Genomic DNA, 459,118 nt, shown 5'->3' with positions numbered 1-459,118 from the left:
ACGTAGATGTGCAGCCCCTTGCCACCGGAGGTCTTGGGAAATCCCACGGCCCCGAGCTCGTCGAGCACTTCCCGGGCGATGAGCGCGACCTCCCGCACGGACTGGAAGGAGGCGTCGGGCATGGGATCGAGGTCGATCCGCCACTCGTCCGGCTTCTCGGTGTCGGCACGCCGCGAGTTCCAGGGGTGGAACTCCACGGTGGACATCTGGACGGACCAGATGACGGAGCCGAGTTCGGTGACACACAGCTCGTCCGCATGGCGCCCGTACCGGGGAAAACTCACCCGCACGGTCTCCACCCAGGGCGGCGCCCCGCGGGGCAACCGCTTCTGGTGCACCTTCTCCCCGTCGACCCCTTCGGGGAAGCGATGCATCATGCATGGCCGTTCCCGCAGGGCATTGACGATCCCGGGCCCCACGGCCAGGTAGTACCGGGCGAGGTCGAGCTTGGTCTCCCCCCGAGCCGAGAAGTAGACCCGGCCCGGGTTGGTGACCCGCACGACCCGATCCCCGACCTCAAGCTCCTCGAAGGGCGCACCCGTACCAGCCACACCCCGAAAGGTACTGCGAAACCAGAAAAACGGCCCGCCACACCCCATGAAGCAACACCCACAAAGCAACTCCCCACAGCAACCAACGCACAAGGAACACCCGAACAACCAAAAGCAAACCACCCCCAACCCACCCACACACAAGCGATGGGAATGCGCGGCATGTTTGGGGCAGGAGGGATGCGAAGGGGTTTTTGGTGTGAGTTCCCCACCAGACAAGCCTCACATCACCACATCACCACCACACCCCGACCACCCACCCAAACCCCCACATTCACACCGCCTCCACACACAAACCCACACCCAGTCGAAACCCCGCCAGATCCCCAGACAGCCCATACCAATCCACCCAACCGCCAAACCAACAACCAACCCAACCCCCAACACCCAAGGACACGGCACCAGAGCGGCCGGTAGGGCAAACGGAAGAGCGGATTGCCAGCCATCTACAACAGAGACGGACACAGACACCCCACACGGCCCGGGCACCCAAGAGGCCAACGCCGAACACCCCGAACCGGATTCAGATCCCAAGGAGGCCGCGGCCGAAGGCACGCGGAGGGCCGAAGGCCCGAAAGGGTCTCACAAAGCAACCACGCTGGATCAAGCCCAAACGCACCGTGGGGGGTTCGGGGGGCTCGGCCCCCCGGCAGACACAAGGACGCCGGGAAGGTGCGCCAGCACCGAACAGGGATGAGGATGTCGCGTCGCGGTGAAGCCTGGGGGTCGCTCCACCGCGACGCGACGCCGCCGGACCGAGGGGGGAGGTGTCCGGCGGTAGATCTCTGGCGTCGCGCTGTTGAACAGCGTTGCTGTGCAAAGAGTAGACCGTTGTGCACTCTCAGCGCCAGCGTGGCGTCAGGACTCCGAGTGCGGCGATCGCTACCGCGGCGGCGGTGGATGCCCGTAGAACAGTGGGACCGAGCCGCGCTACCTGCGCTCCTGCCGTACGGAGGGTCTCGCTCTCGCTCTCGGAAATTCCCCCTTCGGGCCCCACGACGAGGACGAGGTCGCCTTCGGTCGGCATCGTGATGTCGCGTATACCGGCTTCCGCGGCCGCGTCAAGCAGTACGGTAACGGCGCTTTTCCTTATCAAATCAACTAGTTGGCGGGTTGTCACAGCCTCGGTGACCTCGGGGATCCATGCGCGGCGCGACTGTTTCGCGGCCTCGCGGGCGGTGCTTCGCCACCGCGCGAGCGCTTTGGCTCCGCGTGGTCCGTCCTCCCACTTGACGATGCTGCGCCCGGACCGCCACGGCACGATCACGTCGACGCCGGTTTCGGTGGCCAGCTCGACGGCCAGCTCGCCTCTGTCGCCTTTGATCAGTGCCTGTGCGAGAACGATTCGGGGCTGCGGTTGGGGTTCTGTCCAACTGCGTTGCACGTGCAGCCCAAGGGACTCCTTGCCTTGAACCGTTTCAACGACGCAGGCGGCCGCGGCTCCCCTGCCGTCGGCGATGACGAGCTCCTCGCCGGGCTGGAGTCTGCGCACGGCGGCGGCGTGCCGCCCCTCCGGTCCGTCGAGCACGGTGTGGCCGCTCGACGGGACGGCGTCGACGAGGAAGACGGGTGCGGTGTCGCTCAACGGTGACGGGCGCGGAGCCGGGAGAACAGCCCGCCGCCGCGGCCGTTGGTCGCCGAGACGATCTGGTCCTCCTCGCCGCGAATGCTCGCGAGCTCACGGAGAAGCTCGGTCTGCCGCGCGTCAAGCTTGCCGGGAACCTCGACCTCGACGTGCACGTGCAGATCGCCGCGACCGTCGACCCGACCGGACGAGCGCAGCCGTGGCAGCCCGTGCCCGGTGAGCAGCAGCTCGGTGTTCGGCTGGATCCCGGCGTCGAGTTCCAGCTCGACCGTGTCGTCGAGGGTCTCGAGCGGCAGGACGGCGCCGAGAGCCGCGGTGGTCATCGGGATGCGGACGGTGCAGTGCAGGTCCGCCCCGTTGCGTTCGAAGGTCGGGTGCGGCTGCTCGACGACCTCGACGTACAGGTCACCGGCGGGCCCGCCTCCTGGACCGACCTCACCCTGCCCGGAGAGCCGGACACGCATGCCGTCCGCGACCCCCGGCGGCACCTTGGCCGTGATGGTGCGCCGAGCGCGGACCCGGCCGTCGCCACCGCACTGGCGGCACGGGTCGGGGATGACCTCGCCGACGCCCCGGCAGACGGGGCACGGCCGCGCGGTGACGACCTGACCGAGGAACGACCGCTGCACGGACTGGATCTCGCCACGCCCGGCGCAGGTGTCACAGACCTGCGCGCCGGAGCCGTCGGCGGCACCCGCGCCACGGCAGACGTCGCAGAGGACGGCCGTGTCGACGGTCAGCTCACGCGTGACCCCGGTGTTGCACTCCTCGAGGCTGAGCTCGATGCGGATGAGGGCGTCGGACCCGGGCTGCACGCGGCTGCGCGGGCCGCGCCCGCCACCCATGCCACCCCCGAAGAAGGCGTCCATGATGTCGCCGAGCCCGAACCCGGCGAACGGGTCGCGGCCACCACCGCCACCGCCGTTGCCGAGGGGGTCGCCGCCCATGTCGACGATCTTGCGCTTCTGCGGGTCGGAGAGGACCTCGTAGGCCACGGTGACCTCACGGAAGCGTTCCTGGGCCCCTTCGTCGGGGTTGACGTCAGGGTGGAGCTCGCGCGCGAGCTTGCGGTAGGCGCGCTTGATCTCCTCGGACGTCGCGTCCTGGCGCACCCCGAGAGTGCCGTAGTAGTCCCTCGCCACCGTGTTCCCGTCCTCCTGGCCCGGCGCCCCGCCCGGCTCTCCCATGTGCTGCTTGCTGTCCGGATCTGCTATCGCCCGGACAGGATGTCTCCGACGTAGTTGGCGACCGCCCGTACCGCCGCGATCGTGCCCGGGTAGTCCATCCTGGTCGGCCCGACCACGCCCATGCCGCCGAGCAGCGTCTGGTGGGCGCCGTAGCCGATCGAGACGACTGAGGTGCTGCGCATCTCGGCTGCCTCGTTCTCCTCCCCGATCCGCACCGTAATGGTGCCAGGCGCGCGGGCGGCGGCGAACAGCTTGAGCACCACCACCTGCTCCTCGAGGGCCTCGAGGACCTGGCGCAGCGACCCGGGGAAGTCGGCCGCGTTGCGGGTGAGGTTGGCGGTGCCGCCGAGGACCAGCCGCTCCTCGGGGTGCTCCACCAACGACTCGACCAGCACGGTGGCCAGACGTGTCATGGCGTCCCGCAGGTCGGATGGAGCGTCCTCGATCAGCTCGCTGGCCTTGGCAGCCGCCTCCGTCAACGGGTTGTCAACGAGTGTGGCGTTCAGCATGTTCCGCATTCGCGAGACATTGTCCGCGGTGATGACGTCCCCGAGGTCGACGGTCCGCTGCTCGACCCGTCCGGCGTCGGTGATCAGCACGAGCATCACCCGAGCAGGCGTGAGCTGCACCAGTTCGATGTGCCGGACTGTCGAGTGGCTCAGCGTCGGGTACTGGATCACCGCGACCTGCCGCGTGAGCTGGGCCAACAGGCGGACGCTGCGCCGCATGACGTCATCGAGGTCGATGGCGCCTTCGAGGAACAGCTGGATGGCCCGCCGCTCGGCCCCCGACAGCGGCTTGACCTCGGTCAACCGGTCGACGAACAACCGGTAGCCCTTGTCGGTGGGTACCCGCCCGGCACTGGTGTGCGGTTGGGCGATGTACCCCTCCTCCTCGAGCGAGGCCATGTCGTTGCGCACGGTGGCGCTAGAGACCCCGAGATTGTGCCGCTCGACGATCGCCTTGGAGGCAACCGGCTCCTGGCTGGAGACGTAGTCGGCCACGATCGCCCGAAGCACGGCGAACCGCCGCTCGTCACTACTCGCCATCAGGTCACCTCCCGTCTTCACCACAAGTTTACGGAGGTGCGGCCGAGTACCGATCGTTCCGGTACCGAATGTGACGGTTTACAGGCGCGTGACCACCCCCAACGGGCTCACGAAAGCTCACCGTGACCGACGCAACACCAGCCCCGAACCTGGCGGGGAGACACCCCGGCCGATGCACAAGATCACCAGGTCATCCCTCCCATCCACAGTGATGTGCTGCCGACCGGCACCGGCAGCACCGGACAGCTCCAAGGGCCAACGAGCCCACCAGACCAGCCGGCCCGGCGAAGCCCACCACCAGCCGACCGAGCCAACCCACCCCTGCCAACCCAGCCAACCGACTGACTCAGCCCTTCGTGCCACCCCAGCCAACCAACTGACAACCCACCGTGCCAACCGAGCCAAATCCACCAAGCCGACCCGCTGAGCCAACTCCGCTGAGTTATGGCACAAAGAGCCGAGGCACGCAGAGCCAAGGCCGCCGAACCAACCCCGCCAAGCCGATGCACGCAGAGCCACTCACACCGAACCAACCCCGCCGAACCAACCCCGCCAAGCCGATGCACGCAGAGCCGAGTACTCGGAGCCGAAGACCGCTGAGCCGAGGTCCGCTGGACCAACCCCGCAGAGCCGAAGTCCACTGAGCCGAAGACCGCTTGGCCAACCCCCGCTTAGCCGGGCGCCGAGCCGAGGGCCGCCGAGCCGAGGGCCTGTTGCCTGATCAAGGGCCTAACGCCCCGGATAGGCGCGACATCCCAAAGCCCTTCCCATCCGCCGAAGGCCGCTACGTAAGCCGATCTTCAACTTCCCGCCGAGCCAGAACTGCAGTCGAACCGCCACTCGATCCCGATGCGAGGCCGGGGCGACGTTCATGGCCTCGTAGGTGAGGAGCGTCCCCCGAGGATGCGGGCCAAACCGATAAACCGCTCGAAACTTGAACCCGCCCTGGAACGAGAAGTACCCCCGCGCGGCATCGACGCACACCGTTCCGCCCCGGTGCGAGCCGTAGAAGAGCGCGAACTCTTCTGGTCCACCCCGAAGGGACGCCTTTCCCATCAGCCGTCCGGCTCCGGGGAGTACCTGTAAGAGCGGAGCGTTGCGCGCTCCGACAGGTCCTTCCGAGGCGACCAGCAGCACTTCGGCCACCCTCTCCGGCGTCGCCTCGATCACCCCCGTACCAACCCAACCCTGTTGCCCCACGGCCACAACCTCCCATCAATGAACTCGAATTCCCGGAAGACCATCGAACAAGAACCCACAGCGCGTATCACGCCCACAGGCACGCCACCGAGCCGGGATTCCTTGCCACAAGTGGAGATCCACAAGAACGGAAGTCAGAACTCGCCCAGGTAAAGCCAGAGTGGTCGGCAGTGTGGGCGCGGTTCCGGACCAGCAGCGGCGACGACTCCCAACCGCTCACCGTTCCGAAGACCAGGCCACTCCGCCAGCCCTGACAAGCCCGTTCCCGCCCGACTCCTTACTTGCGCTTCCACCTAACCCACTTCCGCCCCGCCAACCCACTTCCGCTCCCGCCCAACCCGCTGCCGCGCCAACCCGCTCCTGCCCGACCTCTTGCTGCCGCTCCCCAAACCCGCTCCCGCCCAACCCCCTCAATACCGCCTCCCGCCCAACGACCTCCGTCACCCCCGCGGTGTCGACCCGTTCTCGCCCAATCCCTTGCTGCCGCCCCCGAAACCCCCGCTCCCGCCCAACCCCTCAATGCCGCCCGCCCAACCTGCTCCCGCTCAACCCTGTGCAGCCGCCCCCAACCCGCTCCCGCTCGGCCCCTTGAGGGGCCAGTCAGGAGGGGTCCGAGAGGTGGTCGCGAAGGGCGTCCGGCATCGGGAGCTGACCCTGACGAGCTTGCGTCGTATGCCGCTCCCGCCCCACCCGCTCCCGCCCACGTCCCTGGCTCCCCCTCCGGGCCGGCTCCTAGCCACGGAACAGAATTCGATTCACTGCCTCTCCCAAGTCTCCTTCGCCGGCTTCGGCTCGCCAGGCCACGAACCCGTCCGGTCGCACCAGCACCGCGCCGTCGTCCGTGATCCCGTAGGCCTTGCCGAATCGGCCCTCCGGGTCGTCCAGGTCGTGTCCCACGCAGTAGGTCTCCACGTGAACCTCGACGTCCGCGGCAGCCGCCAGCCACTTGTCGGCGGTGGCGCCTGCCAGGAGCACGAACCCTCGGCCGAACAAGTCGCGGGTGGACACGTCCCGTCCGTCCCACCGCAACGGGACGTGTGGCGCACGGGAGCCGGGCCGGGCCGTGGGTTCTTCCGGGTTCTCCAACGTGGTCATGTCGTCGTTCGGCTCCAGGTCCACCGCGGACGACAGGTGCCGGTAGCCGAAGAACAACGTCGACACCGGCTCGACCGGTGCGGTCAGCGAGCCGTCGTCGAGGTCCGGCCGCATCCGCTGTACGAACGCCGCATACTGCTGCTCTACGACGACGTCCGCGTAGGGACGCCGCTCCGGATCGTGGCTGTCCAGCAGTTCCGGTCCGGCCTCTCCCTTCACCACCATCGCCAACTTCCACGCCAGGTAGTACCCGTCCAGGACTGCCGTGTTCCCCCCGAGTCCGCCGGTGGGCGGCATGACGCGCACCGCGTCACCGATCAGGTGCACCCGGCCACTCGAGAACCGGTCCGCGACCTGGACCGCCGTGTGCCCGTTGGTCACGCCGTCCGTCACCAGCACGGGCTCCAGGTCCGGTACGCCGGTCGCCGTGCGGATCAGTGCCTCCCAGTCCGTCTCCGTGACGTCCTCGCGATAGCCCACCGCCAGTGCGTACCGGTTGGGCTCGTCAGTGCTCACGACCACGCCGGCACCGCCCGGCAGTTCGGGGTTCTGCAGGTAGTACAGCCCGAACCCCGGTCGGTCGAGATCCGCGTCGAAGACCACGCCGATCGAACGGCCCAGCTCGCCCCGGCCGTGTGTGCCGATCCCCAGTGCGTGCCGGATCGGGCTCCGGTGCCCGTCCGCGGCGACCAGGTAGTCGGCGCGCACGCGGTACTCACCCGTCTCATCGCGTAACACCGCGTGGACCTCGAAGTCGTCCTGCTCGAAGGACACCAGTTCGGTACCGAACCGGACGTCCGCGCCCAGCTCGCGAGCCCGGTGCAGCAGGATCGGCTCCTCCATCTCCTGGCTGACGTTGGCCCAGCCCTCGGGACTCAGGGCGCTGAAGTCGGGGTTGCCGTCGACCAGCATGTCGTTGAAGACACGCCCCGTCACGCTCTCGCACACGACTATGTGGAAGGGACCGGGTGGGCTCTCCTCGATCATGACGTCGGCCACGCCCGCCGCCCGCAGCGCCTCCATGGTGTGCGGGAACTGGCCGCGTGCCTTCGGGTAGATCGACGTCGTCGGATGTCGCTCGACGACCAGGCAGCGCACTCCGTGTACGCCGAGGAACATCGCGGCGGACAGGCCCGCGAGACCAGCGCCGACCACCAGCACCGGAGTTCGCTCGTCAACCATCACTACTCCTAACGAACGGTGTTCGTTGTTGTCGAACACCGTTCTACGCGCGAACGGTGTTCGTGTCAAGTACAGTGTTCGACATACTCACGGGGAGGTGCATCGTGGAGGCCGAATGGCCCAGGTCGCGACGACCAACGCCGCGTCGGACGCTCAGCCAGGACCTGGTCGTCGACACGGCGCTCGAGCTGCTGGGCAGGGGAAGCCTGGACACCGTGAGCATGCGGCGGGTCGCCCAGGAGCTCGGCACGGGACCCGCGTCGCTGTACGCGCACGTCAGCAGCAAAGAGGACCTCCACGAGCTGATGCTCGACCGACTGCTCGGCAGGCTGCCGCGTCCGGAGCCGGACCCCGACACGTGGACCGAGCAGCTCCTCGACATGGCCAGGGCGCAGCTGAAGATGCTGACGTCCTATCCCGGCATCGCGCGGGTAGGGCTCGAGACCGTCGTGCCCACCGGGCCGAACGCGCTTGCCTACGGCGAGGCGGTGCTGGCGGTCCTGCGCGCGGGCGGCCTGCCCGACCGGATCGCGGTGTTCGCCTTCGACACGCTGTCCCTGTGGTGTTCGGCGTTCGCCTACGAGATCAGCGCCATCCGGACCGGCGAGTTCGACGCGGACGCGATCACGGCCCGCGGCAGGGAGATCAGCGCCTACATGGCCGCCCGACCCGCCCAGTTCCCCAACCTGATCGGAGTCGGACAGCTACTCTCCGAGGCGACGGCCGAGGAGCGGTTCGAGTTCGCGCTCGACGTGTTCCTCGCCGGCCTGATGAGTGCCTTCGAGCCGAGGAGACGAGACGGATGACCAGACGGGTCGGGCTTGTGCTGTGGGCGGCGGTCGGCGTGGTCGTCGCCGCGTTCGCGGCCGTCACCGTTCTCGCCGTCGTGACCTACGACGGGCCAGGCACGGCGTCCCGGCCGCTGGTACCGGAGGTCCCCCGCTCGAGCGTGTGCCTGAACAAGGTGATCCTGTACTTCGAGACCGACGACGAGATGCGGGACGCAGCCGCGAGGTTACGGACCCACCCCCAGGTCGAGTCGCTGATCATGGAGACGAAGGCCGAGGCGTACGAACGGTTCAAGAAGATCTTCGCCGACCAGCCGGAGCTGGTGGAGCTGGCACGTCCCGAGGCCCTTCCCGCTTCGGTCACGATCCGCCCCACCCCGGGGACCGACGCGGATCGCCTGTCCAAACGCCTCGCCGCCGACTTCGGCCGCCTCGACGACGACGCGATGGCGTTGCCGTGCAGGCCGAAGTAGTCACCGACGGCGGAACCTCTCGTGTGGCGTGATGTCGAGGAGTCGGTGGGTCGCTCCGTCCTCTGTCGTGTGGTGTCCGGAGTGGATGCTGGAACGGGAGGACAGTGATGAGTGACCACGTGGTGCACTTCGAGATCGCCGGCGCGAAACCCGGCGAGCTGCGCGAGTACTACGCCGGGTTGTTCGGCTGGGAGTACCAGGTGGGGGACGCGTCCACCGACGCCGTGTCGCGGCCGGGGGAGTACGGGTTCGTCACCAATGCCGGGCTGAACGGGGGCGTCGGCGGCGGGGAGGGCTTCTCGCCCGGCGTGCTGTTCTACGTCGGTGTGCCGGATGTCGAGGCGGCACTTCGGAGGGCCGAGGAGCTGGGCGGCAGGCGCGTGCTGGGGCCGGTGCGGTCCGGCGGCTTCGCCGTCGGGCAGTTCACCGATCCGGAGGGCAACCTGGTCGGTGTCGCCGGCACGGAGGAGGCCCCGTGAAGTACCTCGTCATGATCTACGGGAACCCACGGAACTGGGAGCACCCCATGTTCCGCCAGGATCCCGGGTTCCTCGCACTGTCACCGGAGGAACGGGACGTCGTCGCACGGGAGGCCGACGAGTTGTGGGCCGAGATCGAACAGTCCGGTGAGTTCGTCGCCGGGGTGGCGTTGGCGGATCCGGCGCTCACCAGGCACGTGCGTGGACGTGACGGCGTGCCGGTGACCACCGACGGGCCCTACCTCGAGGCCAAGGAGCAGCTCGCGGGGTACTTCGTGCTCGACTGTGAGACTCCCGAACGGGCCGCGGAGCTCGCGGCGCGCTTTCCCGACGCGCGGTTCGCGGCCGTCGAGGTGCGGCCGATCATGGACATGGCAGGGCAGGAGATGTGACCGGGCTCGAGGACCTGCTGCGCGGCCTCGCGCCGCAGGTCCTCGCCGCGGTCGTGCGCCGGTACCGGGACTTCGAGGCGGCCGAGGACGCCACCCAGGAGGCACTGCTCGCGGCCGCCACGCACTGGCCGGTCGACGGGCTGCCCGAACGACCCGAGGCCTGGCTGATCACCGTGGCCGCGCGGAAGCTGACCGACCAGTGGCGCAGCGAACAGGCCTCCCGGCGGCGTGAGAGCCAGGCTCCCCCACCGCCCGCGCCTGGGGCCGACGAGCCGCCCGCGGGCGACGACACGGTGATGCTGCTGGCATTGTGCTGCCACCCGAGCTGACGCCCGCCTCGCAGATCGCGTTGACGCTGCGGGCGGTCGGCGGCCTCACGACGGCTGAGATCGCGCGGGCGTTCCTCGTACCGGAGGCGACGATGGCGCAGCGGATCTCGCGGGCCAGGCAGAAGATCAGGGCCAGTGGCGCCAGGTTCACCGTGCCTTCGGACATGAACCCTGTGCTGCACGTCCTCTACCTGATCTTCAACGAGGGGTACACCGCCTCGTCCGGGCCGTCGCTGCACCGTGCGGAGCTGGCACGGGAGGCGATACGGCTCACCCGGATCGTGCACGCCCTGCTGCCCTCGGACGGGGAGGTGGCCGGACTCCTCGCGTTGATGCTGCTCACCGACGCGCGGCGGCCTGCTCGCACCCGCGCCGACGGCAGCCTCGTGCCACTCGCGGAGCAGGACCGTTCACTCTGGGACCGAGCGCTGGTCGACGAGGGGCTGGCATTGGTGCGGTGGGCGCTCCAGCACACTCGGGTCGGCGTCTACCAGGTGCAGGCGGCGATCGCGGCGGTTCACGCGGAGGCCGGGACCGCCGGGCAGACCGACTAGCCGGAGGTGGTGGGCCTGTACCGGCTGCTGTCGTCGCTCGACCCCAGCCCCGTGGTGACGCTGAACCAGGCGGTGGCGGTCGCGATGGTGGACGGACCGGAGGCCGGCCTGGCGGAGCTGACGACGCTCGCCGACGACGAGCGGATGGCGGGGCATCACCGGCCGCACGCGGTGCGGGCACATCTGCTGGAGATGGCCGGTTCGCTCGCGGCGGCAAAACAGGAGTACCAGCTGGCGGCGAGGCTGACGACGAGCGTGCCGGAACAGCGCTACCTGCGAGAACGCGCCGGCAGACTGCCCTGACAAAGCGGCACGGCAGGTTCCCGCACGCGGTGGCCCCCGACGGTCGGCGGTGTGGCCGTGAACGTCATCGAGCGCGCCCGCTGGGGAGCCGGATGGCCGAACGTCGGGCCGGCTGTCAGGTCAGGCGGCGGACTACCGCGTCGGCCAGGAGGCGGCCTCTTCTCGTCAGGACACACCGCCCGAAGCGGCCGTTCACTCCCGCAAGGGCCGCTTCGTCCAGTAGACCCTCGTCCGCGGCGCGTCGTGCTTCTGCCTGAGCCTCGACGGGAAGGACGTCCACCGGGAGGCCGTCAACCAGACGGAGCTCCAGCATCACCCGTTCCAGGTGGCGGTCCTCGGCCGTCAGGGTCTCCCTCGCCGCCGCCGGGGACCTGCCCCCTGCCAGCAGCGCGGCGTGGCGGGCCGGGTGCTTCACGTTCCACCAGCGGACGCCGCCCACGTGGCTGTGGGCGCCAGGACCCACCCCCCACCAGTCGGCGCCGTGCCAGTAGCCCATGTTGTGTTGGCACCAGGCCTTGGGCTCACTCGCCCAGTTCGAGACCTCGTACCAGTGCAGGCCGGCCGACGACAGTGCCTCGTCCACCTGCTCGTAGCGGTCCGCCAGGACGTCGTCGTCCGGGTGCGGGAGGTCGCCTCTTGCTATTCGGCGGGCCAGTGCCGTGCCCTGCTCCACTATCAGGGCATACGCCGACACGTGGTCCACGCCAGCCTCCAGGACCGCGTCCAGCGACCGGGTCAGGTCGTCCGGCGTCTCGCCCGGGGTGCCGTAGATCAGGTCCAGGTTCACGTGGTCGAAGCCGGCCCTTCTCGCCTCGCGGGCCGCCTCCGTGGGTCGGCCTGGCGTGTGGACCCTGTCCAGCACCGACAGGACGTGTGGCGCGGCCGACTGCATGCCCAGGGAGATCCTCGTGTACCCCGCCTCGCGCAGTGCCTCGAAGAACTCCGGGGACGTCGACTCCGGGTTGGACTCCGTGGTCACCTCGGCGTCCGGGGCCAGCCCCACGGTCTCACGGATCGCCGACAGGATCTCCGTGAGCGGGGCCGCGCCCAGCAGGGACGGGGTGCCGCCGCCTACGAAGACCGTGTCCGCCGCGGGTGGGGTGCCCAGGACCTCCGCCGCCAGGGCCAGTTCACGGTGGACGGCCGCCAGCCACGAACTCGGGGAGCCGGGCGACAGCTCCGACGCCGTGTACGTGTTGAAGTCGCAGTAGCCGCAGCGTGTGGCACAGAACGGCACGTGCACGTACACGCCGAACGGCCGCCGCCCGAGTCCGTGCAACGCCGACTCGGGCAGAGCACCGTCTTCCGGCGCTTCGTCGCCGTCTGGGAGTGCTGAGGGCACGTCCTCAGTATCTCAGCGCCACACGACCAGCGTGACCACGGACAGGCCCGCCGCGATCACCAGGAACACGAAGCCGAACAGCGGGGCCCTGCGCCACCACGGCGTGTGCCGGTCCAGCGCGAACCGACCCGGGCCGGTGAACAGCAGACCGAAGGCGGTCGCCGCGTAGATCATCTCCAGCTCGACGGTGCCCAGGAACAGGTTCCAGTCGCCCTTCACCACGATGACGTTCGCCATCACGGCCAGGATGGCCGCGGCGCCCGCCGGAAAGAACAGGCCCAGCACGACCAGGACACCGCCGGCCGTCTCGCTGACGGCCACCACCCAGGACAGGACGCCCGGCTCGGTGAAGCCGAAACCGCTGAGCAGCTCCCTGGTGTTGTTCATGCCGCCGGCATCGGTGAACCAGCCGAACAGCTTGTCCAGGCCGTGCGCGACGAACAGCCCGCCGAGCGCCAGCCGCAGCACCAGCAGGCCGAAGTCGAGACCCCGGTGCCACTCGGGCCTCGTGGACCTCGGGGTCGTCTCGGGCTCGGTGGGATCCGTCTCGGCGAAGCCGGAGAAGTTCGTGGTCGGAGCGTTCGAGTACGAGGTGTCGTCGTCGAAGAAGGAGGACGAGCCCCCGCTCGACGGCCCGAAGCTCTGCGTCGTGGACGAGTCGCCGGTGGTGTAGAAGCCACGGTCGTCTTCAGTGCTCACCCAGCGGAGGGTAGGGCATCCGCCGAACGGGTGGCGGTACAACCTCGCGATTAGTAGTCGCCGTGTACCACGTTGTGGAGCGGCTCCCCGGCGGCGAACCTCGCGATCTCCGCCGCGACCACGCGGTACGCCCGCTCCTGGTAGCCCTCGACGCTCGCCGCCACGTGCGGGGTGAGCAGCAGGTTGGGGGCCGTCCACAGCGGATGTCCCCGCGGCGGCGGCTCCGGCTCGGTCACGTCCAGCGCCGCGCGCAGCCTCCCGGCGACCAGCTCCGCCACCAGGGCGTCCGTGTTCACGACCTTGCCCCGCGCCGCGTTCACCAGTACGGCGTTGTCCCGCATCCTGGACAGGAACGCGGCGTCGACCATGCCCGTGGTGGCCGCCGTCAGCGGCACCATCAGCACGACCGCGTCGTGTGAGCCGAGCAGGTCGGGCACCTCGTCGATGCCGTGCACGCCGTCTCGCGCCCGATATCCGACCAGTGTTGTCCGGGCATCGCACGCGTCCAGCCTGCGCTTCAGCTGGGTGCCGAGATCTCCCGCGCCGATGACCAGCACCCGCTTGTCCAGCAGTGTCTCCGTCGGCGTGCGTTCCCACGTTCGGGCGACGCGGCCTCGCTCGAACGGGATCAGGTCCCGGTACACGGCGAGCAACACGGTCAGCGCCCACTCCGCCGTGCTGCCACCGTGGGCACCTCGGGCAGTGGACAGCGTGACGTTCGGCGGCACCTTGCCGATCCAGTTCTCCGCACCGGCCGTGAGCAGCTGGATCAGCCGCAGGTGCGGCAGGCGCGCCGCGAGTGCCGCCGGGTCCGACTCGACCAGGAAGCCGGGCACCAGCACCTCGGCGTGTTCCAGCAGGTCATCGGCCGACTCGTACCGCACGACGTCGATGCCGTCCACGCCGGACAGCGCGGCCTCGCCCGCCTCGTCGGGCACCAACACGGTGATCACACCAGGCACACTACTTACCCGAGGTTCACGGCCGCGCCCCTAGCGTGGACGCATGTCCTCGAGGTCACGCATGCTCGTCGCGAGCGTGCTCGGCGGTGTGCTGCTCACCGCCGGGTGCGCCACGTTCGCGGAGCAGCCGCCGGCCGACAGCTGGCAGCCGCAGGAGCAGCTGACCCCGCAGGGCGGCCCGGAGCCGCAGGTCCCCGGCCAGAACAAGCCGGAGGAGGAAGGTGCGGGCGGGGGCAACGCCCCGACGGAGATCCCGCCCCCGGACGGCTGCACCGACTACAACCCGACCGTCATCGGCACCTGCCTCGACACCGTGACCGCGGTCGCGGCGCTCCCCGGGGACGGCAACGACCCGACCGCCCTGGTCGGCGAGCGGCGCAGCGGGCGGATCCTGCGGGTCAAGCACGGCGCCGAGCCGGAGGTCATCGCGACCGTCCCGGTGGACGGGAGCACGGACGGCGGTCTCACGGGGCTCGCCCTCTCCCCCACCTACACCGAGGACCAGCTGATCTTCGCCTACGTCACGACCGCGAGCGACAACCGCGTGGTGCGGATCGCGCCGGGTGACGTGCCGAAACCGGTCATCACCGGCATCCCGCGCGGCGCGACGAACAACCGGGGCGCGCTCGCGCTCGACCGCACCGGCGCCCTGCTCCTCGCCACCGGCGACACCGGGAACCCGCAGGCCGCGGGCGACCTGAACTCACTCGCGGGCAAGATCCTGCGGTTCGACGCGTCCGGACAACCCGCACAGGGCAACCCGACCAAGGGCTCACTGGTCATCGCCAGCGGGCTGCGGGCACCCGGCGGGGTCTGCACCTCCGTGAACGGCCCGGGCGCCTGGGTCACGGACCGCGCCGCGACCCAGGACGTCCTGTACCGGATCGAGCCGGGCAAGCAGATGTCCTCCCCCGCCTGGACCTGGCCGGACCGGCCGGGCGTGGCGGGCTGTGCGTCGACGATCACCGGCGTGCTGGTGGTCATGTCGACGGCAGGCAACGCGCAGCGCCTGCCCCTCGCGTCCGATGGGTCGTTCTCCGGCAAGCCCGAGATCACCCTCGACAAGACCGCGGGCTTCGGCCTGCTCGGCGGCGTGGACGCCATCAACGACCAGGTGGCGGTCGCGGGCACCGTCAACAAGGACGGCGGCGCCCCCGTGTCGAGCGACGACCGCGCCTTCGTGATCGCGGTGGCCGGTGGCGGCGGCTCGGGCGGCCCCGACTAGAGCCGGTTGAACCAGGTCAGCACCTGCGGCAACGCGACACGTGCCGAGGTGAAGTGGTCGACCGCGCCCACGTTCACGACGCGGCTGTCCCTGGTGTTGTGTGCGCCGAGGTCCTCCAGGCAGCTCGTCGCGTTGTCGGACACGACGTCCCGGTCGGCGGTGCCCGCGTACAGGCGCACCGGCACGCTCGGCCGCCACTCGCACGGGTCGTCGTTGGCCGCGAGGACCTCGGCGAGGCCGCCGTCGGGGTGCGCGAGCCTGGCCAGGAACTCGTTGGTGAACAGCTCCTCCGGTGTGTGCGGGAGCGTGGCCACGACCTCGCCCTCCTGGTGGTCGCTGTCGAACATCGACTCCACCACCTGGTCGTACGGCGCGCGGAACGCCTCGGACGGCGAGTCGTAGATGGGGTGGACGCGGTTCCACGCCGTGATCGCGTAGCCGAGGTACATCGTCGCGCTGATGCCGTCGAGCCGTCCGTCGAGCGCGGCGGGCATTTCCTGGCCCCGGATGTCGTACGGGCCCGCGATGCCCGCGATGGCACCGAGGTCGAACTCCCGCGAGCGCTGCAGCGCCCTGCCGACGATCATCGACGCCTGGCCGCCCTGTGAGAAGCCGCTGACCAGCACGCGTCCGTCGAGCTTCCTGCCCGTCCGCGCGGCGAGGGAGCGGGACGCCCGCAACGCGTCCGTCGTCGCCGTGACGGTCGGCTCGGACAGCATGTACGGGTGGTGCCCCGGACCGGTGCCGAGTCCCAGGTAGTCCGGCGCCACGGTCGCGAACCCGGAACCGGCGAACAGCACCGCCGCCGCCCGGTCGAGGTTGTCCGAGACCGAGCCGGTGTCGCCGCGGAACACGCGGGTGCCGTGCAGCCACGCGACCGCGCGGAACGTGTGGTCGCGGCCGTTCGGCAGGACGGTCAGCGCGCTCGCGGTCGTGGGTCGTCCGTCCACACCGACCGTCCGGTAGGTCAGCAGGTAGAGGTCCACGCCGTTGCGGACCGCCGAGGTGTCCAGCTCGTAGCCGGCCAGGTAGTCGACGACCTCCTGGCGGGGCAGGCGGTCGATCACTTCCGCGGACACCAGGTGCCCCTCGGACCGGTGTTCGACGGCGGTGGGAGCGGGCGCCGCCATGGCAACACCGGGCAGGAGCATGCCCGCGCACAGCACCGCCGCGATCACCCTTGTTTTTCGCATTCCGTTTCCTCCCAATGGTTTTCCGATGGGAGAACCCTGCCGCGCCGAGGCCGGGAAGGGGATGGGGCAGGCAGGCGGAAACACACTGGGGCCAGCCCTACCGCTTCTGTGTGCGCTCCGTGTGGCGCGGTTCCCTAACCTCCTCGCCCGGATGACCACCGCGACTCGAGGGGTGTCGTGTCTGTGGTCATCTTCCCTTTTTCCCTTCACTACCAAGGAGAATCGTGTCCGCAATCTCGGCTGGGCCGTCCACTTCGACGGCCGTTCGCCGGCCCGGCCTGCTCACCGCGGCCCTGGGCATCGTCGTGGTCACCGCGCTCGCGGCCATCGCAAACGGCGTCATGATCGCCACCGGGGGCAAGGAGCTGATCAAGGAGCTGCTGGAGAACGCGGGCCTCGGCCAGCTCTCCGACGCCGACCTGGACCTGGCCTCGCAGCTCGCAGGCTACGACTCGCTCGACGGCTTCGTCAGCGCCTTCACCACGCGGGGCTACCTCGTGGCGGGTGCGGGTGTCGCCCTGCTGCTGTTCGGCCTCTGCATGACCAAGGCCGCGACGTGGGCCCGGATCATGGTGACCCTCTCGTCGGTCGGCGTCATGGTCTTCAGCATGGTCGTGCTCGCCGACGAGACCAACGGCACCATGGCCGGTCTGTCGCTGCTCGCCATCGTCGGCGGCATCCTGGCGATCATCTTCACGTGGCTGCCCGCCAACGGCCGCTACGCGAAGGCCGTGCGCTGACCGGGACCGACCTCAGGGCAGCCTGCTGAGTTGCTCGGGTGCCGGGAGCGAGGGGCCCGGCATCCGAGTCAGGTTCAGCAGCAGCGACGCCAGCGCCTGCGCGTTGGCGTCGCGGGGGTCGGCGATCCGGTCGGCCTCCTCCTGGGTGGCCGCCGCGACGGCGTGGTCGCCGACCGCGGCGAGGGCCACCGCCAGCAGCCGCAGCGTGATCGTCACCGACGACGTGCTACCCATGTCCCGGTACGCGGCGAGACAGAGCCGCAGCTCGGTCACCGCTTCGGCGGCGCGGCCGTCACCGACCCAGCCCGCCGCGATGGCCCGCCTGCACGACAGCACGCGTGGCACCTCGTTGATCTGCTCGGCGATGGCCCGGCACTCCGCGAACGCGGCCAACGCACTGGCCCGCTCACCGCGACCTGCGTGGATGGCACCGAGCGTGCGCAACGACCGGGCGAGCGCGGACCGGGCGGTGGTCGCCCGCAGCAACGCGACCGCCTCCTCGGCCGCACTGGTCGCCGCGTCGAGGTCGCCGGTCAGTGCGAGGCTCCACGACAGGCTCTGCAGCGCCCGCGCCACCGCGTGCGGCCGCGCGGACTCACGCGCCACGGCCAGCGCGCCGGTGTCCACGCGGACCGACTCGGCCGGACGCCCCAACCGGTTCAGCGCGGCGGACCTGGCCGCCGCCACCGAGTCCGACGTGGACAGTCCGGCCGCGCGGTCGGTCAGCGCCAGTGCCTCCTCCGGCACGCCGAGGCCGGTCAGGCAGTCGGCCAGGTTCGTCAGTACCCACGCGAGCGCCGGGTCCGTGCCAAGCCGCGCCTCACACCAGCGGTAGGTCGTGACCGCGTCGGCATAGTGGCCACGCACGTGCAGCACCCGCGCGTGCACCGCCTCCGCCCACACCTCCACCCGCTCGTCGCCTGCCACGCGGGCGGCGTCGCGTACCGCCGTGGCACACAGCCGCAGATCCGCGTAGGCGCCCTGTGGCCACAGGTACCTCGACAGCCGCTCGAGGATCCGCGCCGCCATCCGGTGGCGCCCGTAGCGCGCGGTCCGGCCGATCGCGTCGACCAGCGCGGCACGCTCACTGGCGAACCACGCCTCGGGGTCGGCGCCGTACCGCGCACGCGTCTCCCCGGACAGCGGCGCGGCGGGCACCGACTCCCCCTCGTCGACCGGGGGGAACACCGGGGGCAGGTCGCGACCGAGCAGGTCGGCCACCGCCAGGATCCCGTCGAGGAGCCTGCTGGTCGCGTCCTCGCACGTCTCGAGGCCGTCCTCGGCGTGCAGCCGCTCGTGGGCGAACGCCAGCACGAGGTCGTGCGTCGCGTATCTCGGCTCGCCGCACCGGTCCACGCCGGCGGGCTCCACGAGGCTCGCCTCGAGCAGCTCGTCGACCGCGCCCTCCCCCGCGACCCTGTCCTGCAGGACGGTGACGGCCCAGGCGGGCAGGTTGGTCACGTTCGCGGCGCCGACCAGCTTCAAGGTGGCCCGCGCGGGCTCGGACAGCGCGTCGTAGCTGAGCGCGAGGCTGGACCGGACCTGCTGGTCGCTCGCCGACAGCTCGTCCAGCCGCTGCCGCTGGTCCGCCAGGCGGTCGGCGAGCGTGGTCAGCCGCAGCTGTGGCCGCAGCGCGAGCCTGCTGCCCGCGATCCGCAGCGCCAGCGGCAGGTTGCCGCAGGCCGCGGCGATGCGGCGGGCGCCATCGGGATCGGCGGCGACGCGGGGGCCCGCCACGGCGGCGAGGAGGGCGACCGCCTCGTCGTCGGTGAGCGAGCCGACGGTGACGCGGTGCGCGTCGACCAGGCCGGTCAGCCTGCGCCGGCTCGTGACCAGTACCGGGGTGCCCGGGGTGCCGGGCAGCAGCGGGCCGACCTGGTCGGGGTCGGCGGCGTCGTCGAGGATGAGCAGCACACGGCGGCCCGCGAGGCGGCTGCGCAGCACGGCCGCCTTGGCCTGCGTGCTGTCCGGGATGCCGGGGCCGGTGACGCCCAGGCTGCGCAGGAGGTCGGCGAGCACGTCGTCGGGGCGGCGGGCCGCGGTGGCACCTGCCAGGTGGGCGTAGAGCTGACCGTCCGGGAACCGCTCGGCGAGGCGGTGTGCGACGCGGACGGCGAGCGTGCTCTTGCCCGCGCCCGGCGCCCCCGTCAGCACGACCGGCGGACAGTCGGGGCCGGTGAGCAGCGTCGTCAGCTCGTCGACGACGTCGTCGCGGCCGGTGAACGCGCGGATGTCGGCGGGCAGCTGCCGGATCGGCCACTCGTCGCCACGCAGGATCTCGGCATGCACCCCACGCAGCTCGGCACCCGGTTCGAGGCCGGTCTCGTCGACCAGCGTCGACCGCGCGTCCCGGTAGACCCCCAGCGCGTCGGCCTGCCTGCCCGCGCCCTGGAGCGCACGCATGAGCTGGCCTACCAACCGTTCCCGCAGTGGGTGCTCGGCGACCGCGGCCTGCAGCTCCCCCACCAGGGCGGTGTGCCTGCCCGCGGCCAGCTCGGCGTCGACGCAGTCCTCGAACACCGTGAGCCGCTCGGTCTCCAGGCGTGCGATCTCGGCGTCGAGCGCGGGCAGGGCGAGGTCGGCGAGCGGGCGGTCGCGCCACTGGGCGAGCGCCCGCCGCAGGTGCCTGGCGGCGGCGTCCGGGTCGCCGTCGCGCAGTGCCTGGCGGCCCGTCTCGCTGGCGTCGCGGAACGTCAGCAGGTCGAGGTCGCCGTCGGCGACGAGCAGCCGGTAGCCGGGACCCGCGTGGTCGATCTCCGTGTCACCGAGGCGTTCCCGCAGCCGCGACACGTACGTGTGCAGGTTCGACGCGTACGACTTCGGCGGGATGCCCGGCCACAACGCGTCCACGAGCCGTTCGGTCGGCACGCGCTGGTTCGCGTGGAAGAGCAGCATCGCGAGCAGTGAGCGCTGCCGCTCTCCACGCAGGCGCAGCCACCGGCCGTCATGGCCGGTGATCTGCAGGGGCCCCAGCACGCCGAACCGCGTTGTCATAGCGCCGGGCATGCTAGCGGCGCCCACCGACAGAAGTCATCCGAACGGCGGACTCCCGGACTACGAGCAACGCTCCAGGATCAGCTCCCGGACACGCTTGGCGTCGGCCTGTCCCCTCGTCGCCTTCATGACCGCGCCGACGATCGCGCCCGCCGCCGCCACCTTCCCGGCGCGGATCTTCTCCACGACGTCCGGCTGGGCGGCCAGCGCCTCGTCGACCGCCGCGTACAGCGCGCTGTCGTCGGACACGACCGCGAGGCCACGCCCCGCGACGACCTCGTCCGGCTCGCCCTCGCCCGCCAGCACACCGTCGATGACGCTGCGGGCCAGCTTGTTGTTCAGCTTGCCCTCGGCCACGAGCGCCGAGACCCGCGCGACCTGCGCGGGCGTGATCGGCAGTTCCGCCAGCTCGATGCCCTTGGCGTTGGCCTCCTGCGCCAGGTAGGCGACCCACCACGCGCGAGCCTCGGCAGGGGACGCGCCCGCGTCGACCGTCGCCGCGATGAGGTCCACGGCACCCGCGTTGACCAGGTCCCGCAGCTCGAGGTCGGTCAGCTGCCAGTCCTCCTGGATGCGCCTGCGGCGCTCCCACGGCATCTCCGGCAGCGTCGCACGCAGCTTCTCGACCCACTCTGCCGACGGCGCGATCGGCACCAGGTCCGGCTCCGGGAAGTACCGGTAGTCCTCGGAGGTCTCCTTGCGGCGGCCCGCACGCGTGGTGCCGCTCGCCTCCTCGAAGTGGCGGGTCTCCTGCATGATCGAGCCGCCGTCGGACAGCACCGCCGCCTGACGCGTCATCTCGAACCGCACCGCCCGCTCGACGGACCGCAGCGAGTTGACGTTCTTGGTCTCCGTGCGGGTGCCGAACTCCGTGGCGTCCTTGGCCATCAGCGACACGTTCGCGTCGCACCGCAGCGAGCCCTGGTCCATGCGGACGTCCGAGACCCCCAGAGCCCGCAACAGGTCCCGCAGTGCGGTGACGTACGCACGTGCCACCTCGGGTGCCCGTGCGCCCGTGCCGGTGATCGGCTTGGTCACGATCTCGATCAGCGGCACCCCCGCGCGGTTGTAGTCGAGCAGCGAGTGGCTCGCGCCGTGGATCCGGCCGGTCGCGCCGCCGACGTGCAGCGACTTGCCGGTGTCCTCCTCCATGTGGGCACGTTCGATGGCGACGTCGACCATCGTGCCGTCGTCCAGCGTGATCGCGAGCGAGCCGTTGAACGCGATCGGCTCGTCGTACTGGGACGTCTGGAAGTTCTTCGGCATGTCCGGGTAGAAGTAGTTCTTCCGCGCGAACCGGCACCACGGCGCGATGTCGCAGTTCAGCGCCAGGCCGATGCGGATCGCCGACTCGACGGCCATCGCGTTGACCGCGGGCAGCGAGCCGGGCAGGCCGAGACAGGTCGGGCAGACCTGCGTGTTGGGCTCGCCGCCGAAGGCCGTCGGGCAGCCGCAGAACATCTTCGTGTGCGTGTTCAGCTCGACGTGCACCTCGAGGCCCAGCACCGGGTCGAAGCGCTCGATGACCTCGTCGTAGTCCAGGACAGTCGTCATCTTCCTCATGCCTCCAGCGCCGGGACGCGGTTGATCAGGGCGCCACCGGCAGCGGCGTCACGCGCGGCCTCGTAGGCGGCCGCGACCTTGTACATGCGTTCCTCCTGGAGCGCGGGTGCCATGACCTGCAGGCCGACCGGCAGCCCGTCGTCGGCGGCGAGACCGGCGGGGACGCTCATGGCAGGTGTGCCCGCGAGGTTGGCCGGGATCGTGCAGAGGTCCGCGAGGTACATGGCCATCGGGTCGTCCACGCGCTCGCCGATGCGGAACGCGGTGGTCGGCGTCGTCGGCGAGACCAGCACGTCGACCTGCTCGAACGCGTTCTCGAAGTCACGCGAGATGAGCGTGCGGACCTTCTGCGCCTGGCCGTAGTAGGCGTCGTAGTAGCCGGAGGACAGCGCGTAGGTGCCGATCATGATGCGGCGCTTGACCTCCGGGCCGAAGCCCGCCTCACGGGTGAGCGCCATGACCTGCTCCGCGCTGGCCTCGCCGTCGTCGCCGACCCGCAGGCCGTAGCGCATGGCGTCGAAGCGGGCCAGGTTCGAGGACGCCTCACTGGGCGCGATCAGGTAGTAGGCCGGCAGGCCGTAGGTGAAGTGCGGGCAGGAGACCTCGACGACCTCGGCACCCATGCCCTTGAGCACCTCGACGGCCTGCTCGAACGCGGTCGTGACACCCGCCTGGTAGCCGTCGCCCTGGAACTCGCGGACCACGCCGACGCGGACGCCGGACAGGTCGCCGTTCGCGCCCTCGCGGGCGGCCTTCACGACCGGCGGGACGGGCGCGTTGATGGAGGTGGAGTCGAGCTGGTCGTAGCCGGCGATCACCTCGTGCAGCAGTGCCGCGTCGAGCACGGTCCGCGCGCACGGGCCGCCCTGGTCGAGCGAGGACGAGAAGGCGACCAGGCCGTAGCGGGAGACACCGCCGTAGGTGGGTTTGACGCCGACCGTGCCGGTGACCGAGGCGGGCTGGCGGATCGAGCCGCCGGTGTCGGTGCCGATGGCGAGCGGCGCCTCGAACGCGGCGAGCGAGGCCGACGAGCCGCCGCCGGAGCCGCCGGGGATGCGGTCGAGGTCCCACGGGTTGTGGCTGGGGCCGAACGCCGAGTTCTCTGTGGACGAGCCCATGGCGAACTCGTCCATGTTGGTCTTGCCGAGGATGACGATGCCCGCCTCGAGGAGCTTGCGGGTGACGGTCGCGTCGTAAGGCGGGATCCAGTTCTCCAGGATCTTCGAGCCGCAGGTGGTCGGCAGGCCGGACATCGTGAAGACGTCCTTGAGCGCCAGCGGCACGCCGGCGAGCGGTGAGGCGGGCTCACGGCCCGCGGCGACGTCCTCGTCGACCGCGCGGGCGGCCGACAGCGCGCCCCGGGTGTCGACGTGCAGGAACGCGTTGACGGACTTGTCCACCGCGGTGATCCGGTCGAGATGGGCCTGCGCGACCTCGACGGCCGAGACCTCCTTGGCCTGGATCTTCGCCGCCAGCTCGGCGGCGGTCAGCTTCGTCAGCTCGTTCACGCTTCTTCTCCCAGAATCCTCGGCACCCGGAACCTGCCCTCTTCGGCGGCCGGCGCGCCGGCCAGTGCCTGCTGCTGTGTGAGACCCGGACGCACGAGGTCCTCACGGAACACGTTGGTGAGCGGCACGGCGTGTGAGGTGGGCGGGATGTCGTCGGCCGCGACCTCACCGACCCGCGCCACCGACTGCAGGATCACGTCCAGCTGACCTGCGAACATGTCCAGTTCCTCTTCGGTGACGGCTAGCCTGGCGAGGCGAGCGAGGTGGGCTACCTCGTCGCGGGAGATATTGGGCACGGGACGAGCTCCTGTGTAGGTCGTCTTCGATATGTGGGCCGAGTTTATTTGTGCCCCTGGCTGACACACGAACGGGTTATCGAGGTGGTTAGCTAGGCGTTGAACCTGGTCGTCCCGGGGAATGGACGGCCGGGCCGGTGGAGTGCCGGCGTCTGGGACAATTCTCGGCCGGCACGAGATCGACACCTACGCAGCGGGAGGCGTTCGCCTTGACCTTCCTGATCCGGGTCCAGCTCCCGGACGTTCCGGGAGCGCTCGGGGCGGTCGCGACCGCCCTCGGGGCCATCGGGGCCGACATCCTGTCCGTGGACGTCGTGGAACGGAACTCGGGCACGGCCATCGACGACCTGGTCGTCGAGCTGCCCAAGGGTCGGCTGCCGGACGTGCTGATCACGGCCGCCGAGTCGGTCGACGATGTCGAGGTGGACGCGGTGCGACCGTACGCCGGGGTCCTCGACACGCACCGTGAGCTGGAGCTGGTGGAGGAGGTCGCCGCTCAGCCGGACGAGGGACTGACCATCTTCACCGAGGGTGTCCCGCGGATCATCCGGGCGGGCTGGGCGCTGGTCGTCGGCCCCGAGCACGGGGCGGCGAGGACGCTGAGTGCCTCGACGGCCGCGCCCCAGCTCAAGACGCTCGACCTGCCGTTCCTGCCGCTGGCCCGTGCCACGGGGTTGGACGGTGAGGAGGCGTGGGTGCCGGAGACGTGGAAGGAGCTCGGCACGGAGCTGGCCGCCACGCCGCTCGGCAAGCCGGACCGGGTGCTGCTCGTGGGGCGGCCGGGCGGGCCGCAGTTCCGCGCCGCCGAGGTGGCGAGGCTCGCGCACCTGGCGGGCATCATCGCGGTGGTGCTCTCGGGCTAAGTACTGAAGGCTCCCTTCAGTACGCCCAGCGTTACGAAGGCTCCCTTCAGTACGCCCAGCGTTACGAAGGCGTCCTTCAGTACGCCCAGGCCGGGGTCAGGGCTGCCGGGTCGCGTGGAAGCGGATCGAGCGGTCGTCGAGGCCGACGTTCGCCTCCTCGAAACCCGCGCCACGCAGGCGGGTCGGGAGGGTGTCGGGTGGCACCGGGACCATCGTGTCGCCGAGGTGGATGATCCGGAACCGCAGGCTGAGCCTGCTGTCCGAACCGGCGAACACGCCGCCCGGGCGCAGCACCCGTCGTGCCTCGGCGAACAGCTGGTCCTGCTGCTCCGGCGACGGCACGTGGTGCAGCATCGTGAAGCAGACGACGGCGTCGAAGGACTCGTCCGCGAACGGGAGCGCCGCGCCGTCGCCCTCGCGGACGTCCACCTCGCCGTGGAACCTCGTCCGCAGGTCGGTGGCCAGTTTCGGGTCCACCTCGACCGCGGTCAGGCGTCCGCCGTGGTCGGCGAGCCAACGGGTCGTGATGCCGTAGCCGGGGCCAAGTTCGAGGACGTCGCCGTCGAGTGGGACGTCGCCGACCGCCCACGGCAGGACCGAGCTGCGCATCCTGGTGGCCCACTCGTCCGACTGGCAGATCTTGCGGTGGATCCTGTTCATCGGCATGACGGCGACGTTACGGCCGTCGTGGCCGCGGCCGGAACCACGTAGTCTGTCAAGTTGTGTCGCTTTCCGGACATGCCGTCGAGTGGGTCTCGCCGACGTCGGGTGTCGCGTTGGTCGGGCGGTTCTCGCTCACCCGGGGCATGCGCTACGTCACGCACACGCACCCACTGCACCAGTTGGTGTGGGCACGCAGCGGGGTCGTGACGGTCGGGGTGGCGGACACGACGTGGGTGCTGCCGCCCAGCCGGGCGCTGTTCATCCCGGCAGGGGTGCCGCACACGACGGCCGGCGCGTCGGTCGCGGACATGCACAGCCTCTACCTGAGGCGCGAGCGGTGCCCGGCACTGTGGACAGTGCCGACGGTGCTCGCGGCGGTGCCGATGCTCGCCGCGTTGATCGGTCACCTGTCCGGTCCGCTGCCGGAGGAGGCACGCGGCCGGGCGGAGGCGGTGCTGTTCGACGTGCTCGAGCCGGCGCCGGTCGCGTCCGCGGAGCTGACCTGGCCACGCGACGACCGGGCCGTGCGCGTGGCCGACGCGCTCGCCGCCGACCCGACCGACCCTCACGACGCGGCTGGGTGGGCACGTCTGGTCGGGACGAGCGAGCGGACGCTGTCGCGGCTGTTCGTCGCGGAGACCGGGGTGGGCTTCGGCCGGTGGCGGACCCGGTTGCGTGTTCGCGCGGCGCTGGAGCTGCTGGCCGCGGGCACACCGGTCGCGGTCGTGGGGCGGCGCGTCGGCTACGGCACGACGAGCGCGTTCATCGCGGCGTTCCGCCGCGAGGTCGGGATCACGCCCGCCCGGTGCTTCGGCTCCTGACCATCGGGCATAGCCGATGCCGAACGGTGGCGGACTGCACCATGCCATCCGCCCGAGGCTCGACCAGGAGATGAGATGCGCGACGTCTTCCTGTCCTACTCGCGAACGAACAAGCGGTTCGTCGAACGGCTCGCCGCCGATCTGCGGGAGCACCACGTTGACGGGTGGCTCGACGTTCTCGAGCCGGAGGTGGGCGATCTCGTTCATCACAAGGTCGAGCAGGCAGGGAAGAGTGCCGGTGCTTCTCGGTCGAGCGTCCCGCCCAGAGCACGTGGGTCAGGAAACGCGGGCCTCGGTCCACGCCCTCGCGAGGATCTCCTCGACGGTCTGTTCCGGGGTCTGGTCGGAGGTGTCGAGCCAGAGTCCGATGCGGGGTGTGCCCGTGCGCAGGCCCTGGTCGAGCTGGGTGACCGTCCACTCGTCGTAGGAGTTCTTCGCGCGGGCCGTCTCCCTGGCGAGGACCGCCTCGGCGCGTGGGGCGAGCACCACGACCAGCAGCGGGCGCGGGCGGATCAGGTGGACCATGTCGCCCAGGACCTCGCCGAGTACGACGTCCTGCGCGACGACCGTGAAGCCCGCCCGGAAGTACTCGTCGGCGGCGATGGCGGTCAGGCGGTAACGCAGGCGGAGCTGCCGCATCGCCTCCTCGGAGGGATCCGGGGTCATGTCCGCCCTGCCGCTGACCACCATGCGGCGGAACACGTCGCCGCGCAGGTGCACCGCGCGGTCGAGGCGCTCCGCCAGCAGCTGCGCCACGGTCGACTTGCCCGCCGCCTGTATGCCGGTGAGCAGCACGACGGCCTGTTCGCGGCTCACAGGTCCAGCCGGTAGGTGATCAACGGGATGGTCGGCAGCGGGCTCCAGTCGAGGTCCGGGGTGCGGTGGAAGCCCAGCCGCTCGTACAGGCGGTGGGCCGCGTGCATGGTCTTCGAGCTGCTCAGTACCACCGACGGGAGACCGAGCTCGGCCGCACGGGCCAGCACGCGGCGGGTCAGTGCCGCGCCGACGCCTCTGCCCCGCGCGGCGGACGACACGGCGAGCATGCGGAACTCCAGCTCGTCGTCCTTGCCGATCTCGCGCCACTTCGAGCCGGGGCGGGCGATCGTGACCGTGCCGAGGACCGCGCCCGCCTCGTCCACCGCCACGAGCAGCTCCGCCTCCTCGTAGCGGGCACGCGCGTCGCGCAGGACGTTGCCGTAGTCGCTCTGCTCGCGGCCGGGGACGTGGCCGTCCGTGTGGTAGGCCTCGTAGGTCACCTCGCCGACCGCCGGTAAGTCCTCCTCCCCCGCCGGCCGGATCGTCACCTCACTCATCGGCTGCCTCCGCTTCCTCGCCGGTTCGCGCCACTTCCGTCGCCGCGTCCGGGCCCTCGGTCAGCAGGACGCGGAAGCCGTCCTCGTCGAGGACCGGGACCTTCAGCTGCACCGCCTTGTCGTACTTCGAGCCGGGGGCGTCGCCCACCACGACGAAGGCCGTCTTCTTGGACACCGCGCCGGACGCCTTGCCGCCGCGCGCCAGGATCGCCTCCTTGGCCTCGTCACGGGAGAAGGTCTGCAGGCTCCCGGTGACCACGATCGACATGCCCTCGAGGTTGCGCTCGACCGACTCGTCCCGCTCCTCCTCCATCCGCACGCCCGCGCGCTGCCACTTCTCGACGATCTCCCTGCGCCACGGGGTCTCGAACCACTCCTTCACCGCGTCGACGATCGTCGGGCCCACGCCGCCCGCCTCCGCCAGCTCCCCCTCCGACGCGGCCATGATCCTGGGCAGGGAGCCGAACTCCAGTGCCAGCGCACGCGCCGCGGTCGGGCCGACGTGGCGGATCGACAACGAGACCAGCACGCGCCACAGTGGACGGTCCTTCACCGACTCCAGGTTCGCCAACAGCTTCTGCCCGTTCGCCGACAGAGCACCCGCCTTGGTGCGGAACAGCTCCACCGAGAGCAGCCGCTCCTCGTCCAGGTCGAACAGGTCGCCCTCGTCGTGCACGACGCCCGAGTCGATGAGTGCCACCGCCGCCTCGTTGCCCAGCACCTCGATGTCGAGCGCGGAGCGGCCCGCGACGTAGCTCAGCCGTTCCTTGCGCTGGCCGTCGCAGTTCTGCGCGTTGGGGCAGCGGATGTCGGCATCGCCCTCCTTCTCGTACGCCAGCTTCGTGCCGCAGGACGGGCAGTGCGTCGGCATCGTCCACTCGCGAGCGTCGGCCGGGCGGGCCTCCATGACCGGGCCGAGGACCTCGGGGATCACGTCGCCCGCCTTGCGGATCACGACCCGGTCGCCGATCAGGACGCCCTTGCGCCTGACCTCGCTCGCGTTGTGGAGCGTGGCCATCGAGACCGTGGAACCCGCCACCTTCACCGGCTCCATCACCGCGAAGGGCGTCACCCGGCCGGTGCGACCGACGTTGACCTGGATGTCGAGCAGGGTGGTGGTCGCCTCCTCCGGCGGGTACTTGTACGCGATCGCCCAGCGTGGCGCCCGCGAGGTGGTGCCCAGCCTGCGTTGCTTCGCGACCTCGTCGACCTTGACGACGATGCCGTCGATCTCGTGTTCGACGTCGTGGCGGTGCTCGTGCCAGTACTCGATGTGCTCGAACAGCTCGTCGCGGGTGGTGACGATCCTGGTGTGGGTCGACACCGGCAGGCCCCACGTCCGCAGCGCCTCGTACGCCTCGGACTGACGGGTGGGCTCGAAGCCCTCGCGCTTGCCGAAGCCGTGGCAGATCAGCCGCAGCCTGCGGCTCGCGGTGACCTTGGGGTCCTTCTGCCGCAACGAACCCGCTGCCGTGTTGCGCGGGTTGGCGAAGGCGACCTTGCCCGCCTCGACGAGCTTGGCGTTCAGCTCGGTGAAGTCCTCGATCCGGAAGTACACCTCGCCGCGGACCTCGACCAGCTTCGGCACCGGGAACTCGTCGGAGCCGGTGAGCCGCAGCGGGACGCTCTCGATCGTGCGGACGTTGAGGGTGACGTCCTCTCCGGTGCGCCCGTCGCCCCTGGTCAGGCCCCTGACCAGACGGCCGTCCTCGTACAGGAGGTTGATCGCGAGGCCGTCGATCTTCAGCTCGCAGATGTACTGGGTCGGGCCCAGCTCCTTCTCGACCCGGTCCACCCACGCGCCGAGCTCGTCGGTGTCGAAGGTGTTGTCGAGGCTGAGCATGCGTTCGAGGTGGTCGACCGCCGTGAACTCCGTGGAGAACGTGCCGCCGACCTGCTGGCTCGGCGAGTCCGGCGTGACGAGGCCCGGGTGCGCCTCCTCGATGTCGAGCAGCTCGTGCCACAACACGTCGAACTCGCCGTCGGAGATGGTCGGCGAGTCGAGCACGTAGTACCGGAACCGGTGGCCGTTGATCTCCTCGGACAACGCCCCGTGCCGCTCCCGCACGGAGGCAGGCACGTCCTCGACACCCTCGACTGCGATTTCATCGTCCGCACTGGTCACGGGCCCAGACTAGTCACCACCACCGACATTTTCCGGCTTCCCCAGGGCCTGGACGAGGGTTCGCAGCTCGATCAGGCCGATCGCGCCCGCCGGCTCGGTCTCCGCGGTCTCCACACGGCGCAGGCGCTCGGCGGCCAGGCGTTCACCCAGTGCCGCGTCGAGGGGCAGGTAGGTCATCGAGGTCCGGCCCGCCTCGTCCAGGGAGGCCATCTCCGGGTGGTAGACCGCGACGTCGACCACGTCACCGTCCACTCGCGCCACCACGCGGACGTCCGCGAGCGGGATCCGGTGCGTGCCGAGGTTGACCGTCACGAGCGTCGGGTCGGGGACGGGTGGGACCGAGTCGTGGTACTCCCAGATGGCGTCCTCGGCGGGGGCCGCGGCGCGCCACGCGTCGGTGTACCTGCGCAGGCGCGGGTCCTCCTGACCGCTGACGACCAGCGCGTACACCGCCCGCTGACCACGGTCCAGGGCGAACTGCAGCTCCGGGTGCAGGCCGGCGACCAGGTCGCACAGCTGGTTCTCGACCCGCAGCGGTTCGCGGTCGCCGAGCGCGGAGGACACCTCGGGCAGCAGGTCGTACCAGCCCTGCCAGAACCGTTCCGCGCGGGCGGCGGGGTCGGGCCGCTCCACGCTCGGCTCGCGGCGGAAGAACCTCACGGCCGCAACCCGTTCAGCGCGATCGACACCAGCCGTTCCCGGCCCGGCTCGTCCGCGTACTTCGCGCTGGCGCCGATGCCGTGACCCAGCCGCATCACGTCGACCGCCTCGATGTCGTCGCGGACCACGCCCGCCGCCTTGGCCTCCTCGACGAGCACCGTGATCGCCTCGCGCAACATGGTCTTGCAGTACTGGAAGGTCTCCGACTCCTCGTCGATCGCCGCCTTCAGCGCGGCGGCGAGCCCGGACCGCTCGATGGAGAAGGCGACCTGGCTGCGCATCCACTCGTGGAGGGCCTCCTCGGGCGGCAGCTCCTTGGTGATCTCACGCACCCGGGCCGCGAGGTCCTCGATCTCCTGGCGGTAGACGGCCTCGACGAGCACGTCGCGGGTCGGGAAGTGCCGGTAGAGCGTGCCGGCGCCGACACCGGCCCGTTTGACGATGTCGTCGAGCGGCACCTCGACGCCGTGCTCGAAGAACACCTCGCGCGCGGTCGCCACGATCCGCTCGTAGTTGCGGCGGGCGTCGGCGCGCATCGGTGCACCCCTTCCATCCGGAGAGTTTCTCCGGTTAGTCTTGCGCATCCGGAGATGCTCTCCATATGCTAACGCAGTCAAACTGGAGAGTCTCTCCACTTAGGGGTTTGTTGTGTCTGTCTCCACAGCTGTTGAAACGCCGGTCCGGCCCGTAGCGGCCAGACCGGCTGTCGCGCTGGCGCTGATCCTCACGTGCCAGCTCATGCTCATGCTCGACGCGACGGTGATGAACGTGGCGCTCCCCCGCATCCGCGCCGACCTCGGCTTCTCGGCCGCGGGCCTGTCCTGGGTGATGAACGCCTACACGCTGGTGTTCGGCGGGCTGCTACTGCTCGGCGGTCGCCTCGGCGACCTGTTCGGCAGGCGCAGGCTGTTCTTCCTCGGGATCTCGGTGTTCACGGCCGCGTCACTGGCCGGGGGCCTCGCGGACTCGGCGACGCTGCTCATCGTGGCGCGGATCGTGCAGGGCGTCGGTGCCGCGATGGCCGGGCCGAGCACGATCGCGCTGATCACCAGCACGGTCGCCGAGCCACACGCGAGGGTGCGTGCGCTGTCACTGTTCTCGGCGATGGCCAGCTCGGGGTTCGCGATCGGGCTGATCCTCGGCGGGTTCCTGACCGAGTGGCTGACGTGGCGGTCGGTCATGTTCATCAACGTGCCGCTCGGCCTGGTCGTGCTCGCGTTCGGCGCCCGCTACATCGCCGAGCCGCCGCGTCATCCCGCCCGGCTCGACCCGGTCGGCGCGGGCCTCGCGACGATCGGGGTCGCGTCGCTGGTGTTCGGCTTCATCCAGGCCGCGGACAAGGGCTGGTCGACCGGCGCCGCGGTGTGGCCGCTCGTGGTCGGCGGGGTGCTGGTGGTGGCGTTCGTCGTGTCGCAGACGCGGGTCGCGAACCCGATGCTGCCGCTGCGGCTGTTCGCGGACCGCAACCGTGCCGCGGCCTACGCCAACTTCTTCCTCGGCCCGCTGTCGATGATGTCTGCGTTCTTCTTCATGACGCAGTTCCTGCAGGAGGTCAGCGGCTACCGGGCGCTGACGACCGGTTTCGCCTTCCTGCCGATGGCGGTCGGGATCTTCGGGATGTCCCGGCTGGTCCCGAGGCTGCTGCCGAGGACGGGCCCGAAGCCGTTGGCACTGACGGGTTCACTGCTGATGGCGGTCGGGTTGTGGTGGATGGGTCAGCTGTCCGCGGACTCGACCTACTTCGCGGCGATCCTCGGTCCGATGATCCTGATGGGCATCGGTGGCGGGTTGGCGTTCTCGCCGCTGAACGTCCTGATCATGGGGTCGGTGCCGCCCGAGGACGCGGGGGCGGCGGGTGGCGCGCTGCAGACCATGCAGCAGATCGGCTCCACCCTCGGCCTGGCGATCCTCGTGACGATCGCGGGCTCGGCCGCGCGGGGCACGACCGGCACGGCGGCGGTCGTCACGTCCGCGACGGCCGCGTTCACCGCGTCCTCGGCGATCGTGCTGCTGACGTTCCTGGTGGCGCTGACCTTCCGGCGCCAGTAGTCCTACCAGGACTCGGGGGGTTCCACGAAGCCCTTGCCCACCTCGCGGACCAGCTCGAGGGCTCGCCTGGCCCATCCCGACGTCGCGGAGGAGAGGCCGCAGGTCGGGGTGGGCACGGCACGGTCGGCCAGGATCGACCGGGGGAAGCCGAGACGGTCGACCAGCTCGAGAGCCGGACGGGCGGCTTCGTGGAAGGTGACGGGACGACGGGGGTCGGTGCTGGGTGCGAGGCCCAGCAGGAGTACGCACCCGTCGTCCCACGCCTCGCCGAGGGAGTCGGTGAACACGGCGGGGGTGCCTTCGAGCAGGGTCGCGTCGAGGGAGACCGCGTCGGCGCCTGCGCTGCGGAACAGCGCGACCGGTGGGCGGGGGGCGCAGCAGTGGACGATCACGGGTTGGCCGGTGGCGGCGCGGGCGGCGTCGATCACCGTCGCGAGGACGTCACGGGCGTCCGGATCGGCCACGGCGGGGACGGTGCTCAGTCCCGACGGCGTGGACAGGGCACCGGCCAGCACCGCGGGGAGGGACGGCTCGTCGAGTTGGACGACCACGTCGGCGCCGGTGCGTTTGCGTACTTCGGCGACGTGGCGGGTGATGCCTTCCGCGAGGGACTCCGTGAAGTCCCGCAGTGCGCCCTGGTCGGTCATCGCGCGGTGGCCGCGGGGCAGCTCGACCTCGGAGGTCAGCGTCCAGGGACCGGCGAGCTGGACCTTCACCAGCGACGGTTTGGCGACCTCGACCGCCTCCTCGAAGGCGTCCAGATCGCGGCGGAGGTGGTCGACGGCGGTGCGGTGGTCGCCACCGGGGCGGGCCGCGACCCGGTAGGCCGACGGCACGACCTCCACGGCGAGGTCGACCAGCAGCGCGGCGGTCCTGCCGATCATGTCCGCGCCCAGCCCCCGCTTCGGCAGCTCGGGCAGATGCGGCAGGTCGGGCAACTCACCCACGACGACGGCCGCCGCCTCGACCGGGTCGGTCCCTGGCATGGACCCGATGGCAGTCGCGGCGGCGGTCGGAAACTGTGCTGGCACGGAGGTCAATCTATTGGCTCGTCCCGCTCGCGGTGAGTGGGCCTGTTCCCCGCGGCCCACTCACGCCTCGCGTGGCTGCACCGTCTCTTCGCCTTCGGAGCGGGGTGCGGTGATCGTGATCGACTCAGGTGGAGTCCGCTCGATATACCTTGTGCTCATGTTGTCAGACGTTGATGCCGCGGCGGAGCGTATTGGGCCGTACGTGCGGCACACCCCGGCCATGACTGTCGAGGTCGAGGGGCGGTCGGTCGTGTTGAAGCTGGAGCAGCTTCAACTGACCGGTTCCTTCAAGGTCAGGGGCGCGTTGAACGCCCTGCTGGGTGCTTCGGAGCGGCCTGGGCGGGTGGTGACCGCCTCCGGTGGGAACCACGGGCTCGCGGTCGCGGCGGCGGCGTCGCTGCTGAACGTGCCGGCCACTGTGTACACGCCGGAGTCCGTGCCCGCGGCCAAGGCCCGCCGTATCGAGGCGACCGGTGCGAAGCTGATCCGTCACGGTGCGACCTACGCCGAGGCTGCCGCCGCCGCGATGGAGGTGCCCGACGCGCTCTACGTGCCTGCCTACGACCACCCGCTGGTGGTAGCCGGTCAGGGCACCTGTGCGGCCGAGGCCGTCGCCGACGTGCCTTCGGTCGACACGCTCGTCGTCGCCGTCGGTGGGGGTGGGCTGGGGGCTGGCACGGTGCTCGGCAGTGGCGGCCGGCACGTCGTCGCCGTCGAGCCTCACGGTTGTCAGGCGTTCCACGACGCGCTCGCGGCGGGGCAGCCCGTCGACTCGCCGGTGGGTGGGGTGGCGATGTCCGCGCTGGGTGCCACCCGTGTGGGCGAGGTGCCGTTCGCGATCCTGCGTGCGGCGACGTCCGTGCTCGTGTCGGACGAGCAGATCCTCGCGGCTCGCGACCGGTTGTGGGAGGAGTTCCGGCTCGCCGTGGAGCCCGCAGGCGCCGTTCCGTTCGCCGCGTGGCTCGCCGGGCTCGTGCCTGGTGACCTGCCGTGTCTGATCCTGTGTGGCGCCAACACCGACTGGACGCCGGAAGGCTAGCGGAGTCCCATCGGCTCGGCGGCCTCCCGCAGTGCCCCCACGACCGCTCGGATCGCCGGGCGTCTGCCGGTCTCCTCGCGCCACACCGCGAACACGCGGCGGTGTAGTGCCGGGGTGACCGGGACCAGGACCACGCCGCGTGGCACCGAGTCCGCGGCCAGGCGCGGGACCACCGCCACGCCCAGGCCCGCCGCCACCAGTGCCAGCTGGGTCGGGAACTCCGCGGCCTGGTGCGCGACCAACGGCTCGTGGCCTGCCCTGCGGAAGGTCGTCGTCAGCCAGTCGTGGCAGATGGTGCCCGCGGTGGAGGCGATCCACGGCTCGGTCGCCAGGTCCGGGAGCGCGATGCTCGCCCGGTCGGCGAGCGGGTGCCCGACGGGCAGCGCGATGTCGGCGTGGTCGAGGCCGATGTCGGTACTGTCCAGGCGTTCCGGCACGGCCACCGGCAGGTTCATCCAGTCCTGCGTCACCGCCAGGTCGAGGTCACCAGAGGCTACCCGGCCCATGGACTGGTACGGCTCCACCTCCAGCAGGCGGATGCGCAGCGCCGGATAGCGCGCCGCACACGACCGCAGGACGGCAGGCACGAGACCACGCGCGGCTGTCGGGAACGCGCCGATCGTCACCTCGCCGATCACCAGGCCCTTTCGCTCGTCCAGGTCCGCGGACGCGGCCGCCACCGCGGCCAGGATGCGGTCGGCGTGACTCGCCAGCACGTGCCCCTCCTCGGTGAGGCGCAGGCGGCGGCCCTGGCGTTCGGCCAGCACACAACCCGCCTCACGCTCCAGTTTCGCCATCGCCTGGGACACAGCGGACGGGGTCAGGTGCAGTGCCTGCGCCGCGGCGGCGAGGCTGCCGTGACCGGCGACCGCGTGCAGCACCCGCAACCGGGACAGGTCAAACATGCAGTGATGCTAACTCATTGGCCGCAGCACAATTAACTTGTGCTTCACTCACGGGGCGACCACCGTGGGGGCATGTCACCACGGCACCTGCTGCTCACCCTCGTCCTGACAGTCGCGTGGGGCGTGAACTTCGTCGTCATCGAGGCCGGGCTGCACCACTTCCCGCCGCTGTTCTTCTGCGCGCTGCGGTTCCTCGTCGCGGCCGTGCCCGCGATCTTCGTCCTCCGCTCCCCCGGCGTGCCGTGGCGGTGGGTGGCCGCGGTGACGCTCACCCTCGCGTTCCTGCAGTTCGGGCTGTTGTTCATCGGCATGGCGCACGGGATGCCCGCCGGGCTGTCCTCGCTGGTGCTCCAGGCACAGGCGCCGTTCACGCTGGTCTTCGCGGTGGTGTTGCTGAAGGAACACCTCACCCGCGCCCAGGTCCTCGGCATGGTGGTCGCGCTCGGCGGCCTCGTGCTGATCGGCCTCGACCTCGGCGACGCCAGCCCGCTCGGCCCGTTCCTGCTGCTCATCGCCGCGGCGGCGGCCTGGGGGCTCGGCAACGTCGCGATGCGCAGGGCCGCCCCGCCGGACACGCTGCGGTTCATGGTGTGGGTCAGCGCGTTCGCCGTGCTCCCCCTGTTCGCCATGTCCGCGATCTTCGAAGGTCCGCAGCGCGGCTGGGACGCGCTGCGGACCGTCACGTGGCAGGCGGCCGGGTCCGTCTTCTTCGTCGGACTGGTGGCCACCGTCGCCGGCTTCGGCGTCTGGGGCTACCTGATCAGGACCTACTCGGCGTCCGTGATCGCCCCGTTCTCACTCCTGGTGCCGGTGTTCGGGATGGCCGCCGCCGCGTTGCTCACGGGCGAGCGGCTCACCCCGCTCCGAGTCCTCGCCGGCGTGCTGATCATCACCGGCGTCCTCTTCGGACTGGTCAGAGGCCGAAGGCCAGCAGCACGTGCCCCTCGGTCGTCGAGTACTCCGGGTAGTAGCCGGACTGCACGTACACCATCCCCCGCGAGATGACCGCGCCGCTGCCGGTGCCGGCGAACGCGCTGCCCGTGCCCACGACCCCGTTGACGCCGGTGAAGCTCCTGATCGCGTCGTAGGACCAGAGCACCCGGCCGTTCCTCGAGTCGTAGGCGCGGAACTTGCCGTCGATGCCGCCCTCCCAGACCAGTCCTGGACTCGTGCTCGACGCCGAGGGCAGCGCGAGGTCGCAACCCGCGTTCGGGTACTGCGCGGCACCGCCGGTGGTGCAGCCGTCCGCCGGGTTCGGCGTCTGCCACAACACCTCGCCGTCGGCGGGGTTCACGGCGAACAGCGTGCCGGGGCCCGCGTAGTAGGTCGAGATGTACAGGCGCCTGCCGTCGAAGCTCGAACCCCACTGGATGCCCGAGATGCCACCCGACGGCAGCGGCACGCCGAGCTGGCGGCGCCACACGACCTCACCGGTGCGTGCGTCGAAAGCGTGGTAAACCCCGAGTTTCTGGCCGACGCCGACGAGCGTGCGGTTGCCCGCGCGGAAGATGTTCGGCGTGGCACCGATGTCGTAGTCGAGCGCGGAGCCGTCGCCGAGGCCGGGACAGTAGCCCTCCGGCTCCGGGTCGTTGCACAGCGACCGCCAGGTGTCGGCCTCCGTGACCTGGTTCTTCCACCGCACGCCACCGGTCCGCGCGTCCAGCGCCAGGAGCGTGTCGAAGTCACCGGCACTGCCCGTGTAGTTCTGGCCCGTGCCGACGAAGAGCGTGCCGGAACGCGGGTCGATCACCGGCGAGCTCCACACGCCGACCCCGGACGGCTCGTACCTCGCCGCGCCGCTCGGCCACGTCCCGACCTGCTGTGGCTGCGGCACCGTGTAGTAACGCCAGTCCACCGCGCCGGTGTTCACGTCGAGCGCGTCGAGGTGGCCGCGGAAGGTGCAGCACGGGTAGTCGCGGCCCGCGGTGTTCTCCCCGCTGGACACGCCGACGTACACTCGTCCTTTGTAGACGATCGGCGAGCTGGTGACGGTGGCCGCCGGGTGCGAGTCGATACGGGTGGACCACCGCAGCGCGCCGGTCCGCGCGTCGAGGGCGTAGAAGTAGCCCCTGGCGTCACCGAAGAAGACCTTGCCGCCCGACACCGCGGGACCGTCCCAGACGACGCCGAAACCGTTCGTATCCACCGAACTGAGGTCGAACTCCCACTTGGCGCCACCGGTGCGTGCGTCCCGGGCGTAGAACTTGCCGTCCGAGCCGCCGAAGTAGATGGTGTCGCCGACGACGGCGGGCTCACTGCGCACGAGCGTCGACTCGGTCTTCGGGTAGGCGAAGACCCATTTCAGCTTGAGTCTGCCGACATTGCGCGCGTCGACGCGGTGCTCGGCCGACGCGTAGCGGGACCCGACCAGATCCTTCTGCCACGTGGCCCAGTCACCGTCGGCCGCGGTTCCCTCGGTGGCCGAAGCACTGCCCGTCAACCCGACGGCCAGGACCGCGACAGCGCCGAGTGCCACCAGTTTCCTGGTGCGTGACAACAACACAAGATCACCCCCAGTCTGCGATGCCCTCTTCTGACGGCCCAACCCTGCCACGTTCGCCCGGGCACCAGAACCCACCAGGGGTTGATCTCCGCATCAGCCGACCGGTTGATGCGGGGGTACTACCGCTCCACCAGGCCGGTGCGGACCGCGTGGAGCGCGGCCTGTGTGCGGTCCTGCACGCCCAGCTTGCCGAGGATGGCGCTGACGTGGGTTTTCACCGTCTTCTCCGACAGCGAGAGCGCACGGGCGATCTCCCGGTTGGAGCGGCCCGCGGCGACCTCGGCGAGCACGTCCCGCTCCCGCGCGGTCAGCTCGGCGGGACGGGCGTCCTCGGCGGCGAGCAGGCGCAGGACGTCCGGGTGCAGCAGCACGTGACCCGCGTGCACGGACCGGATCGCGGCGGCGAGCGCCGACGGGTCGACGTCCTTGTACACGTACCCGGCCGCGCCCGCGCGGACCGCGGGGAGGACGGCGCCCGGCTCGGTGTGGCTCGTGACCACCAGCACGCGGGCGGGGTTGTCACGCAGGCCGTGCAGTGCCGCCACACCACCCGCACCCGGCATGCGCAGGTCGAGCAGGATCACGTCGGGGCGCAGGCGTTCCGCGTCGTCCACACAGGACTCGCCGTCGGCGGACTCGCCCACGACCGTGATGTCCTCCTGCAGGTCGAGGAACGTCCGTAGCCCCTGGCGCACGACAGGGTGGTCGTCCACCACCAGCACCCTGATCACGCGGGTACCTCCAGCCGGACCGTCGTCCCACCACCGGGTGCCGAGGTCACCGTGAGCGTGCCGCCCGCCTCCTCGGCACGTTCCCGCATCGACGCGAGACCGAGACGCCTGCCCGCGCCCGTGCCCGCCGGGACGAACCCCACCCCGTCGTCGGTCACCCGCAGGACCGTGGTGGCGTCGTCGGAGGTCAGGACGACGTCGATGCGTTTCGCGTCGGCGTGGCGCAACGCGTTGTGCATCGCCTCCTGCGCGATCCGGTACACGGCTTCCTGGCCGCGCTCGGTCAGGGTCGGCACGCAGTCGCAGCCCGCGAACCGGATCGCCGGTTCGTGCACGCGGTCCAGCAGCTCGACCTGCTTGCGCAGTGCGCGGTCCAGCCCGTCGCCGTCGAGGTCGGCAGGCCGGTGCCCGACGACGATCTCCCGCAGCTCGCTGCTCGCCTCGGCGGCGAGCCTGCGCACGGTGGCCAGCTCGGCCCGCGCGCGTTCCGGGTCCCGGTCGAGCAGCGCCGACGCGGCGTCCGCGGTGAGCCGCAGGCTGAACAGCTTCTGCGACACGGCGTCGTGCAGCTCGCGGGCGATCCGGTTCCGTTCCTCCACAATGGACAGCGTGCGGCTGTGCTCGTACAGCCGGGCGTTGACGAGCGCGATGGCCGCGTGCGCGGCGAGCAGGCGGACCAGCTCCTCGTCCTCCGCGGTGAACCCGTCCGGCTTGTCGCTGTTGGCGAGGAACAGCTCCCCGACGATCTCGTCGCCGTCGATGATCGGCATGCCCAGGAAGTGGGTCAGCGTCGGATGTGCCTTCGGCCACCAGCCGAACCGCGGGTGGTCCCGGATGTCGGCCAGCCGCACCGGGTTCGGGTCGGACAGCATCAGCCCCAGCACGCCGTGCTGTTGGGGCAGCGGGCCGATCGCGTCCCACTCGGCGTCGGTCAGCCCTTCCGCGAGGAACTCGGCGAAGCCGCCGTCCTCGTCGGGCACGCCGAGTGCCGCGTACCGGGCGCCGACGAGCTTGCGGGCGGCGGACAGGATCGTGGTGAGCACGTCGCGGACCGAGAGGTGCGAGGTCACCGCCAGCACCGCGGCGCTGACGTCCCTCAGCTCGTGCCGGACGTTCACCGTGCCAACGGTACCCATCCCGGCGCCTGGACGTGCCGGTCCTAGGTCCAAAGACCGAGGTCGCGGCCGTCCCGCGACCGATGGCGGGCACGCGAGCGCTACCTAGCGTCGGAGTCGTGAAACCTGTCGCGATCATCACCGGCGCGTCCCGTGGACTGGGGCTCGCACTGGCCGCCGGCCTGTCCGAGGCGGGCTGGCGGCTCGTCGTGGACGCCCGAGGTGCGGCGGACCTCGCGTCCGCTGCCGAGCGGATCGGCGGCGACGTGGTCACCGTGCCGGGTGACATCAGGGACCCGGCACACCGGGAAGCGCTGCTCGATGCTGCCGGTGAGGTCGACCTGCTGGTCAACAACGCGGGCGTCCTCGGCCCGAGCCCGCAGCCCGGCCTGGCGGCCTACCCGCTCGACGCCCTGCGAGAGGTGTACGAGGTGAACGTGCTGGCGCCGCTGGCGCTGACCCAGCGTGCGCTGCCCGCCCTGCGTGCCAGGGGCGGGGCGCTCGTCAACGTCACCTCGGACGCGGCGGTCGAGCCGTACGAGGGCTGGGGCGGCTACGGGTCGGCGAAGGCGGCCGTCGAGCAGGCCAGCGCCGTCCTGGCGGCCGAGGAGCGGGCCGTCCGCGTGTGGTGGGTGGATCCCGGCGACCTGCGCACGCGGATGCACCAGGAGGCCTTCCCCGGCGAGGACATCAGCGACCGGCCGCTGCCGGAGACGGTCGTGCCCGCGTTCGTCCACCTGGTGACGGCCCGGCCGCCGTCGGGACGGGTCCGGCTCGCCGAGCTACGGATCCCGGCATGACCCGGCTGTGGCTGCCGTACACGGTCGACGACCTGCCGGGGGCGCTGACCTTCTACCGGGACCTCGTCGGGCTGCCGGTCGTCGACGGGTGGCGGCGTGACGGCGAGGAGGGGGTGGTGCTGGCCGTCGAGTCGGGGTTCGTCGAGCTGGCGTCGCCCGCGGTGCCCGGACCCGTGCCCGTCGCGTTCGAGGTCTCCGACGTGGACGCCGTGTTCGCGCGGATGGCCGGCGTCGACGTGGTCGCGCCACCGCACCGGTATCCGCGTGGGCACCACGGGTTCGAGGTGCGTGGCCCGGCGGGCGCCGTGGTGATGGTCTGGAGTGAGCGATGACGGTCGAGTTCACGCTGCCCGCCGCACTCGAGGCACACGTCCCGCCCGAGGCCAGGGGGCTCGGGCGGGACGGGGTGCGGTTGCTGGTCAGCTCGTCCGAGGGCGTCGAGCACCACCGGTTCACGGACCTGCCGTCGCAGCTGCGAGCGGGGGACGTGTTGGTGGTCAACACGTCCGCGACCGTGCCTGCCGCGGTTCCCGTGCCGGACAGCGGGCTCGTGGCCCACATCTCGACCGAACAGCCGGACGGGAGGTGGCTCGTCGAGCTGCGTCAGGCGACGGGGCCGTTCCGCGATGGCACCGCGGGCACGCGGTACCCGCTGTTCGGCGGGGGTTCGGTCACGCTGCGCAGGCCGTTCTCCGCAGGACGGCTGTGGGAGTCCGATGTGGACACCGACGGCCTCGGGGTACTCGCGTACCTCGCCGCGTTCGGGTCGCCGATCCGGTACTCCTACGTCGGCGACGCGTGGCCGATCTCCTGCTACCAGACGGTTTTCGGCGTGACTCCCGGCAGCGCGGAGATGCCGAGCGCGTCCCGCCCGTTCACCGAGCGGCTCGTGACCCGGCTCGTCGCGCGGGGAGTGCAGTTCGCGCCGGTCCTGCTGCACACCGGCGTCGCGTCCCCGGAAGCTCACGAACGCCCCTATCCGGAACGGTTCGCCGTGCCGAGGACCAGCCGGGACGTGGTCGCGCGGGCCCGCGCCGAGGGCAGGCGCGTGATCGCCGTCGGCACCACGGCCGTCCGCGCCATCGAGAGCGACGCCGACGGGGGCTGGACCGACGTGATCATCACCCCGGAACGCGGCGTCCGGCACGTCGACGGCCTGCTGACCGGCTTCCACGAGCCGATGGCGTCGCACCTGGACATGCTGGCCGCGATCGCCGGTCCCGGACTGCTGAACGAGACCTACCGACAGGCGATCGAGGGCGGCTACCTGTGGCACGAGTTCGGGGACGTGAACCTCCTGCTCCCCTGACCGATTTGGGAGCGTTCCCATATCGCATAGCGCCGTCGACTACGGCTCGTGAGCCACTGGGCCGGACAGGTTACGCGTATTGGGCTGGCCGAGTGAATCACCTGCTGTGGATTGACAGTCTCGGGCTCCACGAGCGACGGTTGGCCCACCGGAATCTGGGAGCGCTCCCAGAGACAATTAGCGGTGCACAAGGGAGTGCCGATGTTGGGAAGAGCGGTCAAGATCGCCGGACTTGGGCTTGCCGCGGCAGCGGCCTGCGCGTTCGTGCCGGGCGCGGCGGGTGGCACCACGGCCGCGGTGGCGTTCGCCTGCCGGGTCGACTACTCGGTCAGCGAGTGGGGCGCGGGCTTCTCGGCCACCGTCAAGGTCGACAACCTGGGCACGTCGGCCGTCAGCGGCTGGACGGTCACCTACTCCTACGCGGGCAACCAGACCCTCCAGCAGGGCTGGAACGGGACGTGGTCACAGTCCGGCAGGCAGGTCACGGTCACCAACGCGTCGTGGAACGCCACCATCCCGGCAGGCGGCAGCGTCAGCCCCGGCGCGAACTTCGGCTACAGCGGCACCAACGCCGCGCCGACGGACTTCGCGGTCAACGGCGCCGCGTGCACCGGCACTCCCCCGACCGACCCGCCGCCGACCGAACAACCCTCCGGGCCGGCACCGGCGCTGCGTGTGTCGGGCAACAAGCTCCTGACCGCCGCCGGCGCGACCTACCGGCTGCTCGGCGTGAACCGCTCGAGCGGCGAGTTCGCCTGCGTGCAGGGCAAGGGCATGTGGGACAGCGGCCCGGTGGACCAGGCGTCGGTCAACGCGATGCTGGCGTGGCACGTCCGCGCGGTGCGGATCCCGCTCAACGAGGACTGCTGGCTCGGCCTGTCCGGCTCACCGAGCGGCGCCACCTACCAGCAGGCGGTCAAGTCCTACGTGACCCTGTTGGTGGCCAACGGGATCAACCCGATCCTCGACCTGCACTGGACACACGGCCAGTACACCGGCAACGTGTCGGCCTGCGCGGACGTCAACGCGACGTGCCAGAAGCCGATGCCGAGCATGCAGTACACGCCGACGTTCTGGACACAGGTCGCGAACGCCTTCAAGGGCAACAACGCCGTGGTGTTCGACCTGTTCAACGAGCCCTACCCGGACGCGGCCAACAACTGGTCGGACATGACGGCCGCGTGGCGGTGCCTGCGTGACGGCGGCACCTGCACCGGCTTCACCTACGAGGTCGCGGGCATGCAGGACCTCGTCGACGCGGTCCGCGCGACCGGCGCGACCAACGTGGTCATGACCGCGGGTCTGACGTGGACCAACGACCTCTCACAGTGGCTCACCTACAAGCCGACCGACCGGACCGGCAACCTGATGGCGTCGTGGCACTCGTACAACTTCAACGCGTGCGTCACGACCTCCTGCTGGGACAGCCAGATCGGCGCGGTCGCGGCGCAGGTGCCCGTGCACGCAGGTGAGATCGGGCAGGACACCTGCGCACACGACTACGTCGACCAGGTCATGGCGTGGCTCGACCGGCACGGCCTCGGCTACACGGCGTGGACCTGGAACCCGTGGGGCTGCGGCTCGGGCAACGTCCTCATCCAGGACTACAACGGCACCCCGACCAGCACGTACGGCGAGGGCTACCGCGCTCACCTGCTCAGCGTGGCCTAGGAGGGCTCATGCTCCGGAAGCTGTTCCTGTTCAGTCTCATCGTCACGGTCATCGCGGCACTGTCGGTGACCACCGCGGCCGCGGCGACACCCATGAGGATCATGCCGCTGGGTGACTCGATCACCGCGGGTCCGGGCTGCTGGCGAGCCCTGCTGTGGGACCGCCTGCAGCGCAGCGGCTACACGAACATCGACTTCGTGGGCACCCAGACCGGCGGCGGCTGCGCGGTCGCGCACGACGGCGACCACGAGGGCCACAGTGGCCTCGCGGCGACGGGCATCGCGGACCAGAACCAGCTGCCGCCGTGGCTGGCGGCGACGCACCCGGACATCGTGCTGATGCACCTCGGCACGAACGACCTGTGGGGCGAGACGATCTCGACCGCCCAGGTGATCACCGCGTACTCCAAGCTGGTCGACCAGATGCGCGCGAGCAATCCCGACATGAAGATCATCGTCGCGCAGATCATCCCCATGCAGCCCAGCAACTGCACGGGCTGCGCGCAGCGGGTGGTGTCGCTCAACAACGCGATCCCCGGCTGGGCGGCCTCGAAGACGACCTCGCGGTCGCCGATCACCGTGGTGGACCAGTGGACGGGCTTCAACTCGGCGACGGACACCTTCGACGGCGTCCACCCGGTCGACTCGGGCTTCCAGAAGATGTCCGACCGGTGGTACCCGGCTCTGGCGTCCGCGCTGGGCGACCCTCCCCCGCCCGACGACAACCCGCCGCCAACGGGCTCCTGCGTGGCGACGTACAAGGCGGCAGGGCAGTGGAGTGACGGGTTCCAGGGTGAGGTGTCGGTGCGCAACAACGGCTCGTCCGGGTCGCAGCTGTGGACCGTGACGCTCACCTTCGCCAACGGCCAGCGGGTCAGCCAGGCGTGGAACGCCACGGTCACGCAGAGCGGAGCGACGGTGACCGCGAAGAACGTCGCCTGGAACGGGACCCTCGCGCCGGGCGCCAGCACCACGTTCGGCTTCCAGGGAAGCTGGTCCGGCACCAACTCCGCACCTACCGTGAGCTGCACGTTGTCGTGATCCGACCGTGCCGGGCCGGGGGTGTCCCCTGCCCGGCACGGGCTTTCGGGAGGCACTCTGCGGGGTCGACCGACTACACTTCGTGTCCATCACGATGAGACACGAGGGAGCTTGCGAGTGCAGGACGATCTGTTCAGTGCCGTCGACCTGGAGCTGCCGTCCCGGCCAGAGCGGGTGCTGATGTCGCTCGAGCCCGAGTCCTACGGGTTGGTCTGGCAGGGCCGCAAACGGCACGAGTTCCGGCGCGACTACCCCACCGGCAGGCCCACGGCCTGGTACGTCTACCTGAACGCGCCGGTGGCGAAGCTGGCCGCGGTGATCGACCTGGACGCGCCGGTCGTGGACACTCCCCGCCGCATCGCCGACCTCGCCGAGGAGGCGTGCGAGGGGAACGGCGCCTCGGTGTACGACTACCTGTGCGACCTCGACTTCGGCTTCGCGATCCCGATCAGGCGGGTTCGCGAGTACCCCGGGTTCACGGCGGAGGAGCTGGCCGGACGGCTCGGGGCGTTTCACCCGCCCGAGGGGTACACCTTCGTGGGCGCGCATCCCCGGCTCGGCTGCGTGTGCGACTCGCTCACCGCCGACACCGTGGCGCGCGAACTGGTGGTGCAGCATCCCGCTTCCGTGTCCTGACGCTCACGGAGGGCAAGATGAGGCCGATCTGGTAACGCTGCAAACCGAACAGCGACGTTACCAGTGCAGGGGCGTGGCGCCCATCCCGCCGGGTGACCCCCAGGCTCGGCTGTGTGAACACGGCCCACGCCTCTGCACTCTCCTTCCTGACTCCCAGCGTCGGGAAGGAGCCAGTGCTAGTACTGCTGCCATTCCTCGGTCGTGAGGCGCACGATTCTCGGGTCGTCCAGTGTGGATGGTGGCTCGGTGCCGGTCGGCCTGCGGTCGAGCGGGAAGATCGCGGCGGCGGCGAGACTCGCCTCGTCGAGGAAGCGCAGCGGACGGGGCGGGTGCAGCGTCAGCGCCGGTTTCCTGTCGGGCTGCGCGAGGACGAAGCCCCAGTCGCCGAAGCTCGGCACGTTCACGTGGTAGGGCGTGGTCCGGAAACCGGCCGCGCGGATCGTGCTGTCGATGCAGTCGAAGCTGCGCGGCGCGAAGTACGGCGACCCCGACTGCACGACCATCCGCCCGCCGGGGGCCAGCGCCTGACGCGCCAACGAGTAGAACTCGACGGAGTACAGCTTGGCCGTGGCGGTCGCGTCCGGGTCGGGCATGTCGATGATCACGGCGTCGAACTTCTCGGTCGTGTCGCGCAACCACGTGAAGGCGTCGCCGTTCACCACCCGCACACGCGGGTCCTCCAGCGAGCGCCGGTTGAGCGCGACGATGTCCGGGTTGTGCTCCGCGAGGCGCAGCACGGCCGGGTCGAGCTCGACCTCGACGGCCTCCCGGACGTCCCGGTACTTGAGGACCTCCCGCATCGCCAGACCGTCACCACCGCCCAGGACCAGGACCCTGTCGTGCTTGCCGGCGAGCGCGGGGTGCACGAGCGACTCGTGGTACCGGTACTCGTCGATCGACGAGAACTGCAGGTCGCCGTTGAGGAACAGCCGAAGGTCGGCCGGCCCCGGCACGACCGGTGACGACTCGGTGACCACGATGTCCTGGTACTGCGTGGTTTCCGAGTAGACGACCGGGTCCTCGTACAGCTCGTCCCGCGCGTAGCGCAGGAACGCGTCGCTCTGCGCGAAGGCGAACACGAGAAGTGCGAGCACGGCGACCGTGCCGCCTGCCAGGACGGTCCGGCGCTGTGCGGTGGTACGGAAGACGAAGAACGCCACGGCCGCGCCCGCGACCACGTTGACCATCCCGACGAGCAGTGCGCCGCGCGTCTGTCCGAGCAGCGGCAGGAGCAGGAACGGGAAGGCGAGGCCACCAACGAGGGCCCCGACGTAGTCGGCCGCGAACAGGTCCGCGGTGGCCGATCCCGCGTCCTGCTTGCGAATCCGCTGCAGGAGCGTCATCAGCAGTGGGATCTCGGCCCCGATGAGCGCACCGACGACGAGCGCGATGCCGATGAGCGCGGGCCAGTAGAGGTCGAGCCAGGTGAAGGCGGCGTGCAGGCCGAGCACGGACAGGCCGCCGAACACGGCGAGCAGGCCCTCGATGACCACGAAGCTCAGCAGTGGCCTGCGCTGCAGGGGTTTCGCCGTGAGAGAGCCGATGCCCATGGCGAACACCATGGTCGCCAGCACGACGGAGGCCTGCGTGATCGAGTCGCCGAGCAGGTAGGAGCCCTGCGCGACGAGTGCGAGCTCGTAGACCAGCCCGCACGCCGCACACACGAACGTGGCGAAGAGCAAGCCGGCCCGAGCGGCCCGGGAGGACACTAGAAGATGGCGACGGCCACGATCGCGGAGACCGCGATGTGCGAAGCTGCGGTGACGTTGACGGCCGGGTGCGCCTGCTCCTCGACGAGGATCTCGCCGAGCTTCCCCGGCGTGAACAGGTCGAGCACGATGAAGGAGATACCCATGAGCACCAGCCCGAGGATCCCGTAGGCGGCGGTGGACAGCAGCCCCTCGCCCCAGTTCCCCTGACTGGCCGCGATGGCCGTCGCGACGATGATGCCGACGCCGATCAGGTTGCTGGCGAGCAGGACGGCCGCGTTGCGGTTGCGCTGGACCCAGATCTGCTCACGCAGGTTGCCCGGCGTGAGGATGTCGACGAGCGCGAACCCGAGGGCCATCAGCACGAGGCCGACCAGCCCGTAGGTGGCGGCGATACCGACTTCACCGAAGACGTCGGAAACCATGCTGGAGTTACTCCTTATCCTTACGGTCTGGTGGCGCGGAAGGCGTTTGCTCATCGGCCGATCCGGTGTCGTCCACTGTGGACGTGTCCGGTCGAGCCGGTGGCTTCGCGCTTGGGGGTTGCTTGGTCGCGTCCGACTTCTCGCCGGCCGCGCCCTCGGTCGGTGGCTTGGTCGCCCGGCTCCCGGTCGCCGGCTCCGAGTCGGACACCGGCCCCACCGAGGAATCGGGCGACGTCCCGATCGACTCACCACTGGTCACTGGTTCAGACGAGGTGGTCGAGGTGGCAGGCTCGGCCGGGGACTCATTCCCCCCATCGTCAGCCGTTGGCTTCGTGACGCCGCTCGGCCTCGCCGGGGTTGCGGCGGGTGGCTCAGTTGCCTGGCTACCGGCCGGGGGCATCAGGAATGCGGCCCGGCTCGGGGAATCGCCGGTCGGTGAGGCGGTCGCCCCGCTGTCGGTCGTCGGCTTCGCGGGATCGGTTGTCGGCTTCGCGGGGTCGGTCGTCGGCGTGGGGAGCTGCCTGGGCTTCTCCTGCGCGGGCGGTGGCGGCGTGGGCAGCATCTCCATCGCGGGCATGTCATCCACATAGGACGGCTTGCGCGGGCGGTTCGTCTTCAGCACCCACCACACGAAGACACCCGCGGCCAGCAGGATACCCAGGCCCCACAACAGCATCCCGCCCTGGCCGCGCCACCAGTCGGAGCCCGGGTCGTCCGTCAGCTGGGCGTCCGCCGGTTCGGCGCCGGTCTCCGGGGCGGCCGCGATCGGCTTGCCCACGCCCTTGTCCGCCGCCAGCAGCGGTAGCGCCGTCACCGCCTTGCCGATGGCCACGTCCGGGTCCTCGCCCGTCAGTCCGTCGAAGTCGATGCCGAGGGCGTCCAGGTCGTCTCGGGTCACGCCCGCGGGGTTGCTCGACACGTCGTAGCTCGCCGAGTCCTCGGACTCCGACGACTCGCTCGTGTAGGTGATGGTCGCCGTGAACTCGACCCTTGCCTTGCAGCTCCCGCTCGTCACCGGCTTGTTCGCGCCGAAGTTCGAGCCGATGCTCGTGTCGCTCGTGGACACGTCCTGCACGTCGACCTGCCAGCCGTAGCACACGCCCTGGTCCGCGTACGCCTCCGCGAGCGAGGCCGCCAGCTCGTCAGCGTCCGCCGGGTCGAAGATCACGTCCGCCGACGCCCGCGCCGGCGCGGCCAGCAGCAGCGGGACGGCCAGCGCCAGAACCCAGTTCCTACGCCTCACTTCCCGCCTCCCGGACCGCCGCCTCGGAAGTTATCGCCCGACCCACCGGTGCCCCACACGCCACCGACGAACGGGAGCCAGTGTGCGTAGCCCCTCCGCTCGTCGTCGACGTAGATCCTCGAACCGCTGCCGTTCGCGGTGATCGCGACGATGTCGTCGGAGTACCGCAGGAAGTAGCCCGACGGGTCGAACTGGGTGTCGGCGGGCGGGCGCGCGGAGCGGATCTTCTCGTACACCGCCTTCGGTTTCGACGTCGAGGTGTACACGATCGAGTTGCCGTTCGCGGACTGGCGGCGGAAGTTGTCGTCCAGGTAGGGCCGGATGCCGCCACCGCCGAAGATCGCGAACAGCAGCACGATCAGACCGACGCCGCCGAGTGCGCCGGCTATCAACAGCTTGGCACGTAAGCTCACAGCGGACTCACCACACTCGAGGTCCAGACCAGCTCGCCGGCCTGCGGGTACGCGTGCCAGGTCTCCCAGCACACGCCTGCGGCGGTGGACCGGGCGGACAACGCGGTCACTGCCAGTGGCGAGCCGGGGAACTCGGCTACCAGCGAGTGACCGTCGGCCTCGCAGTCGGCCACTATCCGCGACACCGTCGCCGCGAAGTCCGCCGGGCGGTCACAGCGGGCCTCGAACCGCGCGGTGTAGTCACCGACCACCTCCGTCGAGGTGGCGGGTAGCGCGCCGGGCCGGTCCGGCAGGCACGCCACGGTCTCCGACCAGTCGCCGATGACGACCTGGTGCGACGCGCCGAGCACTCGCAACTCCAGCGTGACGCCGTCGAGTGTCACCTGATGGGTGCCGAGGGCGGGAAGGGGACTCAGTCCGTAGGCGAGGCTGAGGTCCGCCGCGCGTGAGTCGGCGAACCGGGTGGAGATCCGTGCCCTCACGTGCGATCACTGCCGGCCGGGTACACACGCATGGCGGGCAGCGCGACGGACTCGCCGAGCCCGGCCTCCCACTTGCCGCCGTCGAAGCGTTCGAAGCTCAGCGATTTGCCGTCCGGGCCCTCGTAGTCGACGTACTCGACGCGGCCTCGCTCGGCGACGGTGGTCGTGCCCTCGGAGGTGTACTGGGCGGTGCCGTCCTCCTCCTTGCGGTAGGTGACGCCGCCGACCTCCATGGTCTTGCCGCCCGGCTCGGTGACCTCCTCGGTCTCCCGCCACAGCACGACCTCGAGGTCGGGGTCCTCCTCGACGGACACCCAGACGCGACTGCCGCGCGCGTCGTCGAGGAAGTGCTCGGACCAGGAGTAGCCGCCCTCGGTGAGCCGCAGCGACCCTCGGACGAAGTACAGCTGGTCGCCGTAGTCGATCATGTCGCCTGCCCGCACCGTCCGGATGTCGGTGACACCCTGGTGGTCGGCCAGCGGGTCGACCGGCTTCCCCGGCCGCGCCTCGACAGGAGCGCGGTTCTGCCGCGACCGCATGTACAGCATCACTCCGACGACGATGACGACGAGCAGGAGCAGGAGCAGCAGGACCTCGGTCATGGCCGCGAGCATAGTGGCCGTCACACGTCCGGTTCACGCCGAACGCACTGAAGGCGTCCTTCAGTGCGCTGGGCGTCAGGAAGGCGTCCTTCAGTGCGTCCGGGCGTGGCTCAGCCCGCGCCGAGGCAGATGAACGGCCGGTGCAGCGGGTCCTCCGCGACGGCTGCCGCCAGTGCCACGGCCGGCCGCTCGCCAGCCGCCACCCTGCGGTGGTACTCGACCATCGTCGCGGCCGCGGCCCCGTCGCCGACCCGGCTGTTCGCGGCGACGACCGTGCGGACGCCGCTCGCCAGCAGGCCGCCCGCGAAGCCGAGGGCCTCGTCACCGGGCCGGATGTGGGCCATGGCCAGCTCGCACGCCGCCAGCACCACGTGCCGGGGCGGGTGGGACAGCCTGGCCAGCTCGTGGGCGAACAGCGGACCGTCCGCCAGCTCCAGCCGGGAGAACATCGCGTTCGTCGGTTCGTGTTCGCCGTGTGCGGCGAGGTGGGCCATGGACGCGCCGTCCAGCGCGGAGAGGACGTCGCCGACCGACGCGGGCGACAGGCGCGTCGCTGACGGGTACAGCTTCGTCAGCGCCGCGTCCTCGGCGATCGTGTCGCGCAGGCGGGGCCCACGGGCGAGCACCACGTGGCCCGGCTCGTCGGGGGCGGACACCGCCGTGAGCCACGCCGTCGCCGACGGGGCCACCACCACGGCCCGGCCCCGCAGCGAGGGCAGGCTCCCCCACGGCACGGCGTACAGCGGGCCGGTCGGGACGATCACCAGCTCGCGGTCGCCGACCAGTGACCGCAGCGGTTCGACCAGCCGCGCGTCGACGGTGTCGGCGCTGCGGCGGGCCGAGGCACCCACCACGGCGCTGACCGGGGGCGGCAGGTCGTCCGGGGCGATCGTGTCGAGGTCCGCGTGCAGGCGCTTCACCCACTCGAACGTCTCCGTCGCCGACGACAGGTGCGCCAGGCGCACCCGGCCCTCCGACACGACCAGCGCCACCAGCTCGTCGCCCGAGACCGCGAACGTCACCAGCGCGCGTGACCCCAGCGCCGCGCTCACGCCGTGCAGGGACGCCACCGGGCGCGGCCTGCCCCACGGCGACGCATACCAGCCCTGCCGCAGGATCTCCCGCTCCAGCGCGGCGATCTGCTTCTCCTCCTGGCGTGGCGACCGGCCGGCCAACCGCGCCTGCTGCGCCGCCCGCCGCAACGAGCGCAGCGACGAGACCTGTTCCGACAGCACGGGATCGTCGATGGCGGGCAGCGGCTCGTACCGGTACACCTGCGCCCGGGTTCGCTCCAGCCAGCCGAACAGCCGCCGCGCGTCCCGGCGGGGACCGTCCAGCACGAGCCGGACCGCCAGGTCACCCAGCTGTTGACCGTGGATCGCCGTGCCGCACACCAGCTCCAGACCGCCCATGCGGTCGCGGGCACGGCCCAGCTCGACGAACCCGCCGCGGGCCTCGGTCAGCGCCCGGCGCCGGTCGCCGCGTGCGACGGCCAGCTCCGCGCGGCACAGGCGCAGCAGCATCCGGTGGTCGAGCGGCGTCGTCGCACGCTGGCGGGGCAGCTGGTCGAGCAGTAACTCCGCGGCCGCGGGATCACCTCGGCGCAACTCCATGCGGACGGCCAGCATCAGGGCCAGACCGGTCTCGTCCTCCAGCAGCAGTGCCCGCAACGTCTCGGCCAGCTTCACCGCGCGCTCTGGCAGGCGGGACGGGATCCGCCGGGCCGACAACGCCAGCGCGGTCTCCGTGCGCAACGCCGCCAGCGCCGCGACCGCGGCCCACCGGGTGTTGCCGCGGCGGGTGAACCGGCGCATCGCGGACCGCGCGAGGCGACGGGCCTCCGCCACCCGTCCGTCGAGCAGCGCGGCTGCCGCACTGGTCACCTCTGCCTCGGCCAGGTCCTGACCGGCCCGCTGGGCACGCAGCCGGGGGATCACGTCGTCGAGGTGCCTCGCCGCGTCCACGGCAAGGCCCGCCGCCAGGAGCGCCCGCGCCTGGTCAAGCCGAAGAGCCGGCAGCAGGCCCGGGGTACTGACCTGGTAACTCCGCTCGACCTCGGCGTAGTGGCGCAGCGCGCCCGGCAGGTCGCCCATCATGTACTGGACGTAGCCCAGGTTGTGTCGGGCCTTGTCGGCCAACAGGTCGATGCCGTGCTCGAAACACAGGTCGATGCACTGCTCGAAGTCCTCCCCCGCACGCACGACCTGCGCGAGCTCGATGTAGGCGTATCCCCGGTTCAGGTAGAGGGCGGCCAGCAGATCGGGATCACCGACCTCGTCGGTCTCCGTGAGCCGTTCGATCGCCGTGTCGAACAACTCGATGCCGTCGAGGGTCCGGCCGGCTCGATGCAGGAGCAGACCCCGGTAGCACAGCACCAGGCCCTCCAGCTCGGCTCGGCGCGGGCTCACCGGCACCTCGGCGAGATGGGCCGCTGCCTCGTCGAGGCGGCCGAAGCCGTCGGTGTGCGAGCCGGACTCCGCCTGCGCGTAACCGAAACTGACCAGGACGCGGATGCGTAGCACGACCGCCTGCGGGGAGTCGGGCCCGATGCTGTCCAGAAGTCGTCGCGCGTCACGAAGCAGGGTGATGGCGCGGTCGAACCGGTAGGCCCACCCCGCCTCGCGGGCGAGTTGGTGCAGCGCCACGACCTGGCCCAGCACCTCGGCGTGGCGAGCCTGCCCCGACTCGCTAGGCAAGCTCGCCATGCCGCCACACTACGTCGCTGGGACCTCTTCGTGATTCCGCTTCACCAAAACGGGCGTCCGCTTCTTCCAGCCACGCTCGACGAGCTGACGGTTCACCGCCTTCAGCGCCCCCCGCGCCCGGTCGACGCCCGCGGACTCGCCGGTCACGAGCATCTCTCCCTCGGTCAGGGCGTTCGCGAGCATGCCTGCGATCACCGGTGTGGCGAACGACGTGCCCGCCCACACGGCGAAGCCCGTGCGGAGGTCGTCCGGGTCGGGGGCGGTGCGCACGTCCGGCCCGAGACCGGCCCCGTCGAGGAGTGCGAGCCCGCCCTCCGCGGCGCCCTCCCACACCGGCACCGTGCTGACCAACGCGTCTCCCGGCGCCCACAGGGTGATCCACTCACCCCAGTTGCTGAACGCCGCCGTCGTGTCGCCCGCCGCGTTGCGAGCGCCGACCGCACCGAGCAGCTCGACGCCGCCCGCCGCACTGCCCGTACCGCGAGCGAACGCGGCAGGCATGAACGGCCGCGTGGTGGCGTCGTTGCCCGCGGCGGACACCACGAGTACGCCGAGGCCGGTGAGCTGCTCGATGAGCCCGCGCACCTGCTGGACCTCCGGCACGGTGGCCGTCTCCGCGTAGAAACCCAGCGACATCGACACGACGTCGATCTGCCGCCCGTGGTTGGCCACCTGGTCCAGCAGCCAGTTCAGCGCGAGCACCACGGCGCTCTCCGTCGAGAACCCGTCGCTGTGCAACACGCGCAGCGAGAGGATCTTCGCGGCGGGACACAGCTGGTGCACGAGGCCGGACACGAACGTGCCGTGGCCGGAGTGCGCGTCGATCAGACCGAGCAGCGGATCGATCTCGTCCTGCGTCTCGAACGGGCTCGACAGAGGGCTCGGCTGGGTCGGGCTCAACTGGCCGATGCCGAGCTCGACGCTGGCGAGCTGGTCCTGGAAGTCCTGGGACACCTCGTAGATCGGGTCGGTGGGGTCCTGGTCGTCCCACCACGGGTGCGGCCCGATACCGGTGTCCAGCACGGCCACCACCGGCCGCCGGCCGCCGGGCAGAAACTCCGCCTTCGGACGGACGGGCTTCGGCATGAGGACCGCGACCGGGTTGCGATCACCGGTGTGCATGACGATCCCGCCGTCCACGCTCGGGCCGTGTGCGACCGGAGTCCCGGTACTGGGACCGTGCGCCACCGGGGCTCCCCCGACCGTGATCGACGCGGGCATCAGGAGGTGGTCGAGGCCGTAGTTCGCCACCCGTTCGCCGAGCGCGTCCTGCAGCACGACGTAGCCTGCCCACGGGTCAGGCGCGCGGTCGGCGGGCTGGTCGTCGCGCCACTTCAGCGGCACCGGGACGCCCACGTTCTCCGGCAGGGCGTCGACGACGCTGTTCCAGCCCTCGTCCCGCGGCGGGCGCAGTTCGAGACCGATCCGGCCGAGCACCCCGTTGATGTCCTCCTCCGGGGCCGGCCTTGCCTTCGAGTCCCGCAGCTTCCTGACGTCCCCTGCCGGGACGAGCATCACGTCCGACCGGTACACGGTCGACAGCGGCCACTTCCCGTCCTTGGTCTTGACCGCGGTGGTCGGGTCGAGCACGCGAGCCCGGTGGCGGGTGAGGATCTCGGCCGGGATGGTGATCGCGTCGGGCATCAGTTGACGCGGCGGTTTCGGCTGGTGACTGCTGCCGTTGCCGCTGGAGGACGCGGTGGTCATGAATCAACTCCTGACGAGTGGCTGTGTCGCGCACCCCGTAAGTCGATGATCCCTCGCCTGGCGTAACGCCCATGCACCAAATGGTGCCGTATTTGGTTACTCAGTCGACACGATCGTGGCGCTCGCGAGCACCACGTCACCCTTTTGGTCCTGGCGATAGAGCACAACGGCCTGCCCTGGCGCCACGCCCCGTAGTTCCTCGTCGAGGCGGACCACCAGTTGTCCGTCCACAGTGGACGCGACACCCGGTGCCGTGCCGCCGTGCGCGCGAACCTGCGCCACGCAACGGACACCGTCCGCCACAGCCACACCGGAGGGCCAGGTCGGCCCGCTGCCAACGATTCTGGTAACCGCGAGTTTCTCCGCGGCACCCACGCGCACGTTGCCACTCACCGGCTCGAGTGACAGCACGTACCTCGGCCGGCCGTCCTCCGCCGGGACCCGCAGGCCCAGCCCGTGCCGCTGCCCGACCGTGAAGCCGTGCACGCCCGAGTGGGCGCCGAGGACCGCGCCGGTCTCGTCGTCGACCAGTGCGCCCGGCCGCTCGCCGAGGTGTCGCTCGAGGAACGAGCGGGTGTCGCCGTCGGGGATGAAGCAGATGTCATGGCTGTCGGGCTTGCCCGCGACGGCGAGGCCGCGTTCCGTCGCCTCCGCGCGCACGTCCGCCTTGACCGAGCCGCCGAGCGGGAACATGGCGTACCGCAGCTGGTCCTCGCGCAGCGAGGCGAGGACGTAGGACTGGTCCTTGCCGTCGTCGGCACTGCGCCGCAGCTCCGGTCGTCCGTCCACAAGGGACAGTCGGGCGTAGTGCCCGGTCGCCACGGCGTCGAAGCCGAGTGCGATCGCCTTGTCGAGCAGTGCGGCGAACTTGATGCGCTCGTTGCACTTCAGGCAGGGGTTGGGGGTGCGGCCCGCCGCGTACTCCGCGACGAAGTCCTCGACGACGTCCTCGGTGAACCGCTCCGCGAAGTCCCACACGTAGAAGGGGATCCCGAGGATGTCGGCGACGCGGCGGGCGTCGTGCGCGTCCTCGACCGTGCAGCAGCCACGCGCACCCGTACGCAGTGTGCCGGGCTTCGCGGACAGCGCGAGATGCACGCCGGTGACGTCGTGACCGGCGTCGACAGCGCGTGCCGCGGCCACGGCGGAGTCGACGCCACCGGACATGGCAGCAAGAACCCTCAAGATATCTCTACTTTCGACGCGGCCCTGCGGAGGTTCACCAGCCCGGCGTTGCGGGCGCGCTCGACGACCGGACCGATGGCCTCGGCCACCGCGCGGACGTCGGCGGCCGTCGAGGTGTGGCCGAGCGAGAACCGCAGCGAGCTGCGGGCCTGGGCGGGCTCGACGTCCATGGCGAGCAGCACGTGGCTCGGCTGCGCGACCCCGGCGGTGCACGCCGATCCGGTCGAGCACTCGATCCCGCGTGCGTCCAACAGCATCAGCAGGCTGTCGCCGGCACAGCCGGGGAACGTGAAGTGGACGTTGCCGGGCAGCCTCGACGGCCCTCCGTCCACGTCGTACTGACCGGGGTCGCCGTTGAGCACGGCGTCCGGCACGATCTCGCGGATCGCGGTGACCAGCTCGTCGCGCAACGCGGCGACGCGGGTCGCCTCGTCCGGCCTGGCGTCGACGGCCGCGCGGACGGCGGCGGCCAGCGCCACGACCGAGGGCACGTCCAGCGTGCCGGACCGGACCTCGCGCTCCTGTCCCCCGCCGTGCGACACCGGCGTGCACGCCACCTCGCGGCCGAGCAGCAGCACGCCGACCCCGAACGGACCGCCGAGCTTGTGCCCGGTGAGGGTGAGCGCGGACGCCATGGACGCCGCGAAGTCGACCGGCAGCGTGCCGACGGCCTGCACGGCGTCGGTGTGGAACGGGATGCCCTGCTCGGCACACGTCGTGGCCAGCTCGCGGACCGGGTTGACCGTGCCGACCTCGTTGTTGGCCCACATGACGCTGACCATGGCAACACCGGCCGGGTCCTCGGCGATCGCGGCACGCAGCGTGTCGTCGTGCACGCGGCCGAACGCGTCGACCTCCAGCAGCGTCAGCTCGGCGCCCTCGTGCTCGACCAGCCACTCCGCCGCGTCCAGTACCGCGTGGTGCTCGACGCTCGAGACGAGCAAACGCTTGCGGGCGGGGTCGGCGGCGCGGCGGGCCCAGTAGATGCCCTTGATCGCGAGGTTGTCACTCTCGGTGCCGCCCGCGGTGAAGATCACCTCGGACGGTCTCGCGCCCAGCGCGGCGGCGATGTCCTCGCGCGCCTCCTCGATCATGCGGCGGGCGCGCCGGCCCGAGGTGTGCAGCGACGACGCGTTGCCACGGGCATGCCGCGCGTCACTGAGCAGGGCCGTCATCGCCGCCACCGCTTCTGGCAGCATGGGCGTCGTGGCCGCGTGGTCGAGGTAGGAAGTCATCTCGGGTCAAGGGTAGACCGCGCCGGGCGAATTTCGGTCATGAGGCTTGTCGTAGCGGCCTGAACACGCACGCGCCGAACAGCGCCAGACAGGCGAGCAGCAGGTCGAGCGGCACGATCGCGGCCGACGGCGCCTCGGTCGACGCGAACGTGGCCAGCATCACGCCGCCGAGCCCGACGGAGATCGCCGAGAAGGTCATGTCGTTGACCTGCAGTGCCGAGGACACGAACCCTCGGTCACCCGGCACGGCGTAGTCGAGGGACAGCACGTTGATGGACGGGTACGACAGGCCCATGGCGGTGCCCGCGACCAGCCAGAACGGCAGGACGAGCCACGCGAGGCCCCAGTCGGCGCCCACCAGGGTCATGCAGGCGAGCGCGGCGGCCAGGGCGACCAGCCCCAGCCGGATGAGCCTCACCCTGTCGAGGTCGGGCTTGCGGCCCTGCCAGTGCGAGGCACCCGCCCAGCCGATCGCACCGACGGTCAGCGGCACCCCGGACATCGCGGGTGAGAACCCGTGCACGGAACTGAGCGTGAGCGGTACGTACGCCTCGACACCGAAGAACGCGCCGGCCAGCAGGCCACGCATGAGGACGGTCGCGGGGAGCCCCGGCCTCGCGGTGAAGGTGCCGCGCGGCATGAGGATCCGCAGGGCGGGCACCAGCGCGGCGAGACCGGCAACGCCCAGCCAGATCATGCCGAACGAGGGGTGCTGCGCGGCCCACGTCAACGCGGCGATCCCGAACGCGGTGGCGACCGCGGCCACGCCGAGTCCCCGGCGCACGGCTTGATCCTCGTCCCGGACGTGGTCGGGGAGCGTGCGGATCACGGGCAGTAGCAACAGGACACCCAGCAGCGCGAACGGCGCGATGCCGAGGAACACCCACCGCCAGCCGACGTGCTCGGTGATGAGGCCGGCGGCGGTCGGCCCGACGAGCGACGGCACGACCCATGCCGCGGCGAGCAGGCCGAACACGGCCGCGCGGGAGCGGTTCGGGTAGACGAGCGCGACGAGCACGTAGATCGCCACGGTCTGGGTGCCGAGGCCGAGGCCCTGCAGGACCCGGCCGACGAGCAGCACCGGCATGCCGGTCGCGAACCCGGAGGCGACGAGCCCGGCGAGGAACAGCCCCGGACCGGTGACGAGCGCGCGGCCGGGGCCGAACCGGTCGCAGAACCTTCCGGACAGGACGGTGGCCATCACGCTGGCGGCGAGGAACGCGGTGAACGGCCAGGAGTAGAGGGCCTCGCCGTGCAGCTCGGCCACCATCCTCGGCATCGCGGTGCTGACGCCGAGGTGCTCGAACGCGGCGATGGTGACCAGCGTCAGCATGCCGACGGTGGTGGCGCGGTACCTGCCGGACCAGACCGACAGCGGGGCAACCTGTTCTTCGGCTCGCTCTGCCGTGCTGTCGATGGTCACCCGCCTATCGTGCTACCTCCACCGCGCTGGAGGTCCAGTGCTTTTCGGCGGGCAGCTCGGCGGGCACCAGCACGTCGTCGACGGCGCGCTCGGCCAGCCCGGCCAGCTCGCGGCGGTCCTGCGCCCTGCCCGGCGCGATCTCGTCCAGGACGTGCACCTCTAGCAGGAGGCCACGCAGCGCAGCGGTGCGCCGGACGGAGTCGATGATGGTCTCGTCGCCGATGAACGCGGGCGCGGTGGTCGTGTCCCCGGTCCGCATGCGGAACCGCAGCGCGACGGGCAGGACGGGCACGCCGCCGTCGATGGCGGCCTGGAACAGCGCCGGGCGGAAGTGCCCGTGGGTGAGGCCGCACCAGGTGGTGCCCTCAGGGGTCACGTTGACCATCGAGCCCGCCCGCAGTGCGTCGGCGAGCCTGCCGACCGTGCCGGGCAGCGTCCTGATGTGCTCGCGGTCGACGTAGACCGACCCGGCCGCGGACACGAGCCAGCCGAGCACCGGCCAGGACGCGATGTCCTTCTTGGCCACGGCACGCATCGGCCGGACGGCGTTGATGGCGACGATGTCCAGCCAGGACGTGTGGTTGTTGACGACGAGCGTCCCGCGGCCCGGTCCGGGGATCCTGCCGTGGACGACGAGCCGCACGCCCATCGCGGCGAGGACACCCCGGAAGATCGCCCTGGTGACCCCGTACCGGCCCCTGCTGCCGATGAAGGGCAGCACGAGCACGCTGAGGAGGCTCAGCAGGACGACGGTGACGACCGCGGTGAGCCGCAGTACGCGGAGGAACCGCCCGACGGTCGGCTCCTGGCCGCCGAGGCATCCGGACCCGCACGGCGAGTGCGGCCACCAGGCGTGGTTCATGCGTGTTCACCGAGGAAGTAGGCGAGGTAGCGCTTGTCCACCCGGTGGAGACCGAGGAGGACGAACAGGTCCGCGACGCCGAAGTCCGCGTCGACGGCGGGCGCGCCGCACACCCAGGCGCCGAGGCGCAGGTATCCCTTGAGCAGCGCGGGGATGGCCGTCCGACGTGGCACCTCGACACCGGTCGGGTCCCACGGGCGCAGCGGCCGGACACGGTACTCCTCCGGCGCGAAGTGCTTGCGCCGCACGGTCTCCCACACACCGGCGACGAGGCTGCCGCCGTCCTGGAGGGGCACCGAGGCGCAGCCTGCGAGCCAGGAGTGTCCGGAGAGGAGCATGTAGCGGGCGATGCCCGCCCAGACCAGGCTCACGACCGCGCCGGTGCGGTGGTCGGGGTGGACACAGGACCGGCCCGTCTCGACGAGGCTGTTCTTCAGTGGCGCGAGGTTGCGGAGGTCGAACTCGGTCTCGGCGTAGAGCATCCCGGCTTCGGGCGCCCGCTCGGGCGGCAGCATGCGGTAGCAGCCGACGATCTCCCCTGTCGCGTCCTCGCGCACCACGAGGTGGTCGCAGTGCTCGTCGAACGCGTCTATGTCCAGCCCTGGGCTGGCGGTGTGGAGGGTGGCCCCCATCTCCTCGCCGAACACCTGGTAGCGAAGCCGTTGTGCGGCAAGGACTTCTTCGCCTTCTCTGGCGACGAGGAGTGAGTAGCGGGGCGTGGTCGCCCCTTGACCCGCGGTGCTGACGAGAAGCTGTGCCTGCGTCATGCCCCCAGGTGTACGCGGTGCCCGGGAAACCCCACGTGCCTGTTCCGATGACAAGGGCATGGCTGCCCGGTGAACATTCCTGAGAACAAGCTGAGAGGCCGCCACGGAACCCCGTGGCGGCCTCTCGAAAGCCGGGCTACTTGCGCTTCTGTACTTCCTCGGTGAGCTGGGGCGCCACCTTGAACAGGTCGCCCACGACGCCGTAGTCCGCGATCTCGAAGATCGGGGCCTCCGCGTCCTTGTTCACCGCCACGATGGTCTTCGACGTCTGCATGCCCGCCCGGTGCTGGATCGCACCGGAGATGCCGAGCGCGATGTACAACTGCGGGGACACCGTCTTGCCCGTCTGCCCGACCTGGAACTGCGCCGGGTAGTAGCCGGAGTCGACCGCCGCGCGGGACGCGCCGACCGCGGCGCCGAGCGCGTCGGCCAGCTTCTCCACGACGTCGAAGCTCTCGGCCGAGCCGACACCTCGGCCGCCGGACACGACGACCGACGCCTCGGTCAGCTCGGGGCGGTCGCCGCCCGCGGCAGGCTCGCGGCCGGTGATCCTGGCGGACTTCGCGGGGTCGGACGCGGGCACCTCGACGGACGACTCAGTCGCCGCGCCCTGCGCCTGCGACGCCTCGATGCCACCCGGTCGCACCGAGATGACCGGCACACCCTGCGTGGACTTCGACTTCACGACGAACGCGCCACCGAAGATCGACTTGGTGACCGTGCCGTCCCCGTCGACCCCGACGACGTCGGAGAGCAGGCCGCCACCGATGCGGTACGCCAGCCGACCCGAGATCTCCTTGCCGTCCGCGGAGGCCGACACCAGCACGGCGGCGGGCGACACGGACGAGACGAGCGACTCGAGCACGTTGACGTGCGGCGTCACGAGGAAGCCCGCCGCGTCGTCGGACTCGGCGACGTACACCTTCTCCGCGCCGTAGGAACCGAGCTGCTCGGTGAGCTTCGCGGCGGTGCCGGGTGCGCCGACGACCACCGCGGACGGCTCGCCGAGCGCACGGGCGGCCGTGAGCAGCTCGAACGTGACCTTCTTTACCTCGCCGTCAGTGTGATCGACGAGGACGAGAACCTCAGCCATTGGTAACCCTCCTCAGATCAACTTCTGCGACACGAGGTACTCGGCGGCCTTCACGCCGCCGTCACCGTCGTCCTCGACGCGCTGGCCCGCCTCGCGCGGCGGCTTGGGCGAGGCCTCGACGACCGAGGACCACGCGGCTGCGAGGCCGACGTCGTCGACGGAGAGGTCGCCGACGGACAGCATCTCGACCGGCTTCTTCTTCGCGGCCATGATGCCCTTGAAGGACGGGTACCTCGGCTCGTTGATCTTCTCGCTGACACTGACCACGGCGGGGAGCGACGCCTCGAGGTGCGTGAGGCCCTCGTCGGTCTCGCGGGTCACCTTCAGGGTGGTCCCGTCCAGCTCGACCTTGCGGGCGTGCGTGAGCTGCGGGAAGCCGAGGATCTCGGCGATGACGGCGGGCACGGCACCACCCTGGCCGTCGGAGGCCTCGTTACCGGCGATGACGAGGTCGACGTCGCCGACGTTCGTGATGGCGGCCGCGATCACCTTGGCCGTCTGCAGCAGGTCGGAGCCGTGGAGCGAGTCGTCGACCACGTGGACGGCCTTGTCGGCACCCATCGACAGCGCCTTGCGGATCGCGTCGGTCGCGCGGTCCGGGCCGACGGTGAGCACGGTGACCTCGCCGTCGTGGGCTTCCTTGATCACGAGCGCCTCCTCGACGGCGCGCTCGTTGATCTCGTCGAGCACCGCGTCGGCCGAGTCCCGGTCCAGCGTGTGGTCGGAGTCGGAGAGCTTGCGCTCCGAGTAGGTGTCCGGCACTTGTTTCACCAAGACGACGATGTTAGGCATGGGTCTACTCCGACCTCCCGGGTTACGAGCCGCTAGCGCGGAGAATACGGCTGTACGTCGAGTTCTGTCCGTTGAGGCCGATGTTACTCATCAGTAGCCGGTGGGCAATCCAGGTGGAACGCGCGGCGCCGTGACAGTGCACACACCGTGGCGGTTAGCCGGCCTTAAGCGCCCACTTGGAGTCATTGGTTAGCCTCTTTGTATGCAGGGCCGTGTTGGTTTGGTTACAGACTCCACCTCGTGCATCCCCGTGTCCCTCGCCACCCAGTGGGGCATCACCGTGGTGCCGACCCAGATCAGGATCGGGCAGTACACCCGGTCGGAGCACAACGTGCCGAAGGACGTGCTGGTCAGAGCGCTGGAGGGCGACATGGACGTGTCCACGTCCCCGCCCGATCCAGCGGGTCTGGCGTGGGCGTACGAGCAGCAGGCGGCACGTGGCGCGGAGGAGGTCGTGTCCGTCCACATCTCGAGCAAGCAGTCCGAGACCTACGACCTGGCGAAGAAGATCGCCGCGCGCAGCCCCGTGCCCGTACACGTCGTCGACTCGCGCACCACCGGCATGAGCCTCGGCTTCGCGGTGCTGGCCGCCGCCCGGGTGGCAGGCGCGGGTGGCGGGCCCAGACGGGTGATGGACATGCTCGCCCGCAGGCTGGAGGGCGCCGCCGAGCTGATCTACGTCGACACCCTCGAGTACCTGCGCAAGGGTGGCCGCATCGGCGCCGCCGCCGCGCTCATCGGCAGCGCGCTGTCGCTGAAGCCGCTGCTCACCATGAAGAACGGGCAGGTCACGCCGCTGGACCGGGTGCTGGGCACCGAACGTGCGATGCGCAGGCTGGTCGACCGGGCGGCCAAGAAGGCCAACGGACAGGCGGTCGACGTCGCGATCGAGCACTTCGGCGCGCTCGACCGCGCGGAGCGGCTCGCCGACCGGCTCAAGCCGAAGCTGCCCGGGGTCCGCGAGATCACGTTCACCGAGGTCAGCTCGACGATCGGGGTCCACCTCGGGCCCGGCGCGGTCGGGATCACCGTTTCGCCGACCTGAGAATTCCTACTATGCAGTAGCCTGCGGCGAATGGAAACCGAGCCTGCGGTGTCGCGGCTTCCCCTGACCGGGGAGCGAACCGTGCCCGGAATCGTCGCGGAGAACTACTGGTTCCGGCGACACGAGGCCGCGTATCTGGCGTTGGGGCCGTACTGCGTGGACGCGTTCGTGCTGGAGACCGGCTGCGGCGAGGGCTACGGCGCTGACCTGCTCGCTCGTGGCGCGGCCGGGGTGCTCGGGCTCGACTACGACGCGCCGACGCTGCGGCACGTCGCACGCACCTACCCGGCCGTGTACCCCGCGCGGGCCAACCTCGCGGCGCTGCCGGTGCGGTCGTCCACTGTGGACGTCGTGGTCAACTTCCAGGTGATCGAGCACCTCTGGGACCAGGAAGGGTTCCTGCTGGAGTGCCTTCGCGTCCTGCGCCCCGGCAGCAGGCTGCTGGTCACGACACCGAACCGGCTCACCTTCTCCCCCGGCCGCGACACACCGCTGAACCCCTTCCACACCAGGGAGCTGGCGCCCGCGGAGCTGGCGGACCTGTTGCGGGACACGGGTTTTGACCTCGAGTACCTCGCGGGGCTTCGGCACGGCACCCGGTTGCGCGCACTGGACGCCTCGCTCGGCGGATCGCTGATCGACGCGCAGGTGGCCGTCGCGGTCTCCGGTGAGCCGTGGCCGGCCGAGCTGCTGGACGCGGTCGCCTCGGTCACGGCGGCCGACTTCGCCATCACGACCGACGACCTGGAGTCCAGCCTGGACGTCGTCGCCGTGGCGGTACGTCCATGACCGAAGACGAAGGCACGTTCTGCCTCGTGCTGCACAGCCACCTGCCCTGGCTCCCCCACCACGGCACGTGGCCGGTCGGCGAGGAATGGCTCTACCAGGCGTGGGCGCACTCCTACCTGCCGCTGGTCGACCTGCTCGAACGCCTCGCCGTCGACGGGCACCGCGACGTGCTGACCCTCGGCGTGACCCCCGTGCTGGCCGCGCAGCTCGACGACCCGCACGCGTTGCGGGCGTGCCACGACTGGCTCGGCAACTGGCAGTTGCGAGCACAGTTCGCGGCCACCCGATGGAGTGACCCCCAGCTGAAGGACCTGGCGGCAGCGGAGTTCCGCGCGGCGGGCACCGCGCTGGAGACGTTCGAGTCCCGCTGGCGCCACGGGTTCTCCCCGCTGCTGCGCTCGCTGGTCGACGACGACGTGATCGAGCTGCTCGGTGGTCCGCTGACGCACCCGTTCCAGCCCCTGCTCGATCCACGCGTGCGGTCGTTCGCGCTGCGGTCCGGGCTCGCCGACACCGCGCTGCGGGTCGGTCGCGCGCCTGCCGGCATCTGGGCGCCGGAGTGCGGTTACGCGCCGGGCATGGAGGAGGGCTACGCGGCGGCGGGCGTCGAGCGGTTCCTCGTGGACGGCCCTGCCCTGCACGGCGACACGCACGCGGCGCGCCCGGTCGGCTCCTCGGACGTCATGTGCTTCGGCCGCGACCTCGAGGTGACCTACCGGGTGTGGTCGCCGAAGGCCGGCTACCCGGGCGACCCCGCGTACCGCGACTTCCACACCTTCGACCACCCCAGCGGCCTGAAACCGTCACGGGTGACCGGAAAACACGTGCCGCCGCACGAGAAACGGCCGTACGACCCGGTTCTGGCCGCCGCGTCGGTCACGCGGCACGCCGCCGACTTCGTGGACACCGTGGTCTCCCGGCTGCGTGCGCTGCGGTCCGCGCACGACCGGCCCGGCATGGTGGTCGCCGCGTACGACACCGAGCTGTTCGGCCACTGGTGGCACGAGGGCCCGGCCTGGCTGTCGGCCGTTCTGCGTGCGCTGCCGACTGTCGGCGTGCGGGTGACGACACTGCGGGGCGCGCTTGCGGCGGGACACGTGGGTCCTGCGGTGTCGTTGCCCGCGTCGTCGTGGGGCTCCGGCAAGGACTGGCGCGTGTGGGACGGCGAGCAGGTGTCCGACCTGGTGACGGCGGGCGCGTCGCTGCAGGAGGAGCTGCTGGGCGTACCACCGGTCGCGTGGCGGGACCCGGTGCGGGACCAGCTCGTGCGCGAGGCGTTGCTGACCCTGTCGAGTGACTGGGCGTTCATGGTCACCAAGGACTCGGCCGCCGACTACGCGAGGCGCCGTGCGAAGGTGCACGGCGACCGCTTCGCCGAGCTGGCCGCGCTGCTGCGCGCGGACCACCCGTCACGGTTCGCCCGCACGGAGGCACTGCGAGCCGAGGACGGCCTGTTCGGGCGACTCGACGCACGGGGGTTGCTGGTCTGATGCGTGTGCTGATGCTGTCGTGGGAGTACCCGCCGGTGGTGGTCGGCGGTCTTGGCAGGCACGTCCACGCGCTGGCGACGAACCTGGTGGCGCCGGGGCACGAGGTGGTCGTGCTGTGCAGGCACGAGGCGGGCACGGACGCGCTGACCCACCCGACCTCGGACACCGAGCACGACGGTGTGCGGGTGGTCAGGGTCGCCGAGGACCCGACGCACCTGACGTTCGAGAAGGACCTGGTCGCGTGGACGCTCGCGATGGGCCACGCGTTGATCCGCGCAGGCCTCGGCCTGGCCTGGCGGCCGGACGTCGTGCACGCACACGACTGGCTGGTGACCCATCCGGCGGTGGCCCTGGCCGACTTCTTCGACGTGCCGCTCGTGGCGACGATCCACGCGACCGAGGCGGGCAGGCACAGCGGGTGGCTGTCGCAGCCGCTGAACCAGCAGATCCACTCGGTCGAGTGGTGGTTGGCGAACCGGGCCGACGCGTTGGTCACGTGTTCGGCGTCGATGCGGGCCGAGGTGACCCACCTGTTCGAGGTGTCGGACCCGACCGTGATCCACAACGGGATCTCCCCGCGTGGCTGGCGGCCGTCCCCGGCGTCGGTGCGGGCCGCCCGGGCGCGGTACTCACCCGATGGTGAACCGGTGGTCGTGTACTTCGGGCGGCTGGAGTGGGAGAAGGGCGTGCACGACCTGCTCGCGTCCCTGCCGAGGGTCCGGCGGGCGTTCCCGGGGACGCGGCTGGTGGTCGCTGGGCAGGGCCGGCAGGCGACCGCGCTGGTGGAGCAGGCCAGGAAGCTGCGGGTGCGACGGTCGGTGGACTTCGTGGGGCACCTGCCCGACCGTGCGCTGGTGGCGCTGCTCGCGGCGGCGGATGCGGTGGTGCTGCCGTCGCGGTACGAGCCGTTCGGCATCGTGGCGCTGGAGGCCGCCGCGGCGGGTGCGCCACTGGTGGCGTCGACGGCAGGCGGGCTGGCGGAGCTGGTGGTCGACGGCGTGACCGGGCTGTCGGTGACGCCCGGTGACGTGGAGGGCATCGCGTCGGCGGTGCGGCAGGTGCTGACGGACCCGGCGAGCGCGGCGAGGCGTGCCCGCGCGGCGAAGGCCCGGCTCGGCACGGAGTTCGCGTGGCAGGGCATCGCCGAACAGACCGCGGAGGTCTACCGAACGGCCGAGGTCCGCGACCGCCCCCCACTGGGCCGCCCCAAGATCGCGACGGGCAACGCCTTCACCCCCTAGCGTCGCGCTCCCGGCCCCGGTCCCCGCCTGCACTGAAGGACGCCTTCGTAACGCTGGGCGTAAGGAAGGGGCCCATCAGTGCAGGTCGGCGGCGGGCTCGTTGTGGGTCTCCAGGGTCTTCTTCAGTGCTGCCGCTGCCTTGCGGGACATGTCCGCCACGGCTGCCCGGCGGCCGGCGTCCGCCTCGTAGGCGGAACGGCGGTCGCGGACGATCTTGGCGGGGATGCCTGCCGCCACGGCGTAGTCCGGGATGTCGCCCTTCACCACCGCGTGGGCACCGACGACCACGCCCCGGCCGATGCGGCTGCCCTTGGTCACCGTCACCTTCGTGCACAGCCACGTGTCCGGGCCGATGCGGACGGGGGCCTTCACGATGCCCTGGTCCTTGATCGGCTGGTGGATGTCCGCGGTCACGTGGTCGAAGTCACAGATGTACACCCAGTCGGCGACCAGCGCGGCCTCGCCCAGCTCGATGTCCAGGTAGCAGTTGATCACGTTCTGCCTGCCGAACACGGCCTTGTCGCCGATGCGTAACGAGCCCTCGTGGCAGCGGATGGCGTTGCCGTCGCCGATGTGGACCCAGCGGCCGATCTCCATGCGGCCGTAACCGGGACGGCAGTGGACGTCCAGGTCCTTGCCCAGGAACACCATGCCGCGCAGGACCACGTGCGGGTTGGCGAGCCGGAACTTCACCAGCCGCCAGTACCGCACCAGGTACCACGGCGTCCACGCGCGGTTGCGGACCACCCACCGCAGCGAGTCCTTCGTCAGGAAGCGGGCCTGGTTCGGGTCGCGGCGGGAGCGGCGCCAGTCCCGGACCCGGTCGGCCACCGGCGAACCCCACATGGATGTCATGGTTCGTGACCGTATCCGACGGCGCTAGCCTGCCTGACATGACCGAGCCAGCGACCACGGAAGAGCGCCACGCCAGCTGGCTGGAGCTGTTCTTCGACCTCGTCGTCGTGGTCGCCGTCAACCAGCTCGCCCACCTGCTCCACGGCGACGCGCACCACGGTCCCGACGGCCTCGACATCACGACCTTCTTCGCGCTCTACCTCGCGATCTGGCTGCTGTGGACGACCTTCACGCTCTACTCGAACGTCGCGGCCGACAAGGTGCACCTGCGGGCGATGTTCTTCGGCATGGCGGGCATCGCCACGATGGCCGCCGCGGTGCCGCACAGCATGGACGGGCGGGCCGACCTGTTCGCGGCCGCCTACCTCATCACCAACGCGGTCGGCACCGGCGCGTTCCGCAGCTCCGGGAGCGTCCTGCTGTCCTGGACGGCCGCCTCCCAGAACGCCGGGCTCGTGCCGTGGATCGTCTCCTTCTGGGTGAACGACCCGTGGTGGAAGCTCGGACTCTGGCTCTTCGGCGTCGCGATGACCATGGCCGCCAGCATGCTCGGCAGCCGCGCCGACCAGAGCGAGATGCTCGCGCGCATGAACGAGCGTGCCGAGCAGGCGCGCAGGCGGGCGTCCAAGGGGCGGCGGGAGGCACCCGACTTCACGGTCGTCGCCGCCCACCTGAACGCGGGGCACCTCGGTGAGCGGCTCGGGCTGTTCGTGATCATCGTGCTCGGCGAGGCCATGCTGCAGGGCGTCGGCGCGGTCGCGGAGATCGAGGACTGGCGGCCGGGCGGCGTCGACGAGTGGCTGCTGCGGCTCGCGATGGTGGCGGGGTTCCTCCTGCTGATCACGTTGTGGGGCCTGAACGTCCGGTACGGCTTCGCCGAGGAGTCGCGGCTCCCGCCCGCGCTCGTGCTGCCCGCGCACTTCGTGGTGATCGCGTCGGTCACGACGATCGCCGCCGGGCTCGGCGTGGCCGTCGGCCACCCCTCCGAGCACCTCAACGGCCCCAACACCTGGCTCATGTGCGGTGGGCTCGCCGCGTTCCTGCTGGTCGTCAACCTCCTTGCGGCACATACGAGACTGTGGCCGCTACGGGCTCTGGCCGTTGCCCTGCCGCTGGCGGGCGCCGTGGTGTCGCCGTGGCTCCCCGCCGCGGTGGTCGTCGCGGTCATGACGGTCGCGGCCGGCGGTCAGCTGTGGTGCCTTTTCGCTGTACGGTCTGACAAGTGACTCGCCTGATCATCGACACGGACCCCGGTATCGACGACGCGTACGCGATCGCGCTGGCCTGCGCGAGCCCCGAGGTGGAGCTGATCGGGGTGACCACGGTGTTCGGCAACGTCGGCCTCGCCGACACCACCCGCAACGCACTGCGCGTGCTCGCACTGTGCGGGCGCGAGGACGTGCCGGTGGCCGCGGGTGCCGACCGGCCGCTCGTGCAACCACACCCGCACCTGGCGGTGCACGTGCACGGCGAGGACGGCCTCTCCGGTCTGGCCGACACGCTGCCGGAGCGGGCGACGGGCCTCGCGGGCGTCGACGCCGTGTCGATGCTGGTGCGGTTGCTCGAAGAGTCGTCCGAGCCGGTGGTGATCGCGCCGATCGGCCCGCTCACGAACATCGCGCTGCTGCTCGCCGCACACCCGGGCGTGCGGAGCAAGATCGAGCGGCTCGTCGTCATGGGTGGCGGCATCGACGGCGGCAACGTGACCGCGGCGGCCGAGTTCAACGTCTGGAGCGACCCGGAGGCCGCGCGGCGCGTGCTGGTGGAGGAGTCGGTGCCGGTCACGCTGGTGCCGTTGGACCTGACGACCCGCTGCGCGGTCGACGGCGCGTGGCTCGACCGGCTGGGGACGAGCGGCGCGGTCGGCGAGACGCTGGTGCGGATGTCCGGCACCTACCGGGAGCACTACCAGCAGGCCCTCGGCCGCGACGGCATCGTCATCCACGACGCGGTCGCCGTGGCGGAGGCCGTCCGGCCGGGCATCCTGCGCACGACCCGGATGCCGGTCGACGTGGACTGCGGTCTGGGCCCGTCCCGCGGCATGACCATCGGTGACCGGCGGGACCACCGGGTCCGCATCTACGAGGCCCCACGGGAGATCGACGTGGCGCTGGACGCGGACCTCGACGAGGTGCGTGCGTTCCTGGGCTCGCGGCTGGCCGGAGTGCACTGAAGGACGCCTTCAGTACGCCCAGCGTTACGAAGGCGTCCTTCAGTACCGCCAGGGTCGGGGGTCAGGGAGTGAGCAGGACGGCGATCAGTGCGAGGGCGCCCGGCACGGCCTGCACGTACAGGATCCGCTTCGAGGCCGTCGCCGCGCCGTAGAGGCCTGCGACGATCACGCAGACCAGGCCGTACAGCTTCAGCTGGAGGCCCGTGGGGTCCGTGGCGATCAGGCCCCAGATCAGCGCCAGCGCGAGGAACCCGTTGTACAGCCCCTGGTTCGCGGCCAGGGTCCTGGTCTCCTCGGCGAACTCGGCGGTCAGGCCGAAGGCCGCTCTCGTGCGTGGCTTGGTCCACAGGAACATCTCCAGGACCACGATGTAGAGATGGATCAGGGCCACCAACCCGACCAGCACGTCCGAAATGATCGTCACCGGCGTGAAGTTAGCCGCTCGCGCACAGATACGCCATGGGTGCTCGCCCCACACGCGTGAGCACGACGGTCGCCGACTCGCGGCCGGACAGCTTCAGCCTGGGGCGCAACGTGTTCGGGTCCACGTCCAGACCTCGCACGAGGATCTCCAGCCTGCCCACACCCCGACCGCGCAGGGTCTGGCGCAGTGACTTCTCCGTGTAGTGGCCGTGTTCGAGCACCCGGAAGGCGCGGATGCCCGCCGGTTCGGTGTCGCCGGTCAGGTAGGCGATGCGTTCGTCCAACTGGCCGAACCCGAGCGTGGCCGCGTACTGGCGGACGAGGCCGGCACGCACGACCGCGCCGTCCGGGTCGACGAGCCACTCCCCCACCTCGCGGACCGGGCAGTCGTCCGGGTCGTCGGAGGTGACGGTCCACTCGCGGCCGTCACCGCGCAGGACCGTGGCGCGGCGGGTCGGGCCCGCGAAGGCTCCCGCCCACAGGCACGCCTCACGCACCTGACCGTCGAGGGACACCAGCTCGACCTCGCCGTCCCACGGCAGCTCGGCGAAGTCCATACCCGGCGCGCACTTCACGGCCAGGTCCCGGCCGCGATACACCTCGGCGAGCGCGTCGAGCGGGGGCACGAAGTCCGCCGCGTGCCAGCGCCTGCGACCCGCGGCGTCCCGGCGGGCCGGGTCCACGAAGACGGCCGTGCCGCCGGTGACCGGCCGCAGTGCGTCGGCGCGGCACACGGGCACCGGGGTGTTGCCCGCCGCCATCAGCAGCCGGACGTCGTCGGTGTCCGAACCGACGCAGCGGTCGGCGACCTCGCCCAGCGCGGCGAGGTCCACGCCGACCGAGCACGTCACGTCGTGCACGTCCCGCCCGGCGAACCGGCGCGCCCGGTGCCGGGCCACCAACGCGGGCGTCGCCTGCTGGAGTGCGGTGTCGGTGAACAGCCACGCGTCCGGCGAGTCCACTTTGGACACCGCGCGGCGGCGCAGCAGCACGGTCTCCAGCACCGCGCCGGACCGCGCACCCACCAGACGCCGCGCCGTCGCGACGTCGGCCAGGTAGCTCTGCGAGGTCAGCGGCAGCGCGTCGACCGCCGCGACAGCGGAAACCCCGGCCGTCGAGCGCAGGAAACGCACGTCGGCCGGGGTGAACTCGTACGTTATGGCTTCGTCCCGGTGATCAGCACGTTGTAGAAGAGGTCACGCGGGGCGAGTTTCCGCAGGACGTTCTCGTCCAGCCAGGACAGGCGCAGCCACGCCTTGTAGGCGAACATCCGCCAGCCCATCGTCAGCCGCTCCTGGGGCACCGCGGCCTCGAACGTCCGCACCGGCCAGCCGAACAACGCGGCGGCCAGCTCCTCGGTGTGCGCGTGCACCTGCGCCGCACCGGCGTCCCGGGCCATCCGCTCCAGGTCGGTCGGGTCGAACGTGTGCAGGTCCACGACGGCCTCGAGTGCCGCCGCCCGCGACGACTCGTCCAGCTCGGACTGCGGTCGCCGCCACCCCGACAGCGCGGGCAGCTTCGTCACGTTCGTCGTCAGCCACCACGTGAACTGGCCGAGCTTGCGTGCGTAGGTGTCGCCGATCTTCGTCGGCTCACCGGCGAACACGAACCGCCCGCCCGGCTTGAGCACGCGCAGCACCTCGCGGAACGCGGCGGGCACGTCCGGGATGTGGTGCAGCACCGCGTGCCCGACGACCAGGTCGAAACTGTTGTCGTCGTAGGGGATCCGCTCGGCGTCGGCGACCCGGCCGTCCACGTCGAGGCCGAGGCTCTGCGCGTTGCGCAGGGCCACCCTCACCATGCCGGGTGACAGGTCGGTGACCGAGCCCTTCTTGATCACCCCGCCGGACATGAGGTTCAGCAGGAAGAAGCCGGTGCCGCTGCCCAGCTCCATCGCGTGCTCGTAGGGCCAGTCCTCGTCGCCCGCCACCGCACGACCGTGTTTGTCGTTCGCTCCGCAAGCTGCGCGAAACCGGCCGGTGGCGTAGTCGATGCAGCGCTCGTCGTAGGAGATCGACCACTTCTCGTCGTAGGTGTCGGCCTCCCAGTCGTGGTACAGCACGTTCGCGAGCTTGGGATCGGAACGCGCCGCCTCGACCTCCGCCTCGGTCGCGTGCGGGTTCGGAGCCGGATCACTTGCCACTGAAGTTCGCCTTCCCCGGCCCGTTCTCGATGAACGACCGCATGCCCGTCTTCTGGTCCTCGGTGGCGAACAGCCCGGCGAACAGCTGGCTCTCCAGGCGCAGCCCGCTCGCGAGGTCGCCGTCGAGGCCGCCGTCGATGGCCAGCTTCGCGGCGGCGAGGGACTGGGCGGCCGCACCGGTGAACTTCGACGCCCACGCCCTGGCCGCCTCGTAGACGCCGTCCGGCGCGACGACCTCGTCGACCAGCCCGATGTGCAGTGCCTCGGTGGCGTCGACGAACCGGCCCGTGTAGACGATGTCCTTCGCCCTGCTCGGTCCGACGAGACGGGCGAGCCGCTGCGTGCCGCCCGCACCCGGGATGACGCCGAGGAGGATCTCCGGCTGGCCGACCTTCGCGTTGTCGCCTGCCACCCGCCGGTCGCAGCACAGGGCCAGCTCGAGGCCGCCGCCGAGCGCGTAGCCGGTGACGGCCGCGACGGTCGGCTTGGGGATCTCGGCGACGGCAGTGAACGACGAGGACAGCTCACGGGCGCGGGAGGCCATGTCCACGTAGGACATCTCGGCCATCTCCTTGATGTCCGCGCCTGCCGCGAACACCTTCTCGCCGCCGTAGACGACCACCGCGCGCACGTCGTCACGCCGCGTCGCCTCCTGCGCCGCGGCGCGGATCTCCTCCTGCACCTGCCGGTTGAGCGCGTTCATCGGCGGCCGTTCCAACCGGATGGTGCCGACGCCGCCGTCGACCTCGAGCCTGACGAACTCACCCACAGGCAGCCTCCCTACTCCTAAGTAACGTTGCCCAAACCTAGACCGCGGCCCGCCGCCGCGCGAAGTACCGGTCGCCGATCTTGTCCAGCTCGAGGTCCTGACCGAACGTCCTGGACAGGTTCTCGCTGGTCAGGACCTCGTCGATGAGCCCCTGCGCGACCACGGCGCCGTCCGCGACCAGGAGCAGGTGCGTGAAGCCCGGCGGGATCTCCTCGACGTGGTGGGTGACCAGGATCGTCGCGGGCGCGTCCGCGTCGAGCGCCAGCTCGGACAGCCTGGCGACCAGGTCCTCGCGACCGCCGAGGTCCAGGCCCGCCGCAGGCTCGTCGAGCAGCAGCATCTCCGGGTCGGTCATGAGCGCGCGGGCGATGATCGTCCGCTTGCGCTCGCCCTCGGAGAGGGTGCCGAACTCACGCTCGGTGAGGTGCCCGATGCCGAGGCCCTCGCACAGGTCGAGCGCGCGGCCGGTGTCCAGCTGGTCGTAGTCCTCGCGCCAGCGGCCGAGCACCGCGTAGCCGGCGCTCACCACCAGGTCGATGACCTTCTCCTGCGGCGGCACGCGCGCGATCACGGCGGCCGAGCAGAAGCCGATGCGTGGCCGCAGCTCGAACACGTCGACCCTGCCGAGCTTCTCGCCGAGGACGTGCACCTCGCCGGTCGTCGGGTGCAGCTCGGCCGCGGCGAGCCTGAGGAGGGTGGTCTTGCCCGCACCGTTGGCGCCGAGGATCACCCAGCGCTCGTCCAGCTCTACTCTCCAGCTCACGTCCGCGAGCAGGTGGTTCTTCCCGCGGCGGACGCCAACGCCGGACATGTGCACGACAAGGTCGTCAAGGTCGGATCCCGTCACGGTGCCCTATTCAACAGGAGCGTTCGCCGGGCCGTGCTCTCGGTTTGTCTCCGCGCACGGGGAGTCCCACGAGAATCACACCGACCGGCTCTGATCATCGGACGTTTCGCCGGGCAAGATGGAGGAATGCCCGACGACCACGTGCTGCCCGGACATCCGTTCCCCCTGGGGGCGCACCCCGAGGCCGGTGGCGTTCGGTTCTCGGTCGCGTCGTCGGTGGCCGACGCCGTCGAGCTGTGCCTGATCGGCGAGGACGGCAGCGAACGCCGGCGTGTCGAGCTCACCGAGCGCACGTTCGGCATCTGGCACGGCCTGGTGCCCGGCATCACACCCGGTCAGCGCTACGGCTACCGCGTGCACGGGCCCTACGAGCCGTCCCGCGGCCTGCGGTGCAACCCGGCGAAGCTGCTGGTCGACCCGTACGCCCGGCGCATCTCGGGCACGGTCGGCGACCCGAGGGCGGTGCTCGGCTACGAGGGCGACCCCATGGGCGGCAGGCCCTCGACGATCGACTCGCTCGGGCACGTGCCACTCTCGGTCGTCACGTCACCCGGTGGGGTGGACACGGGCGTGAAGCCGGAGACACCGTTCGGGGAGACGGTGATCTACGAGCTGCACGTGCGCGGCTTCACCCGGCTGCACCCCGAAGTGCCCGAGCACCAGCGCGGCACGTACCTCGGACTCGCACACCCCGCGGTGATCGACTACCTCGTGCGGCTCGGCATCACCGCCGTCGAGCTGCTGCCGGTCCACACGATCGCGGACGAGCCGTCGCTGCGCAAACGCGGGATGGCCAACTACTGGGGCTACTCGACGCTGGGCTTCCACGCGCCCCACGAGGCGTACGCGAGCGAGCCGGGCCGGGAGATCGCCGAGTTCCGCACGATGGTGGCCGCACTGCACGCCGCGGGCATCGAGGTGATCCTCGACGTGGTGTTCAACCACACGTGCGAGGGCTCGGTGGCCGGGCCGACGCTGTCGTGGCGCGGGTTCGACGCGCCCGCGTACTACCTGCACGACCGCAACGGCGCCACTGTGGACCTCACCGGCTGCGGGAACACCCTGAACCCCGGGTCGCTCACGGTGGTCCGGCTCGTCACGGACTCACTGCGCTACTTCGCGAACGAGCTGGGGGTCGACGGGTTCCGGTTCGACCTGGCGAGCGCGCTCGGCCGCCCGCGCGGCGGCTGGTTCGACCAGGACTCCGCGCTGCTGACGGCCATGACGGTCGACCCGACGCTCGCACAGTGCAAGCTGATCGCGGAGCCGTGGGACGCGACGGCGGACGGCTACCGGGTCGGCGGGTTCGCACCACAGTGGACGGAGTGGAACGACCGCTTCCGGGACGGCGTGCGGGACTTCTGGCGCGGCGCGGTGGACGTGCGTGACCTCGCCTACCGGCTGTCGGGGTCGGAGGACCTGTACGCGGCGAACACGCGGCGGCCGTGGGCGTCGATCAACTTCGTCACCGCGCACGACGGCTTCACGCTGCGGGACCTGGTGTCCTACAACGAGAAGCACAACGAGGCCAACGGCGAACGCGGCCGGGACGGCGCGGACTTCAACCGTTCGTGGAACTGCGGGGTCGAGGGCCCGACCACGGACCCCGAGGTGCTGGCGCTGCGGGACCGGCAGGCCCGCAACCTGCTGGCCACGCTCCTGCTGGCGACCGGCACCCCCATGCTCACCGCGGGTGACGAGCGGTGGCGCACGCAGGGCGGCAACAACAACCCGTACTGCCTCGACGACGAGACGTCGTGGGTCTCGTGGGAGCCCTCGCCCCAGGCCGAGGACCTGATCGCCTTCACACGCAAGGTGATCGCACTGCGTGTGGGCTCGCCCGCGCTGCGCCAGCCGGAGTTCTTCGACGGCCGTCCGTCGCACTCCGGCACGCCGGACCTGGTGTGGTTCTCGCCACGCGGCGAGCCGATGACCGACCACGACTGGTTCGACGAGAAGCGACGCACGCTGGGCATGTGGCTCGACGGGTCGACCAGCCTGTCCCGCGACCGCTCCGGCGAGCTGATCCCCGACGACAGCTGGCTGGTGATCCTGCACGCGGGCGACAGGCCGACCGAGATGACCCTGCCCGACGCGGGCTTCGGCGAGCTGTACGTGCCCGTTCTGGACAGCGGGACGCCGCGTGGCGAGCCGGTCGACATCAGACCGGTGGACGCGGGCAAGTCCGTAGCAGTCCCCGCTCGAACACTGCTGGTGTTCCGGGTGCCGCGTACCACAAGATGAGACGACTTCCCACAATCAGGCTGGGCATGCCAACATCACGGATGTGTCCCGGTCGCTGATGAGCTGGCGTGACCGCACGGTGGACCTGCTCCTGGTCGCCTCGTGCGGCTGTACCGACGGTGCGTAAGTCAACCCCGTCCGGTGATCTTTTCCTTGGAGCACAACCATGTCCACGGCCACACTGCCTTCCTTCGACGCGCTCGTCCAACCGCTGAGTCCGGTGTGGACGCCCGCGCAGCTGCGTGACCTCGTCTCGACCGTCGCCGCCACCAGGGGGACCGAGCTGCTGGAGCAGGTCCGGTTCGCCAGCCCGCAGCGGTGGTGGGCGAGGCTCGCGCTGACCGAGGAGGTGGAGGTGTGGCTGCTGTCCTGGCTCCCGGGCCAGCACACCGCGCCCCACGACCACGGCGGCGCCTCCGGCGCGTTCTCGGTGGTGCTCGGCGAGATGTCGGAGACCTACCGGTACCCGGAGGGTGAGATCCGGCGCCAGACCCACGGTCTCGGCGCGACGATCGGTTTCGGCGCGGGCCATGCCCACCAGATGTGGAACACTTCGACGAAACCGGCGGCTTCGGTGCACGCGTACTCCCCGCCGCTGGTCCCGACCCGCGAGTACGCGTCGCTGCTGGACATCCCGGCGTCGATCCCGCCGCTGCCGCCGCGCCGCTCGCTCGAAGAGCTGGCGAAGGAGCCCGTCGAACCGTGAGTGCCGTCGACGACGTGCTGGACAGGGCCCGCGCCCGGCTGTCGCGGGTCTCCCCCGCCGACCTGGCCGGGCTGCCGGACGACCACCTGCTGGTGGACATCCGGCCACTGCACAACCGGGTGGCCGAGGGCGAGATCCCCGGCGCGGTGCCGGTCGAGCGGATCGTCCTGGAGTGGCGGCTCGACCCGGGCGGCACGCACCGCATGCCCGGTTTCACGGCCGAGACGGTGGTCGTGGTCTTCTGCAACGAGGGCTACTCGTCGAGCCTCGCCGCGCGTGACCTCCAGGAGGTCGGACTGCCGAAGGCGACGGACCTGGTCGGCGGTTTCCGCGAGTACCTGGCGGCCGGTCTGCCGGTCCAGCCGGGCGGCACGCAGGCCGTCACCTGAGCTTCTGCCCTTTTGACTGTCCGCCGAGACGATGGGAAATCCAGCCGCGCCGCGTAGCGTCTGCTGCTTGTGCGGGTCGTTCGTGTTCTGCCAAGACCGGGGATGCTCGTCACCCTGGTGACCGTGGCCGCCGTCGTGGTGGCCGAGCGGTCGCTGCCCGGTGCGGTGACCGGGCTGTTCGGCGCGCTGGTCGGCGGCCTGGCGGCCGTGGCCGCGAGCCAGTTCGGCCTGCTGACCAGCACGGTCGTGGCCGGGGTGAGCATCGCGCGGCTGATCGTGGGCGTCGGCCCGCGAGTGGCGGACTGGTCGACTCCGCACCGGATCGTGGCGTTGCGGGCCGTCCCGGTGATGCTGTCGGTCTCCGTCCGTGCCACAAGATCACCCGTGCGGGTGAGGGTGTGGGTGTCGGCGCTGTGTGCGCTCACGTTCGAGACGGGGCTCGCCGTACTGGCCGTGCTCGCGGCGGACGGGTCGTTCACGCGTGGCCTGGCGGCGGGTGCCGTGGCGTCGCTGGTGCTGTCGCTGATCCCGAAGCAGACGGCGACCACGACGTCGCCGGGCTGGCTGCTGTTCCGGCTCCCCATGGCCGGCGCCGACCTGGCGCGCCAGATGGAGGCCGCGCCGATGATCGGCAGGGCGGTGTCCGCGGCACAGGCCGGTGACCTGGTGACCGCCGAGCGGATGGCGGCCCGTCTGCGGGAGTCCTACCCCGACCTGCGCCCCGCGCTGGCGGCGAGGATCGCGGTGCTCGAGGCCCAGGGCCGGTACGCGGAGGCCATGATCCTCGCGGTGAAGCTGACGACCGACCTGACGACCGACCCGCAGCAGGCGGCCGGCTCGTTCGCCGCGCTGGCCGGGCTGGCATGCGCGACGGTGGAGGCGGGCCAGCTCGATGCCGAGGTGGGGCTGACGACCGCGAGCCAGGCGATCGAGAACGCGGCCACGCTCGGCTACCCGGGGCACCGGCTGAACGGTCCCCGCGCGATGGTGGAGCTGCTGCGGGGGAACCTGAAGGAGGCCATCGTGCTGGCCCGCCAGGCGGCAGGGGCGGGTGACGACGTGCTGGCACGTGCCGACGACCTGGCCACACTGGCGCGGGCCCACATGGCGGCGGGCGACAACCGCAGCGCCCGCGAGGTGATCGGGGAGGCGGAGAAGCTCGCGAAGTGGTGGCCGCGCGTCGCGAAGACGCGCACACGCCTCGAGGTGGCGGGCTAGGACGATTCGCGGGAGGGTGCCCATGGGCACCCTCCCGCGAAGTTCTGACTGGTCAGGGGGTGGCGGCTTGGCCTCCGGCCCCCTCGATCCACGCTACGGCATAGGACCGACAGTCAGCTCAGGCCAGGACCACCCTGCCCAGCTCCACCGGGGTCGCCAGCAGCTCGTGGTTCGGGAGGACCCTGGCCGTCACCCCCAGTGAGCCCGCGTGCGGCAGGGCCACCTCCGCCGTGTAGCGGCCGTCGCCCTCGGGGTTCATGGCCACCGTGACCACGTCGAACAGCTCGTCGCTGTCCGCGACCCTGCCGATGACCGCCTGGACCTGCACGTCCGTCGCGGTCAGGCCCGCCAGCTCGACCGACGCGCTGACCGCCACCCGCTCACCGAGGACCGGCGAGTCCGAGCCGTTCAGGGACAGGTCGCACGACGTGACCCGGATGTGGGGCCACGCACCCGACAGGCGCTGGCGGTAGGACGCCAGCTCGCGCGCCACCCGGTAGCCCTCCGCGTCCGCCAGTTCCACGGCCGTCGCGGCGGGCGTGTACTGGGTCTCCACGTACTCCTGGACCATCCTGGAGGCCTGGACCCTCGGCCCGAGCGTCGCCAGCGTGTGGCGGACCATCGCCAGCCACTGGGTCGGGACGCCGTCGGTCCTGTCGTAGAACAGGGGCGCCACCTGCGCGCCGAGCAGCTCGTAGAGCGCCGCGGCCTCCAGGTCGTCCCGGCGCAGCGGATCGGACACGCCGTCCGCGGTCGGGATGGCCCAGCCGTTGGACCCGTCGTAGAACTCGTCCCACCAGCCGTCGCGGATGGACAGGTTCAGGCCGCCGTTGAGCGCCGCCTTCATGCCGGACGTGCCGCACGCCTCCAGCGGGCGCGTGGGGTTGTTCAGCCACACGTCACAGCCCCAGTACAGGTACCTGGCCATCGACATGTCGTAGTCCGGCAGGAACACGATCCGGTGCCGCACGTCGTGCTCGTCGGCGAACCGGACGATCTGCTGGATCAGCGCCTTGCCGCCGTCGTCGGCCGGGTGGGACTTGCCCGCCACCACGAGCTGTACCGGACGGTCCGGGTCCAGCAGCAGGGCACGCAGGCGGGCGTGGTCACGCAGCATCAGCGTCAGGCGCTTGTACGTCGGCACGCGCCGTGCGAAGCCGACGGTCAGCACGTCCGGGTCGAAGACGGTGTCGGTCCAGCCAAGCTCCAGCGGCGAGGCACCGCGCTGCAGCCACGCCTCGCGCACCCGCCTGCGCACCTCGGCCACCAGCAGGCGGCGCAGGTCGCAGCGCAGGTCCCACAGGCCGTGGTCGTCCAGCTCGGTGCCGACCGACGCCATCTCGCGGGCGGTCCACGTCGGCCCGTGCACGCCGTTGGTCACCGACGTGATCGGCACCTCCGAGGTGTCGAAGCCCGGCCACAGGCCGCCGAACATGTCCCGGCTGACCTCGCCGTGCAGCTGCGACACCCCGTTGGCCCGCTGCGCGAGGCGCAGGCCCATGTGCGCCATGTTGAACATGCCGGGGTTGTCCTCCGCGCCGAGCGCGAGCACCCTGCCCAGCTCGACGTCCGGCAGCAGCGCGCCGTCACCGAAGTAGTGCTGCACCAGGTCGACCGGGAAGCGGTCGATGCCGGCGGGCACCGGCGTGTGCGTGGTGAACACCGTGCCCGCACGCACTGCCGACAGCGCCTCGTCGAAGGTCAGCTGGTGGGCCGACATCAGCTCACGCAGCCGCTCGAGGCCGAGGAAGCCCGCGTGACCCTCGTTGGTGTGGAACACCTCGGGCTGCGGATGGCCGGTCAGCTCGCAGTAGGTCCGCACGGCGCGGACGCCGCCGATGCCCGCGAGGATCTCCTGGCGGATGCGGTGGTTCTGGTCGCCGCCGTAGAGGCGGTCGGTCACGCCACGCAGGTCGTCGTCGTTGCCGTCCACGTCGGAGTCGAGCAGCAGCAGTGGCACGCGGCCGACCTGCGCCTTCCACACCCTGGCACGCAGGACGCGGCCACCCGGCATGGCGACGTGCACGAGGATCGGCGCACCCGATGGCTCCACGAGCGGCGACAGCGGCAGCGCGTTCGGGTCGAGCACCGGGTAGCGCTCGATCTGCCAGCCGTCGAGCGACAGCGACTGGCGGAAGTAGCCCGACCGGTACAGCAGGCCGACCGCGATGATCGGCACGCCGAGGTCGGACGCCGCCTTGAGGTGGTCGCCGGCCAGGACGCCGAGGCCGCCCGAGTAGTTCGGCAGCGCCTCGGTGACGCCGAACTCCATCGAGAAGTAGGCGATCGACTCGGCCATCCGCCCGGAGGGCAGCTCGCCCCTGCGCTGCTGGTACCACCGGTGCTCGGTCAGGTAGCGGCGCAGGTCCTCGGACAGCTCGGCGAGCCTGGCCCGGAAGCCGTCGTCGCGCGCGAGCTGCTCCAGTCTGCTCGCGGGCACCTCCGCGAGCAGCCGCAGCGGATCGGCGAGGCGCTCCCACACACCCGCGTCGATCGTGGCGAACAGGTCCTGCGTGTGCGGGTGCCACGTCCACCGGAGGTTGGTCGCGAGCGTCTCCAGCTCGGCGAGCGCCTCGGGCAGGCCGGCACGCACAGTAAAGCGACGTACAGCTTTCACGTCGATCGACCCTAGCGGGCACCACCGACCGCACTTCACGTGCGGGGCGCACGTGTGACCCTGGACAGGACGGGGCACACTTCAGGTATCACCTTCAGAGCGCGCGGGAGGGCTTGCCTGGCATGAGTGGCCGCCTTGGTATCGACGACGTTTCCCCACTGATCAGCTGTGGCCGCTACCCCGGCAAGGCGGTCGTCGGCGAACACATTCCCGTACGCGCGACGGTCTGGAGAGAGGGTCACGACGCGGTCGCGGCGACCGTCGTGTGGCGTGGCCCGGGCGACAAGGGTGAGCGCCTGACCAGAATGGACGTCGACGACCCGCACGCCGACACGTGGGTCGCGGACATCCGGCCCGACGCGACGGGCATGTGGACCTTCCGCATCGACGCGTGGAGCGACCCCTGGTCGACCTGGCGGCACGCGGTCGAGGTCAAGGTCGCCGCCGCGCAGACCGCCGAGGAGCTGGCCAACGACCTCGAGTCCGGCGCGCTGCTGCTCGACCGCGCCGCACGCCGGTTCCCCCACAACGGCGAGCGCGCGATGCTCGTGTCCGCGGCCAGGGCACTGCGGGACACCTCACGCCCGCTGCCGCAGCGGATCGCCGAGGCCCTCGCCGGGCCGGTCCAGAAGTACATGTGGGCCAACCCGTTGCGCGACCTCGTGACCCGTGGCCGCAAGTACCAGATGTGGGTCGACCGGCCCAAGGCGCTGTACGGGTCCTGGTACGAGTTCTTCCCCCGCTCCACCGGCGGGGTCGACGAGTCCGGCAAGCCGGTGCACGGCACGTTCGACACCGCGGTCAAGGAGCTGGACCGGGTCGCGCGGATGGGCTTCGACGTCGTCTACCTGCCCCCGATTCACCCGATCGGGCACGTCAACCGCAAGGGTCCCAACAACAGCGTCATCTCGGTGCCGGAGGACGTCGGCTCGACGTGGGCCATCGGCTCGCCGGACGGCGGCCACGACGCGATCCACCCCGAGCTGGGCACGATCGAGGACTTCGACCGGTTCGTGGCACGCAGCAACGAGCTGGGCATGGAGGTCGCGCTCGACCTGGCGCTGCAGTGCGCGCCGGACCACCCGTGGGTGACCTCCCACCCGGAGTGGTTCACCACCCGGCCGGACGGGTCGGTCGCCTACGCCGAGAACCCGCCCAAGAAGTACCAGGACATCTACCCGCTGAACTTCGACAACGACCCCGAGGGCATCTACGCCGAGGTGCTGCGGGTCGTCATGCACTGGGTCAACCACGGGGTGCGGATCTTCCGCGTCGACAACCCGCACACCAAGCCGCCGAACTTCTGGCACTGGCTGATCCACCAGGTGAAGTCCCTGGAGCCGGACGTGCTGTTCCTCGCCGAGGCGTTCACCAGGCGGGCGCGGCTCTACGGGCTGGCCAAGCTCGGGTTCACGCAGTCCTACACGTACTTCACCTGGCGGACCACCAAGGCCGACCTGATCGAGTTCGGCAACGAGATCGTCGAACACGTCGACGAGGGCAGGCCGAACCTGTTCGTGAACACCCCGGACATCCTGCACGCGTCGCTGCAGGTCGGCGGCCCGGGGATGTTCGCGTTGCGTGCCGTGCTGGCGGCCACGTTCTCGCCGAGCTGGGGCGTGTACTCCGGCTACGAGCTGTACGAGTACGAGCCGGTCCGGGAGGGCTCCGAGGAGTACCTGAACTCGGAGAAGTACGAGCTGCGGCCGCGTGACTTCGACCGGGCGCTGAGCGAGAACCGGTCGCTCGAACCATGGCTGACCAGGCTCAACACCATCCGCGCCGCGCACCCCGCGCTCCAGCAGCTGCGCACCCTGCGTTTCCACCACACCGAGAACGACGCGTTGCTGGCGTACTCCAAGCAGGACCCCGAGACGGGTGACACGGTCATCGTCGTGGTCACGCTCGACCCGGTGCACGCGCAGGACGGCATGGTGTACCTGGACCTGCCCGCGATCGGGCACGACTGGCAGGACAAGCTCGTCGTGCACGACGAGGTCACCGGGGCGACGTGGGAGTGGGGGCAGGCCAACTACGTGCGTCTCGACCCCCTGCAGGCCGTGGCGCACATACTCTCCGTAACGCGTTGATAACCGGTAACTGTCAGCCGGACGGGGACAGGTAACAAGTACTGTCCCCGTCGCGACCCAGCACGTACGGTCCGATGCATGGCGTGACACGGAAGGGTCATGCCCCCTGCTGAGAGGTACGTGCATGTCTCTACGAAGAAGCGCCGTCGCGGTGGCGGCCTTCGCCATGTCCGCGTCCGCCTTCGCCGTGCTGCCCGCGGCCTCGGTCGTGGCGGCCCCGACTCACTCCGACGTGTCCGGTGTGGAGTGTGCGACCGGTGAGGGCTCGGCCGCACGCGTCAAGCCCGGCTCGCAGGAGCACGAGCGCAACGAGATGACCGAGGCGCAGGTGGCCGCGGCGGAGAAGGACGCGAAGTCCAAGCTCGCCGCGAAGAAGGCGGCGGGCAGGGACGTCGGCGTCCAGGCCGTCGTCACGGTCCCGGTCGTGTTCCACGTCGTCTACGCCTCCGACGGCACGGGCAACGTGACGCAGACCCAGATCACCCAGCAGATCGCCGAGATGAACCAGGACTACGCGGGCGGCGAGTCGTCGCAGGCGTCGAACACCGAGTTCCAGTTCACCCTCCAGGCGGTCCGCCGGTGGCAGAACAACAGCTGGTTCAACGACCCGGACAGCGCCTCCGGTGAGCGGGCGATGAAGACCGCCACCCACGAGGGTGACGCCGGGGTCCTGAACATCTGGTCGACCAACACCAGCTACCTCGGCTACGCGACGTTCCCGTCCTGGTACGCGGACGACCCGCAGCTCGACGGCGTCGTGATCCAGTACGGCTCGCTGCCGGGCGGCCCGATCACCAACTTCAACCTCGGCAAGACCGCGACCCACGAGTCCGGTCACTGGCTCGGGCTCTACCACACGTTCCAGGGCGGCTGCAGCGCCTCGAACGACCAGGTGGCCGACACCCCGGCCCAGCGGACCGAGACGAGCGGCTGCCCGGCGGGCAAGGACACCTGCCCCGCGGCGGGCGTCGACCCGATCCACAACTACATGGACTACAGCTACGACAGTTGCTACAACCAGTTCACCCCCGGCCAGAAGGCTCGCATGCAGAGCCAGTGGGCCACTTACCGCGCCTGAGTTGAGCCGAACGGGCGCCGCCGGGGATCCGGCGGCGCCCGCGTCATGCGTGATGCGGTCAGAGCAGTGACCATGGAGGAGGGGGCGGTGACGGACCTGGCACCATGATCGTCACTCCCCCGACAAAGGCTGTTGGGTGGAATGCTGAACATGTGAAGGTGCGGGAATGATCGATACGCCGGAAGCTGCGCCGGACTCCCCACGTCCGGACGCCGCCCTTGGCCTCGACGGGGTGCCACACACGGGAGAGTCGGTCACCGCCGACGGACATCTCGTCGAACCGAACGCGGATGACTTCCGGCATGCGAGATCCGCGCCGAAACAGCCGACCTGGTACAAGACCGCGGTCTTCTACGAGGTGCTCGTCAGGGCCTTCAACGACTTCACCAACGACGGCACCGGCGACCTGCGCGGCCTCGCGGACAAGCTGGACTACCTGCAGTGGCTGGGCGTGGACTGCCTGTGGCTGCCGCCGTTCTACGCCTCGCCGCTGCGCGACGGCGGCTACGACATCTCCGACTTCCGCGCCGTGCTGCCGGAGTTCGGCACCGTCGAGGACTTCGTCTACCTGGTCGACCAGGCGCACCGCCGAGGACTGCGCGTGATCACGGACCTGGTGCTCAACCACACGAGTGACGCACACCCGTGGTTCCAGGAGTCACGCCAGAACCCCGACGGCCCCTACGGCGACTTCTACGTGTGGTCGGACACCGACGACAAGTACTCGGACGCGCGAATCATCTTCGTCGACACGGAGTCGTCCAACTGGACCTACGACCCGGTGCGCGGCCAGTTCTACTGGCACCGGTTCTTCTCCCACCAGCCCGACCTCAACTTCGAGAACCCCGAGGTCGGGGACGCCATGATCGACGTCCTGCGGTTCTGGCTGGACCTCGGCATCGACGGCTTCCGCCTCGACGCGGTCCCCTACCTCTTCGAGGAGGAGGGCACCAACTGCGAGAACCTGCCACGCACGCACGAGTTCCTCAAGCGCTGCCGCAAGGTCGTCGACGACGAGTACCCGGGCCGGATCCTGCTCGCCGAGGCCAACCAGTGGCCCGCGGACGTCGTGCAGTACTTCGGCGACCCGGCCATCGGCGGCGACGAGTGCCACATGGCGTTCCACTTCCCGCTGATGCCGCGCATCTTCATGGCCGTGCGGCGCGAGTCGCGGTTCCCGATCTCGGAGATCCTGGCGCAGACGCCACCGATCCCGACCGGCTCCCAGTGGGGCATCTTCCTGCGCAACCACGACGAGCTGACGCTCGAGATGGTCACGGACGACGAACGCGACTACATGTACGCGGAGTACGCCAAGGACCCGCGCATGAAGGCGAACATCGGCATCCGCAGGCGCCTCGCCCCGCTGCTGGACAACGACGACAACCAGATGGAGCTGTTCACGGCCATGCTGTTGTCCCTGCCCGGATCGCCCGTTCTGTACTACGGTGATGAGATCGGTATGGGAGACAACATCTGGCTCGGTGACCGCGACGCGGTGCGCACACCCATGCAGTGGTCGCCGGACCGCAACGCGGGCTTCTCGCGGTGCGACCCGGGTCGCCTGTACCTGCCCGTGATCGCCGACCCGGTGTACGGCTACCAGTCGGTGAACGTGGAAGCGCAGCTCAACAACTCGTCGTCGCTGCTGCACTGGACGCGGCGCATGCTGCAGGTGCGGCGCGAGCACCCGGCGTTCGGGCTCGGCGACTTCGTCGAGCTGGGCTCGTCGAACCCGAGCGTGCTGGCCTACCTCCGCCACCTGCCCGCCGCCGACGGGCAGGCCGAGGACCTGGTCATCTGCGTGAACAACCTGTCGCGCTTCCCGCAGCCGGTCGAGCTGAACCTGTCCGAGCACGCCGGGTGCGTGCCGGTCGAGCTGACCGGCGGTGTGCGGTTCCCGGCGATCGGCGAGCTGCCCTACCTGCTCACGCTGCCCGGTCACGGGTTCTACTGGTTCCAGATCACATCGGAATCCGACGAAGGCGAGACGCTTTGACCGTCATCCGACCCGCGGAGGTCGCCGAGGACCTCGGGGACAAGTTGTTACGGTGGCTCGTCGGCCAACGCTTCTTCCGCACCAAGGGCCGCGTGCCGACGTCCGTCCACACGGTACGGTCGTCGGTCCTGATCGACGGCGACCCCGCGCTCGTCCACGCGATGGTGTCCGTCGACGGCGGCGACCCCTACCAGCTGCTGTTCGGCATCCGCGACCACGTGCCGGACCACGTGGCACACGCGGTCATCGGCAGCCTGGCGGGGCGGACCGTGTACGACGCGGCCGCCGACCCGGACCTGATGACCGCGCTGCTCGACCACCTGCTCGCCGGGGATTCCCCGTCGGGCTTGCGGTTCGAGGCCGACCAGCCCATCGAGCGGGGCGTGCGGCCCCGCCAGATGGGCGTCGAGCAGAGCAACACGTCGCTGGTCTACGGGCTGGGTGTGCTGAAGCTGTACCGCCAGCCGGAGCAGGGCCGCAGCCGCGACGTGGACCTGCACCGGGCGCTGGCGGGCAACCCGCACATCGCGACCCCGCTCGGCGTGCTGACCGACGAGCGCGTGGACACACCCGTGGTTCTCGGCTTCATGCAACGGTTCCTGCCCGACGCGGTCGAGGGCTGGGCGATGGCGACGGCGAGCGTGCGGGACCTCCTCGCCGAGGGGGACCTGCACGCGGACGAGGTCGGCGGCGACTTCGCGGGCGAGGCGGGCAGGCTCGGCGCGGCGGTCGCCGAGGTGCACACCGCGCTGGCCGCGGCGACCGGGCACCGGATGATCGGCACCGAGGAGCTGGGGTCCGAAGTGGACGCCATGCACGCACGCCTCGACGTCGTGCTGGGCGAGGTCCCGGCCCTGGTGCCGGAGGAGACGATGTTGCGGGCGGCGTTCGACGCCGTCCGCGGCATCACCGGCGCGGTGCCCATCCACCAGATCCACGGCGACCTGCACCTCGGCCAGGTCCTGCGCACGACGGCGGGCTGGATCCTCATCGACTTCGAGGGCGAGCCGGGTGCGACGCCCGAGCAGCGGTCGGTGCCCCGCTCCCCCCTGCGGGACGTGGCGGCCATGCTCCGGTCGTTCGACTACGCGGCCTTCCACCTGCTGCCCGGCGACGACGACCGCCAGCGGGCCGCGCGTGCGACCGAGTGGTCGGACCGCAACCGGGCGGCGTTCTGCGCGGGTTACGCGGAGGTCGGCCAGGACCCGGGCGAGCAGGCCGTGCTGCTGCGCGCGCTGGAGCTGGACAAGGCCGTGTACGAGGTCCGCTACGAGCACCACAACCGCCCGGACTGGGCGGCGATCCCCCTGGCCGCGATCCAGCGCCGAGCCTGAGGGCCCGGTCCCCACCGGCGGTCGCCGTCGAGCGGCGGCCCGCGACCCTCGTTAGCCTGGAAGGCAGCGCCATCGATGACGAGGCCGGGCCGACGAAACGGGGTGTCACCCATGCGGGTCGCGGATCTGTTGCGTGCCAAGGGTTCCGAAGTGGCCACGGTGCCACCGGAACAGTCGGTGACCGGGTTGCTCGACGACCTCGCCCGGCACAACGTCGGTGCACTGGTGGTCGTCGACTCCTCCGGCGCGCTGGTCGGCATCGTGTCGGAACGCGATGTCGTGCGCCGCCTCGACGAGCGGGGCGCCGAGCTCCTGACCGCGCAGGTCGACCAGATCATGACGAGCCAGGTGGTCACGTGCGACCCGAACGAGGGCGTCGACCGGCTCGCCGAGATCATGACCGAGCGGCGCGTCAGGCACATGCCGGTGGTCGAGGACGGGCAGCTCGTCGGGATCGTCAGCATCGGCGACGTCGTGAAGAGCCGCATCGAACAGCTCGAGTCCCACAACGAGCAGCTCGAGTCCTACATCGCCCAGGGTTGAGCCGAATGCGGGCCTGTTGAGCAGGTCGCCCCGCACAACGGCAGAATGAACAACGATGAAAGCGAACCCGGGCAAGCCCGCCGACGACGACCTGCGCCGGTTGCTGGCCGGCGCTCACCACGACCCCCACTCGGTGCTCGGCGTGCACGCGGACCACGCCGGCACGACGGTCGCCCGCGCGTACCGCCCCGGCGCCAAGGCCGTCGCGGTACTGGCCGGTGACACCAGGACCGAGCTGGACGAGGTGGCCGACGGCCTCTTCGCAGGCGTCCTGACCGACCACCCAGGCTCCTACCGCTTCGAGGTGGACTACGGCGGCGACCCCGTCGTCGCCGACGACCCGTACCGCTGGCTGCCCACCCTGGGCGAGCTGGACCTGCACCTGCTCGGCGAGGGCCGCCACGAACGACTGTGGGACGTGCTCGGCGCGCACGTGCGCTCCTACGAGACCCCCGACGGCACCGTGACGGGCACGTCGTTCGCGGTGTGGGCGCCCAACGCACGCGGTGTCCGCGTGTGCGGCGACTTCGACGGCTGGGACGGCCGCGCCAACCCCATGCGCTCGCTGGGTTCCTCCGGCGTCTGGGAGCTGTTCCTGCCCGGGCTGCCGCCCGGCACGTGCTACAAGTTCCGCATCCTCGGCCCGGACGGCAGCTGGCACGAGAAGGCCGACCCGATGGCCTTCTCGACCGAGGTCCCGCCCGCGACGGCGTCGCGGGTGACGGTCTCGAGCCACCTGTGGACCGACGAGGAGTGGGTGGCCCGCCGCGACGCGACCCAGTGGGTCAGCGCGCCGATGAGCGTCTACGAGGTGCACCTCGGCTCGTGGCGCCCCGGCCTCGGCTACCGCGAGCTGGCGACCCAGCTCGCGGACTACGTGTCGGACAACGGCTTCACGCACGTGGAGCTGCTCCCGGTGGCCGAGCACCCGTTCGGCGGCTCGTGGGGCTACCAGGTCACCTCCTACTACGCGCCGACGTCCCGATTCGGCACCCCGGACGAGTTCCGCGAGCTGGTGAACGCCCTGCACGACAAGGGCATCGGCGTGATCATGGACTGGGTGCCCGCGCACTTCCCACGCGACGCGTGGGCGCTGGCCCGGTTCGACGGCACCCCGCTCTACGAGCACGCCGACCCGCGCAGGGGCGAGCAGCCCGACTGGGGCACCTACGTCTTCGACTTCGGCCGCACGGAGGTGCGGAACTTCCTCGTGGCCAACGCCCTGTACTGGCTCGAGGAGTTCCACATCGACGGCCTGCGGGTGGACGCCGTGGCGTCGATGCTGTACCTGGACTACTCGCGCAAGGAAGGCGAGTGGCTGCCGAACATCCACGGCGGCAGGGAGAACCTCGACGCCGTGCGGTTCCTGCAGGAGCTGAACGCGACCGTCTACAAGCACCACCCGGGCACGCTGATGGTGGCCGAGGAGTCGACGGCGTGGCCGGGTGTCACCAGGCCGACGCACCTCGGCGGCCTCGGCTTCGGCTTCAAGTGGAACATGGGCTGGATGCACGACACCCTGAGCTACCTGGGCCACGACCCGGTGCACAGGTCCTACCACCACAACGAGCTGACGTTCTCGCTGATGTACGCGTGGAGCGAGAACTTCATGCTGCCCCTGTCGCACGACGAGGTCGTGCACGGCAAGGGGTCGCTGTGGACGCGCATGCCGGGCGACGACTGGAACAAGGCGGCCGGTCTGCGGTCGCTGCTGGCGTTCATGTGGGCACACCCCGGCAAGCAGCTGCTGTTCATGGGTGGGGAGTTCGGCCAGCCGCAGGAGTGGTCGGAGAGCCGCTCGCTGGACTGGCACCTGCTGAACGAGCCGCTGCACGAGGGCCTCCGCAGGCTGGTGGCCGACCTCAACCGGGCCTACCGCGCGCTTCCCGCCCTGTACACGGCCGACAACCGGCCGGAGGGCTTCCACTGGATCGACGCGAACGACTCGGCGAACAACGTGGCGAGCTTCCTGCGCCTGGATCCGGCGGACGAGCGCGCGGCCGTTGCCTGTGTCGCCAACTTCGCCGGCCACCCCCACGAGAACTACCGGGTGGGCCTGCCGAAGGCCGGTCGCTGGCGCGAGGTGCTGAACACCGACGCCGAGAACTACGGCGGCTCCGGCTGGGGCAACATGGGCGTGGTGGAGGCGGAGGACCGGCCGTGGCACGGCCAGCCCGCGTCGGCGCTGCTCCAGCTCCCGCCGCAGGGCGTGCTCTGGATGGTGCCCGAGTAACCTCCTGGCGTGCGCCGCTACCGCGAACTGCTGCGGATACCGGGGGTCCGCGGGCTGACGGCGGCGGTGCTGCTCGGCCGTGTGTCCACCTCGATGCTGAACCTGGCGTTGCTGGTGGCGCTCACGCAGCGCCACGGCTACGCGAGCGCCGGGTTGATCGTGATGGTCTTCGCGGTGGTCAACGCCATCGCGGGCCCGGTGCGGGGCCGCCAGGCGGACCGGCGCGAGCCGCACCGGGTGCTGCTGACCATGGTGGCGGCCCACACGGTCGCCTGGGTTGGTCTGGTCGCGGGGTTGTTCACGAACGCACCGGTGGCGGTGCTGTGCGTCGCCACCGGTCTGCTCGGCGCGACCATCCCGCCCGCCGGCCCGGTGGTGCGCGGCCTGTGGCCGACGATCATCCCGGCGGAGCAGGTCACGACCGCCTACGCCTTCGACGCCGCCGTGAACACCGCCACCTTCCTGACTGGTCCCATGATCGCGGGTGGCCTGCTGCTGCTCATGCCCGCGCAGGCCGTCGTGGCCGTCACCGGCGTGGTGAAGCTCTCCGGTGACCTGCTGATCGCGCTCACGCCGGCGCTGCGCGCGAAGCGGGAGACCAAGCGGCGTGGCGGGTTCCTCGGGCCACTGGCACAGCCGAGGGTGCGGCTCCTGCTCGGGATGGTCGTCCTGGACACGTTCTGCTTCGGCTGCCTCGAGGTGGCGGCCGTGGCCGCCGCATCAGGCACGGGCAGGGCCGGTGTGCTCACCAGCGCGCTGGCACTCGGCGCGGTGGTGAGCGGCCTCGGCTACGGCGCCCGCACCTGGCCGGGGAGCCCAGGGGCACAGCTGGTGACGCTGCACCTGGGTGGCGCGGCTGTCCTTGTCCTGGCAGGCATGGCGGGCTCGGCGGCGCTCGTGCTCGTCGCGGCGACCTACACGCTGTACGGCCTGGTGAACGGTCCGGTGGAGACGCTCCAACAGCTACTGGTCGGCGACCTCACCCCGGAGGGGCAGCGGATCGAGGCCTTCGCCTGGGTGTTCAGCGTCATGTGGGCAGGCTTCGGCATCGGCACGACTGTCGCGGGCCGACTGGTGAGCGACGGCGACCCGGGTGGCGCACTCTACGCAGCCGCACCGGCACAGGGCGTGGTCGCGATCGTCGCTCTGGCCGTATTGAGCCGTCCTCACGACACGGAAACGCTAGGACCGGCACACTAGAGCCGTGCGCACGCGACCCGTCCTCGTCATGCTCGTGCCGCTTCTGCTCGTGCTCGGGGCTTGCACGACCACCATCGCGGGCACGCCGACCAACGGCGACTCCGTGGTCAACACCGATCCGGGCAACGGCGTCGACCCGTCGTTCGTGCACAACACCGACGGTGGCGAGATCGACCAGCTGGCCGCGACGGTGGTCACCGACGTGCAGCAGTTCTGGACCGAGACGTTCCCGACGGCGTTCGACAAGCAGTGGTCAGACCTCGAGGGTGGCTACTACTCGGTCGACACCTCCAGCGCGACCGCGAAGGCGCCACCGTGCGCCCGCCGCGCCTCCGACGTCGAGGGCAACGCCTTCTACTGCCCCACCGAGGACGTCATCGCCTGGGACCGGGCCGCGCTGCTGCCCGTGCTGAAGGAGAAGTTCGGCGAGGCGGCGGTCATGTTCGTGCTGGCGCACGAGATGGGCCACGCCGTGCAGCGGCGGACCGGGTTGACGGTCGCCAAGCAGCAGGCCGACCCCGACGCGTACCCGACGATCCTCATCGAGGCGCAGGCCGACTGCTACGCGGGCTCGTTCGTGCACTGGGTCGTCAACGGGAAGGCCAAGCACCTCAGGATCACCAAGGACCGGCTCGACACGGCCATGGAGGCGCTCGTCATGTTCCGCGACCCGGTGGGCACGGAGCAGTCCGACGACGGCGCGCACGGCGACGCGTTCGACCGCGTGTCCGCCTTCCAGGACGGCTACGACCAGGGTGTCGGCCTGTGCAAGGACATGAGCGTGGACAACCGGACGTTCACCCAGCGCGGCTTCCTGTCCGCCGACGACGCGGAACGCGGCGGCAACCTGGAGTTCGACACCCTGCTGACGACCATCACCGACGACCTCGGCAAGTCCTACAACGACATGCTGGCCCCGTTCGGCAAGCCGTGGACGGCGCCGCCGGTGCGCACGTCCGACACCGAGCCGGAGTGCGGCGGCGCGGACCAGGGCCCGATCGCCTACTGCGAGGACACCGGCGAGATCGACGTGTCCACCGAGGGCGAGCTGCCGAAGCTGCACACCGACATCGGCGACTTCGCGACGGGGACGATCCTGGCCTCGCGGTTCAGCCTCGCCGCGCTCAAGACCCTCGGCAAGCCACTGGAGGGCGAGGACGCGCAACGTGCGTTACTGTGCGTCACCGGCGCTTACACGGGCACCCTGCTGACCCGGCAGAAGGGGTTCGCGCTGTCGCCCGGTGACCTCGACGAGTCCATCCAGGTGCTCCTGCGGTACGACTACGCGGGCCGCGACGCGGCCGGCAAGGCCGTCGCGACCGGCTTCGACCGGGTGTCGCTGTTCCGCAAGGGCACGCTTCAGGGCATCAATGCCTGCGGCCTGTAGCGACTCGCCGGTTCCGCGTACGTGCACCCGATCGGGTTAGTAGGGTTCGCTTGACCAGACGGTTCTCGGAACGGGGTTCAGCTGTGCGAGTGCAGTGGGTGCGGGTGGTCCTCACCCTTGCCGCGGTCGCGGCGATGGTGGTCCAGGTCGGTGGGTGCGCCGCGCAGGTGGTGCCCGGCAGGCCGTCCGCCGCCACGGCCATCGACCCCAACGACGCCGGGGGTCTCGACGTCAACAACGACGGTCCCACCGGCCCGCGCCAGGGGGTGCCGGACGCCGACCTGACGGTCGAGGGCACCACCGGCAGCGAGGAGGACCGCCTCGCGACCAACGCCGTGGCCGACCTCTACGACTACTGGGACGAGCAGCTGCCGGGCCTGTTCGACGAGAAGTTCACCCACATCCAGCGCCTGGTCTCCTACGACTCGAACGGCGCGGGCGTCACGATCTGCGGCGAGTCGACGGCGGGCTTCGTTAACGCCTTCTACTGCGGCGGCAACGGCGAGGACGCGATCGCGTGGGACCGGGGCGTGCTGCTGCCGTCGCTGACGGACATGTTCGGCCCGATGTCGGTGGTCGGCGTCCTGGCCCACGAGATGGGTCACGCCGTCCAGTTCCGGCTCGGCGAGAAGAGCAGCATGAGCCAGAGCACGCCGACGATCGTGCGTGAGCAGCAGGCCGACTGCTACATGGGCAACTTCATGCGCTGGGTGGTCGACGACAAGTCCAAGCACTTCCAGCTCAACACGGGCAAGGGCCTGAACGACATCCTCGCGACGCTGTTCTTCATCCGCGACCCCGCGGGCCTCGACCACCAGACCCAGGGCGCGCACGGTCTCGCGTTCGACCGGGTGTTCGCGTTCCAGGAGGGCTTCAGCCACGACCCGAAGCGTTGCGCGACCATGGACGTGGACGAGATCGACAGCCGCATCACCGAGCAGGAGCGCAGCAAGGCCGACGACAGGGTGAGCGGCAACGCCCCGATCGACGACAACACGCTCGGCCTGCTCCAGGACAGCCTCGACGACGCCTTCAAGGACAACGGCGCGGAGCAGCCGGAGATCACCCAGAACGACTCGAAGTGCGAGAAGGGCAAGTCGACCTCCCCCGCGACGTACTGCCCCGACGAGAACATCGTCGGGATCGACGTGAACAAGCTCAAGCAGATCGCCAAGCCCCCGGCCCAGGGCACGGAACCGGGCACGGCCGGTGCCGGCATCGGTGACTTCGCGGCGTTCGCCGAGATCGCGTCGCGCTACACCCTGGCGATCCAGAAGCAGATCGGCGCCGACCTCGACGACGAGAACGCGGGCCTGCGCACGGCGTGCCTGACGGGTGCCTGGACGGCGTTCACGGTGGACAAGGACCCCAACACCGAGGACAAGAAGCTGCACCTGGCGGTCGGCGACCTCGACGAGGCGGTGGCGGAGCTGCTCCAGGACGACAGCCTGATCGCGGCCGACATCAACGGCAACCCGGTCGAGTCCGGTTTCGCCAGGGTGGAGGCCTTCCGCCGCGGCTACAAGGACGGCTCGGCCCCCTGCTCGGAGGACTTCATCTGAGCACGGGCCCGAACGAGGAAGGCCGCGGTCAGGAGCCCTGACCGCGGCCTTCTCGCTTGCTCCGTCAGAACAGTGCGCTGGCCAGGTCCCTGCGTGCCTTCGCCACCAGCGGGTCCTCGGCGGGGAACAACCCGAACAGCTCGACGAGGTGCGTCCGTGCCCGGTCCCGGTCCGGTCCGGCGGTCCGGCGGATCAGGTCGAGCAACCGCTTGAACGCCTGCTCGATCCGCTGGTTGGCCAGCTCGACGTCGGCAGCGGAGAGCTGGGCGTCGACGTCCTCGGGCGAGGTGTCCGCGCGGACGACGACCGAGGGGTCGGCCGCCTCGGCGCGGGCGAGGAACCTCACCTGCGCCAGTGCCGCCTTCGCCTGCTCGTTGGCGGGCTCCTCGTCGAGGATCTTCTGGTAGGCGGCGGTCGCGGTCTCGAAGTCGCCGGACTCGAACGCCTCCTCCGCGGCCACGAAGCGCGGGTCCTCCGGCTCGGGGGTCGGCTCGGCGGCCTCCTCGCCTGCGCCGGCCTCGGCGGCACTGATGCCGGGCAGGCGGTCGCGCAGCGCGTCGAGCAGCGCGGTCAGCCACTGCTTGATCTGCGGCTCCGGCTGTGCGCCCGCGAACGCCTCCACCGGCTGCCCGCCGGCGATGGCGACGACCGTCGGGATCGACTGGACCCCGAAGAGCTGCGCGATGCGCGGGTTGGCGTCGACGTCGACCTTGGCGAGGATCCACGCGCCGTTCGCGGCCTTGGCCAGGCGTTCCAGCACCGGCGACAGCTGCTTGCACGGGCCGCACCACTCGGCCCACAGGTCGACGATGACCGGCACCTGGAGCGACCGGTCGACGACGTCGGCCTGGAACGTCTCCTCGGTGACGTCGATGACGAACGGGCTGTCGGAGGTCGGGGTGCCGTCCGACGACGCGGGGGCGGCGGGCGTTGGCTTGCTGGCGGCCTCGGCGCGGGCCTTGAGGCCCGACAGGTCAACCGCCCCGGACAGGGCGGCCGACAGTGCCGCGGTTTGGCGTGGGTCTGGCCTTGTCACATATCCATCCTGGCACGGCCCCGCCCCGGCGTGTCGGGCTGCTCCGCGTTAGTGCCCCACCCCACGGGCCCGGCGCGGCGTCAGCCTTCACCGCCCTCGGTCAGATGGGCCTCGATCCGCGCCACCTTCGCCGTCAGCTGACCCGTGTAGCCGGGCCGGATGTCGGCCTTCAGCACCAGCGACACCCTCGGCGCACTGGCCGCCACGACGTCGACGGCCTGCTTGACCACGGCCATCACCTCGTCCCACTCGCCCTCGACGTTGGTGAACATGGCGTTCGTCTCGCACGGCAACCCGCTCTCGCGGACCACCCGGACCGCCGCCGCCACCGCCGCGCTGACACTGTCCGACTCGCCGCCCGCCGGGGCCACGCTGAATGCGACCAACACGTGAACTCCTGTCCCAGGGAATATGTGCGAAAGGCACCCTGCCGGTACCGACTGGTAACTTCAAGCGCCATGAGCCAGCGTGCTTTGCCGTTCGACCCGATCTCCCGTGCCGCTGAGCTTTGGGAGGACCAGGTCGGCCCCTCGACCACGATGGCCGCGGTCACCAGCATCATGCGCGTCCAACAGGTGCTCCAGTCCGCTGTGGACGCCGCGCTGCGTCCGCACGGCCTGACGTTCGCCCGTTTCGAGGCACTCGTCCTGCTGACGTTCGCCAAACGCGGCAGCCTGCCCATGCGGGTCATGGGTGAACGCCTGCAACTGCACCCGACGAGCGTCACCAACATCGTCGACCGCCTCGAGGCCGACGGACTGGTCAAGCGGCTCCCCCACCCCACCGACCGGCGCACCACGCTCGCCGAGATCACCGTCGCCGGGCGGGAACGCCGTGAGGCCGCGACCAAGGCCGTCACCGAGATCGACTTCGGGTTGCGCGGCCTCACGGAGCGCCAGACCGAGCAGCTCACCGAACTACTGGCGAAGGTCCGCAAAGCAGTCGGCGACTTCGAGGACTAACTAGTCGTCTTCCCACTGGAAGACTTTTGCCGCGATCGCGCCGACGACGAGGACGAAGCCCGACAGCACGACGCAGGGCAGTACCAGCGCGCTCGCGCCCTGGCCCCGGACGAGGAAGTCCGTGATCCCGTCGTTCATGTGCCGCAGCGGGAAGATCTGCGACACCGTCCGCAGCCACTGCGGGGCCGCGTCGATCGGGAAGAACGTGCCGGACAGGAACGCCATGGGCAGCACCACGATGTTCGCCGCCGCCGTGGCCGCCTCCTCCGTCTTGCAGAACGCGCCGACCAGCATGCCGATCGAGAAGAACGCCAGGATGCCGAGCAGGAACACCGGGATCGACAGCCACCACGTGCCGGTCAGCTGGAGGCCGAAGATCGGCAGCAGTCCGACCCCGATGAACACCATCACCTGCACGATCGCGACGCCGACGGTCACCACGACCCGCGCCGTCAGCACTGTCGTGGCACCGACCGGTGCGAGCCGGATCCGCCGGAGCACCTGCTTCTTGCGCCAGCTCACGAGCGTCAGCGCGGCACCGAACACGGCCGTCACCGCGACGCCCCACGACATGATGCCCGGGGTGATGTACTGGATCGGCTTGAGCGAGGAGTCCTCGACGTTGCTCGCGTCGATCGTGTACTTCTCCGGCTCCCCCGTCGCCTGCTGGTTCATGTGGCTGACCACGCCCTGCACGATCCCGCCGACGATGCTCGCCTGCGTCTGGTCGCTCTGCGCGAACCGGTAGGTGACCTCGTCGCCGTCCTGCGCGACCATCGCGGGCAGGTCGCCGTCGCGCACCTTCTGGACGGCCTCGTCGACCGTCCTGAAGTGGGTCAGCTCCAGCGCGCCGGTCTGCTGGAGCCCGGCGATCACCGGGCCGTCGCCGACGACGGCGATCTCGGTCCGCGACGCGCCGGCGTCGCGGAACAGCAGCCCGAAGATGACCAGGAACATGAGCGGGAAGACGAACGTGAAGAACAGCGTCGCCTTGTCCCGGTAGAAGATCTTGACCATCGCCGTGGCGAGGCTCTTGAACGCGGTCACGCGCGGTACTCCCGTCCGGTCAGGTCGAGGAAGACGTCCTCCAGCGTTGCCGTGCGCACCTGCAGCCCGGCGAGCGCGCGGCGGTCGGCCAGCGCGGAGAGCAGGTCCGCCGCCTCGCGGGTGGAGATCGTCAGCGACACCTCGTCCTCGCTGACGTCGTCCGCGCCGGGTAACGCCTTCGCGTCGGCGGCGGTGAGCGAGCCGCGCTCGAGGATGACGCGGGTCGGCGCGTCGAGGCCGCGGACGAGCCGGGCCGGCGCGTCGAGCGCGAGGATCCTGCCGTTGTCCATGATCGCGACCCGGTCGCAGAGGATCTCGGCCTCGTCGAGGTAGTGGGTCGTGTAGAGGATCGTCTTGCCGCGCTCCTGGATGGCACGCAGGACGTCCCACAGGTTGCGGCGTGCCTGCGGGTCGAGCGCGGCGGTCGGCTCGTCGAGGAACACGATGTCCGGGTCGTGGACGAGCGCGCACGCGATCGACAGCCGCTGGCGCTGGCCGCCGGACAGCCTGTCCTCACGCGTGTTCGCCTTGTCCGCGAGCCCGACCAGCTCCAGCATCTCGTCGACGCGGCCTGCGCCGACGCCGTACAGGGCGGCGAAGGTGTGCAGCTGTTCGCGTGCGGTGAGCTTGTCGAAGAACGCGGTGGCCTGCAGCTGTACGCCGATGCGTGGCAGCAGCGCGGTGTCGCGTGGCCACGGCGAGGTGCCGAGCAGGTGCACGGTTCCCGCGTCCGGTTCGCGCAGTCCCTCGATGATTTCCAGCGTGGTGGTCTTACCGGCGCCGTTGGGTCCGAGGATGCCGAAGAACTCCCCTTCGGCGACGGTGAACGACACGCCGTCCACCGCCTTGAGGTCGCCGTACGACTTGCGCACGTCGTCGACGGCGATCGCGGTTTGGGTCACGGTGGGAAATCTAGCCGGGCGTGAACCGGAACGGGTGCGAATCCGTTTTCATGGCAGCCGGTCGGCACGACCAGCGCGCCGGCCACTTCGGACAGAAGGGATGCCGTCCATGTCGCGCAAGCGTCTGGTGGTCCCGGTGTTCGCCGGTCTGGCCCTGCTCACGGGGTGCGGCGCGGCGCCAGGTCCTCCGACGCTGATCGAGCCGGCGGCCGCGCCCGCGGGACAGGCACAGCAGGCGTCCGTGTCGCTGAACACGGCGGGCGTCGCCGGGCTCGGCACGGTGTTGACCGACCAGGATGGTCGGACCCTGTACCTGTTCACCAACGACAGCAAGAACCCGCCGACCTCGACGTGCGTCGACGCGTGCGCGACGAAGTGGCCGCCGCTCCTGGGGAGCGACGTCCTCAGCGCCGGTGTGGACCGCGATCTCCTGGGCACGGTGACCCGTCCCGACGGCACCACGCAGGTGACGGTCGGCGGCTGGCCGGTCTACACGTACTCCGGCGACACGACCAGGGGCGAGGCGACCGGGCAGGGCCTGCAGGACGCGTGGTACGCCGTGACCCCGCTGGGCACCAAGGCGGGTGCGCCCGCGAAACCGACAGCGGTGGTGTCGACGGACATCCCGGGCTTCGGCAACGCGCTGACCGACCAGGACGGTCGCACGCTGTACCTCTTCACGAAGGATGACAAGGCTCCGTCGCAGTCCCGCTGCGACGGTCAGTGTGCGGTCGACTGGCCGCCACTGCTGACGACCACCGAGGTGGCCGTCAGAGGTGTTGATCCGGCTCTGGTGGGCACTGTCCTCCGGCCGGACGGGTCGAAGCAGGTCACCGTCGGGGGCTGGCCGGTGTACTCGTTTGCCAAGGACGAGAAACCCGGACAGACCAACGGACACGGCTTCGGCGGAGTGTGGTTCGTGGTCGAGAAGGAAGGCTGCAAGTCGACGGCCCCAGTGCCGTCTTCCCCGGAGTCGCCGCCAAGCGCCGACACAGGCTACTGACCCGGGGAAGGGCCCGACCGGACGCTGCCCGGTGCTCCCGCCGCCCAGGGCGAGGCAGCGATCCCGGCCGGTGAAAGAACCTGGTGCGCGCGGGCTACCCGCAGCCGGCGCGCACCAGGCACCAGCCACCATCAGGCGGGCGGCGGCCGGTCCGACGCGATCCGGTCGCCGTTCGCCGAACCGCGTGTCCGCGATGACAACCTTGTCGGTTTGACAACCGGCCGCCGCCACGGGTGTCATGTCCTCACCATGACAACGTTGTCTACGCCCAGCGGCAGGATGCCCCGACGGGCGACCATGAACGACGTCGCGCGGTTGGCGGGCGTCAGCATCAAGACCGTCTCCCGGGTCGTCAACGCCGAGCCCGGGGTGCACGCCGACACCGCGGAGCGGGTGCTCGCCGCCATCGAGCGGCTCGGGTTCCGGCGCAACGTCGGTGCGCTCAACCTGCGGCGCGGATCATCTACCGGCACGATCGGGCTTGTGCTCGAGGACGTCGCCAACCCCTTCTTCTCGGGGCTCACCCGCGCCGCGGAGAAGGTCGCGCGGCGGTTCGGGCGACAGGTGCTCACCGGGTCGTCCGACGAGGACCCGGGGCGGGAGCGGGAGCTGGCGCTCGAGTTCTGCGCGCGGCGGGTCGACGGGTTGATCATCATCCCCGCCGGGCGCAGGCACGGGTACCTCACGCCGGAGATCGCCTCCGGGATGCCGGTCGTGTTCGCGGACCGGCCACCGGGGGACGTGGCCGCCGACACCGTGCTCGTCGACAACGGCGGCGGCGCCGCCACGGCCGTCGCGCACCTCGCGGCGCACGGGCACTCGCGGATCGCGTTCCTCGGCGACGCGCCGTCGATCTTCACCGCCTGCGAGCGCCTCACCGGGTTCCGGGAGGGGTGCGCCAGGGCGGGGATCCCCTTCGACGAACGGCTCGTCGCCATGGGCCCGCACACCGAGCGGTCGGTCGCCGCGCTGCTGGCACGGGCCACGGCCGTGGTCACCGGCAACAACCGGATCACCGTGCTCGTCCTGCGGGCACTGGCCGGGGGCACGTGGCGGCCCGCGCTCGTCGGCTTCGACGACTTCGAGCTGGCCGACCTGCTCGACCCGCCGGTCACCGTGGTCTCCCTCGACCCGGCCGAGCTCGGCAACGCCGCCGCCGAGCTGCTGTTCAGACGGCTCGACGGCGACCGCGAGCCGCCCCGCCGCATCGTGCTGCCCGCACGCCTCATCCCCCGCGGATCTGGAGAGACACCACCATGAACGACGGCCTCACCCCTGTTCGCCTGCCCGCCAACCAGCCGCCCCGCTTCTACCGGGGCGGCGCGGCCATCGCGGCGCTGCGTGGCGACGAACCGAAGGAGTTCGGGCCGGAGGACTGGGTCGCCTCGTGCACCACGCTCCACGGTGAACGTGCCGACGGGCTCACCACGCTGCCCGACGGCACGCTCCTGCGCGACGCCGTGGCCTCGGCGCCGGGCAACTGGCTCGGCGACGCGCACGTGCGGGCCTACGGCGCCGACACCGCGCTGCTCGTGAAGCTGCTCGACGCCGGACAGCGCCTCCCCGTGCACTGCCATCCCTCCGACGAGTTCGCCGCCGCGCACTACGGGTCCCGCTACGGCAAGACCGAGGCGTGGATCGTCGTCGGCGCCGAGGAGGGCTCGACGGTCCACATCGGGTTCGCCGAGGACCGGGACGCCGACACCGTCGCGGACTGGGTCGCCAGGCAGGACTCCGCCGCCATGCTCGAGGCGCTGAACCCGGTCCGGGTCAGCACCGGCGACACGGTGTTCGTGCCTGCCGGGGTGCCGCACGCGATCGGTGCGGGCATCTTCATCGTCGAGTTGCAGCAGCCGACCGACCTGTCGGTCACGCTGGAGTGGCAGGGCTTCCTCGACGACGAGGCAGGCGCCCACCTCGGCATCGGCTTCGAGAAGGCGCTCGGCTGCGTCGACCGGCACGGCTGGGCCCACCGGCTCGACGAGCTGGTCCACCGGGGGCCGGCCACCGGGGACCTGCTCGACCAGCCCGACTTCTTCCGGGCCGAGCGCCTGACCGGCGGCGCGGCACTGGACGCGTCGTTCGGCGTGCTGGTCGTCCTCGACGGCACGGGCGTGCTGCACACGGAGAAGGCGGGCGACATCCCGCTGGAGAAGGGTGACACCTTCGCGGTGCCGCATGCGGCCGGTGAGTCCACAGTGGATGGTGATGTCGCCGCGATCCGGTGCAGGCCACCGGTCAGCTGAGACCGCGCAACCCCTTCGGCCGGGCGGCAGTCGACCCGCGGTCCGGCCGGAGGCGGCACCGCCCCGACCGACGATCGGGACCTCAGACCCCGCCGGACAGCTCGTCGGCCGCCGTGTAGGGATCCGTCTCCCCCGTCACGACCCGTTTCGCGAGCCTCCCCAACGCCTCGCCACCACGCAAGCCGCCGAGCCTGGCACGCAGCGCCGTCACCGCGATGGCCTCGATCTCCCGCGCGGCCCGCCGGACCCGCCGCTCCGCCAGCTCCCCGTGCGCGACGAGCCACTCGTGGTGCCCGTCGAGCGCGGTGAGCAGGTCGGCACCGCCCTCACCGGTCGTCGCGACCGTCCGCACGATCGGCTGCCGCCACGACGGCCCGGACTCCCGCCGCCCGAGCGACATCGCGTGCTTCAGGTCCCTGACCGTCTGGTCCGCGCCGTCGCGGTCCGCCTTGTTCACCACGAACACGTCGGCGACCTCCAGGATCCCGGCCTTCGCCGCCTGGATCCCGTCGCCCATCCCCGGCGCCAGCAACACGACCGTGGTGTCCGCGAGCGCCACGATGTCCACTTCGGACTGTCCGACCCCGACGGTCTCCACGAGGACCACGTCGAATCCCGCCGCGTCGAGCACCCGCACCGCCTGCGGGGTCGCCGTGGCGAGCCCGCCGAGCGCACCCCTGGTGGCCATGGAACGGATGAACACGCCGGCGTCCACCGTGTGGCTGTGCATCCGGATGCGGTCACCGAGCAGTGCCCCGCCCGAGAACGGCGACGACGGGTCGATCGCCAGCACCCCGACACGCAGGCCCCGCGACCGGAACGCCGACACGAGCATCGACGTGGACGTCGACTTCCCCACCCCCGGCGGCCCGGTGAGCCCCAGCACCCGCGCCCTGCCGGTCAGCGGCGACAACGCGGCCGCCACCGCACGCAGGTCGGGGCTGTCGTCCTCGACGAGTGAGATCAGGCGGGCAATGGCCCGCGCCTTCCCGGCACGGGCCTGCCCGACCAGCTCCTCGATGTCCGTGTTGATCGTTCGCTCCGCACGCTCTGCTCAGACACGGAGCAGCAGGGCGTCGCCCTGTCCGCCGCCACCGCAGAGCGCGGCGACCCCGAGACCGCCGCCACGACGACGCAGCTCGTAGGCCAGGTGCACCGCCAGCCGCGCCCCCGATGCCCCGATCGGGTGACCGAGGGCGATCGCGCCGCCGTTGACGTTGACGATGTCCTCGCTGAGGCCGAGCTGCTTGGTCGACACCACGCCGACCGCGGCGAACGCCTCGTTGATCTCCACGAGGGACAGGTCGGACACCGAGTACCCGCCCTTGGCGAGCGCTGCCCTGATCGCGTTCGACGGCTGCTCGTGCAGGCTCGCGTCCGGCCCGGCCACGACCCCGTGCGCGCCGATCTCCGCCAGCCACTCCAGCCCGAGCTGCTCGGCCTTGGCCTTGCTCATCACGACCACCGCCGCCGCCCCGTCGGAGATCTGCGACGACGAGCCCGCCGTGATCGTCCCGTCGGACGCGAACGCGGGCCGCAGCCTGCCGAGCGTCTCGACCGTCGTGTCGCCACGCACGCCCTCGTCCGTGTCGAACACGACCGGGTCGCCCTTGCGCTGCGGGATCGACACCGGCGTGATCTCGTCGGCGAACAGACCCTTCTCGATGGCCTCGGCCGCACGCTGGTGCGAACGCGCCGAGAACGCGTCCTGCTCCTCGCGGGTCACGCCGTAGCGGGCGTTGTGCTTCTCGGTCGACGCACCCATCGCGACCTGGTCGAACGCGCAGAACAGGCCGTCGTGTGCCATGTGGTCGAGCATGGTGACGTCGCCGTACTTGAAGCCCGCCCGCGACTTCGGCAGCAGGTGGGGCGCCTGGGTCATCGACTCCTGGCCGCCTGCCACCACGATCTCGAACTCGCCCGCGCGGATGAGCTGGTCGGCCAGCGCGATCGCGTCCAGACCGGACAGGCAGACCTTGTTGATGGTCAGCGCGGGCACGTCCATGGGGATGCCTGCCGCGACGGCGGCCTGCCGGGCGGGGATCTGGCCCGCGCCCGCGGTGAGCACCTGTCCCATGATCGTGTACTCGACCTGTTCCGGCGCGACCCCGGCCCGCTCGAGCGCCGCCCTGATGGCGATGCCGCCGAGCTGCGCCCCGGAGAAGTCCCGCAGGGAGCCGAGCAACCGGCCGATGGGGGTGCGTGCCCCGGCGACGATGACGGATCCAGACACAGCGTGCCTCCAAGAAAATCGGGTCAGCACTTCACGTTACCCGTTGGTAGGGCGAGTGACCCTCCAGTGTGTGAGCACTTGCACATCCCCAGGTCACGGGATCGGTCAGGCGCCGTATGGTTGTCGGATGGACGCACTGAAGCCGTTCGTCACCGCCATCGACCACGTGGGCATCGCGGTACCCGACCTCGACGCGGCGATCGCCTTCTACCGGGACACGCTCGGCCTCGAGCTGACCCACTCCGAGGTCAACGAGGGCCAGGGCACGCACGAGGCGATGATGCGCGCACCGGGCGACGACGGCACGGGCGCGCAGGTGCAGCTGCTCGCGCCACTCGGCCCGGACACGACCATCGGCAAGTTCATCGACCGCAAGGGCCCGGGTCTCCAGCAGCTCGCCTACCGCGTGACCGACATCGAGGCGGCCATGGAGTCGTTGCGCGCCAAGGGTCTGCGTGTCCTCTACGACGAGCCGAGGCCCGGCACGTCCAACAGCCGGGTGAACTTCGTCCACCCCAAGGACGCCGGGGGCGTCCTCATCGAGCTGGTGGAACCGGCGAAGGATTCGCCAGCGCACCAGCGATGAACTCGACCTCGCGGTCCATGGTGTCGTCGGTCTCGGCGTAGCGGGCCACCGAGTGGCGGTAGCTGACCGCCAGCGCCAACAGGTCCGCCGCCGTGTTCACGTCGGCCGAGGGCAGTGTGCCGGTGCTCGCCGCCTCGATGACCGTGCGGACCTGGTCGACGACCGTGGTGAAGCGGGCCTGCAGCGCCTCCTTCACCGACGGGTGCGTGTCCGCCTCGCGCCACAGCAGGTGCGACAACAGGGTCGAGGCGCGGTTGCGTTTGTCCAACTCGGCGACCAACCTGCGCAGTGACGCGGCGACGTCGCCGGGCACGACCACCCGGGACTGCTCGATGTGCTCGTCGGGCAGACGCTCCACCAACGCCTCCAGCAGGTCCTGCTTGCGCTGGAAGTAGTAGTGCACCAGACCCTTCGGCACCTTCGCGAGCGCCGCGATCCGCGACGTCGGCGTCGCGTCGAAGCCGGACTCGGCGAACAGCTCCTCGGCGGCGACCAGGATGCGCTCCCGCGCGGACGGGTCGTCCTTCTTGCCGGTTCTGCGCATCACGGTCTGCCCCTTTCCGTGCGACAAGGCGCGCGGCCCACAAACGTAACCCGGAAAGGCCACGCGTGGACCGCGCTTCCGTGATGAATCCTGTCAGTGCTGGCCGGCGATACCGGTCCCGGACCGGTGTGCCGCCTGTGCGGCCGGCAGGGCGACCGCGCCCGCGATCAGGGTCAGCGCGCCGATGATCCAGGACGACCACGAGATCCCGTTGAACTCGGTGTACCCCATCACCCATGGCGAGATGAACATGAGCACGCCGAGCACGACCTGGACTCCCTCGCTGACCGCCTGGCCGGGAACCGCGAGCGACGCCAGCCCGTCGAGCGCGACGAGCGCACCCAGCACGATCATCGTCCACATCGCGGCGTCGTTCGTGTCCGTCCACAGGAAGGACAGAAGAGCGACGACACCCAGCACGACCTCGGCCCAGTCGTAGGGCCGGGTCCACGGCCGGACTGTTCCTGCCATCGAGACCACCTCCGTGTCAGTGATGCCTCTACTTCGCAGGATGCGCCTTGGTTGGCCGGCCGGTCAACATTGTGGGACATCTCCTGGGTCACATTTGCCCAAACGAGTGACCCAGCTCTCGCGGCGCTGGTTCTGAAACGTTACTGGCCGGTAGCGTCGACCGGCATGCAGAAGATTCTCGACGCCATCCTCGCTGGTGACCTGGCCGAAGTCGGCTCGCTGCCGCTGCCTGAGTCCTACCGCGGGGTGACCGTGCACGCCGACGAGGTCGAGATGTTCTCCGGCCGCGAGCACGCCGACAAGGATCCCCGCGAGTCGCTCCACGTCGACGACGTGCCAACGCCGGAGCTGGGGCCCGGCGAGGCGCTGGTGGCCGTGATGGCGAGCGCGATCAACTACAACACGGTGTGGACGTCGATCTTCGAGCCGATGGACACGTTCGGGTTCCTGCGCCGCTACGGCAGGACCTCACCGTTGGCCAAGCGGCACGACCAGCCCTACCACGTGGTCGGCTCCGACCTGGCCGGCGTGGTGTTGCGCACGGGTCCCGGCGTGAACGCCTGGCAGCCGGGCGACGAGGTCGTCGCGCACTGCCTGAACGTCGAGCTGGAGCACCCGGACGGCCACAACGACACGATGCTGGACCCGGAGCAGCGGATCTGGGGTTTCGAGACGAACTTCGGCGGGCTGGCGGAGCTGGCGCTGGTCAAGTCGAACCAGCTGATGCCCAAGCCGCGCCACCTGTCGTGGGAGGAGGCCGCCTGTCCAGGGCTCGTGAACTCGACCGCGTACCGGCAGCTGGTCTCCCGCAACGGCGCGGGCATGAAGCAGGGCGACACGGTGCTCGTCTGGGGCGCCTCCGGCGGACTCGGTTCGTACGCGACGCAGTTCGCGGTGAACGGCGGCGCGACGCCGGTCTGCGTGGTTTCCAGCCCGCAGAAGGCGGAGATGTGCCGGAAGATGGGCGCCGAGCTGATCATCGACCGCAACGCGGAGGGTTTCCGGTTCTGGAAGGACGAGCACACGCAGGACCCGAAGGAGTGGAAGCGTTTCGGCGCCCGCATCCGCGAGCTGACCGGCGGCGACGACCCGGACATCGTGTTCGAACACCCTGGCAGGGAGACGTTCGGGGCGAGTGTCTTCGTCGCGAAACGGGGCGGCACGGTGGTGACGTGCGCGTCGACGAGTGGCTTCCTGCACCAGTACGACAACCGCTACCTGTGGATGAACCTCAAGAAGATCATCGGCTCGCACTTCGCGAACTACCGCGAGGCGTGGGAGGCGAACCGCTTGATCGCCAAGGGAAAGATCCACCCCACACTGTCCGGTGTGTACTCGCTGGAGGACACCGGACAGGCCGCCTTCGAGGTGCACAAGAACAAACACCAGGGCAAGGTCGGTGTGTTGTGCCTCGCACCGGAGGAGGGGCTCGGTGTGCGGGATTCCCAGTTGCGAGAGCAACATCTTTCGGCGATCAACCGTTTTCGCGGTGTCTGAACCGAAGCCACGACAGATGCGGAGGCCCGAGGCAAGGTAGCGTGGCCCCATGGCGCTGGGCGAAGAACGTGATCTTGTACCTCTGGGAGCCGGCTTCGACATCACCAAGCGTGGCTACAGTCGAATGCAGGTGGAGGAGCACCTCGAGCAGCTGGACAGCCAGCTGAAGATCCTTGCCGCCGACCGCAACGCGGCGGCGGCACAGGCAGGTGAGCTGACCTCCCAGCTGGAGCTGGCCCGCACGACCATCGACGACCTGAACAAGCAGGTCGAGCGGCTCGCCCAGCCGCCGACCACGCTCGAGGGCCTTTCCGAGCGCCTGCAGCGCATGCTCCGCCTCACGCAGGAGGAGTGCGAGGAGATGCGGGCCAAGGCCACCGCCGAGGCCGACCACACGCGTGCCAAGGCGGAGGCGGAGGCCGACGAGCTGCGCGGCAAGCACGAGGCCAGGCTGCGCGCCCTCGACGAGCGTCAGATCGCGATGGAGAAAGAACATCGCGGTGTGATCGAGAAGGCGGAGGCCGACGCGGCCGAGGTCGTGGCCAAGGCGAAGGCGGAGGCCGAGGCGGCGGAGATCGCCGCGGAGACGCGCCGCAGGCAGGTCGAGGAGGACTTCGAGATCGCGATGGCGTCGCGGCGCACGGAGTCCATGCGTGCGCTCGCCGAGCAGGAGGCGACGTCGAAGTCCGAGGCCGAGCGCCGGGTCCGCGAGGCGACGGAGGAGGCCAACCGCAGGCGCCACGAGGCCGTGACGGAGGCCACGGCCCGGCTGCAGGAGGCGGGTGACGAGGCGAACCGGCGCGTCCGCGAGGCGACCGACGAGGCCAACCGCCGCATCAACCACGCGGCACAGCGGGTCGCCGCACTGCGCAAGCTGCGTGCGAAGGTGGCCGAGCAGCTCACCTCGGCACGCGAGCTGGTGGTGGACGCCCACGCGTACCTGGACAACGCGGTGCCCGCCTTCGAGCCGCTGCCCGACGAGCTGGCCGACGCGGCGGAGGCGGGTGCGAAGCCGACCCCGGCGCCACGCGACCGCAATCCACTCCCCGGGCCACCGAAGGCCACGTGGGAGTCCGCGGGTGCCACTGACGAGGTCCCGGTCACGCAGAACGGCGCGGACGCGGCGACGAAACGCATCGCCAGGTGAGTCCTGTCGTCGGTGAGCTGCTGGCGGTCGCCGTCGAGGAGGCCCGTCTGGGTCTCGCCGAGGGTGGCATCCCCATCGGCGCCGCCCTGTTCACCTCGGACGGCGAGCTGCTCGGGCGCGGCCACAACCGCCGCGTGCAGGACGGTGACCCGTCCATGCACGCGGAGACGGCGGCCTTCCGCGACGCGGGCCGCCGCAGGCACTACCGCGACACGATCATGGTGACGACGCTGTCCCCGTGCTGGTACTGCAGTGGTCTGGTCCGCCAGTTCGCCATCCCGCACGTGGTCGTCGGCGAGTCGACGACGTTCACCGGCGGCCACGACTGGCTCGCCGAGCACGGCGTGCGCGTCGAGATCGTCGACGACGCCACGTGCGTGGGGTTGATGACGGACTTCGTCGCCGCGCACCCCGACCTCTGGTACGAGGACATCGGCGAGTAGGTCAGGCGCGCGTCACCCGGAACATGTAGCAGCCGTACGCGAGGTTGCGGCTGTGCACCTCGACCACCTCGGGATTTGCCAGCACGGTCGCGATCGCCCCGTCCGGGTCGGTCCCGTCGTGCACGTGGGTCGACGGGTGGATCCAGCCACGCGCGTCGTAGGCCCGCAGCGCCTGCGGCCTGCCCATCCACGCGGGCGGGTACGAGGTCGTCGAGACCGGGCCGTCGCAGTCGCCGATGTGCGTGTACAGCCCGCCCCGCTCCGCGAAGGGGCTCGCCCCGTCCGGCAGGGGCGGCGTGTAGTTGAACAGCAGGATCTCCTCTCCCGCCTCGGCGTCGCGCAGGCAGCAGCGGAGCGGTTCGCCGCTACCGGTGGCGGTCACCACGACTCCGTCCGCGCCGCGCTCGGTCAATGGGTGGATCACGTACTCGCTCATGCCCCAAGACTGCCGTCGCCGGGCCGGATGATCTGGCGGGAAAAGGACGTGGCATCACCGTGCGAAAGTCGCGCCGACCACGGTAAGTTTACGCGCGAGTAGCTAAGGGAGGACCCATGACGGCTTACCAGACCGTGGTCGTCGGCACTGACGGCTCCGACTCGTCCTACCTCGCCGTCGACCGGGCGGCACAGATCGCGAGCGACTCCGGCGCGACGCTGGTCATCGCGTGTGCCTACCACCCGGCACGCCAGGAGGACGTCACCCGCGCGGCCGACCAGCTCGGCGAGGACGTGGCCTACCAGGTGGTCGGCTCGAGCCCCGCCGAGGACTCCGTCCGCACGGCCACCGAGCGCGCCAGGAAGCAGGGCGCCTCGAAGATCGACACGGTCGTGGTGGACGGCGAGCCGGTCCCGACGCTGACGAGGGTCGTCGAGGAGCGCAACGCCGACCTGCTGGTCGTGGGCAACAGGGGCCTCAACACGCTGGCCGGCCGCATCCTGGGGTCCGTCCCGTCGGAAGCGGCCCGCAAGTCGAAGGTCGACGTGCTGATCGTCCACACCACGTGAGCGCGGCCTGCGGAGCGAGCCATCGTGAGTGAGGAAGCGATCGAGGGGATCCTGCTCGGGGGCGGCAGGCAGTACACGCGTGCGCAGGTCGCGGAGCTGTCCGGTGTGTCGGCTGAGCAGGCCAGCGCCCTCTGGCAGGCCCTCGGCTTCGCCACACAGGACGACGACGCGGCCGTGTTCACCGACGGCGACGTCCACGCCCTGCGCCTGACCGCCCAGCTCATCCAGAACGGCATCCTCGACCCCTCGCTCGCCACCTCCACCGCCCGCATGATCGGCCAGCACATGTCCCGGCTGGCCGAGTCCCAGGTCCACATGCTGCGTGACGTGCTGGCCGCCAACCCGGAGCTGGCCGGCGACGAGCACCAGCTCACCCGGCTCGTCGAGCAGCTCACCCCGGACCTCGAGCAGCTGCAGGACTACGTGTGGCGCCGCCACCTCGCCGCGTACTCCGGCCGCGTGCTCGTCTCGACCGACGCGGCCGAGGTCGACGAGGTCAGGCAGGTCGTCGGCTTCGCGGACATGGTCGGCTTCACCTCGCTCACCCGCCGCGCGACCGAGAAGGAGCTGGTCACGGTCGTCGAGAGCTTCGAGGCACTCGCCGCCGAGGTGGTCGCGGAGAACCACGGGCGGATCGTGAAGATGCTCGGCGACGAGGTCCTGTTCGTCGCCGACTCCCCCGCCGACGGCGCCGAGATCGCCCTCACGCTGCTGGCCCGCGCCGAGCAGGACCCGAGCGTGCCCGCACTGCGGTCGGGACTCGCCTACGGCCGGGTGCTGAGCCGCTTCGGCGACGTCTACGGCTCGGTCGTCAACATCGCGAGCAGGCTCACGTCGGTCGCCAGGCCCGGCACGGTGCTCGTCGACCTGGAGATGTCCGAGGCGCTCGACGGCGCGACCGGCTACGTGCTGCGCCACCGCCGCCCGGTGTCCGTCCGCGGCTACGCGCGGCTGCGGTCGGCGGCCCTGCGCAGGGCGGGTGACGAGGCGCCGTCGTCCCTCGCGGACTTCACCGCCGAGCTGCTCGGCCTGGTGAACAGCGACGACGAGCCGCACATCCCACTCGAACCGGACGACGAGCACAGCACGCCACGACGACGCCGCAGGCGCTGAACCCTGCTTGGATGGGAAACATGCGCTTTCCCGACACACCGCTCGTGCTGCTCCACGCGTTCCCGCTGGACCACCGGATGTGGGACGAGGTGGGCGTCGCCGAGCACGTGGAGCTGCTCACCCCCGACCAACGCGGCTTCGGCGGCACCCCGCTCGGCACCGACGCACCCGATCTCGACACGGTCGCCGCCGACGTCGTCGAGCTGCTGGACGGCAGACGTGCGCTGGTCGGCGGCTGCTCGATGGGCAGCTACGTGGCCATGTCGGTCCTGCGGACCGCGCCAGAGCTGGTCGCGGGCCTGGTGCTGGTCTCGGGCCGGGCCACGGCGGACACCGAGGCCGGTCGCGCCAACCGCGAGACCATGGCCGCCCGCGCGGAGCAGGAGGGCGCCGGGTTCGTCGCCGACGCGATGCTGCCCGCCCTGCTCGGCGCCGAGACCCACGAGCGGCGCCCGGACGTCGTGGCCGCCGTGCGGACGTTGGTGTCCGAACAGGACGGCGCGACGATCGCGTGGGCACAGCGGGCCATGGGTGCGCGGCCGGACTCGTCGGACCTGCTGCGCGGCGCGGACGTGCCGACCCTGATCGTCCGTGGCGAGCAGGACACGCTGATCCCCGCCGAGGAGGCCGACGCCCTGGCCGCGCTCATGCCGAAGGCCGAGGTCGTGACGCTCGCGGGCGCGGGCCACCTGCCGCCGATGGAGGCCCCGGAGGAGTTCACCGGCGCGGTGGCCCGCTGGCTCGAATGAGTGTCGGTGCCCATGGTTAGCATCGTGAAGTGACCCAGGTTTCGGAAAGCGCCAGACCCGAGCGGCTCGCCACCGCCCGGCTGGTGCTGAGGAGGATCGCGCCCACCGACGTGGACGCGATGATCGCCCTGCACGCGGATCCCGACGCCACCCGGCACCGGCCGGAGGGCATGAGCCCGCCGGAGCACTCGCGGCAGCTGTTCGTGTCCTGGCTCGACCACTGGGTCGAGTTCGGCTACGGCTACTGGGCCATCGAGCTGGTCGGCACCGGGGAGCTGGCCGGGTTCGGCGGCCTGCAGCTCGCGTACGGCGAGGACGGCGCCTACCTGAACGTGTTCTACCGGCTCTTCCCCCACTTCTGGGGTCACGGCTACGCGCCGGAGATGGTCGGGGCGGCCGTCGAGTGGGGTCGCCGCACCCACCCCGAGCTGCCGATCCTGATCATCACGCCGACCACCAACGCCCGCGCGAGAAGGGTCGCGGAGAAGCTCGGCTTCCGGTGGATCCGGGAGGCACACTTCCAGGGCGCGCTGTCTTGCTTCTTCCAGCTACCGGGATGACATGATGCGCTCATGCCTGTAACGGTCAGAGCCGATCTCGCCTCGCTCCCCGACTACGTGGCCGGCCGCAAGGTGCCCGGCGCCGTCATCCTGTCCAGCAACGAGCTGTCCGGGCAGGCGCCCGCCTCCGTGCTCGCCGCGATCGCCGAGGCGGCCGCGGACGTCAACCGCTACCCCGCCATGGGGTGCGACGACCTGATGGACCGCACCGCCGAGCACTTCGGCGTCGACCGGGCCCGCCTCGCCGTTGGCTGCGGCTCGGTGAGCCTGTGCCAGCAGGTCATCCAGGCGCTGTGCCAGGAGGGCGACGAGGTCCTGTTCGCGTGGCGCTCGTTCGAGGCGTACCCGATCGTCACGCAGATCGCGATGGCGCGGGGCGTGAAGGTGCCGCTGGTCGACCAGGCGATCGACCCGGAGGGGTTGCTCTCGGCGGTCACCGACCGCACGCGGGTGATGTTCGTGGCCAACCCGAACAACCCGACCGGGACGGCGCTGCGCACGGCGGAGCTGACCTCGTTCCTCGACCGCGTGCCGGACGACGTGCTGGTAGTGCTGGACGAGGCGTACCGGGAGTTCGTGACGGACCCGGACGTACCGGACGGCCTGACGTTCCTCGACCGGCAGAACGTGGCCGTGCTGCGCACGTTCTCGAAGGCGTACGCGCTGGCGGGCATCCGCCTCGGCTACCTGGTCGCGGACCTGGAGATAGCGGCCGCGGTGCGCAAGGTGGGCATCCCGTTCTCGGTGAACCGGGTCGCGCAGGCCGCGGGCATCGCGGCGATGACGGCCTCGGCCGAGCTGATGGCCCGGTGCCGCGAGGTGGTCGAGGAGCGGCCACGCGTGCGCGCGGCGCTGGTGGAGCTGGGCTACGACGTCCCCGAGTCGCAGGCGAACTTCCTGTGGCTGCCGCTCGGCGAGCGCACGGCGGCGTTCAACGAGCACTGCCTGGACCAGAAGGTCGTGATCCGGGCGTTCGCGGGCGAGGGCGTCCGCGCGACCATCGGCCTGCCCGCGGAGAACGACGCGTTCCTCGCGGCGGCCCGTACGTTCCCGAGGTGATCCCCGGGTGGCGGCCGGGGCAACTCAGGCCGCCACCCGCTCACTCCGGAGTTGGTCGACGAAGCGCTGGCGGGCGGAGGCGACCCGGCGCCAGTGCGTGATCCGGTCCAGCTCCGAGGACGCCCGCGCGAGGACCTCGGCGGCGTGCGCGGCCGACTCGACCTCATTGGCGGCGGTGTCGAGGTCGCCGGTCTCGATGAGGGCGTAGGCACGCCGCATCTCGGACTGGGCGGTGGCGTAGATGGCGTAGGCGGTCATGTTGTCCGCGAGTGCGCCGAGTGGGTGCGACATCGGTCTCTCCTGCCGGTCTGAGTGCTTTCACAGACACGTCGTAGGAGCAAGCGTGGGTTCGACACCTTTCAAGAAGTTTTCGTAGCGTTATTCCCCGCTATCGCCGACGAGAAGGCCGCCGGGTGCCACGCGACTGCCAGCACCCGAGGTGCCAGTGCCTGCGGTCGGCGACGGTGCCGACCTCGTCGGCGGGCCAGACCACGACGTGCGCGGTGCCGGGGCGTATCTCGTGGTCGCAGCCGGGGCAGCGGTAGGTCTTGGTGGTGTGGGTGGCGCTGACGTTGCGCACGTACCACTCGCCGTCCGGTCCGGACTCCGTACGCTCCCAGCCCGCGGTGCCCAGCTCCCTGACGGGGGGCCGGCGGTCACGGTTACGACGAGGCACGGGACGTCAGGTTAGCGGCAGTGCACAATTGGAGGGTGCCGACGTACGAGTACCGCTGCAAGGACTGCGCGACGACCTTCGAGGTCCGTCGCTCGATGAGTGAGTCATCCGCCCCGGCCTCCTGCCCGGACGGCCACGACAACACCGTGAAGCTGCTGTCGATGGTGTCGCTCGGCGGTGGCGCGGGTGGCGACGGTGCCGGCATGGGTGGTGGCGGCGGGTGCTGCGGAGGCGCCTGCGGGTGTGTCTAATTGGCTCGCTCCGCTCGCGGTGAGCGGGCCTTCTCCCGGCCCACTCACGGTGACAAGGGGTCTCGCTTCGCGCGCGGTGAGCGGTCGCGTCAGTAGTCCCGGAACCCCTTGCCGGTCTTGCGGCCCAGCCGACCGGCCGTGACCAGGTGCTCCAGCAGTGGCGCGGGCGCGAAACCCGCGTCACGGAACTCGTAGTAGAGCGAGCGCTCGATGGCGAGCGAGACGTCCAGCCCGACGACGTCCAGCAGCTCGAAGGGCCCCATGGGCAGGCCGCACCCGACCTTCATGGCGGTGTCGATGGCGTCCGCGTCCGCGTAGTGCGCCTCGAGCATCTTGACCGCGTCGTTGAGGTAGGGGAACAGCAGCGCGTTGACGATGAACCCGGCCCGGTCGGCGCAGTGCACGGGATGCTTGCCAAGAGCGCGGCACAACGCGTCGGCGGTGGCAACGACGTCGCTCTCGGTCGAGATGGTGGCCACGACCTCGACGAGCTTCATGACGGGCGCGGGATTGAAGAAGTGCAGGCCCACGACGTCACCGGGCCGCGCCGTGGCGGCGGCGCACTCGATGACGGGCAACGACGAGGTCGTCGTGGCAAGGATGGCGCCGGGCTTGACGGCCTTGTCGAGCGCACGGAACACCTCCCGCTTGACGGTCAGCTCCTCGGCAACGGCCTCGATCACGAGGTCGCAGTCGGCCAACTCGTCGAACTCGGTGGCACCGAGGACCCGCGCCAGGGTGGCGTCCCGTTCCGCTTCGGACAGCCGCCCCTTGACGACCTGCCGATCAAGCGACTTGCGCATCCGCGCCAGCGCGAGATCGGCCTTCTCGGTGGTCCGCGCCCGGAGAACGACGTCAAAATCTTTCCTGGCAAGGACTTCAGCGATCCCGGTGGCCATGGTCCCGGTCCCGACAACCCCGACACGCGCCACGTTCCGAGTGGCCCCGGCCACCCGCAACGGAGTGTCCACATCAGACACGACGACCGGCGAGTCGACGCCGTCGTAGGTGTAGAACCCACGCCCGGACTTCCGCCCCAGCAGACCGGCGGTGATCATCTGCTTGAGAACGGGAGTGGGTGCGTGCAACCGGTTGCGCGACTGCCGGTACATCGTCTCGAGGATCTCGTAGGCGGTGTCGAGCCCGATGAGATCGAGCAATGCCAGGGGCCCCATGGGATACCCGCACCCGAACCGCATGGCGGCGTCGAGGTCCTCCCGAGAGGCGTACCGCGACTCGTACATCGAGGCAGCGTGGTTGAGGTAGCCGAAAAGCAGCGCGTTGGCGATGAACCCGGCCCGGTCCCCGATAACGACGGGCTCCTTACCGAGCCTGCGGGCGAAGGCCTCGACATCGGCGACGACATCAGGCTCGGTCACCACGGTCCGCACGATCTCGACAAGCTTCTGCACGGGCGCGGGGTTGAAGAAGTGCACCCCGACAACCTTGCCGGGGCGTCCGGTGTGCACCCCGATCTCGGTGACGGACAAGGAGGAGGTGTTGGAAGCGAGAATGACCTCGGGCCGGCAGACTTGTTCCAGCGCGGTGAAAACACTGGCCTTCAACTCGAGACTCTCAGGGATGGCCTCGACAACGAGATCGACGTCCGCGAGATCGCGAAGGTCGGTGGTGAAGGTGATCCGCCTGAGTAGCGCATCCCGCTCCCCGGCGTCGAACTTCCCCCCGGCAACGGCCCGCTCGGTGGAGTTCCCGATGTGCTCCCGAGCCCGGGCGACACAGAGATCATCGACCTCGACGCCGACCACGGTAAGCCCATTCCTGGCCGCGACCTCGGCGATCCCGGCCCCCATGGTCCCGAGCCCGACCACCCCGACGCTGTGGATTTCACGTGCCACCGTGCACCTCCGCAGTCCGCGAGACCGACAAGCCGGACAGTACCCGCCAGTAACATACGCGGCAGCCCACCCGTGGCCCAGGTCACGAACCTGAATCGACCAAGTGACGCCAGTCCGCGCACTCTGGACCAGAGAAGCACAGCCCCAGCACCAGTGGGCATCCTGGACGATCGCTACAGCCATCCCCTCGCACGGCACGGACCCGCACGCGAACAAAATGCCGAGGCCCGGGACGGTCGAATTGCCGGGGGACCCTGTTCGCGTCTCCGCCGTCAACCCGGTGGCTCAACCTGGCCCGCATCAGGATGTAGAGCAACAAAGACCCGATCAATCGGTAACGATGATCCGCTGAAAGTCGATGTCTGCCGGTAAATGACACGCGAACGGTTGCACAGGCCCGCGAGCTTAGGATTCGGGGCATGAGGTTGCCGCCGTGTTTTGTATGTGGGCAGCGCGTCGGCCTTTCCGGTGACTGGCCTTCCACGTTTGACGAGGGCCAGGCCACGGAACTGCTCGCACACGCGCCCTCCGAGGAGCGGTCAGTGGTTGACCCGAAGGACGGAAAGTCATACTGGGTCGGACACGCGGGCTGTACCGGTCTGCACCTGCGGACGTTCGAGCGTTCCGGCAGTGAACTGCTCGATCGCCTGAAGCGTCAGGCGAACAGGCACCTGCGCGCGCAGCGGAACGCAGAGTTGCGGTCGAGTGCGGCGGTCAGGTGCGAGGTGTGCGGGCAACCGCTGCGCCTGCGCTTCTTCGGCAAAGTCGACGCCGTAGTTGTCGTTGGCAGCGGCTTTGGCGACCTCGCCCTTGCCTGTCAATCCTGTGGCCGGGTCCACTGCATCAACTGCGCGTCGAAGGAGTCGCCTCGGGCGTCGTGCTACTGGTGTGGCAAGCCGGTTTCGATATTGCTCAGGGAGTGAAGCAGTTGGGAGGGGCTCGCTCGGGGACGATGACCTGCACTCATCCGTCTCCGGCGCCTTCGACAACCGCCGGAGGCCAACAAGGGTCAGGGTTTCGGCAGTGCGGGCACGAGTAGTTGCACGATCGCCGTCGCGGTTGCGCAGCCGTTGTCGCCCTGGGCGGGTTCGGAGTTGTCGAGGTCGACCTCGATGATCTCGTCCGCCCCGTCGGCGCCCGTCGAGCGGTGGCGCCACACCAACCGACACGACGCACCGTTACTGGTCTCGGCCGTCTGGTAAACCGTCAGACCATTACCCAGATCCACCGGCTGCCCGGCGTCGACCGAGGAGTCCTTCGGGTCGTAGCCGGTGCGGAACCAGACCCCGGCCGTGATCTTGTCGCCGATCCAGTTGCACCAGTGCAGCGTGTACGGCGAGATCGTCGTGTCCACCCCGCCAAGTGCCGTCTTCAACGCACCGGGCTCCAGCAGCGCACACGGGTCGGACTCCGCGATCGACCCCTTCTTCTCCTCGCGCTGGGGCGGGTCCTCGCGAACCAGGTCGACCACGCTGGTGAGCAGCGTTCGCCCGGTGCCACACAGGTCGTCGCCGTCGCCGCCGACCTGGACGCGGATGCCGAAGTTCGGGTTGGTCGAGGTGATGACGCTGACGAAGCACGCGCTGTGGTCGTCCAGCTCACTGACCATCGCGGGCAGGCCGCCGATGTTCTCGTCGGCACTCTCGGCCCCGTTGATCGTCTCGCCGACGTACAGGGTGATGCTGAGGTCCTTGCCGTCCTTGTCCTTCATGTAGTTCGCGCAGTTCCCGAAGTCCTCGGGGCTGTTGTCGGCCGGTTTGCCGAGCGCGGACAGGATGTCGTCGGTGAGCAGGCCGCACGGGTCGAGCGTGCGCAGCTTGTCGTTGCTGAACGCCGGGTCGTTGGTCTTCGGCTTGCCGGTCGCGCTGCCGCCGTTCTCGTCGCCACCCTGCCCCGCGGGCACCGTGCTACGCGGGAACGTCTGCTTCGCCGTGTCGACGGCCTCACCACAACCGGCAAGCCCGACGGCGACGACGACCGTGGTCAGTAGGACAAGGGCGCGCCTCACACGTGCACCGTAGCCATCACGTCCGACGCGCGTGCACGGAACACCCGAATCAACGGTCCTCACCCGCCTGACCAGCGGGCCTCGAGCTTCTCGATCTTGGCGGCGACGGCCGCGCCGAGATCGACGCCGTAGGACCCCGCGAGCATCGCGACGCAGATCACGACGTCGGCCAGCTCGTCCGACATGGTCTCGGCCGTGAAGTCCACGCCCTTGCTCCTGCGCTGGTAGCCGGCCTGCCCGAGCACCTCGGCCTGCAGCTCACCGACCTCCTCGGCGAGCTTCGCGGCCTGCGCGAGCACGTACGCGGGATGACCCGCCGCGTCGGGGGCCAGACCCTCGCGCAGGCGTTCTGCCTGCACCCTGGCCCACGCACCCAGGTCACGCACCGTCAGATCCGGGGTCACGGGCTCAGAACAGCCGGAACTCGTCCGACTCGATGCCGCGCAGTCCGTTGTAGTCGAGGGTCACACAGCGGATGCCGCGGTCCTCGGCCAGTGTGCGGGCCTGGGGCTTGATCAGCTGCGCGGCGAACACGCCATGGACGGGGGCCAGCAGCGGGTCCCGGTTCAGCAGCTCCAGGTAGCGGGTCAGCTGCTCGACGCCGTCGATCTCGCCCCGGCGCTTGATCTCCACGGCCACCGTCGTGCCGACCGCGTCCCGGCAGAGGATGTCCACCGGCCCGATCGCGGTCATGTACTCACGCCGAATGAGTGAATAACCGTCACCCAGTGTGGTGATGTGTTCGGCCAGCAGCTCCTGCAGGTGAGCCTCGACACCGTCCTTGACCAGCCCCGGCTCGGCACCCAGCTCGTGGGCCGAGTCGTGCAGGACCTCCTCGAGCGTGATGACCAGCTTCTCGCCACCCTTGTTGGCCACCGTCCACGTGCCCGGCTCCTCGGTCAGCCAGCACGGCGGGCTCATCCAGTTCAGCGGCTTGTACGCCCGGTCATCCGAGTGCACTGACACCGAACCGTCGGCCTTCACCAGCAGCAACCTGGTGGCCATGGGGAGGTGGGCGGTCAGCCGGCCTGCGTAGTCGACCTGGCAGCGAGCGATCACGAGACGCACCGAAGAAGGCTAGCCGACCAGCCCGGCGTCCTTCGCGAGCACCGCCGCCTGCACGCGTGATCGCAGGTCGAGCTTGGTCAGCACCCGCGACACGTGCGTCTTCACCGTCGCCTCGCCGACCCCGAGCCGCCGCGCGATCTGCTGGTTCGACAGGCCCTCGCCGAGGCACAGCAGCACGTCGTGCTCACGCTGCGTCAGCTCGGCCAGCGACGGCGGCACCACCGGCTCGGGGACCGACGCGAAAGTCGCCATCAACCTGCGGGTGACACTCGGCTCTATGACGCCGTCACCCGCTGCCACCAGGCGGACCGACTCGAGCAGCCGGGTCGCGTCCACCGACTTCAGCAGGAAGCCCGCCGCGCCTGCCCGCATGGCGCCGTAGACGTACTCGTCCATGTCGAACGTCGTCAGCACGATCACCTGCGCGCTGCCCGCCTCGATCACCTGACGGGTCGCCTCGATGCCGTCCGTGCCCGGCATCCGCACGTCCATCAGCACGACGTCCGGCCGCAGTGCCGCAGCCTTCCGCACCGCCGCGGCGCCGTCCTCGGCCTCCGCCACGACGCAGATGTCCGGCGCACCGTCGAGGATCATGGTCAGGCCGGCGCGGATCGCCGCGTGGTCGTCGGCGACCAGCACCCGGATGCTCACGACAGCTCCTCCTCCGCGGGCAGCTCCGCCCGCACCCGCCACACCCTCTCGTGCGGCCCCGCCACCAGCACACCACCGACGGCCTGCGCGCGCTCCCGCATGTTCAGCAACCCTCGGCCACCGTCCAGAGCGGGCTCCGCGCCCACGGCCGTCCGCTCGTTGACCACCTCGACCACGAGCGCCCCGTCCGCCCGACCCACGGACACCGAGGCCCGCGCGCCCGGCGCGTGCTTCACCACGTTCGTCAACGCCTCCTGCACGATCCGGTACGCCGACAGGTCGACCGCCGCGGGCAGCTCCCCCTCGACGTCGGAACACGCGTCCACGTCCAGCCCGGCAGCCCGCGCGGACTCCACGAGCAGTGCCAGGTCACGCAACCGGGCGGGCGCCAGCCGCTCCACAGTGGACTCGTCGGCCTCGTGCAGCAGGTGGATCATCGCCCGCATCTCGTTCAGCGACCGGACGCTGTTCTCCCGCACGGACTCCAGCACGCGCCGCGTCGCCGCCCGGTCACCGTCCACGGTGGACAACGCGGCGGACGACTGGATCGCGATCGCCGACAGGTGCCCGGCGATCACGTCGTGGAGGTCCCGCGCCATCCGTGACCGCTCCGCCCGCACGGCCGCGTCCCGGTCCAGCTCGGCGATCCGCGCCAGCTGGTCGGCCCGCGCCCGCTCCGCCGCGGCGGCCTCGCGGTGGTGCCGCACGTTCATGCCCCACCAGACGGGGATCAGCGGCAGGCTGCACACCTGCAGCAACGTGACCACGACGTCCTTGATGTCGTGTGCCGACGCGACCGACACGACCACCAGTCCGAGCACCACCGCACCGGTGCCCCACACCACGACCTGGTTCGTGCGCCGCGACCCGAACACCGTGGCCGCGAACAGCAGGTCGGCGAACACGAGCACGGTCGCGATCGACACGCCGTAGGTCAGCTCGACGCCCGCGACGACCAACGCGACCGTCAGCGCGATCTCCGGCGCCCGCTGCCGCAGCAGCTCCGCGCCGCACAGGATCGCGAGCGTGACGAGCCGGAGGGGGTGACTCGGCGCCAGCACGTGCTGGCCGATCCCGGCGAACACGGGCATGCCCGCGGCGAGCACGGCGACACCGAGCCCGAACAGCACGATGGCCTGCAGCAGCGGCACGCGTGGGCCCGCCCACCCGAGCAGCCGCTCGATCATCGCGTTCACCGACCCATCACAGCACATCAGCGGGGGTGCGGCCGTCGGCGCGAGGAGTGAGATCCGGTCCGCCGAAATGATGACCTGGAGGAAAGGGGATTCCCCCGTGGTCGGGAGGCGTCAGTAATCTGCGAGTGTGGACAAACGTTTGCGGCGCGCCAGGGCGGCCACCTTCGCGTTCTTCGCCCTCAACGGGTTCGTCGTCGGCATGTGGCTCGTCCACATCCCAGCCGCCGAGCGACGAGCGGGTGTCAGCCACGCGACGCTCGGCCTGCTCCTGCTGCTCCTCGGCGGCGGCGCGTTCCTGGGCATGCAGGTCGCGGGCCCGCTCGCCGACCGCTTCGGCACGCACCGCGTCGTCCCGGTCAGTGCCGTGCTGTGTGCCCTGGCGCTGATCCTGCCGGGCCTCGCGACCAGCGGGTTCGCGCTCGGCGCCGCGCTGCTGACCCTCGGCCTCGGCAACGGCGCGCTCGACGTGAGCATGAACGCGCACGCCGTCGAGGTGGAGCACGCCTACGGCAGGCCGGTCATGTCCGCGTTCCACGCCGTCTGGTCGATCGGCGGGTTCGTCGCCGCACTCGTCGGCGCCCGCACGCTGAGCTGGGGCTGGGCACCGGTGACGACCTTCACGATCGCCACCGTGATCGCGCTCGTGATCGCGGCCGCCGCCACACCCACGCTGCTGCGACGTGCGCCGAGGCCTGTCGCGGAGGGTCCGAGGCAACGTAGGCGCACGCCGGGCCGGATCTGGGTGATGGCGGGGCTGGCCCTGCTGCTCATGCTGTCCGAGGGCGTCGCCAACGACTGGAGCGTGCTGCACCTGCAGACCATCCTCGACGCCCAGCCCGGCACCGCCGCGCTGGCCTTCGGCTCGTTCGCCGCGGCCATGACGGTCGGCAGGCTGCTCACCGACCCCGTGGTCGCGCGGGTCGGCTCGGTCGCGGTCGTGCGCTGGGGCGCGGCCGTCGCGGCGGTCGGGGTGCTGACCACCGCGCTCGCGCCGGTTGCGTGGCTCGCGATCGTCGGCTGGGGGGTCTTCGGCATCGGCCTGTCCGGGTCGGCGCCGCAGCTGTTCAGCGCGGCGGGGCACGCCGACCGCGACAACGCGGGCGCGAACGTATCGCGGGTCGCGGGCGTCGGCTACCTGGGGATCCTCGCCGGGCCGGCCATCATCGGGCCGATGACCCACCTGATGCCGCTGAACCTCACGTTCCTGCTGGTGGCGGTGTTCTGCCTGGTCGCGGTCGCAGGCGCCGGGATGCTCAGTCCGGCCACTCCGGAGGACGCTTCTCCAGGAACGCCGCCATCCCCTCCCGAGCGCCAGGCATCTGCGACGCCGACGCCATGACCTCCAGCGCCACCGCGTAGGCATCGGCCTCCGGCCGGTCGAGCTGGGCGTAGATCGTCTGCTTGCCGAGTGCCTTGCTGGCCCGGCTGCCGCGCGTGGCACGCACGAGCAGGTGGTCGACGGCCTGGTCCAGCTGGTCGTCGGGCACGACCTTGTTCACCAGGCCCCACTCCAGCGCGGTCGCGGCGTCGACGGCGTCGCCGGTGAGCACCAGCTCCATCAGCCGCTTGCGCCCGATCGAGCGGGCCACCGGCACCGCGGGGGTGTGGCAGAACCAGCCGCCCTTGCCACCCGGCAGCGCGAACCCGGCCGACTCACCGGCCACGGCCAGGTCACACGACGCGACGAGCTGGCAGCCTGCCGCGGTCGCGAGGCCGTGCACCCTGGCGACGACGACCTGCGGCACCGACTGGATGGTCCGCATCAGCGTGGTGCACAGCCGCAGCAGCTCCCGCACCCCGGCGAGGTCACGCGACGCGACGTCGCCGAAGTCGTGGCCCGCCGAGAACACCGGGCCCTCCCCCGCCAGCACGATGCCGGTCGCGGCGGTGGTGCCCGCCTGCTCGAACGCGGCCAGCAGCTCGGTCAGGTGCTCGTGGGACAGGGAGTTGCGCCGCGACGGCCGGTTCATGGTGATCCGAACCGTGTCGCCGTCCTCCTTGACCGCGATGTGCTCGTAGTCCGCCATACCCGCACTCTACGGCTATCCGACACACGCCTTCTCCGCCGTCAGGTCGGCGGGCGGCGCGTTGTTCTCGGTGAAGTCGAACGGTGTGACCATCCGCAGCCACTCACCGGAGTCGTGGAGTTTCTTCAGTCCGTCGTTGAAGTCGTCGAGGAGCGTGGTGTTCTCCTGGAACGCGTAGGCACCGACGAAGGGCAGGCGCCCGTCCGGCATGAACGGGGCCGCCACCTCGAGGCCCTGTCCGATGGTCTTCACCATGTGCCGCAGGGTGATGTCGTCGAAGGCGAAGCAGTCGGCCTGTCCGTTCCTGACCGCCTGGAGGATCGCGTTCGGCTCGGGCATCTCGACGATGGCCTTGGCCCCGCCCCGCAGTGCGTCCGTCTTCTCCGGGGACCCGGCCACGACCGCGACCTTGGCGCCCTGGGCGGCGACGTCCGCGAAGGTCCTGAGCCCCTTGGGATTGCCCGCCGGTACGGCGAAGGCGGTGCCGGACACGAAGTCCGGCTCGGAGAACTTCAGCCCGTGGCAGGAGGCGGGCGTGAGCACGAGTCCACCCGCGATGTCGATCCTGCCGGCCGCCATCGCCGCGAGGACCATGTCCTGCTGGTTCAGCAGGAGGAACTTGACGGCGGGCACGCCCATGTCCGTGAGGATCTTCCGCGCCACGTCGGGGATCGGCCCCTTGAGCTGCGCGCCGGTCCCCTCGGTGTAGGGCTCGAAGGCGATGATGCCGATCGAGACGGTGTCGTGGGTCGGTGGCGGCGGGGTCTCGGTGATCCTGCGCAGGTCGTCCGGGTTCGGCTGGGCCTCGCCGCCGACTCTCGTCGTGCAGCCGCCCAGCACGGCGGCGCCGAGAAGTGTCGCGCTGGAAAGCAACTGGCGCCGCGACAAGCCCATGTGGTCACCCCGGTGTGCGGTTGATCCCGTTCGCCTCCCGGACCACGTCGACGATCTCGTTCATGATCTCGGTGAGCTCGTAGTCCTTCGGCGTGAACACCCTAGCCACACCGCGTCGCAGGAGGACCTGGGCGTCGGCCGGAGGCACGATTCCGCCCACGACGACCGGAATGTCCGCCGCCCCCGCCTCACGCAGACCGTCCACGACGTCCGGCACGACCGCGAGGTGTGAACCGGACAGGATGGACAGACCGACGACGTGCACACCCTCCTGGACGGCGGCGGCCACGATCTCGGCCGGGGTGAGCCGGATTCCCTGGTAGACCACCTCGAAGCCGACGTCCCGCGCCCGCACGGCGATCTGCTCCGCGCCGTTGGAATGCCCGTCCAGCCCGGGTTTGCCGACCAGCATGCGCAGTCGGCCGCCGAGTGCCTCGCCGGTCTCGCTGACACGGTCCCGCACGGCGGTGAGACCGGCCTTGACCTCACCGGCCGCGGAGGCACCGGAAACCCCTGTGGGAGCACGGTATTCACCGAACACGGACCGCAGCGCGCCCGCCCACTCGCCGGTGGTGACGCCGGCCCGCGCGCACTCGATGGTGGCCTCCATCAGGTTCGCGTCAGTGCGGGCCGCGGCGGTGAGGACGTCCAGCGCCTTGTCCACTTCGGACTGCTTGCGTCGGCCGCGCCAGTGCCTGATCGCGTCGACGGCCTCCTGCTCGACCTCGGCCTTGATCGTCTCGATGGCGCCCTCACCCTCGAGCGGGCTGGGTTCGGTGGTGTCGAAGCGGTTCACGCCGACCACGACCTCCTCGCCCGCCTCGATGCGCCTGCGCCGCTCGGCGAGGGAGGCGACGAGCTGGGTCTTCATGTACCCGCTCTCGACGGCCGCGACCGCACCGCCCATCTCCTGGACCCGCGCGATCTCCTCCTTGGCGCCCCTGACCAGTTCGTCCACCTTGGACTCGATCACGGTGGAGCCCGCGAAGATGTCCTCGTACTCCAACAGGTCCGTCTCGTAGGCGAGTACCTGCTGCATGCGCAGAGCCCACTGCTGGTCCCACGGCCTTGGCAGCCCGAGCGCCTCGTTCCACGCGGGCAGCTGGAGGGCTCTGGCGCGAGCGTCCCGCGAGAGCGTGACGGCGAGCATCTCGAGGACGATGCGCTGGACGTTGTTCTCGGGTTGCGCCTCGGTGAGCCCGAGCGAGTTGACCTGGACGCCGTACCGGAACCGCCGGTGCCTGGGGTTCTGCACGCCGTACCGTTCGAGCGTGACCTCGTCCCAGAGCCTGGCGAAGGCCCGCATCTTGCACATCTCCTCGACGAACCGCACCCCGGCGTTGACGAAGAAGGAGATGCGAGCGACGACCTCCCCCATCTTGTCCTGGGGTACCTGCCCGGAGTCCCGCACGGCGTCGAGCACGGCGATGGCCGTGCACATGGCGTAGGCAACCTCCTGGACGGGCGTGGCGCCGGCCTCCTGGAGGTGGTAGCTGCAGATGTTGGTGGGGTTCCACCTGGGCACGTTGGAGACGGTCCAGGCGACCATGTCGGTGATGAGCCGCAGGCTGGGGCCGGGCGGGAAGACGTAGGTCCCCCGGGAGAGGTACTCCTTGATGATGTCGTTCTGGGTGGTCCCGGCGAGCTTGCCGACGACCTCGTGCCAGTCGGCGCCCTGTTCCTCGGCCTGTTCCTTGGCGAGCTCCACGTAGAGGGCGAACAGCCACATGGCGGTGGCGTTGATGGTCATCGAGGTGTTGGCGCCGGCGAGGGGGATCCCGTCGAAGAGCTGGCGCATGTCGCCGATGTGGCTGACGGGCACGCCGACCTTGCCCACCTCACCGCGGGCGAGGTCGTCGTCGGGGTCGTACCCGGTCTGGGTGGGGAGGTCGAAGGCGACGGAGAGCCCGGTCTGCCCCTTGTCGATGTTGCGCCGGTACAGCCGGTTGGAGGCGGCGGCCGACGAGTGCCCGGCGTAGGTCCGCATGACCCACGGCCGGTCCCGCTCGTCATCGGTCGGGTACGGCATCGGACCACCTCCGTCGACACGGTTCCCCAGAGCGTACTGGCCAGTAACCTCCCCGGCAGCGCGTATGTGGTGAATGCCGCAACCGGGAAGAGTCATCCTCTGGCCGCGCGGGGTCACCGGAGCGACAATGAGGAGGTGTCCGTGCTGTGGATCCCGCTGATAGGCCTCAGCGTGATGGCGCTGCTGGCAGGCGTGCTGCGGTGGGCGTCGAGCCTGGACACGGACAGGGCCCACCGCAAGGACTACGGCCTGCTGCGGGAGGTGGCGAAGGTCCCGTCGACCACGGCGGCCAGGGTCGTGGAGGAACGCCTGCACGAGGCAGGCGTCCGGGCCACGACGGTCCCCGACCCCGAGGGCAACGGCCTGCGCATCCTGGTCTTCCCGGCGGACCGGGATGCGGCGATCCGCGCTCTGCTGGCGGACTGACGCACCCCGGCCGCTGCCGGGACGGAACGACTACCGAGAACGAACGACGGCCGCGGCACTGCCACCGCGCCGCACGGGCTCACCGGCGGCGATGACCTTCCCGCGCCCGACGAACTCGATCCCGGACGCGACCCCGATGTCGGGGCTGATCTTGATGTTCGGGTCCAACGCGCTGGTGTCCCGAACGGCGAGCTGGTGGTGCAGTGCCAGCAACCCGGCACTGACCGGCGACTGGAGGAACGCGGGCTCCACCTGGGTGACGGCGGCGTTGCGCTGCGACGCACGGGGCGCCGCGATCGCGTCCTCCAACGACATGCCGAGGTCGATGCGGTTCATCAGGATCTGCAGCACGGTCGTGATGATCGTGGCGCCACCCGGCGACCCGACGGCCAGGAACGGCTTCCCGTGCTGGAGCACGATGGTCGGCGACATGCTCGACCGCGGCCGCTTGCCGGGCGCGGGCAGGTTGGGGTCGGGGGCCGACCCCTGCGTCGGCGTGAAGTTGAAGTCGGTCAGCTCGTTGTTGAGCAGGAACCCGCGCCCGGGCACGACGATCCCGCTGCCGCCGAGCTGCTCGATCGTGTTCGTGTACGAGACGACGTTGCCCCACTGGTCGCTGACGACGAAGTGGTTGGTGTGGTCGCCGTCGTTGCCACCGGGCGTGGCCTGCCCCGGCGGCGTGCAGTGCGCCGACCCGTTGATGTCCCCGGGCGCCACGACTCCCGCGGGCGCGGCGGTCGTCGGGTCGATCTGACACGCCCGCTGCTTGGCGAACCGGTCGGACAGCAACGCCTGCTGCGGAACGTCCACGTAGTCCGAGTCGCCGATGTAGCGCCCGCGGTCGGCGAACGCGAGGCGGCTGGCCTCGAGGTAGTGGTGCAGCGCCTGCACCTCGTCCATGTCGGACAGCCGGTACCGCTCGAGGATGTTCAGCGCCTCGCCGACGGTGATCCCGCCACTCGACGACGGCGCCATCCCGTACACGTCGTACCCGCGGTAGTTGACGTGCGTCGGCCTGCGGTCGATAGCCCGGTACGCCTTGAGGTCGCCGACGGTCATCAACCCGGACAGCGGGTCGATCGTCGCGCCCGGCGCGAGCGGCGGCTCCTTCACGGTCGAGACGACGTCCCGCCCGATGTCGCCGCCGTAGAACGCCCGGATCCCCTCACGGGAGATCTGCCGGTAGGTGTCGGCGAGGTCGGGGTTGCGCAGCGTGGAGCCGACGACCGGCAGCTGCCCACCGGGCAGGAACAGGTCGGCGGTGGCCCCGAACTGGGCGAACCGCCCCTGGTTCTGCCGGGTCTGCTCCCGGAACGTCGCGTCGACGGTGAACCCGCGGTCGGCGACCGCGATGGCCGGCTTCAGGTTGTCGCGGAGCGAGAAGCGCCCCCACCGGTCGAGTGCCCGCTGCCACGTGGCGAGCATCCCGGGCACGCCGACGCTGAGCCCGCTCGTGACCGCGGTCGGGAAGGCGTAGGCCTGCCCGGTGGCGGGGTCGACGAACATCGTCTCGGTGGCGGCACGGGGCGTGGTCTCCCGCCCGTCGATGGTGGAGACCTGATGGGTACGCGCGTCGTAGTAGACGAAGTACCCACCCCCGCCGAGCCCGGCGACGTACGGGTCGGTGACCCCGAGGGTCGAGGCCACGGCGACGGCGGCGTCCGCGGCGGTACCACCACGACGCAGCACGTCGATCCCGGCCTGCGTCGACTCGGGGGTGTCGGACACGACGGCCCCGCCGTACCCCGTGGCGACGGGCACCTTCGCTGGAGCGGCCCCGGCCACCGGAGCGGTGGTGAGACCGACGGCGAGCAGGACACCGAGAGCAGGGACGAGGTGGCGGGTGCGCATGCCAGCTCCTTTCAGAGGGCCGTCATGTTCATACCGGTAGGCGCTGACAAACACAACGTCACGAGCTCAGGTACCGCAGCACCGCGAGCACGCGCCGGCTGTAGGCCGCGTCATGCGGGATCTCCAGCTTGTCGAAGATCGAGTTGACGTTCTTCTCCACCGCCGAGAGCGAGACGTGCAGCTCCCTGGCGATGCTGGGGTTGGTGTGCCCCTCAGCCATCTTGTCGAGTACCTCACGCTCCCGCACGGTGAGCCGAGTGAGCGGATCCGTGTGCGAGGTCCGCAGGACCAGTTGCCGGACGACCTCCTGGTCGAAGGCAGCCCCGCCCTCTCCTACCCGAACGAGCGCGTCGAGAAACTCCCCGACCTGCGCGACCCGGTCCTTCAGCAGGTAGCCGACCCGCTCCCCCTCCCCTTCAAGCAGCCGCGAGGCATACCGCTTCTCGATGTACTGGGACAACACCAGGACCCCCACGGAGGGCCACTGCTCCCGAATGGCGATCGCGGCTCGCAGCCCCTCGTCCGTATGCGTCGGCGGCATCCGCACGTCGGTCACCACGACATCGGGCATCTCCCGACGAGTGAACGCCAGAAGCGACTCCGCGTTCCCCACAGCCGCGACAACCTCATGCCCCTCCTCCGTAAGCAACCGCACCAGGCCTTCCCGCAGAAGCGTCGAGTCCTCCGCGAGGATCACCCGCACAAATCTCACCTCCTGTCCTCACTGCGCCTGTCCTCACAGCGCCTGTCTCCACGCGCTTGTCCTCACTGCGTCACCTGCCACCCGCCACACGATCCCCCGCCACCCCGGGCCAGCACTGATCACGAAGGAGCCAACACCCGCTCCGGCAACCGAGCCGTCACCACCGTCGGCCCACCAACTGGACTGACCACCCGGAACGCCCCGTCAGCAGCCGCCACCCGAGACGCCAGCCCCGACAACCCCGACCCGGTCACATCGGCGCCGCCACATCCGTCATCACGAACAGTCACCACCACCTCTCCATGCTCCCGGTCGACCACGATCTCGATCCCCGCCGCCCGCCCATGCTTGAGCGCGTTGGTAACCGCCTCCGAAGCAACGAAGTACACAACGGTCTCCGTCGCCAGATCCGGCCGTGCGTCAAGCTCGTACCGCAGCCAGACCGGCACACTCGCCCGATCCGCCACTCCTTCCAACGCGGCGTGCAACCCGTCCTTGTCGAGCGCCGTCGGGTAGACCCGCCAGGTAACCTCCCGCAGGTCGTTCAAGGCCTGCTGCGACTCCTCGTGCGCCTGCCGTAACAACCTCGTCGCGTGTTCCGGCTCGTTCGTCCGCAAGGCCCGACCAAGCAGCATCCCCAACGCGACCAGCCGCTGCTGCACCCCGTCGTGCAGGTCGCGCTCGATGCGCCGGCGCTCGCCGTTGACCGCCTCGACCACGGCCGCACGGGTGTCCGACAGCTCCGCGACCCTGCGCCGCAACAGCTCGGCCTCGGACGGCCCGAGATACTGGTTGGCGACAGTGCGTTCGAGCACCGCGACGCCGATCAGCCCCCATACCGCCACGAACATCAGGACTAGCGCGATCGCGCCGACAGCGACGACCTCGTACCACTCGCTACCGAGGTGGCGCCCGTCCCCCGAGCCACCACCGATCGGCTCGCCGCGCAGCACCTGCCACAACACGATGGCAGCGGACGTGCCGCCCAGGATGATCAGGCCCAGGATCGCCGTGGCAACGCTGCCGAGGACGAACCGGCGGACCACGTAGGAGTGCGTGCGCCGCCAGTCCGGCACGACATATAAGTGGTCGTCGTAGTTCAGGAACGTGACCAGTCGCCAGCGGTGGCAGGCGACGACCACCCTGCCGAAGGCGTCGATGTGGGGCCGGGCGGCCGGGATGGCGTGCACGGGCGTCAGGAGCCCGAAGAAGACGAACTCCATCACCAGCATCACGCTGCCCAGCACGTGACTCACCGTGCCGAGTGCGGCGCGGCGGACGAGGCGCGAGTTCGATGACATACGGCCAGATTAGTGATGGTCAGCGCCCGGCGGACTGCGGTGTACCGCAGTTTCGCCCTGCGGTACACCGCAGTCTTTTTGTACGGTTTACCTCATTACGCCCGAACTCTTGGTTGCATAGCGTAGCGATCAACGACACAAAGGCCCGAAGGGAGCAGTTCGATGATCGTGGCGGCTGAACAGCCAGGAGGTCTCGCCGGTCTGGCGGTCGACCTCATGGACCACCTGGGTGGTCCGGGCGCGGCCCTGCTGGTGGGGCTCGACAACATCTTCCCGCCCGTACCGAGCGAGCTGGTGCTGCCGCTTGCCGGCTTCGCGGCGAGCCAGGGCACCATGAGCCTGTTCATGGCGCTGTTCTGGACGACGCTCGGCTCGGTCGTCGGCGCGCTGCTGACGTACTGGATAGGCGCGCTGCTCGGCCGGGACCGGGTCCGCGCACTGATCATCCGCGTGCCGCTGATGAAGGAGTCCGACTTCGTCCGTACGGAACACTGGTTCCTCAGGCACGGCACGAAGGCGGTGTTCTTCGGCAGGATGATCCCGCTGTTCCGCAGCCTTATCTCGTTACCCGCAGGTGTGGAACGCATGGCCATGTGGCAGTTCGTGTCACTGACCACGCTCGGGAGCCTGATCTGGAACAGCGTGTTCGTGGTCGCCGGCTACCTGCTGGGCGCAAACTGGCAGGTCGTCGCCGAGTACGCGGGCATCCTCCAGAACGTCGTGATCGGCCTGGTGATCGTCGCCATCGCCGTGTTCGTCGTCGTACGGCTACGCGAACGGAAGAGGAGTGGTGCCAGTCGATGACAACGGCGCAGGGTCGCGGTGGACTCCCAGCCCGACGCGACCTCGGCGGACTCAGTTGCGTTCCGGCTCACCGGCCACTCGGCGGACGTCGGCACCCAGCTTGACCAGGTTCTCGACCAGACCCGGGTAGCCGCGGTCGATGTGGAACACGTCCCAGACCTCGGTCACGCCTTCGGCACACAGGCCGGCAAGGACCAGACCGACGCCGGCACGGATGTCCGAGGCCCAGACCGGGGCGCTGGACAGGCGTTCCACGCCGCGGACGACCGCGTGGTGGCCGTCGGTGCGGGCGTCCGCGCCAAGGCGGACCATCTCCTCGATGAAGCGGAACCTGGCCTCGAACAAATTCTCGGTGATCATCGAGGTGCCGTCGGCGATCGAGGTCAGGGCGATGGCGAACGGCTGGAGGTCGGTGGCGAAGCCCGGGTAGGGCAACGTCACGAAGTCGACGGCCTTCGGGCGGTCGTGCTGAACGACGCGGAAGGCCTGGTCGTCGAGGATGGTGACCTCGGCACCGGCTGTGCGGAGCTTCTCCAGCACCAGGTCCAGGTGATGGGGGTCGACGCCCCGGACGGTGACGTCTCCTCGGACCATCGCGGCGGCGAAGGCCCAGGTGGCGCCGACGATGCGGTCGCCGATCACGCGGTGTTCGGTCGGCTGGAGGGCCTCCACGCCGTGGACGGTCAGGGTCGAGGTGCCCGCACCTTCGATCTTGCCGCCCATCTGCTGGAGCATCGTGCAGAGGTCGACGATCTCGGGCTCGCGTGCCGCGTTGTCGATCACCGTGGTGCCGTTCGCGAGTACGGCGGCCATCAGGATGTTCTCGGTGGCGCCGACGCTCGGGAAGTCCAGCCAGACCTGGGCGCCGTGGAGGCCTTCGGCCTCGGCGACGACACAGCCGTGCTCGATCTCGCTGTGCGCGCCGAGCTGACGGAGCCCGTTCTGGTGCATGTCGAGTGGCCTCGAACCGATCGCGTCGCCACCCGGGAGCGCCACGACGGCACGCTTGCAGCGGCCGACCAGCGGGCCGAGCACACAGACGGACGCGCGGAGCTTGCCCATGGCGGGCGAGTCGGCGCGGTGGTTGAGATCAGCGGGGGTGGTGATGGAGACGGTGTCGGCCTCGATGGTGACCGTGCAGCCGAGGCTGCGCAGCACCTCGGCCATCAGAGGCACGTCCAGGATCTGCGGGCAGTTCGTGAGAGTCGTCGTGCCCTCGGCCAGCAGGGCGGCCGCCATCAGCTTCAGCACGCTGTTCTTGGCGCCGACCACGTCGACCTCACCGGTCAGCCGCGCGCCGCCGTGTACCTGGAAGTGCTCTGTCACGAGCGACCACTATGCCCGAGCCCTGCGGGCCCACGCGCGCCACCCGGCTGTCGGCACGGTCCGCTACCCTGCCGCCACTCGGTTCTCTAGCGAGGGGTCGCCCGTTGAAGGTCCTGTCCCGCTTGGCGAGCCCTGCCGGGTTCGTGCTGGTGCTGCTGCTGTTCTTCCTCCTTCCGTTCGTCTCGGTGTCGTGTGATGTGCCGGGTTACGGCGAGGCCGGTGCGAACTACACGGGCAGTCACCTCGTGAGCGGGGCCGATCCGGAGGTGCCTGCCGAGCTGCGTGAGTTCGCCGAGGACCCGGAGACCCCCGCCGAGCTGGTCGACCCCCCGGACGCGGGAGTCGGGGTGCTCGCCGTGGTCCTGGCCGTGTTCGCGGCGGCCGGGGCGCTGACCGTCCTGCTTCCCCGCCTGAAGACGCGCCTGCTGGGCAGTGCCGCGGTGGCTACGGCGACGCTGGTCGTGACCGTGATCACCATGGTGGTCGCGCAGTCGCACCTGACGTCGGCGCTGATCGACGGGGTGCGGCGATCCGGGCTCGCGGAGCAGCAGGACAGCCTGCAGCAGATCGAGTCCGCCGCCGACCGGCTGACGCACACCGCACTCGGGTTCTGGCTCATGGTGATCCTGCTCGCGCTGATCGCGGTGGTGACCGGCACGCTCGGACTGTTCGGCGAACGACTGCACGCGGCCCGGGCCGAGGCGGCCTCCAGCGGCGACCGGAGAGGCAGTGGCCTCGGTGGCCTCGGCGGGCTGTCGTTCGGTGACGACGCGCACGAACGGAGTCAGGCTCCACCCCACGAGTGACCAGCTCCTTGACCTCCACAATGGTGGAGGTTGCACGCTGAGGGTCCTTACCACTCAGGAGGACCTTGATGCGTGCGGTGTGGTTGCGCGAGTTCGGCGGCCCGGAGGTGCTGACCATCGGCGAGGCGCCGGAACCGGTCGCCGGGACCGGTCAGCTCGTGGTGGACGTCGAGTTCGTCAACATCACGTTCGTCGAGACGCAGTTCCGCGAAACGGGCTCCGGCCCCTTCGGGGCGAACGCAACGCTGCCGATGATCCCGGGCAACGGGGTCGGCGGGATCGTGGCGTCGGTCGGCACGGGCGTCACGCCGGACCTGGTGGGCACCCGGGTGATCACGAGCACGGGCGGCTCGGGTGCGTACGCGGAGCGGGTCGCGGTGGACGCGAACGCGGTGTTCCAGGTCCCGAGCGAGGTCGCGATGGACTCGGCGGTCGCGCTCCTGGCCGACGGCCGAACTGCCACCATGATGGTCCGGGCAGCGGCGATCAAGCCAGGCGACCGGGTGCTCGTGGAAGCGGCGGCCGGCGGGGTGGGCAGCCTGATCGTCCAGCTGGCGAAGGCAGCGGGCGCACGCGTGGTCGCGGCGGCCGGCGGCGCACGCAAGGTCGCGATCGCGACGGAGCTGGGCGCCGACGTCGCGGTCGACTACACAGACGACGGCTGGCCAAAGCACGTGCGCGACGCCGTGGGTGCCGTCGACGTGGTGTTCGACGGTGTCGGCGGCGCAATCGCAGGGACCGCGTTCGAGCTGCTGGACAGGGGCGGCCGGATGGTGAGCTTCGGGCTGGCCAGCGGCAGCTGGTCACCAATCGGCGAGGACGAGGCGACGACACAGGACGTCACACTGGTCCGACCAACGGCGACGCCCGCAGAACTGCGGACATACACGGAAAACGCGCTGGCCGAAGCGGCGGCGGGTCGCCTGAGGCCGACGATCGGGCAACGGTTCCCGCTGGCCGACGCCGCAGCGGCACACGCGGCGATCCAGTCGCGGTCGACCGTGGGCAAGACGCTGCTGGTGACGCGGTGAACGTCGGCATCACACTGCCGGGCAGCGGGAACCCGGGCGACTTCGCCAGGCATGCGGAGGAGGTGGGGCTGGAGTCGGTGTGGACTGGTGACCACCTGATCTCGGTCGCACCCAAGCTGGACAGCACACTGCTGCTGGCGCAGGCAGCCGCGACCACAAGCAGGCTGCGGCTCGGCTTCGGGGTGATGATCCTGGCGCTGCGGCCGGTGGCATGGGCGGCCAAACAGATCGCGACGCTGCAGCTCCTCTCCGGCGGCCGCATGCTCCTCGGCGTCGGCACCGGCGGCACCATCCATGGCGACGCCGCATGGCGCGCGACAGGTCTGCCGTACAAGGACCGGATGGCACAGACCTACGCCGCCCTGGAGGTGCTACCGGACCTGGTGGCAGGCCGGACGGCCGTGGTGGATGGCGAAAACGTGACGCTGGCCCCGGGCGCGGCGATGCCGCCAGTACTGATCGGAGGCGGGTTGCCGGCAATGCGCCGAGCCGCGCGGCACGGATACGGGTGGTACCCGGCCTTCCTGCCGCCGGCCATCCTTGCGGAGGCGATCGGCGAGTTCGCGGAGCAGGCGGAACTGGCGTTGCAAGCGGAACCGGCGGGACTGGCAGAGCACGCAGCACCGGCAGAGTGGGTGGAGCACGCAGGACCAGCACAACACGCAGGACCGGCACGACACGCGGAACTGGCACAGCACGTGGGATCGGCGGAACACGCGGTTCTGGGAAGGCATGCAGGACCGGCGCGACACGCGGACCTGGCACAACACGCAGGACCGGCGGGGCGGGCAGGACTAGCGAGGTGGATACCTGCGGTGACGGCTCAGGTGGCGATGGCGCTCGGGGACCTGCCGATCGGGCTTGTCGACGACCACGTGCGGGAGCTGACGCGCTACGGGATGAGTGAGGACTACGCACGGCAGGGCCTACTCCGGGGTGGGCCGGAACAGGCGGCGGAACACCTGGCGGCGCTATCCGCGGCCGGGGTGGAGCGAGTGGTCGGTCTGCCGATCGCGGGGGATGGATACAGGCAAGCAGAGTTTCTTGCGGAGGCCGCCCGCCTGGCCGGTCAGGGCGGGGCCTCGGGTACGACCAGGCTTGGAGGCCCCCTATAACGGGCAAGGTGAGCCCGGCACCTCTCGACACCGCTCCACAAATCGCCACGCTCCGCGTGACCCGCCCCCACGCTGCGGGACCGACGCGTTGAGTCCAGCGCGCCGGAACCCCCACCACCGAGCCGAGCCGAGCCGAGCCGAGCCGAGCCGAGCCGAGCCGAGCCGAGCCGAGCCGAGGAAAGTGTCCAGTACCGGCAAGGTTGCTTGCTACGGCTGTCACGGTTTGTGGTCGGTGGTGGGGTGTGGGGGTCCGGCGCGGTCGCGGTCGGTCCCGACCGACGTTCTCAGCTTCGTTCTCGGTCTCGCTGGTGCCGTCGGCGGTTATGCGTTGGTCGCTGGTCGTGGGGCGGGCGGCGTGGGTCCGACACCTCCGCAGCCTCCGCGTCACCGGTTGCAGGTTAGGCCGAACGGCGTGTTCGAGACGGTGCTGGATGGGGTATCAGCCCTGCATGGTTGCCTTATCTGCTCAGCGTGCCAAGAACAGTCGTCTCGTGCAGGGACTTGGTCGGGCCGGGATGGTCTGCTATGGACTCATCCACCTCATCCTGGGTTACCTCGCCGTGCGTGTCGCGTTCGGGGACTCCGGGCAGCGGGCCGACCAGAACGGTGCCATCCAGGAGGTCGGGGCCACCACGTTCGGCTCCATCGTGCTCTGGGTGCTGACCATCGGACTCGTCGCCTACGGGCTCTGGCAGCTCATGATGGCCGCCATCAGCTACCACTGGGTGACCAAGCACGGCAAACGTGTCCGCAAGAGGATCGGGGCCGCCTTCCGTGGCGTCATCGGGATCTCGCTCGGCCTGTACGCCGGGAAGCTTGTCACCGGGGCCGGTAGCAGCGGGCAGTCCGGGAGCAACCAGAAGCAGCAGGAGTGGACCGCGAAGCTCCTCGCCCTGCCGGCTGGCCAGGTGCTGGTCGCAATCGTGGCTGCTGTCGTGATCGGGGTGGCTGTTGCCGAGATCGTCAAGGGGGTCAAGAAGTCGTTCGTCAAGGACCTTGACATGGACGACCTGCCGAACGGCACCCAGCAGTGGGTCAGGCGGCTTGGTGTGGCCGGCTACATCGCCAAGGGGGTCGTCCTCGGGATCGTTGGCGTCCTGCTGGGGTTTGCGGCCTTCGACTCGAAGCCCCAGGAGGCCGGGGGGCTCGACCGGGCACTCAAGACGCTTGCGGCTCAGCCGTTCGGGACAGTCGCGCTCGTGATCGTCGCCCTGGGGCTTGCCGCGTTCGGTGTGTACTGCTTCGCGGCCGCTCGGGCGCACAAGTCCTAGGACGCCCACGGGAGTCGGCCCGGTGGGGCCGACTCCAACCATGACAGGAAGCCCGTCAACGCGTCCGGGCCCATCGCGATCTCGATCTCGGTGGCACCCGTCTCGCGGAAGCGCAGGACCCGCGAGGCGGGCGGCATGCTGTACAGCTCGCCGCCCGACGGGTCTCTGCGGTCGGCTATCTCCAGGGCACTTCGGCTGACGATCCGGTCCGGGCCCGGCCGCAGGCTGAGCACACGGAACCAGACGAACTCGTCGCCCTGATAGCGGCCAACACCCAGGTGCCAGCCCTTGCCGGAGTCGTCCAGCCTGGTGCGTAGTGCCGCGTGTACACCACCTGAGCGGAGCGCTCGCAGCCTTCTTACCGCGAACCACACCAGGACCGCTGCCACCAGCAGGAGGACCGCTCCGACCACCACTGTGATGTCCACGGCCCGCCCCTGCCCCGCCCGGCCGTCAGTCCCGCTGGCCCGCGGCGCGAAGTCGACTCTGTGCTCTGACCCGCGTCTCCTCGTCGTCCGAGTCGAGGTCGGACCTGGCGGACTCCACGTCGATCTCGCCGGCCAGGTCGGCTGACTCGGCGAGGATGCTCACCGACTCGCCGGTCACGGAGAGGAACCCACCCTGGACCGCGGCGGTGATCGTCTCGCCGTCGGTCGTGCGTACCTTGACCACGCCACCCTCGACGAGCTGACCCAACACGGGCTCGTGACCGGGCAGGATGCCGATCTCGCCTTCGGTGGTCTGCGCCGAGACGAACGTGCCGGTACCCGACCACAGGCGTCGTTCCACGGCGACCAGCTGGACGGACATCTCGGCCACGCGGTACCTCCCTTGTCTGGGGTTTCATCGGAAGTCTAATTGGTGTGGTTTCAACCTCCCCAGGCAGGCCGGTGTCTGAATGGGTGAGACGAGTCACCAACCGACTGGGGTACCCATGAACGAAGCCGACTTCACGGACTTCGTCGCCCATCGCGCCCCCGCACTGCTCCGCACGGCCTTCCTTCTGTGCGGCGGCGACCGGGGTGCGGCGGAAGACCTACTACAAGAAGTGCTCGAACGCGTCTACCCGCGCTGGCGCCGCATCAAGGACAGGCCCGAGCCGTACGTACGGGCCGCGCTCGCGAACGCGGCGGCCAACCGGTGGCGGGCCCGCTCACGACGGGTGAGCGAGGTTCCGCTCGACCAGGCGAGGGACACCACCCGATCTGGTCACGAACACCAGGTCGTCGTACACGACGAGGTAGTGCGTGCCCTGGGAGAGCTACCGCCACGCATGCGGGCGGTCCTCGTGCTGCGCTTCTTCGACGACATGTCCGAGGCCGACGTCGCGAAGGCGCTCCGCTGCAGCATCGGCACCGTCAAGAGCCAGACGTCCCGTGGCCTCGCCCGCCTGCGCGAACTCCTCGGCGACGCCGAGGCACCCGCCCTAGTCCCCGAGGAGACCACGCCGTGAACACGACCGAACTGGGGCAGCTGCTGCGCGGCGCCACGGACGGGCTGGAGCCGCCGCGGGGCTTCGCCCACCAGGTGCTGGCAGGCGGTCGCCGGCGCAGGCTGCGGCGCAGGCTGACCGTGGCCGCGAGCGCCGTGGCGGTGCTTGCGGTGGCCGCGGCCGGCACGGTCGTGGCGCTCGACCGCGAGCACGCGCCGGACGCGGCCCAACAGCTGCTGAACACGCCGACGAAAGGCGAGCTGGCCGGTGACCGCGCGTTCCAGGCCGAGGTGATCAGGGCCTGGGAGGAAGGGCTGACCATCGCGCCGGAGGCGAGCTACCGGTACTACGACGACCTGCGCGGCGAGCCGCACATCCTCTGGGCGGGCAACACTCCGGCCGGACGTGCGGCGGTCGTCGTACAGCAGACCTACGTCCACAGGGACTACTGGGTGCACTTCGATGGTCTGGGCATGGCCAAGGGCCTGATCGCGGTCGACCCGGCGGACGGCCGGCTCAAGCTGGTCGGCACCCTGCCCGTCGACTCGACGCCGGGGTCGGCCAACTACTTCATGTTCGGCCGGGACGACGAGACGATGCTGATCGTCGACGAGGGCAAACCGCTCTACTACTCCACCAAACCACGGGACGCGTCCAGCGACCTCGAGTCGTATCGGCCCGAGTGGCGCCGAATCCAGGCGTCACACGGCGTGGCCCTGGTGTCCATCCCGGGAGACCTCGATCCCGGACCGGCGGGGATAACCCGGCGCCTCGTCTACCAGGGCGACCACCCACCGGACGTCGTCGGGATGGACACGCGTTCGTTCGAGACCGCCGACGCGGCGAGCATCCACCTCGACCACCTGCTCCTCGATCCGGACGACCGCCTCCCAATTCCCAACTTCTTCGGGTGGCGGGACAAGTGGACCCTCGGCACGCCGATCTCCGGGGTGGACACCGCCGACCTGGAGCGCAGCGCCCGCCCCAAGAGCGCGTGGCAGATCATCGTCTGGCGCCCTGACCGCGTGTTCCTGGTGCGCGAGGTCATGAACGTCGACGACAGGAACCTGTCCGGTTCGACGGGGTCCGTGCTGACCGTCGGCGCCAGCGGGATCGGGCAGGACGACCCGCGCGGCGGCGACATCGACGTCGGCAAGATCGACCACGACGCCGTGCTGCCGGTCAGGTACCGCCTCCCCGACGGCGGCGGCTGGGTCGTCGCCAGGAAGGGACAACCCCTGAGCTACCGGACTCAGGGCGGACAGTGGCACGACGCGGGCAGGGACGCCGCACTGCTGCCCGATGACGCCGTCGAGGTGAAGGTCGGCGAGGATGTCGTCACCCTGTAGTGAGAACGCCGAACGCCGCGCTCCCGGGGAAGGAGCGCGGCGTTCGCGTGTGAGAGCACCTACTTGTTGGTGATCTCCTTGTACTTCTTCTCCAGGTCCTCCAGGCCACCGATGCCCAGGAACGCCTGCTCCGGGTAGTGGTCGAAGTCGCCCTTGGTGATCTTGTCGAAGGCCTCGACGGTCTCGTCGCGCGGCACCGTCGAGCCCGGCTGGCCGGTGAACTGCTCGGCGACCAGCATGTTCTGCGACAGGTAACGCTCGATGCGACGTGCCCGGTTCACCGTGAGCTTGTCCTCCTCGGACAGCTCGTCCATACCGAGGATGGCGATGATGTCCTGCAGCTCCTTGTACTTCTGCAGGATCCGGATGACCTCGGACGCGACCGCGTAGTGCGTGTCGCCCACGATGGCCGGGTCGAGAATGGTCGACGTCGACGCCAGCGGGTCCACCGCCGGGAAGATGCCCTTCTGGAACACCGAACGGGAAAGCTCGGTGGTGGCGTCCAGGTGGGCGAACGTCGTGGCCGGGGCGGGGTCGGTGTAGTCGTCCGCGGGCACGTAGATCGCCTGCATCGAGGTGATCGAACGGCCCTTGGTCGAGGTGATCCGCTCCTGCAGCTCGCCCATCTCGTCGGCCAGCGTCGGCTGGTAACCCACGGCGGAGGGCATGCGACCCAGCAGGGTCGACACCTCGGAGCCCGCCTGGGTGAACCGGAAGATGTTGTCGATGAACAGCAGCACGTCCTGGTTCTGGACGTCGCGGAAGTACTCCGCCATGGTCAGCGCCGACAGCGCGACCCGCATACGAGTGCCGGGCGGCTCGTCCATCTGGCCGAACACGAGCGCGGTGTCGTTGATGACGCCGTCCTCGCTCATCTCCAGGAAGAGGTCCGTGCCCTCACGGGTGCGCTCGCCGACGCCGGCGAACACCGAGGTGCCACCGAAGTTGCGGGCCACACGGGTGATCATCTCCTTGATGAGCACCGTCTTGCCGACGCCGGCACCGCCGAACAGGCCGATCTTGCCGCCGGTCACGTACGGGGTCAGCAGGTCGATGACCTTGAGGCCCGTCTCCAGCATCTGGGTACGACCCTCGAGCTGGTCGAACGCCGGGGGCTTGCGGTGGATCTCCCAGCGGTCGAGGTCCGCGCCGTAGCCCGGCTCGTCGAGGCACTCGCCCAGGGCGTTGTAGACGTGGCCCTTGACCTTCTCGCCCACCGGCACGGAGATCGCGGCGCCGGTGTCGAGCACCTCGGCGCCCCGGACCAGGCCGTCCTGCGGCTGCAGGGAGATGGTGCGGACGATGTTGTCACCGAGGTGCTGGGCGACCTCGAGGGTCACCGTCTTCTTCAGCTCCTCGAACGTGATCTCGGTCTTCAGCGCGTTGAACAGCTCGGGCACCGCGTCGCGGGGGAACTCGACGTCGACCACAGGACCGGTCACCCGCACGATGCGGCCCTTGGCGGCGTTCTCGGTTGTCGTCATCAGTCTTCACTTCCTACCCCGGCCAGTGCGTTGGCACCGCCGACGATTTCGCTGATCTCCTGGGTGATCTGGGCCTGACGCGCCTGGTTGGCGAGCCGCGTGTACGTCTTCACCAGGTCACTCGCGTTGTCCGACGCCGACTTCATGGCGTTGCGCTGGGCAGCCAGCTGCGACGCGGCCGACTCGAGCAGGGCGGCGTAGATCCTGGTGTTGATGTACTTCGGCAGCAGCGCCTCCAGCAGCACGTCGGCACTCGGTTCGAACGAGTACGCCGACGGTATGACGTCGCTCTTCGGCTTCTCCTCGGCCTCCTCGGCCTCGGTGTACTCGACCTCCAGCGGCGCGACGCGCTTGGCGACCGGCACCTGCGACAGCATCGAGCGGAACTCCGTGTACACGATGTGCAGCTCGTCGACACCGAGGATGCCGTCGGCACCCGGCTCGTCACCGTCGTCGTCCGCGCCCGAGTTGAACGCCTCGACCAGCGTCCTGCCGGCCTCCTGCGCGTTCTCGTAGCGCGGGACCTGGGTGAACCCGGTCCAGCTCTCCGTCACCTTGCGGTCGCGGAAGCGGTAGTAGCCGACGCCCTTGCTGCCCATGACGTACAGCACCGGCGTCTTGCCCTGCTCACGCAGCAGCGACTGGAGCTCCTCCGCGGCACGCAGCACGTTGGCGTTGTAGGCACCGCAGAGGCCCTTGTCGCTGGTCACGACCAGGACGCCGACCCGCTTGGGGTTCGGCCGCTCCGACAGCAGCGGCACGTCCAGCGTCGTCGCGGCGCCTGCCAGCGCGGAGAGCACCTTGGTGATCTCCTGCGAGTACGGCCGGGCCGCGTCCACCCGTGCCTGCGCCTTGCTGATGCGTGACGTGGCGATGAGCTCCATCGCCTTGGTGATCTTGCCGATGGACTTGGTCGCCCGGATCTTGGACCGAAGCTCGCGAAGTTGTGCGGCCATCTACGTCCCCGTCAGCTCTTCTGCGTCGAGGCGGCCGGGGCGGGGCGGTTGACCTTCACGGTCTCCTGCCCGACCTCGTCCGCGGACATGGCCTCCGCCTCGGACTCCAGGAGCGGCTTGCCCTCGGAGGTGGTGAAGCCCTTCTTGAACTCGTTCACCGCGCCCGTCACGCGCTCCGCGAGCTCGTCGGTCCACTGACCGCTGTCCCGGATCTCGGCGAGGATGCCCTCGTTCTTGTGGCGCAGGTTCTCGAGGAACTCCCGGTTGAACCGGGCCACGTCCTCGATCGGCACGTCGTCGAACAGGCCGTTGGTGCCCGCGTACACGATGATGACCTGCTGCTCGACCGGGACCGGCGAGTACTGCGGCTGCTTGAGCAGCTCGTACAGGCGGGCACCACGGTCCAGCTGGGCACGCGAGGTCGGGTCGAGGTCGGACGCGAACGCCGCGAACGACTTCAGCTCCTCGTACTGCGACAGGTCGATGCGCAGCGAGCCCGAGACCTTGCGCATGGCCCTGACCTGCGCGGAGCCACCGACGCGGGACACCGAGGTGGTCACGTCGACCGCGGGGCGCTGACCCGAGTTGAACAGGTCGGACTGGAAGAAGCACTGCCCGTCGGTGATCGAGATGACGTTCGTCGGGATGTACGCCGAGATGTCGTTGGCCTTGGTCTCGATGACCGGGAGGCCCGTCAGCGAACCGGCGCCCAGCTCGTCGTTCAGCTTCGCGCAACGCTCGAGCAGGCGCGAGTGCAAGTAGAAGACGTCGCCGGGGAACGCCTCGCGGCCCGGCGGGCGACGCAGCAGCAGCGAGATCGCGCGGTACGCCTCGGCCTGCTTGGTCAGGTCGTCGAACACGATCAGGACGTGCTTGCCCTGGTACATCCAGTGCTGGCCCAGCGCAGAACCCGTGTAGGGGGCGAGCCACTTGAAGCCGGCGGAGTCGGAGGCGGGAGCGGCGACGATCGTCGTGTACTCCAGCGCGCCGCGCTCCTCGAGCGCCTGGCGCACCGCGGCGATCGTGGAGCCCTTCTGGCCGACCGCGACGTAGATGCAGCGCACCTGCTTCTGCGGGTCGCCGGACTCCCAGTTCGCCCGCTGGTTGAGGATCGTGTCGACACAGACGGCGGTCTTGCCGGTCTTGCGGTCGCCGATGATCAGCTGGCGCTGGCCGCGGCCGATCGGGGTCATCGCGTCGATCGCGGTGATGCCCGTCTGCAGCGGCTCGCTCACCGGCTGGCGCTGGACCACGGTCGCGGCCTGCAGCTCCAGTGCGCGGGTCTGGTCGGCCTCGATCTCGCCGAGGCCGTCAATGGGCTGGCCAAGGGGGTTGACCACGCGGCCGAGGAACGCGTCCCCGACCGGGACCGAGAGGATCCGGCCGGTCCGCTTGACCTCCTGGCCCTCCTCGATGTCCTCGTAGCTACCCAGGATCACCACGCCGATCTCGCGCGGTTCCAGGTTCTGGGCGACCCCGAGGATCCCGCCAGGGAACTCCAGCAGCTCGTTGGCCATGGTCGAGGGCAGTCCCTCGACGCGCGCCACGCCGTCACCGGTGTCGACGACGAGGCCGACCTCCTCCCGGTTGACGTCAGGCGAGTAACTGGACACGTAGTTGTCGATCGCACTGCGAATCTCGTCCGACGAGATCGTCAGCTCCGCCATGTCGTTTCCCGCTCCTACCGTCTCAAGTCTTTCTCGAAGTTCCGTGGGTGCTAGCCCGCGAGACGCCTGCGCAGCTCGTCGAGCCGCCCGGTCACGCTGCCGTCGATGACCTCGTCGCCCACCTTGACCACGAGACCGCCCTTGATCTCCGGGTCGACCTCGACGTGCAGCGCGATGGGTCGCGAGTAGACGCGCGTGAGCGTGTCGACAAGCCGCTGCTCCTGCTGCTCGGTGAGCGGGACCGGTGCGATGACGTAGGCCACCGACCGCTCACGCCGCCTGGCCGCCTCCGAGGCGAGCTCGCCGAGCCCGGTGACGAGCGACCGGCCGCGCGGCGTGGTCACCAGCTGCGTGACCAGTGCGACGGAGACGGCGTCCGCCCTGTCGCCGAGCAGCTCGGCGACCAGGCCACGCTTGGCTTCGGCGGGTGCCGTCCGGTTGGCCAGCGCCCGTTCCAGCTCGCCGTCGGCGGCGACGATCCGGCCGAACCGGAACAGGTCGTCCTCCACCGTGTCCAGCCGGCCCTCCCGCTCCGCGTGCACGAGCAGCGAGGTGCGGCCGAGCTCGTCGAGCCCGTCGACCAGCTCACGCGGCGTGGACCACCGGCTGGTGACGACCGTGGCGAGCACCTTCCGCGTCGGGTCGCCGACCTTGCCGGAGAGCAGGCGGTCGAGCAGCTCCTCGCGGCGCGTCGGCTCCGCGGACGAGTCCCCGAACGCGCGCCGCAGGCCCGGTTCGCCGTCGAGCATGCGCACGACGGCGAACAGCTCGTCGCCCACCTGCTCGGCCGAGACGGTGGGCTTGCGCCGCGTCGTCCGGCCTGCGGCGCCCAGCACCTCGAGCAGCTTCTGCTCTGCCGCGGCGAGAGCGTCACGGCTGGCGGCGTGGAACAGCGTCATCTACTCAGTCCTTTGTCGCAACGTTGGTCGCTTCGCAAGCTGCGCTCCGCAGGCCTAGTTCCGCGCCGAGACGGAGTCGAGCTCGTCGAGGAACCGGTCGACGGTGCCCCGGCGGCGGGCCTCCTCCTCGAGGGACTCACCGACGACCCGACCCGCCAGTTCGACCGCGGTGCGGCCGAGGTCGGCTCGCAGCTCCGCGATGATCTGGGCGCGCTGGGCCTCCAGCTGCGCACGTCCCTGAGCCACGATACGTCCGGCTTCCTCCTGTGCCTGGGCACGGAGCTCGGCCTTGATCTGCTCGGCCTCGAGCCGGGCGTCGTCGCGGATGCGCGCGGACTCGGCACGGGCCTCGGCGAGCTGGGCCTGGTAGGTCTGCAGGGCCTTCTCGGCCGCGGCCTGCGTCTCCTCGGCCTTCTTGATGCCGCCCTCGATCTTCTCGGTGCGTTCCTTGTAGAGCGCCTCGAACCGGGGGAACGCGTACTTCTGCAGCACCCACAGCAGCAGCAGGAACGCGATGAGACCGAGGATGATCTCCGATGGGTGCGGGATGATCGGGTTCGGCGGCGCCTCTTCGGCCGCCAGCACGATCGCGGTTTTCATCATGGTGTCTCCCGGAGCGAAGGAAGCCGCTTGCTCAGGCGGAGGCGATGAAGAAGAGCACCAGGCCGATCAGTGCGAGCACCTCGACCAGCACGAACGTCTGCCACGCGATGGCCATGAGCTTGCTCTGGGCCTCCGGCTGACGGGCGGTGCCGTTGATGACGGCGGCGAAGATCAGGCCAACGCCCACACCCGGGCCGATGGCACCAAGACCGTAACCGATGAGCGAAAGGCCCTGGTTCAGGTTGACGGCGTCCTGGGCAATCTGAATTGCGCTCACTTGCTCTTGTTTCCTTCCAACTCGGTCCACGAAGGTTCTCGTGGATCGGGTGCATGCCTTATCGGGTTATCTGAAACTCAGTGTTCGTCGTTGATCGCGGCCGCGATGTAGTTCGCCGCGAGCAACGCGAAGATGTACGCCTGGAGAACCTGGATCAACGCCTCGACGAAGGTCATCGCGATGGCGAAGAGCCACGAGACGAGCGAAACAGGCTTCAGCGGCACGCTTGCTTCGAGCAACAGGTATTCGCCGGCGAGGGTGAACACGATCAGGATCAGGTGGCCCGCGAACATCGCGGCGAAGACCCGGATCGCGTGCGTGAGCGGGTTCATGAAGAACTTCACGAACGCCTCGACCGGCACCAGCAGCACGAGCACCGGTTTCGGCACGCCAGGCGGCACGAGCTGGTGCTTGATGTGACCGAAGAACCCGAACTTGCGGATCCCGAGGTAGTGCCACAGTGGATAGACGATCAGGACTGACAGCGCCGCCGGGAACCCGATGTGGGCCATCGTCGGGAACTGGATGATCGGGATGAGACCGAAGATGTTGTTCACCAGGACAAAGGTGAACAAAGAGACAATCAACGGCACAAAGGGCGTGAACTCCTTGGAACCGATCAGGTCACGCGCGATGTTGTTGCGCCCGAAGTCGTAGACCGACTCGGCGACGAACGTGAACTTGGTCGGGACTATGGAGAGTCGCCGCGACGCCATGAGGAAGAACACGGCGATGATGACAACGGAGAGCACCACAAGCAGCATCGGCTTGGTAATGCCCAGAAAAAGGGGACCGAGATCGAAGTCACGCGCGGTCGGCGGAACGAACTCGCCACCTTCGGCTAGCCACAGCGCCCGCAACTGGGCTCCTTCCGGTTCTCCCGGACCGGCAGACGTGCCGCCGGGGGAATCGTCACTAACAGGACTTAACGTACCTCAGCAACTCTGGGCACCTAGCATCGGCACCCCCTGCTCCCGGAAGGGGTGCCCCAGAGCTATGTGAAGCACTATGCGCGCACCATATCAGCCGCTCTCGGGCAAGAAGGACGCGCGTACTACTTGGAGGTGGCCTGCACAGTCGCCACGCATCGCGATCTTAGCAAGATCTACTGGTCATCGGCATTGATGATCAAGGTCGGTAGCTTTGTGCGACGGAAGGCCACGGTGTCCATGGCCGCCCAGACGACCACCACCGCCAGCATGCTGTAGGCCAGTGACCGGACGTGCAGCCACGAGATCTCGCGCAGCACCATCAGCACCAGCAGCAACACGATCATCTTGCCGACGAAACCACCGAGTGCGCCCGCCATCACCATCATCGGGTTCATCGCGGCCGTCCTGCGCATCAGCCACCACGTGGCCAGCGACGACGCGACCGCGACCGCGACGCCGACCAGCGCGGCGACCCCACCACGTGCGCCGTTGAGCACACTGCACAACACGATCGCCACCACCGCCGTGGCCACCGCGGGCCACAGCGCGTAGCGGAGCATCGCGTCCGCCAGCCGCGTCACGGCCTCACCGTGGGTACGCGGCAGATCCGTCTTTATGCCGAGGTCTTCCGCCGTCGGCTCCGTCTTCTCAGAAATATGTTCACTCCGCAAGCTTCGTTCGATAACGATGTTCACTACGCAAGCTTCGTTCAGTCATCTCGCCCTGAGTCTAGGTACCACCGAGACGACCAGTGCGATCAGGAGGCCGATCCCGATCCCCCACCCCACGGCGAACGCGTCGAACAGGCTCAGCGCGACCGTGCCGAACGCCAGCACCGACGCCCAGAGGTAGATCAGCAGCACGGCCCGTCGCTGCGAGTGGCCGATTTCCAACAGGCGGTGATGCAGGTGCATCTTGTCCGCGTGGAAGGGCGACAAACCCTTGCGTGTACGCCTGACCACCGCCATCAGCAGGTCGAGGACCGGCACGAACAGCACCGCCGCGACCACGAGCAGTGGCGAGAGCAGCGCGATCGTCTCCGCGCCGTCCGGCTGCACCTTGCCGGACGCCGAGGTGCTCGCCGCCGCCATCATCAGGCCGATCAGCATGGAGCCGGAGTCACCCATGAAGATCTTCGCGGGTTGGAAGTTGTGCGGCAGGAAGCCGAGACACGCGCCCGCGAGCGTCGCCGCGATCAGCGCGGGCGGGTAGTAGGTGACGTCACCGCCGGACTCGTCGAGCAGGTGGAGCGAGAACGCGCACGTCGCGACCGCCGAGATGAGACCGACGCCCGACGCGAGCCCGTCGAGCCCGTCGACGAAGTTCATCGCGTTGACCATGGTCACCACGAGGAACACCGTCAGCAGCGCGCCCTGGTTCTGGTCGAGGATCAGCAGCGAGCCGCCGGGGCCGTCCCCGCCCCACGGCACCCACAGGATGATCCACTGCAGGCCGAGCAGCACGAGAATGCCCGCGCACGTCGTCTGACCGGCGAACTTGGTGAGCGAGTCCAGCTCGTAGCGGTCGTCGAGCATGCCGATGACCATGATCAGGCCGCCGCCGAGCAGGATCGCGACCGGGTCGAGCGAGTAGTCGAACGCGCGGCGCAGCACCGGCAGCTGGTGGGCGAGCAGCATGCCGCCGCACACGCCGACGTACATGGCCAGGCCACCCATGCGCGGGATGGGGACCGTGTGGACGTCGCGCTGTCTGGGGTGCGCGACCGCGCCCCACCGGATGGCGAGGCGCCGCACGAGGCCGGTGCCGAGGAAGGTCAGTACGGCCGTGGTCAGGCCGACCAGCAGGTACTCGCGGATCGGGAGTCCCGCGGGCTGGAAGTTCTGTGCCAGGTCCACGCGTTCAGTCCCGGGGGTAGGCGGGGTGGGCGGCGGTGAGCATGCCGACGGCGGCGGCGACCTGCTCGGCGTGCTCGGGTTCGCGCAGCGCGCGGCCGATGAGACGGGCGATCTCCACCATCTCCGGCTCGGTCATGCCCTGGGTGGTCACGCTCGGCGACCCGACGCGGATCCCGGACGCGTCGGCGGGCGGCGCCGGGTCGAACGGGATCTCGTTTCTGTCGAGCGTGATGTCCGCGGCGCCACACCGGCGCACGGCCTCGGCGCCGGTGATGCCCAGCGGCCGGACGTCGAGCAGCGCCAGGTGGGTGTCGGTGCCGCCGGAGACGGCCCGCATGCCCTCGCCCTCGAGGCCCTTCGCGAGCGAGGTGGCGTTGGCGACGACCTGTGTGGCGTAGTTCTGGTACTCGATGGTCGCGGCCTCCTTCATGGCGACCGCCTTCGCCGCGACCGCCTGCATGAGCGGGCCGCCCTGGGTGAACGGGTGCACGGCCTCGTCGACGGCCTTCGCGTGCTCGGCGCGGCACAGGACCATGCCGCCACGCGGGCCGCGCAGCACCTTGTGCGTGCTGAAGGTGACGACGTCGGCGAACGGCACCGGCGACGGGATGACCTTGCCCGCGACCAGCCCGATGACGTGGGCTGCGTCGACCATGAGGATCGCGCCGACCTCGTCGGCCACGGAACGGAACGCGGCGAAGTCGATGAGCCTCGGGTAGGACGACGCGCCTGCGATGATCATGCGCGGCCGGTGCGCCAGCGCCAGGTCGCGCAGCTGGTCGTAGTCGATCAGCTCGGTGTCCCGGTGGACGCCGTAGGCGACCGGCCGGTACCAGCGGCCGGAGAAGTTGGTCCTGGAACCGTGCGTGAAGTGACCGCCCGCGACCAGGTCCATCGCGAGGACGACGTCACCCGGCTCGCAGAAGGCCGCGTAGGCGGCGAGGTTGGCCGACGCGCCGGTGTGCGGCTGCAGGTTGGCGTGCTCGGCGCCGAACAGCTCCTTGGCGCGGGCGATCCCGATCTCCTCGGCGACGTCGACGCGCTCGCAGCCGCCGTAGTCACGGCGGCCCGGGTAGCCGTTGGCGTACTTGTTGGAGAGCGTCGAGCCCAGCGCGGCCAGTACGGCCGGGCTGGCGAGGTTCTCGCCGGCGATCAGCTGCAGGCCGCCGCGTAGGCGGTCCAGCTCACCGAGCACCACGTCGGCGATCTCGGGATCCGTGCCTGCGAGCGTTTCGAAGTCCGGGCCCCAGAACGGCGTGTTCACCCCTGCTGCTTCTCTCTCGTGGCTGTCGTGCCGCGCCAGGCTACCGCTACCGGGGTTACCGTTCGGTGGTGACCAAGCTCAAGAAGGCCGACTACGAGGCGGCACTCGCGAAGCTGCACCTCGAACTGGTGAAGCTGCAGGACTGGGTGGCCAACCAGGGCCTGCGGGTCGCCGTGTTGTTCGAGGGCCGCGACGCGGCGGGCAAGGGCGGCGCGATCAAGCGGATCACCGAGCCGCTGAACCCCCGCGTGTGCAAGGTCGCCGCGCTCGGCACGCCCACCGAGCGGGAGAAGTCCCAGTGGTACTTCCAGCGGTACGTCTCGCACCTGCCGGCGGCCGGCGAGATGGTCCTGTTCGACCGGTCCTGGTACAACCGGGCGGGCGTCGAGCACGTGATGGGCTTCTGCACCGACGCCGAGTACCGCGAGTTCCTCCGGTCGGCGCCCGAGTTCGAGCGCATGCTGACCCGCTCGGGCCTCATCCTGGTCAAGTACTGGTTCTCGGTGTCGGACGACGAGCAGGAGAAGCGCTTCCAGGAGCGCATGTCCGACCGCATGAAGCGGTGGAAGATCTCGCCGATGGACCTGGAGGCGCGGCGGCGCTGGTTCGACTACTCCAAGGCCAAGGACGCGATGTTCGCGCACACCGACGTCGAGGACTCGCCGTGGTGGGTGGTGGAGGCCGACTCGAAGAAGCGTGCGCGGCTGAACTGCATCTCCCACCTGCTGTCCCAGGTGCCGTACAAGGACGTGGACGCACCGGTCCTGGAGATGCCGCCCCGCGGCCCGGCCGACCCGGACTACGAGCGCCCGCCGAAGGACTCGATGCGCTACGTCCCCGAGGCGTACTAGGGACGGGAGTTGGCCACCATCGCGTCGTAGACGGGCTTCATGCGGGACCACTGGTCGTCCGGGGCCGAGGCGATGACGAAGTACTCGGTCGTGTCGACCAGCCAGTAGAGGGCGTGCACGCGTTGTGGTCCGGCGCCGTCCTGGTGGGTGAACTCCCACTCGACCGCCGGGTGACCACCGTACGTAGCGCTGTTCAGATCGACCCGGCGGTAGTCGGTGGTGCGCTCGGCGAACCGCTGCTCGTAGGACAGGTGCACGCCGACGAGGTCCGGCGAGGTCATCGGCGCGCCGCCGTAGCTGACGATCCGGCCGGGCTCGGACGGGTCGACGGCACGCATGGCGCCCGGCCCACCGGCGGCGACGGTCTGCCACCCGTCCGGGACGACCGTCTCGATGCCCGCGGGGCCGTTCACCCGGCTGAACCCGGCGGGCGCCGGGCTGACCATGATCTCGGGAGCCTGGCCGCCGTCCTCGGAGATGTAGCTCGTCGGGTTGCCCGCGGCCGGTACCTCGGCCTTGGGCATGGTCAGCAGCACGACGCCGACTGCGGCACTCACCACGAGGTAGGCAGCCGCGAACGCCCACGCGACCCACCGCGAGTTGAGCGACCGGATGCTCGCCACCAGTTTCACCTCGACAACCCCCCGACACGGGCCTACTGAGAGTAACCTGCCCGCCGAGGTGATCCAATGCTTCGAGCGTGGCAGGACGTGGTCGTCAAATGGCGACTCCTGCCGGACGACCACCCCGCCGACCTGCGGGATGCTGATCAGCACTCGCATCGTGGCCGGTCAGCCCTGGTCGGCGGACGACTCGACGAGGCGCTCGCCGAGTTCGAGGCCGCGGCGAGCCTACGCCCCGATCCACTCGATCGGGTGGGTGTCGGTGACGTGTTTCTCGCCAGAGGTGCCTGGGGACTGGCCGAGGAGAACTACCGGGCGGCCCTGAACGCGGGTGGCGTCGGCGCGCTGATGGCGCAGATCGGCCTCGCTCTCGTGCAGACGGGCCGGGGCAACGCGGCAGGCGCGGTCGCCGACCTCGAGCTGCTCGTCGCGGACCGGCCCGACGACCCGACGCTGCGGTACTACCTGGCGAGCGCCTGGTTCTCGGCGGCCGAGCAGTGCCGCGCCCGCACGGCCGACGACACCCTGGTCATCACCAGCGAGACCCAGCTGCGGGTGTGCGAGGACGCGGGCAGACGCATCCTGGCGCTGGAGCCGGGTGACGAGGAACTCAGAAAAGGCGCGGAGCGGCTGCTCGCCGAGGTCGCGGCGGGCAGGCGGTGGACGTGGTCGCCGGAGGGCATCGCGGTGAGCCTCGCCGTGCTGACGGTGGCACTCGGCATGATCACCGTGGTCGCGGGCGGTTTGCTGAGCAACGTGCTGGTGGTGCTCGTCGGTGTGCTCGCCGGGGCGGTCCTGCTGTACGCGATCGTGTCCCGCTTCCGCAGGCAGACGTGGCGCAGGAGAGCGGCCGAGCTGGCCCCGGACATCGTCAGGCGTGGTGTCTAGCTAGAGTCACCGCCGTGAGTGTGGTGTACGACTGCGCGCAGTCGCCCGATCGTGAGGACGGCCTCGCCGCCGCGGCGAGCGCGGTCCGCGCCGGCCGCCTCGTGGTCATCCCGACCGACACGGTCTACGGCATCGGCGCGGACGCCTTCTCGGCCTCTGCCGTGCGTGCGCTGCTGGCGGCGAAGAACCGCGGCCCCGACATGCCGGTCGGCGTGCTGGTCGGCTCGTGGCAGACGATCGACGGCCTGGTGCTGTCGGTCCCCCGCCCGGCCCGCCTGCTCGTCGAGGCGTTCTGGCCGGGTGACGTGTCGATCGTGCTCCCCCACGCCCCGTCGCTGTCGTGGGACCTCGGCCACACCGACGGCACGGTCATGCTGCGCATGCCACTGCACCCGGTGGCGATCGAGCTGCTCCGCGAGGTCGGCCCGATGGCGGTGTCGTCGGCCAACGTGTCCGGCAGGCCGCCCGCGTCGACCGCACAGGACGCGCGGGAACAGCTCGGCGAGTCGGTCTCGGTCTACCTGGACGGCGGTCCGTCCGGCGACCCGGTCCCCTCCACGATCGTCGACCTCTCCGGCGACGAGCCCGTGATCCTGCGTGAGGGCGCGGTCTCGACGGCCGCGATCGCCGAGGCCCTCGGCGAAGAGGTCCGCACCCGCTGAGCCTCAGGCGCGGTGGGCGGTCACGAACCGGGGGCGGCCGGCCAGGTCGGCGTGGTCCTCGACTCCGGTGAGGACCTTCCTGGCCGACAGCAGGGCCGGGACGGACTCGGCGTGGGTGTCGTCGTGTTCCATGCCCACCGCGCCGCCGACGCGGAGCAGACGGGCCGCGAGGGTCACCACCGGCCTGATCACCGACAGGCCGTCGGCACCAGCGAAGACCGCCCCGAACGGGTCGTGCTCGCTCACCTCCGGCGGCACCGGCGTGTCGACTGGCACGTAGGGCGGGTTGCACAGCACGAGGTCGACGGAACCGTCCAGCTCGGCGAACAGCGACGGGTCCGTCACGTCACCCGCGTGCAGGCGGACCGTGGTGTCGCCGAGGTTTCTGCGTGCCCACGCCAACGCCGTCGGGTCGATCTCCACGGCGTGGACGGTCGCGTCAGGACGGGACGTCGCCACCGCCAGCGCCAGCGCACCCGAACCAGTGCACAGGTCCACGACGACGGGGCCGGGTCTGTCCACGAGGAACTCCAGGCCCCAGGTGAGCAGCTGTTCGGTCTCCGGGCGCGGCACGAACACGCCGGGTCCGACATCGACGGTCACCGGGCCGAACGGCGCCCAGCCGACCAGGTGCTGCAGCGGGACCCGCTTGGCGCGCTCCCGGACGAGGCCCGCGATCGCGTCCACCACCTCGCGGTCCACCATGGGCGTCAGCAGGAGCTTGCCGCGGGGCACGTCGAGCACGTGGGCCGCGATCAGCTCGGCGTCGGCCCGGGGGGACGGGACGCCCGCCTCGGCGAGGACGCGTTGCGCCTCCATGATGGCCAGGCGCAGGAGCTGTCGGCTCACGGAGGTCAGGCGCTCTGGTGCGCGGCGAGGCGCTCGTCGCGGTCCGCGGTGGCCAGTGCGTCCAGCACGCCGTCCAGGTCGCCGTTGAGCACCTGGTCCAGGTTGTACGACTTGTAGTTCACCCGGTGGTCGGAGATGCGGTTCTCGGGGAAGTTGTACGTGCGGATGCGCTCGGAACGGTCCACCGTGCGGACCTGGCTGCGGCGGGCGTCGGCGGCCTGCTTCGCGGCCTCCTCCTCGGCGAGCGCGGCCATCCGGGCCCTGAGCACCTGCATCGCGCGGGTCTTGTTCTGCAACTGACTGCGCTCGTTCTGGCAGGACACCACGATGCCCGTGGGCAGGTGGGTGATCCGCACGGCCGAGTCGGTGGTGTTGACGCTCTGACCACCCTTGCCCGACGAGCGGAACACGTCGATGCGCAGGTCCTTCTCCGGGATCTCCACGTCCTCGACCGCGTCCTGCATGTCCGGGTACACCAGCACGCCCGCGGCCGACGTGTGGATGCGGCCCTGCGACTCCGTCGCGGGCACACGCTGGACCCGGTGCACGCCGCCCTCGAACTTCAGGCGGGACCACACGCCGTCCGCGACGGGGGTCTTCGAGCGGATCGTGACCGTCGCGTCCTTGTAGCCGCCGAGCTCGGTCTCCGTGCCGTCGAGGACCTCGGACTGCCAGCCGTGCTTCTCGGCGTAACGCAGGTACATGCGCAGGAGGTCACCGGCGAACAGGGCCGACTCGTCGCCGCCCTCACCGGACTTGATCTCCATGATGAGGTCGTCGCCGTCGTGGGGGTCGCGGGGCAGGAGCAGCTCGGTGAGCTTGGTCTCCAGCGCGGGCACGCGGGCCTCCAGGGAGGCGGCCTCCTCGGCGAACGCCTCGTCCTCGGCGCCCAGCTCACGCGCGGTCGCCAGGTCGTCCTGGGCACGCTCCAGCTCGCGGAACGCGCGGACGATCGGGGTCAGCTCCGCGTAGCGTTTGCCCAGCTTGCGGGCACGGGCCTGGTCGCCGTGCACGGCGGGGTCGGCGAGCGACTTCTCCAGCTCGTCGTACTCGCCGAGCAGCTCACCGAGTGATGACGCGTCCACGAGGGGTCCTTCCAGAGCACTTCCGCAAACATGAAAACGGCGCCCACCCCGGGTTCGGGGTGGACGCCGTGAACGAAGCTACTTGGTCTTCTTCTCCCGCTTGCCGTAGCGGGCCTCGAAGCGCGCGACCCGGCCGCCGGTGTCCAGGATCTTCTGCTTGCCCGTGTAGAACGGGTGGCAGTTCGAGCAGACCTCGACGTGGATGCTGCCCGACTTCTTGGTGCTGTGCGTGGTGAACGTGTTCCCACACCCGCAGCTGACCTCGGTCACGACGTACTCGGGGTGAATTCCGGTCTTCACAGATCTTGCCCTTTCTCGGTGGCCGCCGGGTCCCCGTACCTGGGGTGAACCGGAGCCGGACTCGACCTAACAGTCTGCCAGACTGGCTGACAGTGGTTCCAACATGCCCCGGGAACGTGGTATTCCGGGACCTTCGTCCGGGACTTTCGGCTTCGACCGCTCAACGCGAGGCGGCGTCCTCCGGCCCCAGCCAATCCGATTGGGTGACGCGAAGGCGGGCGAGGTCGTCGCACACTCCTTGACGTGCTCAAACTCGCCGGCCGACCGCTGCCACTCCACATGTGGCTGGCCGTGCCCATCCTCTTCGCGGACGCGGTGATCGGGGTCACCGCGTTCCTCGGCATCCTGCTCGGCGCGGAGTGGCAGGTGACCCTGTCCCCCGCGCTGTTCGGCTCCGCGGCGGCGGTCACCGCCCTCATCGGGGTCGGCGCCGAGTGGCCCAGGTCTCGCCAGGTGTGCGTGCGCCTCGGCTACGCGGCCGCGTTGTTCGTGACCGGGCTGCTGGTCGGCGGCGTCACCGTGCCCACCCTGGTGGCGATCCCGGTCAGCCTGCCGGCACTGGTCACCATCGGGTGCCTGTGCCGGCAGGAGCGACCGAGCGCGCTCAGTCGTCGTTGACCGAGGGTGTGTTCTTCGCCACCTGCATCAGGAACTCGATGTTGGTGCGGGTCTTGCGCAGCTGGGTCAGCAGCAGGTCGATGGCCTGCTGGTTGTCCAGTGCGTGCAGCACACGGCGCAGCTTGACCGTGACCGCCAGCTCGTCCGGCGAGAGCAGCAGCTCTTCCTTGCGGGTGCTGGAGGCGTCCACGTTGACGGCCGGGAACGTGCGCTTGTCGGCGATCTTGCGGTCGAGGACGAGCTCGGCGTTACCCGTGCCCTTGAACTCCTCGAAGATCACCGTGTCACCGGCAGAGCCGGTCTCGACCAGCGCGGTGGCGAAGATGGTCAGCGAGCCACCGTCTTCGATGTTGCGCGCGGCGCCGAGGAACCGCTTCGGCGGGTACAGCGCCGTCGAGTCGACGCCACCGGACAGGATCCGGCCGGACGCCGGTGCCGCCAGGTTGTACGCACGGCCCAGGCGGGTGATCGAGTCGAGCAGCACGACGACGTCGTGGCCCATCTCGACCAGGCGCTTGGCCCGCTCGATCGACAGCTCGGCCACCGTGGTGTGGTCGCCGGGCGGACGGTCGAAGGTCGAGGCGATGACCTCACCCTTCACCGACCGCTGCATGTCGGTGACCTCTTCAGGACGCTCGTCCACGAGCACGACCATCAGGTAGCACTCGGGGTTGTTCGTCGTGATCGCGTTCGCGATGGCCTGCAGGACCGACGTCTTACCGGCCTTCGGCGGCGAGACGATCAGTGCGCGCTGTCCCTTGCCGACCGGCATCACCAGGTCGATGACACGGGTCGTGAGGATGTGCGACTCGGACTCGAGGCGCAGACGCTCGTTCGGGTACAGCGGCGTCAGCTTCGTGAACTCGGGGCGGTTGCGCGCCTGGTCCGGGTCCAGTCCGTTGATCGTCTCCACACGCACCAGCGGGTTGAACTTCTGCCGCTGCTGCTCGCCCTCACGCGGCTGGCGCACCATGCCGGTGATCGCGTCACCACGACGCAGGCCGTACTTGCGGACCAGCGACAGCGACACGTAGACGTCGTTCGGGCCCGCGAGGTAGCCGGAGGTACGCACGAACGCGTAGTTCTCCAGCACGTCGAGCACACCGGCGACCGGCAGCAGGACGTCGTCGTCGCGCACCTCGGTGTCCGGGTTGTCGCTGCGGCCACCACTGCCGGTGCCGCTGCTGCTGCCCCGGCGACGGCGATCGCGGAACCGGCGACCGCGACGGCGACCACCGTCCTCGTCGTCGTCATCGTCCACGTCGTTGTTGACCGGCCTGCTGTTGCGCTGGTCGCCGCGACCCTCCTGGTTGCGGTCCTGGTTGCGGTCCTGGTTCCGGCCGTTCCTGCGATCGTTGTTCCGGTCGCTGTTGCGGTCGTTGCCACGCTCGCCAGAGCGGTCACCGGTGCGCTCGCCACGGTCGCGGCCGCCCCGGTCCTCGCGCTTGTCGCCACCCTGCGGCCTGTCGTCCGCCGCTGCCGGCCGCTCCTCGGGACGCTGCTGCTTGGCGTCCTGGTCCGGCGCGCCTGCCGAGCGGCTCGCGCTGCGACGGCGACGGTTGCCGTCGCGGCGGCCACCGTCGTCAGAACCGGCGTCCAGCTGCTCGACGGGCTGTTCGGCCTTGGGCTCCGCGACGGGTGCGGCTGCCTCGACCTTGGCCTTCCTGGGTGAGTCGTCGATGCCGAGAGGAAGCGTGTCGGAAGTCGCCTTCGCGGCCGACTTGGCCGCACTCCCGGACTGCCGCTCCTTGATGGCGGCGATGAGGTCACCCTTTCGCATCCCGGCAGTGCCGGTGATGCCGAGCTGGCCGGCGAGCTCCCGCAGCTCCGCCAGGACCATGCCGGTCAAACCGGCACGACGCTTGGTACCCCCGTTCGCGCTCGCGCGCGCTGTGTTTTCGGCCGCATTGGCGTCGGCGACCGTGCCATTGGCAGTGTCACTGCCCAGCAGATCAGTGTTGCTCACTCATGTCCTTCCTGACCAGGTCCCCGCCTCCTGAGGTGGACCCGTGAACCAGCGGACCGCCGTTCGTTGAACAGAGACGGCGTGCTCCGCGGCCTCGCCAACGCGGAGCGTTCCTCCCCGCAGCTTTCGGACGGCTTTCGGTATCCGTCATCGCCGACTCCAACCCCGAAAACAAGGCCGAGTCGCCGACTGAACGGAAGATGCGACCCGAGGAAAGAAACCCCGGGAACGACACCGGGCGCCCGTACGCGCGGTGACTGAACGCCCCTGAGGGTAGACGCACACCTGTCCGGGTGCAACAACCGGGGTGTCGGCGTGGCTAATCTCGACAACGTTCGCTACCTGCTGTTTGTTCCGTTCGCCTCGATCGTCGTGCCCGTTCGGGCGATCGCCAGTGGCCGCACGGTGAAGCCCGCCGTGTCGAGCCCGGCGGGCAGGACACCGCCTGCCGGCACGGCGAACACGGTCGGACCGGCGCCGGAAACCATTGCCGGCACACCGTTTTCCCGGAGTTCACGCACCATTCGCATAGTGGCGGGCCAGGCACTCGCGCGATACTCCTGGTGGAGCCGGTCCTCCGTCGCGGTCAGCAACAGGTCAGGCCTGGTGGTCAGCGCGTGCACCGTGAGGGCGCAGCGGCCCGCGGCGAACGCGGCGTCCCTGTGCGGAATGTTGTCGGGAAGCAACCCGCGTGTGACCGACGTCGTGGACCGGCTGTCGGGAACGAGCACGACGGGAGACACGTCCTGGTGCGGTTCGAGCCGCACCGCGCGGAACCTCGACCCTTCCGACCAGGCCAGCACCAGCCCGCCGTACAGCGAGGCAGCCGCGTTGTCGGCGTGCCCCTCGAACTCGGCGGCGAGCTGCAGCGCGTGCTCGTCGAGGGGCTTGCCGGCCAGCCCGTACGCGGCGGCGACCCCCGCGACGATCGCGGCAGCCGACGAGCCGAGGCCCCTGGCGTGCGGGATCGCGTTGTGGCAGCGCAGCGACACGCCGGGCACCTCGACGCCGAGGAAGTCGAGGGCCGTCCGCAACGCGCGCACGACCAGGTGGGACTCGTCGGTCGGCACCTCGCTCGCGCACTCGCCGGTGACGACGACGTCGAGAGAACCGCTGGTCACGGCCACCTCGACGGTGTCGTGCAGGTCCAGCGCCATGCCGAGCGCGTCGAAGCCGGGGCCCAGGTTGGCGGTGGACGCGGGCACCCGGACCTGGACGGAGTCGGTCATGCCAGTTCGAGTGCTGCCGCGACCGCGTGCGGCTCGACGGGGATGGCCTCCACCTCGGGCATCTCCGCCAGCACGGTGTCCGGGTCCTTGAGGCCGTGGCCGGTGACCGTGCACACCACGACCGAGCCCGCCGGGATACGGCCGTCGGCGGCCGTGACCAGCAGGCCGGCGATGCTCGTGGCCGACGCGGGCTCGACGAAGACACCCTCGCGGCGGGCGAGCAGGTGGTAGGCGGCCAGGATCTGGTCGTCGGTGACGGCGTCGATGAGGCCGTTCGACTCGTCGCGGGCGCTGATCGCGCCGGTCCACGACGCCGGGTCGCCAACGCGGATGGCGGTCGCGATGGTGTCCGGGTTCTTGACCGGCGAGCCGTGCACGAGCGGTGCCGCGCCGGCGGCCTGGAAGCCGAACATCCTGGGCAGAGCGGCGATCACGCCGTCGCGGGCGTAGGCGCGGTACCCGCTCCAGTAGGCGGTGATGTTGCCCGCGTTGCCCACCGGCAGGCAGTGGATGTCCGGGGCGCGGCCGAGCACGTCGCAGACCTCCCACGCGGCGCTCTGCTGGCCGACCAGCCGCACCGGGTTGACGGAGTTGACCAGCTCGATCGGGTACTCCGTCGAGGTCTTGCGGGCCAGCTCGAGGCAGTCGTCGAAGTTGCCGTCGACCTGCAGGATCCGCGCGCCGTAGACGACCGCCTGGGCGAGCTTGCCCTTCGCGATCTTGCCGCTCGGCACGAGGACCGCGCAGTTCAGGCCGGCACGCGCGGCGTACGCGGCGGCCGAGGCCGACGTGTTGCCGGTGGACGCGCAGATCACGCCGGCCACACCGGACGCGAGGGCGTAGGTCATGGCCACGGTCATGCCGCGGTCCTTGAACGAGCCGGTCGGGTTGGCGCCCTCGACCTTGAGGTACACGCGGCAGCCGGACAGCTCGGACAGGTGCGGTGCCGCGACCAGCGGCGTGCCGCCCTCGTGCAGCGTGACCGGGACCGCGCCGTCGGGCAGCTCGATCCGGCCCGCGTAGGCCGCGATGACACCCGGCCACCCTGGCTGCACGCCGGGAGAAGCCTCGACAGTCATGATCATTCTCCTTCGACGCGCATGACGCTGGCGACCTCGTGCACCGACGGCATGCCGGCCACTTTGTCCACTGTGGACCGAAGCGCCTCGTCCGGCGCGGAGTGTGTGACGATCACGAGACTCGCGTCGGTGCCGCGGCCCTGCTGGCTCACGGCGGCGATGCTCACGTCGTGGTCGGCGAACACCGAGGCCACCGACGACAGCACGCCCGCGCGGTCGGCCACGTCGAGGCTGACGTGGTAGCGGGTGTTCACCTGGGCGATCGGCTGGACGGACAGCTCGGCGTAGGACGACTCCCCCGGGCCCCTGCCGCCGCTGACCTTGTTGCGTGCCACGGCGACCAGGTCGCCGAGCACCGCGCTGGCCGTCGGCGCGCCACCGGCGCCCTGGCCGTAGAACATGAGCGAGCCGGCCGCGTCGGCCTCGACGAAGACCGCGTTGTACGCGCCGCCGACACTCGCGAGCGGGTGCGTGCGCGGGATCATCGCCGGGTGCACGCGCACCGCGACGCTGTCGTGGATGCGCTCGCAGATCGCGAGCAGTTTGATGGTCCTGCCAAGGGTTTTCGCCGCGGCGATGTCGGCAGGGGTGACCGCGGCGATGCCCTCGCGGTACACGTCGGCGGCGGTCACCCTGGTGTGGAAGGCGATCGAGGCGAGGATGGCCGCCTTCGACGCGGCGTCATAGCCGTCGACGTCGGCCGTCGGGTCCGCCTCCGCGTAGCCGAGCCTGGCCGCCTCGTCGAGGGTCTCCGCGTAGCTCGCGCCGGTCGCGTCCATCGCGGACAGGATGAAGTTGGTGGTGCCGTTGACGATCCCCATCACCCGGTTGATGCGGTCACCGGCGAGCGACTCCCGAAGTGGTCGCACCAAAGGGATCGCGCCCGCGACGGCCGCCTCGAAGTAGAGGTCCGCACCGGCGGACTCGGCCGCGGCGAACAGGTCGGCCGCGTGCTCGGCGAGCAGCGCCTTGTTGGCGGTGACGACCGACTTCCCGCTGCGCAGTGCGGTCACGAGCAGCCCGCGCACCGGCTCGATACCGCCGACGACCTCGACCACGATGTCCACATCGGACCGGACGAGCGCCTCGGCGTCGGTGGTGAGCAGGTGGCTCGGCACGTCCGGATGGCGGTTGGGCCTGCGTACCGCGACGCCGGCCAGCTCGATGGGCGCGCCGACACGTGCCGCGAGGTCGTCCGCCTGCGAGTCGAGCAGCCGCATCACCTGTGCGCCGACGGTGCCACGGCCGAGCATGGCCACCCGGACGGGCTTTCGACCCTCCTTCACGGACCGACCTCCAGGCGCAGCAGGTCGTCGAGGGTCTCCCTGCGCAGCAGCAGACGGGCCTCGCCGCCGCGGACGGCGACGACCGCGGGACGCACCAACCTGTTGTAGGAGCTGGCCATCGCATAGCAGTACGCACCCGTCGCGGCGACCGCGACCAGGTCGCCGGGCGCGAGGTTGTCCGGCAGCCAGCAGTCCCGCACGACCACGTCGCCGGACTCGCAGTGCTTGCCGACCACGCGTGACAGGGTCGCCTCGGTGCCGCGCTCCCCCTCGCCGCTCGACCGCGACACGAGCCTGCAGTCGTACAGCGCGTCGTACAGCGCGGTGCGGATGTTGTCGCTCATGCCGCCGTCGACGCTGACGTACCGGCGCGCCGCCCCGTGACCCAGCTCGACGTCCTTGGTCGTGCCCACCTCGTAGAGCGTCACCGTGCCCGGCCCGACGATCGCGCGGCCCGGCTCGACGGCGATCCTCGGCATCGGCAGGCCCGCCTGCTCGGACTCCTTGGACACGATGGTGCGCAGCTGCTCGGCGAGCCAGCCGGGCGGCGGCGGGTCGTCGTCGGCCGTGTAGGCGATGCCGAGGCCGCCGCCGAGGTCCACGGTGGTCACCGAGGCCATGGCGTCGTCGCCGTGTTCCTTGTGCAGCTCGGCGAGCAGGCCGATCACGCGGTGCGCGGACAGCTCGAACGCGTTGGCGTCGAAGATCTGCGAGCCGATGTGGCTGTGCAGCCCGACGAGCCGCAGCCCCGGCGAGCGCAGCACCCGGCGCACCGCCTCGGCCGAGGCGCCACCCGCCAGCGAGAAGCCGAACTTCTGGTCCTCGTGCGCGGTCGCGATGTACTCGTGCGTGTGTGCCTCGACGCCGACCGTCACGCGCACCAGCACGTTCTGCGTGACGCCGCGGTCGCGGGCGATCCGGTCGAGCCGCGCGATCTCGAAGAACGAGTCGAGCACGACCGCGCCGACCCCGGCCTCGACCGCCGCGGTCAGCTCGTCGACCGACTTGTTGTTGCCGTGCAACGTGATCCGCTCCGGCGGGAACTCCGCGCGCAACGCGATCGCCAGCTCGCCGCCGCTGCACACGTCCAGCGAGAGGCCCTCCTCGGCCACCCACCGCGCGATCTGCACGGACAGGAACGCCTTGGCCGCGTAGTGCACGAGTGCCGGGTCGCCGAAGGCACGCGCGTGGTCGCGGCAGCGGGACCGGAAGTCGTCCTCGTCCACCACGAACAGCGGCGTGCCGAACTCCCGCGCCAGCTCGCGGACGTCGACGCCCGCGAGCCGCGCCACCCCCTCGTCGTCACGGGATGCGTTGCGGGGCCACACTTCCGGCAGCAGCCGGTCCAGCTCGTCCGGTGTGGACGGTCGCGGTCCTGCGGTGTTGCTCGGCAGAAGAACTTCCGCGTGTCGGGGACCTGCGGGATGCGCCCTCATGGACCTACATCCTCTCCGGGGCGTCGACACCCAGCAGGCCGAGGCCGTTGGCGAGCAGCTGGCGGGTCGCCTCGCACAGCGCGAGCCGCGCGGTGTGCAGCGGGCCTGCCTCCTCGTCGCCCATGGGCAGGATGCGGCAGGCGTCGTAGAACTTGTGGTATGCGCTCGCCAGTTCCTCGAGGTAGCGGGCGATCCGGTGCGGCTCGCGCAGGTCGGCGGCCTTGTGCAGGATCTCCGGGTACTCGCCGATGGTGCGGATGAGGTCGCCCTCGCGCGGGTGGTCGAGCAGGTCGAGGTCCAGCGCGGTGTCCTTGCCGGGCACCGCGAGCCCCAGCTCGGCGGCGTTGCGGGCGAGCGAGGCCAGCCGTGCGTGCGCGTACTGGACGTAGAACACCGGGTTGTCGTTGGTGCGCCGCGACCACAGGTCGAGGTCGATGTCGATCGTCGCGTTCGCCGAGGACCTGGTCAGCGCGTACCGCGCCGCGTCGACCCCGACCGAGTCGACGAGGTCGTTCATCGTGACGATCGTGCCGGAGCGCTTGCTCATCCGCATCGGCTTGCCGTCGCTGACCAGGTTCACCATCTGCCCGATGAGGACCTCGACGGTGTCCGGGTCGTCCTCCAGCGCCGCTGCCGCCGCCTTGAGCCTGGCGATGTAGCCGTGGTGGTCCGCGCCGAGCATGTAGATGCACAGGTCGAACCCGCGTGCGCGCTTGTCGTGGAAGTAGGCGATGTCACCGGCGATGTAGGCGGGCGCGCCGTCGCTCTTGATGACCACCCGGTCCTTGTCGTCGCCGAACTCGGTCGTGCGCAGCCACCAGGCGTTGTCCTCGAAGTAGAGGTGCCCCTTCTCCTTGAGCTGCTCGACGAGCTTCTCGACCGAGCCGGACTTGTGCAGCGAGTCCTCGTGGAAGTACACGTCGAAGTCGGTGCGGAAGTTGTGCAGGTCCTGCTTGATCTCGTCGAACATGAGGTTGACGCCGATCTCACGGAACAGCTCGGCCCGCTCCTCGTCCGGCAGCGAGAGCGCGCTCGGCTCCCTGCGCAGCACCTCGGCCGCCACGTCCGACAGGTAGGAGCCCGCGTAGCCGTCCTCCGGCGGCGCCTCCCCCCTGGCCGCGGCGAGGAGCGACCGGACGAACCGGTCGATCTGGGCACCCGCGTCGTTGAAGTAGTACTCACGGGTGACCTCGCCGCCCTGCGCGGTGAGCACGCGCCCGAGCGCGTCGCCGACCGCCGCCCAGCGGGTGCCGCCGAGGTGCAGCGGGCCGGTCGGGTTGGCGGAGACGAACTCCAGGTTGATCCTGCGGCCCGCCATGAGGTCGCCGTGGCCGTACGTCTCGCCCTGGGTCAGCACCTGCCGGACGATGTCACCCTGCGCGTCCGCGGCGATCCGCAGGTTGATGAACCCCGGGCCCGCGACGTCCGCCGCCGAGATGCCGTCGCGGCCCGTCAGCGCCTCGGCCAGCCAGCCGGCGAGGTCACGCGGCGGCACGCCGAGCTTCTTCGCGACCTGCAGCGCGAGGTTGGTCGCGTAGTCGCCGTGGTCCGGGTTTCTCGGTCGCTCGACGGTCGCGGCCGCGGGGAGCGCGGCGGTGTCCAGGTCTCGGCCGGTGAGCACGTCGACTGCGACGGCGCGGACCAGGTCGGCAAGTGCTGCGGGAGTCACCCCGGGAAGTCTAGGTATCGGTTGCGGGCCCGATAGAGTCGCCTCGGCCATATTCAGAGGGTCCCTGTCACACCTGGAGCACGCCATCGAATTCCCAGCAGGCCGCATGGCGGCCATCGCCGTGCTCGCGGCCGTCGTCCTCACGGGCTGCGACGTGTCCCGAGGCCCCTCCTCCGACGCCGCGGACGAGGAAGCGACGGCGTCGTCGAGCGCGCAGTCGGGCTTCACCCCGAGTGAGGACGACGAGGACCCCGCGAAGGACATCGAGGGTGTGGTCGTCACCGACTACGCGGCCGCACTGCACGTCGAGCCGACCGTTCGGGTGGCGTACACGAAGGCCCCGCCGGACGGCGGCAGGCACGACGTCGTCTGGGCGGACTGCCAGGGCACGGTCTACCCGAAGGCCGTCCGCAACGAGAACATGGTCCACGCGCTCGAGCACGGCGCCGTGTGGATCGCCTACGACCCCGACGCGGTCAAGGGCGGCGACCTGCGCGAACTCGCCGACCGGGTCGACGGCGTGCCGTACATGATGCTCTCGCCCTACCCCGGCCTCGACGCGCCGGTGTCGCTGCAGGCGTGGGGCCACCAGCTCAAGCTGACCGACGCCGACGACGAGCGGATCGACCAGTTCGTGCAGGCACTGCGGGAGAACCCCTACACGGCGCCGGAGCCCGGCGCCCGCTGCGACTCGCAGAACACCGGCTTCGACCCGACCAACCCGCCGCCGTTCGACCCGACCCCGCCCGGCCCCGGTGCCGCCCCCGTAGGCCCCTAACCACCCTCTGTTGACGCTCACCTGACACCGCGTCTCTACACTGACCCGTCGGAGACTCCCTGTATTCCGAGACGAGGACCGACACCGGCATGGCCAGCGGAACGAAGAGCAAGGGCGCGAACACGCCCAAGGGCAAGAGCGGCAGCGTCAACAAGGCCCGGCGTTCCTCCGCCGTCGGCTCGGCACGCAAGGCCAAGCCGTGGGGCATGATCATCGGGCTCATCGCGATCGTGGCCCTCGCGGCCGGGGTCTTCACCTACGCGTTGATGACGGTCCACGACAAGGAGAAGTGGGTCGTCTCCGAGGACAACCAGGACCCGTCGACGAACATCGAGGGCGTCTTCCGCGAGAAGTACGAGGCCGGTCAGCACGTCCAGGCGACGCAGCGCGTGGCCTACGACCACAGCCCGCCGCTCGGCGGCCCGCACGACGGTGTCTGGGCCGACTGCCAGGGCACGGTCTACCCGAAGGCCGTCCGCACGGAGAACATGGTCCACGCGCTCGAGCACGGCTCCGTGTGGATCGCGTACAACCCGGACAAGATCAAGGGCAAGGACCTCAACGCACTTCGCGCCAAGGTCGAGGGCCAGCCGTACATGCTGATGTCGCCGTGGCCGAACCTCGACAAGCCGATCTCGCTGCAGTCGTGGGGCCACCAGCTGAAGCTGTCGAAGGCCGACGACCCGCGCATCGACGAGTTCATCAAGTCGCTGCGGGAGAACCAGTACCAGAACCCCGAGCCGGGCGGCCGCTGCGACACCCAGGACACCGGGTTCGACGTGACCAACCCGCCGCCGTTCGTGGCCGAGAAGCCGGACCCCAAGGACCCGAACACGGTGACCATGGACGGCAAGGGCGCACAGGACGCGGCGGCCGAGGAGCAGAGCGGCATGTCGCCCACCGGCGGCGCGACCCCGCCCGCTTCTGACGGCGCGACCCCGCCCGCCTCCGACGGTGCCACCCCGCCCGCTTCTGACGGTGCCAGCGCGCCGGCCACCCAGCCCAGCCAGTGACCGACCAGCGCACCCGCAACCTGATCCTCGTCGCGGGCATGGTCGCGATGCTGGTCGTCGGTGCCGCGATCGGCATGATGATCAGCACGTTCCGCACCGGTGGTGACGAGGCGGCGCCCAGCGCGGAGTCGGTCGACGTCGGCTTCGCGCAGGACATGCGCATGCACCACCTGCAGGCCGTGACCATGGCGGGGATCGAGCGGGACCGCACCGACGACCCGATGCTGCGTGGCATCGCGTTCGACATCGAGTCGACGCAGCTGTCCCAGGCGAGCGAGATGGCGGGCTGGCTGACGGTGTGGGTGCAGCCGTCCCTGCCCGCGCCGGGTGCCGGCCACATGGAGTGGATGAGCGAGGGCGGCACCCACTCGCACAGCAACGGCGAGGGCGGGAAGACCACCGGTGCCGTCCAGCGGATGCCGGGCATGGCGTCGACCGACGAGCTGAACCGGCTCCGCAAGGCGTCCGGGGCCGAGCTGGACGTGATGTTCCTGCAGCTGATGCTCCGCCACCACCAGGGCGGCAGGGAGATGGCCGAGTACGCGGCCCAGCACGCCTCGAAGGGCTACGTCCGCAACCTGGCCAGCAAGATCGTCCAGAGCCAGGACTCGGAGTCCAACCAGATGAAGACGCTCCTGGCCCAGCGGGGCGCGAAGCCACTACCGGCCTCCTAGCTCCCCCGCCCCAACGCACTGAAGGACGCCTTCCTAACGCTCGGCTCGCGCCACCGCGGTTGGCGATCGGCGGGGCGCTACCAGTGCAGCTGCCGGCAGGACACGGCGGCCACACCCGTCTCGACCTGCAACGTCGCATGCTCCAGCTGGTACTCCTCGGCCAGCAGCGCGCGGGCCGCGGCCAGGATCGCCGACTGGTCACAGCCGGGGTCGACCGTCAGGTGCGCCGACGCGACCTCCATGCCCGACGTCAGCGTCCACACGTGCACGTCATGCACCTCGCCGACACCGGGAAGACGCCCCAACGCCCCCGTCAGCGCGGCGACGTCCACCCGCTCCGGCGCGTGCTGGAACAGGATCCGCAGTGAGCGCTTCGCCAGCGTCCACGTCCTGGGCAGCACGAACACCCCGATCGCGACACCGATGACCGGGTCCGCGTACCGCCAGCCGAACACGAGCGTGACCAGCCCCGACACCAGCACGCCGACCGACCCGACCATGTCGGCGACGACCTCCAGGTACGCGCCACGCAGGTTCAGGCTCTCCGCCGCGCCCTCCCGCAGCAGCACGAACGCCACCACGTTCGCGGCGAGGCCGAGCAGCGACACGACCACGACCGGCGTGCCCGGCACGTCCGGCGGCGACGAGAACCGCGTGACGGCCTCGTACAGCACGTACGCGGCCACGCCGAACAGCAGCACGGCGTTGGCGAGCGCGGCCAGCACCTCGGCCCGGTAGAGCCCGAACGTCCGCCCGGGCTGGCGGTGTGCCCGGCGCGCGGCGAGGATCGCGGCCAGCGCGAGGCCGACCCCGAGGACGTCGGTGACCATGTGCGCACCGTCGGACAACAGCGCGAGCGAGCCGGTGGCCACCCCCGTGGCGATCTCGACGACCATGAACGACGCGGTGATGACGAACGTCGCCACCAGCCGGCCGGCGTGCCGACCGGACGCGCTGGTCACGTGCCCGTGTCCGTGTCCCATGACCTCAATTTATAGTCACATGCGCATGAATGCAATATGTTCCAGCCGGACACGATCGGGGCTCGTGCGACACGCCATGAGCTTCCCACCAAAGAACCAGCACCGCTCTCCTCGCGTAATAATTCGCATCCGCCACTACAGGAGGGCACGATGTCGAGAGCCGTCGCCACCGTGATGGTCCTCGCCGTGCTCGCGTTGGCGGGCTGCAGCACGGTCACCAACCTGGTCGCGGTGAGTAACGACATCCAGGACGCCGGCTACGCGTTCGCGAGCCTCCACGTCGAGTCGACGAGCGGACAGACCGTGGTCGCGGTCGACACGACTACGGCGACCGGCACCGAGGTGACCAGCGGTGACGCGGACGAGATCGCCGAGATCGTGTGGCGCAAGTACGACGCCTCGTTCGACAAGGTGCGGGTCACGATCAACGGGACCCAGACCCTGACCGAGACCGAAGGCGACCTGAAGAAGAAGTTCGGCGACCGCCCGGACGGCCTCCCCACGACGGGCAGCGAGGCCACCAAGGCCACCCTGATGGTCGTGGGGGCGTCACTTGCCGGACTGCTCGTCGGCGGGTTCATCCTGCTGATGTGGTGGCGGGGCCGCACGCCACCCCCTCCCGTCGTCCCGCCGACGCTCCAGTACCCCCCGCCGTCGTAGGGCTCAGCGCTCCGGCCAGTGCCACGACGGCTGGTCCAGCCGCCCCTGGCCCTCGACCACCGTGGTGCTCAGCTCCTTGACCAGCGTCAACACGCTCGCCTTGGTCAGCGCGCCGACCAAGACGGCCGAGTGCGTCACCACCACGATCTGACTGCGTGCCGGCGCGGCCATGACCAGGTTCGCGAGCGGCGGCAGCAGGTCGGGATGCAGGCTCGTCTCCGGCTCGTTCAGCACCAGCAGCTCCGGCGGCCGTGGCGTGAGCAGGGCGGCCACCCACAGCAGGTACCGCAGCGTCCCGTCGGACAGCTCGGCGGCGTCCAGCGGGCGCAGCAGGCCGTGCTGGTGGAACCGCAGCCCGAAGCGGCCGTCGTGGTCCACCACCTGCACGCGGGCGCCGGGAAAGGCGTCCGACACGGCGTCGTCGAGGTCGTCGGCCGCACCGACCTCGCGGATCGTCTGCAGCGCGGCGGGCAGGTCGGCGCCCTCGTGGCCGAGCACGGGCGTGCGGGTGCCGATCGTGGGCTGCCGCGCGGGCGCGTCGCGGTCGGTGCGGAACTGGTCGTAGAACCGCCACGAGCGCATGCGGTCGCGCAGCAGCAGGACCTCCGGCTCCGCCAGCTCGCTCAGCCGGAGCGGGCCGCCGGTGTCTGGACTGAGCGAGCAGCGCAGGCGCCGGGAGCGAAGCGACCTCGCCGAGCAGCGCAGGGAGGGAAGACACCGGGAACAGGCCCGCGAACGCCGAGCGGAGCGAGGCCATGTAATCGAGTCGGTCAGCCGGAGGCGCACCTGCGGCCCCCACGCCCCGTCCTCACCACGCGCACGCACGACCTCGCCCGACCGTTCCGCCAGCAGCGTGGCGGGCCGCAGCACCGGACCGGACCACAGCGCCTCGCGCTTGAACTCCGGGTCCGGGTTGAACATCGTCTCGCCGCGCCGGGGCAGACCGAAGTCGAGTGCGTAGCCGTACTCGTCGCCGCCGAAGCCGAGACGCAGCTCGACCGGCCGGGTGCGGACCGTGCCCTGCACCGGTCGGCCCTTCCGCGCGCCCTGCTCGGGACCCGCCCACAGCGTCGAGCTGAGCCCGCCCTCCCGTGCGAGCGCCGCGATGACCCCGTCGCGGGACGCGTCGCCCAGCAGCCGCAGCGCCCGGTACAGGCTCGACTTGCCCGCACCGTTGGCCCCCGTCACCACGGTCAGCGGTGACAGGGGCAGCACGAGCCTGCGCAGCGACCGGTAGTTCTCGACGGCGAGGGTCTGGATCACGCCTCTACTTCACGCCTGTCCTCGCCCCACATGGTGTGGAACGTGCCCTCGCGGTCGACCCGCTTGTAGGTGTGCGCGCCGAAGAGGTCCCGCAGGCCCTGGATCAGCGACGCGGGCAGGCGCTCGGCGCGCAGCCCGTCGTAGTACGCGAGCGACGAGGAGAACGCGGGCGTCGGGATGCCTGCCTGCGCGGCGTGGGCCACGATCCGCCGCCACGCCTCCTGGCCGTCCGCGACCGCGTCCCGGAAGTACGGCGCGACCAGCAGCGACGCAGGCCGCTCGCTCGCGTACGCCTCCTTGATCCGGTCGAGGAACCGCGCGCGGATGATGCAGCCGCCACGCCAGATCGTCGCCATGGCACCGAGGTCGATGTCCCAGTCGTACTCGGCGCTCGCCGCCGCCATCTGGTCGTAGCCCTGGGCGTAGGCGACCACCTTCGAGGCGTACAGCGCCTTGCGCACGTCGTCGACGAACGTATCGCGGTCGACCTGCGGCACCGAGCCCGGCCCCGGCAGCGCCTGCTGGGCCGCCGCACGCTGGTCGGGGTGTGCCGACAGTGCCCGCGCGAACGTGGCCTCGGCGATGCCCGTGACGGGAACGCCCAGGTCCAGCGCGGTCTGCACGGTCCAGCGGCCGGTGCCCTTCTGCTCGGCCTGGTCGACCACGACGTCCACGAACGCGTTCCCGGTCGCAGCGTCGACGTGCCCGAGCACCTCGGCGGTGATCTCGATGAGGAACGACTCGAGGTCGCCGGAGTTCCACTCGGCGAAGATCTCCGCCAGCTCCTTCGGCGACGCACCCAGCCCGTCACGCAGCAGGTGGTACGCCTCGGCGATGAGCTGCATGTCGGCGTACTCGATGCCGTTGTGCACCATCTTGACGAAGTGACCCGCGCCGTCCGGGCCGACGTGCGTGCAGCACGGGGTGCCGTCGACCTGCGCGGCGATCTTCTCGAACATGGGGCCGAGCGTCGCGTAGGACTCCTTCGAGCCACCCGGCATGATGCTCGGGCCGAGCAGCGCGCCCTCCTCGCCGCCGGACACGCCGGCGCCGACGAAGTGCAGGCCGTGCTCGCGCAGCTCGGCCTCGCGCCGCCTGGTGTCGGCGAAGTGCGCGTTGCCGCAGTCGATGACGATGTCACCCTCGTCCAGCAGCGGGACGAGCTCCTCGATCACCGCGTCGGTGGGGCCGCCGGCCTTCACCATGATCACGACGCGCCGCGGCCGCTCCAGCGCGGCGACGAACTCCTCGACGGTCTCGGTCGGCACGAACACGCCCTCGTCCCCGTGCTCCTCGACGAGGGTCCTGGTGCGGGCGGACGTGCGGTTGTGCAGTGCGACGGAGAAGCCGTTCCGAGCGAGGTTGCGGGCAAGGTTGCGGCCCATGACCGCAAGCCCGGTGACACCGATCTGTGCCTGATTTGCCATGTGCCCACTCTGCCCGAGGAACGCCTCCGGCGCACCGGGCAGATGACGTGACGCACGGTGATCTTCCACCCCGGTATGACCAGTGGCGCGACGGTCCGATCCGGACGTCGGTATACCGAATACGTTGACACAGACCGACATCGCGATCAGTCAGGGGTGTCGCCGTCCTCGGGATCCAGCTCCTCGCGGACGATGTCGTCGATCCGGCGCGACGCGCGTCGCAGGGCGCGCACCGCGGCGACGATGAGCACGACGAGAACCGCTCCGCCGATGATGATCGTCAGCGCGACCATAGTTAGGCTCATTCCGTTGTGCTGGCGAACGACCGCCCACCCCCAGGCACGCGCACCATACCCGGGTTCCTCGTCGCGACGCACCGGTGTACGTGACGGTCCACACGGATGAAATGTTGGTGCACCCCAAAACGTTGCTGTTCGACGTGGGAGAGACGGACGTCGTCGTGATCGGTGCGGGACAGGCGGGACTGTCGAGCGCGTACTTCCTGCGCCGCGCGGGGATGGACTTCACGGTGCTGGACGCGAACCCCGCGCCGGGTGGTGCGTGGCAGCACCGCTGGCCGACGCTGCGGATGGCGACGGTGCACGGGATCTTCGACCTGCCAGGCATGAAGTTCGACCCGCCGTCGCCGCGGGAGCCCGCCGCGACGGCCGTGCCCGCCTACTTTGCCGCGTACGAGCGGGAGTTCGGGCTGGAGGTACACCGGCCGGTCGCCGTGTCGGCCGTCCGTCCGGGACCGCGGCTGTCGGTGGACAGCACCGAGGGGACGTGGTCGGCCCGCGCGGTGATCAACGCGACCGGCACGTGGACCCACCCGTTCTGGCCGCACTACCCGGGCGAGTTCCACGGCAGACAGCTCCACACAGCCGGCTACCGGGGCCCTGGCGAGTTCGCGGGCAAGCGGGTGCTGGTGGTCGGCGGCGGCACGTCGGCCGTCCAGCTGCAACTGGAGATCGCGACGGTGGCCGAGACCTTCTGGGTGACCCGACGCGAGCCGGTGTTCCGCGCGGGGCCGTTCACCCACGAGTACGGCCGCGAGATCATCGCGCGCGTCGACGAGCGCGTCCGCGCCGGTCTCTCACCCGAAAGTGTGGTTTCCGCAACCGATCTGGGGCTGACGCCCGAGGTGGTCGAGGCACGGCACCGCGGCCTGCTTGCCCGCCGCCCGATGTTCGACCGACTGGTCCCGACGGGCGTCGCGTGGGCCGACGGCGCGACCCTCGACGTCGACGTCATCCTGTGGTGCACCGGCTGGCGCGCGGCCCTGGAACACTTGGCACCACTGGGTTTGCGTGGTCCCGGGGGCGGCATCGTGATGGACGGGACGCGGGTGGTGACCGAGCCGAGGGTGCACCTGGTGGGCTACGGCCCGTCGGCCAGCACGGTCGGCGCGAACCGGGCCGGGCGCACGGCCGTGCGGGAGATCAGGCATCTGCTCGGCGAGGCCTCGGCGTACGCGTGACAATATGCCCCGTGCGTTGCCCATGTGGAACCCCGCTCCCGTACGACGACTGCTGCGGCCGTGTGCACTCCGGTGCCGCGGCGCCAACCGCCGAGGCGCTGATGCGCTCGAGGTACACCGCCTTCGCGACCGGCGACGCGGCGTACCTCCTGCACAGTTGGCACCCCGAGACGCGGCCCCCGGCCGTGCGGCTGGACCCGACCCAGCGGTGGACCCGCCTCGAGATCCTGGCCACGACCGGCGGGGGCCTGCTCCACACGGAGGGCACCGTCGAGTTCAGGGCCCACTACACCCACTCCACGCACAGCGGCGTGCTCCAGGAGCAGAGCCGGTTCACGAAGGTGGACGGCCGCTGGGTCTACGTCGACGGGGACACCTCGAACTCGGGGTGACCGGCAACTGGCAGCCGGAGTCGCCCCACAAAACGCGCGATAAAACGGCAATTGCCACCCGAAGCCGTGTTGTCGATCAATTTCGGAACATTTGCCGGTCAAGCCGCGTATCGGCTCGATAACATCACGAACACACACAGTGCGTTTACGTGGCCCGAAATGAAGGTCACCATGGTGACCATGCACAGCAAGCAATTCATCGCCGGCGAGTGGCGTTCAGGTTCGATGGAGAAGGTCCTGGTAGATCGCAACCCGTACGACGGCTCGACCGTCGCCGAGTTCAATATCGCCAGCGTCTCGGACATTGACGACGCGTATCGGGCGGCGGAGCGCGCGAAGCTCGAGTGGGACAGGGTGAACCCCTATGCCAAACGAGCTGTGTTCGAGCGGGCATTACGCTATGTGGAGGAACACATGGCGGACATCACCGAGGTCATTATCGATGAGCTGGGTGGCACCCGCTTGAAGGCCGGTTTCGAGATCGGCCTGGTGCTTGACATGCTGAAGGAAGCGGCGACCTTCCCGCTGCGCATGGAGGGGCGGATCCTGCCCTCACCCGACAACGAGAAGGAGAACCGGCTGTACCGGGAGCCGGTCGGGGTCGTCGGCGTCATCAGCCCGTTCAACTTCCCGTTCTTCCTCGGCATGAAGTGCGTGGCCCCGGCGCTGGCCGCGGGCAACGGCGTGGTCCTGAAGCCGCACGAGGACTCCCCCATCGTCGGTGGCACCCTGTTCGCCGAGATCTTCGAGGCGGCGGGCCTGCCCCCGGGCCTGCTGAACGTGGTGATCACCGAGATCCCCGCGATCGGGGACGCGTTCGTGGAGCACCCCGTACCGAGGGTGATCGCCTTCACCGGCTCGGCAGCCGTGGGCGCGCACGTGGCGTCGGTGGCGGCCCGCAACTACAAGAAGCCGATCCTGGAGCTGGGCGGCAACTCGGCACTGATCGTGCTGGAGGACGCCGACCTCGACCTGGCGACCGACGCGGCCGTGTTCTCGAGGTTCACCCACCAGGGTCAGATCTGCATGTCAGCCAACCGGGTACTAGTCCACCGCAGCCTGTACGAGGAGTTCGCGCAGCGCTACGTGGCGAAGGCAGCCTCCCTGCCGGTAGGTGACCCGAGGGACCCGGCGACGATCCTGGGCCCGCTGATCAACCAGAAGCAGGCCGACACGCTGGCGGCGCAGGTGGAACAGGGCATAGCGGAGGGCGCGAAGCCGCTGCTGAGGGGCGAGGTGGACGGCACCCTGTGCCATCCGACGGTGCTGGCGGACGTCACCCCGGCGATGTCGGTGGCGCAGCAGGAGCTGTTCGGCCCGGTGGTGTGCCTGATGCCGTTCGACACCGAGGACGAGGCCGTGGCGATGGCGAACGACACCCCGTTCGGCCTGAGCGGTGCCGTACACACGAGCGACCTGGACCACGGCGTGGAGCTGGCGAAACGCATCAACACGGGCATGGTCCACATCAACAACACGACGATCCACGACGAGCCGGTGGTCGCGTTCGGCGGCGAGAAGAACTCCGGCATGGGCCGCCTGAACGGCGAGTGGAGCCTGAACGAGTTCACCACCCTGAAGTGGATCTCGGTACACAGAGGCCGTCCACAGTTCCCGTACTGAGGTGACCCCCGCGTGCGGTGGGTAAGCGGCAACCCACCGCACGCGGGCACAATCGAGTCATGCCAGAGGTACTGCGCTACGCGGCGTTCACCGCCGACCCGACGAAGGGCAACCCGGCGGGCGTGGTCCTGGACGCCGAGTCCATGTCGGACGCCGAGATGCAGAAGACAGCGGCCGACATCGGCTACTCAGAGACAGCCTTCGTCACCGAGGGCTTCGCAGTACGCTACTTCAGCCCACTGGCCGAGGTCCCGTTCTGCGGCCACGCGACAATCGCCACCGCGGTGGCCCTGGCCGACCGCGACGGCCCAGGCGAGCTGACCTTCAGGACGAAGGCCGGCCCCATCCCAGTCCAAACGGCCATAAAGGACACAACGGTGGCCACCCTGGCAAGCGTGGCCACGAAATCGCGCCCAGCAACCCCCGATGAGGTGACCGAGGCGCTGAAGGCACTGAACTGGCCAAGCGCGGACCTCCACGAGGAGTGGCCGGCACACGTGTCCTTCGCAGGCAACGACCACCTGATGTTGGCAGCGTCGAGCAGAGCCCGCCTGGCAACCCTGGACTACGACTTCGAAGCGCTGAAAGCCCTGATGCAGAAGGCAAACTGGGTCACAGTCCACCTGTTCTGGCCGGAGTCGAAGGAGAAGTTCCACGCCCGAGACCCGTTCCCGGTGGGCGGCGTGGTGGAGGACCCGGCAACAGGAGCCGCGGCGGCGGCCTTCGGCGGCTACCTGAGAACGCTAAGCAGGATCCCGACCCCGACGAACCTGACGATCATCCAGGGCGAGGACATGGGCCGCAGAAGCGAACTGACGATAGAAGTGGACCCGACCGACCCCAGGGTGAGGGTGACAGGCACAGCCACGAAGATCGTGACCTAACCCCGCCGAGGCGGCTGCCGCGATGCGGTAACCCGGTCAAACCACCGAAGCAACGCGCGAGTGGCCCGAGGCGCAACCCGATTGGCGATGGCGCCGACCTTGGCCTCAGGGGTGACGGGCACAACCCGCGACCGCCCACCAAGGACAGTGGCAACAACCGCGGCGGCGACCTTCTCCGGCCCAAACCCCCGGCGCCGGTAGGAGGCGGTGGCCCGAACCTGGAGTTCACGCTCCTCCTCGGGCGAGGCCCCGGCAAAACGTGCGGACGACGTGATGCCGGTGTGCACGATTCCGGGGCAGATGGCGCTGACGGCGATCCCGTCGTCGACCAACTCGCCGGCAAGGTTCTGGGCAAGCATGAGAACGGCGGCCTTGGAGGCCCCGTAGGCGGGAAGAGAAGGCAAGGACAAAAACCCGGCCGCGGACGAGGTAATGACGAGGTGCCCACCCTCACCCCGGTCGACGAGAAGAGGCGCAAAAGCACGCAGGGTATTGACGACCCCCAGGAGATTGACGTCGATCACCCGCCGCCAGTCATCCTCGGAAGTCTCAAGAAAAGACCCGGCGACAGCGATGCCCGCATTGGCCATCACAAGATCAGGCACCCCGTGCTCGGCGAGAACGTGCTCGGCAAGCCGAGCGGTGGCGTCACCGTCGGAGACGTCCAACTGAAAAGCAGAACCACCCACGTCGACAGCGGTCCGAGTGGCGGAGTCGAAGTCGATGTCAACGCAGAGCACGTCAGCTCCCTGCTCCCGAAGAGCAAGGGCGGTGGCACGCCCAATCCCACTACCGGCCCCGGTGACAAGAGCAAGCTGGCCACCAAGGCGCTTGCGGTCGAAGCCAACCCGAGCCCGCTCCAACTCCCGAGAAGCCGCGCCACCCCCGACGTGGTCGACAAACTCGAAAACCAGGCGAGCAACGGTGGAAGGCCGATCCCGAACAGCCCAGTGCCCAGCGGCAAGGGGCCGCCGCCAAAGCCGCTCACACCAGGAGTCGGCAGAAGTCAAAATAGAGGAGGTGACAAAAGGATCCCGAACAAGCGCCAACTGCTGAACAGGCGTAGAAATAACCCGAGGCGCACCCCGAGAAGCCCCGAACATATTGGCCCGATAAAGCTCAACCCCGTTACGAGCGTCCCGATACCGGGCATGAAACCGACGCAACAAAAAAGGCGCCCGCCAAACCAGCTCAGGCAAGAAAGGCACCTGAAAAGCCCCAATATACCAAGAGTGAACGATCTGCCGACCCACGTCACGACGCCGCCCCCCACCCCGCATCCAGGCATCGATATGCCCAAGATCAGGCCCGGAGATGGACGTAAAGGAGAGAAAAAGCTCAGGCCGAGCGGCAACAGCCGCCCAGGACTGGATGGACCCCCAGTCGTGAGCGACGAGATGAACGGGACCGCCCCCAAGGCCCTCGACAACAGCCACAAGATCCCCAACGAGGGCGGACATGAGGTACCCGTCACGCCCGTCAGGCGCACCAGAGGCCCCACACCCACGAACGTCATACCGAACGACCCGAAACCGCTCCCCCAACTCGGCAACCACCCCATCCCAGACGGACGCGTTGTCCGGGTACCCGTGAACGAGCAGCACAACAGGCCCGCCAGCCACCCCGTCCTCGTACACGGCCAGTCGAACCCCACCAGTCTCAACCCACCGTCGACCCATGAAGCCACCGTAGCCGCACAGCCGAAAACCGCATGCGCTAAGCTTCGGACAGCAACAAGCCCACGTAGCTCAGGGGATAGAGCACTGCCCTCCGGAGGCAGGTGTCGCAGGTTCAAATCCTGCCGTGGGCGCTCTCTCTTCACCAGCCAGACCAGCCGTGACCAGCCCTTTTCCTGAGCAGCGGCCGTTGTCGTCCCTCCCGGCTGAGTCCGACCGAATCCGGCGTTCTACGGGTGACCACGCGCAATACGCACGCAAGATGATCAATGCCCGAGCGCTTCCTGAACCCGCCGCTTGGCGATCACGCCCTGGCCGTAGAGCCAGGCCGCGTGGACCTCCATCAGGACCGCCAGCGAGTGCCCAGCCCACTCCGCGACCAGGGCCAGATCAACACCGCCGGACAGCCAGGTGCGTTACGTGACGGCCTGTACGAGGGAGCCGGGGGTGCCTCGGCAGTCACACGGGCGTTCTTGCGGGTCAGCGCCTGCCTCCGAACTGCCAGTTGTGCACCTCGATGTCGGCGTATCGCTCCGCGGTGAGGACGGCTCGTGCCGTGTCCGGGTCTGGAGCACGGACCAGTGCTGCCGTGCCCAGCCAGTCGGTGCCACTGTCGGACAGCAGTGGGCCGTAGGCGATCGTGTCCCGGGGGGACGGGACGTCGAGGTCTACGGGCGCCCCCTCGCCCAGGCCGAGCACCAGGTATCGGTTGCCTCCAGTCCGGCCGCCTGGGAAGTCCCACATCGTTCGGCCCGGGGCGTTGCGCCACCGGCGCAGGAGCACGTCGCGGTAGGCGCCGGCCTGGTAGCCAGGCTCATCAAAGGCGAAGGCTCGGGCGGCGGCCAGATCAGGCAGGTCCAGGATGTGCACACTGCCGGTCAGCGTGTCATCGCTGGTGAAGGTCGGACCACGGGCGATCATCTCCGCCGCGTAGCCATCCATGTAGGACCAGTGCTCTTCCAGCAACTTCGTGCGTAACGCCATCGAGCCGGGCCTGTCGCGGTGATAGCAGAAGAACTCCACCGGGGCAGTCTTCACCATCGGCGCTCAGATCGCGCACGCTTTCATGGCGCTCACCTGCGGGCTTTGCCCTCATGCGCAAGCAGCCTGCTCCGAATCCCGCTGTTGCGGAGTACGTGCAGGTCAGAGCGAATCGGCCCTGAGCCATCCGGAGGCAGGTGTCGCAGGTCAAAACCTGCCGTGGACGCTCCTTCTGCTGGCCTTATGGTCTTTCGACCAGGCCAAACACGCTGTGTTTCGATCATGATGAGTCCAGCTGTGTCGGACCGTCAACGACCACGCCGCTCAGGTCGTCGTCACTTTCGGCGGTCCGAACGCGTCACCACTCAGTTCTGCCCGAGGTCGAGCTGTGGCTCCGCGCCTCGCCGGATCTCACACGGCACACCGAGGTCACCCGGTCAGGGTCGGGTCGTATGGCCCGGCAAAGCCGTGCTGGAGCCAGGTGAGCATGCTGGTGATGTCCCACACCGGCAGGCCCGTCCTCGCCCGCAGCGCCGGGGAGTAGGGCGGGAGGTTCGCGCACTCCAGCAGGAACGCCGCGATGCCGGGATGTTCCGCCGTCGCCGTGGTGGCGGCCGTGACGACCTCCTCGGTCGCCACGGCCGTGTCCAGGCTGCCGGTGCCGGTCACCAGGACGGGGTAGAGGTGGGGCGTGTGTTCCAGGCCGACGAGGTGCAGGCGACCCTGACCGGCTTCGTCGACGCCGGCGGCCGCCAGGTGCCGAGGGGTCAGGGTGGTCGCGTTGGCCGTGATCACCGCCAGTTCGGCCCGGGCGGGGAGCATGCGGAGCAGCAGGGGGATCTGGAGCAGTGCCGACGTGGCCACGATCGAGTCCAGCTCGTCCGCGAGGGCCTGCTGGTGGAGCACGGTGAAGCCGCAGGACGTCGAGATCGCTCTGGCGCCTCTTGCCGTCAGCTCCTGTCCACTGTGGACGTAGTGCGGAAGGGTGCCGGTGGCCTCGTGTTCCACCAGGGTCACGGCGTCGGCGCCGGTCGCGATGGTCAGTGACACGGGGAAGGGGAACGTTCGCGGGTTGCCGACGTCGCCTGGCGGCCTTGGCGCGTCCGTGTCGGACAGGATGACGCCGATGCCTGCGGTGACCGGGGTGTCCGGGAGGGGGTTCGCGCGTGGGTAGGTGGTCATGCCGTCGGCTCCGGGATCTGGGTGGGAGTGGGGGCCGGGCGGGCGGCCGGGCGGAGGGTGTGGGTGAGGCCGAACGCCGCGGCGGACGCGCTCACCACCGCCGCGCACATGAGGTACACCGCCGGGGCGGCCGCCGAGTCGGTGGTGGCCACCAGCCACGTCGCGACATACGCCGCGCTGCCGCCGAAGACCGTGTAGCAGAGGTTGTAGGCGAGGGCGCTCGCGCTGTACCGGATGCGTGCCGGGAACAGCTCGACGGTCAGCAGGCAGGTCGTGCACGAGACCGTACCGAGGAACCCGCCGATCAGGGCCTGGCCGAGCAGGGCAGCCGCCAGGTTGTCGGTCCGGATGAGCATGAACGCCGGATAGGCCACCACGGCGATGGCGATCGCGGCCGTGACGGCGACGGGGATCCGGCCGAAACGGTCCAACAGCCGGCCGCCCACCGCGGCAGACACCCCGAAGGCGAACAGGCCGACGCACGACGAGCCGAGCGCCAGCTCACTGGAACGGCCGAGCTCCTTGGTGATGTAGCTCGTCAGGTAGCCAGCCATCAGGTAGAAGCCGATCGCGTTGATCATCGCCCAGCCGAACAGGACCAGCATCGGCAGCTTCGCGGTCCGGATCGCCTCCGACAGGGGCGCGGTGGCGATGTCGCCCACCGCGTGGATGCGCCGGAACTCCGGGCTGTCCTCGATCCTCATGCGCAGGTACAGCCCGATCATGCCGAGTGGCCCCGCGACCAGGAACGGCACCCGCCACCCCCACTCCGCCGGCAGCCACGCACCGGCCGCCAGCGCGAGGCCCGCCGCGGTGATCGTGCCGGCCGCGACCCAGATCGGGATGTTCGACGCGTACCGGCCCCGCTGACCGGGCGGGGCGTACTCGATGATGAACGTGTTGGCGCCCACCTGCTCGCCACCCGCCGAGAAGCCCTGTGCCAGGCGGCAGACGAGCAGCAGCAGCGGTGCCGCGAGGCCGATCGACCCATACCCGGGCAGGAGGCCGATCGCGAGCGTGGCCAGGCTCATCACGACCACCGCGGCCATCAGCGCGGTGCGGCGGCCGATCCGGTCGCCGAGGCGGCCGAACACTATGCCGCCGATCGGCCGGATCACGAACCCGACGCCGAACACGGCGAACGTGGCCAGCAGGCGCGCCGTGGGGTCGTGGCCGGGGAAGAACTGGTCCGCGAGAGTCGTGGCGAAGTAGCCGTACAGCGCGAAGTCATACCACTCGACGAAGTTCCCGATCCCGGCCGCGCGGACCGCCTTGCGCCTGAGCTCGGGTGTTGGGGTCACGACAGTGGTCATGGCAGCGACCTCCGGGTGGTCGTCGCGGAGCGCAGGGCACCGCGCCGGATCTTGTTGGTCGTGGAACGGGGAAGCGCGGTGACGTAGTCGATCCGGCGCGGGTAGGTGAACCGCGAGTGCCTGGTCCTGACGTGTTCCTGGAGGTCGCGGGTCAGCTCTGGCGAGGACTCCTGCCCCGGCACGAGCACGACGTAGGCGTGGACGATCTGGCCGCGGTCCGGATCGGGGTCGCCGACGACGGCCGACTCGGCGACGGCGGGGTGCGCGTCGAGCACGGCCTCCAGGTCGTAGGGGCCGATGCGGTAACCGGAGGAGATGATGACGTCGTCGTTGCGGCCGAGGAAGTACAGATAGCCCTCCTGGTCCCGCACGGCGGTGTCCCCGGTGTGGAACCAGGTGCCGTGGAAGGCCGCCGCCGTGTCATGTGGACGGTTCCAGTAGCCGAGCGGGAACTGCGGGTTGCTTCCGGCCCGCAGGCAGATCTCGCCGGGCGTGTCCGGGCCGACCTGCTCGCCGTCCTCGCCGAGCAGGGCCACCTCCCACCCGGGCAGCGGACGGCCCATCGAGCCCCGCGGCGGGGTGGTGCCGGGCAGGACGCCGATCATCGGGTACGACTCGGTCAGTCCGTAGTAGTCGTACAGCGGCACGCCGAACTGGCCGGCGAACCAGTCGGCCAGGTCAGGCGGCAGTGGTTCCGACGAGGAGTAGGCCCGCCGCAGCGTCAGCCCGAGACGCGCGCCCGCGTCGGGCATCGCCGTGCGCAGCCTGCGCACGACCGTCGGGTTCAGCAGGACGTTCTCGACCCCCGCCGAGGCCAGCGCGCCGAACAGCGCCACGGGGTCGAACGCGCCGGTCTGGGGGAACACGAACGGGATCGCACGGTGTCGCCACGGGCCGAGGAGCTTCGCGAGCGACCAGGCCCATTCGCCGGCGCCGTGGAAGACCTCGCCGCGCCGAAGCTCGTGGCACAGGCCGAACTCGTTGTGGCCGAGCAGCCAGCGGTGCGCGTGCACGATGCCCTTGGCCGGGCCGGACGTACCCGACGTGTAGTAGATGGCCGCCGGGTCGTCGGCCGCCGTCGGCTCCGGCTCGCAGGCGGAGGACACCCCGTCGAGCAGGTCGCCGGTCAGCGCCGTCACCGGGACGGGCAGCGAGCCACCCAGGTCCCCGGCGCGGTCCGGGGTGGTGAGGACCACCGTCGGATCGCAGTCGCGGACGCGGTGACCCAGCGCCTCCGCGCTCCACAGTGGACTGGTCGGCACCAGCACGGCGCCGATCCACAACGTGCCGAGGATCGCGGCGGCGGTGTCCGGCGACGCAGGCAGCACCACGACCACCCGGTCGCCGGGACCCACTCCGCGCTGCCGCAGGTAGCTACCGAACTGGCCGGTCCGGTGCGAAAGCCAGTCCCAGGACACGTGCTGGTCGGCACCGCCGAGACGGCGGTAGATCATCGCGACGCCGTCCGGGTTCTGGCCGGACACGTCGACGGCGATGTTGTACTTCTCCGGAACCGTTGCCCAGTAGGCCATCGCGCTCATCGCCTGCCCAGGAAGTCGGTCATCAGCTCCTGCGGCGCACCCGAGGCGAACGCCTCGCCGTGCTGGACCCGCGCGAACTCGAACGCCGCCAGGTAGTCCCGCTCGGTCATCGCCCGCAGCCACCGCTTGGTGCCGGCGACCGCGCCCGCGGGCTGGGCGGCCAGCCTCGCCGCCCGTGCCACCGCGGCGGTCACGACGTCGCCGGTGACGACCTCGTGCACCGCGCCTGCCGCGTGGGCCTCGTGCGCGGTCATCAGGCGCCCGGACAGAACCAGCTCGGTGGTGCGGGAAAGGCCGAGCGCCACCGACATCAGGTAGGTGCCGGTGATGCTGGGGATGCCCGAGCTGACCTCCGGCTGGCCGAGCGTCGCCGACTCGTGCGCCACCCGCACGTCCATCAGCAGCGCCACCTGGAAACCCGACCCCGCCGCGACGCCGTTGACCGCCGCCACCGTCGGCTTGTCCTGGTCGCGGACGACGTCGAAGAACGCCTTGATCCCGGCGAGCCACGACTCGGTGTGCGCCTGGTCGAACCCGCGTGCCTCGCCGAAGTCCTGGCCCGCGCAGAACCCCCGACCGGTGCCGGTCAGCACGATCGCCCCGACCGAGTCGTCGTCCCCGGCCGCGACGAGCAGTTCCGCGACCTCCGCGCGCATGCTCTCGGTCCAGGCGTTGAGCTTGTCCGGACGGTTCATGACCACGACGGCCACGGCACCCCGACGGTCGAGGTATGCGAACCGCTCCTGGTCGGCCGTCGCCGTACTTGGCGTCGTTTCCGTCATGGCAGCATCAAAGCGCCGGCGTCGACCCAGCGTCCAACACCAATGGCGACCTGCGGCCATACCGGACCGGTATCGACGGGCGGTAGAATCACTCGATGGAGATCCGGCACCTGCGATACTTCCTCGCGGTCGCCACCGAGCTGCATTTCGGGCGCGCCGCGCGGCACCTGCACATGAGCCAGCCCCCGCTGTCCGCCCGGATCAGGGACCTCGAGCACGAGGTCGGCACGCCGCTGTTCGAACGAACATCGAGGGGGGTGGCGCTGACGCCTGCCGGGCACCGGTTCCTGCCCGCCGCGCGGCACGCGGTCGACGCTTTCGAGCAGGCACAACGGGTTGCCGGGGCACTGCGGGCGCGGCCGGGCCGCACACTGCACGTCGCGATCACCCCGGACACCTCGGCCGCGACCGTGCAGGACTTCGTGGCCGCGATCGACGGGGTCACCGAGGACCCGACGGTGCGGATCACCGTGGAGATCACCGAGGCCAGCACCGGCGAGCAGACCGACACACTCCACAGTGGACGATTCGACCTCGGGATGCTCCGCCACCCGTTCCCCGGCCGGGGCCTGCATGTCGAGCCCGCACTGGCCACCCCGGTCGGCGCCATCATGGCCGCCACCCACCCGCTCGCCGGCCACGACGCCGTGTCGGCGACCGACCTCGACCGGTACCCGCTGGTGGTGTTCCCCCGGCAGATGGCTCCCGGGCTCTATGACGAGACGGTCGCGGCGCTCACCGCGCTGGGGCTACAACCCAGTACCGGCAAGCACATCACCCGCCTGCTCAGTGCGCTGCTCGCCAGCGACAACGCGATCGCCATCCGCAACCCCGGGCTCAGCATCACCGACAACCTCGTGTGGCGGCCCATCAGTGACCTCGCGCTGACGTGGCGCACCTCGGTCGTCTGGCCCGTCCCACCGACGTGCGCGGCCGTGCCCCTGCTCGGCGCCGCGCTCGCCGACGCCCTCGTCCGGCATGAAAGGTGGTGCCGCGAGCCGGCATGACCGCCGACGCGCTAGACGGGTCAGACCGTGCCACTCCTGACGGAGACCGGATGACCCACCTGAACCTCCACAGGATCCACTACCGGATCGACGGCACCGACCGACGCGCCGTGCGGCGCACTGGATCAGCGACCCTGCAGGGATCTGACGTTGTCGCCGAAGGTCCAGTTCCGTGAGCCGTCCCAGTTGACCGACCACGTCATCAGGCCCTTGAGCGCGCCGCCGTAGGTGTTCCACGCCTGGGCCGTGAGCGAGGGTGGCAGGTAGCCGCCGCCCGCGCCCTGCTGCGCGGGCAGGCCGGGGACCTGCTTGTCGTAGGGGACGCGGATCGTCGTGCCCTGGACCACCAGACCGCGGTTGAGGCAGTTCGTCTGTTCGGTGAACCCACGCACCGTGCCCGCCTCGTACGAGTCGCCCGCGCAACCGTACATACTTCCGTTGTAGTACTGCATGTTCAGCCACCAGAGGCGGCCGTTGTCCGCGTACTTCTTGACGATGGGCAGGTACGCGCCCCAGATCGAGCCGTACGCGACGCTTCCGCCGGTGACGTACGCGGTTTCCGGTGCCATGGTCAGGCCGAAGTTCGACGGCATCTGCGCCAGCACCCCGTCGATGATGCGGACGAGGTTCGCCTGTGACGTCGACAGGGCGTTGATGTTCCCGCTGCCGACCAGGCCCGTCTCGATGTCGATGTCGATGCCGTCGAAGTTGTACGTCTTCAGGATCGGCACGATCGTCGCGACGAAACGGTTCGCCACGGCCGTGTTGGACAGGTCGATGCCCGCCGCGGCGCCACCGATCGACATCAGGATCGTCGCGCCGTTCGCCTTCGCCTGGCACATCTCGGCCGGCGTCGCGACCTTCACGGTCGAGTCCATCCCGTCCTGCCACAGGACCGTGCCGTCCGAGCGGATCACGGGGAACGCGGCGTTGATCACGTTGTACCCGTGCTGCTTGATCCGACTGTCGGTAATGGGAATCCAGCCCAGCGGTGGGTGCACGCCGTTCGACGCGCCGTCCCAGTTCTCCCAGTAACCCTGCAGGACCTTCCCGGTGGGTCTGGACTTCACCGCGCACACGTCGGCCGCCGCCACGGCGGATGACGGAACCAGGGGAACCGCCAGCAGAGCCGCAAGAACCACGCTCAGCGCGCGTCCGAACATCTCAGACTCCCTTCATCGCGGCCCGGCATCCGTCGTTGTCGCTGCCGTGAAAGTTTTAGCCCTGCGCGTTTCTCGAGCCGGTCCATGTTGCCGCAGGTATGGGAGGCGGTCCAGACCAGTAACGTTAGCCGCTGTTTCGCAGGAGGTCTAGACCACACTTGTTCTCGGGTGATCCGGGGCAACGTCCGCAGGACGCCGCGTCGGCGCCGCCATGCGCACAGCCTGACACAGCGCGTTTCACCGGGATCTGGCACACGAGCTGGGACGGCCTGTGCCTGAGCGGCGCGTTCGTGCCGGACGCGCCGCCGGGTGCGGCCCTGCCGTGCCACGGCCGCGTGAACTCGACCGTGGTGTGCGGCCAAGTGCCGGGTGAGAGCAGCTCGACGAGGGGACCCCATGACCGAACGTGTGCAGCCCTCTGAGGTGTGGTCGGCATCCGTGCCTGGGGAGCTCGACCTGGAAACCGACGACGCGACGGTGATCGCTCGGTCGACGCGGGCACCGCAGGAGTTCGCCGCGATCTTCGATCGGCACGCGGGTGACGTGCATTGCTACCTGTCGCGCCACAGGCCCACGCACCGCAAGGTGCGCACAGCGAGCTGGACGACGGTGAGCGTCGCCGTCGCGGGCGCGGTCGTCGTGCTGGTCGGCACCACGTCGACGCCCACGACGCCCGTGCACCCGGTGTCGCCCGGCGGCACCACGTCACCGGCGAACGTCACGCTCACGCTCAACGAAGCCGCCGATCAGGCGATCGAGCAGAAGGACGAGCCGATCCTCCCCGGCCAGTACCGGTACGTGTCCGAGCGGATCTCGGTGGTCGGCACGGCGTGGAACGCTGACAGGTTGACCCTCGCCTGGCGCGTGCGCACAACCGAGACGACGTGGGTGCCCTACGACGAGTCCGGGATCTGGACAAAGGACGTCGACCAGGACGCTCCACCGGAAATCCTCGTCGACGACGGCGCGACGGAAGCGGACAGGAGCACGCTCGACAGCGGTCCTTCGCTGGGCAGGCGAACCGCCCTCTGCGGCGACTTCCGGAGCAGATCCGCCGACCCGTGCCACCGCGAGTTCAACGACCAAGGACTCACCTCGGCCATGATCGCGACCCTGCCCCGCGACCCGACCACGTTGCTGCGCGACCACCTCGGCAACAGCCTCGAACAAGCGCTTCAGCGGTGCGACATCTGGTTGCGCAGCGGACTCGTGCCCAGCGACCTGCGCGCGGCGCTGTACCGGGCGCTCGCACTGGTACCAGGCATCCGGATCACCGACGACCTCGCCAACCTGGACGGACGCGAGGGCGTCGCCTTCGGCGGGAAGGGCACGGAGATCATCATCGACCCGGCCACCGGGCAGTACATCGGGTTCCGTTCCACCGACGACGGTACCCAGGGCACGCCGAGGGGCACCGTCCGAGACTCCAGCTCACTCGTCACCGGCGTGGTGAACAACGTCGGCGACGTACCCAGCCGCTGACGATGGCGGCACACACGTCACGTCGGCCCTCACGACAGAGGACCGGCGCGACCTGGTGAGGTCCGTGGCGGAGCCGAAGTCCGATCCTGCCCCCTGCGGGGCTGCCGCGACCACCGTCCAACACCGCCGGGCTCCGCGCCGGCACTGGCTTCCCCCGGTCCAGGAGGGACGCCGTGGCGGCAGGTCGAGGACGAGGTCCGCTACAGCGCGCCCTCGGCGGGTATCGGTATCGAGGGCATCCACCGTGCGCGTTGTTGTTCTACCGCGGTGTCGATGGCCTGCAGGATGCTCGTGATGACCAGGTCGTAGATCTGGTCGGCGTCCAGGCCGCGTTCGGCCGCCGCCTTCGCCAGGGCCGGGTACTCCTCGGCGGCGCTTTCGTCCGGATTGCCGCTCTGGGTCTCGTGCAGGGCGCTGCTGATGGCGAACGCCGCCAGGGCGTCGAGCAGGGGCATCACCACGGCACTGGGGACGCCGTCACCCATCAGGCGGGCTGCCGAGGCGTCCAGCAGGCGTGCGCCCAGACCGTGTGACCTGGCTCCGACGACCACCGGTAGCAGCGCGGGGTGGGCCAGCAGAGCGTGACGCAGGCTGCGCGCGTTCTCCGGCAGCCACTCACGCCAGGACGCGCCCGGCTCGCCTCCCCCACGCACCTCCGACAGCGCCAGGTCCACCGTGCCGACGACGATGTCCTCCTTGCTGCTGAAGTGGTGGTAGAGGGAGGCGCCGTTGACACCCAGCGCGGTCGCGAGGCGCCGGATACTCAGCGCGTCGAGTCCGTCGCTGTCGATGATCTCGAGAGCGACCTCCAACGCTTTGCGCCGCGAGATCAACGGAACCTTGGGTCTGACCACGTCGTTACTATAAACAACACTGTTCGGCGCCCCACCGGGTCGAAATTTACGGCAGCGTCAATTATGGACAGTCGGCGCCATGGCGAAGCGGCTGGTCAGAGGGTCGGACGGGCGGCCGGACGTCCACATCAGAGCGCACCGGCTATCAGCCGGGAGAATTGGTCCACTATCTCTTCCAATTGATCATGAGTGCCGACGAAGCCCGCATACAAAGCCATTCCCCACAAAACCGCGATGAGCATTTCCGTCACGGCCGGAATGTCCGTGTCCTCGCGCAACTCGCCTGATTCGACAGCGGCCCGCAGCGCCTGTCGCACGAACTCGCGCACCTGCTCGATCTGCTCGAGTGTGCTGCCTCGGAGGTCCTCGTGCCGGTACCCATCGAGCACCGAGGCCGCCATGAAGCGGGCGAACGACCGGTCCCGCGAGTCGATTCGGACGGCCGACTCCAGGAACGCCGACAGCCGCCCCGACAGGGTCTTCTTCGCGGCCGCCTGCTCGACACTGGCGCCGACCACGCCCTCCTGCACGGAATCGAACAGCGCGCGATACAGCGCCGCCTTGTCACGGAAATAGTGGTTGACCGCGGGCCTCGTCAAGCCCGCCCTGCTCGCGATCTCCTGGAACGTGGTGCGCTCGTAACCCAGCTCGCTGAACACCTGTCGGGCCACCCGGAGGATCTCCTGGCGCGTGTCCGCGCCGTCGGACCTGGGCGGCCTGCCTCTTCGACGCTTGTCCGCCACGCTTCCAGCCGCCTTCCCACGTCGTCGGGCCCCAGCGTAACAAGATCGCTACCGCTGACCTGGACCGATGCCACTGAGTTAGCGACTTCGTAACCATGCGTTGCTGGATTTGCACGTTCGTGATGGCCCTACGCGAATCGCCCTCATAATTTTGCGCGTGGGTGAGGACCTCGTTTCGCCCCTTACGTGCTCCCCGCGCACCGGACTACGATCTTGCGGTCCCCAAAACCAAACGCTGATTGGTGTCGCACATGCTCTCTTCCACACCAGGATTCGACCCGCTCGACAACGCGGCGTGTGATCCCGGCGTGACGTGGACCACCGGCAACGTCGCCGAAGCGTTCCCCGGAGTTTCCACGGCACTCGGCTTCAGCTTCATCCACCTGCCGATGGAGTTGGCGTTCCGCAAGATGTTCCGGGGCATGGGGGTGTTCGGAAAGTCCTCGCTCGCGGTACCCGAGCGCATCGAGGACCAGTTCTGGACCGCCTTCGCCGGACGCGCGGCGGCCAACATCAACCAGTTCCGCACGGTCGCCGGCTTCCTCCCTGGTACCTCGGCGACCGCCATCGAGCAGCAGCTGTTCGGTTACGTGCGAGAAGGCACCGTCGACGACAACTCGATGCGCCGGTACCCGATCATCGGGGTGAAGGCACCCCGCGTCGTCTTCACCCTGTCCAAGAAGCACGACCGCATGTTCGCCGAGCTCCGCGAGTGGCGCCTGAAGACCCTGCCCGAGATCGCCGCGCGGCCTGCCGCGGACAGCCTGGCGATCCTGCAGGACGCCCGGGAGCGCTTCGAGCGGATCATGATCCTCCACCTGCTGGTGGCCTTCGTCAGCTCCGGGATCACCGACCGGCTCGCCCCCATGGTCGCCGCCGCGAACGTGCCCGGCCTGGAGTCCCGGCTGCTGTCGGGTGTCGGCTCGGACGAGAACGAGGTCGCCAACGACCTCTGGCTGCTCGCGCACGAGCGGCTCGACCTGGCGACCTTCCTGGACCGGCACGGCTACCACGGCCCGCACGAGGGCCAGCTGCACAGCACCTCGTGGCGGGAGGACCCGGCGCCGATCCTCGCCCGGCTCGACGACTACCGGGCGGTGTCCGAGGACGACCCGAGGGCGCCCCGCAACCGCAGCGCCGAGCAGACCCGCATCCGGCACGAGGCGGCCGAAGAGCTCAAGAAGGCCGTGGGCCCGCTCCAGCGCCGGTCGATCAAGCTGCTGACCAAGCTCGCGGCCCGCTTCCTCGCGCTGCGCGAACAGGGCAAGGCCGGGTACCTCCTCACGTTCGACGTCGCCCGCGCCGCTGCCCGGCGAGTCGGGGCGGACCTGGCGGAGCGAGGGCTCCTGGACGACGCGGGCGATGTCTTCCACCTCACCTTCGACGAGCTGGTGTCCGGTGACGGGGTCGACCGTCGGGAGCTGGTGGCGCAGCGGCGTGCCCAGTACGACGAGCGGTTGGGCTACCGGCTCCCGCAGGCGTGGGCCGGGTTGCCGGAACTGATCAAGTTCGGCGGTGACGCCGCGATGGACGCCGCCACGGGCACCACGATCACCGGTGTCGCGGCCAGCGGGGGCGTCGTCGAGGGGCGCGCGCGCGTGGTCCGGGACCCGGCGGCGACCGAGCTGGATGACGGCGACATCCTCGTCTGCGAGACGACCGACCCCAGCTGGGTTTCGCTGTTCCTGGTCGCCGGGGCCGTGGTCACCGACTTCGGCGGCCTGCTCAGCCACGGTCCGATCGTCGCGAGGGAACTGGGCCTGCCGTGTGTGTGCGGGACGGAGGACGGCAGCCGCCGCATCCGGGACGGCCAGCGGATCCGCGTCGACGGCGACCGCGGCGTGGTCGAGGTCCTCTCCCCCGTGCAGCGCACGGAGCCCGCCACCCGATGACCGCCTCCACCTGACCGCGATCAGTCCGCAGACGCACGACCGCCCCGACCGGTATCGACACGGTCGGGGCGGTCGCGCGTCAGCCGACGCGAGGCCCCGGGGTCACCACCTGCCCGCGGCCGCCGAGGCGGTCGCGACGGTCATCAGGTACTCCATCAGGCGCACGAGGACACGCTTGCTCGAGTCGCGGTCGCGCACGTCGCACAGCTGCACCGGCACGTGGGCGTCGAGGTCGAGTGCCTGCCGCACCTCGTCCTCGCCGTAGACCTCCGCGCCGTCGAAGCAGTTCACCGCCACGATGAACGGGATCTCACGCGACTCGAAGAAGTCGATCGACCCGAAGGAGTCGTGGAGGCGCCGGGTGTCGGCCAGCACGACCGCGCCGAGCGCACCGACCGACAGCTCCCGCCACATGAACCAGAAGCGGTCCTGCCCCGGTGTCCCGAACAGGTAGAGCACCACTTCCGAGTTGATCGTGATCCGGCCGAAGTCCAGCGCCACCGTGGTCGTGGTCTTGCGCTCGACGCCGGTCAGGTCGTCGACCCCCGCCCCGATCGCGGACAGCCGCTCCTCGGTGCGCAGGGGTTTGATCTCGCTCACCGCGGTGACCAGGGTCGTCTTGCCGACCCCGAACCCGCCTGCGACGAGGAGCTTGACCGCCCGCACCCCGGCCATTTCCGAGGAGCCGGCGGGGTCAGAGGTTTCGAACGCCATCGAGCACCGCCTGCAGAAGTTTGATGTCGGGCCTGCCCGAGGTGGGCGGAGGCGGCGACCGGTAAATGAGGTGGCCGGAACTGATCAGATCGCTGACGAGCACCTTCACCGCCGCGAGCAACAGGCCCATCTTGGCCGAGATCTCGGCGACCGACAGCGGTCGTTGCTGACACATCCGCAGGATGTCGCCGTACTCCCGGTCCAGCCCGGCGACGTCCGCCTCGGGCCGCACGGCCACGACCAAGGTGATGATGTCGAGCTCGTGCAGGTCCCTCCCGGCCCGTCCGCGGGTCACCGCGAACGGGCGGATGAGTGGCCCTGGCGCGAACTCGAAGGACTCGTCGTCCCTGCCGTGCTTCATGGTGCGTGTGGAACGGGCATCTCTGTGAACATCCCGCGGGGGGTCGCCACCATGGTGTCCCCGACCTGTTGCACGATCACGTTCATCTCGTAGGCGATCATGCCGAGATCGGCGTTGGCCGACGCCAGCAGTGCGAGGCACGCGCCTTCCCCCGCCTCGGTCACCACGAGGTAGCCGTACTCGAGCTCCACGACCGTCTGCTGGACCAAGCCTTTGTCGAACTGCGTGCCCACCCCGCGGGCAAGGCTCCGGAACGCCGACGCCATCGCCGCGAGGTGTTCGCCGTCCTCCCGGTCGAGGTTCGCGGACCTGCCCAACAGCAGTCCGTCGGCGGACAACGCGGCGGCTCTCTCGGCCCCAGCCAGGCGCTTCACCAGATCGTCGAGCAACCAGTTCAGGCCGCTCGCGTTGCCCCTGACCACATCTTCGTTCATCGCCTGACCATTCGTGTTCATCGGTTGTGCTCGGACGGCAGACCACGCCCCTGACGTGTCCCGCGCTGGAAGGACGCCATCGAGTTGTGGGCTTCCTCGGGTGTGCGGGTGCGCCGGGCCCGGCTGGTCTTGGGGGCGGCTTCGGTGTCCAGTTGCAGCTGTGGCACGAGGTTCGCCTGACGCTGCCGCCGCGGCAACGGTGGCCGTTCGCGCGATGCGGGACTACCGGACTGCCGCTCGCGTGGCGCGGCACTCGCCGGCCGCTCGGTCGACGCGACCGGGGTCATCGGTTCGAACGCCCCGAAGCTCGGCCGGACGACGGTCGGCGAGTCGTGCTCGGGCTCCTCCTCCGGCCAGTGCCGGGGAAGGTTGTCGGACGTGCGGGTCAGCCGGGGGACGGGGTCCTGCGCCGGTTGCGGCACGAAGCTCGACAGTGCCTGGTGCCGCCCGGTCCGTGTCGCCGGGGACGGGGCGTGCTCCACCGGTTCGCGCTCCTCGACCTCGGTCGCCGAGGACGGGACCAGGACGATCGCCTTGATGCCGCCGTAGGCCGACTCCTGCAGGCTCACCGAGATCCCGTGCCGTTTCGCCAGCTGGCCGGTCACGAACAGCCCGAGGTGGCGCTGCCCGGCCAACGCCATGGCCTGGAAGTCCGGCGGGTTGCGCAGGGTCTCGTTGAAGTACTCCCGTTCCTCGAAACCGATGCCCAGCCCCTGGTCCTCGACCTCCACCACGACGCCCTTGCCGACGAGGTTGCCGCGCACCGTCACCGGGGCGTCCGGGGGCGAGAACGACGTCGCGTTGTCCACGAGCTCGGCCAGGAGGTGGATGAGGTCGGCGACCACGTTGCCGAGCACCTTCACATCCGGCAGCCGGACCGCGCTGACCCTGGCGAAGTCCTCGGTCTCGGAGATCGCGCTGCGCACGATCTCCTCGAGCGCCACCGGCGTGCGCCACTTGCGGCCGGGCTGGCCACCGCCGAGGATCAGGAGGTTCTCGGCGTTGCGCCGCGCGTGCGTGGCGAGGTGGTCGAGCTGGAACAGCAGTTCGAGGTGTTCGGGATCGCCCTGCTTGGACTCCGCCACGTCGAGCACCTCCAACTGCCTGTGCACGACGATCTGGCTGCGGTGCGCGATGTCCAGGAAGACCTTGTTGAAGCCGCCCCGGGTCTTCGCCTCGGCGGCGGCCGCCGCGACGGCGGTGCGCTGCGCGGTCTCGAACGCCTCGGCGACCTGTCCGATCTCGTCGGTGCCGTGGTCGACCCGGAGCAGTTCGGCGTCGATGTCGACCTCTTGGCCGTCGGCGATGCGCTGCACCATCGCGGGAAGCTGCTTGTCGGCCAGGTCGAGGGTGTTCGTGCGCAGTTTCCGCAGCCTGCGGACGAGCGCGTTGGCCATCCGGACGGCGATGAGGAACGCCACGACGGCCAGCACGAGCACGAGCGAACCGGCGAGGATCGACTGCAGCAGTGACTCGTTCGCCGAGTCCTCGGCAAGGCTCTCGGCGTGGTGGAAGTGGTCGCCCCACAGACCGAGCAGCTCGGTGGACACCTCGTCCTCGGCGGCGAGCCAGTAGGACAGCGGGACGTCGAGCTCACCACGCTGGGCGAGGGCGTCCTCGCCCGCGGTGGCGGTCTTCCACGCGTCGGAGGCGACCAGGCGGTCGTAGCGCGCCTTCTCGTCCTCGGTCAGCCGGCTGGTCAGCGCCATGAGCTGGTTGCGGTAGGAGCCGGACAGCTGGGCGACGACGAGGCGCTCGGGCACGCCCAGCACCCCCTGGGCCACCCCGCCCGCGGCGAGGCCGACCGCCCGGGAGTGCAGGTCGGTCACCCAGAACAGGTCGACCGCGGTCGTCTCCTCGGCCGCGGTCGCCGCGTCTGGCGTGGTGCGTGCCGACCCCTCGAGGCCGGTGATGACCACGCCCGCGAGCCCGGTGTAGAAGCCGTCGACGACGGCGACGCTCGCCTGGCGCGCGTCGACGCCCTGGCGCACCTGCTGCAGCTGGGCGGACAGCTCGGCGAACGCGGAGTTGGACTGCGAGACCGCGTCCGGGTTCAGGTTCTGCACCACGCCCGCGAGATCGGCGATCTCGGCGAGCACCGCGTTCGAGGTGTCCCGCTGCGCGGCCAGCCCGGCAATCGCCTCCTGGTCACCACCCAGGGCACGCAGGGAGATCGTGCGTTCCTTCTGGACCACGGACTCGAACTCGACCAGCGGGTCGATCGCCTGCCCGAGGTAGCCGGAGAAGTCCCTGGCCGCCAGACCCTCGGAAATCAGGTAGCCGGCGACCGAGACACCGGTGACCAGCAGGGCGGCACTGGGGATGAGCACGATCGCGAGAACGCGGTTGCGGATGCTCGTCGACTTCCGGCGCGAGAACAACCGTCGCCACGGGCCCGCCTGGGATTTCTCTGCGGTTGGTACACGCAACTGTTTCGCCCTGTCCTCGCTGCCGTCTAGGCATCGGCATAGCCCCGGTGCCGGTGACGGCAAATCAAACCACACAGCGATTGGTTACGAAACCCGGGCGGTGACTCAACGAAGTCGCACAGACACTTTTCACAGGTAGATCCCCGAATTGTGGACACTCGACCGGCCGCGCGTCACCGTCGCGCCGTGATCGCCGCCAGCAACACCGGGAGCGGGTGCTCCGTGACCACAGCGCGTATCCGGTCACGCAACGCGTTCACGACGGCCGCGTCGGTGGAAACGTCCACTTCGTGCACAATCTGGACACCCGTCGGGATCTCGTCCGCCCGCCACGCCGCCAAAGGCGAGATCTCGCGCGCCCACTGGGTGAGAAGACGCAGGTCCTCGTCGTCGTGTTCGGACAGCGCCCGGAGCGGGATCTCTCCCTGCCGCACCTCGCCGGTGTCGCCACACACGGTGACCGTCCGGCCGTCGAGTCCGGTCACGGCGTCCTCACCGCACCCGACCACGCATGGCACACCCAGCTCGCGACTGACCACGGCCGCGTGCGAGGTCGCACCGCCGATCTCGGTGACGATCGCGGCGGCGGCGAGCATTCCGTGCAGGTCGTGCGGGCTCGTCGTCCGGCGTGCGAGCACCACCTCCTCGCCGTCGGCGGCACGGGCTTCCGCCTCGTCCGGGTCGGTCACGACGACCCCGGTGCCGACGCCGGGGCACGCCGGGGTTCCGTTGGCGAGCAGCGGAGCGGCCGCGCGTTCATGAGGATCCAGGCCGGGCACCAACACGGCGCGAACCTGGTCCGCCGTCACGCGGGAAACGGCTTCCTCTGGCGAGATGAGTCCCTCCCTGCCGAGCGCGGCGGCGATCGCGACGGCCCCTCGCGGAGAGCGTTTCGCCGAGCGCGTCTGCAGCAGCCAGAGACGGCCGCTCTCCACGGTGAACTCGATGTCCTGCACGTCGCGGTTCCGCTCTTCGAGGCGGCGCGCGTGGTCGATGAGCTGGGCATGCACCTCGGGCAGGAGCCCGGCCAACGCGTCCAGCGGCTCGGGTGCGCGGGTACCGGACACGACGTCCTCGCCCTGCGCACGGGTCAGCCACTCGCCGAAGGGTTCCGGGTCGCCAGTGGAGGGGTTCCGGGTGAACAGCACGCCCGTCCCGGAACGCTCGTCCGCGTTGCCGAACACCATGGCCTGCACGGTCACGGCGGTGCCTGCCTCGTCGTCGAGACCGTGCCTGCGTCGGTAGGCCACGGCCCGCGGCGAGCGCCAGGACCGGAAGACCGCCGCGATCGCGAGACGCAGCTGGACCCACGGATCGGCCGGGGTGTCGTCGACGCCGACGACCTCGCAGAAGACCTGCTCGAAACGCTGACGGGTGTCGCGTGCGTACTCCACACCCTGGCTGCGCGCCAGGCTGTCCGCGATGTCCTGGTTCAGGCCCAGGTTGAGGATGGTGTCCATCATGCCGGGCATGCTCGTCGGCGCGCCGCTGCGCACGGAGACGAGCAGGGGCGCGTCAGCCGAACCGAACCCCCTGCCGCTGCACCGCTCCAGATAGGCCATCCCGGCACGGACTTGCGGCCACAGCGCGTCCAGGACACCGTCGCCCTCGGCGAGGAACTCGCGGCACACCGAAGTGGACAGCGCGAACGCGGGTGGCACCGGGAACCCGGCCGAGATCATGCGCGCGATACCGGCCGCCTTGCCGCCGACGACCACCGGGTCCGGGTCGACTGAGCCGTCGAGGATCAGTAACCTCGTCGCTCCCACCGCTGCCGCGCTCATGCTTCTCCTGTTCTCCGGGTGGTTGGATGCCCTGTGGGACAAGGAAGTTCGGCAGCGTACCGCCCCTGGGACGAGGAGGAACCACCGATGCCCGTCGACATCGCGGACCCGACGCTGCACGTCCTCCGCATCAGAGGACGCGCCACCCCCGAGTCGCTCGCCGCGGCACTCGACTGCCCACTGGAGCGGGTCACGGCCGCTCTGCACGACCTCGCGGCCCGCGGTTTGGCCGAGGACAGTGGAAAACCACGGCTGGGCTGGAAGATCACCGCGGCGGGCCGCCTGTCCGCGGACGGGCGGATGACGGGAGTCAGCCCGCAGGCGCTGACCCTGGTCGCCGACCACTACGAGACTTTTCGGAAACTCGACGACGAACTGAAGCAGCTGTGTGCCGACTGGCAGGCCCGCGCCGAAGGCCAGGGCCCTTCGGACTTCGTCGACCGCCTTTCGCCGATAGATCAGCGAGTTCAGCGGATCCTGGCCGAGATCACCCCGGTGGCACCGCACTTCGCCGAGTACGGCGCGCGGTTCGCACGGGCGCACGGCCAGTTCGCCTCCGGCTCGGACAGTTACCTGACAGGTGTTCTGGTCGACTCCTACCACAACGTCTGGTTCGAATGTCACGAATGCTTCTTCGTCACGCTGGGCAGGTCGCGGCAGGCGGAAGAATCGGGCACCTGATTTCCGCGGAACTAGACCAGTGCGGCGATGTCTTCGGCGAGTACCTCGAAGCCGGGGCAGGCGCGGGCCTGCCTGGACATCGCCGCCGCCCGGTGGCGGTAGGGGCCCTGCAGGACCCGTGCGCAGTTCTCGGCGAGGGACGCGGGGGTGACGGACCCGACGTCGAGCTGGCGGCCGAGACCGAGGTGCGCGGTGCGCGCCGCGTTGTGTGACTGGTCGGAGAACATCGGCAGGAGCACCATCGGCGTGCCGGTGCGTAGCGCCTCGGCGATGCTGCCGAAACCGCCGTGGGTGAGGATGAGGTCCGCGGACTCCAGCAGCAGCGGCTGCGGGACGAACGACATGAGTCGCACGTTGCCGGGCCGCGAGCCGGTCCACTCGCCGGGGTCACTGCCCAGTGCGACCACCGCGGTGCACGGCAGGTCGCCCAGCGCGGCGACCATCGTCTCCAGCACTTTCGGCGTCTCCGGCACGAAGGTCCGTGCGACGCTGCCGAGCCCAGCGACGACCAGCGGCCGGTCGTCGGGAAGGTCGAGCAGGGACGCGTCGAGCGGGCCCGCCGGGGAATCAGGCCGGTAGTGGCGGGCAGAGGACACCCGCAGCTCGTCCGGATACCAGGCGGCCGGCACGACCCCGGCGAGGAGGAACCCCTCAGGGTGCCCCGGTTCGTCGACGGTGTCCAGCCCGAGCGCGACCCGCTGACCGTTCAGCGCGTCCCGGACCATCGGCAGGTTCAGTGCGGAGTAGGGAGACGTGTCCACGACCGCCTGCGGCAGCCCCAGCTTCTCGGCGGCGAGGTAACCGCCGAACTCCTTGCACTCCCGCACCAGCACGTCGGGCCGCCAGGACTCGGCCACGTCCAGGACGTCTCGCGCGAAGACCCCGGCCAGTGAGCCGGCGAAGGCGATCGTGAGCGTGCTGGACGCCTGTCGCACGTCACCCTCCGGCACCGCCTCGGGACTGGCCACCAGTTCGGTCAGGGTCAGCACGTTCGGCAGCGGCAGGTGCTCGATCCCGGCGCGGGCGAGGTGGGGCGCCATGGCGGGAGCCGTGGCGACGGCCACCTGGTGACCGGCGCGTTGCAGCGCCTTCGCCGCCGGCACCAGCACCGGCACGAGGTGTGAGTAGAACGGCTGGCACGTCATGAGCACGCGCATCCAGGATCTCCAAGCTCGGTGTGCGGACATCGGGTCACGTCCCCAGGGTCCGCGCTCACAGGGGTTGGACGCGGCCAAGGCACCGGGGTCCTGGATCGGACGTGCCACGGTCTGGGTGGAGCGGGGACCGGATCATCTTATGAGACCAGGTGAACGTGCCTGGCGGCGGCATTCGGCGCACGAGGGATGTCCGCAATCTTCGGCGGCAATCTCGGTTACCGGAATCCCACTGGCTGAAAGTCCTATGTGGACAGATGAACCGGAGGTTGACGAGAGGTTGATCCACTCTGCGCCTGCCGCTATGGTTCAAGTGATCGACTTCGCCGCCGACTGAACGGATGTACTGCCCTGTAAGGCATTTGCGCCACTTCAATCGAATATCGGGCACCGTGACAGGTGCCCGGCGACGGACGGGGGATCTCACTGTGGTGGCAACCCGCTGGACTCCTGCGGTGCACTGGCTCGGGGAACAGGCACCGGACTCGGATCTCGTGATCAGATGTCCTTTTCCCGCCCGCCTGAACCCACATTTCGACCAGCTCGTCGTCGACACCGAGCAGTGGTTCGTCGAACAGGACGTCTTCTCCGGCTGCGCGGACGCCGACCGCCTTACCAGGCAGTTCCTCAACTTCCAGGGCGCCGAGGAGCACGCACGGATGTGGCCGGACGCCGACTATCCCGGTCTCTGGCTGGCAGGCCGATTACTCTCCCACATGTCGTGCCTCGACGACTTTCTCGACGAGATCTGGGGCCCAGACCAGGACGAACACGCCGCCCACGTCGTGGGGCTGATCACCGACATCCTCACCGGCAAGGCCACTTCGGCCGAGGTGGCAGCCGAGCCGCTCGCGGCGCTTCTGGACTCGCTGTGGACCGAGACCCAGTCGGTCGCGCCGGACCACTGGCTGGACCGGGCCGCGCGGATCCACCTGGCGTATCTGGAAACGAGCATGGACGAGCGCACGCACCGCGCGGCGAGCTCGGTGCCGACGACGGCGCAGTACGTGACGTCCCGCCACTACAACGGAGGCATGTTCTACGCCGCCGCCCTCATCGAGCTGGCGAACGAGGCCTGGCTGCCGGAGGAGTTGTCCGGTCGCCCGGAGATCACCGACCTCGCACTGCGGCTCAGCAACGCGAGCACGTGGGCCAACGACCTGTTCTCCTACCAGCGGGAAGTCGCCCACGGCACCGGCGCCAACCTCGGGGTGGTGCTGACGACACACGAGGGCCTGACCGGCGAAGAAGCGGTGACCAAGATCGTCGAACTGGTCAACGCCGAACTGCTCACCCTGGACTTCCTGTGCGACGCGGCGGCCGCCCTGCCGGAACCGGCGGACCGCTACGCGAAAGGCGTGCGTGCGCTGGCATCCGGGCTGATGTACTGGATGGCCACGACCGCCCGCTACGAACCGACGCCGAGCGCCTGAGACGACTGCGTGTCGTGGGTGGCAGAGGTGGTAGGGCGCATTGCCGAGAGTGCTGTCAGTAGAAACTGATGGCCAGGACGGGCACGGTCAGCGTTTGGAGGCCGACGATCGCGCAGTCCAGGTTGGGCACGGGAGCGGGCACGACGGTGTTGTTGGCACTGTCACCGACGAGTGGTCCCGAGGTCACGTCGATGCCGACGAGTACGGGCAGAGACGACAACTGCGTGCTGAGCAGGACGTTGATGTCGGAGGTCTCACCGGTGTCCCAGGTGACCTGACCGGTCAGCGGCATGTCCAGGATGAGGCCGCAGGGGTTGATGCCCGGGGCGGCGGTGACGGTGCCGGAGGCGGCGATGGTGGCTCGGGTCAGGCGGCCGTAGCTGGTCAGGGAGACACATCCGGTCAGGTTCGCGTACCCGTTGACGCTCGAGGACTGGCCGGCTTTGAGAGGCGGGGTGAAGGTGAGATACGCGGCGTTGAGGGCACAGGTGAGATCGCCCAGTGCGGCCTGCGCGGTCGGCGGAGCCAGAACGGTGGGTGCGGTCACCGTGGTCATTGTCAGAGCGACGGCGGCGATCTTGGTGCGAAAGGACATGATGGTCTCCTCACCACAGGGACCTTGGTGGCGTGACGACCGCCACCATCCAACGAGTATGCGCCGCCATTAGCGCAGCGTCCAGAACCAAATCTGGCCACCAATGATCGGGAAAGAGTAATATGGCATCGTCCGCCGCGAACTAGTTATCTTGATTGTGCGTTTGTATGCCACGCGCCGGGGCTGACAGCGGCATCCTTTCATGCGGGTGCGACACAAAGGACCGCGCGTTTGCTGGGCGGTGCTTCAGAAATCCGCGGTCTGGCCGGTTGATCTGGCGTACTCGGCGGGTGACTGGCCGTACCGCTTCCAGAAGGCGCGGATGAAACGGCTGCTGTCCGCGAAATGCCAACGTGCCGCGACTTCGGTGACAGTGAGCCGACCAAGGCGCTCCACCAGTTCGCGTCGGGCGCTTTCCAGTCTGGCGCCACGGATATAGGCGGTCACCGACTCGTCGGTGGTCGCGAACGCGCGTTGCGTGGTGCGGGTCGAGACGGCCTGGCCGGCGTCGCCCTCCTGGTCGGCGGCGTGGACGTGGCCAACACGATGGTGATCTCCGTCCTGGAACGCAAACGCGAGATCGGCCTGCGACGGGCGCTGGGCAACACCCGGGGCCAGATACGGACCCAGTTCTTCACGGAGTCCGTCGTGCTGTGCCTGCTCGGTGGCCTGACCGGCTCGGCGTTGGGCGTCCTGGGCACGGCGACCTACGCCGCGTCCCGCGACTGGCCCGCGACCATCCCGCCTGCGGTGGTACTGGGTGGCGTCAGCTCGGCGCTGGCCATCGGGGTGCTCGCCGCCGAGCCGCCTCCCGACGCGACCACGGACGTCTTCGTGTCCATGCCGCCACTGCCGTTCGAGTACGAAGGGCGGGAGGTCGTGGCCCAGTTCTTCGAGAGGCTGTTCGGCGCCGACCGCAGGTTCGACCTCGTGCCGACCCGGGCCAACGGCCAGCCCGCGTTCGGTGCCTACCTGCGCTCGTCCAGCGGCGTCAGCCACGGGACCGGCGTGTACGTCATCACCCTCGCCGGGGAGCGGATCAGTGCCATGACCCGTTTCGAGAACAGCGTGTTTCCCTCCTTCGGGCTGCCGAGGTCGCTTGGCCCGAGCCGGTGAGGTGTGGGTCGCAGTCGGCCGTGTCGGGGCGCCGCGGAATGGGCTGGGCCCGGTAACGCTCCTCCGCGTTCGCCGATGAGGAGGTAAGCGATCAAGCATGGGGGATGGCATGACGGATGGTTCGCGGCCGGACATCCAGGCCGCGAAGGACAAGATGCAGACTCGGCTGGGCGCGGGTCGAGAGATGAAGCGACTCACGAACCACCTGTGGGAACACGAGTCGGTGCACCTGATGGCCGCCGGGCGTTACGGCGGTGGCACGGGTCTCGTGGTGTTGACCGATCGCAGGCTGCTGTTCGTGATGGATGGCATGACCCGAAAGACGATCGAGGACTTTCCCATGGACAAGATCTCGTCCGTCCAGTGGAGCTCTGGCATGGTCCTCGGTACGTTGGCGATCTTCGCTTCGGGCAACAAGGCTGACATCGACCAGATGAACAAGAAGGATGGCAAGCAGATCGCGGACGCCGTGCGAGCGCGGCTCGCACGTCCGGCCCCGGCGCCGATCCAGCCTGCGCCAATGATCCATCACGCGCCACCCGTGCCCGCCGCGAACGCTCCGGATGTCTACGAACAGCTACGCAAGCTCGGGGAGCTGCGAGACCTCGGCGTGGTGACGTCCGACGAGTTCGAGGCGAAGAAGCACGAGCTCCTGTCCCGAATCTGAGGACCGCGTGCCACGTACGGCGTGCTGATGCCTGGAAGGTCGAGGGGTGACAGCACTGTCGGCGGACGACGTCGAATCGTCCGCCGACAGTGTTGTCAGGCCTGGTTCCGCGTCGTCAGTTCCGGTAGCGGAAGAGGATGCGGCCTCGGGACAGGTCGTACGGGGTCAGCTCGACCAGTACGCGGTCGTACGGGAGGATCTTGATGTAGTTCTTCCTGATCTTCCCGCTGATGTGTGCCAGTACCTTGTGGCCGTTCTCCAGCTCTACCGTGAAGTTGGCGTTGCGTAGGCACTCGACCACGACACCTTCCACTTCGATGCCGCTTTTTGCTTTTACCATTTTTCTCGTTTCTCCGGGGTGCGCTCGGGGGGTTACGCGAGGACCAGTTCGAGGTTGCTGCTCGCGCGTCGGGCGCCTACGCCGTCGAACAGTGCCGTGGCCGCCGCGTTGGACTCGTGTACCTCGGCCGTCGCCCTTGCGACTCCGGCCTGGTGCAGCGAACCCAGTACGTGGGTCAGCAGTGCCCTGGCGATACCGCGACGGTGCTGGTCGGCTCGGACCGCTATCAGTCCGATCCTTGGTTGACGGATCCTCGGCGCCAGTCGGACCAGGCCCACGTAGTGGTCGGCCTTCGCCGCCACCGCGTACTTCGACGGGTCCAGCACTGTCACGCCGGCCGGGAGGTGCAGTACCTCGGCAGGCATCTCCTGCCAGCCGACCGTGGCCCCGACCTCGTCGCGGATCGTTCGGTCCAGCGCCCGCAGCGGGCCCTCCTCCGCCTCGCCCATGGCGATGATCCTCACGTCCGCCGGCGGCCGCGACGTGCCGAGTCCGGTGACTTGCGGGTCCGTGGGTACGACGTACTCCCACTCGCGGCGGCGCGTCCTGAAGCCGGCCCGTTCCCAGTTGGACGTCAGGTCCACGTCGGCCTCGTCGACCAACGTGTACAGCGGTCTCGACAGGACCGTCAGCATGGCACCCGCGAGCCTGTCGAAGACCTGGTCGTGCCACGCGTCGGTGCTGAGGAAGAGTCGGCCGTCCGGTCTGCGGGAGGCCTCGCCTCGGCCGACCACGCGGCCGTCCTCCACGGCGTGCCACTGCGTGTCCGCGACGCGCGTGATCTCGACGGTGTGCTCGCCTGTTGCCGAGGTGAAATGCACAGAGTTCATAGGTGGTCACCTTTCGGGAATGCCCTGTCAGGCGCTCCCGGCGACACCTACGTCAATCGCCCGACCGTGAAGACGAGGGGAGCACCCACGTCGAACCAGCGTTCATGGGTCTCACCTCCTCGAGTCGTGTCACGGCTCTGGGCACGCTACCAGCTCGCGCGGCGCCCGCCCAACCGATTACTTCGGCGGCAACGCGGCGGCTGCCGCGGTGGCCAGGGCCGTCGCCTTCTGGCACGTCGGCAGGTCCCCGGCCTTGTGCTCGCTCACGGTCACCTGCAGCATCTCGGCGACCGTGCGCCCGTACTGCCCGTGGTAGGTGCGGTTCATCACATTGACCACGCAGGTACCGTGGCCGTCTCCTTCCGGGCTGACGAAGGCTTCCCGGTCCGTGATCGTGGTCGGTTGCCCATCGGTCGCGTCCATGGGCTCCGACTGGTCGAAACGTACGTCCACCTCGATGGCGTCGGTGGTGCTGCGCCACCGGCATTGCCATCGTCCGTAGCCGATGTCGGGTGTGGCGGCGTCGACACCGGGGATCTCGGCGGCGAGGGCATCGCCCTTGAGTAGCGAGCACGCGTCGAGGTGGGCCAGCGAGCCGTCGCGGAAGGATCGTCGCGGAAGGACCTGGCCTGCCTGGCGCAGCCGATCAAGGCTGCGCGCCGCGACGTCAGCGGCGACATCGGCGAACACGCACAGGTCCGTGCTGCCCGGGTCGTCGTGGAAGTCGACATTCACAATGACAGATGTACCGCCGTCGCTGGGAGTGAGGGGCAGCCCGCGCACGCATGCGTCGCTCTCGGGCGGCCAACCGACGATCTCGAACTCACCCACGTGCCGGGCGGGGACGACGCCCTCCTCCAACGGCTTCTCCTCGAACTGCACCTCGACATCGACTGGTGCGTCGAATCCCGGGGAGACGATGACGTCACATCTCTGGAAGTTGCCGTACGCCCGATCCAGCATCGTGCTCCCGAACCGGCTGAAGGCAGTGGCATCGATGAGGGCGCACGGGTCGGCGGTGCGCGGGTCCCCGAGAACCCCGTCCGTCGCCGAGGCGGCATCGTCGCGCGTGACCAGCGACACGAACCACGCGGTCGACGCGAACACCACGACTGCCAACGCCGACACGGCCAAGCGTCGCCACAGCCGGCCGCGACCCGTTCGTTCGGCCCTGTCCGCCGCTCGTGCCAGCAGCGCCGCGGCGTCGGCCGCGCTTGGCCGGGCCGCCACCTCGGGCCGGAGCATCGCGGACAGTGCGTCGTGGATCGGGCCCAGATCAGCGGTTGTCCCGAGCCTGTCGCGTCTGGCCCACCATGGTCGCGCGGTCGACTTCGGTCCTATGTGGACTGGAGGCCAACCGGTCATCAGCGCGTACAGGGTGCAGCCGAGGGAGTACACGTCGGACTCCGGTCGGGGCGTGCCGTGCAGCTTCACTTCCGGAGCCGCGTACCCCGGGGTCAGCCAGATATTGGCGCGTGCGGTCGTGTTGTCGTCGAGCCGGAGTGCCGTCCCGAAGTCACCGAGTTTGACATTGTCGCCGTCCGGGGACCAGAACAGGTTTCCCGGTTTGACGTCGCCGTGAATGATGTTCTTCGCGTGTACGGCGGCGAGCGCGGTCGCTATCTGCCTTCCGTAAACCGCCGCCTCCCCTGGCGACAGCAACGCCTCCTCGCCCTTGCTCGCGTTCTTCATCACCGCGGCGAGGCTCCCACCGGACACCCATTCCATCACCAGCCAGTACCCGGCTTCCTCACCAGCGCTGTCGACGGGCACGACGTCGTAGAGCGTGACCACGTGGCTGTGGTTCAACTCGATCAGGGCGCTGCGTTCGCGCTGCAACTGCCGGAAAACCTCGAGTCCGTGCCGGTCGAACCGGGCACGTTTCAACGCGACCAGGCGGTCGTCCAGGTTCCGGTCCCTGGCCTGCCAAACCTCACCGGATCCACCCCTGAACGGGCCGTCCGTCAGCACATAGCGCATGGCGACGACCATGCCTTCGGACATCACGAACTCGTCTGTCACCTGGGCCCCCGACACGCGTCAAATCACTCGCTCGGCGTGACAGTAGCGCAGGGCGAAATTCGTTCGTAGGTGTGCACGGCACATCGGCTACACCGAAATACGGCGACGCGAGAGGGCTATTACTTACCGTGCGTCAGCAATACTCACAAATGTCCGACCACTCCGGACCGACGAGGGCACTTTACGCAATGGAGTCGGTCGTCGGACTCGGTCGCTGGATCGTGGGTGGTTCGTCGCTCGTTCGGTGGGTTTGGCTAGCCACCGGGATCTCGGTGTGGTGCGTTGGAGCCATTGCCACACGGTGGAGGTTCCGCCGGAGGTGAGTGAGGAGTTGATCCGTATGACCGCTGCTGTCGAGACGATCGCGACGACGTACACCGACGAGGTGTCCGCCGAGGTCACGGCGCTGTTGGAGGCACCGGAACGCGCTGACGACCTCCGCGACCTCAGGATGCTCAACGGTCCGTTGGTACAGATCGGCTCGTTGTCCCCCTCGGGGCCCCGCAAGCCCAAGAAGTGACCGGCCACGCGGATGGACACGAGTGGCCGCGTAACTGACGCGGTCCAGGAGTGCGCGTCGGCCGTGGTGTCCGTGCTGCGGGACGGACACCACGGCCGCGCGGTGCAGCTGATCGCGGACCCGACCGACACGGTACGGGTCGCGGCGGTGCGTGTGCTGGGTGCGGACGTGCTCGCACCACACGCCCTGCTGGGGCACGAGACGGCGGCCGGTGACCTGGAGGCCGCGCGAGCCGCGGTGGCGGCCTTCGCGCCTGGGCCGACCGCACCGGTGACGACGTTCTGGACGTACTGGGGACTGTGTGACGCGGTGCGCTCGATCGAGCCGCTCGGGAGACGGGAGGCGCCGGTGGCGCGACCGGACGCGGCGTGGGTGCGGGACGTGCCGTGGCCGGAGTTGGCGCACCGGCTGGCTCTGCTGGCCGCGCTCGCGACGCCCGGCTCGGGTGACGCGCTCACCCGTGAGCTGTCGACGCGGGTGTCCGATGTGGCCAGGGGCTTCGCGTGGGCGGTCCGTCGCCGGGACTGGCTGCAGGCAGCGGGAGTGGGCCGGTGGCTGACGCTGCTGGACGGCGTGCCCCGGTCGCTGAGCCTGGACACCGGCCTGGAGTTCGTGCGACACCTGGGTGCCGACGCGGACGCGCGGGTCGACCTGCACGTCCAGGCGGCACGGATGATCCGCGAGGCGCACCGATGACCGACGACACCGCCATGGTGCACCGGACCGGGATGCGGGCGTGGGAGTGGGTGGACACCCACCGCGAGCGTTTTCGGCCCTGTCCCGAGGAGAAGGCCGACTCCACCTCGACGGCATGGCTGAAACCGGTGGGAGAGCTGGCGTTGGTGGCCGGCGTGCTCGTGCGGGAAGGCGTCACCGGGTCCCGCCACGCCGCCAGCGCCCGGCAGCTGCTGGACTTCGCGTGGCACGACCTCCTCGAGGGTGGCGACCTGCTGGATCGCTGCCAACGCGAGAACGCACCGGCACCCGGCCCCGCCGAGATCTACGCCTCCTTCCACGACCGGGGATATCGGCATCCACGACTGGAGGAAAGCCTGCGGGTGCTGGTGTCCGGGCTGCGGGCACCGTCCGTGGTGGAGATCTCGCCCCTCCGTCGGCTGTCCGTGGCCACCGCCGAGCACCAGCTCGGGATGCGCTCCTCGGACGATCTCGAACGTCTCCTCCGGGACACCTGGCTGGGGCGCCTACCCGAACCGTGGCTGGTCGACCAGGTCGTCGCGTACACCATCACCCACACCGTCTTCTACCTCACCGACTGGGGCACCCACCCCGACCGGCTCCCTGCCGAGATCGCCGAGTACCTCCAGCTGTGGATGCCGGTGTGGAAGCGTGACTGCGCCCGGCGGCGGCTGTGGGACCTGCTCGGGGAATGGCTCGTCGTCGACGCCTGCCTGCCCGATCCGGTGCTGGACACCGAGCACTGGCGGATGCTCGCCTCGGTACAGACCCCGGAGGGTGCGCTACCCGACGAGGGGGACCTCCCCGTCGGGGACAGCCAGGCGGTCTTCGACGCCGCCTACCATCCCACCCTGGTCACCGCGTTCGCCGCGACCCTCGCGACCTCACGCGCGCTGACGGCCATGCTCGCGTGAACCCGACACCGGCACGACAGCTCCAGGACGCCGCCGACTCCGTCAGGGCACCCGACGTGGTGTTCGGTCTCACGCATCACGGTGACCGCACCATCGTCACCTCCGGCACCGCCGAGGAACCCGCGGCAGGGCGGGAGAACCTCCGTTACGAGATCGGCTCGGTGTCGAAGACGTTCATGGGTCTGCTGCTGGCCGGGCTCGTCCACGACGGGCACCTTCGCTACGACACCCCCGTCACCGCCTGTCTGCCGACGCCGACAGGCCCCTCGGCGCCCGAGACGATCAGCCTGGTGCACCTGTGCACCCACACCGCCGGCCTGCCCGGCATGCCCGACCTGCGTGGCGTCGTGGGGTTCTACCTGTCCGGGCGGACCACCAGTCCCTACGCCGACTACTCCCGCCAGCGACTACTGGACGCCTTCCACCAACACCGCGGCCGCCACGCTCCCGGACACCGTTGGCGCTACTCCAACTTCGGCGCGGCCGTGCTCGGCCACGCCCTCGCGCACACGGCGGGCACGTGCTACGAAGACCTGCTGTCCGAACGTGTGCTGCGTCCGCTGGGACTTCGGCACACCCGGACCGCCCCAGGACAGGACGGCGCGGACGCCGTCGGCCACCGCGACGCGGGCACCCCCGTCGACCACATCGAACTCAACGGGTTCGCGCCGGCCGGTGCCGTCCGCGCCACCCCGGACGACCTGCTGACCTACCTCGAGGCCCACCTCTGTCCCGACACCACGCCGCTGGACGCCGCCCTCCACGCCGTGCGTGCCACCCACACCGCGCCCCGGCCCCGCCGCGCCCCCGACCGCACCCTGACCTGGTTCTGCCACGAAAGCCGGCACGGACCGATCTACTTCCACGGCGGCGCCACCCTCGGCCACCACGTGTACCTCGGCTACCGACCCGCCACCCACACGGCCCTGATCGGGCTCGCCACCCGCCGCCACACCCTGCGCCACAACCTCGTCGACACCGCACACCAACTCCTCGCCGGGCTCGACCAGAGTGGTTGACGGCCGCGCGGGTAAACGCTTAGCTGCGGTGTGCGATTTTCGCGAGTTTCCTCGGTTCTGTTGGCAATCGCCATCGCGGCGGCGGCGCCGTCCGCCGAGGCCAGTGCCGCGCGGCCACAGCTCGACCTCGACTCGGCCACCATCCCCGGCCTGCAGGCGCTGATGGACCGGGGCAGGCTCACGTCGGTGGAGCTGACCACGGCCTACCTCGACCGGATCCGCACGGTGGACCGCAGGATCCACGCCGTGCTCGCGGTCGACCGGACGGCCCTGTCGCAGGCCGCGGCGAGCGACCGGCGCAGGCGGACCGGCCACACCCGTGGACCGCTCGACGGGATTCCGGTGCTGCTCAAGGACAACATCGACACCGGAGGGCTCGACACGACGGCGGGGTCGCGGGCGTTGCTCGCCGCGCCGCCGGCCGTGGACGCCACCGTCGTTCGCAGGCTCCGTGCGGGCGGTGCGGTGATCCTCGGCAAGACCAACCTGTCCGAGTGGGCGAACTTCCGCTCCACCAACGCCACCTCCGGCTGGTCGGGCGTCGGCGGCCAGACCAACAACCCCTACGTGCTCGACCGCAACCCGTGCGGCTCGTCGTCCGGGTCGGGGGCGGGGGTCGCGGCATCGCTCGCGCAGGTCGCCATCGGCACCGAGACCGACGGGTCGATCGTGTGCCCGGCGGGCAACAACGGGGTCGTCGGCCACAAGCCCTCGCTCGGGCTGGTCAGCCGCACCGGCATCGCACCGATCTCCGCCGAGCAGGACACCGCCGGACCGATGGCGAGGCACGTGGTGGACGCCGCGATCACCATGTCGGTGCTCCAGGGCCGGGACCGCGAGGACCCGGCGACCGCGAACTACCCGGCGAACCAGCCGACCGACTACGCGAAGCTGCTGCGGCCCGGTGCGCTGCGGGGTGCGCGCATCGGCGTCTGGCGGCAGGCGGGCATCGACCCGGACGTGGACCGCGTGGTCGCCCGCTCGGTGGCGACCCTGCGGGCAGGGGGCGCCACGGTGGTCGAGGTCGACATGCCCTACCGGGCGGAGTTCGGCGCAGCCGAGTCGCCCGCGCTGCTCAGCGAGTTCACCAGGGACCTGCCCGCGTACCTGGCACGCAGGCCAGGGGTGCCGAAGACGATCGCCGGGCTCGTCGAGTTCAACCGGCAGGACCCGGTGGAGCTGAGCAGGTTCGGCCAGGAGCTGTTCGAGCAGGCGTTGACCGTGCCCGGCACGGACGACCCGGCCTACCGCCAGTGGCGGGCCACCGCGACCTCGCTCGCCAGGCGCTCCATCGACGAGACGATGGCCGCGCACGACCTGGACGCGATCGTCTCCCCCACCAACGGGCCCGCGTGGCGCACCACGTACGGGCTCGGCGACCAGGGCTTCCTGCTGGAGTCCTCCGGCCCGGCGGCGGTGTCCGGCTACCCGAACGTCGCCGTGCCGGCCGGCTACGCCGGGGAGCTGCCGATCGGCATCTCCTTCTTCGCAGGCCGCTGGGACGACGCGACCGTGCTGTCACTCGCGGCCGCCTACGAGACCGCGAACCCGGTCCGCCACCCGCCCAGGTACCTGCCCACCGTCTGACCCGGTGGGCGGGACCGGCGCATGGCAGGTTCATGACAACGAGGACGCCCGGATGCTGGACGTGATCGCGGCGGCCAACACGATCCCCAAGGGCACCGGCCGTGGTCTCCGCACTCGAACAGTCGTGTGCCGAGGTGACGATCTTCGACCCGCTGGTGGACGCCCGGGAGGCAGAGGAGGTCTTCGGCATCACGCCTGCCCCGACCGTCGACGACGCCGTCAAGAACGCCGACTGCCTCGCGATCCTGGCTCTACACAAGGAGTTCCACGACACCGGCTCGGGGAGCGGCCCGTCGCGGAGTCGTTCCTCGTCTTCGACGGACGTGCCTACCACCCCAAGCAGAAGATCGCGTCGCCGCGCGGTCTCGGCTACACCTACCGCGGCGTCGGTCGATGACCAGGGCAGTGGTCACGGGTGGCAGCGGCTTCCTCGGCCCGTCCGGCCATGCGAGCGCGATCCGAATGCCGCCACGCAAGGAGTTTGTCCGATATATCACTCATGGCGTTTGTCGGGCCCGTGTGGTGCTCACATCGTGCGGTCTCCGGCCGGGGTAGCCTGGTCGGCGGCCGATGATCGGCTCGACGCAAGGACGCTGCATGCCGTGACAGGGACCTCTGCTCGGGGGACGCTCCTCATCGGAGCCCTGGCGCTCGCGTGGGGGTCCAACTTCCTCTGGATCAAGGTCGCGCTGGCGGTGTTCAGCCCACTGCAGATCACCGCGGGACGGATGGTCCTCGGCGGCGTCGTGCTCCTGGCCATCATCGTCGTGCGACGGGAGAAACTGCCCTGGGACAGGCGTCTCTGGGGACACCTGTTCGTCGCGGCCCTCGTCGGCAACGCGGTGCCCTACCTGTCCTTCGCGCTCGGCGAGACCAGGGTCGACTCCGGGATCGCGGGCGCGCTCAACGCCACCACGCCACTGTGGACACTGGGCCTGTCCTACGTGTTCCGCCTCGCCGGACGGCTCACCGCCCTGCAGGTCGCGGGCCTGGCACTCGGGTTCGCGGGCAGCCTCATGATCTTCACCCCGTGGGACGCCGGGGCCGTGGACATCGTCGGCGCCGCGTTCTGCCTCCTCGCCGCGCTCAGCTACGGCGTCAGCTACCTCTACATGAGCCGCTACCTCGCCAACGAGGACATGAGCCCGACCGTGCTCTCCACCGGCCAGCTACTGGCGGCCAGCGTCCTCACCGTCGCGTGCCTGCCGTTCGACTCCTCGGGCGTGCCCGCCTGGTCGGTGGGACCGTGGCTCGCGCTCGTCGTCCTCGGGGTCGCCGGGTCAGGGCTCGCCTACGTCCTCAACTACGCCCTCATCAGGACCGAGGGTGCGGTCGGGGCCTCCGTGGTCACCTACCTGATCCCGGTCACCTCGCTGGGACTGGGCTTCCTCGTGCTGCGCGAGGGTGTGCCCCTGCTCTCCCTGCTCGGGGTCGCCGTCATCCTCGTCGGGGTCTGGGCCTCGCGCCGGGGTTAGGCACGCAGGGCCAGCACGGCCAGGCGGACCCGGTTGTCGGCGCCTGTCTTCGTCATCAGGTTCGTGACGTGGGTCTTCACCGTGCTGACGGCCACGTGCAGGCGGGCGGCGATCTCCGCGTTGGACAGGCCCTCCCCCACCAGGGCCAGGACGTCGCGTTCCCGGCCGGTCAGTGCGGGCAGGGCCGTCGACGGCTGGTGTGCGGCGACGGCCTTGCGCACCAGCCCGCGCAGCACCCCCGGGCTGAACGGGGACTCGCCCGCCGCGGTGCGACGGATGGCGTCGAGCAGCTCCTCCGGTGGGGCGTCCTTGCTCAGGAAGCCCTGCGCGCCGGCGGACAGTGCCGGGTACAGGTGCTCGTCGTCGTCGAAGGTGGTCAGCACCAGGATGCGGGCCGCCGGGGTCGCGGCCGTGATGCGCGCGGTGGCGGTGATGCCGTCCACGCCGGGCATCCTCAGGTCCATCAGCACCACGTCCGGGCCGAGGAGAGCCATGGCGCGGACCGCTTCCTCGCCGTTCTCCGCCTCCCCCACCACGACCAGGTCCGGGGTGCTCTCGCACAGCATCCTCAGCCCCGCCCGGACCAGCCGCTGGTCGTCCACCAGCAGGACCCGGATCACCGGTCCGTCCCGGCCGGGATCGTCACGGTCAGGTGCCAGCCGTCGTGTGCGGCCACCGACACCGCGCCGCCGAGCAGCTCCACCCGTTCGCGCATGCCCACCAGCCCGAAACCCCTGTCGGTGCGGCGGGAGGCGGCGCCGTTGTCCGCCACGACTATCCGCACGGTGTCGCCCGTGTGCACGGACACGGTCGCCTCGGCTCGCGGGCCCGCGTGTTTCACCACGTTCGTCAGGCCCTCCTGCACCACCCGGAGCACGGCGAGGCGGCGGATCGAGTCCAGGTCCGCCACCTGGGGATCTATGGTCGCGTCCACCGCGACACCCGCCGCCCGCGTGCGCTCCACCACCGCGGCCAGCGCGGTCGGCAGGCCACCCGCGTCGGCCATCGCGGCACCGGGGGCCTCGCCTGTCGACGTCGGGTCACGCAGCACTGTCATGAGGCGCCTGAGGTCCGCGAGACCGGCCCTGGTCGTGGTGTGGGCCTGCGCCAGCGCCGCGTCCACGCCTGCGTCGGCGCCCCGCAGGCTGTGCCTGGCCGCGCCCACCTGCACGGCGATCGACGCCAGGTGGTGTGCCACCAGGTCGTGCAGCTCACGGGCGATGGCCGTGCGTTCTGCCACACGGGCGGCCAGCACGGCCTCCTCCCTGCGCCGGTCCGCCGCGAGCGCCACCCGCAGCACCGAGCGGATGTACATGCCGAGCAACACCGGCGGCGCGGTCGTCACCAGCAGCGACATCGGGGTCAGCAGCGGGTGGAGGTGCGGTGCGTACAACCACAGCTGCGCCGCCACAGACACCGCCGTGCCGACCAGGCACGGCAGGCCGTCGCGGCGGATCCACAGCTCTCCCAGGGTGATCATCGCCATCAGGAAGACCATCGGCATCGCTGCCTGCGTGTTAGGCACCGCCAGCAGCAACCCCGACTGGACGACGGTCGCGGTGAGCGGGGCCAGGACACCGACGCCGGTCACGACCGCGGCGGTCATGCCGAGCAGCCAGTCGAGCGAGGTCGCCGGGACCAGTCCGTGCTGGGACACCAGATACGCGGCGATCACCGGAACGGGTAACACCCGAACCGGGAGCCATCGCAACGCCGTCACATGCCGACCCTAGGAACTGACGAGCGGCTCCGCCTCCTACCGCGGTAGGAGTCGTTCCTGGCCCGCGGTGGGAAGCGCGGGGCGGCGCAGGCCACCAGTGTTGACGCACATGAAGATCTGTCTGCTTTCCGCGTGCCTGGCCGCCTCGGTGCTCACGTCCCCGCCGCCCGGGTGGACGGCCTGTCAGGAGAACGCGGCCGTGTCCTGCGTGACGCTCGACGTGCCGGTCGACTGGGCCGATCCGGACGGCGAGAGGTTCGGGATGGCCGTCGCGCGGCATCCGGCCACCGGGGAACGGCACGGCACGGTCGTGTACCTGCCCGCCGGGCCGGGTAGCTCCGGGGTCGACGCCGTGACCGACGACCGGATACTCGACGTGCTGCTGCCCGCCGAGGTCGTCGAGCACTACGACGTCGTCGGCTTCGACCCGCGAGGCGTCCGGCGCAGCTCCCCCGTCCTGTGCGACGCCGGGCTCGTCGCCGCCATGGACCGGCCGGAACCGAGGAGCCAGGCCGAGTTCGACGAGCTGCTCGACGCACAGGCGGCCGTGGGCGCGGACTGTCGGCGACGGACCGGCCCGGTGTTCGACCACCTCGACAGCACGCAGGTCGCGCGGGACGTCGACGCGCTGCGGGCAGCGCTCGGCGAGGACCGGCTGAACGTGTACGCGTTGTCCTACGGCACCGTCGTCGGGCAGATGTACGCCGAGCGGTTCCCCCACCGGATCAGGACGATGGTGCTGGACGGCGTGTTCGACCACACCGTCGGCTCCGACCGGTTCGCGGTGACCGGCGCGCTCGCCGGGCAGGAGTCGTTCGACCGGTTCGTCGAGTGGTGTGCCGCCGACGCCGCGTGTGCGCTGCACGGCACCGACGTCCGCGCCCGCGTCGCCACGCTGTACGACCGCGCCGAGCAGGGCGCACTGCCGGACGGGATCGACCCCGCGGCACTCACCAGCCGCATCGTGTCGCCGCTGACCCGGCCGGACCTACCGGCGGTGGCCGCCGCGATCGCCGACCTCGAGGCGAGCGCGACGCGGTCGGCCGAGGGCGGGACCACGCCGCTGCCGATCTTCCTGCAGTGCGCCGACAACCGGAACGACACCCGCTCCTACGCCGACGCCACGCGGCTCGCGGCCCGGACCCGTGCCGTGGCACCGGATCTCCACACGTCCGCCTTCGACATCGCGAGCCTGTGCGTCAACCCGCCGGTGCCCGCCACGAACCCGCAACGACCACTGCACGCGCCCGACGTGCCACCGGTCATGGTGCTGAACTCCCGGTACGACGCGGCCACCCCCTACCAGGGAGCCAGGCACGTGGCCGAGCAACTACCGGGGTCGGTGCTCGTCACCTACGACGGTATGGGTCACGGTGCCGCCACCCGCAGCGCGTGCACTCGAGACGTCGTGGTCCGGTACTTCGGCGACACCCGGCTGCCCGAGCCGGGCACTCACTGCCTCGGCTAGGCTCGCGTCACCCGTTCGGGTTTTGGCCATTCTTCTGGGGAACCAATGAGAAAACTCGCTGTCATCGCGGTCGCCGTGCCCGGTCAGGTCGCGGTCAACGCCGTGAACGCGGGCATCGGGTACGAGAACCACCCGGACATCCAGGCCAGGACGATCAACTTCGCCAACAACGCGGGCCACGTCGACGTGGTGTTCGACGTCGCGGGTTACTTCGTCGAGCCGCAGCCCTGACGCGGCAAGGAGGCACGGATGGACGCCGATCCACACATCCACGTCGACCGCAGGGTCGTCGAGGCCCGGGCCGACTTCCGAGGCGCGCTCTCGTCGGTGCTGGGGGCGGTCCCGGACGCGCCGGGGATCGTCACCACCGGCTGTGGGATCCAGGCGGGCAGGGCGATGACCTCCACGCGCCCGGAGAGCGTCACGTGCCTGCCCTGCCGGGACCACGCGCACCGGCAGTACCTCGAGCTGGCCGACCAGATCGAGAAGTTGCGCGGGGCGGGGATGGCCGTCAGCGGGGAGGACCTGGACCTGGCCGTGCTGCGGCTGCGTGAGATGGCGGAGCGGTTCGGCGGGTGACGACCTGGGTGGGTCCGCACCACCCAGGTCGGGAAGACCACGGCCATGGTGCCCGCGTCACCTGTCGCCGGCGTAGTCCGTCACCGGTGACGTCCGCTGTGGCGGAAGGGTCGAGCACACCTGGTCGCGGCCTGCGGCCTTCGCCGCGTACATCAACCGGTCGGCACGTTCCACCAGGTCCAGCAGGTTCTCGTCCTGGGCGCTCCGCAGCGCTACGCCGATCGAGGCCGTCATCCGGACGGTGCACGTGCTCGTGTCCTCGGCGGCCGAGTCCCTGCGGATGTACACCACCTCGGTGGCACGCACCCGCAGCCGAACACGCTCCGCGATCCTGGTGAGCGAGTCCATCGTCACCTCCGGCACCAGCACGACGAACTCCTCGCCGCCCCAGCGGGCCGGGACGTCCCTGCCCTTGCGGACCTCCTGCCTGATCGCCTCCGCCACCGCCACGAGCGCCTGGTCGCCGACGTTGTGGCCGTGCGTGTCGTTGATCCGCTTGAAGTAGTCCAGGTCCAGCAGCAGACAGCCGACGGTCTCCGAGCGGGCCAGGATCCGCCTCGCCTGCTCGATGAACGACGCCCGCGAGTACACGCGGGTCAGCGGGTCGAACGGCCGCTCCCGTTTCCAGTGGTGGTAGTAGGACGTCTGCTGCAGCACGCCGACCACCAGGTACACGCACCCCAGCAGCACCACGTAGCCGTTCTCCAGCAGCACGGCGACGACGACGGCCAGCGCGCCGGCTGCCGCCTCGTTGACCTGTTCACCCATCCGAGTGACCACGTGGGCGAACGACCCGCGCACCAACGCCGACACGGTGACCACCAGCAGGTAGTCGACGGCCCAGCGGACCACGACGGCGGCGAACACCACCAGCCATGCCTCGAACTGTCCGGGCCCGGGAATCCCCGGATAGGTGTCGGTGCCCATCGCGAGGACGAGCCCGGCGGCCTGTGACGCGAGCACCACCGTCGAGCACGTGTACACCCAGCGGTGCGCTCTCCTGTCGTCCTGCCGGTGCACCCGCAGGTAGCCGTACGCGTGCGTCATGACGACCACGAGCGCGGCGAGCGGCGGCGGGACCAGCAGCACCGCGGCCACGTTCCACACCGTCTTGAGGTCGGTGTACGGAACGGCGCGCTCGCCCGGACACGGCGGCCCGAGCCTGCGCGACCACTCGAGATGCACCGCGGCGAGTCCCACCAGCGCGGCAGCGATGATCCAGTGGTGCCGGTGTGCCGGGAACAGCCACGCGGTTCCCAGCACACTTCCGGCAGCGGCGATGTGCACGGCCAGAACCACCAGCAGCACGCGGCGCGGAAGCCGCCACAGACACCAGCGCGCTACCAGTCCCGGCCGACCACGTCCGAGTTCCCCCATGGTCGTTCCCCCTAGCTGTCCCCCACTTACGAGGATAGCCAGGAGAAGAAGGCCGGCTCCCGGTTCTTCACCCTTATGGCGGACCGAGGGGACACCGTCACGAGGCCGCCCGGCGTGGGTCGGGGGCGGTGAAGGCGGCCAGCCCCGGACGAGCACGAGCAGCACGGCGTTCGACGCACGGTGGCGGCGCCACGAGGTCAGACCAATGCGGAACCTGACGAAACGTTTCTGGCACCACGAGCTCGGCGTCCTCGACTTCGGCTCCCCTACCTGTGGCTTGGCCGCCATTCCCAGCTGCGGATGACCGCCTACACTCCGGCGGACGAGGAAACGGAACGCAGGATGCGAGCCGTATTCCTGTGACGGAACGTGACGGAACCCACTATCGGCCGTGGAACGTGGCGGAGTGACAGGCCGTTGTACGGGTTGGTCGCAGCGGATATCAGGGCCGGACCGGGACTTCCCGGCAGGTGTCACCCCCCAGGGCACAGCTGATGTGGACTGGTTCGCCCTGCGCGCGACCGGAAACGCCGGCCGGACGTTCCCCCCAGACTCCGGCCGGCGCTCTCAAAAAGCTCGCCGCGGTTGCCGGTCCCCCCGCCGGGACCGCGGCGAGCGTGTTGACTGGGGATCATGACTCGCGCTCTGGTCGTCGACCCCACCCAGCCGGACGGGGTGCGGCTGACGGAAGCTCCCGCCGTCGACGGTGGCGTCGTGGTCGACGCGCACTTCGCGGCGCTCAACCTGGGAGACCTCAACGACGCCCGCTCGGGGCGGGTGCCCCCGGGGGCCGCGCTGGGGTCGGACGTGGCCGGGCTCGTGGTCAGCACCAGCGAAGGCGGCCCGCCGGTCGGCTCCCGTGTCGTCGCCCTGACGGCGGGGGCGTTCGCCTCCCGCGTGGTGGTCGCACCGACGGCACTGGCGCTGGTGCCCGACGAGGTGGACCTGGCCCGCGCGGCGGCACTGCCGGTGGCGGGGCTGGCGGCGCTGCAGTCGTTGCGTGCCGCGGGTGTCGGGCCGGGCAGCCGGGTGTTGGTGACGGGTGCGTCCGGTGGGGTGGGCCGGTTCGCCGTGGCCCTGGCGTCGCTCGCGGGAGCCACCGTGACCGCGTCGGTCGGCTCGGCCGCCCGCGGCCGGGGTCTGACCGCCGACCAGGTGGTCGTGGGGCTGGCGGGTCTGACCACCCCGGTGGACGTGGTGATCGACAACGTGGGCGGCCCACAGCTCGCCGCCGCGTGGGAACTCCTGGCACCGGGCGGGACCATCCAGAGCATCGGGTGGAGCAGCGGGGAACCCGCGGTGTTCCAGCCCTACTCGACGGTCGGCCCGCCGAAGTCCCTCACGTCGTTCCTCATCGACACGCGGACGGCCGGTGCGGACCTGGCGGAGCTGGTGGCCCACCTGGCCGCGGGTCGCCTCGCGGTGGAGATCGGCTGGCAGGGCGACCTGTCGGACTATGCCGAGGCCGCGAAGGCCCTGCGCGGTAGGCAGGTGACCGGCAAGGCCGTCCTGTCGCTGCGTCCGTGAACGACAACGGGTCGGACAGGCGGCGCCTGTCCGACCCGAGGCCTCACTCCGGGTCGTAGGCCAGGTTCGGCCGCAGCCAGCGCTCGACCTCGGTCACGTCCATGCCCCGGCGTGCCGCGTAGTCGACGACCTGGTCGCGGCCGATGCGCCCGACCGTGAAGTAACGCGAGTCCGGGTGCTGGAAGATCAGCCCGCTGACCGCGGCGGCCGGGGTCATCGCGAAGCTCTCCGTCAGCGCGATGTCCAGTGCCTGGGCGTCCAACAGGGTGAACAGCAGCTCCTTCTCGCTGTGGTCCGGGCTCGCCGGGTAGCCGAGCGCGGGACGGATGCCGCGGAACCGCTCGGCGTGCAGGTCCGCCAGCACCGGCTCCGCGTCCGGCTCGAACCACTGGCGGCGCGCCTCGAGGTGGATGTACTCCGCGAACGCCTCCGCCAGGCGGTCGGCCAGCGCCTTGACCATGATCGCGCGGTAGTCGTCGTTGCGGGACTCGTACGACGCGGCCAGCTCCTCGGCGCCGTGAATGGCCACCGCGAAGCCGCCCAGGTAGTCACCCGACGGTGCCACGTAGTCCGCGAGCGAGCGGTTCGGCCGCCCGGCGGGCTTCTGCGTCTGCTGGCGCAGCATCGGGAAGCGGTCGCCGGTCCCCAGCACGATGTCGTCGCCGTCGGAGGTGGCGGGCCAGAAGCCGTACACGCCCTTCGCCGTCAGGGAACCCGCCGCGATGATCTCGTCCATCATCGTGTTCGCGTCGTCGAACAGCTCGCGGGCGACCGGCTGCTCCAGGATGGCCGGGTACTTGCCCTTGACCTCCCAGGCCAGGAACAGGAACTGCCAGTCGATCAGCTCGCGCAGCTCCGCGATGGACGGCTCCAGCACGCGTGTGCCCGTGAACGTCGGCGTCGGGGTGTCGTCGAACGACACGACCTCGCGGTTCGCCTTGGCCTGCTCGATCGTCAGCATCGGCTGGCGGCGCTTGTGCTCGTGCTGCTCACGCAGCTGGTCCTGGTCCTCGCGGTTGCGCTTGTCCAGTGCCTCCGCGCGGTCCGCGTCGAGCAGGTCCGACACGACGCCGACCACCCTGGACGCGTCCAGCACGTGCACGGTCGGGTTCGAGTAGGCGGGCGCGATCCGGACCGCGGTGTGCTGGCGTGACGTCGTGGCACCGCCGATCAGCAGCGGCAGCTTGAGCCCGCGCCGCTCCATCTCGGCCGCCACGGCCACCATCTCGTCCAGCGACGGGGTGATGAGGCCCGAAAGGCCGATCACGTCGGCACTCTCGGCCACCGCGGTGTCCAGGATGGTCGCCGCGGGCACCATCACGCCGAGGTCGATCACCTCGTAGTTGTTGCAGCCCAACACGACGCCGACGATGTTCTTGCCGATGTCGTGCACGTCGCCCTTGACCGTGGCCATCACGACCTTGCCCTGGCCGCGACCGGTGTCGATCTTGCCCTCGAGGCGGAGCTTCTCCTTCTCCGCCTCCATGTACGGCTCGAGGTAGGCGACCGACCGCTTCATCACGCGGGCGCTCTTCACGACCTGCGGCAGGAACATCTTGCCCGCACCGAAGAGGTCGCCGACGATCTTCATGCCGTCCATCAGCGGACCCTCGATGACCTGCAGCGGCCTCGGGTACTGCTGGCGGGCCTCCTCGGTGTCGTCCTCGATGAAGTCGACGATGCCGTGCACCAGTGCGTGCGACAGGCGCTCGTGCACGGTGCCCTCGCGCCACGACAGGTCGACGACCCGCTTGGTACCGCTGCCCTTCACGTTCTCGGCGAAGGCGACGAGCCGGTCGGTCGCGTCCTCGCGCCGGTCGAACAGGACGTCCTCGACCAGTTCGAGCAGGTCCTTCGGGATGTCCTCGTACACGGCGAGCTGGCCGGCGTTGACGATGCCCATGTCCAGGCCGAGCTGCACCGCGTGGAACAGGAACGCGGAGTGCATGGCCTCGCGCACGATGTCGTTGCCCCGGAAGGAGAACGACAGGTTCGAGATGCCGCCGGAGATGTGCACGCCGGGACAGCGTTCCTTGATCCGCGGCAGCGCGTCCAGGAACGCCTTCGCGTAGCCGTTGTGCTCGGCGATGCCGGTGGCGACCGCGAGCACGTTCGGGTCGAAGATGATGTCCTCGGGCGCGAAGCCCGCCTTCTGCGTCAGGATGTCGTAGGCACGGGCGCAGATCTCGACCTTGCGGTCGGTCGTGTCCGCCTGGCCCTGCTCGTCGAAGGCCATGACCACGGCACCCGCGCCGTAGTTCCGGATCTTGCGCGCGTGCTCCAGGAAGGGCTCCTCCCCCTCCTTCAGGGAGATCGAGTTGACGACCCCCTTGCCCTGCACGCACTTCAGGCCCGCTTCGAGCACCGTCCACTTGGAACTGTCGATCATGATCGGGATCCGGGCCACCTCGGGCTCGGTCGCGATCAGGTTCAGGAACGTCGTCATCGCCTGCTCGCTGTCGAGCAGGTCGGCGTCCATGTTGACGTCCAGCAGGTTCGCGCCGCCGCGCACCTGGTCGAGCGCCACGTCGACGGCGGCCTGGTGGTCGTCGCCCTCGATGAGCCTGCGGAACTTCTTCGAGCCGGTGACGTTGGTCCGCTCGCCGATCATGACGAACCCGGTGTCCGGCCCGATCTCGAACGGCTCGAGGCCGCTGAACCGGGAGCGCGGCTGCACGTCCGGCATCGGCCGAGGCGTGAGCCCCCTGGCCGCCTCGGCGATCTTCGCGATGTGCGGCGGGGTGGTGCCGCAGCAGCCGCCGACGATGTTGACCATGCCGGCGCCTGCGAAGTCGCCGAGCAGCGCGCCGGTCTCCTCGGGGGTCTGGTCGTAGCCGCCGAACGCGTTGGGCAGACCCGCGTTGGGGTGGCACGCGACGTAGGTGTCGGCGAGCCGGGCCAGGTCGGCGACGTGCGGACGCATCTCCTCGGCGCCGAGCGAGCAGTTGACGCCGACCACCAGCGGCTTGGCGTGCGCGACGGAGCGCCAGAACGCCTCGACCGTCTGGCCGGACAGCGTGCGCCCGGACAGGTCGACGATCGTCACCGAGATCCACAGCGGCACGTCCGGCGCGACCTCGCGGGCCGCGGCCACGGCCGCCTTGCAGTTGAGGGTGTCGAAGATCGTCTCGATGAGCAGCACGTCGACGCCGCCCTCGACCAGCGCCGAGATCTGCTCCGCGTAGGCGTCCTTGACCTGGTCGAACGTGACCGCGCGGTACGCCGGGTCCTCGACCTTCGGCGACAGCGAGAGCGTGACGTTCAGCGGGCCGATCGAGCCGGCGACGAACCTGCCGCCCGCCTCGTCCGCGGCCTGGCGTGCCAGGCGAGCGCCCGCGATGTTCATCTCGCGCACGTAGGACTGCAGGCCGTAGTCCGCCTGTCCGATGGAGGTCGCGGTGAACGTGTTGGTGGTCGTGATGTCCGCGCCCGCCGCGAGGTACTGGCGGTGCACGTCCAGGATCACGTCGGGGCGGGTGAGGTTGAGCAGGTCGGGGTCGCCCGTGACGTCGTGCGTGTGGTCGTCGCCGATCCGGTCGCCCCGGTAGTCCTGGGGTGTCAGGGAAGCGTTCTGGAGCATCGTGCCCCAGGCTCCGTCGAGCACGGCGATACGCGAGTCGAGCAGTTCGCGAAGGGCGTTGACCTTGCTCATGCGGCCTCCCGTGTTGAGTGGGAGGCGCCCTTCGAGACAAGGTTCGACCGGGCCGAGCGTGGCGGACCCCAGTCCGTTGCAGCGCCTCTCGACCCAAGCGTGACTTTACCGAGCCGGCTTCGCCACCGCGACCGTGGTCACTTCGTGGGAAGGTCGACCGATCCTGTACCGGCGCCCGGGCCGACGCGCCGTCGAGCGGTCAGCCCGGGTCGGCGCGCCACAGAGTTTGTTTGTCGTCGTCGGGTCCCGCCAGCACGTAGGTGGTGTCGCCGACCCGTGTGACCGCCGTGACCACCCCCGTGGGGCCGGCCGCGGCACGATCGTCGCCACCGAGGGTAGCAACGTGGACATTCCCCCGATCGGAGTACACCAGGGTGTCACCGACCGGTGGGACAGGCCGGTCACGATCGCCGACGGTCACCACGGGTACGTCGGAACGTCGTCGCCAGCTGTTACCGTCCTGCCGCCACAGTGCCAGTTTGCCGTCCACCCTGCCCGCGATCGAGCAGGTGTCCGCGCAGCTCACGGTGATGGCGGTGCCGTTGCGGCCGCCGTCCGGCAGCGGTGCGAGAGTCGCGACGCCGTCACGCAGGGTCCACACGACCGGCCGCTGCCTGCCCTTGTCGACCACCCAGCCGGCGATCACCACGTCCGCGCCGTGCGCGGCCGCCGACTCCGGGAACTTCAGCGACGCACTAGTGCTTTCCAGGGGTGTGCCAGCCACGTCCTGACGGTTCCAGTAGGTGCCGTCCGTCGCCCACAGCATCACGTCGGCCCCCGCGCTGTGGCTCTGCCAGGTGCCGACGAGCAGCGGGCCGCCCTTCGTGGGCAGCACGCCGTCGATGAGCGCGCCGCCGCCGAGGCCGCCGAAGGTCGAGAACGGTTGGGGCTGCTCGGCGAGGCCGCCGTCGGGGGTGGTGCGCCAGACGCTCCAGCGGACGTTGCCGTGCGCACCGCCCGTCTTCCCGCCGATCGCGAGCAGCTGGTCGGCGTCGGCGGAGAGCGAGTACCAGAGCGCCTCGGCGCCGTAGCCCGTCGTCGGAGTGAGCGCGACCTCGGTCACCTTTCCGGCCCGGTAACGCACCATGGCGGGCTTGCCCGCCACCCGGGTGGCGACGACGAGCTGGTCGCCCTGGGCCGCGAGACGGGCCGGGACACCGGGCACGGTCACCTTCGTGAACTGGGCCTTGGCCGGTTCCTCGGTGGAGCAGCCTGCGACGAGCAGGAGCACGGCGATGATCGAGAGCAGACGCACACCGGTAAGTGTGCCTCAACCGGTTAGCTGTTGGTCAGTGCATAAGCCGCCGAGTTTGGGGAACTCCGATTTCGGTGTCCCCCCGGCCAAAATGAGGTGAGCGACGGTGTCGAAGGCGAAGTCGAGTCCGATGCGCGGCTCGAAGGTGACATTCCTCCTGCGCGACGAGCACGGCGAGCGGTTCCGCATCGGCGAGGTCGTCGGTCCGCTCGAACGGGACCCGATCACCGGCGAGAAGTGGGTCGGTATCCGGATGGCAGACGGCAGACGGCGACAGACAGTGAGCCTGATCCCGCTCGCGACCGTCCTGAATGTCACTCCACCCGAGCACGACGTGGCCTGACACGGCCCGGATGTCTCGATATCGCATCTCGTCGGCGGCGAATGGGGCCGTGACCCGCTGAGCTGATGTTGTCACTCTTAGTGTCAACACCGATGAGCACCCTGACCGAGCTGGACGCCGACCCCCACGCCGCCTACGCGCGCCTGCGTGCGGGCGCGCCGGTCAGCTTCCTGCCCGAAACCGGGCAGTGGCTGGTCACCGGGTGGCGCGACGCCATGACGGTCCTGTCCGACCCGGCGCGCTTCGCCAACGACCACGCCGACCTGCGCGAGGTGTTCCGCCAGGCCTACGAACCCGGCCTGATGCCGGACGAGGTCGACACCGTCACACGCCCGATCGCCCGCAAGGCAGCCGACGACATGTTCGCGACGGGCTGGGCGGAGCTGACGAGCGAGTACTTCGAGCCGGTCGCCGCGGTCGCGGGTGCCACGATGCTCGGTCTCGGCCTCAGCTGCGCGGAGACGCTGCTGCGCTGGGGCACGACGCTCGCGGACGACCCGGACGCCGACACGTCCGCCGAGGCGGAGGCGATCGTCGAGCGGCTGCGGTGCCGGCCCGCAGGCTCACTGGTCGCGCGGCTCGTGCACGCCGACACCGATCCCGTGCCGCTGCTGAAGACCCTCGCCGTCAGCGTCCTGGAGCCGGGATGGCTCGCGGCGTGGACGCTGACCGCGCTGTGGACCGACCCCGAGCAGCTGGCGGCCGTGCGGGCGAACCGGCCGCTGCTCGGCGCGGCCGTGTACGAGGCGCTGCGGTGGGGCGGGCTGATCGGTGTGCTCGACCGCCGCACGACCTGCCCGGTATCGCTGGGCGGCGCGGACCTCCCGGCCGGTGCGTCACTGGCCGTCGCGGTCGCGTCGGCCAACCGGGACGAGTCCGTGTTCGCGGGAGCCGACCGGTTCGACGTGAGCCGCAAGGTGCGGCCACACCTCGGCTTCGGTGTCGGGCCACACCACTGCCCCGCGTACTCGATGGTCATCGCGCTCGCCCGCACCGCACTCGACGAGCTGTTCGCACGCATGCCCGACCTGCGGCCCTCCCCCGGTTGGCGGCCCGCGCCGCACGGCTGGCGGCTGCGGCTGCCCGGTCCACTCGACGTGCTCTGGACCCGCCAGCGTGTTTCCTGACCATCGGCGGGGTCGGCACGCTCGACGGCGGTGCCGTGGCCCCGGTCGCCGTCGCCCGCGAGCAGCAGCCGGGTGCCTTCCAGGTGGACCACCTGCGCCGACAGCGAGTGCGCCAGGATGTCGTGGATCTCGCGGGCGAGGCGCTGGCGTTCCGCGAGCACGCGTGCCGCGGCCAGCTCCGCCGACTGGCGTCTGGAGATGGCGAGCTGGTTGACGACCGCGGCGAACACCATCGCCCAGCCGAGGCCCGCCGCGATACCGCCGGTCACGCTGCCCGGCAGGCCGACGAGGATCGAGACGCCGATGAACCCGCAGGTCCCGACGACCGCGAGCGTCTGCCGGGTTGGGCGGGCGGCCTGCTGTTCGTGGCGTACGCGGTGGCGGCGGCGGGTCTGGCCCTGATGACGACAACCCGCCGCGACGTAACCTGACCGTGCAACCAGGCAACACCGGCCCACCTCACCCGCGAGCGGAGCTAGCCGACACACCATGCGGATCGGGATTCTCGGGTCACTCGAGGTGCGCGCCGCCGACGGTACGAGCGTCGCCGTCGGCGGCCCGCGGCCGAGGGCGCTGCTGGTGCTGCTCGCGTTGAACGCGAACCGGGTGGTCGGGGTCGACGCGATCGTCGCCGCGCAGTACGGGGAGGAGCCGCCCGCCGACGCGGCCGGGGCAGTGCAGGCACACGTCTCGCGGCTGCGGAAGGTCGTGCCGGACGTCTCGTTCGACGGCACGGGCTACCGGCTCGCGGTCGAGCCCGACGACGTCGACGCCCTGCGGTTCGAGGCCCTCGCCCAGGAGGGGCGGCGGCTGCTCGCGGCGGGCGCGCACGACAAGGCCGCGGCCGTGCTGCGGGAGGCGGTCGGACTGTGGCGCGGGCAGGCGCTGGTCGACCTGCCGCACGGCTCCGCCCAGGCCGCGCGACTGGAGGAACTCCGGCTCGGCGCACTGGAGGACCTGGTCGACGCCGAGCTGGCGCTCCCGTCGGGGACCTCGGTCGCGGAGCTGCGGGCACTCGTCGCGGCGAACCCGTTGCGCGAGCGGCTGCGTGGTCAGCTGATGCGGGCACTGCACGCGACCGGGCGGCAGGCCGAGGCGCTCGCCGAGTACGAGGACACCCGCCGCCTGCTCGCCGACGAGCTGGGCGCCGACCCCTCCGCGGAGCTGTCGGCCACGCACCTCGCGATCCTGCGGTCCGACCCGGCGCCGAGGCGGACCGTGCCACCCGCCCAGCTCACCAGCTTCGTGGGCCGCGCCGACGAGCTGGCGCGGATGCGGGAGCTGCGCTCGGCGCGGCTGGTGACGATCCTCGGCCCGGGTGGGACGGGCAAGACACGCCTCGCGGTCGAGGCGGTGCGTGGCCGCGACGCCTGCTTCGCCGACCTGTCGCCGGTGGCGTCCCCGGAGCTGGTGCCGCACGCCCTGCTGGGGGCACTGGGGTTGCGCGAGTCCGGTTTCGTCCCGTCCTCGGGCGACCCGGTGGCACGGCTCGTGGCCGCGCTCGACCAGCCGCTGCTGCTGGTGCTGGACAACTGCGAGCAGGTCGTGGCCGAGGTCGCCTCGGTGACGAGGACCCTGCTGGCGTCGTGCCCTCGGCTCTCGGTCATCGCGACGAGCAGGGAACCGCTCGGGCTCACCGGCGAGACACTGCTTCCGCTGTCCCCACTGGCCGAGGACGGTGTTCGCCTGTTCGCCGAGCGAGCCGCCGCGGTGCGGCCGGGGTTCGCGGTGACCGACGAGAACCGCGCCGCGGTGGCCGAGGTGTGCGCGGCCGTCGACGGGCTGCCGCTCGCCATCGAGCTGGCCGCGGCGCGGCTGCGCCAGTTCACGGTCGAGGAGCTGGCCGCCCGGCTCGTCTCGGACGGGCCGTTCCGGCTGCTGTCACGCGGCGACCGGACCGCGGCGGCACGGCACCGGGCCCTGCGGAACGTGGTGGCGTGGAGCTGGGACCTGCTCACGCAGGTCGAACGCGACGTCGCGGCACGGTTCTCCGCATTCACCGGCGGCGCGACGCTGTCCGCGGTCGAGGCCGTGTGCGCGACGACCGACGACGTGCTGGCCGACCTCGTGGATCGGTCTCTCGTCGAGACCGACGGCCGCCGCTACCACATGCTCGACACGATCCGGCTGTTCTGCGCCGGCTACGCCGACCAGGACGTCCACGCCACGCACGCCCGCTACTACCTGGCGCTGGCCGAACGCGCCGATCCACACCTGCGGCGCGCCGAACAGCTCGACTGGCTCGCGACGCTGTCGGCCGACCACGACAACCTGATGGCCGCGCTGCGCTGGTCGGTGGAGTGCGACCCGGCGCTGGGGTTCCGGCTGGTGGCCGCGCTGACCGCGTACTGGTGGCTGTCCGGGCGGCGCAGCCAGGCGACCGAGCCGGCCGCGGCGCTGCTGGACGTGCCGGGCGCGGCGGAACACGGCGAGCGGTACGTGGCCTGCGTCGTGCACGCGATGCCCCGCGGTCGGCGGCACTGGGACCGGGCCGTGGAGATCATGCGGGCCATCGACGGCCCGGTGCGCTACCCGTTCGCGGCGGCGGTGTGGGGCATGACGATCGGTCCGTGGGGCCCGGCCGAGGACGCCGGACCGATGCTGGGCGGCGACCCGTGGGCGATGGCACTGCACCGGCTGGGCATCGGGCTCACGGCGGTCCTGGACGGCGACCCGGCCCGCGGCGAGGCCGAGCTGCGGGACGTGCTGGCGATGTTCCGCGAGCTGGGTGAACGCTGGGGCATGGCACAGGCACTCGACTGGCTCGGCGAGGTGGCCGGCTGGCGCGGCGAGTGGGAGCGCGCGCTCGGCCTGTTCACGGAGTCCCTGGTCCTGTACGAGCGGTTCGGCGCGCTGGAGGAGTGCGTCGACGTGCTGGTCCGCCGCGCGGACTGTCACCTGCGGCAGGGCGACCGGGCGGCGGCGGAGGCCGACTACCGGCACGCGGACGGGCTGGCGCGACGTGCCGGGCGAACCTCGCCGGAGGTCCTGCTGGGCCTCGCGTCGCTGACCGACTCCCCCGACCTCCTCCACCAGGCCCTGGCCGCGATCCCGGCGGACTTCGGCAGCTCCGCGACGAGGTCCCGGATCCTGACGGCACTCGGCAGGCACCGGGAGGCGGTCGAGACGGCACGCGAGGGCCCGTTCGCGTCCTTCCTCGCGTCGGCGGTGGAGGGCCTGGCCGCCACCCAGCCGCCGGATCGCGCGGCCTTCCTGCTGGGCACGGCCGTGGCACTGCGCGGCACGGCCGTCGTGGGCGATCCCCTGGTCACGACGACCGCGGCCCGCGCGACCGCCGAACTCGGCCCCACCGCGTTCGCGGCCGCCTACGCACAGGGCGCGAGACAGACCCGCGCCGAGGCCCTGACGGCCCCCGGCAGTGCTGTCAGCCGACTGTCGGTGGACTGACAGCGCAGGTCGCGAACCTTCCGGTCATGAAGAACACGACAGTCCTCATCTCCGGCGCCAGCATCGCGGGTCCCGCCCTCGCACTCTGGCTCGCCAGGTACGGCGCGACCGTCACCGTCGTCGAGCGGACCCCGTTCCTGCGGGCGGGCGGACAGGCGGTCGACTTCAAGGGCGAGACCCACCACGCCGTCCTGACCCGGATGGGCATCCTCGACGAGGTCGTCCGGCGCCAGACCGGCGGCCACGACCAGACCGTCGTCGACGCGCAGGGCAGGCCCCAGACCGTGATCCCCGGCGAGTTCACCGGCGGCGACATCGAGATCCGCCGGGGCGACCTGGCCCAGATCCTCTACGAGCGCACCAGGGACAGCTGCGAGTACGTCTTCGGTGACTCGATCACCTCGCTCACCGAGTCCGAGGGCGGCGTGCACGTCACGTTCGAACGCGGTGCTCCGAGGACGTTCGACCTGGTCGTCGGCGCGGACGGCATCCACTCGAACGTCCGGCGCCTCGCGTTCGGGCCCGAGAAGGACTACGTCCGCTACCTGGGCCACTACTACGCGCTCGCGAACCTCGACGTGCCGGGCGGCGAGGCGCTCATGTACAACGAGCCCGGCCGCATGGTCGCGCTCGGCGGCCCGAAGGCCGAGTCGTTCTTCGTCTTCGCCTCACCAGAACTGTCCTACGACCGCTACGACGTCGACCAGCAGCAGAAGCTCCTGGTCGACGCCTACCGGGGCGGCGCGTGGCGGATCCCCGAGCTGCTGCCGAAGGTGCCCGGCTCGCCCGACTTCTACATGGACACGATCAGCCGCGTCGACATGAACGGATTCACGAAGGGCCGGGTCGTGCTGCTGGGCGACTCCGCGTACGGCAACACGCTCGGCGGTTTCGGCACCGGCCTCGCGATCGTCGGCGCGTACGTCCTGGCCGGCGAGCTGTACCGGTCGGGCGGCGACCACGTGACCGCGTTCCGCCGGTACGACGAGCTGATGCAGCCCTACGCCAAGGTCGCGAAGAAGACCAACGCGGGCCCCTTCCTCGCGCCGGGCAGCCCACGCGCCATCCGCATGCGGAACTGGACGTTCAAGTACGTCACCCTGTTCAGCCTGATGATGAAGCTGACCGACCGGTTCGCGACGAAGATCGACCTCCCGGACTACTGAGTGAACCGCGTGATGACAGCGGGGTCCGCGAACACCGCGATCCGCGCCAGCCGGTCGCCCCGAACGGTCAGCACCACCACCGCGTACTCGCAGGTCACAGTCCTGTGGAACTGAGTTAGCCCACGGGTTATAAACCCGAGGCTTCGCATTGCGGCAGGCGAACGAGGCGAAGAAGTCGCGGACGATCGCCCAGCAGGCAGTGGAGGAAGCGGCGAAGACACGCAAGGCGACCGAGCAGCAAGCCGTCGAGGCTACGAAGGCACGAGAGATCGCTGAAGAAGCCCTCGCAATGGCTAAGCAGTCTGAAGCCCACCGCGTTGCGGACCGTGATGCCCGCGACGCACCCAAGTACGACATCGTGCCAAACGGACGCCTGCATGTCCGAGTGACCCTCATGGACGGACCACCAGAGGTGGTGATGCATATGACGCGATTGGACATCGTCGCGCAGGGTGACAACCGGCCAGAGGTGCCGCTCACGCTTGCTCCTCGATGCTCAGGAACGCCGCCTTACCCGGAGCGGATCGTGCCTGTTGGGTGTCGACGTCCAGATCGAGAAGTCGCCGTGCTCGGTACGTATTGAGCTATCCAGCAAGGAAGTCGAGGGCGACCGCGAATGGTCCTGGCGCCAGGAAGTAGAGTTCCCCGCTCCACCCGCGAGCGCCCGGGTCTCCACCGTCACATATGGCCGCAACCGCCTTGGCTTTTGACCACCAGCGAGGTGCCTGCACCGGCTCGTCAGGACACTGCGTCGACAGCTTGACCGAATTCTCTACTGGATGCCCGGTAACCTCACCCTGTACCTCCTGGCGTGTCCCGGCCGACGAGCCGGAAACACGCGAGGAGGAGTTCGATCCGCGAAGAGGACAACGCATGCCCGACAACGAGGGCAAGCCGGCGCTTGGGCGCCTGATACGCGAGCACCGGAACGCCCTCGGCTATTCCCAGGGCAGGCTCGCCGAACTGCTGTGCCAGATCAGCGGCACCGCCACTCTCACCCGCGAGTACGTGTCACGGTGGGAACGCGGACAGCGAAGCCCTGGCCGGTACTGGCTACCTCATGTCGCGGCGGCGTTGCAGGTACCGCTCCACGTCTTGGAAGCTGAGGAAGTGAAACGGCGACAGTTCCTCAGGCTGACCGCGCAAACCTCCGCTGCCTCCCTGCTCGACATCCCGGACACGGCCACCGAGCTGCTCGCGTCCATCGCCGGTGGCGACCCCGGACCGCTGACCGAGGTGCAGACCACGCACCGCACCGACCTCGCGGTGTCGCGGCTGGCCAGCACGGACCGCAGCAGCGTCCTGCGCTTGGCGCGGTGGATGGCCGACGGCAACACCGCGGTGCTCCGCGTCAACGCCGCTGGCATCCTCGCCAAGACCGCCGGGCAGCCGGACGCGCTCGACGACGTGGCGCTCACCCTGGCGCGAGACGAGCAGACACGAGACCGGTACCTGTGGGCACTCACCCTACGAGTCGGCAGCACGGTCCCGGCCCTGGCCGCCGAGGTGCTGAACCCGCGCGACGCGGGCGCCAGGTGGTGCGCCACGCGGCTGCTGGGCCAGGATGGCAGCCCGGCCGCGCGCCGCGCGCTGGCCACCGCGCTACGCCGAGACCCCGTCCGTGAGAATGTACGGGCCATCGGTCTGCCCCTGACTGGAGCCGACCCGTGCACGTGATCGAGATCCTCAACGGCGAGCTGGTGCAGTCGCTGACCGACCAGCTCGCCGACCTCGGTGTCCGGCGTGGGGCGATCGTGTCGCTGATCGGCGGTGTGGACTCGTTCACCGTGTCGACGATGCCAGCCGACGACGCGACCAAGGACAACGTCACCGAGTACGACCTGCCGGGTGAGATGATCGGCACCGGCGAGGTCGTCGACGGCGTGCCCCACGTCCACGTGGTCATGGGTGTCGAGGGTGACCGCGCGGTCGCGGGTCACCTGCATGCCGCTCAGGTGGGAACCTGGTTCGCTCGCGTGTACGTGGTGGCCACCGACGCCTAGCGCGTGTGGCCCCTAGTTTGGCCACTAGTTGATCTCCCGCACCCAGCCGATGCTCAATGCATGCTGCTGCCTCGGATCGGAAACCCGCCGAATCGGTGCACGCTGTCTCCCAGCCCGGCGTCCACCAGTAGCCCATGGCGGCGGTCGGTGCCGCGATGAAGCTGCTGATCATCTGGTTGTTCGAGCAGGGACCCGTCGTCGCCCCAGTGGCAGGTGTCGCGCTGTACTGCACCTGGGGACGATGGAACCGTCCCTGGTGGTTGCCCGCGCTACCCGTCCTCTCAGTGGCTCTGTTCGCGTTCGGGTTCCTCTACTTGCCGTCGTCGACGAGCTGCTACTTCACCCGAAGCATCCCCGTCTGCAGGGAGATCTCGACTGGCAGCGTGTTCAGGGCTGCCAGCGTTGAGACATCAGGCCAGGACCGATCGATTCCTGGTACCGATGGTCGAGCTACGGATGGGCTCGGCGAGGAGAGGTCGAGGTCGAGCCGCCGAGCGAAGAATCCTGCTGGCTTCCTCCCTCTGGCCGGGGGCGGGTCTTCGTGGTGAACCCGTCCCGGCCCACCGCCTGACGGGTGGTGGCCGATGACCGCCAACGATGATCGTCGGGCGACCCCACACCTCCCGCCCGACCAGGCCGAGACTGCTTCTGCTGATCATCCAGCAGTCTCGGCCCCCTCATACCCCGGTGACCGCAACGACGCGCCAGCGTTGCGGTCACCGGTCACGAGCGTCCAGACCGTGCGCTGCCCCGACTGCAAGGACAGCGGGTTGATCGATCGCAGCAAGGAACCGGTCAGAGGACGGCTTTGCCCAACCGGCCGACCAGCTCGACGTACTCGCCGCGCTCGGCCGGGGTGAGCGCCCGGTCGTACACCGTGGCGACGAGCCGGTCGGTGGTCTCCTGGGCCGTGGCCTGGCGGTCCCTGAGGTGGTCGCAGTTCGGCAGGTCGTCGCGCCAGCCGAAGAACCGCGCCTGGTTCTGGCCCTCGTTGGTGAGGATCGCCTCCAGCGGGCCCAGCCCGGCGGCCGTGGTCGCGACCAGGTGGACGGCACCCCGCCACTCACGTAGCACGTGCACCAGCTGCAGCGTCCGTGCGACGCCGCCCTCGGCGCGTGGCTGCGCCCGCCAGCCCGCGAACAGCGACAGCCCCGACTCCTCCGCGCCGTCGACGACCTTCTGGGCGAGGTCGGACAGCCGGTCCGCGTCGGCGAAGCCCGACATGTGGTCGTTCGCCCAGTCCGCGCACGCCTGCTGGTAGCGGGCGGCGCTCTCCCGAGCGCCCGCGACGGCGATCCCCCTGTCCCACATGAGCCGCACGTAACCCGGGTGCCACCAGCCGAAGGCGGCGATGACCACGCCCGCGTCGACGTCGCCGAGCACGCCTCCCCGGCCGGCGAAGTAGAAGGGCTGCAGCTTGCTGTAGCCGTACTGCTCGGCGCGGGCCCTGGTGTCGTCGTGGATCATCCAGGCCGTGCCGATGTCGTGCACGACCTTGTCGGCGGCGTGGACGGTCTGTTCCGCGGTCAGCTCTGACATGACTCGCAGCCTACTTCGGCTGTCGCGCGCTCCAGTCGTCCTGCTTGTCCTCCAACCCGTCCCACACCTCGGCTGGCGCCAGGTCGTGCACCGCGTCGACGACGCCGTCGAGCAGCGTTGCCGAGTCCTTGCTCAGACCGAGCGTGCCGGGGTCGTAGGTGCGGCCGTCCGAGGTGACCTCGACGCCGCCGGTCGGGCCGCCGACCATGCCGTCGTCGCCCGCCGCGTCCAGGTCGAACACGCCGAGGTCGCGCAACACCCCGAACAGCGTGGCCCGCTGGTCGGCGGTGATGTCGACGGTCTCGCGCCACGGGGTGGTCGACCGGTCGTAGCCGGGGGTCCACTCGATGGCGGCGGTGGTGTCGTCGAAGGTCAGCCGCCACTCGTAGTGGTACGGCGGCGCGACCGTGCCGTTGGCGTAGGTCACCGAGCCCGCGAAGTCGGCGGGCATGACCGTGTCGTCGGCGCTCGGTGTGCCCGGCCTCTCGGTGGCACACCCGGCGACGACCAGCAACAGGACGAGCAGCACGGCACGCATGGCCATGAGACCACCCGGACCACGCCTCGGTTCCCGGTCGGGTCGCGGGACCTGCGGCTGCCTGCCACGACGTCCGGGTGGCGCCGCGCCCGAGGTGTCCGAAGTGGAGTGTCAACGGTCGGCCATGTCCCGAGGAGGAACGGCAGCGGGTCTGACCGCCAGACATTTCGTAACCGGTCCCGGAGAACCCGTGCCCAGGTTTGTCCGTGTACGTCATAACCCGACACCACTCACGTCGTAACAGGTGCCAGGGCGGCGGGCCCGAGGTCGCGGTGCACGTGGGGGGCACCGCGGCCCTGGCCGTCTCACTCGAGCTCGGGAAGCCGCCTTCGGAGCAGGCAGAACTCGTTGCCCTCCGGGTCCTGGAGGGGGTGCCACGACTCCTCCCCGGTCTGTCCGATCTCGGCCGGGCGGGCGCCGAGGGCCAGCAGGCGGTCCAGTTCGGCGTCGTGGTCGCGGTCGACCGGGTTCACGTCGATGTGGAGGCGGAGCTTGCCCGTCTTCTTCTCGGCGGCCCGGCTGAACACGAGCGTCGGCGCGGCACCGCCGAAACCGGAGGCCGGTCCGATCTCGATGCCGTCGTCGGGTTCCTCGCGGCTCAGCTCCACGTACCCGAGCACCTCGCACCAGAAGCGGGACAACGCCTCCGGGTCGGCGCAGTCGACGACCAGCTCGGACAGGCGGCAGCTCATGGACGTCCTCTCAGTGGAGTGGGAACTCCACACCGTGCTCCGACTCGGGGCGGGCACCGAAGATCCGCCGCTCTGACTCGTCGATGCGCAGGTCGTTGATGCTCGCCTCGCGCCGGGCCATCAGACCATTCTCGGCGAACTCCCACAACTCGTTTCCATAGCTGCGGTACCACCGGCCTTCCGCGTCGTGGCACTCGTACTGGAACCGGACGCCGATGCGGTTCCCGTCGAACGCCCAGAGGTTCTTGCGCAGCGCGTAGTCCAGCTCGCGCTCCCACTTCCCCGCCAGGAACGCCACCACCTCGTCACGACCGGACACGAACGTGTCCCTGTTCCGCCACACGGTGTCGACGGTGTACGCCATCGCCACGCGCCGGGGGTCGCGGGTGTTCCAGGCGTCCTCGGCCGCCTGCACCTTCTTCAGCGCGGTCTCCCTGGTGAACGGGGGAAACGGCGGACGGCTTCCGGACATGGCGACCTCCTGGCAGAGAACCTGCGTTCTCCCGTAAGCTAGAGAACGTAGGTTCTCCCAGTCAAGCGGGGACGAGATGGAGCAGCGGACGGCCGAGGACCGCGTACTCGACGCGGCGGGCGGCCTCTTCTACGCGCGTGGCGTGCACGCGGTCGGCATGGACGACGTCCGCGACGCGTCCGGCGTCTCGCTCAAGCGCCTGTACCAGCTGTTCCCCAACAAGGAGCGCCTGGTCACGGCCTACCTCCAGCGCAGGGACGTGTGGTGGCGCGACCGCCTGGCCACGCACGTGGCCGGGGAGCAGGACCCGCGCAGGCGGCCGCTCGCCGTGTTCGACTGGCTGGACGGCTGGTTCCACGAGCCGGACTACCGAGGCTGCGCGTGGATCAACTGCTACGGCGAGCTCGGCGCGACGTCCGCCCCGGTCGCGCGCGAGGCCCGTACCCACAAGGAGAGCTTCCGCACGTTCCTGCGCTCGCTGGCCGTCGACGCCGGCCTGCCTGCGGAGACCGGTGACCACCTCCTGCTGCTGGCCGAGGGCGCGATCGTGACGTCCGCGATCGTCGGCGACCTCGACGCGGCGGCGAAGGCACGCGCCGCGGCCGCCCGGATCGTGGACTAGCTTGGGAGGCATGGAGTACAGGCGACTCGGCCGTTCCGGTCTCGAAGTGTCCACAGTGGTCCTCGGGTGCATGAGCTTCGGGGAACCCGACCGCGGCAACCATCAGTGGTCCCTCGACCTCGACGAGTCGCGGCCGATCATCCGCGCCGCGCTCGACGCCGGCATCACGACGTTCGACACCGCCAACGTCTACTCGCTCGGCTCGAGCGAGGAGATCACCGGCAAGGTCCTCGGGGAGCTGGCGAAACGCGACGAGGTCGTCATCGCCACGAAGCTCAACGGCCGGATGGGACCGGGTCCCAACGGCGCGGGCCTGTCCAGGGGCGCGGTCATGACGCAGATCGACGCGAGCCTGCGCCGTCTCGGCACTGACTACGTCGACCTGTACCAGATCCACCGTTTCGACCCGAACGTCCCGATCGAGGAGACCATGGAGGCCCTCGACGACGTGGTGCGTGCCGGCAAAGCCCGCTTCATCGGCGCGTCGTCGATGTGGACGTGGCAGTTCGCGCAAATGCAGCACGCCGCGGACCGAGGTGGTTGGACCCGCTTCGTCTCGATGCAGGACCAGTACAACCTGATCATGCGCGAGGAGGAGCGGGAGATGCTCCCGTACTGCCTCGACCAGGGCGTCGGCACCCTGCCGTGGAGCCCGCTCGCACGCGGCAGGCTCACGCGCGACTGGGACGCGACCACGCGGCGCACGGAGTCGGACGAGTTCGGCGGCGTGCTGTACAGGCAGGCGGAGGAGGCGGACCGCCGCGTGGCCGCCGCCGTCGCCGCGATCGCGGGCGAGCGCGGGGTCTCCCGGGCACAGGTCGCGCTGGCGTGGCTGCTGCACCAGCCCGCCGTCACGGCGCCGATCGTGGGGGTGACCAAGCCTGGTCACCTCGACGACGCCGTGGCGGCGGTCGAGCTGAAGCTGTCGGAGGACGAGCTGAACCGGCTGGAGGCGGACTACGTGCCGCACCGGCCGGAGGGTTTCGCCTGATCCCTCGACGGGCCCGCGTGCCTGACACGCGGGCCCGTCGAGGTGCTTCACGGCAGCCCGTTGAGGAACGGGCGATGGCTGTTCTGGAACTCCCAGTTGTAGTACCGGTCCCAGTTGATCGACCACGTCATCAGACCCCGGATGCCGGGTGACGCACCGCCCCGCAGCGTGTAGCCGCCGCAGTTCTGGTTGCGTGCCAGGCAGTTCAGTGCCTGCTGCACCTGAGCGGGGGCCGTGTACCCGTTGCCGGCACTGACCGCGGCAGGCACGCCGAAGCCGATCTGGTCCTCTCTGAGGCCGGGGAACGTCTGGCCCGTGTTGGCCACCGGGAAACCGGCCTTCACCATGTCGGTCATCGCGATGTGGAAGTCCGCGCCACCCATGTTGTGGTACTGGTTGTCCAGCCCCATCACGGGTCCCGAGTTGTAGTCCTGGACGTGCAGCACGGTCAGCGCGTCCCGCATGGCGTGGATCACCGGCAGGTACGAGCCGGTGCGGTTGTCACCGCCGCCACCGCCGCCGTAGAACTGGTACCCCACCTGGACGAAGAACGTCTCCGGCGCCATGGTGAGCACGAACCTGCTGCCGTAGCGGGACTTCAGCGACCGCAACGCCGAGATCAGGTTCACGATCACCGGGGTGGTCGGGTTGCGGAAGTCCGTGTCACCGGCGTTGAGGTACAGCGAGTGTCCCTCGAAGTCGATGTCCAGACCGTCCAACCCGTACTTGTCGATGATCGCCGAGACCGACTGCACGAACTTGTCCCGCGCCGCGGTCGTGGTGAGCTGCACCTGGCCGTTCTGGCCGCCGATCGAGATCAGCACCTTCTTGCCCTGCGCCTGTTTCGCCCGGATGCCCGCGATGAACTGGGCCTCCGTCTCGACGTTCGGGCACTCGGCGACCGGGCACAGCGTGAACCGGATGTCCCCGGAGGTCACCGAGGTGGGCTCACCGAACGCGAGGTCGATGATGTCCCACGACGCCGGCACGTCCGCCATCCTGATGTAGCCGGACCCGTTGGCGAAGCTCGTGTGCAGGTAGCCGATCAGGGCGTGCCTCGGCAGTCCGACCTGCTGGCAGCCCGTCGTGGTGCCGGAGGCCGCGCCGCTGCGGGCCGACTCCCCCGCCGCGTTGTAGGCGGCGACGGTGTAGGAGTGCGTCTCGCAGGTACCGAGTCCCGAGATCGTCGTCGTCGTGCCGGAGGTCGTGGCACGCGACGACGTCCCTTCGTACACCCGGTATCCGGTGGCACCGCTGACGGCGGGCCACGACAACGCGATCGACGACGCCGTGGTCGAGGTGACCGACGGGTTCCCCGGCGTGGCCGGGGTGCCGGGCGTGCCGCCGCCCGGTCCGTCGAGCACGACGTCGTCGGCGTTGTACGTGCCTGCCCCGTACCAGCCGTGCAGGTACAGCTGGGCGGAGGTCTGACCGGCCGCACTGGTGAACGTGAGCGACAGCTGGGTGTAGGCGGTGGCCGCCGTCCACGTCGACGGTCCGTTGGTGATGCCGAGGTACACGGGGTTGCCGCGCACCCATGCCGACACGGTGTAGGTCGTGTTGGGCACGACCGGGACCGTCTGCGTGCACTGCGCGGTGTCGGACGCCGTGGCGGCGGCGGCCAGCGCGTAGCTCCCGGAGTGGGCCGAGGTCACGACGCTGCCGCCCGTGCACGACCACCCGGACAGGTTGCCCGACTCGAAGCCCGCGTTGGTGAGGAGGTTGGCGGCACCGGCGGTCTGCGCACCGGTGAGCACCAGCAGGAGCGCGGCCACCGCCGCGATGACCCGCCTCATGGCAGCGTGTCGAGGAAGGGCGCGACGGTACGCGCGAAGTTGTTGCCGTTGCTGACGTCCCAGTTGATCGACCAGGTCATCGCGCCCCGGATCGCCGGATAGGTCCTCGGTGGCCGGAACGACCCGCAGTTGGTCCCACGCGCGAGGCAGTCGAGAGCGTTGGTGACCACCGACGGCGCGACCACACCGCCACCGGCGGCACCGGCCCCGGCGGGCAGCCCGACCGCGACCTGGTCCGGCCGCAGTCCGTTCTCCAGCTGGATGCACGCGAGCGCGGTGATGAAGTTGACCGTGCCCTGCGAGTAGGCCTGCGACTGGTCGCAGCCGAGCATCGAGCCGGAGTTGTAGAACTGCGTGTGGACGGTCGTGAGGATGTCCTTGATGTTCAGCGCGAGCGCGAAGTAGGAGCCGCCGGTCGACTGCATGTCGATGGTCTGCGGCGCCATGGTGATGATGAGGCTGGACCCGACCTGGCCGCGGAGGTTGCGCAGTGCCTGGCCCATGAACGTGGGGTTGAGCCCGTTCTCGAGGTCGATGTCGACGCCGTCGAACCCGTACTGGGACATGATCGACCGGACGCTGTTGGCGAAGTTGGTGGCAGAGGTCGAGTCCGCGACGGTCACCCGCCCGGCCTCACCGCCGACGGAGAGGATGACCTTCTTGCCGCGGGAGTGCAGGGTCGCGACATCGGCCCTGAACTGGTCGTTGGTGTAGCCGCCGAGTGCGCTGGACAGTTCGGGATCGACCCCGAAGGTGACCGCACCCGGCGTGGACGACGCCTCGGCGAAGGCGATCACGACGACGTCGTACTCGTTGGGCACCGCGGACAGTCGCAGCTCGGTGGCCGGGTTGACGAAGTTGTGCCAGTACCCGGTGAGCGTGTGCCTGGGCAGGTCGGCCTGCTGGCAGCCGGTGGTGGTGCCGGTGACGGCGGTGCTGCGGGCCGACTCGGCGGTGGCGTTGAACGCGGTGACGGTGTACGTCCGGCTGCTGCACGCGGTGAGCCCGGTGAAGGACGCCGACGTGGTGGTCACCGTGCTGCGCAGCGTGCTGCCCTCGTAGACCCGGTAGCCGGTGGCGCCGCTGGCGGCGTTCCACCCGAGCGTGATGCTGGTGCCGGTCGTGGCCGTGACCCGGACGTTGGCGGGCGTGGCGGGTGCGCCGGGCTGGGGCCCGGTCCCGCCGCCGCAGTCGCCGCCGTTGACCCGGCAGTTCTGCGGTGTGCCGGAGCCGCTGACGAGGAACCCGAAGCTGGCGGAGGCACCCGGCGCGAGGGTCCCGTTGTACTCCCGGTTCGCGAACGTGTGGTGGCTGCCGCTCGAGGTGAGCAGGGCGTCCCAGTAGCTGCCGAGGGTCGTGCCGGAGGGCAGGTCGAACTCGACGCGCCAGCTGGAGATGGTGGCGGTACCGCCGTTGGTGATCGTGTACTTGCCCTCCCAGCCGGACCCCCAGTCGGAGGTCTTGACGAAGACGGCGGTCTCCCCGGCGGCGGAGGCGGGGAGCACGGGCGTGAGCGCGAGCCCGAGCAGGATCGCGGAGAGGACGGTGAACAGGCGGCGTCGCATGACAACCTCCGAAACACGCGGTGAGCAGGGTGAAAACCGCGAGGTTCCTATTTGTCTAGACCAATGCCAGCCAGTTGTCCAGACCTATCCCCTCATTCGTGATCTCACCCGCCCGCCCCGCGCCCACCCCCTCGACCGCACTGAAGGCGTCCTTCGTAACGCTGAGCGTCAGGAAGGAGTCCTTCAGTGCAGGCCCGGCCGGGGTCAGCTCGCGCGGATCTGGCGGGAGACCGCGCTCGCCAGGTCGGCCACCAGCCTGCGCAGGCGGGCGGCGGTCTGGTCGCACGACACGGGCCCCCTGGTCCGCAGCGTCAGGCCCGCCAGCGTCTGCCCGTCCCGGCTCACGATCGGGGCCGTGAACTGGTCGCCGCCGAAGCGCTGCCAGCGGGCGTTCAGGTGGTAGCGCGTCCCGGTCTGGCACACGATGTCCAGGTCGGTCAACGTGCCGAGCAACCGGTGCACCGTCGTCTTCGGCAACCCGCTCGCCTCGACCAGACGCGCCAGGACCAACCCGTCCGGGCTCCCGGACAGCAGCTCGAGCAGGGAGAAGGCATTGCGCACCGAGCGGTTCGGAGGGTTCATCTCGGTCCCCCAACTTTCGTTCCACTTTAGGAACGTAGTATTGCCCTACAATCGAACGAAATCTACCCTGAGTTTCATCCTGCCCGCCGGCCGAGGGATGTGACCCATGACCGTCGACAAACGCGCCCTGCGCCGCGCCTACACCGCGAGCCTGTCCGGAACAGCACTCGAGTACTACGACTTCGCCGCCTACTCCGTCGCCGCCGCCACGATCTTCGGCGACCTGTTCTTCCCGTCCGGCGACGACCTCGCCGGGACCATGGCCGCCTTCTCCACCTACGCCGTCGGCTACCTCGCGCGCCCGCTCGGCGGGTTCGTCTTCGGCAGGCTCGGCGACGTCATCGGGCGCAAGAAAGTCCTGGTCTACACGCTTCTCCTGGCCGGTATCGCCACGTTCCTCATCGGTCTGCTGCCGACCTACGCCAGCATCGGCGGCACCGCCGCGATCCTGCTCGTCATCCTGCGTTTCGCCCAGGGTGTCGCGGTCGGCGGCGAGTGGGGCGGCGCCGTCCTGCTCTCCAGCGAGTACGGCGACCCGAAGCGCCGGGGGTTCTGGGCGTCCGCGGCACAGATCGGCCCGCCCGCCGGCACCCTGCTCGCCAACGGTGTGCTCGCACTGCTGGGCCTCCTGCTCAGTGACGCCGCGTTCAATTCCTGGGGCTGGCGGGTCGCGTTCGCGCTGAGCGCCGCACTCGTCGGGTTCGGTCTCTGGATCCGTCTGCGGCTCGAGGAAACCCCGGTGTTCAAGCAGATCGCGCAGCACCAGGAACGGCCCACGGCACCGCTGTCCGAGATCAGGCAGAAGGAGATGCGTGCGGTGTTCGCCGGGCTGCTGGTCCGCGTCTGCCCGGACGTCCTGTACTCGCTGTTCACCGTGTTCGTGCTGACCTACATCGTCAAGGAGCTGGACATGACCAAGACGCAGGGCTCCCTCGCGGTCATGATCGGCTCGGCGGTGCAGCTGGCGCTCATGCCGGCGTTCGGCGCGCTGTCCGACCGCATGAACCGCCGCAGGCTGTACCTGTACGGCACGATCGCCGCCGCCATCTGGCCGTTCGTCTTCTTCCCGATGATCTCCGGCGGCTCGTTCCTCGCGCTCGCGGCGGGCATGGTCGTCGCACTCGTCATCCACGCGGCGCTCTACGGACCGCAGGCCGCCCTGATCACCGAGCAGTTCTCGCCGCGCCTGCGCTACACCGGCAGCTCGCTCGCCTACACGCTCGCGGGCGTGATCGGCGGCGCGCCCGCCCCGCTCATCCTCACCGCTCTGCTGAGCTGGACCGGGTCGTGGGTCGTCCTCGCGGCGTACCTGGTGCTCACGGCGGCGCTGACCGTGGTTGGCTTGTGGCTGGCCCGCGACCCGGTGGACGACGTCGTGACCGCCGAGCCGACGTCCGAGGAGGTGCTCACAGTTCCGCCTCCCCGGAACTGACCCTGTTGGTCACGTCGAGCAAGAACGTTCGGCCCGGTCACGCGCTTGTGGCTGATGTGCGTCACGTCCCCCGAGGTGACGGTTCCGGAGGTCGAGGGAAGGTGCAAGACATGATCACGATGGACCTGAACGTGGACATCGCCGAAGGCTTCGGCGTGTGGCGCATCGCCGACGACGACGCGTTGCTGACGGTCGTGTCCAGCGCGAACGTCGCGTGCGGCTTCCACGCGGGCGACCCCGGCACGATGCGGCGGGCGTGCGTGACCGCGGTGAGGCACGGCGTGGCGATCGGCGCGCAGGTCAGCTACCGCGACCTCGCCGGCTTCGGCCGCCGCTTCATCGACATCGCACCGGCGGAGCTGGTGGACGACATCCTGTACCAGCTCTCGGCGCTGCGCGGGATCGCGGCCGTGTCGGGTGGCCGGATGACCTACGTGAAGCCACATGGCGCGCTGTACAACGCGATCGTGACCCACGAGGCCCAGGCGGCGGCCGTCGTCGAGGCGGTCCGCCTGTTCGACCCGTCGCTCGCGGTGCTCGGCCTGCCCGGCTCGCGCTGGCTCGCACTGGCCGAGGAGGCGGGCCTGGAGGCGGTGTCGGAGGCGTTCGCGGACCGCGCGTACACCCCCGAGGGCACGCTGGTGTCGCGCCGCGAACCGGGTGCCGTGCTCAGCGATCCGGACGTGGTGGCCGAACGTGCTGTCCGGTTCGCGACCGAGGGCACGGTCGTCGCGGTCGACGGCTCCGTGGTGGCCGCGCGGGCCGGGTCGATCTGCGTGCACAGCGACACGCCCGGTGCGTTGTCGCTGGTCAAGGCCGTTCGTTCCGGTCTCGCGCAGGCCGGGGTCGAGGTGGCGAGCTTTCGGTGAAGGTCCGCCGGTGCGGTGAGACGGCGTTGCTGGTCGAGACCGAGGACGTGCTCGGCTGGTACTCGGCGCTCACCGCCCGACCGCTGCCCGGCGTCGTCGACCTGGTGCCTGCCGCGCGGACCGTGCTCGTGCGTTACGAGTCCACTGTGGACTTCGAGAGGCTGGTCGCACGGCTGTCCGAAGTGACACCCGCGTCGGCGGCGGTCACCGGGGAGTCGGTGGCGATTCCCGTCCAGTACGACGGCGAGGACCTCGCCGAGGTCGCGGCGGCGTCCGGACTGTCGGCGGACGAGGTCGTGTCCGTCCACAGTGGAGCCGAGTATACCGTGGCGTTCACGGGTTTCGCGCCCGGCTTCGGTTATCTGACGGGCCTCGACGAGCGGTTGCGGCTACCGCGCCGGGAGACGCCACGCACGCGGGTCCCGGCGGGCGCGGTGGCGGTCGCGGGTGAGTACACGGGGGTGTACCCGCGGCCGTCACCAGGGGGCTGGCACCTGCTGGGCCACACGACCGCGCCGCTGTGGGACCCGTCGAGGGAACCACCCGCACTGCTGGTGCCGGGCACGAAGGTCCGCTTCGAGCCGGTCTCGTCGCTGCCGTCACCCCAGCCGCGAACCCCGCCTGCGGACGCACCTGGCGCCATCGAGATCGTCCACTGTGGACCACTGGGCACGGTCCAGGACGCCGGCCGGCCCGGTTACGCCTCGCTCGGGGTCGGCCACTCCGGTTTCGCGGACCCGGAGTCGGCGACGCTGGCGAACCGGCTGGTCGGCAACCTTCCGTCGGCGGCCTGTCTGGAGCTGTCGTTCGGCGCGACGCTGAGGTTCCTGGCGCAGGCACGCGTCGTGGTGACCGGCGCGACCTGCGTGTTGGCAAGGGATTCCCGTGCCGAGGCGATGAACGCGCCGTTCGACGTCACTGCCGGCGAGACGCTGACGATCGGCCCCGCGTCGGTCGGTCTGCGTACCTACGTCGCGGTCCGGGGCGGGCTGGCCGTGGCACCGACCCTGGGCTCCCGCTCGACGGACGTGCTGGCCGGGCTCGGCCCCGACACGCTGTCACCAGGCATGACCCTCCCGGTCGGCGACGCGGTCGACGGTCCTCCCCCTGCGGTGGAGGTGGCGCCGGTGCGGTCGCAGTCGGCGGAGGACCTGGAGATCCACGTGCAGCCGGGCCCCCGCGACGACTGGTTCACCGACGACGCGCTTTCCCAGCTGTTCGGCTCTCGGTACGAGGTGACGGCCGAGAGCAACCGGGTGGGCGTGCGACTGTCCGGGCCGGCGCTGAGCCGGTGCCGCGACGGCGAGCTGCCGTCGGAGGGCATGGTGGCGGGTTCGGTCCAGATTCCCCCGAGCGGCCAGCCGATCGTGTTCCTGGCCGACCACCCGGTGACGGGTGGCTACCCGGTGATCGCGGTGGTGTGCGCGGCGGACCTCGCACGGATGGCGCAGGCACGCCCCGGTCAGGGGGTGCGGTTCACGCGCTCCGGTAGGCAGCGACGATCTGCTGCTCGGAGTCCTCGAGGTACTTGAGCATCAGCCGCTCGGCACGCGGCCCGTCCCCTGCCTCGATGGCGGCGAGGATCTCCTTGTTCCGCTCGAGGTAGGGCTCGTGGAAGCGGCGGGGGTCGGCCATGGTGTGGAAGACGAGCCGCAGCTCGGCGAGGATGTTGCGCATCAGCTCGTCGATCCGGGGGCTGTCGGCCAGCTCCCCGACCGCCTGGTGGAACATCATGTTGGCGGTGCCGAGCCCGCGCCAGTCCTCGTTCTTCGTGGCGAGGTCACCGGCGTTGACGGCCTCGACCATGTCGTCGGCCTGCGGGGGCCGGGTGTCGAGCCTGCGCACGGCCGAGCACTCGACCAGCTTGCGCACCCGGTAGAGGTCGACGACGTCGTCCACGGTCAGCTTCCGCACGAAGACACCCCGGTTCAGCTCGTGGACGAGCAGCCGCTCGTGGGTGAGCAGCCGGAACGCCTCCCGAAGCGAGTTGCGGGACACCTTGAGCGACTTGACGATCGCCTCCTCGGCGAGCCGCTCCCCCGGCAGGTAGACGCCCTTGATGATCCGCTCCCGCAGGGCGGCGGCCAGCAGCTCGACGGTACTGGCGCGATCGAAGAGCTTTCGGTCGGCGTCCACAACGCACTCCCAACGTCCCTGACCAGCGACATCCTGAGTCTATAGGATCGCCCTACAATCCCTCATCCGGCCGATCCCGGGATGGAACGCGGAGTTTTCTTTCCGGCCATCTTCAGGTCTGGTAAATCTTCGACCACGGCGGCAGACTCGGTTCGTGCCGACGAAGTCCTTGCGCCTGCTCAGTCTTCTCGCTGCCACGGCTTCGGCCGTGGCTCTCGCGGCCCCGGCGGCCGCGGACCCGGTCCTCGACCCCGACGCATCGACCAGCGACGCCACCGCCTTCCCCGGTGACGACTTCCTGGCCGACGCCCGCAAAGCGGCCACCGCCACCGAGCCGAGGCTCGAGACCGCCACGACGACGCGGCCGGTCGCGCCGGGGGTGACGCTCCGGTCCTTCGACAGGTACGGCCCCGACGCCTACACCGGCACGCCCACCTGGCTCCAGGCCGACAGCCTCACCGTCGACCTCACCAGGGGCACCACGGTCGACTACCTCTTCCCGGGCCAGGTGGCCAAGGGTGAGCCGCTGTCCGCCACGGCGAACCGCGCCGGAGCGGTCGCCGCGGTCAACGGGGACTTCTTCGACATCAACAACTCGACGGCCCCGCTCGGCGTCGGCATCCGGGACGGCGAGCTGATCCAGTCGCCGGACGCGGACGCGACCTGGCACCAGTCGTCGGCGATCCTCACCGAGGACGGCATCGGCGACATCGGCGAGGTCCTGTTCCAGGGCACCGTCAAGGCGCCAACTGGCGACCTCACCCTCGACGGCGTCAACAAGCCGACCCTGAGGGCCGGCGGCATCGAGGTGTTCACCCCGCTGTGGGGCACCTACTGCCGCTGCCGCGCCACGCAGGGCGCCACGGCCGTCACCGAGGTCGAGGTCACGAACAACAGGGTCACCGCCGTCCGCGACACCCCGGGCGAGGGCGCGATCCCCGACGGCACCGTCGTCCTCGTCGGCCGGGACGCCGCCGCGACCACGCTCGGCGCGCTGAAGCCCGGCGACGCCGTCGGTATCGACTACCGGGCACGCACCGCCGAGGACCAGAAGATCCACGCCGCCATCAACGGCCGCCAGCTCCTCGTCGTCGACGGCGTCGTCCAGAAGGCCGGCCAGGGCAACAACGTCCCGGCCGCACCACGCACCGCGCTCGGCTTCTCCCGTGACGGCAGGCGTATGTTCCTGCTCTCCGCCGACGGCCGCCAGCCCGCCTTCGCCGAGGGCCTCGGACTCGACGAGCTGGCCGACATGATGGTCGAGCTGGGCGCGTACACGGCGGTGAACCTCGACGGCGGCGGCTCCACCACGATCCTCGCCCGCGAGCCGGGTGGCTCGACGGCACAGCTGGAGAACCGGCCGTCCGACGGCGGGGAACGCAACGTCCCCAACGGTCTCGGCCTGTTCGCACCGAAGGGTTCCGGTCACCTCAGGGCGTTCTGGGTCGAGACGGCACTCGACGCGACCCGGGCCTCGGGCGCGTCCGCGGTCGCGCCGAGCCATCCCGAGCGCGTCCTCCAGGGCCTGCACCGCACCCTCACCGCAGCGGGCTATGACGAGACCTACGGCCCGGCGAAGGGCAACCCGCGCTGGCGCACCAGTAACGGAACCGTCCACAATGGCGTGTTCACGGGCCGGAAACCAGGTGCGGCCAAGGTAGTCGCCGAGGACCGTGCCGCGAAGGGCGAGATCACCCTGACCGTGCTCGGCCCGGTCCGGCGCACCGCCCCGACCAAGGAGCAGCTCGCGCTCACGGGCACCGCCGAGTCCACCACCTTCGGCGTCCTCGGCTACGACGAGGAGGGCACGAGCGCGCCGGTCGAGCCCGGTGACGTCACCCTCACCTACGACAGGGACCTGCTCGACGTCACACCGAACGCCGACGGGCAGTTCACCGTCAAGCCAAGGCGGGACACGGGTTCCGCGCTCATCACGATCGACGTCCTCGGCAGGAGGTCCGTGCTGCCGGTGACCGTCGGCCTCACCGAGGTCTCCGTCGCCGACTTCACCGACCCCACCGGCTGGACGTTCCTCGGTGAGCGTGCCACCGGCGCCATCGCGCCCGCGGCCGGCCACACCGGCCAGGGCCTGCGCCTCACGTACGACTTCACCCAGAGCACCGGCACCCGCACCGGCGGCGCGGTCGCCCCGGCGGGCACGGTGGTTCCCGGACAGCCCAAGGCGATCCGGGTGTGGGTGAACTCGACCGGCAAGGGCGAGTGGGCCAGTCTCCAGGCGTGGGACGGCAACGGCGTGTTGTTACCCGCCTTCCGCGCCGGCTACCTGACCTTCACCGGCTGGCGCCAGCTCGAGTTCCCGGTACCCGCGGGGACCGTGTACCCGTTGACACTGCGGCGTTTCTACGGTGCCGAGACAGTGGCGACCAACAGCTACCAGGGTGACCTGGTGATCGACGACGTCACCGCGCTGGTCCCGCCGCCACTCGACGTGCCACCTCAGCCGGTCGAACAGGACCCGATCATCCACGGCAGCGCCGGTGGTGACTGGCGCTTCGCGGTCATGTCCGACGCCCAGTTCGTCGCCCGCGACCCGGACAGCGACATCGTCCGCAACGCCCGCCGCACGCTGCGCGAGATCAGGGCCGCGAAGCCGGACTTCCTGATCGTCAACGGCGACCTCGTCGACGAGGCGTCGCCAGAGGACTTCGCGCTGGCCGCCCAGGTCCTCGACGAGGAACTGGGCGGCACACTCCCCTACTACTACGTGCCGGGCAACCACGAGCGCGGCAACGACAGCCTCGACAACTTCCGCGCCGTCTTCGGTGACACACAACAGGTGTTCGACCACCGGGGCACCCGGTTCATCACCATGGACACGTCCGGCATCAACCTCAGGGCGAGCGACTGGACCCAGCTCGGCCGCCTGCGCACGGAGCTCGGCAAGGCCGCGAGGGACCGGCACGTGAGGTCCGTGGTGCTCGTGGAGCACGTGCCACCACGCGACCCGACGCCCGCCCGCGCGAGCGAGCTGTCCGACCGCAAGGAGGCCGCCACCATCGAGACGTGGCTGTCCGACTTCCAGGACCGCACCGGCAAGGGCACCGCGTTCATCGGTGCCCATGTCGGCACGTTCCACGCCGGCCATGTCGACGGCGTGCCCTACTTCGTCAACGGCAACTCCGGTAAGAACCCCTCGACCCTACCGAGCGAAGGCGGTTTCACGGGCTGGTCCATGTGGGGCGTGGACACCCGCGGCACCCGCGACGACTGGCTGGCCGCCGAGGTGCGTCCGCACGTCGACACACTCACCGTGACCGCACCCGACTCCCTCCGGGTCGGGCAGAGCGCGGTGGTCAGCGCGAACCTCCAGCAGGCGGGCCGGACCGTGCCGGTCGCCTACCCGGTGTCGGCCAGGTGGTCCGCGTCCCCGAACGTCCACATCGGACAACAGAAGGACGCGAAGCGGTACCACACCGCGGTGTTCGACCCGGCGACGGGCGAGCTGACCGCGCTGCGCCCGTCGACCGTGACGATCGCGGTGACGGTCAACGGCGTGACGACCCGACACACGCTGACACTGACGGCGGCACACGTGGCCGCGACAGGCGGCCACTAGACGAACAGTGGCAGCTCGAACCGGCCGAACACCCAGGTGCCTGCCGCGTTCGGGTCGTCACCTGCCCAGAACTCCGTCCACAGCTCGACGAACTCGGCTTCGGAGAGGTAGCCGTCGCCGTCGAGGTCCAGCTCGGCGAAGACCTCGTCGGTGTCGGTGGGCACGCCGTTCCACGTCTCGATCAGCTCGCGGTACTCGGCGGCCGAGATCCGCCCGTCCCCGTCGGCGTCGATCGCCGCGAACATGGCGGTGGCGGTGGCGACGACCGGTGTGGTGTCGGCGGCCAGGCGGTCGACGACGAGCAGCACCTCCTCGACGGTCACCTTCCTGTCACGGTCCACGTCGGACGCCGCGAGCAGCGTCTTCCACCAGCCCATCATGATCCCGGAAAGCCCTGCGGCCTCAGGGGAGTCGGGTGCCAGGCCACGGTGGTCCGTCCACCGCTCGGTCAGCGCCGCGAAGTCCTCCCGCTCGAGAAATCCGTCCGAGTCGACGTCCATCGCCGTGAACACCAGGGCCGTCTTGCGTCGTTGCAGCTCGCTCACCATGTGCAACAGCGTGGCCCACAAAGATTCCCTCCACAATTGACCGCCCGAGTGGTGAATGTCCACTGGAGACCCACTGTGTGTTGGTGTCGCTCGGCATTCGGGTGGCGAATCCCACCACTTCGGCTGATCCATGTCAACACGCCGAATTTCGTGGCAATTTACCAACGGTCGGAACCGACGAAAGTCGGTGACGCCCGCGCCGGGGCCCTTCCTAACGTCGACAGGAGTTTCCCTGCTGAATTCCCTGCGAGGTGTCTCATGATCAGGAAGACCTTCGTGTCCGTGGCAGCGGGCGCCGCGCTGGTCGTCGCGCCAATGGTGGCCACCACGGTCCCGGCCGCCGCCGACGTGACCCCACAGGCGGTGACTGTCTACTACGACGCGTCCGGCGCGCCGAGCTTCGCGAGCCAGATCGCGGCGGGCGTGGCGAACTGGAACTCGTCGGTGTCGAACGTGCAGCTGGTGGAGAACCCGTCGGCCGCGACACTCGACTTCTACGAGGGCAGCGACCCGAGCGGTTCCTACGCCTACACCGACGGCCACGGCAACGGTTACGTCTTCATCGACTACACCCAGGCCGAGCAGTACTACACGATCAGGATCACGGCCCACGAGACCGGCCACGTGCTCGGTCTGCCCGACCACTACGAGGGCCCCTGCTCCGAGCTGATGTCCGGCGGTGGCCCCGGCCCGTCGTGCACCAACGCCTACCCGGACGACAACGAGCAGGCACAGGTCGAGCAGCTGTGGGCGAACGGCAAGCGGTCACGAGGCGTGATGGAGCGCATCGACGGCTGACGCATCTCCCGGGGGACGGTGGCCGGACTGGTCGCCGTCCCCCGGTCACCAATGGGGGACAATGCGGAGGTGACGACCTGGCGTGACACCACCTCCGAACACGTGCAGTCCGACCTCGACCGCCTGCTGAACACCGTGCTGCCGTTCGCGGACGAGATGCTGCGCAAACACGGGGAGTTCTACCCCTACGGTGCGGCCATCACCCGTGAGGGTGAAGAGCAGGTGTTCGCCGCCGACACGGGCGAGACGGACGACCCGAACCCGTCCGAGGTGCTGACGAGCCTGGTCAACGGCATGTCCGCCGAGGCGAACGACCTGCGGGCAGCGGCGCTGGTGAGCGACGTCACGAGCGAGAAGACCGACGCGATCATGGTGCACCTCGAGCACGCGGACAGCATGGCCATCACCGTGGTGCTGCCCTACCGCTTCGCCGACGAGGACGCCGCAGCCAGCGACCTCGAGTACGAGGACATGGCCGCCACGCCGGCGGAAGCGCTCATCTGGCGCCGTTCGCTCTGCTGAAGACCCCCGCTCGCGCGGCAGCCACGGCCGCGTCGGCCGCCCGGTCGGCAACCGCCTCGTCCAGCTCGCCCGTCCCGGTCATGAACCGGTAGTACAGCGGCGCGGACACCGCCTTGACGACCTCCTCGGCGTCGGTGTCCGACGGCACCTCACCCCGCCGCACGGCGTCCGTCACACACGGCGCCCACTCCTTGATCCGCGTGTCGTAGAACCGTGTCAGCGCTCCCGCGGTGACCTCGTTCCAGGTCGCGGCCGCGATGACCGCCTTGAAGAGCGGCCCCTGGCGATGGTGGGTGAGCGTCCTGACGACCAGCCGCGCGTTCGCCCGCAGGTCGTCGGTGAGTGACCCCGTGTCGACGCGGGGCACGGACTCGATCGCCATCTCCAGGAGCAGGTCGGTGACCACGGCCGTGACCGAGCCCCAGCGCCGGTAGACGGTCGTCCTGCCGACGTCCGCACGCTTCGCGAGATCCCCGAGGTCGAGGTTGGCGAACCCCTGCTCGGCCAGGGCGTCACCTGCGGCCTGCAGCACCGATGTCCGCACCCGCGCGGTCCGCCCACCCGGTCGCTCCATGCCCCGACGCTACCGTGCTACCCTTAACGGGACAGCAGTCCCATTAAGGAGACGTAATGGAGCAGCGAAGGCTGGGCGCGTCGGGCCTCAGGGTGCCGGCACTGGCGTTCGGGGCAGGCACGTTCGGCGGCCGGGGGGAGTTGTTGTTCGGCAACTGGGGCAGGGTGGACGTCGACGAGGCCCGCAGGCTGGTCGACATCTGCCTTGACGCGGGCGTCACGATGTTCGACACGGCCGACGTGTACTCGGACGGGGCGTCGGAGGAGGTCCTGGGCAGCGCGTTGGAGGGCCGCCGAGACCGGGCGTTGGTGTCCACGAAGACGACACTGCCACTGGGCACCGACGATTCTGGCGGTTCGTCCAGATCCCGCCTGCTCGGAGCGTGCGACGCGGCATTACGTCGCCTGGACACCGACCACATCGACCTGTACCAGTTACACGCCTTCGACGCGGGCACCCCGATCGAGGAGACGCTGTCCACGCTGGACGACCTGGTGCGGGCCGGCAAGGTGCGCTACCTGGGCGTGTCCAACTTCGCGGGCTGGCAGCTGATGAAGTCCCTGTCCACGGCCGACCGCCACCACCTGACGAAGTACGTGGCGCACCAGGTGTACTACTCGCTGGTAGGCCGCGACTACGAGTGGGAACTGATGCCGCTGGGCCTGGACCAGGGCGTCGGCGCGGTGGTGTGGAGCCCACTCGGCTGGGGCCGCCTGACAGGCCGAGTCCGCCGAGGCAACCCGTTGCCGACGACCAGCCGCCTGCACCAGACGGCGTCGTACGGCCCCCCGGTGTCAACCGACCTGCTGTACAGGGTGGTCGACACGCTGGAAGAGATCGCGGCGGAGACAGAGAGGACAGTGCCGCAGGTAGCACTGAACTGGCTGCTGCGTCGGCCGACGGTGTCATCAGTCCTGATCGGCGCCCGCAACGAGACCCAGCTACGCGAGAACCTGGGCGCGGCCGGCTGGGAACTGACCACCGACCAGGTCGCACGCCTGGACGCGGCGAGCACGACTACGGCGCCGTACCCGTACTTCCCGTACCAACGACAGGAGGGCTTCGCACAACTCAACCCGAGCGCCGTGTAGCGCACGTGTGGTTGCCTGTAAGGCATGGACATTCGCGTCGTGGCGTGTGACATCTTCGGCACCACGGTCGACTGGTACACCGGCGTCGCCGACCAGGTGGCCCAGCTACTCCCGAACGTGGACGCGGGCGACTTCGCAGAACGCTGGCGCGACCGCTACATCCCGTCGATGAACCGCGTCCGCTCCGGCGAACGCGACTGGGCCTACCTCGACACCCTGCACCGAGAGTCACTGGACGACCTACTACGCGAACTGGACGTCGAAGCCGACGACGAAACCCGCGACCGCCTGGTGCTGGCGTGGCACCGCCTACCGGCGTGGCCCGACTCGGTATCGGGCCTGGCCCGCCTGCGGGCGAAACACGTCACGGCCACCCTGTCGAACGGCGGCGTAGCCCTGCTCACCCACCTGGTGAAGGCCGCGGCCCTCCCGTTCGACTGCGTCCTGTCCGCCGAACTGGCCCACGCGTACAAACCAGACGCGGCGGTCTACCAGACAGCGGCGGCCCTACTGGACGTGCAACCGGAACAGATCCTGATGGTCGCCGCCCACAAGTGGGACCTGGTCGGCGCCCGCAAAGCCGGCCTACGAACAGCCTTCCTGAGCCGACCACTGGAGAAAGGCCCGAACAAACAAGCCGACCAGGCAGCCGACGTCGACTGCGACCTGTACGCCGACAGCTTCCTGAACCTGGCCGCACAGCTCGAGTAACTCCAGGAAATGCCTGCCTGATACTGCAGAACGTGCGTTTCGCAATCGCGCGCGTCGACGGCGGCATGCACATCACGTCATTTGCGTCGTCAACTTCTGTGTCGCACGTGTGTCGACTCGCATCATCGAACGGCCGTTCTTATCGTGGCAGCGGTGTCGGCTCGTAAGAACTCCCGCTCGAATCCCCCACCTCAGGTCCGCACCAGGCCATCCTCCGACGACGCACACGCCATCGTCTTCTTCCAGCGCCATGTGGACGACGACCCCGACGAGACCGTGCCTGGGCGCGTCTTTCTTCGTGAGACCTGTCCCGCCGGAGTGCGTGCCAAGTTCTTCGCGGTCCTGAACGCTGTCGCCGCCGCACCTCCCAAACGATTCGCAGGCGGTGGCGCCTGGGAAGCCATGCACGGAGACATGACCGGCTGGTTCGAGGTCCGCAAGGACGGACCGGGACGGCACCACTACCGGTTGTTCTGCCTCCTGGACTACGAGGCCCGCGGCCAGGACAAACCTCTGCTCACCATCATCGACGGCAGGGACAAGCCCTTTCGTACGGAGTTGTCCTCGACTGACTACGCCGCGGTTCGCTCCCTCGGCGACGAGTACCTGAAGCGCAACCCCCGCTCGCTGCACTGAGCCCGATCACGAGGCCCGGGCACCCGCGAACTTCCGCGCCAACTCCTCCGGATCCTTCACCGTTCCCGAACGAAGAGGCTCCGCCACCTGCTCCCGCTCCTCATCGGTCATCGGCACCAGCGCCACTCTCAACCCCAGGGCGGCAGCCACCTCAGCGACCGTACCGATCGTGGGATTGCGATGCCCAAGGGTCAACAGCCGACGGACCACGGCAGGGTCGGCGCTGATCGCACGTGCCAGGTCAGCCTTCGACAGCCCCAGGCCGATCCGCGCCTCATCGAGATCGTGTACGAGCTGGTCGATCGTCGACACCCGCAGACTCTCGGTGATGTACGAGCGCAGGAACTCCGGGTCCTTGAGGTCCTCGGCCAGATCATCCCAATACGTCGTCGGAGCAGTCGACACAACGTTCACCTCCGCTTCGGCGTTGCACGCACCAAGTAGTGTTGCATATATGCCACACTCCGCGCCATTGCCTGCTGACTGTCGACCCGCCCACCCAACCCCGCCCCTCAGGACCACGCGACCGCTCACTGTCGGTGGTGCCGGATAGTCTGGCGGCCAAGCGGACACAGGAGAGGACCAGGAAGCTTGGGATCACGCTGGACGGTGGCTCAGGTACTCGGTCACGCACCGGACGCCGGCTCCGCCAAGGCCGCTCGAGGGCTCGCCAACCCTCGAACCTGGTCCGAGCTGGGCAGCAACGACTCCCTGGTCTGGGGCAAGTGCCAGGGCAGCGCACGAGCCCCCTACCAGGTCACCGTCGACATCGCCGCCCCCGAACCCGCCTTCCGCTGCACCTGCCCCAGCCGCAAACAGCCGTGCAAACACGGCCTCGCCCTCCTTCTCCTCTGGTCCACCAACGACGGAGTGGTCGCCGACCTCGAGCACGCCGAGCCCTTCGCCGCCGACTGGGCCGCCCAGCGCGCCAGCCGCAAGGCCACCCCCAAAACCGACAAACCACCCGACCCAGAAGCGCAGGCCAAGCGCCTGGCCGAACGCAAGTCCCTCATGTCGGCCGGCATCGACGACTTCGAGCGGTGGCTGCACGACATCGTCCGCCAAGGGCTGGCCAGCGCACGACGACAGCCGCCGAGCTTCTGGGACACCGCGGGCGCCCGTCTGGTCGATGCCCAGGTCGGCGGCCTCGGTGACCGCGTCCGGGCCATGGGCAGCGCCATCCACGCCCGCAACGACTGGGCGCCCCACCTCCTCGGCGAGCTGGGCCGCTGGTACCTCGCCGTGCGTGCCTGGCGACGGCGCGACCAGTTGGACGACGCCGCCATGGGCGACCTCCGCACGGTCCTGGGCTGGTCCCGCCGCAAGGACGAGGTCGGCGATCGGGTCTCCGACCGGTGGTGGGTCGTGGGCCTCAGCCAGGAGGAGGACGACCGGCTGCTCTCCCAGCGGACCTGGCTGTACGGCGAACGCACCGGCGAAACGGTCATCCTCCTCGACTTCGCCGCGGCCGGGCAGGCGTTGAACGTCGCCCACGTGCTCGGCTCCGTCGTCGACGGCGAGGTCGCCCGCTACCCGGGTGGCGAGCCGCGAAGAGCGCTGCTCACGGGGGACGAACCCAAGATCACCCAGGGCGCCGGGCTCCCCCACCCCACCGACGTCCGAGGGGCGCTCGACCAGGCCGCCCGCTGGCTCGCGGGCAACCCCTGGTTACGCCGCATCCCCATGGCCCTCGCCGACATGACCGTCGTCCCCGCCGACCCGCCGCTCCTCGTCGACGCTGGTGGCGCCGCACTCACCCTCGCCCCCGACACCGACGTCTGGCAGCTGCTCGCCCTCTCCGGCGGCCACCCCGTCCACGTCTTCGCCGAGTGGAGCGACGAGCGCCTCCACCCCCTCAGCGTCGAGATCGACGACAAGCTGGTGGCCCTGTGACCACCTGGGACGACCTCCTCAGCACCGCCCTCGTCGGCACCAGCCGCCGCACCTTCGCCCTCGACGACCTCGACGTGGAGGGCGCGGGCCGCGTCGAAGCCGACAGTGCCGAGGCCGCCGTGCTCGCCGGTGCCGCGCTCGCGGCCGGCTACCGGAGGGCCGGGTGGACGCCACCCACCTGGCGCGGCACCCACGCCCCACCCGCGGCACCCGACGACCGGCCGGAGTGCTCACCTGCCGCCACCCAGCTCCTCCGACTGCTCCTCGACCGCGCCATCCGGGTCGAAGGTGGCCCCGAACTACTCGCCGTCCACTGGCTCGCCTCCGCACGGAAGGCAGGCAGACGCCCGCCCTACCGGCTCGTCGTCGACCTGCTCCGCTTCGGCACCGCCAACGCCGCGACCCGCCCACTCGTCAAGCAGGTCGTCGGACCGCGCGGCAGCTGGCTCGCCCAGCGCAACCCCTCGTGGAGCTGGGCCGCGACCGTCCCGCCGGAGGACGTCGTCGAGCGCTTCGCCACCGGCACCCGCGCCGACCGGCTCGCCCTCCTCACCGACCTCCGCGCCACCGAGCCGGACTTCGCCCGCACCCTCATCGAGGACACCTGGGCCGACGAGCAGGCCGCCGTCCGCGCGAGCCTCCTCGACACCCTCCACACCGGTCTGTCCACACAGGACGAGTCATTACTCGAGCGGGCGCTCGACGACCGCGCGGCCACCGTCCGGGCGGCCGCCGCCGCTCTGCTCGACCGCCTGCCGGAGTCACAACGCGCACAGCGCATGGCCGAACGCGCCAGGCTCCTCGCGGGCGACCTGCCGGACGAGCCCGACCAGGCCGCCCGCCGCGACGGCATCACCGACCACCGCGAGCCCGGTTACGGCCGCGCGGCCTCGTGGCTCATCCAGATCCTCGCCGCCACCCCGCTCACCACCTGGGACATCGACCAGATCGGCGAGGCGGGTGCCGAGACGCTCGTCGGGTGGACGAAAGCCGCGCTGCGCCAACGAAACCAGGAATGGCTCACGGCACTCGCCCGCCACCAGGCCAGCCCGGAGCTGATCGCCGCACTGACCCCGGAGGCGGCCACGGCCATCCTCGAGGGCCACAAGAAGATCGACGCCCGCTTCGGCGGTCTCCTCGCCGCGGCGCCGGGGCCGTGGCCACCGGGGTTCTCCGTCAACATCGTCAACCGCCTGCGCGCCAACAAGGCCGAGAACGTCCTCCAGCTCTCCGCCGCCGCACTCGCGGAGCACCTGCACCCGGCGGCGCTCGCCGCCGTCGAGGCGTGGCTGCTCACCCTCGAGTCCGACCACAAGGGCACCCGCCGCATCCTGCGCGGCATCTCCCAGGCACTGTCCATCCGCGCCACCATCCTCCAGGAGTTCACGTGAGCGAAGCCTGCGCAGCGACCCGTCGATATTCAGGGCGCCACCGAGCCTGCGGAGCGTTCCGACGCCACGCAGCAAGCGAGGTGGCGTCATGACGGACGTGCTTCGCGCGCATGCCGAACAACAGCACGCCGACGAACTGACGGCACTGCGCAAGCAGGACGACCGGCCCAAGCCGCCCAACTGGGTGCTCTCACCCTGGGCGGTCGCCACGTACGTCCTGGGTGGCGAGACCGCCGACGGCACCGTCATCACGCCGAAGTACCTCGGCTCACGGCGGCTCATCGAAGTCGCCATCGCCACCCTCGCCACCGACCGCGCACTGCTCCTGCTCGGCGTCCCCGGCACCGCGAAGACCTGGCTGTCCGAGCACCTCGCCGCCGCCATCTCCGGCGACTCCACCCAGCTGGTGCAGGGCACGTCCGGCACCGCGGAGGAGTCCATCCGCTACGGCTGGAACTACGCCCGCCTCCTCTCGGAAGGCCCGTCACAGCAGGCGCTCGTCGCCAGCCCGGTCCTGCGCTCGATGGAAACCGGTGGCATAGCACGGATCGAGGAGCTGACCCGCATCCCGTCGGACGTGCAGGACGCGCTCATCACGATCCTGTCCGAGAAGACACTGCCGATCCCCGAGCTGGACAGCGAGGTCCAGGCCCGCGCGGGCTTCAACATCATCGCCACCGCGAACGACCGCGACCGAGGCGTCAACGACCTCTCCGCCGCGCTCAAGCGCCGCTTCAACGTGGTCGTGCTGCCGCTGCCCGACGACCCCGAGGCCGAGGTGGAGATCGTCCGCCTGCGGGTCAAGCAGCTCGGCGAGTCGCTGAGCCTGCCCGCCGAGCTGGAGAACATCGACGAGATCCGCCGCGTGGTCACCGTGTTCCGCGAGCTGCGTGACGGCGTCACCGAGGACGGCCGCACGAAGATCAAGTCACCGTCGGGCACGCTGTCCACGGCGGAGGCCATCTCCGTGGTCACCAACGGGATCGCACTGGCCGCCCACTTCGGCGACGGCGTCGTCCGGGCAGGCGACGTCGCGGCGGGCCTGCACGGCGCGGTCGTCAAGGACCCGGTGCAGGACCGGATCGTGTGGCAGGAGTACCTGGAAGCCGTTGTCCGGGAGCGGAAGCCGTGGAACGACCTCTACCGGGCATGCCGAGAGCTGATGTGAGCGGAGCTTGCGGAGCGAACCGTCGGCACCACGCCGACGAACGGCGTCACCGAGCCTGCGAGGGGAGGCCGTGAGCGGCGTGAGCGGAGCTTGCGGCGTGAGCCAGGTCCACATCCTCGGGATCCGGCACCACGGGCCGGGGTCGGCTCGCGCGGTGTCGGGGGCACTGGCCGAGCTGGACCCGGACATCGTGCTGATCGAGGGACCGCCCGAACTGGACGCGGTGGCGCCACTCGCCGCCGCACAGGGAATGCGGCCACCGGTCGCCGGTCTCGTGTACGCGGTGGACGCGCCCTCCACGGCCAACTTCTACCCCATGGCGGTGTTCTCGCCCGAGTGGGTCGCGCTGCGCTGGGCCCTGGAGCACGAACGCGAGGTCCGCTTCCTCGACCTGCCCGCGGCGATCTCGCTCGTCCTCGAGGACGACGACGAGTCCGAGGCACCGATGGACCCCATCAAGACCCTCGCGGAGACCGCGGGCTTCGACGACCCGGAGCGCTGGTGGGAGGACGCCGTCGAGCTGCGTTACCACGGCCTCGACGTGTTCACCGCGGTACTCGACGCGATGGCTGCCCTCCGCGAGGGACACACCCCCGACCTGCGCACCCGGCGACGCGAGGCGGCCATGCGCCGCGTGCTGCGGGCCGCGATCCGCAGCGGGGCCGAGACGATCGCGGTCGTCTGCGGCGCCTGGCACGCACCGACCCTCGTGCCGTCGGAGTTCCCGACCCAGACCGCGGACAACCAGCTCCTGAAGGGCCTACGCACCACCAAGGTCGCCGCCACCTGGGTGCCGTGGACCTCGACGCGGCTCGCCAGGATGAGCGGCTACGGCGCGGGCATCGAGTCCCCCGGCTGGTACCACCACCTGTTCACCGCCAAGGACGAGGTCGTCGGGCGCTGGCTCGTCCGCGTCGCGCACCTGCTGCGCCGCGAGCAGGTCGACGTGTCGTCGGCCGCCGTCATCGAGGCGGTCCGTCTCACCAGGACACTCGCCGCGATCCGCGACCGGCCGCACCCCGGTCTCCCCGAGGTGCTCGAGTCGTGCCAGGCGGTCCTGTGTGGCGGGTCGGACGTCCCGATGCGACTCGTGGCCCGCAAACTGCTCGTCGGCGACATCCTCGGCCGCGTGCCACCCGAGACCCCGATGGTGCCGCTCGCCATGGACCTCGCCGCCACCCGCAAACGTTTGCGCCTCAAGCAGAGCGCCGCGGAGCAGGACCTGGACCTCGACCTGCGGACCCCGTCGCACCTGGAGCGCAGCAAGCTCTTCCACCGGCTGCAGCTGCTCGAGGTCCCCTGGGGCGAGCAGGCGGAGACCTCCCGCACCAAGGGCACCTTCCGGGAGACCTGGACCCTGGAGTGGAAGCCGGAGCTGGAGGTCGCGCTCATCGAGGCCAGCGGCTTCGGCACGACCATCGAGTCGGCGGCGACGGCCGTGGTCGCGCAGCGCACCGCCGACGCCGACATCGCCGTGCTGAGCACGCTCGTCGAGACCACGCTGACCGCCGACCTGCCCGCCGCGCTAGCGGACGTCCTCGCCGCACTCGACGAACGCGCGGCCCGCCAGCACGACATCACCCGGCTCATGGCCGCGGTCGAGCCGATGGCACGGGTCCGCCGCTACGGCAACGTCCGCCGGGCCGACACCGAGCTGGTGCAACGCGTCCTGACCGGCATCATCACCCGCGTCACGGTCGGCCTGGCCGCCGCGTGCACCGCGCTCGACGAGGACGCGGCGGCCGACGTGCGGGAGCTGATCGACGGCGTGCAGCGCGGCATCGGCCTGCTCGACCAGCCGGAGCTGCGGGTCGTCTGGCTGGGCGCGCTGCGGTCGGTCGCGGACCGGCAGGGCGTGCCGGGCGTCATCGCGGGCCGCGCCGTGCGGCTGCTCCTGGACGCGGGCCTCCTGGACGTCGCCGACGCGGCCGCCCGCCTGTCCCGCAGGCTGTCCCTCGCCTCGGACGCCACACAGGCCGCGGGCTGGCTCGACGGCTTCCTGTCCGGCGAGGCCGCGTTGCTGGTGCACGAACCCGAGCTGCTCGAGATCGTCGACCGCTGGACCACGAGCGTCGACGCCGAGCTGTTCGACCACCTGCTTCCCCTGCTGCGCAGGACGTTCGCCGACTTCACCGCGACGGAACGCCGCGACATCGGCCTGCGCGTCAGGCGCATCGACCGAGGCGAGGGCGCGTCGGGCGTGCGGGCCGACGACACCACGCTCGACCGCGACCGCGCCTCCCTTGTCGTGCCGAGGATCCTGGAGCTTCTCCGATGAGCGAACGCCTGCGCAGGTGGCGGATGATCCTCGGCGGCGAGGACGCCGACGGCACCGGCACGGAACTGTCCGGTGTGGACGCCAAGCGCGACTCGACGCTGAAAGCCCTGTACGACAGGGACGAGGACCGCCGGGGCGGCCTCGGCAACTCCTCCCCGCGCGTCGCGCGGTGGCTCGGCGACATCCGGGGCTACTTCCCCAGTTCGGTCGTCCAGGTCATGCAGCGTGACGCCATGGAACGCCTCGGTCTGCGTGAGCTGCTGCTGGAACCCGAGCTGCTGGAGTCCGTCCAACCGGACGTGCACCTGGTCGGCACCCTGCTCTCCCTCAACCACGCCATTCCGGAGCGGTCACGGGACACCGCGCGTGCCGTCGTCCGCAAGGTGGTCGACGACCTGGAGAAACGCCTCGCCCAGCCGACTCGGCAGGCGGTGACCGGTGCCCTGCACCGCGCGAACCGCACCAACCGCCCCCGCCAGTCCGACATCGACTGGAACCGCACCATCCTCAAGAACCTCAAGCACTACCAACCGGATCACCACACGGTCGTGCCGGAACGCCTGGTCGGCTACGGCCGCCGCCTGCCGAACGTCAGCAAGCAGATCGTGCTGTGCCTCGACCAGAGCGGCTCGATGGCCAGCTCTGTCGTGTACGCGAGCGTGTTCGGCGCGGTGCTGGCGTCGATCCGTTCGCTGCGCACGCAGATCATCGCGTTCGACACGTCGGTCGTCGACCTCACCGACTCCCTGACCGACCCGGTCGAGCTGCTCTTCGGCATCCAGCTGGGTGGCGGCACGGACATCAACGCGGCACTCGCCTACTGCCAGACCAGGATCGAGACGCCGCGCGACACGGTTCTCGTGCTCGTCACCGACCTGTACGAAGGCGGCAACGAGGAGGAGATGATGCAGCGCGCACAGGCGCTGAAGGCCGAGGGCGTGCAGGTCGTCTGCCTCCTCGCGCTGAGCGACGACGGCGCCCCGGCGTACGACCACGACAACGCGGCGGCGCTCGCGGCGATGGGCATCCCCACGTTCGCGTGCACCCCGGACAAGTTCCCGGACCTGATGTCCACCGCCATCCAGAACCAGGACATCACCACCTGGGCCGCCGCGAACGACATCCCGGTGGCCGCGCCCGCCGACGAGTGACGTCCGATTCCTTCAAGACCCCGGCCCGGCGGACGCCTAGCGTCGTGGGCATGACACCGAAACTCGGCCTCATCGGCCTGGTCGTCGAGGACATGGGTGCCTCGCTGGCCTTCTACCGCCGCCTCGGCCTCGACGTCCCACTCGACAGCGACAACGAGCCACACGTGGACGTGGAACTGCCCGGCGGTCTGCGGATCGCGTGGGACACAGTGGACACGATCCGGTCATTCGCTCCGGAATGGACGAAACCGACCGGCGGCCACCGCGTGAATCTCGCCTTCCTGTGCGCCGACGTCGACAAGACCTACCAGGAGCTGGTCGACGCCGGGTACCGCGGTCACCGGCCGCCGTGGGATGCGTTCTGGGGACAGCGATACGCGGGTGTCGAGGACCCGGACGGCACCGTCGTCGACCTGTTCGCCCCACTCTGACCACCATAGGGTGGAGGTGACGCCGAACAGAGGAGCACCCGTGCCGCTGACCTTCGACATGCCGTTCGACGACCTGCTCACCTACCAGGGCACCAACCCCCGGCCTGCCGACTTCGACGAGTACTGGGCACGCGCGCTCGCCGCCCTCGACGACACCCCTGCGGACGTGGAGATCGTCCCCGCCGAGTTCCAGACGCCCTATGCCCGGTGTTCCCACCTGTGGTTCACCGGGACCGGCGGCGCGCGGGTGCACGCGAAGCTCCTCCAGCCGGTCGAGCCGCAGGGCCCGGCCGTGCTGGAGTTCCACGGCTACACCGGCGACTCCGGCGAGTGGGTCTCGAAGCTGCCGTACGTGGCACTCGGCCACACGGTCGCGGCACTCGACATGCGTGGCCAGGCCGGCCTGTCCGTCGAGGAGATCCCGGTCGCGGGCTGGTCCATGGCCACCTACCTGCTGCGCGGCATCGACGACACGCCGGACAACCTGCTGTACCGGCACCTCTTCCTCGACACGGCCCGGCTGGCCCGGATCGTGATGGGACTCGACGGCGTCGACCCCGACCGCGTCGCCGCGACCGGCTTCAGCCAGGGCGGCGGCCTGACACTCGCGTGCGCCGCCCTGGAGCCGCGGATCAGGCTCGCCGCGCCGGTGTACCCGTTCCTGAGCGACTACCGGCGTGCGTGGGAGCTGGACCTCGAGAAGAAGCCGTACGACGAGATCGCGGCCTACTTCCGCAAGCGCGACCCCCTGCACCGGCGCGAGGACGAGATCTTCACCCGTCTCGGCTATGTGGACGTGCAGCACCTCGCGCCGCGGGTCAGGGCACGCACGCTGCTGACCGTGTCGCTCGCCGACCGCGTCTGCCCGCCGTCCACGCAGTTCGCCGCGTACAACAAGCTGACCTGTGAGAAGTCCTACCGCACCTACCCGGACTACGGGCACGAGACGCTGCCGGGCACCGCCGACGAGATCTACTCCCTGCTCGCGACCCTCTGAGTGCGGCTCAGGGCCACCACGACCCCAAGACAGCAGGCCATCGCCACGGCGACGAACAGCGGCAGCGCGAGGTCGGACGTGGCCTGCATGCCGAAGCCGATCACCGTGGGGACGACCGAGTTGCCGAGCATCGCCACCGTGAGCACGACCGCGGTGACCCGTCGCGGGTGCGGCAGCGTGGCCGCGATCCACGCGAGCGTCGTCGGGAACACGGGCCCGGCGAACATGCCGAGCAGGAAGTACCCGGTCGGCGCGCTGACGTCGACGGTGATCAGCGTGAGGCTCGCCGCGCACGCGAGCAGGGTGGTCACCAGCAGTCGGACGGCCGTCCAGTTCCTCGTCACCAGGGGCACGAGCAGGCGGCCCGTGGCGAGCCCCAGCCAGAACAGCGACGTGAGCGCGGACGCGGTGTCCGGTGCGTAGCCGTGCGCACGCAGCTGGGTCGCCTCCCAGCTCGACAGTCCCGTCTCGACGCCCGCGTACGAGAACAGCAGGGCGCAGAACAGGAGCAGTGTCGGGCCGACCGTCAGGCGCTCGTGCGCGGGAGGCGCCGCAGGCGCGGCGAGGCGCAGCGGCAGCGTGCCCACCAGGCAGACGGCGACCACCGCGAAGAGGTAGCCGCCGTGGGTGAGGCTGACGAGCGCAGGCCCGGCCGCCGCGCCGAGTCCGTAGGCGCCGTTGACGAGGTTGACGTGGGCGAGGCCACGCGCGGCCGTCACGGCGTTGATGATCAGCACGAGCCCGCCGAACCCGAGGCCCGCGACCACCACGGCCCCGAGCGGCAACGGCCACGACAGCGGCAGGGCGAACAGGACGAGGCCGCCGAGGAGGAGCACCGCACAGACGACGTAAAGCGGGCCGCGGGCCCAACGGTCGCTGAGGGCGCCGCCGATGGCCGTGCTGACCAGGCTGCCGCCGAAGAAGCCGGTGACGATGAGCCCGGCGGTGGCCGGTTCGAGGTGCTGGCGGTCGCTCAGCAGTGGGATGAGGGGGCCGAGTGTGGCCTGGAAAAGGCCGAGCAGCCCGAAGACGAGCGCGCAGCGTACGACCACACGCCCGACTCTACTTGCCGGTCAAGGCGTCCACGACGTCGATCAGCTCACCACGACGGTTGTACGCCGCGCGTTGGCGTGCCGCGCCGGTCCCCCGCTCGCGCAGGTGTGCCACCCCCGCCTTGACGAACTCGAGGTCCTCGCCGAGCACCGGCGCCAGCAGCTCGACCAGATCGTCCAACTGGGACTGGACGGGCGTCATCTCGCCGGTCACGGGGTGCAGTGCCGAGCCGCTCAGGCCTTCTCTCGACGCGCGCCAGAGGTTGGCACGCAGGATCGTCTGCGGCAGCTGGGGCGGCGGGGCGGCGGTGTCGAGCGCGTGGGCGACGAGACCTCGGACGAGCGTGGCGAACAGGGTCGCGTGCGTGGCGGTCACCGCGACGTCGCTGATTCGGAACTCGACCGTCGGATGCCGTTCGGATAATCGGATGTCCCAGTAGATCATCGCGCGGTCCATGAGCGCGCCACAGCGCAGCATGCTGTCCACGGTGGACTCGTACTCGTCGAGTCCGGAGAACAGCGGTGGCGCCCCTGCCGAGGGCCAGCGGGACCACTCCTGGTAGCGCCAGCTGGCGTAGCCGGTGTCCGCGCCGTCGAACGGGGAGTTGGCCGTGATGGTCAGCAGGACGGGCAGCCACGGCCTGGTCTGGTTGATGATCCGGACGCCGGTCTCGCGGTCCGGGATGCCGACGTGGACATGACATCCGCAGGTTGCCACCGAACGGACGGTCGCACCGAACCAGTCGGCCATCCGGAGGTACCGGGGGTTCGGCGTGATCTCCTGCTGTTCGGTCTCCGGCATGACCGGACAGCCGCTCGGCAGGATCCGCAGTCCCCTGCGTACGGCGGCCTCGGACAGTTCCGCCCGCATGGCCGTCAGCTCGGTGAGGACCTCTTCCGGCGTGCGGCACACGGACGTGATGGCCTCGACCTGGCAGGTCTTCAGCTCCGCCTCGACGTGCTCGCCTTCGCTCGCGTCGGCGATCTCGGGACCGTAGCGGGAAAGCAGGCCGTCGGTCCCCACGAGGAGAAACTCCTCTTCGACGCCGAGCGTGAGCTGTCCTGTTGTCACACGGGCTTCATACCCGTACGGAGGTGTCCGCAAACGCAGAGGGCGGGCCCGCACCCGCGCGGCCCCGCCCTCTGCGTTCGTACTGGTCTGGCTGTCAGGCCTTGCTGCGCCGACGAACGACGAACAGCGCCGCCGCGCCACCCGCGAGCAGCACGCCCGCGATGCCCAGCGGCAGGCCGATGCTCGCGCCGGTCGAGGCGAGGGCCTCTTCCTTGACCTCCGGCGTCGTCGTGGTGGTGGTCGGCGTCACGGACGGCGGGGCCACGACGTTCTCCGTGGACGAGGTGGTCTCCGTCGGGGGAGCCTCGGTGGAGGACGTGGTCTCGGTCGTCGACGACGACGTCGTGGTGGTAGTGGTCGTGGTCTCGGAGGTCGACGACGGCGGCGCGGCGACGCAGGCCTTCACGTGGAGAGTCTGCGTGAAGCCGTACTTCGCGTTGTCGTCCCACGCCGTCACGACGACCGTGAAGGTGTGCTCCACGGAGCCGGACGTCTTGTAGTTCTTCACGAACTTGGACTGGAAGCCCTCGTCCACGAGCGTCTCGGTGCCGTCGGTGACCTTGACGTGGTTTTCCTTCTTCTTGCTCGTCGCGTACGACTGCAAGTTGAGCTGCAGCGTCGTGGTGTCGCCCTCGCAGGCGGCCTTCACGTCGCGAGTGTGGGCGCTGGCGGCGCCCGCGAACCCGATGAGGCCGGCAGCGACGCCGGTCAGAACCACACCGAGAGCCACGCCGAAACGGCGGCGCGGAGTCGTGTTGAGTGCCAAGGATGCCTCCGGCTGCTTCGTCAATTGAACGGGAAGCCGGTAACGCCCGTCTATCGACCGAGAGTCGCCGACCACGAAATCCGCTGCGTAGGTTAGCCACTCTTCTGAGTGGACTTTCACCGGGTCCCCACACGGAACGTACATGTCAGACCTTGCTCCGTTCGCCCGATCGACGATCTGCCAATTGGGTCAACCACGACTCGGTTAACGCAACGCCGTCGCCTTGTTAAGTCAACGGCGTTTCGCTAAGCTCGAAATCGAGCCGGACCACGGCCGACGAACGGAGCGCAGCGGTGACCGAGGTACGAATGCGCGTCAACGGGACCACCCACCCGGTGGAGATCGACGCGAGAGTGAGCGTGCTCGACGCGTTACGCGAGCACGTGGGTCTCACGGGCACGAAGAAGGGCTGTGACCAGGGCGCATGCGGCGCCTGCACGGTGCTTGCGGACGGCGAGCGCATCCTGTCGTGCCTGGCCCTGGCGATGCAGTACGAGGGCCGCGAGATCACCACCATCGAGGGCGTCGACCACCCACTACAGGCTGCGTTCGTGCACCACGACGGCTTCCAGTGCGGCTACTGCACGTCCGGCCAGATCTGCTCGGCCATCGGCATGCTGGCGGAGCACAGAGCCGGGATGCCAAGCGCGGCAACGGAAGACGTGTCGAAGACCCCCACGCTGACCGCCGAGGAGATCCGCGAGCGCATGAGCGGCAACCTGTGCCGCTGCGGGGCCTACAACGGCATAGTCGCGGCGATCGAGGACACAGCCAGATGAGACCACTGAACTACCTTCGCCCGACAGACGTTCAAGAAGCGGTAAAAACGATCTTCGTCACGCCCGACGCCAAGATTTTGGGCGGTGGTACAAATCTGGTCGATCTGATCAGAAGTGATATAGAACACCCCGACACCGTCATCGACGTAACGTCCCTTCCGCTGAACGAAGTAACCGAACTACCTACGGGTAATATCCGAATTGGGGCATTGGTCCGGAACAGTCACCTGGCGGCGCATCCGTTGGTCCGGACCCGCTACCCGATGCTGACCCAGGCGATCCTGATGGGCGCGTCGGGCCAGCTGCGCAACATGGCGACGGTCGGCGGCAACCTGCTGCAACGGACGAGGTGCCACTACTTCTACGACACGACGATGCCGTGCAACAAGCGCGAGCCCGGCACCGGCTGCGCGGCGCGGACCGGCTTCACCCGCAACCACGCGATCCTGGGCACGAGCCCCCACTGCATGGCCACGCACGCCTCGGACATGTGCGTGGCCCTGACCGCCCTCGACGCCACGGTGGAGGTGGAAAGCACCAGGGGCCCACGCCGGATCCCGATGTCGGAGTTCCACGTCACCCCGGGCTCGACGCCCCAACTCGAGTCGACGCTGGCGGAGGACGAGCTGATCACGGCGGTCGAACTGCCGCCGCTACCCGTCGCGGCGAACTCCCGTTACCGCAAGGTCCGGGACCGGTCGTCGTACGCATTCGCACTGGTCTCGGTGGCCGCGGCGCTGCGGGTGGAGTCCGGTCGGGTGGCCGAGGTCCGCCTGGCACTGGGCGGCGTTGGCACCCGCCCGTGGCGAGCGCTCAAAGCCGAGGAGACCCTGAAACAGGGCCCCGCGACGGAAGAGGCCTTCCGCACGGCGGCCGAAGCCGAGCTGGCGGACGCCATCACCCAGCCGGACAACGAGTTCAAGCTCGAGCTGACCCGGCGGACCGTCGTGGCGACCCTGCGCACCCTGATCCCACCCGCGGAGCACCTCTCATGACCCAGGCACCGGCACTCCCGCACACTCCGGTTCCCACGAGGACCCGTGTCCTCGGCGAGCCGCTCAACCGTGTCGACGGGCACGTCAAGACGACCGGTGCCGCCCGGTTCTCCGCCGAGTACCCCTTCCCCGACCTGGCCCACGCCGCCCTCGTGCACGCCACCGTCACCCGGGGCCGCATCACCGCCGTCGACACCGAGGATGCCCTCGGCCTTCCCGGCGTCCTCGCCGTGATCACCCACGAGAACGCCCCGGAGATGAAGGCCCCACCCAGGCCGAGCCTCGTCAACATGTCGACACTCGCGACGTCGACCACGGTCAACTACCTCAACACCGACGAGGTCCACTGGAACGGCCAGCCCGTGGCCGTCGTCGTCGCCACCTCGCTCGAAGCGGCCCGTGACGCCGCCCGCCGCGTGCGTGTCAGCTACGCCCAACTACCCGCGACGACGAACTTCGAGCGGGAACTACCCAACGCCGTCGCCCAGAAGAACAGCGGGCTCATTCCGGGCGGGGGCGGCAAAGGCGACGCCGACGCGGCCCTCGAAGCCGCCGACGTCTCCGTCGACCTCCACTTCACCACCCCGATGCACCACCACAACGCACTGGAGCCCCACGCCACCACCGCCGCGTGGACCGGCGACCGCCTCACCGTGTACGACGGCGCCCAGAACATCGACTGGACCCGACGGCACCTCGCGCACAAGTTCGGAGTCAGCCACACCGACGTGCACGTGATCTCCACGTTCGTCGGCGGCGGGTTCGGTGGCAAGATCAACGTCTGGCCGGGCACCATCCTCGCCGTGCTCGCCGCGAGGGTCGTCGGCAGACCCGTGCGCCTGATGCTCACCCGCGAAGGCGTCTACCGCACGGTCGGCGGCCGTACCCCGTCCGCCCAGCGCGTCGCGCTCGGCGCCGGCCACGACGGCAGGCTCACGGCGCTGATCCACACGAGCGTCACCCAGCTCGGCCGGGTCGGCGGCGTCGAGGAGCAGGTCGTCTCCCAGTCGCGCCACCTCTACGACGCCGAGAACATCCTCGTGCAGCAGAGCCAGGTCACCCTCGACGCCCTGTCCACCACCTCGATGCGTGCCCCTGGCGAGTCCATTGGCTCCTTCGCCCTCGAGGCGGCCGTCGACGAGCTGGCCTACCGGCTCGACCTCGACCCCATCGAGTTCCGAATGCGCAACGAGCCCGACCGGAACCCGCTCGACGGCAAGCTCTTCGCGCGCCGCGGGCTCCGCGAGGCGTACGCCCGTGGCGCCAAACGGTTCCGCTGGCAGGACCGCACTCCCGAGCCCGGCTCCATGCGCGACGGTCGCTGGCTCGTCGGCATGGGCGTCGCCACCGCCTACCACCCCTCCTGGCAGTTCCCCGCCAACCTCACCCTCCGCATCTCCGCCGACGGCACCGTGCTCCTCCGCTGCGCCTTCCACGAGATGGGCATGGGCTCGGCCACCGCGTTCGGCCAGGTCACGGCGTACTCGCTCGGCGTCCCGTTCGCGGCGGTGCGTGTCGAGTACGGCGACAGCGACCTACCCGCCGGGCCCGGGGCGGGCGGTTCCGCGCAGACCGCGAGCGTCACGTCGAGCATCCTCGAGGGCACCGCCAGGCTGAAACGGGACCTCCGCAGGCTCGCACGCCGTGCCGGGGTGTCACCGGCCGAGTCGCCCGGCGCGATCCTCACCCTCGCCGGACGCGACCACCTCACCGCCACCGTCGGTTCCGACACCCGCCTCGGACAGCTGGGCGGGCAGGTCCGCTTCATGACGAAGTTCCTCCGCGACCGGCGCCGCTACGTGAAAGCCGCCTGTGGCGCGCAGTTCTGCGAGGTGCGGGTCGACCAGGACACGGGCGAGGTACGAGTCTCCCGCTGGCTGGGGGTGTTCGACATCGGCACCGTCGTCAACGCCAAGACGGCGGCCAGCCAGCTGCGTGGCGGCATCGTCATGGGGATCGGCGCCGCGCTCGGCGAGGAGACCCTCGTCGACCGGGACACCGGGCGAATCGTCAACGCCAACCTGGCCGAGTACCACGTGCCCGTGCACGCCGACATCCCACGCATCGACATCGAGTGTCTCGGCGATCCCGACCCGACCATGCCGCTCGGCGTGCTCGGCGCGGGCGAGGTCGGCATCGTCGGCGTGGCAGGCGCGATCGCCAACGCCGTCCACCACGCCACCGGCCGGCGGGTCCGCGACCTGCCGATCACCCTGGACAAACTGCTGTGACCAGGACTTGACCGCGTGATGCGCCGGTGTCGTGGTTACCGTATGACCATGTCGCGGGACCAGGACGACTTCCAGCGGGCACGGCGCCCAGAGCAGAAGCTGCTGCGTCAGACCGCGATCCTCGAGGCCGCCCTCCGGCTTGCCCAGCGCGAAGGGATACGCGACATCAGCCTCGCGGACATCGCGAGCGAGGTCGGCATGCACAAGTCCGCACTGCTGCGTTACTTCGAGACTCGCGAGGACATCTACCTTCGCCTCGGCGTCGACGCGTGGCGGGACTGGTCGGACGTGCTCGCCGCCAAGCTGAAGTCGCTCGCGACCGGCGACGTCCAGGGGATCGGCGAGGCGTTCGGCACCACGCTGGACGACCGTCCGTTCCTCTGCGACGTCTTCACCCACGCGTCGCTGAACCTCGAACGCAACGTGTCGGTCGAGAACCTGTTCGGTTTCAAGCTCGCGGCGCACCTCTCGATCAAGTCCATGGCGGCCGCGGTCCGGGTGATCCTCCCCGACCTGTCCGAAGGCGACGCCCAGGAGATCGTCGGTGCCGTGAGCGCGGTCGCCGCCTCGCTGCGGCAGATCGCCCACCCACCACCGGCGGTCGCGCAGGTCTATGCCGAACATCCCGAGCTGGCCCTCGGCTACGACGACTTCGCCGCCACGGTCGCCCGCTTCACGGAGACGATCATCCTGGGCACACGCGCCAGGAACCAGATCTGACCGAGCACGCTGACCGGCGCGCCACTGACCAGATCCGTCCGCACCCTGGCGGGATGGTGTCTACAGACCGGCCGAGCCTGCGACGAGTCTGGTGCCATGCGCAAAGCACTGATCGTGATCGACGTCCAGGAGTCGTTCCGCAGGCGGGAGGCCTGGCAGGCCGTCAACAACCCCGACATCACCGACCGCGTCAACACGCTGGTGGCGGCGGCCCGCGCGGACGTCGACCTCGTCGTCTGGGTCCTGCACTCGGAACCCGGCACCGGCGGCGTGTTCGACCCGGACAGCGGGCACGTGCACCTCATGCCGGAGCTCGACCGCCGCGACGACGAGCCACTGCTGGTCAAGACGTCGATCAACGCGTTCACCACCACGAACCTCGCGCAGCTGCTGACCCAGCACGGCATCCGCGAGCTGCGGGTGTGCGGGATCCGCAGCGAGCAGTGCGTGGAGACGACCACCCGCGTCGGCTTCGACCTCGGCTACGACATGACCTACGTGGTCGACGCGACCGCCACGTTCCCCATCCCGCACCCGGACGCGCCCAGGGACCGGACCATCGCGGAGATCCTCGCCGACCCGCGCACCACGCAGGCGGACGCCGTCGTCGCGCACACCGCACTCGTCCTCGCCGACCGCGGTTTCGCGACGGTGCGGACGGTGGCCGAACTCGTGGGTACCATGACCAGATCGTGACCCGTGTTGCCTTCGTCCTCGCGCCGGGCGTGCACCTGCTCGACCTGGCAGGGCCCGCGCAGGTGTTCTTCGACGACGTCCTCGGCTACGACCTGCACTGGGTGGCCGAGCACGACGAGGTGAACACCGCGCAGGGCCTGCCCGTGCGTGCCGACACGACGTGGCCGACCCTCACGGCAGACGACCTGGTCGTGGTGCCCGGCTGGCGCTCCCCGTCACTGGCCGCGACGTTCGCACTCGGCCAGGCGACCCTCGACCGGATACGTGCCCATCACGACAGTGGCGGCATGGTGGTGAGCGTGTGCGCAGGCGCCGACGCGCTGGGCAAGGCTGGCCTGCTCGACGGCCGCCGCGCCACCACCCACCACGACCTGCAGGACGAGCTGGCCCGCCGCTATCCGAAGGCCACCGTGGTCCGCGACGTCCTGTACGTGGTCGACGGCCGGGTCGCGACGTCGGCGGGCATCGCGAGCGGCATCGACCTGGCCCTGCACCTCGTGGCCACGCGACACGGTCCGGCGGTCGCGGCCAGGGTCGCCCGCTCGATGGTCGTCTACGCGCGGCGCAACGGCGACGAGCACCAGGCCAGCGCCATGCTGCGTCATCGGTCCCATGTGGACGACACCGTGCACCGCGTGCAGGACCTCATCGACACCAGGTTCAGCGACCCGCTCCCCCTGACCACGCTCGCGGGCGCGGCAGGCGTCAGCGCACGCACGGTGACCCGCCTGTTCGGCCGCGCGACCGGCCTGACCCCGCTGCGCTACCAACACCTCCTGCGCCTGGAACGTGCGGAGCACCTCATCCGCCACGGCGCCACGGTCGAGTCGGCGGCCCGCGCGGTCGGCTTCGAGGACGCCCGCATGCTCCGCCGCCTGCGTGCCCGCTGAGCGCACGGATCACACCGGCAGGCCCCTCGGGATGGGTAATGTTCGAAGTATGGGCGATGAGCTGACGACCGAGCGGCTCGTGGTGCGGGAATGGCGGCCTGACGACGCGGCCGCGGCGCTGTCGATCTACGGCGTGGACAAGGTCACCCGCTGGCTGACGCCGGCGATGGGGCAGGTCGCCGACGAGGCGGCCATGGGCCTGGTGCTGAACGCGTGGATCGAGGCGCAACCGAACATGATGCCGCCCCGGGGCCGCTGGGCGGTCGAACGCACGGAGGACGGCGAGGTGGTCGGCGGGCTGGGCATCCGCCTGCTCCCGCCGTACGAGGAGGACCTCGAGCTGAGCTGGCAGCTGCGCCCGGACGCCTGGGGCAACGGCTACGCGTCCGAGGCGGGGAAGGCTCTGGTCAGCTGGGCGTTCACCCAGGAGATCGACGAGCTGTTCGCGGTGGCGCGCCCGAACAACACGCGTGCCATCGGGACGGCCAAACGCATCGGCATGTCCTGGGTCGGTGAGACCGACAAGTACTACAACCTGCGGATGCAGGTGTTCCGCATCCGCCCGAGCGACACGGCGGAGCAGTCGCGCTAGCGGTGGGTGGCACGGGCCAGCGGCTTGAACCAGTGGTCCCATCCGGGTAACAGCCTTCGCGCCGTCCTGAACACGAGCCGCTGCCCCGCTGTGTCGAGGGACTCGAACCACACCATCAGCCGGGCGGCGGTCGCTACGTCGCCGTCGCTGCCCGCAGCGACGTAGCGCAGGACGTTCGCGCGGTACTCGTCGGTCCTGGCCCGCACGTCGCCCGGCCGCATCCCGTGGAACCAGTCACGGATCCCGGCCACGGCGAAGAAGTAGGTCAGCCGCAGCGTGGGGTCGTAGCCACCGTAGAGGGCGATGCTGCCGACCGTGTCGCGGAACCTGGCGGCCACCGCCGTCGCGACGGCGGGGTTGGCGCGGTTCATCTCGGCGAGCGCGACGGCCGCGACGATCGACAGCTCGCCGAACAGGTCGTTCTTCACCGACTCGATCAGCTCGGTGATGGCGGTGTCGTCGTGTGGATGGGCTGCCAGACCGGCGATCCCGCGCAGGCGCACCACCTCGTCGTCGTCGACCAGAGCCCGTGCGTGCCGTACCACCTCGTCCATGACCGACAGCAGAGCAGCGGCGGCCGGGGACCGGTCCTGCATGATGTCGGTATGCGTGTTCTCGTCACGGGTTCGTCCGGCGGTCTCGGGTTGACGGCAGGCCGGCTGCTGATCGAGGAGGGCCACGAGGTGGTCCTGCACGCTCGCGACACGTCGAGGGATCCCGGTATCGCCGAGGTCGTGGTCGGCGACTTCTCGAGCATGGCCGAGGTACGTTCGGTGGCCGCGCAGGCCGACGCTCTCGGCCCGTTCGACGCGGTGATCCACAACGTGGCGGTCGGTTACCAGGAGCGGCGGCGGACCGTGACCGAGGACGGGTTCGCGTTGGTGTTCGCGGTGAACGTGCTGGCGCCCTACCTGCTGACGGCGTCCATGGCGCGGCCGTCGCGGCTGGTGTACCTCAGCTCGGGCATGCACCGGGGCGGCGACCCGTCGCTGGTGGACCTGCAGTGGGAACGCAGGCGGTGGAGTGGCTCGCAGGCGTACTCGGACTCGAAGTTCTGGGACGTGGTGCTGGCCTTCGCGCTGGCGCGGCGCTGGCCGGCCACGCCGTCGAACGCCGTGGACCCCGGCTGGGTCGCGACGCGGATGGGAGGCGCGGGGGCGCCGGACGACCTGACGCAGGGGTCCGTCACGCAGGTCCGGCTCGCCCTTGGCCAACTGGGTGGCACCGGCGGCTACTTGTACCACCTGACCAGGGTGAACAGCCATCCTGCCGCCAGTGATCCGGCCCTGCAGGACGCGTTCCTGGCGAGGTGCGCCGAGCTGACCGGCACCCCGATCGAGTGAACTCGCCGAGACCCGTTGGCAGACTAGGCCGTTCGGCGTAATCTGAACTCATGTTCGAATCCTGTCAGTACCTCAGGCGCCCCGCGTGGCATACCGTCGTCGCCCCAGGGTGGCGGTCACCACCAGCGGCACGCTCACGACCAACGTAATCGCGAACATGGTGGTGAAGCTGCCCGCGTCCACCATCGGCCCGAACACGGCCGCGCCTATCGCGCTGCCCGTGAACAACATCGTCGCGAACAGCGACACGGCCGTGGCGCGGTAGCCAGGCGCCATGTCGGTTGCCCATGTCTGCAGGGTGGAGTGCATGAACGCCCACCCGCCCCCGAGCAGGACCGTCCCGACGACCACTGCGACAGCACCATGCGACACAACAGTTCCCACGTACGCCAGCACGGCCATCCCGCCGCCCAGAAGGATCATGCGCCACGGCGCCATGGTCCTGCTCCGACCCTTGACCACTCGCGCGAACACGAGCACCGACGCCCCGTAAGCGGCGGTGAGCAACCCGGACAGTGTGACCGAGAGCCCAGAAGCATGCAGCACCACAGGAAGGAAGGTAAGCGGCCCGAGGAGAACGAGGCCTTCGACCAACACCAGCCCGAGCACGAGCAGGGCAGGCCCGTTGGTGAGCACGCCCTTCACCGACGACCACACGGGAGGCGGCGGCCCAAGCTCCGGCTCCGCCAAGCCACGCAACAGGAACGACAACGCCCCGCCGACCAGAGCGGTGAGCGCGAACGCGGCCCGCCAGCTGGCGAAGTCCGCGATGGCGCCCGCCGTGACGGTGGCCACGGCCATCCCGACCGCGGCACTGGTCATGAGATCGGTCAAGGGCGCCTGCCGAAGCTTCACCGGCACGGTGTCCCCGATGTAGACGAGCGCCCCCGGAATGGCCGCGGCAAAGCAGGCACCCGTGAGCCCTCTGGCCGCGACGAGCCACCCGACCCCTGGCACGACCGCGGACGCGAGTCCACCGACCATCGCGAGGAGCAAGGCGATCCGCATCGTCCGCACCCGCCCGAGCCGATCGGAGACGACAGCCCACCCGACCTGAGCGACCCCGTAGCAAAGGAAGTAGATCGCGGCCGCCTGACTGACAGCCTCGACCGACCGTCCCATCTCCCGCGCGATGACCACGAGCATCGGCGCGATCATGAGCCGATCGAACTGCGACGTGAAGGCCCCGAACTGCAACAACCGAAGCGAACGGGCCGACACCACCGTCTGGTTCGTGCCGTTCGACATGTCTCCCAGTCAAACTCCGCGAACCCCCAACAAACCAGACGTGATCACCGTGTTACTCACCACACCCAGGAGGTGACCGACAAATCCCCACCCCATGGTTCGCCGCACCCCTCGACCCGCTGAACACGCCCCGCAGTCCGAACGAGACCCCTGATCACTTTGCGGGCTGCGTCAGGCCACCAACAGGCTCGCCCTCCTGCGTGACCGCACCCGTTCCTTGACAACAGAACCAGACCCACGGCGCCACTTCGGAGCCACGCGGCGCCCGATCCGCCGCGTGGCTCCGAAGTCAGTACCTCAACCGAGCGCGTCCACCGGACGAGTTCGCAGCGCGAGCCGCGTCGGCACGGAGATCGCCAGCAGGCCGAGCACGGCCGTCACCACGACGACGACCAGGTAGGCCAGCGGCGCGATGGTCGGGAACGGCGACCCGGTCATCCCGATGGCGATCCCCACCAGCGGCGGCAGGGAAGCCAGCGATCCCACCACGAGCGCGATCGCGACCACGATGCACGCCTCGATCCGCGTCATCCGCCGCACCTGCCTCGAACCCGTCCCGACCAGGCGCAGCAACGCGAACTCCCGGGACCGTGCCGCCGTCGCCATCACGAGGGTGTTCACCACGGCGATCGCGACATAGCCGAGGATCAGGAACAGGCCGATCAGGTTCACCCACCTCTCGGTGTCGCGCTGCGCCTGCCCGGCGGCCGTCAGCCCCTGCCGGTCCACGACGCTCACGCCGGCGATGGCCGACAACGCACGCCGGGCAACGGCCGGATCCGAGGCCGCGACCAGGATCGACTGGTCCAGACGCGTCGTCGTGTGTGAGGCGAGCACGTCGTGCGGCAGCGTGAGGTCACCGAACCCGAGCCCACGCCCGTACGTCGCCACGACCCTGGGTCGCATGACGGTCCCGTCGCCGAGGTGCAGCTCGATCGTCTCGCCGACGTCGACCCCGATGGTCTCCGCCGCCATCGTGCTCAGCGCGACCGTGTCCCCGCGCAGGCCGGTCATCGTGCCCTCGCGTGGCTGCAGGTCGAGCGTGTCGGAGAGCCCGTCCGGCGACACCCCCTGCGCCGCGTAGGCCGCCGCCGTCCAGCTCCCCGCCATCAGGTACTTCACGAACACCTGGCTGCGTACGACCGGCGTCACCGAGGACACTCCGTCCGCCTCCGCGACGGCCGACGTCACCGAGGGCGCCAGGCCGGACGGCGCGGAGACCACGAAGTCCGCGACGACTCCCTTGCCTGCCTGGTCCTCGGCCTCGGCGGCGATCGTGGTCTGTGTGAACAGCTGCACCGACGCCATGGTCACCGCTAGCACGAGCGGGGTCACCGCCACAGCCAGTCGACGTGCGCTCGCGGACACGTTCGCCACCGCCAGGTACCCGCCGACCGGCGACGCGGCCCGCAGCGGGCCGCCGACAAGCCGGATCGCCACCTCCACGAGCCGAGGCCCGAGCAACGCGATGCCCACGACCATCAACATCGCCGAGCCGGCCGCGCCCGCCATCGCGGCGTCCCCCGGCAGGAACACCGGCAGCGCCGACGCACCCGTCCCCGCGACCAGCGCGAGCCTGCCGATCAGCACCCGCACCCGGCCGAGCGGTGCCGCGTCCACGTCGGACTCCCGCAACGCCTCGACCGGCTGGATCCTCGCCACGCGTCGGGCCGCCACCCAGCCTGCCGCCCGGGCCGTGCCGAGGCACAGCAGGATCGCGGCCACCGCGGGCAGCGGGCTGATCGCCAGCCCGAAGTCGGCAGGAAGCATGCCCGCGGACGAGAAGGCCGCCCGCAGGCCGAACGCCACGCCATAACCAGGCAGTGCCCCCAGCACGGCCGCGCTGCCCGCGACCACGAGGATCTCGGCGCCGATCATGCGGTGCACCTGCCGCGAGGTCGCGGCGACGGCGCGCAGCAACGCGATCTCACGGCGGCGCTGCCGCACCGACAGCGCCAGCGTGCTGGCCACCACCAGCATCGCGATCATGATCGCCGAGCCTGCGAAGGCCAGGGACAGCACGATCAGCTGCGACCGCACCTGCCCCACGTCGAGGAACTCGACGTCCCCGCGTGCGTCGCCGGTGTACACGACCGACTCGGGCACCGCGGCGGAGATCCGCTCGGCCAGGGCTTCCGGGTCGACGCCGGGCTTCGCGAGCACGCCGACCGCGTCGACCTGCTTCGGCCGCCCGTACAGTTCGCCGGCCTGCTCGTCGGTGAAGAACAGCGTCGACTCACGGCCCAGCGCCTCGGCCGTGACACCGGTGACCGTGAACTTCCTTGGCACAGCGCCGATCGCGATGTCGACGGAGTCGCCTGTCGACACGCCGAGGCTGCCCGCGAGCGCACTGTCCAGCACGACCCCGTTCTCCCGTGGCGCCTCCCCGTCCCGCAGCGAGAACGGTGTGAGCGCGGCGGTCCCCCAGCCGTGGCCCGCGACGGGCCTGCCGCCGATGGTCACCGCCACGGCCGTGTCACCGATGGCCCTCTCGACACCGGCCACCGCCCCGACCTTGGCCACGACGTCGACCGGTAGCGGCACCCGCTCGCTGAAGGGCAGGTCGATGTCCTCCTCGACCGGGAGGGCCTGCTGCGCGCCGACCACGACCGGCACGCCCGCGAACCGCTGCGGCGGCACCCCGGACCGCAGGCCAGACTCGAACAGCACCCCGAGGGCGGTCACGAGCGCCGCGGCGGCCAGCACCGCGACGAACATCCCCACGAAGGGGCCCTTCCTGTGGCGAATGGTCGCCCTGGCGTGCTCGAACATCACCACTCCCCGAGGCGGGTCATGCGTTCTGCCACGGCGGCCGGGTTCGGGCGGTCCAGGGAGTCGGCGAAGCGGCCGTCGGCGAGGAACACGACACGGTCGGCGAAGGACGCGGCCACCGGGTCGTGGGTCACCATGAGCACGGTCTGCTTGAAGTGGTCGACCACATCACGCAGCAGCGTCAGCACCTGTCGGCCAGTGCGTGTGTCGAGCGCGCCGGTCGGCTCGTCGGCGAACATCACCTCGGGCCGGGTGACCAGCGCACGGGCGATGGCGACGCGCTGCTGCTGCCCGCCGGACAACTCGCTCGGCAGGTGCGTGAGGCGGTCCGCGAGCCCCACCCGCGAGACCACCTCACGCAGCCACGCCTGGTCGGCGCCCCGGCCCGCAAGGCGCAGCGGCAGCGTGATGTTCTGCTCGACGTTCAGTGCGGGCAGCAGGTTGTACGCCTGGAAGACGAAGCCGATGCGCTCGCGGCGCAGCTCGGTGAGCGCGGCCTCCTTGAGCCGGGTCAGGTCCGTGTCACCGAGACGCACCGTCCCCGACGTCGGCCGGTCGAGACCGGCCGCGCAGTGGAGGAACGTGCTCTTGCCGGACCCCGAAGGACCCATCACCGCGGTGAAACTACCGCGTGCCAGCGCGATGCTGACCTTGTCCAGGGCCGTCACAGACGCGGCCCCCCGACCGTACACTTTGGACACCTCGGTCAACTGCACCGCGGTGGCCCCGGAGATCTTGGTTCCCATCACACCGAGAAAACTAGGGTCGCCGGACGGCCGAATCGATGGCGCTGGATACCGGGTTCCGGGTATAGCTGGCTATACCCCATCCTTGACGCATGCGTGATCGGATGCTGGCGGTGTGGCGGGCAGTCGTGTTCCTGCTCGCAGGCACCGTGGCCGCGTTCGTATGCCTGCTCGCACTCCCGGTGATGCTGATCCTGTGCCTGGTGGCCAGGCCCGCGGCGCTCGCACTGCTGGCCAGGACGACACGGTGGGAACGAACAAGGGTCGCCAAGTACACCGGCAGACCGATCCCGGAGGCCGCGCCGCCGGACCGACTGCGGGACGTATGGCGCGACCTCATCTGGTTCGTGGGGCACGCACTGACCGGCACGGTCGTCGGCATCTTCGGCGTGGCACTGCCGCTGGCCGCGGTGAACGCCGTGCTGGTGCCGGCCTACTGGTGGCTCGCGCCGGCCGACGACCCGGTGAGCTCCCCGTACCCGGTGACATCGTGGACCGGCGCGGCGTTCATGCCGCTTCTGGGCTTGGGCTACGCCATCCTCTCGCTGTGGGCCACGCCATGGCTGGCCCGCACACAGGCAGGCCTGGCGCGATGGTTGCTGTCCCCGCCGCCGGGCGCGCGACTGGCCGAACGAGTCGCCGAACTGACCGCGAGCCGAGCCGCCGCACTGGAGGCACACGGCGCGGAGCTGCGGCGCATCGAGCGCGACCTGCACGACGACACCCAGAACCGCATAGTCGCCGTCGCCATGCACCTGGGAATCGTCGAGCGGGCACTGCGCCGCGACCCGGCGACGGCGTTGCCGCTGGTCCTGAAAGCACAGGACGCGGCAAGCGACGCACTGGCCGGGCTCCGTGGCGTGGTGCGCAGCATCTACCCACCAGTACTGACGGAACGCGGCCTGGACGGCGCGGTCGCCGGCCTGATCGCCCGCTGCGCCGTACCGACCACGTTGACCGTCACGACCCTCGGCCGCGCCCCGGCGGCAGTGGAGTCGGCAGCGTACTTCGTGGTGGCCGAGGCACTGACGAACGTGGCCAAGCACAGCGGCGCAAACCGCTGCGAGGTGCGACTGACCGGTGCGGACCCGCTGGTCATCGAGGTATGGGACGACGGCCAGGGCGGCGCCGACGAGACAGGCGGCACAGGCCTGCTCGGCATCCAACGGCGGGTGGCCGCCTTCGACGGCCACGCAACGATCGACAGCCCCGACGGTGGACCAACGGTGTTGAAGGTGGAACTCCCAAACGGCTCGTGAGGCAGGCAATGCCTAGCCAGTGGCGGTGGCCCCCGCCATCACCTTCACCAGCCGAGGAAGCACGGCCCCAGCCCACCCGCGGGCCATGTTCCGGTAGGCATCGGCGTGCCGAGGATCGTCGAGGTCGAACCCGGCATGCGCCAGGAAGAGCCGGGTCCCGACCCCCTCCGGCTCAAGCCGCCAGGTGATGGTCCAGTCGACGTTGCCCTCACCGAACGTGTAGCTGATCAGCCGCCCGTCCTCGACCTCGATCACGGTGCACCGCTGGGCGCCCCAGGCACCCATGTCGAGCGAGAACTGGTGGCCGACCTCAGGGGCGATGTCGCCGGGAGCCCACCAGGAGGCGAGCCGTCCGGGCTCGACGAGCATGCGCCACACCTCAGCAGGTGGCTGGGCAAGGAACTGGTCAACGTGGATGGTCTCGGTCATCGTTCTCCTCTTCCATGATCTGGGCCAGGGTGCGCATCCGGTCACGCCAGTAGCGCTCGAAGGGGTGTAGCCAGTCGCTGACCACGGCGAGCGGCTCGGCCGTCAGGTGGTAGTGCCGCTCCCGCCCACGAACCTCCTCACGAACCAGGTCCGCACGCCGCAGGATCTGCAGGTGCTCGGACACCGCGGGCCGGCTGAGCTCGAACTGCGCGGCGAGCGAGCCGGCAGTCTGCGCCCCGTCCCGCAGAAGCTCGAGAAGCCGCCGCCGCACAGGGTTGGCCATGGCGGTAAAGAGCAGGTCATCAGGCACGGCGAAACAATACGTCGGAGATCTCCGACATGTCAACAATCCCCGACACGTTTGGGGAACCCCCCAGGGTGGGTACCCCGTTGAAGGACCACCGACGACGGAGGGAGAAGGCCATGCCTTCCTTGAAGAAGCTGACCGCGCTCGCCGGTACCGCCGCCGCGGCCCGCAGCTACGTCCGCAAACACCCGGACCAGGTGAACAAGATGGCGGCAAAGGCCGGCCAGTTCATCGACAAGCGGACCAAGGGCAAGTACCACCACCAGATCGACACCGCAGTGCGCAAGGTGGCGACGATCACGAACAAACCGGGCACCGACCCAACCAGGCCGAGCCCGACCCTGCCCACCACCACCCCCTGACCCGGGCACACCCCGAACTGCCGACGGGGCGGGGAGCCGGTGGCCCCGCCCCGTAGCAGGCCGACAGGGTCAACCGGCTGTCGCGCGCCGCACCCGGACGACGCGTTACACCGCGTCACCCCCATGCCACGCAGCACCCGGCGACGCTTCCGCCGACGTCAAGACGGTCGCCTTTCTCGCGCTCGTTGTCGATCCAGCCGGTTGCGGGGATGCCCGGCCACAGTTCGACTGATCCCCCGACGACCCGAGCGAGGCCGCCGCTGGCGAAACGCGTCCGCGGCGGATCGCAGCGCCGTTGTAACGGGTCGCCCCTCACCGACTGGGCCGCGCCCGCGCTGGGGTCTGCCACAAGCCGCGCCACGGTCGAATGGACGCCGTTGTATCCGCAGCGGTTGGATGCTCCCGTCACACCGCGCCATGGCGGACCGTCACGCCTGCTATCGCGTGTTCGCGTTCGACGAGGATGACCTCGCCCCGCGCATCGCTCTTGGCTGCCTTCGCCGCACACCGTGCGGCTGGGTGGTCCCGCTACTCCTGACAGTGCCGCGATCTCGCGTTCGGCCTTACCCCTCCACCCAGGGTTTCCAGTGCGAAGACGTCCAGCAGCAATATGTCCACAGTGGACGAACGAGGAATCCGTCTCCGAAACGCCTTCTGGCGAGCTGGGCTAGACTGCGGCGCCCTTTCACCAGGAGGAGGTCTTCTGTGCTGAGGAAACTCACGATCGTGGCTGGCGCCCTGCTGACAGCCGCCGCGAGCCTGACGGTGGCGGGTCCCACCGCGGGCGCCACCACGCCGGGCACCACGCACGGCCCCTGCCAGTACACGAAAACACCCGACGAGCCGGCCGCGCGCCCGGTCCCCCTGCCCCCGGACCCGTCCCACACCCCGAACCACGGCAAGGTGCGGGTGGACGTGCGCACGAACCAGGGCCCGCTCCCGCTGACGCTCGACCGCGCCGCGGCCCCGTGCACGGTGCAGAGCTTCACGCACCTGGCCCGATGGAAGTTCTACGACCGCACGACATGCCACCGGCTGACGACGTACCCGACACTGGCGGTCCTGCAGTGCGGCGACCCGTCCGGCACGGGCGAGGGCGGCCCCGGCTACCGCTACAAGGACGAGCTCCCGGTCGACCTCGCACCCGCCCCGAACGACCCCACCGGCGAACGGAAGATCTACCCGCGCGGCACCCTCGCGATGGCGAACGCGGGCCCCGACACCAACGGAAGCCAGTTCTTCCTGGTGTACGGCAACGCCTACCTCCGACCGAACTACACGATCTTCGGCACAGTGGGCGAAGCGGGCCTCGCGACGCTGGACCGCGTTGCGGCCGGCGGCGTCCAGTCGACTCCGGAGGACCCGGCACCGGTGGACGGCGCACCGGTGCTGCGCACCGACCTGGAAACAGTCAAAGCCCACTGCTGACGGGGGCTTTGCCTCCGGCCCCCGGTTCCAGCCTCTCACGACGCACCGACATCCGCGGATGGTTGTCCACAGGCGTGGCGAACTGCCCACAGGCCTTCGCCACCGCCTCGGACTGTCGGTTTCGCCGACCGGGCTGGCACTCGGGGGCCAGAGGCCACCGTTGATCAACCAGGGGATGGGAGTTCAGATGTCGGATACCCACATCCAACGGCCTCGGCGTAACACCGTGTTCGGTGTTGCCGTGCTCGGCGGGCTCGTCCTCGGTGCGGTGCTCGGGTTCATCGCCAAGCAGGGGGACGTCTCCTGGCTCGCGACCACACTCTCGCGGATCGGGGACATCTTCGTCAGCCTGGTCCAGTTCACGATCATCCCCCTCGTGTTCACCGCCATCGTGGTGGGGATCACCAGCCTGCGCGGGCTCGGCGGCCCCCGGACGGTGGCTCAGCTCGGCGGGAGAACCCTCTTGTGGTTCGCCGTCACCTCGCTGATCGCCGTGTGCATCGGGGCTACTGATCGGGCTCGTGGGCAACCTGGGCAGCGGGGTCCGGGTCACGCCGTCCGATGACGCGGTCGCCAACATCGCCGAGCGGGCACCCGGCGACTGCTGGGCGTTCATCCAGAGCATCGTGCCCGGCAATTTCTTCACGGCCTTCAGCGAAGGAAACATCCTCCAGGTCGTCTTCATCGCACTGCTCGTCGGCGGGGCCGCCTACGTGCTCGGGGACCGGGCGGCCGTGTTCGTCAACGTCAACCGCGCCTTCTTCGACATCATCCAGAAGGTTCTGGGGTGGATCATCTGGCTCGCACCGCTGGGTGTGCTCGGGCTCCTCGGCAACGCGTTCGCCAGCTACGGCAACGAGTTCTTCGCACCGCTGATCTCGTTGATCGCCGCGGTCTACCTCGGGTGCGCGCTGGTGCTCTTCGGCGTCTACCCGCTGCTGCTCAGGTTCGTCGGCCAGGTGAACCCGTTGACGTTCTTCCGCAAGGCCTGGACCGCCCTGCAGTTCGCGTTCGTCTCGCAGTCGTCCGGGGCCACTCTCCCACTTTCGCGGCAGGCCTCCGTCAACCTCGGGGTGCCCAGGGGGTACGCCAGTTTCGCCGTCCCACTCGGCACCACCACCAAGATGGACGGATGCGCGGCAGTCTTCCCCGCCATCACCACCATCTTCATCGCCAACCTCAACGGGATCACGCTGTCCTTCGGGGACTACCTGCTCATCGTGCTCGTCGCCGTTTTCGGGTCGCTCGCCACCGCGGGCACCACCGGGTGGTTCACGATGCTCACGCTGACCCTCGCGGCGGTCAACCTGCCCGCCGAGGTGATCGCCACCGGCATCGCGATCGTGTTCGCCATCAACCCGATCCTCGACATGGCACGCACGGCCACCAACGTCGCCGGGCAGATCACCGTGCCGATCCTCGTCGCTCGCGGCACCGGGATCCTCGACGACGACGCCCTGCACGACCGCAACGATCTTCCACTCCTCGAAGAGGAGACCGAGGAGGAAGAGGCGAAAGTGCCCGCGACGGCCTAGCCGACCAGCGACTGGACCTGTTGGTACGTCGGGACGTCGTACCCGAGCGACACGTCGTTCCGTCGCACCGCGCGTACGGCGTCGAGCGCGGCACCCAGAGCTACGCGGAACAGGAACGAGCCCGTGCTCACCCGGCGTACCCCCAGGTCCCTCATCTTCCGCAGATCCGTTCTCCCCGGCAGGAAAAGGACATTCACCGGCACCGCCACCGACGCCACCACCGAGGCGACGTCCGCGTCCTCAGCCACCCCCGGCACGAACACACCCTCGGCACCCGCGTCCACGTAGGCACGCAGCCGGTCGCCCGTGCCGGGGCGGTCGATGTCTGACCAGTACGTGTCCGTACGCGCGTTGACGAACAAACCGGTCGACGCCATCGCCTCCACGAGCCTCGCGTGGTGAGCTACCTCACGCAGACCCCCCGCCGCGAGGCCGTCCTCGATGTTGACGCCCGCCACCCCGATCGCCGCCAGCTCCGCACCCAGCTCCCGCACAGCTCCGGGGTCCTCGCTGAAGCCTCCCTCGACGTCGACCGACACCGGGACCGGCAGCGCCACCAACCTCCTGGCCAGCTCGACCGCCGGGGTCCGCCCGGCACCGGACCCGTCCTCGACACCGACTGCGGCCGCCACGCCAAGGCTCGTCGTGCCGACGGCGGGGAAGCCCTCGCGCACCAACGCGGCCCCGGACGCGACGTCCCAGGCGTTGGGGAGCAGCAGGAACTCGTCGTGCAGACGGCGGAAGTCCTCGATCACGGTCATGCGACCGACGTTAGGACCCCGAAGGTTCGGCGGCGACCGAACCGGGTACACCGCAGGTCAGGACGAGAGGAGAGCCGAAATGCCGCAGGCATGGAGCAAGAAGCGCGAACGCCAGTACCAGCACATCAAGGAAGGCGCCGAGCAGCGCGGCACCAGCGAGGGCCGTGCGGAGGAGATCGCGGCACGCACCGTGAACAAGAACCGCGCGCAGTCCGGCGAGGCGCGGACAGCGAGCCGGTCGTCGGTGAAGGACATGTCGCCGCAGAAACGTGGCGGGCAGCGGTCCCACCAGGGTCCGGGCGGACCGACCAAGGAACAGCTCTACAACGAGGCCAAGAAGAAGAACATCAAGGGCCGTTCGACGATGACCAAGAAGGAGCTGGCGAAGGCCCTCGGTCGGTGACCCGCCCGGATCCTGCGTAGAGCCTCAGCCCTTCTCGAGGACAGCGAAGTTCAGCTGCCCCTCGTTGTCGGCCTGGACGTCCAGGACCTTGTCCGACAGGTAGTCGGCCGCGCCCTCCTCGAGGAAGACGTGCGCCCCCTCGTTGGCCGTGACGACCTGGTCGCCCTCAGCGGGCTGCGGCGCCACGGTGAGTGCGAGCGCGGGCTGGGAGTCGGCCTCGGTCTGCAGTGCGAACCGGAGGCCTCCTTCCTGCTGGATGCCACCCTGGGCGGTCAGCGCGCTGATCGCCTCGGCAGCCGCTTCCGTTACCGCCAACATTCGATTTGGCTCCTTCGTTTCGACGGCTTGCCGGGCCCACGTTACGCGGAACGGCCCAGCGGGGCGTGTTGAGGCGGCGGGGTGGAACCGATACGGTGGAGCAGCGGTCAAGACGTGACACGCACGCCTGCGTTATGCCTCAAAGATTGTGGGTACCCCGGCGACATGTTCGAAGGAACCGAGGACGGCAGTCCTGAAGAGATCGAGCTGCGAATCGCCGCCGTGCTCACCAACCTTCCCATCATCCGGTCACTGGCCGCGAGCATCGCCATGCGCGCGGACTTCGACCTGGACTCGATCGCCGACCTGCGGCTGGCGGTCGACGAGGCGTGTTCGACACTGATCACGCAGGGCACACCCGACGCGGTGCTGCGCTGCAGCTTCCAGGTCAGTGCCGACGAGATCAGGTTCGTCGTCACCGTACCGTCCACAAGCGACACGAAGCCGAGCAGTGACTCGTTCGGCTGGCGGGTCCTCACGACGCTCACCGACCACACGGCGACCTGGGTCGACGGACCCAGCGACGACAGCGCGGACGCGAGTTCACCACACCTCGTGCACATCGAGCTGGCCAAACGCCGAGTGGAAGGGCTTCCCGGGTGACCGGGACACAGAGTTCGAGCGCGAGAACCCAGGAGAGCACGGCCACGGGCTACGAGCATCTGGCCCCGATGTTCGTCGAGATGGCCGAGCTACCCGCGGGCGACCCCCAACGCGCCGAACTACGCAACAAGCTCGTCACCGGACACCTGCCGCTCGCGGAGCACATCGCGGCGCGCTTCTCGAACAGAGGCGTGCCCAGGGAGGACCTGGTCCAGGTAGCGACCCTGGGCCTGATCAACGCCGTGGACCGGTTCCAGCCGGACCGCGGCACGGACTTCCTGTCGTTCGCCGTGCCCACCGTGATGGGCGAGGTGCGAAGGCACTTCCGCGACGCCAGCTGGTCGATGCACGTGCCACGCAGGCTGAAGGAGCTGAACCTCGCCATCAACGCGGCGAGCGCGGAGCTGTCACAGCGGTTGGGCCGCGCGCCGACCCCGAGTGAGCTGGGCAAACACCTGGACCTCTCTCCGGAGCAGGTCTTCGAGGGCCTCGAGGCGGGCAACGCCTACCACTCGATGTCCCTGGACGAGGCCCTCTCCCCCGAGGCCGACTCCGACCCCCTCGGCGACACGCTGGGCCAGCGTGACGAGGGTCTCGAGGGCGTGGAGAACTACGAGTCCCTGCGTCCGCTGATCGAGGCCCTTCCGGAACGGGAGCGCCAGATCCTGACGCTGCGGTTCTTCCGCCACATGACCCAGACCCAGATCGCCGACCGCATCGGCATCTCGCAGATGCACGTGTCCCGCCTGCTGTCGAGGACGCTGGAGAACCTCCGCAAGGACCTTCTCTCCGACCCCGAAGCCTGATCCCGACCAACCCGTCGCAACGCCGAGCAGCTTCATCACGAACCGGTCGAGCTGCTCGGCGCTGCCCTGAAACAGAAAGGCAGGGCCGGCCACACCGGGCCGACCCTGCCGCACGATCCGTTACGTCACTTCTTCGACGGGCTACGCCTGCGCCGAGCAGCCGCCCTGGCCTTCGAGCTGGCCTCCGAGGCCGCCGTCTCGGCGGCACGGGCCTCCTCGACGCGCTGGCGCGGCATCCGCTTCTCCGCGACGGTCGTCCGCAACGCACCCAGCAGATCGGCGGCCCCCGCCACCTGCGAGGACGCCGCGGGCTGGACCAGCTCGTTCCCGTCGATCTTGGACTGCACCAGCGCCTGCAGCGCCGTCCGGTAGGAGTCCGAGTACTGCGCCGGCGCGAACTTCTCCGTCAGGGTCTCCACCAGGTCGGTGGCCTCGCGCAGCTCCCGCTCCGTGACCACGACCTCCTGGTGCAGGAACGGGAACTCCGGCGCCCGGACCTCGTCCGGCCACAGCATCGTCTCCATCATGATGACCTGGTCACGCACCCGCAGCACGGCCAGCGACTCCCGCGACCGCAGCGCCACCTTGACCACGGCGACCCGCCCGGACCGCCTCAGCGCCTCAGCCAGCAGCACGTACGACTTGACCCCGGCAGGCTCGGGCTCCAGGTGGTAGGACCGCGCGAAGTAGATCGGGTCGATCTCCTCCACCTGCGCGAACGCCTGTACCTCGATGGCACGCGAGGTGGGCAGCGGCAGTTTGGCGAAGTCCGACTCCGTCAGCACCACCGTCTCCCCGCCGGGCAGGACGTAGCCCCTGGCCAGCTCCGTCAGGTCGACCTCTGCCCCGTCGACCTCGCAGACCCGCCGGTGCCGCACCCGCCCGCCGTCGGTCACGTGCACGTGGTGCAGGCCGGTGCCCTGCTCCTCGGTGGCCCCGTACGCCTTCACCGGGATGGTCGCGAGACCCAGCCTGATCGTGCCGTTCCAGACGCTTCGCATAGACGAACCTCCATTCGCGGACTTGTTCTATTCTATCCCGCAAATGTGGCTCCGACCAGCTAAAATGCCGTTTCGTTAGCAACGGATTCGAACAGATGTCCACCAGCACCGAGTGCGTCGGCGGCATGCGAGGACGCCTCGGCCGCGGCACGGAGGACCTCGACGAGCGCGGCCCTGTCCTCGGTCACCGGACCGAGTGCGAGGCGTCGGGCGAGACCCTCCAACGCGACGGCGACGTGCCGCTGTCCGGCGACGAGATGCTCGACCGAGACGGGCATGTCGGACACGGGCAGTCCGCTGCGCGCCAGTTCCCCGGCACAGGAGGCCAGGTGCGCCGTCACGACAGAGGCCGGCAGCTCGGGTTCCGCCAACTCGACCACCTCCCGGGGGCGCATCCTGCCATCGCGGTCGACCGGAGCGGGGTAGACACTCCGGTCAGCCCGGCACCTCGGCGGGGTCGGCGTACGCGACCATCCGCACGACCCGCCCGTCGACCACGGTGAACACGTCCGCGACCGTCACCGAGTGCGGCGAGCCGTCGGCGAGCACCCCCTCCACGTGGTGCACGACCACGATGTCCCCGCCCCGCCGCGACGCGGTCGGCGTCGACACCAGCTCGCGCCACGCGGCGTGCGACGCACGCAGGTAGTCGGCCACCGCCCCGGGCCCTCGACGCGCGCCGCCGTTGGGGAACGAGTCCGGCTCGATCCACTCGACGTCGTCGTGCAGCGGCGCGACGGCCGCTTCGATGTCACCCCGGGCGTAGGCCGCGTAGGAGTCCAGCACCAGCCGCATGTCAGGGTCCATGAGCAGCATCCTCACGGCCCAGGACGCGGGGGCGAGCGGGTTCGCGCAGGGCCGAGCCGCGGGCGCGCGACCAAACTGGACAATCCGGCCGACAGCCGCAAAGCCACGCAAGTGCTTGCAAGACCTGTCGTAGACTTGCATGCATGGCGCAAAGACGGCTTTCCGAAGTAGCCAAGAAGGTGGGTGTCAGCGAGGCCACCGTGAGCAGGGTGCTCAACGGTAAACCGGGCGTCTCCGAGGCGACCCGTCAGGCGGTGCTGACCGCGTTGGACGTGCTCGGTTACGAACGTCCGACCCAGCTGCGCGGCGAGCGGGCGCGGCTCGTCGGGCTGGTGTTGCCCGAGCTGCAGAACCCGATCTTCCCCGCGCTCGCCGACGTGGTCGGCAGCGCGCTGGCCCAGCAGGGCTTCACTCCCGTTCTGTGTACGTGCACCGGTGGGGTGTCCGAACCGGACTACGTGGAGCTGCTGCTGGCACAACAGGTTTCCGGTGTCGTGTTCGCGGGCGGCAGTCACGCCGAGGAGGACGCGAGCCACGAGCACCACTACGAACTGGTGCGCCGCAAGCTCCCGGTCGTGCTGGTCAACGCCTCGATCGACCTGGACTACCCGGTGGTCTCCGCCGACGACGCGGTGGCCGTGGAGCAGGCGTTCGGGCACCTCGTGGCGCTCGGCCACCAGCGGATCGGCATGGTGCTCGGCCCCCGCGACCACATCCCGTCGCGGCGCAAGCTGGTCGCGTTCCGCAAGTGCGCGGAGCGGATCGGGATGACGGTCGACGAGCACTCGGTCGGGCACACGATGTTCTCCATCGAGGGCGGCCAGGCGGTCGGCACCCGGCTCGTCCAGAACGGCATCACCGGGATGATCTGCGCGAGCGACCCCCTCGCGCTCGGCGTGATCCGCGCGGTCCGCCGCCTCGGCCTCAACACCCCGGACGACATCTCGGTCATCGGCTACGACGACTCGGCCCTCATGACCTGCACCGATCCGCCGCTGACCACCGTGCGCCAGCCCATAGAGGCGATGGGCAGGGCGGCGGTCGAGCTGCTGGCCGCGCTCATCGCGGGCAACGAGGTGTCGATGGAGGAGCTGCTCTTCGAGCCCGAGCTGGTCGTCCGCGCGTCGGCCGCGCCGGTGCGGGCGCGGGCGTCGCACACGATCTAGCCGAACGGCCGTCGTCGAGGCCGCGTGTCCACCGCTGGACGCGCGGCCTTTGTCATGCTCGGGTTCCGGATCACATCATCACGATTTTGCAGATCTCTGTCGATCTCTTGCGGCTATCCGTCGCCTAGACCTATGGTGTGGGTCACCTTATTTCCCCCGGTCCCGGCCGAAGGGTCACGACAAAGATGAGCACCACCCGATCACTCACACGCAGGTCGTTAGGCCTCGTGGTCGCCGCGGGCCTGAGCGTCAGCCTGGTTGCCTGCGGTGACGACAGCGACAGCGGCAGCGCGAACGGCAAGGTCACCCTGACCGTGAACGGCCAGCCGCCGAAGACGCAGCCGTTCGAACGCAAGATCTTCGACCAGGACGTGGCCGAGTTCGAGCGCACGCACGAGAACATCGACATCCAGCCCCGTGAGGGGTTCATGGACCCGAAGACGTTCAACTCCAAGCTGGCGGGCGGCCAGCTCGAGGACGTCTTCTACGTCTACCTGACCGACCCGGCGAACCTGATCGCCAGGCGGCAGGCCGCGGACATCACGAACTACGTCAAGGACGTCCCGCACTACGACGAGATCCAGCCGCAGCTCAAGGAGATCTTCACCCGCGACGGCAAGGTCTACGGCCTGCCGACCGCGAACTACTCCATGGGCCTGCTGTACAACCGCAAGCTCTTCACCGACGCCGGGCTCGACCCGAACAGCCCGCCGAAGACGTGGCCCGAGGTGCGTGAGGCGGCGAAGAAGATCACCGCGCTCGGCAACAACAACGTCGGCTTCGCCGAGTACAGCAAGAACAACCAGGGCGGCTGGCACTTCACCAGCTGGATGTACTCGGTCGGCGGCGACGTCGCGAAGAAGGACGGCGACAAGTGGGTCGCCGACTTCAACAACAGCAAGGGCAAGGAGGTCGCCCAGACCCTCCATGACATGCGCTGGACCGACAACACCATGGGCGACAAGCAGCTCCTGGTGATCGAGGACGTCCAGCGGATGATGGGTGCGGGCCAGCTCGGCATGTACCTCGCGGCGCCGGACAACGTGCCGGTGCTGGTCAACCAGTTCAAGGGCGACTACGCCAACTACGGTCTCGCGCCGATGCCGGGTGGCGAAGGCACGCTGATCGGCGGCGAGGGCTACATGATCAACCCGAAGGCGTCGCCGGAGAAGATCAAGGCGGGCCTGCAGTGGATCTCGTGGAAGTACCTGAACCCGGACCGCATGGAGTCCGACCTCAAGCGGTACTCCGAGCAGGACCAGCCGATCGGGCTGCCCACCTCGCCGCCCGCGGGTTCCGCGGACATCTGGACCGGCTCGCTGCGTGAGCAGCAGGTCACGCTGCGCACCAAGTACGCGACGGTGCCGGTGGAGAACTACAAGAGCTACGCGGACGAGATCGGCGACATGGACAAGAAGATCGAGCCGCCGAACGCCCAACAGGTCTACGCCGCGCTCGACACCCTGATGCAGGGCATCCTGACCAACAAGGACGCCGACATCGACCAGTTGTTGTCGGACGCGGAAGGCAAGGTCAACTCCGCACTGGCGCAGGTCAAGTAGCGGTGTCCACCACCGCGGTGCTCGCGCCGGACGTCGAGGGACGTCCGGTGCGAGCCGCCCGCCGCCCACCGGCCGAGCGGCTCCGGCGCAAGGTCACGGAGAACCTGACGGCGTACGGGTTCCTGTGCGCCGCGCTGGTCTGCTTCGCGTTGTTCTCCTGGTACCCCATCATCCGCGGTGTCCTGCTGAGCTTCCAGCAGGTCAACTTCGTGACGCCGGCGGAGTGGGTCGGCTGGCAGAACTTCGAGACCCTGTTCAACGACCCGCTGTTCGGCGTCGCCTGGCGCAACACGTTGCTGTTCACGGGGTTCGCGCTGATCATCGGGTTCGCGATCCCGTTCGCCGTCGCGCTCGTGCTGAACGAGCTGCGGCACGCGAAGGCGTACTTCCGCCTGGTCGTGTACATCCCGGTGATGCTGCCGCCGGTCGTCGTGGCCATCCTCTGGAAGTGGTTCTACGACCCGGGTCCCGGCCTGTTCAACAGCATGCTCCGCACGGTCGGGCTGCCGCCACTGGCGTGGCTGAACTCGTCCGACACGTCGATGCTGTCGCTGGTGCTGGTCGCGACTTGGGCGGCGATGGGGTCCGCGACGCTGATCTACCTGGCGGCACTGCAGACGATCCCCGGTGAGCTGTACGAGGCGGCCGAGCTGGACGGCGCGAACCTGTGGCAGCGCCTGCGGCACGTCACGATCCCGCAGACCAGGTTCGTGCTGCTGATCATGATGCTGATGCAGATCGTGGCCACCATGCAGGTGTTCACCGAGCCGTACGTGATGACGGGCGGCGGCCCCGAGGACTCGACGGTCACCGTCCTGCTCCTGCTGTACCGCTACGCCTTCACCTACAACGACTTCGGCACGGCGAGCGCACTGTCGCTGCTGCTGTTCATCGTGCTCGGCGCGTTCTCGGCACTGTACCTGCGGCTGACGCGAACGAGGGGTTGACCGGAGTGGACAGTTCGCAGCGGACGCTGATCTCGCCGTGGGCGCTCAAGAAGCGACGCGGGAGGACCCTGTACTGGCTCGTGTTCACGCTGGTGATCGCGTTGTTCACGCTCGCGTTCGTGGTGCCGCTGGTCTGGATGCTGCTCGGCGCGATGAAGACCGCACCGGAGCTGGCCAGGAACCCGCCGACGCTGCTGCCCGAGTCGTTCGACGCGGGCGCGTACGTCGAGGCGTGGCAGTTCATGGACCTGGCCAGGTACTTCGAGAACACCGTGATCATCGCGGCCGGTGCGTGGCTGATCCAGCTGGCCGTGCAGGTGCCCGCTGCCTACGCGCTGTCGAAGCTGCGGCCGGCGCTCGGCAACTGGATCCTCGCGTTGATGCTGGCCACATTGATGCTGCCGACGTCCGCGCTGCTCGTGCCGACCTACCTCGCGATCACCGACGTGCCGCTCATCGACGTGAACCTGGTCAACTCGCCCGCCGCGATCTGGCTGCCCGCCGCGGCGAACGCCTTCAACATCTACCTGCTGAAGCGGTTCTTCGACCAGATCCCGCAGGACCTGCTCGACGCGGCGCGGATCGACGGCGCCGGGAGCGTGACCACCATGGTGCGGATCGTGCTGCCGCTGTCGAGGCCGATCCTCGCGGTGGTGTCGATCTTCTCGATCGTGGCGGCGTGGAAGGACTTCATCTGGCCGCTGCTGGTGCTGCAGGACCCGGAGGTGCAGACGCTTTCCGTCGCTCTGCAGCGTTTCGAGCCCGACACGCCCATCAACCTGATGCTGGCGGGTCTGGTCATCGCAAGTGTGCCGATGGTCGTCGCGTTCCTGATCTTCCAACGGCAGATCCTCGCCGGCCTGACCGCCGGCAGTCTCAAGGGGTGAGTGAGTGACAAACAACTGGTGGCGGGGCGCCGCTATCTACCAGGTCTACGTCCGCAGCTTCGCCGACGGCGACGGCGACGGGACCGGCGACCTGGCCGGCGTGCGCTCGAAGCTTCAATACCTCGCCGACCTCGGGATAGACGCGATCTGGTTCAACCCCTGGTATCCGTCGCCGATGGACGACGGCGGCTACGACGTGTCGGACTACCGGGACATCGAGCCGGTGTTCGGCTCGCTCGCCGAGGCGGAGAAGCTGATCCAGGAGGCCCACAACCTGGGCATCAAGATCATCATCGACATCGTGCCGAACCACTGCTCCGACGTGCACCCGTGGTTCACCGCCGCGGTCGCCGCCGGTCGCGGCTCACCCGAGCGGGAGCGGTTCTGGTTCCGCGACGGCGTCGGCGACGGGCCGCCGAACAACTGGCAGTCCCGGTTCGGCGGCTCGGCGTGGACGCGGGTCACCGAGCCGGACGGCTCGCCGGGCCAGTGGTTCCTGCACCTCTACAGCTCGCGGCAGCCGGACCTGAACTGGACGAACCCGGCCGTGCACGCGGAGTTCACCGACATCCTGCGGTTCTGGTTCAACCGGGGCGTCGACGGCTTCCGCATCGACGTGGCCGACGGCCTGGTCAAGGAGGACGGCCTGCCGGACGTGGCCGACCCGAACGGCAGGCTCCCCTACTCCGACCTCGACGGCGTGCACGAGATCTACCGGGAGTGGCGCAAGATCGCCGACTCGTACCCGGACAAGCGCGTGTTCGTCGGCGAGATGTGGCTGCCGGACCCGCTGCGCTTCGCGATGTACCTGCGGCCGGACGAGCTGCACTCGGCGTTCAACTTCGACTTCCTGTCGTGCCCGTGGGACGCGACGCGGCTGCGCGAGGTGGTCGACGCGACGCTGGCCGCGCACGAACCCGTGCACGCGCCGGCCACGTGGGTGCTGTCGAACCACGACGTGACCAGGCACGTCACGCGCTACGGCCGCGCGGACACGTCGTTCTCCTTCGCCGACCGCCAGCACCGGGCGCCGACCGACCCGGCGCTCGGCACCCGCCGGGCACGGGCCGCCGCCCTGCTGACTCTGGCCCTGCCCGGCGGTGTGTACATCTACCAGGGCGAGGAGCTTGGTCTGTCCGAAGTGGAGGATCTGCCCGACGAGCTGCGGCAGGACCCGGTGTTCAAGCGCACCAAGGGCGCCGACATCGGCCGCGACGGCTGCCGGGTGCCGGTGCCGTGGTCGGGTGACGCGCCGCCGTACGGCTTCAACTCCACCGGTACCGCGCCATGGCTCCCGCAGCCGCCGGACTGGGCGTCGTCCACTGTGGAGGCACAGACCGACCGGCCCGGTTCGATGTTGGAGCTGTACCGGTCGGCGCTCCAGCTGCGGCGAGCGGAGTCCGCGCTCGGTGACGGCCCGCTGACGTGGCTCGACGGGCAGCCGCACGGCGTGCTGGCGTTCGCCAGGGACGACACGTTCACGTGTGTGGTGAACCTGTCCGACGGCCCGGTGCCGTTGCCCGCGCACCAGGAGGTCCTGCTCGCGAGCGGTGAGCCGGCCGGAACCGAACTGCCGCCGGACACGGCCGTCTGGCTGCGTACGAGCTAGGGGTTCACCAGGCGACGACCCCGTTGTCGTCGAAGAACCCACCCGAGGGGCCGTCGTCGCCCAGGGTAGCCAACTCCACCGCGATGTTGGCCCCCTGGGCGGCGGTGCGGAAGCCGCCGTGGTTGTTGAGGTCGGTCGCGCAGTAGCCGGGACAGGCGGCGTTGACCTTGATCTCCTTCAGTGCCTTGGCGTACTGGACGGTGACTGCGTTGAGCGCGGTCTTGGACGGCACGTAGGCGAAGGACACCGGCATGGCGTTGTCCACCATGCCGTTGAGGGTGCCGACGCTGCTGGACATGTTGACGATCCTCGGGTGTGCCGACCGACGGAGCAGCGGCAGGAACGCGTCGGTGACGGTGATGACACCGAACACGTTGGTGTCGAACACCTCCCTCACGTTCTCGGGGCCGAAGCTACCCCCGGTGATGCCCGCGTTGTTGACGAGGACGTCGAGCCGGTCGATGCTCGCGGCGGCCTGCCTGACGGACTCGGCGTCGGTCACGTCGAGCCGGACGAACCGGGCGCCGGTGTCGGCCGCGGCCTTCTCCCCGCGTTCACGGTCACGAGCGGCGAGGTGGACGGTCATCCCCCTGGCGATGAGCTGTTTCACGATCTCGAGGCCGATCCCCTTGTTGGCCCCGGTCACCAGTGCTGTGGTCATGCGTCCAGCTCACCGCGTTTCCTCACCGAGGTCCAAGACCGGCTGGGTGCAGCGGCGATACCCTGGGAGTATGGATTCACGGGAGCTGCGGTACTTCGTGGCCGTCGCCGAGGAGCTGAACTTCGGCCGGGCCGCGACGCGCCTGGGGATCGCCCAGCCACCGCTGTCCAGGACGATCCAACAGCTGGAGCGACGCCTCGGGGTGACCCTGCTGGCGAGGACGAGCCGCTCGGTAACCCTCACGGAGGCAGGCGAGACGCTGCTGCACGACGGCCGCAGGGCGCTGACGGCCCTCGCGTCGGCCGAGCGGCGGGCCCGGCGTGCGGGCAGCCAACGGCTGGTCCTGACGATGAAGCCGAACAGTGACGCCGGGCTGCTGGAGAAGATCCTGGCCCGCTACGGGTCGGAGGTGGAGCTGAGGATCTGCGGCATCGGCGAACAGGCACCGCTGCTGCGCGACGGACACGCCGACGCGGCGTTGCTGCGCCTCCCCCATGACGACCCGTCGGAGTTCGCGTACGAGGAACTGCTGGTGGAGGGCTCGGTGGCCGTCCTGCCCCGCACGCACCGCCTGGCCGACCGCACGTCCCTGACGATGGCCGACCTGGCGGACGAGCAGCTGCCGCGCTGGCCGGGCAGCCCACCGAACGGCGGCCCCCTGGTGCAGGACAGCGCGCAGCTGATGCAGCTGGTCGCCCTGGGGCGGACGATCGCGCTGCTCCCCCAGTCGACCGAGCAACACCTGCGACCTGACCTGACCTGCGTCCCGGTGACGGACGCACCGACGTCCACGCTGGTGATCGCCTGGCCGGAGGACAGCCGCTCGAAGGCGTTGGCCGCGCTGGTGCAAGCGGCGATGGCTTGCGCAGTGCGGCCAACGGAGACCGGGGCGGCCACGCGGGAGCGCCTCAGCGACGAACGCCGCCGTTCGTCAGGTTCGCGACGGTAGCAACAGCTCCGGGACGGGGTCGAAATCCCTGACTTCCTCAGGCACCGGGGGGCGACCACGGCCGTCCGCGTCACGCTGTAGCCAGCCTTTGCCTTCCGCGGCAATGCCTTCCAGAATGTGCAACGTCGGCAGAAACCCGGCGGCGTCAAGGTTGAGCTCGGAGAACGCCTCCGGGTTCTCGTCGACGTCCGGTGCGTTCTCGTCCACGTCCGGTTCGGGTCTCGCCACGTCGGTGACCCGGATCTTCTGTGCCTTTCCGTTGGTGAGGATCAGCTTCAGCCGGTAGCTCAGGTCGTCCGTCGTGACCACCCCGACGGAGGAGACGGCGTCGAACCGGAAGTTGTGGCGCTCGGTCCGCGTGGTCCTGACACGCTCGAAATCGCACTCGGCCCGGTACTCGCGCACACCATCCTGAGTGATCAGGAACAGCCTCATGTCATAGCGCGAGTAACGCCATGGGAGACCGCTCGTCCGAGCCCTGCGGTAAGACCGTCCAGGCGTCTGCAGGACGGCGTGCACGATGACATCCCGCCAGGCGAGCTTGTGGTACCGAAGTGCCTTGTCGAGCAACATGGTCTTGTCGGAGTTCAGCCACCTCTCCATCTCCGACTCGTTGGGGAGATTCTTCTCGATCTTGCGCCGCCAGCGCTCGTGCTCCGCCACCCTGGCGTCCAGAACCAGGTTGTACTCCATGGAGTCGTCCGCGAACCGGCGTCGTTCGAGAAGGACTCCGGACCACCCGGCGACGGCTGCTCTTCCACAGACGAGCAACACGAACACGGCGGCCGTTCCCCGGACGGGGTCGACATCGGCGGCCGTGACCGCCACCTCCACCACCGCGGGAACAAGAACGGTCACGGACAGCACGAGGCTCAGCTTCGTGACAGTCGGGACGCGCCACTGCTTGCGGTACTCCCGCAAGGTGTCCGCCTTCCACCGCCTTATGAGGTCGCCGACCAGATATTTGATGAGCCATTCGACACGGCCGACACTGATCCGGCTCTCGCCGTAGAGTTCGACGATCTCGTCGCGCAACGCCGCGCGGATGCCTTTGGTCGCGGCCAGCCAACCCTTGATGTCGCTTTTCTCGGCCGCGGCCAGCGCGAAATGATAGGTGATCCTCTGGTGGACCAGATGGGCGAACCAGGCATCGCTGGACGGCTCGGCTCCACGTCGACCCGAATGTGTCCGCTCCCTGGCGCGTAGCTGCCGCTCCCGGTAGCTCCATGCCAACCCGCTGAGGAAACAGACGCCTTCCGCGCCGAGCGCGAGCACGTAGGCGACCACCGGCATCGGCGTCGCACTGGCCAGCACAATCCAGCCGAGGTACGCGGCCGAGACGAGGAAGGGCACGGTCGACGCGATGACCCAGACCAAGTCGGACGGTGTCGTCGAGACTTCCGCCGGCTTGCGGGCGCGCGCCTCGATCGGATCGGGCTCGAAGTACGCCCACGCCCGGTTGACGCGGTTGCCCCGATGCTGCTCCTTCTTGGCGGCGGCCCGCGTGTCGGCCCACCGCTTGTCCTTCGCGCTACCGGTGAGCATGAGGTCCAGATGACGATCGATCAGTTCACGTTGTTCCAACGGCAGGGCTGAGATCGCTTCGAGTGCCGGCCCTGGTTCGGCACCGGTACTGTGCAACCGCTTCAGCAACTCGTCGATCGCCACCAACGCCTGTTTCCACGCGCTTTCCGAGTACCTGTGCAGGAAGTGCGGGAGCTGGTTGAGCTGCTCACGATCCCCCGCGGGGAGATCACGGTAGGCGCGCTTGCTGAGCATGGCCAGCACCCAGTGAAAACGCACCTCGCCATCCTCGAAACCGCCTGCGATGGCGTCGGCGATCAGGTCGCGGGCCTTGCCGGGCACACCGTCCGTCAGGTAGTGCACACCGATCTCGTACTTCTTGTGCGGCGGCGTGTCCGGCAACACCTGGTACACATTGGAGTTGTGCACGTGTTGTGCCTGTATGCCGACGGTGGCGTACGCCTCCGCGGTGTTCTCGGTCTTCGCTTTCTCGCCGTCTGTCATGTCAGCCCCTTGACCGCCGCGATCAGCGTCGCGATCGGCGCCACCAGTTCGGCCACGTCGGCGATGAGTCCATGCAGCCGCTTGAGCGCCAGCACGAACGTGCTCTTCCCCTGCGGGCTGTCCGTGTCCAGTGCCTTGCACGCGATGTCGAGTTCCGCCTCCGCCGCGACGTAGGTCGCGTCGTCCACCTTGCCCGTGGCGTGCTCGCACTTCAGCTGGTCGCGGAACGCCGCCAGGTCCCTGGAGAGGTCCGCCGTGGTCGCCGGCCGCGACGAAACACCCATGTTCACGGTGCTGCCGGAGACGTACTGGGCCTGGATACCGACCTGTCCGGAGTTGTTGGAGTTGCTGACGCTGCCACCGTTTCGGGCCTTGTCGCTCTCGTGCATGTGCCCCCGCTCCTTGATCAGTTCCTCGGCGAGCCGGACGGCGAAGGCCGCCGCGTTGTCCGCCGCCCTGGGTTGCCAGGCGTGGTCCGCCTCTGTCGTCTTGGTGCCGTCAGCCCGGTCACTGATGCCGCGCACGATCGCGACCGGCGCCGCGTTCAGGTGTCCGGCCTGCGCCACACCCGCGCCTTCCATCTCGATCGCCACCGCGTCGTTGTAGTGATCCTGGATCCACTTGGCGTGGTAGGAGATCTTGGAGTTCTGCACGACCTCACCCGCCGCGATGGGCGCGAGGTGCACCTTCGGCACACGGGCGCCGACGGGCAGGTCGCCCATCCATTCACCGGTCCTGGCAAGGTGTGCCGCGAGCTGGCTGATGCCGTGCGCCATCTCCCACACGCGGGGTCGTGCCTTTAGTCCGTCGTCCTCGCTGGTGCCGCCGTGATATCCGTACACGTGCGTCGCCACCACGACGTCGCCCAGCGGGGTGTCCCACAGTGCACCGGCCACGCCGACGAACAACACGGCCACCGGCGAGAACTCTCGTATCGCTCGTTCGGCAAGCACCGCGGAGGCGTGGTTTCCCTTGTTGGTGAAGCCGAGCGCCACCCGGCGGTTCGTACCCTGGATCGTGCCCACCTCGAACCGCGTGCCCGTGTCATGGGTGTGTACGCGAGGATTCACCAGCTTCTGCCGGACAGCCTTGTACTCGAGGTCGAGGGCCGTGAGTATCACCACGATGTCATCTGTCATTGCTCCTCCTCGTCCGCCACAAGTGGGTTGGGCCGAACCAGCGGCGGGTACAGCACCGTTCGCCCGCCGGCCCGGAACAGCCGCGCCGGTCTTCCCTTCGTGGTCCGGCGATCCGTGCTGACGGGCGCGATGAACCCGGCCACGCCCTGGACTTTCCGATAGAAGTTCCGGAGGTCGAGTTCGACGCCCCACACCGCCTCGTAGACCTGCTGCAGTTCCGAGATGGTGAACGTCTCGCCGCAGAACGCGGTGGCAAGCGAGGTGTACTCGAGTTTCGCCCGCGCGCGTTCGACCCCGTCGGCGAGGATCTGGTGATGGTCGAAGGCCAGTTTCATGCCTCCGGACAGGATTCCCGCGACGGGTTCCCAGCACGCGCCGGCCGCGTCGGTACCCGCGACCGGTTCAGGGAGGCTCGGCGCGATGGCCAGGTACGCCACGGAGATGATCCGTCCACGCGGATCCCGGCCGGGTGTTCCGTAGGCACCCAACTGTTCAAGGTGCGGCCGTGTGCCGTGGAGGTTGGCCTCTTCCCGCAGCTCCCGATGAGCAGCGGCCAGTACGTCTTCCTCGGTGTTGTTGAGAAAGCCGCCGGGCAGGGCCAGCTCGCCCAGGTAGGGCTCGATGCCCCGCTCGACCAGCAGGACGTGCAACTTCGACGCGCGCAGCGTCAGGATGACGATATCGACCGCGACCATGACGAGCGGGGGCTTCCACGACTCTTCGGGCATGCGGCCGACTGTATCTTCCTGTCAGATCGACAGGAAGAAAGGTTCCATTGACAAATCAAGGACAAACGCTCGCGGACACGCGAACGGGGTGGCCCGGACCTCGGGCCACCCCGTTCAGGCTCAGCTGATCAGAAACCCGCGGTAACGCGAGTGAAGGCCCACGGCTCCTGGTCGATGCCGCTGCAGTTGGACTGCACGCCGCCGCCAGCGCAAGGACGGTCACGGTTCACGGCCCAGTACGCCAGGCGGCCGAGGCCCTTCGACTTGGCCCAGTCCCGGATGGACGTCCACGTGTCCAGGGACGTCATCTCCTGCTGGTCGGACAGGCCGTTCATGCCGGAGATGCCCACATGGCCGTACGCCTCCGCATCGGACCAGCCGAACGTCGACGCCAGCTTGTTCTTCAGGCCCTCCGCCGCACCCACCGTGTCCGTGTAGATGTCGGCCGAGCCGAAGTCGAACGGCATGATCGTGAAGACGTCGATGCCCGCGTCCAGGGCCTTGGCCTGGTCGATCAGCCTGCCGCCGTAGTAGTTCGGGCCCGTCGTGGTGGTCCCGAACGTCACGATCGTCCTGATCCCGGCGTTGTTCTGCTTCACGATCCTCAGCGCGCCCAGGATGCGGTCCTGCACGGCCTCGTTCTCGAACTCGTCGGTGTTCTCGATGTCGATGTCGATGGCCGACAGGTCGTAGGCGTCGATCACCTGCTGGTACGCGCCCGCCAGCTCCTCGGGGGAGCCGCAGTTCGGGCCCAGCTTGTTGCCGCTCCAACCGCCGAAGGACGGCACGACGTCACCGCCCGCGGCACGGATCTCGTTGATCGTGGCCTCGTCGGGGCCACCGGTCAGACCACGGGAGCCGTCCCACGCCGGTGCGCAACCGCCACCCGACAGGACGAACGCCATCGTGAACGACCGGACCCCCGTCTCCTGCATCACCGACGACGGCGACGGCGGGTCGCCCCAGCCAACGAACAGGTACGGCGCCGCGGGTGACACCGCGGCGGGCGCGGCCGAAGCCACCGGTAGCACAGCGAGACAACAGGCGGCGGCGACCACGCCGGCCAGCAATGACCTCATGACCAAACTCCCCGACCTAGCGAACAGGACGGCGCCAGTGTGGTCTAGACCATAAGTGTCCTCAAGGTCCAGACCACACTTCCCGACGAAAGTAGGGGTGGTCAGTCCCCTGCCGGCGCCAGCTCCGGCACCGGCTCGAACTCCTTGACGGCGTCCAGCGACGCGCCCATCGCCGCGTTGGCCTCCCGTTCGACCATGATCTCCACCAGCACCGGCAGTGACGTCCGCTCCGACTCGTCGTCCGCCCAGGCCAGCGCGGCCCGGATGTCGCCAGGCTGCTCGACCCGCCTCGCCGCGCAGCCGAACGCCTCCATCAGCTTCACGTGGTCGATGCCGCCCTCGCCGTAGTGCAGGTCCACCGCGTAGTTCATGTCGTACGGCAGCTCCGCCTGCCGGATCAGGCCGAGGTACTCGTTGTTGACCATCACGATCACGAACGGGATGTTGTACTGCGCCGCGACGGCGATCTCCTCCATCAGGAACTGGAACGAGTAGTCACCGGCCACGGCCACGACCCGCCTCGACGGGAACGCGCACTTCACGCCCAGCGCGGCAGGCACCTCCCAGCCCAGCGGCCCGGCCTGGCCGCACACCAGGTAGCGCCGGGGCAGGTACGTGTGCTGGAACTGCCCGGACCAGATCTGGTACAGCCCGATGGCCGTGACGAAGGTCGTGTCCTCGCCGTAGTGCTCGTTGATCTCCCGGTAGACACGCGGCGGCTTGATGGGCACGTCGTCGAAGTCGTCCCGCCGCGCCAGCGACCCGCGCAGCGACGCCACCCTGGACGGCCACGAGGACCCCTGTGGCGTGAGGGAACGCGCGGCGGTCGTCATCGCCGACAGTGTCGGCCGGGCGTGGCCCACGATGCCCAGGTCCGGTTCGAAGACCTTGCCCAACTGCGTGGGCTCGATGTCCACGTGGATGAACTTGCGGTCACCCCGGTAGATGTCGAGGTCGCCGGTGTGCCGGTCGCCGAACCTGGCGCCGACCGCCAGCACCACGTCGCTCTCCAGGAAGGCCTGGTTGCCCCAGCGGGTCTGCGTCTGGATGCCCGCCATGCCGGCGAAAAGCTCGTGGTTCTCGGGAAACGCGCCCTTGCCCATCAGGGTGACCTGCACCGGGACGTTCATGGCCTCGGCGAGCGCACGGAGCTCACCGGCCGCGTCCGCGATGATGACGCCGCCGCCGGCCAGGATGAGTGGCCGCTCGGCACCCGCGAGCAGCTCGACCGCGGCACGCACACGCGCGGGATGCGGCTGCGGGACGTCGATGGGCAAGGGCGCGTCGAGTTCGGCGTCATATCGACAAAGTCCCTTTTGGACATCGATCGGCAGGTCGATCAGCACCGGTCCCGGCCTGCCCGACTGCGCGATCCGGAACGCCTCCCGGAACACCCACGGCGCCTGTCCCGGTTCCTTCAGCTGCACGGCCCACTTCGTCACCGGCTTCGCGATCTCGACGATGTCGACCGCCTGGAACGCCTCCTGGTGCAGTTTCGCGCGGGCCGCCTGGCCGGTGATGCAGATCATCGGGATCGAGTCGGCGAGCGCGGTGTACAGACCGGTGATCATGTTGGTGCCGGCAGGACCGGAGGTGCCGATGCACACCCCGACCTTGCCGGTGGCTCGGGACCAGCCGTCCGCCGCGTGGGTGCCGCCCTCCTCGTGCCGCACGGTGATGTGCTTGATGTCGCTCTTCAGCAACGCCGCGTACAGCGGCAGGATCGCCGCACCCGGGATGCCGAACACCGTGTCCACGCCCTCGGACGCCATGACCGCGACAGCGGCCTCCATGCACGGGATCACGCCGCGTCCCCCTTGCCCGACAGGTTCTCCGCGACCTTCAGCAGCGCGGAGTGGTCCAGCTGTCCGTAACCCTGCGCCCTCGCCGACGCGATCAGCGCGGCGACGAGGTTCCCCACCGGCAACGCGACTCCCGCGTCACGTGCCGCGTCGAGGATGATGCCCATGTCCTTGTGGTGCAGGTCGATCCGGAAGCCCGGGCGGAACTCCCTCGCCACCATGGACTTCCGCTTCAGCTCGAGGATCCGGCTGCCCGCGAGCCCACCCGCCAGCACGTCGAGCCCCACCGACGCGTCCAGGCCGGACGCCTCGAGCAACACGATCGCCTCCGCCACCAACGCGTAGGTGCCGCCGACCACCAGCTGGTTGGCCGCCTTGACCGTCTGCCCGGCACCCGCCGGTCCAACGTGGACGATCGTCTTACCCAGCGGCGCGAAGATCGGCTGCGCCGAGGCGAAGTCCTCCTCGCTGCCACCGACCATGATGGACAGCACGCCGTCGATCGCGCCCCGCTCCCCACCGGACACGGGTGCGTCGAGCACCCGGAGCCCCCGGTCCCCACCGACCTGCGCGAGCCGCCGAGCCGTCTCCGGGCGGATCGTGCTCATGTCGATGTACAGGGTGCCGGGCTTGGCGCTGTCGAGGATGCCGCCCTCGCCGAGTGCGACCGCCTCCACCTGCGGGTGGTTCGGCAGCATGGTGATCACCACGTCGGACTCGGCGGCCGCCTGCCCCGCCGAGGACGCGACGTTGCCGCCTGCGGCGGAGAGCCGCTCCAGCGACGAGGTCACCAGGTCGAACCCGATGACCTCGAACCCCGCGTCGAGCAGGTTCGACGCCATCGGGCCGCCCATGATACCGAGCCCGACTATCCCGATCTTCGTCACTACATGGCCTCCAACCAGCCGAAACTGTCCTCGCTCGGCCCGACGGGCCGGTACTCCAGGCCGACCGGCCCCTGGTAGGGGCTGTCGGCCAGCCCGCGCAGGATCGCCCGGTAGTCCAGCTCCCCGGTCCCTGGCTGGCCCCGGCCGGGCACGTCCGCGATCTGGACGTGCCCGAACCGCCCCGCGTGACTCGTGATCAACGAGGGGATGTCCTCGCCCATGCGGGCGAGGTGGTAGAAGTCGGCGAGGAACGCCGTGCCCGGCACCTGGTCCAGCACGTCGAACGCCTGGCGCGACGAGGTGATCGGGTACCTGGCGTTCTCGATGTCGTTCAGCGCCTCGACGACCACGGTCGCGCCGACCCCGCCCGCCGCCTTCGCCGCCAGCGCGAGGTTCTCGAGTGCCAGCTCGGGGTCGGTGTCGTCGGTCGTGTTGCCGTACAGGGCGTTCAGGACCTTGCAGTCGAGCAGGTCCGCGAGACCGACGGCGACGTCGATGTTGTCACGGAACCGCCGGCTCGTCGCCCTCGACGAGAGCAGTCCGCGGTCGCCGGAGGGCATGTGACCCGCGTCGAAGTTGAGGCCCACCAACTGGACGCCCGCGTCGTTGACGGCGGTCACCAGCGCGTCCAGCTCCATGTCGGTCGGTGTGGGACCGTCGAACGGCCACCACATCTCGACCGCGTCGAAGCCGGCACGGGCGGCCGCCGCCGGACGGTCGAGCATGGGCAGCTCGGTGAACAGGATGGAAAGGTTGACGTCGTACCGCATGGCGACCTCTCAGGACACGAACTGCGCCAGGCTCAGCCTGGCCAGCTCGGCGGTTTCCGAAGGAGTCCTGCCCACCGCGACGCCTGCGGCCTCCAGCGCCTCCTTCTTCGCGGCGGCGGTGCCGGACGAGCCGGACACGATGGCGCCCGCGTGGCCCATGGTCTTCCCTTCCGGCGCGGTGAAGCCCGCGACGTAGCCGACGACCGGCTTGGTGACGTACTCCTTCACGAACACGGCCGCGCGTTCCTCCGCGTCGCCGCCGATCTCGCCGATCATGACGATCAGGTCGGTCTGCGGGTCGGCCTCGAACGCGGACAGGGCGTCGATGTGGGTCGTGCCGACGACAGGGTCGCCGCCGATGCCGACGGCGGTCGAGAAGCCGATGTCCCGCAGCTCGTACATCAGCTGGTAGGTAAGGGTTCCCGACTTCGACACGAGCCCGATGCGGCCCGGTCCGGTGATGTCGGCGGGGATGATGCCCGCGTTGGACTTCCCCGGGCTGATCACGCCGGGACAGTTCGGGCCGACGATCCTGGTCCGGTTCCCCGAGGCGACCGCGTGTGCCCAGAAGGACGCCGTGTCGTGGACGGGAATGCCCTCGGTGATCACCACCACGAGCCCGATGGCCGCGTCGACGGCCTCCAGCACCGCGCCCTTCGCGAACCTCGGCGGTACGAACACGACGGTCGTGTCGGCACCCGTCGACGCCATGGCCTCGGCAACGGAGTCGAACACCGGCAACGACCGCCCCGCGATCTCGACGGTCTGGCCGCCCTTGCCGGGAGTGACGCCGCCGACCACCTGGCTGCCCGCGGCGAGCATGCGTGCCGTGTGCTTGCGGCCCTCCGCCCCGGTCATGCCCTGCACGATGATCCTGCTGTCCTCGTTCAGAAACACGGCCATGAGTCAGGCCCCTTTCGCGGCTAGCTCGGCGGCCGTGCGGGCCGCCTCGTCCATGGTGTCCAGGCGGGTCAGGCCGGGAAGCGATGCCTTGTCGAGAATCCGCCGCCCCTCGGCGGCGTTGTTGCCGTCGAGCCGGACGACCACCGGCTTGGTGACCGTGCCGAGCAGCTGGAACGCCTGCACGATCCCGTTCGCCACGGCGTCGCACGCGGTGATGCCGCCGAACACGTTGACGAACACCGACCGCACGTCCGGGTCGGAGAGGATGATGCCCAGGCCGTTGGCCATGATCTCGGCGGACGCGCCACCGCCGATGTCGAGGAAGTTGGCGGGCTTCACGCCGCCGAACTCCTCGCCCGCGTACGCCACGACGTCCAGAGTGGACATGACGAGACCCGCGCCGTTCCCGATGATCCCGACCTGCCCGTCGAGCTTGACGTAGTTGAGCCCCTTGGCCTTCGCCGCCGACTCGAGCGGGTCCTCGGCCTCGGTGTCGACCAGCTCGGCGTGCGCGGGGTGCCGGAAGGCCGCGTTCTCGTCGAGGGTGACCTTCCCGTCGAGCGCGATGATCCTGTCGTCCTCGTCCCGCACCAGCGGGTTCACCTCGACGAGCGTCGCGTCCTCCGCGACGAACGTGTCCCACAGCCTGACCACGACCTCGGCGGCCCGGTCCAGGACCGGCTCCGGGAACCCGCCCGCGGTGAGGATCTCCTTGGCCCTGGCCAGGTCCACACCCTCGTTGGCATCGACGGGCACCCTGGCGAGGGCTTCGGGCCGCTCGGCGGCCAGCTCCTCGATCTCCATGCCGCCCTCCGCGCTCGCCATGGCGAGGAAGGTCCGGTTCGCGCGGTCGAGCAGGAACGAGAAGTAGTACTCCTCGGCGATCGTCGACGCGGGCACGACGAGCAGGCGCCGCACGGTGTGGCCCCTGATGTCCAGCCCGAGGATGGCCGCGGCCTTGACCTCCGCGTCGTCGGCGTCCTTCGCGAGCTTGACCCCGCCTGCCTTGCCCCGGCCGCCGGTCTTCACCTGAGCCTTGATCACCACCGGCACCCCGTAGTCGGCGGCGGCGTCCCATGCGTCAGAGGGGTGGGTGACCACCCGCTGACGTGGCCCCACGGGCACTCCGTGCGCCGCGAACAGGTCCTTCGCCTGGTACTCGTACAGGTCCACGCGCCTGCCCTTCCGTATCCATGACCCGCTTTTTCGCGGAGAAAGACTGTGACCGTCGCCACCATGTGTTGTAGACTGTATGCAGTATGGAACCGGTTGTCCAGAGAGGGGTCGCTGTGACGAGCACCATTGACTTCCTCGGCCGCCGCTTCGAAGTCGGGCCGACCGACGACGAGCTGCTCGGCCGCCCCCGAACGTGGATGCTCCGCGCCTGCTGGGCGGCGATGGCCGCGATCGGGATCCTGCAGTACGGCTTCGGCTCGCTGGTCCCGTCGCTGGTGGACCGGGGCTGGACGCCGCTGACGGTGTTCTGGCTACTGGCGACGTGGACGGTGTTCCAGGCGGTGGCGGGCTTCCCGGTCGCCTACCTCCGGGAACGCGGCCGGATCGCCCCGCGCACCGCCATGGTCGCCGGCGCGGTCCTGCTGCCCCTCGGCCCGCTCTCGCTGGCGCAGGGGTCGGAGATCCTTGCCCTGCTGGGTTACTCGGTGCTGAGCGGCACCGGCGCGGGCATCGTGTACGCGACGTGCTCGTCGACGGTCGCGAAGTGGTACCCGGAACGGCAGGCGGCGAAGGTGAGCCTGGCGACGGGTGCGTTCGCCTACGGCTCGGTCCCCTTCGCGATCGCGTTCCTGCTCGGCCCACCGACCCCGATGCTGACGATCACCGCGGTGGTGGTCCTGGTGGTGGTCCTCGCGGCCGGCGCGATCGTGGCCGACCCGCCCGCCCACTGGTGGCCGCCGCACGTCGACCCGCGTGAGTGGATGCTGGACCGCACCAAGTCACCGGTGACCGCGGTGCGGCAGTACTCCCCGCGCGAGGCCATGCGCACCGGCGTGGCGCCGCTGATGTACCTGATCCTGTTCATCGCGAGCGCGGTGTCGCTGTTCGACATCACGTTCCTCGCGACGATGGGTGCGAGCATCGACGCGGCGGTCGTCGTGGTGGCGGTCGGCACCGGGGTGCTGCTGGCGGCCAACGGCGCGGGCCGTGCGCTGGCCATCCGCGTGTCCGACCGGGTCGGCAGGGCGAGGACCCTGGCGTGGGTTCTGGCCACCCTCGGCCTCGGACAGCTGTTCCTGGCGAGCGCGGCGAACACGGAGTCGCCTGCCATGCTGGTCTTCGCGACGGTGCTCGCCGGGGTCGGCGGCGGCGCGTTCTACCCGCTGTTCGCCTCCCTGGTAAGGGAGTTCTTCGGCGACCAGAGCGCGGGCGCCCGGCGCACCCACGCGGCTGTCTACAGTGCCAAGGCCTTCGGTGGTGTCCTCGGGGTCGGCGTGGCGGCGGCCGTGCTCCCGTCCTGGGGCTACCCGCCGGTGCTGCTGCTCGCGTGCGCGCTGGCCCTGGCGTCGGCCGCGCTGTGCGTGAAACTCCGCCAACCCGGCCGCTTCCTGCCAGGCGTGCCACCCCAGCGCGTCGCGGCGCCCGGCTCCTGAGCTACGGCAGCAGATCGTCGATGTCGGGCTTGCTCGGGAGGATCCGCTCCTGCTGGGCAAGCTCGGCCATCGCCTCGACGGAGTCCCTGTTGATCTCGGACGGCCACTTGGGGAGCACCAGGTTCGGGATCAGCGCGCCACTGATCTTCGTGTAGCTCGGCAGGATCGCGCGGACCTCGTCGGGGTGGGCGTCCGCGTAGGCCAGGGACTCGTTCATGGCGTCGGTGAAACGGCGGACCAGGTCGGGGTTCTCGGCGGCCAGCTGCTTGGACGTGAAGTACATCGCCACGCAGAGGTCGGGGGCGATGTCCACGTAGCTCGACGCCAGCGCACGGCCGCCCTGCGACAACACGGTCTGCTGGAACGGCTCCACCACGAACACCGCGTCGGCGCGGCCGTCCGCCAGCGCGGGCGGCATCTCCGGGAAGCCCAGCTTCACGAACTCGATGGAGTTCGGGTCTATGCCGGCCTTCTGCGCGGAGGCGCGGACGGCCAGCTCCACGACGTTCTGGAACGTGTTGACCGCGACCTTCTTGCCTGCCAGGTCGGCGACCGACTGGATGGGCCCGTCGTCCTTCACCATCAGGGCACCGAAGTCGGCGCCGTCCGCGCCGGTCGAGTTGGTGCCGTTGCTGACGGCCTTCACCGGCAAGCCCTGCGCCTGAGCCAAAAGCAGCGTGACCACATTGCTGAAGCCGAACTGCTGGCTGCCGTTCAGGACGGACGGTACCGTCTCCGTGCCACCCTCTGCCGGTTGCAGGCTCAGGTTGATGCCGCGCTTCTCGAAGAAGCCCTTCTCCCTGCCGAGGTAGATCGGCGCGACGTCGAGGATCGAGATCAGGCCGACCTTCACGTCGTCCGGCTGCCCCGGCGCCGACGGCTCGGACGTGCCGCAACCCGGCAGCACGGCAAGGAATGCCAGCAGGACAGCAACAGGACGTCGCATCACCGAGACTCCAATGTTCGTTGCCGAACGCTAGGGCCATTCGCGGCAAGCCGTCAACCGGGCGCGTTTCACTGAGCGAAACGGCCGCCTTGTCGCAGGATCGGACATACGAACAGCATTCACAACCGTGCCAAGCAATTCCGCCCTGCCCCGAAACCTCGCCGGCCGGCTCCTCCTGGTCGACGAGCTGGGTGTGATCGCGGCGCTCGTCGCGCTCGTCGGCGTGGTCGGGGCCTTCCACCCCGCCTTCCTCGACCCGGCACAGCTCGTCGACGTCGTCGAACAGGCCGCCTTCGTCGGGATCCTCGCCTGCGGCATGACCTACCTGCTCGCCATGCGGGAGCTGGACCTGTCCGTGGGTTCCACGTACGCGCTGTCCATCGTCGGCGCCGCGATTCTCATACAGAACGGCCTGAACCCCTGGCTGGGCGCGGCGGGCGGGGTCGTCATCGGCGCGGTGCTGGGCACCGTCAACGGGATCGTCGGCGAGGCCGTCAGGATTCCGTCGATCATCACCACCCTCGGCACGCTGTCGCTCTACCGGGGGCTCGCACTCGCCATCAGCGACGGCAAGAACGTCGCGGACCTGCCACGCACGCACGACTTCTTCACGGTCGTCGGCGGCGACCTGCTCGGTGTGCCGGTTCCCGTGTGGGTACTGGTGCTCGTCGCACTGACGCTCACGGTCGTGTTGCGCCGCACCAGGTTCGGCACGACCGTGCGGGCCATCGGGTCGAACCCCGAGGCGGCACGCTTCTCCGGGATCTCCCTGCCACGCACCAGGATCAAGGTGCTCGCCCTGTCCGGGGCACTCGCCGGGCTGTCCGGCATGCTCACGCTCGCCTTCTTCGCGTCCGGCGACCCCACCATCGGCGGCGGCTACGAGCTGCAGGCCATCGCCGCCGCGATCATCGGCGGCACGCCGCTGCGCGGCGGGTCCGGCACCGTGTGGGGCTCGGTGCTCGGCGCGGTCATCCTCGGCACCGTCGCGAGTGGACTCGTGTACTTCGGCGTGCCCATCAACTGGAACCTCTTCGCGACCGGCGTGGTCATCCTGCTGGCCGTGGCGATGGACAGCCTCCTGCGCCGCAGGCGGGCGGCGACCGGCTTCCTGTGAGGAGAGAACACGTGCGGATACCGGTGATCGTGGCGGTCGTCCTGGTGATCGCGGGGTGCGGGGCGTCCTCCGGCACGGGGGACGGCGCGCAGCTCGGCTTCGCGGTGGCCACCACCAGCGAGGACTTCGCCCAGCAGATGGCGGACGGCGGCAGGTACGCGGCGTCGAGGTTCGACGGGGTGGAGCTGAGGGTCAGCGGGCCGCCGGGCGTCGACGGGCCCGCGGAGGTGAAGCTGTTGGCTGACCTCGGCCGCACGGCCACCGACGGGATCGCGGTCGAGAACCTCGCGCCGGACCTGTTCGTGCGGCCCATGGCCGACCTCGCGAGGAAGGACATCCCGCTCGTGGCCGTCGACACCGTGCCGCTCGACGGCAGCGACGTCGAGACCTATGTCGGCAACGACAACACCGGCATCGGGAGGATGCTGGCGGAGGAGGCGATCCGCCTGCTCGGGAGGGACGCGAAGGGCACCGTGGTCGTCGGCACGACCGTGCCGGGCGTGCCGGTGCTCGACCAGCGCGCACGGGGCATCAAGGAGGCGTTCGCCGAGGAGCTGCCCGGTGTCGAGGTGCTCGGGCCGTTCGAGACGAAGATCGAGCCGACCCTGAACTTCGGCATCTGGAACGGCCTGGTGAAGGCGAACCCGAACGCGCTCGCCTTCCTCGGCACCGGCGACCAGGACAGCTACAACCTCGCGAAGATCAAACAGGAGAACAAGGGCACGTACCTGACCGCGGGCTTCGACCTCAACGCGGCGACCCTGCGGGCGGTCAGGGACGGCACGAACTTCGCCACCCTCTCCCCCGAGCACTTCATGAAGGGCGCGGTCGCGATCCGCCTGCTCGCGGAGGCGGCCACCCAGGACAAGGAGCTGCCCAGGGGCTGGATCGACTCGGGCGCGTTGCTCGTGACCAAGGACAACGTGGACGAGGTCATCGCACGGCAGGACTCCGTGGACGAGTGGTTCGGCCCGAGGCTCGACGACTTCTTCGCCGACCTCGACTCGCACCTGCGCCCGCTGAGGGAAGCGAGCTAGGTGTACCGGGCGGAGGGCGTCAAGAAGCACTTCGGCGGGGTCGCGGCGCTGCGGGGCGTCGACTTCACGCTCGAACGGGGCTCGGTGCACGCACTGCTCGGGGAGAACGGCGCGGGCAAGTCCACACTGGTGCGGATCATGGCAGGCGCGCTCGTACCGGACGTCGGCAACCTCGTCCTCGACGACAGGCCCGTGTCCTTCACCGGTACGAGGCAGGCCGCGCGGATGGGTGTCGCCGTGGTCTCCCAGGAGCTGAACGTGTTCCCGGACCTCGACGTCCTCGCCAACCTGTTCCTCGCGAAGGAACCGAGGCGCGGCCCGTTCGTGGACCGGGCCGAGATGAGAAGGCGCGCGGCACCCGTGCTGGCGGAGCTGGAGTTCGACCGTCCACTTCGGACGAGGGTCGGCGAGCTGACACTGGCCGAGCGCCAGCTCGTCGAGATCGCGCGGGCGCTGCTCGACGAGCCCGCCGTCCTGATCCTCGACGAGCCGACCTCCGCGCTGCCCGTCGACCGGGCCGCGCACCTGCTCACGATCGTCGACCGGCTGCGCAGGCGCGGCGTCGCGGTGCTCTACGTGTCACACCTGCTCGCCGAGGTGATGCTGGTCGCGGACCGGGTCACCGTGTTGCGGGACGGTCAGGTCGTGCTCACCGAGCCACGGGACGGCCTGGCGGTCAGGGATGTCGTGACCGCGATGGTCGGCTCGGCCGCCGAACGACCGAGGATCGCGCGCCCCGGACGCGGCACGCGACTCGGGCTGGTGATGGAGGAGCTGACCGTGCCAGGGGTGCTCGACGACGTCACGCTGACCGCGAGGCGGGGCGAGATCGTCGGCTGCGCGGGGAAGGCCGGGTCCGGTCACTCCGGCGTGCTCGAGGTGGTCAGCGGGCTGCGCAGGCTCTCGCGCGGCCGGGTGCGGCTGCCGTCCGGACACAGCCCGCGCAACCTGCGTGACGCCGTACGCAACGGCGTGGCACTCGTCCCCGGCGACCGCGCGCGGCTCGGGCTCATGCTCGACAAACCACTGTGGGACAACATGAGCCAGGTCAGTTCCGGCGTGCTCGGCCGATACGGGCCGGTCCCCGGCAGGCGCAGGCTCGTCGCCGCCGCGGAACAGCTGGTGCGGCGCCTGCGAATCCGGGCGGACTCGGTGCACTCGCCCGTCGGCAGGCTCTCCGGCGGCAACCAGCAGAAGGTCGTGTTCGCGAAGTGGCTCGCCGCCGAGCCGGACGTCGTGCTGCTCGACGACCCCACCCGAGGCGTCGACGTCGGCGCCAAGGCGGACATGCACGAGATCGTGCGTGAGCTGGCCGCCGCGGGCCGCGTGGTGCTGATCAGCTCGACCGACCCGGACGAGCTGGTGGAGCTGTGCGACCGGGTCGCGGTCTTCCACAGAGGACGCCTGTGCGTGGAGCTGACCGGACGGGACCTGACACAGGAGACCTTGTTGCACGCGATGGCGACGGGAGAGACGCCATGACGGTGGCCGTTGTCAGCGGCGCGGCGAGCGGGCTGGGACAGGCGTTCGCCGCGGCACTCGCCGGGGCCGGGTACCGGGTCGCGGGCCTGGACGTCGCCGACCTCGGCGAGACCGGCGCGCTGGTCGAGGCCGAGGGCGGGGAGCTGCTGCGCGTCGAGTGCGACGTGCGGGACCAGGAGTCCGTCGACGCCGCGGTCGACGAGGTGGTGACGGAGTACGGCGCGCTGCACGTGCTCGTCAACAACGCCGGTGTCTACCCGCAGCTCCCGTTCGAGGAGACCACGCTCGCGGACTGGCAGCGGATCATGCGGGTGAACCTCGACGGGCCCTTCCTGCTGACCAGGGCGGCGCTGCCCCACCTGCGTGCGGCGGGATGGGGCCGGATCGTGAACATCGTGTCGGCGGTCGTGTTCCTCGGCCCACCCGAGCTGGTGGCGTACACGACGTCCAAGGCGGGGCTGGTCGGCTTCACGCGTGCGCTCGCCACGGAGCTGGGCCCGGCGAACATCACGGTCAACGCCATCGCGCCGGGGCTCACGCGCACGGCGACCTCGGCACGGACGACCGGCGCCGACGGCGGGTTCGAGCGGGTGCGGGACCTCCAGTGCGTACCCAGAATCGAGGAGCCGCGGGACCTGGTGTCGACGCTGCTCTACGTGTGCGACCGGGGCAGCGGCTTCCTGACCGGACAGACGATCAACGTCGACGGCGGCTCGGCGAAGCACTGAGGCCGGGGCGGGAGGGGTTGGCATGACACCGATGGACGCGCTGCTGGAGATCCTGCGGGACGAGGGCGTGACCAGGATCTTCGGCAACCCCGGCACGACGGAGCTGCCGCTGCTCGACGCGCTCACGAAGGCACCCGACCTCGAGTACGTGCTGGCGGTGCAGGAGGCGTCGGCGGTCGCGATGGCCGACGGGTACGCCCGCGCGACCGGGCGGCCCGCGTTCGTCAGCCTCCACATCGCGGCAGGGCTCGCGAACGGGCTGATCGGACTGCTCAACGCGAAGCGGTCGCGTACTCCCCTGGTCGTCGCGGCCGGGCAGCAGGACCGGCGCCACCTCGTCGAGGACCCGATGCTCGGCGGCGACCTCGTCGGGCTCGCACGGGCGGCGAGCAAGCAGGCCGTCGAGGTGACACACGCGCGTGACCTGCCGATCGTGCTGCGGCGGGCGTTCGCGCTGGCCGCCCAGCCGCCCGAGGGGCCGGTGTTCGTGGCCGTCCCGATGGACCTGCTGCGTGAGGACGTCGAGGTCGAGGTGCCGCCCAGGACGCCGGTCGCCCCGCTCGGGGCGGCCACCCGGCTCGACGAGGCGGCCCGGCTCCTCGCCGGTGCGTCGGCACCCGCGATCGTCGCGGGAGACGGGGTCGGGCGCGACGACGCGGTGGCGGAGCTGGTCGCGCTGGCCGAGCGGCTGGACGCGCTCGTCTACCACCACCCGATGCACGATCGGCTGAACTTCCCGTTCACCCATCCGTTGCACCGGGGCATGATCCCGCCACGGAACGCGTCCGTCCGTGAGGCGTTGACCGGGCACGACGTCGTGTTCGTCGTGGGCGCGCACGCGTTCTCCCCCCACCACTACACGCCGGGCTCCCCCATCCCGTCCGGGACGCGCGTGATGCAGCTGGACGACGACGCGACCGAGCTGGGCCGCAACTTCCCGGTCGAGCTGGGTCTGGTGGGTGGCATCCGGGCGACGCTGGCGGAGCTGGTGGCGCTGAGCGGGTTCGTCACGCCGCGGGGCGGGGCGCCCGTGTCCCAGCCGCGCCCGGTCACCTCGGCGCCCTCCCCGGTGCCGCTGGACCCCGCGGTCGCGGCACGGGCCATCGCCGCCGGACTGCCGCCGGACGCGGTGGTGCTCGACGAGGCCATCACGGTCGGGATCCACCTGCGGCCGCTGCTGAGGCTGGACCGGCCGGGCTCGTTCGTGCACACGGTCGGCGGCGGCCTCGGGTGGGGCGTCGGCGGCGCGGTCGGGACGCGGATGGCGCAGGAGCGGCCGGTGGTCGCGGTGCTGGGCGACGGGTGCGCGATGTTCGGGCTGCAGGGGCTGTGGAGCGCGGCGCGCTACCAGGTGCCCGTGCTGTTCCTGGTCATGAACAACGGCGAGTACCGGACGCTGAAGGACACGCTCGCCGAGTCGTACGGCCCCGGCCCGCACCCCGGCCTCGATCTCGGTGGCCGCGACTGGACGAAGGCGGCGGAGTTCTTCGGCGTGGCCGCCCGGCGGGCCACCGACGACGCGGACCTGCGGGTGCTGGTCGCGTCGGTCGGCTCACTGACAGCACCGCTACTGGTGGACGTCCCACTGCACTGAAGGACGCCTTCATAACACCCGGCGCACCGAAGGACGCCTTCGTAACGCCCAGCGCACCGAAGGACGCCTTCGGTGCACCAGGGGCACCGCCATTGCCGACGCGTCGTGGGGCGGCCATGATCGGACCATGGCCGAACCGCCGCCGAAGTCGGTACTGGCACGTGGGTTGTCCCTGCTGGGTGCGTTCGGCGCGACGGACGTCGAGCTGACGCTCGCGCAGCTGTCCGCGCGGACCGGCCTGCCGAAGCCGACAGCGCACCGGCTGGTGGCGGAGCTGGTGTCGTGGGGCGGCCTGGAGCGCACCGAGGGCGGATACCGGCTGGGCATGACGCTGTTCGTGCTCGGCCAGCGGGTGCCGAGGCAGCGGAGCCTGCGCGACGCGGCCCTGCCGTACCTGGAGGACCTCTACGAGGCCACCCACGAGAACATCCACCTGACGGTCTTCGACGCCACGGACACCCTCTTCCTGGAGAAGGTGACCGGCAGGCGGTCGATGCCGATCGTCTCGCGGGTGGGTGGCAGGCTCCCGGCGCACGCCACGGCGAGCGGCAAGGTCTTCCTGGCCCTCGGGCCGCCGTCGTACCTGCGGCGGGTCGTCGACGCCGGCCTGACCCGCCTCACGGCGCGGACGGTCGTCATGCCCGGGTTGCTCAGGCAGGACCTCGCGAGGACCGTGGCACGCGGCTACGGCATCAACCGCGAGGAGTCGGAGACGGGCGTGGTGGCGGTGGCGGCCCCGGTCCACGACCACCGCAGGCGGGTCATCGCGGCGGTGTCCATCGCGGGCTCGGCCCACCGGCTGGACCTGGAGCGCCTCGCGCCCGCGGTGCGTACCGCGGCGCTGGCCCTCTCCCGTGAGATGGCGTCGCGATAGCTGAAGTTTTCTCACGAATGACCGTCAAATCCGAATGAGTACTTGACAATCTCGAGAAACGCTCGCGTGAAGTTGTGATCTGAACCTCATACCGGGTATCTATTGGGCCAGTGGCCCTGGTCACTGACTGTGAATGCGCTCACGAGTGCCGCGAAACGGACATGGCGAACTGTATGCTGTAGGCAGTCGACAGGAATCCTGGGCGACACAGCAGGAACGAAACCCACCTCGTTGGAGACACCATGCAGGAGTTGCCGAAGGAGCTGGCGGCTCGCCGGATCGATCGGCCGGTGCCCCTGCGTGAGCACGTCTACCAGGCCATGCAGGAGCTCATCATCTCGCGGCGGCTGGCTCCGGGCCAGCACCTCGTCGAGAGCGAGCTGGCGCAGATGCTCGGTGTGTCGCGCCAGCCCGTGCGCGAGGCGCTCCAGTGGCTCAACAACGAGGGCTGGGTGGACCTCCGTCCCGGCTACGGCGCGTTCGTGCACCAGCCGACGCCGGACGAGGCCGACGAGCTGCTCGCCGTGCGGTCGCTGCTCGAGAGCGAGTCCGCGCGCCTCGCCGCGCTCCACGCCGACGAGGAGGGCATCGCCCGCCTGCGTGACCTGAACAAGCAGGGCATGGACGCGGTGGCCGCCGACGACGTGGACACCGCGGTGTCCCTCAACGCGGCCGTGCACCGCTGTGTGACCGAGCTGTCCGGGAACAAGGTGCTGCTCGACTTCGCGACCCAGGTCGACCGCAGGGTCCGCTGGTACTACACGCCGATCGCCCGCCAGCGCGGCAAGCAGTCCTGGCAGGAGCACGCGCGGCTGATCGACGCGATCGAGAACCGGGACGCGGAGGCCGCGGCCCGGATCATGAAGGAACACACCGAGCGGACGCGGAAGTCCTACCTCGAACAGCGCGACGCGGAGGGTGAGCAGGAGCAGGTCATCGAGCTCCCGGCCCGCCGCCGTCGCAGGACGCCCAACAAAGGCTGAGCTCTCCCCTTCCCCACAGCGGGTTCCGCCCGCTTGAGCGACCCCGGCCGCAGTGACGCGACCCTGGGTCCACCGATGCTGCCCGCGAGGAGGTGAAGTAGATGCGAAACTGGTTGCTGTCACTGCGTGGTTTCAACGCCGACGGCCGGGCCCTGGGTCTCGGGCTGGCCGCCGCGATGGAGAAGCAGCGCGCGGAGGCCGGCCGCGAGGTGGAGAAGTACCTGCGTGAGCAGTCCACCGATCGTGTGACGCCCGCCTCTGTCTAAGGCTCCCCGGAATGGGGAATCCCGTCCACGTGGTTGAAGCGAACGGGAACTCGTTCCCTTGTTCAGGAGGTGAACCGCATGCGTAGGTGGCTACGGTCGCTCACGAACTCACCACGAGGTTTCGCGGCGGACGGCCGCAGGCTCGGCCTGGGGCTCGCGCTCGCGATGGAGAAGCAACGCCAGGCCTCGACCCAGGCGGTCGAGGACTACCTGCGCGAGCAGCCGCGCGCCGACAAGGCAGCGGTCTGACACAGTAGTGGGTGCTGGGCCACGGTCCGTTTGGCCCAGCACCACGAACAAGGCTCGGGTCGCGGTCCGTTCGGCCCGAGCCTTTGTTCTGCCCTGGGCGCGAGCGGCACAGGCGGTGGACTGGGCCGCGGTCCGTGTGGCCCAGTCCACCGCCTGCCGGTTCGGCGAGCCGGTCCGCTCGCCGAAAGCCTCCCTCAGGCGGGATCGCCGTCCCGTACCGGCTCCTCCTCCTTCTCGGTCACCTCGGCAGGCGCCCTGGCCTGGTCGCGGCGCACCTTCCACAGGCTGATCACCGCGGTCAGCACCAGCGTGCCGATGATCGCGCCGAGCGACCAGAGGATCGGGATCTCCGGCGCCCACGAGACGCCGTGGTGGTGCAGGGTCTCCACGATCAGCTTCACGCCGATGAAGCCGAGCACGACGGCGAGCCCGTACGACAGGTAGACGAGCCGCTCGATGAGCCCGCCGATGATGAAGTACAGCTGGCGCAGGCCCATGAGCGCGAACGCGTTGGCCGTCAGCACCAGGTAGGGCTCCTTCGTCAGCCCGAAGATCGCGGGGATCGAGTCGACCGCGAACAGCAGGTTGGTCGTGCCGATCGCGATCATCACGATGAGCATCGGCGTGAACAGCCGCTTGCCGTCGATCCTCGTCGTGAGCTTCGCGCCGTCGTACTTCTCCGTCGCGGGCAGCACCTTCTTCGCCGCGCGGAGCATGACGTTCTCCTTGAACTCCTCGTCCTCGTCCGAGTCGCCGCTGATCGCCAGCTGGGCGGCGGTGTAGAGGAGGAAGGCGCCGAAGAGGTAGAACAGCCAGTCGAACTCGGCGATCGCGGCCGAGCCGACGGCCACCACGATCACCCGCAGCACCAGCGCGATCACGATGCCGACCGACAGCACCTTCTGCTGGTGCTCACGGCGTACCGCGAAGCTGACCATGATCAACATGGTCACGAACAGGTTGTCCACCGAGAGTGAGTACTCGGTGATCCAGCCGGCGAACAGCTCGCCGCCGAACTGGGGCCCCTCGAACACGAGGATGGCGAGTCCGAAGAGGACCGCCAACCCGACATATCCGGCGATCCAGGCGACACACTCCTTGAGCGACGGATGGTGGGGGTTGCGCGACACGAGGTAGAAGTCGGCGCAGATGATGGCGGTCAGACCCAGTGCTGTGACGAGCCATAACCAGAGAGGTACGTTCATCGCCTACCTTTCACCCGCGCAGGGGACACCCACCGTTGCGTTCGAACCGCGAACGCAACAGTGAGTATTCCCTGATCCGGGTCAGCGCGGGGTGGTGGTACCCGTCCTCGGCTTTCGACCCCGTGCGGCCCTGTGCCGCTCCCTGGCCTCGAACATCGCCTGCGCGTGGCCGGCGTACCGCAGGTACACCTCACGCGCCCTCGGGTCGTGGATGGCGAGCCGGCTCCACCAACGTGGTGCCACCCGCTCGTGCAGCCAGAGGAAGCCGAACGCGAACCCGAGGCTGACGATCCCCTGGAACGCGAGGAACCCCAGCGTGTCCGGCGGCAACGTCGGCCTGCCGTCGACGTACCAGCTGACGGCCACCTCGTGCAGCAGCCGGGCCAGTGGGAAGCCGATCAACCAGAAGAGCGCGGCGGGCGCGAACCCGCCGAGCCGGACCCTCTTGTTGATCAGCAGCATCGTGTAGCCGCCACCCAGCAGGGCGAGCGGCACGCCGAGCGACAGCGCGGCCACCACGGCGGCCCCGGTGGTTTGACCGACGACCGCGGTCAGCCCACCGGCGAGCACGCCTGCGATGAACCCGACTACCAGACCCGGCAGGGTCAACAGGAACAGACGGCGCATCGCTTCCATCTCCTATCCGAGGTCCACGACGCCGAACCTGATCATGCAGTAGAACAGCATGCCCAGGTAGAACACCGCACCGAAGCCGATGATCGCGTTGGACCACCACTTCGGGCGGATGGGTTTCGGCAGCATCCGGTTGTTCACGAGCAACAACACGACGCAGTAGGCACCCATGGCGAACGTGGACAGGAACGCCAGGATGTCCAGGATCCCCTCCGGACCGTCCGCGGGCCCGAACAGCAGGATCAGGATGCCGAACGTGATGACACCCCACAGGAACCCCGCGTACAGGTGCGACATCTTGAACCGCTTCGCACCGGGGAAGTGGAAGTAGCTCATGTCGGCCTGGCCCCGGGAGAACGAGTCGAACAACCCGAGGGTGGCGTTCACGCCGATCAACGAGATGAAGCAGAAGAACAACCCGCCGAGGAGCGAGCCGCCCGCGCTGGCGAACGCGTCGGACATGGCCTGCAGTGCCGCGGACCGGTCACCGTTCTCGATCAGGTCCTTGACGTTCGGGTTCTCCCGCGCCGCCGACTGCGCCAGCACGGTGAACGAGATCGTCACCAGCATCGTGATGCCCCAGAACAGCAGGAAGGCGTCGAAGGTGATCCACCTGCGCCAGCCCTTCCACTTCGCCATCTCGGCCGGGTCCGAGGTGTCGAACATGTAGCCGTGTGCGGGGATGTTCTCCTGCTCGCCCGCCGTGCGCAGGCCCCGGATCTTCGGGACGTGCGCACCCATGCCCGCGCCCGACTCACGCAGGTGCAGCGTGTACCACATCTGCTGCATGCCGGACGGGCCCGCGAACGCGATCGAGCCGACCACGATCGGGAACCACTCCTCGGACATCATGCCGTCCGGGAAGTAGCCGAACGCGAACATGCCCGCGAGCGTCGAGCCGAGATCGGCCCAGCTGCCCGCGATCGACGCGATGATCGCGGTCCCGACCACCAGAACGCCGATCAGGATCCCGAGGATGTTCTCGACGACGTCGTAGATGACACTGGCCAGGCTGAACAGGATCCCGACCAGGATCAGGACGACGATCGCCGAGATCACCCACGGTATGCCGGTCAGCTGTTCGAAGGCCGACATTCCCGCGGAAAGGTGCCCCGGCCACATGTAGACGAGAATGGCCGTTGCGAAGAAGAACCACATTATCGGTTTGAACACACGCGCCGCACCGGTGAAGATGCTCTCACCGGTCGCCATCGCGTAGCGGGCCATCTCGAGCATCACCACTGCCTGCAGGGTGACACCGATGAGGAACAGCCACCGGATCTCGGGTCCGAATACGAGAACCAGTCGCGGCCACATGTACGACTCGCCCATGCCCACGCCGAGCGCGAGCAGGAAGACGGTCGGGCCCAGCAAGTGAATGGACGGAGGCGCTTCCGGTAACGGGCGAATGGGCATCGGCTCGAGCCCACCGGCCCGCCATACCCTTTCCTCACCCGCCCCGACAGTCGCCTCGGCCGCGGTTGACCCCGCGACCGGGGGGTTGTGAGAATCCACCATTGGACCTCCAGGGAATGAATTGTGAGACGTCTCTCCGGACTCCACACCGCGTCCTCCGGAGACGCGTCTCTACCGCCTGCCTGTTGACCCCTGCTCTTTCACCCATCAACTACGGGTCGGTCAATCTGGCCGGCCCTTCGGCCGCCGCCCGTTTCAGCGGGCGGCGGCCAAACCCTTGTGGCTAGCCGCCGATCAGGCCGGCGGCCCTCGCCCATCGGTACTTCGCGCCCAGTACCGCCACCGGGCGCTCCGTTGTGTACGGGTACGCGACGATCCGGTGCTCGAACAGGTAGTCACACGCCTGCTCGACCTCGGTGTCGCCCGCCAGCGACGCCACGACCGGCTTGTCGATACCCCTCGCCCGAGCCTCGTTGACCACCTTCGCGGTCAGCTCGGCGAACACCATCGGCGGTGTCACGATCGTGTGCCAGTAGCCCAGGATCAGCGCGTGGATGCGCGGGTCGTCCAGGCCGAGGCGGATCGTGGCCTCGTACGTCGACGGCGGTTCGCCACCCGTGATGTCGATCGGGTTGCCCGCAGCGCCGAACGGCGGGATGAACGCGCGGAACGCCTCGTCGAGGTCCGGCGGTATGTCCATGAGGGACAGTCCCTCCGCGACACACGCGTCCGAGAGCAGCACCCCGGAGCCGCCCGCCCCGGTGATGATGACGACGTTCTCGCCCTGGGGCGTGGGCAGCAGCGGCAGCCCGCGCGCGTACTCCAGCATCTCGTTGAGGCCGGGCGCCCGCACCACGCCGGCCTGGCGGAGGATGTCGTCGTACACCTTGTCGTCGCCCGCGAGCGCACCCGTGTGCGAGCTGGCCGCACGGGCACCCATCGCGGTACGGCCCGCCTTCAGCACGACGACCGGCTTCTTCCTGGTCATCCGCTTGGCGGTCTCGACGAACGCCCTGCCGTCCTTGAGGTCCTCGAGGTGCATGGCGACGCACTGCGTGTTGTCGTCGTGCTCGAAGAACGTCAGCAGGTCGTCCTCGTCCACATCGGACTTGTTGCCGAGCCCGACGATCGCCGACACACCCATCTTGGTGGTGCGGGCGAAGCCGAGGATCGCCATGCCGATGCCGCCGGACTGCGACGTGAGCGCCACCCCGCCCTTGACGTCGTACGGCGTGCAGAACGTGGCGCACAGGTTCTGCGGCGTGTAGTAGTAGCCGTAGATGTTCGGGCCGAGCATCCTGACCTTGTAGCGGTTCGCGATCTCGACGATCTCGTCCTGCAGCTCCTGGTTGCCGGTCTCGGCGAACCCCGAGGGGATCATGACGACCGCGGTGACGCCCTTCTCGCCGCACTCGGTCAGCGCCGCCGGCACGAACTTGGCGGGCACCGCGAACACCGCGACGTCCACGTCACCGGGGATGTCGGCGACGGACCTGTACGCCTTGCGGCCCTGGATCTCGTCGGCCTTGGGGTTGATCGGGTAGATCTCCCCCGCGTAGCCGCCGTTGATCAGGTTCTTCATGACCGAGTTGCCGATCTTGCCCGCCTGGTCGGAGGCGCCGATGACCGCGACGGAACGCGGGTTCATCATCGTGTTCATCGCACGCAGGATGTCCTCCTGCGAGTGCTGGACCGGCCCGGTGCGCTCCTCGGTTTCGAGCAGGATCCGCACGTCCGCCGCGACCGCCCCGCTCGCCGAGGCGAACACCGGGTTGAGGTCGAACTCGCTGATCTCCGGGAAGTCCGTGACCAGCCGGGAAACCCTGGTGATCACGTCGGCGAGCGCGTCGAGGTCGACCGGCTCGGCGCCGCGGGCGCCCTGGAGCACCTCGGCGGCCTTGATGCCGGTGACCATGGACCTGGCCTCGGCCTCGTCGAGCGGGGCGAGCCGGAAGGTGACGTCCTTGAGGACCTCCACCAGCACACCGCCGAGCCCGAACGCGACGACCTTGCCGAACGTGCCGTCGGTGGTGGCACCGATGATGACCTCGTGGCCCCCGCCGACCATCTCCTGGATCTGCACGCCGGTGATGTCCGCGTCGGCCTTGTACGCCTTGGCGTTGCTCAGGATCGTGTCGTAGGCGGTCCGCGCCTCGTCGCCACCGCTGACGCCGACGATCACGCCGCCCGCCTCGGTCTTGTGCAGGATGTCCGGTGAGACGATCTTCGCGACGACCTTCCCGCCGATCTCCTCGGCGAGCTTCGCCGCCTCGTCCGCCGACGTGGCGAGACCCTCACCCGGGGTGGGGATCCCGTACGCGTCGCAGACCCGCTTACCCTCGGGGGCGGTGAGCGAGTCCCGGCCCGCGGCCCGGACCGCGTCCAGGACCTCGCGCACGACCTCTTCGTCCACGTGGGACAGTGTTGCCGTCATGATCCTCAGATCACTCCACTCGACTTGAGTTCGGCCATGTCACTCTCGGACAGGCCGAGTTCGGTGCCGTAGATCTCCTGGTTGTGCTCCCCCAGCAACGGGGACCGCCGCACTTCCGCGGGTGAGTCCGACAGTTTGATCGGCATGCCGACCGTCGCGAACTCACCGCGCTCCGGATGGTCCACCCTGACCACGATCTCGTTCTCCGCCAGCGACTCGTCCTCGATGATCTCCTTGGTGGAGAGGATCGGGCCGCAGGGGATGTTGTGCTCGTTCAGCATCGCGAGCACGTCCCACTTGCCGTGCGCGGACGACCACTCCTCGATCAGCTGGAACATCTTGTCCAGCTTGGACAACCGTGCCTCCGGCGTGGCCCAGTCCGGGTCGTTGGCCAGCTCGGGGCGCCCGATCAGCTGCGTGATCGGTGCCCAGCCGACCGGCTGCACGATCACGTAGATGTAGTCGTTCGGGCCACCGGGCGCGCACTTGATCGCCCAGCCCGGCTGGCCACCGCCGGATGCGTTGGCGGAACGGGGAACCGTGTCGCCGAACTCCTCGTTCGGGTACTCGTTGAGCGGTCCGTGCGCCAGCCGCTGCTGGTCGCGCAGCTTGACCCGGCACAGGTTGAGCACCGCGTGCTGCATGGCGACCGTGACCCGCTGGCCCTGGCCGGTGTGCTCGCGTTGGTACAGCGCGGCGAGGATACCCGCCACCGCGTGCATTCCGGTACCCGAGTCACCGATCTGCGCACCGGTCGCGAGCGGCGGCCCGTCCTCGAAACCGGTGGTGGACATGGAACCGCCCATGGCCTGCGCGACGACCTCGTACGCCTTGTAGAACTTGTACGGGCCGTCGCCGAAGCCCTTGATCGACGCGTAGATCAGCTTCGGGTTGATCTCCTGCAGCTTCTCCCACGAGAACCCCATGCGGTCCACCGCACCCGGCCCGAAGTTCTCCGCGAGGATGTCGAACTTCTTCACCAGCTCGGTGAAGATCTCCTTGCCCTTGGGGGACTTCATGTTCAGCGTGATGCTGCGTTTGTTGCAGTTCAGCATCGTGAAGTAGAGGCTGTCGGCGTCCGGGACGTCACGCAGCTGCTTGCGCGTGATGTCGCCGGTGACCGCCTCGAGCTTCACCACGTCCGCGCCCAGCCACGCGAGGATCTGCGTCGCGGACGGTCCACTCTGGACGTGGGTCATGTCGAGGACGCGCACGCCCTCCAAAGCCTTGCGCATGTGACAAGCCCCTTTACTTGTACATGGTCTGGTTCATCGTCCCCGGCGCGTAGACCTCGGGGTCGACCCAGACGTTGATCAGCGACGGCAGGCCGCTCTCGCGGGCACGCTCGAGCGCGGGCCGGATGTCCTTGGGGTCACGCACTTCCTCCCCGTAGCCGCCGAGCATCTTCGCGAACTCGCTGTACCGGATGTCGCCGAGCGTGTTGCCGACCCGGCCGCGGTCCGCGCCGTACTTCTGGATCTGGCCGTACCGGATCTGGTTCATCGAGGAGTTGTTGCCGACGATGCCGACGAACGGCAGGTTGAACCGGACCAGCGTCTCGAAGTCGAAGCCGGTCAGCGAGAAGGCGCCGTCACCGAAGAGCGCGACGACCTCCTTGTCCGGCCTGGCGTACTTGGCCGCCATCACGAACGGCACGCCGACGCCGAGCGTCCCGAGCGGACCGGGGTCCATCCAGTGACCCGGCGACTTCGGCTGCACGACCTGGCCGGAGAAGGTGACGATGTCGCCGCCGTCGCCGATGTAGACGGAGTCCTCGGTGAGGAACTCGTTGATCTCGTGGACCAGGCGGTACGGGTCGATCGGCGAGGCGTCGGAAAGCTGGCGCGGCAGACGCTTCTCGTACGCCTGCGTCTCGACCGCACGAAGCTCCTCGAGCCAGGTCTTGCGTGCGACGGAGCCGTTGTCGACGCGGCCGGACGCGGCCTGCGTGACCGAGGCGAGCACGAGGCCCGCGTCGCCGACGATGCCGAGGTCGACGTCGCGGTTCTTGCCGACCGTGCGGTAGTCGAGGTCGATCTGCACGACCGTCGCGTCCTGGGACAGGCGCTTGCCGTAACCCATCCGGAAGTCGAACGGCGTGCCGACGATGATGATCAGGTCGGCGTTCTGGAACGCGTAGCGGCGCGCGAGCTGCAGGTGGTGCGGGTCGCCAGGGGGCAGCGTGCCGCGGCCGGAGCCGTTCATGAACGCGGGCACGTTCAGCGTGCGCACGAACTCGGTGGCCGCCTCGGTGCCGCGCGTGGTCCAGACCTGGCTGCCGAGCAGCACGCACGGCTTCTCGGCACCCACCACGAGGTCGGCGAGCCGCTCGATGGCGGCGGGGTCGCCAGCCGACCTGGTCGAGGCCCGGTAGGCACCCGAGCTGGGGATACGTGCCTTCTCCAGTGGGACCTTCGCGTCGAGCACGTCACGGGGGATCTCGAGGAAGGACGGGCCGGGGGCGCCGTGGAAGCACTCGCGGAAGGCCATCGACACCAGGTCGGCGGCGCGCTCGGTGCTGGGCACGGTCGCGGCGAACTTGGTGATGGGGTTCATCATGTCGACGTGCGGGAGGTCCTGGAGGGACCCCATCTTGTGCTGGGAGAGCGCGCCCTGGCCGCCGATCAGCAGCATCGGGCTCTCGGCACGCAGCGCGTTGGCCACGCCGGTGACCGCGTCGGTGGTGCCGGGACCGGCGGTCACCACCGCGACGCCCGGCTTGCCGGTGATGCGCGCGTATCCGTCCGCGGCGTGGGCCGCGACCTGCTCATGGCGTACGTCGATGACGTCGATGCCCTCGTCGACACATCCGTCGTAGATGTCGATGATGTGGCCGCCGCAGAGCGTGAAGATCACGTCCACGCCCTCGGCCTTGAGCGCCTTCGCCACCAGATGTCCGCCGGAGATCATCTCTTGGTTCTCTCCCGGCGCCGTCTGAGCCTGTGAAGCCATCTGTGTCGTCATCTCCTTATCGGGGACTTGGCGCATACTGCATACCGTATGACTGTAGTGAGGACCGATGTCCGGGTCCAGAGCCGTTAGTCGCGCCAGTCGCACGTGGTGCCTGATCGCTCCTCGATCAGGTCGGCGAGGTGTGCGGCGGCGTCGTGGGGATCCGCGCCGCGGCCGACCGCGACGCCGAGCAGGTAGACGGCCATGAACGCCGCGGGACCCGACTCCGCGCGCCGCACGTCCCTCGCGAGGCGGATGATCTCCGCGCTGTCGACCTGACCTGCGTCGATACCCAACCGGGCACTGGCAGCCCGGAGCCATTCCGCGAGCCCGTCCATGTCAGGACGCCCCCTCGTCCGCGCGGCGGCACCGGAACGCTCCGCGGACTCCGCTCCACCGGCGCCGCCGCGGACCCGGCGTCCCACCTCGTGCCGAAGTTTCGCTCCGCAAGCTCCGCTCACCCACTTCTCGTTTCGCCGAACATCTCATACTGTATGCTGCATACCATTTGAATACAAGGACGGAGCTTGCGGTGAAAGTTGCTGTTCTTGGGGCCGGCGCCATCGGCGCGTACGTAGGTGCGGCACTGCATCGAGCCGGTGTCGAGGTTCACCTCATCGCCAGAGGTCCCCACCTGAAGAAGATCAGAGAGTCGGGCGTTCGCGTGGTGAGCCCCCGAGGAGATTTCGAGGCCCGCCCGTACGCCACCGACAACCCCGCCGAGGTCGGCCCCGTCGACCACGTCTTCCTCGGCCTGAAGGCCAACCGGTACGCCGACGCGGGCCCGATGGTCAAGCCACTGCTCCACGACGGGACCACCATCATCGCGGCGCAGAACGGCATCCCGTGGTGGTACTTCCACGGGATGGACAGCAGGTACCGCGACCACCGCATCAACAGCGTCGACCCGGGTGGGGCCGTGAGCGCCGCACTACCCGTCGACCGGGCGGTGGGCTGCGTGGTCTACGCCGCGACCGAGATCGAGTCGCCGGGCGTGATCAGGCACCTGGAGGGCACCCGCTTCTCCATCGGCGAGCCGACCGGCGAGATCTCCGACCGCTGTGTCGGCTTCTCGCAGGCGATGATCGCGGGCGGCCTGAAGTGCCCGGTCGAACCGGACCTGCGCAAGGACATCTGGCTGAAGCTGATGGGCAACATCGCCTTCAACCCCATCAGCGCCCTGACCAGGGCGACCATGGCCGGTATCTGCCGCCACCGGGACACGCGCGAGCTGGTGACCCGGATGATGCGGGAGACCCTCGACGTGGCCGCACACCTCGGCTCCCACCCCGAGATCTCCATCGAACGACGGCTGGCAGGCGCCGAACGCGCAGGCGAGCACAAGACGTCCACCCTCCAGGACCTGGAGAAGGGCAAGCCCATGGAACTGGACGTCATCCTGACCGCGGTCGTCGAACTGGCCGACCTGACGGGCGTCGAGGCCCCGACGCTCCGGGTGGTCGCGGCACTGGCCGACCTGCTGAACGACCAGTGCACCGCCGCCTGACTCCCCCGCCACGACGAGGCGCGCACCCGCGGGTGCGCGCCTCGCGCGTTTCGCGCCTCCGCCAGATCCGATCCAGCGGACCATCTCGCGCCTCCTGGTTGTGAGGAACCGACCGAGGGAGGCGAGCGCCCGTGGGACTGCGGATCGCGGTGATCGTCGGGAGTACTCGGGAAGGGCGGGTCGGCGACGGGATCGCCGCCTGGTTCGCCGGGGTGGCGGGGACGCGTGGCGACATCGAGGTCGACCTGCTCGACCTCGCGGCCTTCGACTTCCCGGCGGCGCTGCCGCAGCGGGCGACCGGGGAGATGCGGCGGTTCGTCGACGCGGTCGGGGCGTCGGACGGGTTCGTCGTGGTCACGCCCGAGTACAACCGCAGCTTTCCGGCCTCGCTCAAGCAGGCCATCGACTACGGCTACGACGAGTGGCACGCCAAGCCGGTCGGGTTCGTCTGTTACGGCTGCGGCTCGCGCGGCCACCACGCGGCCGCCGCGCTGCGGGTGGTCTTCGCCGAGCTGCACACTGTCACGATGCGCGACGAGGTCGCGGTCGACCTGATGGAGGCCGGGCCGGGGCCTGGGCACGAGCCGGCGGCGACACTGTTGCTGGACGAGCTGGTCTGGTGGGGCGACGCGCTCAAACGCGCCCGCGCGACCCGTGCGTACGTCGCATGAACGACAAAGGGGAGAACGATGAATGAGCTGGCGATAGAGACAGCCGGCCTGGTGAAGGCGTTCGGTGAGAACCGGGCGGTCGACGGGATCGACCTCGCCGTGCCCGCGGGCACGGTCTACGGGGTGCTCGGGCCCAACGGCGCGGGGAAGACGACGGCGGTGCGCATGCTCGCCACGCTGCTGCGCCCGGACGACGGCGAGGCTCGCGTGTTCGGCCACGACGTGCTGCGCGAGCCGGACGCCGTGCGCAGGCGGGTCAGCCTGACCGGCCAGTACGCCTCCGTGGACGAGGACCTGACCGGCGCGGAGAACCTGGTGCTGCTGGGGCGTCTTCTCGGTCACCGCAAGGTGGCCGCGCGGGACCGCTCGGCACGGCTGCTGGCGGCGTTCGGTCTCAGTGACGCGGCGGACCGGCAGGTCAAGAACTACTCCGGCGGCATGCGCAGGCGCCTGGACATCGCGGCGAGCATCCTGCGCACGCCGGACGTCCTGTTCCTCGACGAGCCGACCACCGGCCTGGACCCACGCAGCCGCAACCAGGTCTGGGACATCGTGCGGATCATCGTCGCGCAGGGCACGACCGTGCTGCTGACCACGCAGTACCTCGACGAGGCCGACCAGCTGGCGTCACGCATCGCGGTGATCGACCACGGCAGGGTGATCGCCGAGGGCACGCCTGGCGAGCTGAAGGCGTCGGTCGGGGCGGGCTCCGTCCACGTGCGACTGCGGGACGCCGGCCAGCGCTCCGACGCGATCACGTTGCTGCGCACCGTGTTGGGGCCGAACGTCCAGCCCGACCCCGACCCGGTGGCGCTGACGGCGCAGCTGTCCGGGGACGACACCGACCGCGAGGCCGCGGAGCAGGCGGCGCGCGCACTGGCGGAGCTGGCGAGGGCCGGCATCACCGTCGACAACTTCGCACTCGGGCAGCCGACGCTCGACGAGGTGTTCCTGGCCGTGACGGACAAGGGGGCGGCGGCATGACCGCGACCACTACCGAGCAGACGACGACCTACACACCGGCGGCGGAGAGCCTGGGCGCGGTGCTGGCGTCCGGTGAGCAGCCGCCGCGGCCGAGTGCGTGGTCGGCGTCGGTGACGTTCGGGTGGCGGGCGCTGCTGAAGATCAAGCACGTGCCGGAGCAGCTGTTCGACGTCACGGCGTTCCCGATCATGATGACGCTGATGTTCACGTACCTGTTCGGTGGGGCGCTGGCCGGTTCGGTGACGGAGTACCTGCAGTTCCTGCTGCCGGGCATCATGGTCACGAGCGTCGTGATGATCACCATGTACACCGGCGTTGGCCTCAACACCGACATCGAGAAGGGCGTGTTCGACCGGTTCCGCACGCTGCCGATCTGGCGCCCGGCCGCACTGGTGGGCGCGATCTTCGGCGACATGCTGCGGTACCTGCTCGCCTCGACGGTCATCCTGCTGGTCGGCCTGGTCCTGGGCTTCCGCCCGGGCGGCGGGTTGGGTGGCGTGCTGCTGGGGATCGCGCTGCTGATCGTGTTCTCGTTCGCGTTCTCGTGGATCTGGACCATGTTCGGGCTGCTGCTGCGGACGGAGAAGTCGGTGATGGGTGTCAGCATGATGGTGCTGTTCCCGCTGACGTTCCTGTCCAACGTGTTCGTCGAGCCGACCACGATGCCGGGCTGGTTACGGGTGTTCACCGAGGTCAACCCGATCACGCACCTCGTGGCCGCGTGCCGTGGCCTGATGCAGGGCACCCCGGACGCAGGCGAGATCACGTGGGTGCTGGTGTCGGCAGCCGTGCTGGTGGCGGTCTTCGGCACGATGACGATGCGGCTGTACAACCGCAAGTGACCCGCCCCGCGGCTGGCACCAACCGCTACGAAGGACTCCTTCCTGACGCTCAGCGTTACGAAGGAGTCCTTCGGTGAGAAGTCCCCGGGCGGATGACGAGTCGGGCGTTGTGCGTGTCGGCGTTGGGGTGGACGCCGACGCGCCCGGGGCCGTCGTGCGCGACGTGCACTGTCGACACCGTGACCACGTCCGACACGGCGTCCTACTCGATCAGAACACTCCGAATACACGGCGACGGCCCCCGACAGTCGGTCGGCGACCGGACGACGCCCGCCGCATCCGGCACAACGCGACCACCGGTCAGCGTACAGCGCTATGTGCCGAAACCAGTGAGCTACAACAAGGAAGCGCAGCAGCAGCGAACCTCGGTTCTGTACGCCAAGTCGAATATCGCGGTCGCCTACCCAGTCGAACCGGGCGGTCAGGAGCACAAACCAGTGGTCCGATCGAGTGAGCACGACGAGTCCGTCCGATACGGCGAGAAACACGCTGAACGGCTGGTCGCCGCGGACGTCGGCGTGCCGAAGACCAAGACTGGTCTGCCACCGGCCGCCCGAACCAAGGGCTGGATATCCCGGCTCTACACCGAGCTGAAACCGTGCGACGAATGCGAGAAGTTCCTCAACAACGCTTTGGAAGACGACGCGATCGTCGAATACACCGGTTATCACAACGGCCCGAACGACCACAATCTGGCGGACATCGCAACGCGGGCAGTTCACATCGCGGAGGTCGACTTCCTGATCAGCCGCGATGAATTCGCCGACTTGCGGCCCGGTCTCGAGGAGCTGTCGACGTTCCTGAAGAGCCTCCGACTCGACGACCGAGCAGTGCCCATGCCCAAGCTCACCCGGGACGTGTACGGAAAGCGAGCAAAGAGCCCTATACAAGTCGCTGCTGTCGCAAGAAAGTGAGCAGCGTCTTGGTGAGCGACAGGTGGAGTGGCTCACCAAGGCGATCAACAAGGTCAACAGCTACGACGGATACCTGCTGGCCAGGCAAGATATCGGTCGAGCCGTCTCGGGCAGAAAGAAGGTCGCCGACGCCCAAGCCAAGTTCGACCCGCCGAAGGAACAAGGCGCGTACGAACAACTCGCGACCCGCTTTGACCCCTTCGCGCTGTCCGACTCGGAGTTGGCCACCATGGACCTCGATGCGATCGGGCACCCACCGAGCAGGCGACCACAGAGGAGAAATCACCACCTCCAGAGCTGAAACTCGACCGGTGCGCCGAGTACACCGAAATCCCCTTCGACGCCGAACTCGAGGCGATGGTGAATCGCGCCGAGCAGTCGACCCACATCAGAAAAAGAGGGTCGAGCAGCCAGGATACGCCCGCCTTCGGAGTTGCCACCCAGTCCGACCCGTTCACCCACGGACAACCCAAGAAGCGACGGGTCGAGCAGGCAACCCGCGACCAGTTGAAATTCCTGGACGTCCTGTACAACAAGTGGGCGAAAAAAGAGAAGACGGACGGTTTCACCACCTTGCCAGCGGCCGTGCTGGAAGCGCACGATCTGCCGCCACGGCAGCTGAACGAGCCGATCACCCAAGTGTTGAACAGGCTGACCAAAGACGCGGCAAGCAAGCTCATCGGAAAAGCCAGGAAAGGACCCTAGAGCGCGTTCGGGTCTTAACTGACATCACCACCGAAAGTGCGCCAGAGCAGAACGTTCTACAGTCCCTATGTTGACCAGGGCGACGAACTCGGCCGAGTTACCCACGAACACCACTGTGGTCTTGCGACCGACGGCCTAGCAGGTATGTTCCTCGTGAGCACGCGACGCGCGTGCGGTAACTGAGCCATCCCCTGCCACCAAGACCATTCGACTCCTGATCGAAAGGGCGGCCCTCGCAGAGGCGCAGGCTGCTGTCACCGACGAGCCGTCCCACTACCTGTCCCGTACAAGACTCCGAGCGCCCGACACTTCGGAGATTCGAGGAGCGCAGACCCGAACCGCCCGCCATCGGGCGGCGGCCCACCGGACGGATCTTGTTCCACGTCCTTCTGCCGGCACCTCGCGGTTGCGTACCGGCGCGTTGGGGCCACCGCCGAGTGCATCCAGCCGCCGGGCGGCGAACCCGTGACTCCAGGCGACCACCGATCATGGGCCCAGTCGTCGTCCTTTCACGACCAGGCTCTGTACCTGCCAATCGCCCATCCACCGCGGTACGGGCGTGGGCCGGGCGGCAGAGTTTCTACGACTGCCAGGTGATCCCCACCTCCGGGTGGTAGGCGCAGGTTGTGCCGGTAGTGACCGTCGCGCGAAGGTGGGTTGCCAGTTCTGGGTGGCTGGTGTCCAGCTTCCTCAGGGTGTCGCGGATTCTCGCCGTCACTGTTTTGCGGGCTCGTTCTGCTTCGTCGCCCAGGCGGCGGGTTCTGCCGCCCAGGCCGGTGGCTGTGCGCAGCTCTGTCAGGAGGGCTTCGCGTTCTCGGTCGTAGGCGGCGGCCTTCTGGTCCTCGCCGGCCGTGTCCGCTTCCTCTATCAGTTCGTCCAGTGTGGACAGTCTGGCTCGGTAGCGGGTCCTTGCTTCCTCGTCGAGCAGCGGGTCGCCGCCCGTTGCTGTGACCGTTTCGCCGCCCGACGGGTTCAGCAGGCGGGTTGCCGGGATCTCCTTGCCCGGTGCCCGTAGCAGCACGTGGAGATCCCGTAGGCCCTTGCTGTCCGGGACGTGCACCGTCCTGCCGGCCATCGACAGGGACCACGTCTCACCTGTGCAGCGGAACTCGTTGTGGGGCAACGGCTCCACGTCTGACGCCAGGTGGCGCATGCCAAGGGACGCCGCCTCGCGGGCCACCTGCGCACGGAGTTCCGCGGCAGGCGCACCCGTCAGCGCCGCCGCCAACCCCGCCTTCGCCTCCACCGACCACGGGCGCGCACCCATCAGGTCCGCCGACTTGCGGGCCGCCTCGAAGTACCTCGTCGCCGAGCGGGTGTCGCCTCGGGTCAGGGACAGGTGGCCCAGCCACAGTGTCACCGGGCCGCTCAGATCGCAGCCGTACAGCGACACCAGCCATGTGCCCTCGTGTGGGACCAGCTCGTCGTGCAGCGTGGCGCACCGGTCCACGTCGCCGGTCGCCACCGCCACCTGGACTCGCAGGCGGGTCATCAACGGCTCGTACGCGCCGGACTGGGGGTCTCGCCGGGACTCCAGCTCCGCCAGGCACTCGCGGGCCGTTGCCGCCTCTCCCCGGCAGGCTGCCGTGATGCCTTCCAGTAGTGTTGGGAGGGGGTGTTTTACCTCCGTGGCCCTGGCTCGGACGTCGCCCAGGTCTTCGAAACGGCCCTGCAGCAACCACATCGCCCACTCCAGGTGGTGGTCGACGTGGCTGAAGCCGTCCGGCAGCTCGCCCTCCCTCGCAGTGGCCAGGTGTGCGGCCGCCTCGTCGAACCGGCCGTGCAGTGTCGCGATGATGTTCCTGTCGATGTGGCACATGTCCGACACCTGCGTGCGGGGCGGCTCGGCCACCAGCGCGAGGAACGCGCGGAACCGCTCGTGGTACGACGGGTCGTTCAGCTCGAACGTCGCCACCCAGCCGAGCGACACCGCGTACTGCTCCATCTCGCGGTCGCCGGTCCTCCGCGCGATGGTCGCCAGCTCGTCAGTCAGCGCGAGCCGCTGCGCCGCGTGCCCCATCCCCCACAGCCGGTCGTGCTGTGTCCACAGGCTGAACTCCAACACCTCGTCGTCCCCGTCGTCGCGGGCGATCGCGATCAGCCGGACGATCACCTCCTGTGCGAGGTGGTCGAGCGAACCGGCCGGCGGGGCCGACCCCGGGTTGAGCCGCGCGTACGCCGCGCGCAGCAGGTCCTCCTTCAGCTTCTCCCTGTCCTCGGCGGATGCCAGGCCGTACAGCGTCAGCGCCGAGCGCACCAGAACATCGAGGTCGTCGCCGGACAGCGCGGCGCCCGCGACCTCCTCCAGCACCCGCCACGCCTCGTCCCGTTCGCCGAGGTTGTGCAGCTGCACGCCGAAGTCCAACGCGATCCGCGCCCTGCGCGGGTCGGTCGGCGACAGCAGCGCGACCGCCCGCCGGTAGTGGTTGGCCGACTCCTCGTACGCCGACCGTCTTCGCGCGTCCTTGGCCGCGACCACCAGCACGTCGACCACCTGCCGCGGTTCGAGCGACGCACGTCCGAGGTACGCGTGCCGCGCCAGGTCGGCCGGGAAGATCCGGCCTGCGAGCGCAGGCGAGCTGTCGAGCGCCCTGACCACCGCCGCGTGCCGCTCCCCCGCCACCGCGTCGCCCAACCCCAGGTACAGGGTCTCGCGCACGAGGTCGTGGGCGAACGCGAACCGGCCGTCCCCGAGTGTGGACACGAGCCGCGCCGCCACCGCCTGCCCGAGGTGGCGGTCAACGTGCGCGACGGGCTCGCCGACCGACGCCGCGAGCACCTGCCGGTGGAACTCGCGGCCCAGCACGGCGGCCGACGACAGCAACCGCGACACGGGCTCCGGCAGCAACGACAGCCGCCGCCGCACCGCGTCACGCACGCCGGGTGCCACGTCGGTGACCGAACCGCCGCTGTACCAGAGGCGGACGGTCTGCTCGACGAAGAACGGGTTGCCGCCGGTCCGCAGGTGCACCTCGGCGACGAGGTCGGACGTCGGCGCGATACCCACCGTGCGTGTCATCAGCGCACCGACCTCGTCCCGGTCGAGGCCGGTGAGCGTCACGGTCGTGGCCTTGGTGAGCAGCGGCAACACCAGCGGCGCGAGCGGGTGCTCCGTGGCCTCGACCTCCACGTCGCGGTACGTGCCGACCAGCAGCAACCGCTCGAACCAGGTGTGCTGCGCGACGAACTCCAGCAACCGCACCGAGGACGGGTCGGCCCAGTGCAGGTCGTCGAGCACGACCAGCACCGGCCGCCGCTGTGACATGGCGACCAGCGCGGACGTGACCGCGTCGTACATCCCGAACCCGTCCGCCGGGTCGCCGGACTCCCCCAGCAGCACCGCGAGCTGTCCCCCGGCGGCCTCCTCGACCGCGGCCCACTCCTCGGCCGTGGTCTGCCGCCGCAGCCCGCGCACTACCTGTACCCACGGCCAGAACCCCGGAGCCGCGTCGGAGTCCCAGCAGGAACCGGACAGCACGAGAGCGCCCTGCTCCCGAGCGACCTCCATCGCGTCGGTGACCAGTGTGGTCTTCCCGATGCCCGCCTCGCCCGTGACCAGCACCAACCCGCCGTGGCTCGCGGTGGCGCGGCCGATCTCGGCACGCAGGACGCCCGCTGGATGGCCGCGTCCGATGAGCCCTGCTCTCATGCCCGCGATCCTAGGCCGGGGGTATGACAAAACGGGTTTTTCGCCCTTTGGCCCAGGTCAGCGGTGACCTAGGCGCTCGCGGAGCCCGGCAGGTGGAGCTTGCCGGGGACGTGGTCGTCCGCGAGGAGCAGCAGCCTTGCCAGGACCACTGACGCGGGCCCCTGCTCCCGCCAGTGGATCCGCCGCGGGGCCAGGACGTCCTGGTCGGGCGGCATCCGCGTGGCAACTGCCTCGTCCTCGCCGAGGATCTCGACGACGTCGATCACGTCGTCGTGGGCGCGGACACCCACGACGGCCATGACGTCACCGTGCTCGTTCCGAGGGTCGACGAAGCGGAAGCCGCGTCGGACCAAGGCACACAACTGGGCATCGACGCCTTCCGAGGCGGAGCCAGTGGAAGACATCGAGGCCCTCCCGCTATCCGGTACTGCTGTAGCAGCAGCTACGCGGTCACGGCGTCGCTCACGAATGACTTCAGTGAGCAGGTCGGTAACACGAGAACCGGGCCGTGAGGGTCACGGGAGTTGCGAACACCTGCCCGCTCCCCCAACCAGCTCAGTTCCACACAGTTGCCGACCGCGCCGCTGTAGCTACTCTTGCGCCACGCCGCACCGGGAAGATCGTCCGCCGATACGCCGTTTCGAATCTCGGTCATGACCCCGCCCTTTCCGAGCCCCAAACTAGTGGGTGCATATGCACGTGCATTGGGTGTTTGCACGGTAGCACCGACCTATGCAGTGGTAAATGCACGTGCATTAGTACGGGCGTGCATCACATAGGCCTGACCCACTACTCACTGTGTGCTCGGAAAGGCGTTGAGCCACACAATGTGACTGTCGGCAACACATAGCCCCAGCTTGAGGTACCGGCCGGGTGAGGCGACTAGGCCACAGGTAGTCACGCGAGTGTCACGTCGCTGCACAGATAACGATTCGCCACCCAATCTAATGTCACCCGATTGCAGGAAGGACGGTGTAGACCACCACCGGAACGAATACCACGAGTCTGATCCGACACGCACGCGTGACGACCCAACCGTGTCCGGGCGGGCTTCCGCACGTGCAGACGACTCAGATGTCCTGCCGGAACTTCGACAGCAGCTGCCTGCTGCGGTCGGGCGTCTCGGCGTCCACGGCGAGGCGGTCGATGACCCGGCCGTAGACCTCCAGCTCGTCCACCCGGTCCAGGTACAGAGCGCCGCTGAGGTGCTCGATGTAGACGATGTCCGGCAGCGACGGCTCCGCGAACCGCAGGATCGAGAACGCGCCCTCGGCCGCGTACCCGCTCATGTGGTACGGCAGGATCTGCAGTGTCACGTTCGGCTGGCGGGTCAGCTCGAGCAGGTGCTCGATCTGCTCACGCAGCACCCGGTGACCGCCGATCGGCCGGTGCAGCACGGACTCGTCGACGACCGCCCAGAGCCGGGGCGCACCCGACCTGGTCAGCACCTTCTGCCGCTGGAGGCGCAGCGCGACGCGGCGCTCACCCTCCTGGTCCATCAGCTCCGGCCTGCCGTGGCTGACGACCGCGCGGGCGTAGTCCTCCGTCTGCATGAGACCCGGCACGAACTGCTGCTCGTGACTCTGGATCAGCGACGCGGACTCCTCGAGGCCGACGAAGTCCTGGAACCAGGACGGCATGGTGCCGGAGTACCGGTGCCACCAGCCGCGCTCGTTGGACTTGCGGACCATCTCTAGGAAGACGGCACGCTCCTGCTCGTCGAACACCCCGTACATCGACAGCAGGTCGACGACGTCGCGCTCCTTGAACCCGACGCGACCGAGCTCCATGCGGCTGATCTTCGAGTCGGAGCCCCGGATGTGGTACCCGGCGTCCGCCCTCGAGATCTCGGCCTGCTCACGAAGCCTGCGCAACTGCGCGCCGAGCACGATGCGCCGAGCGGTCGGCGCACCGGACTGGTCGCCACCGCCGAACTTCGGGGTCTCCTCGAAGCGAGAATCTTCCGCGGCCATTCGGGCCCTCCCTCCCGGATGCACGTTCATCTGCCAGCCCACCCAGAGTACGCGGTCTGACCAGAGATGAGGAGGCCGACCGCCGGATCGGACGAGCCACTGGTCCTTATGGTGACATTCGTGACCAGCACTCATCACGACATCACAACGCCCGGCAGTCCCCGTGTCGAGGAGGTCAGCGACGGCGTCTTCGCCTACATCCAGCCAGACGGCACCTGGTGGATCAACAACACCGGCTTTCTGGTCGGTGACAAGGGAGTCGTCAGCGTCGACACGTGCTCGACCGAACGCCGCACCCGTGCCTACCTCGCCGCGGTCGGTGAGGTGACCCGGCGGCCGGTGCGCACACTCGTCAACACCCACCACCACGGCGACCACACCTTCGGGAACTACCTCCTACCCGGCGCCACGATCATCGGGCACGAGGCGACCCGCTCGAGCATCCTGCAGTGGGGCATGCCGTTCGACGAGCCGGTCTGGACGAAGGTCGAGTGGGGTGACGTGGAACTGGCGCCGCCGTTCGTCACCTACAAGGACGGCGTGACCGTCTGGGTGGACGACCTGCGGTGCGAGGTCACCCACGTGGGTACCGCAGCACACACCACGAACGACTCGATCGTGTGGGTGCCGGAACGCAGAGTGTTGTTCAGTGGCGACCTCTTGTTCAACGGAGGCACGCCTTTTCTCATGCAGGGCTCGCTCGCGGGGGCCATCGAGGTACTGGAAACGGTCGTGAAACCGCTTGGTGCGGAGACGATCGTGCCTGGCCACGGTCCGGTCACCGGTCCACAGGTGATCGACGACATCCTGTCCTACCTCTACTTCCTGCGCAGGACGGCGAGCGACGCCAGGGCAGCAGGCCTGTCACCGCTGGACGCCGCCCGCCAGACCGACCTCGGCGAGTTCGCGGACCTCAGGGACGCCGAGCGCCTCGCGGGCAACCTCCACCGGGCGTACGCGGAGCTGGACGGCGCGGAGCCGGGCGCGCAGATCGATGTGATGGCCGCGATCGGCGACATGATCACCCTCAACGGTGGCAGACCCCTGACCTGTCACGCCTGATCAGGTGCCGCCACCTGCCTGTCCGGTACCTTGGACGGTGCCGGACCGCCACAGGGAGGACGGGTGGACGAGCAGAGTCCGCAGGTCGCCGACCCGCTGGTCGGCAGGGCGGTTCGCCTCTTCGAGTTCCTCGGGCGGGCCCAACAGCTCAGGAACTCACCGCCGCGCACGGTCGACGGGTACCGCTCCGTGCTGTGGTTCGACGGCCTGCCCGACCACCCCGCCGTCGTGTCCGCCCACCGTGGCGACCCCGAGCCGGACGCCGACGTCCTCACGGTCGAGCGCGTCACCAGGCACGATCCGCCGCCCGCCGACGAGCTGACGCCCTGGGTCGGCGACCCGCACGACCCGGAGACCACGCCCCGGCTGGCCGACGACGCACCGGCTGAGCTGACCGAGCAGTACGTGACCTGGCTGGTCGCGTGGCGCACGTGGGCGAACCGCGAACGCGTCGAGCGGCCCGTCCGCGCCTGCTACGCCCAGCTCTTCGCCGCCTACGTCGCCGCCAGCGGCAACCCCGAGGAACTGGAGCTGGTCGTCGGCGTCGGCTGCCTGGCCTGGGAGGGGCCCGGGGTGCGGCGGCACCTGCTGACCGCGCCCGTCGGCATCCGCTTCGACGACGACTCGGGCAAGCTCACCGTGCACCGCTTGGACTCGGTGGCCACCGCGGACGTCGAGCTGGACATGCTCGACCCCGGCCTCGTGCCGAACCCCCGGCACGTCAACGAGATCCGCGCCGCCGCCCGTGAGCTGGACACGCATCCGCTGCACCGCAAGGAGACCGGGGCACTCGCGCGGCGACTCATGCACGCGCTCGACCCGAACGGCGAGTACCGTGACGACGACGCACCGCCTGTCCCGCAACAGAACGCGGTCGCCGCGTACGCACCGGCGGTGATACTGCGGCGGCGGTCCCAGCAGGGCATCGTCGAGATCTTCACGACGATCGTCGACCAGCTCGGCGAGGACGGCGTCGTGCCGGACGGGCTGCGCCCACTCGTCGACCCCGACCACCGGCCGCGCCACGACACCGGGGAACCCGGCGAGGGCGCACTGGTCGAAGTGGACGGTGACGCGTTCCTTCCCCTGCCCGTCAACGAGACCCAGCTGCGGATCGTGCGCCAGGTCGACACGCAGGCGCAGACCCTGGTGCAGGGCCCGCCAGGCACCGGCAAGACGCACACGGCCGCCGCGTTGCTGTCGCACCTTCTGGCCCAGGGCAAGCGGGTCCTCGTCACCGCGCACACCGACCGCGCGCTGCGGGAGGTCCGCGACAAGCTGCCGACCGAGTTCAAGCCGCTGTCGGTGGCCGTGGTCGGTTCGTCGCGCGAGGACATGTCCGACCTGAAGGTCGCGGTCGAACGCATCGCGGCGACGGCGACCGACCACGACGACGATGCCGCCGCGGACACGATCCGCCGCTGCCTGGCCACGATCGAGCGCCTCGGGCTGCGCCGCGCCGAGCTGCACGACGAGCTGGTCGCCGTCCGCCGCGACGAGGTCCGCGTCCACGAGCACGCCGGCTACAGCGGCACCCTCGCCGCGATCGCACTGCGACTCCGGCAACAGGAGCCCCGGTTCGGCTGGCTGCGTGACCACGCGGACGTCGCCTCGGACGCCGCGCCGCCGCTCGCGACCGAGGAAGTCGTGGAGTGGCAAGGGTTCCTGACCGACGAGGCACTGCTCGCCGACGAGGCGCAGGCACGGCTGCGGCTCGTCGAGCTGGGCACACCGCCCGCGCCGCAGGTGTTCACGGAGTTCGTCGACGTCGAGCGGGCGGCGGCCGAGACCGAGGCCAGGCACGCGGACCTCAAGCAGCACCCCGCCTTCGAGGCCGTTCGTGCGATCGACGCGGGCGCGAGGGCGCAGCTGCGCAGGCGGTTGTCGGAGCTGGCGGACGAGGCCGACGACCTGGCCCGCCGTCGCGAGACGTGGATGGCAGAGGCACTGGCCGACATCCGCACCGGCCGCGCCCGCCTGTGGCACGCACGCGCACAGCAGATCTCCCAGCTGACGGTCCCGGCAGGCGAACTGGTCGCCCGGCTCGGCCCGCTCACCGAGGTGACCGCCGACGGCAACCTCGACGTACTGGTGGCGCACGCGGAACACCTGAGCGCCTACCTCACGACGAACACGATCAGGACGGGGTCCGACGGCTCGCCGAAGATCGGCGCCCTCACCCCGAAGCCCGTCAAGCAGGCACAGGTGTTCTTCGAGAACGTGCGGGTCAACGGCCTGCCGCCGACCGACCGTCAGCGGGTCGACGAGTTCCGCGGCTGGGCGCGGCTGCACAAGCTCCTCGGCGCGCTGGACCGCGCATGGCCGGGCGGCGTGCCGCTGCTGCCCACCGACCCGCCGCTGGAGCGCCTCGCCTGGCACACCACCGAGCTGGACCAGCTCCACCGGGTGCTGCGCCTCGGTGAGGCCTTGGAGACCGAGCAGCGCCGGTTCGCCGAGGCCGGTCTCCCCCGCGCCGACTGGACCGACCTGGACTCGGTTCGCCGCTACGCCAACCTGGTGGACGTGGCCGCGGCCGTCGACGCACACGTGACGGCAACGCTTCCGCTGCGCCGCCTGGAGTCCGCGGTGTCCACGGTGGCCGGTCGGGCGGACGCGGCGCCGTGCGTGCCCGCGCTGCTCGCCGCCGTCCGGGACCGCGATCCCTCCGCGTACGCCACGGCCTACCAGCGGCTCACCCGGCTGGTGACGGTCCGCACGCGGCTGGCCAGGCGGGACGCGCTCGCTTCCGTTGTGCCGCCCCGGTTGCGTGCGGCCGTGCAGGCCAATCCCGCCGCCTGGGGCGAGAGGCTCGCCCGGTTCGGCGACGCGTGGACGTGGGCGTCGGTCGGCACGTGGGTCGAGTCCCGCGACACCGCGGACGTCAACGCGGTGCAGGCGGAGATCACGCTGACCGAGGAACGCATCCGCCGCGAGGTGGAAACCCTTGCGGCGACACGGGCCTGGCGACACGCGGTGTCACCGGACCGGCTCACCGGCCAGGCGAGGGCGAACCTGGAGCACTACGCGTACCTCGTGCGCAGACTCGGCAAGGGCACGGGAAAGTACGCCCCGCAGCGACGCGCCGAGGTACGGACCGCGATGGACCGCTGCCGGTCGGCGGTGCCCGTGTGGATCATGCCGGTGTACCGGATCGCGGAACAGCTGCAGATCCGCCGCGACATGTTCGACGTGGTGATCGTCGACGAGGCGTCGCAGGCCGGCCTGGAGGCGACGTTCCTGCAGTACCTGGCGCCGCGCATGGTCGTGATCGGCGACGACAAGCAGGTGTCGCCGACCGCCGTGGGCGTCGACCAGCAGCGGCTCCGCGACCTGGCGAGCCAGTACCTCGGCGACGACCCGTACCGCTCCGCCTGGCAGGACCCGCAGCGCAGCCTGTTCGACGAGGCGAAGATGCGTTACCGGGGCCTGCTGACGCTGACCGAGCACCGGCGGTGCGTCCCGGAGATCATCGGCTTCTCGAACCGGGTCGCCTACGAGCCGGACGGCATCCGGCTGCAGGCGGTGCGCCAGTACGGCGCGGACCGGCTCGACCCGATCCGCGCGGTTCACGTGGGCGGCACGGTCGAGGGCACGACGAACAAGGTCAACGCGGCCGAGGTGGCCGCGGTCGTCGAGCAGCTGGAGAAGTGCCTGGCCGACCCTCGGTACGACGGCAAGACGTTCGGCGTGATCTCGCTCCTCGGTGGCGCGCAGGCGAAGGCGATCGAACGGCGGCTGCTGGAGCGGGTCGCGCCGGAGGACTGGGCGGCGCGCAAGCTCCAGTGCGGTGACTCGGCCGACTTCCAGGGCGCCGAGCGGGACGTGATGTTCCTGTCGATGGTGGCGGGTGCCGCGGACCGGGTGGTGCCGCTGACGCGTGAGATGTACGTGCAGCGGTACAACGTGGCAGCGTCGCGGGCGCGGGACCAGATGTGGGTGTTCCACTCCATCCCGCTCGCGGCGCTGTCGAACCAGGAGGACATGCGGTTCCAGCTGCTCGACCACTGCTACGGCGTGATGTCGGCCGACCGCGCCGAGGGCATGCTGGCGTCGGCGGTGCCGCCGGACGTGCGGGTGGAGCCGTTCGACTCGCTGTTCGAGCAGCGGGTGGCGAACCGCCTCGTCGGCCTCGGCTACGCGGTGACCCCGTCGTTCACGGTGGAGCGGCTGCGACTGGACCTGGTGGTCGTCGGGGCCGCGTCGCGTCTCGCCGTGCTGTGCGAAGGTGACACGTGGGAGGGCGCGCCGGCGTACGAACGCGACCTGGCGACACAGCGTGACCTGGAGCGATGCGGGTGGCGTCTGCACCGGATCCGCGAGTCGGCCTTCTACGCCAACGAGACGCGTACAATGGCGGCGCTCCTGGCCCGCCTGCGTGCGTTGGGCATCACCCCTAAGGGAGCCCCCGGTCTTTACCCGGAATGACCCGTTTCGCCTGGTGACCGCCGTCGTGCCGGGCGCACCATGGGGTCATGACCCACGAGTTGACCCGATCCCAGGTGCTGGCGATCGCCGAGCAGCAGGACCGGCGCTTCCACGTCGAGGCACAGATCACGGTCGTCGTGCACGACCTGGAAGCACTGCGCACAGCGGCACGGCGAGCCTTCGACCACGGTCGCTTCACCAGTGAGAAGGAACGAACCAGGGCGTGGGAAGCGATCGAGAACGACCCGGCGAGTCTGATCGGCCAGACCCTGGACTTCGCCCGCCTGACCGAGGACGTGCCTGGTCTGCTTCCCCATTCCGCGGAATGGACCGTCAGCAAGGACGCTTAGGGCCGGGCCCGCCGATGTGTGGGTGTTCCGGGCTGCGTCGGCCGGAGTGCGGATCGGCCGGAGGGCGGGGTCGCGGCCGGTCCGGCGTTATGAAGGCGTCCTTCAGTGCGCTGGGCGTTAGGAAGGCGTCCTTCAGTACGTCGGGGGCCTAGGGTCTGCGCGAACCGGGGATGTCCGCCTCGATGCGGGCCGCCGTCTTCAGCAGCGGCGGGAGCAGGTCGCGGCGCATCGTCTCCAGGGAGGTGCGGCTGGCGTGGGCCGAGACGTTCACCGCCGCCACCACTCGGCCCGTCCGGTCGTGGACCGGCGCTGCCAGGGCACGCAGGCCCTCCTCCAGCTCCTGGTTGACCAGCGCCCACCCCTGCGAGCGGACCTTCGCCACCTCTGCGCGGAGCGCGTCCGCCGACGTGACCGTCCGTGCCGTCAGCGGTAGCAACGCCACCGACGTCAGGTACTCGTCCAGCTCCTCGTCCCCCAACCCGGCCAGCAGCACGCGTCCCATCGACGTCGCGTAGGCGGGGAACCGGGTGCCGACGCTGATCGACACCGTCATGATTCTCGACACCGGCACCCGGGCCACGTACACGACGTCGTGGCCGTCCAGGACCGAGACCGACGACGACTCGTTCACCTCGGCGACCAGCGCCTCCAGGTGTGACTCCGCCACCTCCGGCAGCGAGAGCGACGACAGGTACGCGTACCCCAGCTCCAGCACGCGTGCCGTGAGCGAGAAGAACCTGCCGTCACTGCGGACATAACCCAGCGTCGCCAGGGTCAGGAGGAACCGGCGCGCGACCGCACGGGTCACCCCGGTCCGTGCCGCCACCTCCGAGAGCGTCAGCTCCGGGTGCTCGTGGTCGAAGGCGCGGATGACCGCCAGCCCACGCTCCAGTGACTGCACGAAGTCGGCACCTCGACCAGCCACGGACCACTCCAGACCACATGTACGCATCGCGAACGGCGGTTCTTCTGCCGCACGATAGTACCCACGTCGACTGTTGACCTCGCAATCACCGCGCTCTAGGTTCTCCTGGAGAACGAGCGTGCGATCTACGAACAACGGGCGATCTACGACCTATTGAACCGGTTTGGAGTTGCACCGATGCGACGACACCTCGCCGCGCTCCTGCTCGCGACCTCCCTCCTGGCAACCGCCTGCGGCTCGGACGACCCTCCGGAAGCCGACTCGGGACAGCCGGACAAGGTCACGGTGGGCGTGATCCCGATCCTCGACGTGGCACCGATCTATCTCGGCAAGGCCAAGGGTTTCTTCGAGAAGCACGACATCGAGCTCACCCTGAAGCAGGCGGAGGGCGGCGCGGCGATCGTGCCGGCTGTCGTCAGCAAGGAGTACCAGTTCGGCTTCAGCAACATCATCTCCCTGCTGCTCGCGAAGTCGCAGGGGCTGCCGATCAAGGTCGTCAGCAACGGCACCAACTCCACCGGCGAGGACGGCAAGGACTTCGCCGGCCTCTACGTCCGCGCGGACAGCGGCATCACGTCCGCCAAGGACCTGGAAGGCAAGACTGTCGCGGCGAACACGTTGCAGAACATCGTCGACACGAGTGTCCGCGCTTCGGTCCGCAAGGCGGGCGGTGACCCGACGAAGGTCAGGTTCACCGCCCTGCCCTTCCCTGAGCAGCCCGCGGCGCTGAAGAGCGGGCAGGTCGACGCCGTGTTCGTGGTCGAGCCGTTCCAGCAGGCCGTGCTGGCCGACGGCGCCAAGCTCGTCGCCTCCAGCTACGTCGACGCGGCCGAGGACCTGTGTGTCGCGCTCTACTTCACCTCGGAGCAGCTGCTGGCCGAGAACCCGGACCTGGTCGGGCGGTTCACCGACGCCATGAAGGAGTCACTGTCCTATGCGGACAGTCATCCCGACGAGACACGCGAGGTCATCGGCTCGTACACGAAGATCGACCCGGCGACGATCGAGCGGCTGACGCTGCCGAAGTACCCGGCGGACATCAACCGCGACTCGATCGAGACGATGGCCGACCTGGCCACGGAGGACGGGCTGCTGACCGACTCCGTCGACCTGAACGCCCTTCTCCCGTGAGAGTTCTCCTCGGCCTGGCCGGTCTGCTCGGTTTCGGCGTGCTGCTGGAACTGGCGCCCCGGCTCGGCCTCGTCCCGGCCAGGTACGCACCACCGACGTCGGAGATCCTCGGCACGCTGGCGGAACAGCTGGGGCGCGGCGACTTCTGGGTCGCCGTGCTCGACACGCTGCGCACCTGGCTCCTCGGCCTGGTGATCGCCGTGGCGCTCGGCGTGGTAGTCGGGGTGGTCATCGGGTCGATTCCCGTGCTGCGGGCGGCGACCGCGTCCACGATCGAGTTCCTGCGGCCGATCCCGTCGGTCGCGTTGATCCCGCTCGTGGTCGTCGTGGCGGGTCCGACGATCACCGCCACGCTGTACCTCGTGGTGTACGCGGCGTTCTGGCAGGTGCTGCTCCAGGTGCTCGCGGGTGTCGCCGACATCGACCCCGTCGCCAGCGACACCGCGCGCACCTACCACCTCGACCGGTGGACGCGGATCCGTTACCTCGTCTGGCCGACCGCGTTGCCGTACGTCGTCACGGGTGTGCGGCTCGCGGCGACCGTCGCGTTGATCCTGACCATCACCGGCGAGCTGGTCATCGGCTCCCCCGGCCTCGGCCAGGAGATCGCGACCGCACGCAGTTCCGGTGCCGTGTCCGACATGTACGCGCTGATCGTCGTCACCGGCCTGTTCGGGGTCGCGGCGAACGTCCTCACGCGTGCGGCGCAGCGCCGTGCGCTCGCCTGGCACCCGTCGATCCGGACGGAGGTGCCCGCGTGACCGTGTTGCGCAGGATCGGCCTGGCGATCGGGCTTCCGGTCGTGCTCGTCGTGGTCTGGTGGTTCGCCAGCGCGTCGAGCACCGACTTCTACTTCCCGCCGCTGGAGAAGATCGTCACGACGTTCCCGGACACGTGGTTCGGGCCGCGCATGGTCGACGACGTCCTGCCCAGCCTGCTGCGACTGTTCGCCGGATACCTGGCCGCGCTGGTTCTCGGCATCGGTCTCGGCATGCTGATCGGCGCGAACGCACGGCTGCGGGCGACCGTCGAGCCGCTGCTGGAGTTCCTGCGTGCGATCCCGCCGCCGGTGCTCGTGCCGATCCTCATGCTGATGGCGGGCATCGGTGACACGATGAAGATCCTGGTGATCATCTCGGGCTGTGTGTGGCCGGTCCTGCTGAACACCGTCGAGGGCGTGCGCGCGGTCGACGAGGTGCTCGCCGACACCTGCCGCAGCTACCGGATCCGCGGCGGCCTGCGGGTGTGGCACCTGATGGTGCGCTCGGCCAGCCCGCAGATCGTGGCCGGGGCGCGGCAGGCGCTCTCGATCGGCATCATCCTCATGGTCATCTCGGAGATGTTCGCGGCGAGCAGCGGCATCGGCTTCACCGTGATCCAGTTCAAGGACGGTTTCCGCATCCCGCAGATGTGGACCGGCGTGATCCTCCTCGGCCTGCTGGGTGTGCTGCTCGCGGTGCTGTTCCGGCTGGCAGAACGGCGTGTTCTCGTCTGGTACCACGGCATCCGTGCCGTACAGAAGGAGCGGTGATGCTCACCGTCAGGGGACTCAAGAAGACCTACGACGCCAGGGGGCGGCGCGTCGAGGCGATCGGCGACGTCACGTTCTCGGTCGCGGACGGCGAGTTCGTGTGCGTCGTCGGTCCGTCCGGCTGCGGCAAGACCACACTGCTGCGGTGTGTCGCAGGCCTGCTGCCCCCGACCTCGGGCGAGGTGCACGTCGAGGGCAGGTCCGTGACCGGGCCACCGGACGGGCTCGCGGTGGTGTTCCAGGAGTACGGGAGGAGCCTGTTCCCGTGGCTGCGGGTGGCCGACAACGTGGACCTGCCGCTGCGTGCGGCGGGCATGGCGAAGGCGAAGCGTGTAGAACTGGTACGTGAGGCACTCGAGTCGGTCGGGCTCGCCGACGCCCACCACGCGTACCCGTGGCAGCTGTCCGGCGGCATGCAGCAGCGCGTCGCCATCGCGCGCGCGATCGCCTACCAGCCAAGGGTTCTGCTGATGGACGAGCCCTTCGCGGCCGTCGACGCGCAGACCCGTGCCGACCTCGAGGACCTGATCCGCTCGGTGTGGCGGCGACTCGGTGTCACGCTCGTGTTCGTCACGCACGACATCGACGAGTCCGTCTACCTCGGCCAGCGGGTGATCATGCTGTCGTCGTCGCCGACGACGGTTGCCGAGGACCTCGCGATAGACCTGCCCACCGACCGGGACCAGCTGGCCACCCGGAGCGACCCCCGGTTCACCGAGCTGCGTGGCCGGGTATACGCACAGATCCAGAAAGCCAAGCAGGAGCGGCAATGACGTCCTTCTTCGACCCCAGTACGTTCAACGGAACCGTCTACAGCAACGGGTGGACCGCCGCGAAGGGCGGAGACACCGCGATCGTCGAGCCTGCGACGGGTGCCGAGCTGGGCCGCACGGGCGTCGCGAACGCCTCCGATGTGGACACCGCGTGCGCGCGGGCCGCGCAGGCGCAGAAGGACTGGGCCGCGGCGACGTTCCAGGAACGCGCCGCGGTGCTGCGCAGGGCGGGCACGCTCGTCGAGGAGAACTTCGCCGAGCTGGCGACCTGGGTGGTCAGGGAGACCGGCGCGGCACGGGGCCCCGCGGAGTTCTTCGTCGGCCTCGCGCTCCAGGAGTGCTACGAGGCCGCCGCGCTCGCCTCCCAGCCACCGGGGCTGATCCTGCCGACCGTCCAACCGAGGCTGTCGTTGCTGAGGCGGGTCCCGGCCGGGGTGGTCGGCGTCATCTCACCGTTCAACGTGCCGCTGGTGCTGTCGATCCGCTCGGTCGCGCCCGCGCTCGCGCTCGGCAACGCGGTCGTGCTCAAGCCGGACGTGCGCACCCCGGTGAGCGGCGGCTTCGCGATCGCCCGTGTGCTCGAGGAAGCCGGTCTGCCGGACGGGCTGCTGCACGTGCTCCCCGGTGGGGCCGAGACGGGTGCGGCGCTGGTCGCCGACCCACGCGTACGGATCATCTCGTTCACGGGCTCCACGGCCGCGGGCCGCAAGGTCGGCGAGCTGGCCGCCAGGCACCTCAAGCGCGCACACCTGGAGCTCGGCGGAAACTCGGCGCTGATCGTCCTGGACGACGCGGACGTCGAGCGTGCCGTGTCGGCGGGGGCGTGGGGCTCCTTCCTGCACCAGGGCCAGGTCTGCATGACCGCGGGCAGGCACCTCGTGCACGAGCGGGTGGCCGAGTCCTATGTGGAGGTACTGGCCGAGCACGCGGGACGGCTGCCGGTCGGCGACCCGAACACCGAGGAGGTCGCGCTCGGCCCGCTCATCGACGAGGGTCAGCTGGACAAGGTCCACGGCCTCGTGACGGCCACGGTGGACGCGGGTGCGCGGCTCGCGTCCGGCGGCACGCACGAGGGCCTGTTCTACCGCCCGACCGTGCTCGACGGCGTCGGCACGGACATGCCCGCCTACGCCAACGAGGTGTTCGGGCCCGTGGCGCCGGTCGTGCGGTTCGGCAGCGACGACGAGGCGGTCGCGCTGGCGTCGGCCGGCGAGTACGGCCTGTCGCTGTCGATCCTGACCGGCGACGCCATGCGTGGCCTCGCGCTCGCCGAGCGGATTCCCACCGGCATCGCGCATATCAACGACCAGACCGTGCACGACGAGGCGGTGGCACCGTTCGGCGGTGTGGCCGCCTCCGGCACGGGCGCCCGCTTCGGCGGACTGTCCAACCTGGACGCCTTCACCGAGTCGCGGTGGATCACCGTGCGGGGCGACATCCCCGCGTATCCGTTCTGAGCGGGCCGGAGCGAGGCAATCCAACACAGGAGGAAACATGGCGCTGCCACCATTTCGCGCTGACCACGTCGGCAGCCTGCTGCGTCCCGCGGCGCTGCTCACGGCGCGCGAGGACCACACGCACGGACGCATCTCGGCCGAGGAGCTGCGGACGGCGGAGGACGAGGCCATCCGCCAGGTGGTCGCGATGCAGGCCGAGGTCGGCCTGAACTCCGCCACGGACGGCGAGTTCCGCCGCACGTCGTGGCACATGGACTTCATCTACCGCCTCGGCGGCATCTCCTCCGCCCCGGACGACGCGATCAAGGTGCGGTTCGAGAACCCGGACGGGGTCATCGAGTTCACCACGGCCGCGTTGCACGTGGACGGTCCGGTGCGCCTGACGGAGACGGTCTTCGCGGACGACTTCAGCTTCCTGCGCGGCGTCGCGGGCTCGGCCGTGACCCCGAAGCTGACCATCCCGTCACCGAGCATGGTCCACTACCGAGGCGGGCCGGCCGCGCTGGACCCGGCCGTGTACCCGGAGGAGGAGCAGTTCTGGACCGACCTGTCCGCCGCGTACGCGGCGCAGGTCAAGGGTGTCTACGACCTGGGCTGCCGGTACCTGCAGCTGGACGACACGAGCCTCGCCTACCTCAACGACCCGGCACAGCGCGCCGAGCTGACCGCACGCGGCGACGACGCCGAGCACCAGCACCTGCGTTACATCAGGCAGATCAACGCGGCCATCGCCGACCGGCCCGCCGACCTTCGGGTCACCACGCACATGTGCCGTGGCAACTTCAAGTCGTCGTGGGCGGCCGCGGGTGGCTACGACTTCGTGGCCGAGGCCCTGTTCTCGGAGCTGGCGGTCGACGGCTTCTTCCTCGAGTACGACGACGACCGCTCCGGCGACTTCGCGCCGCTGCGGTTCGTGCCCGAGGGCAAGCAGGTCGTGCTGGGTCTGGTGACCACCAAGCGCGGTGAGCTGGAGTCGAAGGACACGCTCAAGCGCCGCATCGAGGAGGCGTCGCGGTACGTGCCGCTCGACCAGCTGTGCCTGTCCCCGCAGTGCGGCTTCTCGTCCACGGTCGACGGCAACTCCCTCACCTACGACGAGCAGGTCGCCAAGCTCGCCCTGATCGTCGAGACGGCCGCCGAAGTCTGGGGCTGATAAACGAACGGTCGTGCTACTCTCGCGTCCATGAGTAAGGGCGCGGAGACGCGCGACGCCATTCTGGACACCGCGAGCCGCCTGGCCCGGACCGTCGGGCTGGGCGGCATCACGATCGGCACGCTCGCGAGCAGCGCGAAGCTGTCGAAGAGCGGCCTGTACGCGCACTTCAAGTCGAAGGAGTCGCTGCAGCTCCAGATCCTGGAGCACGCCAGGTCCGGGCTCGTCGCCGAGGTGGTCGCGCCCGCGCTGGCCACGCCGCGCGGCGAACCCCGCGTGCGCGCCCTGTTCGAGAACTGGCTGACCTGGGCGGACAAGCAGGGCGGCTGCCTGTTCGTCGCGGCGTCGAGTGAACTGGACGACCGGCCCGGTCCGGTCCGCGACCAGCTCGTCCGCTGCCAGCAGGACTGGCTCGACACCCTCGCCGAGGTGTTCCGCACGGGACTGTCGGAGGGTCACTTCCGGGCGGACGCCGAACCCGAGCAGTTCGCCTTCGAGGAGGACGGCGTGTTGCTGTCCCACCACCTGAGCAGCAGGCTGCTCCGCGACGAACGGTCGGCGGACCGCGCCAGAAGCGCCTTCGAGGCCCTGCTGGACAACGCACGCGTCAAGTAGGTCGACAACCACCGAGGGGTCCACGTGTCACTTCAAAAAAGCACGATCGTTCGTCTTATTAACTCGACGAGGCTCATTATCACCCGGGCCGCCTTCGGCACGCTCGAACGCCTTGCCCCCGGCCTCGGGGCGCGCTGGGCCGCCGACCTGTGGCTCACCGTCCCGCGCTACCGGGGCCGAGCCAGACGAGACCTCCCGCCGGGTACCGCGTTCACCGCCACCGTGCGGAGCCGGCAGGTCAGGGGCACCGTGTGGGGCACGGGCCCGACCGTCTACCTGGTCCACGGCTGGGGCGGCGCGGGCGTCCAACTGCTCTCCTTCGTCAACCCGCTGGTCGCGAGCGGGCACAAGGTCGTGGCGTTCGACAGTCTCAGCCACGGCACGTCGGACCCGGGCGAACTGGGCCCGCGTCGCGCCACGATCCCCGAGATGACCAGGGCGCTCACCGCCGTCGTCAAGGAACACGGGCAGCCCCACGCCGTCGTCGCCCACTCGGCAGGCGCACTGGCGACGTTCTACGCACTGCGCGGCGGCCTGCGTCCCGACCGGCTCATCTTCCTGGCGCCGATGGTCCAGCCGACCGAGCTGACGAAGCTGTTCGCCGCGACGCTCGGCTTCGGTGAACGCATCCGCACGGGCATGACGAAAGGCGTGGAACGCAGGGCGAACGCCCTGTGGTCCGACTTCGACGTACCGACGCAGGTCACCAGGATCGCGCCACCACCGCTGCTGACGGTGCACGACCCGACCGACCGCGAGATCGCCTACGCCAACAGCCTCGCCCTTGTCGAGACCTGGCCGGACACCGAACTCGTGACCGTCGAAGGCGTCGGCCACTGGCGCATCCTCCGCGACTCCGGCGTGGTCACCCGCGCCGTCGACTACGTCACGCGGCACTCCACCGAGCTACAGGCGATGTAGCCGCGCCGCGTTGGCGTAGCCGATGCCGAGCACGAGCCGCTCGGCGTCGGCCGGGGTGAGCACGTCGTCGGCCAGCCACGAGTCGACGAGCTTGCCGAGGTAGGAACGCCACAGCGCGGCACCGAGGAAGTGCAGCTCCGGCAGCACGTTCCCGTCGGAGGAGTACAGCACCGAGTCGAACGGCGCCAACTCCAGCACCTCCGCCAGCACCGCACCGGCCCTCGGCCCGACGAACGGCACGGTCAGCCCGAGGTCGACGTACACGTGGTCGAACACGTGCGCGAGGTAGGCGGCGTTGCGGTGGAAGGGATAGCAGTGCAGCAGCACGGTCGGCACCGGCACGGCACGGATGAAGTCCGTGAGGCACACCGGGTCCACTTCGGACAGCCTGAGGTCGGAGTCGCCGAAGCCGGTGTGGAACTGCAGCGGCAGGCCACGTTCGTAACCCGCCCGCGCGGCCTCGTGCACGAGCCACGTCAGCAGCACGGGGTCGGTGAGCCGGCTTTCCTTGACACGCAGCCAGTTCCCCGCCGCCTGCACCACGGCCGAGCGGTCCGGCGGCACCGTGGGCAGGCGCAGCCCCATGCGGTAGCCGATGACCGACTTGAACGCGATGACCGGCGCGCGGTGCAGCTGCGTGAGGATCCCGTTGAGCAGCGCCTCCGGTGACGCGGCCGTGAGCGAGAGCGTCTCGGCCACGGACTCGATTCGCATCACCTCGTGCCCCGTGCCGCCACCCAGCTCGGCGAGGAGCCCCGGTGTGGTGACCGGCCCCGGCGCGTAACCGGTGTCGACGAACCAGTGCTTCACCCCGGCGGCGGCGAGCAACCGCCGCGACGCCTCGTGCCAGCCCAGTTCGGCCCGCCGCCACAGGTAGTCCTCGGCCGGCGCGTGCGACTCCATGCCGAGCACCGGCGCGCACCAGCGCCGCAGCGACACGCCCAGCAGCGACCGGAACGGGTGCCGCCGCGCGCTCTTGGCCTCGGAAAGCCACTCCCGGACGTCGACGTCAGCGGTGGCCACCCCGTGGCAGTGCTGGTCGATCAAGGGCACTGCATCGGCGACGCCCAATCCTCACCTCCGGCGGAAAACTTCCTACCAGCGCCAGCGAACGGCTGAGGTTAGCGTCATCGGGTCGAGCGACGAACAGCGCGCCGCCTCCGCACGACGCACAGTGAGAATCGCATCGTGCAACTCCGGGCCGAGTGCCGCCGCCAGCACGGCCGAGCGCTCCAGCGCGTCCGCCGCCGCGTCGGCCGACATCGGCAGCCGCGGCACGGTCCCGTCCCTCGAGGCCGGGTCTCCCTCGACCGGCGCGGGCAGCCGCAGCTCCTCGGTGATCCCCGCCAGCCCGGCGGCGATCACCGTGCCCACCAGCAGGTACGGGTTCGCCGTGCCGTCGAAGCACTTCACCTCGACGTTGGCAGACGGTCCGGTGATCAGCCTCACCGCCGTCTCCCGCGTCTCGTGTCCCCACGCCTGCCACACCCCCGCCCACCGCGACGGCTGCAGGCGCAGGAAGCTCGCCGGGTGCCCGGCGCCGATCGCGACGAGCGCGGGCAGCTCACGCAGGATGCCCGCGACGAACGACTCCCCGCCTGCCCGCAGACCGCACGGCCCGTCGCCGCCCGACATCAGGGTGCCGTCGCCGTCGTGGACGGAGAGGTGCAGGTGCGTGCCCGACCCGGCGCCGTCCGGGTCGACGCTCGGTGCGAAGGTGGCCCGCCAGCCGTGGGCGAGGCTGCGCGTGCGGATGCTGTGCCGCACCAGCACGGCGTCGTCGGCCGCGCCGACGGGATCGTTCGGCGCGACGGACACCTCCAGCTGGCCGACGGCGTACTCGGGGTGGAACTGCTCGACCGGGATCCCCTGCGCCCGCAGGTCTTCCACCAGCTCGGCGGCGTACCCGGCGACCTGTTCGAGCCGGATCTGGCCGTACGCGGGGCCGTCGAAGGCGGGGACGAAGTCGGGCCGGTCCGCCTTGCCGAGAATCCACTCGTGCTCGAACGCGGTACGCGCGTGAAGTCCGTGTGCCGCAAGGGCGTCGACCTGACGGGCCGCGAACGTCCGCTGGCAGGCAACGAACGGCGTGCCGTCCTGGTCGTGCTTGTCGGCGGGCGCCCACGCCCATCCCGGCAGCGCCCGCAGCGCGACGACCCGCGACATGTCCGGCACGAGCCGCAGGTCCCCGTCCGGGCCGCCGAGGTAGCGCCCGGCGACCATGACGTCGTCCGACCCGAAGGAGTCGAAGCAGGGCGAGGCACCAGGAGTGGCGGGCATCCGGTCCAGCGGGACGGACTTGACCCGGGTGATCCCGGCGTTGTCCACGAACGACAGCTCCACGAGCGTCACCCCGGCGGCCCGCAGCTCTTCAGGTGTCATACCGCAATACTGGCCCGGCCACCCATTCCCGCAACACGGCGGCGTCCTCCGCGAACGCCGTCGGGTCGTCGTCCCGCACGAACTCCAGCAGGACGTGCCGGGTGCCGGGCAGCGCCGCCAGCTCCGCGAGCACCGGGCGCCACAGGTCCGCCCGCGCGGCCAGTGGCAGTCGCCTGCCGGTGTCGTCCCAGCTGAAGACGTGTGCGGCGACGGGCCGCAGCACGAGCGCCTCCCGCGCGTCGGCCAGGGTCGACCCGACGGGCGGCTGCCAGTACGGCCGCAGGGCGGGCACCTCGTCGAACAGCGCGACGGCCGAGGCGAGCGTGTCGGTCAGGGTGCCCGCGTGGTACTCGACGGCGACCTCGATGCCTGCCGACTCCGCCTGTGCCGCGGCGTCGCGGAGGTTCTCGACGACCCTGCGCCTTTCGGTCTCGTGCGCGGAGCCGCGTCCTCCCGCCCACACCCGGATCCTCGGCGCGTCAAGGGCGACGGCCGTCGCGAGCACGGGCCCGAAGTCCCCTGCCGCGCGGTAGTAGGAGCCGTACGCCTCGATCTCGATCCCCGCGTCCGCACACCGGCTCGCCACCTCCCGCGCGGTGGCCAGATCGCCTGCCGGCACGTGCACGTCGCCGCCCCACTCGACGGCACGCATCCCGTGCCCGACCGCCAGCGCGACGATCTCCGGGACGGCCAGCTGCCGGAAGGTCACCGACACCAGGCCGGGCACCAGGGTCACGTCACGTCACGCGGCGACCAACCCAGCTCCCGCTCCGCCTTGGCCAGGCTCATCATCTTCCCCGTGCCGTCACCGCTGATCGCGTAGACGTCGAAGCCGTGGCCGCGCCTGCCCAGCGCCGCGTCGATCGCGGACGCCGTGTCGCGGCCGGACGTGCTGATCGCGCGCTCCCTCGGCCTGCCGTTCCTCGGCCACTCCTCGTCCGGCATCGGGAAGCACAGGCGCAGGCACAGCGCGTCGATGCCGTGCTCGACCGTGGCCGTGCGGCAGACCTCCTCGCCCAACCGCTTTGCCAGGCCGTAGAAGTCGGTCGCGTCCGGCGGCGTCGACTCGTCGGGGAACGTGAAGATCTCGGCGTCCGGGTAGCGGTAGACCGACATGCTGCTGGTGTAGACCACGTGCCGCACCCCCGCCCGCACCGCGCCGCGCAACGCCAGGTACAGGCCGGAGACCGCGACGTCGAAGTGCAGGCGGGCCGTCTCCGGGCTGTCCCAGCCCGCCGTGGGGCCCATCGCCATGAACACCACGGAGTCCGCACCGGACGCGAGCGAGGCGACCAGGGCCTCGTCGTGCAGGTCGCCGGTGTGGTAGTCCACTCCGGACACCGGGGTGCGCGGGCTCTTCATGTCCAGCACGCGGAGCTCGTGCGTGCGGGCCAGCACCGGCACCACGAACGACCCGACGTGGCCACAGCCGCCGATCACCAGCAGACGCATCCCGTTCTCCGTTCAGACCTGCACGTGGGCGTCGCGCCCGGCACGCAGGCCGATGAGCGCGTGCACGCCGGTAAGCCCGGCCAGCACCGCGAGCGGCACCCGCCAGTCGCCGGTGACGTCGTGCAGGTAGCCGAAGAGCACCGGCCCGAACGCCGCGACGAGGTAGCCGACCGACTGTCCCATGCCGGACAGCGCCGCGGACGAACGCGGGTCCTCGGCACGCAGGCTGAAGAACGCGAGGGCGAGGAAGAACACCCCGCCCGCGCCGATGCCCGTGAGCAGCACCCACAGGACCGCGAGGTCGGGCAGGAAAAGCAGGCCGAGGTACCCGGACACGGCGATCAACGCGGAGACGAACGCCACCCCGCGCTGGTCACGCAGGCGTGCGAGCACGAACGGCATCACGATGCTCATGATCACGCCGACGAACTGGTAGGCGAACAGGAGCCAGCCGGCCGTGGTCTCGCTCGTGCCGTGGCTCTGCAGGATCGAGGAGTACCAGGACTGGACGGTGTAGAACCCGCACGCCGACAGCGCCATGAACGCGGCGCACTCCCAGGCGAGCAGCGACCGCCACGGCGTGGCCGTCTTCGTGGGTTCCGCCGGGGCCGCGCCGCGCTGCCTGGTGATCTGGGGCGTCCACACGGCGAGCCCGACGAGCACCAGCCCGGCCCAGCAGCCGAGCGAGGTCCGCCAGCCGCCGGGCAGCGTGCCCGCCAGCGGGACGGCGACCCCGGCCGCGACCGAGGCCATGATGCCGATGACGGCCGTGTAGACGCCTGTGACCGCGCTCACGCGGTCGGGGAAGTCCCGCTTGATGAGGCTCGGCATGAGGACGTTGCCGACCGCGATGGCGGCGCCGAGCAGGACCGTGCCGACCCAGAGCAGCCCGGTCACGGGCAGCGACCTGGCGACGATGCCCGCGGCGAGCGTGGCGAGCGCGGCCCACAACATCTGGTCGGTGCCGAAACGCCTGGTGAGACGGGGTACCTGGGGGGAGACGGCGGCGAAGGTGAGCAGCGGGAGGGTGCCGATGAACCCGGCCTCGCCCGCGGTGAGGTGGAGGTCGCCCCGGATGGTCTCGACCAGCGGGCCGATGGAGGTCAGCGCGACCCGCAGGTTGGCCGCGATCAGCAGGAACCCGGCGATCATGAGAACTCGGCGGGCCGCTCCCTCGTTAGCCGTCCTCACGACCGTCACGGTGGCCAACCTCTCACACCGTCAGCACGGGCGGCAATGGTGTTATGTCCTGGTGCGCTGGATAAAACTGGAGAACGCGGTCAACGTCCGGGACCTCGGTGGCCTCCCCGCGGGCGACGGAGTGACGAGGACTGGTCGCCTCGTCCGCTCGGACAACCTTCAGGACCTCTCCCCCGCCGACGTGACCCGTCTGGTCGAGGAGATAGGCGTGACGACGGTCATCGACCTGCGAAGCTCGGGGGAGGTGCGGTCGGAGGGGCCCGCGCCGCTCCAGGCTGTCACGTCGGTCGAGCACCTGCACCTGTCGCTGATCCCCGAGGTGGGGGCGATGACGGACGTGGCGAAGGACGCACTGGCGGTCAACCGGGAACGGGTCCTCAAACGCTCCCCGGACGACGTGGCGGGTGCGTTCTACATCGGCTATCTGGACGACCGGCCGGAGAGCGTGGTGGGGGCGCTGCGTGCCGTCGCGGAGGCACCCGGCACCGCGCTGGTCCACTGTGCGGCGGGGAAGGACCGCACGGGGGTGGTCGTTGCCATGGCGCTCACGGCGGTTGGTGTGCCGCGCGAGGAGGTGGTCGCCGACTACGTGGCGACGGGCGAGCGCATCGAGCTGATCCTCGACCGACTGCGGTCGTCCCCGACGTACGCGAAGGACATCGACAACGTCCCCGCCCACGAGCACGACCCCCGCCCGGAGATCATGTCCCGGTTCCTGGCCCGCCTCGACGAGGAACACGGCGGCGTCCTGGCCTGGCTCGCCGACCACGGCTTCACGACATCGGACGTGGACCGACTGAAGGCGAAGCTCCTGGACGCCTGAGTGTGTCCAGCCGATGCACTGAAGGCGTCCTTCGTGACGCTGGGCGTACCGAAGGCGTCCTTCGTGACGCTGGGCGTACCGAAGGCGTCCTTCGTGACGCTGGGCGCACTGAAGGCGTCCTTCAGTGCGGGTGGCTCGTGTGGTCGGCGGGGCGGCCACCCGTGAGACTGTGGCCATGACTGGATCAGTGGTACCCGGGGGCGCGACGCGGTCGGTGCTGGTCACCGGGGGTACCGGCGGCCTTGGTGGGGCGGTTACGCGGGCGTTCGCCGAGGCGGGGTGGCGGACCGTGGTCCCCTTCCGCAATGAGGAGCCGACGGGTGTCGTCGCGGTCAAGGCCGATCTGGGCGACCCGGTGTCGGTCGGGGAGGTGGCCGAGGTGGCGGCGGGCGAGGCCGGCGCCCCGCTCGTGGCGGTGGTGAACCTCGTCGGCGGCTTCGCGATGGGCGGGCGGGTGCACGAAACGCCCGTCGAGGAGTTCGAGGCCCAGTTCCGGACCAACCTCCGGCCCACCTACCTCGTGTGCGCGGCGACCATCCCCCACCTCGTCGAGGCGGGTGGCGGGTCGGTCGTGTGCCTGTCGTCGCGGGCGGCGCTGCACCCGTTCGCCGGGGCGGCCGGGTACATCGCCGCCAAGGCGGCCGTCCTCGCCCTGGTCGACGCGCTGGACGCCGAGTACCGGGCGGACCGGGTCCGGGTCAACGCCGTGCTCCCCGGGGTGATCGACACCCCGGCCAACCGGGCGAGCATGCCCGACGCCGACCGGGCGGACTGGGTGGCGCCGGAGGACATCGCGAGGACCATCCTCTTCCTCGCCGGGGACGACGCCGCCACCATCAGCGGGGCGCGGGTTCCCGTCGACCGGGCCTGAGCCTCGACTTGCGCTGGAGTGCACTCCAGGTCATAGCCTGGACAGCGTGAAGATCGGAGTGCACCAGATCGCGTTCACCGTCCCCGAAGGCGCCGCGGGTATCGCGCCGGAGCTGGCTCGGCTGGGCGCCGCCGTCGAAGCGGCCGGGGCCACCCACCTGTCGGTGATGGACCACTACTTCCAGATGGAGGCGAGGTTCCCCGCCACAGACCCGATGCTCGAGGGGTACACCACCCTCGGCTTCCTCGCCGCGCACACGAGGACCGTGCGGCTCGGGTTGCTGGTCACCGGCATCACCTACCGCCACCCAGGCCTGCTCGCCAAGATCGTGTCCACTTTGGACGTCCTCTCGGAGGGTCGTGGCCAGCTGGGGATCGGTGCCGCCTGGTACGACCGGGAGCACCACGGCCTCGGCGTCCCGTTCCCGCCGACGGCAGAGCGCTTCGAGCGGCTGGAGGAGACCCTCCAGGTCTGCCTGCAGATGTGGGACCAGGACAACGACGGCCCCTACGACGGCAAGCACTACCAGCTGGCCGAGACCCTCTGCCACCCCGCGCCGATCTCGAAGCCGCCGATCCTGATCGGCGGCGGCGGCGAGAAGAAGACGCTGCGGCTCGTCGCGAAGTACGCGGACGCCTGCAACCTCTTCGGCACCTCGCCGGAGGACGTGGCGCACAAGCTCGACGTGCTGCGCCGCCACTGCGACGACGTCGGCCGCGACTACGACACCATCCGCAAGACGGCGAACCTCGGCGTCCCGATCTCGGACTCCACCGCCGACGACCTGGCCGCGTACGCCAAGCTCGGCATCGAGACGATGATCGTCATGCCGCCCGGCGACGCACCCGCCAGGTACGTCGAGGAGAAGGTCGCGCCACTCGTTCCGCAGGTCGCGGACCTGTAGCGGCAACCGGGCCGGCCGGGGTGCCCCGGCCGGCCCACACCCAGTCGAAACCTCAGGGTCGGCTCAGGGTTTCGACCTGATGTCCTTGACAGGGTCGTGCCAATACAGTCCGTGATGTGCCACTCATCGAGACAACGGCGCTGGAGAAGCGCTACGACAACAGGGTGACCGCGCTCGCGGACCTCACCTTCGCCATCGAGCCCGGAGTGGTCGGCCTGGTCGGGGTGAACGGGGCAGGCAAGAGCACGCTCATCAAGCTCGCACTGGGGTTGCTCGAGCCGACCGGCGGCCAGGTCCGGGTGCTGGGGCTCGACCCGATCGCCGACGGCGACCGCGTCCGTGCCCGGGTCGGTTACATGCCCGAACACGACTGCCTGCCACCGGACATGATCGCCGCCGAGTTCGTCACGCACATGGCGCGGGTCAGCGGCCTGCCGAAGGCCATGGCTCGGGAGAGAGCGTCCGAGACGCTCCGCCACGTCGGTCTCTACGAGGAACGCTACCGCCGCATCGGGGGCTACTCGACCGGCATGAAGCAGCGCGTCAAGCTCGCGCAGGCCCTCGTGCACGACCCCGAGCTGCTCCTGCTCGACGAGCCGACCAACGGCCTCGACCCGGCCGGCCGGCGCGCGATGCTGGACCTCGTCCACCGCATCGGCACCGACTTCGGCATCTCGGTCGTCGTCTGCAGCCACCTGCTCGGCGAGATCGAGCGGATCTGCACGTCACTGGTCGCCATCGACGCGGGCCGCCTGCTGCGGTCGGCGACGCTCGACTCGATGACCCAGGCCCGAGACATGCTGATGCTCGAGATCGACGAGAACGCCGAGGCGCTCTCCGCCGCGCTGACCCAGCAGGGGCTCGAGGTCCGTGCGGACAAGCGGGTGCTGCTCGTCCGCATGGACGACGAGGACGTCTACGACCGCATCCGCGACACCATCGCCGACCTCGACCTGTCCCTGCACCGGCTGGAGCGACAGCGCCACCAGGTGGCCGACCTGTTCCGCGACCTGCCCGAGGGGGCCGTCCATGTCTAGCCCGCTGCCCAACACCGGTGTCATCCACGACATCGGCTACCAGCACTACGAGGGCCCCCGCCTCGGCCGCGGCTACGCGATGCGCTCGCTGTACGTCCACAGTGTCCGGTCGGCCTACGGCCTCGGCCGCAGCGCGTGGGCCAAGCTGCTTCCCTTCGCGGTACTGGGTTTCGCGAGCCTCACGGCGTTGATCCTCGTGGTCGTCAACACCCAGCTGCCCGAGCCGGTTATCGACTACGTGGGCATCGCGTCCACCTTCACCTACGCGGCGACGGTGTTCGTCGCGGTGGTGGCCCCGGAGCTGGTGTCGGTCGACCTGCGCAGCAACCTGCTGCAGCTCTACCTGTCCCGCCCGCTGCGGCGCCGGGACTACGCGCTGACGAAGCTCGCCTCGCTCGCCACGGCCACGTTCGCGTTGTTCGCGATCCCCATGCTGATCATGTTCCTGGGCATGGCGTTCAACACGGACTCCGGCATCGGCGGCGTGTTCGACGAGCTGGGCGGCCTGTTGCAGGGCCTGGTGGCAGGCGCTGTTCACGCCGCACTGCTGTCCGCGCTGGGCCTGCCCCTCGCGTCGCTGTCCGGCAGGCGGGTGTTCGCCTCCGGGATGATCATCGCGGTGTTCCTGCTGACGACGCCGATCTCCGGTGCGCTGCAGGCGTTCGGCAGCGGGGCGCTGGCCGACCTCGGTGGTCTGCTGGATCCGTCGAGCCTGCTCAACGGCGTCGACCAGTGGATCTTCGGCCCCGGCATCGGCATCGTCCAGACCGGTTCGTTCGGCCCGGTGTACGCCCTGGTCACGGCGGCGTTGATCGCACTGGGCACGGCTTTGCTGGTCCTGCGCTACAAGAAGGTGAAATCGTGAGCAGTATCGAGCTCAACGGCGTTTCGCGTTGGTACGGGAACGTCGTCGCGGTCAACGACGTCACCCTCACGATCGGCCCCGGCCTCACCGGTCTGCTCGGCCCCAACGGCGCAGGCAAGACCACGGTCCTGCACCTGATGGCCGGGCTGCTCGCGCCGTCGCAGGGTGAGGTCACGGTCGGCGACGAGCCCGCGTGGCGCAACCCCGACATGTACCGCAACCTCGGGCTGGTCACCGAACGCGAGAGCGTGCCGGGGTTCCTGACCGCGTGGGAGTTCGTGCTCGCGAGCGCCAAGCTGCACAAGCTGCCCAACCCCGAGGAGGCGGCCCGGGCCGCGCTCTCCATTGTGGAGCTGGTTGACGCGCAGGACCGGCGCATCTCGACGTACTCCAAGGGCATGCGGCAGCGCAGCCGGGTCGCGGCGGCGCTCGTGCACGACCCGAAGGTGCTGTTGCTCGACGAGCCGTTCAACGGCATGGACCCGCGTCAGCGCCTGCACATGATGACGCTGCTGAACAAGATGGCCGACGAGGGGCGGACCATCCTGTTCAGCTCGCACATCCTGGAGGAGGTCGAGCAGCTCTCCGGGACCGTGCAGGTGATCGTGGCCGGCCGCCTCGCCGCGTCGGGCGACTACCGGCACATCCGGCGGCTGATGACCAACCGGCCGCACCAGTTCACGATCTCCTCGTCCGACGACCGCCTGCTCGCGACCGTCCTCATGGGACAGGACTCGGTGTCCGGGGTGAGCCTGGAGCCGACCGGCGTGCTGGTGCAGGCCAACGACTACGGCACGTTCACGCGCGCGATCGCGAAGCTCGCCCGTGAGCACAAGATCCGGCTGACGCAGATCCTGCCCTCCGACGAATCACTCGAGAAGGTCTTCTCCTACCTGGTGGCGACATGAACCTCACGATCATGAGCCTGACCCTGCGCGCCATGCTCGGCCGCAAGCGGGTCCTGATGCTCCTCCCGATGCCGGTCATCCTGATCGGGCTGACGGTGATCGGCGTCTTCTCCGGCGCCGACGATGACGACTGGGGACCGGTGGTGTTCGCCAACCTCGGGTTGAGCGTGATGCTGCCGCTGACCGCGCTGATCGTCGGCAGCAGCGCGCTCGGCCTGGAGATCGACGACGGCACGATCACCCACGTGCTGACGAAGCCGTTGCCGCGCAGCGAGATCATCCTGTCGAAGCTCGCGATCGCGTGGCTCGTCACCACGGTGGCGACGGGCCTCCCGCTCGCCGTGGCCGCGGTGATCGCCGGTTCCGGGTCGCTCGCGGTGGGCCTGGTGATCGGCTCCGCGATCGGCGGTCTCGCGTACAGCGCGTTGTTCCTCGCGCTGTCGGCGATGACCAAGCGGCCGGTCGCGGTCGGCCTGGTCTACCTGGTGCTGTGGGAGAACATCCTGGTCACCTATGTGAGCGGGGCGCGGATCTTCAGCGTCCGCCAGCACGCGACGGCCATCGCGGACTCGATCGGCAACACGCAGCTGATCAACTCGTCGGTGTCGGTGAGCACGGCGCTGGTCATGTCGGTGGTCTTCATCCTCGTCGGCACGATCGGTGCGACACAACGACTTCGCTCGTTCGCGCTGACCGGCGAAGCCAACTAGCGACAGACGGAGAGGTGGCCGGACACGTCGTGTCCGGCCACCTTCGTGCTCAGGCTACCTCGCGCCACCAGCCCTCCGGCTCACGCAGGTCGTCGACGTCGAGCGCCTGACCGGGCTTCGGGACGGCGATCCGGATGTCGTCGCCCGCCTTGAGCAGGCGTTCGACCGGTTCGGACCAGGAGTGCATGGCCAGGTTGAACGTGCCCCAGTGCACCGGCACCAGCAGCTCACCCCGCACGGCGCGGTGTGTCGCGACGCCTTCCTCCGGGGTCATGTGGATGTCGGGCCAGTACGGCGAGTACGCGCCGACCTGGATGAGGGTGACGTCGAACGGGCCGTGCTCCGCGCCGATCCGCTCGTAGCCGGAGAAGTGGCCGGAGTCGCCGGTGTAGAAGACCTTCCGGTCGCGGCCCGCGATGACCCACGACGCCCACAGGGTGCCGTTCCCGCCCGGCCGCAGGCGTCCCGAGAAGTGCCGCGCGGCGGTGGCGACGACTTCGACGTGGTCGACGGTGGTCCGCTCGTCCCAGTCCAGCTCGACGATGTTGGCGGTTGGCACGCGCCAGCGCTCGAGGTGTGCGCCGACCCCCAGCGGCACCACGAACGTCAGCGACGGCTGGCGCGCGAAGAGCCTGCGGACCGTCATCATGTCGAGGTGGTCGTAGTGGTCGTGGGAGATCACGACGGCGTCCAGCTCCGGCAGGTCGTCGACCGACCACGGCACCGGGTGCAACCGCTTGGGGCCGACCATGGTCGACGGCGAGACGCGGTCGCTCCACACCGGGTCGAACAGGAAGCGCTTGCGTTCCACCTCGACGAGCACGGTCGCGTGGCCGAGCCAGGACACCCGCAACCCGTCGTGGACCGCCGAGAAGTCGGGCGCGCCGACCAGCGGCACGGGACGGGTCGGCCGCCGGACCTCCTTGCCGAACACGAGGTCGCGGAGGGCGCTGCCGGACGGCGCCGCCACGGCGGCCTCGACGGCGTTGTGGAAGGCGCCGTCACGGAACTGGGGCGAGCGGCGCATCCGTTCGAGCCGCTCACCCCTCGGCTGGCCGCCGACGGCCGCGGGCACCTGCCAGCCGGCGAGCGCACCGGCCCCGACCAGCGCCCCGACGGGCGCGAGAAGCGCCGACCGGCGCACGAAGTCTCTGATCACAGCCCCATACTGCCCCCGGTTTGCTGAGAGCGCGTGCCGGCAGCCTAAGGCTGTGTTCGGCGCGGGGCCAGCGACCGCTTCATGACCTTGCCCATGTCGTTGCGGGGCAGGGACTCCAGGTAGCGCACCACCCTCGGTCGCTTGTGGGGCGCCAGCAGCCGGGCGACGTGGTCGGCCAGTTCCTCCGGCGCAGGCTCGGCACCCGAGGGGACCACCCAGGCCACGATGCGCTCGCCGAGGTCCTCGTCCGGCTCGCCCGTGACCGCCACCTCGGCCACCGCGGGATGTTCGAGGAGGGCGTTCTCGATCTCTCCCGCACCGATCTTGTAGCCGCCGCTCTTGATCAGGTCCGTCGCCCGGCGGCCCACGATCCGCACGTAGCCGTCCGGGTCGCGGACCGCCATGTCGCCCGTGCGGAACCAGCCGTCGTTCATCACCGCGTCGGTCGCGTCCTGGCGGTTCAGGTATCCGAGGAACAGGTTGTCGCCGGTCACCTCGATCTCGCCGACCGTCTCGCCGTCGTGGGCGTCCAGCAGCTCCCCTGCGTCGCCGACCAGGCGCAGGGACACGCCCGGCAGTGGCAGGCCGACCGCGCCGGGACGACGGTCGCCCGAGGCTCGCACGCTGCAGTTCATCAGCGTCTCGGTCATGCCGTAGCGCTCGACGACCCGCTGGCCCGTCGTCTCCGCGAGGCGCTGGTGGTCGGTCGCGGGCAGCGCGGCCGAGCCGGAGACCAGCAGGCGGGCGCCGCCGACCGCCTTCGCCAGCCCGGGGTCGTCGGCGCAGTCCATGGCAAGGCGGTGGTACATGGTCGGGACGCCGAACATCATCGTCGCGCCCGTGGTCAGGGCCTGCCCGACGGCCCGCGACGAGAACCTGCCGAGGTGGCGCACCGAGCCGCCCCTGCGCAGCGGGCCGAGCACGCCGACGATCAGGCCGTGCACGTGGAACAGCGGCAGGCCGTGGACCAGCACGTCCCGCTCGGTCCACTCCCACACCTCGGCCAGCGCGTCCAGGTTCGACGTCACCGCCCGGCGCGGCAGGACGACGCCCTTCGGCGGCCCGGTCGTCCCGGAGGTGTAGACCACGAAGGCCGGGGTCTCCGGCGCGGGCTCGACCGGCGGCGGCGTCGGATCGCCGCGTTCCAGGAGGACGTGCAGTGTCGGGATCTTCGCGAGACCAGGGGGCAGCGCGGCGTGCGGGGCGGCCAGCAGCATCTCGGGGGTGCTGTCGTCGATGATGTGGGCCAGCTCCCGCTCGCCGACCTTCGGGTTCAGCGGCACCACCGGCACGCCGGCCACCAGCGCACCCACCACCGCGGCGCACGTCTCGATCGTCGGGGTGGCCCACACCGCCACGCGGCCCCGTCCCCGCAGGTGACCGGCCAGCCCGCCTGCCACCTCCGCCAGCTCGCCGTAGGTCAGAGCCTGCTCGCCGAAGCGCAACGCCTCGCGGTCACTACCGGACACCAGTTCGGGGAACATGCCGACAACTATCACGCATGAGGGGCCGCCTGGGGACATCGATCGTCCGGCATTCCTGCCCGGCCGTCCACATCGTACATTTCGGTATCTTCGGGCAGCGGTCGCGACGTAGCCTCGGGTCACCGACTGGGATCCACTCCGGGAGCCGACCGTTGCCCACCCTCGCGCTCGTCGCCGCCCTGGTCAACCTCGTCCTGCTCGCGGCGGTGTTCGGGGTCTTCTTCACGTACTCGAACTCCGTCGTGCCCGGGCTGGACAGGACCGACCCCGAGCGAGCCGTCGAGGCCATGCGGAAGATGAACGCCGCGATCGTCAACCCGGCCTTCCTCGTCACCTTCGTCGGACCGCTCGTCACGTCCGCGGGGACGGGATTCCTGTTGCTGGGCCTGGACACGAGCGCGTCCGCCTACCTCCACCTCGGCGCCGCCCTCGTCTACCTCGTCGGCTCGCTCGCCGTCACCGGCCGGGTCAACGTGCCGCTCAACAACGCACTCGAGAACGGCACCGCCACCTGGGCCGACTTCTCCCCGCGCTGGCGGCGCTGGAACACCGTCCGCACGCTCTCCAGCGGTGCCGCCCTGGTCCTCTGCGGGGCGGGGCTCCACCTCGGCTAGCGGCACGGCGGGTCGTACGGGACGCCCGAGAGGTGGTTCTGCCACTCCCGCCTCGTGATCGGGTCGCCGACCCCGGCACACACCGACTCGACGACCGCCTCCTCCTCGGTGTGCCAGGAGTGGACGACCCGGTCCGCCCCGCCCGCCACCAGCATGTCGCCCGCCGGGCGGAACACCGCCGAGTCGAGCGGGGAACCCGACGCCGCCAGCACCGCCGCCACGGTCGGGTGCGCCGGGTCGTGGATGTGCCACATCCACACGGTCCCGTCGATGACGCTCGCCGCGAGCATCCGCCCGCGCGGGTGGAACGACAGCTCCTGCACCCGCCCGGCCGGGCCCGTCGCCGGTGGGCCGACGAGGTGCGGGGCGCCCGCGTCCGACACGTCCCACAGCCGCAGCAGGCCGTCGGCGCCGCCACTCGCCAGCAGGGTGCCGTCCGGGCTGAACACCGCGCTGTGCACGGAACCCGCGTCGAGCCTCGCGACCTCGCGGGTCGTCGTCCGGTCGAGCAGGTAGACGTGGTCGTCCGCGCTCGCCACCGCCAGGTGCCCGCCGTGGTGCTGCCAGCTCAGGTCGAGCACCGCGTCGCTCGGCGTGCGGAACACCGACACCTCGCGGGAGGCGAGGTCCCACACGCGGACCGCCGCGTCCTCGCCGCCCGCGGCGAGTCTCGTGCCGTCCTCGTCGAACGCCACCGCGTCGACCTTCCTGCCGACGACACCGAGCGAGTCGACCAGGCGCGGGTGCACCGGGTCGGTGAGGTCGTAGAGCAACACGTCGCCGTCGGCGGTGCCCGCCGCGAGCAGTTGGCCGTCGCCGGAGAGGTCACCCGCGCCGCTGAACGCGCCCGCGAGCCGCGTGAGCTGTGGGAGTCCCCTGTCCCACAACGCGACCTCGCCCTCCGCGAAGACCGCGAGGCGCGTGCCGTCGGCGCTGTAGTGGAGGTCGCCGATCTGTGCGGGTGCCCGTGTCGGGACCGCGTCGCGCAGGCTCCACCAGCGCAGTGCGCCGTCCGTCGCGGTGGTGACGATCGCGCCGCCGTTCGAGGTGAACACCGCCCGCGTGACGATGTCCGGGTGCGGCAGCGTCCGCACGACCGTCCACGTCCCGGTGTCCAGCACGTACACCGTCGAGTCCGCGCCGCTCGCGACGAGGTGACGGCCGTCCGGGCTGAACGCGGCGGTCGTGATCCGCACACCCCCCAGCCCCGACAGCGGCTTCCCCGGCCGGGGCGGGGCCGACGAGACGTCCCACAGCCGGACCGTGTCCTCGTTCTCCGGCCGCACCAGCAGCTGGCCGTCCGGCGCGTACGACACCATCGGCGCCGGCCGGTCGCGGGTCGCCAGCGCGGCCAGCTCGACGGGCGTGCCCGCGAGCGACCACACGTGCGCCGTGCCCCGGTCGGTGCCGAACGCCAGCTGGCCGCCCAGCGGTGAGTACTCCAGCGAGCGGACCCGCGCCGGGGACCGCACGCTCGGCAGCTCGCGTGGCACGCGTGGATCCTCGACCGCCCAGCGCTTGACCCGGTCCGCGCCGGCCACGGCCAGCTCGGCACCGGTCGGGTCGATGGCCACGCGCTCGACGGGGCCCGCGCCGCCGACCGAGCCGAGCCGGGCCGGGTGGCGCGGGTCGGACACGTCCCACAGGGTCACCGTCGACGTGCTGTCGCCGACCGCCAGCAGCTCGTCGTTCGGCGAGAGCGCGAGCGCGTACACCTTGGGTGCCGAGGACACGGACCGGTCGATGCCCGCGGGCATCGACGTGATCGCCCCGGCGCGGGTCAGGCCGTGCCGGGACTGGGTGAACAGGGTGACCGAGCCGTTGGTCGCGTCGCTCACGGCGATCGGGCCGCCGTGGGGCGAGGCCGCCAGCGCGGTCGAGGCCGCGCCGAGGTACCTGGCGGGCACCGGGTCGGACGACGTCTCCAGCAGCGTCGAGCGCGTGTCGCTCGTCGACGCCGTCCGGTAGCCGACGACGGCCAGCTGGGCCGCGAGCGCCGGGTCGGTCAGCCGCAGGCTCTGGACGGTCGCGGCGATCCGCTGGGACAGGGCGGTGTCGCGGGCGGCGTCGGCGTCGGTCCGCGCCTCGTCGGCCACCGCCGCGAACAGGGCCGCCACGACCACGGCGACCACCGAGGACGCCACGAGCACCCGCTGCCGCACGGTCCGCCGCCTGGCCGCGCGGGCGGCCTGCCACGCCTGCGCGTCGCTGTGCCGCAGGAAGTCCTTCTCCACCTGGCTCAGCCGCAGCACCCCGGACAGCACCGAGGTGTGCGCCTTCATCAGGGCGAGCCTGCCGCCGGACGCGAGCGCGGACGGGTCCCGCTCGCTCTCCACCCAGATCCTGGCCGCCTCGCTGATCTTGCGGTGCGCGCGGACGGCGTCGCGGTGGTCGTCGATCCACGACCGCAGGCGCGGCCAGGCCGTGAGCATCGCGTCGTGGGCCAGCTCGACCGTGCCGCCGTCCACCGTGACCAGCCGCGCGTCGGCGAGCCGGTCGATCACCACCCCGGCGCCGGGGTCGACGCTGCGCACGTCGGCGAGGTCGACGCGCCTGCGGGTCACTGACTCGTCGATCGACAGCATGCGCAGCAGCAGCTCGGGGGCCAGCTCCCGCTGCGCCGGGTCGAGCGCGGCGTACGCGTCCTCGGCGGTCCGCACCACGGCGCCGTCGATGCCGCCCGCCGCCTCGAAGCAGGCGAGCGTGAGCACGGTCCCCCGCCGCCTGCGCCACGTCTCCAACATGGCGTGGGACAGCAGCGGCAGCACCCCGGCCCGTCCCCTGGCCTCCTGCAGCACGGTCGCGACCAGTGCCCGCTCCACGGACAGGCCGACGGCGGCCGCCGGGCGGGTCAGCGCGTCCCGCAGCTCGTCCTCGCTCATCGGCCCGACCAGCACCTGGTTGGCGCGCAACGCCTCGGCGAGGCCGGGGTGCTCGGCGCAGCGACCGTAGTAGTCGGCGCGGACGGCCAGCACGACGTGCGTGTCCCGCCGCGCGAGCAGGGCGTCGAGGTACCGGTCCCGCTCGGCGTCGCCGTGCTGGGTGAAAAGCTCCTCGAACTGGTCGACGACCAGCACCTTCGCCTTGGCCGGGAGCGAGTCGGCCGGGGTCACGATGACCGGCCGCACGGACTTCAGCGCGGGTGCGAGACCGGCCGCGAGCAGCGAGGACTTCCCGGCACCCGAGGCGCCGAGCACCACCGTCACGGGATGCTCGCGCACCCGCCCGGCCAGCTCGGCCACGAGGTGCTCGCGCCCGAAGAACAGGTCGGCGTCCTGCCCGCGGAAGCCGGCCATGCCCCGGTAGGGCGCCCGGTCCGGGGTTGCCTCCCCCTCGGCGACGGTCCGCCAGCGCGCGGCCCACTCGTGTTCGTCGCCGCCGCACGCCACGGCGTAGGCCACCGCGACCGCGAACGTCGGCAGCCGCCGTCCGCCCGCCGCGTCGGCGAGCGTCGACACGGACAGCCCGGTGCGCTCGGCCAGTGAGCGGTAGGTCGGCCCGCCCGCACGCGCACGCAGCTCACGCAGTGCGACCGCGAACTCCTGGACCGCACCGTCCGCCGGGTCGACCGGTCGCTGTGGCCGCGGCATGGCGCTCCCCCACCTTTGTCCGGGCGCGTTGACGCTGTCGAACAACGTCGCACCACCGTAAACCTTGCTCAGCGGGGTGGGGAGGAAACCGTGTGACGCGGCCACCGAAGGGGCCGATCGGCCGCGTCCACCCCACGTCTCGGTGCGGGGCCGCCGCCCGGGCACCGAGATCAGGATGCGGCCCCGATGCGAAGGCAACCCCGTCCTTCGTGTCGGGGCCGCATTGTTCACCAGCTGACGGGTAGCTCCGGCGGCTTGCGGAACACGAGGCCCTCGGGCGTAACCGGCCGGTCCAGCCGCAGCGCGGGGAACCGGTCGAGCAGTCCGTCGACGGCGATCTCCGCCTCCGCGCGGGCCAGCCGGGCGCCGAGGCAGAAGTGCGGGCCGAGCGCGAACGACAGGTTGGCCCTGGCGTTGGGCCTGCGCAGGTCGAAGGTGTCCGGGTCGGTGAACACGGCCGGGTCGCGGTTCGCGCCCGCGATGGACACGCGGACCAGGTCACCCGCCCTGACGTGCGCGTCGCCGACGGTCACGTCCCGGGTGGCGTACCGGTCGACCACCGAGGCCGCGGGCTCCAGCCGCAGCGACTCCTCGATCGCGTCGGCCACCAGTGCGCGGTCGGCACGGACCTCGGCGAGCACGCCCGGGTGCGTCAGCAGGTGCAGCACCAGGTTCGCGACCATGCTCTCGGTGGTGTCGATGCCGCCGAACATGAGGACGGCCGCGTTGGCAACCATCTCCTCGGTCGTGAGCCCCTCGACGCCGAGCGGGATCCTGGCGCGCAGCTCGGCCATCGCCGCGGCACCGGCCGCCGTGGGCGATCGGCCGGAGGTCACCTCGGACACGGACTCGACGAGTGCCGCGTACCAGGAGCGGACGGTCGCCGGGTCGACGCCGGTCAGGCCGAGCGCGTCGGCCATCACCTCGACGGCGAGCGGCCCCGCGAAGTCCGCACGCAGCTCGGCGTGGGCCGCCGGGGCGAGGCCGTCGAGCAGCCTCGCCACGGCCGCGGTGACGAAGCCCGCGAAGTGGTCGCGCACCGGCCCCGGCCGGAACGGCGGCACGTACGGTTCCCGGTGCCTCGCGTGCTCGGCGCCGTCGAGCGAGAGCATGCTCGGTCCCACGACCGTCGCCGTGGAGAACCGGGGGTCGTCCACGGTGTAGGTGGCCGCGTCCCGCATGACGCGCTGGGCGAGCGCGTGGTCCGTCACCAGCCAGCCGTCGAGCACCGGCACCCAGGAGAGGGGCGCCTCGGCACGCAACCGCGCCAGGACCGGGTGCGGGTCGGCCGACAGCTCGGCGATCGTGGTGGTCACGAAACCGAAGCCTAAGTGCGTGGCTTGACTCACACTCGGGGGCTCGGCTACGTTGTCTGAAACGTTTCATGACGTGCAGGCGGTGAGCGCTCGTGACGGCATCGGTGCCCCCGCTGCTCGAACTCAGGGACGTGCACAAGTCCTTCGCCGCGGTCCACGCGCTGCGGGGCGTCTCCCTCGAGCTGCACGCCGGTGAGGTCCACGGGCTGGCCGGCGAGAACGGCGCGGGCAAGTCGACCGTGGTGCGCGTGATCGGCGGCGAGCACCGGCCCGACACGGGCGTCGTGCTGGTCGACGGCGAGCCCGTCGACTTCGGCGGCCCGAGGGACGCGCGACAGCACGGCATCGCGGTCATCCACCAGGAGCCGACGCAGTTCCCCGACCTCACGGTCGCGGAGAACGTGTTCATGGGCCGCCAGCCACTGCGGTCCTTCCGCCGCATCGACCGCGCCTCGATGAACGAGCGCGCCGCCGAGCTGTTCTCCTCGCTCGGCGTGCCCATCGACCCCGGCCGCGTCACGCGCGGGCTGTCGATCGCGGACCAGCAGATCATCGAGATCGGCAAGGCCCTGTCGGCGCAGGCGCGGATCATCGTGATGGACGAGCCGACCGCCACACTGTCCACTGTGGAGGCCGAGCGGCTGTTCCGGGTGGCGCGGCGGCTCGCCGACGGCGGCGCGGCGCTGCTGTTCATCTCCCACCGGCTCGAGGAGATGTACGAGATCTGCCAGCGCGTCACGGTGTTGCGGGACGGCTCGCTGGTGACGTCGTCGGCGATGGAGTCGATCACCAGGGACGAGCTGGTGCGAAGCATGGTCGGCCGGTCGGTCGAGCAGCTGTACCCGTCGCGCGACCACGAGGCAGGCGACGAGGCGCTCGTGGTGACCGGGCTGCGTCGTGCGGGCGTGTTCAACGACGTGTCGTTCTCGGTGCGGCGCGGGGAGATCGTGGGGCTCGCCGGGCTGGTCGGCTCCGGCCGGTCCGAGGTGGCGCGGGCGATCTTCGGCGTCGACTCGCTGGACGCGGGCATCGTCACCGTCGGCGGGAAACGGCTTCCTGGCGGGAATCCGCGTGCGGCCATCGCGGCAGGCGTGGCCATGGTGCCGGAGGACCGGCGTGAGCAGGGGTTGATCCTGGACCTGTCGATCGAGCGCAACGCAACGCTGCCGCGGTTGGGGGCGGTGGCGCGGTGGGGTCTGGTGTCCCGGTCGCGGGAGCGTGCGCTGGCGGGCCGGTGGGCCGACCGCCTCGGTGTGAAGCGGCGGCGGCTCGCCGACCCGGTGGCCACGCTGTCGGGCGGGAACCAGCAGAAAGTGGTGCTGGGCAAGTGGCTCGCCACCGAGCCGGTGGTGCTGATCGTGGACGAGCCGACCCGTGGCATCGACATCGGCGCGAAGGTGGAGGTGCACGCGCTGCTGTCCGAGCTTGCCGCGCAGGGCATCGCGGTGCTGATGATCTCCTCCGAGCTGTCGGAGGTGCTGGGGATGGCCGACCGGGTGCTGGTGATGCACGAGGGCAGGCTGACGGCCGAGCTGACCAAGGAGGAGGCCACGGAGGAGACGGTTCTCCAGGCGGCGACGGGAGGTGTGGGGTGACCAGGGTCTCCGCGAGGGCGTCCTCGTTCGCCGGGCGCGAGCTGGGCATCGTCGTCGCGTTCGTCGCGGTCGTGGCCGCGACGACCATCACGAGCCCGACCTTCCTGTCCGGGCAGGGCATCCACGACCTGTTCCTCAACGCCTCGATCATCGCGCTGCTGGCGATCGGGCAGGCACTGCTCGTGATCACCAGGAACATCGACCTGTCGGTCGGGTCCGTCATGGGGCTGACCGCATACCTGTCCGGGCAGCTCTTCCTCGTGGACAAGGACCTGCCGGTCATCGTGGTCGTGCTGGCGGGAATCGCGCTCGGGGCCGTGTGCGGGGCCATCAACGGGGCGCTGGTCGCCATCGCGAAGGTGCCCGCGCTCGTGGTGACCCTCGGGACGTTGTACGTGTACCGCGGCATCGACTACGCGTGGGCGTCCGGCACCGACACCACACAGATCAACGCCTACCAGATGCCGCAGGGCTTCCTGAGCCTCGGCTCCGGCTCGATACTGGGGATTCCCCACCTGACGCTGATCGCGCTGGTCGTGCTGGCCGTCGCCGCGTACGGGCTGCACAACTTCCGGGCCGGGCGCGAGCTGTACGCGATCGGGTCGAACCCGGACGCCGCGCGGCTCGCGGGCATCCCCACCGGGCGACGGGTGTTCGGCGCGTTCGTGATCTCCGGCGGGCTCGTCGGGCTCGGCGGCGTCATGCACGCCGCCTACTTCGGCACCATCAACGCGTCCGTCGGTACCGGCCGGGAGCTGGCCGTGGTCGCGGCGGTCGTCGTCGGCGGCGTGGCGATCTTCGGCGGCAGCGGGACGGTCCTCGGGGCGGCGCTCGGCGCGTTGCTGCTGACCACGGTGACCAGTGCGCTGCCGATCCTCGGTGTGCCGGCGTTCTGGCAGCGGGCCGTCGACGGCGCGGCACTGCTCGTGGCCATCTCGCTCGACCGGGCGTTCATGGTCCGGCTGGCCACGCGACTACGGGCCGAGAGGGCGGTGCGCCGTGCTGGGTAGGTTTCTGCGCTGGGAAAGCGTGCTGCTCGTGCTGTGCGTCGCCGTGTTCGTCGCCGGTTCCTTCAGCGACGGGTTCGGCGAGACGAGCAACATCAGCTTCCTGTTGCTGGACTACAGCGAGGTCGCGCTGCTCGCGTTCGCACTGCTGCCGATCGTGCTCACCGGCGAGATCGACCTGTCCGTCGCGTCGACGCTGGGTTTCTGCTCCGCGCTGACCGGGAAGCTGTGGGACGGCGGCATGTCGTTCGAGACGATCGTGCCGATCGTGATCGTGGCGGGGATCGTGCTCGGCGCGGTGAACGCGGTGCTCGTCGTCCGATTCGGCCTGCCGTCGCTGGCCGTCACCATCGGCACGCTGGGGCTCTACCGGGGCCTCGCGTACGTGCTGCTCGGCGACGGCGCCATCACCGGGTTCCCCGAGAACTACCGGCCACTGGCGACGGACTCGATCGGCGGCTCCTTCCTGCCCTACGCCACGCTGCTGGTGCTCGTGGTCGGTGCCCTCATCGCCGTCCTCGTGCACATGACCACCATCGGCCGGTCGCTGTACGCGATCGGACTCGGCACGGAAACGGCGCGGTTCTCGGGCATCCGGGTCAACCGCGTCAAGTTCTCGCTCTACCTGCTGTCCGGCTGCCTCGCCGCGATCGCCTCGCTGATCTACACCCTCCGCTACAACAGCGCCCGTGCCGACAACGCCAACGGCATGGAGCTGGTCGCCGTGGCGGCGGTGCTGCTCGGCGGGGTGTCGATCTTCGGCGGGCGCGGCACCGTGCTCGGCGTCGCGACGGCCCTGCTCGCCATGGCCGGGCTGCGCAACGTGCTGTTCCTCGACGACGTCAGCAACGAGATCCAGAACGTCATCACGGGCTTGCTACTGATTCTCTCCGTACTCGTCCCGGTCGTGTTCAAACCGAGGAGGACCAAAGATGTTCCGCTCGACCCGTCTGTTGTGGACACTGAGCGCCGGCCTGGCGCTGACACTGGTAGCCGGCTGCGGCGGGACCACCAAGGGGTCTGACGAGGCCGCCGGGAACGACACGGGCAACGCGACGGGAGCCGCGGCCGACCCCAACGCCAAGATCAAGGAAGGCCTGAAGATCGCCTTCCTGCCCAAGGAGATCGACAACCCGTACGAGGTGCTCGTCGACAAGGGCGGCGTCGACGCGGTGAAGGAGCTGAAGGGCGAGGGCAAGGAGGTCGGCCCGTCGGACGCGTCCGCGTCCTCGCAGGTCTCCTACATCAACACGCTGATACAGCAGCAGCAGGACGCGATCGTCATCGCCGCCAACGACCCCAACGCCGTCGCGCCAGCGCTCAAGGACGCGATGAAGAAGGGCATCGCGGTCGTCACCTACGACTCCGACGCCGCGGTCGACGCCAGGCAGATCTTCGTCAACCAGGCCAACTCCGAGGACATCGGCCGCGCGCAGGTGAAGCTGATCTCCGACCAGATCGGCGGCGCGGGCAAGATCGCGATCCTCTCGGCGACGCCGAACGCGACGAACCAGAACACCTGGATCGACTTCATGAAGGACGAGCTGAAGAAGCCGGAGTACGCCAAGCTCGAACTGGTCAAGGTCGCCTACGGTGACGACGACGACCAGAAGTCGTTCCAGGAGGCCCAGGGCCTGCTCCAGTCCATCCCGGACCTGAAGGGCATCATCGCGCCGACGACCGTCGGCATCGCCGCCGCCGCAAGGTACCTGTCCACCTCGCCGTACAAGGGCAAGGTCAAGCTGACGGGCCTCGGCACGCCGAACCTGATGCGTGAGTTCGTCAAGGACGGCACGGTCACCGAGTTCGCGCTGTGGAACCCGAACGACCTCGGCTACCTCGCCGGTTACACCGCAGCCGCGCTCGCGTCCGGGCAGATCAGCGGCAAGGAAGGCGAGAAGTTCAAGGCGGGCAAGCTCGGCGAGTACACGATCGGCAAGAACGGCGAGGTCATCCTCGGCCCGCCGACGGACTTCAACAAGGACAACATCGACGACTTCGACTTCTGATGCGACGTGTTTCCTTCCTGTTGAAGGTGAAGGCAGACCGGGCCGAGGAGTACTCGGCCCGGCACGCCCACGTGTGGCCCGACATGCTGGCCGCGCTGCGGGAGACCGGCTGGCGGAACTACTCGCTGTTCCTCCGGCCGGACGGGCTGCTCGTCGGGTACTTCGAGACCGACGACCTCGACGCGGCGCTCGCCGGCATGGCCTCCCGCGAGGTCAACACGCGGTGGCAGAACGAGATGGCGCAGTTCTTCGAAGGACTTGGTGGCGGCGCGCCGGATGAGGGCATCACGCCGCTGCAGGAGGTTTTCCACCTCGACTAGGAGTAGCGAAATGGCCGACACAGCAGCAGTCAAGGCGGCGCTGCGCACCCAGCACATCGAGACGCCGTCGTGGGCGTACGGCAACTCCGGCACCCGTTTCAAGGTGTTCGCCCAGGAGGGCGTGCCACGCGACGCGTTCGAGAAGGTCGACGACGCGGCGACGGTCCACCGGTTCACCGGGGTGGCGCCGTCGGTCGCGCTGCACATCCCGTGGGACCGCGTCGACGACTACGGCGCACTGGCCAAGCACGCCGACGAGGTCGGCATCGCGCTCGGCGCGATCAACCCCAACGTCTTCCAGGAGGACGACTACCGGCTCGGCAGCGTCTGCAACCCGGACGAGGCCATCCGCCGCAAGGCTCTCGACCACCTCCTCGAGTGCGTCGACATCATGGACGTCACCGGGTCGAAGGACCTGTCGCTGTGGTTCGCGGACGGCACCAACTATCCCGGCCAGGACTCGATCCGCGGCCGTCAGGAACGGCTTTCCGAGGCGCTGCACCGGGTCTACGAGCGACTGGGCGACAACCAGCGGATGCTGGTGGAGTACAAGCTCTTCGAGCCCGCGTTCTACACGATGGACGTGCCGGACTGGGGCACGAGCTACGCGCACTGCGTCGACCTCGGCCCGAAGGCGAAGGTGCTGGTGGACACCGGGCACCACGCGCCGGGCACCAACATCGAGTTCATCGTGGCGTTCCTGCTGCACCGCGACCGGCTGGGCGGCTTCCACTTCAACTCGCGCTTCTACGCCGACGACGACCTGATGGTCGGCGCGGCGGACCCGTACCAGCTGTTCCGGATCATGGTGGAGATCGTGCTGGGCGGGGGCCTCGACGCGTCAGCCGGTGTGGCGTTCATGCTCGACCAGTGCCACAACATCGAGCCGAAGATCCCGGCACTGATCCGGTCGGTGCTGAACGTCCAGGAGGCGACGGCCAAGGCGCTGCTCGTCGACCAGGACGCACTCCGCACGGCGCAACAGAACGGTGACGTGCTGGAGGCGAACGCGGCGCTGACCGACGCCTTCGCCACCGACGTGCGCCCGCTGCTGGCCGAGGTGCGCGAGGACCTGGGCATCGACCCCGACCCGATGGGCGCCTACCGCCGCTCCGGCCACTTCGACAAGATCCGCGTCGAACGGGCCGGCGGCGCGGCCGCTGGTTGGGGGGCGTAATGAGACGACTGGGGGTTCTACTGGCGTGCGTCCTGCTGTCCGGCTCGACGTTACACGCCACCGCGGCGGAACCATCGCCACGCGCGGCCGTCACGCTCCTGCGGGACACGCAGCTCGACCCGACCGCACTGTACTTCGTGTCCTACGACGGCCTGGTGAACAACGAGTCGTTCCAGCAGGACGCGATCCTCACCTACAACGGCTACCAGTACGCGACGTGGTACACGGCCGACCGGAGCGCGGTCGTGGCCAGGCGCACCCTCCCGGCCGGTGCCTGGCAGAAGGTGGTTCTCCCCCACCAACTGTCCACTGACGACTCCCACAACGTGATCTCGCTGGGTGTCTCACCGAAGGACGGCAGGCTGCACGTCGCGATGGACACCCACAACACGCAGGTGTTCTACGTGAAGTCCAGGGCAGGCCTGGCGTCCGCGCCACCCACGAGCTGGTCGTTGGCCGACTTCGGCGCGGTGCAACGGACCCTGGACGGCATCGACCTCGGCGGCATCAGCTACCCGCAGTTCGTGGTGACACCGGACAGGCGGCTGCAGTTCAGCTTCCGCACCGGCGGCTCGGGCAACGGCACCAACGAGCTGGCCGAGTACGACGGCTCGTGGCGGAAACTCGGCAAGTGGACGTCGGCGACCGGCAACTACACCGGCCCGAACGGCGTGGTGAGCACGACTCGCAACATGTACCTGCACGGCCTGACGTACGACTCGCGGGGCAGGCTGCACGCGTCGTTCACGTGGCGCGAGGGCAACGCGGGCGTGCTGTGCAACCAGGGTGGGCTCACCAACCACGACACGGGTTACGTGTACAGCGACGACATGGGCCGCACATGGCGGTCCAGTGGCGGCGCGTCCGTGGCCACGCCGATCGCGGTGAACCAGTCGCTGGTGGTCGACCCGCTCGACCCGAACCACGGCCTGATGAACCAGGAGAGCCAGGCCATCGACTCGTCGGGCGCCCCGCACGTGATCATCAGCTACGTGCCGGGCCGGTTCACGCAGTGCGTCACGAGCTACGCGGCGGACCGCACGCGGTGGGGCCGCACGTTCCACGTGATGCGCAAGGCGGACGGCACGTGGTCGAAGACCGAGGTGCCGATCCCGCCGAACGCGACGGGCCGCACACGCATCGTCTTCGACGGCGCCGACAACGCCTACCTGATCATGCCGTTCGGCAGGATCGTGGGGGCGACCAAGGCAAGCGGATGGTCCGACTGGACAACGCTGTTCGACCGACCGAGCATGAACGTGTTCGGAGAGGTGAACGTCGATCTGACGAACGGCGTCCTTTCCGTGCTGTACCAGCAACGATCGACCGGCACGACGCCGTCGCCGATCCGGGTCGCCGACTTCCGGATCGGCTAGGAGGTTTTCGATGAGCGACAAGAGGCGACCGAGGATCGGTCTGATCGCGGGCGGGCTGGGGGCGTACTGGCCGCAGTTCCCCGACCTGCTGCCGACGCTGCGGGAGTCGTCGCGGTACGTGAGCGAGCGGATCGCGGGCTACGACGCGGAGATCGTCGACGTCGGGTTCATCTCCGACGCGCAGGAGGGCGCCGTCGCGGCGGAGAAGCTGCGCGCGGCGGGCTGCGACCTGATCGTCGGGTTCCTCACGACGTACCTGACCGCGACGATGCTGATGCCCGTGGCGCAGCGAAGTGGCGCGCCCGTGCTGCTGATCAACCTGCAGCCGACGGAGTCCATGGACCACGCGACGTTCGACACCGGCCAGTGGCTGGCGTACTGCGGTGCGTGCCCGCTGCCGGAGATGGCGAACGCGTTCACCCGGGCGGGCATCGACTTCCGCAGTGTGTCGGGCTACCTGCGTGACGAGCGCGCGTGGGCGAAGATCGGCGCGTGGATCAGGGCCTCAGGCGTGCGCAAGGCGCTGAGGAACGGCAGGCACGGCCTGATGGGGCACCTGTACCCCGGGATGTACGACGTGGCAACGGATCTGTCGATGGTCAACGCGCAGTTCGGCGGCCACGTGGAGGTACTGGAGTTCGACGACCTGCGAGTACGCGTTGAGGACGTGACGAAGTCCGAGGTGGACGCACGGATCGCGGAGGCGGCCGAGGTCTTCGAGCTGACCGACTCGGTGAACGACGAGGACTTCGCCTGGGGCGCACAGGTTTCCGTCGGACTGGACCGGCTGGTGGCGGACTTCGACCTGGACAGCCTCGCGTACTACCACAGGGGCCTGAACGGCGAGCAGCACGAACGGCTTGGCGCGGGCATGATCCTGGGCGCGAGCCTGCTGACCGCCCGGGGCATCCCGGCGGCGGGCGAGTACGAGCTGCGGACGAGCCTGGCCATGCTGATCATGGACGTGCTGGGTGCCGGTGGGTCGTTCACGGAGTTCCAGGCACTCGACTTCACGCGTGGGCACGTGGAGATGGGCCACGACGGGCCGGCGCACCTGGGCATCTCGGCGAAGAAGCCGTTGCTGCGCGGCCTGGGTGTGTTCCACGGCAAGCGGGGCTGGGGCGTGTCGGTGGAGTTCGACGTGGCAACGGGCCCGGTGACCCTGCTGGGCGTGGGCCAGACCCGCGACGGCCGCTACACCCTGGTGGCCGCCGAGGGCGTGGTAGCGGACGGCCCACACCTGAAGATCGGCAACACGACCAGCCGCGTCGACTTCGGCCGAGACCCGGGCGAGTGGACCGACGAGTGGTCCGCGAGCGGCGTCGGCCACCACTGGGCACTGGGCACCGGGCACCGGCTGGCGGAGATCCGAGCGGTGGCAAGCCTCCTGGGAGTCGACCTGATCACCGTGGGCTGACGCGGAGCGGCCTCTGCGGCAGGGCGTGCCGGCGCGGGAGTTCTGGCGGTACAGCTCCTAGACCGGCACTCAGCGGGGCGGTGCACATCACCGTCGAGTCGGCCGCCTCGCGGTCGAAGCCCTTGGGCAGCCGGTCACCCGTGGCGTCAGCAGGGTGTCGCTGAACGTGATCACCTCCGGGAGGTCCAGCTCGAACGGCCGCCGAGCCGGGGAATGCCTCCTCCAGGTGATCGACGACGACCTGCGGACACCAAGCGGCCCGCGGCCCGGACCGTGCCGCTGTTCTCGCGCGGCCCTTGTCAATGTTCCTCTACCCGTCCCCCGTGCCCGCGCCGATACTGACGGGATGGGCACGCACGTCGAGCGGATCGAGCCCCTGGCCGGCAGGGAGCGCCTGCTGGCCTTCCGCTGGGTCTCGTTCATCATGGTCCTACCGGCGGCAGGCGCGATGGTCCTCATCTGCCTCATCCACGGGGTGACCGAGGCCCTCGTGCACCGATGGCCGGGGGCACTGGTCTTCGCGTTGGTGATGATGGTCGCGCCGTTGGCTTTCGTGACCGTCTTCACGTTCCCGCACCCGCACGCGGACCGGGAACGGGTCTCGCTGCTGGTCGACGAAGAGGGTGTCTACCTCGGTGGCCGAAGGCCCTACCGGATCGCCTGGGCCGACCTGGCCGAGGTCGCCCTGATCACCCGGCGCGGGATCGGGGACGTGTACTTCGTCGCGTTTCGGCGCCATGGCGCGAAGCGGAAGGCGAACTACCTGAAGTGGCGGCCTCGTCGGCGGTGCGTGGGCGCCGCGCCGTTCGACTCCGTCGAGCGGGCGGTGCGCGAGCACGCGCCGACGATGTGGATCACCTCCGTCACGGTCAGGTAGGGATCGGGTAGGCGCGGGCCGCGGTGCCGCCGAACACCTCCGCACGTTCCGAAGTGGACAGTGCGGCCGTGAAGTCCCGCGCGGCCGAGTAGACCTGGTCGTAGGTGGCCGCCAGCTCGCAGACCGGCCAGTCGGAGCCGAACATCACCCGGTCCGGGCCGAACGTCTCCAGCACGTGCGCCGCGTACGGGCGCAGCCCGTCCACCGTCCACCTCGTCCAGTCGGCCTCGGTCACCAGGCCGGACAGCTTGCAGAACACGTTGGGCCGCGCGGCTATCGACGTCAGGAACGCCGCCCACGGCTCGTAGCCGCCGTCCGCTATGGCCGGCTTCCCCGCGTGGTCAAGCACCAGCCGGACCCCCGGCACGGCGTCGGCCAGCTCCACCGCCGCCTCGTGCTGCTCCGGCTTCACCAGGATGTCGTACGTCAGCCCCGCCGCCGCCACCGCCCGGATGCCCCTGACCACCTCCGGGCGCACCAGCCAGTCCGGGTCCGGCTCGTCCTGCGCCTGGTGCCTGATGCCGACCAGCGGGCCGTCGCCCAGCTCCGCCAGCCGTTCGGCGACGTCCGGGGCCGTCAGGTCCACCCAGCCCACCACCCCCGCCACCAGCGACGAGGACTCGGCGACCGCCAGGAACTCGACGGTCTCCTCGACCGAAGACACCGTCTGCACCAGCACCGTCGCCGCCGCGGGGGTCACCGCCCGCAGGTCGGCCTCGGTGTACGGGCGCCCGATCGCGTCGAGGCCCGCCAGCCAGTCGTACGTGCGGCGCCTCGGGTCCCACAGGTGGTGGTGCGCGTCAACCAACCTCACGCAGCAACCCCTCCTCCACCAGCGCGGGCCACAGCTCCGCGGGCACCTCGGCCGCCGCCCGTGCCACGTTCGACCGCACCTGCGCCGCCGAGCTCGCCCCCAGCACCACCGACTCGACGGCAGGGTGCGCGGCGACCATCGCGATCGCCGCGACCGGCAGCTCGACACCGAACCGCGCGCACACGTCCGCGATCCGCTGCGCCCGCGTGACCAGCTCGCGCGGTGCCTCCTCGTAGTTGTACGTCGTGCCCGGCGTCGACGTGGCGAGGATGCCGCTGTTGAACACGCCCGCGGCCATCACCCGCACCCCGCGCTCGACGCACAGCGGCAGCAGCTCGTCCAGCGCGGGCTGCTCCAGCAGCGTGTACCGGCCCGCCAGCATGATCGTGTCCACGTCGGACTCGCGGACGAACCGCGCCAGGATCGTGTCGAAGTTCATGCCGAGGCCGACGTGGGACACCACGCCCTGCTCACGCAGCTCGATCAGCGCGGGCACGGCACCGGCCAGCGCCTCCTCGACGTGGTCCTCGCAGTCGTGCACGAACGCGATGTCGATCCGGTCCAGCCCCAGCCGGTCGAGGCTCGACTCCAGCGACCGCAGGACCCCGTCGCGGGAGTAGTCGAGGCGGCGGACGACCGTCGCGGGCACGTCGAAGCCCTGGTCGTCCCGCTCCCCCGCGTACGCGGGGTTCTCCTCCAGCAGCCTGCCGACCTTCGTGGACAGCACGTACTCCTCGCGTGGCCGCCCGGCCAGCGCCACCCCGAGCCGCCGCTCGGACAGGCCCACCCCGTAGTGCGGCGCCGTGTCGAAGTACCGGATGCCCTGCGACCACGCCTCGTCGACGATCTCGTAGGCGTTCTCGTCGCTCATCGCGCGGTAGAGGTTGCCGAGCTGCGCGCAGCCGAGGCCCAGAGGCACGCTCATGACAGCTCCCAGACGAGCTTGATGCCCGTGTCGTCGCCCGAGTAGTCGTCCTCGACGGCGAGCAGCTCCGACATGCGTGCCTGCCACGGCACGTTCGCCGGGTGGTCGCGCAGCGCGTGCCGCATGGCCTGGTAGTCCTCGACCTCCAGCACGTGGAACAGGTCGAGGCCGTCACGGAAGATCGCCCAGGATGACACGCCTGCATCGCGCAGCGCGACTTCCAGGTCACGAGGGATGACCGCGTGCACCTGTTCGTACTCCACCTCCCGGCCAGGCTTGAGGCGAGTGTGCAGTGCTACACGCATGTGTTCACCTTTCGTGGCACTCTAGGAAGACAAACATCCGAGGTCTGAGAGGGTTCAGGGCACATGCCGGTCACCGACGAAGCGATCGACAAGATCAAGGGCATGATCATCTCGGGTGAGCTCGCGCCTGGCGACCGGCTCCCCAAGGAAGCCGACCTCGCCGGGCGCCTCGGTCTGTCGCGCAGCTCGCTGCGGGAGGCCGTCAAGGCATTGTGCCTGATCAGGGTGCTGGACGTCCGTCAGGGCGACGGCACGTACGTGACCAGTCTCGAGCCGAAGCTGCTGCTCGACGCCATGACGTTCGTGGTCGACTTCCACCGCGACGACACCGTGCTGGACTTCCTCGCGGTCCGCAGGATCCTCGAACCGGCCGCCACGGCGATGGCGGCGAGCCGGATGAACGAGGAGGACCTCGCGCAGCTGGAGAAGCTCCTCGAAGGGCTCGAGGAGTCGCCGACCGTCGAGGACCTCGTCGCCAACGACCTGGAGTTCCACCGCCGCATCGCGCTCGGCTCCGGCAACCCGGTGCTGTGCTCGCTGATCGACAGCCTGTCCGGGCCGACGACCCGCGCGCGGATCTGGCGCGGCCTCACCCAGGAGGGCGCGGTCGAGAGGACCCGCGAGCAGCACCGCGCGATCTACGACGCGATCGCGAGCCGCGAGCCGGAGCTGGCGCGGTCCTGGGCGACCGTGCACGTCGCGGGCGTCGAGCAGTGGCTGCGCAACGCGCTCGGCACGGCGGAGCATGACGGGTCGTCCTAGGTCTGTGGCTTGCCGCCTGCGAAGCGGGCGAGGATCAACGAGGCAAGAATGATCGCGCCGTAGACGGCCTGTGTCCAGAACGACGGCACCTGTGCGCGGGTCAGCAGGTTGTCGACCACGGACAGCAGCAGCACACCGGTGAGCGCGCCGAACATCGTGCCACGGCCGCCGTCCAGCGAGATGCCGCCGATGACCGCCGCGGCGAACACCTGGAAGATCATCCCGTCGCCCTGGCTCGAGTTGATCGCGCCGACGTACCCCGTCAGCGCCAGGCCGCCGGTCGCGGCCAGGACACCGGCGACCACGAAGACCAGCCACGAGATCCGGTCGACGTTGATGCCCGCCGCCCGTGCCGCCTCGCGGTTGCCGCCGATCGCGTACAGCGACCGCCCCAACCGGTGGTAGCGCAGCACGAACCCGACGACCCCGAACAGGACCAGCGCGAGCCACACCGAGATCGGCAACCCGATGAACGTGGTGTTGGCGATCGAGAAGAACGCGTCCGGCATGTCGAACAGCGTCTTGCCGTCCGTGGCACCGACCAGCAGGCCCCGCAGGATGATCAGCATCGCCAGGGTGACGATGAACGCGTTCAGCTGCAGCTTCACGATGAGGAAGCCGTTGAACGCGCCGATCGCCGCGCCGATCACGAAGATCGCCAGGATGCAGACGAACGTCGGCCACTCGGTGCCGAAGCCGCTGGGCAGCACGAGGAGCGCGCCGATCGCGGGGGCGATGCCGACGGTCGACTCCAGCGACAGGTCGAACTTGCCGGTGATCAGCACGAGTGACTCGCCGAGCACGACAAGCGCGAGCGCCGCTGACGCGCCGAGGATGCTGATCAGGTTGTCCGGGTCGAGGTAGCCGTCGGACACGACCGCGCCGATGATCAGGAGCACGATGATCGCGGGCACCAGCGCCAGCTCGCGCAGCCTCGGCACCCACGACCGGCCCTTCGACACGGCGGGTGCCGTGCCCGTGCGCTCCCCAGCCATGACGTCAGTCATCCGTTACGACTCCTTCGATGTCGGCCACCAGGTCGCCTACCGACCAGCCGGCCTCGTGCTCCGCCACCAGGGTGCCCGCGCGCAGCACCAGCACCCGGTCGCACGGTCGCAGGTCGTCGAGCTCGTCGCTCACGATCAGGACCGCCTTGCCCTCGGCGCGTATCCGCTCGACCTGGCCGAGCAGCGCCTCCTTGGACTTCACGTCCACGCCCGCCGTCGGGTTGATCAGCACCAGCACGGACGGGTCGCTCGCCAAGGCCCGTGCCAGCACCACCTTCTGCTGGTTGCCGCCGGACAGCGCGTCGGCGGGCTGCGCCGGGCCGGACGCGACGATGCCGTGGTCGGCGATCGCCTTCGTGGCCACCGCGGCACGCGCACGCGGCGCGACCAGTCCTCCCGAACCCAGTCTGTCCAGAATGGACATGGCGGTGTTGTCCGCTATGGACATGCCCAGTACCAGGCCCTGGTGGTGCCGATCCCGTGGCACGCACCCGATCCCGGCCCGCAGTGCGGCCTTCACGTCGCCGCGTGGCAGCGGTCGGCCACCGACCAGCACCGCGCCCGCGGTCGGTGCACGCAGGCCGTAGACCGTCTCCGCGACCTGGTGCTTGCCGCTCGCGTTCGAGCCCGCGATGCCGACGACCTCGCCCCGGCGCAGGCCGAACGAGATGTCCGTGAACCCGTCGCCGGACAGGCCCGCCGCCGTCAGCACGTCCTCGGTGTCCGCACCGATCCGTTCCCGGCCCGCCGCGTCGACGACCGTCAGACCGCCGGTCTCGCCGGTCATCGCGTCGACCAGCCGGCTGCGCGAGACCTCCTCGACGGGTCCGGTGAGGATGTGCCGCGCGTCCCGCAGCACGGTCACGGCCTGGCAGACCTCGTAGACCTCCTGCAGGTGGTGGGAGATGAACAGGAACGTGACACCGGCGTCCTGCAGTTCCCGCATGCGGGAGAAGAGCCTGCCGATCGCGTCCGAGTCCAGCTGTGCGGTCGGCTCGTCCAGCACGATGAACCTGGCGCCGTAGGACAGCGCGCGCGCGATCTCCACGAGCTGTCTGTCCTCGACGGACAGCTCACCCGCGGGCAGGTCGACGTCGACCGCGACCCCCCACGAGTCGAGCAGCTCGCGGGACTCGCGGCGCAGACGTGGCCACGAGATCACCCCGCGCCGCGTCGGCTGCCGGTTGATGAACAGGTTCTCCGCGACCGTAAGGTCCGGGATGACCGTCGAGTGCTGGTAGACGCAGGCGACCCTGGTGCGCCACGCCTCCCGGTCACCGAGTGCCGGTGCCGGCTCGCCGCCGAACAGGACCGACCCGGTGTCCGGTTTGGACAGTCCGGTGAGGATGGACACGAGCGTCGACTTGCCCGCCCCGTTGCGGCCGACGAGCGCGTGCGACTCGCCGGCCGCCACGGTGAGGCTGACGTCGGCAAGCGCAACGGTTGGCCCGTAACGCCTGCCGACCCCGATCGCCTCGACGATCGCACTCACAGCGCAGCCTCGCCCGCTACGCGACGCCGGTACGCTCCGCAAGCTCCGCTCACAGCGCAGCCTCCCCCGCTACGCGGCGCCAGAACGCTCCGCAGGCTCCGCTCCACCGGCGCCCTCCGCGGCCTCGCCGGCGCTCTGAGTGCTGATGGTTCGCTCCGCAGGCTCCGCTCACAGCGTGTTGCCCCACAGTGCGTCGTCGTCGACGTTGTCCTTCGTGACGATCGGCGCGGGCAGCTGGTCCTCGAGGATGCCCGGCGAGGCCTCGACGACGTTGCTGTCGTGGTCGGTCGGGCCCTCCTTGAACTTCTCGCCCGCCATGGCCTTCTTCAGCCAGTACATGCCGTACTTGGCGTAGTCGTCGGCGGGCTGCGAGACGGTCGCGTCCAGCTCGCCGTTGCGGATCGCCTCCAGCTCCTGCGGGATGCCGTCGTTGGACACCAGCACGATGTGCTTCGGGTCGCCGACCGGGAACTTGAGGTTCTTGCGCTCCAACGCCTGCAGCGTCGGCGCGAGGTAGACACCGCCCGCCTGCATGTAGATGCCCTTGACGTCCGGGTTCGCGGTGAGCAGGCCCTCGAGGCCCGACGCGGCCTTCTCCGCCTTCCACTCCGCCGGGATCTCCAGCACGGTGATCTGCGGGTACTTCGACTTCATGCAGTCGCGGAACGCCTCGGAGCGGTCCCGACCGTTGATGGAGGCCAGGTCACCCATGATCTGGATTACCTTGCCCTGCTTGACCTTGTCGCCGATGACCTCGCACGCCTTGCTGCCGTAGGCCTTGTTGTCGGCACGCACGACCATCGCGACCTTGCCGGACTCCGGGCGCACGTCCACCGACACGACCGGCACACCCTTGCGGTCGGCCTGCTTGAGGCCCGCGACGATCGCTGCGGAGTCGATCGGGGTCACCACCAGGCCCTTGACGCCCTGGTTGAGCAGGTTGTTGATGTCGGTGATCTGCTTCTGGGTGTTGTTGTCCGCGTTGACGGTCGGCAGGACGTCGAGCCCGGCGTCCTTCGCCATCTGCGGCACGTAGTTGTTGTACGCCTGCCAGAACGGCGAGGTCAACAGCGGCACGGTCGCGCCCACCTTGCCGCTCCCACCTCCGCTGTCATCGCCGCCGCCCGCCGCGTCCTTCGTGGATCCGCAACCGCCGGCGGCGAGGGCTAACGCGGTCATCGCCGCGACCACGCCGATGGTCTTGCGCATCGCATCCTCCTTGATGCTCGGAAAAAGTCACTGGTTGGTGGCCCGCGGTCGTGGACGCAGGCCGTTCATGCCACCGTCGACCGCGAGCGCGGTCCCGGTGGTCGATCCGGAAAGAGGGCTTGCGAGGTAAGCGATGGCGTGGCCTACCTCGTCGGCGGTCACCAGGCGGCCCATGGGCTGTCGGGCCTCCAGTGCCGCGCGCTCCGCGACCGGGTCGGCCGCGGCGTCGAGCAGCCTGCCGACCCACGGGGTGTCCGCGGTGCCGGGGCACACGCAGTTGACCCTGATGCCGTCGCCGAGGTGGTCGGTGGCCATCGCGAGCGTGAGCGAGAGGATCGCGCCCTTGCTCGCCGAGTACAGGGCGCGGTCGGGCAGACCGGCGGTCGCGGCGATGGAGCAGGTGTTGACGACGGCCGCGTGCGCCGAGCGACGCAGGTGGGGCAGTGCGGCGCGGGTGGCCCGGACCATGCCGACGACATTCACGTCCAGTACGCGGTGCCACTCGGCGTCGTCGTTGGCGGCGACGTCACCCGCCGCCCCGATGCCCGCGTTGTTGACCAGGACGTCGATGCCGCCGAACTGCGTGGCCACGGCCTCGATGGCGGCACGTACCTCGTCGTCGTTCGAGACGTCGCAACGGAAGCCGAACTTGGCGCCGTCCGGGTTCAGGTCGAGCACCGCGACGTTGGCGCCACGGTCGGCCAGGATCGCCGCTGTGGCGGCACCGATCCCCGACCCACCACCGGTGATCACCGCGGTCAGACCGGTGAACTCGGTCATGAGTCCTCCCTCCACTCCGGACCGTCCGGGAAGACGTACCGGGCGAGTGCCTCGTCGTGGATTCGTGCGGAGAAGCCCGGTGCCGTCGGCGCGAGGTATCGTCCGCCGCGCACGATAGCGGGATCGGTGAAGTGCTCGTGCAGCTGATCCACCCACTCGATCGCGCGGTCGTCCTGGGTGCCGGTGATCGCCACGTAGTCGAACATCGACAGGTGCCTGACCAGCTCGCACAGGCCGACGCCACCGGCGTGCGGGCACACCGGCACGCCGAACTTGGCGGCCAGCAGCAGGATCGCGATGTTCTCGTTGACCCCGCCGACCCGCGCCGCGTCGATCTGCAGCACCGACAGGGCACCGGCCTGGAGGTACTGCTTGAACATCACCCGGTTCTGGACGTGCTCGCCGGTCGCGACCCGGATCGGCGCGATGGCCTCGGCGATCGCCCGGTGCGCGAGCACGTCGTCCGGCGAGGTCGGCTCCTCGATCCAGTACGGGTCGAAGCGGGCGAGCGCCTTCATCCACTTAATCGCGGGCTCGACGTCCCAGCGCTGGTTGGCGTCGACGGCGATCCGCACGTCGGGGCCGACCGCCTCCCTGGCCAGGCGCAGGCGTCGGATGTCGTCGTCGAGGTCGCCGCCGACCTTGAGCTTGAGCATCCCGAAGCCGTCCGCGACGGCCTGCCTCGCGAGACGGACCATCTTCTCGTCGGTGTAGCCGAGCCAGCCGGGTCCGGTGCTGTAGGCGGGGTAGCCGGTGGCCTCGATGTCCGCGATGCGCTCCTCGCGCCCGGGTCTGCCCAGTATCTCCAGGGCCTCCTGCTCGGTGAGCGCGTCGGACAGGTAGCGGAAGTCGACCTGCGCGACCAATTCCTCCGGCGTCATCTCGGACAGGAACTTCCACAGTGGACGGTCGGCGCGGCGCGCGGCGAGGTCCCACGCGGCGTTGACGACCGCACCGATCGCCATGTGCACGACGCCCTTCTCCGGCCCGAGCCAGCGCAGCTGCGAGTCGCCGACCAGGTCCCGGTTCAGGGCGGCCAGCTCCCCGGCCGTGTCGGGCACCTTGCGGCCGACGACCAGGTGGTGCAGCGCGTGGATGGCGGCGGCCTGCACGTCGTTGCCCCGGCCGATGGTGAAGGCCAGGCCGTAGCCGTCGGGGCCGTCGTCGGTGCGGAGGACGACGTAGGCGGCGGAGTAGTCGGGGTCCGGGTTCATCGCGTCGGAGCCGTCCAGCTCACGCGAGGTGGGGAAGCGGATGTCGAGCACATCCATGCCTGTGATGCGCGCCATCGGCCGCGTGCCCCTCTCCCTCAACCTCGAACAGACATCCGATGTATACCCGAAGCAGAACGCGGAATCCAGAGCCAACATCACCTCGTGGCGATATTGATCGGATCAGACCGGTCGGTAGTGATCGAAGCTGCTCTCCAGCACGCCCTCTCCCCTGGTGAGCGAGGGCACGCGGCGCTCGAGGTCGTGGACGCGGGCGGCCGGGATCTCGCCCTCGATCACCTGGCACACCCCTGCCGGCGTCGTACTGTGCGGCACCGCGCCGAGGCGGGTCAGCGCGGGCAGCGTGGTGCCGACGACGTCTTCCGGGACCTCGAGGCGGAACCGCAGCACCGGCTCGTACGCGCGGGTGCCTGCCTCGGCCAGTGCCTCGCGGAGCACCTGCCTGGTCAGCTCGCGGAAGTGACCGGCGGTGGTCACCGGCGAGAAGTAACCCGAATGGGTCATGGTGACCACGCAGTCGGTGACCTCCCAGCGCCTGCCGTGCCGCAGCTCGGCACGCAGCGCCTCCTCCACGGCGGTGAAGAACGACAGCGGCAGTGATCCCAGCTCGACGGCCAGCCGGAACTCGACGCCGGAGCCAGGCGGTCCCGGCTCCACCCGCAGCCCGACGGTCGCGGCGTACGGGTTCTTCTCCTTCCACCGCACCGCGGCACCGACACCGGTCGGGCGCTCGATGTGAATCGTCGTGCTCTCCCGGAAGGTGACGGCGACGCCGTGGTCCTCACGCAGGGTCGCCTCGATGACCTCCTTCTGCACCTCGCCGTACAGCGACACGGACAGCTCGTCCCGCAGGCGCAGGTTGATCAGCGGGTCCTGCTCGGCGAGCCGGGTGAGCGCGGCGTACAGCGCGGCCCTGTCGGGCGCGTCGACGACGGTCTCCAGCGTGGGCGGCGGGAAGGCGCCTGACGGTAGCTCCGCGGCGTGGTGCCCGCGGGTCGGGCGCGGCAGGCCGACCGTGTCGCCGACCCGGACGTCGGCGAGTCCCCACACGCGGGCGATCCCACCGGCGGCCACCACGGCCCCGTCGTCGGCACACGCGCGGAGCGCGGTGACCTTGCCGGAGCGGTCCTCGCCGAGCGGCACGCGGTCGCGCACCCGCAGCGTGCCCGCGAACATCCGCACGAAGGCGACCTTCTCCCCTGCCGGGCCACGCTCGACCTTGAAGACCGTGCCGGAGGTGGGGGCGTGCACGTCACCATCAGCGGCGGGCAGCAGGCCGACGATCCCCTCGGTCAGCTCGGCGATGCCGGCACCCGTGACGGCCGAGCCCGTGAACACCGGGTGCACGGTGACGTCCCTGGTCCTGGCGACGAGCCGGTCCGGCGCCGGCCTGCCCTCCAGGTAGGCGGCGAGTGCGACGTCGTCGTGCTCGGCGAGGCGTTCGAGGTCGTCGGGCACGATGGCCGGGGCGAGCCGGGCGTTGAGGTCCGCGATGACGCGGTCCGGGTCGGCGCCGCGGCGGTCGGTCTTGTTGACGAAGACCAGCGTAGGGATACGCAGCCGACGCAAAGTCCGCATGAGCACACGCGTCTGCGCCTGCACCCCCTCGACGGCCGAGACCACGAGCACGGCACCGTCGAGCACACTCAGCACCCGCTCCACCTCGGCGATGAAGTCCGGATGACCGGGAGTGTCGATGATGTTGACGGTCGTATCGTCAACGCGGAACGACACCACGGCCGAACGAATCGTGATGCCACGACGACGTTCGAGCGCCATCGAGTCGGTCTGCGTCGAGCCGGCGTCGACACTCCCCAACTCGTCGATCACGCCCGCGTCGAGCAGGAGCCGCTCCGTCAGGCTGGTCTTACCGGCGTCGACATGCGCGAGAATCCCGAGGTTGAGGGTGGGCAATGCGGTTCATGTCCTCTGTGTGGGCAACGGTGGCCAACTGGTGGATCATGAACTCGCGCATGCGCCTACCTTTCTTCTCGCGTTCGGGAACAGCACACCACGCCCCGCAACTTGTTTAGAGCATGACGGAACGCACAGTGCTCGGCGAATCCACACGGCAGCTGGTGGACGGCAGGAACTTCGCCGTGGTCGCGACCATCAACCCGGACGGCTCACCCCAGACCTCGGTCGTCTGGGTCGGCCTCGACGGCGACACGGTCGTGTTCTCCAGCCTGACCTCGCGGCGCAAGACCCGCAACCTGGCCAGGGACCCCCGGATCAGCCTGACGATCCTCGACAGCGAGGACCCGTACCACACGGTCGAGATCCGCGGCACCGCCGAACTGACCGACGACCCGGACAAGGAACTGCCCCGCACCCTGTCCCTCAAGTACACCGGTGAGGAGCCGCCGCCCGAGCCCGCCGACATGCCACGCTCGATCGTGCGGGTGATCCCCGAGAAGGTCATCCCCTTCAAGGTGTGACCGTGGCTGGTCGTCGGCGTACTGAAGGACGCCTTCAGTACGCCAGTCAACAGTCAGACCGTGACACTTTCATAACCGCAGGTCAGACCCATTCAACAGATGTCCATCGCGCGCGGGTCGGCTGACGACCGGTGGCCGCGTAATCCTCTGCGATGTCGCGAAGCTGTTCGGTGGGGAGCAGGGCGGTCGTCGGGAGTGACACGCGGTCGGGGTCCCATGGATCGAAGATGACCTCTGGCGGGTCGGTGGGGGCATGGTCGGCTCGCGCCAACCATGCCCCCACCGGTCCGTGTCCCGTGTCGCCGTTGGTGTAGTGCGCGGCACCCATGCCGCCGTTGTAAACGATCTTGAGTTGCTGACGGGGGTACTCGTTGGCCTCACCCCCGGCAGGTCGATCCCAGAGGTAGAACAGGACGTGGCCGCTGTCCTGCCCGAGTAGGTCCTGGATGACCTGGTGTCGTTCGGTCTCCGTCCGCGCGTAGTGCCAGGGACGGAAAGCCCCGCCTGAGATGGCAGACAGGATGCGGGGGGCGACGGTGGTCACGTCATCACTCCTGCCCGGTGAACGTCTCTGGCGTGGCCCTTCCGGGCCACCATACGGTCAGTGTGTAGCCGGCCGGCAGAACGACACCCAGCACGGCTTGACAGGAGTAGGGGCCAGGGCATGGCCCTTCCTCGTTGTTGATCACCGCCACAACGGTGGTCACTTCCGCCTCGCGCATCGTCATCGCGATTTTGGTCTCTACGTGGGTGATGGCCGGGTGGCGACCGACCGGGGGAAAGCTCACCATGCCCGACGACCGTAGTATTTCCTCGACGCGGTCAGAGATGCCCTCGTGTCCGCTGGTGATCCTGTGTTGGGTGCCGTCAGGGTCGTAGTACAGGCCAGTGGTGAGCTTCGCATCCTTGATCGACTCGCTCCGGTCGGCGGCCCACGCGGCATCGCTCGCGGCGGCCGTGATGCTGTCCGGGCAGGCGTCGCCACTGTCGGCTGACGCTTGGGGCAACCACGACGGGACGTAGCTGCACGCGAACCGGCCACAGCTGGGCGCGTACACGAAGTTCAGGAGCAGCCACAGCACGGCGGCCATGACCACGATGCCGGTCAGGGACGAGAGCGTCTTGCCGGCCGGTCTCAGCGTCATTCAGGCCCCCATGGTGATGATTCACATCTCCGGTTCGGATGGAGCGAGGAGTCTGTTCAGCCGCAACAGTGCGGCTTGCCCCTCGGTGGTGATCTCGGTCAGGCCGCCGCTGTTCGCCGCGCGGACGGTGCGCTGAATTTGGTGCGGCAACCGATGAGCTTCGGCGGCAGTCAACGCGGTGTGAAGGGCTTCGCTGGCGGCGTCGCTGTCGCCAGCCGCAAGGTGGACCTGTCCGGCCGTGACCCGTTCGATGATGTGCCACTGCGGGGCGGCTGGTGTCGCGTCGGCGTGGCCGGTATGCATGATCTGGAAGGCCTCAGCGGCGCGGCCAGTTGAGACGAGTCCACGCAAATGGATCTCTCGGAACGTGAAGGGATTGAACAACATTCCCTGTGCTGGCCCACTGTCGAGCAGGTCGCGGAAGCGCGTTATGGCTCCGTCGAACATGTCTCGGTCGCCCTGCTCTCCAGCGGCGCGAGCGAGGAACGCAAGCGCTGTCCCCTGTCCCTCGCGATCAGCGGACAGGTCAACCGCGTGGTTGAGACGTTGAATGGCGGCGGATACCCGGTTTGCCTTGCGTAGCTCGTTGCCGTGCATCCGTAGCGTGTGCGCCAGGAAGAACGGATCTTCGAGACGTTCAGCGATGATCAACGCCCTGCCGGTCCAGCGAGCGGCGGCGGCCAAACGTTCCTCCGGAAGCACGGTACCCAGCGACACCCCGAGTGCCACTCGTGCCTGTCCCAGCAGGACAAGGATTTCCCGCTCGATATGTCCTTCTGCGGTACGCGCTTCCAGCCGGGCGACGAGCGGCCACAGCTCGTTCACAGCATCTACCGCGCGGCCGGCCTGTCTGGCGATCTCGGCCAAGCGAATCGTTGAGTCTCCGAACTGAACCATGGCGGCAAAGTCCGCGTCACCTCCGTCTGTCACGCCTAACACATGGGTGGGGAGACCCAGTGTGCGCGCGATGTGCCGGCGGGTGCCGACATCGTTGATGGTGCGGCGACCCGTTTCGATCATGGACACGTACGTCTTGTCGCAGCTCAGGAGGTTTGCGAGTTGCTGCTGATTGAACTGGTTGAGGCGGCGGTAAGTTCGCAAGATCGTTGCAAGGTCACGGCTGGCCAACGCGGCGGCGGCCTCGCCGGCCGACCACATCCACACCGCTGGCCCAAGACTGCGAGCGGGCACGGCTGGCCCGGCGAGGTTGGCGCTGGCGTGGCATGTGGGACAGACCGGTTCGGTCGCAAAATTGCTTAGCCCCGTTCCGCACGCATCGCAACACTTGCCGACCATCGTCGCTATCCGGCCAATTCTGAAGCGTCACCGCGCAGCCTTGCGTACCATGTCGCAATCGAGCGCTTATAACTATCCGGCATCACCAGCGACGGCACATCACCTTCGCTGAACAAGCCGATTTCCTTGTGCTCATGGGAAAGTACAGGCGGAGTGTTGCCAATAGGACGACAGCCGTACGTCACGATGAATACATGCTTTTCGGCGACATTGATGTAGTACATCCAGGTATCGAGGATTGGGCCGGTCTCGACTTTCCACTGCGTTTCCTCGAAAATCTCCCTGGCGACGCATTCTTCGGGGGTCTCGCCTATCTCGATCCGACCGCCCGGCAGTTCCCATTCCTCGCGTTCGTTGCGCAGCAGGAGCACCTTGCCGTCCCGCACCACGACCCCTTTGATCGAGATCGAGAACGTTTGCGGCCTGTACGTGTCGTGGTCCACCCGGTGTCCTCCTGCTTTCCAGCCTGTCCTGCTCCGTGAGCAACGTAGCGCATCCAGCAGCGACTATGTCGGTGTGGCGGGTTGACAGTCTGTCACTGGACACAACCGATGACCTGGCCTTTTGCTTGGTCGCGGACGTGTTGGATCGCTCTCTTGGAGGTCAGGCCGGGATGCTCGACTCATGGACGCGGTACCGCGTGGACAGCCAGGACCACGACATGGCGGCTGGTCTTGTCGCGGAGCTGGCATCGCATGGCCTTGTCCTACTCGACGACGTGACCAGCGCGGATCACCTGCTTCGACTCGCCCACTCGATCGCCACGATCGTGCCTCACCGAGACAGCGATGCGTCCGGCCTGACCGCGATCGCCGACATCGGCGAACAAATGCGCAGTGGATTTGCCGGATTCAGCGCGTGCGCGCTGAATCCTCACACGGACCGGTCCGGAATCGTAAATCCACCTGCACTGCTGATGATGGCGTGTGGACAGCCCGCGAGCACCGGCGGAGAATGCGTCGTTATCGACGGAAAAGCGGTTTACGACGACCTTGCCGAATCTCAACCCAAGGCCGCGAAAGCTTTTGGCGCTCCGCAGTCTGTACTATTCGGCGGCGCCTCCGGGTGTCTCAGTTCGGTTTTTTCATCCACGGGCGATCGGATCACCGTTCGTCTGCGACTGGATGAACTCGCCCAGTTTTCGCCCGAAACGACGCGCTGGCTACCAGTTCTTCGCGCCGCGACAGACCGCCACGCCACCATGTTCAGGCTAAATACTGGCCAAGGATACATTCTCGACAATCACCGTTGGCTGCACGGCCGACGCGCATTCACCGGGCAGCGCCTGATGTATCGCGTCAACGGAAACCCCTTGCCATACCTGGGTATTACACCCGGATTCCGGCCGGCCCGAACCCTGGCACCAGGTAGCTCGACATGATCGCTAGCGGACTCGTCTGCCTTGCGGTCTTCCTAGTGACCGACGTGGACGCGTTGTTGGAGACAGCCGGCAAGCGCGGGTTCACGTGGCACATGTTCCGCATCGACCGGCACGGCCCCGAAGTACTCGCGGGAGTGTTCCAACACTCCGGGTGCGCCGACGTGTTCGTGGTCTCCGGTGGTGAGCATGCGCGTGCCGACAGGTAGGCATGCCGATGTGTTCACACCGACGAGCGTGTGCTACCGGTACGGTGCAAGTCCCAGTGTGGACACTACGAGCCGTGCTGACTCTGCCGAAACCAGGCGACCCAGAGGCACTGAAGAAGCTGACCCCCGGTACAGCCCGGCTTGGGGATACCGGGAAACTGAACGCCGGTCAAGGTGCAGCGTCGCGGCACAGTGCACTGAGCCCGATCCTTACCAGTAGTTCTCACGGCGCGGTGCGCATCGCCAGTACGCGCACCGTCCCCGGTTCGTTCCCGCCGCGTTCCAGTTTTCGGCGGGAGTTCACCGAGTGGCACCCCAGGTGTGCCCGCGCACGCGGTCAGCCAACGCAGCCACGCGAAGTAGTGCACAGCCACCGGGTCAGTCGGGTCTTCGTCGGGCAGCAGCCACCAGTGCGCCGCTACCCGACGATGAGGACTTCCAGGTTGCGCGGGCCGTGCACGCCCTCCACACGGTCCAGCTCGATGTCGCTCGTCGCCGACGGGCCGGAGATGAACGTCAGTGGGCGCGTCGACTCGAGACGGGCCAGGGCCTCCGGGACGGTGGCCGCCACCTGGTCTGCGTGGACCACGCACAGGTGGTAGTCCGGCAGCAGGGTCAATGCACGACGGCCCTGGGCGAACCCCGCGTCCAGCACGATCGTGCCGGTCTGGGCGATGGCCACCGCACAACCCGTCAGCACGCCGTCCGCCCGGTCCAGCGCACGGTTCGACAGCGGCGACATCGGCGCGTCCAGCGACCACACCACGTCGCCGACCCGCCACCACGACGGGAGGTCCGCAGGCGCCACCATCACACGCACCCCGCGAGCCCGCAGCGACGACTCGATCTCCGCCACCAGGTCGGGTTCGCGGACGCGGCGGACGACGGCCCGGTAGTCGGCGACCTGCTTCTCCAGCAGTGTCAACACATCGCCGAGGTCACGAGCCTTGTCGTAGTCCCTCGGCACCGTCACGGGCGCGGGGCGGGGCGACAGCGCCGAACGGATCCGGCGCAGCACCTCGGCGCGTGCGTCAGCCACGGGTCCTCCGCCACCACGCCGAGAACGACTCCTTCGCGGGAGCGGGCAGGTCGCGCGAGTCCGTCCATCTCGAGCCCGGCCACGGCAGGCGCTTCACCCTGCCGCGCCTGGCCACCAGCCGGAGCACCGTCGACAGGCGTTGTGCCAGGTGGAAACGCACCGGCGACGCCATCACCCACGCCGCCGCGGCCATCGCGACCGACTCCGGCGTGTGCGTGTTCTCGACCGCCTTGCCACGCAGGTGCACCAGCACCGACGGGATGTCGATGCGGACCGGGCACACCTCGTAGCAGGCGCCGCACAGCGACGACGCGAACGGCAGCGACTTCAGCAGCGCGGCTGTCTCCTGGTCGTCGGTGCCCGCGCCGAGCTGCGGGGTCAGGATCGCGCCGATCGGCCCCGGGTACACCGAGCCGTACGCCTGGCCGCCGGTCCGCTCGTAGACCGGGCACACGTTCAGGCACGCCGAGCACCGGATGCACCGCAGCGCCTGCCGCCCGACCGTGTCCGCCAGCGTCTTCGTGCGGCCGTTGTCCAGCAGCACCAGGTGGAACTCCCGCGGGCCGTCGCCCGGGGTGATCCCCGTCCAGACCGACGTGTACGGGTTCATCCGCTCCGCGGTCGACGAGCGCGGCAGCAGCTGCAGGAACACCTCGAGGTCCGACCAGGTCGGCACGAGCTTCTCGATGCCCATCACGGTGATCAGCGTCTCCGGCAGCGTCAGGCACATGCGCCCGTTGCCCTCGGACTCGACCACGACGACCGATCCCGTGTCCGCCACGGCGAAGTTGGCGCCGGAGATGGCGACCTTCGCCGACAGGAACTTGCGCCGCAGGTGCTTCCGCGCGGCCTCGGCCAGCTCACGCGGCCGGTCGGACAGGTTCGGCGGCACGTCCGGCATCGCGCGGCGGAAGATGTCCCTGATCTCCGAGCGGTTCCGGTGGATCGCAGGCACGAGGATGTGCGAGGGACGGTCGTCGCCCAGCTGCACGATCAGCTCGGCGAGGTCGGTCTCGATCGCGTGGACGCCGCCTTCCTCGAGCGCCTCGTTGAGGCCGATCTCGGCCGTGGCCATGGACTTGACCTTGACGACCTCGTCCGCGCCCTTCTCCCTGGCGATGCGCAGGACGATCTCGTTGGCCTCGGCCGCGTCCCGCGCCCAGTGCACGATCCCGCCGCGCGCGGTGACCGACGCCTCCAACCGTTCCAGGTAGACGTCCAGGTTGGACAGCACGTCGTCCTTGATCGCCTGGCCCGCGAGGCGCAGCTCCTGCCAGTCCGGCAGCTCGGCGACCGCCTTGGACCGCTTGTCGCGGATCGTCGTGGTGGCGTGGGCGAGGTTGCCGCGCAGCTGGACGTCGCCGAGCGCGTCCCGGGCGGCGGCCGGGAAGGTCGGGCTGCCCAGCCACGTCACCGGGTTGCGGCCCATGGCTCCTCCTCCGTGCTGGCCAGGATCTCCGCCAGGTGCAACGACCGTACGCCCGTGTTCAACCGGGTCAGCCCGCCACCGATGTGCATGAGGCACGAGTTGTCACCGGCCGTGACGACCTGCGCGCGGGTCTCCAGCACGTGGGTCATCTTGTCAGCGAGCATCGCGGTCGACGTCTCGGCGTTCTTGATCGCGAACGTGCCGCCGAACCCGCAGCACGACGCGGCGGCGGGCAGCTCGACGAGGTCCAGCCCGCGCACGTGCCGCAGCAGCTGGAGGGGCTTCTCGCCGACGCCCAGCATGCGCAGAGAGTGACAGGTCGGGTGGTAGGTCACCCGGTGGGGGAAGTACGCGCCGACGTCGGTCACGCCGAGCACGCCGACGAGGAACTCGGACAGCTCGTAGGTCCGCTCCGCGACTGGGCGTGCGCGCCGGTGCAGGTCGGGGTAGACCTCACGCACCATCCCCGCGCACGACCCGGACGGCACGACCACCGCGTCGTAGGAGTCGAACGCCTTCGCGTGTCTCTTCGCCAGCCGGGCCGCGTGCGCGCGGTACCCGGTGTTGTAGTGCATCTGGCCGCAGCACGTCTGCGCGGGCGGGAAGCCCACCTCGCACCCGAGCCGCTCCAGCAACCGGACCACCGCGCGTGCGGTGTCGGGGAAGAACGTGTCGGTCAGACACGTGGCGAACAACGCGACCCGGGTTCCCACAACTGCAGTCCTCTTAGGCTTTGACGAGCACCTGCCGCTGCCGGCCGAGCCCGTCGATCTCGATCTCCATCACGTCGTCGACGGAAAGGTAAGGGAAGCGGCCCGACAGCGCGACTCCTTGCGGTGTGCCCGTGTTGAGCAGGTCACCGGGCTCCAGCACCATGTAGTGGGACAGGTCGTGGAGCAGCACCGCGACACCGAACAGCATGTCGGCCGTCGTCGAGTCCTGCCGCGCCTCGCCGTTGACCCAGGACCGGAGCCCGAGCGCCTGCGGGTCGGCGACCTCGTCGGCGGGCACCAGCCAGGGGCCGAGCGGGTTGAACGTCTCGCACGACTTGCCCTTCGACCACTGGCCGCCGGACACCTCCAGCTGCAGCGCCCGCTCGGACACGTCGTTGGAGAGCACGTAGCCGGCCACGTGGTCGAGTGCCTCGTCCGGCGAGGACAGGTAGCGGACCCGCCTGCCGATCACGACCCCGAGCTCGACCTCCCAGTCGACCTTCTCCGCACCGGGCGGCACGAGCACGTCGTCGTTCGGTCCGACGACAGTGTTCGGATGTTTGTAGAACAGGACCGGACGCTCTGGCGGCGCGGCACCCGACTCGGCGGCGTGGGCCGCGTAGTTCATGCCGACGCACACCACCGCGGGCGGCCTCGCGATCGGCGCGCCGACGCGCTCGCCCTCGATGCTCACGGCGGGCAGCTCGCCCCGGCCCAGCGCGGCACGGACGGCGGCGATGCCGCCACCTGCCAGGAACGCGCCGTCGATGTCACTGGTCAGGCCGGACAGGCTGTACGCGCTGTCGTCGTCGTCGAGGACGACCGGCCGCTCGGCGCTGAGGGCGCCCACCCGCATGAGACGCAAGGCGGTCCTTCCCGTAGTCATCGCGGTAGGTCGAAACTAACCCTATTGCGTCCCCGCCGGGACACACCTCCGACGTAAGCGTGATCATAGCGTTGTCTCGGGCGTCCCGTACCCGCATACATCGGATGTCTGACCACCGCTAGAGCTTGCGAGCCATCACGAGCGAGTGGCTGTACGCACGCACCTCGGTGAAGCCCAGCCGCTCGTAGAAGCCGATCGCACGCTGGTTGGCCAGGCTCACGCCGAGGTGCACACCCGGCACGCCCGCTGCCGCGAGCCCGTCCAGCAACGCCGTCAGCAGCCGCCTGCCGTCGCCCTGGCCCTGGACGCGGGGCAGCAGGTCGATGTGCAGGTGTGCCGGATAGCGCTCGACCACGTCCGGGCTCGTCCTCGGCGGGTTGTGGATCAGGCGCACGACCCGGGCGTCCGCGGTCTCCTGACCGAAACGGGACAGCGGGTAGCGCGCCCGCAGCGGCGGCCACCACGACCGCTCGCACTCCTCCTCGAACGCGACCGTGTCCAGCACCCCCAGGACGTACCCGGCCACACCGCCCTCGTCGACGCCGACCAGCGCGTGCTCCGGCGCGTACCGCAGGTACGGACCGACGTACACCTCGCCGAGCAGCAGCGGATCCCGGTACAGGCCGGTGGCATCCACCCCGCTGTCCCCCGTCAGCAGGCAGATGTCGTACAGCACCCGCTCCTCACCCGGCTGGTACTTCCTGATCTCCACACTCACCGAGTCATTATCAACGGTCGGACCTCCGACCTCAGACCTCGGGCAACCGCGTCGCGACCGGGGCGGCGAAGGCCACCGCCACCCGGCACAGGTCGGTCATCGACGCGCCGCCCTCGGCCACGACGAGCGCAAGCTCGACGTGCCCGCCGCCGTGCCGGTCCGCGTAACGCAGGTGGAAGACCCTGGCGGCACACGTGAACTCGCCGTAGCCCTCCGGTTCCACGTACACGTCCCTGCCCGCCACGACGGTACGCGTGCCCTCGCTCGCCGCCGCCAGGTCGGCGCGTTCGAAGACCACCCGCAGCGCGCCGCCCTCCGACTGCCAGCGGCACGTCCAGCCGCCGAAGCCGCGTGACGGCGACGCGCCCGCGAAGGCGGGCACGGTGGCCAGCTCGTCGCGGGGAACGAGCCGGCACGCGTCGACGCGGGCAAGCGACCTCGGGTCGGCCGACGGCCTGCGCGGGAACTCGCGGTGGCGCGCCAGCACGTGTTCCGCCTGGTCTGCGGCCACGGTCGCGACCTGGCAGTAGTCGGTGTCGACGTCGTCGTCCGACCTGGCCGTGATCTCCAGGACGGCGAGGTCGGCCAGCGTCAGCGCGATACCGCAGCCGTCGATCTCCCGCCGGGGCGCGTGCCGCACGACCCGCGGCGGGCCGTCCTCGCCGGTGGCCGCCGAGTCGAGCCGGAAAACCACGTCGATCTCGTCGTCGCCCGACACCGCGATCAGCACGTCGCAGCGGTCGAAGCCGCCGTGGTCGCCGGCCACGGTCGCGTTGCCGAACCGGCCGAGCACGCGGGAGTCGGCCACCGCGCAGGGATCCGCGGTGCGGGGATCGCCGAGCACGGTCCGCGCGGGCCCGCCCGCCTCGCTCTCCCACGGCCGGACCACGGTCAGGAGCAGCAGGGCGATGACGGCGACCGCCGCCGCGGCCAGCAGCCCGTGCGGCTGCCGCCGCACACCGGGCCACGGGGAGACCTGCTGTCCCGCCGCGACCCTGTCGAGCATCTCCCCGGCCTGTACCGCGGTCGGCCGGGTGGCGCGGTCGCGCTGCAACAACGCGTCGAGCACGGGCTTCAACGCGCCTGCGCGGACCGCGATCTCCTCGCGTCCGGAACGGATCCGACGCAGGCACGCGTCGGGATCGCCCGTCCCGAAAGGAGGTCGGCCCTCGACGGCGGCGAACAGCGTGGCACCGAGGGAGAACATGTCGGACATGGCGGAGGCGCGGCCCCCGTCGGCGACCTCCGGCGACACGAAGGCAGGAGTGCCGCAGACCCTGCCGGAGCCGGTGGTCGTGGCCCCCCGCCACGCGGAGACGCCGAAGTCGGTGACCTTCGCGGTGCCGTCGTCGGCGACGAGGACGTTGCCCGGTGCGACATCGCGGTGCACGACGTCCTCCGCGTGCGCGGCCGCGAGCGCGTCCGCGACCTGCGCGCCGATGGCGGCCACCGCACGCGGCGGCAGAACCCCTTTCGTCGCAAGGCTCGTGGCCCGGAAGTACTCCATGGCAAGCCAGCAGTCGTCGCCGTCACCGACCACTCCGTACACCTCGACCGCGTTGGCATGCCGGAACTTCCTGGCGATCTCCACCTCTCGTTCGAGGTCCGCCCGGCAGCCCGGGCCGATGGTGAGTGGCCGCCTGAGCGCGACCTTGCGGTGCCCCCGCAGATCCTCCGCCAACCAGACAGTGCCCGTGCCGCCGGCACCGATCACCTCGACGAGCAGGTAACGATCCGCGATGACGTCGTCACTCCGCACAACCGGATCCTATTGAGCCACAGGGATCGCCGTGTCGGCACACCCGTCACGGGTGACCGGGGTCCCCGTGGTAGATCACGTCGCGGTGAGCCGCAGCAGCCACGCCTGTTCCGGCATGAGGACCGGGACGCGGACGCCCACCTCGGCCAGCGCCCGGCCTGTCAGCACCCGCGTCGCCTCGTCCGGCGGACCCGCCTGGCGGACCGCGGGCCTGCCCGCGGGGAACACGGGCGTCACCTCGTAGCGGCGGTCCGGGTCGAGACCGGGCAGGCGCACGGGCGGTGGCACCGCGTGTGCGCTGGACGTAAGCTGCGCGTAGGCGAACACCGCGCTGTCCCGTGCGACCACACCGGTCACCGTCGCGGACGGGTCGGGGTGGTCACCCCGCACCAGCATCCCCTTGTGCAGCAGTGGCCGCAGCTCCTTGTAGAAGGCGACGGCCTCGGCGAGTGCTTCCTGGTCCGCCGCCGAGGCCGACGCGATGTCCCACTCGATGCCGAAGTGGCCGAACAACGCGGTGGCCACGCGGAAGGAGAGGTCCTGCGTGCGTGCGGTCGTGTGGGAGCGCGGCGGGCCCACGTGCGCGCCGATCAGCTCCAGCGGCAGCAGCAACGCCGTCCAGCGCTGGATCGTCTGGCGCTCGAGGGCGTCGTTGCAGTCGCTCGCCCACACGCGGTCCGTGCGCGCGAGGATCTCGAGGTCGGTCCGCGCGCCGCCGCTGGAGCAGCTCTCGATCTCCACGCCGGGGTGGCGGGCACGCAGCTCGTCGAACAACCGGTACGCGGCAAGGGTTTGCTCGTGGACCCCGGGACGCCCGCCGTGGCCCGCCGCGATCAGGTCGCGGTTGTGGTCCCACTTCAGGAACGCGATGTCGTTGTCCCGCAACAGCTCGTCGAGCCGGTCGAGCAGGTACGCGAAGGCGTCGGCGTTCGCGAGGTCGAGCACCTGCTGGTTGCGCGACGGCGGCGGCAGCGTGCCGTCGCCCGGTGCGAGCACCCAGTCCGGGTGCGCGCGGTAGAGGTCGGAGTCCGGGTTGACCATCTCCGGCTCGACCCAGATGCCGAACTCCATGCCGAGACCGGTCACGTGCTCGATCAGCGGGGCCAGTCCGGCAGGCCACACGCCCTCGTCGACGTACCAGTCGCCGAGGCCGGCGTGGTCGTCCCTGCGGTGCCGGAACCAGCCGTCGTCGAGCACGAACCGTTCGACGCCGGTGCGGGCGGCCACGTCCGCGAGGCCGCGCAGGCGGTCGAGGTCGTGGTCGAAGTACACGGCCTCCCACGTGTTCAGCACGACCGGCCGAGGCCGCGCCGGGTGCGTGTCGCGGGCCCTCATCCACGTGTGGAAGGCGCTGGAGATCCCGTCGACGCCCGCTGCGGAGTAGGCGGCGTAGAGCCACGGCGACTCGTAGGTCTCCCCCGGCGCGAGGACGACCTCGCCGCTGGTCAGCACCTCGCCGCCACCCAGCACGCCCCGGCCCTCGTGCACGCGCTCGGCGTAGGTCACGTGGTTGCCGCTCCACGCCACGTGCACGGCCCACACCTCGCCGGCGCGGAACCCGAAACCCGCTGTGCCCGCGAGGATCGCGGGGGTCGCGTCGTGCCCGGTGCGGCCCCTGCGGCCCTCCCGCACCCACGAGCCCGGGTCGAACGACCGCCGCTGCGGGTGCTTCTCGCGGACCCAGCGCCCGGTGAAGTCCATCAGCTCGGTCGCCTGCGCCGGCACGGGAAGCGCCGCCTCGACGCCGTCCACGACGTACGGTTCGGTGCCGTCGTTGGTCACCACGTGGCGCAGCCGCAGCACTCCGGAGGGCGACAGCTCCACAGTGGACGACACGCGCACGGTGCCCGCCAGCTCGAAGGTCGCCGTCGACCCGTTGTGCCGCACGGAGATGAGCCGCAGGGTCGGCAGCCAGTCCACGCCGTCGCGGTGCCCGCGCAGGCCCGGCCGGCCCGGATAGCCCTGACGTGCCGACGGCAGCAGGGCGATCGGCACCGGCACGTCCGGCGCGTTGTTCGCCACCGGCGGGACCACGCCGTCCGCGATGGTGACGAGGTCCTCCTCGGACAGCTCGCCGAGCGGCGCGCCCCAGTGCACGACCGTCGGCAGGTCGCGTGCGTCGACGACGAGGCTGACGGTGTCGGCCCGCAGGTGGAGGATCATGCCGCTCATCCCTTGGTGGCGCCAAGGGTCAGACCGGCGCGGAGGTGGCGTTGCAGCAGGAAGAAGATGACGAGCGTCGGGATCGCGACGATCACCGAGCCCGCGGACAGCAGGTTGTAGTCGGTGAAGAACTGGCCCCTGAGGTTCTGCAGCGAGCTGGTGACCGGGAACTTGTCGCCGGTGCGCATGAAGGCGACGGCCCAGAAGAAGTCGTTGTAGACCCAGGTGATCTGCAGTGTCGCGAGCGCGGCGAGCGCGGGCCTGCACAGCGGCAGGACCACCTGCCAGAACTGGCGGATCACACCCGCGCCGTCCACGAACGCGGCCTCCTGCAGCTCCTTCGGGATCGTGCGCATGTAGTTGCTCAGCACGAACGTGCAGAACCCGGTCTGGAACGCCACGTTCACCGCGATCACCGCGATGTAGGTGTCGTACAGCGAGCCGGAGTCACTGATCGAGTACGGGATCTCGACGTTGAGGAACATCCGGAACAGCGGCACGAGCAGCGCCTGCTGCGGCAGCAGGTTCGCCGCCGTGAACAGCACCAGCAGCGCCAGGTTGAACCTGAAGCTGAAGCGCGCCAGCACGAACGCGGCCATCGACGCCAGCAGCAGCGTCAGGATCACCGACGGCACCGTGATGACCGCCGAGTTGTAGAACGTCCTGCCGAAGTTGCCCTGCGCCCACGCGTCGACGTAGTTCTTGATCGTGAAGCCGCCGAACGAGAAGTACCCGTGCGTCGAGGTGAAGTCGTAGTCCCGCAGTGAGTTGTAGACCGCCCACGCCACGGGGAAGAGCCACCCGACGGCCATCACGGTCAGGAACACCTGCAGCACAACACGAGCCGGCCTGCGCCTGCGCCCCGCGATCGTCGTCATCGGCGCTCCCGCACGACCTGGACCATGTAGATCACGATGAACACCGTCGAGATGGCGATCATGATCGTGGCGAGCGCCGATCCGAAGCCGACCCGGCTCGCCTCGCCGATCACGTTCTGCGTCACCAGGGTGGAGATCAGCTCGAGCCCGTTGCGGCCCTTGTTGATCACCCAGACGATGTCGAAGGCGCGCAGCGACTCGATCACCGTGATCACCAGGATCACGATGTTCACCGGCCGCATCACCGGCCAGATGACCTGGAAGAAGGTGCGCACCTCGTTGGCGCCGTCGACCGCGGCGGCCTCCCGCAGCACCGGGTCCACCGCCTTCAGACCGGCCAGGTACAGCAGCATGATGTACCCGGTGTGCCGCCAGCCCGCCGCGACGAGCACGGCCCACAGGTTGACGCTCGAGTCGCCGAACCAGTCGGTCTGCGTGCCGAGCACGGTGTTCAGCAGGCCCTGGTCACGGGAGTAGATCAGCTGCCAGATGAAGCCGATCAGCGCCAGGGAGAGGACCACCGGCAGGAAGAAGATGCTCTGGTAGATCTTGCTGCCGCGCAGCTCCCGGTCGAGCAGCACCGCGAGGAAGATCCCCAGCAGTGTCGGGCCGAGGAAGAACACCACCAGCCAGAGCAGGTTGTGCTCGATGGCGGGCTGGAACGGCGGGTAGTTCGAGGTGGCGTTGACGTAGTTCTCGGCGCCGATGAACTTGATGTCGCCGAGGTTGCCGATGCCGTTCCAGTCGGTGAACGACAGCACGACCGTGGAGACCGCGGGCACCCACACCAGTGCGACCACGATGATGGCGGGCACGGCCACCATCAGCACCACGACCACTTTGTCCATCGTGGACAGGGTCCGGGCATGAGACGACCGGAGCACGCGACGAGGTGACGTCGCGGGCCCCGGCCGGGTGAGCAGATCAGCCACCGAAGATCGACTTCTTCTGGCTCTCGATGCTCTTGAGCAGCGAGTCGACGTCGTTCGGGTTCTTGATGAAGGCCTGCAGCGACGGGATCATGACCGTGGAGGCGAAGTCCGGGCGCGTGTCGCGGTCGAGGAACTGCGAGATCGACTTGGCGCCGCTCACCAGCGTCTGCGCCTTCTTCTGCAGGTCGTTGTACCCGCTCGAGTCGGCGTCGTTGTTCGCGCCGATGTTGTTCGGGTCGGACTTGAGGTAGGTGTCCTCCGCGGGCGCGGTGCCGAGGAACTTCAGCAGGTCCTTGGCCCCGGACTCGTTGCGCGGCCGCGCGGACATCATGAAGCCGTCGATCGGGGCCTCGACCACGTCCGCGCCGATCGCGGAGTCGATCTCGGGGAAGGGGAAGAAGTCCAGGTCGTCGCGGTCGGCGCCCTCGGGGAACTGCTGGCCGACGAACAGGCCGAGCAGGTACATCCCGGACTGCTTGTTCAGCACCGACTGGGCGGCCTCCTGCCAGGTGCGGCCGAGCGAGTCGGGCTGGTGGTAGGGAAGGAGACCGCGCCAGGTGTCGAAGACGGTCTTGACCTCGTTGGAGGTCCACGCCTTCTCACCGGCCATCAGCGACACGTGGAAGTCGTAGCCGTTGAGGCGCAGGTTCAGGTAGTCGAACGTGCCCATCGCGGGCCAGCCGTCCTTGTCGCCGAACGCGACCGGGACGAGGCCGTCCTGCTGCATCTTCTGGGACAACGCGGTGAACTCGTCGAGCGTCTTCGGGGCGGTGTAGCCCTTCTCCTGCCACACGCTCTTCCGGTAGAAGACCGCCCACGGGTAGTAGTACAGCGGGACGAAGTACTGCTTGCCGTCCTTGCCGGTCGACTGCTGCTTCATGGCGTCCGAGAAGCCGCCGCCGATGGTCTTCCAGACGTCGCTGATGTCGCCGGCGAGCCCCTGCTCGGCGAAGAACTGCATGCGGTTGCCCGCGAACCAGCCGAAGACGTCGTCGGGACCGCCCTGCAGGTAGCTGTTGATGTTCTCCTGGAACGAGTTGTGGTCGATCGTGTTGATCTTGACCTTCGGGCCGGAGAACTTGCCCATCACCTCGGCGATGGCCTTCTTGGGCACCGCGTCCGACCAGTTGGAGCCGAGGGTCACCTCGCCGCCGCCACTCCCGCCGGAGTCGCTGCCGCAGGCCGTCAGGCCCGCCAGCGCGCCCGCGCCGAGCATCCCCTTCAGCAGAGTGCGCCTGCCGATGGCGGGGACGCCGCCAGCACCGAACGAACGAGGGCTCATCATTGTGCGCCTCCTCTAGAGACCGGCGAGTAACTGAACACTTGTGAACGGGACCTGACAGAATCGAAACCTTTGCTGGCCGTGGGCTCGCCTGTCAAGAGGCCGTGGTATTTTCGTGACCTACGCAAGTCGTCGCGTAGGCATGCGCTTCACTCTCCGCACAGGTCTGATCTCTCAGCGCTACTTTCGCTGCGTATCGCCCGTGTGCCACCATGCTCTGGCAAATCCCTCACCAAACATCGGATCAACAGGCGTGTCGTTCGCAGGCCCGCGAAGATCGGTCCCACGACCGGTCGGCGGGCGCCGGAAGACTCTGGATGGGCGATGTCGGCGTGTGGGACTGTTCGAATGAGTCGGTTTATGATTGGCTCCGACGCGGGGGTGCCGTACCGGTTGGGAGAGGCGATGCTGGCAGCGGAGAGGCAAGCCCGGATCGTGGAGGAGATCCACCGGCGGGGGGCTGTGCGGGTCATCGAGTTCGCGCAGATGCTCGGCGTCTCCGACATGACGATCCGGCGCGACCTGGACGCACTCGCACAACAGGGGCTGGTCGACAAGGTGCACGGCGGCGCGACCCGCGCCAGGGCGGCGAGCACCGAGGAACCCGGGTTCGAGGCCAAGTCTCTTCGCCAGCAGCCGGAGAAGGAAGCCATCGCACAGGCCGCGGTCGAGCTGGTCTCCCCTGGCACCGCGGTCGGCCTGTCCGCGGGCACCACGACGTGGGCACTCGCCCACGCGTTGCGTGCCGTCGACGGGCTGACGATCGTCACCAACTCCATGCGGATCGCGGACGTGCTGCACTCCTCGCCGCGCACCAACCAGAACGTGGTGGTGGTAGGCGGGGTGCGGACGCCGTCGGACGCGCTGGTCGGCCCGATCGCCGTGTCCGCGCTGGCGCAGCTGCACCTGGACATCGTCTTCCTCGGCGTGCACGGGATGGCCGAGACCGCCGGCTACACGACGCCGAACCTGCTGGAGGCCGACACGGACCGCGCGCTCGTCGCGGCGGGCAGGAGGCTCGTGGTGCTGGCCGACCACACGAAGTGGGGCACCGTGGGGCTTTCCACGATCGCCCGGCTGGAGGACGCGGACGTGGTGATCTCCGACGAGGGCCTGCCCGCCGACGGCAGGGCAGCGCTGGACGAGCACGTCGACGACGTGCGGCTGGTCAGGGTCGAGGACGCCCGGTGAAACGCACCGCGTCACAGCTCGCGGACGGCCGCGAGATCATCTACTTCGACCACGACTCGGCACCACTTCGCGAGCTGCACGACCCCCGGTCGCTCGACCCGGTGTCCACGGCGTCCCAGATGCGCCACGACCCGGTGCTCGACGAGTGGGTGATCCTGGCGTCGCACCGCCAGAACCGCACGTACCACCCGCCGACCAACGACTGTCCACTGTGTCCGTCCACCCCGGACCACCACACGGAGATCCCGTCCCCGGACTACGACGTGGTGGTCTTCGAGAACCGCTTCCCGTCGCTGTCCATGCACGCGGTCGGCGAGGACGTGCCCGGTCTGCCGCCGCTGGTGGAGTCCCGCCCGGCGATCGGCCGTTGCGAGGTCGTGTGCTTCACGAGCGACCACGACGCGGCGTTCGCGACATTGAAGCCCGCGCACGCGAGGCTGGTCGTGGACACGTGGGCGGACCGGACGGAGGCGCTGGCCGCACTGCCCGGCGTGGCACAGGTCTTTCCCTTCGAGAACCGGGGCGCGGCCATCGGGGTGACGCTCGGGCACCCGCACGGCCAGATCTACGCCTACCCGTTCGTGACCCCGCGCAGCCGTCAGATGCTCGGCAACGCGCAGGCCTTCCACGAGCGCACGGGTAGGAACCTGTTCGCGGAGGTGCTGTCCGGAGAACGCGCCTCGGGCGACCGCGTGGTCACGACGTCGAGCCACTGGACGGCGTTCGTCCCGGCGGCGGCGCGCTGGCCCGTGGAGGTCCACTTCTACCCGCACCGCCGAGTGCTGGACATCCCGTCCCTGACCGACGCCGAACGCGACGACTTCGCCGAGCTGTACCTGGACGTGCTGCGCCGCCTGGACGGGCTGTACGACATGCCGCTGCCGTACGTCGCGGCGTGGCACCAGGCCCCTGTCTCGGACCCGTCACGGGAGCACGCCTACCTGCACCTGCAGGTGTCGTCCATCCAGCGCGCACCGGACAAGCTGAAGTACCTGGCCGGCTCGGAGACCGGCATGGGCGCCTTCATCACCGACGTCCTCCCGGAGGCCGTCGCGGAACGCCTCAGGTCCACGGGGTCGTAGCCGGCGTTCACAGGAGGAGAGGCGCCACCTTCCCGGCGAGGGAAACGGCGTCCGGCGCCGTCAGCCGGAGCGCCGCGTCGGCGTCCTCGCGCAGTGACACGCTCACCGACGGCCCGAGGTCTGCCGGCCGTCCGGCGACGGTGTCCGTGAAACCCGCGACGTTCGCCGAGTACGACGTCTCGGCGACGACCTGCCCCTGTGCGGTGGTCAGCCGACAGGCCCCCGAGTCGGACACGTCGACCTGCGAAGCCACCACACCGGCCACGTCGAGCATCGCGGTGCACAGCTGAAGCGCCTGCACCGGCAGCGGCAGGTCCACGAAGTCGCCGCCCGGGGTCGACGGCGTGTGGGTGTAGGGGATCCGGCCGGCGTCGTCGATCGCGGGCAGCGGGTCACCGTCCTGCACGAGCAGCGGCACGATCGTCGTGACGACCCGGGTGACGACCTCCTGCGACGCGTCGGGATCGTCACCGCCCTGCAGCAACACCTCGAGGAGCCGCAGCGACGGACGCCGCCCCGGCTCCTCGGAGCGCTGGAAGGCGTCGTCCGTCAGCCCCACGACGTACGCGACGACGTTGTCGATGGGGCGGTGGAGCCGGGCAGGCCGCCCGGCGACGGTGGTGTCCGGTTGGAGCACGGGATCCGCCGCACGCATCTGGACGGTGAGCGTGCCGTGCTCGGTCGTGACCAGGCATCCGGCATGGTGTGCCGTGGCGGGCTTGCGACCGATCCGCCCACCGACCAGACGCGCCCAGCTCCTCCCGTCCATCAGCTGGCACAGCACCTGCGACGCGACCTCCGGCGCCAGGTACGTGAGTGCCAGACCACTGGTCATCCGCACGGGCCGCAGGTGCTCGTCAGTGAAGGCGGTCGTCGTCGGCGACGGCTTGACGGGCGCCGTCGGCGAGCTGCACGCCACCAGCACGACCGCCAGCGCCGGCAGCAGAGCGGCGGCCCTCATCGGCGGAGCCTCGTGATCGGCCGCTCCTCGAAGGGGGCCTCCTCGACGGGGTCCGTTCGGCGTCGGCGCGTGGGTGGTTCGGCGTCCGGTGCGGGCATCAGCACCGGAATGCCCCGCACGATCCCCTCGCCACGCAGTGGCTCGTACACGTCCCGCACCGCCGCCCTGGCCTGCCCGGCGGCCTCCTGGATGACCGACGTGACGAGGGCGGCCAGGTCGCCGGGGTTCCTCCGCAGCGCGGCCCGCGTGAGTTCGAGACCGGTCACCATGCCGCCCGCGTCGACGGTCACCTGTACCTCGCCGTCCGGTGACGACGCCGTACCGGTGGCCTGGAGTGCCTGCTGTTCGGCCCCACGCAGTGCCTCCTTGCGGCGTCTGGTCACGCTGTAGAGGTGTGCCGCCTCGGCACCCAGCTGCCGCGCCTGCTCGACGAAGTCGTTCATGCCGACCCCTGCTCCTGGTAGCGGTCGCGCTCCTTGCCGTCCTTCGTCCTTGTCCTGTCGAACTGGCCGTCCGCGTGTTTCTTCGGCTCCGGCACGAGATCCGTGGTGTTGGTCGGTGTCGCGTGCCCGGACTGCACGTCCTCCTGCATGCCGAACGACGCAGGCCGGAAGTCGGGGGCCGTGACCACGGTGGGCCGGTCCGGCCGCACCTCGACGAGGTTCGCGTCGGTGACCGACGCGGTCAGCTCCCGGAACGCCTTCTCGATGCGCAGCCGTTCGATGTCGATGACGTGCAGCAGGCCCTCGGCAGAGTCGACGAACCGGACCATGACACCGAGCTCGTCATCCGCGCCGTCGACCGCGACGACCGCCCCCGGCGCCGCGGCGGCCATGTTCGTCGCGATCACGCCGAGCACCGCCCACGCGGGCAGCCCGCCCACCGACCCGACGACTCCCGCCGCGAAGGCGGCGACCGCGCCGACCACCGTCAGGCCGACCTCCCAGCCGTCGGTCTCCGCCGCCTCGATCCCCGCGAGGGTCTTCCTGACGAGGTCGAGGACGTCCGCCCGCATCCGCTGCACGAGACGTTCGTGTGCCCGCACGATCATCTGCATCGTGTCGATCCGGTCGACCATGATGTTCAGGCCGTCGTCGAGCTGGTTCACGTAGGTGAAGAACCCGTTCGCGGCCTCGCCCTGCCAACCGGTCATGTCGCGGCGGATCTCGTTGAAGTTCTCCTCGCGGTTCTTCGTCAGGGCGTCCCTGGCCTTGGTGAGGGCGCCGTTCATCGTCGTGATGACGTAGCCGTCCTCGCCGCAGCTGAAGAGGTTGAAGGCGCGGTCGATGCGGTCGTAGAGGCGCGCCGAGTCGCCGATGCCGTCGTCGTCGTGCTCGCGGAGGATCGCCTTGAAGTTCTCGCAGATGTCACCCATCCGCACCTGCCAGTCGTGGTCCATTCCTCACCCCTGACCGTCGGCCTGGCGATACCGGTTGGCGATCTCCTTCACGGCCTGCGCGGCGAGGGTCACGTTCTCGTAGTTGTCGTCGAAGATCTGCCGCATGAAGTCCGTGGCGTAGTAGCACTCGTTGCCCGGCCGGTAGAACAGGTAGAACTGGTACGGCTGCTCGGCGTTCCACGGCCTCTCGTCGTGCATCGACTCCCCTTCGGTGTCGAACGCCCGCGAGATCCAGCCGGTGGCCTCCTTGAGCTGGGCATTGGCCTCGGCGATCGACCCGGCGATCCCCGGCAGCCACTTGGTCGCGATCTCGTCCAGTTGTTCCAGTTGAACGTAGAACTGATCCGTCACCTTGGTGAACCCCCCGTGATCAACTACCTACGAAGAGTCAGCGTAGCGACGGCGACGGCCCAAAGCGGGCGATTTTCGAAAGTCGGGGAGTTCGGTGATCGTCATCCCGACCCCGGTTGATAAACGATTTCTCTCAACAGATAAGTGCCAGTGCTTTGACCTGCGTCGGATCGGTTGAGACAGTCGACACATGAAACCCGGCGCAATGACGCCCCTGGAGCAGTACGTGCGGTCGGCGGTCGCCGCTCGGCGGGCGGAGCGGGGGCCGCTGTTGCCGATCCTGCACGACATCCAGGCGACCTTCGGCTACGTCGACCAGGCGGTCGTGCCGATCCTGGCCGAGGAGCTGAACATCTCCCGCGCGGACGTGCACGGCGTGATCAGCTTTTACCACGACTTCCGCAAGTCGGCGACCTCCGGCACGCACGTGCGCATCTGCCGCGCGGAGGCCTGTCAGGCCGCGGGCGCCGAGGCCCTCGTCGCCCATGCCCAGGAAAGACTCCGTGCCGACGTCGGTGGCATGTCCCCCGACCGCGACGCCACGCTCGACCAGGTCTTCTGCTTCGGCAACTGCGCGCTCGGCCCCACCGTCGAGATCAACGGCAGGATCTCCGGACGCGTCACCCCACAGCGGTTCGACGCGCTCATCGAGAAGACGTAGACTCCTAGTGGTAGGTGTATACAGTATGAGCGAAGTGACCACGGTCTACGTACCCCGCGACTCCGCCGCCATCTCCGTCGGCGCGGACGAGGTCGCGGTGGCCGTCGCGACCTCGGCCGCCGCTGCGGGACGCGAGATCAGGCTGGTGCGCAACGGCTCCCGCGGCCTCCTCTGGCTCGAGCCCATGATCGAGGTCGAGACCGCGCGCGGCCGCGTCGCCTACGGGCCCGTCGCGCCGGACGAGGTGGACGACCTGGTCTCGGCAGGCATGCTCGACGGCGCCGAGACCGACCACAGCCTCGGCCTCACCGAGGAACACGAGTGGCTCCGCGACCAGAAGCGGGTCACGTTCGCCCGTGTGGGTGTCATCGACCCGCTCTCGGCCCGTGACTACGAGGCCCACGGCGGCATGACGGGCCTGCGCAACGCCCTGAAGATGGAGCCCGACCAGGTCGTCGCGGAGGTCACCGACTCCGGGCTGCGCGGCCGCGGCGGCGCGGGCTTCCCGGCCGGCATCAAGTGGAAGACCGTCCTCGGCGCACAGGCGGACGTGAAGTTCGTCTGCTGCAACGCCGACGAGGGCGACTCCGGCACCTTCGCCGACCGCATGCTCATGGAGGGCGACCCGTTCACCCTCATCGAGGGCATGACCATCGCCGCCTACGCGACCGGCGCCACCGAGGGGTTCGTCTACGTCCGGTCGGAGTACCCCGACGCGGTATCGACGCTGCGGCGCGCGATCGAAATCGCTTATGCCCACAACTGGCTCGGCGGGAACGTCCTCGGCAGCGGCATGAAGTTCGACCTCGACGTCCGGGTCGGTGCGGGCGCGTACATCTGCGGCGAGGAGACCTCCATGCTGGAGAGCCTCGAGGGCAAACGCGGCATGGTCCGCGCCAAGCCGCCGATCCCCGCGCTCGAGGGCCTCTTCGGCCGCCCGACCGTCGTCAACAACGTGCTCACGCTCGGCTCCGTGCCGATGATCCTCGCCGACGGCGCCGCCGCCTACCAGGGGTTCGGCGTCGGCAGGTCGCGCGGCACGCAGGTGTTCCAGCTCGGCGGCAACGTCGCCCGCGGCGGGATCGTCGAGGCGCCGTTCGGCATCACGCTCGGCGAGTTGGTCAACGGCTACGGCGGCGGCACGCGCACCGGGCGTCCGATCCGCGCGGTGCAGGTCGGCGGCCCCCTCGGGTCGTACCTGCCGGTCGAGCAGTTCGACCTGAAGATGGACTACGAGGAGTTCGCCGCGGCGGGCGCGATGGTCGGGCACGGCGGCGTCGTCGTCTTCGACGACACCGTCGACATGGCCCGCATGGCCCGCTTCGCGATGGAGTTCTGCGCCGAGGAGTCGTGCGGCAAGTGCACGCCGTGCCGGGTCGGCGCGGTCCGCGGCAGGGAGACCATCGACAAGATCATCGCAGGCACCGACGTCGACGAGAACCTGGTCCTGCTCGAGGACCTCTGTGAGCTGATGACCGACGGCTCGCTGTGCGCGATGGGTGGGTTGACCCCCATGCCCGTCCGCAGCGCGGTCAAGCACTTTCCCGGTGACTTCAACAGAAGCACGCCACTGCCCATGCCCACCTTCGGAGCACCGTCATGAGCCTCCTCAAAGAACCCGACTACGGCACCCCGGCACGCAAGGGCGACGCGACCGTCGACGTGGCGATCGACGGCCTGTCCGTGACGGTGCCGGAAGGCACCTCGGTGATGCGTGCCGCCGCACTCGCAGGCGTCGACGTGCCGAAGCTGTGCGCCACGGACTCGTTGGAGGCCTTCGGTTCCTGCCGACTGTGTCTCGTCGAGATCGACGGTGTGAAGGGCACGCCCGCCTCCTGCACCACCCCGGTGCGCCCCGGCATGACAGTCAGGACGCAGACGCCGAAGCTCGAGAAGCTGCGGCGCGGCGTCATGGAGCTGTACATCTCCGACCACCCGCTCGACTGCCTCACCTGCGCCGCCAACGGTGACTGCGAGCTGCAGGACATGTCCGGTGTGGTCGGTCTGCGCGAGGTCCGCTACGGCGTCGGCGAGGGTGAGAACCACCTGGACGCGCCGAAGGACGTCTCGAACCCGTACTTCGACTTCGACGCAAGCAAGTGCATCGTGTGCTCGCGGTGCGTCCGCGCCTGCGACGAGGTGCAGGGCACGTTCGCGCTCACGATCGAGGGCCGCGGCTTCGACTCGAAGGTGTCCGCGGGCGGTCTGGACTTCCTGAACTCCGACTGCGTGTCCTGCGGTGCCTGCGTGCAGGCCTGCCCGACGGCGACGCTGGAGGAGAAGACGGTCGTCGACCTCGGCATGCCGACCCGTTCGGTGATCACGACGTGCGCGTACTGCGGCGTCGGGTGCTCGTTCAAGGCCGAGCTCAAGGGCGACGAGCTGGTCAGGATGGTGCCGTACAAGGACGGCGGCGCGAACGAGGGCCACAGCTGCGTGAAGGGCCGCTTCGCCTTCGGCTACGCGACGCACCCGGACCGCCAGATGAGCCCGCTGGTGCGCGAGAGGATCACCGACGAGTGGCGCCCGGTCTCCTGGGAGGAGGCCATCCAGACGGTCGCCACGAGGATGCGGGACATCCAGTCGCGGCACGGCGTCGGCTCGATCGGCGGCATCACCTCCTCGCGCTGCACCAACGAAGAGGTGTACGTGGTGCAGAAGATGGTGCGCGCCGCGTTCGGCAACAACAACGTCGACACGTGCGCGCGGGTGTGCCACTCCCCCACCGGTTACGGTCTCAAGCAGACGTTCGGCACGTCGGCGGGCACCCAGGACTTCAAGTCCGTCGAGGAAGCCGACGTGATCATGGTGATCGGCGCCAACCCGACCGACGCGCACCCCGTGTTCGCGTCGCGGATGAAGCAGCGGCTTCGCAAGGGCGCCAAGCTGATCGTCCTCGACCCCCGGCGCATCGACCTGGTCCGCTCACCGCACATCGAGGCCGAGTACCACCTGAAGCTGGCGCCTGGCACGAACGTGGCGATCATCAACGCGTTCGCACACGTGGTCATCACGGAAGGCCTGGTGGACGAGGACTTCGTCGCCGAGCGCTGCGAGGACTTCGACGAGTGGGCGTCGTTCATCGCGCAGCCGGAGAACTCGCCGGAGTCGCTGGAGGAGATCACCGGCGTGCCGGCGGCGGAGGTGCGCGCGGCGGCCCGGATGTACGCGGCGGGCCCGAACTCGGCCATCTACTACGGCCTCGGCGTCACCGAGCACAGCCAGGGCTCGACGATGGTGATGGGCATGGCCAACCTGGCCATGGCGACCGGCAACATCGGGCGCAATGGCGTGGGCATCAACCCGTTGCGGGGCCAGAACAACGTGCAGGGCTCGTGTGACATGGGCTCGTTCCCGCACGAGCTGCCCGGTTACCGGCACGTGTCGGACGAGAGCGTGCGGGACATCTACTCGCAGCTGTGGGGCACCCCGATCCTGCCGGAGCCGGGCCTGCGCATTCCCAACATGTTCGACGCGGCGATCGACGGCACGTTCAGGGCGTTGTTCGTGCAGGGCGAGGACATCGCCCAGTCGGACCCGAACACCAAGCACGTGTTCGCGGCGCTGGAGTCGCTCGAGCTGTGTGTCGTGCAGGACCTGTTCCTGAACGAGACCTCGAAGTTCGCACACGTGTTCCTGCCCGGCACGTCGTTCCTGGAGAAGGACGGCACGTTCACGAACGCGGAACGCCGGATCAACCGCGTGCGCCCGGTGATGAAGCCGAAGACGGGCAAGCACGAGTGGGAGATCGTGGCCGAGATCGCGCAGGCCATGGGTTACCCCATGCACTACGACTCGACGAGCCAGATCATGGACGAGATCGCGCTGACGACACCGACGTTCGCCGGTGTGTCGTTCGACCTGCTCGACCGCGTCGGCAGCGTGCAGTGGCCGTGCAACGACAACGCGCCGCTCGGCACGCCGATCATGCACGAGGGCGGGTTCGTGCGCGGCAAGGGCCGGTTCATGCCGACGAACTACGTGCCGACGAAGGAACGCAGCACCCGCAAGTACCCGCTGATCCTGACGACGGGCCGGATCCTGTCGCAGTACAACGTGGGCGCGCAGACCCGCAGGACCGCGAACGTGGCGTGGCACCCGGAGGACACGCTGGAGATCCACCCGCACGACGCGGAGGTCCGCGGCATCAACGACGGCGACCGGGTCAGCCTGGCGTCCCGGGTCGGGCAGACGTCGTTGCATGCCCGCATCTCGGACCGCATGCCGGTCGGCGTGGTGTACACGACGTTCCACCACCCGGTGACCGGTGCGAACGTGGTGACCACGGAACACTCGGACTGGGCGACGAACTGCCCGGAGTACAAGGTGACGGCGGTCCAGGTAGGACTGCAGTCGCCGAGGCTGCAGGCCGAGGAGGAGCAGGTGGCGGTCCCGGTGGCGGGTTCATGAGCGCAGCGCGCGAAGCGAACCGTCGAGATTCGGGACGCCGCGAGGTGGCGTCATGAGCGACGGTCTGCCCCCACACGTGCGGCTGGCGAACGAGATCTCGATCCAGTTCGCCCACCTCGATCCCGCCGACGGGGCGGCGAGGGTGGCCAGGCACATGCACGACTTCTGGGAGCCACGCATGCTCCGCGCCCTGCTGGACTACAAGGACGCGGGCGGTGAGGACCTGGACCCGCTGGCGGCGGTGGCGATCGAGCAGCTCCGCCAGCCCGCGTGACCGTTCGGCGGCCCCGTACTACGGTGGCCGCCGATGTTCTCCACACGAACCTGGACGCGGGTGACGAGCGGCGAGTCCGGCGCCGAGGTCCACCGCAGTCCCGACGGCAGGCAACACGCCAAGTCCGTGCCCGCGGCACGCGAGGCCGAGCTGGCGGGGGAACGCGACCGGATCGCCTGGCTCGCCACGACGGGCGTTCCCGGGCCGACCGTCGTGGACTGGCACGTGGACGAGGGCGGGGCGTGTCTGGTGACAAGCACCGTCGAGGGCGTGCCGGCGGACTCGGTGTCGGCGGGGACGCTGCGGCGGGCGTGGCCCGCGATCGTCGAGCTGGTCGGGGCGCTGCACGGGTTGCCGGCCGGTGACTGCCCGTTCAGCCGGGACCTGGCGGCGATGTGGGCCGTCGCGCGGGACGTGGTCGCGCGAGGTGCGGTCAACGCCGCGTTCCTTCCGGTCGAGCAGCAGTCGACCCCGCCTGCCGAGTTGCTGGCCCGGCTGTCCGCCGAGCTGGAGACCCGTCTCGCGCAGGAGCCCGCCGACACGGTCGTCTGCCACGGCGACCTGTGCCTGCCGAACATCATCCTGACCCCGGACGGGTCGGCGGTGGCCGGTCTGATCGACCTGGGCCGCCTCGGCCGCGCGGACAGCCACGCCGACCTCGCCCTACTCCTGACCAACGCCAGGGAGACGTGGACGAGCGAGTCCGAGGCAACGGCGGCAGACGAGGCCTTCACCGACATCGACGACGACCGCAGGCGCTTCTACCTCCACCTGGACCCGCTGACCTGGGGCTGACCACCCGCCCAACGCGCCCCCAACACTCCCGTCCGGCCCCACCCGAACGCACTGAAGGCGTCCTTCATAACGCTGAGCGCAAGGAAGGCGCCCTTCAGCACACGGGCCCCGCCCCACCCGAACGCAATGAAGGCGTCCTTCGTAACGCTAGGCGCAAGGAAGGCGTCCTTCAGTACACGTGCCGCCTCGCCCGAAACGCACCGAAGGCGTCCTTCATAACGCTGAGCGCAAGGAAGGCGCCCTTCAGTACACGGGCCCGCCCCACCCCAACGCACTGAAGGCGTCCTTCGTAACGCTGAGCGTAAGGAAGGCGTCCTTCAGTACGCGGGCCCGCCCCTCACCACACGGCCCCAACGCACTGAAGGCGTCCTTCATAACGCCGGTCTTGTCGAGGTCCTGGAGCTAGGCCGTGTTGATGTCCACCAGTACGCCCGCGGCCTTCGCGGCGGCTTCGGCCAGTAGTTCGGCCACTCGGGCGTCGCCGGTGAGGTTCGGGTTGCCGGTCGCCACCAGGGCGTGTGCCAGTGCGGCCACCTCCAGGGCCACGGCCGCGATCTCGCGTGGGACCTCCGTGGCGACCCGCATCGCTTGTCTCCTGGCCTCGCCCCGGGCGGCGAGCACGGCCGTGTAGGCCGCCGCGTCGTCGGCGGCCAGCTGGACCAGACGGGCACGTAGCCCGTCCCCCGCCGTCGCCACCTCGTCGGACGCGCTGAACCGGGCCGCCATCGACACCAGGGCCGCGGCCGACGCGCCGGTCATCGCCGCCACCGCCCCGCCGCCGGGAGCCGGCGTCCTGGCGGCCACCTCCTCCAGGAACGACCTCACGACAGCCCGACGATCTCGCCGTCCGCGTCCAGGTCGATGCGGGTCGCGGCCGGCGACGCGCCCAGACCCGGCATCGTGCGCATGTCGCCGCAGATCGGGTACACGAAACCCGCGCCCACCGACGCCCGCACCTCCCGAACCGGCAGCGTCCAGCCCGTCGGCGCACCGAGCAGAGACGGATCGGACGAGATCGACAGGTGGGTCTTCGCCATGCAGATCGGCAGCTCGCCGAAGCCGTTGCGCTCGAAGCGGTCCAGCTGTCGCCGCGCGGCAGGCGAGTACGAGACGCCGTCCGCGCCGTACACCCGCGTCGCGATCGTCTCGATCTTCTCGCGCAGCGGCGCCGAGGACGGGTACAGCAGCTGGAACTCCGACTTCTCCTCGGCCGCCTCCGCCACGGCCTCCGCCAGCTCGACCGCGCCGGCACCACCGTCGCTGAAGTGCGTGCTCACCGCGACCCGCGCGCCCATCTCCTCCGCGATCTCCCTGATCACGGCGTGCTCCGACGCGAAGTCGCCGGGGAACGCGTTGATCGCCACGACCGGTGAGACGCCGTGCATGCGGATGTTCTCGATCTGCTTGCGCAGGTTCGCCGCGCCGGCATGCACGTCGTCCGGGTTCTCCGCCAGGAGGTCCTCCGGCAACGGCCTGCCCGCGACAATGCGGAACTTGCCGGAATGCGCCTTCAACGCGCGAACGGTCGCGACCAGGACCGCGGCGTCGGGTGCCTCGCCGGACACCCGGCACTTGATGTTGAAGAACCGTTCGGCACCCATGTCGGCCCCGAACCCGGCCTCGGTGACGAGGTAGTCCCCCGTGCGCAGTCCGATCAGGTCGGCGACCACCGACGAGTTGCCGGTGGCGATGTTGCCGAACGGTCCACAGTGGACCAGCACCGGCGTGTTCTCCAGCGTCTGCATGATGTTCGGCTTGATCGCCTCACGCAGGAGCACGGTCATCGCACCGGCGGTGTCGAGCTGTTCGGCCGTGACGGGCTCGCCGCCGGTCGTGTAGCCGACGACGATCCGCCCGAGCCGCTCCCGCAGGTCCGCGAGCCCCGTGGTGAGCGCGAGCGCGGCCATGACCTCGGAGGCGGCGGTGATGTCGAACCCGGTCTGCCGGGTGACCCCGTCCGCCTTCGCCCCGAGGCCGACGACGATGTTGCGCAGCGAGCGGTCGTTCATGTCGAGCACCCGCCGCCAGGTGATCTCGCCGACGTCGAGCCCGAGCGCGTTCCCCTGGTGGAGGTGGTTGTCGACCATCGCGGCGAGCAGGTTGTGCGCCGCCGTGACCGCGTGCATGTCGCCGGTGAGGTGGAGGTTGAGCAGCTCCATCGGGACGACCTGGCTGTACCCGCCACCCGCCGCCCCGCCCTTGATCCCGAGGGTCGGGCCCATCGACGGCTGCCGGATGGCGACCGTCGCCCGGTGCCCCAGGTGCTTGAACCCCTGCCCGAGCCCGACCGTGGTCGTGGTCTTCCCCTCGCCGAGCGGCGTCGGCGTGATGGCGCTGACCAGGACGTACTTGGCCCGGGGCGCGTCGACCAGCTCGTCGATCGCGCCGAGCCCGACCTTCATGACATCGCGGCCGTAGGGCTCCAGCAGGTGCGCCGGTAACCCCATCTCCCCGGCGATGTCCTGGATCGGCTTCAGCTTCGCGCCACGCGCGATCTCCAGGTCGGACGGAAAAGCCATGAACAACTCCTCGGGGTCGCCGTGTCGGACCCCAGTCAACCAGAAGCTCGTCCGCCGTCGCGATTACGGGAAAGCTCCTGGTCAGGGCACCCAGGAGTCTCCGGAGCGCGGTCGGCCGTCGTCTTCGGCTGACGGCCGTGCCGGGCGTCAGACGGACCGGGCCGCCTCGGCCATCTCCCTGATCAAGGGTTGGCGCCACGCGGGGGCCAACCCGAGGTGGTAGACGGCCAGGCCCGTCGCGCCGGCCTCGACCAGGCGGCGGGCGTGGTCGGGAAGCCCCTCGTCCGTCTGCAGGACCGTGACGTACGCGTCCACCGGGCGGCCGGTGGCCACCGCGGCGGCCACGACCGGTGCGCTGTCCGTCGGCCACGCCGGTACCACCAGCGCGGCCACGTCCGGTCCCGTCGACGGGGTCAGGCCGGGTGACGCGCCCGTCACCCACGGATCCGGGTGTGCGTGCAGCGTGACCGGCACCGACAGACCCGCCAGCACCTCCGCACGCAGCAGGTCGGTCGCCTCGTGGCGGACCGCGAGCAGCTCGTCCGCGAACGACACCTCCGTGGACGTGCGGACCGCCTCACGCAGCGTGGACAGCACCCACGACGGGTCGAGGCCCCGCGCCGACCACCCGGCCTGGCACGCGTCGCAGCAGCAGACCGACAGCCAGCGCTGCGCCGTCGGGGTCCACGCGCCGTCCGTCTTCTCGTGGTGGGACAGGTGCGTCAGGCCGAGTTGCCCGCACGCCTCCAGCGACACCTCGTCCGCGCCCTCGGCCGCCTCCGCGGCCAGTGTCGCCGCGTACTCGCGCACCTCCGGTCGCGACGGGCACAGGGCGTAGGGGTACCGGTCGCCGAAGCAGTTGACCACCGACACGTCCGGGAACGACGTGCCGATCCTGGAGTTGTGCGTCAGCACCACCCACGCCGACACCCGCAGGCCCGCCGCGCGGAGCACCGAGGCGGCCGCGCCGAAGGAGTCCGAAGTGGACATCCAGGTCGGCGAGAGGGGGCGGAGACGGCGACCCTGCCACACCGACTCCCGCACCGGCCGGTACAGCGCGGCATAACGCGCCTCGACCAGCTGGTGCGACGGGTGCAGCGGCGTGGCGGCACGCACCGAGTGGTACGCCGACGCCAGCGCGACCGTCGAGAGCCCGGCCGTGCGCTCGACGAAACCGGGGTCCCCCAACACGTCCCACGGATACGCGTGTGCGGTCAGCCTCATGAGAAGTCCGTCTCCCGCCCGCAGAACTCCGCGCCGCCCAGGTACTCGCCGTCCAGCTCCGAGGCCGGGGTCACGTCGGCGGCGTAGGACTCCGCGTCGTCACGGGGTTCGTAGCCCAGCGCCCGGGCGCCGTCCAGGGAGTACAGCCCGCGCGTGTTCCCCGACGCACCCCACACCACGCGGAAACCCAGTGACGGCAGGGCGATGGCGGCCTCGAACAGCCGCGCGCAGTCGTCGGGCGACAGCCACGTGGTCAGGTGTCGTTCCGTCACGGGACGTTCGACGCACGTGCCTATCCGCACACACAGGACGTCGAGTCCGTACCGGTCGTGGTACAGGCTGCCGAGCGCCTCGCCCGCGACCTTGCTCACCCCGTAGTAGGTGTCGGGCCGTGGGAACAGGCCGTCCGGCGCGGGCGCCGCGGGCTGGAAGCCCACCGCGTGGTTGCTGCTCGCGAAGATCACCAGCCGCACACCCGCGTGGCGGGCCGCCTCGAGCACGCGGTACGTGCCGTCGATGTTCACGGCCAGGATGTCCGCCCACGGCGCCTCTCGGCTGTGCCCGCCAAGGTGGATCAGGACGTCCACGTCCTGACAGGCGGCGGCCATGGCGGCCGGGTCCGTGACCGACGCGGTCACCACCTCGACGTCGTCACCCGGTGGCACCGGCTCGAGGTCCAGCAGGCGCAGTACGCGGTCGGGGCGGGCGAGGCGGGGGCGCAGCAGCGTGCCCATCCCCCCGGCCGCCCCGGTGATCAACACGCGCTGGGTCACACGGGCTCCTTCAACCTGGTCACGAGCTGCGTCGGGTTCACGAACCGTAGCGCGACCACCAGGAGGAGGGCCATGGATCCGGTGTAGATCACGGCCATCGCGTCGACCGACTGCTGTGCGCGGATGCCGGCCGAGAACATGGCCTCGTACAGCGACACGACCAGCGTCTGGCTGCCCGGCCCCGCCGTGAGGAACGTCAGTTCGAACATGCCGACCGTGCGCACCAGCACCAGGATCGACGCCGCCAGGATGCCGGGCACCAACAGCGGCGCGAGCACCCGCCCGAACACCGCGGTCGTCCGCGCACCGCACATCCGGGCCGCCGCCTCGATCTTCGGGTCGATCTGCTCGATGAACGGCGTCATCGTCAGGACGACGAACGGCACCGACGGCACCAGGTTCGCGAGTATGACACCTGTCATACTGCCGGCGAGGTCGAACTTGTAGAGCACGGTCGCGAGCGGGATGCCGTAGGTCATGGGCGGCATCAGGATCGGCAGCAGGAACAACACGTTCACGAGCTGCTTGCCCGGGAAGCTCCGGCGTGCCAGTGCGTACGCGGCGGGCACGCCGATCAGCACGGACAGCACCACGACGGCGACCGACACCTGCAGCGTCACCAGGAGAGTGTCCAGCAGGTTCATCTCGCGCCACGCCGTCGAGTACCACATCGTGGTCAGCCCGGACGGCCACCACGTGCCGAACCACTGTGTGGAGAACGAGTTCACCACCACCGACACGACCAACGCGAACACGTTGACCAGGAAGAACGCCACCGCGGCCCACACGAGCCACGCGCCGACGGACAGCTTCATTTCGTCACCTCGCCCGCTCCGTGCCGCCGGAACGCTTCGCAGGCCCCGCTCATCCCTTGCCTCCCGTCGAGCCGCGGTACAAAGTGGACCGCCACAGCAGCACGATGCCGATCACCACGAGCATGACCAGCGCCATGAGCATCGCGATGGCCGAGCCGAGCGGGTAGTCGAGATCGCGGAACGCGGCCTCGTACGCGGCGATCGACATCACGCGGGTGTCCCCCTGCGGCAGACCGACCAGGTAGGCCGACGGGAACACGGAGAACGCGAGCACGAACGTGAGGCAGAACGTGATCGCGAGACCTGGCGCGAGAAGCGGCAAAGTGATGTACCGGAAACGTTTGCGCCAGTCGGCGCCGAGGGTCGCGGCCGCCTGCTCCAGCGTCGGGTCGATGCCGGACAGGTACGACAGTGTGAGCAGGAAGGCGAACGGGAACCCGCTGATGATCAGGGAGAGCAGCACGCCGGTGTAGTTGTGCACCAGCTCGGCGGGCTCGTCCGCGCCGAACAGCGCAAGGACCTTGTTGAACCAGCCGGTCGGGTCGAGGTAGCGGATCAGCCCCTCGGCCGTCAGCACCGTGCCGAGTGTGATCGGCAGCACGAACATCGTGGTGAGCAGGCGCTTGCCACGCATGCGGCCACGCATCCGGTAGGCGATCGGGACCGAGGCCAGCACGTTGACCAACGCTGCGGGCAGCGCGAGCCGCAACGTGATCCAGACCGTGTCGAACAGGTAGGAGTCGGAGAAGAACTTGCTGTAGTTGGCGAACGGGCTGCCGCCCTCGGTCGGCTGGAACGAGAGCTGGAGCCCGTACAGGACCGGGTAGACGAACAGCACGACGACGAAGAGGAGGCCCGGTGCCAGCAGGATCAGCGTCCGGTCGAGTCCGCGCTCGGCGAGCCGGTGCCTGAGGCTCGGTTTCTCCGCCGCCGGTCGCTCCGCCTTCTCCGCGACGGCCGTCATGGCGCGAACACCAGGACCCGCTCGCGCGGCACGTGGAACAGGACGTCGTCGCCGGGGGCGAGCCTGCTCCCGGTGCGCACGTGCAGTGCCTCGCCGCCCGGGAGCCGTGCCTCGACCGCCTGCTCGCGGCCGTGGTACTCCACGACCTCGACCGACGCCCGCACGGTGTTCTCGCCCTCCTCGTCCGCCACGGTGACGTCCGTCGGCCGGAACGCGGCGACCGCCTCGCCGCCGGTCAGCCCGTCGCGGTTCACGCCGGTCATCGTGAACCCGTCGCCGGTCACGGTGGCCGTACCACCGTCCGAAGAGGACAGCGCGACCGACAGCAGGTTGCGGTAGCCCATGAAACCGGCGACGTACCGGTTCGCCGGGTGCGCGTAGACCTCCTCCGGCGAGCCGACCTGCTGTACCAGGCCGTCCCGCAGCACCACGAGCCGGTCGGCGAGCGCGAGCGCCTCCTCCTGGTCGTGCGTCACGTACACAGTGGTGAGCCCGAGCGACTGGTGGAGCCTGCGGATCTCGGTCCGCATCTCGATCCGGAGTGTCGCGTCCAGGTTGGACAGTGGCTCGTCCATGAGCACCAGCGCGGGTTCCAGCACGATCGCCCGCGCGATCGCGACACGTTGCTGCTGTCCGCCGGAGAGCTGCGCGGGGAACTTCCGCGCGTGGTCGGTCAGCTGCACGAGCCGCAGCGCCTCGTCGACACGCCTCTCGCGTTCGGCCTTGGCGACCTTGCGCATCGACAGGCCGAACGCGACGTTGCGACGCACGGACATGTGCGGGAACAACGCGTAGTTCTGGAACACCATGCCGAACCCGCGCCGCTCGGGCGGGAGCGTGTCGATCCGCCTGCCGTCCATGAGGATCTGCCCGCCGGTCAGCGGGAGCAGGCCCGCGAGGCAGTTCAGCGCGGTCGACTTGCCGCAGCCGGACGGCCCGAGCAGCGCGACGAACTCGCCGCCCTTGATCGTCAGGTCCAGGTCACGCAGGGCGACGGTCTCCCCGAACGCCCGACGCACCTTGTCGATGTGCAGCTCAGCAAAGCCGGTGTTCAATGGTTCGCTCCGCTCCGCACCCCGCTGCCCCGCCTGCTTCCCTCCTGCGCCGCGCTCACTTCGTCTTCCCGCTGCCGATCTCACGGTCCCACTGCTGGAACGCGGCCACCTGCTGTTCCGCGGGGAGCGAGGTCTCCTGCGGGTTGTTCTTGATCAGGTCGTCGTACTCGTCGCGGCCGAACTTCTCGATCGCGTCCTGCGACTCCTGCGGCGCCATGTCCAGCGTCACACCCCTGACCGCGGGACCGGGGTAGAAGTAGCCCTTGTCGTAGGCCTTCGCCTGCTGGTCCTTCGTGAGCATCCACTGGATCAGCGCCAGGTCGGCGGACAGCACGTCCTCGGAGACGCCACGCGGGATCACGGCGTAGTGCGCGTCGGTGACCCAGTGGAAACCCTTGAGCGACGTGGTCTTCATGCGCTCGGGTACCGTGCCGAGCACGCGCGGGTTGATGTCCCAGCCGGTGGTCGAGGAGATCATGTTGACCGTGCCGTTGGCCAGGTTCGTCATGGTCGCCGTGGTGCCGGTCGGGTAGTAGTCGATGTACTGGCCCAGCTCCTTGAGGTAGGCCCAGGTCTTGTCCCAGCCCTTCACGGGGTCCTTGGGATCCTTGTCCTTCAACAGGTACGGCAGGCCCATGAGGAACGTCCGGCCCGGCCCCGAGTTGGCGGGCACCGCGTACTGGAACTTGCCGGGGTTCGCCTTCGCCCAGTCCAGCAGGTCGTCGGTAGTCTTCGGCGGGTCCTTCACCACGTTCGGGTCGTACTCGAACAGCGGCCCCGACGGGTAGAACGTGATGGTGATCCCCTGGTCCTGCGCGAGTTCCTGCATCTTGGCCGCGGCAGGCAGGTAGTTGTCCTCGAGCTTCGGGAAGCGGGAGGAGAAGTCCGGCAGCAGCTTGAGCACCAGGTCCTGCTCGATGACGGCGGACAGGCCGTCGGTGCCGGTGAGCACGAGGTGCGTCTGCGACTGGCCGCCCTGCTGCTCTGCCTGGAGCTTGCCCGGCATCTCGGGCGCGGTCGACTTGGTGTAGTTGACCTTGCTGACGATGTCCGGGTTCTTCTGCACGAACTCGTCGATCATGCCCTGCGTGAGCTGCAGGTTCCCGGCCACGTCGAGGATGTTCAGCTCGACGGGCTGCGACGGCTTCTCCGGCACCTTGCTGCCCTCGACCGTCGCGGGCGCCTTGGTGGTCTCCGGCGCGCCGCACGCCAGCGTGGCCACCAGCACCAGCGCCAGTCCGAGGGCTGACCTCGTTGTCCTGCGCATGCCGCTCCCTTCCTATCGCGTGCCACGCAACCGGTGGCGCAGCTGGGCCTCGTACGGGTTGGTCGGGTAGACCGCCGGCTCCGCGCCGGCCTTCAGGGGAACCCGGTACTGCGCGACGTCGACCAGGACGCGCTGACTCTCCCGAAACTTCCGGGGTTCGGACGCCGGAAGGTGCCCGACCCCTCTGGCGCCGAGACTGGTGACGCCGACGCCGATGGGGGATGTCGGGAGAGGCCGTTCGCCATACCGGTAGCCCGCATGGGAAACGTTGGGAACCAAGGGATGCGTTTCCGGTCCGGTGAGGCACTCCCGCCAGTACCGGTGCCACTGTGGAGGCTCGGTGGCGCCCGCCGCTTCGGTCGAGGCCGGCAGACAACCGCTTGCCACGGCGGTTCCGGCCACCCGGAGGAATCCACGCCGATCCATGTCCGGCAGCCTAGCGGCCAGGACCACTTGGGGAAAAGGCTTTCCTAAGTGGGTACCGACCGAAAATTTCGCACCCGCGAGCACGTTTTCGCCGCATGATCAATGCCCTTGCCGGCTCTTGATCGTGGCAGGTCATGCACAGTGGGAATGGACCGGCGGCGCGACCCGTCAGCGCCAGTCCACGACCTCACGCATGAGGCCGGGGTGACGCCGTCTGGCGTAGGCGGCGTACTCCGTCATGTGCTCACGCATCAGCCGCTCGGCCAGCACCGCGTCGCCGTCCGCGACCGCCCTCGCGATGTCGGTGTGGACGTTCAGCACCGCGGCCCGGCGGGACTTCGGGAACAGCGGTGGTGACAGCCGGTCACGCAGGATGTCGGTCATCGACTGGCCGAACAGGGTCATGACCGGGTTGCCCGACATGGCGGCCACCAGCCGGTGGAACTCGTCGACGTCGCTGGCGTACTCGTCGTCGTCGGTTCGGGAGGTGTTGGTGAACCGCGCCAGCTCGCCGACCAGCTGGGGGTCGCGGCGCTGGGCCGCGAGCGTGGCGAGGGTCGGCTCCATGATCACCCGGGCGTCGACGAGGTCGGCGAAGGTGACCCCGTCCATCTGGAAGTACAGGGTGGCCATGCGACCGAAGTTCTCGGTGTGCACCTGGTCCACCGTGGGACCACCACGCGGACCGGGCTTGATGGAGATCAGTCCGTGAACCTCGAGGATGCGTAACGCCTCACGCAGCGAGCCGCGGCCGACCCGGTACTCCTCGAGCATCTTGGCTTCCGGTGGCAGCTGTGTGCCAGGAGTCAGTTCCTCGGCGCCGATCCGGCGGACGATATCTCGCGCGATCGCCTCTGACACCTTGTCACTGCGTCTGACCGGCCTCCTGGGCGTCCCCGCGCCTGTTGCTGCCACTCGCACATGTTAGCGACATTTGACAGAACGTCCGCCATTTTGGTCAGGCTTTTTTCGGCGGCCGGGGGAAGAATCCGCTCGTGCGCTCGACATAATCGGCATACCCGGGCCTGCGGTCCCGAATCGACTTCTCGAGCATTGGTTTCCCGGAGCCCCTGGTGAGAAGGTAGGTAATCGTCGCAGGCCCCACGACCGTTACAAGCCCCGGCCAATCATGGCACGCGAGTACAAAGAGTCCCCACCAGACGCACGCGTCGCCGAAATAGTTGGGGTGTCTGGTGTAGCGCCACAGGCCGGTGTCCATCACCCGGCCCCGGTTGGCGGAATCGGCCGTGAAGCGGGCGAGCTGCGCGTCGCCGATCGCCTCGAAAGCGAACCCGACCAGCCACAACGCGACGCCGAGCGGTGCGAGCACCCACGGGCCGTCGCCGTACTGACCCACCTGTACGGGCAGCGAGACAACCCACATGAGCAGACCCTGTAAAAGGTATACCGAATACAGGGCATAGAGGTGAGGATTTCCCGAAGCACGCTCCATGAGCTCGACGTACCGCCGGTCCTCGTCCTTGTCCCGGTTGCGCCGGTGGATGTGCCACGCCAGGCGCAGCCCCCACACGGCGACGAGGGCGGTGATGAGCACCCGGCGCCACGCCGGGCCGTCCGCGAGCAGCGCGGTGATCACGCCGATCATCGCGAAACCGAGTCCCCACACCACATCCACGCCGTCGTGGCGGCGCCTGCGCACCCCGATCCCCCACGTGAGGAGCATCAGCACGAGCACCGCGGCGGCCGTCACCGCGAGGTTCACCAGCATTCACGCCACCGCGATGACGAGGTCGACACCCATACGCTTCTCCTCGAACGCCAACGCCGAACCGGCCATGTACAGCCGCCACACGCGTGCCCAGCCGAGCCCGACCCGCGCGACGACCTCGTCCCACCTCTCCTCCAGTGTGGCCGCCCACGCGTCGATCGTCCTGACGTAGTGCTCCCGCATGGCGAGCACCTCGCGGATCTCGAAGCCGGCTCCCGCCAGGTGGGCCAGGGTCCGGTGCAGTGGCCGCATGGTCATGTCCGGCGCGATGTAGGACTCGATGAACGCGCCGCCGCCCGGCGCCACCGCCCCACGTGACATCTGCTGCAGCACGAGCCGCCCGTCCTCACGCAGGTTCCGACGCAGGACCGCCACGTAGGCCGGGTAGTTCTCCTCGCCGACGTGCTCGCCCATCTCGATCGACGACACCACGTCGTAGGGCCCGTCGTCGACGTGCCGGTAGTCCTGCAGCCGCACCGTCACCAGGTGGTCCAGACCACGCTCGCGGGCGCGGCGCGTCACGAAGTTGTACTGCGCGCGGGAGATCGTCACGCCGGTGACCTCGGCGCCGTACTCGGCGGCCGCGTGCAGCACGAGCGAACCCCACCCGCAGCCCACGTCGAGCATCCGCGTGCCCGGCTTCAGCTCGAGGTTGCGGCAGACCATGTCGAGCTTCGCCCGCTGCGCCTCCTCGACCGTGGTCGCCCCGTCGGCCCACCACGCACACGAGTACGCCATGTGGTCGGCGTCGAGGATCAGCTCGTAGAAGTCGTTGCCGAGGTCGTAGTGGTGGCTGATCGCGGCCCGGTCGCGGCCGATGGCGTGCAGCCTGCCGGTGAGCCTGGCCTCCTGGACCGGAGGCCGCGGCGGCAGGCCGAGCACCCCGAGCCGGACGGCCCCTGTGGCGAGCCTCACGAACTGCGCCGGGCTCGGTCGGGACAGCGACTTGTCGCGGACCGCCGACCAGCACCGCCGCAGCCCCTCCTTGAGGTCGCCGTCCACGTCGAGGTCACCCGTCACGTAGGCGCGGGCGAGGCCCAGCTCGCCGGGCGACCAGAGCAGTCTGCGCAGCGCACGACGGTTGTTGATCACCACGGTCGGACCGGTGTCCGGACCCGCCCTCCCCCCGTCCCAGGTCCGGACACCGACCGGCAGAGCGCCGCCGAGTGCCTCCTCCAGCGCGCGAACCAGATGCAGCGCGTTACCCACCTCAGACTCCCTTCGTCACCCTGTGGAGTGGTTCGGCGCGCGACCGGGGGCGGATTGGACCCAGCCGGATGACGGTCCGCACCGAACCACCGACATGACTTCCGAGACAGTCGCCGTTATCGGCGCCGGGGTGGCCGGCCTCACCGCCGCCTACCTGCTGCAACGCCGCTATGACGTGTTCCTGTTCGAGGCGGATCCCCGGCTCGGCGGGCACGCGCACACCCACGACATCGCGGGCGAGAACGGGACGGTCGCCGTCGACAGCGGCTTCATCGTCCACAACGAGCGGACCTACCCCAACCTGCTGCGGCTGTTCGGCGAGCTGGGCGTGACCACGCGTGAGTCGGAGATGTCGATGAGCGTGCGCTGCCTCGGCTGCGGGCTGGAGTACGCGGGTGCCCGCAGGTTGCCCGGCCTGTTCCCGAGGGCCGACAACGTCGTGCGCGGCCGCTACCTGCGGATGCTGGCCGAGATCCCCCGCTACTTCCGCGACGCGCGACGGGTGCTGCGCGACGGGGACGACGACGTCACGCTGGGTGAGTTCGCGGCGGGCTACTCCCGGTACTTCACCCAGCACTTCCTGCTGCCGATGGTGTCGGCGGTGTGGTCGGCGCCAGAGGAGGTCAGCCGTGCCTACCCCGCGCGGTACCTGTTCGAGTTCCTCGCCCACCACGGTCTGCTGTCGGTCGGCGGCTCGCCGACGTGGCGGACGGTCGTCGGCGGGTCACGGGAGTACGTGGAGCGGGCCGCGAAGGACCTGACGGCCGTCCACGTCGGCACGCCGGTGCGCTCGGTCCGCCGCTTCCCCACCGGCGTGGAGATCCGCGACGACGCGGGTGCCGCCCACGTCGTGGACCGCGTGGTGCTCGCGACCCACGCCGACCAGGCACTGCACCTGCTGGCCGACGCCACGCCGGAGGAGAAGCAGGTGCTCGGCGCGTTCACCTACTCCCGCAACGAGACCTGGCTGCACACCGACGCGTCGCTGCTGCCGGAGTCGCCTGGCGCGCGGGCGTCGTGGAACTACCTCAAGCCCAGCTGCGCCGGCTCGGAGCGGGTGATCGTGAGCTACGACATGAACCGGCTGATGCGGCTCGGCGAGCCGGGCCCGTACGTGGTGACGCTGAACGCGACCGATCGCGTGGACCCGTCGTCGGTACTCGCGAGGATGACCTACGAGCACCCCGTGTACACACGGGACTCCGTTGCGGCGCAACGATCGCTGCCGAGTCTCGGCACCGGGAGGACCACGTTCGCGGGCGCGTACCACGGCTGGGGGTTCCACGAGGACGGCTGTGCGTCGGGGGTGCGGGCGGCGGCGGAGTTCGGGGTGGCCTGGTGATCCTGTACTCGGCGCGGCTGACCCACGTGCGACACCGCGCACTGTCCAGAAAGTTCACCCACTCGATGAAAACCTGGTTGGTGGACCTGGACGACATGCCGCGCTCGCGCCTGCTGGAGTTCCGTGCGGCGGACCACCTGGGGTCACCGGACCGGCCGATCCGCGAGAACCTGAACGCATGGCTTGCGACACAAGGAATTGCGGCGCCGGCCAGGGTGTCGATGCTGACGACGCCACGCACGTTCGGCTACGCGTTCAACCCGCTCACGGTGTACTGGTGCTACGACGATGAGGGGACGCCCGTCTGTGTGGTGGCAGAAGTCCACAACACGTACGGCGAGCGGCACTGCTACCTGCTCCGGCCGGACGAGCGCTGGCGGGCAGGCGTGGGCAAGGAGTTCTACGTGTCGCCGTTCCTCGAGGTGTCGGGGCACTACCGGATGCGGCTGCCGCCACCGGACGAGCGGCTCTCGCTGACCGTGGTGCTCCACCAGGACGGCGAGCCCGCGTTCACGGCGACACTGACCGGCCGCCGGGTGGGGGTGGCGCGCCCGGCACTCGTGCTCCGCGAGGCGCTTTTCCTGCTGCCCCAACGGGTACGGTTCCTGATCCAGCGACACGGCGTCACGCTGTGGCTGCGTGGGCTGCCGGTCGTGCGCAGGCAGCCGCACTTCGAGGTGTGAGCTTCAGACGGCGATGAGGAGCAACCCGAGCAGACCGACGATCACCGCGGCGAACGTCATCACGAGGGCGGGCAGGGCGTAGTCGACGGGTTGGCGGCGCGCGAGACGGCGACGGGCGCGGCGGTAGCGGTCGTGCGACCAGCCGAGTGCGCCGACGGCCAGGAGCGCGGCGGCGAGTGCGGCGCCGACGGCCCAGCCCTGGCCACGCTCGACGGCGAGACGGCCGGCGAGGAGCGCGCAGGCGACGAGCCCGAGTGCCGTCCGCACCCAGGCGAGGGAGGTGCGTTCGTTCTGGGCGCCGGGTGTCTCAGCCAAGGTTGGCGATCACCAGGAGAACGAAGATCGCCAAGGCGACGACCGCGACACCGTAGGAGAGGACGGGCGCGATCCGGGGTACGGGCAGGGACCGTCGCTCACGCATGGCTTCCTCGGCCCGAAGCCAGCGGCGGAAGGCCAACGCGCTGGTCGCGACGCCGGCGAGGACCATGAGGCCGGCGAGGATCTGTCGAAGCCCGGACACGGCGAGCGGCGGCGCGAACGCCTCCAGCCCGATGCCGCCCGCCATGAGTGCGAGCGCGGTCCGGATCCAGGCGAGAAAGGTCCGCTCGTTCGCGAAGCTGAACCGGGGATCGGGGTCCTCGCCGCGTTCCCGCAGGCGGGAGGGCCAGTTCACGAGTTGTCCACAGCAGCGGGCTTGTCCACAACCCACCGGTAACAACGAGGCCATACAGCCCCCCACCGGTAGACTGGCAAGGCGGGACGCCCCCGGGATCGGGTGGGGGCTGGGCAACGCGCGCGCGAGATTTTTCGGCTCACGGTGCGGGCTCGTCGATCAGGTGACTGGTCGTGTCCTGCCATCCGGAGCCACGCCTGGGGCGGCACTGCGCGCAGGCAACGGCCGCGGCGGCCGGCTGGTCCGCAACCACCCCGGCGACCGTCACCGGACCACCGGGCACCGACCAGACCGGTCTCACCGCTCGACAGATCAACCGTCTGGCGGCAGGAAACCGAGCCGCCGAACTGTCCGCGCCAACGGGTGCGCGAGATCATCGGGTCCTCACGCCAGTCATCCTGCCCACTCCCCCGCAGGCACGCCCGTCACACCGGCATCCAACGCGAACAGCGACCCGGCCAGCGGCTGGTCCCCGAAATCCCGCACGCCGATCCTGGCCGTCGTGAGATACAGCGTCGTACCGGCGAACGCACACGAGGTCACCCGCTGAGCCGGCACCTCGAACGTGCTGAGCAACCGCCCGTCAGGGGCGTACCGCCGCACACCCCACCCGTCCCACAACGCCACCCACAGACAACCGTCGCTGTCGACCGTCATCCCGTCCGGCCACCCCCGGTCGACGTCGACCAGCCGCCTGCGGTTGGCCAGGTCACCGGTCGACGGATCGTGGTCGAACGCGTCGACACCGCCGGTCCGCGTGTCCGTGTAGTACATCGTCGCGCCGTCCGGCGACCAGCCGAGCCCGTTCGAGACGGACACCCCGGTCGCCATCGTGTGCAGGGAGTGGTCCGGGTCCAGCCGGTACAGAGCGGCCCCGCCGTCGGTGCGGTCCAGCATCGTGCCTGCCCAGAAGCGGCCCCACGCGTCGGCCTTGCCGTCGTTGAACCGGCCGCCGGGCGGGTCGGTGTCGACCTCGTGCAGCCGCGTCCGCCTGCCACCGTCGTCCAGACACGTGTAGAGGCCGGTCTGCGTGGCCAGCACCAGCCCACCCGCCGCCCGCACCGCGACCGTGCCGACGCGCTCGCCGACCTCGAAGAACGTGTCGGTGCCCGAGGCGGGGTCGAACCGGTGGACCTCCCCGCGTTCGATGTCCACCCAGCGCAGCGTCGAACTGCGTGCGTCCCACACCGGGCCCTCACCGAGACGGGCTTCCGTACTCAACACCACGTCCACCGTCACCCCTGGACCGTATCCTGACCGACATGCGCGTGACGATCGCCGAGGTCGCCAGAAGAGCACGGGTGAGCAAGACGACCGTGTCGCGTGTGCTCAACAACAAGGGCGAGGTCGACGCCGCGACCGCCATCCGCGTCCGCGAGGTCATCGCGGCCACCGGGTACACCCCGAGCGCACGCGCGGTCGGGCTGGCGCGCGGGCGCGCGGAGACGGTCGGCATGCTGGTCCCCGGCCTGACGTGGCCGTGGATGGGCGACGTGCTGCAGGGCGTCGCGGACGTCCTCGAGGCCCGCGGCTACGGCCTGTTGCTGCACACGGTCAACCGGGGCGAGGAGTCACTGGCGAGGTTCGCCAGGCACGTGTCGGCGAGCGCGTTCGACGGCCTGCTGATGGTCGTCCCCCCGGACGTGCTCCCCTATGTCACGAGCCTGCACGAGTCGGGCCTGCCGGTGGTCATGATCGACGACCGTGGTCACCACCCGGGCTTCCCGTCCGTGGCCACGAGCAACACACGCGGCGGCGCCGACGCGGCGGCCCACCTCCGGTCGCTGGGCCGCTCCCGCCTGGCGATGGTGACGGGCCCCGGCGACTTCGGCTGCACCCAGGACCGCTCGACGGGCTTCCAGTCGGTGGCGGGCACGGTCCCCGCGGTGGAGGGCGACTTCACCCGGGACAGCGGTCAGTCGGCCGTGACGGAACTACTGGCGGGCGACGTCCCGTTCGACGGCGTGTTCGCCCACAACGACCTGATGGCGGTGGGCGTGCTCGACGGCCTACGCGCCGCGGGCCTGACGGTCCCGGACGACGTCGCGGTGATCGGGTTCGACGACATCGCCATCGCGGCCCACACACAACCGGCCCTGACGACGATTCGCCAACCGTCCAGGGAGATGGGCGAGGCGGCGGCGACACTGCTGCTCTCCCACCTGTCCGGCGGCCCCCTCCGCGACGAGCCACTGGTCATCCCGACCTCACTCGTGGTCAGGGACAGCGCCCCCGCAGCCTGAACACGATGTCCACTTTGGACTTTATGCCGAGAATGCGTGGCTTTGAGCTAATGTGACTGTAAGTCATGCGCGAGTTACACATTCGAGAAGCCCGCGAAACGGACCTGGCCGCTCTCACCGGGGAGATGGGCCAGCGACCGTTCTTCATCGACCGCCTCGAACGCCAGGCCCGCAACCACGGCGTCCTGCTGACCGCCTGGGAGGGCACCCGGCCGATCGGCGACGTGTACCTGTGGCTCGAACCGGCCGAGGAGCCGGAGATCCGCCTTCACCTGCCGAAGACGCCGCTGATCAACCACCTCGAGATCCACCCCGCCCACCGCAGGAGAGGGTACGGCACCAAGCTCGTCAGGACCGCCGAACAGAAGCTGGCGAGCCTCGGTCACCGTCGCGTCGCACTGGCCGTCGAGCAGGACAACCACGTCGCGACGCATCTGTACCGCCGGCTCGACTACGCGGACTGGCCCCACCCCCGCATCACGTGCCTCACCTTCACGGACGGCACGGCACCGAGGCAGGTCGAGATCTGTCGAGTGATGGTCAAAGAGCTCGCTCAGGAACACAGATAACGCGATCGCGACGCCAACCCGAGGTTCGACAGCACCTGCTCGACATCGGTCGAACCATGCTTGTCCTGGCACATGTCGAGATGACCACGCCAGCGCTCCCGATCCTCCTGCCACGCCGACACGTAGTCGTCGCAAAGCGTGGGTGTGATGCGGACGCACCGCGCCCTGGCCGCCTGCAGCGAATTCAGCATCTTCAGCTGCTTCCTGGTCTGCCCCTTCATCGCGGTCACCATGCGGACCACTTCCGCGATGAAGTCGCGCCGCCGTTTCAGGGACTCCGCCCAGTAGAGCTTCCCCGTGTCGGCGATGGACCCGCCCGCATCGAGGAGCCAGAAAAGCCCTTCGGCCAGACAGTCCCCCAGCTCTTCCGCCTGCGCCCGGCGCCGGTCCTCGAACGGGTCGTAGGGCCTTTGCAGCGCCCTGCCGGTCAAGGTGACTGGTCGCAGCCTCTTCTCGCCGAGCAGGAAGAACCAGTCCTCGTTGTAGATGTTGGGAAAGAATGACGAGAACAGTTCGGATCCAGCGGCGAGCGCACCGCCACCGATGAACATTCCCTGGTCACCACCCGCGTCCCGGTATGCGTGACACACGACCGAGTTGTCGGGGAAGCTCTCCGGGTCGTTCACGTCGATGGCCAGTCCCACACCGGCGTACTCCTCGGTGAGCCATGCTGCCATCCGCAGGTCCTCGTGATCGGGGATGGTGATGTCGTCATCGAGGAACACGACCCGCCGCCAGCCGTACAAACGGGCGAGGAGCAGACCGAGATTGCGTTTCTGGCTCGTGTCGGTCGTTCGGTTGAACCGGGTGGAAGTGAGAAGCTCACTGGTCTTGAAGCGCGGCAGGATGGCGGGAGGCAGGTCGGTCGCGTCGATGATGATCACCTTCGCCGGATGCTGTCGCGCGAGCTTGACGACCTCGGTGGCGATGGACCACTTGCTGCACAGCGCCACCAGGGTGCAGTGCAACTTCGCGGCCAGCTCGATCGAGTGCTTCATGGCCGGTGCCTTGCGCCCCGTGGGCACGATGATGGCGTCCAGGTCCCACGGCTGCGCGGCTACCGCCGACGCGATGGTGATGAGCTTGTCGTGGCGACCGTGGTGGTTCGCGGACTTCTCGACCAGGAGCTCGGACTCAGCGAGCGTCACTTCGCTCCGCCGGCCACTCGTGCAGACGATCCGCGGCCATGGTCCAGTCCGGCGTGATGACCACGCCGTTCACCACACGCACCCGGCTGATGATGCTGAACGTGTCCGCACCGGCGAAGCGGGTGTGGATGTAGTGGTCATTGCGTTTCCGAAACTCCTCGTCGGTGAGCGCACGCACCACACCCAGCGTCCCCCGCTGGTACATGCCGTTGCAGATGGTGATGGTCCGCTTCACGTTGAACGGGTTGGTCGAGCGGTAGAAATGCGCGACGTCCTCTCTCAGCACGTCGTGTTCACCCGACCTTCTGAGCACGGGGCTCAGCACCTCACGCTGTTCCCCTTCGCCTACCTCGAAAGCACCCGGGTTCGACTCCTCCGGCCGCTGCAGCTGTCGGACCACCAGTTCGATCTCGGGCAGCAGAATCGCGGTCACCTGGTTCCAGTCGACACCACCGAGCAGGACCAGGTGGTTCGCATACTCATCCGGGCCCATCTCACTCCCGACACGGATGTGCACACGTGCCGTGGGATTGGCCGCGCGGAGGTGTCCAAAGAGCTCGATCAACGCATCCAGGTCCGCATACTTGTACGACTCGATGAAATCCGGCATGTGCGGGTCCATGTAAGGGACCTGCACACGGTGCTTGTGAGGTAGTTCGGAAGACACGATCGTGATGTCTTCCCCCTGTGGAAACTGCCACAGGGTGCCATCGAACGGAGAGGGCGCGCCGGACGGTTCGTCGTCCGGCGTCGGGTCGGTGAGTTCAACGAGTTCAGTTAGAAGTTCGTTCCGGCGAACCCGCTCGTCCTCCGCCAAGTCCGATATGGCCAGAACTCGGTACGGAGTGGACTCGACAGACCGCTCGCTAGCGAAGAAGGTAGCGTAACTGTCCAAGCGATGCACGGGCGGCACCGTGTGATTCTCGGTATTTTCCCATGAGGAGATCAACGCCGGGCTCACACCGAGCGCCTCGCCGAGCCTGGCTTGCGTGATGTTCCGGTCAGGCCAGTGGCGAACACGCAGCGACCGCAATCGCCACGCCAGCCGGGCCCGCCCACTGATGGCCGCCACTTGACTTCACGCCCTTCAGCAAACTTCAGCAAGGCTTCAGTATAGCCCTGTCGAACGCAATTGCGTATGGCATTTGCCGCCGACTCCGTCGCAATTGTCGCAACCGTGACACCCCTCCGCACCTGGCTTGTCCAGCACGGACGGACAACTTAAGCTGCGCATGGCGATATTCCCAATGCTCTATCAAGTCGCTGAAGTTTACTGAAACCCTGGGCTCGCGGCCATTCGGTCCCCAGGGGTCGGGAGTGGTGATGAACACTTCGCTGTCAGACCTTCGACCGCCGCCGAACCAGCGGCAGCCCTATCAGCGGATGATCGTGGCCGTCGACATCGAGGGCTCCACGTCGCGGAACAACGCCCAACAAGGGCACATCCGGGACGCGATGTACCAGGCGGTCGAGAGCGCCCTGGTCGACTGCGGCATCACTCAGGAACACCGCGACGAGTTCAGCGACCGGGGCGACGGCGTGATGGTGCTGATCCGCCCGGTCGACTCGATCCCGAAGCCCTTGTTGATCAGGGCCGTCGTGCCCGCGCTCCGCGCGCGGCTCGAGGAGTACGCACGAAGGCACCCCGGCCAGCGACTGCGCCTACGTGTCGCGATCCACGCCGGTGACGTCCTGTCCGACGGCCGGGCACCCTACGGCGAGGACGTCAACCTGACCACCCGCCTGCTCGACGCGCCGGAGTTCAAGGAGCAGCTCGCCGAGTCGGCCGAACCACTCGTGCTGGTCGTCAGTGACCAGGTCTACCGGTCGGCGGTCTGCCAGGGCTACGACGGCATCGACGCCGGGGAGTTCAAGCCACTGGTGCGCGTCTGCGTCGGACACCACACCCACAGAGGATGGGTCCGGGTACCGGCGGAGACCCACAACGGGAACGTGACGCAGATCGACCGGGTCTCCTAAGCCCGCCCTCCGGGCCCCACCTGCGGTTTCGCAGCGCCCCTTGACGGTCATGTTGCCTGCTTGTTAAATGCGTCACAGGTCCGGAACCGGTTCCGGGAGCGGTTTCGGAGCCCGTGCCGGACCGTCCCTGCTCCTCTGAATCGATTTACAGGTGGTCCCATGAAACGCCTGATCGTCTCTCGATCCCGGCGGGTGCTGGTGGCTGTCACCGCGCTCGTCACCGCAGCGGCGGCTATTGCCGTCGGACCCGCCGCCAGTGCCGCGCCCCTCGCGTGTGGCACGACCAACGCCGCGCTCAACCGTCCCGCCACCGCATCCTCCACCGAGAACGCCGGCACGCCCGCGAGTGCCGCCGTCGACGGGAACACCGGCACCCGCTGGGCGAGCGCCTTCGCCGACCCGCAGTGGCTGCAGGTCGACCTCGGGTCGTCCCGGCAGGTCTGCCGGGTCGGGCTGAACTGGGAGGCGGCCTTCGGGCGTGCGTTCCAGGTCCAGCTGTCCAACGACGGGAACAGCTGGACGAACGTCTACTCCACCACCACCGGCGCGGGTGGGAACCAGACGCTCGACGTGTCCGGCTCCGGCCGCTACGTGCGCGTCAACGGCACGGCACGTGCCACGCAGTACGGCTACTCGCTGTGGGAGCTGAGCGTGTTCACCGACGACGGTGGCACCGGACCGGTCGTCCCGCCGACCGACCCGGTCAACCCGAACTTCGGGCCCAACGTGTTCGTCTTCGACCCGTCCACTCCACAGTCGACGATCCAGTCACGGGTGAACACGATCGCGTCCACGATGCGCACCAACCAGTTCGGCACGCAGCGCTACGCCGTGCTGTTCAAGCCCGGCACCTACAACGCCGACATCGACCTGCGGTTCTACACACAGGTCGCCGGGCTCGGGCTGCTGCCGGACCAGGTCAACATCAACGGGCACGTCCGCGTCGAGGCCGACTGGCTCCAGCAGGGCGACAACCCGGGCAACCTCGGCAACGCCACGCAGAACTTCTGGCGCTCCGCCGAGAACATGTACGTCCACCTCCCGGCCGGACAGATCGAGCGCTGGGCCGTCTCACAGGCGGCGCCCTACCGGCGCATGCACCTGTCCGGCCAGGTACAGCTGTGGAACGGCGGTGACGGCTGGGCCTCCGGCGGCCTGATCGCCGACTCGCGGATCGACGGCGTCGCCGTCTCCGGTTCACAGCAGCAGTTCTACACCCGCAACAGCGACCTGAACGGCGGCTGGAACGGCTCGGTCTGGAACATGGTGTTCACCGGCACGAACGGCGCGCCGGCCCAGAACTTCCCGAACCCGTCGCACACGGTGGTCGCCAACACGCCGAAGATCCGGGAGAAGCCGTTCCTGTACTGGAACGGGTCGCAGTACCAGGTGTTCGTCCCGGCACTGCGGGAGAACTCGCGCGGCACCTCGTGGGGTGGCGGCAACCCGGCAGGCACGTCGATCTCGCTGGCGAACTTCTTCATCGTCCAGGAGGGCACGCCTGCTTCGACCATCAACGCGGCGCTGGCGCAGGGCAAGCACCTGCTGTTCGCGCCGGGTGTCCACCACCTGAACGACACGATCCGCGTCACCAACCCGAACACGGTCGTGCTCGGCCTCGGCCTCGCGACGCTCACCCCGGACACCGGCCTGCCGGCCATCACGGTGTCCGATGTGGACGGTGTGAAGCTCGCGGGCATGCTGATCGACGCGGGCCCGCAGAACTCGCCGACGCTGGTGCAGATGGGTCCGGCCGGGTCGTCCGCGAGCCACTCGGCGAACCCGTCGTCGCTGCACGACGTGTTCTTCCGGGTCGGCGGCCAGCACGCGGGCAAGGCCACGGTCTCGTTGCAGGTCAACAGCAACGACGTGATCGGCGACCACATGTGGTTGTGGCGTGGCGACCACGGCACGGGCATCGGGTGGAACACCAACACCGCCCAGAACGGCCTGGTGGTCAACGGCAACAACGTGATCATGTACGGGTTGTTCGTCGAGCACTACCAGCAGTACAACGTCGTCTGGAACGGCAACGGCGGCCGGACGTACTTCTTCCAGAACGAGATGCCCTACGACCCGCCGAACAACGCGACGTGGGGTTCGAGCGGCGGTGGTGCGCTCGGCTGGGCCGCGTACAAGGTGGGCGACAACGTCACCACGCACGAGGCGTGGGGGCTTGGTGTGTACTGCTTCTTCAACACCAACCCCGCGGTGACCGCGAGCCGGGGCTTCGAGGCGCCGAACCGTTCCGGCGTCCGTTTCCACGACCTGGTAACGGTTTCGCTGGGTGGCGTCGGCACCATCAACCGCGTCATCAACGACACCGGTGAGGTGGCGAACCAGCCGCACCAGGTGAGCTACCTGCCGAACTACCCCTAGATGGCGGGGACCTTGGGCCGGACCCTCGGGTCCGACCCAAGGTTCAGCAGGGTCTCGACGGGCAGGGTCGCGGCGCCGACGGCGACCGCGTCCTGCCCGAGCTCACACAGGACGATCGACGTCTGCTCGTAGGCGTGGCGCAGTGCGTGCGCGGCCGTGGCGGTGCGGATCTCGGGCAGCAGCCGGGAACCCAGCGCCACCCCCGCCCAACCGCCGAGCACTATGCGTTCCGGGTTGAACAGGTTGACCAGGTTGGAGATCCCGGCACCGAGGTAGCCGACGGTCGCTGCGACGATGTCCGCGGCGGTCGAGGACCGCTCGACCGAGTCGAGGAGGAAGTCCAGTTGGGACTGTTCGTCGGTACGCGGGATCGCCCGGCCGCCACGGGCTCTGCGGTAGCGGTCGAGGATGCCCTCCGCGCCGACGTAGGCCTCCAGGCACCCGAGCGCGCCGCAGCGGCAGGGGCGGCCGTTGAACATGAGCGTGGTGTGGCCCCACTCCCCCGCGCTGCTCGTCGCGCCCCGGTAGGTGGTGCCGTCGGTGATCACCGTGGCGCCAACCCCTGAGCCGATCAGCGCGATCACGGCGTGCCGGGTGCCCCGGCCGGCGCCGAACCACATCTCTGCCTGGCCCAGCGTCTTCGCGCCGTTCTCGACGAAGACCGGAACCGTGATGCCCTCCGCGCGCAACAGGGCCGCCAGCTCGACGCCGTCCCAGCCGATGGTCTGGGCGTGCACGCGGACCGTGGCGCCCTGCTCGACCGTGCCCGGCACGCCGATGCCAACGCCGATCAGCGAGTCGTCGCTCACGCCAGCCACCCGCAGCAGCTCGCCGAAGCCCTCGGCGATCATCCGGCCGACCACGGCGACGTCGTGCGCGCGCTCGCCACCGAGTGGCCGCACGACCGTGGCGAGCCGGGTCATGGCAAGGTCGAAGATCTCCATGGTCACGCCGGTCTCGCCGACATCGATGCCCACCACGTGGCCGTAGGCCGGGTTGACCCGCAGCAGCACGCGCGGGCGGCCGCCGTCGGACTCCACCAGCCCCGCCTCGACCACCAGGCCGTCGTCGATCAGCTCACCCACCACGTTGCTCACGGTCGCGGCCGACAGGCCGGTGTGGCCGCCGAGCTCGTGGCGGGACAGCGGCCCGTCGAAGAACAGGGTGGACAGCAGCGTCGACCGGTTGCGCCTTCGCAGGTCGCGGACCGTCGCACGTCTCGGCCGCATGAGCCACCATCCCTTCAACCGATCGGGTCAGCCTAGCCAGCCGAACGATAGCGCCTTTATTCGCGTCTTGAAATAAGACTAAGTTCGTTACTTGTTCGTTATTGACGTGACCCGGCTCACCGAGTTGACTTCGCCTCCAGGCGGGTTCGGCCACAGTGTTCATGATCGCTCCGCAAGCTCCGCGAAAACGTTCCCTTTCCCGACAAAGGAGTCCGGTCCCATGCGACTCAGGCGAAAGGCCGTGGCCGTCGCCGCGGCGTTACTCGTACTCTCCGGTCTGGCGGCGTGTGGTGACGGCACCACCGACGCCGCCGACAACGAGGCCGGCGTGCTCAACGTCGGTATGCCCAACGGCCCGCAGACGGAGAACCACAACCCGTTCCTCCCGTCCGCCGCGAGCAACTCGCTCGGGTACCGGTGGGCGCTCTACGAGCCCCTCGTGATGTTCAACCAGGTCAAGCCCGCCGAGGACGGCAAGCCGTGGCTCGCCACGGAGTGGACCTGGTCGGAGAACTACCACAAGCTCGAGCTGACGATCCGCGACAACGTGAAGTGGTCCGACGGCCAGCCGCTGTCGGCCGAGGACATCGCGTACACGTTCACGCTGCTGAAGACCACGCCCGCGCTGAACATCAACGCGATCCCCTACGGCGACGTCACCGCCGAGGGCAACAAGGTCACCGTGACCTTCAGCGCCTCCCAGTTCGTGAACCAGATGGACATCCTGACCCAGACCCCGATGGTGCCCAAGCACCAGTGGGAGAAGATGTCCGACCCCGCCACCGACACCGTGAAGGACCCGGTGGGCAGTGGCCCGTACACGTTGAAGACCTTCACGCCGCAGACCGTCACGCTGACGGTGCGCAAGGACTACTGGCAGGACCTGCCGAAGGTGAAGGAGCTGCGCTACACCTCCTACACCGACAACAACGCGCAGACCACCGCGCTGGCGAACGGCTCGTCCGAGTGGGCGTTCACGTTCATCTCGAACTACAAGGCGGTCTACGTCAACAAGGACCCGCAGCACCACAAGCTGTGGTTCCCGCCGGTGCTCGGTGTACACGGCCTGTTCCTCAACACCGAGCAGAAGCCGTTCGACAACCCGATCCTGCGCCGCGCGATGAACATGGTCATCAACCGCAAGGACGTCTTCACCCAGGCCGAGTCGGGTTACTTCTACCCGGAGGTCACCAGCGTCACCGGCATCCCGACACCCGCGGGTGACTCGTTCCTCGCCGACGACTACAAGGACAAGACCTTCAAGGTCGACGTCAACGGCGCGAAGAAGCTCCTGACGGACAACGGGTTCACCTATCAGGGTGACAGCCTGGTCGACCCGACCGGCCAGCCGGTGAAGATCACCCTGTCCGACCCGGCGGGCTGGTCCGACTACATCACCACGCTCGAGATCCTGAAGGACAACTTCTCCGACATCGGCATCGCCGCCACGGTCGACAAGGCGAACCAGGACAACTGGACGTCCAACGTGGACGCCGGGCAGTTCGAGGCCGTCATGCACTGGACCAACAACGGCGCGACCCCGTACGACCTGTACCAGTCCATGATGGATGGTGCACTGTACAAGCCGCAGGGTCAGTCCGGCGTCAACGGCAACTGGGGCCGCTTCCGCAACGCCGAGGCCACCACCGCGCTCGACCAGTACGCGAACGCGGCGGACGACGCCTCCCGCAAGGCGGCGATGGACGAGCTGCAGAAGATCTACGTCGAGCAGGCGCCGGTCCTGGTCACCGGTGCGGCCAACGCGGGTGGCGAGTACAGCACCCTCCACTGGGTCGGCTGGCCGGACGAGAACAACCAGTACGCACCGGTCCAGCCCACGCAGCCCAACGCGCTGGACATCATCCTGCACCTGAAGCCGGCGTAGTAAGGGGCGCACAATGATCTCGCGCGCGCGTTGCCCAGCCCCCACCCGATCCCGGGGGCGTCCCGCCTTGCCAGTCTACCGGTGCGGGGCCGTATGGCCTCGTTGTTACCGGTGGGTTGTGGACAACTTCGCTGCTGTGGACAAAGGGCTCCGATGACCGCGAGTAACGCACCGGCCGCCTCCGGCACCACCGACGTGGTGCTGGAGGCGGCTGGGCTCACCAAACACTTCCCGATCAGGCGCAGGCTGCGCACGCTCTTCGGCGAGCAGCGGGCCGTGCACGCCGTCGACCACGTCGACTTCGTCCTGCGGCGGGGGCGGGTCACCGCGATGGTCGGCGAGTCCGGGTCGGGCAAGTCGACCGTCGCCCGGGTCATGGCCCAGCTCGTCAGGCAGACCGGCGGCAAGGTGCTCCTGCACGGCGAGCCGGTCAACGCGCACGGGCGGGGGTTCCGCGCCTACTGCAGGCGCGTCCAGATGGTGTTCCAGGACCCGTTCGCGTCGCTGAACCCCATCCACACCGTGCGCTACCACCTCACGCGGGCGCTGAAGATCCACCACAGCGACGCCACCGCGGCGGAGCTGCTCACGAGGGTGGCGCTCACGCCGCCGGAGCGGTTCCTGTCGAAGTTCCCCCACGAGCTGTCCGGCGGGCAGCGCCAGCGGGTGGCCATCGCGCGGGCGCTCGCGGCCGGGCCGGAGGTGCTGCTCGCCGACGAGCCGGTGTCCATGCTGGACGTCTCCATCCGGCTCGGGGTGCTGAACCTCCTCCGTGACCTGCGCGACCGCCTCAACCTGGCCATCCTCTACATCACCCACGACATCGCGTCGGCGCGCTACTTCGCCGACGAGGTGCTCGTGATGTACGCGGGCCAGGTCGTCGAGGGCGGCAGCGGCGAGGCGGTCACCCAGCACGCCGCGCACCCCTACACGCGGCTGCTCATCGCGTCGGCGCCGGACCCGGACCGCATCGCGGGCCAGGCGTTGGACGTCGAGGACGGCGGGACCGGCGAGCCGCCGAGCCTGATCGCCCCGCCCGCGGGGTGCCGGTTCAACCCGCGCTGCCCGCACGTCATGGCCCGCTGCAGGGTCGAGACACCGCCACGCCTCGCCGTCGAGTCCAACGGGGACGGTCCGCACTGGGCCGCGTGCTGGCTGTACGACCCGAAGACCGTGGCCGAGGAGGCGAGCTGATGGGTTACCTCCTGCGCCGCATCGGGTTCTACGTGTTCACCGCGTGGGCCGCCATCACGATCAACTTCTTCCTCCCCCGGCTCATCCCCGGCGACCCCGTGCAGTCGCTGATCGCGCGCTCGCGCGGGCAGCTCGACGCGAACGCCATCCAGTCCCTCTACATCCTCTTCGGGCTCGACCACCAGAAGAGCATCGTCTCGCAGTACGTCGACTACCTCGGCCAGCTCTTCCGGGGCGACCTGGGCCTCTCGTTCACGTTCTTCCCCACGCCGGTGTCCGAGGTCCTCTCCGACTCGCTGCCCTGGACGCTCGGCCTCGTCGGCCTCACGACGGTCGTCAGCTTCTTCCTCGGCACGCTCCTGGGCGTGCTCGGCGGGTGGTGGCGTGGCTCGTGGGTCGACGTGGTCATGCCGGTCACGACGTTCCTGTCGTCGATCCCCTACTTCTGGCTCGGCCTCGTCGCCATCACGCTGTTCGCCGACCAGGGCGGCGCCTTCCCGTCGTCCGGTGGCTACGACCCCGGTGTCGTGCCGAGCTGGGACATGGACTTCGTGTGGAGCGCGGTCTACCACAGCCTCCTGCCCGCCATCACGATCCTGATCACGTCGATGAGCGGCTGGGTCCTGTCGATGCGCAACATGATGCTCACGGTGTCCTCGGAGGACTACATCACCGTCGCGCACGCCAAGGGGTTGTCCGAGCGTCGGGTGATGATCAACTATGCGGCACGCAACGCGTTGCTGCCCAACGTTTCCGGCTTCGCGCTGTCGCTCGGGCTGATCGTCGGCGGCACGCTGCTCGTCGAGATCGTGTTCTCCTACCCCGGCGTCGGGTTCCAGCTGTTCCAGGCGGTCGGCGCGAAGGACTACCCGCTCGTGCAGGGCATCTTCCTGATGATCACGCTGTCGGTGCTGGTCGCGAACCTGCTGGCGGACCTGATCTACCTCCTGCTGGACCCGCGCACCAGGAAGGAGGGCTGAGCCATGGCGATGCCTGCCGCCGACACCATGTCGGTCCTGCCACCCGACGAGGCTCCCCCGCCGTCGAGCAGGAGACGCCGCAGGCGGCTGCGGTTCCTCGCCAACCGCAAGGCCGTCATCGGGATGGTGCTCTTCGGGTTCTTCTGCCTGCTCGCGATCTTCGGGCCGATGCTCGCGCCGTACGACCCCGGCAAGCGCGGCGACCAGCTGCTCATCCCGCCGTCGGGTGACCACTGGTTCGGCACCACGCACCTCGGGCAGGACCTGTTCAGCCAGATGCTCGACGGCTCGCGCAGCGTCATGCTCGTCGGGCTCGTCGCGGGCGTCGTGGCGACGGTGCTCGGCGTCGTCATCGGCGTGACGTCCGGGTATCTGTCCGGGCTCGGTTCGGAGAGCCTTTCCGCGCTGTCCAACGTGTTCCTCGTGATCCCGGCCCTGCCGCTGATCCTGATCATCACGCTGTCGCTGCCCGACACCGACGACATGACGATCGCGCTCGTGATCGGGTGCACGTCGTGGGCGTGGGGCGCACGGGTGCTGCGGGCGCAGACGCTTTCCCTGCGCCGCAGGGACTACGTGGAGGCCGCGCGGGCGACCGGCGAGTCGACGTGGCGGATCATCGGGTTCGAGATCCTGCCGAACCTGACCGCGGTGATCGCGGCGAGCTTCATCGGCACGGTGATCTTCGCGGTGCTCTCGGAGATCACACTCGCCTTCATCGGCGTGCCAGGGGTTTCCGAGTGGAACTGGGGCGCGATCCTGTTCTGGGCGCAGAGCCAGCAGGCACTCGCGCAGGGCGCGTGGTGGTGGTTCGTGCCACCCGGCGTCGCGATCGCCCTGCTGGGCACGGGTCTGGCGCTGCTGAACTTCGGCATCGACGAGTACGTCAACCCGCGTCTGCGGTCCAGTGCGGGTTCGACGGTCCACGGCGTCAAGATGCGGGTCGGCTACACGCCGGTTCTTCCAGCGAAAGGACGCGGGAAATGAACGAGTCCCGGCCGCCCTCGAAAACCACCGCCTCAGGGGAACGTGGCGCAAGCCAGCCACAAGTACGTGACCAGGCCGCACACGAACAAGCCAACGCGACCAACAGGGACAGGTCCGGGGAGGCGGAGCTGCGCGAGCCCGTTCTGGAGATCAAGAACCTCAACGTGAACTACGGCCTCGGCGACGAGGGCGTGCACGCGGTGCGGGACGTGAGTCTCACGCTGCACCGTGGCGAGGTTCTCGGACTGGCCGGGGAGAGCGGCTCGGGGAAGTCCACGCTGGCCTACGGGATGCTGCGGCTCCTGCCACCTCCTGGTGTGATAACCGGCGGGAGCGTGCTTTACCACCCGCGCGACGGCGAACCCGTCGACCTGTTGACGTTGTCCACCTCGCGGCTGCGGCGGTTCCGGTGGGCCGAGGTCTCGATCGTCTTCCAGGGCGCGATGAACTCGCTCAACCCGGTGCACACGATCGCGACCCAGCTGTGTGACGTGATCGCGGCGCACGAGCCGAGGACCAGCCGCGCGGTGCAGCGCTCGCGTGCCAAGGACCTGCTGAAGCTGGTCGGCATCAACGCGGACCGGCTGAACAGCTACCCGCACCAGCTCTCCGGTGGCATGCGGCAGCGGGTGATGATCGCGATGGCGCTCGCGCTGGAGCCGCGTGTCGTGGTCATGGACGAGCCGACCACCGCGCTGGACGTGGTGATGCAACGGCAGATCCTCGCGCAGCTGGTGGAGCTGCGGGAACGGATCGGGTTCTCCGTCCTGTTCATCACGCACGACCTGTCGTTGCTCGTGGAGTTCTCCGACCGGATCGCGATCATGTATGGGGGCTCGATAGTCGAGTCGGCGCGGGCGGCGGACCTGTACCGCGAGTCGCTGCACCCGTACAGCGACGGTCTGCTGCACTCCTTCCCCGCGCTGCGCGGACCGCGCCGCGAGCTGACCGGCATCCCCGGCTCGCCGCCCGACCTGCGGGCCATGCCGAGCGGGTGCGCGTTCCATCCCCGCTGTCCCAAGAAGTTCGAGCCGTGTGCGGACCAGACGCCGATGTTGACGGCACAGCCCACGGGCGATCGGGAGGTGGCGTGCTGGCTGCACGTGGCCGAACGAAGCTTGTCGAAGTGAGCAACTGATACGGAGGGTGGATCTTTGGATACCACGGTGACACGGGAGTCCGCGGACGAGGCGGCGCTGATCGCGAGCCTGCCGACGGACTTCCGGTGGGGGGTCGCGACGTCCGCCTACCAGATCGAGGGCGCACACGACGAGGACGGGCGCGGACCGTCCATCTGGGACACCTACTGCCGCACCCCCGGCATGGTCGAGGGCGGCGAGAACGGTGACGTGGCCTGCGACCACTACCACCGGATGCCTGCCGACATCGCGCTGATCAAGTCGCTCGGCGTGGACGTCTACCGGTTCTCCGTCGCGTGGCCGAGGGTACAGCCGGGTGGCCGGGGCCCGGCGAACGAGGCGGGTCTGGACTTCTACGACCGCATGGTGGACGAGCTGCTGCGGTCCAATGTGGATCCGTGGGTCACGCTGTACCACTGGGACCTGCCGCAGGAGCTGGAGGACGCGGGCGGCTGGCCGGAGCGCGACACGGCGTACCGGTTCGCGGACTACGCGATGCTGGTGTTCGACCGGCTGCAGGACCGCGTGCGTACGTGGACGACGCTGAACGAGCCGTGGTGCTCGGCGATGCTCGGCTACTACGAGGGCCGCCAGGCGCCCGGCCGGCAGGACTTCGGCGACGCGATGGACGCCGTGCACCACCTGCTGCTCGGCCACGGCCTTGCCGCGCAACGGATGCGGGCGGCCGCGACCGAGCCGATCCAGCTGGGCATCACGCTCAACATGGGCACGGCCACGGCCGCGACCGAGAGCCTCGCGGACCAGGAGGCCGCGCGGCGGGCGGACGGCCTCGGCGCCCGGATCTACCTGGACCCGTTGCTGCGCGGGCAGTACCCGGGCGACATCATGGACGACCTGTCCGTGCGTGGGATCAAGATGCCGGTGATCGACGGCGACCTCGCGATCATCAGCCAGCCGATCGACGTGCTCGGCGTCAACTACTACTCGAGCCACCGGTTCTCGGGGGTGGACGCCGACGGGCGGACCGAGGACGCGGACGGCAACCCCGTCTCGTCCACAGTTCCGTTCGGCCGCCCGGTGACGGCCATGGACTGGGAGATCGTGCCGGAGGGCTTCACGCAGCTGCTCGTGCGGCTGTCGAAGGAGTACCCGGGCATCCCGCTCGTGATCACGGAGAACGGCGCGGCGTTCGACGACCTGCCCGACCCGTCCGGCTTCGTGGCCGACCACGACCGCACGGCGTACCTGTCGGCCCACATCGCGGCGGTCGCGGCGGCGCGGCAGCAGGGCGCGGACGTGCGGGGCTACTTCGCGTGGTCGCTGATGGACAACTTCGAGTGGTCCTACGGCTACGCGAAGCGGTTCGGCCTGGTGCACGTGGACTACGACACCCAGGTCCGCACCCCGAAGCAGAGCGCACTCTGGTACCGCGACACGATCCGCCGGGTCCGCGGCTACTAGGCCCCCGCCCGAACGCACTGAAGGACGCCTTCGTAACGCCCAGCGTTAGGAAGGCGTCCTTCAGTGCGTTAAGCCGCCTGCAGCTCCTGCCGGGTCGCCACGGGATCCGGTGTCGCGGGGGTTTCGTCCCTCGGCACGGTGAACCGGCGCAGCCGCAGGCTGTTGGTGACCACGAAGACCGAGCTGGCCGCCATGGTCAGGCCGGCGAGCATGGGGTTCAGCAGGCCCGCGGCGGCCAGCGGAATGGCCGCCACGTTGTAGGCGAACGCCCAGAACAGGTTGCCCTTGATGACCGCGAGGGTGCGGCGGGACAGGCGGATGGCGTCGACCGCCGCGCGGAGGTCGCCTCGGACCAGGGTCAGGTCGCTGGCCTCGATGGCCACGTCCGTGCCCGTGCCCATGGCGAGCCCCAGGTCCGCCTGGGCGAGTGCGGGCGCGTCGTTGACGCCGTCGCCGACCATGGCCACCACCCGCCCGGCCGACTGGAGCTGCTCGATCGCCTCGACCTTGCCTGCCGGCAGGACGCCCGCGATCACCTCGTCGATGCCGACCTGGGCCGCCACCGAACGGGCCACCGTCTCGTTGTCACCGGTCAGCATCACCGGGGTCAGGCCCAGCGCACGCAGGCGGGCCACCGCCTCGGCGCTCGTCGGCTTCACCGTGTCGGCGACCATCAGCAGGCCGCGCACCGACCCGTCCCACGCGACCGTGATCACCGTTCGGCCCTGCGCCTCCGACGCCGCCTTGGTCTCGGCCAGCGACTCCGGCAGCGCGGGCAGCCACTCGTCGTCCACCACGCGGCCCGCGGCCACGAGATGGCCCTCGACCGTGCCCCGGACGCCGAGTCCTTCCAGGGCAACGAAGTCCGTGACCGGTGGCAGCGGGCCAACCGCGCGGCCCGCGTCCGCCACGGCCCGCGCGATCGGGTGCTCCGACGCGTCCTCCAGCGCCCCCGCCAGTCGCAGGAGCTGCTCCTCGCCCACACCGTCGGCGACGGCCGCGTCCACCAGTGACATCCGGCCGGTCGTGAGGGTGCCGGTCTTGTCCAGCACCACCGTGTCCACGCGCCGCGTCGACTCCAGCACCTCCGGGCCCTTGATCAGGATCCCCAGCTGCGCCCCGCGCCCGGTGCCGACGAGCAGGGCCGTCGGTGTCGCCAGCCCCAGCGCACACGGGCACGCGATGATCAGCACGGCCACCGCGGCGGTGAACGCGGCCGACGGATCGGCCCCGCCGCCGAGCCAGAAACCCAGCGTGCCGAACGCCAGCACGATCACGACCGGCACGAACACCGCCGACACCCGGTCCGCCAGCCGCTGCACGGCCGCCTTGCCCGTCTGCGCCTGTTCGACCAGCCTGGCCATCTGCGCGAGCTGCGTGTCCGCGCCGATCCTCGTCGCCGTCACGACCAGCCTGCCGCCGACGTTGACCGTCGCGCCGACCACCTGCGAGCCCGCCGACACCTCGATGGGCAGCGACTCGCCGGTCAGCATGCTCGCGTCGACCGCGGAGGCGCCCTCCTCGACGATCCCGTCGGTCGCGATCTTCTCGCCCGGCCGCACGACGAACCGGTCGCCGACGGCCAGTCGCTCGATCGCGACCCTGGTCTCCAGCCCGCCACGCAGGACCGCGACGTCCTTGACGCCCAGCGACAACAGCGCCCGCAGCGCCGAACCGGCGCGGCTCTTCGCGCGGGCCTCGAAGTACCGGCCCGCCAGGATGAAGGTCGTGACGCCGGCCGCGACCTCGAGGTAGATGTTGCCGCTGCCGTCGCTCGCCTCGACGGTCAGCCGGAACGGGTGCTCCATGCCGGGAACCCCGGCCGTGCCGAGGAACAACGCGTAGAGCGACCACGCGAACGCGGCGGTCGTACCCATCGAGATGAGCGTGTCCATGGTGGCCGCGCCGTGCCGCAGGTTCAGCCACGTGGCGCGGTGGAACGGCAGCGCGCCCCACACGATCACCGGCGCGGCGAGCACGAGCGACGCCCACTGCCAGTAGTCGAACTGGAAGGCCGGGACCATCGCGAGCACGACCACCGGCACGGTCAGCACCACGCTGACCAGCAGACGGGTGCGCAGTGCCAGGACCTCGGCGTCCGCCGGCGCCGCCACCGCGACCTCGACGGCCGGGACGCGGGCGGTGTAGCCCATCTTCTCGACGGTCGCGATCAGGTCCTCCGTCGGTACGTCCGTCGCCGTGACCAGCGCCTTCTCGGTGGCGTAGTTGACGCTCGCCTCGACGCCGCCGATGCGGTTGAGCTTCTTCTCGATCCGCGCGGCACACGACGCGCACGTCATCCCGCCGATGACCAGCTCGACGTCACTCATGTCCGTGCTCCCCCGCGACGACGGTGAACTCGGCGGTGCGGACCACGTCTCCGTGCCTGAAGTCCAGGAACAGGCGGTACGTGCCGGTCGAGGGCACCTCCGCGTAGAACACGATCGACGGCCCGGCCCGCTTCGACTCCTCCGGGTGGACGTGCAGGTAGGCGAGGTCGCCCTGGCGCAGCGCGACCAGGTGGCCGTATGCGCCGAGGTAGGGCTGCAGGTCGGTGACCGGCACGCTGTTCCTGTCCACGGTCAGGGTCAGCCTGCTCGTCGTGCCCGGGGTCAGCTCACCGGACAGTGTCACGCGGTAGTCGTCGACGGCGTAGGTCAGCGCCGGCGCGGGCAGCGGGACCGGGGTGTAGGCACCCGAGACCGGGACGTCCGCGCCGAGCGTCAGACCGTCCTCCGCGCCTGGCAGGAGGAAGTCGGCGAAGACGCGGTAGTCGCCCGCGCCCGCGAGGGTCAGTGGGACGCGCCAGGTGCCGTCGGCGGCCATCTCGGGGTGGACGTGCCGGAAGCCGGACAGGTCGCGGCGCGCGACGATGAGGTGCATGTTCCTGTCGTGCGTCTCGGCGAACTTCGTGACCGCGTGGCCGTCAGGACCGACGATCCGGAACGCGAAGTCCGACGGGGTGCCCGCGGCCAGGCCACTCGACAGCACCTGCAAGGACGTGCCGTCCTGGCTGACCTGCAGGCCCTTCGGGACCGGGGCGGTGTGCTCCGCACCGTGGCCCTCCTGCTCGGCCATGCCGTCGTGCTCCTCGGCGGCGGCAGGCTGGTTGCCGATCGGCCCGGAGAGCTGCCCGATCCCGTAGGCGCCGCCGAACACGGCGGCGACCACGAGGGTCAGCCCGCCGATCCTGCGCCCCGCGCCCGTGCCGGCCATCGGTGTCAGCTCGCCAGCTCGTACCCGGCCTCGTCGACGGAGGCCCGGATGGTCTCCACGTCGATGGGGTCGTCGCTGGTGACGGTGACGCGGCCGGTCTCGAGGTCGACCTGGACGTCCGTCACGCCGGGGATCGACGACACCTCCTCGCGCACCGACCCCACGCAGTGCGCGCAGGTCATCCCGGTCACCGTGTACGTGTTCGTCGTCACCCGTCGCTCCTCGTCGTCCGGCTCCTGCCTCAAGCCTACCATACCCCCCCACGGTATGCGCGCAAGAGGGATTCGTGCTCAGTTCGAGGACCCGGTGCGACGCTGACGGTGTGACAGCTGCGGCGATGACCCGAGAAGGCCTCGTGGCCGCCATCGCCCGCGTGGCGGAGGTGCCGGCCGCCGACCTGTCCGACGACACCGACCTGATCGCGGTCGGCCTCGACTCGCTCGGCTTCATGCGTCTCGTCAACGAGTTACGCGTGCTCGGCCTTCCCGTGACCTACGCGGACCTCGCGGGTGAGCCGACACTGGGCGCGTGGTGGGCGCGGATCGCCTCGATCCTCGCGCACAACCCCTATCTGGCGGCGTGAATCCGTCACGGTGGCCCCGTGGGGCATTAACCGCGCACTGAGTTCCCGGACACTGGTGGGTAATTGGTGACCGGAGTCACACTTTTCCCATGACAACGCTGGAAGAGATGGGCATCGTGATGCGGGCAGTGCCCGGCCCACGCGCCGGCGTCCACGAGGTCGCCGACTGGTACAGCCGCAAGGCCCACCTGCTCGACCGCCTCGCGGGTGACCTGGCCGGGACCGAGGCCGTGCGCATGCACAGGCAGGCAGTTCTCGCACGGCGGCGTGCCGCCAAGCTGATGTCACCTTCCTAGAACAGGGTCGGCGGCATAGCCGCCTCGAAGGGGTCGCAGGTGTCGAGCCGACTGCCGACCCCACAACCGAAACGCAGCGACAGTCCTGAGTGGTCGGTCAGCCGCGTGGTCCTCGGCTCGTGCACGTACTCGCACTCGACCAGGTCCTCGGCCAGCGCCTTGCTGCAGTGTGCGTGGTCGTAGCGGTAACCGTCGCCGGAGCGGCCGATCCAGCTGTGCTCGACCTGTTCTGGGTACAGGTGGCGGAAGGCGTCGACGAGCCCGTGCTTGTCCGTGAGGCCCCGGTAGAAGTCGTACTCGAACCACCGGAACGACGTGTACACCGGCTCGTGGTCCGGCTCGACGATGTTGAGGTCGCCGAGCAGCACGGTCTGCGTGCCCGCCTCGGCGAGTCCCGGCGTGCCGAGCGCGGCGGAGAACTCGGAAAGGAAGCGCCGCTTGCGTTCCGTCTTCTCCGCGGTCGCGTCCCTGGTCGGGACGTAGGTGCCCAGCACGCGAACAAGGCCCGCCTGGGTGGAAATCATTACCCCTGTCACCCGATCGGGTAGATATGACACGAGTTTGCCGATCGGGTCGGCTTGGACCGGAAGTTTGCTGACTACCATCACGCCACACTCGGTCGGCGCCGGTTTCGGGTACAGGACGGCGTATCCGGCGGTCCGGAACGCGTCGGCCAGGTGTTGGCAGCCGTCACTCGTCCTGGTCTCGGTCAGCACGAGGACGTCCTCGTGCCTGGTGGCGAGCCACGCCAGCTGCCGGTGGGCACGTTCTTCCGACGGGCTGCCGATGTTGAGGGTCAACAAGCTGAGACCGGACATGGCAAGTGATGGTAGAGACGAGATCGCGGTGACCAGAATCGGGCGGCATGGTCCGACCAGTCGGTCCCGGCTTGGACTACGCCTCCGCCATCGCCAGGAGTTTCGTGACCGTGTTCCAGTTGCGGACCGTGGCCACCTGGCCTTTCCTCGTGGGGAACGCGGCCATCAGCCTGGATTTCTGGAAGCCGCCCGGCAGCCAGAAATAGGCTTCGCGCTCGGCGAGGTGCACCAGCTCCGGCTCGTACTCCGCCGGGTCGATCTCCGGCCAGTCCCCCGGTCCGTCCAGGAAGGACACGGCGTACCGGGTGGGATCGGTGACCACGTCGCGAAAGGGGTCCGCCTCGACCACGGCACGCAGCTCCGGCCCGGTGCGTAGTACACAGTCGACAGTGAAGCCGGCGCCCTCGGCGAGCGCCGACTCCAGCTCCCTGCGCACCGTGGCCGGCTTCCTGCCGGTCTCGAACACAGCGTTCCCGCTCTGCAGCAACGTGCGCACGTTCTCGTACCCGAGGTCGGTCAGCCACGACCGCAGGTCCGCCATCGCGACGCGACGCCTCGAGCCGAGGTTGATGCCGCGCAACAGAGCCACATGGATCATTTCCGAACCCTATCCCCGGAGCGTGCCCAACGGGTCGATGTTGGAGTCGGTCAGGTCGGCGTAGTCCGTGGACACCGACAGCTCGCGCCACCGCTCGTCCGCGTCCGCCCGTGCCCGTTCCACCGACGACGCGAACGCCACCGCGTCGCTGCCGAGCAGCAGGCGCACCGGCGGGTCGTCCAGCTCCACCACCTCCAGCACCACGTCCGCGACCTTCGCCGGGTCGCTCGCGGCCTGACCCATCAGCTTGTCCCGCAACGCGTTCACGCGGCCGACGGTCGGCTCGTAGGCGGGCGACACCGGGTGGACGGTCATGGACGAGCCCGCCCAGTCGGTCCGCATGCCACCGGGCTCGAGGACCGTGACCCTGATGCCGAGCGGCGCGACCTCCTGCGCGAGCACCTCCGAGAACCCGCCGACCGCGAACTTCGCCGCCTGGTAGGCCGACAGGCCGGGTGTGGTCACCCTGCCACCGACCGACGACACCTGGACGATGTGCCCACCGCCCTGCTCCCGCAGGACCGGCAGCGCGGCCTTGGTGACGTTGACCACCCCGAACAGGTTCGCGTCGACCTGCGCGCGGAAGTCCTCGGCCGTCATGTCCTCGACGGACGCGGTGTTGGCGTAGCCGGCATTGTTGACCACGACGTCGAGCCTGCCGAACTCCTCGACCGCGACCCGCACCGCCTCGGCGGCCGCCGCCTGGTCGGTGACGTCCAGTGCCACGGTCGCCACCCGGTCGCCGTACCGGCCGGCGAGGTCGGCCAGCTGTTCCGGCTTCCTGGCGGTCGCGACGAGCGAGTGGCCCGCGGCGAGCACCGTCTCCGCGATCTCGCGGCCGAGGCCGCGTGAGCTGCCGGTGACGAGGAAGACCTTCGACATGATCGTTCCTAACTGACTAGTTGGTTAGCTTCTGCACTCCAGAGAAGCACGCAGCGGGTCGGCTGTCAACTAGACGGTTAGTCAGGTATCGTGGCGGGATGGCTGGTGACGCGGAGGCGACGCGGCGGCGGCTGCTCGACGCGGCGGCCAGGGAGTTCGCCGAGCACGGGATCGCGGGCGCGCGGGTCGACCGGATCGCCGCAGAGGCACGCAGCAACAAGGCGCAGATCTACCACTACTTCACGAACAAGGACGGCCTGTTCGAGGCGGTGATGAGCGAGCTGGCGAACGACACCATGAGCCAGGCCCCCATCGACGCCACCGACCTGCCCGGGTACGCGGGCAGGCTGTTCGACCGGTTCGTCGACGACCCGGTCAAGGAGCGGCTCGCGAAGTGGTACCGCCTGGAGGGCGAGGGCTACGCGGCCGTCGAGGTGGTCGTGGCGAGCACCCGCGACAAGATCGCGGCCATCACGAAGGCGCAGGAGGACGGCCTCGTCTCCACCCGGTACTCGCCGGTGGAGCTGCTGGCGCTGGTCGTGCACCTGGCGTCGCTGTGGAGTGCCGTGACACCCGAGGTCGGCGCCCACATCGAGGCCATCCCGCTCGAGCGGCGGCGCGAGGTCGTGGTCGACGCCGTGGCCGCGCTGCTCAGGGACTGACGGCCAGGAAGAGGAACGCGGCAAGCAGCACCAGGTGCACGCCGCCCTGCAGGCGGGTGGCCCGGCCCGGCACGATCGTCAGCACGCTGATCACCATCGTCAGCACGAACAGCACCAGCTGCGTCGGCCCGAGCCCGAGCACGAGCGGGCCGTCGAGCCAGACCGACGCGAGCGCGATGGTCGGGATGGTGAGGCCGATGCTCGCCATCGCGGAGCCGTAGGCGAGGTTGAGGCTCGTCTGGACCCGCCCCCGTCGCGCGGCACGCACCGCGGCGAGGGTCTCGGGCAGCAGCACGAGAACCGCGATCACCACGCCGACGAACGACGGCGGGAACCCCACGGCCGCGACGGCGTCCTCGATCGCGGGCGACTCGACCTTGGCGAGGCCCACCACGGCGACCAGCGACACGAGCAGCAGCCCGAGGCTCGTCAGCGCGGCCCGCGTCGTGGGTGGCGGGGCGTGTTCCTCGGCGTCGTTCTGCTCGGTGTTCTGCGCGACCGGCAGGAAGAAGTCCCGGTGCCGCACGGTCTGTGTCAGCACGAACATCGCGTACAGGGCGAGCGACGCCAGCGCGGCGAACGTCAGCTGCGCAGGTGAGAACTCCGCGCCGGGCTGGCTCGTCGTGAAGGTCGGCAGGACCAGGCTGAGCGTGGCGAGGGTCGCGACGGTCGCGAGCGCGGCACCGCTGCCCTCCGCGTTGAACAACGTCACGTGGAAGCGCCGCGCGGCGACCAGCAGCGAGAGCCCCACGATGCCCGTGGTGGACAGCATGAGCGCGGCGAACACGGTGTCCCTCGCCAGCGACCCCGAGTCCTTCCCTCCCGACACCATGAGCGTGACGATCAGCGCCACCTCGATGACCGTGACCGCGACGGCCAGCACGAGCGACCCGAACGGCTCCCCCACCCGGTGCGCGACCACCTCGGCGTGGTGCACCGCGGCGAGCACGCCCCCGGCCAGCACGACGGCCACGAGCACGACGAGAACGGTCCCGAGGTCGCGTCCCCAGGCCGCCGCGAGCGCCACGACACCGAGAACGGGAACGACGAAGGTCCAGCTCAGCCAGGCGCTCCGGTCCGCTCCCACGTCCCGACACTATCCGGGGGCCATGCCGACGCGCCCGCCATGCCGACCGTTATGTCCGGTTGGTCACACCGGTTGATGACAGTCCGTGCGCACGGGGTCGCCGGTAGCGGAGGCCGGGTCACCCGGCTCCACCTCGTCTTGAGTCCACCTCGACCGGCGCGCCCTAGCGTTTCGACATGCACCTCCTCTTCCTCAGCCGGCCCGACCGGGGGCACCTGTACCCGACGCTGCGGCTCGCGGAGGAGCTCGGCCGCCGCGGCCACCAGGTGACCTTCGCGTCCGGCGACCCCTATGTCGACGAGTCCGCCGGTCCCGGCGTGCGGATCCTGCGCTTCGGCCGCAGCGAGCGCGAGTTGCCCGACATGCCGGTCTTCCGGGCACGCGGCCGGGTGGACGCCGTGGTCGCGGACCCGCGGACGGCAGGCGCCGCGACGGAGCTGGGCGGCGGCTGGGGCGTGCCGGTCGTGGTGGCCGGGACGAACCTGCCCGCCGGCTACGACTGGCCCGGCGACCGGTCGCACAGCGCGTACGTGTTCGCACTCCCCGGGCCGCGTGGCGCGGTCCACGACCCGTGGCGCCCGGGTGGCCGCCGGCCGGTGCTGCTGGTCGACGGGCCGCCGATCGGACCGCTGGTCCGCGCCTTCGGCGACAGCGAGTGGCAGGTCGTGGTCGGTGACTCGACCCGGTTCGCGGGCCTGCCGCACGCCGACGTGTTCCTGACCGACGGGCGGCTACCCGCCGTGAGTGCCGCGCTGCGGGCAGGCGTGCCGATGCTCCTCGCGCCGAAGAGCGCGGAGGAGACGGCGAACGCCGAGCAGGTCGTGGCGCTGGGCATCGGCAGGCTCGCCGTGCTGGAGGAGCTGCTCGGCGAGCAGCTGCGGCAGCGGGTCGAATGGCTGCGGACCGACGAGCCGACGCTGGCCACGGCCCGGCGGCTCGCCACGGTGATCGACGCGGCCGGCGCGCCGGACACGGCCGCCGACCACCTCGAGGACCACCTCGGCAAGCCGCCGCTCGCACAGGCCGCCTGAGGTCAGGTCAGCTCCTTGACCAGCGCCTCGAAGCTGCCGTTCTCGTGTGCGTCCACGATCTGTGCCGCGAGGTCGCGGAGCTTGACGTTGTTGTTCTGGGAGAGTCGTTTGAGCAGCTCGAACGCGGTGTCGGAGTCGTAGCCGCGCTCGCGCATGACCAGGCCCTGCGCACGGCCGACGAGCGAGCGGGTACGCAGGGCGGTGCGCAGCTGGGCCACGAGCGCGACGTGGTCGTGGTAGATCGACGCGTTGTCGAAGGCCACCCCGGCGTGCACCGTGAGGAGCAACACGATGTCATAGGACGACTCGCCGAACTGGTCCGCCTGTCGGGACAGGAGGGTGAGGACCGCCGACTCGTCGCCGCGTGTGGACAGCGGGAGCGTCAGGCAGCTGAGGTAGCCGGCGTTGACGAGCTGGGTCGCGAACGACGGCCAGCGCTGGTCGGACACCACGTCGCCGAGCAGCCGGGGCTCCCTGAAGGTGACCGCCTCGACGATCGGGCCGGGCGTCAGCGGGTCGAACCCCAGGTCACCGCTGGAGTGGACGGTCTCGACCCCGGCCGTCGACCGGACCGTGATGAGCGCGTCGTCGCAACCGGGGATCGTCGCCACGATCCGGTTGACGAACTGCGCCGTGCTCGACCCGAAATCGTCGGCCTCGACGAGTCGGGTGATCTCGGCGAGCTCGCTCGCCACGGTCAGGATGTCGTTGGGCATCTCCGGATTCTGAGTGCGCGAGGAGGCCGTGGCAAGACCGCTTGATAGCCTTGCGCAGGTTTTGTCCACGGTTACGAAGTCAGCCGTGTTTCCAGCGTGTGTGGAGGCACCGATGGCTGACGCGTTGCGGAGAAGACCCCTGCTCGACGTGGGGGTAAGACCAGTTGGGGACGGCGTGGCACTGGTGACGGTGTCCGGCGAGGTCGACATCGCCACGGTGCCGTCACTGCGTGCCGTGCTCCTGCCGCAGGCGGCCGACCACGCCGTGCGACTGCTCGTGTGTGACCTGTCCCGGGTGACGTTCTTCGGGTGCAGCGGCGTGACCGCCCTGCTCGACGCGAACGCGGCCCTGACCGCCCGCGGCGCGCGGTTGCGCCTGGTCGCGCAGACCCACGCGGTGCTGCGCCCCCTCGCCGTGACAGGGATGCTGTCCGTGCTCCCGGTCAGCTCGGACGTGCGCGGCACGTTGTTCTAGCTCACCGTCCCAAGTGGACCCGACCGTCGCGCGGCGCCTCCGGCGAACCCTTCTGGCCGACGCGGCCCTTGATCTCCTCTGGCAAGGTTGTCGGTGTGGACGGTGTCTTGGGGTTGATCTCGGAGCGGGGCGAGGACGCGCGGCAGGCGCGGATCGTGGAGGTGCTGGTCGAGGCGTTCGACGAGCTGATGCGTGCCGACCCGGTGGCGTTCCGGCGGAAGTTCCGGAAGATGGCGGCGGCGCCGTTCGCCTTCTACCGGGGCTCGGCGTGCCTGTTCTACGCCGACATGGCCGAGGACACCGACCCGTGGGCCGACGAGCGGACCAGCCGCGTGTGGATCCAGGGCGACCTGCACGCGGAGAACTTCGGCACCTACATGGACTCCTCCGGCACGCTCGTGTTCGACGTGAACGACTTCGACGAGGCCTACCTCGGCT

437 protein-coding genes, 1 tRNA gene and 6 pseudogenes (2 of these 444 only partly in view) are annotated in these 459,118 nt (G+C 69.9%); 212 read left to right on the top strand and 232 right to left on the bottom strand.

What is annotated here, in order from left to right; genetic code table 11:
• The 5 genes from CLV71_RS13910 to CLV71_RS13890 form a co-directional block, all read right to left on the bottom strand.
• Positions 1-551, bottom strand: partial view of a DNA polymerase domain-containing protein gene (locus CLV71_RS13910; protein WP_133903106.1) — the 5' portion only. Its footprint begins 403 nt before the window's first position; 551 of the gene's 954 nt are visible here — the first part of the coding sequence; it begins with the start codon at positions 549-551; its stop codon lies off the left edge, out of view.
• Positions 552-1,392: 841 nt separating this feature from the next.
• Entirely contained in the window at positions 1,393-2,136 is a 744-nt protein-coding gene (locus tag CLV71_RS13905; RefSeq protein WP_133903105.1) for a 16S rRNA (uracil(1498)-N(3))-methyltransferase, read from the bottom strand.
• Positions 2,133-3,278, bottom strand: coding sequence for a molecular chaperone DnaJ (gene dnaJ, locus CLV71_RS13900; protein WP_133903289.1), 1,146 nt, complete (start codon positions 3,276-3,278; stop codon positions 2,133-2,135). Before dnaJ ends, CLV71_RS13905 begins: the two co-directional genes overlap by 4 nt.
• A gap of 68 nt (positions 3,279-3,346) precedes the next feature.
• Positions 3,347-4,372 (bottom strand): heat-inducible transcriptional repressor HrcA, encoded by a 1,026-nt coding sequence (gene hrcA / locus CLV71_RS13895; protein WP_133903104.1) that lies wholly within the window; start codon positions 4,370-4,372, stop codon positions 3,347-3,349.
• A gap of 1,932 nt (positions 4,373-6,304) precedes the next feature.
• The gene (locus CLV71_RS13890) at positions 6,305-7,849 is read right to left on the bottom strand and encodes an FAD-dependent monooxygenase (protein WP_133903103.1); all 1,545 of its coding nucleotides are present in this window, start codon (positions 7,847-7,849) and stop codon (positions 6,305-6,307) included.
• Between the two features lie 104 nt (positions 7,850-7,953).
• Between CLV71_RS13890 and CLV71_RS13885 the strand changes: the two genes are divergently transcribed.
• The 5 genes and pseudogenes from CLV71_RS13885 (at position 7,954) to CLV71_RS13865 (ending at position 11,167) form a co-directional block, all read left to right on the top strand.
• Entirely contained in the window at positions 7,954-8,655 is a 702-nt protein-coding gene (locus CLV71_RS13885) for a TetR/AcrR family transcriptional regulator (protein ID WP_166664081.1), read from the top strand.
• Positions 8,652-9,110, top strand: coding sequence for a permease-like cell division protein FtsX (locus CLV71_RS13880; protein ID WP_133903102.1), 459 nt, complete (start codon positions 8,652-8,654; stop codon positions 9,108-9,110). Before CLV71_RS13885 ends, CLV71_RS13880 begins: the two co-directional genes overlap by 4 nt.
• A 107-nt stretch (positions 9,111-9,217) precedes the next feature.
• Positions 9,218-9,589, top strand: a complete 372-nt coding sequence (locus tag CLV71_RS13875; protein ID WP_133903101.1) for a VOC family protein — start codon at positions 9,218-9,220, stop codon at positions 9,587-9,589.
• Positions 9,586-9,981, top strand: coding sequence for a YciI family protein (locus CLV71_RS13870; protein WP_133903100.1), 396 nt, complete (start codon positions 9,586-9,588; stop codon positions 9,979-9,981). Before CLV71_RS13875 ends, CLV71_RS13870 begins: the two co-directional genes overlap by 4 nt.
• A pseudogene (locus CLV71_RS13865) lies at positions 9,978-11,167 on the top strand (RNA polymerase sigma factor). Before CLV71_RS13870 ends, CLV71_RS13865 begins: the two are co-directional and overlap by 4 nt.
• A gap of 115 nt (positions 11,168-11,282) precedes the next feature.
• On the opposite strand, the gene hemW reads toward CLV71_RS13865, so the two are convergent.
• From hemW to CLV71_RS13850, 3 genes are read right to left on the bottom strand one after another with little or no spacing between them, the layout of a single operon-like run.
• The gene (gene hemW, locus CLV71_RS13860; protein ID WP_133903099.1) at positions 11,283-12,509 is read right to left on the bottom strand and encodes a radical SAM family heme chaperone HemW; all 1,227 of its coding nucleotides are present in this window, start codon (positions 12,507-12,509) and stop codon (positions 11,283-11,285) included.
• 12 nt (positions 12,510-12,521) lie between these two features.
• Positions 12,522-13,208 (bottom strand): DoxX family protein, encoded by a 687-nt coding sequence (locus CLV71_RS13855; protein ID WP_166664080.1) that lies wholly within the window; start codon positions 13,206-13,208, stop codon positions 12,522-12,524.
• Between the two features lie 50 nt (positions 13,209-13,258).
• A complete protein-coding gene (locus tag CLV71_RS13850) occupies positions 13,259-14,161 on the bottom strand; it encodes an NAD(P)-dependent oxidoreductase (RefSeq protein ID WP_243866426.1) in 903 nt (300 codons plus the stop codon).
• Between the two features lie 52 nt (positions 14,162-14,213).
• On the opposite strand from CLV71_RS13850, the gene CLV71_RS13845 reads away from it, so the two are divergent.
• Positions 14,214-15,395, top strand: a complete 1,182-nt coding sequence (locus CLV71_RS13845; protein ID WP_133903097.1) for a PQQ-dependent sugar dehydrogenase — start codon at positions 14,214-14,216, stop codon at positions 15,393-15,395.
• Here CLV71_RS13845 and CLV71_RS13840 read toward each other — a convergent pair.
• Positions 15,392-16,588 (bottom strand): alpha/beta hydrolase, encoded by a 1,197-nt coding sequence (locus CLV71_RS13840; protein WP_208297542.1) that lies wholly within the window; start codon positions 16,586-16,588, stop codon positions 15,392-15,394. The genes CLV71_RS13845 and CLV71_RS13840 overlap by 4 nt on opposite strands.
• A 224-nt stretch (positions 16,589-16,812) precedes the next feature.
• On the opposite strand from CLV71_RS13840, the gene CLV71_RS13835 reads away from it, so the two are divergent.
• Positions 16,813-17,328, top strand: a complete 516-nt coding sequence (locus CLV71_RS13835) for a hypothetical protein (protein ID WP_133903096.1) — start codon at positions 16,813-16,815, stop codon at positions 17,326-17,328.
• 12 nt (positions 17,329-17,340) lie between these two features.
• Here the strand turns inward: CLV71_RS13835 and CLV71_RS13830 are convergent, their stop codons facing one another.
• The 4 genes from CLV71_RS13830 to gatC are packed head-to-tail and all read right to left on the bottom strand — an operon-like array spanning position 17,341 to position 23,689.
• Positions 17,341-20,322 carry an AfsR/SARP family transcriptional regulator gene (locus tag CLV71_RS13830; RefSeq protein ID WP_133903095.1) on the bottom strand — a complete coding sequence of 994 codons (2,982 nt, stop codon included), beginning with the start codon at positions 20,320-20,322 and terminating at the stop codon, positions 17,341-17,343.
• 60 nt (positions 20,323-20,382) lie between these two features.
• Positions 20,383-21,876, bottom strand: a complete 1,494-nt coding sequence (gatB, locus tag CLV71_RS13825) for an Asp-tRNA(Asn)/Glu-tRNA(Gln) amidotransferase subunit GatB (protein ID WP_133903094.1) — start codon at positions 21,874-21,876, stop codon at positions 20,383-20,385.
• Positions 21,877-21,881: 5 nt separating this feature from the next.
• Positions 21,882-23,393 (bottom strand): Asp-tRNA(Asn)/Glu-tRNA(Gln) amidotransferase subunit GatA, encoded by a 1,512-nt coding sequence (gatA, locus tag CLV71_RS13820; protein ID WP_133903093.1) that lies wholly within the window; start codon positions 23,391-23,393, stop codon positions 21,882-21,884.
• Entirely contained in the window at positions 23,390-23,689 is a 300-nt protein-coding gene (gene gatC, locus CLV71_RS13815; RefSeq protein ID WP_133903092.1) for an Asp-tRNA(Asn)/Glu-tRNA(Gln) amidotransferase subunit GatC, read from the bottom strand. The genes gatA and gatC overlap by 4 nt, the downstream gene beginning before the upstream one ends.
• Before the next feature lie 209 nt (positions 23,690-23,898).
• On the opposite strand from gatC, the gene CLV71_RS13810 reads away from it, so the two are divergent.
• Positions 23,899-24,552 (top strand): ACT domain-containing protein, encoded by a 654-nt coding sequence (locus tag CLV71_RS13810; RefSeq protein WP_133903091.1) that lies wholly within the window; start codon positions 23,899-23,901, stop codon positions 24,550-24,552.
• A 96-nt stretch (positions 24,553-24,648) separates the two neighbouring features.
• Here CLV71_RS13810 and CLV71_RS13805 read toward each other — a convergent pair whose 3' ends face one another.
• Positions 24,649-25,218, bottom strand: coding sequence for a class I SAM-dependent methyltransferase (locus CLV71_RS13805; protein ID WP_133903090.1), 570 nt, complete (start codon positions 25,216-25,218; stop codon positions 24,649-24,651).
• Between the two features lie 56 nt (positions 25,219-25,274).
• Here CLV71_RS13805 and CLV71_RS13800 point away from each other — a divergent pair, with 56 nt between their 5' ends.
• Both CLV71_RS13800 and CLV71_RS50635 read left to right on the top strand, forming a co-directional pair.
• Positions 25,275-26,036 (top strand): AraC family transcriptional regulator, encoded by a 762-nt coding sequence (locus CLV71_RS13800; RefSeq protein WP_243866425.1) that lies wholly within the window; start codon positions 25,275-25,277, stop codon positions 26,034-26,036.
• Positions 26,037-26,111: 75 nt separating this feature from the next.
• Positions 26,112-26,261: pseudogene (locus CLV71_RS50635) on the top strand (toll/interleukin-1 receptor domain-containing protein); the annotation flags it as partial.
• A 51-nt stretch (positions 26,262-26,312) separates the two neighbouring features.
• On the opposite strand, the gene CLV71_RS13795 reads toward CLV71_RS50635, so the two are convergent.
• From CLV71_RS13795 to CLV71_RS13775, 5 genes are read right to left on the bottom strand one after another with little or no spacing between them, the layout of a single operon-like run.
• Entirely contained in the window at positions 26,313-26,852 is a 540-nt protein-coding gene (locus CLV71_RS13795) for an AAA family ATPase (RefSeq protein ID WP_208297541.1), read from the bottom strand.
• Entirely contained in the window at positions 26,849-27,349 is a 501-nt protein-coding gene (locus tag CLV71_RS13790) for a GNAT family N-acetyltransferase (RefSeq protein ID WP_133903089.1), read from the bottom strand. The genes CLV71_RS13795 and CLV71_RS13790 overlap by 4 nt, the downstream gene beginning before the upstream one ends.
• Positions 27,342-29,474 (bottom strand): NAD-dependent DNA ligase LigA, encoded by a 2,133-nt coding sequence (gene ligA, locus CLV71_RS13785; protein WP_133903088.1) that lies wholly within the window; start codon positions 29,472-29,474, stop codon positions 27,342-27,344. Before ligA ends, CLV71_RS13790 begins: the two co-directional genes overlap by 8 nt.
• Before the next feature lie 9 nt (positions 29,475-29,483).
• Complete coding sequence (locus CLV71_RS13780; RefSeq protein WP_243866424.1) at positions 29,484-30,134, bottom strand: hypothetical protein; 651 nt, start codon at positions 30,132-30,134, stop codon at positions 29,484-29,486.
• Complete coding sequence (locus tag CLV71_RS13775; RefSeq protein WP_133903087.1) at positions 30,131-30,670, bottom strand: TetR/AcrR family transcriptional regulator; 540 nt, start codon at positions 30,668-30,670, stop codon at positions 30,131-30,133. The genes CLV71_RS13780 and CLV71_RS13775 overlap by 4 nt, the downstream gene beginning before the upstream one ends.
• 112 nt (positions 30,671-30,782) lie before the next feature.
• On the opposite strand from CLV71_RS13775, the gene CLV71_RS13770 reads away from it, so the two are divergent.
• The gene (locus CLV71_RS13770) at positions 30,783-32,183 is read left to right on the top strand and encodes an MFS transporter (RefSeq protein ID WP_341771549.1); all 1,401 of its coding nucleotides are present in this window, start codon (positions 30,783-30,785) and stop codon (positions 32,181-32,183) included.
• Positions 32,184-32,185: 2 nt separating this feature from the next.
• Here CLV71_RS13770 and CLV71_RS13765 read toward each other — a convergent pair whose 3' ends face one another.
• Entirely contained in the window at positions 32,186-33,223 is a 1,038-nt protein-coding gene (locus tag CLV71_RS13765) for a methionine synthase (protein WP_133903086.1), read from the bottom strand.
• A 148-nt stretch (positions 33,224-33,371) separates the two neighbouring features.
• Between CLV71_RS13765 and CLV71_RS13760 the strand changes: the two genes are divergently transcribed.
• Positions 33,372-34,253, top strand: coding sequence for a serine/threonine dehydratase (locus CLV71_RS13760; RefSeq protein ID WP_133903085.1), 882 nt, complete (start codon positions 33,372-33,374; stop codon positions 34,251-34,253).
• Here CLV71_RS13760 and CLV71_RS13755 read toward each other — a convergent pair.
• Entirely contained in the window at positions 34,250-35,158 is a 909-nt protein-coding gene (locus CLV71_RS13755; RefSeq protein ID WP_133903084.1) for a LysR family transcriptional regulator, read from the bottom strand. The two genes, CLV71_RS13760 and CLV71_RS13755, sit on opposite strands and share 4 nt — an antisense overlap.
• 72 nt (positions 35,159-35,230) lie before the next feature.
• On the opposite strand from CLV71_RS13755, the gene CLV71_RS13750 reads away from it, so the two are divergent.
• On the top strand, positions 35,231-36,163 hold the full coding sequence (locus CLV71_RS13750; protein ID WP_133903083.1) for an EamA family transporter: 933 nt from the start codon (positions 35,231-35,233) through the stop codon (positions 36,161-36,163).
• Here the strand turns inward: CLV71_RS13750 and CLV71_RS13745 are convergent.
• From CLV71_RS13745 to CLV71_RS13735, 3 genes are all read right to left on the bottom strand, one after another.
• Positions 36,072-37,661: an outer membrane protein assembly factor BamB family protein gene (locus CLV71_RS13745; protein ID WP_341771548.1), complete on the bottom strand. Its 1,590-nt coding sequence runs from the start codon at positions 37,659-37,661 to the stop codon at positions 36,072-36,074. The two genes, CLV71_RS13750 and CLV71_RS13745, sit on opposite strands and share 92 nt — an antisense overlap.
• 119 nt (positions 37,662-37,780) lie before the next feature.
• Positions 37,781-38,392 carry a response regulator gene (locus tag CLV71_RS13740; protein WP_133903082.1) on the bottom strand — a complete coding sequence of 204 codons (612 nt, stop codon included), beginning with the start codon at positions 38,390-38,392 and terminating at the stop codon, positions 37,781-37,783.
• Positions 38,389-39,510: a GAF domain-containing sensor histidine kinase gene (locus CLV71_RS13735; RefSeq protein WP_243866422.1), complete on the bottom strand. Its 1,122-nt coding sequence runs from the start codon at positions 39,508-39,510 to the stop codon at positions 38,389-38,391. The genes CLV71_RS13740 and CLV71_RS13735 overlap by 4 nt, the downstream gene beginning before the upstream one ends.
• 116 nt (positions 39,511-39,626) lie before the next feature.
• Here CLV71_RS13735 and CLV71_RS13730 point away from each other — a divergent pair, with 116 nt between their 5' ends.
• From CLV71_RS13730 to CLV71_RS13705, 6 genes are all read left to right on the top strand, one after another.
• Entirely contained in the window at positions 39,627-40,307 is a 681-nt protein-coding gene (locus CLV71_RS13730; protein ID WP_243866421.1) for an SDR family NAD(P)-dependent oxidoreductase, read from the top strand.
• Positions 40,304-40,639 carry a VOC family protein gene (locus CLV71_RS13725; protein WP_133903079.1) on the top strand — a complete coding sequence of 112 codons (336 nt, stop codon included), beginning with the start codon at positions 40,304-40,306 and terminating at the stop codon, positions 40,637-40,639. Before CLV71_RS13730 ends, CLV71_RS13725 begins: the two co-directional genes overlap by 4 nt.
• Positions 40,636-41,616 carry an S-adenosylmethionine:tRNA ribosyltransferase-isomerase gene (locus tag CLV71_RS13720; RefSeq protein ID WP_133903078.1) on the top strand — a complete coding sequence of 327 codons (981 nt, stop codon included), beginning with the start codon at positions 40,636-40,638 and terminating at the stop codon, positions 41,614-41,616. The genes CLV71_RS13725 and CLV71_RS13720 overlap by 4 nt, the downstream gene beginning before the upstream one ends.
• Positions 41,617-41,817: 201 nt before the next feature.
• Complete coding sequence (locus CLV71_RS13715) at positions 41,818-43,287, top strand: cellulase family glycosylhydrolase (protein WP_133903077.1); 1,470 nt, start codon at positions 41,818-41,820, stop codon at positions 43,285-43,287.
• An 8-nt stretch (positions 43,288-43,295) separates the two neighbouring features.
• Complete coding sequence (locus CLV71_RS13710) at positions 43,296-44,327, top strand: cellulose binding domain-containing protein (RefSeq protein WP_133903076.1); 1,032 nt, start codon at positions 43,296-43,298, stop codon at positions 44,325-44,327.
• A 117-nt stretch (positions 44,328-44,444) separates the two neighbouring features.
• Complete coding sequence (locus tag CLV71_RS13705) at positions 44,445-44,963, top strand: hypothetical protein (protein WP_133903075.1); 519 nt, start codon at positions 44,445-44,447, stop codon at positions 44,961-44,963.
• 176 nt (positions 44,964-45,139) lie between these two features.
• Here the strand turns inward: CLV71_RS13705 and CLV71_RS13700 are convergent, their stop codons facing one another.
• The 15 genes from CLV71_RS13700 to CLV71_RS13630 all read right to left on the bottom strand — a co-directional run bounded on the left by CLV71_RS13700 (position 45,140) and on the right by CLV71_RS13630 (position 61,606).
• Positions 45,140-46,672: a polyamine aminopropyltransferase gene (locus CLV71_RS13700; protein WP_133903074.1), complete on the bottom strand. Its 1,533-nt coding sequence runs from the start codon at positions 46,670-46,672 to the stop codon at positions 45,140-45,142.
• The gene (locus CLV71_RS13695) at positions 46,672-47,097 is read right to left on the bottom strand and encodes a DUF350 domain-containing protein (protein ID WP_133903073.1); all 426 of its coding nucleotides are present in this window, start codon (positions 47,095-47,097) and stop codon (positions 46,672-46,674) included. The genes CLV71_RS13700 and CLV71_RS13695 overlap by 1 nt, the downstream gene beginning before the upstream one ends.
• Before the next feature lie 7 nt (positions 47,098-47,104).
• Entirely contained in the window at positions 47,105-48,340 is a 1,236-nt protein-coding gene (locus CLV71_RS13690) for a hypothetical protein (RefSeq protein ID WP_133903072.1), read from the bottom strand.
• Positions 48,337-48,753, bottom strand: coding sequence for a DUF4247 domain-containing protein (locus tag CLV71_RS13685; protein WP_166664079.1), 417 nt, complete (start codon positions 48,751-48,753; stop codon positions 48,337-48,339). The genes CLV71_RS13690 and CLV71_RS13685 overlap by 4 nt, the downstream gene beginning before the upstream one ends.
• A complete protein-coding gene (locus tag CLV71_RS13680) occupies positions 48,750-49,235 on the bottom strand; it encodes a DUF2617 family protein (RefSeq protein ID WP_133903070.1) in 486 nt (161 codons plus the stop codon). Before CLV71_RS13680 ends, CLV71_RS13685 begins: the two co-directional genes overlap by 4 nt.
• Entirely contained in the window at positions 49,232-49,837 is a 606-nt protein-coding gene (locus CLV71_RS13675; RefSeq protein ID WP_133903069.1) for a DUF4178 domain-containing protein, read from the bottom strand. The genes CLV71_RS13680 and CLV71_RS13675 overlap by 4 nt, the downstream gene beginning before the upstream one ends.
• Positions 49,838-49,947: 110 nt before the next feature.
• Positions 49,948-52,542: a CHAT domain-containing protein gene (locus CLV71_RS13670; RefSeq protein WP_133903068.1), complete on the bottom strand. Its 2,595-nt coding sequence runs from the start codon at positions 52,540-52,542 to the stop codon at positions 49,948-49,950.
• Between the two features lie 9 nt (positions 52,543-52,551).
• Positions 52,552-54,249, bottom strand: coding sequence for a S8 family peptidase (locus tag CLV71_RS13665; protein WP_133903067.1), 1,698 nt, complete (start codon positions 54,247-54,249; stop codon positions 52,552-52,554).
• Positions 54,250-54,345: 96 nt separating this feature from the next.
• Entirely contained in the window at positions 54,346-55,434 is a 1,089-nt protein-coding gene (mnmA, locus tag CLV71_RS13660; protein WP_133903066.1) for a tRNA 2-thiouridine(34) synthase MnmA, read from the bottom strand.
• Entirely contained in the window at positions 55,431-56,669 is a 1,239-nt protein-coding gene (locus tag CLV71_RS13655; protein WP_133903065.1) for a cysteine desulfurase family protein, read from the bottom strand. The genes mnmA and CLV71_RS13655 overlap by 4 nt, the downstream gene beginning before the upstream one ends.
• Before the next feature lie 37 nt (positions 56,670-56,706).
• Positions 56,707-58,092, bottom strand: a complete 1,386-nt coding sequence (locus tag CLV71_RS13650; RefSeq protein ID WP_243866419.1) for an MFS transporter — start codon at positions 58,090-58,092, stop codon at positions 56,707-56,709.
• A gap of 4 nt (positions 58,093-58,096) precedes the next feature.
• Positions 58,097-58,954 (bottom strand): lysophospholipid acyltransferase family protein, encoded by an 858-nt coding sequence (locus CLV71_RS13645; protein ID WP_133903064.1) that lies wholly within the window; start codon positions 58,952-58,954, stop codon positions 58,097-58,099.
• Entirely contained in the window at positions 58,951-59,721 is a 771-nt protein-coding gene (locus tag CLV71_RS13640) for a GNAT family N-acetyltransferase (protein ID WP_133903063.1), read from the bottom strand. The genes CLV71_RS13645 and CLV71_RS13640 overlap by 4 nt, the downstream gene beginning before the upstream one ends.
• A gap of 136 nt (positions 59,722-59,857) precedes the next feature.
• Entirely contained in the window at positions 59,858-60,814 is a 957-nt protein-coding gene (locus tag CLV71_RS13635; protein ID WP_133903062.1) for an electron transfer flavoprotein subunit alpha/FixB family protein, read from the bottom strand.
• A 12-nt stretch (positions 60,815-60,826) separates the two neighbouring features.
• A complete protein-coding gene (locus CLV71_RS13630) occupies positions 60,827-61,606 on the bottom strand; it encodes an electron transfer flavoprotein subunit beta/FixA family protein (RefSeq protein ID WP_133903061.1) in 780 nt (259 codons plus the stop codon).
• A gap of 202 nt (positions 61,607-61,808) precedes the next feature.
• On the opposite strand from CLV71_RS13630, the gene CLV71_RS13625 reads away from it, so the two are divergent.
• The 4 genes from CLV71_RS13625 to CLV71_RS13610 are packed head-to-tail and all read left to right on the top strand — an operon-like array spanning position 61,809 to position 66,171.
• On the top strand, positions 61,809-62,651 hold the full coding sequence (locus CLV71_RS13625; RefSeq protein WP_133903060.1) for a DegV family protein: 843 nt from the start codon (positions 61,809-61,811) through the stop codon (positions 62,649-62,651).
• Positions 62,652-62,681: 30 nt separating this feature from the next.
• Positions 62,682-63,440, top strand: a complete 759-nt coding sequence (locus CLV71_RS13620; RefSeq protein WP_133903059.1) for a class I SAM-dependent methyltransferase — start codon at positions 62,682-62,684, stop codon at positions 63,438-63,440.
• Complete coding sequence (locus CLV71_RS13615; RefSeq protein ID WP_133903058.1) at positions 63,437-64,930, top strand: 1,4-alpha-glucan branching protein domain-containing protein; 1,494 nt, start codon at positions 63,437-63,439, stop codon at positions 64,928-64,930. The genes CLV71_RS13620 and CLV71_RS13615 overlap by 4 nt, the downstream gene beginning before the upstream one ends.
• Positions 64,930-66,171 (top strand): glycosyltransferase family 4 protein, encoded by a 1,242-nt coding sequence (locus CLV71_RS13610; RefSeq protein WP_133903057.1) that lies wholly within the window; start codon positions 64,930-64,932, stop codon positions 66,169-66,171. The genes CLV71_RS13615 and CLV71_RS13610 overlap by 1 nt, the downstream gene beginning before the upstream one ends.
• A 75-nt stretch (positions 66,172-66,246) precedes the next feature.
• On the opposite strand, the gene CLV71_RS13605 is transcribed toward CLV71_RS13610, so the two are convergent.
• Positions 66,247-67,026: an acyltransferase gene (locus CLV71_RS13605; RefSeq protein WP_133903056.1), complete on the bottom strand. Its 780-nt coding sequence runs from the start codon at positions 67,024-67,026 to the stop codon at positions 66,247-66,249.
• Positions 67,027-67,064: 38 nt separating this feature from the next.
• Here CLV71_RS13605 and CLV71_RS13600 point away from each other — a divergent pair, with 38 nt between their 5' ends.
• Positions 67,065-68,252, top strand: coding sequence for a low temperature requirement protein A (locus CLV71_RS13600; RefSeq protein ID WP_166664078.1), 1,188 nt, complete (start codon positions 67,065-67,067; stop codon positions 68,250-68,252).
• On the top strand, positions 68,249-69,199 hold the full coding sequence (locus CLV71_RS13595; protein WP_133903054.1) for a nucleoside hydrolase: 951 nt from the start codon (positions 68,249-68,251) through the stop codon (positions 69,197-69,199). Before CLV71_RS13600 ends, CLV71_RS13595 begins: the two co-directional genes overlap by 4 nt.
• Before the next feature lie 61 nt (positions 69,200-69,260).
• On the opposite strand, the gene CLV71_RS13590 is transcribed toward CLV71_RS13595, so the two are convergent.
• From CLV71_RS13590 to CLV71_RS13570, 5 genes are read right to left on the bottom strand one after another with little or no spacing between them, the layout of a single operon-like run.
• On the bottom strand, positions 69,261-69,623 hold the full coding sequence (locus CLV71_RS13590) for a DUF1304 domain-containing protein (protein WP_133903053.1): 363 nt from the start codon (positions 69,621-69,623) through the stop codon (positions 69,261-69,263).
• Positions 69,624-69,633: 10 nt separating this feature from the next.
• Positions 69,634-70,782 carry a THUMP-like domain-containing protein gene (locus tag CLV71_RS13585; RefSeq protein WP_133903052.1) on the bottom strand — a complete coding sequence of 383 codons (1,149 nt, stop codon included), beginning with the start codon at positions 70,780-70,782 and terminating at the stop codon, positions 69,634-69,636.
• The gene (locus CLV71_RS13580; protein WP_133903051.1) at positions 70,779-71,765 is read right to left on the bottom strand and encodes a class I SAM-dependent methyltransferase; all 987 of its coding nucleotides are present in this window, start codon (positions 71,763-71,765) and stop codon (positions 70,779-70,781) included. Before CLV71_RS13580 ends, CLV71_RS13585 begins: the two co-directional genes overlap by 4 nt.
• On the bottom strand, positions 71,755-72,534 hold the full coding sequence (locus CLV71_RS13575) for an enoyl-CoA hydratase/isomerase family protein (RefSeq protein WP_133903050.1): 780 nt from the start codon (positions 72,532-72,534) through the stop codon (positions 71,755-71,757). Before CLV71_RS13575 ends, CLV71_RS13580 begins: the two co-directional genes overlap by 11 nt.
• 37 nt (positions 72,535-72,571) lie before the next feature.
• Positions 72,572-73,345, bottom strand: coding sequence for an ABC transporter ATP-binding protein (locus CLV71_RS13570; RefSeq protein ID WP_133903280.1), 774 nt, complete (start codon positions 73,343-73,345; stop codon positions 72,572-72,574).
• 162 nt (positions 73,346-73,507) lie between these two features.
• Between CLV71_RS13570 and glgX the strand changes: the two genes are divergently transcribed.
• The 4 genes from glgX (at position 73,508) to CLV71_RS13550 (ending at position 77,938) form a co-directional block, all read left to right on the top strand.
• A complete protein-coding gene (glgX, locus tag CLV71_RS13565) occupies positions 73,508-75,625 on the top strand; it encodes a glycogen debranching protein GlgX (protein WP_133903049.1) in 2,118 nt (705 codons plus the stop codon).
• A gap of 166 nt (positions 75,626-75,791) precedes the next feature.
• The gene (locus CLV71_RS13560; protein ID WP_133903048.1) at positions 75,792-76,331 is read left to right on the top strand and encodes a cysteine dioxygenase; all 540 of its coding nucleotides are present in this window, start codon (positions 75,792-75,794) and stop codon (positions 76,329-76,331) included.
• On the top strand, positions 76,328-76,720 hold the full coding sequence (locus CLV71_RS13555) for a rhodanese-like domain-containing protein (protein WP_133903047.1): 393 nt from the start codon (positions 76,328-76,330) through the stop codon (positions 76,718-76,720). The genes CLV71_RS13560 and CLV71_RS13555 overlap by 4 nt, the downstream gene beginning before the upstream one ends.
• 102 nt (positions 76,721-76,822) lie before the next feature.
• Positions 76,823-77,938 (top strand): tetratricopeptide repeat protein, encoded by a 1,116-nt coding sequence (locus CLV71_RS13550; RefSeq protein WP_133903046.1) that lies wholly within the window; start codon positions 76,823-76,825, stop codon positions 77,936-77,938.
• 118 nt (positions 77,939-78,056) lie between these two features.
• On the opposite strand, the gene glgP is transcribed toward CLV71_RS13550, so the two are convergent.
• On the bottom strand, positions 78,057-80,555 hold the full coding sequence (gene glgP, locus CLV71_RS13545) for an alpha-glucan family phosphorylase (protein ID WP_133903045.1): 2,499 nt from the start codon (positions 80,553-80,555) through the stop codon (positions 78,057-78,059).
• A gap of 122 nt (positions 80,556-80,677) precedes the next feature.
• On the opposite strand from glgP, the gene CLV71_RS13540 reads away from it, so the two are divergent.
• The 9 genes from CLV71_RS13540 (at position 80,678) to CLV71_RS13500 (ending at position 93,981) form a co-directional block, all read left to right on the top strand.
• Complete coding sequence (locus tag CLV71_RS13540; protein WP_133903044.1) at positions 80,678-82,645, top strand: alpha-1,4-glucan--maltose-1-phosphate maltosyltransferase; 1,968 nt, start codon at positions 80,678-80,680, stop codon at positions 82,643-82,645.
• A gap of 124 nt (positions 82,646-82,769) precedes the next feature.
• Complete coding sequence (locus CLV71_RS13535; RefSeq protein WP_133903043.1) at positions 82,770-83,723, top strand: zinc metalloprotease; 954 nt, start codon at positions 82,770-82,772, stop codon at positions 83,721-83,723.
• A 166-nt stretch (positions 83,724-83,889) separates the two neighbouring features.
• Positions 83,890-85,722 carry a maltose alpha-D-glucosyltransferase gene (gene treS, locus CLV71_RS13530; RefSeq protein WP_133903042.1) on the top strand — a complete coding sequence of 611 codons (1,833 nt, stop codon included), beginning with the start codon at positions 83,890-83,892 and terminating at the stop codon, positions 85,720-85,722.
• Positions 85,719-87,056 (top strand): maltokinase N-terminal cap-like domain-containing protein, encoded by a 1,338-nt coding sequence (locus tag CLV71_RS13525; protein WP_133903041.1) that lies wholly within the window; start codon positions 85,719-85,721, stop codon positions 87,054-87,056. Before treS ends, CLV71_RS13525 begins: the two co-directional genes overlap by 4 nt.
• Positions 87,057-87,167: 111 nt before the next feature.
• Entirely contained in the window at positions 87,168-87,599 is a 432-nt protein-coding gene (locus CLV71_RS13520; protein ID WP_133903040.1) for a CBS domain-containing protein, read from the top strand.
• Positions 87,600-87,654: 55 nt separating this feature from the next.
• On the top strand, positions 87,655-89,832 hold the full coding sequence (glgB, locus tag CLV71_RS13515; protein WP_133903039.1) for a 1,4-alpha-glucan branching protein GlgB: 2,178 nt from the start codon (positions 87,655-87,657) through the stop codon (positions 89,830-89,832).
• 9 nt (positions 89,833-89,841) lie between these two features.
• Positions 89,842-91,032: an MFS transporter gene (locus tag CLV71_RS13510; RefSeq protein ID WP_133903038.1), complete on the top strand. Its 1,191-nt coding sequence runs from the start codon at positions 89,842-89,844 to the stop codon at positions 91,030-91,032.
• A 4-nt stretch (positions 91,033-91,036) separates the two neighbouring features.
• Positions 91,037-92,419 (top strand): neutral zinc metallopeptidase, encoded by a 1,383-nt coding sequence (locus tag CLV71_RS13505; RefSeq protein ID WP_243866417.1) that lies wholly within the window; start codon positions 91,037-91,039, stop codon positions 92,417-92,419.
• 83 nt (positions 92,420-92,502) lie between these two features.
• Entirely contained in the window at positions 92,503-93,981 is a 1,479-nt protein-coding gene (locus CLV71_RS13500) for a neutral zinc metallopeptidase (RefSeq protein WP_133903037.1), read from the top strand.
• A gap of 64 nt (positions 93,982-94,045) precedes the next feature.
• Here the strand turns inward: CLV71_RS13500 and CLV71_RS13495 are convergent, their stop codons facing one another.
• Both CLV71_RS13495 and CLV71_RS13490 read right to left on the bottom strand, forming a co-directional pair.
• Entirely contained in the window at positions 94,046-95,017 is a 972-nt protein-coding gene (locus CLV71_RS13495) for a tetratricopeptide repeat protein (protein ID WP_166664077.1), read from the bottom strand.
• 80 nt (positions 95,018-95,097) lie between these two features.
• Entirely contained in the window at positions 95,098-95,406 is a 309-nt protein-coding gene (locus tag CLV71_RS13490) for an MTH1187 family thiamine-binding protein (protein WP_133903036.1), read from the bottom strand.
• A gap of 69 nt (positions 95,407-95,475) precedes the next feature.
• On the opposite strand from CLV71_RS13490, the gene CLV71_RS13485 reads away from it, so the two are divergent.
• Positions 95,476-95,979: a MarR family winged helix-turn-helix transcriptional regulator gene (locus CLV71_RS13485; RefSeq protein WP_133903035.1), complete on the top strand. Its 504-nt coding sequence runs from the start codon at positions 95,476-95,478 to the stop codon at positions 95,977-95,979.
• Here CLV71_RS13485 and CLV71_RS13480 read toward each other — a convergent pair whose 3' ends face one another.
• The gene (locus CLV71_RS13480) at positions 95,980-97,026 is read right to left on the bottom strand and encodes an ABC transporter permease (RefSeq protein WP_243866416.1); all 1,047 of its coding nucleotides are present in this window, start codon (positions 97,024-97,026) and stop codon (positions 95,980-95,982) included.
• Positions 97,023-97,928 (bottom strand): ABC transporter ATP-binding protein, encoded by a 906-nt coding sequence (locus CLV71_RS13475; RefSeq protein WP_133903034.1) that lies wholly within the window; start codon positions 97,926-97,928, stop codon positions 97,023-97,025. The genes CLV71_RS13480 and CLV71_RS13475 overlap by 4 nt, the downstream gene beginning before the upstream one ends.
• Positions 97,929-98,037: 109 nt before the next feature.
• Between CLV71_RS13475 and CLV71_RS13470 the strand changes: the two genes are divergently transcribed.
• The 3 genes from CLV71_RS13470 to CLV71_RS13460 all read left to right on the top strand — a co-directional run bounded on the left by CLV71_RS13470 (position 98,038) and on the right by CLV71_RS13460 (position 101,177).
• Positions 98,038-98,931, top strand: coding sequence for an SCO0930 family lipoprotein (locus CLV71_RS13470; RefSeq protein WP_133903033.1), 894 nt, complete (start codon positions 98,038-98,040; stop codon positions 98,929-98,931).
• Between the two features lie 297 nt (positions 98,932-99,228).
• On the top strand, positions 99,229-100,191 hold the full coding sequence (locus CLV71_RS13465) for a LacI family DNA-binding transcriptional regulator (protein WP_133903032.1): 963 nt from the start codon (positions 99,229-99,231) through the stop codon (positions 100,189-100,191).
• On the top strand, positions 100,188-101,177 hold the full coding sequence (locus tag CLV71_RS13460) for a class I mannose-6-phosphate isomerase (RefSeq protein WP_133903031.1): 990 nt from the start codon (positions 100,188-100,190) through the stop codon (positions 101,175-101,177). Before CLV71_RS13465 ends, CLV71_RS13460 begins: the two co-directional genes overlap by 4 nt.
• A gap of 82 nt (positions 101,178-101,259) precedes the next feature.
• Here CLV71_RS13460 and meaB read toward each other — a convergent pair whose 3' ends face one another.
• Entirely contained in the window at positions 101,260-102,210 is a 951-nt protein-coding gene (gene meaB, locus CLV71_RS13455; RefSeq protein ID WP_133903030.1) for a methylmalonyl Co-A mutase-associated GTPase MeaB, read from the bottom strand.
• Between the two features lie 21 nt (positions 102,211-102,231).
• On the bottom strand, positions 102,232-103,410 hold the full coding sequence (locus tag CLV71_RS13450; protein WP_133903029.1) for an acetyl-CoA C-acetyltransferase: 1,179 nt from the start codon (positions 103,408-103,410) through the stop codon (positions 102,232-102,234).
• Between the two features lie 127 nt (positions 103,411-103,537).
• Between CLV71_RS13450 and mce the strand changes: the two genes are divergently transcribed.
• On the top strand, positions 103,538-103,996 hold the full coding sequence (gene mce / locus CLV71_RS13445; RefSeq protein WP_133903028.1) for a methylmalonyl-CoA epimerase: 459 nt from the start codon (positions 103,538-103,540) through the stop codon (positions 103,994-103,996).
• On the opposite strand, the gene CLV71_RS13440 is transcribed toward mce, so the two are convergent.
• Complete coding sequence (locus CLV71_RS13440; RefSeq protein WP_133903276.1) at positions 103,947-104,540, bottom strand: TetR/AcrR family transcriptional regulator; 594 nt, start codon at positions 104,538-104,540, stop codon at positions 103,947-103,949. The genes mce and CLV71_RS13440 overlap by 50 nt on opposite strands.
• A 93-nt stretch (positions 104,541-104,633) precedes the next feature.
• A complete protein-coding gene (locus CLV71_RS13435) occupies positions 104,634-105,011 on the bottom strand; it encodes an SPW repeat protein (RefSeq protein ID WP_133903027.1) in 378 nt (125 codons plus the stop codon).
• Between the two features lie 165 nt (positions 105,012-105,176).
• Between CLV71_RS13435 and ccrA the strand changes: the two genes are divergently transcribed.
• From ccrA to CLV71_RS13420, 3 genes are read left to right on the top strand one after another with little or no spacing between them, the layout of a single operon-like run.
• Positions 105,177-106,508: a crotonyl-CoA carboxylase/reductase gene (ccrA, locus tag CLV71_RS13430; protein WP_133903026.1), complete on the top strand. Its 1,332-nt coding sequence runs from the start codon at positions 105,177-105,179 to the stop codon at positions 106,506-106,508.
• Positions 106,509-106,557: 49 nt separating this feature from the next.
• Positions 106,558-107,655 carry a coiled-coil domain-containing protein gene (locus tag CLV71_RS13425; protein ID WP_243866415.1) on the top strand — a complete coding sequence of 366 codons (1,098 nt, stop codon included), beginning with the start codon at positions 106,558-106,560 and terminating at the stop codon, positions 107,653-107,655.
• A complete protein-coding gene (locus CLV71_RS13420) occupies positions 107,652-108,098 on the top strand; it encodes a nucleoside deaminase (RefSeq protein ID WP_243866414.1) in 447 nt (148 codons plus the stop codon). The genes CLV71_RS13425 and CLV71_RS13420 overlap by 4 nt, the downstream gene beginning before the upstream one ends.
• A 1-nt stretch (position 108,099) precedes the next feature.
• On the opposite strand, the gene CLV71_RS13415 is transcribed toward CLV71_RS13420, so the two are convergent.
• Complete coding sequence (locus CLV71_RS13415; RefSeq protein WP_133903025.1) at positions 108,100-108,534, bottom strand: DUF1203 domain-containing protein; 435 nt, start codon at positions 108,532-108,534, stop codon at positions 108,100-108,102.
• Between the two features lie 116 nt (positions 108,535-108,650).
• Here CLV71_RS13415 and CLV71_RS13410 point away from each other — a divergent pair, with 116 nt between their 5' ends.
• The 5 genes from CLV71_RS13410 to CLV71_RS13390 are packed head-to-tail and all read left to right on the top strand — an operon-like array spanning position 108,651 to position 112,584.
• Entirely contained in the window at positions 108,651-109,103 is a 453-nt protein-coding gene (locus CLV71_RS13410) for a universal stress protein (RefSeq protein WP_133903024.1), read from the top strand.
• 24 nt (positions 109,104-109,127) lie between these two features.
• Positions 109,128-110,216: an adenylate/guanylate cyclase domain-containing protein gene (locus tag CLV71_RS13405; protein ID WP_166664076.1), complete on the top strand. Its 1,089-nt coding sequence runs from the start codon at positions 109,128-109,130 to the stop codon at positions 110,214-110,216.
• Positions 110,217-110,227: 11 nt separating this feature from the next.
• The gene (locus CLV71_RS13400) at positions 110,228-110,965 is read left to right on the top strand and encodes an alpha/beta fold hydrolase (RefSeq protein WP_133903023.1); all 738 of its coding nucleotides are present in this window, start codon (positions 110,228-110,230) and stop codon (positions 110,963-110,965) included.
• Between the two features lie 29 nt (positions 110,966-110,994).
• Positions 110,995-111,525, top strand: a complete 531-nt coding sequence (locus CLV71_RS13395) for a GNAT family N-acetyltransferase (RefSeq protein ID WP_133903022.1) — start codon at positions 110,995-110,997, stop codon at positions 111,523-111,525.
• A 12-nt stretch (positions 111,526-111,537) separates the two neighbouring features.
• Positions 111,538-112,584 (top strand): histidinol-phosphate transaminase, encoded by a 1,047-nt coding sequence (locus CLV71_RS13390; RefSeq protein WP_133903021.1) that lies wholly within the window; start codon positions 111,538-111,540, stop codon positions 112,582-112,584.
• 24 nt (positions 112,585-112,608) lie between these two features.
• On the opposite strand, the gene CLV71_RS13385 is transcribed toward CLV71_RS13390, so the two are convergent.
• Positions 112,609-112,875 carry a hypothetical protein gene (locus tag CLV71_RS13385; RefSeq protein WP_133903020.1) on the bottom strand — a complete coding sequence of 89 codons (267 nt, stop codon included), beginning with the start codon at positions 112,873-112,875 and terminating at the stop codon, positions 112,609-112,611.
• Between the two features lie 97 nt (positions 112,876-112,972).
• On the bottom strand, positions 112,973-113,260 hold the full coding sequence (locus tag CLV71_RS13380; protein ID WP_166664075.1) for a hypothetical protein: 288 nt from the start codon (positions 113,258-113,260) through the stop codon (positions 112,973-112,975).
• A 35-nt stretch (positions 113,261-113,295) separates the two neighbouring features.
• Here CLV71_RS13380 and CLV71_RS13375 point away from each other — a divergent pair, with 35 nt between their 5' ends.
• Positions 113,296-113,511 (top strand): FmdB family zinc ribbon protein, encoded by a 216-nt coding sequence (locus CLV71_RS13375; RefSeq protein WP_133903019.1) that lies wholly within the window; start codon positions 113,296-113,298, stop codon positions 113,509-113,511.
• 89 nt (positions 113,512-113,600) lie between these two features.
• Here CLV71_RS13375 and CLV71_RS13370 read toward each other — a convergent pair whose 3' ends face one another.
• From CLV71_RS13370 to CLV71_RS13340, 7 genes are all read right to left on the bottom strand, one after another.
• On the bottom strand, positions 113,601-115,367 hold the full coding sequence (locus CLV71_RS13370) for a 3-hydroxyacyl-CoA dehydrogenase family protein (protein ID WP_133903272.1): 1,767 nt from the start codon (positions 115,365-115,367) through the stop codon (positions 113,601-113,603).
• Positions 115,368-115,933: 566 nt separating this feature from the next.
• Positions 115,934-116,206 carry a hypothetical protein gene (locus CLV71_RS13365; RefSeq protein ID WP_133903018.1) on the bottom strand — a complete coding sequence of 91 codons (273 nt, stop codon included), beginning with the start codon at positions 116,204-116,206 and terminating at the stop codon, positions 115,934-115,936.
• 170 nt (positions 116,207-116,376) lie between these two features.
• The gene (locus CLV71_RS13360; protein ID WP_166664074.1) at positions 116,377-117,375 is read right to left on the bottom strand and encodes a DUF3558 family protein; all 999 of its coding nucleotides are present in this window, start codon (positions 117,373-117,375) and stop codon (positions 116,377-116,379) included.
• A 59-nt stretch (positions 117,376-117,434) separates the two neighbouring features.
• Positions 117,435-117,779 carry a MazG nucleotide pyrophosphohydrolase domain-containing protein gene (locus CLV71_RS13355; protein WP_133903016.1) on the bottom strand — a complete coding sequence of 115 codons (345 nt, stop codon included), beginning with the start codon at positions 117,777-117,779 and terminating at the stop codon, positions 117,435-117,437.
• Positions 117,780-117,783: 4 nt separating this feature from the next.
• Positions 117,784-118,443 (bottom strand): endonuclease NucS, encoded by a 660-nt coding sequence (gene nucS, locus CLV71_RS13350; RefSeq protein ID WP_133903015.1) that lies wholly within the window; start codon positions 118,441-118,443, stop codon positions 117,784-117,786.
• A 9-nt stretch (positions 118,444-118,452) separates the two neighbouring features.
• Positions 118,453-119,094, bottom strand: a complete 642-nt coding sequence (locus CLV71_RS13345) for a response regulator (protein ID WP_133903014.1) — start codon at positions 119,092-119,094, stop codon at positions 118,453-118,455.
• The gene (locus CLV71_RS13340) at positions 119,091-120,281 is read right to left on the bottom strand and encodes a sensor histidine kinase (protein WP_133903271.1); all 1,191 of its coding nucleotides are present in this window, start codon (positions 120,279-120,281) and stop codon (positions 119,091-119,093) included. Before CLV71_RS13340 ends, CLV71_RS13345 begins: the two co-directional genes overlap by 4 nt.
• A 136-nt stretch (positions 120,282-120,417) precedes the next feature.
• Here CLV71_RS13340 and CLV71_RS13335 point away from each other — a divergent pair, with 136 nt between their 5' ends.
• A complete protein-coding gene (locus CLV71_RS13335; RefSeq protein ID WP_133903013.1) occupies positions 120,418-121,629 on the top strand; it encodes an MFS transporter in 1,212 nt (403 codons plus the stop codon).
• Here the strand turns inward: CLV71_RS13335 and CLV71_RS13330 are convergent.
• Genes CLV71_RS13330 through CLV71_RS13320 form a run of 3 tightly spaced genes read right to left on the bottom strand, consistent with a single transcriptional unit; the run spans position 121,544 to position 125,240 of the window.
• A complete protein-coding gene (locus CLV71_RS13330) occupies positions 121,544-122,317 on the bottom strand; it encodes an enoyl-CoA hydratase-related protein (RefSeq protein WP_133903012.1) in 774 nt (257 codons plus the stop codon). The genes CLV71_RS13335 and CLV71_RS13330 overlap by 86 nt on opposite strands.
• Positions 122,318-122,332: 15 nt before the next feature.
• Positions 122,333-123,211 (bottom strand): transporter substrate-binding domain-containing protein, encoded by an 879-nt coding sequence (locus CLV71_RS13325; RefSeq protein ID WP_133903011.1) that lies wholly within the window; start codon positions 123,209-123,211, stop codon positions 122,333-122,335.
• A gap of 4 nt (positions 123,212-123,215) precedes the next feature.
• Positions 123,216-125,240 carry a protein meaA gene (locus CLV71_RS13320; protein ID WP_133903010.1) on the bottom strand — a complete coding sequence of 675 codons (2,025 nt, stop codon included), beginning with the start codon at positions 125,238-125,240 and terminating at the stop codon, positions 123,216-123,218.
• A gap of 135 nt (positions 125,241-125,375) precedes the next feature.
• Here CLV71_RS13320 and CLV71_RS13315 point away from each other — a divergent pair, with 135 nt between their 5' ends.
• Positions 125,376-125,666, top strand: a complete 291-nt coding sequence (locus CLV71_RS13315; protein ID WP_243866413.1) for a hypothetical protein — start codon at positions 125,376-125,378, stop codon at positions 125,664-125,666.
• Between the two features lie 30 nt (positions 125,667-125,696).
• Here CLV71_RS13315 and ggt read toward each other — a convergent pair whose 3' ends face one another.
• The 3 genes from ggt to CLV71_RS13300 all read right to left on the bottom strand — a co-directional run bounded on the left by ggt (position 125,697) and on the right by CLV71_RS13300 (position 129,521).
• Entirely contained in the window at positions 125,697-127,517 is a 1,821-nt protein-coding gene (ggt, locus tag CLV71_RS13310; RefSeq protein WP_133903009.1) for a gamma-glutamyltransferase, read from the bottom strand.
• A 58-nt stretch (positions 127,518-127,575) separates the two neighbouring features.
• Positions 127,576-128,220: a response regulator transcription factor gene (locus CLV71_RS13305; RefSeq protein WP_133903269.1), complete on the bottom strand. Its 645-nt coding sequence runs from the start codon at positions 128,218-128,220 to the stop codon at positions 127,576-127,578.
• 119 nt (positions 128,221-128,339) lie between these two features.
• Positions 128,340-129,521: a sensor histidine kinase gene (locus CLV71_RS13300; protein ID WP_133903008.1), complete on the bottom strand. Its 1,182-nt coding sequence runs from the start codon at positions 129,519-129,521 to the stop codon at positions 128,340-128,342.
• A gap of 162 nt (positions 129,522-129,683) precedes the next feature.
• Between CLV71_RS13300 and CLV71_RS13295 the strand changes: the two genes are divergently transcribed.
• A complete protein-coding gene (locus CLV71_RS13295; protein ID WP_133903007.1) occupies positions 129,684-130,325 on the top strand; it encodes a DedA family protein in 642 nt (213 codons plus the stop codon).
• Positions 130,326-130,376: 51 nt separating this feature from the next.
• Here CLV71_RS13295 and murA read toward each other — a convergent pair whose 3' ends face one another.
• The gene (gene murA, locus CLV71_RS13290) at positions 130,377-131,651 is read right to left on the bottom strand and encodes a UDP-N-acetylglucosamine 1-carboxyvinyltransferase (protein ID WP_133903006.1); all 1,275 of its coding nucleotides are present in this window, start codon (positions 131,649-131,651) and stop codon (positions 130,377-130,379) included.
• Between the two features lie 104 nt (positions 131,652-131,755).
• On the opposite strand from murA, the gene CLV71_RS13285 reads away from it, so the two are divergent.
• From CLV71_RS13285 to CLV71_RS13270, 4 genes are all read left to right on the top strand, one after another.
• Positions 131,756-132,457, top strand: a complete 702-nt coding sequence (locus tag CLV71_RS13285) for a hypothetical protein (RefSeq protein ID WP_133903005.1) — start codon at positions 131,756-131,758, stop codon at positions 132,455-132,457.
• 68 nt (positions 132,458-132,525) lie between these two features.
• A complete protein-coding gene (locus tag CLV71_RS13280) occupies positions 132,526-133,488 on the top strand; it encodes a zinc-binding dehydrogenase (RefSeq protein ID WP_133903004.1) in 963 nt (320 codons plus the stop codon).
• The gene (locus CLV71_RS13275) at positions 133,485-134,603 is read left to right on the top strand and encodes an LLM class flavin-dependent oxidoreductase (protein ID WP_133903003.1); all 1,119 of its coding nucleotides are present in this window, start codon (positions 133,485-133,487) and stop codon (positions 134,601-134,603) included. The genes CLV71_RS13280 and CLV71_RS13275 overlap by 4 nt, the downstream gene beginning before the upstream one ends.
• A 449-nt stretch (positions 134,604-135,052) precedes the next feature.
• Complete coding sequence (locus CLV71_RS13270; RefSeq protein ID WP_166664073.1) at positions 135,053-135,874, top strand: DUF1206 domain-containing protein; 822 nt, start codon at positions 135,053-135,055, stop codon at positions 135,872-135,874.
• Here the strand turns inward: CLV71_RS13270 and CLV71_RS13265 are convergent.
• Positions 135,871-136,302, bottom strand: coding sequence for a DUF2550 domain-containing protein (locus CLV71_RS13265; protein WP_133903002.1), 432 nt, complete (start codon positions 136,300-136,302; stop codon positions 135,871-135,873). The genes CLV71_RS13270 and CLV71_RS13265 overlap by 4 nt on opposite strands.
• 25 nt (positions 136,303-136,327) lie before the next feature.
• Complete coding sequence (locus CLV71_RS13260; RefSeq protein WP_208297564.1) at positions 136,328-136,684, bottom strand: F0F1 ATP synthase subunit epsilon; 357 nt, start codon at positions 136,682-136,684, stop codon at positions 136,328-136,330.
• A 124-nt stretch (positions 136,685-136,808) separates the two neighbouring features.
• On the opposite strand from CLV71_RS13260, the gene CLV71_RS13255 reads away from it, so the two are divergent.
• Positions 136,809-137,327 carry a SigE family RNA polymerase sigma factor gene (locus tag CLV71_RS13255; RefSeq protein ID WP_133903000.1) on the top strand — a complete coding sequence of 173 codons (519 nt, stop codon included), beginning with the start codon at positions 136,809-136,811 and terminating at the stop codon, positions 137,325-137,327.
• The gene (locus CLV71_RS13250; protein ID WP_133902999.1) at positions 137,324-138,655 is read left to right on the top strand and encodes a hypothetical protein; all 1,332 of its coding nucleotides are present in this window, start codon (positions 137,324-137,326) and stop codon (positions 138,653-138,655) included. The genes CLV71_RS13255 and CLV71_RS13250 overlap by 4 nt, the downstream gene beginning before the upstream one ends.
• A gap of 59 nt (positions 138,656-138,714) precedes the next feature.
• On the opposite strand, the gene atpD is transcribed toward CLV71_RS13250, so the two are convergent.
• The 10 genes from atpD to CLV71_RS13200 all read right to left on the bottom strand — a co-directional run bounded on the left by atpD (position 138,715) and on the right by CLV71_RS13200 (position 148,593).
• Positions 138,715-140,139, bottom strand: a complete 1,425-nt coding sequence (gene atpD, locus CLV71_RS13245; protein ID WP_133902998.1) for a F0F1 ATP synthase subunit beta — start codon at positions 140,137-140,139, stop codon at positions 138,715-138,717.
• Positions 140,139-141,095 (bottom strand): F0F1 ATP synthase subunit gamma, encoded by a 957-nt coding sequence (locus CLV71_RS13240; RefSeq protein WP_133902997.1) that lies wholly within the window; start codon positions 141,093-141,095, stop codon positions 140,139-140,141. The genes atpD and CLV71_RS13240 overlap by 1 nt, the downstream gene beginning before the upstream one ends.
• Before the next feature lie 11 nt (positions 141,096-141,106).
• Complete coding sequence (gene atpA / locus CLV71_RS13235) at positions 141,107-142,762, bottom strand: F0F1 ATP synthase subunit alpha (protein ID WP_133902996.1); 1,656 nt, start codon at positions 142,760-142,762, stop codon at positions 141,107-141,109.
• 50 nt (positions 142,763-142,812) lie between these two features.
• Positions 142,813-143,661 carry a F0F1 ATP synthase subunit delta gene (locus tag CLV71_RS13230; protein WP_133902995.1) on the bottom strand — a complete coding sequence of 283 codons (849 nt, stop codon included), beginning with the start codon at positions 143,659-143,661 and terminating at the stop codon, positions 142,813-142,815.
• Positions 143,662-143,715: 54 nt separating this feature from the next.
• A complete protein-coding gene (locus CLV71_RS13225; protein ID WP_133902994.1) occupies positions 143,716-144,264 on the bottom strand; it encodes a F0F1 ATP synthase subunit B in 549 nt (182 codons plus the stop codon).
• A gap of 31 nt (positions 144,265-144,295) precedes the next feature.
• On the bottom strand, positions 144,296-144,541 hold the full coding sequence (locus CLV71_RS13220) for an ATP synthase subunit c family protein (RefSeq protein ID WP_133902993.1): 246 nt from the start codon (positions 144,539-144,541) through the stop codon (positions 144,296-144,298).
• Positions 144,542-144,618: 77 nt separating this feature from the next.
• The gene (gene atpB, locus CLV71_RS13215) at positions 144,619-145,401 is read right to left on the bottom strand and encodes a F0F1 ATP synthase subunit A (RefSeq protein ID WP_133902992.1); all 783 of its coding nucleotides are present in this window, start codon (positions 145,399-145,401) and stop codon (positions 144,619-144,621) included.
• A 245-nt stretch (positions 145,402-145,646) separates the two neighbouring features.
• Entirely contained in the window at positions 145,647-146,054 is a 408-nt protein-coding gene (locus tag CLV71_RS13210) for a Cg1360 family ATP-synthase-associated protein (protein ID WP_243866412.1), read from the bottom strand.
• Positions 146,055-146,186: 132 nt separating this feature from the next.
• Complete coding sequence (locus CLV71_RS13205) at positions 146,187-147,329, bottom strand: glycosyltransferase family 4 protein (RefSeq protein WP_208297538.1); 1,143 nt, start codon at positions 147,327-147,329, stop codon at positions 146,187-146,189.
• Positions 147,330-147,333: 4 nt separating this feature from the next.
• Positions 147,334-148,593 (bottom strand): serine hydroxymethyltransferase, encoded by a 1,260-nt coding sequence (locus CLV71_RS13200; RefSeq protein ID WP_133902991.1) that lies wholly within the window; start codon positions 148,591-148,593, stop codon positions 147,334-147,336.
• Positions 148,594-148,661: 68 nt separating this feature from the next.
• Here CLV71_RS13200 and ppk2 point away from each other — a divergent pair, with 68 nt between their 5' ends.
• Positions 148,662-149,444: a polyphosphate kinase 2 gene (ppk2, locus tag CLV71_RS13195; protein WP_133902990.1), complete on the top strand. Its 783-nt coding sequence runs from the start codon at positions 148,662-148,664 to the stop codon at positions 149,442-149,444.
• On the opposite strand, the gene CLV71_RS13190 is transcribed toward ppk2, so the two are convergent.
• The gene (locus CLV71_RS13190) at positions 149,441-150,067 is read right to left on the bottom strand and encodes a hypothetical protein (protein WP_133902989.1); all 627 of its coding nucleotides are present in this window, start codon (positions 150,065-150,067) and stop codon (positions 149,441-149,443) included. The two genes, ppk2 and CLV71_RS13190, sit on opposite strands and share 4 nt — an antisense overlap.
• Positions 150,068-150,133: 66 nt before the next feature.
• On the opposite strand from CLV71_RS13190, the gene CLV71_RS13185 reads away from it, so the two are divergent.
• Positions 150,134-150,955: a hypothetical protein gene (locus tag CLV71_RS13185; protein ID WP_133902988.1), complete on the top strand. Its 822-nt coding sequence runs from the start codon at positions 150,134-150,136 to the stop codon at positions 150,953-150,955.
• Between the two features lie 14 nt (positions 150,956-150,969).
• The gene (locus CLV71_RS13180) at positions 150,970-151,617 is read left to right on the top strand and encodes an L-threonylcarbamoyladenylate synthase (RefSeq protein WP_133902987.1); all 648 of its coding nucleotides are present in this window, start codon (positions 150,970-150,972) and stop codon (positions 151,615-151,617) included.
• 3 nt (positions 151,618-151,620) lie between these two features.
• Here the strand turns inward: CLV71_RS13180 and prmC are convergent, their stop codons facing one another.
• The 3 genes from prmC to rpmE all read right to left on the bottom strand — a co-directional run bounded on the left by prmC (position 151,621) and on the right by rpmE (position 153,851).
• Positions 151,621-152,466, bottom strand: coding sequence for a peptide chain release factor N(5)-glutamine methyltransferase (gene prmC / locus CLV71_RS13175; protein ID WP_133902986.1), 846 nt, complete (start codon positions 152,464-152,466; stop codon positions 151,621-151,623).
• Positions 152,467-152,471: 5 nt separating this feature from the next.
• On the bottom strand, positions 152,472-153,551 hold the full coding sequence (prfA, locus tag CLV71_RS13170) for a peptide chain release factor 1 (protein ID WP_133902985.1): 1,080 nt from the start codon (positions 153,549-153,551) through the stop codon (positions 152,472-152,474).
• Positions 153,552-153,629: 78 nt separating this feature from the next.
• On the bottom strand, positions 153,630-153,851 hold the full coding sequence (gene rpmE, locus CLV71_RS13165) for a 50S ribosomal protein L31 (protein ID WP_133902984.1): 222 nt from the start codon (positions 153,849-153,851) through the stop codon (positions 153,630-153,632).
• A gap of 243 nt (positions 153,852-154,094) precedes the next feature.
• Here rpmE and CLV71_RS13160 point away from each other — a divergent pair, with 243 nt between their 5' ends.
• Positions 154,095-154,469, top strand: coding sequence for a hypothetical protein (locus CLV71_RS13160; protein ID WP_133902983.1), 375 nt, complete (start codon positions 154,095-154,097; stop codon positions 154,467-154,469).
• On the opposite strand, the gene rho is transcribed toward CLV71_RS13160, so the two are convergent.
• The 6 genes from rho to argS form a co-directional block, all read right to left on the bottom strand.
• Complete coding sequence (gene rho, locus CLV71_RS13155) at positions 154,456-156,435, bottom strand: transcription termination factor Rho (RefSeq protein ID WP_133902982.1); 1,980 nt, start codon at positions 156,433-156,435, stop codon at positions 154,456-154,458. The two genes, CLV71_RS13160 and rho, sit on opposite strands and share 14 nt — an antisense overlap.
• Before the next feature lie 338 nt (positions 156,436-156,773).
• The gene (thrB, locus tag CLV71_RS13150; RefSeq protein ID WP_133902981.1) at positions 156,774-157,664 is read right to left on the bottom strand and encodes a homoserine kinase; all 891 of its coding nucleotides are present in this window, start codon (positions 157,662-157,664) and stop codon (positions 156,774-156,776) included.
• Positions 157,661-158,743, bottom strand: a complete 1,083-nt coding sequence (gene thrC, locus CLV71_RS13145; protein WP_133902980.1) for a threonine synthase — start codon at positions 158,741-158,743, stop codon at positions 157,661-157,663. Before thrC ends, thrB begins: the two co-directional genes overlap by 4 nt.
• Positions 158,744-158,745: 2 nt before the next feature.
• Complete coding sequence (locus CLV71_RS13140) at positions 158,746-160,029, bottom strand: homoserine dehydrogenase (protein ID WP_133902979.1); 1,284 nt, start codon at positions 160,027-160,029, stop codon at positions 158,746-158,748.
• A complete protein-coding gene (gene lysA / locus CLV71_RS13135) occupies positions 160,026-161,465 on the bottom strand; it encodes a diaminopimelate decarboxylase (protein WP_133902978.1) in 1,440 nt (479 codons plus the stop codon). Before lysA ends, CLV71_RS13140 begins: the two co-directional genes overlap by 4 nt.
• Positions 161,466-161,469: 4 nt before the next feature.
• On the bottom strand, positions 161,470-163,134 hold the full coding sequence (gene argS / locus CLV71_RS13130) for an arginine--tRNA ligase (protein ID WP_133902977.1): 1,665 nt from the start codon (positions 163,132-163,134) through the stop codon (positions 161,470-161,472).
• A 106-nt stretch (positions 163,135-163,240) separates the two neighbouring features.
• Between argS and CLV71_RS13125 the strand changes: the two genes are divergently transcribed.
• From CLV71_RS13125 to CLV71_RS13115, 3 genes are all read left to right on the top strand, one after another.
• Positions 163,241-163,912 (top strand): DUF3105 domain-containing protein, encoded by a 672-nt coding sequence (locus CLV71_RS13125; RefSeq protein ID WP_133902976.1) that lies wholly within the window; start codon positions 163,241-163,243, stop codon positions 163,910-163,912.
• 89 nt (positions 163,913-164,001) lie between these two features.
• Entirely contained in the window at positions 164,002-164,925 is a 924-nt protein-coding gene (locus tag CLV71_RS13120) for a DUF3105 domain-containing protein (RefSeq protein WP_133902975.1), read from the top strand.
• Positions 164,922-165,599 carry a DUF305 domain-containing protein gene (locus CLV71_RS13115; protein ID WP_243866411.1) on the top strand — a complete coding sequence of 226 codons (678 nt, stop codon included), beginning with the start codon at positions 164,922-164,924 and terminating at the stop codon, positions 165,597-165,599. Before CLV71_RS13120 ends, CLV71_RS13115 begins: the two co-directional genes overlap by 4 nt.
• 77 nt (positions 165,600-165,676) lie before the next feature.
• On the opposite strand, the gene CLV71_RS13110 is transcribed toward CLV71_RS13115, so the two are convergent.
• Positions 165,677-166,582: a cation diffusion facilitator family transporter gene (locus CLV71_RS13110; protein WP_133902974.1), complete on the bottom strand. Its 906-nt coding sequence runs from the start codon at positions 166,580-166,582 to the stop codon at positions 165,677-165,679.
• Between the two features lie 150 nt (positions 166,583-166,732).
• Here CLV71_RS13110 and CLV71_RS13105 point away from each other — a divergent pair, with 150 nt between their 5' ends.
• Positions 166,733-167,242 carry a hypothetical protein gene (locus CLV71_RS13105; RefSeq protein WP_133902973.1) on the top strand — a complete coding sequence of 170 codons (510 nt, stop codon included), beginning with the start codon at positions 166,733-166,735 and terminating at the stop codon, positions 167,240-167,242.
• 3 nt (positions 167,243-167,245) lie between these two features.
• On the opposite strand, the gene CLV71_RS13100 is transcribed toward CLV71_RS13105, so the two are convergent.
• From CLV71_RS13100 to CLV71_RS47615, 3 genes are all read right to left on the bottom strand, one after another.
• On the bottom strand, positions 167,246-168,505 hold the full coding sequence (locus tag CLV71_RS13100) for an AAA family ATPase (RefSeq protein WP_133902972.1): 1,260 nt from the start codon (positions 168,503-168,505) through the stop codon (positions 167,246-167,248).
• The gene (gndA, locus tag CLV71_RS13095) at positions 168,502-169,932 is read right to left on the bottom strand and encodes an NADP-dependent phosphogluconate dehydrogenase (protein WP_133902971.1); all 1,431 of its coding nucleotides are present in this window, start codon (positions 169,930-169,932) and stop codon (positions 168,502-168,504) included. The genes CLV71_RS13100 and gndA overlap by 4 nt, the downstream gene beginning before the upstream one ends.
• Before the next feature lie 146 nt (positions 169,933-170,078).
• Positions 170,079-170,225 (bottom strand): hypothetical protein, encoded by a 147-nt coding sequence (locus CLV71_RS47615; protein WP_166664072.1) that lies wholly within the window; start codon positions 170,223-170,225, stop codon positions 170,079-170,081.
• Between the two features lie 119 nt (positions 170,226-170,344).
• Here CLV71_RS47615 and CLV71_RS13090 point away from each other — a divergent pair, with 119 nt between their 5' ends.
• The 4 genes from CLV71_RS13090 to CLV71_RS13075 all read left to right on the top strand — a co-directional run bounded on the left by CLV71_RS13090 (position 170,345) and on the right by CLV71_RS13075 (position 174,311).
• Entirely contained in the window at positions 170,345-171,412 is a 1,068-nt protein-coding gene (locus CLV71_RS13090) for a flavin-containing monooxygenase (protein ID WP_243866410.1), read from the top strand.
• Between the two features lie 2 nt (positions 171,413-171,414).
• A complete protein-coding gene (locus CLV71_RS13085) occupies positions 171,415-171,804 on the top strand; it encodes a YchJ family protein (RefSeq protein WP_133903264.1) in 390 nt (129 codons plus the stop codon).
• Positions 171,805-171,984: 180 nt separating this feature from the next.
• The gene (locus CLV71_RS13080) at positions 171,985-173,427 is read left to right on the top strand and encodes an aldehyde dehydrogenase family protein (RefSeq protein ID WP_243866408.1); all 1,443 of its coding nucleotides are present in this window, start codon (positions 171,985-171,987) and stop codon (positions 173,425-173,427) included.
• 59 nt (positions 173,428-173,486) lie between these two features.
• Complete coding sequence (locus CLV71_RS13075; protein ID WP_133902969.1) at positions 173,487-174,311, top strand: PhzF family phenazine biosynthesis protein; 825 nt, start codon at positions 173,487-173,489, stop codon at positions 174,309-174,311.
• Here the strand turns inward: CLV71_RS13075 and CLV71_RS13070 are convergent.
• Positions 174,308-175,990, bottom strand: coding sequence for an SDR family oxidoreductase (locus CLV71_RS13070; protein WP_133902968.1), 1,683 nt, complete (start codon positions 175,988-175,990; stop codon positions 174,308-174,310). The two genes, CLV71_RS13075 and CLV71_RS13070, sit on opposite strands and share 4 nt — an antisense overlap.
• A gap of 58 nt (positions 175,991-176,048) precedes the next feature.
• Between CLV71_RS13070 and CLV71_RS13065 the strand changes: the two genes are divergently transcribed.
• Positions 176,049-176,121: transfer RNA gene (locus CLV71_RS13065), tRNA-Arg, on the top strand.
• 346 nt (positions 176,122-176,467) lie between these two features.
• Here CLV71_RS13065 and CLV71_RS13060 read toward each other — a convergent pair.
• The 5 genes from CLV71_RS13060 to CLV71_RS13040 form a co-directional block, all read right to left on the bottom strand.
• Complete coding sequence (locus tag CLV71_RS13060) at positions 176,468-177,010, bottom strand: YciI family protein (protein WP_133903262.1); 543 nt, start codon at positions 177,008-177,010, stop codon at positions 176,468-176,470.
• A 387-nt stretch (positions 177,011-177,397) separates the two neighbouring features.
• Complete coding sequence (locus tag CLV71_RS13055; protein ID WP_133902967.1) at positions 177,398-178,150, bottom strand: aspartate/glutamate racemase family protein; 753 nt, start codon at positions 178,148-178,150, stop codon at positions 177,398-177,400.
• Entirely contained in the window at positions 178,147-179,463 is a 1,317-nt protein-coding gene (locus tag CLV71_RS13050; protein WP_133902966.1) for an MFS transporter, read from the bottom strand. The genes CLV71_RS13055 and CLV71_RS13050 overlap by 4 nt, the downstream gene beginning before the upstream one ends.
• Entirely contained in the window at positions 179,460-180,995 is a 1,536-nt protein-coding gene (locus tag CLV71_RS13045; RefSeq protein WP_243866405.1) for an acetate--CoA ligase, read from the bottom strand. The genes CLV71_RS13050 and CLV71_RS13045 overlap by 4 nt, the downstream gene beginning before the upstream one ends.
• Positions 180,996-181,000: 5 nt before the next feature.
• Positions 181,001-181,786 carry an enoyl-CoA hydratase/isomerase family protein gene (locus CLV71_RS13040; protein ID WP_133902964.1) on the bottom strand — a complete coding sequence of 262 codons (786 nt, stop codon included), beginning with the start codon at positions 181,784-181,786 and terminating at the stop codon, positions 181,001-181,003.
• 95 nt (positions 181,787-181,881) lie between these two features.
• Here CLV71_RS13040 and CLV71_RS13035 point away from each other — a divergent pair, with 95 nt between their 5' ends.
• Positions 181,882-182,793: a LysR family transcriptional regulator gene (locus tag CLV71_RS13035; protein WP_133902963.1), complete on the top strand. Its 912-nt coding sequence runs from the start codon at positions 181,882-181,884 to the stop codon at positions 182,791-182,793.
• A gap of 125 nt (positions 182,794-182,918) precedes the next feature.
• On the opposite strand, the gene CLV71_RS13030 is transcribed toward CLV71_RS13035, so the two are convergent.
• Positions 182,919-183,956 (bottom strand): chitinase, encoded by a 1,038-nt coding sequence (locus CLV71_RS13030; protein WP_133902962.1) that lies wholly within the window; start codon positions 183,954-183,956, stop codon positions 182,919-182,921.
• 396 nt (positions 183,957-184,352) lie between these two features.
• Here CLV71_RS13030 and CLV71_RS13025 point away from each other — a divergent pair, with 396 nt between their 5' ends.
• Positions 184,353-185,438, top strand: a complete 1,086-nt coding sequence (locus CLV71_RS13025; RefSeq protein ID WP_166664070.1) for a CU044_5270 family protein — start codon at positions 184,353-184,355, stop codon at positions 185,436-185,438.
• A gap of 200 nt (positions 185,439-185,638) precedes the next feature.
• Here CLV71_RS13025 and CLV71_RS13020 read toward each other — a convergent pair whose 3' ends face one another.
• Positions 185,639-186,292 carry a TetR/AcrR family transcriptional regulator gene (locus CLV71_RS13020; protein WP_243866403.1) on the bottom strand — a complete coding sequence of 218 codons (654 nt, stop codon included), beginning with the start codon at positions 186,290-186,292 and terminating at the stop codon, positions 185,639-185,641.
• 128 nt (positions 186,293-186,420) lie between these two features.
• Entirely contained in the window at positions 186,421-186,963 is a 543-nt protein-coding gene (locus CLV71_RS13015) for a TetR/AcrR family transcriptional regulator (protein WP_243866401.1), read from the bottom strand.
• Positions 186,964-187,286: 323 nt separating this feature from the next.
• Here CLV71_RS13015 and CLV71_RS13010 point away from each other — a divergent pair, with 323 nt between their 5' ends.
• Positions 187,287-188,927: a PEP-utilizing enzyme gene (locus tag CLV71_RS13010; RefSeq protein WP_166664069.1), complete on the top strand. Its 1,641-nt coding sequence runs from the start codon at positions 187,287-187,289 to the stop codon at positions 188,925-188,927.
• Positions 188,928-189,029: 102 nt separating this feature from the next.
• Here CLV71_RS13010 and CLV71_RS13005 read toward each other — a convergent pair whose 3' ends face one another.
• The 5 genes from CLV71_RS13005 to CLV71_RS12985 form a co-directional block, all read right to left on the bottom strand.
• Complete coding sequence (locus CLV71_RS13005) at positions 189,030-189,641, bottom strand: GTP-binding protein (RefSeq protein ID WP_133902959.1); 612 nt, start codon at positions 189,639-189,641, stop codon at positions 189,030-189,032.
• On the bottom strand, positions 189,622-190,002 hold the full coding sequence (locus CLV71_RS13000) for a DUF742 domain-containing protein (RefSeq protein ID WP_133902958.1): 381 nt from the start codon (positions 190,000-190,002) through the stop codon (positions 189,622-189,624). The genes CLV71_RS13005 and CLV71_RS13000 overlap by 20 nt, the downstream gene beginning before the upstream one ends.
• Positions 189,999-190,436, bottom strand: a complete 438-nt coding sequence (locus CLV71_RS12995) for a roadblock/LC7 domain-containing protein (protein ID WP_133902957.1) — start codon at positions 190,434-190,436, stop codon at positions 189,999-190,001. Before CLV71_RS12995 ends, CLV71_RS13000 begins: the two co-directional genes overlap by 4 nt.
• A 17-nt stretch (positions 190,437-190,453) precedes the next feature.
• Positions 190,454-192,865 (bottom strand): sensor histidine kinase, encoded by a 2,412-nt coding sequence (locus CLV71_RS12990; RefSeq protein ID WP_133902956.1) that lies wholly within the window; start codon positions 192,863-192,865, stop codon positions 190,454-190,456.
• Between the two features lie 173 nt (positions 192,866-193,038).
• Entirely contained in the window at positions 193,039-194,649 is a 1,611-nt protein-coding gene (locus CLV71_RS12985) for a pyruvate, phosphate dikinase (RefSeq protein WP_133902955.1), read from the bottom strand.
• An 87-nt stretch (positions 194,650-194,736) separates the two neighbouring features.
• On the opposite strand from CLV71_RS12985, the gene CLV71_RS12980 reads away from it, so the two are divergent.
• Positions 194,737-195,330 carry a hypothetical protein gene (locus tag CLV71_RS12980; RefSeq protein WP_133902954.1) on the top strand — a complete coding sequence of 198 codons (594 nt, stop codon included), beginning with the start codon at positions 194,737-194,739 and terminating at the stop codon, positions 195,328-195,330.
• 11 nt (positions 195,331-195,341) lie between these two features.
• On the opposite strand, the gene CLV71_RS12975 is transcribed toward CLV71_RS12980, so the two are convergent.
• A complete protein-coding gene (locus CLV71_RS12975) occupies positions 195,342-196,487 on the bottom strand; it encodes a glycosyltransferase (RefSeq protein WP_133902953.1) in 1,146 nt (381 codons plus the stop codon).
• Positions 196,488-196,939: 452 nt separating this feature from the next.
• Here CLV71_RS12975 and CLV71_RS12970 point away from each other — a divergent pair, with 452 nt between their 5' ends.
• On the top strand, positions 196,940-197,917 hold the full coding sequence (locus CLV71_RS12970; protein ID WP_133902952.1) for a terpene synthase family protein: 978 nt from the start codon (positions 196,940-196,942) through the stop codon (positions 197,915-197,917).
• Between the two features lie 55 nt (positions 197,918-197,972).
• Here CLV71_RS12970 and CLV71_RS12965 read toward each other — a convergent pair whose 3' ends face one another.
• Positions 197,973-198,512: a hypothetical protein gene (locus CLV71_RS12965; RefSeq protein ID WP_133902951.1), complete on the bottom strand. Its 540-nt coding sequence runs from the start codon at positions 198,510-198,512 to the stop codon at positions 197,973-197,975.
• A 246-nt stretch (positions 198,513-198,758) separates the two neighbouring features.
• A complete protein-coding gene (locus tag CLV71_RS49250; protein WP_243866400.1) occupies positions 198,759-198,959 on the bottom strand; it encodes a helix-turn-helix domain-containing protein in 201 nt (66 codons plus the stop codon).
• A gap of 48 nt (positions 198,960-199,007) precedes the next feature.
• On the opposite strand from CLV71_RS49250, the pseudogene CLV71_RS49245 reads away from it, so the two are divergent.
• A pseudogene (locus CLV71_RS49245) lies at positions 199,008-199,322 on the top strand (ABC transporter permease); the annotation flags it as partial.
• A 403-nt stretch (positions 199,323-199,725) separates the two neighbouring features.
• Positions 199,726-200,295, top strand: a complete 570-nt coding sequence (locus CLV71_RS12950) for a PH domain-containing protein (RefSeq protein ID WP_208297535.1) — start codon at positions 199,726-199,728, stop codon at positions 200,293-200,295.
• Positions 200,296-200,410: 115 nt separating this feature from the next.
• Here CLV71_RS12950 and infA read toward each other — a convergent pair whose 3' ends face one another.
• From infA to CLV71_RS12935, 3 genes are all read right to left on the bottom strand, one after another.
• Positions 200,411-200,635 (bottom strand): translation initiation factor IF-1, encoded by a 225-nt coding sequence (gene infA, locus CLV71_RS12945; protein ID WP_133902950.1) that lies wholly within the window; start codon positions 200,633-200,635, stop codon positions 200,411-200,413.
• 32 nt (positions 200,636-200,667) lie between these two features.
• Positions 200,668-201,465 carry a GNAT family N-acetyltransferase gene (locus tag CLV71_RS12940; RefSeq protein ID WP_133902949.1) on the bottom strand — a complete coding sequence of 266 codons (798 nt, stop codon included), beginning with the start codon at positions 201,463-201,465 and terminating at the stop codon, positions 200,668-200,670.
• 177 nt (positions 201,466-201,642) lie between these two features.
• Positions 201,643-203,487 (bottom strand): protein kinase domain-containing protein, encoded by a 1,845-nt coding sequence (locus tag CLV71_RS12935; RefSeq protein ID WP_133902948.1) that lies wholly within the window; start codon positions 203,485-203,487, stop codon positions 201,643-201,645.
• A 340-nt stretch (positions 203,488-203,827) separates the two neighbouring features.
• On the opposite strand from CLV71_RS12935, the gene CLV71_RS12930 reads away from it, so the two are divergent.
• The 7 genes and pseudogenes from CLV71_RS12930 (at position 203,828) to CLV71_RS47610 (ending at position 209,698) form a co-directional block, all read left to right on the top strand.
• Positions 203,828-204,007, top strand: coding sequence for a hypothetical protein (locus tag CLV71_RS12930; protein ID WP_133902947.1), 180 nt, complete (start codon positions 203,828-203,830; stop codon positions 204,005-204,007).
• A gap of 12 nt (positions 204,008-204,019) precedes the next feature.
• The gene (locus tag CLV71_RS12925) at positions 204,020-204,703 is read left to right on the top strand and encodes a hypothetical protein (protein WP_133902946.1); all 684 of its coding nucleotides are present in this window, start codon (positions 204,020-204,022) and stop codon (positions 204,701-204,703) included.
• Positions 204,700-205,617, top strand: a complete 918-nt coding sequence (locus CLV71_RS12920) for a DUF6895 family protein (RefSeq protein ID WP_133902945.1) — start codon at positions 204,700-204,702, stop codon at positions 205,615-205,617. Before CLV71_RS12925 ends, CLV71_RS12920 begins: the two co-directional genes overlap by 4 nt.
• Positions 205,614-206,636: a serine hydrolase domain-containing protein gene (locus CLV71_RS12915; RefSeq protein ID WP_133902944.1), complete on the top strand. Its 1,023-nt coding sequence runs from the start codon at positions 205,614-205,616 to the stop codon at positions 206,634-206,636. The genes CLV71_RS12920 and CLV71_RS12915 overlap by 4 nt, the downstream gene beginning before the upstream one ends.
• Before the next feature lie 57 nt (positions 206,637-206,693).
• A complete protein-coding gene (locus tag CLV71_RS12910; RefSeq protein ID WP_424923878.1) occupies positions 206,694-208,223 on the top strand; it encodes an amidase in 1,530 nt (509 codons plus the stop codon).
• Between the two features lie 92 nt (positions 208,224-208,315).
• Positions 208,316-208,483: pseudogene (locus tag CLV71_RS50630) on the top strand (UDP binding domain-containing protein); the annotation flags it as partial.
• 342 nt (positions 208,484-208,825) lie between these two features.
• Positions 208,826-209,698: a DMT family transporter gene (locus tag CLV71_RS47610; RefSeq protein WP_166664068.1), complete on the top strand. Its 873-nt coding sequence runs from the start codon at positions 208,826-208,828 to the stop codon at positions 209,696-209,698.
• Here the strand turns inward: CLV71_RS47610 and CLV71_RS12900 are convergent.
• A complete protein-coding gene (locus CLV71_RS12900) occupies positions 209,695-210,318 on the bottom strand; it encodes a response regulator (protein ID WP_133902941.1) in 624 nt (207 codons plus the stop codon). The two genes, CLV71_RS47610 and CLV71_RS12900, sit on opposite strands and share 4 nt — an antisense overlap.
• The gene (locus CLV71_RS12895) at positions 210,315-211,418 is read right to left on the bottom strand and encodes a sensor histidine kinase (RefSeq protein ID WP_133902940.1); all 1,104 of its coding nucleotides are present in this window, start codon (positions 211,416-211,418) and stop codon (positions 210,315-210,317) included. The genes CLV71_RS12900 and CLV71_RS12895 overlap by 4 nt, the downstream gene beginning before the upstream one ends.
• A 109-nt stretch (positions 211,419-211,527) precedes the next feature.
• On the opposite strand from CLV71_RS12895, the gene CLV71_RS12890 reads away from it, so the two are divergent.
• From CLV71_RS12890 to CLV71_RS12880, 3 genes are read left to right on the top strand one after another with little or no spacing between them, the layout of a single operon-like run.
• Positions 211,528-212,886, top strand: a complete 1,359-nt coding sequence (locus tag CLV71_RS12890; protein WP_133902939.1) for an alpha/beta hydrolase — start codon at positions 211,528-211,530, stop codon at positions 212,884-212,886.
• 45 nt (positions 212,887-212,931) lie between these two features.
• A complete protein-coding gene (locus CLV71_RS12885; protein WP_133902938.1) occupies positions 212,932-213,117 on the top strand; it encodes a hypothetical protein in 186 nt (61 codons plus the stop codon).
• Positions 213,118-213,135: 18 nt separating this feature from the next.
• On the top strand, positions 213,136-213,465 hold the full coding sequence (locus CLV71_RS12880; protein WP_133902937.1) for a hypothetical protein: 330 nt from the start codon (positions 213,136-213,138) through the stop codon (positions 213,463-213,465).
• Positions 213,466-213,522: 57 nt separating this feature from the next.
• Here CLV71_RS12880 and CLV71_RS12875 read toward each other — a convergent pair whose 3' ends face one another.
• Positions 213,523-214,842 carry a GGDEF domain-containing protein gene (locus CLV71_RS12875; protein WP_166664067.1) on the bottom strand — a complete coding sequence of 440 codons (1,320 nt, stop codon included), beginning with the start codon at positions 214,840-214,842 and terminating at the stop codon, positions 213,523-213,525.
• A 633-nt stretch (positions 214,843-215,475) separates the two neighbouring features.
• Here CLV71_RS12875 and CLV71_RS12870 point away from each other — a divergent pair.
• Positions 215,476-216,369 (top strand): zinc-binding dehydrogenase, encoded by an 894-nt coding sequence (locus CLV71_RS12870; RefSeq protein ID WP_133902935.1) that lies wholly within the window; start codon positions 215,476-215,478, stop codon positions 216,367-216,369.
• Between the two features lie 43 nt (positions 216,370-216,412).
• Here the strand turns inward: CLV71_RS12870 and metH are convergent, their stop codons facing one another.
• Together metH and CLV71_RS12860 are read right to left on the bottom strand one after the other, a co-directional pair.
• On the bottom strand, positions 216,413-220,021 hold the full coding sequence (metH, locus tag CLV71_RS12865) for a methionine synthase (protein WP_133902934.1): 3,609 nt from the start codon (positions 220,019-220,021) through the stop codon (positions 216,413-216,415).
• Between the two features lie 199 nt (positions 220,022-220,220).
• A complete protein-coding gene (locus tag CLV71_RS12860) occupies positions 220,221-221,276 on the bottom strand; it encodes a hypothetical protein (RefSeq protein ID WP_133902933.1) in 1,056 nt (351 codons plus the stop codon).
• 106 nt (positions 221,277-221,382) lie between these two features.
• On the opposite strand from CLV71_RS12860, the gene CLV71_RS12855 reads away from it, so the two are divergent.
• Entirely contained in the window at positions 221,383-221,619 is a 237-nt protein-coding gene (locus CLV71_RS12855; protein WP_133902932.1) for a hypothetical protein, read from the top strand.
• A gap of 92 nt (positions 221,620-221,711) precedes the next feature.
• Complete coding sequence (locus tag CLV71_RS12850) at positions 221,712-222,746, top strand: cytochrome P450 (protein WP_166664066.1); 1,035 nt, start codon at positions 221,712-221,714, stop codon at positions 222,744-222,746.
• A 95-nt stretch (positions 222,747-222,841) separates the two neighbouring features.
• On the opposite strand, the pseudogene CLV71_RS49240 reads toward CLV71_RS12850, so the two are convergent.
• A pseudogene (locus CLV71_RS49240) lies at positions 222,842-222,979 on the bottom strand (histidine kinase); the annotation flags it as partial.
• A gap of 256 nt (positions 222,980-223,235) precedes the next feature.
• Between CLV71_RS49240 and CLV71_RS12840 the strand changes: the two are divergent.
• The 5 genes from CLV71_RS12840 to CLV71_RS12820 all read left to right on the top strand — a co-directional run bounded on the left by CLV71_RS12840 (position 223,236) and on the right by CLV71_RS12820 (position 229,323).
• Positions 223,236-226,154 (top strand): ATP-binding protein, encoded by a 2,919-nt coding sequence (locus CLV71_RS12840; RefSeq protein ID WP_133902930.1) that lies wholly within the window; start codon positions 223,236-223,238, stop codon positions 226,152-226,154.
• A gap of 26 nt (positions 226,155-226,180) precedes the next feature.
• The gene (locus CLV71_RS12835; protein WP_133902929.1) at positions 226,181-227,320 is read left to right on the top strand and encodes an FAD-dependent monooxygenase; all 1,140 of its coding nucleotides are present in this window, start codon (positions 226,181-226,183) and stop codon (positions 227,318-227,320) included.
• 148 nt (positions 227,321-227,468) lie between these two features.
• Positions 227,469-227,903 carry a hypothetical protein gene (locus CLV71_RS12830; RefSeq protein ID WP_133902928.1) on the top strand — a complete coding sequence of 145 codons (435 nt, stop codon included), beginning with the start codon at positions 227,469-227,471 and terminating at the stop codon, positions 227,901-227,903.
• Positions 227,904-228,193: 290 nt separating this feature from the next.
• Positions 228,194-228,997: a helix-turn-helix domain-containing protein gene (locus CLV71_RS12825; RefSeq protein WP_133902927.1), complete on the top strand. Its 804-nt coding sequence runs from the start codon at positions 228,194-228,196 to the stop codon at positions 228,995-228,997.
• Positions 228,988-229,323: a PCC domain-containing protein gene (locus tag CLV71_RS12820; protein ID WP_133902926.1), complete on the top strand. Its 336-nt coding sequence runs from the start codon at positions 228,988-228,990 to the stop codon at positions 229,321-229,323. The genes CLV71_RS12825 and CLV71_RS12820 overlap by 10 nt, the downstream gene beginning before the upstream one ends.
• A 795-nt stretch (positions 229,324-230,118) precedes the next feature.
• On the opposite strand, the gene CLV71_RS12815 is transcribed toward CLV71_RS12820, so the two are convergent.
• From CLV71_RS12815 to CLV71_RS12800, 4 genes are all read right to left on the bottom strand, one after another.
• Complete coding sequence (locus tag CLV71_RS12815; RefSeq protein ID WP_133902925.1) at positions 230,119-230,862, bottom strand: SCO6745 family protein; 744 nt, start codon at positions 230,860-230,862, stop codon at positions 230,119-230,121.
• Positions 230,863-230,872: 10 nt separating this feature from the next.
• Positions 230,873-231,406: a hypothetical protein gene (locus CLV71_RS12810; protein ID WP_133902924.1), complete on the bottom strand. Its 534-nt coding sequence runs from the start codon at positions 231,404-231,406 to the stop codon at positions 230,873-230,875.
• Positions 231,407-231,705: 299 nt separating this feature from the next.
• Positions 231,706-232,092, bottom strand: a complete 387-nt coding sequence (locus CLV71_RS12805; protein WP_133902923.1) for a VOC family protein — start codon at positions 232,090-232,092, stop codon at positions 231,706-231,708.
• A 10-nt stretch (positions 232,093-232,102) separates the two neighbouring features.
• A complete protein-coding gene (locus CLV71_RS12800; protein ID WP_133902922.1) occupies positions 232,103-232,564 on the bottom strand; it encodes a nuclear transport factor 2 family protein in 462 nt (153 codons plus the stop codon).
• 76 nt (positions 232,565-232,640) lie between these two features.
• Between CLV71_RS12800 and CLV71_RS12795 the strand changes: the two genes are divergently transcribed.
• Together CLV71_RS12795 and CLV71_RS12790 are read left to right on the top strand one after the other, a co-directional pair.
• Complete coding sequence (locus tag CLV71_RS12795; RefSeq protein ID WP_133902921.1) at positions 232,641-233,186, top strand: TetR/AcrR family transcriptional regulator; 546 nt, start codon at positions 232,641-232,643, stop codon at positions 233,184-233,186.
• Between the two features lie 10 nt (positions 233,187-233,196).
• Positions 233,197-234,177, top strand: a complete 981-nt coding sequence (locus tag CLV71_RS12790) for an aldo/keto reductase (protein ID WP_133902920.1) — start codon at positions 233,197-233,199, stop codon at positions 234,175-234,177.
• Positions 234,178-234,224: 47 nt separating this feature from the next.
• Here the strand turns inward: CLV71_RS12790 and CLV71_RS12785 are convergent, their stop codons facing one another.
• The 3 genes from CLV71_RS12785 to CLV71_RS12770 form a co-directional block, all read right to left on the bottom strand.
• A complete protein-coding gene (locus CLV71_RS12785; RefSeq protein WP_133902919.1) occupies positions 234,225-235,973 on the bottom strand; it encodes a chitinase in 1,749 nt (582 codons plus the stop codon).
• Positions 235,970-237,538, bottom strand: coding sequence for a chitinase (locus CLV71_RS48435; protein WP_208297534.1), 1,569 nt, complete (start codon positions 237,536-237,538; stop codon positions 235,970-235,972). Before CLV71_RS48435 ends, CLV71_RS12785 begins: the two co-directional genes overlap by 4 nt.
• Positions 237,539-237,742: 204 nt before the next feature.
• Positions 237,743-238,120, bottom strand: a complete 378-nt coding sequence (locus CLV71_RS12770; protein ID WP_133902918.1) for a helix-turn-helix domain-containing protein — start codon at positions 238,118-238,120, stop codon at positions 237,743-237,745.
• A gap of 106 nt (positions 238,121-238,226) precedes the next feature.
• Here CLV71_RS12770 and CLV71_RS12765 point away from each other — a divergent pair, with 106 nt between their 5' ends.
• From CLV71_RS12765 to pxpB, 3 genes are all read left to right on the top strand, one after another.
• The gene (locus tag CLV71_RS12765; protein WP_133902917.1) at positions 238,227-239,552 is read left to right on the top strand and encodes an MFS transporter; all 1,326 of its coding nucleotides are present in this window, start codon (positions 238,227-238,229) and stop codon (positions 239,550-239,552) included.
• A gap of 110 nt (positions 239,553-239,662) precedes the next feature.
• Entirely contained in the window at positions 239,663-240,421 is a 759-nt protein-coding gene (locus tag CLV71_RS12760) for a LamB/YcsF family protein (protein ID WP_133902916.1), read from the top strand.
• Positions 240,418-241,953, top strand: coding sequence for a 5-oxoprolinase subunit PxpB (pxpB, locus tag CLV71_RS50425; protein WP_166664065.1), 1,536 nt, complete (start codon positions 240,418-240,420; stop codon positions 241,951-241,953). The genes CLV71_RS12760 and pxpB overlap by 4 nt, the downstream gene beginning before the upstream one ends.
• Here the strand turns inward: pxpB and CLV71_RS12745 are convergent.
• Entirely contained in the window at positions 241,898-242,557 is a 660-nt protein-coding gene (locus CLV71_RS12745; protein WP_133902914.1) for a GntR family transcriptional regulator, read from the bottom strand. The two genes, pxpB and CLV71_RS12745, sit on opposite strands and share 56 nt — an antisense overlap.
• Before the next feature lie 154 nt (positions 242,558-242,711).
• Between CLV71_RS12745 and CLV71_RS12740 the strand changes: the two genes are divergently transcribed.
• Positions 242,712-246,134 carry a phosphodiester glycosidase family protein gene (locus CLV71_RS12740; RefSeq protein WP_133902913.1) on the top strand — a complete coding sequence of 1,141 codons (3,423 nt, stop codon included), beginning with the start codon at positions 242,712-242,714 and terminating at the stop codon, positions 246,132-246,134.
• On the opposite strand, the gene CLV71_RS12735 is transcribed toward CLV71_RS12740, so the two are convergent.
• Positions 246,131-246,682 (bottom strand): EF-hand domain-containing protein, encoded by a 552-nt coding sequence (locus CLV71_RS12735; protein WP_208297533.1) that lies wholly within the window; start codon positions 246,680-246,682, stop codon positions 246,131-246,133. The two genes, CLV71_RS12740 and CLV71_RS12735, sit on opposite strands and share 4 nt — an antisense overlap.
• A gap of 258 nt (positions 246,683-246,940) precedes the next feature.
• On the opposite strand from CLV71_RS12735, the gene CLV71_RS12730 reads away from it, so the two are divergent.
• Positions 246,941-247,480: a snapalysin family zinc-dependent metalloprotease gene (locus tag CLV71_RS12730; RefSeq protein WP_133902912.1), complete on the top strand. Its 540-nt coding sequence runs from the start codon at positions 246,941-246,943 to the stop codon at positions 247,478-247,480.
• Positions 247,481-247,549: 69 nt separating this feature from the next.
• Positions 247,550-248,002, top strand: coding sequence for a hypothetical protein (locus tag CLV71_RS12725; RefSeq protein ID WP_133902911.1), 453 nt, complete (start codon positions 247,550-247,552; stop codon positions 248,000-248,002).
• Here CLV71_RS12725 and CLV71_RS12720 read toward each other — a convergent pair.
• Positions 247,977-248,576, bottom strand: a complete 600-nt coding sequence (locus CLV71_RS12720) for a TetR/AcrR family transcriptional regulator (protein ID WP_133902910.1) — start codon at positions 248,574-248,576, stop codon at positions 247,977-247,979. The genes CLV71_RS12725 and CLV71_RS12720 overlap by 26 nt on opposite strands.
• Positions 248,577-248,632: 56 nt before the next feature.
• Between CLV71_RS12720 and CLV71_RS12715 the strand changes: the two genes are divergently transcribed.
• The 3 genes from CLV71_RS12715 to CLV71_RS12705 all read left to right on the top strand — a co-directional run bounded on the left by CLV71_RS12715 (position 248,633) and on the right by CLV71_RS12705 (position 251,014).
• A complete protein-coding gene (locus CLV71_RS12715; protein ID WP_133902909.1) occupies positions 248,633-249,667 on the top strand; it encodes an aldo/keto reductase in 1,035 nt (344 codons plus the stop codon).
• 24 nt (positions 249,668-249,691) lie between these two features.
• Positions 249,692-250,378 (top strand): haloacid dehalogenase type II, encoded by a 687-nt coding sequence (locus CLV71_RS12710; RefSeq protein WP_133902908.1) that lies wholly within the window; start codon positions 249,692-249,694, stop codon positions 250,376-250,378.
• Positions 250,379-250,531: 153 nt separating this feature from the next.
• Entirely contained in the window at positions 250,532-251,014 is a 483-nt protein-coding gene (locus CLV71_RS12705; RefSeq protein ID WP_208297532.1) for a hypothetical protein, read from the top strand.
• Between the two features lie 6 nt (positions 251,015-251,020).
• Here the strand turns inward: CLV71_RS12705 and CLV71_RS12700 are convergent, their stop codons facing one another.
• Positions 251,021-251,419 (bottom strand): helix-turn-helix domain-containing protein, encoded by a 399-nt coding sequence (locus CLV71_RS12700; protein ID WP_133902907.1) that lies wholly within the window; start codon positions 251,417-251,419, stop codon positions 251,021-251,023.
• A gap of 204 nt (positions 251,420-251,623) precedes the next feature.
• Between CLV71_RS12700 and CLV71_RS12695 the strand changes: the two genes are divergently transcribed.
• The 7 genes from CLV71_RS12695 (at position 251,624) to CLV71_RS12665 (ending at position 260,323) form a co-directional block, all read left to right on the top strand.
• Positions 251,624-252,907, top strand: a complete 1,284-nt coding sequence (locus CLV71_RS12695) for an SWIM zinc finger family protein (protein ID WP_133902906.1) — start codon at positions 251,624-251,626, stop codon at positions 252,905-252,907.
• Positions 252,904-254,298 carry a DUF5691 domain-containing protein gene (locus tag CLV71_RS12690; RefSeq protein ID WP_133902905.1) on the top strand — a complete coding sequence of 465 codons (1,395 nt, stop codon included), beginning with the start codon at positions 252,904-252,906 and terminating at the stop codon, positions 254,296-254,298. The genes CLV71_RS12695 and CLV71_RS12690 overlap by 4 nt, the downstream gene beginning before the upstream one ends.
• Positions 254,299-254,386: 88 nt before the next feature.
• A complete protein-coding gene (locus CLV71_RS12685; RefSeq protein WP_133902904.1) occupies positions 254,387-255,466 on the top strand; it encodes an ATP-binding protein in 1,080 nt (359 codons plus the stop codon).
• Between the two features lie 97 nt (positions 255,467-255,563).
• Positions 255,564-257,744, top strand: coding sequence for a DUF5682 family protein (locus tag CLV71_RS12680; protein ID WP_133902903.1), 2,181 nt, complete (start codon positions 255,564-255,566; stop codon positions 257,742-257,744).
• Positions 257,741-258,895 (top strand): VWA domain-containing protein, encoded by a 1,155-nt coding sequence (locus tag CLV71_RS12675; protein ID WP_133902902.1) that lies wholly within the window; start codon positions 257,741-257,743, stop codon positions 258,893-258,895. The genes CLV71_RS12680 and CLV71_RS12675 overlap by 4 nt, the downstream gene beginning before the upstream one ends.
• 50 nt (positions 258,896-258,945) lie before the next feature.
• Entirely contained in the window at positions 258,946-259,326 is a 381-nt protein-coding gene (locus tag CLV71_RS12670) for a VOC family protein (protein WP_133902901.1), read from the top strand.
• A 40-nt stretch (positions 259,327-259,366) separates the two neighbouring features.
• Entirely contained in the window at positions 259,367-260,323 is a 957-nt protein-coding gene (locus CLV71_RS12665) for an acetylxylan esterase (protein ID WP_133902900.1), read from the top strand.
• Here the strand turns inward: CLV71_RS12665 and CLV71_RS12660 are convergent.
• From CLV71_RS12660 to CLV71_RS12650, 3 genes are all read right to left on the bottom strand, one after another.
• Positions 260,299-261,375: an MFS transporter gene (locus CLV71_RS12660; RefSeq protein ID WP_133902899.1), complete on the bottom strand. Its 1,077-nt coding sequence runs from the start codon at positions 261,373-261,375 to the stop codon at positions 260,299-260,301. The two genes, CLV71_RS12665 and CLV71_RS12660, sit on opposite strands and share 25 nt — an antisense overlap.
• Positions 261,376-261,385: 10 nt before the next feature.
• Complete coding sequence (locus tag CLV71_RS12655; RefSeq protein ID WP_133902898.1) at positions 261,386-262,447, bottom strand: carboxylate-amine ligase; 1,062 nt, start codon at positions 262,445-262,447, stop codon at positions 261,386-261,388.
• A 94-nt stretch (positions 262,448-262,541) separates the two neighbouring features.
• A complete protein-coding gene (locus CLV71_RS12650) occupies positions 262,542-263,177 on the bottom strand; it encodes an LPXTG cell wall anchor domain-containing protein (RefSeq protein WP_133902897.1) in 636 nt (211 codons plus the stop codon).
• Positions 263,178-263,506: 329 nt separating this feature from the next.
• Between CLV71_RS12650 and CLV71_RS12645 the strand changes: the two genes are divergently transcribed.
• The 7 genes from CLV71_RS12645 to CLV71_RS12615 all read left to right on the top strand — a co-directional run bounded on the left by CLV71_RS12645 (position 263,507) and on the right by CLV71_RS12615 (position 270,116).
• The gene (locus CLV71_RS12645) at positions 263,507-263,992 is read left to right on the top strand and encodes a 2Fe-2S iron-sulfur cluster-binding protein (RefSeq protein ID WP_133902896.1); all 486 of its coding nucleotides are present in this window, start codon (positions 263,507-263,509) and stop codon (positions 263,990-263,992) included.
• Positions 263,989-264,987: an FAD binding domain-containing protein gene (locus CLV71_RS12640; RefSeq protein ID WP_133902895.1), complete on the top strand. Its 999-nt coding sequence runs from the start codon at positions 263,989-263,991 to the stop codon at positions 264,985-264,987. The genes CLV71_RS12645 and CLV71_RS12640 overlap by 4 nt, the downstream gene beginning before the upstream one ends.
• Positions 264,984-267,218, top strand: a complete 2,235-nt coding sequence (locus CLV71_RS12635) for a xanthine dehydrogenase family protein molybdopterin-binding subunit (protein ID WP_133902894.1) — start codon at positions 264,984-264,986, stop codon at positions 267,216-267,218. Before CLV71_RS12640 ends, CLV71_RS12635 begins: the two co-directional genes overlap by 4 nt.
• 48 nt (positions 267,219-267,266) lie before the next feature.
• Positions 267,267-267,938: a TetR/AcrR family transcriptional regulator gene (locus CLV71_RS12630; protein ID WP_166664064.1), complete on the top strand. Its 672-nt coding sequence runs from the start codon at positions 267,267-267,269 to the stop codon at positions 267,936-267,938.
• 96 nt (positions 267,939-268,034) lie between these two features.
• On the top strand, positions 268,035-268,634 hold the full coding sequence (locus CLV71_RS12625; RefSeq protein WP_133902892.1) for an isochorismatase family protein: 600 nt from the start codon (positions 268,035-268,037) through the stop codon (positions 268,632-268,634).
• Positions 268,631-269,524 (top strand): GlxA family transcriptional regulator, encoded by an 894-nt coding sequence (locus tag CLV71_RS12620; RefSeq protein ID WP_133902891.1) that lies wholly within the window; start codon positions 268,631-268,633, stop codon positions 269,522-269,524. Before CLV71_RS12625 ends, CLV71_RS12620 begins: the two co-directional genes overlap by 4 nt.
• A gap of 49 nt (positions 269,525-269,573) precedes the next feature.
• Positions 269,574-270,116, top strand: coding sequence for a GNAT family N-acetyltransferase (locus CLV71_RS12615; RefSeq protein ID WP_133902890.1), 543 nt, complete (start codon positions 269,574-269,576; stop codon positions 270,114-270,116).
• Here CLV71_RS12615 and CLV71_RS12610 read toward each other — a convergent pair.
• A complete protein-coding gene (locus CLV71_RS12610) occupies positions 270,113-270,712 on the bottom strand; it encodes a hypothetical protein (protein WP_133902889.1) in 600 nt (199 codons plus the stop codon). The genes CLV71_RS12615 and CLV71_RS12610 overlap by 4 nt on opposite strands.
• A 9-nt stretch (positions 270,713-270,721) precedes the next feature.
• Here CLV71_RS12610 and CLV71_RS12605 point away from each other — a divergent pair, with 9 nt between their 5' ends.
• Positions 270,722-271,459, top strand: a complete 738-nt coding sequence (locus tag CLV71_RS12605; RefSeq protein WP_133902888.1) for an SDR family NAD(P)-dependent oxidoreductase — start codon at positions 270,722-270,724, stop codon at positions 271,457-271,459.
• Between the two features lie 72 nt (positions 271,460-271,531).
• Here CLV71_RS12605 and CLV71_RS12600 read toward each other — a convergent pair whose 3' ends face one another.
• The 3 genes from CLV71_RS12600 to CLV71_RS12590 form a co-directional block, all read right to left on the bottom strand.
• Positions 271,532-272,707 carry an MFS transporter gene (locus CLV71_RS12600; protein ID WP_133902887.1) on the bottom strand — a complete coding sequence of 392 codons (1,176 nt, stop codon included), beginning with the start codon at positions 272,705-272,707 and terminating at the stop codon, positions 271,532-271,534.
• A 297-nt stretch (positions 272,708-273,004) separates the two neighbouring features.
• On the bottom strand, positions 273,005-275,479 hold the full coding sequence (locus CLV71_RS12595; RefSeq protein WP_133902886.1) for an ABC transporter permease: 2,475 nt from the start codon (positions 275,477-275,479) through the stop codon (positions 273,005-273,007).
• Positions 275,479-276,225 carry an ABC transporter ATP-binding protein gene (locus tag CLV71_RS12590; RefSeq protein WP_133902885.1) on the bottom strand — a complete coding sequence of 249 codons (747 nt, stop codon included), beginning with the start codon at positions 276,223-276,225 and terminating at the stop codon, positions 275,479-275,481. The genes CLV71_RS12595 and CLV71_RS12590 overlap by 1 nt, the downstream gene beginning before the upstream one ends.
• A gap of 92 nt (positions 276,226-276,317) precedes the next feature.
• Here CLV71_RS12590 and CLV71_RS12585 point away from each other — a divergent pair, with 92 nt between their 5' ends.
• Positions 276,318-277,484 (top strand): sensor histidine kinase, encoded by a 1,167-nt coding sequence (locus CLV71_RS12585; protein ID WP_133902884.1) that lies wholly within the window; start codon positions 276,318-276,320, stop codon positions 277,482-277,484.
• A 12-nt stretch (positions 277,485-277,496) separates the two neighbouring features.
• Here the strand turns inward: CLV71_RS12585 and CLV71_RS12580 are convergent, their stop codons facing one another.
• Both CLV71_RS12580 and CLV71_RS12575 read right to left on the bottom strand, forming a co-directional pair.
• Entirely contained in the window at positions 277,497-277,913 is a 417-nt protein-coding gene (locus CLV71_RS12580; RefSeq protein WP_133902883.1) for an SRPBCC family protein, read from the bottom strand.
• Positions 277,891-278,223, bottom strand: coding sequence for an ArsR/SmtB family transcription factor (locus CLV71_RS12575; RefSeq protein WP_133902882.1), 333 nt, complete (start codon positions 278,221-278,223; stop codon positions 277,891-277,893). Before CLV71_RS12575 ends, CLV71_RS12580 begins: the two co-directional genes overlap by 23 nt.
• Before the next feature lie 113 nt (positions 278,224-278,336).
• On the opposite strand from CLV71_RS12575, the gene CLV71_RS12570 reads away from it, so the two are divergent.
• The 3 genes and pseudogenes from CLV71_RS12570 to CLV71_RS12560 all read left to right on the top strand — a co-directional run bounded on the left by CLV71_RS12570 (position 278,337) and on the right by CLV71_RS12560 (position 281,545).
• The gene (locus tag CLV71_RS12570; protein ID WP_133902881.1) at positions 278,337-278,582 is read left to right on the top strand and encodes an antitoxin; all 246 of its coding nucleotides are present in this window, start codon (positions 278,337-278,339) and stop codon (positions 278,580-278,582) included.
• Between the two features lie 741 nt (positions 278,583-279,323).
• Complete coding sequence (locus CLV71_RS12565; RefSeq protein WP_424923877.1) at positions 279,324-280,010, top strand: peptidylprolyl isomerase; 687 nt, start codon at positions 279,324-279,326, stop codon at positions 280,008-280,010.
• A 187-nt stretch (positions 280,011-280,197) separates the two neighbouring features.
• A pseudogene (locus tag CLV71_RS12560) lies at positions 280,198-281,545 on the top strand (dicarboxylate/amino acid:cation symporter).
• Here the strand turns inward: CLV71_RS12560 and CLV71_RS12555 are convergent.
• Positions 281,542-282,306: an isocitrate lyase/PEP mutase family protein gene (locus CLV71_RS12555; RefSeq protein WP_133902879.1), complete on the bottom strand. Its 765-nt coding sequence runs from the start codon at positions 282,304-282,306 to the stop codon at positions 281,542-281,544. The pseudogene CLV71_RS12560 and the gene CLV71_RS12555 sit on opposite strands and share 4 nt — an antisense overlap.
• A 79-nt stretch (positions 282,307-282,385) precedes the next feature.
• On the opposite strand from CLV71_RS12555, the gene CLV71_RS12550 reads away from it, so the two are divergent.
• Positions 282,386-282,709, top strand: a complete 324-nt coding sequence (locus tag CLV71_RS12550) for a plasmid stabilization protein (RefSeq protein ID WP_133902878.1) — start codon at positions 282,386-282,388, stop codon at positions 282,707-282,709.
• 24 nt (positions 282,710-282,733) lie between these two features.
• Here CLV71_RS12550 and CLV71_RS12545 read toward each other — a convergent pair whose 3' ends face one another.
• A complete protein-coding gene (locus CLV71_RS12545) occupies positions 282,734-283,027 on the bottom strand; it encodes an iron-sulfur cluster biosynthesis protein (RefSeq protein WP_133902877.1) in 294 nt (97 codons plus the stop codon).
• A 165-nt stretch (positions 283,028-283,192) separates the two neighbouring features.
• Between CLV71_RS12545 and CLV71_RS12540 the strand changes: the two genes are divergently transcribed.
• A complete protein-coding gene (locus CLV71_RS12540) occupies positions 283,193-283,630 on the top strand; it encodes an ATP-binding protein (RefSeq protein WP_133902876.1) in 438 nt (145 codons plus the stop codon).
• Positions 283,631-283,698: 68 nt separating this feature from the next.
• Complete coding sequence (locus CLV71_RS12535; RefSeq protein WP_133903253.1) at positions 283,699-284,436, top strand: RNA polymerase sigma factor SigF; 738 nt, start codon at positions 283,699-283,701, stop codon at positions 284,434-284,436.
• Between the two features lie 125 nt (positions 284,437-284,561).
• On the opposite strand, the gene ku is transcribed toward CLV71_RS12535, so the two are convergent.
• The 3 genes from ku to CLV71_RS12520 are packed head-to-tail and all read right to left on the bottom strand — an operon-like array spanning position 284,562 to position 286,244.
• The gene (gene ku / locus CLV71_RS12530; protein ID WP_133902875.1) at positions 284,562-285,437 is read right to left on the bottom strand and encodes a non-homologous end joining protein Ku; all 876 of its coding nucleotides are present in this window, start codon (positions 285,435-285,437) and stop codon (positions 284,562-284,564) included.
• Positions 285,438-285,496: 59 nt separating this feature from the next.
• Complete coding sequence (locus tag CLV71_RS12525; protein ID WP_133902874.1) at positions 285,497-285,832, bottom strand: hypothetical protein; 336 nt, start codon at positions 285,830-285,832, stop codon at positions 285,497-285,499.
• 40 nt (positions 285,833-285,872) lie between these two features.
• Complete coding sequence (locus CLV71_RS12520) at positions 285,873-286,244, bottom strand: nuclear transport factor 2 family protein (protein WP_166664063.1); 372 nt, start codon at positions 286,242-286,244, stop codon at positions 285,873-285,875.
• Positions 286,245-286,387: 143 nt separating this feature from the next.
• Between CLV71_RS12520 and CLV71_RS12515 the strand changes: the two genes are divergently transcribed.
• The 5 genes from CLV71_RS12515 (at position 286,388) to CLV71_RS12495 (ending at position 292,415) form a co-directional block, all read left to right on the top strand.
• Positions 286,388-287,410: a LacI family DNA-binding transcriptional regulator gene (locus CLV71_RS12515; protein ID WP_133902872.1), complete on the top strand. Its 1,023-nt coding sequence runs from the start codon at positions 286,388-286,390 to the stop codon at positions 287,408-287,410.
• Between the two features lie 185 nt (positions 287,411-287,595).
• The gene (locus CLV71_RS12510) at positions 287,596-288,972 is read left to right on the top strand and encodes an ABC transporter substrate-binding protein (RefSeq protein ID WP_133902871.1); all 1,377 of its coding nucleotides are present in this window, start codon (positions 287,596-287,598) and stop codon (positions 288,970-288,972) included.
• Between the two features lie 2 nt (positions 288,973-288,974).
• A complete protein-coding gene (locus tag CLV71_RS12505; protein WP_243866396.1) occupies positions 288,975-289,919 on the top strand; it encodes a carbohydrate ABC transporter permease in 945 nt (314 codons plus the stop codon).
• Between the two features lie 5 nt (positions 289,920-289,924).
• The gene (locus tag CLV71_RS12500; protein ID WP_133902870.1) at positions 289,925-290,806 is read left to right on the top strand and encodes a carbohydrate ABC transporter permease; all 882 of its coding nucleotides are present in this window, start codon (positions 289,925-289,927) and stop codon (positions 290,804-290,806) included.
• 4 nt (positions 290,807-290,810) lie between these two features.
• A complete protein-coding gene (locus CLV71_RS12495; protein ID WP_133902869.1) occupies positions 290,811-292,415 on the top strand; it encodes a glycoside hydrolase family 13 protein in 1,605 nt (534 codons plus the stop codon).
• Positions 292,416-292,419: 4 nt separating this feature from the next.
• On the opposite strand, the gene CLV71_RS12490 is transcribed toward CLV71_RS12495, so the two are convergent.
• Positions 292,420-293,076 (bottom strand): SDR family oxidoreductase, encoded by a 657-nt coding sequence (locus CLV71_RS12490; RefSeq protein ID WP_133902868.1) that lies wholly within the window; start codon positions 293,074-293,076, stop codon positions 292,420-292,422.
• A gap of 70 nt (positions 293,077-293,146) precedes the next feature.
• On the opposite strand from CLV71_RS12490, the gene CLV71_RS12485 reads away from it, so the two are divergent.
• Positions 293,147-294,025, top strand: coding sequence for a LysR family transcriptional regulator (locus CLV71_RS12485; protein ID WP_133902867.1), 879 nt, complete (start codon positions 293,147-293,149; stop codon positions 294,023-294,025).
• On the opposite strand, the gene CLV71_RS12480 is transcribed toward CLV71_RS12485, so the two are convergent.
• The 9 genes from CLV71_RS12480 to sucC all read right to left on the bottom strand — a co-directional run bounded on the left by CLV71_RS12480 (position 294,008) and on the right by sucC (position 304,534).
• On the bottom strand, positions 294,008-296,053 hold the full coding sequence (locus CLV71_RS12480; RefSeq protein WP_133902866.1) for a hypothetical protein: 2,046 nt from the start codon (positions 296,051-296,053) through the stop codon (positions 294,008-294,010). The genes CLV71_RS12485 and CLV71_RS12480 overlap by 18 nt on opposite strands.
• Positions 296,050-297,192: a 5'-methylthioadenosine/S-adenosylhomocysteine nucleosidase family protein gene (locus CLV71_RS12475; RefSeq protein ID WP_133902865.1), complete on the bottom strand. Its 1,143-nt coding sequence runs from the start codon at positions 297,190-297,192 to the stop codon at positions 296,050-296,052. The genes CLV71_RS12480 and CLV71_RS12475 overlap by 4 nt, the downstream gene beginning before the upstream one ends.
• Positions 297,189-297,920 (bottom strand): NUDIX hydrolase, encoded by a 732-nt coding sequence (locus tag CLV71_RS12470; protein WP_133902864.1) that lies wholly within the window; start codon positions 297,918-297,920, stop codon positions 297,189-297,191. The genes CLV71_RS12475 and CLV71_RS12470 overlap by 4 nt, the downstream gene beginning before the upstream one ends.
• A 128-nt stretch (positions 297,921-298,048) precedes the next feature.
• Positions 298,049-298,999, bottom strand: a complete 951-nt coding sequence (locus CLV71_RS12465) for a chitinase (protein ID WP_166664062.1) — start codon at positions 298,997-298,999, stop codon at positions 298,049-298,051.
• Positions 299,000-299,100: 101 nt separating this feature from the next.
• The gene (gene gcl, locus CLV71_RS12460) at positions 299,101-300,792 is read right to left on the bottom strand and encodes a glyoxylate carboligase (RefSeq protein ID WP_133903251.1); all 1,692 of its coding nucleotides are present in this window, start codon (positions 300,790-300,792) and stop codon (positions 299,101-299,103) included.
• A gap of 8 nt (positions 300,793-300,800) precedes the next feature.
• Positions 300,801-301,688 (bottom strand): 2-hydroxy-3-oxopropionate reductase, encoded by an 888-nt coding sequence (locus tag CLV71_RS12455; protein WP_133902863.1) that lies wholly within the window; start codon positions 301,686-301,688, stop codon positions 300,801-300,803.
• The gene (locus tag CLV71_RS12450) at positions 301,688-302,458 is read right to left on the bottom strand and encodes a hydroxypyruvate isomerase family protein (protein WP_133902862.1); all 771 of its coding nucleotides are present in this window, start codon (positions 302,456-302,458) and stop codon (positions 301,688-301,690) included. Before CLV71_RS12450 ends, CLV71_RS12455 begins: the two co-directional genes overlap by 1 nt.
• A gap of 9 nt (positions 302,459-302,467) precedes the next feature.
• On the bottom strand, positions 302,468-303,361 hold the full coding sequence (gene sucD, locus CLV71_RS12445; protein WP_133902861.1) for a succinate--CoA ligase subunit alpha: 894 nt from the start codon (positions 303,359-303,361) through the stop codon (positions 302,468-302,470).
• A 3-nt stretch (positions 303,362-303,364) separates the two neighbouring features.
• The gene (sucC, locus tag CLV71_RS12440; protein WP_133902860.1) at positions 303,365-304,534 is read right to left on the bottom strand and encodes an ADP-forming succinate--CoA ligase subunit beta; all 1,170 of its coding nucleotides are present in this window, start codon (positions 304,532-304,534) and stop codon (positions 303,365-303,367) included.
• 116 nt (positions 304,535-304,650) lie between these two features.
• Here sucC and CLV71_RS12435 point away from each other — a divergent pair, with 116 nt between their 5' ends.
• Positions 304,651-305,970: an MFS transporter gene (locus CLV71_RS12435; protein WP_166664061.1), complete on the top strand. Its 1,320-nt coding sequence runs from the start codon at positions 304,651-304,653 to the stop codon at positions 305,968-305,970.
• Position 305,971: 1 nt separating this feature from the next.
• On the opposite strand, the gene CLV71_RS12430 is transcribed toward CLV71_RS12435, so the two are convergent.
• Positions 305,972-306,916 (bottom strand): ABC transporter substrate-binding protein, encoded by a 945-nt coding sequence (locus CLV71_RS12430; RefSeq protein ID WP_133902858.1) that lies wholly within the window; start codon positions 306,914-306,916, stop codon positions 305,972-305,974.
• Between the two features lie 127 nt (positions 306,917-307,043).
• Between CLV71_RS12430 and CLV71_RS12425 the strand changes: the two genes are divergently transcribed.
• The 9 genes from CLV71_RS12425 to CLV71_RS47600 all read left to right on the top strand — a co-directional run bounded on the left by CLV71_RS12425 (position 307,044) and on the right by CLV71_RS47600 (position 315,246).
• A complete protein-coding gene (locus tag CLV71_RS12425; RefSeq protein ID WP_243866394.1) occupies positions 307,044-308,033 on the top strand; it encodes an ABC transporter permease in 990 nt (329 codons plus the stop codon).
• Between the two features lie 11 nt (positions 308,034-308,044).
• On the top strand, positions 308,045-309,070 hold the full coding sequence (locus CLV71_RS12420; protein ID WP_133902856.1) for a sugar ABC transporter substrate-binding protein: 1,026 nt from the start codon (positions 308,045-308,047) through the stop codon (positions 309,068-309,070).
• A complete protein-coding gene (locus CLV71_RS12415) occupies positions 309,071-310,552 on the top strand; it encodes a sugar ABC transporter ATP-binding protein (RefSeq protein WP_133902855.1) in 1,482 nt (493 codons plus the stop codon). It begins immediately after the preceding gene.
• The gene (locus tag CLV71_RS12410) at positions 310,549-311,280 is read left to right on the top strand and encodes an SDR family NAD(P)-dependent oxidoreductase (RefSeq protein WP_133902854.1); all 732 of its coding nucleotides are present in this window, start codon (positions 310,549-310,551) and stop codon (positions 311,278-311,280) included. The genes CLV71_RS12415 and CLV71_RS12410 overlap by 4 nt, the downstream gene beginning before the upstream one ends.
• Positions 311,281-311,302: 22 nt before the next feature.
• Complete coding sequence (locus CLV71_RS12405) at positions 311,303-312,874, top strand: thiamine pyrophosphate-binding protein (RefSeq protein ID WP_133902853.1); 1,572 nt, start codon at positions 311,303-311,305, stop codon at positions 312,872-312,874.
• Between the two features lie 127 nt (positions 312,875-313,001).
• Positions 313,002-313,748, top strand: coding sequence for an IclR family transcriptional regulator (locus CLV71_RS12400; protein ID WP_133902852.1), 747 nt, complete (start codon positions 313,002-313,004; stop codon positions 313,746-313,748).
• Positions 313,749-313,990: 242 nt separating this feature from the next.
• On the top strand, positions 313,991-314,731 hold the full coding sequence (locus CLV71_RS12395; protein WP_133902851.1) for a GntR family transcriptional regulator: 741 nt from the start codon (positions 313,991-313,993) through the stop codon (positions 314,729-314,731).
• 101 nt (positions 314,732-314,832) lie between these two features.
• Positions 314,833-314,997 carry a hypothetical protein gene (locus CLV71_RS47605; protein ID WP_166664060.1) on the top strand — a complete coding sequence of 55 codons (165 nt, stop codon included), beginning with the start codon at positions 314,833-314,835 and terminating at the stop codon, positions 314,995-314,997.
• A gap of 78 nt (positions 314,998-315,075) precedes the next feature.
• Complete coding sequence (locus CLV71_RS47600; RefSeq protein ID WP_166664059.1) at positions 315,076-315,246, top strand: hypothetical protein; 171 nt, start codon at positions 315,076-315,078, stop codon at positions 315,244-315,246.
• Between the two features lie 194 nt (positions 315,247-315,440).
• Here CLV71_RS47600 and CLV71_RS12390 read toward each other — a convergent pair whose 3' ends face one another.
• The 7 genes from CLV71_RS12390 to CLV71_RS12360 form a co-directional block, all read right to left on the bottom strand.
• Complete coding sequence (locus CLV71_RS12390) at positions 315,441-316,451, bottom strand: TerC family protein (RefSeq protein ID WP_133902850.1); 1,011 nt, start codon at positions 316,449-316,451, stop codon at positions 315,441-315,443.
• An 81-nt stretch (positions 316,452-316,532) separates the two neighbouring features.
• Positions 316,533-317,078 carry a hypothetical protein gene (locus tag CLV71_RS12385; protein WP_243866393.1) on the bottom strand — a complete coding sequence of 182 codons (546 nt, stop codon included), beginning with the start codon at positions 317,076-317,078 and terminating at the stop codon, positions 316,533-316,535.
• Positions 317,079-317,090: 12 nt separating this feature from the next.
• Positions 317,091-318,458, bottom strand: a complete 1,368-nt coding sequence (locus tag CLV71_RS12380) for an Nramp family divalent metal transporter (RefSeq protein WP_243866392.1) — start codon at positions 318,456-318,458, stop codon at positions 317,091-317,093.
• Positions 318,459-318,783: 325 nt separating this feature from the next.
• The gene (locus tag CLV71_RS12375) at positions 318,784-320,913 is read right to left on the bottom strand and encodes an acetate--CoA ligase family protein (RefSeq protein WP_424923874.1); all 2,130 of its coding nucleotides are present in this window, start codon (positions 320,911-320,913) and stop codon (positions 318,784-318,786) included.
• Between the two features lie 26 nt (positions 320,914-320,939).
• Positions 320,940-322,169 (bottom strand): formyl-CoA transferase, encoded by a 1,230-nt coding sequence (gene frc / locus CLV71_RS12370; RefSeq protein ID WP_133902846.1) that lies wholly within the window; start codon positions 322,167-322,169, stop codon positions 320,940-320,942.
• A 13-nt stretch (positions 322,170-322,182) separates the two neighbouring features.
• Positions 322,183-323,886 carry a thiamine pyrophosphate-binding protein gene (locus CLV71_RS12365; protein WP_133902845.1) on the bottom strand — a complete coding sequence of 568 codons (1,704 nt, stop codon included), beginning with the start codon at positions 323,884-323,886 and terminating at the stop codon, positions 322,183-322,185.
• A gap of 86 nt (positions 323,887-323,972) precedes the next feature.
• Positions 323,973-324,224: a DUF6457 domain-containing protein gene (locus CLV71_RS12360; protein WP_133902844.1), complete on the bottom strand. Its 252-nt coding sequence runs from the start codon at positions 324,222-324,224 to the stop codon at positions 323,973-323,975.
• Between the two features lie 194 nt (positions 324,225-324,418).
• Here CLV71_RS12360 and CLV71_RS12355 point away from each other — a divergent pair, with 194 nt between their 5' ends.
• From CLV71_RS12355 to CLV71_RS12325, 7 genes are all read left to right on the top strand, one after another.
• The gene (locus CLV71_RS12355) at positions 324,419-325,393 is read left to right on the top strand and encodes a 2-dehydropantoate 2-reductase (RefSeq protein WP_133902843.1); all 975 of its coding nucleotides are present in this window, start codon (positions 324,419-324,421) and stop codon (positions 325,391-325,393) included.
• Positions 325,394-325,524: 131 nt separating this feature from the next.
• The gene (locus CLV71_RS12350) at positions 325,525-326,064 is read left to right on the top strand and encodes an NADPH-dependent FMN reductase (RefSeq protein WP_133902842.1); all 540 of its coding nucleotides are present in this window, start codon (positions 325,525-325,527) and stop codon (positions 326,062-326,064) included.
• 18 nt (positions 326,065-326,082) lie between these two features.
• Complete coding sequence (locus tag CLV71_RS12345) at positions 326,083-327,048, top strand: ATP-binding cassette domain-containing protein (RefSeq protein ID WP_133902841.1); 966 nt, start codon at positions 326,083-326,085, stop codon at positions 327,046-327,048.
• A complete protein-coding gene (locus CLV71_RS12340; protein ID WP_133902840.1) occupies positions 327,045-327,890 on the top strand; it encodes an ABC transporter permease in 846 nt (281 codons plus the stop codon). Before CLV71_RS12345 ends, CLV71_RS12340 begins: the two co-directional genes overlap by 4 nt.
• Before the next feature lie 179 nt (positions 327,891-328,069).
• Entirely contained in the window at positions 328,070-328,804 is a 735-nt protein-coding gene (locus CLV71_RS12335; protein ID WP_133902839.1) for a hypothetical protein, read from the top strand.
• A 22-nt stretch (positions 328,805-328,826) separates the two neighbouring features.
• Positions 328,827-329,105, top strand: coding sequence for a hypothetical protein (locus CLV71_RS12330; protein WP_133902838.1), 279 nt, complete (start codon positions 328,827-328,829; stop codon positions 329,103-329,105).
• 56 nt (positions 329,106-329,161) lie between these two features.
• Positions 329,162-329,509, top strand: a complete 348-nt coding sequence (locus CLV71_RS12325) for a hypothetical protein (protein ID WP_133902837.1) — start codon at positions 329,162-329,164, stop codon at positions 329,507-329,509.
• Positions 329,510-330,089: 580 nt separating this feature from the next.
• Here CLV71_RS12325 and CLV71_RS12320 read toward each other — a convergent pair.
• The 4 genes from CLV71_RS12320 to CLV71_RS12305 all read right to left on the bottom strand — a co-directional run bounded on the left by CLV71_RS12320 (position 330,090) and on the right by CLV71_RS12305 (position 335,131).
• A complete protein-coding gene (locus tag CLV71_RS12320) occupies positions 330,090-333,158 on the bottom strand; it encodes an ATP-binding protein (protein ID WP_133902836.1) in 3,069 nt (1,022 codons plus the stop codon).
• A 68-nt stretch (positions 333,159-333,226) separates the two neighbouring features.
• Positions 333,227-333,457, bottom strand: a complete 231-nt coding sequence (locus CLV71_RS12315; protein WP_243866391.1) for a hypothetical protein — start codon at positions 333,455-333,457, stop codon at positions 333,227-333,229.
• Positions 333,458-333,600: 143 nt separating this feature from the next.
• Entirely contained in the window at positions 333,601-333,813 is a 213-nt protein-coding gene (locus tag CLV71_RS12310) for a DUF397 domain-containing protein (protein ID WP_133902834.1), read from the bottom strand.
• Between the two features lie 415 nt (positions 333,814-334,228).
• Positions 334,229-335,131, bottom strand: a complete 903-nt coding sequence (locus CLV71_RS12305) for a helix-turn-helix domain-containing protein (RefSeq protein WP_133902833.1) — start codon at positions 335,129-335,131, stop codon at positions 334,229-334,231.
• A 120-nt stretch (positions 335,132-335,251) separates the two neighbouring features.
• Here CLV71_RS12305 and CLV71_RS12300 point away from each other — a divergent pair, with 120 nt between their 5' ends.
• From CLV71_RS12300 to CLV71_RS12290, 3 genes are all read left to right on the top strand, one after another.
• Entirely contained in the window at positions 335,252-336,193 is a 942-nt protein-coding gene (locus CLV71_RS12300) for an MBL fold metallo-hydrolase (RefSeq protein ID WP_133902832.1), read from the top strand.
• 63 nt (positions 336,194-336,256) lie between these two features.
• On the top strand, positions 336,257-340,618 hold the full coding sequence (locus tag CLV71_RS12295; protein ID WP_133902831.1) for an AAA domain-containing protein: 4,362 nt from the start codon (positions 336,257-336,259) through the stop codon (positions 340,616-340,618).
• 47 nt (positions 340,619-340,665) lie between these two features.
• Entirely contained in the window at positions 340,666-340,968 is a 303-nt protein-coding gene (locus CLV71_RS12290; protein WP_133902830.1) for a hypothetical protein, read from the top strand.
• Between the two features lie 148 nt (positions 340,969-341,116).
• Here the strand turns inward: CLV71_RS12290 and CLV71_RS12285 are convergent, their stop codons facing one another.
• A complete protein-coding gene (locus CLV71_RS12285) occupies positions 341,117-341,920 on the bottom strand; it encodes an IclR family transcriptional regulator domain-containing protein (protein ID WP_133902829.1) in 804 nt (267 codons plus the stop codon).
• Between the two features lie 150 nt (positions 341,921-342,070).
• On the opposite strand from CLV71_RS12285, the gene CLV71_RS12280 reads away from it, so the two are divergent.
• The 8 genes from CLV71_RS12280 to CLV71_RS12245 are packed head-to-tail and all read left to right on the top strand — an operon-like array spanning position 342,071 to position 349,474.
• Positions 342,071-343,024 carry an ABC transporter substrate-binding protein gene (locus CLV71_RS12280; RefSeq protein WP_133902828.1) on the top strand — a complete coding sequence of 318 codons (954 nt, stop codon included), beginning with the start codon at positions 342,071-342,073 and terminating at the stop codon, positions 343,022-343,024.
• Entirely contained in the window at positions 343,021-343,785 is a 765-nt protein-coding gene (locus CLV71_RS12275; protein WP_133902827.1) for an ABC transporter permease, read from the top strand. The genes CLV71_RS12280 and CLV71_RS12275 overlap by 4 nt, the downstream gene beginning before the upstream one ends.
• Positions 343,782-344,555, top strand: a complete 774-nt coding sequence (locus CLV71_RS12270) for an ABC transporter permease (RefSeq protein ID WP_208297530.1) — start codon at positions 343,782-343,784, stop codon at positions 344,553-344,555. Before CLV71_RS12275 ends, CLV71_RS12270 begins: the two co-directional genes overlap by 4 nt.
• The gene (locus CLV71_RS12265) at positions 344,555-345,328 is read left to right on the top strand and encodes an ABC transporter ATP-binding protein (protein WP_133902826.1); all 774 of its coding nucleotides are present in this window, start codon (positions 344,555-344,557) and stop codon (positions 345,326-345,328) included. The genes CLV71_RS12270 and CLV71_RS12265 overlap by 1 nt, the downstream gene beginning before the upstream one ends.
• Complete coding sequence (locus CLV71_RS12260) at positions 345,325-346,785, top strand: benzaldehyde dehydrogenase (RefSeq protein WP_133902825.1); 1,461 nt, start codon at positions 345,325-345,327, stop codon at positions 346,783-346,785. The genes CLV71_RS12265 and CLV71_RS12260 overlap by 4 nt, the downstream gene beginning before the upstream one ends.
• Positions 346,786-346,822: 37 nt before the next feature.
• The gene (locus CLV71_RS12255; RefSeq protein ID WP_133902824.1) at positions 346,823-347,938 is read left to right on the top strand and encodes a 5-methyltetrahydropteroyltriglutamate--homocysteine S-methyltransferase; all 1,116 of its coding nucleotides are present in this window, start codon (positions 346,823-346,825) and stop codon (positions 347,936-347,938) included.
• Positions 347,939-347,968: 30 nt separating this feature from the next.
• Positions 347,969-348,553, top strand: a complete 585-nt coding sequence (locus CLV71_RS12250) for a TetR/AcrR family transcriptional regulator (protein ID WP_133902823.1) — start codon at positions 347,969-347,971, stop codon at positions 348,551-348,553.
• 24 nt (positions 348,554-348,577) lie between these two features.
• Positions 348,578-349,474: an alpha/beta fold hydrolase gene (locus CLV71_RS12245; RefSeq protein WP_133902822.1), complete on the top strand. Its 897-nt coding sequence runs from the start codon at positions 348,578-348,580 to the stop codon at positions 349,472-349,474.
• Here the strand turns inward: CLV71_RS12245 and CLV71_RS12240 are convergent.
• Genes CLV71_RS12240 through CLV71_RS12220 form a run of 5 tightly spaced genes read right to left on the bottom strand, consistent with a single transcriptional unit; the run spans position 349,460 to position 354,499 of the window.
• Positions 349,460-350,527: an amidohydrolase family protein gene (locus CLV71_RS12240; protein WP_243866390.1), complete on the bottom strand. Its 1,068-nt coding sequence runs from the start codon at positions 350,525-350,527 to the stop codon at positions 349,460-349,462. The genes CLV71_RS12245 and CLV71_RS12240 overlap by 15 nt on opposite strands.
• A gap of 42 nt (positions 350,528-350,569) precedes the next feature.
• On the bottom strand, positions 350,570-351,856 hold the full coding sequence (locus CLV71_RS12235) for a type I glutamate--ammonia ligase (RefSeq protein WP_133902820.1): 1,287 nt from the start codon (positions 351,854-351,856) through the stop codon (positions 350,570-350,572).
• Complete coding sequence (locus CLV71_RS12230; protein ID WP_243866389.1) at positions 351,846-352,592, bottom strand: sugar phosphate isomerase/epimerase family protein; 747 nt, start codon at positions 352,590-352,592, stop codon at positions 351,846-351,848. Before CLV71_RS12230 ends, CLV71_RS12235 begins: the two co-directional genes overlap by 11 nt.
• On the bottom strand, positions 352,589-353,308 hold the full coding sequence (locus CLV71_RS12225; RefSeq protein ID WP_133902819.1) for an NAD-dependent epimerase/dehydratase family protein: 720 nt from the start codon (positions 353,306-353,308) through the stop codon (positions 352,589-352,591). The genes CLV71_RS12230 and CLV71_RS12225 overlap by 4 nt, the downstream gene beginning before the upstream one ends.
• A gap of 12 nt (positions 353,309-353,320) precedes the next feature.
• The gene (locus tag CLV71_RS12220) at positions 353,321-354,499 is read right to left on the bottom strand and encodes a CynX/NimT family MFS transporter (protein WP_133902818.1); all 1,179 of its coding nucleotides are present in this window, start codon (positions 354,497-354,499) and stop codon (positions 353,321-353,323) included.
• A 61-nt stretch (positions 354,500-354,560) separates the two neighbouring features.
• Here CLV71_RS12220 and CLV71_RS12215 point away from each other — a divergent pair, with 61 nt between their 5' ends.
• From CLV71_RS12215 to CLV71_RS12185, 7 genes are all read left to right on the top strand, one after another.
• The gene (locus CLV71_RS12215; RefSeq protein ID WP_133902817.1) at positions 354,561-355,331 is read left to right on the top strand and encodes a tyrosine-protein phosphatase; all 771 of its coding nucleotides are present in this window, start codon (positions 354,561-354,563) and stop codon (positions 355,329-355,331) included.
• A 175-nt stretch (positions 355,332-355,506) separates the two neighbouring features.
• Positions 355,507-356,202, top strand: coding sequence for an SDR family NAD(P)-dependent oxidoreductase (locus CLV71_RS12210; protein WP_133902816.1), 696 nt, complete (start codon positions 355,507-355,509; stop codon positions 356,200-356,202).
• A gap of 46 nt (positions 356,203-356,248) precedes the next feature.
• Positions 356,249-357,106 (top strand): LLM class F420-dependent oxidoreductase, encoded by an 858-nt coding sequence (locus CLV71_RS12205; protein ID WP_133902815.1) that lies wholly within the window; start codon positions 356,249-356,251, stop codon positions 357,104-357,106.
• A 116-nt stretch (positions 357,107-357,222) separates the two neighbouring features.
• The gene (locus CLV71_RS12200) at positions 357,223-358,143 is read left to right on the top strand and encodes an ABC transporter ATP-binding protein (RefSeq protein ID WP_133902814.1); all 921 of its coding nucleotides are present in this window, start codon (positions 357,223-357,225) and stop codon (positions 358,141-358,143) included.
• The gene (locus tag CLV71_RS12195; protein WP_133902813.1) at positions 358,136-359,008 is read left to right on the top strand and encodes an ABC transporter permease; all 873 of its coding nucleotides are present in this window, start codon (positions 358,136-358,138) and stop codon (positions 359,006-359,008) included. Before CLV71_RS12200 ends, CLV71_RS12195 begins: the two co-directional genes overlap by 8 nt.
• Complete coding sequence (locus CLV71_RS12190; RefSeq protein WP_133902812.1) at positions 359,005-359,916, top strand: ABC transporter ATP-binding protein; 912 nt, start codon at positions 359,005-359,007, stop codon at positions 359,914-359,916. The genes CLV71_RS12195 and CLV71_RS12190 overlap by 4 nt, the downstream gene beginning before the upstream one ends.
• The gene (locus CLV71_RS12185; RefSeq protein WP_133902811.1) at positions 359,913-360,626 is read left to right on the top strand and encodes an ABC transporter permease; all 714 of its coding nucleotides are present in this window, start codon (positions 359,913-359,915) and stop codon (positions 360,624-360,626) included. The genes CLV71_RS12190 and CLV71_RS12185 overlap by 4 nt, the downstream gene beginning before the upstream one ends.
• 49 nt (positions 360,627-360,675) lie before the next feature.
• On the opposite strand, the gene CLV71_RS12180 is transcribed toward CLV71_RS12185, so the two are convergent.
• Together CLV71_RS12180 and CLV71_RS12175 are read right to left on the bottom strand one after the other, a co-directional pair.
• Positions 360,676-361,785: an MBL fold metallo-hydrolase gene (locus CLV71_RS12180; protein ID WP_243866387.1), complete on the bottom strand. Its 1,110-nt coding sequence runs from the start codon at positions 361,783-361,785 to the stop codon at positions 360,676-360,678.
• A 44-nt stretch (positions 361,786-361,829) separates the two neighbouring features.
• Complete coding sequence (locus CLV71_RS12175; RefSeq protein WP_208297529.1) at positions 361,830-363,269, bottom strand: acyl-CoA synthetase; 1,440 nt, start codon at positions 363,267-363,269, stop codon at positions 361,830-361,832.
• A 152-nt stretch (positions 363,270-363,421) separates the two neighbouring features.
• On the opposite strand from CLV71_RS12175, the gene CLV71_RS12170 reads away from it, so the two are divergent.
• A complete protein-coding gene (locus CLV71_RS12170) occupies positions 363,422-363,883 on the top strand; it encodes an anthrone oxygenase family protein (protein WP_166664057.1) in 462 nt (153 codons plus the stop codon).
• On the opposite strand, the gene CLV71_RS12165 is transcribed toward CLV71_RS12170, so the two are convergent.
• Together CLV71_RS12165 and CLV71_RS12160 are read right to left on the bottom strand one after the other, a co-directional pair.
• Complete coding sequence (locus CLV71_RS12165) at positions 363,880-367,473, bottom strand: WD40 repeat domain-containing protein (RefSeq protein WP_133902809.1); 3,594 nt, start codon at positions 367,471-367,473, stop codon at positions 363,880-363,882. The two genes, CLV71_RS12170 and CLV71_RS12165, sit on opposite strands and share 4 nt — an antisense overlap.
• A gap of 227 nt (positions 367,474-367,700) precedes the next feature.
• Positions 367,701-368,789, bottom strand: a complete 1,089-nt coding sequence (locus CLV71_RS12160; protein WP_208297528.1) for a cytochrome P450 — start codon at positions 368,787-368,789, stop codon at positions 367,701-367,703.
• A 92-nt stretch (positions 368,790-368,881) separates the two neighbouring features.
• On the opposite strand from CLV71_RS12160, the gene CLV71_RS12155 reads away from it, so the two are divergent.
• The 9 genes from CLV71_RS12155 to CLV71_RS12115 all read left to right on the top strand — a co-directional run bounded on the left by CLV71_RS12155 (position 368,882) and on the right by CLV71_RS12115 (position 378,567).
• Positions 368,882-370,384 carry a sugar ABC transporter ATP-binding protein gene (locus CLV71_RS12155; RefSeq protein ID WP_133902808.1) on the top strand — a complete coding sequence of 501 codons (1,503 nt, stop codon included), beginning with the start codon at positions 368,882-368,884 and terminating at the stop codon, positions 370,382-370,384.
• Positions 370,381-371,394 carry an ABC transporter permease gene (locus CLV71_RS12150; RefSeq protein WP_133902807.1) on the top strand — a complete coding sequence of 338 codons (1,014 nt, stop codon included), beginning with the start codon at positions 370,381-370,383 and terminating at the stop codon, positions 371,392-371,394. Before CLV71_RS12155 ends, CLV71_RS12150 begins: the two co-directional genes overlap by 4 nt.
• Entirely contained in the window at positions 371,384-372,415 is a 1,032-nt protein-coding gene (locus CLV71_RS12145; RefSeq protein ID WP_133902806.1) for an ABC transporter permease, read from the top strand. Before CLV71_RS12150 ends, CLV71_RS12145 begins: the two co-directional genes overlap by 11 nt.
• A complete protein-coding gene (gene rhaS, locus CLV71_RS12140) occupies positions 372,324-373,400 on the top strand; it encodes a rhamnose ABC transporter substrate-binding protein (RefSeq protein WP_133902805.1) in 1,077 nt (358 codons plus the stop codon). The genes CLV71_RS12145 and rhaS overlap by 92 nt, the downstream gene beginning before the upstream one ends.
• Positions 373,400-373,720, top strand: coding sequence for an L-rhamnose mutarotase (locus tag CLV71_RS12135; RefSeq protein WP_133902804.1), 321 nt, complete (start codon positions 373,400-373,402; stop codon positions 373,718-373,720). Before rhaS ends, CLV71_RS12135 begins: the two co-directional genes overlap by 1 nt.
• A 10-nt stretch (positions 373,721-373,730) precedes the next feature.
• Positions 373,731-374,897: an L-rhamnose isomerase gene (gene rhaI / locus CLV71_RS12130; protein ID WP_133902803.1), complete on the top strand. Its 1,167-nt coding sequence runs from the start codon at positions 373,731-373,733 to the stop codon at positions 374,895-374,897.
• Positions 374,897-376,273: a BNR repeat-containing protein gene (locus CLV71_RS12125; protein WP_133902802.1), complete on the top strand. Its 1,377-nt coding sequence runs from the start codon at positions 374,897-374,899 to the stop codon at positions 376,271-376,273. Before rhaI ends, CLV71_RS12125 begins: the two co-directional genes overlap by 1 nt.
• 10 nt (positions 376,274-376,283) lie before the next feature.
• Positions 376,284-377,690 carry an L-fucose/L-arabinose isomerase family protein gene (locus tag CLV71_RS12120; protein ID WP_133902801.1) on the top strand — a complete coding sequence of 469 codons (1,407 nt, stop codon included), beginning with the start codon at positions 376,284-376,286 and terminating at the stop codon, positions 377,688-377,690.
• A 346-nt stretch (positions 377,691-378,036) separates the two neighbouring features.
• Positions 378,037-378,567: a hypothetical protein gene (locus CLV71_RS12115; protein WP_133902800.1), complete on the top strand. Its 531-nt coding sequence runs from the start codon at positions 378,037-378,039 to the stop codon at positions 378,565-378,567.
• Here CLV71_RS12115 and CLV71_RS12110 read toward each other — a convergent pair.
• Genes CLV71_RS12110 through CLV71_RS12100 form a run of 3 tightly spaced genes read right to left on the bottom strand, consistent with a single transcriptional unit; the run spans position 378,560 to position 380,611 of the window.
• A complete protein-coding gene (locus CLV71_RS12110; RefSeq protein ID WP_133903245.1) occupies positions 378,560-379,375 on the bottom strand; it encodes an amidohydrolase family protein in 816 nt (271 codons plus the stop codon). The two genes, CLV71_RS12115 and CLV71_RS12110, sit on opposite strands and share 8 nt — an antisense overlap.
• On the bottom strand, positions 379,368-380,306 hold the full coding sequence (locus CLV71_RS12105; RefSeq protein WP_133902799.1) for an aldo/keto reductase: 939 nt from the start codon (positions 380,304-380,306) through the stop codon (positions 379,368-379,370). The genes CLV71_RS12110 and CLV71_RS12105 overlap by 8 nt, the downstream gene beginning before the upstream one ends.
• On the bottom strand, positions 380,303-380,611 hold the full coding sequence (locus CLV71_RS12100; protein WP_133902798.1) for an L-rhamnose mutarotase: 309 nt from the start codon (positions 380,609-380,611) through the stop codon (positions 380,303-380,305). The genes CLV71_RS12105 and CLV71_RS12100 overlap by 4 nt, the downstream gene beginning before the upstream one ends.
• Before the next feature lie 63 nt (positions 380,612-380,674).
• Here CLV71_RS12100 and CLV71_RS12095 point away from each other — a divergent pair, with 63 nt between their 5' ends.
• A complete protein-coding gene (locus tag CLV71_RS12095) occupies positions 380,675-381,373 on the top strand; it encodes a FadR/GntR family transcriptional regulator (protein WP_133902797.1) in 699 nt (232 codons plus the stop codon).
• On the opposite strand, the gene CLV71_RS12090 is transcribed toward CLV71_RS12095, so the two are convergent.
• The 6 genes from CLV71_RS12090 to CLV71_RS12065 all read right to left on the bottom strand — a co-directional run bounded on the left by CLV71_RS12090 (position 381,370) and on the right by CLV71_RS12065 (position 389,007).
• Positions 381,370-382,380, bottom strand: coding sequence for an ABC transporter permease (locus CLV71_RS12090; RefSeq protein ID WP_133902796.1), 1,011 nt, complete (start codon positions 382,378-382,380; stop codon positions 381,370-381,372). The two genes, CLV71_RS12095 and CLV71_RS12090, sit on opposite strands and share 4 nt — an antisense overlap.
• Complete coding sequence (locus CLV71_RS12085; protein ID WP_133902795.1) at positions 382,373-383,872, bottom strand: sugar ABC transporter ATP-binding protein; 1,500 nt, start codon at positions 383,870-383,872, stop codon at positions 382,373-382,375. Before CLV71_RS12085 ends, CLV71_RS12090 begins: the two co-directional genes overlap by 8 nt.
• A gap of 168 nt (positions 383,873-384,040) precedes the next feature.
• Positions 384,041-385,081, bottom strand: a complete 1,041-nt coding sequence (locus tag CLV71_RS12080) for a sugar ABC transporter substrate-binding protein (protein WP_133902794.1) — start codon at positions 385,079-385,081, stop codon at positions 384,041-384,043.
• 27 nt (positions 385,082-385,108) lie between these two features.
• On the bottom strand, positions 385,109-385,861 hold the full coding sequence (locus CLV71_RS12075) for an SDR family NAD(P)-dependent oxidoreductase (RefSeq protein WP_133902793.1): 753 nt from the start codon (positions 385,859-385,861) through the stop codon (positions 385,109-385,111).
• Positions 385,858-387,150, bottom strand: coding sequence for an enolase C-terminal domain-like protein (locus CLV71_RS12070; RefSeq protein WP_133902792.1), 1,293 nt, complete (start codon positions 387,148-387,150; stop codon positions 385,858-385,860). Before CLV71_RS12070 ends, CLV71_RS12075 begins: the two co-directional genes overlap by 4 nt.
• A 105-nt stretch (positions 387,151-387,255) precedes the next feature.
• Positions 387,256-389,007, bottom strand: a complete 1,752-nt coding sequence (locus tag CLV71_RS12065; protein ID WP_133902791.1) for an elongation factor G — start codon at positions 389,005-389,007, stop codon at positions 387,256-387,258.
• 122 nt (positions 389,008-389,129) lie between these two features.
• On the opposite strand from CLV71_RS12065, the gene CLV71_RS12060 reads away from it, so the two are divergent.
• A complete protein-coding gene (locus tag CLV71_RS12060) occupies positions 389,130-389,531 on the top strand; it encodes a PPOX class F420-dependent oxidoreductase (protein ID WP_133902790.1) in 402 nt (133 codons plus the stop codon).
• An 82-nt stretch (positions 389,532-389,613) separates the two neighbouring features.
• Here CLV71_RS12060 and CLV71_RS12055 read toward each other — a convergent pair whose 3' ends face one another.
• From CLV71_RS12055 to CLV71_RS12040, 4 genes are all read right to left on the bottom strand, one after another.
• Entirely contained in the window at positions 389,614-390,075 is a 462-nt protein-coding gene (locus tag CLV71_RS12055) for an Imm1 family immunity protein (RefSeq protein ID WP_133902789.1), read from the bottom strand.
• 4 nt (positions 390,076-390,079) lie between these two features.
• Entirely contained in the window at positions 390,080-390,676 is a 597-nt protein-coding gene (locus tag CLV71_RS12050; protein ID WP_133902788.1) for a DddA-like double-stranded DNA deaminase toxin, read from the bottom strand.
• 21 nt (positions 390,677-390,697) lie between these two features.
• Complete coding sequence (locus tag CLV71_RS12045; RefSeq protein WP_243866385.1) at positions 390,698-391,834, bottom strand: helix-turn-helix domain-containing protein; 1,137 nt, start codon at positions 391,832-391,834, stop codon at positions 390,698-390,700.
• A 143-nt stretch (positions 391,835-391,977) separates the two neighbouring features.
• The gene (locus CLV71_RS12040; RefSeq protein WP_133902787.1) at positions 391,978-392,415 is read right to left on the bottom strand and encodes an NUDIX hydrolase; all 438 of its coding nucleotides are present in this window, start codon (positions 392,413-392,415) and stop codon (positions 391,978-391,980) included.
• Positions 392,416-392,612: 197 nt separating this feature from the next.
• Here CLV71_RS12040 and CLV71_RS12035 point away from each other — a divergent pair, with 197 nt between their 5' ends.
• Positions 392,613-393,353: a TauD/TfdA family dioxygenase gene (locus CLV71_RS12035; protein ID WP_166664056.1), complete on the top strand. Its 741-nt coding sequence runs from the start codon at positions 392,613-392,615 to the stop codon at positions 393,351-393,353.
• Positions 393,350-393,559 (top strand): hypothetical protein, encoded by a 210-nt coding sequence (locus CLV71_RS12030; protein ID WP_133902785.1) that lies wholly within the window; start codon positions 393,350-393,352, stop codon positions 393,557-393,559. The genes CLV71_RS12035 and CLV71_RS12030 overlap by 4 nt, the downstream gene beginning before the upstream one ends.
• Before the next feature lie 418 nt (positions 393,560-393,977).
• Here the strand turns inward: CLV71_RS12030 and CLV71_RS12025 are convergent, their stop codons facing one another.
• From CLV71_RS12025 to CLV71_RS11980, 10 genes are all read right to left on the bottom strand, one after another.
• Positions 393,978-394,598 carry a LutC/YkgG family protein gene (locus CLV71_RS12025; protein ID WP_133902784.1) on the bottom strand — a complete coding sequence of 207 codons (621 nt, stop codon included), beginning with the start codon at positions 394,596-394,598 and terminating at the stop codon, positions 393,978-393,980.
• Positions 394,591-396,027, bottom strand: a complete 1,437-nt coding sequence (locus CLV71_RS12020) for a LutB/LldF family L-lactate oxidation iron-sulfur protein (RefSeq protein WP_133902783.1) — start codon at positions 396,025-396,027, stop codon at positions 394,591-394,593. The genes CLV71_RS12025 and CLV71_RS12020 overlap by 8 nt, the downstream gene beginning before the upstream one ends.
• Positions 396,009-396,740: a (Fe-S)-binding protein gene (locus CLV71_RS12015; RefSeq protein ID WP_133902782.1), complete on the bottom strand. Its 732-nt coding sequence runs from the start codon at positions 396,738-396,740 to the stop codon at positions 396,009-396,011. The genes CLV71_RS12020 and CLV71_RS12015 overlap by 19 nt, the downstream gene beginning before the upstream one ends.
• 13 nt (positions 396,741-396,753) lie before the next feature.
• On the bottom strand, positions 396,754-397,605 hold the full coding sequence (locus CLV71_RS12010; protein WP_133902781.1) for a fumarylacetoacetate hydrolase family protein: 852 nt from the start codon (positions 397,603-397,605) through the stop codon (positions 396,754-396,756).
• A gap of 139 nt (positions 397,606-397,744) precedes the next feature.
• Positions 397,745-398,344, bottom strand: coding sequence for a GNAT family N-acetyltransferase (locus CLV71_RS12005; RefSeq protein ID WP_133902780.1), 600 nt, complete (start codon positions 398,342-398,344; stop codon positions 397,745-397,747).
• Positions 398,345-398,375: 31 nt separating this feature from the next.
• Positions 398,376-400,103, bottom strand: coding sequence for a serine/threonine-protein kinase (locus tag CLV71_RS12000; RefSeq protein WP_133902779.1), 1,728 nt, complete (start codon positions 400,101-400,103; stop codon positions 398,376-398,378).
• 75 nt (positions 400,104-400,178) lie between these two features.
• Positions 400,179-402,266, bottom strand: coding sequence for an alpha-galactosidase (locus CLV71_RS11995; protein WP_243866384.1), 2,088 nt, complete (start codon positions 402,264-402,266; stop codon positions 400,179-400,181).
• Between the two features lie 5 nt (positions 402,267-402,271).
• Positions 402,272-403,144 (bottom strand): carbohydrate ABC transporter permease, encoded by an 873-nt coding sequence (locus CLV71_RS11990; protein WP_133902777.1) that lies wholly within the window; start codon positions 403,142-403,144, stop codon positions 402,272-402,274.
• Complete coding sequence (locus CLV71_RS11985) at positions 403,141-403,992, bottom strand: carbohydrate ABC transporter permease (RefSeq protein WP_133902776.1); 852 nt, start codon at positions 403,990-403,992, stop codon at positions 403,141-403,143. The genes CLV71_RS11990 and CLV71_RS11985 overlap by 4 nt, the downstream gene beginning before the upstream one ends.
• Before the next feature lie 76 nt (positions 403,993-404,068).
• Complete coding sequence (locus CLV71_RS11980; RefSeq protein WP_133902775.1) at positions 404,069-405,361, bottom strand: ABC transporter substrate-binding protein; 1,293 nt, start codon at positions 405,359-405,361, stop codon at positions 404,069-404,071.
• A gap of 402 nt (positions 405,362-405,763) precedes the next feature.
• On the opposite strand from CLV71_RS11980, the gene CLV71_RS11975 reads away from it, so the two are divergent.
• Positions 405,764-406,549 (top strand): DeoR/GlpR family DNA-binding transcription regulator, encoded by a 786-nt coding sequence (locus tag CLV71_RS11975; RefSeq protein WP_133903244.1) that lies wholly within the window; start codon positions 405,764-405,766, stop codon positions 406,547-406,549.
• Entirely contained in the window at positions 406,546-407,631 is a 1,086-nt protein-coding gene (gene galT / locus CLV71_RS11970; RefSeq protein WP_133902774.1) for a galactose-1-phosphate uridylyltransferase, read from the top strand. Before CLV71_RS11975 ends, galT begins: the two co-directional genes overlap by 4 nt.
• Before the next feature lie 7 nt (positions 407,632-407,638).
• Here the strand turns inward: galT and CLV71_RS11965 are convergent, their stop codons facing one another.
• Genes CLV71_RS11965 through CLV71_RS11950 form a run of 4 tightly spaced genes read right to left on the bottom strand, consistent with a single transcriptional unit; the run spans position 407,639 to position 410,342 of the window.
• Positions 407,639-408,592, bottom strand: coding sequence for a hypothetical protein (locus tag CLV71_RS11965; protein WP_133902773.1), 954 nt, complete (start codon positions 408,590-408,592; stop codon positions 407,639-407,641).
• Positions 408,589-409,035: a YbaB/EbfC family nucleoid-associated protein gene (locus CLV71_RS11960; protein WP_133902772.1), complete on the bottom strand. Its 447-nt coding sequence runs from the start codon at positions 409,033-409,035 to the stop codon at positions 408,589-408,591. The genes CLV71_RS11965 and CLV71_RS11960 overlap by 4 nt, the downstream gene beginning before the upstream one ends.
• A complete protein-coding gene (locus tag CLV71_RS11955) occupies positions 409,032-409,991 on the bottom strand; it encodes a hypothetical protein (RefSeq protein WP_133902771.1) in 960 nt (319 codons plus the stop codon). Before CLV71_RS11955 ends, CLV71_RS11960 begins: the two co-directional genes overlap by 4 nt.
• A 3-nt stretch (positions 409,992-409,994) precedes the next feature.
• Complete coding sequence (locus CLV71_RS11950; protein WP_133902770.1) at positions 409,995-410,342, bottom strand: hypothetical protein; 348 nt, start codon at positions 410,340-410,342, stop codon at positions 409,995-409,997.
• A gap of 190 nt (positions 410,343-410,532) precedes the next feature.
• Between CLV71_RS11950 and CLV71_RS11945 the strand changes: the two genes are divergently transcribed.
• The 5 genes from CLV71_RS11945 to CLV71_RS11925 are packed head-to-tail and all read left to right on the top strand — an operon-like array spanning position 410,533 to position 416,482.
• On the top strand, positions 410,533-411,003 hold the full coding sequence (locus CLV71_RS11945) for an NAD(P)H-dependent oxidoreductase subunit E (protein WP_133902769.1): 471 nt from the start codon (positions 410,533-410,535) through the stop codon (positions 411,001-411,003).
• Between the two features lie 25 nt (positions 411,004-411,028).
• Positions 411,029-412,606 carry a formate dehydrogenase beta subunit gene (locus tag CLV71_RS11940; protein ID WP_133902768.1) on the top strand — a complete coding sequence of 526 codons (1,578 nt, stop codon included), beginning with the start codon at positions 411,029-411,031 and terminating at the stop codon, positions 412,604-412,606.
• Positions 412,603-415,413 (top strand): formate dehydrogenase subunit alpha, encoded by a 2,811-nt coding sequence (gene fdhF / locus CLV71_RS11935; RefSeq protein ID WP_133902767.1) that lies wholly within the window; start codon positions 412,603-412,605, stop codon positions 415,411-415,413. Before CLV71_RS11940 ends, fdhF begins: the two co-directional genes overlap by 4 nt.
• A gap of 52 nt (positions 415,414-415,465) precedes the next feature.
• Positions 415,466-415,687 (top strand): formate dehydrogenase subunit delta, encoded by a 222-nt coding sequence (locus CLV71_RS11930; protein WP_133902766.1) that lies wholly within the window; start codon positions 415,466-415,468, stop codon positions 415,685-415,687.
• Between the two features lie 33 nt (positions 415,688-415,720).
• Positions 415,721-416,482 carry an APH(3'') family aminoglycoside O-phosphotransferase gene (locus CLV71_RS11925; RefSeq protein ID WP_133902765.1) on the top strand — a complete coding sequence of 254 codons (762 nt, stop codon included), beginning with the start codon at positions 415,721-415,723 and terminating at the stop codon, positions 416,480-416,482.
• Between the two features lie 402 nt (positions 416,483-416,884).
• On the opposite strand, the gene CLV71_RS11920 is transcribed toward CLV71_RS11925, so the two are convergent.
• The 11 genes from CLV71_RS11920 to CLV71_RS11870 form a co-directional block, all read right to left on the bottom strand.
• Positions 416,885-417,307 (bottom strand): cyclodeaminase/cyclohydrolase family protein, encoded by a 423-nt coding sequence (locus CLV71_RS11920; protein WP_166664055.1) that lies wholly within the window; start codon positions 417,305-417,307, stop codon positions 416,885-416,887.
• Positions 417,304-419,001, bottom strand: a complete 1,698-nt coding sequence (locus tag CLV71_RS11915; RefSeq protein ID WP_133902764.1) for a formate--tetrahydrofolate ligase — start codon at positions 418,999-419,001, stop codon at positions 417,304-417,306. The genes CLV71_RS11920 and CLV71_RS11915 overlap by 4 nt, the downstream gene beginning before the upstream one ends.
• 147 nt (positions 419,002-419,148) lie before the next feature.
• Positions 419,149-420,225, bottom strand: coding sequence for a hypothetical protein (locus CLV71_RS11910; protein ID WP_133902763.1), 1,077 nt, complete (start codon positions 420,223-420,225; stop codon positions 419,149-419,151).
• The gene (locus CLV71_RS11905) at positions 420,222-420,998 is read right to left on the bottom strand and encodes an NAD-dependent epimerase/dehydratase family protein (protein WP_133902762.1); all 777 of its coding nucleotides are present in this window, start codon (positions 420,996-420,998) and stop codon (positions 420,222-420,224) included. The genes CLV71_RS11910 and CLV71_RS11905 overlap by 4 nt, the downstream gene beginning before the upstream one ends.
• On the bottom strand, positions 420,995-421,813 hold the full coding sequence (locus CLV71_RS11900; RefSeq protein WP_133902761.1) for an ABC transporter permease: 819 nt from the start codon (positions 421,811-421,813) through the stop codon (positions 420,995-420,997). The genes CLV71_RS11905 and CLV71_RS11900 overlap by 4 nt, the downstream gene beginning before the upstream one ends.
• Before the next feature lie 49 nt (positions 421,814-421,862).
• Positions 421,863-422,777: an ABC transporter permease gene (locus tag CLV71_RS11895; RefSeq protein ID WP_133902760.1), complete on the bottom strand. Its 915-nt coding sequence runs from the start codon at positions 422,775-422,777 to the stop codon at positions 421,863-421,865.
• Positions 422,774-423,832, bottom strand: a complete 1,059-nt coding sequence (locus CLV71_RS11890; protein ID WP_133902759.1) for an ABC transporter ATP-binding protein — start codon at positions 423,830-423,832, stop codon at positions 422,774-422,776. The genes CLV71_RS11895 and CLV71_RS11890 overlap by 4 nt, the downstream gene beginning before the upstream one ends.
• 55 nt (positions 423,833-423,887) lie before the next feature.
• Positions 423,888-425,099 (bottom strand): ABC transporter substrate-binding protein, encoded by a 1,212-nt coding sequence (locus CLV71_RS11885; protein WP_133902758.1) that lies wholly within the window; start codon positions 425,097-425,099, stop codon positions 423,888-423,890.
• A 594-nt stretch (positions 425,100-425,693) separates the two neighbouring features.
• Positions 425,694-426,386, bottom strand: coding sequence for a FadR/GntR family transcriptional regulator (locus CLV71_RS11880; protein WP_166664054.1), 693 nt, complete (start codon positions 426,384-426,386; stop codon positions 425,694-425,696).
• Between the two features lie 97 nt (positions 426,387-426,483).
• Positions 426,484-427,254: a DUF1295 domain-containing protein gene (locus CLV71_RS11875; RefSeq protein WP_133902756.1), complete on the bottom strand. Its 771-nt coding sequence runs from the start codon at positions 427,252-427,254 to the stop codon at positions 426,484-426,486.
• Complete coding sequence (locus tag CLV71_RS11870) at positions 427,255-428,463, bottom strand: SAM-dependent methyltransferase (protein WP_133902755.1); 1,209 nt, start codon at positions 428,461-428,463, stop codon at positions 427,255-427,257.
• A 94-nt stretch (positions 428,464-428,557) separates the two neighbouring features.
• Here CLV71_RS11870 and CLV71_RS11865 point away from each other — a divergent pair, with 94 nt between their 5' ends.
• Together CLV71_RS11865 and CLV71_RS11860 are read left to right on the top strand one after the other, a co-directional pair.
• Positions 428,558-429,805 carry an NAD(P)/FAD-dependent oxidoreductase gene (locus tag CLV71_RS11865; protein WP_133902754.1) on the top strand — a complete coding sequence of 416 codons (1,248 nt, stop codon included), beginning with the start codon at positions 428,558-428,560 and terminating at the stop codon, positions 429,803-429,805.
• On the top strand, positions 429,802-430,488 hold the full coding sequence (locus CLV71_RS11860) for a DUF1365 domain-containing protein (protein ID WP_243866382.1): 687 nt from the start codon (positions 429,802-429,804) through the stop codon (positions 430,486-430,488). The genes CLV71_RS11865 and CLV71_RS11860 overlap by 4 nt, the downstream gene beginning before the upstream one ends.
• Positions 430,489-430,491: 3 nt before the next feature.
• Here the strand turns inward: CLV71_RS11860 and CLV71_RS11855 are convergent, their stop codons facing one another.
• The 3 genes from CLV71_RS11855 to CLV71_RS11845 form a co-directional block, all read right to left on the bottom strand.
• Positions 430,492-430,803: a DUF202 domain-containing protein gene (locus tag CLV71_RS11855; protein ID WP_133902753.1), complete on the bottom strand. Its 312-nt coding sequence runs from the start codon at positions 430,801-430,803 to the stop codon at positions 430,492-430,494.
• Entirely contained in the window at positions 430,796-431,161 is a 366-nt protein-coding gene (locus CLV71_RS11850; RefSeq protein ID WP_243866380.1) for a YidH family protein, read from the bottom strand. The genes CLV71_RS11855 and CLV71_RS11850 overlap by 8 nt, the downstream gene beginning before the upstream one ends.
• Before the next feature lie 393 nt (positions 431,162-431,554).
• A complete protein-coding gene (locus CLV71_RS11845) occupies positions 431,555-432,400 on the bottom strand; it encodes an SMP-30/gluconolactonase/LRE family protein (protein WP_133902751.1) in 846 nt (281 codons plus the stop codon).
• A gap of 23 nt (positions 432,401-432,423) precedes the next feature.
• Between CLV71_RS11845 and CLV71_RS11840 the strand changes: the two genes are divergently transcribed.
• Both CLV71_RS11840 and CLV71_RS11835 read left to right on the top strand, forming a co-directional pair.
• Entirely contained in the window at positions 432,424-433,404 is a 981-nt protein-coding gene (locus CLV71_RS11840) for a LacI family DNA-binding transcriptional regulator (protein ID WP_133902750.1), read from the top strand.
• A gap of 65 nt (positions 433,405-433,469) precedes the next feature.
• Positions 433,470-433,973: a GNAT family N-acetyltransferase gene (locus tag CLV71_RS11835; RefSeq protein ID WP_133902749.1), complete on the top strand. Its 504-nt coding sequence runs from the start codon at positions 433,470-433,472 to the stop codon at positions 433,971-433,973.
• Here CLV71_RS11835 and CLV71_RS11830 read toward each other — a convergent pair.
• On the bottom strand, positions 433,958-434,971 hold the full coding sequence (locus CLV71_RS11830) for a glycosyltransferase family protein (RefSeq protein WP_133902748.1): 1,014 nt from the start codon (positions 434,969-434,971) through the stop codon (positions 433,958-433,960). The two genes, CLV71_RS11835 and CLV71_RS11830, sit on opposite strands and share 16 nt — an antisense overlap.
• A gap of 136 nt (positions 434,972-435,107) precedes the next feature.
• Entirely contained in the window at positions 435,108-436,193 is a 1,086-nt protein-coding gene (locus CLV71_RS11825; protein WP_133902747.1) for a helix-turn-helix domain-containing protein, read from the bottom strand.
• 251 nt (positions 436,194-436,444) lie between these two features.
• Between CLV71_RS11825 and CLV71_RS11820 the strand changes: the two genes are divergently transcribed.
• Positions 436,445-437,101, top strand: coding sequence for a nucleotidyl cyclase domain-containing protein (locus tag CLV71_RS11820; RefSeq protein ID WP_133902746.1), 657 nt, complete (start codon positions 436,445-436,447; stop codon positions 437,099-437,101).
• A gap of 159 nt (positions 437,102-437,260) precedes the next feature.
• Positions 437,261-439,480: a discoidin domain-containing protein gene (locus tag CLV71_RS11815; RefSeq protein ID WP_133902745.1), complete on the top strand. Its 2,220-nt coding sequence runs from the start codon at positions 437,261-437,263 to the stop codon at positions 439,478-439,480.
• Here CLV71_RS11815 and CLV71_RS11810 read toward each other — a convergent pair.
• On the bottom strand, positions 439,477-440,709 hold the full coding sequence (locus CLV71_RS11810; RefSeq protein ID WP_133902744.1) for an ROK family transcriptional regulator: 1,233 nt from the start codon (positions 440,707-440,709) through the stop codon (positions 439,477-439,479). The two genes, CLV71_RS11815 and CLV71_RS11810, sit on opposite strands and share 4 nt — an antisense overlap.
• 220 nt (positions 440,710-440,929) lie before the next feature.
• Here CLV71_RS11810 and CLV71_RS11805 point away from each other — a divergent pair, with 220 nt between their 5' ends.
• The 6 genes from CLV71_RS11805 (at position 440,930) to CLV71_RS11780 (ending at position 448,316) form a co-directional block, all read left to right on the top strand.
• On the top strand, positions 440,930-442,594 hold the full coding sequence (locus tag CLV71_RS11805; protein ID WP_133902743.1) for an ABC transporter substrate-binding protein: 1,665 nt from the start codon (positions 440,930-440,932) through the stop codon (positions 442,592-442,594).
• Between the two features lie 153 nt (positions 442,595-442,747).
• A complete protein-coding gene (locus CLV71_RS11800; protein WP_133902742.1) occupies positions 442,748-443,788 on the top strand; it encodes an ABC transporter ATP-binding protein in 1,041 nt (346 codons plus the stop codon).
• On the top strand, positions 443,788-444,768 hold the full coding sequence (locus CLV71_RS11795; RefSeq protein ID WP_133902741.1) for an ABC transporter permease: 981 nt from the start codon (positions 443,788-443,790) through the stop codon (positions 444,766-444,768). Before CLV71_RS11800 ends, CLV71_RS11795 begins: the two co-directional genes overlap by 1 nt.
• Before the next feature lie 3 nt (positions 444,769-444,771).
• A complete protein-coding gene (locus tag CLV71_RS11790; protein WP_133902740.1) occupies positions 444,772-445,755 on the top strand; it encodes an ABC transporter permease in 984 nt (327 codons plus the stop codon).
• Positions 445,752-446,885, top strand: a complete 1,134-nt coding sequence (locus CLV71_RS11785; protein ID WP_133902739.1) for an ABC transporter ATP-binding protein — start codon at positions 445,752-445,754, stop codon at positions 446,883-446,885. Before CLV71_RS11790 ends, CLV71_RS11785 begins: the two co-directional genes overlap by 4 nt.
• Positions 446,886-446,921: 36 nt before the next feature.
• Positions 446,922-448,316 (top strand): GH1 family beta-glucosidase, encoded by a 1,395-nt coding sequence (locus tag CLV71_RS11780; protein WP_208297526.1) that lies wholly within the window; start codon positions 446,922-446,924, stop codon positions 448,314-448,316.
• A 68-nt stretch (positions 448,317-448,384) separates the two neighbouring features.
• On the opposite strand, the gene CLV71_RS11775 is transcribed toward CLV71_RS11780, so the two are convergent.
• The 3 genes from CLV71_RS11775 to CLV71_RS11765 are packed head-to-tail and all read right to left on the bottom strand — an operon-like array spanning position 448,385 to position 451,744.
• On the bottom strand, positions 448,385-450,646 hold the full coding sequence (locus CLV71_RS11775; RefSeq protein ID WP_133902737.1) for a heavy metal translocating P-type ATPase: 2,262 nt from the start codon (positions 450,644-450,646) through the stop codon (positions 448,385-448,387).
• Complete coding sequence (locus CLV71_RS11770) at positions 450,639-451,532, bottom strand: hypothetical protein (protein ID WP_133902736.1); 894 nt, start codon at positions 451,530-451,532, stop codon at positions 450,639-450,641. Before CLV71_RS11770 ends, CLV71_RS11775 begins: the two co-directional genes overlap by 8 nt.
• 5 nt (positions 451,533-451,537) lie before the next feature.
• On the bottom strand, positions 451,538-451,744 hold the full coding sequence (locus CLV71_RS11765; RefSeq protein ID WP_166664053.1) for a heavy-metal-associated domain-containing protein: 207 nt from the start codon (positions 451,742-451,744) through the stop codon (positions 451,538-451,540).
• A gap of 125 nt (positions 451,745-451,869) precedes the next feature.
• Here CLV71_RS11765 and CLV71_RS11760 point away from each other — a divergent pair, with 125 nt between their 5' ends.
• Entirely contained in the window at positions 451,870-452,115 is a 246-nt protein-coding gene (locus tag CLV71_RS11760) for a phosphopantetheine-binding protein (RefSeq protein WP_133902734.1), read from the top strand.
• An 89-nt stretch (positions 452,116-452,204) separates the two neighbouring features.
• Positions 452,205-452,411: a hypothetical protein gene (locus CLV71_RS11755; RefSeq protein WP_133902733.1), complete on the top strand. Its 207-nt coding sequence runs from the start codon at positions 452,205-452,207 to the stop codon at positions 452,409-452,411.
• Here the strand turns inward: CLV71_RS11755 and CLV71_RS11750 are convergent.
• The 3 genes from CLV71_RS11750 to CLV71_RS11740 all read right to left on the bottom strand — a co-directional run bounded on the left by CLV71_RS11750 (position 452,408) and on the right by CLV71_RS11740 (position 454,709).
• Positions 452,408-453,229, bottom strand: coding sequence for an endonuclease/exonuclease/phosphatase family protein (locus CLV71_RS11750; protein WP_133902732.1), 822 nt, complete (start codon positions 453,227-453,229; stop codon positions 452,408-452,410). The genes CLV71_RS11755 and CLV71_RS11750 overlap by 4 nt on opposite strands.
• Before the next feature lie 76 nt (positions 453,230-453,305).
• Complete coding sequence (locus CLV71_RS11745) at positions 453,306-453,827, bottom strand: DUF1697 domain-containing protein (protein ID WP_133902731.1); 522 nt, start codon at positions 453,825-453,827, stop codon at positions 453,306-453,308.
• Positions 453,828-453,836: 9 nt separating this feature from the next.
• Complete coding sequence (locus CLV71_RS11740) at positions 453,837-454,709, bottom strand: oxidoreductase (protein ID WP_133902730.1); 873 nt, start codon at positions 454,707-454,709, stop codon at positions 453,837-453,839.
• Between the two features lie 98 nt (positions 454,710-454,807).
• Between CLV71_RS11740 and CLV71_RS11735 the strand changes: the two genes are divergently transcribed.
• Positions 454,808-455,371, top strand: a complete 564-nt coding sequence (locus CLV71_RS11735) for a TetR/AcrR family transcriptional regulator (protein WP_133902729.1) — start codon at positions 454,808-454,810, stop codon at positions 455,369-455,371.
• Here the strand turns inward: CLV71_RS11735 and CLV71_RS11730 are convergent.
• Positions 455,361-456,458, bottom strand: coding sequence for a calcium:cation antiporter (locus tag CLV71_RS11730; RefSeq protein WP_133902728.1), 1,098 nt, complete (start codon positions 456,456-456,458; stop codon positions 455,361-455,363). The two genes, CLV71_RS11735 and CLV71_RS11730, sit on opposite strands and share 11 nt — an antisense overlap.
• Before the next feature lie 176 nt (positions 456,459-456,634).
• On the opposite strand from CLV71_RS11730, the gene CLV71_RS11725 reads away from it, so the two are divergent.
• Positions 456,635-457,489, top strand: a complete 855-nt coding sequence (locus tag CLV71_RS11725; RefSeq protein WP_133902727.1) for a glycosyltransferase — start codon at positions 456,635-456,637, stop codon at positions 457,487-457,489.
• Positions 457,490-457,491: 2 nt separating this feature from the next.
• Here the strand turns inward: CLV71_RS11725 and CLV71_RS11720 are convergent, their stop codons facing one another.
• Entirely contained in the window at positions 457,492-458,205 is a 714-nt protein-coding gene (locus tag CLV71_RS11720; protein WP_133902726.1) for a GAF and ANTAR domain-containing protein, read from the bottom strand.
• 112 nt (positions 458,206-458,317) lie between these two features.
• Between CLV71_RS11720 and CLV71_RS11715 the strand changes: the two genes are divergently transcribed.
• The gene (locus CLV71_RS11715; protein WP_133902725.1) at positions 458,318-458,680 is read left to right on the top strand and encodes an anti-sigma factor antagonist; all 363 of its coding nucleotides are present in this window, start codon (positions 458,318-458,320) and stop codon (positions 458,678-458,680) included.
• Positions 458,681-458,868: 188 nt separating this feature from the next.
• Positions 458,869-459,118, top strand: the 5' portion of a protein-coding gene (locus CLV71_RS11710) for a DUF2252 domain-containing protein (RefSeq protein ID WP_133903241.1). 986 nt of this gene lie beyond the right edge of the window; only the first 250 of its 1,236 coding nucleotides appear in the window; its start codon is at positions 458,869-458,871; its stop codon lies beyond the right edge, outside the window.

The organism is Actinophytocola oryzae, assembly GCF_004364325.1.
Taxonomy (GTDB): domain Bacteria; phylum Actinomycetota; class Actinomycetes; order Mycobacteriales; family Pseudonocardiaceae; genus Actinophytocola; species Actinophytocola oryzae.
Note: the sequence above shows the minus strand (reverse complement) of the source record. Positions and strands in the feature narration are given on the sequence as shown.

Coding starts and splice junctions, on each gene's coding strand:
- CLV71_RS11945 (WP_133902769.1), top strand. CDS start 410,533: ATGAAACCCGGCGCAATGACGCCCCTGGAGCAGTACGTGCGGTCGGCG.
- CLV71_RS12930 (WP_133902947.1), top strand. CDS start 203,828: ATGACCGCTGCTGTCGAGACGATCGCGACGACGTACACCGACGAGGTG.
- CLV71_RS13105 (WP_133902973.1), top strand. CDS start 166,733: ATGTCGAGAGCCGTCGCCACCGTGATGGTCCTCGCCGTGCTCGCGTTG.
- CLV71_RS12210 (WP_133902816.1), top strand. CDS start 355,507: ATGACTGGATCAGTGGTACCCGGGGGCGCGACGCGGTCGGTGCTGGTC.
- CLV71_RS13465 (WP_133903032.1), top strand. CDS start 99,229: ATGAACGACGTCGCGCGGTTGGCGGGCGTCAGCATCAAGACCGTCTCC.
- CLV71_RS12290 (WP_133902830.1), top strand. CDS start 340,666: ATGACCCACGAGTTGACCCGATCCCAGGTGCTGGCGATCGCCGAGCAG.
- CLV71_RS13890 (WP_133903103.1), bottom strand. CDS start 7,849: ATGGTTGACGAGCGAACTCCGGTGCTGGTGGTCGGCGCTGGTCTCGCG.
- CLV71_RS13880 (WP_133903102.1), top strand. CDS start 8,652: ATGACCAGACGGGTCGGGCTTGTGCTGTGGGCGGCGGTCGGCGTGGTC.
- CLV71_RS12840 (WP_133902930.1), top strand. CDS start 223,236: ATGCGGATCGGGATTCTCGGGTCACTCGAGGTGCGCGCCGCCGACGGT.
- CLV71_RS12100 (WP_133902798.1), bottom strand. CDS start 380,611: ATGCGTGTAGCACTGCACACTCGCCTCAAGCCTGGCCGGGAGGTGGAG.
- CLV71_RS12710 (WP_133902908.1), top strand. CDS start 249,692: ATGGACATTCGCGTCGTGGCGTGTGACATCTTCGGCACCACGGTCGAC.
- CLV71_RS12835 (WP_133902929.1), top strand. CDS start 226,181: ATGAAGAACACGACAGTCCTCATCTCCGGCGCCAGCATCGCGGGTCCC.
- CLV71_RS13615 (WP_133903058.1), top strand. CDS start 63,437: ATGACCGAAGACGAAGGCACGTTCTGCCTCGTGCTGCACAGCCACCTG.
- CLV71_RS13630 (WP_133903061.1), bottom strand. CDS start 61,606: ATGCCTAACATCGTCGTCTTGGTGAAACAAGTGCCGGACACCTACTCG.
- CLV71_RS12715 (WP_133902909.1), top strand. CDS start 248,633: ATGGAGCAGCGAAGGCTGGGCGCGTCGGGCCTCAGGGTGCCGGCACTG.
- CLV71_RS13635 (WP_133903062.1), bottom strand. CDS start 60,814: ATGGCTGAGGTTCTCGTCCTCGTCGATCACACTGACGGCGAGGTAAAG.
- CLV71_RS12825 (WP_133902927.1), top strand. CDS start 228,194: ATGCCCGACAACGAGGGCAAGCCGGCGCTTGGGCGCCTGATACGCGAG.
- CLV71_RS47605 (WP_166664060.1), top strand. CDS start 314,833: ATGCGAAACTGGTTGCTGTCACTGCGTGGTTTCAACGCCGACGGCCGG.
- CLV71_RS13320 (WP_133903010.1), bottom strand. CDS start 125,240: ATGCCGTACCCGACCGATGACGAGCGGGACCGGCCGTGGGTCATGCGG.
- CLV71_RS13670 (WP_133903068.1), bottom strand. CDS start 52,542: ATGGCGAGCTTGCCTAGCGAGTCGGGGCAGGCTCGCCACGCCGAGGTG.
- CLV71_RS12545 (WP_133902877.1), bottom strand. CDS start 283,027: ATGTTGGCGGTAACGGAAGCGGCTGCCGAGGCGATCAGCGCGCTGACC.
- CLV71_RS13665 (WP_133903067.1), bottom strand. CDS start 54,249: ATGACCACCGCGTCCTCCAGCGGCAACGGCAGCAGTCACCAGCCGAAA.
- CLV71_RS12600 (WP_133902887.1), bottom strand. CDS start 272,707: ATGTCGAACGGCACGAACCAGACGGTGGTGTCGGCCCGTTCGCTTCGG.
- mce (WP_133903028.1), top strand. CDS start 103,538: ATGGACGCACTGAAGCCGTTCGTCACCGCCATCGACCACGTGGGCATC.
- CLV71_RS11800 (WP_133902742.1), top strand. CDS start 442,748: ATGACCGCGAGTAACGCACCGGCCGCCTCCGGCACCACCGACGTGGTG.
- CLV71_RS13125 (WP_133902976.1), top strand. CDS start 163,241: ATGGCGGCCATCGCCGTGCTCGCGGCCGTCGTCCTCACGGGCTGCGAC.
- CLV71_RS13010 (WP_166664069.1), top strand. CDS start 187,287: ATGCTCTCTTCCACACCAGGATTCGACCCGCTCGACAACGCGGCGTGT.
- CLV71_RS12465 (WP_166664062.1), bottom strand. CDS start 298,999: ATGAGGTCATTGCTGGCCGGCGTGGTCGCCGCCGCCTGTTGTCTCGCT.
- CLV71_RS12790 (WP_133902920.1), top strand. CDS start 233,197: ATGGAGTACAGGCGACTCGGCCGTTCCGGTCTCGAAGTGTCCACAGTG.
- CLV71_RS12410 (WP_133902854.1), top strand. CDS start 310,549: ATGACGGTGGCCGTTGTCAGCGGCGCGGCGAGCGGGCTGGGACAGGCG.
- CLV71_RS11805 (WP_133902743.1), top strand. CDS start 440,930: ATGCGACTCAGGCGAAAGGCCGTGGCCGTCGCCGCGGCGTTACTCGTA.
- CLV71_RS12060 (WP_133902790.1), top strand. CDS start 389,130: ATGACGGAACGCACAGTGCTCGGCGAATCCACACGGCAGCTGGTGGAC.
- CLV71_RS13560 (WP_133903048.1), top strand. CDS start 75,792: ATGTCCACGGCCACACTGCCTTCCTTCGACGCGCTCGTCCAACCGCTG.
- CLV71_RS12325 (WP_133902837.1), top strand. CDS start 329,162: ATGGTGAATCGCGCCGAGCAGTCGACCCACATCAGAAAAAGAGGGTCG.
- CLV71_RS11925 (WP_133902765.1), top strand. CDS start 415,721: ATGTTCTCCACACGAACCTGGACGCGGGTGACGAGCGGCGAGTCCGGC.
- CLV71_RS13570 (WP_133903280.1), bottom strand. CDS start 73,345: ATGTCCGGCGTTGGCGTCCGCCGCGGGAAGAACCACCTGCTCGCGGAC.
- CLV71_RS12880 (WP_133902937.1), top strand. CDS start 213,136: ATGGACGCCGATCCACACATCCACGTCGACCGCAGGGTCGTCGAGGCC.
- CLV71_RS12470 (WP_133902864.1), bottom strand. CDS start 297,920: ATGCCCGAAGAGTCGTGGAAGCCCCCGCTCGTCATGGTCGCGGTCGAT.
- CLV71_RS13260 (WP_208297564.1), bottom strand. CDS start 136,684: ATGTCCGTCCAGCTGGTCGCCGTGGAACGACGCCTGTGGTCGGGTACC.
- CLV71_RS12175 (WP_208297529.1), bottom strand. CDS start 363,269: ATGTTCCCCGAACTGGTGTCCGGTAGTGACCGCGAGGCGTTGCGCTTC.
- CLV71_RS11910 (WP_133902763.1), bottom strand. CDS start 420,225: ATGAGGCTGACCGCACACGCGTATCCGTGGGACGTGTTGGGGGACCCC.
- CLV71_RS12605 (WP_133902888.1), top strand. CDS start 270,722: ATGCGTGTTCTCGTCACGGGTTCGTCCGGCGGTCTCGGGTTGACGGCA.
- CLV71_RS13695 (WP_133903073.1), bottom strand. CDS start 47,097: ATGGTTTCCGACGTCTTCGGTGAAGTCGGTATCGCCGCCACCTACGGG.
- CLV71_RS11900 (WP_133902761.1), bottom strand. CDS start 421,813: ATGAAGCTGTCCGTCGGCGCGTGGCTCGTGTGGGCCGCGGTGGCGTTC.
- CLV71_RS12980 (WP_133902954.1), top strand. CDS start 194,737: ATGCCCGTCGACATCGCGGACCCGACGCTGCACGTCCTCCGCATCAGA.
- CLV71_RS13775 (WP_133903087.1), bottom strand. CDS start 30,670: ATGCGCGCCGACGCCCGCCGCAACTACGAGCGGATCGTGGCGACCGCG.
- CLV71_RS11875 (WP_133902756.1), bottom strand. CDS start 427,254: ATGCTGGTGAACCTCGCGGTGACGGCCGCCGCGGTGCTCGTGCTGATG.
- CLV71_RS12525 (WP_133902874.1), bottom strand. CDS start 285,832: ATGCGCCCCCGGGAGGTGGTCGAGTTGGCGGAACCCGAGCTGCCGGCC.
- CLV71_RS12770 (WP_133902918.1), bottom strand. CDS start 238,120: ATGAACCCTCCGAACCGCTCGGTGCGCAATGCCTTCTCCCTGCTCGAG.
- CLV71_RS13440 (WP_133903276.1), bottom strand. CDS start 104,540: ATGCGCAGAACCGGCAAGAAGGACGACCCGTCCGCGCGGGAGCGCATC.
- CLV71_RS12985 (WP_133902955.1), bottom strand. CDS start 194,649: ATGAGCGCGGCAGCGGTGGGAGCGACGAGGTTACTGATCCTCGACGGC.
- CLV71_RS12120 (WP_133902801.1), top strand. CDS start 376,284: ATGAGCGACAAGAGGCGACCGAGGATCGGTCTGATCGCGGGCGGGCTG.
- CLV71_RS11820 (WP_133902746.1), top strand. CDS start 436,445: ATGAACACTTCGCTGTCAGACCTTCGACCGCCGCCGAACCAGCGGCAG.
- CLV71_RS13280 (WP_133903004.1), top strand. CDS start 132,526: ATGCGTGCGGTGTGGTTGCGCGAGTTCGGCGGCCCGGAGGTGCTGACC.
- CLV71_RS12535 (WP_133903253.1), top strand. CDS start 283,699: ATGTTCGTCGAGATGGCCGAGCTACCCGCGGGCGACCCCCAACGCGCC.
- CLV71_RS12610 (WP_133902889.1), bottom strand. CDS start 270,712: ATGCAGGACCGGTCCCCGGCCGCCGCTGCTCTGCTGTCGGTCATGGAC.
- CLV71_RS11865 (WP_133902754.1), top strand. CDS start 428,558: ATGACTTCCGAGACAGTCGCCGTTATCGGCGCCGGGGTGGCCGGCCTC.
- CLV71_RS12685 (WP_133902904.1), top strand. CDS start 254,387: ATGACGGACGTGCTTCGCGCGCATGCCGAACAACAGCACGCCGACGAA.
- CLV71_RS11790 (WP_133902740.1), top strand. CDS start 444,772: ATGGCGATGCCTGCCGCCGACACCATGTCGGTCCTGCCACCCGACGAG.
- CLV71_RS12365 (WP_133902845.1), bottom strand. CDS start 323,886: ATGGCTTCACAGGCTCAGACGGCGCCGGGAGAGAACCAAGAGATGATC.
- CLV71_RS13255 (WP_133903000.1), top strand. CDS start 136,809: ATGAACGAAGCCGACTTCACGGACTTCGTCGCCCATCGCGCCCCCGCA.
- lysA (WP_133902978.1), bottom strand. CDS start 161,465: ATGAGGGCGCATCCCGCAGGTCCCCGACACGCGGAAGTTCTTCTGCCG.
- CLV71_RS13725 (WP_133903079.1), top strand. CDS start 40,304: ATGACCCGGCTGTGGCTGCCGTACACGGTCGACGACCTGCCGGGGGCG.
- CLV71_RS13540 (WP_133903044.1), top strand. CDS start 80,678: ATGAGTGGCCGCCTTGGTATCGACGACGTTTCCCCACTGATCAGCTGT.
- CLV71_RS13080 (WP_243866408.1), top strand. CDS start 171,985: ATGCACAGCAAGCAATTCATCGCCGGCGAGTGGCGTTCAGGTTCGATG.
- CLV71_RS11995 (WP_243866384.1), bottom strand. CDS start 402,266: ATGATCCTCCACCTGCGGGCCGACACCGTCAGCCTCGTCGTCGACGCA.
- CLV71_RS11990 (WP_133902777.1), bottom strand. CDS start 403,144: ATGACGACGATCGCGGGGCGCAGGCGCAGGCCGGCTCGTGTTGTGCTG.
- CLV71_RS48435 (WP_208297534.1), bottom strand. CDS start 237,538: ATGCGACGCCGCCTGTTCACCGTCCTCTCCGCGATCCTGCTCGGGCTC.
- rhaI (WP_133902803.1), top strand. CDS start 373,731: ATGGCCGACACAGCAGCAGTCAAGGCGGCGCTGCGCACCCAGCACATC.
- CLV71_RS12995 (WP_133902957.1), bottom strand. CDS start 190,436: ATGAACGAAGATGTGGTCAGGGGCAACGCGAGCGGCCTGAACTGGTTG.
- CLV71_RS12235 (WP_133902820.1), bottom strand. CDS start 351,856: ATGACACCTGAAGAGCTGCGGGCCGCCGGGGTGACGCTCGTGGAGCTG.
- CLV71_RS13390 (WP_133903021.1), top strand. CDS start 111,538: ATGCCTGTAACGGTCAGAGCCGATCTCGCCTCGCTCCCCGACTACGTG.
- CLV71_RS12720 (WP_133902910.1), bottom strand. CDS start 248,576: ATGGAGCGACCGGGTGGGCGGACCGCGCGGGTGCGGACATCGGTGCTG.
- CLV71_RS13410 (WP_133903024.1), top strand. CDS start 108,651: ATGACGGCTTACCAGACCGTGGTCGTCGGCACTGACGGCTCCGACTCG.
- CLV71_RS13625 (WP_133903060.1), top strand. CDS start 61,809: ATGCAGGGCCGTGTTGGTTTGGTTACAGACTCCACCTCGTGCATCCCC.
- CLV71_RS12185 (WP_133902811.1), top strand. CDS start 359,913: ATGAACCTCACGATCATGAGCCTGACCCTGCGCGCCATGCTCGGCCGC.
- CLV71_RS13075 (WP_133902969.1), top strand. CDS start 173,487: ATGCCAGAGGTACTGCGCTACGCGGCGTTCACCGCCGACCCGACGAAG.
- CLV71_RS11810 (WP_133902744.1), bottom strand. CDS start 440,709: ATGCGGCCGAGACGTGCGACGGTCCGCGACCTGCGAAGGCGCAACCGG.
- CLV71_RS13240 (WP_133902997.1), bottom strand. CDS start 141,095: ATGGCCGCACAACTTCGCGAGCTTCGGTCCAAGATCCGGGCGACCAAG.
- CLV71_RS13675 (WP_133903069.1), bottom strand. CDS start 49,837: ATGACCGAGGTCCTGCTGCTCCTGCTCCTGCTCGTCGTCATCGTCGTC.
- CLV71_RS12095 (WP_133902797.1), top strand. CDS start 380,675: ATGCCGGTCACCGACGAAGCGATCGACAAGATCAAGGGCATGATCATC.
- CLV71_RS13035 (WP_133902963.1), top strand. CDS start 181,882: ATGGAGATCCGGCACCTGCGATACTTCCTCGCGGTCGCCACCGAGCTG.
- CLV71_RS11980 (WP_133902775.1), bottom strand. CDS start 405,361: ATGATGAGCCCTCGTTCGTTCGGTGCTGGCGGCGTCCCCGCCATCGGC.
- CLV71_RS12070 (WP_133902792.1), bottom strand. CDS start 387,150: ATGGCGCGCATCACAGGCATGGATGTGCTCGACATCCGCTTCCCCACC.
- CLV71_RS11715 (WP_133902725.1), top strand. CDS start 458,318: ATGGCTGACGCGTTGCGGAGAAGACCCCTGCTCGACGTGGGGGTAAGA.
- CLV71_RS12515 (WP_133902872.1), top strand. CDS start 286,388: ATGGCGCAAAGACGGCTTTCCGAAGTAGCCAAGAAGGTGGGTGTCAGC.
- CLV71_RS11840 (WP_133902750.1), top strand. CDS start 432,424: ATGCGCGTGACGATCGCCGAGGTCGCCAGAAGAGCACGGGTGAGCAAG.
- CLV71_RS13330 (WP_133903012.1), bottom strand. CDS start 122,317: ATGGCGGACTACGAGCACATCGCGGTCAAGGAGGACGGCGACACGGTT.
- CLV71_RS12805 (WP_133902923.1), bottom strand. CDS start 232,092: ATGAGCTGCCGCCTGTCCGAGCTGGTCGTCGACTGCGCCGACCCGGAG.
- ku (WP_133902875.1), bottom strand. CDS start 285,437: ATGCGAAGCGTCTGGAACGGCACGATCAGGCTGGGTCTCGCGACCATC.
- CLV71_RS12635 (WP_133902894.1), top strand. CDS start 264,984: ATGACCCAGGCACCGGCACTCCCGCACACTCCGGTTCCCACGAGGACC.
- CLV71_RS12585 (WP_133902884.1), top strand. CDS start 276,318: ATGCGTGATCGGATGCTGGCGGTGTGGCGGGCAGTCGTGTTCCTGCTC.
- CLV71_RS11895 (WP_133902760.1), bottom strand. CDS start 422,777: ATGACGGCCGTCGCGGAGAAGGCGGAGCGACCGGCGGCGGAGAAACCG.
- CLV71_RS12050 (WP_133902788.1), bottom strand. CDS start 390,676: ATGACGCTGAGACCGGCCGGCAAGACGCTCTCGTCCCTGACCGGCATC.
- CLV71_RS12940 (WP_133902949.1), bottom strand. CDS start 201,465: ATGAACTCTGTGCATTTCACCTCGGCAACAGGCGAGCACACCGTCGAG.
- thrC (WP_133902980.1), bottom strand. CDS start 158,743: ATGACTGTCGAGGCTTCTCCCGGCGTGCAGCCAGGGTGGCCGGGTGTC.
- CLV71_RS13655 (WP_133903065.1), bottom strand. CDS start 56,669: ATGACTTCCTACCTCGACCACGCGGCCACGACGCCCATGCTGCCAGAA.
- CLV71_RS12045 (WP_243866385.1), bottom strand. CDS start 391,834: ATGTGGTCGGCCGGCGAGGCCGCCGCCGCGTTGGCCAGCCGTGACCTT.
- CLV71_RS13755 (WP_133903084.1), bottom strand. CDS start 35,158: ATGTTTGACCTGTCCCGGTTGCGGGTGCTGCACGCGGTCGCCGGTCAC.
- CLV71_RS13185 (WP_133902988.1), top strand. CDS start 150,134: ATGCTTCGAGCGTGGCAGGACGTGGTCGTCAAATGGCGACTCCTGCCG.
- CLV71_RS12550 (WP_133902878.1), top strand. CDS start 282,386: ATGCCGCAGGCATGGAGCAAGAAGCGCGAACGCCAGTACCAGCACATC.
- CLV71_RS13645 (WP_133903064.1), bottom strand. CDS start 58,954: ATGAACCACGCCTGGTGGCCGCACTCGCCGTGCGGGTCCGGATGCCTC.
- CLV71_RS13045 (WP_243866405.1), bottom strand. CDS start 180,995: ATGGCCTACTGGGCAACGGTTCCGGAGAAGTACAACATCGCCGTCGAC.
- CLV71_RS13425 (WP_243866415.1), top strand. CDS start 106,558: ATGGCGCTGGGCGAAGAACGTGATCTTGTACCTCTGGGAGCCGGCTTC.
- CLV71_RS12090 (WP_133902796.1), bottom strand. CDS start 382,380: ATGACTGACGTCATGGCTGGGGAGCGCACGGGCACGGCACCCGCCGTG.
- CLV71_RS12265 (WP_133902826.1), top strand. CDS start 344,555: ATGCTCACCGTCAGGGGACTCAAGAAGACCTACGACGCCAGGGGGCGG.
- CLV71_RS13485 (WP_133903035.1), top strand. CDS start 95,476: ATGAGCCAGCGTGCTTTGCCGTTCGACCCGATCTCCCGTGCCGCTGAG.
- gcl (WP_133903251.1), bottom strand. CDS start 300,792: ATGGAGGCCGCTGTCGCGGTCATGGCGTCCGAGGGCGTGGACACGGTG.
- CLV71_RS11795 (WP_133902741.1), top strand. CDS start 443,788: ATGGGTTACCTCCTGCGCCGCATCGGGTTCTACGTGTTCACCGCGTGG.
- CLV71_RS12925 (WP_133902946.1), top strand. CDS start 204,020: ATGGACACGAGTGGCCGCGTAACTGACGCGGTCCAGGAGTGCGCGTCG.
- CLV71_RS13000 (WP_133902958.1), bottom strand. CDS start 190,002: ATGAAGCACGGCAGGGACGACGAGTCCTTCGAGTTCGCGCCAGGGCCA.
- CLV71_RS12480 (WP_133902866.1), bottom strand. CDS start 296,053: ATGACAGACGGCGAGAAAGCGAAGACCGAGAACACCGCGGAGGCGTAC.
- CLV71_RS11740 (WP_133902730.1), bottom strand. CDS start 454,709: ATGTCGAAGGTCTTCCTCGTCACCGGCAGCTCACGCGGCCTCGGCCGC.
- CLV71_RS11930 (WP_133902766.1), top strand. CDS start 415,466: ATGAGCGACGGTCTGCCCCCACACGTGCGGCTGGCGAACGAGATCTCG.
- CLV71_RS13520 (WP_133903040.1), top strand. CDS start 87,168: ATGCGGGTCGCGGATCTGTTGCGTGCCAAGGGTTCCGAAGTGGCCACG.
- CLV71_RS13750 (WP_133903083.1), top strand. CDS start 35,231: ATGTCACCACGGCACCTGCTGCTCACCCTCGTCCTGACAGTCGCGTGG.
- CLV71_RS12165 (WP_133902809.1), bottom strand. CDS start 367,473: ATGCCGCGGCCACAGCGACCGGTCGACCCGGCGGACGGTGCGGTCCAG.
- CLV71_RS12760 (WP_133902916.1), top strand. CDS start 239,663: ATGATCACGATGGACCTGAACGTGGACATCGCCGAAGGCTTCGGCGTG.
- CLV71_RS13640 (WP_133903063.1), bottom strand. CDS start 59,721: ATGACGCAGGCACAGCTTCTCGTCAGCACCGCGGGTCAAGGGGCGACC.
- CLV71_RS13025 (WP_166664070.1), top strand. CDS start 184,353: ATGACCGAACGTGTGCAGCCCTCTGAGGTGTGGTCGGCATCCGTGCCT.
- CLV71_RS13600 (WP_166664078.1), top strand. CDS start 67,065: ATGACCGAGCCAGCGACCACGGAAGAGCGCCACGCCAGCTGGCTGGAG.
- CLV71_RS12195 (WP_133902813.1), top strand. CDS start 358,136: ATGTCTAGCCCGCTGCCCAACACCGGTGTCATCCACGACATCGGCTAC.
- CLV71_RS11835 (WP_133902749.1), top strand. CDS start 433,470: ATGCGCGAGTTACACATTCGAGAAGCCCGCGAAACGGACCTGGCCGCT.
- CLV71_RS11830 (WP_133902748.1), bottom strand. CDS start 434,971: ATGAAGCACTCGATCGAGCTGGCCGCGAAGTTGCACTGCACCCTGGTG.
- CLV71_RS13040 (WP_133902964.1), bottom strand. CDS start 181,786: ATGACGGAAACGACGCCAAGTACGGCGACGGCCGACCAGGAGCGGTTC.
- CLV71_RS12975 (WP_133902953.1), bottom strand. CDS start 196,487: ATGCGCGTGCTCATGACGTGCCAGCCGTTCTACTCACACCTCGTGCCG.
- CLV71_RS12395 (WP_133902851.1), top strand. CDS start 313,991: ATGCAGGAGTTGCCGAAGGAGCTGGCGGCTCGCCGGATCGATCGGCCG.
- CLV71_RS12785 (WP_133902919.1), bottom strand. CDS start 235,973: ATGAGGCGGGTCATCGCGGCGGTGGCCGCGCTCCTGCTGGTGCTCACC.
- CLV71_RS11770 (WP_133902736.1), bottom strand. CDS start 451,532: ATGGCCGGCACGGGCGCGGGGCGCAGGATCGGCGGGCTGACCCTCGTG.
- gndA (WP_133902971.1), bottom strand. CDS start 169,932: ATGGCAAATCAGGCACAGATCGGTGTCACCGGGCTTGCGGTCATGGGC.
- CLV71_RS12115 (WP_133902800.1), top strand. CDS start 378,037: ATGGGCACGCACGTCGAGCGGATCGAGCCCCTGGCCGGCAGGGAGCGC.
- CLV71_RS12765 (WP_133902917.1), top strand. CDS start 238,227: ATGACCGTCGACAAACGCGCCCTGCGCCGCGCCTACACCGCGAGCCTG.
- CLV71_RS12870 (WP_133902935.1), top strand. CDS start 215,476: ATGACTCGCGCTCTGGTCGTCGACCCCACCCAGCCGGACGGGGTGCGG.
- CLV71_RS12260 (WP_133902825.1), top strand. CDS start 345,325: ATGACGTCCTTCTTCGACCCCAGTACGTTCAACGGAACCGTCTACAGC.
- CLV71_RS13415 (WP_133903025.1), bottom strand. CDS start 108,534: ATGAGCGAGTACGTGATCCACCCATTGACCGAGCGCGGCGCGGACGGA.
- CLV71_RS12030 (WP_133902785.1), top strand. CDS start 393,350: ATGATCGCTAGCGGACTCGTCTGCCTTGCGGTCTTCCTAGTGACCGAC.
- CLV71_RS12360 (WP_133902844.1), bottom strand. CDS start 324,224: ATGGACGGGCTCGCGGAATGGCTCCGGGCTGCCAGTGCCCGGTTGGGT.
- CLV71_RS47615 (WP_166664072.1), bottom strand. CDS start 170,225: ATGGTCGCGCTGACGATCATCATCGGCGGAGCGGTTCTCGTCGTGCTC.
- CLV71_RS12815 (WP_133902925.1), bottom strand. CDS start 230,862: ATGTCAGAGCTGACCGCGGAACAGACCGTCCACGCCGCCGACAAGGTC.
- CLV71_RS12255 (WP_133902824.1), top strand. CDS start 346,823: ATGGCGCTGCCACCATTTCGCGCTGACCACGTCGGCAGCCTGCTGCGT.
- CLV71_RS13400 (WP_133903023.1), top strand. CDS start 110,228: ATGGGAAACATGCGCTTTCCCGACACACCGCTCGTGCTGCTCCACGCG.
- CLV71_RS12800 (WP_133902922.1), bottom strand. CDS start 232,564: ATGTCCGGAAGCCGTCCGCCGTTTCCCCCGTTCACCAGGGAGACCGCG.
- CLV71_RS11775 (WP_133902737.1), bottom strand. CDS start 450,646: ATGAGTGACGTCGAGCTGGTCATCGGCGGGATGACGTGCGCGTCGTGT.
- metH (WP_133902934.1), bottom strand. CDS start 220,021: ATGAGCAAGGTCAACGCCCTTCGCGAACTGCTCGACTCGCGTATCGCC.
- CLV71_RS11755 (WP_133902733.1), top strand. CDS start 452,205: ATGACAACGCTGGAAGAGATGGGCATCGTGATGCGGGCAGTGCCCGGC.
- CLV71_RS11960 (WP_133902772.1), bottom strand. CDS start 409,035: ATGAACGACTTCGTCGAGCAGGCGCGGCAGCTGGGTGCCGAGGCGGCA.
- CLV71_RS12920 (WP_133902945.1), top strand. CDS start 204,700: ATGACCGACGACACCGCCATGGTGCACCGGACCGGGATGCGGGCGTGG.
- CLV71_RS11745 (WP_133902731.1), bottom strand. CDS start 453,827: ATGATCCATGTGGCTCTGTTGCGCGGCATCAACCTCGGCTCGAGGCGT.
- CLV71_RS13050 (WP_133902966.1), bottom strand. CDS start 179,463: ATGACCACTGTCGTGACCCCAACACCCGAGCTCAGGCGCAAGGCGGTC.
- CLV71_RS13710 (WP_133903076.1), top strand. CDS start 43,296: ATGCTCCGGAAGCTGTTCCTGTTCAGTCTCATCGTCACGGTCATCGCG.
- CLV71_RS11735 (WP_133902729.1), top strand. CDS start 454,808: ATGGCTGGTGACGCGGAGGCGACGCGGCGGCGGCTGCTCGACGCGGCG.
- CLV71_RS12340 (WP_133902840.1), top strand. CDS start 327,045: ATGACCGCGACCACTACCGAGCAGACGACGACCTACACACCGGCGGCG.
- CLV71_RS12020 (WP_133902783.1), bottom strand. CDS start 396,027: ATGGGCCGCAACCCGGTGACGTGGCTGGGCAGCCCGACCTTCCCGGCC.
- CLV71_RS12625 (WP_133902892.1), top strand. CDS start 268,035: ATGCGCAAAGCACTGATCGTGATCGACGTCCAGGAGTCGTTCCGCAGG.
- CLV71_RS11965 (WP_133902773.1), bottom strand. CDS start 408,592: ATGAGGGCCGCCGCTCTGCTGCCGGCGCTGGCGGTCGTGCTGGTGGCG.
- CLV71_RS13295 (WP_133903007.1), top strand. CDS start 129,684: ATGATCGTGGCGGCTGAACAGCCAGGAGGTCTCGCCGGTCTGGCGGTC.
- infA (WP_133902950.1), bottom strand. CDS start 200,635: ATGGTAAAAGCAAAAAGCGGCATCGAAGTGGAAGGTGTCGTGGTCGAG.
- hrcA (WP_133903104.1), bottom strand. CDS start 4,372: ATGGCGAGTAGTGACGAGCGGCGGTTCGCCGTGCTTCGGGCGATCGTG.
- CLV71_RS12430 (WP_133902858.1), bottom strand. CDS start 306,916: ATGCGACGTCCTGTTGCTGTCCTGCTGGCATTCCTTGCCGTGCTGCCG.
- CLV71_RS12320 (WP_133902836.1), bottom strand. CDS start 333,158: ATGAGAGCAGGGCTCATCGGACGCGGCCATCCAGCGGGCGTCCTGCGT.
- CLV71_RS11940 (WP_133902768.1), top strand. CDS start 411,029: ATGAGCGAAGTGACCACGGTCTACGTACCCCGCGACTCCGCCGCCATC.
- CLV71_RS12555 (WP_133902879.1), bottom strand. CDS start 282,306: ATGACCGTGATCGAGGACTTCCGCCGTCTGCACGACGAGTTCCTGCTG.
- CLV71_RS12315 (WP_243866391.1), bottom strand. CDS start 333,457: ATGGCCGTCGTGGGTGTCCGCGCCCACGACGACGTGATCGACGTCGTC.
- CLV71_RS13385 (WP_133903020.1), bottom strand. CDS start 112,875: ATGTCGCACCCACTCGGCGCACTCGCGGACAACATGACCGCCTACGCC.
- CLV71_RS13830 (WP_133903095.1), bottom strand. CDS start 20,322: ATGACAACGCGGTTCGGCGTGCTGGGGCCCCTGCAGATCACCGGCCAT.
- CLV71_RS12510 (WP_133902871.1), top strand. CDS start 287,596: ATGAGCACCACCCGATCACTCACACGCAGGTCGTTAGGCCTCGTGGTC.
- CLV71_RS13605 (WP_133903056.1), bottom strand. CDS start 67,026: ATGACATCCATGTGGGGTTCGCCGGTGGCCGACCGGGTCCGGGACTGG.
- CLV71_RS13225 (WP_133902994.1), bottom strand. CDS start 144,264: ATGATGAAAACCGCGATCGTGCTGGCGGCCGAAGAGGCGCCGCCGAAC.
- CLV71_RS13760 (WP_133903085.1), top strand. CDS start 33,372: ATGTTGTCAGACGTTGATGCCGCGGCGGAGCGTATTGGGCCGTACGTG.
- CLV71_RS12400 (WP_133902852.1), top strand. CDS start 313,002: ATGGCCGAACCGCCGCCGAAGTCGGTACTGGCACGTGGGTTGTCCCTG.
- CLV71_RS12540 (WP_133902876.1), top strand. CDS start 283,193: ATGTTCGAAGGAACCGAGGACGGCAGTCCTGAAGAGATCGAGCTGCGA.
- CLV71_RS12795 (WP_133902921.1), top strand. CDS start 232,641: ATGGAGCAGCGGACGGCCGAGGACCGCGTACTCGACGCGGCGGGCGGC.
- CLV71_RS12670 (WP_133902901.1), top strand. CDS start 258,946: ATGACACCGAAACTCGGCCTCATCGGCCTGGTCGTCGAGGACATGGGT.
- CLV71_RS47600 (WP_166664059.1), top strand. CDS start 315,076: ATGCGTAGGTGGCTACGGTCGCTCACGAACTCACCACGAGGTTTCGCG.
- CLV71_RS12345 (WP_133902841.1), top strand. CDS start 326,083: ATGAATGAGCTGGCGATAGAGACAGCCGGCCTGGTGAAGGCGTTCGGT.
- CLV71_RS13030 (WP_133902962.1), bottom strand. CDS start 183,956: ATGTTCGGACGCGCGCTGAGCGTGGTTCTTGCGGCTCTGCTGGCGGTT.
- CLV71_RS12310 (WP_133902834.1), bottom strand. CDS start 333,813: ATGACCGAGATTCGAAACGGCGTATCGGCGGACGATCTTCCCGGTGCG.
- CLV71_RS13325 (WP_133903011.1), bottom strand. CDS start 123,211: ATGGGCTTGTCGCGGCGCCAGTTGCTTTCCAGCGCGACACTTCTCGGC.
- CLV71_RS11885 (WP_133902758.1), bottom strand. CDS start 425,099: ATGCGCAGGACAACGAGGTCAGCCCTCGGACTGGCGCTGGTGCTGGTG.
- CLV71_RS12730 (WP_133902912.1), top strand. CDS start 246,941: ATGATCAGGAAGACCTTCGTGTCCGTGGCAGCGGGCGCCGCGCTGGTC.
- CLV71_RS13805 (WP_133903090.1), bottom strand. CDS start 25,218: ATGCCGATGAACAGGATCCACCGCAAGATCTGCCAGTCGGACGAGTGG.
- CLV71_RS11985 (WP_133902776.1), bottom strand. CDS start 403,992: ATGGACAAAGTGGTCGTGGTGCTGATGGTGGCCGTGCCCGCCATCATC.
- CLV71_RS12580 (WP_133902883.1), bottom strand. CDS start 277,913: ATGACCGAGACCATCCACGTTGACCAGTTCCTTGCCCAGCCACCTGCT.
- CLV71_RS12885 (WP_133902938.1), top strand. CDS start 212,932: ATGAGAAAACTCGCTGTCATCGCGGTCGCCGTGCCCGGTCAGGTCGCG.
- CLV71_RS11725 (WP_133902727.1), top strand. CDS start 456,635: ATGCACCTCCTCTTCCTCAGCCGGCCCGACCGGGGGCACCTGTACCCG.
- CLV71_RS13270 (WP_166664073.1), top strand. CDS start 135,053: ATGGTTGCCTTATCTGCTCAGCGTGCCAAGAACAGTCGTCTCGTGCAG.
- CLV71_RS12305 (WP_133902833.1), bottom strand. CDS start 335,131: ATGGCCGCGGAAGATTCTCGCTTCGAGGAGACCCCGAAGTTCGGCGGT.
- CLV71_RS13840 (WP_208297542.1), bottom strand. CDS start 16,588: ATGCGAAAAACAAGGGTGATCGCGGCGGTGCTGTGCGCGGGCATGCTC.
- CLV71_RS12850 (WP_166664066.1), top strand. CDS start 221,712: ATGAGCACCCTGACCGAGCTGGACGCCGACCCCCACGCCGCCTACGCG.
- CLV71_RS13460 (WP_133903031.1), top strand. CDS start 100,188: ATGAACGACGGCCTCACCCCTGTTCGCCTGCCCGCCAACCAGCCGCCC.
- CLV71_RS13230 (WP_133902995.1), bottom strand. CDS start 143,661: ATGACGCTGTTCCACGCCGCCAGCCGTGACGCTCTCGCCGCGGCAGAG.
- CLV71_RS12285 (WP_133902829.1), bottom strand. CDS start 341,920: ATGCGTACATGTGGTCTGGAGTGGTCCGTGGCTGGTCGAGGTGCCGAC.
- CLV71_RS12125 (WP_133902802.1), top strand. CDS start 374,897: ATGAGACGACTGGGGGTTCTACTGGCGTGCGTCCTGCTGTCCGGCTCG.
- CLV71_RS13435 (WP_133903027.1), bottom strand. CDS start 105,011: ATGGCAGGAACAGTCCGGCCGTGGACCCGGCCCTACGACTGGGCCGAG.
- CLV71_RS12630 (WP_166664064.1), top strand. CDS start 267,267: ATGTCGCGGGACCAGGACGACTTCCAGCGGGCACGGCGCCCAGAGCAG.
- CLV71_RS13535 (WP_133903043.1), top strand. CDS start 82,770: ATGTCTCTACGAAGAAGCGCCGTCGCGGTGGCGGCCTTCGCCATGTCC.
- CLV71_RS12105 (WP_133902799.1), bottom strand. CDS start 380,306: ATGAGCGTGCCTCTGGGCCTCGGCTGCGCGCAGCTCGGCAACCTCTAC.
- ggt (WP_133903009.1), bottom strand. CDS start 127,517: ATGCGCACCCGCCACCTCGTCCCTGCTCTCGGTGTCCTGCTCGCCGTC.
- CLV71_RS12405 (WP_133902853.1), top strand. CDS start 311,303: ATGACACCGATGGACGCGCTGCTGGAGATCCTGCGGGACGAGGGCGTG.
- CLV71_RS13550 (WP_133903046.1), top strand. CDS start 76,823: ATGCTCGTCACCCTGGTGACCGTGGCCGCCGTCGTGGTGGCCGAGCGG.
- CLV71_RS12640 (WP_133902895.1), top strand. CDS start 263,989: ATGAGACCACTGAACTACCTTCGCCCGACAGACGTTCAAGAAGCGGTA.
- CLV71_RS11915 (WP_133902764.1), bottom strand. CDS start 419,001: ATGGCTTTTCCGTCCGACCTGGAGATCGCGCGTGGCGCGAAGCTGAAG.
- CLV71_RS13340 (WP_133903271.1), bottom strand. CDS start 120,281: ATGATCGAGCGGCTGCTCGGGTGGGCGGGCCCACGCGTGCCGCTGCTG.
- thrB (WP_133902981.1), bottom strand. CDS start 157,664: ATGACCGACTCCGTCCAGGTCCGGGTGCCCGCGTCCACCGCCAACCTG.
- CLV71_RS12520 (WP_166664063.1), bottom strand. CDS start 286,244: ATGGACCCTGACATGCGGCTGGTGCTGGACTCCTACGCGGCCTACGCC.
- CLV71_RS12450 (WP_133902862.1), bottom strand. CDS start 302,458: ATGCGGTACGACGTCAACCTTTCCATCCTGTTCACCGAGCTGCCCATG.
- CLV71_RS13120 (WP_133902975.1), top strand. CDS start 164,002: ATGGCCAGCGGAACGAAGAGCAAGGGCGCGAACACGCCCAAGGGCAAG.
- CLV71_RS11815 (WP_133902745.1), top strand. CDS start 437,261: ATGAAACGCCTGATCGTCTCTCGATCCCGGCGGGTGCTGGTGGCTGTC.
- CLV71_RS12075 (WP_133902793.1), bottom strand. CDS start 385,861: ATGACCGAGTTCACCGGTCTGACCGCGGTGATCACCGGTGGTGGGTCG.
- CLV71_RS12890 (WP_133902939.1), top strand. CDS start 211,528: ATGAAGATCTGTCTGCTTTCCGCGTGCCTGGCCGCCTCGGTGCTCACG.
- CLV71_RS12390 (WP_133902850.1), bottom strand. CDS start 316,451: ATGAACGTACCTCTCTGGTTATGGCTCGTCACAGCACTGGGTCTGACC.
- CLV71_RS12485 (WP_133902867.1), top strand. CDS start 293,147: ATGGATTCACGGGAGCTGCGGTACTTCGTGGCCGTCGCCGAGGAGCTG.
- CLV71_RS12875 (WP_166664067.1), bottom strand. CDS start 214,842: ATGGGGGAACTCGGACGTGGTCGGCCGGGACTGGTAGCGCGCTGGTGT.
- CLV71_RS12250 (WP_133902823.1), top strand. CDS start 347,969: ATGAGTAAGGGCGCGGAGACGCGCGACGCCATTCTGGACACCGCGAGC.
- CLV71_RS13715 (WP_133903077.1), top strand. CDS start 41,818: ATGTTGGGAAGAGCGGTCAAGATCGCCGGACTTGGGCTTGCCGCGGCA.
- glgB (WP_133903039.1), top strand. CDS start 87,655: ATGAAAGCGAACCCGGGCAAGCCCGCCGACGACGACCTGCGCCGGTTG.
- CLV71_RS13070 (WP_133902968.1), bottom strand. CDS start 175,990: ATGGGTCGACGGTGGGTTGAGACTGGTGGGGTTCGACTGGCCGTGTAC.
- CLV71_RS12280 (WP_133902828.1), top strand. CDS start 342,071: ATGCGACGACACCTCGCCGCGCTCCTGCTCGCGACCTCCCTCCTGGCA.
- CLV71_RS12135 (WP_133902804.1), top strand. CDS start 373,400: ATGCGACGTGTTTCCTTCCTGTTGAAGGTGAAGGCAGACCGGGCCGAG.
- CLV71_RS12570 (WP_133902881.1), top strand. CDS start 278,337: ATGCCTTCCTTGAAGAAGCTGACCGCGCTCGCCGGTACCGCCGCCGCG.
- CLV71_RS12080 (WP_133902794.1), bottom strand. CDS start 385,081: ATGCGCAAGACCATCGGCGTGGTCGCGGCGATGACCGCGTTAGCCCTC.
- CLV71_RS11720 (WP_133902726.1), bottom strand. CDS start 458,205: ATGCCCAACGACATCCTGACCGTGGCGAGCGAGCTCGCCGAGATCACC.
- atpD (WP_133902998.1), bottom strand. CDS start 140,139: ATGACGACAACCGAGAACGCCGCCAAGGGCCGCATCGTGCGGGTGACC.
- CLV71_RS13875 (WP_133903101.1), top strand. CDS start 9,218: ATGAGTGACCACGTGGTGCACTTCGAGATCGCCGGCGCGAAACCCGGC.
- CLV71_RS12810 (WP_133902924.1), bottom strand. CDS start 231,406: ATGGCCATGCGTGCCGTGCTGCTCGTCCTGTTGCTGGTCGTCGCCGGG.
- fdhF (WP_133902767.1), top strand. CDS start 412,603: ATGAGCCTCCTCAAAGAACCCGACTACGGCACCCCGGCACGCAAGGGC.
- frc (WP_133902846.1), bottom strand. CDS start 322,169: ATGCGCAAGGCTTTGGAGGGCGTGCGCGTCCTCGACATGACCCACGTC.
- CLV71_RS12490 (WP_133902868.1), bottom strand. CDS start 293,076: ATGACCACAGCACTGGTGACCGGGGCCAACAAGGGGATCGGCCTCGAG.
- CLV71_RS13720 (WP_133903078.1), top strand. CDS start 40,636: ATGACGGTCGAGTTCACGCTGCCCGCCGCACTCGAGGCACACGTCCCG.
- rhaS (WP_133902805.1), top strand. CDS start 372,324: ATGTTCCGCTCGACCCGTCTGTTGTGGACACTGAGCGCCGGCCTGGCG.
- atpA (WP_133902996.1), bottom strand. CDS start 142,762: ATGGCGGAGCTGACGATCTCGTCGGACGAGATTCGCAGTGCGATCGAC.
- CLV71_RS13790 (WP_133903089.1), bottom strand. CDS start 27,349: ATGAGTGAGGTGACGATCCGGCCGGCGGGGGAGGAGGACTTACCGGCG.
- CLV71_RS12675 (WP_133902902.1), top strand. CDS start 257,741: ATGAGCGAACGCCTGCGCAGGTGGCGGATGATCCTCGGCGGCGAGGAC.
- sucD (WP_133902861.1), bottom strand. CDS start 303,361: ATGGCCGTGTTTCTGAACGAGGACAGCAGGATCATCGTGCAGGGCATG.
- CLV71_RS11785 (WP_133902739.1), top strand. CDS start 445,752: ATGAACGAGTCCCGGCCGCCCTCGAAAACCACCGCCTCAGGGGAACGT.
- CLV71_RS11955 (WP_133902771.1), bottom strand. CDS start 409,991: ATGGACCACGACTGGCAGGTGCGGATGGGTGACATCTGCGAGAACTTC.
- CLV71_RS12385 (WP_243866393.1), bottom strand. CDS start 317,078: ATGCGCCGTCTGTTCCTGTTGACCCTGCCGGGTCTGGTAGTCGGGTTC.
- CLV71_RS13845 (WP_133903097.1), top strand. CDS start 14,214: ATGTCCTCGAGGTCACGCATGCTCGTCGCGAGCGTGCTCGGCGGTGTG.
- CLV71_RS12475 (WP_133902865.1), bottom strand. CDS start 297,192: ATGACAGATGACATCGTGGTGATACTCACGGCCCTCGACCTCGAGTAC.
- CLV71_RS11975 (WP_133903244.1), top strand. CDS start 405,764: ATGCTGGCAGCGGAGAGGCAAGCCCGGATCGTGGAGGAGATCCACCGG.
- CLV71_RS13620 (WP_133903059.1), top strand. CDS start 62,682: ATGGAAACCGAGCCTGCGGTGTCGCGGCTTCCCCTGACCGGGGAGCGA.
- CLV71_RS12735 (WP_208297533.1), bottom strand. CDS start 246,682: ATGGTGAGCGAGCTGCAACGACGCAAGACGGCCCTGGTGTTCACGGCG.
- treS (WP_133903042.1), top strand. CDS start 83,890: ATGATCGATACGCCGGAAGCTGCGCCGGACTCCCCACGTCCGGACGCC.
- ccrA (WP_133903026.1), top strand. CDS start 105,177: ATGCAGAAGATTCTCGACGCCATCCTCGCTGGTGACCTGGCCGAAGTC.
- gatB (WP_133903094.1), bottom strand. CDS start 21,876: ATGACGACTGTCCTGGACTACGACGAGGTCATCGAGCGCTTCGACCCG.
- CLV71_RS12590 (WP_133902885.1), bottom strand. CDS start 276,225: ATGGGAACCAAGATCTCCGGGGCCACCGCGGTGCAGTTGACCGAGGTG.
- CLV71_RS13610 (WP_133903057.1), top strand. CDS start 64,930: ATGCGTGTGCTGATGCTGTCGTGGGAGTACCCGCCGGTGGTGGTCGGC.
- CLV71_RS12225 (WP_133902819.1), bottom strand. CDS start 353,308: ATGCGTCTGCTGGTGATCGGCGGCTGTGGCCACGTCGGGTCGTTCGTG.
- CLV71_RS12595 (WP_133902886.1), bottom strand. CDS start 275,479: ATGTTCGAGCACGCCAGGGCGACCATTCGCCACAGGAAGGGCCCCTTC.
- glgX (WP_133903049.1), top strand. CDS start 73,508: ATGCCCGACGACCACGTGCTGCCCGGACATCCGTTCCCCCTGGGGGCG.
- CLV71_RS13470 (WP_133903033.1), top strand. CDS start 98,038: ATGTCGCGCAAGCGTCTGGTGGTCCCGGTGTTCGCCGGTCTGGCCCTG.
- CLV71_RS13110 (WP_133902974.1), bottom strand. CDS start 166,582: ATGGGACACGGACACGGGCACGTGACCAGCGCGTCCGGTCGGCACGCC.
- CLV71_RS12950 (WP_208297535.1), top strand. CDS start 199,726: ATGGGGGATGGCATGACGGATGGTTCGCGGCCGGACATCCAGGCCGCG.
- CLV71_RS11750 (WP_133902732.1), bottom strand. CDS start 453,229: ATGTCCGGTCTCAGCTTGTTGACCCTCAACATCGGCAGCCCGTCGGAA.
- CLV71_RS13300 (WP_133903008.1), bottom strand. CDS start 129,521: ATGTCATCGAACTCGCGCCTCGTCCGCCGCGCCGCACTCGGCACGGTG.
- CLV71_RS11760 (WP_133902734.1), top strand. CDS start 451,870: ATGACCCGAGAAGGCCTCGTGGCCGCCATCGCCCGCGTGGCGGAGGTG.
- CLV71_RS13055 (WP_133902967.1), bottom strand. CDS start 178,150: ATGACCACCTACCCACGCGCGAACCCCCTCCCGGACACCCCGGTCACC.
- CLV71_RS12965 (WP_133902951.1), bottom strand. CDS start 198,512: ATGTCCTTTCGCACCAAGATCGCCGCCGTCGCTCTGACAATGACCACG.
- CLV71_RS13005 (WP_133902959.1), bottom strand. CDS start 189,641: ATGGCGTTCGAAACCTCTGACCCCGCCGGCTCCTCGGAAATGGCCGGG.
- CLV71_RS12615 (WP_133902890.1), top strand. CDS start 269,574: ATGGGCGATGAGCTGACGACCGAGCGGCTCGTGGTGCGGGAATGGCGG.